This window comes from Sorangium sp. So ce204, from assembly GCF_051526795.1.
In the GTDB taxonomy this organism is placed as follows: domain Bacteria; phylum Myxococcota_A; class Polyangia; order Polyangiales; family Polyangiaceae; genus Sorangium; species Sorangium cellulosum_B.
This window is the reverse complement of the sequence record NZ_CP150317.1, coordinates 1,038,086-1,499,458: the sequence shown is the minus strand read 5'-3', so window position 1 is coordinate 1,499,458 and position 461,373 is coordinate 1,038,086. Positions and strand designations below refer to the sequence as shown.

General features: G+C 71.2%; 319 protein-coding genes, 5 pseudogenes and 1 riboswitch (2 of these 325 only partly in view). Of the genes and pseudogenes, 165 read left to right on the top strand and 159 right to left on the bottom strand.

Annotated features, from left to right (window positions below; genetic code table 11):
• Positions 1 to 561 (top strand): annotated as a pseudogene (gene ilvA / locus WMF22_RS05455) (threonine ammonia-lyase, biosynthetic); its annotated part reaches 957 nt to the left of the window's first position; the annotation flags it as partial.
• Between the two features lie 500 nt (positions 562 to 1,061).
• Here ilvA and WMF22_RS05450 read toward each other — a convergent pair.
• Positions 1,062 to 1,277, bottom strand: coding sequence for a nuclear transport factor 2 family protein (locus tag WMF22_RS05450; RefSeq protein ID WP_438035082.1), 216 nt, complete (start codon positions 1,275 to 1,277; stop codon positions 1,062 to 1,064).
• A gap of 6 nt (positions 1,278 to 1,283) precedes the next feature.
• Positions 1,284 to 1,958: a serine/threonine-protein kinase gene (locus WMF22_RS05445; RefSeq protein ID WP_438035081.1), complete on the bottom strand. Its 675-nt coding sequence runs from the start codon at positions 1,956 to 1,958 to the stop codon at positions 1,284 to 1,286.
• Positions 1,959 to 2,222: 264 nt separating this feature from the next.
• On the opposite strand from WMF22_RS05445, the gene WMF22_RS05440 reads away from it, so the two are divergent.
• From WMF22_RS05440 to WMF22_RS05405, 8 genes are all read left to right on the top strand, one after another.
• Complete coding sequence (locus WMF22_RS05440; RefSeq protein ID WP_438035080.1) at positions 2,223 to 3,071, top strand: SDR family oxidoreductase; 849 nt, start codon at positions 2,223 to 2,225, stop codon at positions 3,069 to 3,071.
• A gap of 11 nt (positions 3,072 to 3,082) precedes the next feature.
• Positions 3,083 to 5,452: a tetratricopeptide repeat protein gene (locus WMF22_RS05435; RefSeq protein ID WP_438035079.1), complete on the top strand. Its 2,370-nt coding sequence runs from the start codon at positions 3,083 to 3,085 to the stop codon at positions 5,450 to 5,452.
• Positions 5,449 to 5,712 (top strand): GIY-YIG nuclease family protein, encoded by a 264-nt coding sequence (locus tag WMF22_RS05430; protein WP_438035078.1) that lies wholly within the window; start codon positions 5,449 to 5,451, stop codon positions 5,710 to 5,712. The genes WMF22_RS05435 and WMF22_RS05430 overlap by 4 nt, the downstream gene beginning before the upstream one ends.
• A gap of 80 nt (positions 5,713 to 5,792) precedes the next feature.
• Positions 5,793 to 6,416, top strand: coding sequence for a PH domain-containing protein (locus WMF22_RS05425; protein WP_438035077.1), 624 nt, complete (start codon positions 5,793 to 5,795; stop codon positions 6,414 to 6,416).
• A 34-nt stretch (positions 6,417 to 6,450) separates the two neighbouring features.
• Positions 6,451 to 6,669, top strand: coding sequence for a hypothetical protein (locus WMF22_RS05420; RefSeq protein ID WP_012233609.1), 219 nt, complete (start codon positions 6,451 to 6,453; stop codon positions 6,667 to 6,669).
• A 370-nt stretch (positions 6,670 to 7,039) separates the two neighbouring features.
• Positions 7,040 to 10,555, top strand: coding sequence for a caspase family protein (locus WMF22_RS05415; protein ID WP_438035076.1), 3,516 nt, complete (start codon positions 7,040 to 7,042; stop codon positions 10,553 to 10,555).
• A gap of 178 nt (positions 10,556 to 10,733) precedes the next feature.
• On the top strand, positions 10,734 to 11,516 hold the full coding sequence (locus WMF22_RS05410; RefSeq protein ID WP_438035075.1) for a M12 family metallopeptidase: 783 nt from the start codon (positions 10,734 to 10,736) through the stop codon (positions 11,514 to 11,516).
• 57 nt (positions 11,517 to 11,573) lie between these two features.
• Positions 11,574 to 13,742: a caspase family protein gene (locus WMF22_RS05405; RefSeq protein WP_438035074.1), complete on the top strand. Its 2,169-nt coding sequence runs from the start codon at positions 11,574 to 11,576 to the stop codon at positions 13,740 to 13,742.
• A 66-nt stretch (positions 13,743 to 13,808) separates the two neighbouring features.
• Here WMF22_RS05405 and WMF22_RS05400 read toward each other — a convergent pair whose 3' ends face one another.
• Positions 13,809 to 14,168 carry a DUF2325 domain-containing protein gene (locus WMF22_RS05400; RefSeq protein WP_438035073.1) on the bottom strand — a complete coding sequence of 120 codons (360 nt, stop codon included), beginning with the start codon at positions 14,166 to 14,168 and terminating at the stop codon, positions 13,809 to 13,811.
• A gap of 510 nt (positions 14,169 to 14,678) precedes the next feature.
• Between WMF22_RS05400 and WMF22_RS05395 the strand changes: the two genes are divergently transcribed.
• Complete coding sequence (locus WMF22_RS05395) at positions 14,679 to 15,656, top strand: ferritin-like domain-containing protein (protein WP_438035072.1); 978 nt, start codon at positions 14,679 to 14,681, stop codon at positions 15,654 to 15,656.
• The gene (locus tag WMF22_RS05390) at positions 15,629 to 16,543 is read left to right on the top strand and encodes a hypothetical protein (RefSeq protein WP_438035071.1); all 915 of its coding nucleotides are present in this window, start codon (positions 15,629 to 15,631) and stop codon (positions 16,541 to 16,543) included. The genes WMF22_RS05395 and WMF22_RS05390 overlap by 28 nt, the downstream gene beginning before the upstream one ends.
• A gap of 35 nt (positions 16,544 to 16,578) precedes the next feature.
• Here the strand turns inward: WMF22_RS05390 and WMF22_RS05385 are convergent, their stop codons facing one another.
• The 3 genes from WMF22_RS05385 to WMF22_RS05375 form a co-directional block, all read right to left on the bottom strand.
• Positions 16,579 to 17,211: an RNA polymerase sigma factor gene (locus WMF22_RS05385; protein WP_438035070.1), complete on the bottom strand. Its 633-nt coding sequence runs from the start codon at positions 17,209 to 17,211 to the stop codon at positions 16,579 to 16,581.
• A complete protein-coding gene (locus tag WMF22_RS05380) occupies positions 17,204 to 17,899 on the bottom strand; it encodes a helix-turn-helix transcriptional regulator (protein WP_438035069.1) in 696 nt (231 codons plus the stop codon). The genes WMF22_RS05385 and WMF22_RS05380 overlap by 8 nt, the downstream gene beginning before the upstream one ends.
• A 149-nt stretch (positions 17,900 to 18,048) precedes the next feature.
• Positions 18,049 to 19,137 (bottom strand): RNA polymerase sigma factor, encoded by a 1,089-nt coding sequence (locus WMF22_RS05375; protein WP_437298034.1) that lies wholly within the window; start codon positions 19,135 to 19,137, stop codon positions 18,049 to 18,051.
• A gap of 226 nt (positions 19,138 to 19,363) precedes the next feature.
• On the opposite strand from WMF22_RS05375, the gene WMF22_RS05370 reads away from it, so the two are divergent.
• The 7 genes from WMF22_RS05370 to WMF22_RS05340 all read left to right on the top strand — a co-directional run bounded on the left by WMF22_RS05370 (position 19,364) and on the right by WMF22_RS05340 (position 29,642).
• Positions 19,364 to 20,476 (top strand): hypothetical protein, encoded by a 1,113-nt coding sequence (locus WMF22_RS05370; RefSeq protein ID WP_438035068.1) that lies wholly within the window; start codon positions 19,364 to 19,366, stop codon positions 20,474 to 20,476.
• A 56-nt stretch (positions 20,477 to 20,532) separates the two neighbouring features.
• Entirely contained in the window at positions 20,533 to 22,110 is a 1,578-nt protein-coding gene (locus WMF22_RS05365; protein WP_438035067.1) for a hypothetical protein, read from the top strand.
• A 37-nt stretch (positions 22,111 to 22,147) separates the two neighbouring features.
• Complete coding sequence (locus WMF22_RS05360) at positions 22,148 to 23,674, top strand: hypothetical protein (protein WP_438035066.1); 1,527 nt, start codon at positions 22,148 to 22,150, stop codon at positions 23,672 to 23,674.
• Between the two features lie 588 nt (positions 23,675 to 24,262).
• Complete coding sequence (locus tag WMF22_RS05355; RefSeq protein WP_437298029.1) at positions 24,263 to 24,895, top strand: hypothetical protein; 633 nt, start codon at positions 24,263 to 24,265, stop codon at positions 24,893 to 24,895.
• A 190-nt stretch (positions 24,896 to 25,085) separates the two neighbouring features.
• On the top strand, positions 25,086 to 26,789 hold the full coding sequence (locus WMF22_RS05350) for a DNRLRE domain-containing protein (protein ID WP_438035065.1): 1,704 nt from the start codon (positions 25,086 to 25,088) through the stop codon (positions 26,787 to 26,789).
• A 418-nt stretch (positions 26,790 to 27,207) separates the two neighbouring features.
• A complete protein-coding gene (locus tag WMF22_RS05345; RefSeq protein ID WP_437298027.1) occupies positions 27,208 to 28,422 on the top strand; it encodes an aldose epimerase family protein in 1,215 nt (404 codons plus the stop codon).
• Between the two features lie 23 nt (positions 28,423 to 28,445).
• A complete protein-coding gene (locus tag WMF22_RS05340) occupies positions 28,446 to 29,642 on the top strand; it encodes an alpha/beta hydrolase (RefSeq protein ID WP_438035064.1) in 1,197 nt (398 codons plus the stop codon).
• 51 nt (positions 29,643 to 29,693) lie between these two features.
• Here WMF22_RS05340 and WMF22_RS05335 read toward each other — a convergent pair whose 3' ends face one another.
• Positions 29,694 to 30,179, bottom strand: a complete 486-nt coding sequence (locus tag WMF22_RS05335) for a hypothetical protein (RefSeq protein WP_438035063.1) — start codon at positions 30,177 to 30,179, stop codon at positions 29,694 to 29,696.
• 20 nt (positions 30,180 to 30,199) lie between these two features.
• The gene (locus tag WMF22_RS05330; protein WP_438035062.1) at positions 30,200 to 31,546 is read right to left on the bottom strand and encodes a glycoside hydrolase family 30 protein; all 1,347 of its coding nucleotides are present in this window, start codon (positions 31,544 to 31,546) and stop codon (positions 30,200 to 30,202) included.
• Positions 31,547 to 32,439: 893 nt separating this feature from the next.
• On the opposite strand from WMF22_RS05330, the gene WMF22_RS05325 reads away from it, so the two are divergent.
• From WMF22_RS05325 to WMF22_RS05315, 3 genes are all read left to right on the top strand, one after another.
• On the top strand, positions 32,440 to 33,327 hold the full coding sequence (locus WMF22_RS05325; RefSeq protein WP_438035061.1) for a glycoside hydrolase family 11 protein: 888 nt from the start codon (positions 32,440 to 32,442) through the stop codon (positions 33,325 to 33,327).
• A 338-nt stretch (positions 33,328 to 33,665) separates the two neighbouring features.
• Positions 33,666 to 35,210 carry a DUF5924 family protein gene (locus WMF22_RS05320; protein WP_438035060.1) on the top strand — a complete coding sequence of 515 codons (1,545 nt, stop codon included), beginning with the start codon at positions 33,666 to 33,668 and terminating at the stop codon, positions 35,208 to 35,210.
• Complete coding sequence (locus WMF22_RS05315; protein ID WP_438035059.1) at positions 35,207 to 36,037, top strand: hypothetical protein; 831 nt, start codon at positions 35,207 to 35,209, stop codon at positions 36,035 to 36,037. The genes WMF22_RS05320 and WMF22_RS05315 overlap by 4 nt, the downstream gene beginning before the upstream one ends.
• 48 nt (positions 36,038 to 36,085) lie before the next feature.
• Here WMF22_RS05315 and WMF22_RS05310 read toward each other — a convergent pair whose 3' ends face one another.
• From WMF22_RS05310 to WMF22_RS05295, 4 genes are all read right to left on the bottom strand, one after another.
• Positions 36,086 to 38,044: a sensor histidine kinase gene (locus tag WMF22_RS05310; protein ID WP_438035058.1), complete on the bottom strand. Its 1,959-nt coding sequence runs from the start codon at positions 38,042 to 38,044 to the stop codon at positions 36,086 to 36,088.
• A gap of 140 nt (positions 38,045 to 38,184) precedes the next feature.
• A complete protein-coding gene (locus WMF22_RS05305) occupies positions 38,185 to 39,348 on the bottom strand; it encodes a formimidoylglutamate deiminase (RefSeq protein WP_438035057.1) in 1,164 nt (387 codons plus the stop codon).
• A gap of 167 nt (positions 39,349 to 39,515) precedes the next feature.
• On the bottom strand, positions 39,516 to 40,154 hold the full coding sequence (locus WMF22_RS05300) for a hypothetical protein (RefSeq protein WP_438035056.1): 639 nt from the start codon (positions 40,152 to 40,154) through the stop codon (positions 39,516 to 39,518).
• A 182-nt stretch (positions 40,155 to 40,336) separates the two neighbouring features.
• On the bottom strand, positions 40,337 to 41,398 hold the full coding sequence (locus tag WMF22_RS05295; RefSeq protein ID WP_438035055.1) for a YegS/Rv2252/BmrU family lipid kinase: 1,062 nt from the start codon (positions 41,396 to 41,398) through the stop codon (positions 40,337 to 40,339).
• A gap of 119 nt (positions 41,399 to 41,517) precedes the next feature.
• Here WMF22_RS05295 and WMF22_RS05290 point away from each other — a divergent pair, with 119 nt between their 5' ends.
• Both WMF22_RS05290 and WMF22_RS05285 read left to right on the top strand, forming a co-directional pair.
• Positions 41,518 to 44,604, top strand: a complete 3,087-nt coding sequence (locus WMF22_RS05290) for a PEP/pyruvate-binding domain-containing protein (RefSeq protein ID WP_438035054.1) — start codon at positions 41,518 to 41,520, stop codon at positions 44,602 to 44,604.
• Between the two features lie 215 nt (positions 44,605 to 44,819).
• Entirely contained in the window at positions 44,820 to 45,332 is a 513-nt protein-coding gene (locus tag WMF22_RS05285; protein ID WP_437298015.1) for a DUF1993 domain-containing protein, read from the top strand.
• Between the two features lie 39 nt (positions 45,333 to 45,371).
• On the opposite strand, the gene WMF22_RS05280 is transcribed toward WMF22_RS05285, so the two are convergent.
• From WMF22_RS05280 to WMF22_RS05265, 4 genes are all read right to left on the bottom strand, one after another.
• Positions 45,372 to 45,965, bottom strand: coding sequence for a Uma2 family endonuclease (locus WMF22_RS05280; protein WP_438035053.1), 594 nt, complete (start codon positions 45,963 to 45,965; stop codon positions 45,372 to 45,374).
• Between the two features lie 340 nt (positions 45,966 to 46,305).
• On the bottom strand, positions 46,306 to 48,201 hold the full coding sequence (locus tag WMF22_RS05275) for an FG-GAP repeat protein (RefSeq protein ID WP_438035052.1): 1,896 nt from the start codon (positions 48,199 to 48,201) through the stop codon (positions 46,306 to 46,308).
• Positions 48,202 to 48,570: 369 nt separating this feature from the next.
• Positions 48,571 to 50,586 carry a sulfatase-like hydrolase/transferase gene (locus tag WMF22_RS05270; protein WP_438035051.1) on the bottom strand — a complete coding sequence of 672 codons (2,016 nt, stop codon included), beginning with the start codon at positions 50,584 to 50,586 and terminating at the stop codon, positions 48,571 to 48,573.
• A gap of 5 nt (positions 50,587 to 50,591) precedes the next feature.
• A complete protein-coding gene (locus WMF22_RS05265; protein WP_438035050.1) occupies positions 50,592 to 52,640 on the bottom strand; it encodes a sulfatase-like hydrolase/transferase in 2,049 nt (682 codons plus the stop codon).
• Between the two features lie 153 nt (positions 52,641 to 52,793).
• Here WMF22_RS05265 and WMF22_RS05260 point away from each other — a divergent pair, with 153 nt between their 5' ends.
• From WMF22_RS05260 to WMF22_RS05230, 7 genes are all read left to right on the top strand, one after another.
• Complete coding sequence (locus WMF22_RS05260) at positions 52,794 to 54,077, top strand: SprT-like domain-containing protein (RefSeq protein ID WP_438035049.1); 1,284 nt, start codon at positions 52,794 to 52,796, stop codon at positions 54,075 to 54,077.
• Positions 54,078 to 54,259: 182 nt separating this feature from the next.
• Positions 54,260 to 54,724: an SRPBCC family protein gene (locus WMF22_RS05255; RefSeq protein WP_012233582.1), complete on the top strand. Its 465-nt coding sequence runs from the start codon at positions 54,260 to 54,262 to the stop codon at positions 54,722 to 54,724.
• Positions 54,725 to 55,164: 440 nt separating this feature from the next.
• Positions 55,165 to 56,619, top strand: a complete 1,455-nt coding sequence (locus tag WMF22_RS05250; protein WP_438035048.1) for a sensor histidine kinase — start codon at positions 55,165 to 55,167, stop codon at positions 56,617 to 56,619.
• 358 nt (positions 56,620 to 56,977) lie between these two features.
• Positions 56,978 to 57,379, top strand: coding sequence for a hypothetical protein (locus WMF22_RS05245; RefSeq protein WP_438035047.1), 402 nt, complete (start codon positions 56,978 to 56,980; stop codon positions 57,377 to 57,379).
• A 141-nt stretch (positions 57,380 to 57,520) separates the two neighbouring features.
• A complete protein-coding gene (locus tag WMF22_RS05240) occupies positions 57,521 to 60,076 on the top strand; it encodes a transglycosylase SLT domain-containing protein (protein ID WP_438035046.1) in 2,556 nt (851 codons plus the stop codon).
• A 100-nt stretch (positions 60,077 to 60,176) separates the two neighbouring features.
• A complete protein-coding gene (locus WMF22_RS05235) occupies positions 60,177 to 61,535 on the top strand; it encodes a protein kinase domain-containing protein (RefSeq protein ID WP_438035045.1) in 1,359 nt (452 codons plus the stop codon).
• A gap of 4 nt (positions 61,536 to 61,539) precedes the next feature.
• Positions 61,540 to 62,610, top strand: coding sequence for a dipeptidase (locus WMF22_RS05230; protein WP_438035044.1), 1,071 nt, complete (start codon positions 61,540 to 61,542; stop codon positions 62,608 to 62,610).
• Here the strand turns inward: WMF22_RS05230 and WMF22_RS05225 are convergent.
• Both WMF22_RS05225 and WMF22_RS05220 read right to left on the bottom strand, forming a co-directional pair.
• Entirely contained in the window at positions 62,597 to 63,412 is an 816-nt protein-coding gene (locus WMF22_RS05225; protein WP_438035043.1) for a hypothetical protein, read from the bottom strand. The two genes, WMF22_RS05230 and WMF22_RS05225, sit on opposite strands and share 14 nt — an antisense overlap.
• A gap of 10 nt (positions 63,413 to 63,422) precedes the next feature.
• The gene (locus tag WMF22_RS05220; RefSeq protein WP_438035042.1) at positions 63,423 to 68,654 is read right to left on the bottom strand and encodes an AAA family ATPase; all 5,232 of its coding nucleotides are present in this window, start codon (positions 68,652 to 68,654) and stop codon (positions 63,423 to 63,425) included.
• 223 nt (positions 68,655 to 68,877) lie between these two features.
• Here WMF22_RS05220 and WMF22_RS05215 point away from each other — a divergent pair, with 223 nt between their 5' ends.
• From WMF22_RS05215 to panD, 5 genes are all read left to right on the top strand, one after another.
• A complete protein-coding gene (locus WMF22_RS05215) occupies positions 68,878 to 70,053 on the top strand; it encodes a hypothetical protein (RefSeq protein WP_438035041.1) in 1,176 nt (391 codons plus the stop codon).
• A gap of 201 nt (positions 70,054 to 70,254) precedes the next feature.
• On the top strand, positions 70,255 to 70,800 hold the full coding sequence (locus tag WMF22_RS05210; RefSeq protein WP_012233576.1) for a DUF1232 domain-containing protein: 546 nt from the start codon (positions 70,255 to 70,257) through the stop codon (positions 70,798 to 70,800).
• A gap of 92 nt (positions 70,801 to 70,892) precedes the next feature.
• On the top strand, positions 70,893 to 71,987 hold the full coding sequence (locus WMF22_RS05205; RefSeq protein ID WP_438035040.1) for a metallophosphoesterase: 1,095 nt from the start codon (positions 70,893 to 70,895) through the stop codon (positions 71,985 to 71,987).
• 395 nt (positions 71,988 to 72,382) lie between these two features.
• Positions 72,383 to 73,528, top strand: a complete 1,146-nt coding sequence (locus WMF22_RS05200) for a hypothetical protein (protein WP_437298000.1) — start codon at positions 72,383 to 72,385, stop codon at positions 73,526 to 73,528.
• Between the two features lie 140 nt (positions 73,529 to 73,668).
• Complete coding sequence (gene panD / locus WMF22_RS05195) at positions 73,669 to 74,058, top strand: aspartate 1-decarboxylase (protein WP_437297999.1); 390 nt, start codon at positions 73,669 to 73,671, stop codon at positions 74,056 to 74,058.
• A gap of 67 nt (positions 74,059 to 74,125) precedes the next feature.
• Here the strand turns inward: panD and WMF22_RS05190 are convergent, their stop codons facing one another.
• The 7 genes from WMF22_RS05190 to WMF22_RS05160 form a co-directional block, all read right to left on the bottom strand.
• Positions 74,126 to 75,778, bottom strand: coding sequence for a hypothetical protein (locus tag WMF22_RS05190; RefSeq protein WP_437297998.1), 1,653 nt, complete (start codon positions 75,776 to 75,778; stop codon positions 74,126 to 74,128).
• 8 nt (positions 75,779 to 75,786) lie between these two features.
• Positions 75,787 to 77,913, bottom strand: coding sequence for a PhoX family protein (locus WMF22_RS05185; RefSeq protein ID WP_438035039.1), 2,127 nt, complete (start codon positions 77,911 to 77,913; stop codon positions 75,787 to 75,789).
• 537 nt (positions 77,914 to 78,450) lie between these two features.
• Entirely contained in the window at positions 78,451 to 78,654 is a 204-nt protein-coding gene (locus WMF22_RS05180; protein WP_437297996.1) for a hypothetical protein, read from the bottom strand.
• A gap of 153 nt (positions 78,655 to 78,807) precedes the next feature.
• Positions 78,808 to 81,297: a sodium-translocating pyrophosphatase gene (locus tag WMF22_RS05175; RefSeq protein ID WP_438035038.1), complete on the bottom strand. Its 2,490-nt coding sequence runs from the start codon at positions 81,295 to 81,297 to the stop codon at positions 78,808 to 78,810.
• 495 nt (positions 81,298 to 81,792) lie between these two features.
• Positions 81,793 to 83,544 (bottom strand): protein kinase domain-containing protein, encoded by a 1,752-nt coding sequence (locus WMF22_RS05170; RefSeq protein ID WP_437297994.1) that lies wholly within the window; start codon positions 83,542 to 83,544, stop codon positions 81,793 to 81,795.
• A gap of 220 nt (positions 83,545 to 83,764) precedes the next feature.
• Positions 83,765 to 86,305 carry an ATP-binding protein gene (locus WMF22_RS05165; RefSeq protein WP_438035037.1) on the bottom strand — a complete coding sequence of 847 codons (2,541 nt, stop codon included), beginning with the start codon at positions 86,303 to 86,305 and terminating at the stop codon, positions 83,765 to 83,767.
• A 72-nt stretch (positions 86,306 to 86,377) separates the two neighbouring features.
• Positions 86,378 to 88,282: a hybrid sensor histidine kinase/response regulator gene (locus tag WMF22_RS05160; RefSeq protein ID WP_438035036.1), complete on the bottom strand. Its 1,905-nt coding sequence runs from the start codon at positions 88,280 to 88,282 to the stop codon at positions 86,378 to 86,380.
• A gap of 440 nt (positions 88,283 to 88,722) precedes the next feature.
• On the opposite strand from WMF22_RS05160, the gene WMF22_RS05155 reads away from it, so the two are divergent.
• Positions 88,723 to 89,217 carry a hypothetical protein gene (locus WMF22_RS05155; protein ID WP_438035035.1) on the top strand — a complete coding sequence of 165 codons (495 nt, stop codon included), beginning with the start codon at positions 88,723 to 88,725 and terminating at the stop codon, positions 89,215 to 89,217.
• Between the two features lie 13 nt (positions 89,218 to 89,230).
• Here WMF22_RS05155 and WMF22_RS05150 read toward each other — a convergent pair whose 3' ends face one another.
• Positions 89,231 to 91,453 carry a TonB-dependent receptor gene (locus WMF22_RS05150; protein WP_438035034.1) on the bottom strand — a complete coding sequence of 741 codons (2,223 nt, stop codon included), beginning with the start codon at positions 91,451 to 91,453 and terminating at the stop codon, positions 89,231 to 89,233.
• A 238-nt stretch (positions 91,454 to 91,691) separates the two neighbouring features.
• A riboswitch (cobalamin riboswitch) is annotated at positions 91,692 to 91,899 on the bottom strand.
• 139 nt (positions 91,900 to 92,038) lie between these two features.
• On the opposite strand from WMF22_RS05150, the gene typA reads away from it, so the two are divergent.
• Positions 92,039 to 93,925, top strand: a complete 1,887-nt coding sequence (gene typA / locus WMF22_RS05145; RefSeq protein WP_437297989.1) for a translational GTPase TypA — start codon at positions 92,039 to 92,041, stop codon at positions 93,923 to 93,925.
• Between the two features lie 122 nt (positions 93,926 to 94,047).
• On the top strand, positions 94,048 to 94,542 hold the full coding sequence (locus tag WMF22_RS05140; RefSeq protein WP_438035033.1) for a hypothetical protein: 495 nt from the start codon (positions 94,048 to 94,050) through the stop codon (positions 94,540 to 94,542).
• On the opposite strand, the gene WMF22_RS05135 is transcribed toward WMF22_RS05140, so the two are convergent.
• The gene (locus WMF22_RS05135) at positions 94,530 to 95,468 is read right to left on the bottom strand and encodes a LysR family transcriptional regulator (RefSeq protein ID WP_437297987.1); all 939 of its coding nucleotides are present in this window, start codon (positions 95,466 to 95,468) and stop codon (positions 94,530 to 94,532) included. The two genes, WMF22_RS05140 and WMF22_RS05135, sit on opposite strands and share 13 nt — an antisense overlap.
• 216 nt (positions 95,469 to 95,684) lie before the next feature.
• Here WMF22_RS05135 and WMF22_RS05130 point away from each other — a divergent pair, with 216 nt between their 5' ends.
• The gene (locus WMF22_RS05130) at positions 95,685 to 96,494 is read left to right on the top strand and encodes a haloacid dehalogenase type II (RefSeq protein WP_438035032.1); all 810 of its coding nucleotides are present in this window, start codon (positions 95,685 to 95,687) and stop codon (positions 96,492 to 96,494) included.
• 199 nt (positions 96,495 to 96,693) lie between these two features.
• Here the strand turns inward: WMF22_RS05130 and WMF22_RS05125 are convergent, their stop codons facing one another.
• Positions 96,694 to 97,587 (bottom strand): hypothetical protein, encoded by an 894-nt coding sequence (locus WMF22_RS05125; protein WP_437297985.1) that lies wholly within the window; start codon positions 97,585 to 97,587, stop codon positions 96,694 to 96,696.
• Between the two features lie 474 nt (positions 97,588 to 98,061).
• On the bottom strand, positions 98,062 to 98,727 hold the full coding sequence (locus WMF22_RS05120) for a DUF1990 family protein (protein ID WP_438035031.1): 666 nt from the start codon (positions 98,725 to 98,727) through the stop codon (positions 98,062 to 98,064).
• Positions 98,728 to 98,963: 236 nt separating this feature from the next.
• Here WMF22_RS05120 and WMF22_RS05115 point away from each other — a divergent pair, with 236 nt between their 5' ends.
• The 9 genes from WMF22_RS05115 (at position 98,964) to WMF22_RS05075 (ending at position 106,703) form a co-directional block, all read left to right on the top strand.
• Complete coding sequence (locus WMF22_RS05115) at positions 98,964 to 99,317, top strand: hypothetical protein (protein WP_437297983.1); 354 nt, start codon at positions 98,964 to 98,966, stop codon at positions 99,315 to 99,317.
• Between the two features lie 5 nt (positions 99,318 to 99,322).
• Positions 99,323 to 100,504: a caspase, EACC1-associated type gene (locus tag WMF22_RS05110; RefSeq protein WP_437297982.1), complete on the top strand. Its 1,182-nt coding sequence runs from the start codon at positions 99,323 to 99,325 to the stop codon at positions 100,502 to 100,504.
• 137 nt (positions 100,505 to 100,641) lie between these two features.
• Positions 100,642 to 101,139, top strand: coding sequence for an HD domain-containing protein (locus WMF22_RS05105; RefSeq protein WP_437297981.1), 498 nt, complete (start codon positions 100,642 to 100,644; stop codon positions 101,137 to 101,139).
• On the top strand, positions 101,111 to 101,587 hold the full coding sequence (locus tag WMF22_RS05100; RefSeq protein WP_438035030.1) for a sigma factor-like helix-turn-helix DNA-binding protein: 477 nt from the start codon (positions 101,111 to 101,113) through the stop codon (positions 101,585 to 101,587). The genes WMF22_RS05105 and WMF22_RS05100 overlap by 29 nt, the downstream gene beginning before the upstream one ends.
• Positions 101,584 to 102,423, top strand: coding sequence for a nucleotide-binding enzyme (locus tag WMF22_RS05095; RefSeq protein ID WP_437297979.1), 840 nt, complete (start codon positions 101,584 to 101,586; stop codon positions 102,421 to 102,423). The genes WMF22_RS05100 and WMF22_RS05095 overlap by 4 nt, the downstream gene beginning before the upstream one ends.
• 8 nt (positions 102,424 to 102,431) lie before the next feature.
• Complete coding sequence (locus WMF22_RS05090) at positions 102,432 to 103,505, top strand: DUF2169 family type VI secretion system accessory protein (RefSeq protein ID WP_438035029.1); 1,074 nt, start codon at positions 102,432 to 102,434, stop codon at positions 103,503 to 103,505.
• A 121-nt stretch (positions 103,506 to 103,626) separates the two neighbouring features.
• Positions 103,627 to 104,469, top strand: a complete 843-nt coding sequence (locus WMF22_RS05085; RefSeq protein ID WP_438035028.1) for a helix-turn-helix transcriptional regulator — start codon at positions 103,627 to 103,629, stop codon at positions 104,467 to 104,469.
• Between the two features lie 44 nt (positions 104,470 to 104,513).
• Positions 104,514 to 105,701: a methylated-DNA--[protein]-cysteine S-methyltransferase gene (locus tag WMF22_RS05080; RefSeq protein ID WP_438035027.1), complete on the top strand. Its 1,188-nt coding sequence runs from the start codon at positions 104,514 to 104,516 to the stop codon at positions 105,699 to 105,701.
• Positions 105,702 to 105,980: 279 nt separating this feature from the next.
• Positions 105,981 to 106,703 (top strand): glutathione peroxidase, encoded by a 723-nt coding sequence (locus tag WMF22_RS05075; RefSeq protein WP_438035026.1) that lies wholly within the window; start codon positions 105,981 to 105,983, stop codon positions 106,701 to 106,703.
• 197 nt (positions 106,704 to 106,900) lie between these two features.
• On the opposite strand, the gene WMF22_RS05070 is transcribed toward WMF22_RS05075, so the two are convergent.
• Both WMF22_RS05070 and WMF22_RS05065 read right to left on the bottom strand, forming a co-directional pair.
• Positions 106,901 to 108,394: a hypothetical protein gene (locus WMF22_RS05070; RefSeq protein WP_438035025.1), complete on the bottom strand. Its 1,494-nt coding sequence runs from the start codon at positions 108,392 to 108,394 to the stop codon at positions 106,901 to 106,903.
• Positions 108,395 to 108,575: 181 nt separating this feature from the next.
• Entirely contained in the window at positions 108,576 to 110,372 is a 1,797-nt protein-coding gene (locus tag WMF22_RS05065) for an AMP-dependent synthetase/ligase (RefSeq protein WP_437297973.1), read from the bottom strand.
• Between the two features lie 227 nt (positions 110,373 to 110,599).
• Between WMF22_RS05065 and WMF22_RS05060 the strand changes: the two genes are divergently transcribed.
• The gene (locus WMF22_RS05060) at positions 110,600 to 112,327 is read left to right on the top strand and encodes a protein kinase domain-containing protein (RefSeq protein ID WP_438035024.1); all 1,728 of its coding nucleotides are present in this window, start codon (positions 110,600 to 110,602) and stop codon (positions 112,325 to 112,327) included.
• On the opposite strand, the gene WMF22_RS05055 is transcribed toward WMF22_RS05060, so the two are convergent.
• Complete coding sequence (locus WMF22_RS05055) at positions 112,278 to 116,129, bottom strand: serine/threonine-protein kinase (protein WP_438035023.1); 3,852 nt, start codon at positions 116,127 to 116,129, stop codon at positions 112,278 to 112,280. The two genes, WMF22_RS05060 and WMF22_RS05055, sit on opposite strands and share 50 nt — an antisense overlap.
• A gap of 169 nt (positions 116,130 to 116,298) precedes the next feature.
• On the opposite strand from WMF22_RS05055, the gene WMF22_RS05050 reads away from it, so the two are divergent.
• Positions 116,299 to 118,098, top strand: a complete 1,800-nt coding sequence (locus tag WMF22_RS05050) for a sigma 54-interacting transcriptional regulator (RefSeq protein WP_438035022.1) — start codon at positions 116,299 to 116,301, stop codon at positions 118,096 to 118,098.
• 97 nt (positions 118,099 to 118,195) lie between these two features.
• On the opposite strand, the gene WMF22_RS05045 is transcribed toward WMF22_RS05050, so the two are convergent.
• Positions 118,196 to 120,052, bottom strand: a complete 1,857-nt coding sequence (locus WMF22_RS05045; RefSeq protein WP_438035021.1) for a hypothetical protein — start codon at positions 120,050 to 120,052, stop codon at positions 118,196 to 118,198.
• A 168-nt stretch (positions 120,053 to 120,220) separates the two neighbouring features.
• Complete coding sequence (locus WMF22_RS05040) at positions 120,221 to 121,525, bottom strand: glycoside hydrolase family 5 protein (RefSeq protein WP_438035020.1); 1,305 nt, start codon at positions 121,523 to 121,525, stop codon at positions 120,221 to 120,223.
• A gap of 489 nt (positions 121,526 to 122,014) precedes the next feature.
• On the opposite strand from WMF22_RS05040, the gene WMF22_RS05035 reads away from it, so the two are divergent.
• Both WMF22_RS05035 and WMF22_RS05030 read left to right on the top strand, forming a co-directional pair.
• Positions 122,015 to 122,734 carry an RNA polymerase sigma factor gene (locus WMF22_RS05035; RefSeq protein ID WP_438035019.1) on the top strand — a complete coding sequence of 240 codons (720 nt, stop codon included), beginning with the start codon at positions 122,015 to 122,017 and terminating at the stop codon, positions 122,732 to 122,734.
• 338 nt (positions 122,735 to 123,072) lie between these two features.
• Entirely contained in the window at positions 123,073 to 123,504 is a 432-nt protein-coding gene (locus WMF22_RS05030; RefSeq protein WP_438035018.1) for a hypothetical protein, read from the top strand.
• Positions 123,505 to 123,631: 127 nt separating this feature from the next.
• On the opposite strand, the gene WMF22_RS05025 is transcribed toward WMF22_RS05030, so the two are convergent.
• Both WMF22_RS05025 and WMF22_RS05020 read right to left on the bottom strand, forming a co-directional pair.
• The gene (locus WMF22_RS05025) at positions 123,632 to 124,018 is read right to left on the bottom strand and encodes an NFACT RNA binding domain-containing protein (RefSeq protein WP_438035017.1); all 387 of its coding nucleotides are present in this window, start codon (positions 124,016 to 124,018) and stop codon (positions 123,632 to 123,634) included.
• Between the two features lie 14 nt (positions 124,019 to 124,032).
• Entirely contained in the window at positions 124,033 to 125,028 is a 996-nt protein-coding gene (locus WMF22_RS05020) for a lysophospholipase (protein ID WP_437297963.1), read from the bottom strand.
• 117 nt (positions 125,029 to 125,145) lie between these two features.
• Between WMF22_RS05020 and lon the strand changes: the two genes are divergently transcribed.
• Positions 125,146 to 127,557: an endopeptidase La gene (lon, locus tag WMF22_RS05015; RefSeq protein ID WP_438035016.1), complete on the top strand. Its 2,412-nt coding sequence runs from the start codon at positions 125,146 to 125,148 to the stop codon at positions 127,555 to 127,557.
• A gap of 6 nt (positions 127,558 to 127,563) precedes the next feature.
• Here the strand turns inward: lon and WMF22_RS05010 are convergent, their stop codons facing one another.
• The 4 genes from WMF22_RS05010 to WMF22_RS04995 all read right to left on the bottom strand — a co-directional run bounded on the left by WMF22_RS05010 (position 127,564) and on the right by WMF22_RS04995 (position 133,100).
• Entirely contained in the window at positions 127,564 to 128,475 is a 912-nt protein-coding gene (locus WMF22_RS05010; RefSeq protein WP_438035015.1) for an N-acetylmuramoyl-L-alanine amidase, read from the bottom strand.
• Between the two features lie 165 nt (positions 128,476 to 128,640).
• Positions 128,641 to 129,825 (bottom strand): DNRLRE domain-containing protein, encoded by a 1,185-nt coding sequence (locus tag WMF22_RS05005; RefSeq protein ID WP_437297960.1) that lies wholly within the window; start codon positions 129,823 to 129,825, stop codon positions 128,641 to 128,643.
• Between the two features lie 783 nt (positions 129,826 to 130,608).
• Positions 130,609 to 131,655: a hypothetical protein gene (locus WMF22_RS05000; protein ID WP_438035014.1), complete on the bottom strand. Its 1,047-nt coding sequence runs from the start codon at positions 131,653 to 131,655 to the stop codon at positions 130,609 to 130,611.
• A 221-nt stretch (positions 131,656 to 131,876) separates the two neighbouring features.
• Positions 131,877 to 133,100: an MFS transporter gene (locus tag WMF22_RS04995; RefSeq protein ID WP_438035013.1), complete on the bottom strand. Its 1,224-nt coding sequence runs from the start codon at positions 133,098 to 133,100 to the stop codon at positions 131,877 to 131,879.
• A gap of 165 nt (positions 133,101 to 133,265) precedes the next feature.
• On the opposite strand from WMF22_RS04995, the gene WMF22_RS04990 reads away from it, so the two are divergent.
• Both WMF22_RS04990 and WMF22_RS04985 read left to right on the top strand, forming a co-directional pair.
• Positions 133,266 to 134,126: an MBL fold metallo-hydrolase gene (locus WMF22_RS04990; protein ID WP_438035012.1), complete on the top strand. Its 861-nt coding sequence runs from the start codon at positions 133,266 to 133,268 to the stop codon at positions 134,124 to 134,126.
• Between the two features lie 270 nt (positions 134,127 to 134,396).
• Positions 134,397 to 136,274, top strand: coding sequence for a hypothetical protein (locus WMF22_RS04985; protein WP_438035011.1), 1,878 nt, complete (start codon positions 134,397 to 134,399; stop codon positions 136,272 to 136,274).
• A gap of 103 nt (positions 136,275 to 136,377) precedes the next feature.
• Here the strand turns inward: WMF22_RS04985 and WMF22_RS04980 are convergent, their stop codons facing one another.
• Complete coding sequence (locus WMF22_RS04980) at positions 136,378 to 138,840, bottom strand: ATP-dependent helicase (protein ID WP_438035010.1); 2,463 nt, start codon at positions 138,838 to 138,840, stop codon at positions 136,378 to 136,380.
• A gap of 179 nt (positions 138,841 to 139,019) precedes the next feature.
• Between WMF22_RS04980 and WMF22_RS04975 the strand changes: the two genes are divergently transcribed.
• On the top strand, positions 139,020 to 141,308 hold the full coding sequence (locus tag WMF22_RS04975; RefSeq protein WP_438035009.1) for a D-alanine--D-alanine ligase family protein: 2,289 nt from the start codon (positions 139,020 to 139,022) through the stop codon (positions 141,306 to 141,308).
• The gene (locus WMF22_RS04970; RefSeq protein WP_437297953.1) at positions 141,305 to 142,507 is read left to right on the top strand and encodes a P1 family peptidase; all 1,203 of its coding nucleotides are present in this window, start codon (positions 141,305 to 141,307) and stop codon (positions 142,505 to 142,507) included. Before WMF22_RS04975 ends, WMF22_RS04970 begins: the two co-directional genes overlap by 4 nt.
• Positions 142,508 to 142,668: 161 nt before the next feature.
• Here WMF22_RS04970 and WMF22_RS04965 read toward each other — a convergent pair whose 3' ends face one another.
• Positions 142,669 to 143,046: an STAS/SEC14 domain-containing protein gene (locus WMF22_RS04965; protein ID WP_272100194.1), complete on the bottom strand. Its 378-nt coding sequence runs from the start codon at positions 143,044 to 143,046 to the stop codon at positions 142,669 to 142,671.
• 153 nt (positions 143,047 to 143,199) lie between these two features.
• Positions 143,200 to 144,441: a glycosyltransferase gene (locus tag WMF22_RS04960; protein WP_438035008.1), complete on the bottom strand. Its 1,242-nt coding sequence runs from the start codon at positions 144,439 to 144,441 to the stop codon at positions 143,200 to 143,202.
• Between the two features lie 246 nt (positions 144,442 to 144,687).
• Between WMF22_RS04960 and WMF22_RS04955 the strand changes: the two genes are divergently transcribed.
• From WMF22_RS04955 to WMF22_RS04935, 5 genes are all read left to right on the top strand, one after another.
• Positions 144,688 to 145,776, top strand: a complete 1,089-nt coding sequence (locus tag WMF22_RS04955) for a Gfo/Idh/MocA family protein (RefSeq protein ID WP_437297952.1) — start codon at positions 144,688 to 144,690, stop codon at positions 145,774 to 145,776.
• Positions 145,773 to 146,783: an NAD-dependent epimerase/dehydratase family protein gene (locus WMF22_RS04950; RefSeq protein WP_437297951.1), complete on the top strand. Its 1,011-nt coding sequence runs from the start codon at positions 145,773 to 145,775 to the stop codon at positions 146,781 to 146,783. The genes WMF22_RS04955 and WMF22_RS04950 overlap by 4 nt, the downstream gene beginning before the upstream one ends.
• Complete coding sequence (locus WMF22_RS04945) at positions 146,780 to 149,245, top strand: hypothetical protein (RefSeq protein ID WP_438035007.1); 2,466 nt, start codon at positions 146,780 to 146,782, stop codon at positions 149,243 to 149,245. The genes WMF22_RS04950 and WMF22_RS04945 overlap by 4 nt, the downstream gene beginning before the upstream one ends.
• A gap of 148 nt (positions 149,246 to 149,393) precedes the next feature.
• A complete protein-coding gene (locus WMF22_RS04940; protein ID WP_437297949.1) occupies positions 149,394 to 150,359 on the top strand; it encodes a hypothetical protein in 966 nt (321 codons plus the stop codon).
• A gap of 116 nt (positions 150,360 to 150,475) precedes the next feature.
• Complete coding sequence (locus WMF22_RS04935; RefSeq protein WP_438035006.1) at positions 150,476 to 151,852, top strand: O-antigen ligase family protein; 1,377 nt, start codon at positions 150,476 to 150,478, stop codon at positions 151,850 to 151,852.
• Positions 151,853 to 151,918: 66 nt separating this feature from the next.
• On the opposite strand, the gene WMF22_RS04930 is transcribed toward WMF22_RS04935, so the two are convergent.
• Complete coding sequence (locus tag WMF22_RS04930) at positions 151,919 to 152,650, bottom strand: sugar transferase (protein ID WP_012233516.1); 732 nt, start codon at positions 152,648 to 152,650, stop codon at positions 151,919 to 151,921.
• A gap of 92 nt (positions 152,651 to 152,742) precedes the next feature.
• Between WMF22_RS04930 and WMF22_RS04925 the strand changes: the two genes are divergently transcribed.
• From WMF22_RS04925 to WMF22_RS04905, 5 genes are all read left to right on the top strand, one after another.
• Positions 152,743 to 153,303: an ATP-binding protein gene (locus WMF22_RS04925; RefSeq protein ID WP_437297947.1), complete on the top strand. Its 561-nt coding sequence runs from the start codon at positions 152,743 to 152,745 to the stop codon at positions 153,301 to 153,303.
• The gene (locus WMF22_RS04920; protein WP_012233514.1) at positions 153,300 to 153,599 is read left to right on the top strand and encodes an STAS domain-containing protein; all 300 of its coding nucleotides are present in this window, start codon (positions 153,300 to 153,302) and stop codon (positions 153,597 to 153,599) included. Before WMF22_RS04925 ends, WMF22_RS04920 begins: the two co-directional genes overlap by 4 nt.
• A 328-nt stretch (positions 153,600 to 153,927) precedes the next feature.
• Complete coding sequence (locus WMF22_RS04915) at positions 153,928 to 155,487, top strand: GumC family protein (protein ID WP_437297946.1); 1,560 nt, start codon at positions 153,928 to 153,930, stop codon at positions 155,485 to 155,487.
• Positions 155,480 to 157,363, top strand: coding sequence for a hypothetical protein (locus WMF22_RS04910; protein ID WP_437297945.1), 1,884 nt, complete (start codon positions 155,480 to 155,482; stop codon positions 157,361 to 157,363). Before WMF22_RS04915 ends, WMF22_RS04910 begins: the two co-directional genes overlap by 8 nt.
• 88 nt (positions 157,364 to 157,451) lie before the next feature.
• Positions 157,452 to 158,873, top strand: coding sequence for a hypothetical protein (locus tag WMF22_RS04905; protein WP_438035005.1), 1,422 nt, complete (start codon positions 157,452 to 157,454; stop codon positions 158,871 to 158,873).
• A 90-nt stretch (positions 158,874 to 158,963) separates the two neighbouring features.
• Here the strand turns inward: WMF22_RS04905 and WMF22_RS04900 are convergent, their stop codons facing one another.
• The 4 genes from WMF22_RS04900 to WMF22_RS04885 form a co-directional block, all read right to left on the bottom strand.
• Complete coding sequence (locus tag WMF22_RS04900) at positions 158,964 to 160,658, bottom strand: SpoIIE family protein phosphatase (protein WP_437549743.1); 1,695 nt, start codon at positions 160,656 to 160,658, stop codon at positions 158,964 to 158,966.
• 479 nt (positions 160,659 to 161,137) lie between these two features.
• The gene (locus WMF22_RS04895) at positions 161,138 to 162,472 is read right to left on the bottom strand and encodes a nucleotide sugar dehydrogenase (RefSeq protein WP_437297943.1); all 1,335 of its coding nucleotides are present in this window, start codon (positions 162,470 to 162,472) and stop codon (positions 161,138 to 161,140) included.
• Between the two features lie 233 nt (positions 162,473 to 162,705).
• The gene (locus tag WMF22_RS04890) at positions 162,706 to 164,187 is read right to left on the bottom strand and encodes an oligosaccharide flippase family protein (RefSeq protein ID WP_438035004.1); all 1,482 of its coding nucleotides are present in this window, start codon (positions 164,185 to 164,187) and stop codon (positions 162,706 to 162,708) included.
• A gap of 2 nt (positions 164,188 to 164,189) precedes the next feature.
• Positions 164,190 to 164,801: a polysaccharide biosynthesis/export family protein gene (locus WMF22_RS04885; RefSeq protein ID WP_012233507.1), complete on the bottom strand. Its 612-nt coding sequence runs from the start codon at positions 164,799 to 164,801 to the stop codon at positions 164,190 to 164,192.
• Between the two features lie 272 nt (positions 164,802 to 165,073).
• Between WMF22_RS04885 and WMF22_RS04880 the strand changes: the two genes are divergently transcribed.
• The 4 genes from WMF22_RS04880 to WMF22_RS04865 all read left to right on the top strand — a co-directional run bounded on the left by WMF22_RS04880 (position 165,074) and on the right by WMF22_RS04865 (position 170,504).
• Positions 165,074 to 166,429 (top strand): 3-dehydroquinate synthase, encoded by a 1,356-nt coding sequence (locus tag WMF22_RS04880; RefSeq protein ID WP_438035003.1) that lies wholly within the window; start codon positions 165,074 to 165,076, stop codon positions 166,427 to 166,429.
• Positions 166,426 to 167,841 (top strand): metabolite traffic protein EboE, encoded by a 1,416-nt coding sequence (gene eboE / locus WMF22_RS04875; protein ID WP_438035002.1) that lies wholly within the window; start codon positions 166,426 to 166,428, stop codon positions 167,839 to 167,841. The genes WMF22_RS04880 and eboE overlap by 4 nt, the downstream gene beginning before the upstream one ends.
• Positions 167,838 to 168,719, top strand: a complete 882-nt coding sequence (locus WMF22_RS04870; protein ID WP_438035001.1) for a UbiA family prenyltransferase — start codon at positions 167,838 to 167,840, stop codon at positions 168,717 to 168,719. The genes eboE and WMF22_RS04870 overlap by 4 nt, the downstream gene beginning before the upstream one ends.
• A 99-nt stretch (positions 168,720 to 168,818) precedes the next feature.
• The gene (locus WMF22_RS04865; RefSeq protein WP_438035000.1) at positions 168,819 to 170,504 is read left to right on the top strand and encodes a hypothetical protein; all 1,686 of its coding nucleotides are present in this window, start codon (positions 168,819 to 168,821) and stop codon (positions 170,502 to 170,504) included.
• Between the two features lie 10 nt (positions 170,505 to 170,514).
• On the opposite strand, the gene WMF22_RS04860 is transcribed toward WMF22_RS04865, so the two are convergent.
• The 3 genes from WMF22_RS04860 to WMF22_RS04850 are packed head-to-tail and all read right to left on the bottom strand — an operon-like array spanning position 170,515 to position 173,601.
• Positions 170,515 to 171,888 (bottom strand): alkaline phosphatase family protein, encoded by a 1,374-nt coding sequence (locus WMF22_RS04860; RefSeq protein ID WP_438034999.1) that lies wholly within the window; start codon positions 171,886 to 171,888, stop codon positions 170,515 to 170,517.
• A 10-nt stretch (positions 171,889 to 171,898) separates the two neighbouring features.
• Positions 171,899 to 172,783 (bottom strand): TatD family hydrolase, encoded by an 885-nt coding sequence (locus WMF22_RS04855; protein ID WP_438034998.1) that lies wholly within the window; start codon positions 172,781 to 172,783, stop codon positions 171,899 to 171,901.
• Between the two features lie 23 nt (positions 172,784 to 172,806).
• Entirely contained in the window at positions 172,807 to 173,601 is a 795-nt protein-coding gene (locus WMF22_RS04850; RefSeq protein WP_438034997.1) for an EboA domain-containing protein, read from the bottom strand.
• 68 nt (positions 173,602 to 173,669) lie between these two features.
• On the opposite strand from WMF22_RS04850, the gene WMF22_RS04845 reads away from it, so the two are divergent.
• The 3 genes from WMF22_RS04845 (at position 173,670) to WMF22_RS04835 (ending at position 178,011) form a co-directional block, all read left to right on the top strand.
• On the top strand, positions 173,670 to 175,130 hold the full coding sequence (locus WMF22_RS04845) for a PQQ-dependent sugar dehydrogenase (protein WP_438034996.1): 1,461 nt from the start codon (positions 173,670 to 173,672) through the stop codon (positions 175,128 to 175,130).
• Positions 175,131 to 176,010: 880 nt separating this feature from the next.
• Complete coding sequence (locus tag WMF22_RS04840) at positions 176,011 to 177,081, top strand: MYXO-CTERM sorting domain-containing protein (protein ID WP_438034995.1); 1,071 nt, start codon at positions 176,011 to 176,013, stop codon at positions 177,079 to 177,081.
• A 168-nt stretch (positions 177,082 to 177,249) separates the two neighbouring features.
• Positions 177,250 to 178,011 (top strand): YdcF family protein, encoded by a 762-nt coding sequence (locus tag WMF22_RS04835; protein ID WP_438034994.1) that lies wholly within the window; start codon positions 177,250 to 177,252, stop codon positions 178,009 to 178,011.
• A gap of 17 nt (positions 178,012 to 178,028) precedes the next feature.
• Here WMF22_RS04835 and WMF22_RS04830 read toward each other — a convergent pair whose 3' ends face one another.
• The 3 genes from WMF22_RS04830 to WMF22_RS04820 form a co-directional block, all read right to left on the bottom strand.
• Positions 178,029 to 179,153, bottom strand: coding sequence for a glycosyltransferase family 2 protein (locus WMF22_RS04830; protein WP_437297930.1), 1,125 nt, complete (start codon positions 179,151 to 179,153; stop codon positions 178,029 to 178,031).
• 116 nt (positions 179,154 to 179,269) lie between these two features.
• A complete protein-coding gene (locus tag WMF22_RS04825) occupies positions 179,270 to 181,624 on the bottom strand; it encodes a peptidylprolyl isomerase (protein ID WP_437297929.1) in 2,355 nt (784 codons plus the stop codon).
• A 2-nt stretch (positions 181,625 to 181,626) separates the two neighbouring features.
• On the bottom strand, positions 181,627 to 182,172 hold the full coding sequence (locus WMF22_RS04820) for a YdcF family protein (RefSeq protein ID WP_437297928.1): 546 nt from the start codon (positions 182,170 to 182,172) through the stop codon (positions 181,627 to 181,629).
• A gap of 430 nt (positions 182,173 to 182,602) precedes the next feature.
• Here WMF22_RS04820 and WMF22_RS04815 point away from each other — a divergent pair, with 430 nt between their 5' ends.
• A complete protein-coding gene (locus tag WMF22_RS04815; RefSeq protein ID WP_020733205.1) occupies positions 182,603 to 183,436 on the top strand; it encodes an MBL fold metallo-hydrolase in 834 nt (277 codons plus the stop codon).
• A gap of 89 nt (positions 183,437 to 183,525) precedes the next feature.
• Here the strand turns inward: WMF22_RS04815 and WMF22_RS04810 are convergent, their stop codons facing one another.
• Positions 183,526 to 184,353 (bottom strand): sigma-70 family RNA polymerase sigma factor, encoded by an 828-nt coding sequence (locus WMF22_RS04810; protein ID WP_437297927.1) that lies wholly within the window; start codon positions 184,351 to 184,353, stop codon positions 183,526 to 183,528.
• 379 nt (positions 184,354 to 184,732) lie between these two features.
• On the opposite strand from WMF22_RS04810, the gene WMF22_RS04805 reads away from it, so the two are divergent.
• Positions 184,733 to 186,616 carry a S41 family peptidase gene (locus tag WMF22_RS04805; RefSeq protein WP_438034993.1) on the top strand — a complete coding sequence of 628 codons (1,884 nt, stop codon included), beginning with the start codon at positions 184,733 to 184,735 and terminating at the stop codon, positions 186,614 to 186,616.
• 34 nt (positions 186,617 to 186,650) lie between these two features.
• On the opposite strand, the gene WMF22_RS04800 is transcribed toward WMF22_RS04805, so the two are convergent.
• The 4 genes from WMF22_RS04800 to WMF22_RS04785 all read right to left on the bottom strand — a co-directional run bounded on the left by WMF22_RS04800 (position 186,651) and on the right by WMF22_RS04785 (position 196,449).
• Positions 186,651 to 190,727, bottom strand: a complete 4,077-nt coding sequence (locus tag WMF22_RS04800) for a DnaJ domain-containing protein (protein ID WP_438034992.1) — start codon at positions 190,725 to 190,727, stop codon at positions 186,651 to 186,653.
• Positions 190,724 to 193,552, bottom strand: a complete 2,829-nt coding sequence (locus WMF22_RS04795; protein ID WP_438034991.1) for a protein kinase domain-containing protein — start codon at positions 193,550 to 193,552, stop codon at positions 190,724 to 190,726. Before WMF22_RS04795 ends, WMF22_RS04800 begins: the two co-directional genes overlap by 4 nt.
• 138 nt (positions 193,553 to 193,690) lie before the next feature.
• Complete coding sequence (locus WMF22_RS04790) at positions 193,691 to 194,671, bottom strand: 3D domain-containing protein (RefSeq protein WP_438034990.1); 981 nt, start codon at positions 194,669 to 194,671, stop codon at positions 193,691 to 193,693.
• Complete coding sequence (locus tag WMF22_RS04785; protein WP_438034989.1) at positions 194,668 to 196,449, bottom strand: hypothetical protein; 1,782 nt, start codon at positions 196,447 to 196,449, stop codon at positions 194,668 to 194,670. The genes WMF22_RS04790 and WMF22_RS04785 overlap by 4 nt, the downstream gene beginning before the upstream one ends.
• A gap of 156 nt (positions 196,450 to 196,605) precedes the next feature.
• On the opposite strand from WMF22_RS04785, the gene WMF22_RS04780 reads away from it, so the two are divergent.
• The 6 genes from WMF22_RS04780 to WMF22_RS04755 all read left to right on the top strand — a co-directional run bounded on the left by WMF22_RS04780 (position 196,606) and on the right by WMF22_RS04755 (position 207,050).
• Positions 196,606 to 197,748, top strand: a complete 1,143-nt coding sequence (locus WMF22_RS04780) for an SDR family oxidoreductase (protein WP_437297921.1) — start codon at positions 196,606 to 196,608, stop codon at positions 197,746 to 197,748.
• On the top strand, positions 197,745 to 199,169 hold the full coding sequence (locus tag WMF22_RS04775) for a GDSL-type esterase/lipase family protein (RefSeq protein ID WP_437297920.1): 1,425 nt from the start codon (positions 197,745 to 197,747) through the stop codon (positions 199,167 to 199,169). The genes WMF22_RS04780 and WMF22_RS04775 overlap by 4 nt, the downstream gene beginning before the upstream one ends.
• A gap of 132 nt (positions 199,170 to 199,301) precedes the next feature.
• A complete protein-coding gene (locus WMF22_RS04770) occupies positions 199,302 to 200,744 on the top strand; it encodes a protein kinase domain-containing protein (RefSeq protein WP_438034988.1) in 1,443 nt (480 codons plus the stop codon).
• Positions 200,744 to 201,409 (top strand): tetratricopeptide repeat protein, encoded by a 666-nt coding sequence (locus WMF22_RS04765; protein WP_438034987.1) that lies wholly within the window; start codon positions 200,744 to 200,746, stop codon positions 201,407 to 201,409. Before WMF22_RS04770 ends, WMF22_RS04765 begins: the two co-directional genes overlap by 1 nt.
• Positions 201,410 to 201,783: 374 nt before the next feature.
• Positions 201,784 to 205,998 carry a protein kinase domain-containing protein gene (locus tag WMF22_RS04760; RefSeq protein WP_438034986.1) on the top strand — a complete coding sequence of 1,405 codons (4,215 nt, stop codon included), beginning with the start codon at positions 201,784 to 201,786 and terminating at the stop codon, positions 205,996 to 205,998.
• A gap of 5 nt (positions 205,999 to 206,003) precedes the next feature.
• Positions 206,004 to 207,050 carry a tetratricopeptide repeat protein gene (locus WMF22_RS04755; RefSeq protein ID WP_438034985.1) on the top strand — a complete coding sequence of 349 codons (1,047 nt, stop codon included), beginning with the start codon at positions 206,004 to 206,006 and terminating at the stop codon, positions 207,048 to 207,050.
• Positions 207,051 to 207,146: 96 nt separating this feature from the next.
• On the opposite strand, the gene rpsS is transcribed toward WMF22_RS04755, so the two are convergent.
• The 9 genes from rpsS to rpsL all read right to left on the bottom strand — a co-directional run bounded on the left by rpsS (position 207,147) and on the right by rpsL (position 214,075).
• Positions 207,147 to 207,443: a 30S ribosomal protein S19 gene (gene rpsS, locus WMF22_RS04750; RefSeq protein ID WP_437297915.1), complete on the bottom strand. Its 297-nt coding sequence runs from the start codon at positions 207,441 to 207,443 to the stop codon at positions 207,147 to 207,149.
• A 2-nt stretch (positions 207,444 to 207,445) separates the two neighbouring features.
• Positions 207,446 to 208,276: a 50S ribosomal protein L2 gene (rplB, locus tag WMF22_RS04745; protein ID WP_437297914.1), complete on the bottom strand. Its 831-nt coding sequence runs from the start codon at positions 208,274 to 208,276 to the stop codon at positions 207,446 to 207,448.
• Between the two features lie 2 nt (positions 208,277 to 208,278).
• On the bottom strand, positions 208,279 to 208,575 hold the full coding sequence (locus tag WMF22_RS04740) for a 50S ribosomal protein L23 (protein ID WP_012233478.1): 297 nt from the start codon (positions 208,573 to 208,575) through the stop codon (positions 208,279 to 208,281).
• A gap of 15 nt (positions 208,576 to 208,590) precedes the next feature.
• Entirely contained in the window at positions 208,591 to 209,214 is a 624-nt protein-coding gene (gene rplD / locus WMF22_RS04735; RefSeq protein ID WP_012233477.1) for a 50S ribosomal protein L4, read from the bottom strand.
• A gap of 13 nt (positions 209,215 to 209,227) precedes the next feature.
• A complete protein-coding gene (rpsJ, locus tag WMF22_RS04730; protein ID WP_012233476.1) occupies positions 209,228 to 209,539 on the bottom strand; it encodes a 30S ribosomal protein S10 in 312 nt (103 codons plus the stop codon).
• Between the two features lie 10 nt (positions 209,540 to 209,549).
• Positions 209,550 to 210,740 carry an elongation factor Tu gene (gene tuf / locus WMF22_RS04725; RefSeq protein ID WP_437297488.1) on the bottom strand — a complete coding sequence of 397 codons (1,191 nt, stop codon included), beginning with the start codon at positions 210,738 to 210,740 and terminating at the stop codon, positions 209,550 to 209,552.
• A gap of 9 nt (positions 210,741 to 210,749) precedes the next feature.
• Positions 210,750 to 212,864: an elongation factor G gene (gene fusA / locus WMF22_RS04720; RefSeq protein WP_437297913.1), complete on the bottom strand. Its 2,115-nt coding sequence runs from the start codon at positions 212,862 to 212,864 to the stop codon at positions 210,750 to 210,752.
• A 304-nt stretch (positions 212,865 to 213,168) separates the two neighbouring features.
• Positions 213,169 to 213,639 (bottom strand): 30S ribosomal protein S7, encoded by a 471-nt coding sequence (gene rpsG, locus WMF22_RS04715; RefSeq protein ID WP_012233474.1) that lies wholly within the window; start codon positions 213,637 to 213,639, stop codon positions 213,169 to 213,171.
• A 37-nt stretch (positions 213,640 to 213,676) separates the two neighbouring features.
• Positions 213,677 to 214,075 (bottom strand): 30S ribosomal protein S12, encoded by a 399-nt coding sequence (gene rpsL, locus WMF22_RS04710; protein ID WP_012233473.1) that lies wholly within the window; start codon positions 214,073 to 214,075, stop codon positions 213,677 to 213,679.
• Between the two features lie 1,412 nt (positions 214,076 to 215,487).
• Here rpsL and WMF22_RS04705 point away from each other — a divergent pair.
• Positions 215,488 to 216,264, top strand: coding sequence for a hypothetical protein (locus WMF22_RS04705; RefSeq protein ID WP_438034984.1), 777 nt, complete (start codon positions 215,488 to 215,490; stop codon positions 216,262 to 216,264).
• A 78-nt stretch (positions 216,265 to 216,342) separates the two neighbouring features.
• Here the strand turns inward: WMF22_RS04705 and ppk1 are convergent, their stop codons facing one another.
• Positions 216,343 to 218,574, bottom strand: a complete 2,232-nt coding sequence (gene ppk1 / locus WMF22_RS04700) for a polyphosphate kinase 1 (protein WP_438034983.1) — start codon at positions 218,572 to 218,574, stop codon at positions 216,343 to 216,345.
• Positions 218,575 to 218,767: 193 nt separating this feature from the next.
• Between ppk1 and panC the strand changes: the two genes are divergently transcribed.
• On the top strand, positions 218,768 to 219,658 hold the full coding sequence (gene panC / locus WMF22_RS04695; RefSeq protein WP_438034982.1) for a pantoate--beta-alanine ligase: 891 nt from the start codon (positions 218,768 to 218,770) through the stop codon (positions 219,656 to 219,658).
• On the top strand, positions 219,659 to 220,357 hold the full coding sequence (gene tmk, locus WMF22_RS04690) for a dTMP kinase (protein ID WP_437297909.1): 699 nt from the start codon (positions 219,659 to 219,661) through the stop codon (positions 220,355 to 220,357).
• A gap of 140 nt (positions 220,358 to 220,497) precedes the next feature.
• On the opposite strand, the gene WMF22_RS04685 is transcribed toward tmk, so the two are convergent.
• Positions 220,498 to 222,054 (bottom strand): hypothetical protein, encoded by a 1,557-nt coding sequence (locus WMF22_RS04685; protein ID WP_438034981.1) that lies wholly within the window; start codon positions 222,052 to 222,054, stop codon positions 220,498 to 220,500.
• A 402-nt stretch (positions 222,055 to 222,456) separates the two neighbouring features.
• On the opposite strand from WMF22_RS04685, the gene WMF22_RS04680 reads away from it, so the two are divergent.
• Positions 222,457 to 223,593 (top strand): vWA domain-containing protein, encoded by a 1,137-nt coding sequence (locus WMF22_RS04680; RefSeq protein ID WP_438034980.1) that lies wholly within the window; start codon positions 222,457 to 222,459, stop codon positions 223,591 to 223,593.
• Positions 223,594 to 223,629: 36 nt separating this feature from the next.
• Here WMF22_RS04680 and WMF22_RS04675 read toward each other — a convergent pair whose 3' ends face one another.
• Positions 223,630 to 224,802 (bottom strand): tetratricopeptide repeat protein, encoded by a 1,173-nt coding sequence (locus WMF22_RS04675; protein ID WP_438034979.1) that lies wholly within the window; start codon positions 224,800 to 224,802, stop codon positions 223,630 to 223,632.
• Between the two features lie 338 nt (positions 224,803 to 225,140).
• Here WMF22_RS04675 and WMF22_RS04670 point away from each other — a divergent pair, with 338 nt between their 5' ends.
• Positions 225,141 to 225,362 carry a YdcH family protein gene (locus WMF22_RS04670; protein ID WP_437297905.1) on the top strand — a complete coding sequence of 74 codons (222 nt, stop codon included), beginning with the start codon at positions 225,141 to 225,143 and terminating at the stop codon, positions 225,360 to 225,362.
• 271 nt (positions 225,363 to 225,633) lie between these two features.
• Here WMF22_RS04670 and WMF22_RS04665 read toward each other — a convergent pair whose 3' ends face one another.
• From WMF22_RS04665 to WMF22_RS04645, 5 genes are all read right to left on the bottom strand, one after another.
• Positions 225,634 to 226,143, bottom strand: a complete 510-nt coding sequence (locus WMF22_RS04665; RefSeq protein ID WP_438034978.1) for a hypothetical protein — start codon at positions 226,141 to 226,143, stop codon at positions 225,634 to 225,636.
• 128 nt (positions 226,144 to 226,271) lie between these two features.
• Entirely contained in the window at positions 226,272 to 227,435 is a 1,164-nt protein-coding gene (locus tag WMF22_RS04660; RefSeq protein WP_438034977.1) for a serine/threonine-protein kinase, read from the bottom strand.
• Positions 227,436 to 227,471: 36 nt separating this feature from the next.
• Complete coding sequence (locus WMF22_RS04655) at positions 227,472 to 228,884, bottom strand: serine/threonine-protein kinase (RefSeq protein ID WP_438034976.1); 1,413 nt, start codon at positions 228,882 to 228,884, stop codon at positions 227,472 to 227,474.
• Positions 228,885 to 228,938: 54 nt separating this feature from the next.
• The gene (locus WMF22_RS04650) at positions 228,939 to 230,333 is read right to left on the bottom strand and encodes a formylglycine-generating enzyme family protein (RefSeq protein WP_438034975.1); all 1,395 of its coding nucleotides are present in this window, start codon (positions 230,331 to 230,333) and stop codon (positions 228,939 to 228,941) included.
• Positions 230,330 to 231,796, bottom strand: coding sequence for a formylglycine-generating enzyme family protein (locus WMF22_RS04645; RefSeq protein ID WP_438034974.1), 1,467 nt, complete (start codon positions 231,794 to 231,796; stop codon positions 230,330 to 230,332). Before WMF22_RS04645 ends, WMF22_RS04650 begins: the two co-directional genes overlap by 4 nt.
• A 210-nt stretch (positions 231,797 to 232,006) precedes the next feature.
• On the opposite strand from WMF22_RS04645, the gene WMF22_RS04640 reads away from it, so the two are divergent.
• The 5 genes and pseudogenes from WMF22_RS04640 to WMF22_RS04620 all read left to right on the top strand — a co-directional run bounded on the left by WMF22_RS04640 (position 232,007) and on the right by WMF22_RS04620 (position 236,237).
• Positions 232,007 to 232,963, top strand: coding sequence for a hypothetical protein (locus WMF22_RS04640; RefSeq protein ID WP_438034973.1), 957 nt, complete (start codon positions 232,007 to 232,009; stop codon positions 232,961 to 232,963).
• A 26-nt stretch (positions 232,964 to 232,989) separates the two neighbouring features.
• Positions 232,990 to 234,084, top strand: coding sequence for a PEGA domain-containing protein (locus tag WMF22_RS04635; RefSeq protein ID WP_438034972.1), 1,095 nt, complete (start codon positions 232,990 to 232,992; stop codon positions 234,082 to 234,084).
• A gap of 129 nt (positions 234,085 to 234,213) precedes the next feature.
• A pseudogene (locus WMF22_RS04630) lies at positions 234,214 to 234,555 on the top strand (AAA family ATPase); the annotation flags it as partial.
• Positions 234,556 to 234,579: 24 nt separating this feature from the next.
• Positions 234,580 to 235,584 (top strand): AAA family ATPase, encoded by a 1,005-nt coding sequence (locus tag WMF22_RS04625; RefSeq protein WP_438037238.1) that lies wholly within the window; start codon positions 234,580 to 234,582, stop codon positions 235,582 to 235,584.
• Positions 235,581 to 236,237 (top strand): hypothetical protein, encoded by a 657-nt coding sequence (locus tag WMF22_RS04620; protein WP_438034971.1) that lies wholly within the window; start codon positions 235,581 to 235,583, stop codon positions 236,235 to 236,237. The genes WMF22_RS04625 and WMF22_RS04620 overlap by 4 nt, the downstream gene beginning before the upstream one ends.
• A 13-nt stretch (positions 236,238 to 236,250) precedes the next feature.
• On the opposite strand, the gene WMF22_RS04615 is transcribed toward WMF22_RS04620, so the two are convergent.
• The 3 genes from WMF22_RS04615 to WMF22_RS04605 are packed head-to-tail and all read right to left on the bottom strand — an operon-like array spanning position 236,251 to position 253,279.
• On the bottom strand, positions 236,251 to 244,110 hold the full coding sequence (locus WMF22_RS04615) for a beta-ketoacyl synthase N-terminal-like domain-containing protein (RefSeq protein WP_438034970.1): 7,860 nt from the start codon (positions 244,108 to 244,110) through the stop codon (positions 236,251 to 236,253).
• 11 nt (positions 244,111 to 244,121) lie between these two features.
• Complete coding sequence (locus WMF22_RS04610; RefSeq protein WP_438034969.1) at positions 244,122 to 251,603, bottom strand: SDR family NAD(P)-dependent oxidoreductase; 7,482 nt, start codon at positions 251,601 to 251,603, stop codon at positions 244,122 to 244,124.
• A 26-nt stretch (positions 251,604 to 251,629) separates the two neighbouring features.
• Entirely contained in the window at positions 251,630 to 253,279 is a 1,650-nt protein-coding gene (locus WMF22_RS04605) for a PfaD family polyunsaturated fatty acid/polyketide biosynthesis protein (protein ID WP_438034968.1), read from the bottom strand.
• A 490-nt stretch (positions 253,280 to 253,769) separates the two neighbouring features.
• Here WMF22_RS04605 and WMF22_RS04600 point away from each other — a divergent pair, with 490 nt between their 5' ends.
• Complete coding sequence (locus WMF22_RS04600; RefSeq protein WP_438034967.1) at positions 253,770 to 256,349, top strand: ATP-binding protein; 2,580 nt, start codon at positions 253,770 to 253,772, stop codon at positions 256,347 to 256,349.
• Between the two features lie 60 nt (positions 256,350 to 256,409).
• Here WMF22_RS04600 and WMF22_RS04595 read toward each other — a convergent pair whose 3' ends face one another.
• Positions 256,410 to 257,159: a hypothetical protein gene (locus WMF22_RS04595; RefSeq protein WP_438034966.1), complete on the bottom strand. Its 750-nt coding sequence runs from the start codon at positions 257,157 to 257,159 to the stop codon at positions 256,410 to 256,412.
• A 310-nt stretch (positions 257,160 to 257,469) separates the two neighbouring features.
• Between WMF22_RS04595 and WMF22_RS04590 the strand changes: the two genes are divergently transcribed.
• The 4 genes from WMF22_RS04590 to WMF22_RS04575 all read left to right on the top strand — a co-directional run bounded on the left by WMF22_RS04590 (position 257,470) and on the right by WMF22_RS04575 (position 263,255).
• Positions 257,470 to 258,657, top strand: coding sequence for a hypothetical protein (locus tag WMF22_RS04590; protein ID WP_438034965.1), 1,188 nt, complete (start codon positions 257,470 to 257,472; stop codon positions 258,655 to 258,657).
• A gap of 105 nt (positions 258,658 to 258,762) precedes the next feature.
• Positions 258,763 to 260,676 carry a glycosyl hydrolase gene (locus tag WMF22_RS04585; RefSeq protein ID WP_438034964.1) on the top strand — a complete coding sequence of 638 codons (1,914 nt, stop codon included), beginning with the start codon at positions 258,763 to 258,765 and terminating at the stop codon, positions 260,674 to 260,676.
• A gap of 243 nt (positions 260,677 to 260,919) precedes the next feature.
• Positions 260,920 to 261,651 carry a hypothetical protein gene (locus tag WMF22_RS04580; RefSeq protein WP_437297888.1) on the top strand — a complete coding sequence of 244 codons (732 nt, stop codon included), beginning with the start codon at positions 260,920 to 260,922 and terminating at the stop codon, positions 261,649 to 261,651.
• 110 nt (positions 261,652 to 261,761) lie between these two features.
• Complete coding sequence (locus tag WMF22_RS04575; protein ID WP_438034963.1) at positions 261,762 to 263,255, top strand: carotenoid oxygenase family protein; 1,494 nt, start codon at positions 261,762 to 261,764, stop codon at positions 263,253 to 263,255.
• Between the two features lie 203 nt (positions 263,256 to 263,458).
• Here WMF22_RS04575 and WMF22_RS04570 read toward each other — a convergent pair whose 3' ends face one another.
• The 6 genes from WMF22_RS04570 to WMF22_RS04545 all read right to left on the bottom strand — a co-directional run bounded on the left by WMF22_RS04570 (position 263,459) and on the right by WMF22_RS04545 (position 270,284).
• A complete protein-coding gene (locus WMF22_RS04570) occupies positions 263,459 to 263,995 on the bottom strand; it encodes an SDR family NAD(P)-dependent oxidoreductase (RefSeq protein ID WP_438034962.1) in 537 nt (178 codons plus the stop codon).
• 237 nt (positions 263,996 to 264,232) lie between these two features.
• Positions 264,233 to 264,892: a hypothetical protein gene (locus WMF22_RS04565; protein ID WP_438034961.1), complete on the bottom strand. Its 660-nt coding sequence runs from the start codon at positions 264,890 to 264,892 to the stop codon at positions 264,233 to 264,235.
• Between the two features lie 985 nt (positions 264,893 to 265,877).
• Positions 265,878 to 266,225 (bottom strand): hypothetical protein, encoded by a 348-nt coding sequence (locus WMF22_RS04560; RefSeq protein WP_438034960.1) that lies wholly within the window; start codon positions 266,223 to 266,225, stop codon positions 265,878 to 265,880.
• A 273-nt stretch (positions 266,226 to 266,498) separates the two neighbouring features.
• Entirely contained in the window at positions 266,499 to 266,876 is a 378-nt protein-coding gene (locus tag WMF22_RS04555) for a response regulator (protein WP_012233438.1), read from the bottom strand.
• Between the two features lie 36 nt (positions 266,877 to 266,912).
• Positions 266,913 to 267,449, bottom strand: coding sequence for a chemotaxis protein CheX (locus WMF22_RS04550; RefSeq protein WP_438034959.1), 537 nt, complete (start codon positions 267,447 to 267,449; stop codon positions 266,913 to 266,915).
• Between the two features lie 48 nt (positions 267,450 to 267,497).
• A complete protein-coding gene (locus WMF22_RS04545) occupies positions 267,498 to 270,284 on the bottom strand; it encodes a nitrate- and nitrite sensing domain-containing protein (RefSeq protein ID WP_438034958.1) in 2,787 nt (928 codons plus the stop codon).
• A 524-nt stretch (positions 270,285 to 270,808) separates the two neighbouring features.
• Here WMF22_RS04545 and WMF22_RS04540 point away from each other — a divergent pair.
• The 3 genes from WMF22_RS04540 to WMF22_RS04530 are packed head-to-tail and all read left to right on the top strand — an operon-like array spanning position 270,809 to position 273,266.
• On the top strand, positions 270,809 to 272,347 hold the full coding sequence (locus tag WMF22_RS04540) for a hypothetical protein (RefSeq protein ID WP_438034957.1): 1,539 nt from the start codon (positions 270,809 to 270,811) through the stop codon (positions 272,345 to 272,347).
• Positions 272,348 to 272,364: 17 nt separating this feature from the next.
• Entirely contained in the window at positions 272,365 to 272,820 is a 456-nt protein-coding gene (locus tag WMF22_RS04535; protein ID WP_437297880.1) for a hypothetical protein, read from the top strand.
• A 23-nt stretch (positions 272,821 to 272,843) separates the two neighbouring features.
• Positions 272,844 to 273,266, top strand: a complete 423-nt coding sequence (locus tag WMF22_RS04530) for a hypothetical protein (RefSeq protein ID WP_438034956.1) — start codon at positions 272,844 to 272,846, stop codon at positions 273,264 to 273,266.
• Between the two features lie 195 nt (positions 273,267 to 273,461).
• Here the strand turns inward: WMF22_RS04530 and WMF22_RS04525 are convergent, their stop codons facing one another.
• Positions 273,462 to 273,971 carry a chemotaxis protein CheX gene (locus WMF22_RS04525; protein WP_437297878.1) on the bottom strand — a complete coding sequence of 170 codons (510 nt, stop codon included), beginning with the start codon at positions 273,969 to 273,971 and terminating at the stop codon, positions 273,462 to 273,464.
• Positions 273,972 to 274,448: 477 nt separating this feature from the next.
• On the opposite strand from WMF22_RS04525, the gene WMF22_RS04520 reads away from it, so the two are divergent.
• Complete coding sequence (locus tag WMF22_RS04520; protein WP_438034955.1) at positions 274,449 to 276,620, top strand: alkaline phosphatase D family protein; 2,172 nt, start codon at positions 274,449 to 274,451, stop codon at positions 276,618 to 276,620.
• 24 nt (positions 276,621 to 276,644) lie between these two features.
• On the opposite strand, the gene WMF22_RS04515 is transcribed toward WMF22_RS04520, so the two are convergent.
• Positions 276,645 to 278,066 (bottom strand): multicopper oxidase family protein, encoded by a 1,422-nt coding sequence (locus WMF22_RS04515; RefSeq protein WP_438034954.1) that lies wholly within the window; start codon positions 278,064 to 278,066, stop codon positions 276,645 to 276,647.
• A 159-nt stretch (positions 278,067 to 278,225) separates the two neighbouring features.
• Entirely contained in the window at positions 278,226 to 279,746 is a 1,521-nt protein-coding gene (locus tag WMF22_RS04510) for a right-handed parallel beta-helix repeat-containing protein (protein WP_438034953.1), read from the bottom strand.
• Positions 279,747 to 280,390: 644 nt separating this feature from the next.
• Between WMF22_RS04510 and WMF22_RS04505 the strand changes: the two genes are divergently transcribed.
• Both WMF22_RS04505 and WMF22_RS04500 read left to right on the top strand, forming a co-directional pair.
• Positions 280,391 to 282,139 carry a DUF1592 domain-containing protein gene (locus tag WMF22_RS04505; protein ID WP_438034952.1) on the top strand — a complete coding sequence of 583 codons (1,749 nt, stop codon included), beginning with the start codon at positions 280,391 to 280,393 and terminating at the stop codon, positions 282,137 to 282,139.
• A 4-nt stretch (positions 282,140 to 282,143) separates the two neighbouring features.
• The gene (locus WMF22_RS04500) at positions 282,144 to 283,616 is read left to right on the top strand and encodes a DUF1552 domain-containing protein (protein WP_438034951.1); all 1,473 of its coding nucleotides are present in this window, start codon (positions 282,144 to 282,146) and stop codon (positions 283,614 to 283,616) included.
• Positions 283,617 to 283,634: 18 nt separating this feature from the next.
• Here the strand turns inward: WMF22_RS04500 and WMF22_RS04495 are convergent, their stop codons facing one another.
• On the bottom strand, positions 283,635 to 285,257 hold the full coding sequence (locus WMF22_RS04495; RefSeq protein WP_438034950.1) for a GMC oxidoreductase: 1,623 nt from the start codon (positions 285,255 to 285,257) through the stop codon (positions 283,635 to 283,637).
• 24 nt (positions 285,258 to 285,281) lie between these two features.
• On the opposite strand from WMF22_RS04495, the gene WMF22_RS04490 reads away from it, so the two are divergent.
• The 5 genes from WMF22_RS04490 to WMF22_RS04470 all read left to right on the top strand — a co-directional run bounded on the left by WMF22_RS04490 (position 285,282) and on the right by WMF22_RS04470 (position 288,514).
• Positions 285,282 to 285,674, top strand: a complete 393-nt coding sequence (locus WMF22_RS04490) for a hypothetical protein (protein ID WP_438037357.1) — start codon at positions 285,282 to 285,284, stop codon at positions 285,672 to 285,674.
• Positions 285,675 to 285,748: 74 nt separating this feature from the next.
• The gene (gene tnpA / locus WMF22_RS04485) at positions 285,749 to 286,078 is read left to right on the top strand and encodes an IS66 family insertion sequence element accessory protein TnpA (RefSeq protein WP_437294489.1); all 330 of its coding nucleotides are present in this window, start codon (positions 285,749 to 285,751) and stop codon (positions 286,076 to 286,078) included.
• Positions 286,072 to 286,494: an IS66 family insertion sequence element accessory protein TnpB gene (tnpB, locus tag WMF22_RS04480; RefSeq protein WP_437294488.1), complete on the top strand. Its 423-nt coding sequence runs from the start codon at positions 286,072 to 286,074 to the stop codon at positions 286,492 to 286,494. Before tnpA ends, tnpB begins: the two co-directional genes overlap by 7 nt.
• Complete coding sequence (gene tnpC / locus WMF22_RS04475) at positions 286,491 to 288,155, top strand: IS66 family transposase (RefSeq protein WP_437294487.1); 1,665 nt, start codon at positions 286,491 to 286,493, stop codon at positions 288,153 to 288,155. The genes tnpB and tnpC overlap by 4 nt, the downstream gene beginning before the upstream one ends.
• Before the next feature lie 83 nt (positions 288,156 to 288,238).
• Entirely contained in the window at positions 288,239 to 288,514 is a 276-nt protein-coding gene (locus tag WMF22_RS04470; RefSeq protein WP_438034949.1) for a hypothetical protein, read from the top strand.
• Positions 288,515 to 289,314: 800 nt separating this feature from the next.
• Here WMF22_RS04470 and WMF22_RS04465 read toward each other — a convergent pair.
• The 3 genes from WMF22_RS04465 to WMF22_RS04455 all read right to left on the bottom strand — a co-directional run bounded on the left by WMF22_RS04465 (position 289,315) and on the right by WMF22_RS04455 (position 291,288).
• Positions 289,315 to 290,064, bottom strand: a complete 750-nt coding sequence (locus WMF22_RS04465) for an MXAN_6577-like cysteine-rich protein (RefSeq protein WP_438037237.1) — start codon at positions 290,062 to 290,064, stop codon at positions 289,315 to 289,317.
• A 483-nt stretch (positions 290,065 to 290,547) separates the two neighbouring features.
• Positions 290,548 to 290,784, bottom strand: coding sequence for a hypothetical protein (locus WMF22_RS04460; protein WP_438034948.1), 237 nt, complete (start codon positions 290,782 to 290,784; stop codon positions 290,548 to 290,550).
• A 57-nt stretch (positions 290,785 to 290,841) separates the two neighbouring features.
• Positions 290,842 to 291,288: a hypothetical protein gene (locus tag WMF22_RS04455; RefSeq protein WP_438034947.1), complete on the bottom strand. Its 447-nt coding sequence runs from the start codon at positions 291,286 to 291,288 to the stop codon at positions 290,842 to 290,844.
• A 53-nt stretch (positions 291,289 to 291,341) separates the two neighbouring features.
• On the opposite strand from WMF22_RS04455, the gene WMF22_RS04450 reads away from it, so the two are divergent.
• Together WMF22_RS04450 and WMF22_RS04445 are read left to right on the top strand one after the other, a co-directional pair.
• Complete coding sequence (locus WMF22_RS04450) at positions 291,342 to 292,694, top strand: AAA family ATPase (protein WP_438034946.1); 1,353 nt, start codon at positions 291,342 to 291,344, stop codon at positions 292,692 to 292,694.
• Positions 292,694 to 293,344, top strand: coding sequence for a hypothetical protein (locus WMF22_RS04445; RefSeq protein ID WP_438034945.1), 651 nt, complete (start codon positions 292,694 to 292,696; stop codon positions 293,342 to 293,344). Before WMF22_RS04450 ends, WMF22_RS04445 begins: the two co-directional genes overlap by 1 nt.
• A 361-nt stretch (positions 293,345 to 293,705) precedes the next feature.
• Here WMF22_RS04445 and trmB read toward each other — a convergent pair whose 3' ends face one another.
• A complete protein-coding gene (gene trmB, locus WMF22_RS04440; RefSeq protein ID WP_437297866.1) occupies positions 293,706 to 294,374 on the bottom strand; it encodes a tRNA (guanine(46)-N(7))-methyltransferase TrmB in 669 nt (222 codons plus the stop codon).
• 111 nt (positions 294,375 to 294,485) lie between these two features.
• On the opposite strand from trmB, the gene WMF22_RS04435 reads away from it, so the two are divergent.
• From WMF22_RS04435 to WMF22_RS04405, 7 genes are all read left to right on the top strand, one after another.
• A complete protein-coding gene (locus WMF22_RS04435; protein ID WP_438034944.1) occupies positions 294,486 to 296,762 on the top strand; it encodes a hypothetical protein in 2,277 nt (758 codons plus the stop codon).
• 401 nt (positions 296,763 to 297,163) lie between these two features.
• Positions 297,164 to 299,503 (top strand): TonB-dependent receptor, encoded by a 2,340-nt coding sequence (locus WMF22_RS04430; RefSeq protein WP_438034943.1) that lies wholly within the window; start codon positions 297,164 to 297,166, stop codon positions 299,501 to 299,503.
• A gap of 177 nt (positions 299,504 to 299,680) precedes the next feature.
• Positions 299,681 to 300,181, top strand: coding sequence for a chemotaxis protein CheW (locus WMF22_RS04425; RefSeq protein ID WP_438034942.1), 501 nt, complete (start codon positions 299,681 to 299,683; stop codon positions 300,179 to 300,181).
• 167 nt (positions 300,182 to 300,348) lie between these two features.
• Positions 300,349 to 300,702, top strand: coding sequence for a response regulator (locus tag WMF22_RS04420; protein WP_438034941.1), 354 nt, complete (start codon positions 300,349 to 300,351; stop codon positions 300,700 to 300,702).
• A gap of 108 nt (positions 300,703 to 300,810) precedes the next feature.
• Complete coding sequence (locus WMF22_RS04415; protein ID WP_437297861.1) at positions 300,811 to 301,359, top strand: YfiR family protein; 549 nt, start codon at positions 300,811 to 300,813, stop codon at positions 301,357 to 301,359.
• 142 nt (positions 301,360 to 301,501) lie between these two features.
• Positions 301,502 to 303,067: a methyl-accepting chemotaxis protein gene (locus WMF22_RS04410; RefSeq protein WP_438034940.1), complete on the top strand. Its 1,566-nt coding sequence runs from the start codon at positions 301,502 to 301,504 to the stop codon at positions 303,065 to 303,067.
• The gene (locus WMF22_RS04405; RefSeq protein ID WP_438034939.1) at positions 303,051 to 305,246 is read left to right on the top strand and encodes a hybrid sensor histidine kinase/response regulator; all 2,196 of its coding nucleotides are present in this window, start codon (positions 303,051 to 303,053) and stop codon (positions 305,244 to 305,246) included. Before WMF22_RS04410 ends, WMF22_RS04405 begins: the two co-directional genes overlap by 17 nt.
• 30 nt (positions 305,247 to 305,276) lie before the next feature.
• Here WMF22_RS04405 and WMF22_RS04400 read toward each other — a convergent pair whose 3' ends face one another.
• Positions 305,277 to 306,068, bottom strand: coding sequence for an OmpA/MotB family protein (locus WMF22_RS04400; RefSeq protein WP_437297858.1), 792 nt, complete (start codon positions 306,066 to 306,068; stop codon positions 305,277 to 305,279).
• A 302-nt stretch (positions 306,069 to 306,370) separates the two neighbouring features.
• Here WMF22_RS04400 and WMF22_RS04395 point away from each other — a divergent pair, with 302 nt between their 5' ends.
• Positions 306,371 to 307,057, top strand: a complete 687-nt coding sequence (locus WMF22_RS04395) for a hypothetical protein (protein ID WP_438034938.1) — start codon at positions 306,371 to 306,373, stop codon at positions 307,055 to 307,057.
• 463 nt (positions 307,058 to 307,520) lie between these two features.
• A complete protein-coding gene (locus tag WMF22_RS04390; RefSeq protein ID WP_438034937.1) occupies positions 307,521 to 308,978 on the top strand; it encodes a glucose/sorbosone family PQQ-dependent dehydrogenase in 1,458 nt (485 codons plus the stop codon).
• 45 nt (positions 308,979 to 309,023) lie between these two features.
• Here WMF22_RS04390 and WMF22_RS04385 read toward each other — a convergent pair whose 3' ends face one another.
• Entirely contained in the window at positions 309,024 to 310,709 is a 1,686-nt protein-coding gene (locus WMF22_RS04385; protein ID WP_438034936.1) for a delta-60 repeat domain-containing protein, read from the bottom strand.
• A 74-nt stretch (positions 310,710 to 310,783) separates the two neighbouring features.
• Positions 310,784 to 312,085 (bottom strand): hydroxylamine reductase, encoded by a 1,302-nt coding sequence (gene hcp / locus WMF22_RS04380; RefSeq protein ID WP_438037236.1) that lies wholly within the window; start codon positions 312,083 to 312,085, stop codon positions 310,784 to 310,786.
• A gap of 332 nt (positions 312,086 to 312,417) precedes the next feature.
• On the opposite strand from hcp, the gene WMF22_RS04375 reads away from it, so the two are divergent.
• A complete protein-coding gene (locus tag WMF22_RS04375) occupies positions 312,418 to 314,238 on the top strand; it encodes a CotH kinase family protein (protein WP_438034935.1) in 1,821 nt (606 codons plus the stop codon).
• Between the two features lie 51 nt (positions 314,239 to 314,289).
• On the opposite strand, the gene WMF22_RS04370 is transcribed toward WMF22_RS04375, so the two are convergent.
• Both WMF22_RS04370 and WMF22_RS04365 read right to left on the bottom strand, forming a co-directional pair.
• Positions 314,290 to 314,712, bottom strand: coding sequence for a DoxX family protein (locus WMF22_RS04370; RefSeq protein ID WP_437297853.1), 423 nt, complete (start codon positions 314,710 to 314,712; stop codon positions 314,290 to 314,292).
• 97 nt (positions 314,713 to 314,809) lie between these two features.
• On the bottom strand, positions 314,810 to 315,712 hold the full coding sequence (locus WMF22_RS04365) for a LysR family transcriptional regulator (protein ID WP_437297852.1): 903 nt from the start codon (positions 315,710 to 315,712) through the stop codon (positions 314,810 to 314,812).
• A gap of 427 nt (positions 315,713 to 316,139) precedes the next feature.
• On the opposite strand from WMF22_RS04365, the gene WMF22_RS04360 reads away from it, so the two are divergent.
• The 6 genes from WMF22_RS04360 (at position 316,140) to arsN2 (ending at position 320,211) form a co-directional block, all read left to right on the top strand.
• Positions 316,140 to 317,510, top strand: coding sequence for a glycoside hydrolase family 15 protein (locus tag WMF22_RS04360; protein WP_437297851.1), 1,371 nt, complete (start codon positions 316,140 to 316,142; stop codon positions 317,508 to 317,510).
• Between the two features lie 327 nt (positions 317,511 to 317,837).
• Positions 317,838 to 318,143 (top strand): ArsR/SmtB family transcription factor, encoded by a 306-nt coding sequence (locus WMF22_RS04355; protein ID WP_437297850.1) that lies wholly within the window; start codon positions 317,838 to 317,840, stop codon positions 318,141 to 318,143.
• 44 nt (positions 318,144 to 318,187) lie between these two features.
• Positions 318,188 to 318,664 (top strand): ArsI/CadI family heavy metal resistance metalloenzyme, encoded by a 477-nt coding sequence (locus WMF22_RS04350; RefSeq protein WP_437297849.1) that lies wholly within the window; start codon positions 318,188 to 318,190, stop codon positions 318,662 to 318,664.
• A complete protein-coding gene (locus tag WMF22_RS04345; protein ID WP_437297848.1) occupies positions 318,651 to 319,367 on the top strand; it encodes an aquaporin in 717 nt (238 codons plus the stop codon). Before WMF22_RS04350 ends, WMF22_RS04345 begins: the two co-directional genes overlap by 14 nt.
• Entirely contained in the window at positions 319,364 to 319,774 is a 411-nt protein-coding gene (locus WMF22_RS04340; protein WP_438034934.1) for a low molecular weight phosphatase family protein, read from the top strand. Before WMF22_RS04345 ends, WMF22_RS04340 begins: the two co-directional genes overlap by 4 nt.
• On the top strand, positions 319,771 to 320,211 hold the full coding sequence (gene arsN2 / locus WMF22_RS04335) for an arsenic resistance N-acetyltransferase ArsN2 (RefSeq protein WP_437297846.1): 441 nt from the start codon (positions 319,771 to 319,773) through the stop codon (positions 320,209 to 320,211). Before WMF22_RS04340 ends, arsN2 begins: the two co-directional genes overlap by 4 nt.
• A gap of 136 nt (positions 320,212 to 320,347) precedes the next feature.
• Here the strand turns inward: arsN2 and WMF22_RS04330 are convergent.
• A pseudogene (locus tag WMF22_RS04330) lies at positions 320,348 to 320,509 on the bottom strand (zinc-binding dehydrogenase); the annotation flags it as partial.
• 65 nt (positions 320,510 to 320,574) lie between these two features.
• On the opposite strand from WMF22_RS04330, the gene WMF22_RS04325 reads away from it, so the two are divergent.
• A complete protein-coding gene (locus WMF22_RS04325) occupies positions 320,575 to 321,750 on the top strand; it encodes an STAS domain-containing protein (protein WP_438034933.1) in 1,176 nt (391 codons plus the stop codon).
• A gap of 12 nt (positions 321,751 to 321,762) precedes the next feature.
• Here the strand turns inward: WMF22_RS04325 and WMF22_RS04320 are convergent, their stop codons facing one another.
• Positions 321,763 to 324,012 carry a prolyl oligopeptidase family serine peptidase gene (locus tag WMF22_RS04320; protein ID WP_438034932.1) on the bottom strand — a complete coding sequence of 750 codons (2,250 nt, stop codon included), beginning with the start codon at positions 324,010 to 324,012 and terminating at the stop codon, positions 321,763 to 321,765.
• 382 nt (positions 324,013 to 324,394) lie between these two features.
• Between WMF22_RS04320 and WMF22_RS04315 the strand changes: the two genes are divergently transcribed.
• Positions 324,395 to 324,661: a hypothetical protein gene (locus WMF22_RS04315; protein ID WP_437297843.1), complete on the top strand. Its 267-nt coding sequence runs from the start codon at positions 324,395 to 324,397 to the stop codon at positions 324,659 to 324,661.
• Positions 324,662 to 324,738: 77 nt separating this feature from the next.
• Here WMF22_RS04315 and WMF22_RS04310 read toward each other — a convergent pair whose 3' ends face one another.
• Positions 324,739 to 327,621, bottom strand: a complete 2,883-nt coding sequence (locus tag WMF22_RS04310) for a hypothetical protein (protein WP_438034931.1) — start codon at positions 327,619 to 327,621, stop codon at positions 324,739 to 324,741.
• 1,047 nt (positions 327,622 to 328,668) lie between these two features.
• Between WMF22_RS04310 and WMF22_RS04305 the strand changes: the two genes are divergently transcribed.
• Complete coding sequence (locus WMF22_RS04305; RefSeq protein ID WP_438034930.1) at positions 328,669 to 329,646, top strand: peptidase dimerization domain-containing protein; 978 nt, start codon at positions 328,669 to 328,671, stop codon at positions 329,644 to 329,646.
• 23 nt (positions 329,647 to 329,669) lie between these two features.
• Here the strand turns inward: WMF22_RS04305 and WMF22_RS04300 are convergent, their stop codons facing one another.
• The gene (locus WMF22_RS04300) at positions 329,670 to 330,305 is read right to left on the bottom strand and encodes an HD domain-containing protein (RefSeq protein ID WP_438034929.1); all 636 of its coding nucleotides are present in this window, start codon (positions 330,303 to 330,305) and stop codon (positions 329,670 to 329,672) included.
• Positions 330,306 to 330,634: 329 nt separating this feature from the next.
• On the opposite strand from WMF22_RS04300, the gene WMF22_RS04295 reads away from it, so the two are divergent.
• Together WMF22_RS04295 and WMF22_RS04290 are read left to right on the top strand one after the other, a co-directional pair.
• Positions 330,635 to 331,078 (top strand): helix-turn-helix transcriptional regulator, encoded by a 444-nt coding sequence (locus WMF22_RS04295; RefSeq protein WP_012233393.1) that lies wholly within the window; start codon positions 330,635 to 330,637, stop codon positions 331,076 to 331,078.
• A 53-nt stretch (positions 331,079 to 331,131) separates the two neighbouring features.
• Positions 331,132 to 331,518: a VOC family protein gene (locus WMF22_RS04290; protein WP_437297839.1), complete on the top strand. Its 387-nt coding sequence runs from the start codon at positions 331,132 to 331,134 to the stop codon at positions 331,516 to 331,518.
• A gap of 77 nt (positions 331,519 to 331,595) precedes the next feature.
• On the opposite strand, the gene WMF22_RS04285 is transcribed toward WMF22_RS04290, so the two are convergent.
• The 3 genes from WMF22_RS04285 to WMF22_RS04275 form a co-directional block, all read right to left on the bottom strand.
• Positions 331,596 to 332,726: a hypothetical protein gene (locus WMF22_RS04285; RefSeq protein ID WP_438034928.1), complete on the bottom strand. Its 1,131-nt coding sequence runs from the start codon at positions 332,724 to 332,726 to the stop codon at positions 331,596 to 331,598.
• An 89-nt stretch (positions 332,727 to 332,815) separates the two neighbouring features.
• Complete coding sequence (locus WMF22_RS04280) at positions 332,816 to 333,655, bottom strand: hypothetical protein (RefSeq protein WP_438034927.1); 840 nt, start codon at positions 333,653 to 333,655, stop codon at positions 332,816 to 332,818.
• Positions 333,652 to 334,560, bottom strand: a complete 909-nt coding sequence (locus WMF22_RS04275) for an ABC transporter ATP-binding protein (protein ID WP_438034926.1) — start codon at positions 334,558 to 334,560, stop codon at positions 333,652 to 333,654. Before WMF22_RS04275 ends, WMF22_RS04280 begins: the two co-directional genes overlap by 4 nt.
• Before the next feature lie 671 nt (positions 334,561 to 335,231).
• Here WMF22_RS04275 and WMF22_RS04270 point away from each other — a divergent pair.
• Complete coding sequence (locus WMF22_RS04270) at positions 335,232 to 335,825, top strand: hypothetical protein (protein WP_272093450.1); 594 nt, start codon at positions 335,232 to 335,234, stop codon at positions 335,823 to 335,825.
• Between the two features lie 70 nt (positions 335,826 to 335,895).
• On the opposite strand, the gene WMF22_RS04265 is transcribed toward WMF22_RS04270, so the two are convergent.
• The 3 genes from WMF22_RS04265 to WMF22_RS04255 all read right to left on the bottom strand — a co-directional run bounded on the left by WMF22_RS04265 (position 335,896) and on the right by WMF22_RS04255 (position 339,053).
• Positions 335,896 to 337,254, bottom strand: a complete 1,359-nt coding sequence (locus WMF22_RS04265) for an FAD-binding oxidoreductase (RefSeq protein WP_438034925.1) — start codon at positions 337,252 to 337,254, stop codon at positions 335,896 to 335,898.
• Positions 337,251 to 337,958: a FadR/GntR family transcriptional regulator gene (locus tag WMF22_RS04260; RefSeq protein WP_438034924.1), complete on the bottom strand. Its 708-nt coding sequence runs from the start codon at positions 337,956 to 337,958 to the stop codon at positions 337,251 to 337,253. The genes WMF22_RS04265 and WMF22_RS04260 overlap by 4 nt, the downstream gene beginning before the upstream one ends.
• Before the next feature lie 189 nt (positions 337,959 to 338,147).
• The gene (locus WMF22_RS04255) at positions 338,148 to 339,053 is read right to left on the bottom strand and encodes a LysR family transcriptional regulator (protein WP_437297833.1); all 906 of its coding nucleotides are present in this window, start codon (positions 339,051 to 339,053) and stop codon (positions 338,148 to 338,150) included.
• A 145-nt stretch (positions 339,054 to 339,198) separates the two neighbouring features.
• Between WMF22_RS04255 and WMF22_RS04250 the strand changes: the two genes are divergently transcribed.
• Positions 339,199 to 339,978 (top strand): NAD(P)H-dependent oxidoreductase, encoded by a 780-nt coding sequence (locus WMF22_RS04250; protein WP_437297832.1) that lies wholly within the window; start codon positions 339,199 to 339,201, stop codon positions 339,976 to 339,978.
• A 40-nt stretch (positions 339,979 to 340,018) separates the two neighbouring features.
• Positions 340,019 to 340,311 (top strand): annotated as a pseudogene (locus WMF22_RS04245) (glutathione S-transferase N-terminal domain-containing protein); the annotation flags it as partial.
• 102 nt (positions 340,312 to 340,413) lie between these two features.
• Here WMF22_RS04245 and WMF22_RS04240 read toward each other — a convergent pair.
• From WMF22_RS04240 to WMF22_RS04230, 3 genes are all read right to left on the bottom strand, one after another.
• On the bottom strand, positions 340,414 to 341,004 hold the full coding sequence (locus tag WMF22_RS04240; protein ID WP_438034923.1) for a hypothetical protein: 591 nt from the start codon (positions 341,002 to 341,004) through the stop codon (positions 340,414 to 340,416).
• Between the two features lie 136 nt (positions 341,005 to 341,140).
• Complete coding sequence (locus WMF22_RS04235; protein ID WP_437297830.1) at positions 341,141 to 341,458, bottom strand: hypothetical protein; 318 nt, start codon at positions 341,456 to 341,458, stop codon at positions 341,141 to 341,143.
• A gap of 557 nt (positions 341,459 to 342,015) precedes the next feature.
• Positions 342,016 to 343,452 (bottom strand): RICIN domain-containing protein, encoded by a 1,437-nt coding sequence (locus tag WMF22_RS04230; RefSeq protein WP_438034922.1) that lies wholly within the window; start codon positions 343,450 to 343,452, stop codon positions 342,016 to 342,018.
• 735 nt (positions 343,453 to 344,187) lie between these two features.
• Between WMF22_RS04230 and WMF22_RS04225 the strand changes: the two genes are divergently transcribed.
• Positions 344,188 to 345,369, top strand: coding sequence for a hypothetical protein (locus WMF22_RS04225; RefSeq protein ID WP_437297828.1), 1,182 nt, complete (start codon positions 344,188 to 344,190; stop codon positions 345,367 to 345,369).
• Positions 345,370 to 345,543: 174 nt separating this feature from the next.
• Here WMF22_RS04225 and WMF22_RS04220 read toward each other — a convergent pair whose 3' ends face one another.
• The 3 genes from WMF22_RS04220 to WMF22_RS04210 form a co-directional block, all read right to left on the bottom strand.
• On the bottom strand, positions 345,544 to 346,089 hold the full coding sequence (locus tag WMF22_RS04220) for a DUF1003 domain-containing protein (RefSeq protein ID WP_437301527.1): 546 nt from the start codon (positions 346,087 to 346,089) through the stop codon (positions 345,544 to 345,546).
• A 109-nt stretch (positions 346,090 to 346,198) separates the two neighbouring features.
• The gene (locus tag WMF22_RS04215) at positions 346,199 to 347,521 is read right to left on the bottom strand and encodes a hypothetical protein (protein ID WP_438034921.1); all 1,323 of its coding nucleotides are present in this window, start codon (positions 347,519 to 347,521) and stop codon (positions 346,199 to 346,201) included.
• A gap of 476 nt (positions 347,522 to 347,997) precedes the next feature.
• Positions 347,998 to 348,351: a hypothetical protein gene (locus WMF22_RS04210; RefSeq protein ID WP_437297826.1), complete on the bottom strand. Its 354-nt coding sequence runs from the start codon at positions 348,349 to 348,351 to the stop codon at positions 347,998 to 348,000.
• On the opposite strand from WMF22_RS04210, the gene WMF22_RS04205 reads away from it, so the two are divergent.
• Positions 348,332 to 349,027, top strand: coding sequence for a hypothetical protein (locus tag WMF22_RS04205; RefSeq protein ID WP_437297825.1), 696 nt, complete (start codon positions 348,332 to 348,334; stop codon positions 349,025 to 349,027). The genes WMF22_RS04210 and WMF22_RS04205 overlap by 20 nt on opposite strands.
• Positions 349,028 to 349,167: 140 nt before the next feature.
• Here the strand turns inward: WMF22_RS04205 and WMF22_RS04200 are convergent, their stop codons facing one another.
• From WMF22_RS04200 to WMF22_RS04160, 9 genes and pseudogenes are all read right to left on the bottom strand, one after another.
• Complete coding sequence (locus WMF22_RS04200) at positions 349,168 to 352,797, bottom strand: ATP-binding protein (RefSeq protein ID WP_438037235.1); 3,630 nt, start codon at positions 352,795 to 352,797, stop codon at positions 349,168 to 349,170.
• Positions 352,755 to 353,060, bottom strand: a pseudogene (locus WMF22_RS04195) (protein kinase domain-containing protein); the annotation flags it as partial. The pseudogene WMF22_RS04195 and the gene WMF22_RS04200, both read right to left, overlap by 43 nt.
• 200 nt (positions 353,061 to 353,260) lie before the next feature.
• Positions 353,261 to 354,259, bottom strand: coding sequence for a hypothetical protein (locus WMF22_RS04190; protein ID WP_438034920.1), 999 nt, complete (start codon positions 354,257 to 354,259; stop codon positions 353,261 to 353,263).
• 233 nt (positions 354,260 to 354,492) lie between these two features.
• The gene (locus WMF22_RS04185; RefSeq protein WP_437297822.1) at positions 354,493 to 355,560 is read right to left on the bottom strand and encodes a hypothetical protein; all 1,068 of its coding nucleotides are present in this window, start codon (positions 355,558 to 355,560) and stop codon (positions 354,493 to 354,495) included.
• 213 nt (positions 355,561 to 355,773) lie between these two features.
• Positions 355,774 to 356,268 carry a cupin domain-containing protein gene (locus WMF22_RS04180; RefSeq protein ID WP_437297821.1) on the bottom strand — a complete coding sequence of 165 codons (495 nt, stop codon included), beginning with the start codon at positions 356,266 to 356,268 and terminating at the stop codon, positions 355,774 to 355,776.
• A gap of 176 nt (positions 356,269 to 356,444) precedes the next feature.
• Positions 356,445 to 357,524, bottom strand: a complete 1,080-nt coding sequence (locus WMF22_RS04175) for an STAS domain-containing protein (protein ID WP_438034919.1) — start codon at positions 357,522 to 357,524, stop codon at positions 356,445 to 356,447.
• Between the two features lie 361 nt (positions 357,525 to 357,885).
• Positions 357,886 to 359,175, bottom strand: a complete 1,290-nt coding sequence (locus tag WMF22_RS04170; RefSeq protein ID WP_438034918.1) for a DUF1552 domain-containing protein — start codon at positions 359,173 to 359,175, stop codon at positions 357,886 to 357,888.
• Between the two features lie 71 nt (positions 359,176 to 359,246).
• The gene (locus tag WMF22_RS04165) at positions 359,247 to 360,803 is read right to left on the bottom strand and encodes a DUF1592 domain-containing protein (RefSeq protein ID WP_438034917.1); all 1,557 of its coding nucleotides are present in this window, start codon (positions 360,801 to 360,803) and stop codon (positions 359,247 to 359,249) included.
• Between the two features lie 589 nt (positions 360,804 to 361,392).
• Positions 361,393 to 362,205, bottom strand: coding sequence for a hypothetical protein (locus tag WMF22_RS04160; protein WP_438034916.1), 813 nt, complete (start codon positions 362,203 to 362,205; stop codon positions 361,393 to 361,395).
• Between the two features lie 199 nt (positions 362,206 to 362,404).
• On the opposite strand from WMF22_RS04160, the gene WMF22_RS04155 reads away from it, so the two are divergent.
• The gene (locus WMF22_RS04155; RefSeq protein ID WP_438034915.1) at positions 362,405 to 363,076 is read left to right on the top strand and encodes a hypothetical protein; all 672 of its coding nucleotides are present in this window, start codon (positions 362,405 to 362,407) and stop codon (positions 363,074 to 363,076) included.
• Positions 363,077 to 363,305: 229 nt separating this feature from the next.
• Entirely contained in the window at positions 363,306 to 363,797 is a 492-nt protein-coding gene (locus WMF22_RS04150; RefSeq protein WP_438034914.1) for a UPF0262 family protein, read from the top strand.
• A gap of 153 nt (positions 363,798 to 363,950) precedes the next feature.
• Here the strand turns inward: WMF22_RS04150 and WMF22_RS04145 are convergent, their stop codons facing one another.
• On the bottom strand, positions 363,951 to 364,457 hold the full coding sequence (locus WMF22_RS04145; RefSeq protein ID WP_438034913.1) for a DUF1993 domain-containing protein: 507 nt from the start codon (positions 364,455 to 364,457) through the stop codon (positions 363,951 to 363,953).
• Positions 364,458 to 364,859: 402 nt separating this feature from the next.
• Between WMF22_RS04145 and WMF22_RS04140 the strand changes: the two genes are divergently transcribed.
• Positions 364,860 to 365,417, top strand: a complete 558-nt coding sequence (locus WMF22_RS04140; RefSeq protein ID WP_438034912.1) for a hypothetical protein — start codon at positions 364,860 to 364,862, stop codon at positions 365,415 to 365,417.
• A gap of 130 nt (positions 365,418 to 365,547) precedes the next feature.
• Here WMF22_RS04140 and WMF22_RS04135 read toward each other — a convergent pair whose 3' ends face one another.
• The gene (locus WMF22_RS04135; protein ID WP_438034911.1) at positions 365,548 to 367,458 is read right to left on the bottom strand and encodes a response regulator; all 1,911 of its coding nucleotides are present in this window, start codon (positions 367,456 to 367,458) and stop codon (positions 365,548 to 365,550) included.
• A gap of 206 nt (positions 367,459 to 367,664) precedes the next feature.
• Between WMF22_RS04135 and WMF22_RS04130 the strand changes: the two genes are divergently transcribed.
• From WMF22_RS04130 to WMF22_RS04110, 5 genes are all read left to right on the top strand, one after another.
• Entirely contained in the window at positions 367,665 to 368,873 is a 1,209-nt protein-coding gene (locus WMF22_RS04130; RefSeq protein ID WP_438034910.1) for an aminoglycoside phosphotransferase family protein, read from the top strand.
• Positions 368,874 to 369,283: 410 nt separating this feature from the next.
• The gene (locus WMF22_RS04125) at positions 369,284 to 369,523 is read left to right on the top strand and encodes a ComEA family DNA-binding protein (RefSeq protein WP_437297811.1); all 240 of its coding nucleotides are present in this window, start codon (positions 369,284 to 369,286) and stop codon (positions 369,521 to 369,523) included.
• A 480-nt stretch (positions 369,524 to 370,003) separates the two neighbouring features.
• A complete protein-coding gene (locus WMF22_RS04120) occupies positions 370,004 to 370,972 on the top strand; it encodes a lipase family protein (protein ID WP_437297810.1) in 969 nt (322 codons plus the stop codon).
• 145 nt (positions 370,973 to 371,117) lie between these two features.
• Positions 371,118 to 376,844 carry an nSTAND1 domain-containing NTPase gene (locus WMF22_RS04115; RefSeq protein ID WP_438034909.1) on the top strand — a complete coding sequence of 1,909 codons (5,727 nt, stop codon included), beginning with the start codon at positions 371,118 to 371,120 and terminating at the stop codon, positions 376,842 to 376,844.
• 1,075 nt (positions 376,845 to 377,919) lie between these two features.
• Positions 377,920 to 383,703: an nSTAND1 domain-containing NTPase gene (locus WMF22_RS04110; protein WP_438034908.1), complete on the top strand. Its 5,784-nt coding sequence runs from the start codon at positions 377,920 to 377,922 to the stop codon at positions 383,701 to 383,703.
• Between the two features lie 140 nt (positions 383,704 to 383,843).
• Here the strand turns inward: WMF22_RS04110 and WMF22_RS04105 are convergent, their stop codons facing one another.
• The 6 genes from WMF22_RS04105 to WMF22_RS04080 form a co-directional block, all read right to left on the bottom strand.
• A complete protein-coding gene (locus WMF22_RS04105) occupies positions 383,844 to 384,644 on the bottom strand; it encodes a matrixin family metalloprotease (protein WP_437297807.1) in 801 nt (266 codons plus the stop codon).
• A gap of 53 nt (positions 384,645 to 384,697) precedes the next feature.
• Positions 384,698 to 385,018, bottom strand: a complete 321-nt coding sequence (locus WMF22_RS04100) for a hypothetical protein (protein ID WP_437297806.1) — start codon at positions 385,016 to 385,018, stop codon at positions 384,698 to 384,700.
• Positions 385,015 to 386,739: a CHAT domain-containing protein gene (locus tag WMF22_RS04095; RefSeq protein ID WP_438034907.1), complete on the bottom strand. Its 1,725-nt coding sequence runs from the start codon at positions 386,737 to 386,739 to the stop codon at positions 385,015 to 385,017. The genes WMF22_RS04100 and WMF22_RS04095 overlap by 4 nt, the downstream gene beginning before the upstream one ends.
• Positions 386,736 to 388,124 carry a hypothetical protein gene (locus WMF22_RS04090; RefSeq protein WP_438034906.1) on the bottom strand — a complete coding sequence of 463 codons (1,389 nt, stop codon included), beginning with the start codon at positions 388,122 to 388,124 and terminating at the stop codon, positions 386,736 to 386,738. Before WMF22_RS04090 ends, WMF22_RS04095 begins: the two co-directional genes overlap by 4 nt.
• Positions 388,121 to 389,500: a hypothetical protein gene (locus tag WMF22_RS04085; protein WP_438034905.1), complete on the bottom strand. Its 1,380-nt coding sequence runs from the start codon at positions 389,498 to 389,500 to the stop codon at positions 388,121 to 388,123. The genes WMF22_RS04090 and WMF22_RS04085 overlap by 4 nt, the downstream gene beginning before the upstream one ends.
• A 104-nt stretch (positions 389,501 to 389,604) precedes the next feature.
• Positions 389,605 to 390,654 (bottom strand): hypothetical protein, encoded by a 1,050-nt coding sequence (locus WMF22_RS04080; protein ID WP_438034904.1) that lies wholly within the window; start codon positions 390,652 to 390,654, stop codon positions 389,605 to 389,607.
• Between the two features lie 660 nt (positions 390,655 to 391,314).
• Between WMF22_RS04080 and WMF22_RS04075 the strand changes: the two genes are divergently transcribed.
• Positions 391,315 to 392,184, top strand: coding sequence for a cytochrome P450 (locus WMF22_RS04075; protein ID WP_438034903.1), 870 nt, complete (start codon positions 391,315 to 391,317; stop codon positions 392,182 to 392,184).
• A gap of 249 nt (positions 392,185 to 392,433) precedes the next feature.
• Positions 392,434 to 393,891 carry a hypothetical protein gene (locus WMF22_RS04070; protein WP_438034902.1) on the top strand — a complete coding sequence of 486 codons (1,458 nt, stop codon included), beginning with the start codon at positions 392,434 to 392,436 and terminating at the stop codon, positions 393,889 to 393,891.
• A 127-nt stretch (positions 393,892 to 394,018) separates the two neighbouring features.
• Here the strand turns inward: WMF22_RS04070 and WMF22_RS04065 are convergent, their stop codons facing one another.
• The gene (locus tag WMF22_RS04065; protein ID WP_437297800.1) at positions 394,019 to 394,447 is read right to left on the bottom strand and encodes a hypothetical protein; all 429 of its coding nucleotides are present in this window, start codon (positions 394,445 to 394,447) and stop codon (positions 394,019 to 394,021) included.
• A gap of 299 nt (positions 394,448 to 394,746) precedes the next feature.
• Here WMF22_RS04065 and WMF22_RS04060 point away from each other — a divergent pair, with 299 nt between their 5' ends.
• Positions 394,747 to 395,223: a VOC family protein gene (locus WMF22_RS04060; RefSeq protein WP_438034901.1), complete on the top strand. Its 477-nt coding sequence runs from the start codon at positions 394,747 to 394,749 to the stop codon at positions 395,221 to 395,223.
• Here the strand turns inward: WMF22_RS04060 and WMF22_RS04055 are convergent.
• The 3 genes from WMF22_RS04055 to WMF22_RS04045 form a co-directional block, all read right to left on the bottom strand.
• Complete coding sequence (locus tag WMF22_RS04055; protein WP_437301526.1) at positions 395,159 to 395,524, bottom strand: aminotransferase class V-fold PLP-dependent enzyme; 366 nt, start codon at positions 395,522 to 395,524, stop codon at positions 395,159 to 395,161. The genes WMF22_RS04060 and WMF22_RS04055 overlap by 65 nt on opposite strands.
• Entirely contained in the window at positions 395,524 to 396,561 is a 1,038-nt protein-coding gene (locus tag WMF22_RS04050; protein ID WP_437297798.1) for an aldo/keto reductase, read from the bottom strand. Before WMF22_RS04050 ends, WMF22_RS04055 begins: the two co-directional genes overlap by 1 nt.
• A 226-nt stretch (positions 396,562 to 396,787) precedes the next feature.
• Positions 396,788 to 400,699 carry an ATP-binding protein gene (locus WMF22_RS04045; protein ID WP_438034900.1) on the bottom strand — a complete coding sequence of 1,304 codons (3,912 nt, stop codon included), beginning with the start codon at positions 400,697 to 400,699 and terminating at the stop codon, positions 396,788 to 396,790.
• Positions 400,700 to 401,468: 769 nt separating this feature from the next.
• Here WMF22_RS04045 and WMF22_RS04040 point away from each other — a divergent pair.
• The 4 genes from WMF22_RS04040 (at position 401,469) to WMF22_RS04025 (ending at position 409,340) form a co-directional block, all read left to right on the top strand.
• Positions 401,469 to 402,815, top strand: coding sequence for a KAP family P-loop NTPase fold protein (locus WMF22_RS04040; RefSeq protein WP_438034899.1), 1,347 nt, complete (start codon positions 401,469 to 401,471; stop codon positions 402,813 to 402,815).
• Positions 402,816 to 402,880: 65 nt separating this feature from the next.
• The gene (locus WMF22_RS04035; protein ID WP_438034898.1) at positions 402,881 to 404,497 is read left to right on the top strand and encodes a hypothetical protein; all 1,617 of its coding nucleotides are present in this window, start codon (positions 402,881 to 402,883) and stop codon (positions 404,495 to 404,497) included.
• Positions 404,494 to 405,690 carry an AAA family ATPase gene (locus WMF22_RS04030; protein WP_438034897.1) on the top strand — a complete coding sequence of 399 codons (1,197 nt, stop codon included), beginning with the start codon at positions 404,494 to 404,496 and terminating at the stop codon, positions 405,688 to 405,690. Before WMF22_RS04035 ends, WMF22_RS04030 begins: the two co-directional genes overlap by 4 nt.
• A complete protein-coding gene (locus tag WMF22_RS04025; protein WP_438034896.1) occupies positions 405,687 to 409,340 on the top strand; it encodes a hypothetical protein in 3,654 nt (1,217 codons plus the stop codon). The genes WMF22_RS04030 and WMF22_RS04025 overlap by 4 nt, the downstream gene beginning before the upstream one ends.
• A gap of 129 nt (positions 409,341 to 409,469) precedes the next feature.
• On the opposite strand, the gene WMF22_RS04020 is transcribed toward WMF22_RS04025, so the two are convergent.
• The 6 genes from WMF22_RS04020 to WMF22_RS03995 all read right to left on the bottom strand — a co-directional run bounded on the left by WMF22_RS04020 (position 409,470) and on the right by WMF22_RS03995 (position 417,189).
• Positions 409,470 to 409,655, bottom strand: coding sequence for a hypothetical protein (locus tag WMF22_RS04020; RefSeq protein WP_438034895.1), 186 nt, complete (start codon positions 409,653 to 409,655; stop codon positions 409,470 to 409,472).
• A 695-nt stretch (positions 409,656 to 410,350) separates the two neighbouring features.
• A complete protein-coding gene (locus tag WMF22_RS04015) occupies positions 410,351 to 411,391 on the bottom strand; it encodes a metalloregulator ArsR/SmtB family transcription factor (protein ID WP_438034894.1) in 1,041 nt (346 codons plus the stop codon).
• Between the two features lie 189 nt (positions 411,392 to 411,580).
• Positions 411,581 to 413,524 (bottom strand): CBM96 family carbohydrate-binding protein, encoded by a 1,944-nt coding sequence (locus tag WMF22_RS04010; protein WP_438034893.1) that lies wholly within the window; start codon positions 413,522 to 413,524, stop codon positions 411,581 to 411,583.
• Positions 413,525 to 413,789: 265 nt separating this feature from the next.
• Positions 413,790 to 414,392 (bottom strand): glutathione S-transferase N-terminal domain-containing protein, encoded by a 603-nt coding sequence (locus tag WMF22_RS04005; protein WP_438034892.1) that lies wholly within the window; start codon positions 414,390 to 414,392, stop codon positions 413,790 to 413,792.
• Between the two features lie 24 nt (positions 414,393 to 414,416).
• Positions 414,417 to 416,117 carry a right-handed parallel beta-helix repeat-containing protein gene (locus tag WMF22_RS04000; RefSeq protein WP_438034891.1) on the bottom strand — a complete coding sequence of 567 codons (1,701 nt, stop codon included), beginning with the start codon at positions 416,115 to 416,117 and terminating at the stop codon, positions 414,417 to 414,419.
• A 133-nt stretch (positions 416,118 to 416,250) separates the two neighbouring features.
• Positions 416,251 to 417,189, bottom strand: a complete 939-nt coding sequence (locus WMF22_RS03995; RefSeq protein WP_437297793.1) for a helix-turn-helix domain-containing protein — start codon at positions 417,187 to 417,189, stop codon at positions 416,251 to 416,253.
• 170 nt (positions 417,190 to 417,359) lie between these two features.
• On the opposite strand from WMF22_RS03995, the gene WMF22_RS03990 reads away from it, so the two are divergent.
• From WMF22_RS03990 to WMF22_RS03975, 4 genes are all read left to right on the top strand, one after another.
• Positions 417,360 to 417,815: a nuclear transport factor 2 family protein gene (locus tag WMF22_RS03990; RefSeq protein WP_437297792.1), complete on the top strand. Its 456-nt coding sequence runs from the start codon at positions 417,360 to 417,362 to the stop codon at positions 417,813 to 417,815.
• A complete protein-coding gene (locus WMF22_RS03985) occupies positions 417,812 to 418,720 on the top strand; it encodes an NmrA family NAD(P)-binding protein (RefSeq protein WP_438034890.1) in 909 nt (302 codons plus the stop codon). The genes WMF22_RS03990 and WMF22_RS03985 overlap by 4 nt, the downstream gene beginning before the upstream one ends.
• Positions 418,721 to 418,873: 153 nt before the next feature.
• On the top strand, positions 418,874 to 419,101 hold the full coding sequence (locus tag WMF22_RS03980) for a hypothetical protein (protein WP_438034889.1): 228 nt from the start codon (positions 418,874 to 418,876) through the stop codon (positions 419,099 to 419,101).
• Positions 419,055 to 419,747, top strand: a complete 693-nt coding sequence (locus WMF22_RS03975) for an STAS domain-containing protein (RefSeq protein ID WP_438034888.1) — start codon at positions 419,055 to 419,057, stop codon at positions 419,745 to 419,747. Before WMF22_RS03980 ends, WMF22_RS03975 begins: the two co-directional genes overlap by 47 nt.
• A gap of 37 nt (positions 419,748 to 419,784) precedes the next feature.
• Here the strand turns inward: WMF22_RS03975 and WMF22_RS03970 are convergent, their stop codons facing one another.
• The 3 genes from WMF22_RS03970 to WMF22_RS03960 form a co-directional block, all read right to left on the bottom strand.
• The gene (locus tag WMF22_RS03970) at positions 419,785 to 420,417 is read right to left on the bottom strand and encodes a MarC family protein (protein ID WP_437549562.1); all 633 of its coding nucleotides are present in this window, start codon (positions 420,415 to 420,417) and stop codon (positions 419,785 to 419,787) included.
• Between the two features lie 119 nt (positions 420,418 to 420,536).
• Positions 420,537 to 422,807 (bottom strand): hypothetical protein, encoded by a 2,271-nt coding sequence (locus WMF22_RS03965; RefSeq protein ID WP_438034887.1) that lies wholly within the window; start codon positions 422,805 to 422,807, stop codon positions 420,537 to 420,539.
• A 52-nt stretch (positions 422,808 to 422,859) separates the two neighbouring features.
• Positions 422,860 to 424,431 carry a dipeptidase gene (locus WMF22_RS03960; protein WP_438034886.1) on the bottom strand — a complete coding sequence of 524 codons (1,572 nt, stop codon included), beginning with the start codon at positions 424,429 to 424,431 and terminating at the stop codon, positions 422,860 to 422,862.
• A 689-nt stretch (positions 424,432 to 425,120) separates the two neighbouring features.
• Between WMF22_RS03960 and WMF22_RS03955 the strand changes: the two genes are divergently transcribed.
• On the top strand, positions 425,121 to 426,407 hold the full coding sequence (locus WMF22_RS03955; protein ID WP_438034885.1) for a phenylacetate--CoA ligase family protein: 1,287 nt from the start codon (positions 425,121 to 425,123) through the stop codon (positions 426,405 to 426,407).
• A 96-nt stretch (positions 426,408 to 426,503) separates the two neighbouring features.
• On the opposite strand, the gene WMF22_RS03950 is transcribed toward WMF22_RS03955, so the two are convergent.
• Complete coding sequence (locus WMF22_RS03950; RefSeq protein ID WP_438034884.1) at positions 426,504 to 427,709, bottom strand: glycosyltransferase family 4 protein; 1,206 nt, start codon at positions 427,707 to 427,709, stop codon at positions 426,504 to 426,506.
• 766 nt (positions 427,710 to 428,475) lie between these two features.
• Between WMF22_RS03950 and WMF22_RS03945 the strand changes: the two genes are divergently transcribed.
• Together WMF22_RS03945 and WMF22_RS03940 are read left to right on the top strand one after the other, a co-directional pair.
• Positions 428,476 to 428,922, top strand: coding sequence for a hypothetical protein (locus WMF22_RS03945; protein WP_437297783.1), 447 nt, complete (start codon positions 428,476 to 428,478; stop codon positions 428,920 to 428,922).
• Between the two features lie 79 nt (positions 428,923 to 429,001).
• Positions 429,002 to 430,921 carry a DEAD/DEAH box helicase gene (locus WMF22_RS03940; protein ID WP_438034883.1) on the top strand — a complete coding sequence of 640 codons (1,920 nt, stop codon included), beginning with the start codon at positions 429,002 to 429,004 and terminating at the stop codon, positions 430,919 to 430,921.
• Between the two features lie 49 nt (positions 430,922 to 430,970).
• Here WMF22_RS03940 and WMF22_RS03935 read toward each other — a convergent pair whose 3' ends face one another.
• From WMF22_RS03935 to WMF22_RS03925, 3 genes are all read right to left on the bottom strand, one after another.
• On the bottom strand, positions 430,971 to 431,213 hold the full coding sequence (locus WMF22_RS03935) for an anti-sigma factor family protein (RefSeq protein ID WP_437297781.1): 243 nt from the start codon (positions 431,211 to 431,213) through the stop codon (positions 430,971 to 430,973).
• Positions 431,210 to 431,977 (bottom strand): RNA polymerase sigma factor, encoded by a 768-nt coding sequence (locus WMF22_RS03930; protein ID WP_438034882.1) that lies wholly within the window; start codon positions 431,975 to 431,977, stop codon positions 431,210 to 431,212. The genes WMF22_RS03935 and WMF22_RS03930 overlap by 4 nt, the downstream gene beginning before the upstream one ends.
• A gap of 82 nt (positions 431,978 to 432,059) precedes the next feature.
• Positions 432,060 to 432,908 (bottom strand): alpha/beta fold hydrolase, encoded by an 849-nt coding sequence (locus tag WMF22_RS03925; protein ID WP_438034881.1) that lies wholly within the window; start codon positions 432,906 to 432,908, stop codon positions 432,060 to 432,062.
• 294 nt (positions 432,909 to 433,202) lie between these two features.
• Here WMF22_RS03925 and bioA point away from each other — a divergent pair, with 294 nt between their 5' ends.
• Complete coding sequence (gene bioA / locus WMF22_RS03920) at positions 433,203 to 434,504, top strand: adenosylmethionine--8-amino-7-oxononanoate transaminase (RefSeq protein WP_438034880.1); 1,302 nt, start codon at positions 433,203 to 433,205, stop codon at positions 434,502 to 434,504.
• 115 nt (positions 434,505 to 434,619) lie between these two features.
• On the top strand, positions 434,620 to 435,465 hold the full coding sequence (locus tag WMF22_RS03915; protein ID WP_438034879.1) for a GFA family protein: 846 nt from the start codon (positions 434,620 to 434,622) through the stop codon (positions 435,463 to 435,465).
• Positions 435,466 to 435,651: 186 nt separating this feature from the next.
• On the opposite strand, the gene WMF22_RS03910 is transcribed toward WMF22_RS03915, so the two are convergent.
• The 5 genes from WMF22_RS03910 to WMF22_RS03890 form a co-directional block, all read right to left on the bottom strand.
• Positions 435,652 to 439,632 (bottom strand): serine/threonine-protein kinase, encoded by a 3,981-nt coding sequence (locus WMF22_RS03910; RefSeq protein WP_438037234.1) that lies wholly within the window; start codon positions 439,630 to 439,632, stop codon positions 435,652 to 435,654.
• Positions 439,569 to 441,899: a hypothetical protein gene (locus tag WMF22_RS03905; protein WP_438034878.1), complete on the bottom strand. Its 2,331-nt coding sequence runs from the start codon at positions 441,897 to 441,899 to the stop codon at positions 439,569 to 439,571. Before WMF22_RS03905 ends, WMF22_RS03910 begins: the two co-directional genes overlap by 64 nt.
• A gap of 579 nt (positions 441,900 to 442,478) precedes the next feature.
• Positions 442,479 to 442,904, bottom strand: coding sequence for an STAS/SEC14 domain-containing protein (locus WMF22_RS03900; RefSeq protein WP_437297772.1), 426 nt, complete (start codon positions 442,902 to 442,904; stop codon positions 442,479 to 442,481).
• Positions 442,905 to 443,071: 167 nt separating this feature from the next.
• Positions 443,072 to 443,497, bottom strand: coding sequence for an STAS/SEC14 domain-containing protein (locus tag WMF22_RS03895; RefSeq protein WP_437297771.1), 426 nt, complete (start codon positions 443,495 to 443,497; stop codon positions 443,072 to 443,074).
• A gap of 354 nt (positions 443,498 to 443,851) precedes the next feature.
• Positions 443,852 to 445,345 (bottom strand): B12-binding domain-containing radical SAM protein, encoded by a 1,494-nt coding sequence (locus WMF22_RS03890; protein ID WP_437297770.1) that lies wholly within the window; start codon positions 445,343 to 445,345, stop codon positions 443,852 to 443,854.
• 775 nt (positions 445,346 to 446,120) lie between these two features.
• Between WMF22_RS03890 and WMF22_RS03885 the strand changes: the two genes are divergently transcribed.
• Positions 446,121 to 449,558: a DNRLRE domain-containing protein gene (locus tag WMF22_RS03885; protein WP_438034877.1), complete on the top strand. Its 3,438-nt coding sequence runs from the start codon at positions 446,121 to 446,123 to the stop codon at positions 449,556 to 449,558.
• Positions 449,559 to 449,608: 50 nt separating this feature from the next.
• Here WMF22_RS03885 and WMF22_RS03880 read toward each other — a convergent pair whose 3' ends face one another.
• Complete coding sequence (locus WMF22_RS03880) at positions 449,609 to 450,523, bottom strand: LysR family transcriptional regulator (RefSeq protein ID WP_438034876.1); 915 nt, start codon at positions 450,521 to 450,523, stop codon at positions 449,609 to 449,611.
• A gap of 93 nt (positions 450,524 to 450,616) precedes the next feature.
• Between WMF22_RS03880 and WMF22_RS03875 the strand changes: the two genes are divergently transcribed.
• A complete protein-coding gene (locus WMF22_RS03875; protein ID WP_438034875.1) occupies positions 450,617 to 451,489 on the top strand; it encodes an SDR family NAD(P)-dependent oxidoreductase in 873 nt (290 codons plus the stop codon).
• Positions 451,490 to 451,553: 64 nt separating this feature from the next.
• On the opposite strand, the gene WMF22_RS03870 is transcribed toward WMF22_RS03875, so the two are convergent.
• Positions 451,554 to 452,021: a hypothetical protein gene (locus WMF22_RS03870; RefSeq protein ID WP_437297766.1), complete on the bottom strand. Its 468-nt coding sequence runs from the start codon at positions 452,019 to 452,021 to the stop codon at positions 451,554 to 451,556.
• Positions 452,022 to 452,192: 171 nt separating this feature from the next.
• Between WMF22_RS03870 and WMF22_RS03865 the strand changes: the two genes are divergently transcribed.
• Positions 452,193 to 453,644, top strand: coding sequence for a sigma 54-interacting transcriptional regulator (locus WMF22_RS03865; RefSeq protein WP_438034874.1), 1,452 nt, complete (start codon positions 452,193 to 452,195; stop codon positions 453,642 to 453,644).
• Positions 453,645 to 453,666: 22 nt separating this feature from the next.
• Here the strand turns inward: WMF22_RS03865 and WMF22_RS03860 are convergent, their stop codons facing one another.
• Positions 453,667 to 453,966, bottom strand: coding sequence for a hypothetical protein (locus WMF22_RS03860; RefSeq protein WP_437297764.1), 300 nt, complete (start codon positions 453,964 to 453,966; stop codon positions 453,667 to 453,669).
• A 775-nt stretch (positions 453,967 to 454,741) separates the two neighbouring features.
• Here WMF22_RS03860 and WMF22_RS03855 point away from each other — a divergent pair.
• Positions 454,742 to 455,398: a hypothetical protein gene (locus WMF22_RS03855; protein WP_437297763.1), complete on the top strand. Its 657-nt coding sequence runs from the start codon at positions 454,742 to 454,744 to the stop codon at positions 455,396 to 455,398.
• Between the two features lie 91 nt (positions 455,399 to 455,489).
• On the opposite strand, the gene WMF22_RS03850 is transcribed toward WMF22_RS03855, so the two are convergent.
• Entirely contained in the window at positions 455,490 to 458,075 is a 2,586-nt protein-coding gene (locus WMF22_RS03850) for an SUMF1/EgtB/PvdO family nonheme iron enzyme (RefSeq protein ID WP_438034873.1), read from the bottom strand.
• Positions 458,076 to 458,318: 243 nt separating this feature from the next.
• Between WMF22_RS03850 and WMF22_RS03845 the strand changes: the two genes are divergently transcribed.
• A complete protein-coding gene (locus WMF22_RS03845) occupies positions 458,319 to 459,194 on the top strand; it encodes an ATP-grasp domain-containing protein (protein WP_437297761.1) in 876 nt (291 codons plus the stop codon).
• Positions 459,195 to 459,224: 30 nt separating this feature from the next.
• Here WMF22_RS03845 and WMF22_RS03840 read toward each other — a convergent pair whose 3' ends face one another.
• Positions 459,225 to 461,373, bottom strand: the 3' portion of a protein-coding gene (locus tag WMF22_RS03840; protein ID WP_438034872.1) for an FAD-dependent oxidoreductase. It continues 167 nt past the right edge of the window; 2,149 of the gene's 2,316 nt are visible here — the last part of the coding sequence; its start codon lies off the right edge, out of view; it ends in the stop codon at positions 459,225 to 459,227.

The window sequence follows — 461,373 nt, the reverse complement described above, 5'->3', positions numbered from 1 at the left end:
GTCGAGCGGGCAGAGCTCGGCGAACAGCGCGAGGCGCTGTTCGCGGTCACCATTCCGGAGCGACCGGGCGCGTTCCGCGAGTTCTGCCAGCTTCTCGGGCGCGCGACCATCACGGAGTTCAATTATCGTTTTGGGCGTGTGGACGAGGCGCAGATCTTCGTCGGCGTGGGCCTGTCCCACGGGCGCAAGCAGCGCGACGAAATTCTGGAGCGCCTCCACGACGCCAGGCTGCCGGTCATCGACCTCAGCATGGACGAGATGGCCAAGTTGCACGTGCGCTACATGGTCGGCGGGCGCGCCCCGACAGCGAACGAGCGGCTCCTACGTTTCGAGTTCCCGGAGCGCCCCGGGGCGCTGATGCAGTTCCTCACGCACATCGGCGGGCGCTGGAACATCAGCCTGTTCCACTACCGCAACCACGGCGCCGCGTTCGGGCGAGTCCTCGCCGCCTTGCAGGTCCCGGAGCCGGAATACGACGAGTTCGACCGTTTTCTCACCGACCTCGGTTATCCATTCATCGAAGAGACGAAGAATGCGGCCTATCATCTCTTCTTGAGATGATGAAACACCAGCACTCGCCGGTGGGGATGTACGTCACGTCCGTCACCCAGACTTGGTTGGGCGCTTGGTGGGCGTGCTCAGGTGAGCGTCGACTCTTGCCCGCGCGGACTCCGAGCGCTTGACCCACGCGTGCGCGTGTCGGAGATCCTGTCGGACGCTCCGAGGGCATGTCGAACGATCCGGACGGCCACGTAGGTCTCGAGCGGCACCCACCGCCCGCCGTCGGGTCGGACCACCTCGATCGCCCGTCGCAGGTGGCTGAGCAGCGACACGTCACCGTGGCATCGCGCCGGTCGACCCGCATCTTCTTCCCCGGTCGATTCCCCGGTCGACGCGCTCCGTGCACCAGCTCTCTTCCGGCCTCCTCTTCGATGCCCTGCACCTTGTGGCTTCCGAGCATGGCGGCGCGAAGGCGCTCGTGACGTTCAACGGCTCAGACTTCCTCCGGTTGGCCGCTCCGACCTCGCCGCGCGTGGTGATCCCTCCGGAGGCACCCGAGGTCACTCTTTGACTCCTGACAGGGCTTCGCCCGGCGTGAGCTCCGCCTGGGTCAGCTCCAGGTGGTAGTCGGGGAACGCGGTGCCCAGGATCTCGATGGCGGCGCGCATCGCCGCGGCCCCCACGAGCGGCTCCTCCAGCTCCGGCGCCGTGCGGATGGCGTCCTCCGTGTGCAGGGCCTGCCAGGCGTCCCAGTCGCGGCTGTTGGTCGCGTCCAAGCGTTGCTAGATGACGGCGATCTGCTCGGCCAGTGACAGCTCGACCGGCGCCTGGTCCACGGACCTTTCCGCCGGTTGGAAGGGGGGCGAGACCTGGACGCTGCCGCGGATGTCGAACCGCATGCCCTTCTGGGGCAGATCCGCGGGATCGCGGCCGGAGAGCACGTGCAGCAGCGTGGCGCCGAGCCCATAGAGATCGCTCCCGGGCGCGGCGCGGCCGCGGAACTGCTCCGGGGCCATGTAACCGTACGTGCCCACCACGGTGCTCCCTCCCGAGGTCGTGTCCCGCGCCTCCCCCACGGCGCCGAAATCGACGAGGTACACGGAGCCGTCCTCGTCGCGGAGGAGGTTCTGCGGCTTGATGTCGCGGTGGACGATGGGCTGGCTGAAGCCCTGGAGATAAAGCAACGTCCGCAGGACGTGCCGCGCGATGGTCGACGCCTCGGCCTCGTCGGCGCGCCATCCGTCCTTGACCCAGGCCGAGAGCGGTCGCCCCGGCGCGAGCTCCTGCATCAGATAGAAGCAAGTCCCCTGCGCGCCCTCGAGCTTGAGGTAATCGATATAGCGAGGAATGCTGGGGTGGGTGAGGCTCGCGAGGCCCCTCGCCTCGCGCTCGAACAGATCGAGGGCCTTCCACTCCGCGCGCTTCCAGATCAGGAGCAGTTGACCCGATTCGTTCAACAATGCCTCGCTCGAGAGGCGCTGTCGCTCACGTGAGCAGCGCCGGCGTCGCGCAGCGGGATCGGCGGTCCGAGCGCGCGCCGGCCGCGAGGCGTCTGGCAGGCGCGCCGGGCGATCGCCGCGCCGTGGAGCAATCCGCGCCCGCCGCCGGAGCCGGACGGGCAAGCGCCCCCGAACGCCGGGGCCTTTCTGCCTGGGACGCCGGGTACACCCCGGATCGCCCGGCGTGTGGCGGCGCCCGCTGAGCCGTTGTAAACGCGGGGCGTGACCCAGGTGCGCTCGATCTTCGCCCCAGGACTCTTCGGACACCAGGTAGCGATCGTCACCGGCGGAGGCAGCGGCATCGGCCTCGCGTGCGCGCGTGAGCTCGCTTACCTCGGCGCGAAGGTCGCCCTCTGCGGCCGCCGGGCCGACAAGCTCGAGGCCGCGGCGACGACGCTCGCGGGCGACGGCGTCCCCGGCGACGACGTGCTCGCCGCGCCGTGTGATATCCGCGAGCCGGAGCAGATCGCCGCCTTCGTGGGCCAGGTCCTCGAGAAATTCGGCCGCGTCGACGTCCTCGTGAACAATGCCGGCGGCCAGTTCCCGAGCCCGGCCATGGACATGACGCCGAAGGGGTGGGAGGCGGTCGTGCGCAACAACCTGAACGGCACCTTCTTCATGACGCGCGAGGTCGCGAGGCGCGCGATGCTCCCGGCGCGCCGCGGCCGGATCGTGAACGTCACCGCGTCGGTGAGCCGCGGCTTCCCGGGCATGGCGCACACGGGCGCCGCGCGCGCCGGCGTGGAGAACCTGACCCGCTCGCTCGCCGTCGAGTGGGCGGCGCTCGGCATCCGCGTCAACTCGGTCGCGCCCGGCAGCAACATCCGGTCGAGCGGCACGTCGCAGTACGGCGACGAGCTGCTCGAGCTCGCGCGGCGCGCCACGCCGCTCAAGCGCCTCGCCACCCCCGAGGAGGTCTCGCGGCTCATCGTCTTCCTCGCCAGCGACCAGAACGACTTCATCACGGGCGCGGTCTACGGCGTCGACGGCGGCCAGCCGCTCTGGGGCGACATCTGGTCCATCCCCGAGCCGGACGGCGCGCCGGGCGCTCCGCCGGACGTGAAGGGCTGAGAGGGCGCGGCGTGACCTATCCGCCCCCGTCCCCTGCCGCCGCGCGCGACCCCATGTCCAGCGCGCTCGACGACGACACGACGACGCCGTACGGGCCGCCGTCCTCCGGGCCGCCGCCGTCGGCAGGGCCGCCGCCGTCCTTCGGCCCGCCGCCGTCCTCCGGACTACCGCCGTCGGCAGGGCCGCCCGCCGCGCCGTCCTTCCTCGGGGACGCCGCGCGGCGCGTGCGCGACTACTTCCTCGCGCTCGACCCGACCTTCCTTTCCGCGATCGCGCCGCTCGCGCTTGTCGCGGTCATCCTCTTCACGCGCGCACCGTCGACGAACTACATCTTCGACGAGCAGGAGGCGCTGCTCGCCAACCCGTACGTGAACGCGAAGGGCGGGATCGGCTTCCTCGACGCGATCCACCGCGATTTCTGGGGGCTGCCGCCCGACCGGAGCGTCGGCTCTTACCGCCCGCTGCCGAACTTCCTCTGGCGGACGATCTGGGCGGTCACGAAGCAGCCGTTCTTCCACCACTTCTACAACGTCCTCTTCCACGCGGTGAACGGCGCGCTGCTCACGTGCGTCACGTTCTGGCTCACGCGGCGGCGCGGGCTCGCGTACCTCAGCGGGCTGCTCTTCGTCGGCTGCGCGGTGCTCACCGAGGCGGTGAGCGGCATCGTGGGCATCGCCGACGTGCTCGGGGGCATGGGGGCGATCGCCGCCCTCGCCGCCCTCGCGCTGCCCGCGTGGGCGATGCCGTTCGGCGTGTTCGCGGCCGTGCTCTTCGGCCTCTTCTCCAAGGAGAGCGCGCTCGTCTGTGTGCCGCTCGTCCCGTTCGCCGCGCTGATCGCCGCGCCGCTCACCCACCCCACGCGGCCGGCGCGGTTCGTCCGGGCGCTGCTCGCGCTGCTCGCCGCGGGCGCGGCGTTCGTGCTCTACGTCGAGCTCCGGCGGCGCTGGTTCCCCGCGCCCATGCCGGCCGAGCTCGCCGCGCCGCTCCCCGAGGGCGCGCCGCTCGTGAAGCGCGCGCTCCACGAGGCGCTCGTCTGGTTCCACCAGGCGCCCCTGCCGCGCGATCCGCTCAACAACCCGCTCGGCGCCGCGGACATGCCGCACCGGATCGCCGGCGCGCTGCGCGTCTACTGGCGGGGCCTCACCCAGATCGTGTTCCCGTGGACGCTGAGCGGCGACTACTCGTACCCGCAGGAGCCGGTGCCGGACAGGCTTGTCTTCTTCGGCAGCGTCGCCGGCGCCGCGATGATGGTGCTGCCCCCGCTCGGCTCGCTCGCGCTCTGGATCGCGGCCCTCCGCCGCGAGCACCTGGAGCGGCGCGAGCGGCGCTCGGTGCGCGCCGCCTTCCTTGTGGACGGCGGCCAGGCGACGTCGCGGAGGTGGCCGCTGCTCCTCGCGGGGGCGCTGCTCGCGGTCGCGGCGGCGGGGCTCGCGGCGTACGACTGGCACGTGCTCCGCCCGGCGGGGCGCGTTCCGCTGCTCCGGGCGCTGCCGCTCGTGCTCTGGCCGCTGCCGTTCCTGCCCGCGTTCCTCCTCGGGCTCGGGCTGCTCGTCGAGGGCGCGCGCCCCCTGCCCTGCCCGGCGACGGCGGACAGGAGCGCCTGGGTGCCGCTGCGCCGCGGCTACGCGGGGCTGTGCATCGCGGCGATCGGGCTGACCTGGGTCGTGGTGAGCTACTTCCCGCACTCGAACATCCCGGTCGTCCTGCCGACGGTGCGCGCCGAGCGCTTCTGGTACTTCCCGGCCATCGGCTCGTCGCTCGTGCTCGCCGTCGCCTTCTCGTGGCTCCACGAGGCGCTCGCGGGCTCGACCCTCACGCCGCGCGCGCGCTGGTCGTGGCGGGCGTGGGTGACGCCGGCGCTGTTCGTCCTCTTCTTCGGCTTCCAGTGCGCCCAGGCCTACCGGCACGCGATGGACTACCGCAACGACCTCGATTTCTGGGCGGCGACGAAGGAGGCGGTCCCGAACAGCGCCAAGGCGCACCTCAACTACTCGGTGATGAAGGGCGCCCGCGGCGACCTGGAGGCCCGCCTCGCCGAGAGCAAGATCGCGATGGAGCTCGCCCCGACGTGGCCGATGGCGCACGTGTACACGGGCGACACGCTCTGCCGGATGCACCGCCCCGACGAGGCCTTCCCGCACTACCAGCGCGGCATGGAGCTCGGCCCGAACGAGCTGAGCCTGATCGCGCTCGCGCTGCAGTGCCTGCACGACGAGCAGCGGCTCGCGGCGCACGACGCGGAGCTCAGGCGGCTCGCGGAGGAGCACCCCGGAACGTGGCTCGCGTACCTCGCGACCGACACGCTCGACAACGGCGCGACGCACGGCGGAGTGGACCCGAAGTACCGGCCGCGCGGCTACAACGAGGGGCCGAAGGAGTGACGGCGGGCTGGCACGTCTACATCCTGCGCTGCGGCGATGGGTCGTTCTACACGGGGATCGCCCGCGACGTGGAGGCGCGCTTCGCGCAGCACGCGGCGGGGCGCGGGGCGCGGTACACGCGCGGACGGGGGCCGCTCGCGGTGGTCCACGTCGAGGCGGCGGCCGACAGGGGGGAGGCCCTGCGGAGGGAGGCGGCGATCCGGCGGCTAGGGCGCGCGGGGAAGGAGGCGCTCGCCGCCGAGGGCCGCGGGGCAACGTGAACGTTTACGACCACGTAAATGTTCGGATGTAGGACAACGCGGCGCGAAGCTTGGTGGTTGCCGTGGATCTCACGCCCGGGATGTCGACTAGAATCGTCGGGGTGAAGCCCTGCCCCTTCTGCGCGGAGCAGATCCAGGACGCCGCGATCAAGTGCCGATTCTGCGGCAGCATGCTCGACGAGCGAGCGCCGGTGGCCGCGGCCCCCGCCGCGCCGCTCGCCCCTGCCACCCCCGCCGGCGGCGCGCTCGCCCCCACCCCCCACGCCGGCGGCGCGCTCGCCCCCGCGCCGGGCGCGGCGCGCGTCCTGTTCGAGGGGACTCCGAGCTGGAAGGCGTGGTTCTGGTCCTACGTGGCGGCGAGCGTGCTCTCGCTCGTCCTCGTGGGCCTCATCTGGCTCGGCATCCTGCACTGGAAGCGCAAGAGCCTCCGCTACAAGATCACCGATCGCACGATCGACTACGAGGCCGGCCTGCTCACGCGCCGGATCGAGACCCTGCAGCTCTGGCGGGTGCTCGACATCGACCTCCGCCAGACGTTCATGCAGCGGCTGCTCGACGTCGCGGAGATCCGCGTGTTCACGAAGGACGCGAGCGATCCCGAGCTCGTCATCCGGGGGCTGCCGGCGTCGCGCGAGCTGTTCGAGGCGCTCAAGAACGCGGCGGAGCTCGCGCGCCAGCAGCGCGTGCTCGGCGTCGTGCAGTGAGCGCGGCCCACGAAGCCTAGATCGGAGCCCGACCATGCCCCCGAGGCGATCCCCGCTCGATGAGCTCCCGGACGTGCGCGACGGCCTGACCCGCGCCGAGCGCATCATCCTGTGGAAGCTCTCCGAGCTCGAGAAGGAGTTCAACGGCCGCAACGTGCCCACGGCCACGCTCTACGGCCGCGTCGTCGAGCACATCGACCTCTCGGTCCCCGAGTTCCAGCGCCTGATGCAGCGCCTCGTCGGCGTGCGCTGAGGGCACCCCGGCGCGGCGCGCTCCGGCGCGCGGCTCCTCCCCGCGCCTCGCGAAGCCCTCGTCTCGTCGGGCTTCGCGCGCATCCGCAGGGTCTCGTGGCCCGACGGCGTCTCCGGCGACCCGCGGGAAAGCTCGCGACGCCTCCAGAGCCAGGCTGCTCCGCGCCGCCCGCCCCACCTGAGGCCGAGGGCGACGCGCAGCGGCGCCGGGTCATCGGAGGCTGCATGGCCACGCACGATCCGAGCACGCGGCGAGCAGCACCGAGCGGCCGTTGCCACCTCCTCCCGGACCTGTTCCTCGCAGCGACGGACACGCGAGCGCACGAGAAGACGAGTAGACCTCCGACGGTTCGAGGGTGACGAGCGACCCAATGGCAGATCGCGAGAGGAGCACCGCAATCGAGCCTCCGTTCGACCGGAACGTGCGGCCGGTCAGCCCTTCCATCTACGGCACCTATGCGGAGAAGTGGGCGGTGGTCGTGGGGATCTCCAGGTACAAGGACGCGAGCCTCAACCTGAACTACGCAGCTCGCGACGCCGAAGACCTGGACAAGATCCTCACGGAGAGCTGCGGCTTCAAGAGGGACAACGTCCAGCTTTTGCTCAACGAGCAAGCGACGACGGCCAAGGTCACCTGGGCGCTCCGGAGCTTCCTTAAAAAAGCTGCCAGGGACGATATCATCCTCCTCTACTTCGCGTGCCACGGCCAGCCGGACGTGGGAGCTCGGGGCAACATCTTCTATCTGATCACATGGGACACCGACCCCAAAGACATCGGGTCCACGGCCCTGCCGATGCGAGAGGTGCAGAACGCCCTGAACGACTATGTACTGGCCGAACGAGGGGTCATCCTGGTCGATGTCTGCCACGGTTCGCCGATCGGTGGTTCGACACGAGCGCGGAGCCTCAGCGCGGGCGAGGTGATGAACCAGCAAGCCGAGGCGCTCAGCAAGGCACAGGCCGGGATCGCGACGATCTCGTCCACGCGGGCGAACGAGGCAGCGCAAGAAGGCGCCCAGTGGGACGGCGGCCACGGCGTCTTCACGCACTTCCTGCTCAAAGGGCTCGGCGGCGATGCCGCCGAGGAGGACACCGGCAAGGTGACGGTGAGCAGCCTCTACGATTATGTGAGCAAGAATGTGATAGCCGCCACGGAGCCCACACCGCAACACCCATGGATCAGCGGAAACGGCTTCGATAACAACCTGCCCCTCGCCTGGCGGGCGACGCTCGACAACGAGGAACGGCAGGCGCTCGGCCGCGATCTCGCTGACATCGCGCGGTACCTGGGCGATCGAGTCAGCCTGGACGTGGCCAGCGAGCTCTTCGTCGACAACACGGTGGACCTGGGTCTCGCGCGCCTCGACGCCGGCGACTGCGACCGCGCCATCCCGGCGTTTCAGGCCGTGGTGAGCCGGGGCGAAACCGGAGCGGTCGAGTCGGCTTACTACCTGGGCGTCGCGCTCGCGAGGGCTCACGGCGCGAGCGCCGCGAAGCAATCTATCGAGTCCTTCCTCGCCAAGAACCCCGGCGATCCGCGAGCGGCCTTCGCGCGCGATCTCCTGGAGGCCCCGGCGCGCCGCACGACCGCGGGAACCCGGCGCGCGCTGTTGATCGGCGTCGGCCACGCTGGCCAGGGAACGGACGACGACGAGGTGGAGGCGAACGACGCGCGCTCGCTTCGCGAGGTCTTGCTCGACCGGTGGCGCTTCGCCGACGACGACGTGATCTTGCTCTGCGGGCCTGATGCCACCCGAGACGGCATCCTGGGCGCGCTGGAGAAGCTCGTCCGTTCCGCGACCGGGGACGACGCGGTGGTCGTCTTCTACAGCGGCTGCCGAGGCTTCTCGCCCCTCCTAGACGACGCGATCCGCTCGTACCGCGTCGGCAGCCTCGACCCGGCAGCGGGCGCCGGGGACGCCGTACCGTCGATCACGCCGGACGAGATTCACAGGGCGCTCCAACGCATCCGCTCGCGGCGCAAGACGCTCATCATGGACACCGACGCGCCGCCGAAGCTGCTCGACCTCGCCCGCGATGCATCCTACGCGGCCCTGTTCGGGGCCTGCGCCGGAAGGCAGGCTTCGACGGTGCACATCGATGAGCGCTACGGCCGCCGCGGGCTCTTCTCATGGGCGCTGGTCGAACAGCTCAAGACGGCGACGCCGAGCACCACGCTCGAAGAGCTCAGGGACGAGATCGCGAGGCGCATGCAGACCCACCTGGACGCGCGGGAGCAAGCGCCGCACCTGAGCGGGACAGGATCGATGTCCGAGCGCCTCGAGCCGGTGAGCATCGGGCACCTCACGCTCTTCGAGCTGAGCCGGCGGCGGCGCTTCGACGGGTTCGCGCGCCAGGATCTCGAGGTGCGCTACGACGCGATCCTCCGCGCGTTCCCCGCGGCGCCGCCCGACCTGCACTACGCGGCCGGGCGCGCCTTCCTCGAACAAGGAGCGTACGTCCGGGCGGCCGAGGCGCTGGCCTTGTCCGTGCGCGCGCGCGCGCCGTCCGCGCCGGAGGCGTTCATGGCGGTCGCCGTCGCCCAGATCGGCGCTGGACAGCGGGAGGCCGCGGCGGGCTCGCTCCGTGGGTATCTCAGCGCCTTTACCCCACCAGCCCACGCGCCGCTGGCGGACGACGTGACATCGCTGGTCGCGCGGCTCGAGCGCGGCAATCGCTTCGCGCTCCTCGTCGGAATCGACGCGTACGGCCATCCGGGGGTACCCCGTCCGCGGGGCGCGGTCAACGACGCGCGCGCGCTGTTTCAGGTGCTCATCGATGGGTACGGGTTTCTGCCAGAGAACGTGCGCTTGCTCCTCGACGGCGCCGCGAGCCGCGCCGCGATCCTCGCGGCGTTCAAGGAGCTCGCCGCGAAGCCAGAGGAGTCGGCCACGCTCTTCTATTTCGCCGGCAACGGCTCCTTCAACGCGAGCGGTCATCCCACGATCGTGAGCGCGGACGGGCGGAGCGACGGCGTGATCGACATCGCGCTTCGCGAGCTCGACGAGCTCGCCGGTCGGGGCTCGACACCCCTCGTCACCATCGTGGACGCCGGCTGGACGAGCAGGGCGTCCCCGGAAGGGGCGAGGTACGTCGAGGCGGATACGCCGCCGGTCCCGCTCGGACGCGCCCAGAGCGCTCGCCGGTACTTCGACTCCCCCCCTCGGGTCGGCAGGTTGACCGCGCTCAACGGATCCATCAACATGGCGAGGGTCAGCGAGGAGCGGCCGAAGGTCGAGGAGGCGATGGCGCTGTCGTCGCCCGGCTCCGGCGATGCGGTGCACGGTCTATTGACCCATGAGATCGTCAAGGCGCTCAAGACGGCCCAGCCGGCCGCGCTGACGTGGCGGGGGTTGTTCGGGGCGATTCCGACGACGATGAACGTGCACGTCACCGGGGAGGGGATGGACGAGCTCGCGTTCGACGACCGGCTCCTGGACAGCGCCCGCGCGTGCCTCGTGAACCTCGATCGCGAGCCTGCCCGCCGCGCGCTCGCCGTGCTCGAGCGCGCTGACATACCCAACAACCTGCTATGGCGCGGGATCGCGTACGCCGCGCTCGAAAAACACAAGGAGAGCATCGAGGCGCTCGAGGCGTTCATCCGGGAGAATGAGGGGGCGCAGTCGACGGCGGCGCACTATCACCTTGGCCGCGTGTTCTTCAAGAGCCGGCGTGACCTGGACCGCGCCGTGAGCGAGCTGCGCTGGGTAACGCAGCGCGATTCCGCGCACTCCGCTGCGTTTCTTTATCTGGGCAGGGCGCTCCGCGCCCGCGCCGAGAGCGACATCCGGGGGGAGGCGGCGATGGCCTACACCAGGTACCTCCACTCTGGCGCTCCTCCCGGCTATGAGAACGAGGCATGGAGCTTCTTGGCAGCGAACAAATAGCAATATTCCCAGATCTGGCGAGCCGAGGGCCCACCATTTATCGACGTTCGGCAGCGACAACAGATTGCGGCGAAGCTCCACCGAACTATGGTGTACGCGGTGCGGCGTGATGAGCCGGAGGGTATCGCGCCGTACGGCCGCCACGCGCCCGCCCTCCGAGAAGGACAGAGGAATGCCCATGGGCACGACAGAAGAATCCATCCATCTCTGCTTCGATCGGCCGCTGCCGCTCGCGCTGGAGGAGACGGCGAGGCGGATCGCCGTGCAGGAGAATCCGGCGAACGAGGTAGACCCGAACCTCGATCCGAACGATCCGAAGCTCCAGCCGACAGAGCGTATCGCGCTCATCGCGCAGAAGCGGTGGCGCCCCGGCAAGCGCCTGAGGATCCGTTTCCTCGACGGATCGGCCACGATGCGGCAAAAGGTCGCTCACTATGCCCGGGAGTGGACGCGCTACGCCAACATCACCTTCGACTTCGACGATTCGGATTACTCAGAGATCCGGATCTCATTCTACGCCGACCGGGGCTCGTGGTCGGCGCTCGGCACGGACGCGCTGGTACAGCAGTATTTTCCGCTCCACCAGCCCACGATGAACTTCGGGTGGCTGCGCGACAACACCGACGACGCGGAGTACTCGCGCGTCACGATCCACGAGTTCGGCCACGCGCTCGGCGCCATCCACGAGCACCAGAACCCGCAGGGCGGCATCCAGTGGAACGAGGAGGCGGTCTACAGATACTTCTCCGGCCCGCCGAACAACTGGCCCCGGGAGAGGACGTACCGCAACGTCATCGAGAAATATTCGGCGAATATCCTGATCGGGACACAGTTCGACCCGGACTCGATCATGCTCTACGGCTTCCCCGCGGCGCTCACGCGGAACGGAGTAGGGACCAAGTCGAACAACAAGCTATCAAGACGGGACATCGAATTCATCAAGGCCGCTTACCCCAGCTGACCTGCGGCCGCGCCTGCGCGGGGGCCCGGCCCTGATGGCCCCCATTCGAGGAGCCTCATGAACGACCGACGCAGCTCCGAATCCGACGACACGGGGTTCAGCGAACCGCGGGGGGCGAGCCCGACCTTCCGGGCGCTGCTCATCGGCATCGATTTCTATGCTCTGAACAGGCTCCCGAATGACGCGACGTACATGTCGCTGCGCGGCTGCGTGAGCGACGTCGACCGCGTCGAGAAGGTCCTGCGCGCCCGGATCACCATGCCGCACGACATCAAGACGCTCCTGGCGCCGAACGTCGGGGACGACAGGCCCGGTGGGCCGGAGAGCGCTTGGCCTACGTACAGGAACATCAAAGCCGCGCTGGATGGGCTGCTCGCCCGCACGCAGCCGGGCGACCACGTGTACATTCACTACTCCGGCCACGGGGGCCGCGTACTCACGAAGTTCACCGACCTGAAGCCCGGTGGGTTCGACGAGACGCTCGTGCCGACGGACATCGGTGACGGCTCGCGTTACCTCCGCGATCTCGACATCGCCTATTACCTCGACGCGCTCACGAGGAACAGGCAGGCGACCGTGACCGTCGTGCTCGACAGCTGCCATTCCGGCGGCGCGACGCGTGGAGTCAACATCGCGCCGCGGTGCGCGACGGGCGCCCGCGGGGGCGCGGATCCCACGCTCGACACCACGGAGCGCCCGACGGACGGCGTGGCCTCCGACGATGAGCTGTGCGCCGCGTGGAAGCGGCTCGAAGCGACGGGCGCTGGCCGCCGCGCCGCGACCGCCACCACCTGGCTCCCCGAGGCCAGGGACTATGTGCTTCTTGCGGCATGCCGCGACGTGGAGACCGCGCTGGAGGTGCGCCTGGACGGCGGCAGGTCGACTGGCGTGCTGACCGCGGCCTTCCTCGAGGCGCTGGAAGGGCTCGGCAAAGACCAGACCTGGAAGGCGCTCTACGAGCGCGTGCTCGCGAGCGTGCACAGCAAGTATTCGTCGCAGACCCCCCAGCTCCTGGGTCAGGGGCAGCGCCAGGTCTTCGGGGCCGAGCTGCGGCCCGTCGTGAGCACCGTGATGGTCAACGAGATCGACGCTCCGAACCGGAGAGTGAGGCTGAGCGCAGGTCTAGCGACGGGGACCCACGTGGGCGCGAAGTTCGGGATTTTCTCCCCAGGGACGACAGACTTCACGCAGCCCAACCTGCGCGTGGGCGCGGCCGTCGTCGACACGATGATGGCCGTGGAGAGCTGGGCGTCGCTGGAGGAGGGCGCCGCGATCGATTCCGTCGAGCTGGGCGCCCCCACGCTCCTCGAGGACGTGGGATCCATCGAGCTTCGGCGCGCAGTCAATCTCTTTCACCGGGACGACCTGCCGCCCGAGATCGATCAGGCGCAGGCGCTCGGCGCCGTGGGAGCGGCGATCGAGGCGAGAGGGCGAGGGTTCCTCGAGCTCCTCTCCGGCGGGACACCGCACTACCAGGTCGCTCTCAACAAGGATCGTCGTTACGAGCTCTGGGACCCGTCGGGAAAGCCCATTCCCAACGTGGGGACGGTGGCGATCGGCGCACCGGGCGCCGCCTCGATCGTCGTCGATCGGCTGCTGCATCTCCTCCGGTGCCAGACCATCCTGGAGGTCGCCGAGCCGGTCTCGGGGCTCAAGGACGATCTCCACGTCGAGCTTCTCGCCCCGCCGCCGGGGTGGTCGGAGCGCGCGCCGGCCGAGGGTGGGACCGTGATCAGGCCCGACGGCGATGCCTACGTCATCAAGCCCGATACCTGGGTGTTCGTCCACGTCGTGAACGGGAGCAACAGCCCGGTCAACGTCGCCGTCATCGATCTCGGCGATGACTGGGGGATCCGCGCCCTCGAACCACCGCCGCCGGAGGGGCGCATGATCCCCACGCGACGGTATTCCACCGTGGATGCGAGGGGGGAGGCCCATTTCGCGTTGCAGTTCTTCCTTTCCCAGGGACGTGGCTCGTCGCTCGACGTCATCAAGATCTTCGCGACCCTCGGTGATACCGATTTCTGGTGGCTCCTGCACCCGGCGCTCGACAAGCCCGTGACCCGTTCGCTGACCACGAGGGACACAGCCGCGAACGACGCGCTCTTCCGGCTGCGCGAGGCGCTCGACGCGGAGGAGAACACGCTGCGCGAGGTGCGCCCCAGGTCCGCTCCGGGTGACGGATGGACCACAAGGCAGTTCCGCGTCGAGACGCGACGGACGTGACCCTCGACGGGGCCGCCTCGACAGGGCCCCTTCGACGTGTCACGCGGGGCGCCGCGGCTCCTCTCCTCAGGCGGCGCGCTGCTCGATCACGGCGCGCAGCGCCGAGACGGAGGCGCTGCGCAGGTACACGACGGGGGCGCCATCCGCCGCGAGGCTCTGCATCTGGTCGCGCAGCGCGTGCGAGACCATCGTCACCATGATCACGATGAGCGCGATCCTCCCCACGCCGTGGCGCGCGCCCGGCGGCACGCGGTTCTCGTAATGGCGCAGCGACCAGCCGTGCTTCTCGACCACATCGCGGTAGCGGCTCGACATGCCGCCGCTGCCCCCGATGACCAGCACCGTCTGCTCCTCGCGCTTGCTGTCGACCGCCTGGGAACGCCGCTCCGCCTTCATGCGATCTCCCTGGAGCAAGGCGTAAGCCACGCTGCTCCGGCGGCCATTTCCGCGCAAATGTCGCGGCTCCGGCCTATTCCCCGGCAAAATGTCGTCGAATCATTGAGGCCACTGTCATCGTGACATCGCGAGCGCGAGGACCCGACGCTGCGCGGCGGTGGCCGCGAGGATCGGGGAATATTCTCCCCCTCGCGGCGGTTCCTGCGGGCGCGCGCCGCCCGGGCGAGGAGACGGATCGCAGGCGCTACCGCGAGCGTCCCGCCAAAGCCACGAGAGCGCCGCGAGCGCGACCCCTCGGTGCGGAAGGCAATCCCACCGGCACCGAGAGAGCCCGACATGCCGTCCCCGCTGCCCGCGGCCGGGGTGCGCCCGGTGGGCGGGCGCCGGATGCGGCCACGAAGGCGGGAAGTCCGGAATAAAATTCAACAATAGTCCACATTGGACGCCTGCACGAGGGCGCTCTCCGAACGGATGCCACGGCGTTCCGCCGGCGACGTCGAGCTGTGGTAGGGAGCGGCGTCCCCCCTGCCCCGCCGTGCCATGATGTCTCCCGCCACGCCGCCCAGCGACCCGCCTCCGCCGCCGCCCGGCACCGTCGAGCGCTGGGCCTGGGATTACGTCCTCTCGACCGACCTCGAGCACAAGCTCTCTCCGCCGCCCGTGCCCTCCCTCTGGGAGTCGGATGCCACGCTGTCGGCGTCGGGCGCCGCGCCGGCCCCGCCGCGGCGCCTCGCGCGGCCTGGACGGCCCGCCGCGCTGCGCATCTCGGAGCGCGCGCAGAAGAGCCCGGGGCCCGAGGCGTTGCGCAACCCGGCGCGGCGCGCGCAGCTCTTCCACGCGTTCCTGCACCACGAGCTCCAGGCGGCGGAGCTCATGGCGTGGGCGCTGCTCGCCTTCCCCGAGACGCCGCGCGCCTTCCGCGGCGGCCTCGTCCGGATCGCGCTCGACGAGGCGCGCCACATGCGGCTCTACGCCGCGTACCTCGCCGCGATCGACCACCGCTTCGGCGACTTCCCGGTGCGCGACTGGTTCTGGACGCGGGTGCCCGCCGCCGCGTCGCCCGCGCAGTTCGTGGCCGTGATGGGCATGGGCCTCGAGGGGGGCAACCTCGACCACACGGCGCGCTTCGCCGAGCGCTTCCGCGCCATCGGCGACGTCGAGGGCGCCGCGCTCACCGAGCGGGTCTGCGCCGAGGAGATCCCGCACGTGCGCTTCGGGGTCCGCTGGTTCCGCCGCTTCACGCAGGCGAGCGGGAGCGCTGGCCAAGCGGCGCCTTCCACGTCTGCCGCAGGCGATCCGGCCGCCGCGGGTGAAGCCGCGCCGCGCGGGCCGGATGACGTCGCGCCGCCGCCCGGTGCGAGCGATTTCGAGGCGTGGGTGCGCCACATCCCGCCGCCCCTCTCGCCGCTGCTCATGCGGGGGGATCCGATGAACCGCCGCGACCGCGGCCGCTCCGGCCTCTCCGAGCCGTTCCTCGACGCGCTGGCCTCATGGACCGAGCGAGCGCCTGGATCCTGAACTTCGACGCCGACGAGGAGCTGGCGCGCCCCGCGGGGTACACCCCGCGCGCCGCGGTAGCCGGCCGGGCGCCCGAGCTCGCCGGCCGCGTCTCGGCCCTGCTGCACCCCGGCGACGTCGTGCTGAGCCCCGAGCTCGCCTCGCCCCTCGTGCCCCCGGCGCCGCCTGGAACGCCGCTCGTCGGCCGCGCGTGGTGCCCCACGCCCCGCGCCCTTCGCCTCCTCGGCCGCGCCGGCGTCGCGCTCGCGGCGGCTCCGCCGCTCGAGGTGCTCCGGCGCGTCAACCACCGGAGGTTCTGCGCGGACCTCGGCCAGACGCTGCCCGGCGCGCGCTACGTCGCCTCCCTGGCCGAGCTCGAGGCCGCGATCGCGGAGCCCACGCCGACGGGCCACTGGCTGCTCAAGCGGCCGTTCGGGTTCGCCGGGCGCGGCCGGCGCCGGGTCGCCCGCGGCGCGCTGCCGCCCGATGCGCGGCCCTGGGCCGTCGCGTCGCTCGATCCCGCGTCGCCGGACAGCGGCCTGCAGGTCGAACCCTGGGTCGAGCGCCGCGGCGACCTCTCGCTGCACGGGCACGTCGCCCGCGGCGGCGCGGTGCGCCTCGGCGATCCGTGCGTCCAGCGCTGCGACGCGAACGGGGCGTACCTCGGGGCCTCCCTGGCCGGCGAGGGCGACCTCGGCGACGGCGAGCGCCGGGGGCTCGTCGAGGCCGCGCTCGAGGCGGGGCAGGCGCTCGCCGGCGCGGGCTATTTCGGGCCGTTCGGGATCGACGCCTTCCGCTGGGAGGACGAGCGCGGCGCGCTGCGCTGGAACCCGCGCTGCGAGATCAACGCGCGCTACACGATGGCGTGGGCCATCGGCATGGGCAGCGCGCGGCCTGATCTGGAGTGACCGAGGCCCAAGGCGTCCGCTACCAAAGCAAGACGTCAGCCCTCACTGCTCGGCTCCCGAAGCGGCGGCATGCTCGCCAACATGCTCCTGATGGCGGGCAGCGTCCGGGCATCGTTCAAGCGCAGCGCCCTCCAGAGCTGCTCTCTTCCGCGCGCCAGATGCTCCTGGATCGTGCTCGGATTTTGATCGAGCTCGGCCGCGATCTCCTCCGCGGTGAGCCCCAAAGCGACGTTCACCACGGCGTCGCACAGCGCAGGATCGATCCGTTCCAAGTGGCGGAGGCCGAGCCGCGCCGCCACCTGCCCAAACGGTGACGGCATAGGGTCATCGATCGCCGAATGTGCATACGAATCGCGGCCTTTCTCCCACCGATTCTGGAACTTCCTGTAGTGCGCCGTATGGTGCCACACGACCACATCCAGCCAGCGTCTCGTCGCCTGCTTCATCGACAGGTGCTCGCGCGCGGGGACCCCTCCCGCCTCGACTGTCCTCCATACGGAGAGCAGGATATCCTGCATCACATCGTCGCGATCGCACTCTGGAACCTGGAGCCGGCGCAGCCTGTCCCTGATCATCGAACTTTGCTGCACGATGGCATCGAACGTAACGCGTGCCTCGGGACGCATGCCCACGTCCACCACATCCGAGGCGCGGTGGCGCTCACCCATGGCTCCCTACTCCCGGAAGTGTCGTGTTCAGCGGAGAGCGCTCTGCTTCCTCCCAATCCGGCGCGTCGGTGGAGCTCGCCCCCGCTTCGTCACGCTGTAACGGGCGCGGAGGCGGCGGCACCGAGCTCGGCGCCGGAGACGACGCCGGAAGCGCCGAGCTCTCGCGCCTGGTGATGGGCTCGCCGACCTGGATCACCACGGTCTCCTCTGCGTCCGTCCGGTAGTCGTCGTGCAGCCGCCACAGGCGCTCCCAGTACCGAGCGGGCGTGCCTGTGACGTGCTCCAGCTGCCGGGCAAGGCCGGGCGTCATGGGAAGGTCGTTCCTTAGCAACTGCTCCACCTCCCTCGGCGATAGCCCCGTGCTCTCGGCCAGCTTTCTCCTCCACGAAGGGTTCGTCGCGCAGAACGACTCGAGGACCCTGCCTGGCCCGGGGATGGGGCGCGCGCGGACGTTCGTCAGCTCTGCGAGCGCCGCATCGACGTGGCAGTCCAGCAGGCGCCGGTATCGGTCCCGCTCCCCCGCAGCCTGCTCCTTCGCATCGGTGAGGGCTGCCACCTCGTCATCATGCGCGTGCTCGCGCGCCTCGCGGAGCCCGCGCTCGCGTCCCAGCGCTTCACGCGCGGTGACCGCGAAGCCGATCGCGACGCAGGCTATCATCGCGAGCCCGAGCGGCGAAATGAGCCACATCGCACGGAGCACATCCTCCATCGTAGTCATCGCGTTTCGTTTCCTGGACGTGACCGTTCTTGTCGGGAACAAGGCCGATCGTCGCCTTGTGCTGTCCGAAGACATCACCAGCGTCACCGCCTGCTTGCCGTGAGAGGACAGCCGAGGGCTCAGCGCAGCTGTCGGAGAAGCGCCTCGCGCTCGGCGGCGAGCAGCCCATCGGGGAACTCCCGCGCGTGGGCGTTCAGCAGCCGGAGCGCCTCGACGTCGGCCATGGCGTCGCCGGCCTCGACAGCCCTCCGGGCCTGGTTGATCAGGCTCCTCTCATGCTCGCTGATGATCGGTCGACCCGCCCTCGCCGGAGACACGGGCCGGCCGTTGGTCCTTGTCGAGGGAGCGGGCGTGCTGCTCGCCGCCGCCTGCACCCGTGCGCTTCCTTGAGCCCTTGGCGACGAGATCTCGTGCGCGATCGACGCGGCGGGCGCCGCGGCGCCATGCGCGCCGTCTCGCGCAGGGGGCGCCACACCATCCTGCGCGGCGGGCGGGGTGACAGGCACGCGGACCGCCGCCGCCCCGAGCCATGATTCCACGTCGGCCAAGGGCGGCACGGAGGAGACGATCGCGCCGGTCAGAAGGACGATCGCGCACTGAACGAAGATCCTCACGCCCAGATGGCGCAGCGAGGCCACCCACGACGCGTGACGGCGGAAACCCAGCGCGAGCGACAGGAAGGCGCGATCGCCCCTTCCCTGCGAGCGCTCCTGCGCCTGCCACCGCTCCCGCTGCACCCGGAGCGCCTTGTGCGCCCGCCAGTGCCGCGTCCTCACCGTGGCCAGCGGGAGTCCCTGCTCGGCGGCGATCTCGGCGAGCGGGACCTCCTGGAGATCATGCTTGATCACCAGATCCCGGTACTTGGGATCGAGCTGGTCTATCAGCTCCCGCGCGAGCTCTTCCTGCTGCCGTCTCCGGAGCAGCTCTTCCGGCGTGGGGCACTCGTCGCGGATCTCGCCTTCATCGAACGACGTCAGCACCTCGCCGCGGCAGCGCGCGTCGCGGACGTGGTTGCGCGCCTGGTTGATGGCGATCGTGACGCGGTACGGGGCCGGGTCTCCCCCCGGTTCGAGCCGCTTGTCGGCCTCCAGCCCCCGCAGCAGCGCTTCCTGGGCGACATCCTCGGCGTTTCGCGCCGGCACCCCGTGGCGCCGCGCGAGGCGCCGGAAGAGCTCGAAGCCGGGGGAGACGGTCGCTGGCTTGTCCACGGTACGCAGCACACGTGAGCCGGTCGAAACGCTTCACGGAAATGATCTGGCGAGCAACTTTGGTCGGACAGTATGCCCCATTGTAGGACAATTGACCACATTCACCCAGACCTGACAGACGGCTAAGCTCATTCCACCAACCGACCGAAAATTCTCACAAAAACGGACCCAATCTGGCGATTTCTGTCGGTTGACGCCAAGAGGACGGCATCACTAGCGTGGCTGGATGCGTTGCATCGCGCATTCGCTCTCCATCTTCCTTGCGCTCGGGGTCGCGACAGGCCTCACGCGCTCGGCCAGCGCGGACGACATTCAGGCGAAGGCGAAACCGAGCGGCAGCTCATCGGTGAAGGACCATGTTCGCCGCGGTCAAAGAGCGCGCAATGCCGGGCTGTGGGTCGAGGCGCACGCCGCCTACAAGGCTGCTTTCGAGGCCGCGGACCCCGCGACAAGCACCGAGCGAGAGCGCGCGGAGCTCGCCGGTGAGCTCGGCCTTTGCGAGGTCGCGCTGCGCAGGTATCGCGACGCGGCCGAGCACCTCTCCAGGAGCCTGGAGCAGCGCGAGACGCTGCCGGACGCGCTCCGGCGGCGTTTCGAGGCAGGACAGCGCGAGGCAGCGAAGCACATCGCGACGCTCGTGCTCGGGGTCGATCCGCCCGACGCCGAGGTGCTCATCGACGGCGAGCGCATCGGCGAGATTGCACGGACCTACACGCGCTTCTTCGCGCCGGGCAAACACATGGTGCGGGCCCGCGCGCCGGGCCGTGAGGACGCGCTCCATTCGTTCCTCGCCGTGGCAGGCGCGGAGCACGAGATCACGATGCAGCTGCCCCGCACGGCGGCGAGCAGCGCCCGGGAGACCGCGCCAGGATCACCGAAGGAAGCACCGCAGGCCCTGAGCTCTTCGCCCGCTGTGCGGAGCCGGCCGCACAGCCCCTCGGCATCGTGGCCTGGCCCCCTGCGCATCACCGGTATCGGGTTGACCGTGGCGACAGGCTCGCTCGGCGCGGTCTTCATGGTTCGCGCGATGACCGCCGACGGAGATCTGGACGAGCGGAACGCGAAGCTCGACGCGGCCGGCGTTTCTCAAGGGGTGTGTCGGGAAGCGACGAGACCCTCCGCGTGCTCCGAGCTGAAGGGTCTCCGACAAGAGCGAGATCTCTTCGCCGGGCTCGGCACGGCGATGGTGGTGACGAGCGGTGTCGTGGGCGCTGCGACCCTGGCTTCGTTCTTCACGGACTTCTCTTTTCTACAGGCTGAACCGACCAGAGCTCGACTCGCGCTGGTTCCGGCGGTCACGCCGACACAGGCCGGTCTCGTGGCGTACGGGGCGTGGTGATCAGGATCTACGAAATGCCTCTTCTCGAACGGCGACGAATGCGGCGGCTTCTCACCATGGGCATCCTCTCCACGGCCGGCGCGAGCGCCCTCTCCGGGTGCACTTACGACGATAGCTGCTACGACGAACGCCTCTGCCTCACACCACCGAAGGCTCTCTGTGACGGCGATCCCGCCAAGGCGACGGCGCTCGACGAATGCGGGGTGTTCGTCAGCGAGCAGGGTAACGACACCAGCGCCGGCACGAAGGATGCGCCGGTGAGGACCTTGCAACATGCGATCGGCCTCGCCGCACACGGGCGAGGCCGCGGCGAGCCGCCGACCCGGCGCGTGTACGCGTGCGGCGGGTCGTTCGAGGAGAAGATCGCGCTGCCCTCGGGGGTCGACCTCTGGGGCGGGCGTCTCTGCGATGACGGCGACGATTGGTGGTACGAGGGGTCGTTCGGCGGGCCGGATCACCCGACGATCATCGCTCCGCCAGCGGGGATCCCGCTGCGGGTGATCACGGGAGAAGAAGACGACACGACGTCGATGATCTTCGGCGTGCGCGTCAAGGCGGCGGATGCGTCCGCGGACGATGGCAAGTCGTCCATCGCGATGATCCTGAGCGCCGGGGCCAGGGCGATCGTGCGGGAGAGCGACATCCTCGCGGGCGACGGCAAGAACGGAGAGCCGGGCGAGGACGCGCCGAGCTTCCGCGCGAGCTCCGGCGTGGTGGGGAACAACGGCGCGGACGCCTGCACCGCGGACGCGGCGCCGGGCGCCCTTCCGGTCGTGACCGTGTGCGACGATGGCGTCGAGTCGAGGGGTGGCTACGGGGGCGACGGCGGCCTCGATACGGGCGGCGATGGTGTTTCAGGGCTGCCGGAGGCGGTCGGCAATCCGCCCAACCTCGGCCGGGGCGGTTCAGGCGCGTTCGACATGCCGTGCACGGCGGGGGAGGAAGGAGCCGTCGGCGCCGATGCACAGCGCGCTGCCGGAGCGACGAGCCCTGGCCTCCTGGGCGTCGACGGATGGGTCGGCGTCCGCGGGGAGCACGGGAAGAGGGGCGGCGTCGGTCAGGGCGGCGGCGGGGGTGGCGGCGGCAGAGGGCGCGACGACAACAACGCATGTCCGACCGGTCGGCCCCAGGGCGGTGCGGCCGGCGGATCGGGGGGCAGCGGCGGCTGTGGGGGCAAAGGGGGCCAGGGGGGCGACTACGGCGGCGCGAGCATCGCGATCGTGGCACTGCAGGGGAGCGCCATCACGGTCGAGGCCGGCAGCAAGGTCCTCGGGGGCAAGGGCGGCGATGGCGGGGTCGGCGGAACGGGCCAGTGGGGAGGCTTGGGCGTTGCCGGCGGCCTTGGCGGAAACGCCTTTCAGATCGAGGCGTCGCGAGGGTGCCGCGGCGGCTTTGGCGGACGCGGCGGACGCGGCGGCGATGCCGGCGGCGGTCTCGGGGGCCACTCGCTCGGCATCGGCTCCGTGGGCGCCTCCGTCGCCATCGTGGAGAAGGCGACGGTCTTGCCGGGAGAAGCCGGCAAGGGAGGGCTCGGCGGCAATGCAGCCCAGGAAAGCAACGCCGGCCAGGCGAACGATGGGACTGCGCTGTTCTGGTTCAGGTTCGACGAGCAGGATCCGGAACCGCCTCGATGAACCGCCCTGTGTTGGCGGCGCGACTCAGGACACACACATGAGAAAGATCACCGCTGCAATCTTCGTCTTCCTGTTGTCGCCGTGGGCCGCCGGCTGCGGAACCGTGCCCGACGTGAACGATCCTGGCGTGACGCCTTGCGAAGGCACCTCGTGCGAGGACGAGCCGCCCCCGGAGTCGGTCTGCGTCGAGCACGTCGCCGCTGATATCCTCGACGACGGCTGCGGCGTGTTCGTCGCCGGAGCCTACGGCTTTGGCGACGACAAGAACCCCGGCACGAAGGCAAAGCCGGTGTTCACCGTCGAGCACGCCGTCGAGCTCGCGCGCACGAGACGAGGGCGCGTGTTCATCTGCAACGACGGATTCGTGGTGAGTCAGATCAGGGTGCCCTCCGGCGTGGATCTCCTCGGGGGCTTCGACTGCCGGAAATGGGTCCGCAGCGATCTACCCAAACGGTCCTCGTTTTATCACGAGCGGATCCGCGGTCCCATGGTGATCGTCGAACCCTCGACCCCCGAGGACAAGGGGGCCGCTGACGGGGTATCGACGCTCGCCGACCTCTATGTCCAGAGCTGGGGACCGGTCGGCGTGCTCGCTCAGTCGAACACGGTGGTGGAGATCCTGCGGAGCGAGATCTTCGCCAACGGAGGAGAGGGAGGCATCGATGGCGAGCCGTGGCCGACCAAGCAACCGGCCGCACCGGATGGCAACTTCGGTGGGGACGCGTGCTCGGCGGCCGTCGTCGCAGGCGGCGCTGCGGCCGTGAACCGGTGCGAGAACGGGCTCACGAGCGTTGGCGGCAAGGGAGGAGATGGGCTGCCCGACAGCGCCGAGGATGGCGGCGGCGGGGAGCCCGTCTACACTTCGCCCTCGCACGGCGGTATCGGGGAGCGGGACAACATGCGTTGCTCCAACGGATCCGCTGGGGGCCCGGGGGCTCCGGGAACACAGGGCGCACCGGGCACGGGCCTCGGGCGCCTCACCGACACAGGATGGGAGGGTGACACGGGGGGCGAGGGCACCTGGGGCACGCCGGGCCAGGGCGGCGGGGGCGGGGGCGGTCGCTGGGGTGGGATCGCCCTGTGCGGCGTCGCCTCCAAGGGAGGCCCAGGCGGAGGCTCGGGCGGGGCGGGCGGTTGCGGAGGCCGCGGGGGCCGCGGGGGAGCGAACGGGCAGCCGTCCATCGGCGTCCTCGCTGTTCACGCCCGGGTGACGGTGCGCGACACCAAGATCACGACATCCCGCGCCGGCTCGGGCGGCGACGGCGGGCCTCCCCAGAAAGGCGGCTGGGGCGGCCGAGGCGTGCATGGCGGAGCGGTAGGGGATGGCTTCTACTCCTGTCTCGGCGGCCAGGGCGGCGATGGTGGGCCCGGCGGCTACGGCGGCCCGGGGCGCGGCGGCGACTCCATCGGCGTCGCCTACCTCGACGAGGACCAGCTCACGCTCGAGAACGTCACCATCGAGACTGGACCGCCGGGCCCAGGTGGCACCAGCTGGAACTACGATGCCACGACAACGATGGGGCAAAGTGGTGAGGCCCACCTGACGCTTCGCTTCCCCGAATAGCCGAAGGCACGTCCTGGGAGAACGGCACGGACCTCCACGAGGCCGCAGCCGCGTCGTGGCACGGCTCCGGCGCCACCACGCCGCGCACCACCGGCCGTCGTTGATGCGACAGTGGAACTTCAACGTCACCTTCCCGCTCTGGGATCTGGTTCGCGAAACCTATTACCGCGGCGACGCCACGGACGCGACGACCCGGGATGAGCGCTCCAGATCAGCGCTCGAGCGTCTCGAACGGTGATGTCAGCGCCCGGGAACCGCCGGGCGGATCCGGCGGCCGCGCAGCTCGAGCCCCCCGTTCGGCCAGCTCTTCTCGCTCGTTCCGAGAGAGAGCGATGACACCGTGGAGGCCTCCCTGGTCCGCGGTAGGGGCAAGGCCGCCGATCGGCTCAGCATCCAGGATGCTCTGATCGAAGCGCCGCGCCCCCGCCGACACAGACTTGTTGCACACTGGCCCGTCCAGCTCCTTTACGTTCCCGCCTGCCGAACGGCGCGGGCCATCGAGGATTGTCCGATGGCCACGTGAGAGGAGGGAGCGGCATGGATCTTCCACCGTGCATAGAGATGCGACGTGCCGTGAAGCATCGGGCGGTGCAACGGGGCACCAGCGCGACGACGAGCGTGGGCATCGGGGCGTTCGGCGCGCTCGTGGCGCTCGTGGCGGCGTGCGGGGACGGCGGCGACGACGGAACGGGCGCGGCCCGAGGGCCCTGCGGCGGCGCGTTCTGCGCCGCGGATCAGTACTGCAACTACCCGCCAGGCGACTGCGGAGAGGGCGGCGTCGTCCCGGGAAATTACGGCATCTGCCAGGAGCGGCCCACGTCGTGCGACACCGCCACGCCGCGCGAGATCTGCGCCTGCGATGGGCGCTCCTACGCCAACGCCTGCGAGGCCGCGCGGGCCGGCGTGAGCGTCGGCAACGGCGAGGAGTGCGCGGGCGCAGCGCCGCCGGGGACGTTCGCCTGCGGAAGCTACTTCTGCCGATCGGACGGCGAGTACTGCCAGACCATCGAGGATCAACACGACGAGCTGTTCCGGCTTCCGCCGCAGAGCTCCTGCAAAGCGGTCGCCGTCGCCTGCGCGCCGGAGCCCTCCTGCGCCTGCCTGATCGACGTGGTCAAGCCGGCTGGCAGCAGCGACAAAAGGGAGTGCACCACCGCGCCGACCTGCACGCAGGACGCATCCGGCAATTTCGCCCTCCGGTGCGCCGGCGATCTCTACTGAGCTGCCATCGCGAGCGGCGGGATCTGCTGAGCCCGCGAGGCGCGGCGCCAGGCAAACGCTCGGTCGAGTGTACCAAAAATGAACACGATCTCCATGGAATTGTATGAATCAGAGGAATAGCGCTTCCACGAATCTGCCCGTGCCTCGCTCACACCTACGTTCGAGATCAGGAGAAAGGGTAGACAGACTCATGCAGACATCACGCACGCGAGAGGACGCAGGCACACCCGAACACCGAGAGACGAGCTGGTCGAGACGATCGAAGGGCGCCCTCTGCGCCGCCCTGCCGGCGCTCGCGGTCATCCATGCCTGCGGCGCAAATGACGAGTACATCGAGGAGGTCCTGGAGACGCGGCAGACGCTGACCACCGTCTCCTTCCAGCAGGGATCGCTCCCGAGCTCGTCGTACGCCGGCTCGACCGACGCGACCCTCCGGCAGGCCGCCGCCACCACGAACTACGGCGGAGCCACCACGTGCGAGGCCGACGGCGACGACGGCTCGGGCGTGGACAAATCTTGCCTGCTGAAATGGACCCTCTCCGGCATCCCCGCGGGGAGCATCGTCCAGTCGGCGTCGATCACCCTCCAGGTCACGGACGGCTCCGCGAACACGTACAGCGTCTACGAGGTGAAGCGCTCGTGGAGCGAGTCCCAGGTCACCTGGAACAACGCGACGTCCACGACGGCGTGGGCCACCGCGGGCGCGATGGGCTCGACCGATCGCGGAAGCCTCGTGGGCAGCGTCACCGGCAGCGCCGGCGCCAGGACGATCACGCTGAACGCGGCCGGCGTGGCGCTCGTCCAGGCGTGGGTCGACGGGACCCCCAACGAAGGCCTCCTCATCGCGAGCGCGTCGAACACCGATGGCATCGACTTCGCGTCCTCGGAGCACGCCACGGCGGCGCAGCGGCCCAAGCTCACGATCACGTATGGCGCGCCCGGCGGCGGCGCGGGCACGCCGACCGATCCCGATCTCCTGATCGCCTTCATCGGCGATCAGGGCGCGAACGGCAACTCGGACGCGGTGCTCAACCTGATCAAGGACGAGGGCGCCGCGGCCACCATCCACAACGGTGACTTCGACTATGCGAACAACCCGACCGCGTGGGACAACCGGATCAACGGCATCCTCGGCGCGAACTATCCTTACTTCGCGATCATCGGCAACCACGACGCCGCGGCCTGGGGCGGCACGAGCGGCTACGCCAGCAAGATCCAGGCTCGTCACGCGGCCGTGCCGTCGATGAACTGCACCGGCGAGCTCGGCGTCAAGGCGACGTGCAACTTCCGCGGGCTGCACATCGTCCAGTCCTGCGTCGGGACGAGCGAGCTCCGGTCGACCTGCGCCGCCAACGCGGCCGACCAGGTGGACTTCATCCGCGACTCGCTCGCCGCCGACAGCTCGATCTGGTCCATATGCAACTGGCACAAGAACCAGAACGACATGCAGGTCGGCACCAAGGGCAACGAGGTCGGCTGGAGCGCGTACCAGGAGTGCATGAACGCCGGCGCCATCGTCTCGACCGGCCACGAGCACTCCTACTCGCGCACGCTGACCTTGACCGACGTCGGCAACGCCGCGACCGGCCACGGCAAGACCGGCGCCTATGACCTCGTGGAGCTCGGCCCGAGCCGCAACTTCGTGTTCGTCTCCGGCCTCGCCGGCGTCGGCATCCGCGACTACGACGCGGCCAGCCACGACGACGACACGTGGTGGGCCTCCTACTACGCCGACAACAAGTGGAAGAAGAACAACGTGGTCATGTCGGGCACCGCCGCCTATGGCGCCCTGTTCATTCGCTTCCACGTCGGCGGGGATCCGAAGCGCGCGACGGCGTACTTCAAGGACGTGAACGGCCGCCTCGCGGACGAGTTCACGATCCAGGTCCAGTAAACCCGGGCGGACCCCGGCGGACCTGCGGGATCCGTGGGCTTCTCCTCCGGAACGGCGCGTCAAGAGGGCGGGCGCAGGGTCACGGTATTGTTCGATGTGGATTCCAATTTCGGGATCGCGGCTCGCCTCGCGCCGGTTCATTTGAGTTGACACGGACAATGTGAACGTTCACAGTCCCGTCTCGGGGCGTTTTTCCGCTTTGTCCCGGGTAGTCGTCGTGCGCAGCGGACTCTTGGTCCCTTGTATCGGGATGATCTCTGCGCCGGCTCCGCTCGGGTGTCGTGAACGCACGTCATGGCGCGATCGCGGGGGCTCGCCCGCGCTGGGCTCGCTCAGGTGGAGCCGACCCAGGTGAGACAATCCTGGCGGAGGGAACAGCATGGCGATAGGTAGGACGAGATCGTGGTTCGGAGTGACGATGACGGCGTGCCTCGCCGGCGCGTGCGGCGGCGCGCAGACCGTCGACACGCCCCCTGCGGCAGCGCCGCCTGCGCCGCCTGCGGTCCCCGCGGCGGACGCCGCTCCGGCGGCCCCGGCCGCCAGACCCGAGCCACCTGGTGGTGAAGCCGTGAACGCAAAGCCCGCTCCCGTCTCCAAGGCGCCCTTCGGCAACGCCGATGGCAAAGAGGTGATCCTCTACACGCTCACGAACGCGAACGGCCTGGTCGCGAAGGTGATGACCTACGGCGCGACGGTGACCGAGCTCCACGTCCCCGACAAGACAGGGAAGATGGACGACATCGTCCTCGGCCACGACAACCTCGACGGCTACCTGAAGAGCAGCCCCTACTTCGGGGCGACGGTCGGCCGCGTGGCCAATCGCATCAAGAACGCGCAGTTCCAGCTCGATGGCAAGACGTACAAGCTCGCCGCGAACAACGGCGCCCACACGCTGCACGGCGGCAAGAAAGGCTGGGACAAGGTCGTCTGGGACGCGGAAGCGACCGAGACGCCGGACGGCCCGTCCGTCAAGCTCACATACGTATCGAAGGACGGGGAAGAAGGATACCCCGGCACGGTCAGCGCGACCACGACCTACACGCTCACCAACAAGAACGAGCTCAGGGTCGAGATGTCGGCCACGACCGACAAGACGACGATCGTCAACATGGCCCACCACGGCTACTGGAACCTGGGAGGGCACGGCTCGGGCTCCGTCGCCGACCAGGAGCTGACGCTGCACGCCGACAGCTACACCCCGCCGGACGCCACCGACATCCCCTCGGGCCAGATCAAGCCGGTGAAGGGGACGCCGCTCGATTTCACCGCCGCCAAGCCGATCGGCAGGGACCTGAAAGCCATGGGCGGCAAGCCGGTCGGATACGACCACAACCTCATCGTCAGCGGCGACCCGCACAAGCTCCGCGAGGCGGCTCGGATCAAGGATCCGAAGACCGGTCGGGTGCTGACGATCGAGGCCGATCAGCCGGGGATCCAGTTCTATACAGGCAACTACCTCGACGGGTCGATCAAGGGCAAGGGCGGCGCGGTCTACGGCCAGTACAGCGGCTTGTGCCTCGAGCCGCAGAAGTTCCCGAACTCGATCAACGTCCCGGCCTGGAAGAACGAGGTCATCCTCAAGGCCGGCCAGCGCTACGCGCAGACGGCCGTCTTCCGGTTCACCACCGAGTAGCTCATCGACGGTCACAGGGATCCATGACCCGCTCTATCCCACGCCGTATCTCGCTCCTCGTCGCGCTTTCAATCGCTGCCTGCGGGTCCGACAACGACGCCGCCGGCGGCTCGGGTGGCAGCGGAGGACAAGGAAGCAGCAGCTCTTCGAGCCGCAGCAGCTCTTCGAGCAGCAGCAGCAGCTCTTCGAGCAGCGGCGGCAGCACCTCGGGCGCGGGCGGCACAGACGACCCGAACCCGAGCGGCGGCGGAGGCCAGGGCGGGACGGTCGATCCGGTCGGCACCGAAGGCGACGGCGATTTCGAGATCGGGCCTGACTACCGGGACGCCCCGGAGATCAAGAGGATCGACGGCGTTCCCCAGGGGCGGACGTTCACGTTTTCCCTGTCGTCCCGGGAGAGCGAGATCTTCACCGGCCACGATCCGACGTTGAACGACAACGCCAAGGGGGATTTCAACCGCCGCGTGGAGGTCGCGATCCCCGCGACGTACGTCGACGGCGCGGAGGCGCCGTTCATGGTCGTCCAGGATGCGCGCGACAGGAACGAGATCATCAACACGATCAACAACTTCGTCGCGGACCCGAACAACCGCTTCCCGAGCGTCATCGCCATCTTCGCCGCGAGCGGAGGAGGCGACTCGTATGGCAGCGAGCGGGGGCTCGAATACGATACCATGTCGGACGCCTATCAGAGGTTCGTCGATACGGAGCTCCTCGAGGCGGTCAAGAACGACCAGGCCGTCCACGCCGCGTACCCCAACCTGAAGTTCACGAGCAACCCCGATGGCCGCGCCACGTACGGATGCAGCTCGGGCGGGGCGGCGGCGCTGACCATGGGCTGGTTCGGCCACGACACCTACCGCAAGATCGTCACCTACTCCGGCACGTTCGTCGACCAGCAGAACCCCCGCGCGCCCACCGAGGCCGAGTATCCCGACGGCGCCTGGGAGTACACGGAGGGGCTCCTCCGGGAGAACCCGCCCAAGCCGTTGCGCGTCTTCCTGCAGGTCGGCGAGAGCGACCTCGGCAGCACGAGGGATGAAGCCAGCCACCACAACTGGGTGATGGCGAACCAGCGCGTGGCGGCGATCCTCAAGGAGAAGGGGTATCATTACCGCTTCGTCTACGCGAAGGGCGCCAGCCACTGCGACGCAAGGGTGATCAAGCAGACGCTCCCCGACACGCTGCGCTGGATGTGGCGGGGCTATCCGGTCGATTGACGGTACGGACCGGTGGCCCGGATAACGGTTCGGGCCGCCAGCCTCAGTGACCTAGGGAGTGTCCTTGCGCGGCGGGATGACGTCGAAGCGCCGGGTCCCCGGCTTCCCATCGGGCATCTCGGGGATGACAGGGAGCTCGTCGACCGGGATCGGCGCGGAGCCGTCGATCGAGGAGCCCCCGCCGCTCGGGTAGGGATCGCTCGGAGCGCCCAGCCAGCAGCACCGCTCGTTCGGGACAGCGCAGCTTCCCTCCACCTCCAGAGCGCCCAGGGCAGGACAGTCGTCGTGACAGGTGAAGGGGCACGGGGTGGTGGCCGTGGCCGGGCCGGCGCCGCCGCTGCCGCCTTCCCCCGCCGACGTCGTGCCTCCGCTCGAGCTCGAAGGCGAGCCACTATCCGCCCAGCCGCCCCCAGCTCCACCGGTGAGGTGCGGCGCATCGGCCTCTGCCGCGATGCGTCGCTCGCCGCAGCCCAGGAGCGCCCCGCACAACGCACTGACGCACAGCGTCGTGAAGCGGACGGTCCGACCCTCGATCATGAATGTCGCTCCTGGGGAAATCAGGGCATCGGGATGACGAAGGTGGTGACGGAAAAGGCCGGGACCGTGACCACCAGGCGATAGCCTTCGATCGCCATGTCGGGGAGCCGCTCGAGGTCCTCCGTGCGCGAGGTGCGGTGCACCTCCGCGGCGGGACCGACCGCGGGGAGCCGGGTGAGATCGAGCGTGTAGCCGCGGCTCGCGCTGCGATCGCCGTTGCGGATCACGAGCGAGAGAGAGCTCCCGCCGGCGCTGACCGCGGCCACCATGTCCTCGCTGTCGACGTCGACGAAGCGCGCGCCGGGACGGATGTAGCGGCTGAAGCCGGCGTGCATGTAAAAGCGCTTGATGGGAGCGAAGGACTGGTCGCGGTCGTTCAGCGTGAAGCTCGCCCAGCTGCGCGACGGATCGCCCGACTGCCAGTCCACCCAGGCCTCCGGCTTCAGGTCGCGTAGATCGTCGATGATGCGCTCCGCCATGAACAGCGCCGCGTCCGTGTCGTCGCTGATGTTCTGCCCGAGCGGCCCCGACTCCGATTGCCACAGCCGCTTGCCGAGCCTTGTCGCCAGCTGCCGGAGCTCCCTGCGCTGGCTGCCGGCGTAGGAGTGGACGTTGAGCTGCTGGAACGCGGCGAGCGTCCCCGCGCCGAAGGCGCCGATGTTCCGGACGGCGTCATCCATGCTGTTCTCGTCCGACGCGCTGACCGCCGTCTCGCCGAGGCCCTTGCTGGTCAGCTGCCTGGCCACCTCCTGGATGATCTTCTCCTGGCTCGCCCGGTCGAAGTGGCATCCTTCCTGGGAGCCGTTCGATTTCCACCAGTCGGCGAAGGGCTCGTTCAGCGGCTCCAGCGTGCGAAAGGTGATCCCGTGCTCGTCCCTGTAGTGGCGGACGACCTCCGTGAGGTAGTGGGCGAAGTCGTCGTAATGGTCCGCTTTGAGGTTGTCTTTGCCGTTGCTGCTGCCCGAGGCGCAACCGCTGTTCGTCATCCAGTAGGGGGGAGAGTTGGAGAACGCCTCGAAGATCAGATCCGCTCCGCGCTCCGCGATGCGCAGGAGGATGGCGCGCTGCCTGGCGTCGTTCGCCCACGTGAAGGTCCCGTCGGCGCCCTGGAATCCAGGCATCTCGCGGTGCTCCTTCATGTGCTCGTGGGACGGGTTCTCCCCGCCGCCGATGTTGTAGCGGAAGACGTTGTAGCCGAGGCCATTCACCGGATCGACGACCGCTTCGACCACGGCGTTGCGCTTGGCTTCCTGCCATCCGCCCACGTGATCGGCCCACCAGCACAAGCTCGTGCCCCAGCCCTCGAAGGACTGGTTCACCACGCTCGTGTCGACCCGGACGAGCTCCGTGCCCGGAGCGGCGGTCACCGTGGGGCGAGGCTCGCTCGGTGAGCCCCCGCTCCCGCCCGACGAGCCGCCGCTGGACGAGCCGCCGCTGGTCGAAGCCGCGCTCGCCGCCCCTGCCCCGCCCGAGCCCGCTGGCGCCCCGCCCGAGCCCGCCGGCGCCCCGCCCGGGCCCGCCGCGCCTCCTGCTCCGGTCGAGGGCGCGCCGCCACTCCCACCGTTCGACCCGGCCTCGTCAGGGGGGGCCGCTGAATCACGACCGCAGCCCGATACGAGGACCAGGGTGATCGCAAGGAGGGACGAGGTTCTCGACGTCCTGGTCATCATGGGGCCGCCCCGAGCGCCGGCGCCTCCCGGTCGCTCCACGGAGAGAGGTCTCAACAGCGCTCTCTGGTTGCCGATGACCCGTCCGGCCGGACAAGCAACGTCTTCCCGAGAACCGCAACAGTAGAGCATGGCGGCGCGGAGCGTGGAAGATGGGACCCAGGCCGATCCCGACGTCCCGCCCTCATGTAGTTCTCTTGCGCTGGTTCACGCGACTCGGCGCGTCAAGGCTCCAGCGCGTCAGGGATCCAGGGTGACGGGGGGGCGCTTGCCTCGGCAGCTGTTCGCAGACCCACCGTACCGGGGCGGTTGTGCGACCTCGTCCGCAGCTTAACCGGATCGAGCCGAGGGCGGGTCTTGAAACAGCAGCTGGAAGGGCTCTACGGGTCGTTGTCGCCACCGAGCCCTGGTGCTAGCCATGATCACGAGATCGGCCGCAGGGAATTGACCCATCTCGCCAAGGAGGATCTGTGAGTTTAACTTTGTTAAAACATTTTACTATCGCCCTAGGAGTCGTTGCCATCGGCTGCGCGGGGCCGGACGAGTCCTCTGCGGAGAGCGGGGCGGGTGGCGGCTCGTCTGGGACGGGCGGCGTGACCGCGGGCAGCACCGGCCCTACCGGCAGCACCGGCCCCACCGGCCCCACCGGCACCACGGCGGGCCCGGGCGGGTCGACAACGAGCGGGACGACCGGCAGCACCACCACGAGCGGGTCGGCCGCGGGCGGGGCCGGGGGCTTCGACGGGTCCGGGGGCGGGAGCACCACGACCACGAGCAGCTCGAGCACCAGCAGCTCGACCACCAGCAGCTCGACCACCAGCAGCTCGACGACGAGCAGCACGACCGCGAGCAGCTCCGCGGCCACGACCGGGGCCGGCACACCTACCCGGTGCACGGAAGCCGACCTGGAGGTCTGCAGCGACAGGACAGGCACCCATTGCGGGCTCACCTTCGAATACTGGAAGGACCGAGGAAACGGGTGCCTGGTCAACACGGCGGATGGCTTCCGCGTGGACTGGAACAACATCAACAACCTGCTGGGCCGCAAAGGCGTGAGGCCGGGCGGGAAGAACAATGTCGTCACCTACGAGGCCGACTACCGGCCGAACGGCAACTCCTACCTGGGTGTCTACGGGTGGACGAGGAACCCGCTCATCGAGTATTACATCCTCGATAGCTGGGGCACCTGGCGTCCCCCGGGCGGAGAAGGATTCAGGGGCACCGTCACCACGGATGGGGGCACCTACGACATCTACCGGACCCAGCGGGTCAACCAACCTTCCATCGATGGCACGGCGACCTTCTATCAGTACTGGAGCGTCCGGCAGCAGAAGCGCACGAGCGGAACCATCACGGTCGCCAACCACTTCGACGCGTGGGAGAAGCAGGGGCTGACCCTGGGGTCCTTCTACGAGGTCTCGCTCGTCGTGGAAGGCTATCAAAGCAGCGGCAGCGCCGATGTGAAGGTCTCGATCGAGTGAGCGCCGAGCCCTGAGCATCGCTCCGGCCAGCAGCCGCTCCTGAACGGGGCGACGGCGGGCACCCGAGGCATCCCCTCGAATTCTCGGGGGGAGAATTCACAGGGAGGCGGGGAGACGGGGAGTACACTCCCGACGATCTCACCGTCTCCCTGTTCGCTCCCTGTTCGGTTTCCCGCCGAGATGCCGGCCCATGAGGGGGTTTGTCGGGACGACGACACGCGCCCCGTCCAGGCGCTGGCCGCCCTGCGCGCGCCCGAGCGCCGGCGGCGCCCGCCGCGCCGGCCCGCTCGTGCGGCGCTCGAAGGTCGACCGCCCGTCGGGTACGCTGCGGGCCGGACATGAAACAGCACGCGCCGCGCTCCCCTGACGCCCCGGCCCCCGGGGCCCACGCGAACGCGCCCTCTCTGCCGTCGCCGCCTTCCAGCGCGACGACGCAGGTCCACAAGACGCGCGTCCCGGAGGCGTTCGGAGAGGCGCCCACGATCATGTACATGCCGGGCGACGAGCCCGATCGCTCGCCGGGCCACGCCCCGCCCCACGCGGCCGGACAGGCCCGGCCCCCGGCGACCGACGAGGCCACCCTGCGCATGCCGCCCAGAGGCGGCGCCCTGGCCGGGGACGAGGCCACCCTGCGCATGCCGCCCAGGGCCGGCGCCCTGGCCGGGGACGAGGTGACCCTGCGCATGCCGCCCAGGGCCAGCGGCGGGGAGCACGACGACCGCACGCTCAAGATGCCCGAGCGGCAAGCGCGCGGCGCGGCAGCGGACGAGGACAACGCGCCGACCGTCAAGGCCGAGCCCAAGGCGTCCTACGTCGACCTGAACGCCGAGGACGAGGAGAAGCCCGGGGACCTCCGATCGTCCGCCCGCGCCTTCCTCAAGCGCCACCACAAGAAGCTCTGGTGGCTGCACACCGCGTATGCGCTCAGCCTCGGCGCCTTCGTCGTGACCTTCGCGCAGAAGGGGTTCCAGCACGCGCGCTTCCTCGCGGTCACGGTCAGCGTCGCCTGGCTGCTCGTGCTCCTCTTCTTCCGGCTCTTCGGCACCGGCGCCCGCCAGGACTTCGCGACGGCGTGGCGCGGCGCCCGGCTGCGCTTCCTCGTGATGACCTATGTCCTGAAGAACCTCTATCAGGGCATGCTCTTCTTCCTCCTCCCGTTCTACTGGAAGAGCGCCAGCCTGGACGCGCCGAACCGGTGGTTCGTCCTCCTCCTCGCCGCCTGCGCGGTGCTCTCGACGCTCGATCTCGTCTTCGACCGCGTGCTCATGCGCTGGAAGACCCTCGCGTCGGTGTTCTACGGGGTGACGCTGTTCGCGTGCCTGAACCTCGTCATCCCCGCGCTCCTCCCCGACACCCGCACGCTGTACACGCTGCTCTCCGCCGCCCTCGTGTCCGTGGTCGGCTTCTGCACGCTGCACCTGCCGTTCGGGGCCCTCTGGAGCCGGATGGGCGCCGTGTTCCTCGTCGTCGCGATGGCCGCCGGGGTCGGGCTCGCCTACGGGACGCGCGAGCTCATCCCGCCCGTGCCGATGCACCTGTCCTCCGCGGCCGTGGGCCCCTCGGTGCTCCCGGACGGGCGTCTCGCCATGTCCGTGAAATCACTGCATTTTTCCGTGATCCGCGAGCTCCGCGCGGTGACCGACGTGGTGGTGCCGGGCGGCGACGGCGATCGGCTGCTCCACGTCTGGCGGCGCGAGGGGCGCGAGGTCCTCCGCGCGCCCGAGGAGACGCTGCGCGTGCCCGGGCCGGAGGGCGCGGTGCGGCTCCAGTCGCAGCTCGTGGGCGGGAGGCTGCCGCGCCGCCTGGCGGGGCGCTGGACGGTGGATGTCGAGACCGAGGACGGCCAGCTCGTCGGCCGCACCTCGTTCGAGGTGACGGAATGAGCTGGCCGCTCCGGGGCGGAGGCGAGGCGAGCGCCGCGGAGCGCGCGCGCTGGGTCGACGCCGGCAACATCGCGAACGGGTTCCTCGTGTTCGGCAACGTCGTCACGGGCTTCATCGCGATCGGCAACGTCGCGCGCGGCTTCATCGCAATCGGCAACGTCGCCGTCGGCGTCGTCGCGATCGGCAACGTCGCCGTCGGCGTGGTCGGCGGGTTCGGCGCGACGATCGCCGTGGGCGCCTTCGCCGGCGCGGGCGTGCTCGCCCTGCCGGTGCTCGACGGGGTGGCGGGCGTGACAAGCCTGCTCGCGCTGAATCCATTCCTGTCGGCGCTCCCGATCGCCCTCTGGCTCCTCGCCGCGCGCGTGCTCCCGGGGGAGCGCGCGCCCCGGCTGGGCCCCGATCCCGAGCTCGCGTCGCTCTCGTCGGTGCTCCGCGGCGAGCGCTCCGAGGGCTGGGTCCGCGGGCGGGTCGAGCGCGCGGGGGACGGCGCGCTCCGCCTCACGCAGCGCGGCCGGGCCGCTGAGCTGCCCGCGACCCCGGAGGCGCTGCGCGCGGGCGCGGCGCTGCTCCCGGAGGGGCGCGGCGCGCGGCTCCTCGCCCTCGTTCGGGCCGAGGAGCACGTCCGCGGCGGCGAGGGCGGCTACCGCGCGGCGCAGGAGCGCGAGCGGGTCCTCACCGTCGCCGATCTGCTGGCGCCGCCGGCGTGGGTGCCGCCGTGGATCAACGGCGCCGAGGTGCAGTGGTGGCTCGCGCGCGCGTGGAACGTCGGGGCGGTCGTGGCGGTCCTCCTGAGGGCGGCGCAGCTCATCGCGGGCGCGATGGGATGAGCGCCCGCCGCTCATCTACTCCCGTTACTCCGTTACTCCGTTACTCCGTTACTCCGTTCCTCCGTCGCTCCGCTCCTCCGCCGCCTTCCGCTCGCTCTCGGGCGCCAGGGCGGCGTCGCCTCCCTCGATCTCCGGAGGCAGCGGCAGCCGGACGCGGAACGTCGTGCCCTGACCTGGCTCGCTGTCGACGAGGATCTCTCCGCCGTGCGCCCACACGATCAGCCTGCAGACGTAGAGCCCGACGCCGAGCCCGCTGTGCGCCTCCGGTGTCCACCGGAACGGCTCGAAGAGCCTGTCCCGCTGCTCCGGCGTGATGCCGACGCCGCGGTCGCGCACGGAGATCACCGCGAAGCCGGCCTGCCGGACGACCGACAGCGTGATGGGCTGTCCAGCGCCGTGCCGCGACGCGTTCGACAGCAGGTTCGTGATGACCTGCTCGACGCGCGCGTCGTCCCAGTAGCCAAACAGGGATCGATCGAGCTGGAGCTCCAGGGAACACCCGTCGGCCTCGAGCTGCTCCGTCACCTGCCGGGCGGTCCTGCGCACGATCTCGTTGAGCTCCGTCCTCTCCAGGTTCAGCGCCGGCGGGCCGGTCGCGAAGCTCGCGACGACGAACATGTTGTTGATGACCTGCGTGATCCGGGCGAGCTCCCGCGAGGACACCTTCAAGAAGCGGCTGATGTCCTTCGAGCCCAGCGTCACCATGAGGGGCTGCGATCGCGATCGCAGCATGTGCTCGTACAGGAGCCGCAGGCTCGTCAGCGGCGTGCGCAGCTCGTGCGAGGCGAACCGCAGGAACTCCTCGCGGACGCGGATGGCGTCCTTCAGCTCCGTCTCCGCGCACTCCAGGCGACGGACACGATCCTCGAGCTCCCTGCGCAGCGCCTGCTCGCGCTGCACGCCGGTGGCCAGCTCCTTCGCGCGCCGCTGCAGCAGGATCGTCAGGACGAGCGTGGCGAGCAGCATCACGCCGCAGGCGGTGAGGACCACACGGCGCGTCACGACGTACACGCCGTACGCGCTTGATTTGTCGATCTCGGTCGCCAGGCCGAGGTCGAGCTCCTGATCCCACAGCCACGAGCCGACGACCTCGACGCCGCGATAATCGCGGTATCCCTCGACGTCGACCCCGGCGATCCCCGCGACGGCGCTGGTCGCCATGCGCGTGAGCGGCTGCTCCATGCGAGGCAAGGGGCGCGCGGAGCCGCCCGGCACCTCGCCCCCGGGATCGCGGATCTCCACGTTGAGGCTCGTGCGCTCGCCGGCCGCCAGGAGGCCCATGTCGCGGAGGTTCTGGGCGAACCTGAGCTCCGTGACGACGCGACCGTGCCTGTCGAACGCGTAGGTCTCCCCTGCCGCGCCGACCTGGCCGCGATGGGCGATCTGCGTGAGCTCCCTCCCGGGATCGATGCGGAAGGCGAGCGCCGCGATGATCTCCCCTTGCCCGGCGACGGAGCGCACCGGCGCCGCCACGACGAGGACGGGGGTGACCCTGCCGAGGACGGGAGACCGCATGGTGAAAGGAGTGCCCATGACGGTCGAGCCGCGCAGGGCCGCGGCGATGGTGTCCGGGTCGTGGGCGCTCAGCGTCTTGGTGGCGAGGAGCTCATCGCGATCCGAGGCGATATGGGTGCCGTCCAGCGCGATGACGTCGAAGCCGAGGCACTGTTCCCGCTCGACGACGCCCTCCAGCTCCAGCCGCAGATCCTGGAGGTAGGGGCTATCGCGGAGCGAGCCGTCGCTGCGGCGCACCTCGACCTGGGCGGCGACCGCGCGCCGTATCCTCGGCTCGTTCGCCCAGAACCCCGCGGCGCCCTTCGCCTGCCGCGCCCAGGTCAAGAGCCCTTCGCGGGTCGTCGAGAGCACGGCCTGCAGGGTCGCCGCGATGTTCCTGCGATGGACGTCCTGGATCTCGTGGAGGCTCAGGAGCAAGACGACGCCGATCGGCAGCAGCGCCGCCAGGGGCATCCAGTCGAGCCATTCCTTCCGTCGCCGTTCGTTTCCCATGCATGACGCAGGCGAGACGCGGGGAACGGCTCCTCACAAACCACGCCACCCCCCCCGTGTGAGCGCGCTTCACGCTCGCCCGCTCGGCCCGGGCTTGCCTCGGTCGCCCGGCGCCGAGGAGAGCCGGCGCCTCGCCTCGGTCAATGCGCGGGCGGGCCCGGGGGCGCGGGGCTCCCCTCCACGATCGAAGGGCTCCCGCTGTACACCACCGCGTCGAGCAGCCGCTCCTCCCGCACCATCGCGAGCGCCGGCGCGTCCCGGCGCACCGAGATGCTGCCGCCGGGATCCGCGAACCCGCACGCCTCCGCCCCTTGCCGAGAGCCGATCTCCCAGAGCGCCTCGGCGGGCGTCGCCCCGCCCTCGCCCCGCAGCGTCACGCGGCGGCCCGTCCGCAGCCGCTCGCCGAGCTCGACGCCGCGCATGTCCTCGAACGGATCGGTGATCACGTGGCTGTCGATCCCGACGCACAGCCGCGCGCCCGCCGCGCGCAGCGCGCCCACGTCGGGCAGCCCGTCGCCGAGGTCGCGCTCGGTCGTCGGGCACAGGCACGCGAACGCCCTCGCCGCGCCGAGCAGCGCCGGCTCGTGCGGCGCGAGGTGCGTCGCGTGCACCGCCACGAAGCGCTCGCCGAGGACCCCGCGCTCGGCCAGGAGCTCCACCGGCCGCCGGCCCGTCTCGGCGAGGCACGCCTCGATCTCGGCCGGCTGCTCGGCCACGTGCATGTGCACCATGAGCCCGCGCTCCGCGGCGTACCGCGCGATCTCGCCGAGCCACGCCGGGGGCACGGCGCGCACGCTGTGGGGCGCCACGCCGACGCGCACGTCCTCGCAGCCCGCGTAGCGCGCCCGGAGCGCCTCGACGTCCGCGAGCGCCGCGTCGAGCGAGGCGTCCGAGAACCGCCGCTGCGCCCCCTCGGGCGCCCTGCCCGCGCCCGCGCGCGCATAGACGACCCGGAGGAGCGCGATGCGGAGGCCCTCCTCGCGGGCGGCCTCGATCACCGCGTCGGCGAGGACCGTGCGATCCGCGTAGGGCGCGCCGCCCGGCTGGTGGTGCACGTAATGAAACTCGCCCACCGTGCGCACGCCCGCGGCGCGGAGCTCGCGATAGGCCACCTTCGAGATCGCATGAATGGACTCCGGCGTGAGCGACTCGGCGAGCGCGTACATGGCGCTGCGCCACGACCAGAAGTCGTCCGCCCCCGACGGCCCCGGCCGCTGCGCCTCACCGCGCATCCCGCGCTGGAAAGCATGGGAGTGGGCGCTCGCGAGCGCCGGCAGCTCGATGGCTCGCTCGGTCAGCCTCATGGCGCACGTCTATCACGTCTATCACGTCTATCACGTCCATCGCGCCGGGATGGCCGGGGAAAAGCGCGGCTGGCCGCGCTGCGGCGCTGCGCCGCGCGCCAGAGCGGCCCTCCGCGCTGGAGCAGGGAGCGCACGGCCCGCGGCGCGCCGCGTCCGGCGCTGTCTGCTCACTCTGCGCCTGGCGTCGTGAAGAGAGGGAAGCAGCCGGCGCCGAGCTTGCCGCAAGCCCCGTCGAGCAGGGCGTCGCCCCTGTCGGTTTGCTCGTAGAAAGCCATGGTGAGCGCGCTGCACTCGGGGAGCACATCGCGCGCGTACGCTCGCACCTCGGCGGCGCAGGCGTCGATCTCCGCGATCGTGGCCGTGCACTGCGTCGGCTGGCCGCAGGGCTTTGCGTCGACCTCCATGAGGGCCTGCTCCAGAAGCTGCTCTGCCTGGCTCGGGTCGGCCATGCACCCCTCGACCAGCTCGGAGCACTTCGCCTGCAGCTCGGCGTCGCTGATCCCGGCGTCGTCCCCGTACGCCGCGCCGAGCACGCCCTGCATGAGGCAGATGTACTCGACGGTCGCCAGCTCGGCGCTGCAGCGGCGATACCCCTTGCACGCCTGCTCGACCTCCGCGGGGGAGAGCTCGCTGACGAGCGCCGACGTGTCGAGTCCGGAGCAGGACGCGGTCCCGGAGCCCCCGCCCCCCGCCGAACCCGCCGCGTCGCCGGGCTTCGCCCCGTCGTCGTCGCCCCCGCAGCCCAGCCCCGAGAGGCCGCAAGCCAAGCACACCCCCACCACACCAGCCCAGAACGTCGTTCGCATTCCTCTGCGCTCCCGATGAAAGGTCAAGAACCGAGCCCTGCCGCGGCGGCAGAACCACGTTTCCTTACGCCGGGCGGCTCCGGTTCCCCCCTGACGAGGCCGTCACGATGCTGCTCGCGGCGCCGCGACGCCGAATCGTGGTCGTCTGGATTTTCCTCGGGCCTTCGCGGCCCGAGCGCGCTTCACGGCTTCGGCTCGACCTCGAGCTCGGGCAACCCCGCGAGCTTCACCTCGACCTCCGCGGCAGGCGGCGCTTCACGGGCCTCCTCGCGGCGGGGCGCCATGACCGTCAGGGCGCGCGGGAGGCACTCCACCACGAGCGGCGTCGTCCCGGCCTCCTCGCCGTCGATGAGCACGTTCTGGGGCGGATCGGTCGTGATGCAGACCCGCCGGGCGGCGAGAAAACCTATGTTGTCGCGCTCGGCCGGCTCGCCGTCGATCGCGGTCCTCAGGAGATGCAGCCCTGTCGCGACCGCCTCCACCAGCGTCGTGGCCGACACGATGGTCAGGTCGAGCCGCCCGTCGTCCGGGGACAGGACAGGCGGCCCCTGCGCCAGCACCGTGCGCGGAGGCGCCATGTTCGCGACGGTCACCGCGACCGCACGGCAGTGGACCCGCTGGTCCTCGGTCTCGATCTCGACAACGAACGGCTCGAGGCTCATCAGCTTCTTCAGCCCGGTGCGGATGTACGCGAGCACACCCCAGCGCTGCTTCTCGTCCTGCGGGGTCTCGCCGACCGTGTCGGCGTGCAGCCCGACCGCCGACAGCAGGATCATGGTCTTCCCGTTGGCGCGGGCGGCGTCGATGCGCGTCGGCTCGCCGTGGACGAGCACGTCGATCGCCCCCTCCAGGTCGGCCGGGATGCCCAGGGACTGCGCGATCGAGTTCGCCGTTCCCAGCGGCAGGACACCCAGGCACGCATCGGTCCCGAGGAGCGCCGACGCCACGCTGGAGATCGTCCCGTCGCCGCCCGCCGCGATCACCAGGGAGGCACCTTCGCGGCGCGCCGCGTCGGCGCAGGCGGCGGCAGAGCGCTCCGCGCTCGTCTCGTAGACGCTCAGCGCAAACTCGCGCTGGAGCCGGGCTGGCAGCGACTCGACCGAATCGCCCGCGTGGCCGGCAGCAGGGTTGACGATCAGCGCCGCTCTCCGCTCGGTCATGGCGGCATCGTAGAACGCCGAACCGGTTGAAACCCCAAGAAAAATCGGCGGGGTGGCCGCGAGCGGACCCGCGCGGGCGGCCATCGCCGCGCCCGTACGGCTGTGCCTGCGTGCGCCACGCGCGCGACAGCGGCGCCCCGCCGCTCAGCCCGGAGACGCCGCTGGCCGCACGATGGCACGGCAGTTGTACCGCGATGTTGTTCATGAGACTTCATCGAATCGGTCGACCGGCTTGTCTTGCGCTCGCGCTCCTCGGCGCGGGGACGCTCGCCGCGTGCGGAGAGGACTCGGCGGCGGGCGCGGGTGGCAGCGGCGCCACGAGCAGCGGGGGCGCCACCGGCGGCGAAGGCGGCGCGGGCGGCGAAGGCGGCGCGGGCGGCGAAGGCGGGAGCGCCGGAGGCGGCGCGTCATGGCCCGTCGACACCTACCCGATCGACATCACGCCATCGGAGGACTGGAAAAACCAGATCAGCTTCCCCTTCGAGCCCTTCGCCGCCTGGCCCCCGACCTTCGAGACGCCGGGCTGGGTGAAGTTCACCGTGCTGATGCACGATCCCACCAAGGTCTATTACCAGGACAGCAACAAGTTCCCGTTCCACGGCGAGTTCGCCACGGCGCGGCTCGACCCGTTCTTCGAGATGTCGCGGGAAGAGTTCGACGAGGTCTCGCTGCACGAGGAGGGGCAGAAGGCCATCCTCGGCGCCGTGATCTTCCCGCCGACCCCGGAGAGCGTGCCGGAGTACGGCATCCAGCTCGTCCGCCAGGACGCCTACGATCCCGAGGTGGCGCGCGTCGTCCTGGAGCTCGTGAAGAACAGCGTCGTCGCGCCCGAGGGGGCGCAACCCTTCTATTTCCCGACGTACGAGCAAGCGGCGTCGGCCGCGGAGAACAGCGCGTTCTTCGAGGCGAGCGGGTTCCCGGTGAGCTCGGTCGAGCGGTGGCTGGACGGCGACGCGTGTTATGCGACGGGCTGGGCCGTGGGCCGGCTCCGCTATGTCCCGCCGGACGCGATCGACGCCGCCTACGCGAGCGGCGAGCTCCGGGCCGAGGACATCCTGCTCACCGACTCCATCCCTGCGGAGGTGCCTTATGTGGCGGGCATCGTGTCGCTGTCGCCCGCGACGCCGAACGCGCACACCGCCCTCCTCGCGACCTCGTTCGGCATCCCGTTCGTCTACCTCGGCGATCCGGCCGCCGCGGACGCGGCGAAGGCGCTCGACGGCGAGGAGGTCGCGCTGCGGGCCTCGCTGCAATACGGGTCCATCTGCCGCGCCGTGCTCTTCGAGGCCGGAGGGATCGCGCCGGCGGACAGGGAGCAGCTGCTCGCGCTGAAGCGGCCCGGCGAGCTCGGGATCCAGCCCAAGGAGCCCCTCGGCGCCTACGCCGGGTCCACCGAGGATCTCGGCCCCGCGGACATCGTGCATTTCGGGGGCAAGGCCGCGAACTATGGCCTGCTGCGGGACGCCATCCCGGAGAGCTCCGATGTCGCGGTCGCGCTGTCGTTCGATCTCTGGGACGATTTCCTCGATCAGGTCATGCCCGGCGGCCGCACGCTGCGCGCCGAGATCGCGGAGCGCCTCGCGGGCCATGCCTACCCGCCCGACATGCTGGCGCTCAAGGCCGATCTCGCGGCGATCCGCGCGCGGATCACCGGGGAGACCGCCTTCTCGGCGGGGCAGCGGCAGGCGATCGAGGCGGCGCTCGAGGGCTTCACGCCCACGAAGAAGATCCGGTTCCGGAGCTCGACCAACGTGGAGGACAGCGCCGTCTTCACGGGCGCGGGCCTCTACGACAGCTACAGCGGCTGCCTGGCCGACGATCGGGACGCCGACCAGGAGGGGCCGAGCCTGTGCGACCCCGGCGAGGCCGGCGAGCGCGGCGTGTTCCGCGCGATCCGCAAGGTGTACGCGAGCTTCTACAACGACAACGCCTTCCTCGCCCGGCTCCTCCATGGCGTCGACGAGGCCGAGGTCGGGATGGGCGTCCTCGTCCATCACTCCTATCCTGACGAGGACGAGATGGCGAACGGCGTCGCGACGCTCGAGCGGCGCGAGCTGGTCAACGACCAGATCCAGATCGTGACGCAGCTCGGGGCGACGTCCGTCACCAACCCGGAAGGCGGAGCGCAGCCGGAGGTCGTGACCGCGAGCCTCTTCGACCAGGAGACCTCCGTTTACCTCCTGTCCAGCTCGACGCTCGTCCCGCTCGGCGGCCACGTGATGCAATGGGAGGACGATTACCTCGCGCTCGCCGCGCTGCTCGGCCGCGTCGAGGCGCGGTTCAGCGAGCTGAACCCCGGCAGGAAGTCGTTCCTGCTCGATTACGAGTTCAAGAAGATGAAGCCCGGAGATCTCGTCGTGAAGCAGGTGCGCGAGGTCGCGCTCCCGGACACGACGCCGAGCCTCACGCCGTTCCTGCTCGACGAGCCCCGGGAGGTCTGCACCTTCCAGGGCGAGTTCGGCGACGTGTTCGCGAACCACCGGCTCAAGGTGCGCGCGAGGCTCTCGGCGAAGAGCGGGTTCCTCACGCCGGCGGCGCTCGCCAGCAGCTTCTTCGAGGACGCGCGGCTCGACTACCTCTCCGGTGGATCGGTGGCGACGCTCTCGGGCAGCCCCGCGGCGTGGCCGGCCGCGTCCCACGCGTACGCCGAGGAGACGGCCACGGACTCCTTCGTGGACGGCGCCGGGGCCTCGGAGATCACCTATGCGCTCGCCACCTCCCCGGTGCCCGAGCTGTTGCCGCCGTCGCTGGGCCCGCTTGTCGCGCTGCGCGACGCCGGGATGATGCTGAGCGCCGCCTACGCCACGCCCGTGCGGGCGCTCGACTGGGACGGGACGCCGCTCGAGGTGTCCTCGGAGGTGGTGCAGCTCGACGCTTGTCCCGCGGACGGCCCCCCGGTGGCGGGCGCGCTGCTCCAGGAGCGCTCGCTCTCATGGACGTCCGGCGTCGCGGTGGAGACCTCGTTTTACTGGCCGCCGGCCCCCACGGGCCCGACGGCGGGGTACACGGCGCCGCTCCACAAGTGGGTCGAGACGCGCATCGAGGGGCTGACGAGCGCTCCGATCGTGCTCAGAGGCTACCACGCGCAGACGTACCGCCCGCAGCACCACAACTTCTCGGAGGACTTCGTCTTCGAGCCCCGCCTCGAGCCCGGCCTGGATCCCGCGATCCTCGCCGAGCTGGAGGAGAAGGGCATCCGGCTGATCCACGTCCGGACGTCGGACGGCGGCGGGGAAGGCCCGAAGCTGTGGACGCTCGATCCAGCGGGCGTGTTCCACCGGGTCGACTGAGCGTCCCCGGAGGGCCTGCGGAGCCCCGGCGAGCCCCGGCGCTGCCTGAGGCTCCGCCGGGCTCGTCACGCCTCCTCGAAGTATACAGCCGAGCTCGACTGTCGCTCCAGGCGGCCGCGCGACGTGGACCGGGGCCGGCGCGCGCGCGGAGTTGACGCGCGGAGGCCGCGGGTGGACCAGAGGCGCCAGCTGTTCCTGCTGACGAGGAGAAGATCATGAGCCTTTACGACAGCTCGTTCCCCCAGATGACTCGCATGCTCGGCCAGGTGCTGGTCTGGCTCGACAAGGCGGAGGCCTACGCACAGCAGAAGAAGTTCGACCCGGAGGTGCTCCTCACGGCGCGCCTCGCGCCCGATCAGTGGAACCTCAGGCGTCAGCTCCAGAACGTCATCGCCTGGCCCCTGAGGCTGAGCGCGCTGCTCACCGGCGGGGAGCCGCCGCAGCTCGAGACGGGCGACGAGACGATCGCGGAGCTGCGCGCGCGCGTCGGCAAGGCGATCGAGCAGGTGAAGGCGGTGAAGCCGGAGCAGCTGAAGGGCGCGGAAGACCGCACGATTCCGCTCTTCTTCCTGCCGGGCAAGGGCATGAGGGCCCCGGAGTTCGTGTTCGGGTTCGTGCTCCCCAACTTCTACTTCCACGCGACCACCGCGTACTCGATCCTGCGGCACAACGGGCTCGACGTCGGCAAGTCCGACTTCATCGGGTCGCTCGACCTCCGCGACCTGTGACCGAGGCGGCCCTCCCCCGCGGGAGGCGGCGGGGGGCCGTCAGTCGTCCTCGCGCTCGTCCCCGAAGAGCACGCCGACCTGAAGCTCGATCGCATCGAACGGCTCGGCCCTGATGCGCTCGCCCCGCTCCGCGCGGAGCGCCACGAGGTACCCCTCCGGGGTCCACCGGTGCACGGTCAGCGTCTCCTCCCGGGGATCAACGATCCAGTAATGGGGCAGCTGACAGCGCTGATAGACGCGCATCTTCTTGACCGTGTCGTTGCGCGCGTTGCTCGGGGAGAGCACCTCACAGACCCAGTCGGGCCGGAGCCGGACAGGGCACCCGCTGGGCCGCTCCGGCGCGCGCTCGCGGCGCCAGCCGACCACGTCAGGCCGGTACACCTGGTCCGGCATGAACTCGACCTCTATCTCGGTGGCGAACCACCATCCTCCGGGCCAGCGGCCCCCGGGGCGCCGCTGGAAGGGGATCTTCACGTGCGCGACGATGGCGGACTGCGCGTCGCCGTGCTCGAACGAAGGGACGGCCTTCTGCACGAGCTCGCCGTCGAGGATCTCGTGAAAGCGCTGCTCCTCGGGGATGGCCAGGAGATCCGCCACGGTGGCTGGGTGTGGCTTCTGTGCGGCGGTGGGCACCCGCCGAGCATAGCGCTTCCGACAAAGGGTCGCGACCCTTTGCTTTCTATAGCAATTTCAAAAGCTTACAGACTGGCGCCGCAGGGGAGCCGACCCGGTTTCGGCGCCCCCTCAGCGTACGCTCGCCTTGCGATCGGCGAGCGCCGCGAGCGTCTCGAGGAGTTCTCGGCGGTCGCGTCGCCCGCGACGCTGGGAGCGCGCGGCCGCCCGGAGACGGCGCGGGAGCTCGCGGAGCACAGGGTCGTGATCTTCGACGCGGATCTCGATGCACGCCGCGTGATGGCGGGCCTCGTTCGGCAAATCCGCGACGTGCGACTTGGCCGGGCGGCGAGAGAGACAGTCAGATGTCTTCAAGCGTGAACACGTAAGCCGAGCCCGAGTTCGTCCCGAGATCGTCGTCCGAGCGCGAGCCCACGACGACCGTGTCCCCGTCGAACGCGACGGAATCGCCGAAGGCGTCGAAGCTGGCTCCGTCGGAGGCAAAAAGCTCTTGCTGCTGCGTCCAGGTGGACCCCGAGCGCTCGAAGACGTACGCGGCACCGGTATCCGACACGCTGGCATCATCGGCGCCTGTGGCGCCGATGATGGCCCTGTCGCCCTGGATAGCGACGGACGTCCCGAACGCGTCAAAGGCGGCCATGCCCGAGGGAGCCAGCACCTGCTGCCCGGTCCAGCTGGAGCCAGAACGAACGAACACGTAAGCAGCGCCCGAGGTGTTCGACGGATTCGAGTAGTTACGGGCCCCCACGAGCACGCTGTCTCCGCTGATCGCCACGCTCTGTCCGAACAACGTCCCCGAGCCCGTCCCAAACTTCACGAGCTTTGCCTGCTGCGTCCAGCTGGAGCCAGAACGAACGAAGACGTAGGCAGAACCCTGGTTGGAGGACGGGGCGTCATCCAGGGGAGCGCCGACGACGATGCTATCCCCGCTGATCGAGACCGACCAGCCGAACTCGTCGGACCCGGCGGCATCGTCGGGGATGAGCTCTTGCTGCTCGGTCCAGGTGGACCCGGAGCGGGTGAAGACCCAGGCTGCGCCGTCGTTGGAGGCCGAATGGTCGTGGTGATGACTGCTGGCAACGAGGGTGTCTCCGTCCAGCGCGACCGACCAGCCAAAGGAGTCGCTTGCAACAGCGTCGCTGGCGTAGAGCTTCTGCTCCAGGGTCCAGCTGGACCCCGAGCCGACGAAGACGTAGACCGCGCCCACGGCGGAGCCGCCCGTGCCGCTCTTGAAGGGCGCCGTGACCGCGATGGTACCCCCGCTGATGGCCACGGCGTAGCCAAACGTCCCGCAGCCCTCGTTGATGCCAGGATCACCGCACGTGAGCCTGGCCTGCTGGGTCCAGGTGGAGCCGGAGCGGACGAAGATGTAGGCCCCGCCTATGTTTTTCAGGCCCCCATTGATCGTCGCCCTCGCATCGGGAGCGCCCACCACCGCCGTATCGCCGCTGATCGCGACCGATTTACCAAAGGCGTCGTTGGCTGCCCCGTCCCCGGCCAGCAGCTTCTCCTCCTCCGTCCAGACGAGCGGGTCGACGACCACCGGATACACCGCCCCGGTGTCGTCGACCTGGAGCGATACCTGGCCCGCGTTCACGGCCAGCTTGGCTGGCAGGACCTTCCCCATCGCATCGACCACGTGCAGGTCCGTGTAGCGCACCACCGCCTGCCCCTCGGCGTCCCGCCATTCGACGGCGTCCCCGCCCTCGGCGAGGGCCGCCTCCAGCGAGCTCTGGGCCTCCAGCGCGACGGTCACCGGCCCACCGCCCGCGGCCCTGCACGCGGGCGCCGAGGCCAGCGTGAAGCCCTGCTCCAGTCCCAGCGGCCCGTTGACGTACCACTCCACGAGGTCCCCGCGCCGGTACTCGATGCGCCCCCCGGCGGTCGTGGGCGCCACGGCCTGCACGGGATCGAGCGCGCCGTCGCAGCCATAACCCACGGTGGCGACCGACCAGCGCCAGTCGCCCTGCCCGTCGCTCGGCGCGAGCGTCACCCCCGACGCGGTGAGCTCCGCGCCAAACCGCTGCGCCGGGTTCTGCGCCCGGACCGCCGCTCCCTCTTGCTCCGCGCGGTATGCCTCCGAGGCCCCTGCCTGCACGGCAGCGATGTAGGCGGCCCGCAGCTCCGGCGGCATCATCGCGCGCTGGCTCGGCCGCGGGGCCGTGGCCTCGACGACCTCCGTACCAAGAGACGCGTCCCCCACCTCGGTGTCGACGGCGCACGAGGCGCTACCCACCACCACAATGCATGTCAGCCCGAACAACCCACCCAGCGGGTTTCTCCGCACCATAATTTCCTCGCTTTGCAAAAGAGAGGAATCTTGGTATTGGTTTTCCCGCATACAGTCAACAGAGCAGAACGATTCCGGCGGCGGCGACGGGGTTCAGGCCCGCTGCACGGTGATGTCGATGCTTTCGGAAGGGTACGACAGGATCCCCTCGTGCGGATCCCTCACGCTATCTCCCCATTCCCCTTCAGGAGATGAGGTGAGCTTTCAGTGAACCTTGCGTGACATCCCGCAGGGCAAGCGCGATTTCGTCCGCGAGGGTGCTCGACAGCCGCGGAGACGCGCACGCCCAGGCGCGGCCAGCGCTCACCGGAAGGCTCACCCGCCCCAGTCGACCTTGGGCCTCCCCGGCGGCGTGACGTTCGGCATCTCGTGGAAGAGCCCCCGCGCGAGGTCGGGCAGCGGCGCGCACGCCTGCTCTCCCAGGTTGGTCAGCTCCAGCGGGTCGTCGAGCACGTTGAAGCAGTGGTACTCGCCGTCCCACTCGCGCGCCTCGATCTTCATCGGCCCCTGCATCATCCCCCAGTTGCGGAACGCACACCCCCACACCCACGTGCAGTTCGTGAGCGGCATCGGCGCGACCGTGCGCTCCGGCCGCGTCAACGGGTGTCCGATCATCCGCCGGCGGAACGGTTCGAGGCCCGGCTCGTCCCAGAGGCCCATCAAATCGAGGAACGTCGGCGCCAGATCAAGGTGCCACACGAACGTGTCCTTCGCGCCCTCGATGCTCGCCCGCTCCTCCGGCGCGAGCGTCCCCTCCGGCGCGTCGACCCACGTCGGGACGAGGATCTCCTCGTCCCAGAGCGAGCTCGTGTGGCCGAGCTGCCAGTGCTCCCGGAACGACTCGCCATGATCCGACGTGTACACGATGACCGTGCGCTCGCCGCTCGGCGTCCCGCGGATGTGCTCGATGAGCCGGCCAACCGCCATGTCCGACAGGTAAACGACGTTCTTGTAGTAGTTCTTGAAGTGCTCGTTCTTCTCGGGCGCCTTCGTCAGCTCGCTCGGTTGAAACGGCGAGTGGAGCGGATCGCTCACGTAAGGGAAATGGACGTTCGAGTAATGGACGACCGCGAAGAACGGCTCGACGAGCTCGTCCCACTCCTCGATCACCCGATCCGTGAGCTGCCGATCATAGGCGCCGTAATCGAGGTCGGCGCCCGGATCGAGCTGGGTCGCGACAGCCCGGTGCGAGACCGGGATGTCCTGCACGTAGAGCCGAGCGTTGCCGAACATGAGGTTCTGGCTCGTCCAGTACGCGGTGTCCCACCCGGCCGCGTGGGCGTAGTCCCAGAGCAGCGGCGCGGCGCCGAGCACCGCGAGGCTCTCCGTCGGAGGGACGCCGGACCAGATGTTCGAGATGGAGATGGCCGTCGTCGAGTCGTGGGCCCGCATCTGCAGGAGCGGCATGCGGCGGGGCGCGGCGGCGTTGGAGAACGGCGTCGCCTTGTCGCAGGCCGGGTCGTACGCGACGCACGTCACGTCCGCCCGCTGGCTCTCCTGCAGGAGGAGCACCACGTTCCGCGGCCGCGCGGGCCGCGCCGAGAGCCGCGGCACGCGCTCCGGGTTGCGGCGCTGCACCCGCAGATCCGGCGAGTCGTTCGTGACGCCGAGGTGCTCCTTCACCAGGGCGGTGATGCCGTGGAAGTAGATCATGTCGGCCGACGACGACTGGATCACCCGGTAGCTCACCGGGATCATCGCCACGCCGGCCAGCGCGAGCGGCACGACCGCGGCGGCGAGGCGCCGCCGGAGCCGCCGGGGGCGCACGAGCCGGCGGGAGAGCCGGAGCGCCCCAAGGGCGAACCCGAGCGCGACAGCGAAGTGGACGATCACGCGCGGGTGCCCGAGCGGGAGCGTGCCCACGATCGACCAGGGGATCGACTGGGAGTGGATCTGGGAGTCGACCGAACAGTAGATGTTGTAGAGGGCGTGGAAGCCCCCCTGCACGCCGCACGCGAGCGTGAAGAGCGCGACGAACAGCGCGCCCGCGGCGCCGCGCGCCGCGCCGCGGCGACCCGAGGCGACGTAGAGCAAGAGGCCCCAGAACCCCAGCGACGCCGCCACGGTCGCGGCATACCCCGCGGCGTGCGGCCGATCGAACGTTGTCATGTGGCGGGCCCGGCGCAGCACGTCGAGGACGAGGATCCAGAGCGCCGGCGAGGCCAGGAGGGCCGCGCTGATCAGGCGGGCGCGGCGGAGCGCGGCCTTCCGCGCGGCGCGCGGGCGGACGCGGTCACGGGCGGCGCGATCGCCCGCGCGGGCGGGGCGGATGGCGGGGGACGCGGGCGGCTCGGCGAGCGCGCCGCCCTGTCGGTCGATGTCCTGGGTCATCCGGATCAGTCGTGGCGAGGCCCGACCGCGAGGTCGCGGAGGTGGGCAGGGACGTCGACGCTGCCGGCGGGACCGCCGTAGAGGGCGTCCGCGAGCCGGGGCAGGTCGCCGCAGGCGGCGGGCCCGAGGTCGCGCTGCTCGCGGGGGTCGGCGAGCACGTCGTAGCAGTGCCAGGCGGTGTCCCAGGCGCGGGATTCGAGCTTCATGTTGCCGCGCATCATCCCCCAGTTCTTGAACGCGCAGCCCCAAATCCCGGTGCAGTTCGTGAGCGCCAGCGCCGCCGGCCCCGGCGACGGCCGGAGCAGGCTGTGCCCGACCATCGCCGCCCGGTACCCCGCGAGCGCAGGCTCGTCCCAGAGGCCCATCAGGTCGAGCAGGGTCGGCGCCACGTCGGTGTGGAAGACCAGCTCGTCCCGGGCCGCGCGCAGCGCGCCCTCCTCCGCGGCCGTCAGCGTGCCCGGCGGCGCGTCGACCCATCCGGGCACCCGGATCTCCTCGTCGAGGATCGAGCCCGTGTGGCCGAGCTGGCCGTGCTCCCGGAACGCCTCGCCGTGGTCCGACGTGAAGACGATGACCGTGCGATCGCCGACCGGAGAGCTGCGGACGAAGCGGATGAGCTCCGCGATGGCCGCGTCCTGACGGTAGACCGCGTTCCTGTAGAAGTTGCGGTACGCCTCGTTGTCGTCCGGCGCCTTGCTCTCGAGGGCGGGCTGGAACGGCGCGTCCTCCGGGTCGACGAGGTAGGGGACGTGGGTGTTCCCGAAGTGCGCGACCGCGAGGAACGGCTCGCGCAGCGAGAGCACCTCGGACCGGACGTGCGCCGACAGCAGCCGGTCGTCGGCGCCGAGATCGATGTCGGCGAGCGGATCGAGCTCGGTCGCGCCGCACTGGTGCGAGACCGGCAGGTCCTGCACGTAGAGGCGCGAGTTGGCGAACATCATGTGGTGGCTCGTCCAGTAGGCGCTGTCGAAGCCGGCGGCGTGCGCGTAGTCGAAGACGAGCGGCGCCGTGTGGAGCGCCTCGCGGGTCGCGACCGGCTGGAGGCCGGACCAGAGCACCGCCAGCCCGATCGCCGTCGTCGAGGCGTTCGAGCGCATCTGCGTGAGCGGCAGCCGGTCGGGCACCGCCGCGTCGATGCGCGGCGTGCCGGGGCACGCGGCGGGCGCCTCGCCGGCGGCCACGGGCGTGCGCGCCGAGCACGTCGCGTCGGCGCGCACGCTCTCGGTCAGGATGAAGAGGACGTTGCGCTGCGGGCCCGGCCGCGGGGTGACCGGCGGCAGCGAGGGCGGCGTGCGGAGCCCGGGGCGCACCTGCGCCGTTGTCTGGACGCCGGCGAGCTCCTTGAGCAGGCCGCCGATCGCGTGGAAGTAGATGACGTCGGGCGTGGAGGCCTGCACCGTGCGGTAGGAGCACGGCAGGACGAACGCGGCCACCACGACCGCGGGCGCGGCGAGGCGGGCGGCGCGGGCCCACGCCGTGCGGCCTGGCCGCACGATCCGCCGGCCCAGCCACACGAGCGCGATCGCGAGCAGCAGCGGCGGGAGGACCGAGCGGAAGAAGTTCTCGCCGTCGGCCCGGAGCTGGCCGAAGAGGCTGGCCGAGAGCGAGGTCCCGAAGAGCGTCGCGTCGAGGTTGAGGTACGTCGCGTACTGGCGGTGGAAGTAGAGCTGGCCGCCGAGCGACAGCGTCGCGAGCGCCACGAAGAGCAGCGCCGCGAGCCACCGCGCCGCGCCCCGCCGCGACGAGGCCGCGAAGAGCAGGAGCCCCCAGAGCGCGGCGCTCTCGACCATCGCGCCGAGGTAGCTCGCGATGTGCTTCCCGCCCAGATCGAGCAGGCGATCGCCGCGGAGGAGGACGTCCGCCATCACGATGAGGAGGAGCGGGAGGGCGAGGAACAGGCGGCCGTAGCGGCGGCGGGCGCGGGCGACGGCGCGCAGCCGCGCGCGCGCCGCGGCGCGATCTGCGCCCAGATCGCGGGCGAAGCCGCGGGACGAGCGGCTTGCGGCGTCGGCCTCGGCCGGCGGAGGATCGTTGAGCGCCTTGGAGCGGAGCACGGAGGCGCCCGAGTTTACCGAGGACGTGGCGTATCGGGAACGTTTCTGAGGCGGCTCGGCGGCATCGAGGTGACGGCGCCGGCCGGGGTTGCCCGCCCGGGAGGCGAGAAAACCCTTCGACCGCCGCGCGAGGCGTGCCATGGAGGCGTTCGCATGGCGGAGCAGCTCTTCCTGAACGGGATGCGCGGCGCGCAGCAGGGCCCTGGGGCCGCGGCGCCGCCGGCCGAACCCGCGCCGACCGAGGCCGCCGCGCAGCCCGAGGCGCGGCCGTCGCCGGGCGCGCCGGCGCCCGAGCCGCCGCTCGAGACGGCGGCCAGGCTCAGCGCCGAGCTGGAGGCCGCGCTCGTGTGCGAGCTCATGGCGGCCTACCAGAGCCTGAACTACACGCATTTCCGGCGGAAGCTGCGCTCTGCGTCCATCGAGCTGTCCGACGCCGCGAGCCGGCTCGGGCGGTGGGTCTCGGAGGCGCGCGCGATCGAGATCTCGCGGCCGCTCGTCCTGACGCAGCCGTGGGGCGTCGTGATCGAGGTGCTGAAGCACGAGATGGCGCACCAGTACGTGCACGAGGTGCTGGGCGTCAGGGACGAGGCGGCGCACGGGCCGGCGTTCCGCGAGGTGTGCACGCGCCTCGGCATCGACGGGACGGCGGCCGGGATGCCGGCCGCGGGGCGCTCGCCGGCGGATCCCGGCGGGATCGCGCGCGGCGGCGACGCGGGCGCGTCGGAGGCGAGCGTGGACGCCCGGATCCTCGATCGCATCGCGCGGCTGCTCGCGCTCGCCGACAGCCCGAACGCGAACGAGGCGCAGGCGGCGATGAGCGCCGCGCAGCGGCTGATGCTGAAGTACAACCTCGACGTCGCGAAGGCGCGCGCCGCGCGGCAGTACGGCTTCCGCCACCTCGGCGCGCCGAGCGGGCGCGTGGGCGAGACCGAGCGGATCGTCGGCGGCATCCTGGGGAAGCACTTCTTCGTCGAGGCGATCTGGGTGCCCGTCTACGTGCCGCTCGAGGGCAAGCGGGGCAGCGTCCTCGAGATCTGCGGGACGCCGGCGAACCTGGAGATGGCGGCCTACGTGCACGCGTTCCTGCACCACACGGCCGAGCAGCTGTGGAACGAGCACAAGCGGACCCAGGGGGTGAAGGGCAACAAGGACCGGCGGACCTACCAGGCCGGGGTGATGCTCGGGTTCCTCGAGAAGCTGAACGCGGAGCGGAAGGTGTCCGCGGAGCAGGGGCTCGTCTGGGTGAGGGACGCCGATCTGGACGGCTACTATCGAACGCGCCACCCGCACGTGCAGCACCTGCGCCACACGGGCAACCAGCGGACGGCGGCGCACGCGCACGGGCGCGAGGCGGGGCGAAAGATCGTCCTGCACCGCCCGATGCAGGGGGCGACCGGCAACCGGGGCATGCTGCTGCCGCCGGGCAAGAAGGGCTGAGCCCGCGACTCCGGATCCGGGCCGCGCGAGGAGCTCGGACGGAAGCCGAACGATGCGAGAGACGCGAGACGGCGGGGCGCCAGCGTCTCGGCCGCTGCGCGCGCTCGACGCGCTCGTTGACGGAGAAGGATCGGTTCCGGCACGATGGCACGGCGCGCGGGAAAGCCTAGGAGAAGAACGAGATGCCGCTCCTGTTCACCATTGAAGAGCGCTTCGACGCATCGCCCGAGGACGTCTTCCGGCTCGCGACCGACATCGACGCGTTCGGCGACTGGATGCCCAATTTCGTGCGGGTAGAGAAGCTCACGGGCGCCGTCGTCGGCAAGGGCGCGATGTGGCGTGAGACCCGCAAGATGTTCGGCAAGGAATCGACCGAGCTGTTCGAGGTCACGGCGGCGGAGCCCGGCAGGCGTCTGGACCTCTTCGTCGACGGGCAAAAGGGCACCACGGGGCGGGGGGCCTACCGCTTCCGGTATGTCTTCGAGCCCGAGGGCGCCGGCACGCTGCTCAAGATGGAGGGCGAGATCGCCGGGATGGGCTGGTTCATGGAGACGCTGGGGCGGCTGTTCATTGGCAGCTTCAAGAAGGCGGTGCACGGGGATCTCAAGGCCATGAAGACGCACCTGGAGCGGCGGCGGGCGAGCTAGCTAGCGCTGCGCGCCCGGCCCCCCGGAGAGGGCGCTGGTCCCGGCTGCCCGGCCCCCGGAGAGGGTGTCCGTGGGGCGGCGCGGGGGCCCCACCGAACTCGCCTGATCGACGTGCTCTCTCCGGCGCGCTGCGCACGCCGGAGAGAGCACGTCGATCAGGCTCAGACAGCGGTCCGTCCCCCACGCCGCCCCACGGACACCCTCTCCGGGGGCCTCATCGGTGTTCAAACAAGGTCGTTCGATCGCGCTCAGGGCACCAAGGCCGACCAGCGCTCACCAGCGTAATCGTGGTTATCTTATCCTCAGCGTAATCGTGGTTATCTTATCCTCCCTCGACACGAGCCTGGGGGACATCCGCTGATGCAGCGAGGGGTGATTCGCCACGACGCCGGCGTACTTCCCGCGTTGCGCTCGGGCGGACGGCGGAACAGCATCCCGGCATGGCGATGCGACGGCGGAAGGATCCGGCGAGGTCGAAGTCTACTCTTATGCCCGAGAGGCTGCCTTCTATCCTGCTGTCGCTGTTTGCGGCGTTCTTCGCCGCTATCGCGAGCTTCGTGATCTCGGCCGCCTACGCAGAGCACCGAGAGGCCGAGATCGACGCGGCGGCCAAGAGCTTGGCGGAGAACGCCACGTCGAGCATCATGCACCTGGCGGCCGCGCGCGCCGAGCTGAGGCATACCCAGGCGCTCCTGGGCGATCTCGTCAACAACGCCGCGCTGGGCCGCCCGTTCGCTCGCCATGAGCTCGACGAGGCGCGTGACACTCTCTCCCGGAGCCTCGACGCTTACCTCGACATGCCCGTCTATCCGGGCGAGCTCAGGCAGTGGCAGACCGTGGCTCAGGAGCTCGCCAAGCTCCATCTGGACGCCGACCGGGCCCTCTCGCTGGTGGCGAGCGGCCATCCGGACCAGGCCAACAAGCTCGTCGACGGCGCGCTGCGAGCGGACTTCAACTCGACGAGCGAGGCCGTGATGGCGAGCATCGATCTCAACGCGCGGCAGGCGCTTCGTCTGGCGACCGAGATCGCAGCCAGCCGCGTTCGCTCTCGCCGGATCGCGCTGGTGCTCAACACGGCGAGCGTGATGTTCGCGCTGCTGGCCTGCGCGGCGGCCGCCGTGCAGATCCGGCGCCATGTGAGGCTGCTCTGGCGGCAGGGCGTGCTCCTGGAGCGCCGAGCGGATGAGCTCGAGCAGTTCGCCGGCCGGGTCGCGCACGACGTGCTCAGCCCCCTCGGCTCGGTCGCGCTCGCGCTGGACCTCGCCCTGCGGCGGAGCGACGAGGGAGATCCGGCACGAAATGCGCTCGAACGGGCCCGGCTGTCCATCCTGTGCGTCAAGCGCATGACCGACGGGCTCCTGGAGTTCGCTCGCGCGGGCGCGAGTCCGGAGTCAGGCGCGCGCGCCGAGGTGCGCCCCATCATCGACGATCTCATGGTCGAGCTCGTTCCTGTCGCGGTGGAGCTCGGCGTGGAGCTCCGCGTCGAGCCCTTCGCCCCGTGCGCGGTGGCCGCGAGCCCCGGCGTGCTGACCAGCACCCTCGCCAACCTGATCCGCAACGCGCTCAAGTACCTCGGCGACGCGGCGGTCTGCCGCGTCGTGATCCGGGTGCTCGACGCGAGAGAGGCTGTGCGGATCGAGGTGGAGGACACAGGGCCCGGCGTCGCGCCGGCCCTCGAGCAGACGGTGTTCGAGCCTCATGTCCGAGCGCAAGGCGCTCGAGTGCCGGGCCTGGGCCTGGGCCTCGCCACCGTCAAACGCTTGACCGAGGCGCACGGCGGCCGCGTGGGGCTCCGCACGGTCGTGGGCAAGGGGAGCCTCTTCTGGTTCGAGCTGCCCAGAGCGCGCAGCGAGGCAGCGCACGCGCCCGAAATCGGCCCGAGCACCACCGCATGACATCCGGGAGGCTGCGCTCCGCGAGCGACGTGAGGATGCGCTTGCGAGAAAAGATAGGCGCCGAGCTCCTGCTCGACACGCCGGTCCCGGACGCGCCGCGGTAGCCGCCCCATCCGAACGGGGCCGGCGGCGCCTCCCCTCGCGCGAGGCTTTCGCCGACGAGACCCACGGCGCCTCGAACTCGTACGAGGTGCCCCCTCGGACGACCCCGGTGTCCTTCAGTCCACGCCGACCCGTCTTTGTTGACCCGGTACGCTGCCCCAGGCACCATCGGCGCGCAGCGCCCGGCCGGCCTGCATGGCTGGAGGCTCGACTCCGGCTCGCTCCCCTTCCCTAAACAAGCTGTTGAGGTGCTTTGATGCCCGTTCGTACGATGCTCTTGCTCTGCTTCGCGCCCTTTGTCATTGGCGCTCTCCACGGTTGCGGCGGCGACGACGGCGGCGGCAGTACCTCCGGGGACTCGCCGCTCGGTGAATGTCCGCCCGACGCGACCGCGCAGGAGGAGGCGGGCTACCAGGCGCTCCAGGACCAGTGCGTGCCCTGTCATCTGTCGACCTCGGTGGGCGCGTCGCGCATCAACGCTCCGGAGGATGTCAACGTCGACGACCCCGCCAGCGTCAGCGCCGAGGCGGAAGCGATCTTCTCGGAGATCCAGATCGGCGGGGCGAACGGCGCGGACGGGATGCCCATCGGCGTGAAGCTCTCCGACGACACGATCGAGGCCATCCGGGTCTTCCTCGCCTGCGACGCGGCGAAGTAACGCCGCGCCGCTGCCCCGCACGCTTCCACACCACGTCCGAACGCCGGGGCGCCAGCTCACGAGAGGGCGCTCCGGCGGCTCGCAGGCGCGCCGCTCGCCTCGATCGCTGTGCGGCCGCGCGATCCGGAGTATGGTGCAGGCATGTTCAGGCTGGATGCCCGCTCCGGGGCCACCGCGCTCGCGCTGGCCGCCACGCTCGCGCTGACCGCGTCGCTCGGCGCCTCGTGCGCCGGCGCGCCCCCCGCGCAGCGCGGGGCGGCGGCCTGCCCGCCGCTCTGCCCGCGGCCAGCGCCCCCGCCGAGCGCAGCGCCGGCGGGGCCCGTCGTCACGGGCACGCCGGGCCAGGCGCCGGCGTTCGACCCCGAGCGCCTCACCCTCGTGCTGGACGACCCGCGGCTCGCGCAGGTGCAGAAGCTCGTCGAGCAGGAGGCGTACGCAGGCGCGGCCGCGGCGATGGCCCAGGCGCTCTCGGCGCCCCTGCCGCCCGCGGACGCGGCGGCGTTCCGCTACCAGCTCGGGCGGCTGCGCGCCCTCGCGGGCGATCCCGTGGGCGCGGCGAAGGAGTACGACGCCGCCGCGGCGGCGGGCGGGCCGCTCGCGGATCACGCGAGGTTCGCGGCGGCCGATCTCCTCGCCAGGGCGGGGCAGCCCGACGCGGCGCTCGAGCGCGCGCGCGCCGTCTCGTCGGACGTCGCGATCGCCGACGAGCTCGATCGCATCGTCGCCGGCGCGCTCGCCGACAAGGGCGACATCGAGGGCGCGGCCGCGCGCTGGCGCGCCTACCTCGCCCGCAGCTGGCCGGCGTCGACGTGGGTGCCCGAGGCGCTCCGCTTCGCCCGCGCGCTGCTCCGCCACCCGAGCGAAGACCACGCCGAGGAGGCGATCCGCGTCGCCCGGCGCGTCATCGACGAGGCGCCGGGCGGCGCCGGCGCCGGGGAGGCGAAGGAGATCCAGGACCAGGCCCTGTCGACGCTGCCGTTCGCGCGGCGCAAGCCGTTCCTCGACCTGGGCCCCGCCGATCTGCTCGCCCGCGCGCGCGCCCTGCTCGCCTCGCGCCAGGACAAGGAGGCGCTCGCCGTCACCGACGCGCTGATCGCCCTCCCCGAGGCGCAGGCGCCCTCGGCCTTCGCCTGCGACGCGTTCGCCGCGCGCGGCGAGGCGCTCGGGCGCCTCCGGCGGCGAGCCGAGGCCGCCGACCTCTTCGGCACGGCGATCGAGCGCTGTGGGCCGGCCGCGCCCGCCGCCGCAGGCGCGGCGCCCGCCGCCGCAGGCGCGGCGCCCGCTGCAGGTGCGAGCGCGCCCGCCCCGCGGCGGCCCGAGACCCTCTACAACGCCGGGCGCGCGTCGCTCCGCGTCGATCGGCACGCCGAGGCGGCCGCGCGCTTCGCGCTGCTCGAGAAGGAATACCCGGATCATCGGCTCGCGGACGACGCGCGCTACCTCGGCGCGCGCGCGCTGCTCGGGCTCGGGGACCAGGCGCAGTTCGTGCAGCTGCTCACCGCCATGCCCGACGATTACCCGTCGGGCGACATGGTCGCCGACGGCCTGTTCGAGCTCGCGCTCTTCGAGATGGAGCGCGGCGACTGGGCGGGCGCGGTCAGGCCGCTCGAGCGCGCGCTCGAGCGGTTCCCGCACGAACGCGCGTACCACGCCGCCGGCAGGCTCCCCTATTACCTCGGGCGCGCCCGCATCGAGACGGGCTCGCCCGACAAGGGGAAGGCGCTGCTCGAGCAGGTGATCCGCGATTACCCGCTCTCTTTCTACATGGCGCTCTCCCACGCGCGGCTCGCCGACGTGGACCCGGCCGCCGCCGAGCGCGCCCTGTCCGCGGCCCTGGAGCGCGACGCGAGCGCGCCGTACACCGAGCTCAGGAGCCCGCTCTTCGCGCAGCCCGCGTTCACGCGCGCGGTCGAGCTCGCGCGCCAGGGGGAAGCGAAGCTCGCGCGGCGCGAGCTCGACCTGCTCGGCGTCGGGGGCAAGACGGCGCCGCGCGAGGTGATGTGGGCCTCGGCGTTCCTGCTCGCGCGCTCGGGCGCGCTGCCACAGTCGTACAGCATCCTGCGCACCGCCATGGCGGCGCCGGCGGCCGTCGAGCTCGCGGGCGAGTGGGTCGATCACTACCCCGTCGGGCGCTGGCGCGGCGCCTGGGAGCTCGCCTACCCGCGCCCCTTCTCCGGCCTCGTCGCCGCGGAGACCAAGCGGAGCGGGATCCCCGAGGCCCTCGCCTACGCGATCATGCGCGAGGAGTCGGCCTTCGACCCGAGGGTGGCCTCGCCGGCCCAGGCGTTCGGGCTGATGCAGCTCATCGTGCCGACCGCGAAGCGGATGGCCAAGCCGCTCGGGCTGCCGTGGAGCGCCGACGCGCTGAAGCGCCCCGAGGTGAACATCGCGCTCGGCTGCCGCTACCTCTCGCAGCTGCGCGGCCAGTTCTCGGACAACCCCCTGCTGGCGATCCCCGCCTACAACGCGGGGGGCGGCGCGCCGAAGCGATGGATCGCGGAGCGCCCCTCGCAGAGCTTCGACCTGTGGGTCGAGCGCATCCCGTACGAGGAGACGCGGCTCTACACGAAGCGCGTGATGACGAGCCTCGCCGTCTACGAGCTCCTCTACGCCGGGGCTCAGCCGGGCGAGGCCCTGCGGACGCCGCTGCCCGCGAGCCCGGCCGCGCGCTCGGCCGTGGCGAACGCCGCGCCCTGACCCGCGCCGGCGTGAGCCGCGCGCCGAAGCGCCGGCGGGAGCCGCCTACCGCCGAGGTTTCGGCGAGCGGGCCGCGCCTAAGCTTTGGTAGAGTCCGCGTGTGATCGACCCATCGAGCCCTTCCCACCAGCTCGTGGGCGCCGTGCTCAACGGGCGCTTCCGGATCCTGCGTCTCCTCGGCGAGGGGGGCATGGGCGCGGTCTACGAGGCCGAGGGCCTTCGCGGCGAGGGCAAGCGGGCGATCAAGGTGCTCCACCCCGAGTTCACGCAGGAGGAGCAGGTCCTCCACCGCTTCTTCGCCGAGGCGGAGGCGACGAGGGGGTTCGTCCACCAGAACATCGCCTCGGTCTTCGAGGCGACCCGCGCCGAGGACGGCACGCCCTACCTCGTCATGGAGCTCCTGCAGGGCGTCCCGCTCGCCGCGTACATCGACACGGGCAACCCGATCCCCCCGCAGCAGGCCGTGCCGATCATCCACGAGGTGCTCCAGGCGCTCATGGCGGCGCACAGCCACAAGGTGATCCACCGCGATCTGAAGCCGGAGAACCTGTTCCTCATCCGCGATCCGCGCGGGGGCTTCCGCGTGAAGGTGCTCGACTTCGGCATCGCGAAGGTGATGGACGCGGCCGGCGGAATGGGCCTGAAGACCCGCGCCGGCACGCTCCTCGGGACGCCTGGCTACATGAGCCCCGAGCAGATCAAGAACGCGCAGGGCGTCGACGCGCGCACCGATCTCTGGAGCGTCGGCGTGATCTTCTACGAGATGCTCACGGCGACGCAGCCGTTCCCCGCCGAGAACGAGTTCGCGCGGCTCACCGCCGTGCTCGCCAAGGAGGTGCGCCCGATCGAGCAGGTCGCGCCCCACCTCGCGGCCTGGGGCCTCTTCTTCCAGCGCGCCCTCTCCAAGGACGTGGCCGGGCGCTTCCAGACGGCCGAGGAGATGGCGCAGACGCTGGGCGCCATCGCGCACCGCACGGGCATCGCGACGCCCAGCGCGTGGCCCGACGCGCCGGCGTCGCCCGCGCTGACGCACCAGCTGCCCTCGCTGCCGCCGCCGCAGCCGCTTCAGAGCATGACGCAGCCGCCGCAGAACATGACGCAGCCGCCGCAGAACATGGCGCAGCCGCCGCAGAACGTGACGCAGCCGGTGCAGAGCGTGCCGCCCATCGCGTCCAGGGTCCCGACGGTGCCCCCGCCGCGCATGACAGCGCCGCCCGTCCAGGCGTCCCCGTCGGTGGCGCCCACGGCGACCTTCTCGGCCAGGCCAACCCACATCAGCGCGCAGCAGCCCGCCGGCGTGCCGACGCTCACGGGCGGCCACTACGACGTGCGGGTCGTGGAGGTCCCCTTGGCCGCCGAGGGCGGGGGCTCGGAGGGCGCTGCCTGGTGGCTCGTGGGGCTCATCGGGCTCGTGTGCCTCGGCGTCGGCTTCGCGCTGGGCGTGCTGGTGAGCGGGTGAGCGCGTGAACGGAAGCGCCCGCGTCCGCGCCCTGCTCGCCGTCACCTGCGCCGCCGGCGCCCTGGGCGCGCCGCGGCCCACGCTCGGCGACCCGCCCGCGGAGCCCCCCGTGCCGGTCGTCGATCTGCACGTCGACGTGCCCTGGCAGGTCCACTTCAAGGGCCGCGACAGGCGCCTCGGCGAAGGCCACGCCCGCCGGGAGACGCTCGTCGCGGGCCACTACCTCGGCGTCGTGCTGCCGATCTACCTGCCCGACCAGGCGCGCCCCGAGGGCCCGCAGATCGAGGACGCCAGCGCGGTCCTCGCGACGATCGAGGCGATCATCGCCGCGAACCCCGTGCTCCTCCCGCTCGGCGCGGCGCGGGCCGAGCCGGGGAAGATCAGCACCTTCCTCTCGATCGAGGGGGCCGGCGCGTTCGCGGCGGACATCGCGCAGATCGACCGCTTCATCGCGCGCGGCGTGCGGCTCATCAGCCCGAACCACGCGAAGAACACGCGGCTCTCGTCGTCCGCGACCGGCGAGCCGGCGGCGTACGGGCTGACCGAGCTCGGCAAGCGGTTCTGCGAGCGCGTCTACGGCCAGGGCGCCCTGATCGACGTCTCGCACGTCTCGGACGCCGCGTTCGCGGATCTCGTCCCGATCGCCGCGGCGCACGGCGCGCCGATCGTCGCGACGCACTCGAACGCGCGCGCGGTGGCGAACCGGCCGCGCAACCTGACGGACGAGCAGCTGCGGCTCATCGCGCGGAGCGGCGGGGTCGCGGGGCTCAACTTCCACGCCCCCTTCGTGAACGGCACGAGCGAGGCGGGCGTCGACGACGTGGTCGCGCAGGTCGATCACATGGTCCGCGTGGCCGGCGTCGATCACGTCGCGATCGGCTCGGATTTCGACGGCGGCATCGTCCCGCCGAGGGGGCTCGACGACGCGTCGGCGCTGCCGGCGCTCGCCGCGCGGCTCAGGCAGCGCGGCATGTCGCGCGAGGACGTCGTGAAGATCTTCGCGCAGAACGCGCTGCGCATCCTCGGCTGGCGGCCGGCGGGGGCGAGCACGGTGAGCGGCGTCAGGTCGCCGTAAACGTCGCGACGAACTCGCCCCAGCTCATCTCGAGCTCCTGCTCGACGATGGCGCGCGCAACGCCCGAGAACGATCGCCCCTCGCCTCCGAGCCTGCACAAGGCACGGACGGCGCCCTCGGTACCCTCGGCGAGCTCTCGGAGGGCCTCGTAGACGTCGCGTGTCACGTCCTCGCGCTCGTCGCGCAGCGGCTCACGATGAAGGCCGACCGTGCGGATCGTCTCGTGGCCGTAGCGGCTCCCGTTTCTTGCTTCGACGGTGCCATCTTCATTGAACTGGAGGTGCGCGCTCGGGCGGAGCGAACCGTAGCAGCTCAGGAGCAGCGGCTCCTCATGGCTCCTCGGTCGAGGCGGGCAGCATCGCGGATGCGTGGCGACCGGGAAGATCGCCCGCTTCCACTTCTCGTTGCAGCACGAGCAGGCGAACACGTAGTTGTGCCAGGTGTACGCGAGCCAGTGGTAGCCGCGCTCCGACATGAGGAGCGACTTCCTGCCCTCGATGCTCGCGGAGTGGGCTCTCTGCCTTCCCCACGTGTCCGGGTCGTCCTCGAGCTCCTCGATCTCGGCCTTCGGACGGTAGTGATCGATCGTTCCGTCATCACCGCCGAGCACCTTGCGATCGCAGTAGCCGCATCGATGGTGCTGCGCCTCGGCGAGAAGGTGTTTGAACCTGCTCCAGGTGTCGTCGAAGTCATTGGACGTCGGTCGCTCTCCTCGCCCGACGAGCTCCCGTATTCTCTTCCGGGCGTCACGGACGCCGAGATTGAAGCCCTTCGGCGTCTTCGGCCGTCGCGCCTGAAACATCTCGCCTTTGTCAGCTCTTCGTTACGTTCGCGCGATCATGCTGCGCGAGCCTCTGCCGGACCCGCTCCTTCAGCCTCCGCTGGAGGTCGGCGCGCTCTTCCGGCGTCTTCGGCTGGCGCTCGCGCATCAGGTCGGCGGCCACCTCGAGCGCCATCCGGTCGAGCGACGTGTCGGCATAGGAGCCGTAGCGGGCGGCGAGCTTCTCCTCCAGCTCCCTGCGCTCCGGCGTGTCTTCGGGGACGCCTTCGAGGAGCATCTGCTGGTGCCGCTCGATGAGCGCGATGGTCTCGTCGTCCACCGTGTACGGCAGCCCGAACCACTCGCCCGTGAGGATCCGATCGGCGCGGATGCCGGGCGGCAGGTCGAAACGCTTCGCCTCCGGGCGACCGCTCCCGTCGGCCGCATCGCGCAGCACGACGATCTCGCCCGCCTCGGCGCCGAGGAGCGTCAGCGGGTTGTGCGTGGTCGCCACGAACGAGAGCCTCGGAAAGACGTCTTTGAGCAGCTTGACGACGCTGCGCTGCCAGCGCGGATGCAGGTGGAGGTCGATCTCGTCGATCAGGACCAGCCCCTCCATGCGGGCGAAGAAGTCTCCCTCAGGGGGCTTGCCTTCCACCTGCTCGGCCCAGTGGAGCCAGCGGGCCACGAGGTCCATGAGCCAGCCCAGGGTGGTGAGGTAGCCGTCGCTGAGGGCTGCGAGGGGAACGCGCCCGCCGAGCTTGGGTGCGATCACAGAGACCTGGTTGCCGACGACGTCGAGGCGCTCCAAGTCAGGGAGCAGCGGATCGCGGAGCTTGTCCGTCAGCGTCTGGAAGACGTGATCGTACCTGGGATCTTGCAAGGCGCGCAGCTTCAGGTCTTTCAGCCAGCTCGGGGCGGGGTAGAGGTGAGCCGATGGCTGGAAGAGCGTGGCCACGTCCGAGAAGGGACTGGTCAGATCGACGGCGTCGCTCCCACCCAGCGCGGAGCCGCGCCGGCAGCCGTAGGCAAACACCGGGGGCCGGGCGCCGTTCGTCGGGTCGCAGGTCGCCACCTCGAAGGTGCCATCATTCGAGATGGTCACCGTGTAACGTTGCTCGCCGCAGGTCACCTCGCACCGAGCCGATGGCTGACCGATCCGGAGGATCGGGGCAGGGTACTGTCCGAGAGCCGCCTGGGCGACATTGGTGCCCGCGAGCGCGAGCGCGAGCGCCCGCAGGAGGGTCGACTTGCCCCGGCCGTTCTCGCCGAGGAGCAGGAGCCACTGGCCGCGGTCCCGCGGCGGCTGGAGCTCGAGGTTGAGGTGCTCGAAGCACGTGACGTTGGTGAGCTCGATGCCGCGGAGATGGACGATGCCCGGACTCACGACTCGGCGCTTAGGAGACGCTTGCTGGCGGGAGGGTGGCGAACCGAAATCCGAGGGCTCGGCGCCTTCCTCGCGCAGCGTCGCGCGCGCCGTCTCGTCCTGGCGGGCGGCGTCGCCCTCGTACGCAGCCGCTAAGCCATCGAGCATGTCGGCCGTGCGAGGCCAGGCGGGACGGAGGGCTCTCGCCGCGTCGCGGTAGCTGGCTGCGAGGGCGCGCTCCTGCTGACCGCCCTCGCCGATCGAGCGCACCGTCCTTCGACGCAGGTTCCGCTTCGCGATGTGCAGACCGCCGGCGAGTGCAGGAAACTCGTCGGTCTCCAGCAGCTTACGAGCCGCGATGCAGGGCCAGAACCCGTCCTCGCCCTGCGGGGCGCGAGCAAGGACGCGAGCCACCTCGCTCGCGCCGGTGTCTGGGCGCCGCTCGACAACCAGTTCGCGAAGCACTTTCGAGGACCATTCGTAGAGGACCCGCCCCGCCTCGTCTACTGGCAGCCCTTGGCCCGGGTATCCCGTCCAGGAGCCCAGCACGCGATGAGCACCCTCCGCCCGACGGCGGACGTCGTCCTGCTCCGTCTCGGAGAGCACCGGCCGGAGCCCGCCGCTCTTCCGGTACATCTGCTTGACCAGATCCACGAAGAGACCAGGGGTTTGGGCGAACGCCGCGGAGAGACGGTGCAAGGGCCGCTTGGGCTCGTGGGTCCCGAGCGCGTAGAGGAGCTCGATGCTCGCCAGGAGCTCGCCGTACCTGGCGTCGGCCTCCGGCGCGGAAGCCAGCCGATCCATGAGCTGCTCGAGCGTGTAGGAAGACGCCGGCGCCTGAAAGAACCGCCTCACCTCTACTGGAGGCGCGGAGCCGAACGCCCTCAGCACCAGCGCGATCGTTTCGTGGTCTAGCTTGTCCTTGGCCCATTCGGCACACTTGACGGCGCCCGCGACGTTTCCGACGTCCAGGAAGCTTCTAGTGGCCCGTTCCCACGCTTCCGCCGGGTGCTCGCCGAGCATGAGCTCCAGCTTGAGCCAGTACCCGCGTCGGACGTCCTCACCCAGCGCATCGGCGACATCCCATACGGTGCGATCTGGAAGGCGCCTGAGGAGCACCTCCTCGACATCCGGTCCTCTCCCCTGCTGGAGCATCGCGCGAAGCTTTTCCTCGGCCCACTCCGACCCGCGAAGGCTCCATCGCACGGCCATGTAGCTGGGGACAAGCGGCGCGAGATCTCGGGGCGGATGCCCCTCGAGCAAGTGGGCGTCTAGCGCATCTGCAAACGTCGCTCTCCCAAGCTCCATGCCGAGCACGCGGCTGTCGTTCGCCTGCCTGGCGAGGGCGCACAGGATCTCCAACCGCTGGTGCTGACGCCCAACGTCTTGTAGCGCCTCAGCACGCAATCGCGCGATCTCTCGCCCTTCGAGATCCAGATCCACCTTCCGACGAAAAACTCCGGGAATCTCCACATCCGTCTGGAACAACCAAGCGTAACGCAACGCCGGATCCTGCGGCTGGAACTTCGTATAGAGCGCTTGCCATCGGTCGTAGACTGCATTTCGGTCGAGCGCCAAAGGGTCCTGTTCGTCCGCTCCCTCCTCCTCCGCACGGGACCAGTGCAGGACGTGTCGAATGGCCCCCCAGACCTTCGCCTGCTCGTCCCCTATCTGGGACTTCACGGCCTCCAGCCTTTCGAGGGTGGCGACTGCCATGTCGTTCCCCATACTGACGTTGTTCAGAAAGTAGGCCCACCGCTCCGCGTCGTGTCCCGCATGTTCAAAAGCCAGGTTGACGTACGCCTCCTCAACTTGCGACACCTCATTCTCATGGCGCGTTTCCTGTTCCTCACGACTAAGAGGTTTCACCGACCAGATTTCTGGGATGCGCGACTGTTCAAGAAGAACAACGCTTCCTTGCCCATCGATCTCTCGCACAAGCAACGGAAATGCGACGTCGGGCGTCTCTCGAAGCCTGCGATCCATCTCGCCGATTCGCTGCTGGGCTGCCGCGCGCGTCTGCGGCATCGCGATTCGTAGGAGCTGCCATAGGCTCGCCTCAGGCCGATTCGCCATCCTGCCCGGGCGCTCCAGCTTGGTGTCGTATTGGGCGAGCCGTGCCAGCACCGACGCTACACGAGGCATCAGCCGCTCGTCCCAGCCGAGCGTTTCCAGCGCCCACAGAAGGCCCGTGTGCGGGCTGGGTCCGAAGCGCGTCTCCTCCGCGAGGAGACGCGCTATCCCGTCGTCGCCTTCGCGCAGGCTCGCCTCCACACACACGAGAAATGTCTCCGGCGCGGCCTCGGCCAGGAGCGGCAGGAGCTCCGCAAGCGACGCCCACGGCGCCCACGGGGGCGGCAGGAGCTCGCGCACGGCGCTCATCGCGAGACGGCTCCCTCGCGCCGGCCCGTGGAGCGCAGCGAGCGCCTCATCGTTCTGCGACAGGCGCGCGAGGGAGCGCGCCATCCCCTCGCGGAGCGGGCCGGACGCGCGCGGGACCTTACCGTGCAGCGGGGCCATGAAGCGCTCGTCAGGCGTCAAATCCAGGCCCGGGTCTCGCTCGCTCAGCACGAGACGCACCGCGTCGCCGAAGCGCCGCAAGGAGTCGGCGGGGATCTGCGCTGCCAGCAGCTTCCATGCATCGGGCGGCGCGCTCCATGTCCATACGGCGCGGTACGCGCGACGTTCCTCCCTGTGCATCGGCGCGTCGGGCGCAAGGCGCAGGCGCTCGCACAAGAGCTCGGCCTCGCGCGGATCGGCGCCGAGGAGCGCGAGCACGTCGCGGTCCTCCTGGTTGTCCGGCTCGAAAGCCCCAACAAGGAGCACGGCCGAGAGCGGGACCGCGGCGACGCCCTCAGCCCACCGCGGCAGCTCGACATACCCGAGGAGCCGTTGCAGCGACGTAAGGGACCCGCCGGAGCCTGCTGCGATGCGGGCAGCGTCATCTTCGGACAGGCCGGTGCTCGCCAGGACCTCTTCGAACCGTCGGTAGGCCACCCGACCGAGACGAACGACGTCGATCGCCCCTCTAGCGACTGGGCCCTCCACGGGAAGGATCGCAGGACCGACCGTCGCAGACGCGCTGTCGAAAACCGCGATCGCGAGCAGGGGCGGGTCCTGGTCGTTCTGGAGCGCCCATCGGAGCGCGTCGGCGGACCGGATGATCATCGTGCGCGCGCGCACCTGCTCGCCTTCGGGTGTCCCATCCAGAGCCAGCGCGGCGGCGGCGAACGCCGCAGCCTCGTCCCACGTGGCCCCGTGGATGCGCAGCGGCGTGCCGTCCCTCCGCACGGTTCGCGCCCACGCGCGAACGCTCTCGGCGAGCTGCTGCCGTTCCCGGCCGATGACGGCGATGGAGGCGGGGAGCGGCGGCCGCGTGCGGCGGCGCCACCGCTCGAGGAAGCCATCGAGATCTTCCACGTCATGGACAGGGCGGCCGAGCCGATCCGCGAACCACCGGGCGACCGCCGGCGCACTCGAGAGCCATGCGGCGAGGTCCTCGGCGTCGAGGACGCGAACGTCCCTCCAGAAGTCCAGGCTGCGCTTGTCCGCTGCCCATCGCAACTTGGGTGGAAAACGCCGGGCAGACACGGCGACGTACGTGGTCACCTTCGGCTCAAAGGGACTCGGGTCATCCGCCCGCTTCTTGAAGTCCCTGTTCAGCTTACTGAGCTCGCCTTCGACGGTCAGCTCCCAGACCGATGCGCCGCGAGGACAGAACGCCGTCTCTGCGCTCGACCGGACCACGCCGTCCACGCCGCTGAGCCGCGTGCCGGCGTGGGCGCTCATGGAGATCGACGAGAGGGGTGAGGTGGCGAGGAGCAGCCGGCGGACGAGATCGGGCAGAACGCTCGGCGCATCGTACTGCTGCGACCATCGAACGAGGTCGTCGCCGGTGATGTCCCAGGGCTTCGCCATACCGCCGAAGCTACTCCACCCGGCTTAGGCCGTCGATCGCGCCATCGGCATGGATGAGCAGCGGCCTCGTGGGTCGATGCCCGAGCGCGGCGCTGCAGCTCGTGTCGGGCGACGCCGGCAGCCGGCGCGGTCGCGGCCCCTGTGCCGACCACGGCCTATCCGTCCACCAGGTCGGACTTGGACCGCTGCGCGCCGCCGGCGCGATCGTGGTAAAGGCGCGCGCATGCGCGGTGAAGTCGCCCGGCCGGCGCGATGGCTTCTCGCCCTCGCGCTCTTCGCGTCCATCGCCGGCCCGAGCTGCGCCGAGCTCCCGCACGTCGAGGGCGCCGGCCCCGAGCTGCGCAGCCCGGGCGACGTCCTCAGGGCCCAGCTCGCCGCGGGCCTCCCGCACGTCGAGGGCGCCGGCGAGGCCTCCTGCCCCGAGCTGCGCGACCCGGGAGACGTCCTCGGGGCCCAGCTCACCGCGGACGCCCGGGCGAACGCGAAGGTGAGGACGTTCGTGCAGGCCGCCAAGGACATGGCGGTCGTGTCGGTCGTCATCGAGGCGCAGGTGGCCGACGCGTGCCGCCGGATGGGCGCGGATCTCGGGGTACCCCCCGCGCAGATGGCGCCTCGCGACGAGGTAGGGGGCCAGGCTAGCGGCGCCTGCGGCCCGGTCTCGGCGGCGATCGACGCCATCTTCCTCCAGGGCGCCGAGGTGGGGGTCATGCTGACGCAGCCGGACTGCGAGCCGAGCGGCGCGCGGTGCAGCGGCTCGTGCAACGTGGAGCTGACCCTGGAGCAGATCGTGACGGAGTGCGACCCCGCGCGGCTCTCCGGCTACTGCCAGGGCCGCTGCTACGGGCCGTGCGACGGGCGCTGCACCGGGCAGTGCTGGGGGCAGTGCTCCGCCCACGACGCGCAGGGCCGCTGCGTGGGGCAGTGCGACGGCAAGTGCGACGGCGGCTGCGACGGCACGTGCCACGCGCGCTGCGCGGGCACCTGGCAGGACCCGCAGTGCTCCTGGATCGAGTGGCCCCCGAGTGGCGACGCCGAGTGCGAGGCGTGCTGCCGCGCGCACGCGGCCGTCCACGCGGCCTGCACGCCCACGCTGGTCCAGGCGCGCGTGGTGCAGGGCGGCGAGATGGCCTCGCGGCTCGTGGCGACGCTGCAGGCCAACCTGCCGGCGTTGCTGCACGCCCAGCACGGGCTCGGCCGCCGGCTCCTCGGCGACGCCCAGGCGGTGGTCCAGGTCGGCGCCGCGCTCCCGCGGCTCGTGGGCGGCGCGGGAGCTCGCGCGCTCGCGTGCGTCGCCGGGGCGGCCGAGACCTCGAAGAGCGCGTCGGAGCGCATCCAGGTGAGCCTGCGCGCGAGCTCGAGCGTCACGGGGCTCGTCGGGTACGGGTTGACGGACCAATGATCGCGGGGCTGCCGCGGGAGAGAGCGCGCGCCGCGCGGCGCGCCGCCGGCGAGCCCCGATCGACGCGCGCCCGCGCCGGCAACGATGTCCTGGTCGCAGCGCCCGGCGCCCGGAGCGGCGCCGGGCGCCTTCGCCTGCATGGATGGCATGGACGGCGCCGCGCCCCTCGGACTACCCTCCGGCTCCCGCCGGGAGGATCCCATGACCGATCTCGACGACCGCTGTCTCGACACGTTCCCCGAGTGGCTGCGCAGCCTCGCCTCGGACGCCACGGATCTGGCGGGCCTGCTCGCCTCGCCGGAGAGCCCGGAGGCCACGCGCCGCTCACTCGCGGGGGGCCTCAACTACCTCTTCAAATCGCTCGACCTCATCCCGGACGGCATCGAGGATCTCGGCTTCCTCGACGACGCCTTCGTGCTGCGCGTCGCCGCGTCCTTCGCCGCGGCGGAGAGCCCGGAGCTGCGCGACCAGGCGCCGGCCCTCGCGCGGCTCGCCCGCGACGCGGAGCTCATCGCCGAGCTGCTCGGCGGCGACTACGCCCGGCTCAAGGGCTACGTGCGCTCGCTGGAGAAGGGCGCCGCGCGCGGCCGCACCGTCGACGACATCCTGAGCGACGAGCAGGTCCGCGCCTCGTTCATGCACGAGATCACCGGCTGGGCGTCGAGCTACACCGCCCCGAGCTTCAGCCGTGACGCGAAGAATCTGATCAAGCTGAAATCATTCCTCTCCGCCAAGCTCCCGGCCTGATCGCGCGCGTCGAGGCGCTGCTGCGGCGCGCCGCGGCGCGTCCACCGCTCGCCATGGTACACCCCCGATCGTCCCCCGGAGGATCGCGTCCGATGCCAGCCGCTCTCCGCCTCACCGCGCTGCTCGCCGCACTGCTCGCCGCGGGCTGCGACGCCGACCGACCCGCCTCGACGGCGCACAGCCCCGCCGCCACCTCTCCGCCTTCGCGCTCGACAGGAGCCCCGGCCGCGCCGCCGCCCGACGCGGATCGCTCCTACGCCTACCCGGCCGCCGATCGCGTGGTCGCCATCGGCGACGTCCACGGCGACCTCGCGGCGACGCGCACGGCCCTGCGGATCGCGGGCGCCATCGACGGCGCGGATCGCTGGATCGGCGGCAAGCTCGTGCTCGTGCAGACGGGCGACGAGATCGACCGCGGCGACGACGAGCAGGAGATCGTCGACCTCTTCGATCGCCTCGCCGTCGAGGCGCGCGCCGCCGGCGGCGCCGTGTACGCGCTGAACGGCAACCACGAGGTCATGAACGTCCAGCTCGATTTCCGCTACGTCACCGAGGGCGGCTTCAAGGACTTCGAGGACGTGCCCGGGCTCGACGCGTCGGGCCCCCGCCTCGCGCCGGTGCCGCCCCCCGCGCGAGCCCGCGCCGCCGCGTTCGCCCCCGGCGGTGTCTACGCCAGGAAGCTCGCGGCGCGCGACGTGATCATCGCGGTCGGCGACACCGTCTTCACGCACGGCGGCGTGCTCCCGGCCCACACGCGCTACGGCATCTCGCGGATCAACCGCGAGGTGCGCGCGTGGATGGAGGGGAAGAGCCCCTCCGCGCCGGCCGTGATCGCGGCCGAGGACAGCCCGGTGTGGGCGCGCCTCTACTCGAGCGAGCCGCCGCCGAGCCCGGGGTCGCCCCCCTGCGCGGCGCTGGACCAGACCCTCGCGGCGATGTCCGCGAAGCGCATGGTCGTGGGCCACACGGTCCAGAAGCACGGCGCCACGTCGGCCTGCGGCGACAAGATCTGGCGGATCGACGTCGGCATGGCGGCGCATTACGGCGGAAAACCAGCAGCGCTGGAGATTGTCGGTGACACCGTGCGCGTCTTGACGGCCGAGTCAACCAAGGCGGCCGAGGCAACCGAGGCAACCGAGTCAACCAAGGCGGCCAAGGCGACCAGCGCGGCCAAACCGAAAAAATAGCCGTAATTGTGAGAAAACTTCAGCACCGTCGGCAATGCGATCGCGTGTCGTCCACGACCACGTCCACGTTTACGTTCACGTTGACAGCCATGTTCACGCCGACGAGCGGGGGGGAGAAGCCCCCCGGGCGCGCCCCGAGCTCCATTGACGGGCGAGGCGAGAACCGGATAACGTGAATAGCAAACTGGGGTTCTTCGATCCCCAGGGGAAGGGAATCAGATGCCCGAGCGACCGCTCGCGCTGATCCACGAGGCGAATCTGAGCGACGGGGTGCCTACCCTGACGCTCGGCGAGCGGCGCCCCCCCCTTCCGGTCCCCCTTGCTGCGCCCGCGCTCCTGAGCCGGTGCCGGCGGGGCGAGCGCTGTACCGCGTGGCGCGACGCGGGGAGCGACTGATGGACGACGACGAGCTGCTGCGCGCCCTGACGCGCATCGCACAGCGGGATCCGACGACCGATCCGCGCTGGCGCAGGCTCGCCGAGGAGACGCGCCCGGACGGCGCGCAAGACGCTCCGGGAGACGCCGCGAACACCGCGGCGCGCTCGAGCGCCGGGCGGGAGGAGCGCGAAGTCCGGCCGCCCCTCGACGACGAGACCCGCGCCCGGCTCTCCGACCAGCTCCTCGCCCAGCTCCGGGAGCCGCGCGGCGGTGCGCCAGCGCCGTCTCCGCTCGCGCGTCCAGCGGTCGATCGGAAGTCGGGGATCCGCTTCCGGTGCCCCGAGGAGTGGGACTGCGACGCGGAGGAGGCGAGCGACGTCGCCGATGCCGCGCCGCTCGGCGCGGACGCCGACTCGCTCAGCGGGACGAGCGCGCCGTCCACCACGGACGCGCCGGTCTGTCGCGCGATCGACGGCGAATCGGTGCCGCCCGGGACATCGGAGCCGCCGCGCGATGCGCGATCGAGCGCGGCGCCCGGGCAGCCTGCCCAGCGCGCGCAGGACGGCGCGGACGCCCTCGCCAGGCCGCCGCGCAAGGGCCTGTCGCACCCCGAGCTGGTCGTCGAGCGGCGGAGCGCGCGGCGGACGACTCCGGCGGCGCGGGCCCGGGCGGCCGTTGGCGTGGTCGGCTGGGTCGTGTCGGCGGCGCTCGTGTCGCTGCTCGCGCTGCGGCCCGCGCCGTTCGCGCCGGGCGCCGCCCCGCTCCCCGACTACACGCTCGCGACGACGACCCTCGGCGACGGCCCGCAGCAGGGAGCTCGCGGGCCGGGCGCCCCGCGCCACGTCGGCAGGGGCGAAAGGCTCGCGATCGCGCTCTCGCCCGGCGCGCGCGTGCCGGCGCCGGTCGCGGTAAGGGCCTTCCTGGTGCAGGGCGGGAGCGCGCGCCCGTGGCCCGTGGAGCTGGCGCTGGACGGCGCCGGCGGCGCGAGCATCTCGGGCACGCGCGAGGAGCTGTTCCGGGACGTCGCGGTGGGTCCCTGCGAGGTCGTCCTGGTGGTCGGCCCCCCCGACGCGCTGCCAGGCCCGGACGACCCGCTGCCCGACGAGGACGCCATCCACCTGGCGGGCGGCCGGCTCCTGCGGCAGCGATTGTTCCTTGACTGACCGCCGGCTGCGCGCATGAGGTAGCCCGTCCTTTCCCTGGCGAGGGAGGCCCGCCGCGCCCGCGGGCGCGCTCGACCCGGCGCGCGCTCGACCCGGCGCGCGCCGCCGTCCCTGGCCGGGAAGGGCAGAGGGCATCACGCATGAACCGACGGATGTTCAAGAGCAAGATCCACCGCGCGACAGTGACCCACGCGGATCTGCACTACGAGGGCAGCGTCACGATCGACGCCGACCTCCTGGAGGCCGCCGACATCCTGCCGTACGAGGCGGTCGACATCTGGAACGTGACGCGCGGCTCCCGGCTGACCACGTATGCGCTCGCGGGGGCGCGCGGCTCGGGCGTCGTGTGCATCAACGGCGCGGCGGCGCACCTCAACCAGCCCGGCGACCTCGTGATCATCGCGACGTTCGCGGACATGGACGACGCCGAGGCGCGGCGGCACACGCCGCGCGTGCTCCGCGTCGACGGGCGCAACCGGCCGCTCGCCGACCAGCCGCCCGAGACGCCGGGCCCGCTCGCGCCCAACTGAGCGTGCGCGGGCCAGCCGGGCGCCTCGCGCCTCGCCCGAGACGCGCCGCGCGCCCGCACCCCACGCCTCACCAGGCGAGGTGCGCCCGCCCGTCGAGGTACACGCGCTGCGCCTCGCCGAGGCCCGTCGACTCGCCCTCCACGACGCGCAGGATCCCCGTCGCGGGCCCGAGCGCCACATCCCGCCCCGCCTCGAAGCGCTGCGCTCGCACCAGGGCCCGGTAGGCCTTGTCCAGCAGGAGGGCCCGCTCGCGCGACGGCGCGACCAGGTACGCGAGATCGCGGTCGCCGCCGGGCGCGCCGCGCCGCACCTCGGCCTCGTCGAGCGCGCCGCCCGGGAAGAAGCGGGCGAGCATCTCCGCGTTCCCGCGGTAGTCGTCGGCCCCGCGCGCGCGGCGCAGGTAGGTCAGCACCTCCGGCTCCGCGTGGCCGGCCTGCGGCACGTCGGGCATGCCGCGCAGGTCCTGGTGCCGCCAGCCGGCCGCGCCGGGCACCTTGCGCGCCAGCGAGAAGGTGTGGTCCACCGTCACCCCGACCGCGCCGTGGCAGCCCATGCACGCCCGGTGCTCCTCCGCGGTCTGCAGCCGCAGCCGGCCCTGCTCGTCCTCGATGAACGCCTGGATCTGCCAGCCGAACGCGTTGCGAAGCCCGACCTCGGGCCCGCCCGGGTGGAACGGCGGCTGCCCCTCGTCCTTCTCCTCCGCCTCGCGCTCGTACGCGCGCGCGATCGCCCAGTCGTCCGGCTCGTCGACCTTGCGCGCGTAGCGCAGCTCCTTCATCCGCGCGGCGAGCAGCGCCGGGCGATCCGGGTCGAGGTACCGCACCGAGTGCAGGAGCTCCGCCCCGCGCGGGTAGAGCCACGCCCGCACCGGGACGCCGGCCGCCCCGCCGGCGTACCGCGCGGGCAGGCGGACGACGCGCGTCACCGCGGGCTCGAGCGCGCCGTCGCCGTCGAGATCGAAGCCGGCGAGGAGCTCGCTCACCGGCTCCACCTCCCGCCCGGCGGCCGCGCCGGCGGGCCCGGCCGCGCCCTCCCTCGGCAGGGGCGACGGCGACGCGATCGCCGCCTCGAGCAGCGCGAGGTTCAGCTTGTACACCTCGCGCGACGGCGCGCCCGAGGCGTCCTCGCGGAACGCGGCCGGCAGCCGGAGGAAGACGTCGCCGGCGCTGCCGTTCGTGGGCCAGAAGCTGCCGGGGAACGGCTTGTAGCGGACCGCGCGGAAGCCGCTCCCGTCGCGCGCGAAGCCCTCCTCGTCGAGCCCGGCGCCGAGGTCGAGATCCGGCACGTAGCCCGGGTAATCCCGGCGCGCGGCGAGCGCCTCGCGCAGCGGCGCGTAGTTGTCCTCCCGGATGTACTCGAGGATCTCCGCGTCGCTCGTCCGGGCGGCGGCGGCCGAGAGGTCCTCGATCAGGTTCGTCCAGGGGTTCTTCCGGGCCGCGTCCGAGAAGCCGTACTCGCGCTGGAGCTCGTGATCGGCGAGCGTGTTCGGGCCGATCCCGATCGTGTGGCACGTCCAGCAGCCGTTCGCGCCGCCGGCCGTATTCGCGTAACACATCGGCGGGATCGACGCCTCGGGGTTGCCCGCGCGCCCGGCGCGCGCGGCCGCGGTGGCGAGCGGGTCGTAGCCGCCCCCGCCGCAGCGCGCGCCCGCGGCGAGGACGGCGGACACCGCCGCGAAGGCCAGGGGCGCGGACAGCAGGCGCGCGCGGCGGGCGGACATCGGGGGGATCACTCGGGCAGGAAGGTGACCGCGATGACGCTCGACAGGGAGGCGTCGCCCTTCGGCCAGGTGCTGTAGGCGTTCTCGCCGGGGTGCTGCACCGACATGAAGATCGTGCCCATGTCGGGCGTGAACGACGGGCCTGTCGCCTCCGCGTCGCTCGGCAGCCCCACGACGCGGAACGCCTTGCCGAAGCTCGGCTGGGTCACGCCCGGCTGGCCCGCGCGGTGGGCGGGGTCGAGATCGAGGTAGTAGAAGGCGTCCGCGTGCGAGGCCACGCCGAAGTTGCCGTCGGTGCCGAACCACACGCCGCCATCGCGGTCGAGGAGCAGGTTGTCCGGGCAGGAGGCGTCGAAGTCGCCCTGCCCCTTCGCGCCGTGCCAGACCTCGAAGTACAGGAACTCGGTCGACGCGCCCGGGTTCGCGGGGTCGGACTCCTCCAGGGCGAAGATCGAGCCCACGGCGTCCGCGCGCTTCGGGGACTGGGTCGCGTGGGTCGCCGGATCGAAGACAGCGCCGCCCTGATCGAGCGCCGTCTGCCCCGTGTGGTTGGTGAACGCCACGTAGAGGCGCGGCGTGCCGCTCGGGTCGCGCGGGTTCCACTCGATGTCCTCGGGCCGGTTCAGCTCCATGATCCCGACCTTGTTGCTCACCGTGAACAGCGCGCGCCAGACGTCGTGATCCGTCTGGAAGCCGCCGATCCGGTTCCAGCTCACGTCGCGCAGCGCGTCGCCGACGGTCCTGGCCGGGTCGCCGAGCGCTGCCGCGTTCGGCGCGATGGCGGCGCTGTCGACGGAGAGCTCGATCCACTGCCCCGTGCCCGGGGCCGCCTCGGTCGGGGCCGCGCGGGTCGCGACCAGGGTGTTGCCTGTCGTGTTGTCGAGCCCGGCCATGTGCGCCGCGTAGAGCTTGCCCTCGTCGAGCAGCGCGCGGATCGCCGCCCGCGTCATCCCGGCCGTGTAGTTGCCGCTGGTCACGTACTTGTAGATGCGGCCGCCGCGGCGATCGTCGGTCCCGTAGACGACGATCGGCCGGCCGGGCGCGAGCCTCCACGCGTCGTCGACGGCGAACGTCGCGGCCTCCCAGCGGGCGCGGCCCATGAAGCCGAACTTCTTGTGGCCCGTGCCCGGCTGCGTCTTGCCGTCGTACTCGCCCGCGGGCTGCCCCGGGTCGATCTCGGTGAGATAACCGTAATGGTCGCGCGGCTGCCGGCCGTTCGGATCGGAGATGCGCCCGAACTCCGCGCTGGTGCTCGCCTCGAAGACCGGGCTCACCGGCGCGCCCGGGTCGAAGCCCCGGCCGGTGAGGAACCGCTGATCGCCCGACCAGCTCGCCTCGAGATCACCGTAGTAGTCCTGCACGTTCTCCTCGGCGGTGATCACCGTGCCCCAGGGCGTCTGCCCGCCGGCGCAGTCGCCCATGATGCCGGCCACGAGCCCGCCCGCGAGCGCCGCGCCGGTCGTGTCGTCGTGGCCCGGACTCGAGAGCACGTGCCCCGCGAGGCGGCTCAGCGTCTTGCTCGTCGCGTCGTAGCGGACGGCGGTCGCGCTCCGGTCGACCGACCATGCGCCCGTCGCCGGGTCCTGCACGGTCCGGAGCCAGGAGCCGCCAACCTCCTTCTTTTCCCATCGAATATAGGTGTCGACGTCCGCCTGCGACCAGACGTTCGACTCGACATCATTCGTGAGGACGCCGAGCTTGCGCAGGTGCCGGGCCAGCGTGAGGTGCTGCCCGGTCGGCGCGGAGCTGACCGTCGGGCTTCGCCCGGAGACGTACTCGTGGTTGACCCAGAGCCACCCGGCGGTGGCGGAGCCGCTCCACTGCGGCGCGTCGCCCGCGGTGGCGGCCCACCCTTCGCCGAAGAACGCTGTGTAATCGTTGTTGGCGCCGAAGCGGGGCGCTTCCGGCGCGGTGCTGAAGGTCAGCGGATCGAGCCAGGTCGCCACGATGTCGGAGCGCACGCCGGCGAGCGCTCGGATGGTGTCGGTCGCGGCCGCGCGGAGCGGGAACTGCTCGCCCTCGGGCAAGTTGCCGGTGGCGAACAGCGCGACGCGCTCTCTCACGTAGTGCGCGAGGTTCGCGGCGTTGCTCCACACCGGCGCGTCCTCGCCGGGCGCGCCGGGCTCGCCTGGCACACCGGGCTCGCCTGGCACACCGGGCTCGCCTGGCGCACCGGGTTCACCGGGCGCCCCGGGCTCGCCTGGCGCACCGGGTTCACCGGGCGCGCCCGGCTCCCCCGGCTCCCCCGGCTCCCCCGGCTCACCGGGCTCCCCCTGCTCACCGTTCGCGCCGTCCTTGCCCGGTGCGCCCTGTTCACCGGGCGCCCCGGGCGCGCCCTTCGCGCCATCCTCGCCGCAACCGCTCCCGATTGCGCCAAGACCGCCTGCGAGCACCAGAAGCAACGCCGTCCTCAGGGTCCGCCTCGTCATCATGTCCTCGTCTCCGCCGGGTAATGGCCGCAGACGATGCCTGGCGACGGTGGCGCCCCAATGCCCCTCACGCGACGAGTTGTTGTCAGAGATCCCCTGACCCTCGATCAGGCGTGTCATGAGCACCGCACGACCGGCGGCCACGCGACGGGGCCGCGGCGAAGAGCCCTCGGAGGACCGGCGGAGCCGCCTTGCTCGTCATGACCGCGCAGGCGCAATGACCGCGCGGCCGTCGTCGCCGCGCTACTCGTCGTCCTCGTCGGGCACGACGACGTCTTGGCCGAAGCGCGCGCGCGCCTCGAGCAGCTCCCTGTCCGAGATCCAGGTGCGCTCGCAGCCGAGGAGCGGCTCTACCTGATAGACGTCCTTGCGCTGCTCACCGTGCCCGTCTTCGAGGACCCGGACTACCTCGTGATGGAGGCCGCACGTGGGGCAGAGCGCTCGCATGAAGGGTCACTATAGTGCGGGCGCGCTGGGCGCAAGGCCCTCCCCTGCGCGCCGTCGACCGCGGAGCGGCGTCGGGCGGCGGGGGAGGTCAGCGCGCGCGAGAGGGGGGCGAGAGGGCGCGGGGAGCGCCGAGCGCGAGAGGAGACGCCCGGCTCAGGCCGTGGCGCGGGCGCCCGCAGCGGCGGTCGCCTTCTCGTCCGACTTGATCCGCATCCCGTAGAAGGAGCGGTACACGAACACCATCGAGAGCACGAAGAAGATGCCCGCGAGAACGAGGCTCGTCCCGCGGTCGATCTCGATCGCCAGCTCGACCGCGAGGAGGCCGAACAGCGTCGTGAACTTGATGATGGGGTTCATCGCGACAGACGAGGTGTCCTTGAAGGGGTCGCCCACGGTGTCGCCGACGACCGTCGCCGCGTGGAGCGGCGTGCCCTTCTCCTTCAGCTCCACCTCGACGAGCTTCTTCGCGTTGTCCCAGGCGCCGCCGGCGTTCGCCATGAAGATCGCCTGATAGAGCCCGAAGAGCGCGATGCTGATGAGGTAGCCGATGAAGAAGAACGGCTCGAGGCAGGCGAAGGCGAGCGTCGAGAAGAAGACGCCGAGGAAGATGTTGAACATCCCCCGCTGCGCGTACTGCGTGCAGATCTCGACCACCTTCTTGCTGTCGGTGATCGAGGCCTTCTCCACGCCCTCGAGGCGGATGTTCGCCTTGATGAACTCGACCGCGCGGTAGGCGCCGGTCGAGACCGCCTGGGTCGACGCGCCGGTGAACCAGTAGATGATCGCGCCGCCCGTCACGAGGCCGAGCAGGAACGGCGGGTGGAGCGGCGAGAGCAGGCCCATGATCTCCTTCAACCGCTCCTGGGGCGTGAGGTTCGCCGCGTTCTTCACCAGCGTGTTGCTGAGCACGACGATGATCGAGAAGATGAGCGTCGTCGCGCCGACGACCGCCGTCCCGATGAGCACCGGCTTGGCCGTCGCCTTGAAGGTGTTGCCCGCGCCGTCGTTCTCCTCGAGGTAGTGCTTCGCCTTGTCGAAGTTCGGGGTGAAGCCGAAATCCTTCTTCAGCTCGGCCTCGACGTTCGGGACGCTCTCGATGAGCGAGAGCTCGTAGACCGACTGCGCGTTGTCGGTCACCGGCCCGTAGGAGTCGACCGCGATGGTCACCGGGCCCATGCCGAGGAAGCCGAACGCCACGAGGCCGAAGGCGAACACGCTCTCGGCGATCATCAGCTGCCCGAGGCCCTGGGCGGAGAAGTAGTACGAGATGCCCATCAGCGCGACGAGGACGATGCCCATCCAGTACGCGCTGAAGTTGCCGGCGGTCAGGCCCGACAGGACGTTCAGCGAGGCGCCGCCCTCGCGCGACGCGGTCACGACCTCGCGGACGTGGCGCGACTCGGTCGAGGTGAAGATCTTGATCATCTCCGGGATGATGGCGCCCGCCAGGGTGCCGCAGGTGATGATCGACGAGAGCTTCCACCAGAGCGTCGTGTCGCCGCCGAGGTTCGGGATCATGAACGCCGACACGGCGTAGGTGAGCGCGACCGACACGATCGAGGTCAGCCAGACGAGGCGCGTCAGGGGGGCCTCGAAGTTCATCTTGTCGGCGTCGGCGTAGGACCCCTTCGCGATCGCCTCGTTGAGGAGGTACGAGCCGATGCTCGCGAGGACCATCACGATGCGCATCACGAAGATCCAGACGAGCAGCTGGACCTGGACGGCCGTGTCGGGGACGGCGAGGAGGATGAACGAGATGAGCGCGACGCCGGTGACGCCGTACGTCTCGAAGCCGTCGGCGCTCGGGCCGACCGAGTCGCCGGCGTTGTCGCCGGTGCAGTCGGCGATGACGCCCGGGTTGCGCGCGTCGTCTTCCTTGATGTTGAAGACGATCTTCATGAGGTCCGAGCCGATGTCGGCGATCTTCGTGAAGATGCCGCCCGCGATGCGGAGCGCGGAGGCGCCGAGCGACTCGCCGATGGCGAAGCCGATGAAGCACGGGCCGGCGTAGTCGCCCGGGATGAAGAGCAGGATCACCAGCATGAGCATGAGCTCGGTGCTGATGAGGACCGCGCCGATGCTCATCCCGGCCTTGAGCGGGATCGCGTACGTCGGGAACGGCTTGCCCTTGAGGCTCGCGAACGCGGCGCGCGAGTTCGCGAACGTGTTGATGCGCATGCCGAACCACGCGACGCCGCAGCTGCCGGCGATGCCGACGAGGCTGCTCAGCAGGATGACCACGACCTTCGCGGCATCCATGTGACGCAGCACGCCGAAGTAGAGGACCATGACCGCGCCGATCAGGATCTCCAGGACCAGGATGAACTTGAACTGCGTGACGAGGTACGTCTTGCAGGTCTCGTAGATGAGCTCCGAGATCTCCCGCATCGCGCGGTGGACCGGGAGCTTGTTCAGCTGCGAGTAAATGACGAGCCCGAACACGAACCCGAGCGCGCAGACGCCGATGCCGCCCATGAGGAGCGTGCGGCCATCGATGCCACCGAAGGACTGGGTGCCTAGGTCGGGGAGGACCAGATCGGATTCACTGGCGCTGGCGAGCCCGCCGCTGAGCAGCAGGGCAAGCGCGGCGAGCCCAGCCAGCATCGGTGCGAGCCAGGCCTTGTGGGACCGGAAAACGTTCATGGACGGTGTGCCTCCATCGCAAAATCCGAGGCAGAGGACGGCGCCATCGCCGCTCGCTGCTTCGTGGTTCCGAGGGGTTGGCCGCCTGCGTAAAGGGGAAGGGGACCGGCGCGCTGCCGGAGGGGCTCTTGCTCTAACGCCGACGCTTCAGCACAGCCTCGTCCCTCGACGACCGGAGGGTGTCGGAGCGCCCAGAGCTGCCAGGCATGCCTCCACCGTGACCGGACCCCCGAGGCGCGCGCTAGCTACCATGCACCCGAGACGCCGTCGAGAGGGTGTGATGCGCGCCCACGACGAGAAGGCCTGTCAGCGGCGCGACGTCAGGAGATCACGTAGGGAGATTACGTACGATGGTGAGAGATTACGTACGATGGTGAGAAGAGAAAGAAGCGCGCACGACCGAACGCTGTCCCACGCTGTCGCGTCCGGTCGTATTCAGCTGCGCTCGGACGCTTTCAGCTGCGCTCGATCGTGTTCAGCTGTCTCCGTCCGTGTTCAGTTGCGCTCGGTCGCGTTGTTCAGCCGCCGATCCGAGCCGGAGAGGCGCTGATCCGAGCCCGAGTCCGCGCCAGGGCTGGCGTGGGACGTGAGGAGCTCCGCCACGAGGTCCCGACACTCCGGCTTGTTGCGGAGGTGGCTCAGCAGCAGGTTGGAGGCCTCGCTGAACGACTTCTCGTAGGCGAGCCCCTCGCGCGTGCGCGCCGCGACGCGCTCGCGCCCCTGGGCCAGGTCCTCCTCCAGGGCCTCGGCGTAGCGGGCGAGCTGGGCGCGGAGCTCGTCGATCTGGCGGCGCAGGTCGCGCGCGTTCGCCTCGCGCGTGTTCTTCTTGTGCTCGTAACGCCCGAGCTGCTCGCGCTTCGCCTGCGCGGTCGCGCCGGCCGCGCCCGCGCGCTCGTAGATGAGCGGATCGTGGTTGCCCTGGCGGGCCGCCCCGTCCGCCAGCTGACGCGCGGACAGCGCGAGCTTCTCGGCGGCGGCGAGCTCGACGCGGACCTTCTCGACGTCCTCGCCGTCGGCCATCGCCTCGCGCATCACGCGCGACTCCTCGTGCGCGAGCTCCTCGACCTTGCGGCCGATCTCGGCGCGCAGCGCGCGGCCGCGGCGCTCGAGCGCCTCGAGCTTGCGGGTGAGGCTCGCGACCTCGCCCTCGAGCTTGTTGGCGCGCGCGGCGAGGTCCCAGGCCTGCGCAAGGCCGTTCTGGACCTCCTGCGGCACCTGCCCGGACGGGTAGGCGCGGGAGACCATGCGCGAGAACAGGGCCGCCCGGCTCGCCCACTCGATGACGCCGGCGCTCTGCGGCGGCGGCGGCGGCGGCGGCACCGGCACGCCGTCGCTCCCCTCGACCTCCCACGCGTGGGCCGGGAGCCCGCGCTGGAGCGCCTTCAGCTCCTCCTGGAGGTGGTGGGCGTCGCGGTAGCGCTTGCGGATGTCCTTCTCGAGCAGGCGCAGCACGATCGCCTCGCCCTGCGCGTGCGCGTCGGGGCGGATCGAGCGGGGCCGCGGCGGCGCGTGGGTCCGCTGCATCTCGAGGAGCGTGTCGCGGTCGTTCGCGCGGAAGGGGAGCTGCCCGGTCAGCATCTCGAAGAAGAGCACGCCGAGCGCGTAGAGGTCGGACTGCGACGTCGCCTCCTCGCCGCGCGCCTGCTCGGGCGACATGTACTCGGGCGTCCCGAAGACCGCGCCCTTCGGGGCGAGGCGCGGGTCACGCGCGATGGCGGCGAGGCCGAAATCGAGGATCTTGACGAAATCCTTCCGGCCGCCGCGGTGGGTGAGCAGGATGTTGTCGCTCTTCAGATCGCGGTGCACGACGCCGAGGTCGTGGGCGCGCGCGAGCGCGGCGCACATCTGCTCGAGGATGTCCACCGATCGCGCGATCGGCATCGGGCCGCGCGCGAGCTCCGCCGAGAGCGGCGTGCCGACGAGGTACTCCATGACGAGATAGAGCTCGCCCTCCTCGGTCTCGCCGATGTCGTGGATATCGATGATGTGGGCGTGATCAACGCGGTTTGCGGCGCGCGCCTCGCGCAGCATCCACGCGCGGAGGTGGGTCTCTCCGCGGAGATCGGGCCGGATGAGCTTCAGGGCGACGACCCGGTCGATCAGCACGTGGCGGGCGCGATAAACGACGCCCATGCCGCCTTCGCCAAGCCGTGCCTCGAGCCGGTACCTGCCGGCCACGACCTTCCCGATCAACGGATCGGTGCTCGAAGCCTTGGGACCTGCCGGTCGCTGAATCGCGCGCTCCATGGTGCCTTCGTTTCTCCTCAGCGCTCCCCAGAAGAGCCGTTCTCGTCTCTCAGGGCCCTATTGCGCTGTGCGGTGAGTCGGATCGCTCGCTGAACGTATCCGGTTTGAAACAGCTGGTCTACGGGCCCGCGATCGGGTTGCGATGAATCTCGCGCGAGCTCCGCGTGGAGGTGGGGTGGGAGACCGGCGCCGAGGACGCGCTCGTCTCGTCGAGCCTAGCCTAGCCTAGCCGCGCGACAGGCCGAGCGGGCGGGCTCGCCTCCGCGGACGGCCGTTCGGGCGGGCTCGCCTCCGCGGACGGCCGTTCGGGCGGGCTCGCCTCCGCGGACGGGCGCGCGGGAGGAGGGGTATCGCCTTGCGGACGGGCGCTCGCCGGGCGAGGATCGAGGGGCAGGCGACAGACGAAGCGCGCGCCGTGGACCGAGGCCGGCGCCCCGCGGCACGGGTGTCCGCCGCGGCCGGCGTCGCCGTCTTCTCGTTCTGGTTCCGGCTCTGGCGCGAGGGCGAGCGTGCCGCCGTGCCGCCGGACGATCTCGGTCGAGATCGACAGCCCGAGGCCGGTCCCCTGCCCTCGCGGCTTCGTCGTGAAGAACGGATCGAAGATGCGCTGGGCGAGGTCCGGCGGAACGCCCGGCCCGCTGTCCGAGATCGCGACGGCCGCCATGTCCTCGTCGACCCAGGTCTCGACGCAGATCGCCGGCTCGCCGGGCGCGCGCGGCGCCGCGCCCCCGCCGGAGGTCCCCTCCTCTGCCCGCGCGGCGGGCGCCGGCGGCGCCTCGAGCGCCTGGATGGCGTTGACGAGGAGGTTCATGAACACCTGGTTGATCTCGCCGCCCCGGCAGGTGACGGGCGGCAGCTCGCCGTAGCGCCGCATCACCTCGATGCGCGCCTGCCGGAGCCGCGGGCCGAGCAGGAGCAGCGTCTCCTCGAGCCCCGCGTGCAGGTCGACAGGCAGCGGCTCGCCCGAGACGCGCGAGAAGCTCTTCAGGTTCGTGACGATGCGGACGCTGCGCTCGACCGCGCGGTGGACGAGCGTCGAGATGCCGGCGAGATCGTCGAGCGCCGCCTCGGTCTGGAGCCGCTCGCGGAGCGCCTCGAGCGCGCGGCGGCGCTCGCCCGGGAGATCGCGCTCCGCCTCGCGGTACGCGTCGAGGACGGCGCGGAGCTCCGCGGCGCGCTCCTCGATCGGCTGGGCGGCGCCGGCGATGGCGTTCAGCGGGTTATAGATCTCGTGCGCCACGCCGGCCACGAGCTCGCCGATGGAGGCGAGCCGCTCGCCCTGGATGAGCGCGGCCTGCGTCCGCTTCAGCTCGGACAGGGCGCGCGTGAGCTCCGCGGTGCGCGCGGCCACGTTCTCCTCGAGGCCGGCGCGCTCGGCCTCGAGCTCGGCGATCGTGCGGGACAGCGCCTGCCGCATGCGCTCGACGCTCTCGCCGAGGCCCACGACCTCCTTCGGCCCTGACAGCCGCGGCACGGCGGCGTCGAGCTCGCCGCGCGCGACCTCGTCGGCGGCGCGGGCGAGCTGCGCCATCGGCCGGGAGAGCTCGCGCGCCGCCCGCGCGACGACGCCGAGGGCGGCGAGGACGAGGAGGGACAGCGAGGCGAAGAGCGCGGTGATCGCGTTGAAGTCCTCGTCGAACGACGAGCCGGTGGCGAGCGCGCGGTAGAGGCCGATCGAGGAGAAGAGCGAGAGGAGACCCGTGAACAGGAGGGGCAGCCCGAAGTCGCGCAGCATGCGCCGCCGGAGGGGCGTCGGGGGCGCGCCGCCGTGCTCGGGCGCGCCCGTCCAGGCGCGCAGGAGGTCCACCGCGCGGGCGACCGAGTCCCTGTGCCAGGCGCGCTGGTAGAACGAGACGCCGAAGGCGAAGAGGGCGCCGAAGCCGAGCTGCATGAGCGCGTCGGCGACGCTGGAGGTGGCGCCGACGCGCACGTAGGCCATGCCGATCGCGGTGCACCCGAGCCACAGCGCGAAGTTCAAGGAGGCGAGCACGTCGGGGAGCCGCTCGGCGCGGGCGAGGCCGCGGCCGAGCAGGGCGCGGGCGCCGGAAGGGCCGGCCGCGAGGGCGGCCAGGATCGGGCGCGTGGCGGGGCGCACGGCGAGCGTGAAGCCGAGGGTGCCGGAGAGGGCGAGCAGGGGGACGACCTCGAACCACGCCTGGAACACGACCTGGCTCTGGGTGCGGAGGAAGGCGACGCAGAAGAGCAGCATGACGTGCCCGCCGACGATGCCCGCGGTCGCCGCCGACTCCGCGAGCCTCGGCCGGAGCGCCGCGGCGAGGGCGCGCGCCGAGGCGGCGTCTCCGGCGCCGCCCTCGACGGCGCCTTCGCGGAGCAGCGCGCGGTAGATCGCGCGGCGCATGCCGCCCGCCATGACGCCGAAGGCGACCGCGGTCACAAGGAGGCCGAGCCACGACGGCGGCGTCGCGCGGCCGATCCCGAGCGGGCCTGGCCAGGAGGGGGGCGCGGTCGGGGCGCCCCGGAACGCGAGCGGCAAGACCGCGAGCGGCCACGAGAGGGCGCGGATCGCCGCCGCGACGGCGAAGCCGCGGTCGCCGCGGCGGGTGAGCGCGCCCGAGAGCGCGGCCGAGGCGGCCAGGGAGGCGAGCAGGAGGATCGCCGGCCACGGCGTGGTGAGGGCGGCGGGGACGACGGCGGAGAGGAACAGGAGCGCCGAGAACAGCTCCCAGCCGGTCGCGACGATCTCTGCGCGGACGCGCGTGGCGCGGAGCGCGGCGGGCGGGGGCGGCGGCGGCGTGGTCACGAGGCGGGCGGCATGGAAGCGCAGGGCGCGCGCCCTCGCAATGGCGCCCTGGCCCGCGGCGGGATGAGGCGCTCAGCGGGCTCCAGCGCGATTGGCGATGTCCGCCAGGTGCTGTTTCAGCACCTCCGCGCGGACCGGCTTGACCAGGTGCACGTCGAACCCGGCCTCCCGTGTCATGCGGCGGTCCGATTCCTGGCCGTAACCGGTCATCGCGAACAGCGATAGGCCCGCGAGGCCCGGAATGCGGCGCAGCGCGCGCGCGACGTCATATCCTGTCATGCCCGGCATGCCGATATCGAGCAGCACGACGTCCGGCTGGAGCTGCGCCGCGAGCTCGAGCGCCGAAGGGCCGTCGAACGCGGCGTGCACGTCGTTGCCCATGCGCTTGAGCAGCAGCGCCATGCTCTCGGCCGAGTCGCGGTTGTCGTCGACGACGAGGATGCGCAGCTTGCGCCCGGCCTTCGTCGCGGGCGCGCCCGCCGTCGGCGGCGCGAGGGGGCGCGTCAGCCGCGGCAATCGCACGATGAACTCGCTGCCGCTGCCGGGCCCCTCGCTGAGCGCCTGGACCGTCCCGCCGTGCAGCTCGACCAGCCGGCGCACGATCGTCAATCCGAGGCCCAGCCCGCCCTCGACGCGATCGAGGCCGCGATCCCCCTGCGTGAACAGATCGAACACCTGCGGCAGCAGCTCGGGCGCTATCCCCACGCCGCTGTCGCGGACACGGAGGATCGCGTGCGTGTCGTCCGCCTCCACGGTGACCCGGATCGAGCCGCGCGGCAGCGTGAACTTCGCCGCGTTGTGCAGCAGGTTGCTCGCCACCTGCGTGAGCCGCGCCAGGTCGCCCGAAACGATGGCGAGCGGCTCGGCGGGCAGCTGCAGCTCCAGGGTCTGCTCGCGCGCGTCGATCCAGGTCCGGGACGCTTCCGCCGCGCGCGTCACCACGTCGGCGAGATCGATCCGCTTGGACTCCAGGGCGATCTTGCCGCGCGTGATGCGGCTCACGTCGAGCAGGTCGTCGACGAGCCGCACGAGCTGACCGAGCTGCCGTTCCATCAGGCCGGCTGCCCAGACGACCTGGGCGTTGTCCTTGCCTTCGAGCTTGAGGACGCTGGTCGCGTTGGCGATCGGCGCCAGCGGATTGCGCAGCTCGTGCGCCAGCATCGCCACGAATTCCTCCATCTGGCGCGCGTTGGACTCCATCTGCTCCAGGCGCTTGCGCTCGCTCAGGTCACGCGTGATCTTGGAGAAGCCGCGCAGTTCGCCGCTCGGGCCGTGGATGGCCGTGACGAGGACGCTCGCCCAGAACGACGACCCGTCCTTGCGCACGCGCCAGCCTTCGTCCTCGAAGCTGCCTTCGCGACGCGCGGCGGCGAGCACCGCCTCTGGCCGGCCGCGCTCGATCGCCTCGGCCGGATAGAAGCGCGAGAAGTGCGTCCCGATCACCTCTTGCGCGGAGTATCCCTTGATCCGCTCCGCGCCGGCGTTCCACATGGTCACCCTGCCCTCGGGGTCGAGCATGAAGATGGCGTAATCCTTCACGCCTTCGACCAGCGTGCGGAAGCGCTCCTCGCTCTGCCGCAGCGACTCTTCCTGGCGCTTGCGCTCGGTCAGATCGCGCGTGATCTTGCAGAAGCCGCGCAGCTCGCCGCCGGGGCCGTGGAGGGCCGTGATGATGACGTTCGCCCAGAACATCGAGCCGTCCTTGCGCACGCGCCAGCCTTCGTCCTCGAAGCGGCCCACGCGCCGCGCTTCGGCGAGCTCTGTCTGTGGCCACTTCCGCTCGATCGCCTCGGCCGGATAGAAGCGCGAGAAGTGCGAGCCGATCACCTCTTGCGCGGAGTATCCTTTGATCTGCTCGGCGCCGGCGTTCCACGTGATCACGCGCCCCTCGGTGTCCAGCATGAAGATGGCGTAGTCCTTCACCCCTTCGACCAGCAGGCGGAATTGCAGATCGGCGCCGAGCTCCGTCGGATCCATGCGGCACAGCCTACAGCATGGGTGCACGTTTGCCACGCGGCGAGGCTCTCCGTTCCCGTCCTGCTCTCCGCATCTGCGAGCCGTCATCGTGGCGGCCGGCAGCGGCGAGTGACGAGCACAGCAATGGCCCCATGAGCCGGCGTCGAGAGCGCCCGCTGGCGGCCGCGCGGGGCCACCGCTGGCCGCTCGAAGGGTTCGAGAGTGCCAGGGCGGACTCATCGATTGTGGCGCCATCGAACGTGTCCGGCGCGAGCCACCCAGCCTCGAGGGCACCGGGGTTGTCTTGCCCATCAGCTCCGAGGGCGCGCGCCGCCGATCCGTTGCCGACGCCCGGTGGCTCACGCTCGATTTGGTGTGCGTGTCGCGGGCGAAGAAACGCCGGTGTACCCTGAGGCCCCCGCGAGCATCTCCGCTGCGACCGCTCCAGAACGAGCACCATCATGCATCCCGACCCCTGGCACGTGGTCACCAGACAACCGGACTACGTCCTGGCTTCCTGGCACCGGATCTTCTGTGTCATCTGGCGCCGCGAGACGACCGAGGACGGCGCGCGCCACCTGAGGGACGCGTGCGCGGAGTTCGCCAAGAAGCACCCGCGCGGCATAGGGCTGCTCACCCTCATCGAGAGCGGGGCGTCGTTGCCGCCGGCGCCCGCGCGCAGGGCGATCGCGAGCTTCCTTGCGGAGGCGAGCGCGTCCATCAGGTGCTCAGCGGTTGTCTTCGAGGGCTCGGGGTTCCAGGCGGCGATGGTTCGCAGCGTCGTGACAGGGCTCACGCTCCTTGCCCGTCAGCGTTATCCGCACAGGGTATGTGACCTCCGGAAAGCCTGGCAGATGTTCGCGGCGCTCCTGCCCGCGGCGACGGGCGCCGCCGTGAGCGAAGCCGCGTTCCGTGCGTCGCTCGACGCGCTACGCGAGGACCTCCGCCGGACATGAGCCGGCGCGGCGCCTACTCCCAGTACAGCGTCGCCCGCCCGATCGCCGTGAACGGCCACCCTGGCGAGTAGTGGATCCCGGTGACCGGGGCCGGCTCGTACGGCAGCCGCGACGCGCTCGCGAACTGGACCTCGCGCCACGTCGTGTCGAACAGGTTCTGGATGTCCGCGGCCACCTCGACGTTCTTCCACCGCAGCCCGGCGTTGGCGTCGACGACCGTGAACCCCTCGGCGGTGAGCGACTCGTCCTCGGTCGCGGGCCGCGCGCCGATCGCCTTGACCCGCAGCGCCGCGAACGGCGTGAACGCGCCGAACGTCGGGCGGACGCCGACGCCCGCGGTCAGCGTCCGGGTCGGCGCGAGGGCGACCGCGCTCGCGTTGCCGGCGTTCTCGCGGAAGCGCGCGCGGGTGAAGGTCGCGTCCACGTCCGCGAAGAGCCAGCTCCCGAGCCGGTAGCGCCCGCCGATCTCGATCCCGTAGCGCCGCGTCTGCCCCGACGCCTCGGTCGCTCCCGCGTCGCCGCTCCAGACCAGCTCCGAGTCCAGGTCGAGCAGGAACGCGGCCCCGCTCAGCGACAGCCCGCGCAGGGGCGCGACCCGCACGCCGACCTCGTAGCCCGTCGCGGGCGTGATCAGCGTCGCCGCCCCCTCGCCCAGCACCGCGCCCTGCGCGTCGTTCGAGTGGAAGCCCCGCCCGAAGTGGGCGAACAGATCAACCCCCTCGGCGGGCGACACGATCGCCGTGAGCTTCGGGAGCAGCTGCATCTGTCCCCGGGCGCCGCTCGACCTGTTCCCCGCCGCCTCGAGGTCCTCGCCCGGATCGTCCACGTTGACGTCGATCCACTGCGCGCGCGCCCCGAGCACGACGCGGAGCCAGCGCCGGAGCCGGGCGTCCTGCTCGACGTAAACGCCGATCTGGCTCTCGTCGACGTGGGTCCTGCTCTTCTCCTCGATCCGATCGCGCGCCTCGTCGTGGTGGAGGGACTTGTCGATCGCGTCCGCGCGGATCTGCGCGCCGAGCGAGGTCGTGAACCTCGCCCCGCCGATCTCGTATTGCCGGCGGAACCGGAGATCGGCGCCCCCGACGGCGCGGTCGTCGTTCTGCTCGATCTGGTCGCCGTGGACGGGGTCCTCGCTGAAGAACGTGAAGTTCGAGTACAGCGTGAAGCGGTAGCGGACGAGGTAGGCGAGCGCGCTCAGATCGGCGTCCCGCCACGCCATCGAGGTCGCGACGGACGCCATGTGCCGCTCGGTCGCCCCGCCCTCGGTCGGATCCACGGCGCCGAAATGGTCGATGCACGGCTGTCCGAACGCCGACGGCGGCGGGTTCAACCCGCCCTGCTCACCCTCGCCGCACACGGCGCGCGCGGGGATCTGGCCGGAGCCGTGCCAGGTCGATCCATACGACATCCAGGTCATCTGGACCTTGCCTGTGTTGCCCAGATCGTGCGTGGCCCGCAGGTACACGTTGAAGCGCTCGAGCCGCTCCGGGCTCAGAAACGGCCCGTCGTTCCGGTAGATCTCCGCCGCGGCCACCGCGCGCCACGCGTCGCCGAGATCCGGCGAGGCGATGACGAGGCCGCGCTGGATACCGTACTGCCCCAGGCTGACCTGCGCGTGGCTCTCCTCGAGCTTCTCGGCGAAGCGCAGGTTGACGGCGCCCGCCGTACCGAAGTCGCCGATGCTCGCGTAATAAGGCCCCTTGTACCCGTCGAGCCCTGTCACGAGCTCCGGGATCATGAAGTAGAGATCGGTGAAGCCGTGCCCGTGGCCGTGGCTGACCATGTTGACGGGCACGCCGTCGACGAAGAAGGCGACGTCGGTCCCGTGGTCCGCGTCGAATCCGCGGAGGAAGTACTGGTTCGCCTTGCCGCCGCCCGCGTGCTGCACGGCGAAGAGCCCGGGGACCGCCTCGAGGAGGTCGCCCGGCCGGAGCCTCGGCCTGAGCTCGAGCTCCCGGTGTCCGACGGAGACGCGCGACGCGGCCTCGCTGCCCGGCTTCTCCGCCTGGATCGTGACCTCGATCGCGGCGTCGCCCGCGGGCGCGCCCTCGCCGGCGGGCGCTGCAGCGGCGGCCTCCGGCGGGGCAGCGGCGGCCTCCGGCGGGGCAGCGGGCGACTCGGGGGCGAGGCCCTCGGCGCGCGCGGGCCGCGCGGCGGCCAGCACCATGGATAACGCGGCGAGCAGATGAAATGGATGGCGGTGCCCGTGGCTCGTAGTGACCGTCTCGCGCAGCATTCGTGTCCTCCTTCGCCGCAATCGCGCGGAGCGGCGTCGGGCCGCTCGCGTCGAGCTCCGCGAGGACGAAATGGCTGGCCATCGCACGGTGCGCTGGACCGACCTCTCGCCCCCGCGGGCGACCGGAAGGCGACGCGGGGGGCGGTTCGGTATCCGGGACGTGGCAGAGGCAGAGCTGCACCGGCTCGGACCTCACCGCCTCCCTCGAGGCTCCCAGGTCGAACCGGCGCCGGATGTCTCCCGCCGCCGGGCGCTGGCAGGTCTTCGGGCTCGCGAGCGCTCCGGTCTGACCGGCTCCCTACTGTCCACCGCTTCCCAGCCCTCGTCGGGCCAGTGCATGGGGTGGAGGTCGTTCTCGCTTACCGCTGCGGGGCAGCCCCGGAGTTTCACCGGGTTCCCTCTTCGGCCCAGGCGAACGCCCGGGCACCAGCGCGGCGCGCACCCTATGGCCGCGCGCCTCCGGCTGTCAATCGCTACCGCTCCCCTCGCCCGCTCGGCGCGCGCCGCTCCCGCGCCTCGCGCTCCTCATCCGAGCGCCTCGACGCGCGGCCCCCGTGCAGGCCGAACGTTCGGGCTCTAGCGAGGATGGGCTCGCTCCTCCGTGGGTCGCGTGCTACACGGCCGCCGCCGTATATGCCCCGTAACGATCTCCGCAATATCGCCATCGTCGCCCACGTCGACCACGGGAAGACGACCCTCGTCGATCACATGCTGCGCCAGTCGGGCGCCTTCCGAGAGAACGAGGTCGTGGCCGAGCGGGTCATGGACTCGAACGACCTCGAGCGGGAGCGCGGCATCACCATCCTCGCGAAGAACACGAGCATCCGGTACCGCGGGGTCAAGATCAACATCGTCGACACGCCCGGCCACTCCGACTTCGGCGGCGAGGTCGAGCGCACGCTCATGATGGCCGACGGGGCGCTCCTCCTCGTCGACGCCGCCGAGGGCCCGCTGCCGCAGACGCGCTTCGTGCTCTCGAAGTGCCTCCAGCGCGGCTTCCCTGTCATCGTGGTCATCAACAAGATCGACCGGAGCGACGCGCGCGCCCACGAGGTGCTCTCCGAGGTGTTCGACCTCTTCTGCGACCTCGAGGCGAGCGACGCGCAGATGGACTTCTCGACGCTCTACGCGATCGCGAAGTTCGGCCAGGCGAAGCGCGAGCTCGAGCACGAGGCGAAGGACCTCGAGCCGCTCTTCGAGACCATCCTCGAGCGGGTCCCCGGCCCCTCCGGCGACCCCGACGGCCCGCTCCAGGTCATCGTTTGCAACACGACCCACGACGAGTACGTGGGCCGGCTCGCGGTCGGCCGCGTGGTCCGCGGCACCGCCCGGTCCGGCGCCGACGTCGCGCTCCTCGCCGAGGGCGGCCAGTCGCGCGGCTACGTGAAGATGCTCTACGCCTACGAGGGGCTGAAGCGCGTCGCGGTCGAGAGCGCCGTCGCGGGCGAGGTGATCGCGATCGCCGGGATCGACGCGGTCACGATCGGCGACACGATCACGGATCCGGCGCACCCCGAGGCGCTGCCGCGCATCGTGGTCGAGGAGCCGACGATCAAGATGAAGATCGGCGTCAACACGTCGACCTTCGCCGGCAAGTGCAAGCAGTCGAAGTTCCTGACGAGCCGTCACCTGAAGGAGCGGCTCGAGCGCGAGGCGATGAAGAACCTCGCGATCCGGGTGGAGCCGACGGAGGTGCCCGACACGTTCGTGGTGCTCGGCCGCGGCGAGCTCCAGCTGGCGATCCTCGTGGAGACGATGCGGCGCGAGGGGTACGAGATGCAGCTCTCGAACCCCGAGGTGGTGACGCGCGAGATCGACGGCGAGGTGATGGAGCCGCTCGAGCTCGTGGTCGTGGACGTGCCGGACACCTACGTCGGCATCGTGACCGAGCGCCTCAGCTCCCGGCGCGGCCGGATGGTGAAGATGACGAACCCCGGCTTCGGCCGCGCCCGCCTCGAGTTCCGGGTGCCGTCGCGCGGGCTCATCGGCTTCCGCGGCGAGTTCCTGACGGCGACGCGCGGGACGGGCCTGCTCAACACGATGTTCGACGGCTGGGCGCCCTGGGGCGGCCCGATGATGCGCCGCCCGACCGGCGCCATCGTCGCCGATCGCGTCGGCGTGGCGACCCCGTACGCGCTGCACCACCTGCAGCCGCGCGGCATGTTCTTCATCGTCCCCGGCGTCGAGGTCTACGAGGGGATGATCATCGGCGAGCACAACCGGCCGAACGACACCGACGTCAACGTCATCAAGGAGAAGAAGCTGTCGAACGTGCGCAACCACGGCAAGGACGAGAACGTCCTCCTGGCCAGCCCGCGGCTGCTCACGATCGAGACGGCGATGGAGTGGATCGACGGCGACGAGCTCGTCGAGGTCACGCCCGACGCGGTGCGCGTCCGCAAGAAGGTGCTCGCGTGCAACCGCCGGGAGCGCCGCGAGGACGCGATCGAGCAATCGCAGGCGGTGGAGTGAGCGGCGGGGGCGCGCGGAACGTGCGACGCGCGCCGCTGCCGTGCCTGCCGCGCTGGCCATCGGGGCGCGCGGAACGTGCGACGCGCGCCGCTGCCGTGCCTGCCGCGTTATAAGATGCCCTGATGAGAACGACGCTGATCTTCGCTTTCCTGGCTTCGCTGATCGCGCTCTCGGGGGCGGGTGCTTGCGGCGGGGCCGTCGTCGTCGACGGGCTCCCCGGGAGCTCCGACGGCGCCGGGGGCGCCGGCGCAGCCGGGGGCTCGCAGTCGGCGAGCTCCGGCGGGGCCTCTGTCGAGGAGCAGAGGGCCTCGTGCGATTTCTTCTGCACGCTCTTCGACGGCGTCACGTGCCCGGAGCTCCGGTGTGCCGAGCGCTGCGCCGACCTGCTCTCCGTGCAGCGCCCGTGCAACGCGCTGACCGCCCCTTTCTTCGATTGCATGGGCGAGACCATCGCCTCCGTGAACCATATCCCCTGCGAGTACCTCGCGCCGTCGATCGCGTCGCTCTTCGATTGCGTGAGCGGGCGCGATCCGGAGTGCAGGACCGATTTCCTGCCCCAGACGTGCGACGCGCCGTTCGAGGAGCTCAGGGCGTGCCAGCGCGATCAGGGCCGGTAGCGGGGGCGCTCGCCGCCTGACGCGCGCGGCCGCGCGCCGGGGTCGAGGGCGCTCCGGAGCGGCCCGAGGGCGTCGGCGACGAACGCGACGAGCGCCTTCACGCGCGGCACCCCGCGCGTGTCGCGGTGCACCCCGAGCCACAGCTTGCGCCCTGGCGGCGGCGAGGGCGGCGAGAGCAGGCAAAGGCCGGCTGTCGCGTCGCCCAGGTAGCGGGGCAGGCAGACGAGCCCGACGCCGGCGGCCCCCATCGTCGCCTGGGGCTCGCGGCCGTTGGTGCGCGCGGCGACGCGGGCCTTCGCGGCGACGGCGCGCACCCACGACAGGTCGGCGATCGCCGGAGGCTCGTCGTTCATGGTGACGAGGGCGTGGCCCTCGCACTGCCGGCCCCAGTCCGGCGGGCCGTGCTCGGCGAGGTAGGTCTCCGATGCATAGAGCCCGAACCCGATCCGCGCGACCTCGCGCTGGAAGACCTCGTGGTGCTCGAACGCGGCGGGGCGAAGGGCGATGTCCGCTTCTCGACGCGGCAGGCTCAGCCACCGCGCGTCCGCGATGAGATCGACGGAGATGGCGGGGTGGCGCGCGAGGAACGGGACGAGCAGCGGCCCGAGGACGCGCGTGGCGAGCCACTCGGACGCGGTGATACGGAGGTGGCCTCTCAGGCCTGCGTCGCGTCCGGCGGCGGCGCGCTCGGCGGCGAGCGCGTCCTGCTCCATGCGCTCGGCGTGGCCGAGCACGCTCTCGCCCGCGGCCGAGAGCGCGAACCCCGACGGCGAGCGCTGGAAGAGCCTCGCCCCGAGGCGCCGCTCGAACGCCGCGACGCGCCGCCCCACGGTCGGCTGGGTGACCTTCAGGACGCGCGCGGCGGCGGAGAGGTTGCCGTGCCGCGCGACGGCGAGGAAGTAGCGCAGATCGTCCCAGTCGAGCATGGCTCCGGGGCGCGGGGCGCTGCTGCCGGAGAGCGCTCCGCGCCATGCAAAGGTGCATGGCGAGTCTACGTCGATGGCGGATCCCCGGGCAACGGCGGACCGCGCATGCTCTCCCGCGTGCGTTCCCGCACCCGCGACCCCGCGCACCCAGGCACTCGCGCGCTCGCGCGCTCGCAGGTCGCGTGGTTCACGTCGGAAGATCGGATGGAGGCTGGCATGTTGACGAATCGTCGTGAGTTTCTCCACCGCGTGACCGGCACGGCCGCGGCGGGCTTCCTGGGCTCTGCCCCGGCCGGGACCACCTCCTGTGCCGCGCAGCACGGGCCGGCGCCGCCGCGGCCGGCGGCCGGGTCGAAGATCAAGGCGGTCGCCTTCGACGCCTTTCCCATCTTCGATCCGCGCCCGATCGCGGCGCTCGCGGAGGAGCTCTGTCCGGGCAAGGGGGCATCGCTGAGCGAGGCGTGGCGCGCCCGGCAATTCGAGTACACGTGGCTCCGGGTCGCGTCCCACGAGTATGCCGACTTCTGGCAGGTGACGGCGGATGCGCTTGTGTTCGCCGAGCGCGCGCTGGCGCTCGATCTCGGGGAGGAGAAGCGGGCGCGGCTCCTCGGCGCCTACCTCGATCTCCGGGCGTGGCCCGACGTGCTGCCGGCGCTCCGGGCGCTGAGGGGCGCGGGGATCCGGCTCTCGTTCCTGTCGAACTTCACGCCGAGGATGCTCGGGGCCGCCATCGAGAGCTCCGGTCTGGGGGGCCTGTTCGAGCACGTGCTCAGCACGGACGGGGCGAGGACGTACAAGCCGGATCCTCGCGCGTACCGGATGGCGCTCGACGCGTTCGGCCTCACGCGCGAGGAGATCGCGTTCGTCGCCTTCGCCGGCTGGGACGCCGCGGGGGCCCGGTGGTTCGGCTATCCCACGTTCTGGGTCAACCGCCTGGGCCTGCCGGCCGAGGAGCTCGGCGTGCGCGCCGACGCGACGGGAGCGAGCCTGTCGGATCTCGTGGAGTTCGTGAAGGAGAGGGCGTGACCGGCGGGGCCATGCCGTCGACGACCGAGTCGAGGCTGGAGCGACAAACGGGCTGAAACCACGATAAAAAGCAGGAATTTCACAGGGAGGCGGGGAGGCGGGGAGCGAGAGACGGCAAGAGGGAGAAATTCATTTCTTCTTCCTCCCCGCCTCCCCGCCTCCCTGTGAAAATTCTCCGGGTTTCAACGCAATCGGTGTTCTAGGGATTCCCCTGCTGCACGGCCTCGTCTCCGACCGTGCTTTGCTCGACCTCGTCGCCGTCGATCGGGGCGGGCGCTTCCGGGTCCTGCTGCTGTCCCCCGCCTTGAGCCGGTTGCGCCCGCGCGAGCAGGCGCGGCGTGATCTGCTCGAAGTCGTCGCCGTGGAAATAGTACCCGATCCTCCGGAGGTGCTGGTGACGCCGCACGATCAGGGTCCACAGCCGATCTCGCGCGTCCTCGGCGGGCGATCTCTCCTTCTTCTTCACCTCGACCCGCGCGCCGTTCGGGGTCAGGTTCTCGAGCAGCCACTCGCTCGTGCGCCCGAGCTTCTCGATCTCCTCCCGCGTGAACGGGTGAAGCCCCTTCAGGGCGCCCGCGTGCCGCAGGAACAGCGTCGCGAGCTCCATCCCGTCCCGGGCCATATCGTACTTGCCGGTGCCGGCCCGGATCTGCGCGACCCGGTCCTTGTCGAGCAGCCCGCGCCGGGCGAAGAGCTCCGCCTGCGTCAGCAGCTCCTCGCGCGGGCCGCTGATCTCCTGGAGCGCCCGCTCTATCTCCCTCGGGCTCGCCGTGCGCGGCAGCGCTTCGCGCGAGGCGAAGAGGAGCGCCCTGGCGATGTCCGGCAGCTGCAGCACCTCTTTCAGAGGGATGCTGGGCAGGTGCTCGCTCACGGCCTGGGATTGCTTCCTGGTGCCGCACACCGCCGCGACGCCGCGCTTCACATTGACCAGCACGATGCGCGGGTCGGCGCGGCACCCCTGCACCTCGGCCTCCGGGATCTCCGCTGCCATCGGCAGGTATTGCCTGTAAAGGGCCTCGTAGCTCCGGGTCTGCTCGTCTCCCGCCGCATCCGCCGGCGGGGCACTCTCTTGTCGGCTTTTCGTTCTCGCCATATCGCGGACCATAAGCAGCGGTCATCACGAGCGAAAGTGGCCGGTCATCGCCTGTAATCTGGTGAGGCATCATGCAGAGTCGCCCGCGCCCGCGAACCTGAGCGAGCCGCCGCGGGCAGGTTTGTATGCTGCACTTCATCGGGAGGCGCGTGCGTACTCAAACTTGCATGATGTCTTACTTTTAGATGAGGCCCCGCAGGCAGATCTACATGCTGGGTTACTTCCGGACGAGGCACCGCAGGAACTTTTGTATGATTTTTCACTTCAACGAGCCGCCGTGCAGGGGCGCTCGTCCGATCCCCGGCTCCCGGGGCTCCCAGGAGAGGCGGCGCCGGGAGTTGCGGAGCTTCGAGGCGCTGCGCAGGATGCGATTCCGGGTGCCGGCGGATGGCAGTGCGGGCCCTCGCGTGATGTGGTGAAGGGAGCTCGGCGCGCGGGGCCCGATCACGGGGACCGCTCCGCTGCCGGCGCGCCTCACGGCGGCGAGGTCACGGCGCTGCGCATGGCGCGCATGGAGTCGCGGGCGAAGCGCCCCTGGACCCGGCGCGCGTAGGGATAGCCGAGCCGGGCGAGGAGGTGGTTCGGCCGGGAGACGGCGAAGATGTCGTAGGCGACCTCGCCGGAATGCTCGTCGTGCTCGACGAGGAAGCGCTCCTCGCCGCGCTCGCCGTGCTCCTCCAGCGTCCCGTAGGCGAAGCCGAACCGGCGCACAGGGCCGCTCGTCTCATCGACCGTGGAAACGATCCGGCACGCATTCAGCCAGTGAATCCCGAGCACGCGGACGAGGATCGCCACGGTGACGCCGGCCATCAGGGGAGCGTCGGGATAACAGAGCTCGACCCAGCCGAGCCGGAACTGCGCCCAGCGCCGCATCGCCTCGACAGCGCGGTCGAAGAGCGCTGTGCCCTGGCCGAGCACCGCGCGGTGGTGGTCGACGTTGAAGCGGGCAGGCGGCCGCGGGCGGCCATCGCCAGCGCCGGTGCAGCCGACCTCCGCGTACGAGAGCGGCCGGCCCGCCTGGCGAGCGAGGAAGGCGCGGATCGCGGCATCGGAGGGGCGGGCGCGGGAGAGCACGAGGGGCAGGATAGCCGACCGCGGAGACGCGATCTCCCGCACCGCTTTCCAGTCACGACGAAGCACGAGGAGCACCTTCGCGGCTGACCGGCCTGCACGGATCCGAGACGCCTCTCTCGGAGGGATCAGCATGGATATGAGATGTGCTGGACGCTCGCGAAGCAGGCTTCAGGCGCGCTTCGCAGGTCGAGGACGACGGCGCGTTCACCACGCGATCCCGCGCGCGCGCCTGGCACCTGCCAGCGCGCGCTGATACGCTCCTCGGCGACTCGTAACAGCGAGGAGGTGCATGGCCAATGGACATGCAGTTCAAATTTCACGACGCCGATGTCGAGGCGGACCAGCTGGACGCGATGCTCGAGAGCCTGATGCGGGACATCGGCACCGCGGGCGCGACCCCGCGCCGCGCCGTTGAAGGCCACCTCCCGAGGAACGCGAAGGGAGACGCGTTCACCGTCGGCGCCATCGCGCTCGCCGCGCTCCCCGCGGTGCTTCCCCAGGTGATTCAGCTCGTCAATGAGTGGGTCGTCCGCGCGCCGAGGCGCCGCATTCGCATCCGGGGGAAGAACGGTCTGGAGGTCGAGTTCACCTCGGACAAGCCGCTCGGGGAGAAGGAAGTGCTCGACCTCGCGCGCCGCATCAGCACAATCAAATGACAGCCATGGACAGAGATCCTGTGCTGGGCGGACGGGACCGCATCGCGCTCATCATCGCGAACGGAATGTATGCGGACGGCAGGTTGCGCTCGCTCCAGGCGCCCGCCCTCGACGCATCGAAGCTCGCCGACACGATGGGAAACCCGGACATCGGCGATTTTCGCGTCCAGCGCTGCGTCGATGGCAGCCAGCTCGAAGTCCGGAAGGCCATCGGCGCGCTCTTCCATCGCCGCCATCCAGAGGATCTGCTCGTCCTCTACTACTCCGGTCATGGCCTGAAGGACGACTGGGGTCACCTCCACCTCGCCACACACGACACGGAGAAAGAGCTCTTCAGCGCGACCTCGGTCGACGCGGCCTGGATCAGCCGCCAGATCGATCAGTGCCCCGCGAAGCGCATCGTCCTGATCCTCGACTGCTGCTACAGCGGCGCGTACGAGAACTCCGCCAAGAGCGAGCAGGACAGCGTCGACATCGCCGGGACGTTCATGGGAGACGGCTCGGGTCGCGTCGTGATCTCCGCCACGACGTCGGTCCAGCTGGCGTGGCAGGCCGACCAGCCCGTGGGGGTGCCCCCGCAGTCGATCTTCACCCGCCACATCGTCGAGGGCCTGTCGACCGGCACAGCCGATCTGGACCGAGACGGATACGTGGATGTCCACGAGCTCTGCGAGTACGTGCAAGCGAGCATCAAGGCCGAGGGAGGCCGGCAAACCCCGCAGATGTGGACGCAGAAGTACGAGGGGCGGCTGCGCATCGCGAAGGCCCCGCTCCGGCCCACCATCCCGGCGTCGGGCGGGAACACCTCGATCACCCACGAGCTCTTCGTGTGCAACGGGCCCCTCGCAGGTCGGCGGTTCGTGCTCCCCCCTGGAGAGTTCACGGTAGGGCGAGAGCCCGACTGCTTCATCCGCCTCGATGATCCGAAGGTGTCGCGAAAACACGCGACGATCGTCGTCGGAGCGGATGAGGTGCGCGTGATCGACCAGGGGAGCACCCACGGGACCAAGATCGACGATCAGCGCATCACGAGCGCCTTGCTCCCGCAAAACGGCCAGATCGTCGTCGGGGGCACCGTGCTCAGGCTGGTCCGCCTGGAGGCCCCAGGCACACGTCAGACCGCGGAGACGGTCGCGCACCCGCCCACCGGGCCGAGGAAGCGCTCGGCCACTCTGTTCACTCCCTGAGCCCTGGCGCAGGGGGCGCCCGCGCTATGCTTCGGCTCGCCTGGCGCGCGGGGCCTCCCGGTGGGTGTGACCGCGCCCCAGGGTGAAGTGGCACCGCTCGCCCGCAGCCCGCGGGCGGCCTGACCGCCCCCCCGTCGATGCACAAGGACCTCCTCGATCTCCTCCTCGCCCTCGACCGCGTGCCGCAGGATCCGCGCTGGCATCCCGAGGGCGACGCGCTCTTCCATTCCCTGCAGGTCTTCGACCTGGCCCGCCGCGAGACAGCGGATCGCTCGCTCTGGGCCGCGGCCCTGCTCCACGACGTCGGCAAGGCGTTCGCCTGCGCCGACCACGCCGAGGAGGGGGCCGACGTGCTCGCGGAGCTCGTGTGCCCGCGGATCGTCTGGCTCGTGCGGCACCACCTCCACCTGCTGCGCGCGCCCGGCGCGACAAAGCGGCGCCTGCGGCGCACGAAGGCGCTCGCGGACCTCGCGCGGCTCCGCCGCTGGGACGTCGGCGGCCGCTCGCCCGAGGCGACCGTGCTCCGCCCCGAGGCCGCCGTGGAGCTCCTGCTCGACGGCGCAGACTGGACCCTCCTCTCGATCGGCGGCGAGCCCGCCCCCTCCGATGACCTGCGAAAGGAGCCGCTCGCCTGAGCGCAAGGTCCGCCGGGAGGTCCTCTGCGACGACGTCGACCGCTGGGGCGACGACCGCCGGCTCTGGGGCGGCGAGGCCGAGCCGCCCGGGCGAGCGCGGCTCTGCGCGGCGGTGCGGGACGCGGTCGAGACGGCGCTGACGGCGAAGCAGCGGGAGGTCGTCGAGGCGTATTTCTTCGACGGCCTTTCGCAGGGCGAGATCGCGCGCCGCCTCGGCGTGGCGCAGCAGGTGGTGCAGAAGCGCCTGTTCGGGGCGCCGCGGGGCGACCGGGTGGTCGGCGGCGCGATGCTCCGGCTGCGGCAAGCCCTCGAGCCGGCGGTCGCCGCGGCGCCGGCGCGGGCGGCGGCGCCGCGAGCTGCGGCGCCGGCGCAAGCGGCGGAAGCGCCGGCGCGGGCGGCGGAGGCGCCGGCAGCGCGCGCGGCGCGGGTGGCGCGGGTGGCGCGATGAGCGCCGAGCGCTTCGGCGGGCTGCGGGCCCGCATCGCCGCGGAGGCCGCGCGCCTCATGTACGAGGAAGGCGTGGACCAGTACTTCACCGCCAAGCGGATGGCCGCGAAGCGGATCCTCGGCCAGGTGGAGGGGCGGCGGGCGCGCTACCGGCCCGCGGACCTGCCCTCGAACGGCGAGATCCGCGAGGCGCTGCTCCTCTTCGCCGAGCGCGCCGAGGGGAACCAGCGGACGCGCCGGCTCTTCGCGCTGCGCATCGTGGCGCTGGAGGCCATGCGCGCGCTCGCGCCGTTCTCGCCGCGGCTCATCGGCTCGGTCTCCACCGGCCATATCCGCCGCGGCAGCGACGTCGATCTGCACGTGTTCCCCGCCGACGAGGAGGCGCTGGAGCGGCACGTTCGGGCGCTCGGCTGGACGTTCGACCGGGAGCGCGTGACGATCCAGAAGGGCGGAGAGCTCCGGGAGTACGTCCACTACCACGTGGCGGACGCGGCGCCCCTCGAGCTCACGGTGTACGCCCCGCGCGACCTGAGGGCGCGGCCCCGCAGCAGCACCGATGGCAAGCCGATCGTGCGCCTCGGCGTCGCCGCGCTCTCGGCGCTCTGCGCCCGGGATCACCCCGGCGCGTGGGAGCGTTACCTGGAGACCGGCGAGGTGGAGGGCATGGACGCGCTGCTCGAGGCGGACGAGGACGAGCCGCTCCCCGGGCCGTTCGATGGGCTGCTCCACGAGTCTGGCGGCGCCGGCGAGGGCGGCGACGAGCCGGCCTGCGCCGAGCCCGGCGAGGAGGACGACCCAACTCAAGACTACGAGCCGCTCCCCGGCTTCGAGGATTGACCCTCGCGATGCCCCGGTGCTCTCATGGCGCGGTGAAGCCCGAGGACCCGCCCGTTCCCAGCGCGATTGCGGGGCCTTCCGGAACGGCGGCGGCGGGGGTGATGTGGCGCGCGCGGGGGCGGCTCCACCTCACGGTGATCGCCAAGGCGACCTTCGCCTTCGTCGACGGCGCACCGATGATCCCCGTCGAGCCGCAAAAAATCATCGATGCCGACATCCACCATCACAACCACCCGGGCCGCAGCGTCCGGTTGACGAGCGATCTCGCGCCCTACCTCGCGCGCATCGACGTGTTCTTCACGGGCCACGCGTACGCGCCGCCGGGCCCGCCCGCGGCGCCCTTCTCCGTGCGCCTCGCGCTCTTCGCCGGCGAGCGCCCGATCCTCGACAAGGCGCTCTCGATCGAGCCCGGCGGCGCGGAGAAGGCGATCCCGCTCGCCTACGAGCGCGCATTCGGGGGGCTCGGCATGGCCGACAACCCGTTCGGCACCGATCGCCCGGCCGTCCTGGATCCCTCGCGGCGCGACCGCCCGGCGGGCTTCGCGCCGCTCGGGAGCGTGTGGCCGTCGCGCAGGCGGCTGCTCGGGCGTACGCCCCACAAGGCGCTCGAGGGGCCCATCCTCGAGATCCCCGACGATTTCGACTGGAGCTACTTCCAGGCGGCCCCCCCCGATCAGCGCGTCGAAGCCTTGGTCGGCGACGAGTGGCTCGTGCTCGCGGGGCTCCACCCGACGCTCGCGGCGCTGCGGACGCGGCTCCCGGGGGCGCGCGCCCTCGCGCGCGTCCATGGCCTCTCCGCGTTCGGCGTCACGGAGGGGCAGCCGCTCGATCTCGTGCTGGACACGCTGCACGTCGACGGCGACCGGCAATCGTGCTCGCTGGTCTGGCGGCGCAGCTTCCCGCTCGCGGAGGCAGCGGCGCTCGCGGCGGTGCGTGTCGTCGTCGGCGTCGAGGTGCCGGGCGCCCCGCCCGCATGGCTGGCTCCTGCCGAGGTCGCGATAGCCGCCCAGAGCGCCGTCGCGACGTCCGATCCGACAGGGGTGACGCTCAACCGGTCCGATCGAGACGTCGTCAGTACGTGAGCGAGGACGTCGCGCAACCCATCCCGGAGGCGCTGACGACGGGCGCGGCGCCGCGCGGCGGCGCAGCACGGGCGCAGGGCGCGTTGCCCGGCCTCGCCGCCGCAAGTACATTCGTTGACCCATGGACGTCACGACGCTGGTGCGGGGCGACGCCATCTCGGTGGTCGACTACCGGTGCCGCTCCGGACCCGGGGACGCGCCGTTCGCCGAGCTCCACCGCGGCTTCTCCGTCTCCTACGTGCGCGAGGGCAGCTTCGGTTACCGCGTCCGGGGGCAGGCGTTCGAGCTCGTGGCCGGGTCGGTCCTGGTCGGCCACCCCGGCGACGAGTACACGTGCTCGCACGAGCACGTCGTCGGGGACGAGTGCCTTTCGTTCCAGCTCGCGCCGGCGCTCGTCGAGGCCCTCGGCGACGGCGCCGGCGCGTTCCGGGCCGGCGGCCTGCCGCCGGTGCCCGAGCTGATGGTGCTCGGCGAGCTCGCGCAGGCGGCCGCCGAGGGCAGGAGCGACATCGGCGTCGACGAGGTGGGGGTGCTCCTCGCCGCCCGCTTCGTCGAGGTCGCCTCCGGCCGGAAGCGAAGGCCGCCGGACACCGGGGCGCGCGACCGCCGCCGCGCCGTCGAGGCGGCGCTCTGGCTGGACGAGCACGCGCACGAGCCGATCGACCTCGAGGGGGCGGCGCGGGAGGCCGGGCTCAGCCCGTTCCACTTCCTGCGGGTCTTCGGGAAGGTCGTCGGCGTGACCCCGCACCAGTACCTGGTCCGCGCCCGCCTGCGCCGCGCGGCGCGCCTCCTCGCCGACGGCGCCCGGTCGATCACCGACATCGCGCTCGACGTCGGGTTCGGCGACCTCTCCAACTTCGTCCGCACCTTCCGCCGCGCGGCCGGCGTCTCGCCCCGCGGCTTCCGGAAGGCGGCGCGGGGGGATCGCAAGATCTTCCAAGATCGCCTCGCCGCGCGCTCCTAGGATGGCCGCCGGACGCGGGCGCCCCGCCTGCCCGCGAGGACCCCATGACAGTAGCGGCACACGGCTTCCTCCTGTTCGACACGGCGATCGGCCGCTGCGGCATCGCGTGGGGCGAGCGCGGCGTCGCCGCCTTGCAGCTCCCCGAGGCGCGCGAGCCCGAGACGCGGTCGCGCCTGCTCCAGCGCCTCCCGGGCGCCCGGGCGGCGGCGCCGCCGCCCGAGGTGCAGCGCGCGGTCGACGCGATCGTCGCGCTCCTGCGCGGCGAGGCGAGCGACCTGTCCGCCGTCGCGCTCGACATGGAGCGGGTGCCGCCGTTCCACCGCCGCGTCTACGAGGTCGCGCGCACCATCCCGCCGGGCGCGACGCTGACCTACGGCGAGGTCGCGGCGCGCCTCGGGGCGGTCGGCTCGGCGCGCGCCGTGGGGCAGGCGCTCGGGCGGAACCCGTTCGCGATCATCGTGCCGTGCCACCGCGTGCTCGCGGCCGGCGGCAAGGCCGGCGGCTTCTCCGCGAACGGCGGCGTCACGACGAAGCTCCGCCTCCTCGCGATCGAGGGCGGCCAGGCGCGCGGCGCTCCGGAGGCCGCGCCCGGCGGCGACCTCGGCTTCGATCCGGGCGCCGCCGTCGAGCACCTGCGCGCGTCCGACGCGGCGCTCGCGCGCGTCATCGACGCGGTCGGGCCGTTCGCCATGCGGATCGACAGGACGTCGAGCCTCTTCCTCGCGCTCGCGGAGTCGATCGTCTACCAGCAGCTCACCGGCAAGGCCGCCGCGACCATCTTCGGGCGCGTGCGCGCGCTCTTCCCGCGAGCGCACGAGGGCCCCACGCCCGCGCAGCTCCTGCGCGCCTCCGACGAGAAGCTCCGCGGCGCCGGCCTCTCGCAGGCGAAGCTGCTCGCGCTGCGCGACCTCGCGCGGAAGACGGAGGACGGCGAGCTCCCCACGCTCGCCGAGGTCCACGGCATGGCCGACGAGGCGATCATCGAGCGCCTCACGCGGGTGCGCGGCATCGGCCGGTGGACGGTGGAGATGCTCCTCATGTTCCGCCTCGGCCGCCCGGACGTGCTGCCCGTGGACGACTACGGCATCCGCAAGGGCTTCGCGCTCGCGTTCAAGCGGCCCGAGCCGCCGGCGCGCGCGGACCTCGAGAAGCGCGGCGCGCGGTGGAAGCCGTACCGCACGGCGGCGAGCTGGTACCTCTGGCGCGCGGTGGATCTGGCGCGGGGCGGCTGACGCCTCGCCCCGCGGCGGCGCTGGGGTTGCCCAGCGGGGCGCCTCCTCTGGCGCGCGCGGTCGCCGTCGCCCGGGCGAGCAGCCTTCGCGGCGCGGCCGTCGGTCGAGCTCGCCATGGCGGCGCGGCCCTCGGTCGCGCTCGCCGTCGCGCTGGCCGGCGTCGAGGCTGGGGGCTACGTTCTCGCCGGCCCGAGAGCGCCGCGTGGAGCGCCGCACGACGCTGGACAAGGTTGCCGTCGCGGATGGCAACGAGGAGAGCACGGGAGGAGTACGTCAGTCATGCTGAAGAACCTCGAAGGGCAGCGCGTTCCGGATGTCACGTTTCGTACGCGTGTCGACGGTCAGTGGAAGGACGTGAGCACCAAGGACGTGTTCGCCGGCAAGAAGGTGGTTGTGTTCGCGCTGCCGGGCGCCTTCACGCCGACCTGCTCGAGCAGCCACGTGCCGCGCTACAACGAGCTCGCGGAGGAGTTCGAGCGGCGCGGGGTGGACACGATCGCGTGTGTGTCCGTGAACGACGCGTTCGTGATGGATGAGTGGTGCAAGGCGCAGGAGGCGGACAAGGTCCAGTTCCTGCCCGACGGGAACGGGGAGTTCTCCGAGAAGATGGGCATGCTCGTCGACAAGGCGAACCTCGGCTTCGGCAAGCGCTCGTGGCGCTACTCGATGCTTGTCGACGACGGCGTGATCAAGAAGATGTTCATCGAGCCCGAGGTGGAGGGGGATCCCTTCGATGTGTCGGACGCGGACACGATGCTGAAGTACCTGGATCCGTCGTCGGAGTCGCCGCACGACGTGCTGCTGTTCACGAAGCCGGGCTGTGGCTACTGCACCAAGGCGAAGCGGCTCCTCGACGCGCGGAAGATCCCTTACGAGGAGGTGGCGGCCTCGCCGCGCCGCCTGCGCGCGGTGAGCAGCAAGGGCTCGACCCCGCAGATCTTCATCGACGGCAAGCACATCGGCGGCGCCGACGAGCTCGAAGCCTACCTCGCGAAGGCCTGATTCACGGAGGCGGCCCGGAGCGACAAACGGGTTGAAACCACAAGAAAGAGCAGGAATTTCACGGGGAGGCGGGGAGCGAGAGACGGCAAGAGGGAGAAATTCATTTTCTTCTTCCTCCCCGCCTCCCCGCCTCCCTGTGAAAATTCTCCGGGTTTCAACGTGCTCGGTGCTCGGAGCGCCCCCGGCGACGGGGGTGCCTACGCGCCGCCCTCCGGGTCCGACGGCTCGGCGCGGAAATGGGTCACCGCCGGCGCCGAGGCCGGCGACACCGAGGCCGGCGACACCGCCGGCACCTCCACGGGGGCGACGGCCGAGCTGCGGCGCGCCGCGGCGGCGCACCTGTCGCTGTTCATGGCGAACTGCCCGATGCTGCTCCATAACCTGTCGAACTCGGCCTGATCGAAGGTCGACCGGGACTGGAACAGGTCGTATCCGCCGTATTTCGGGTCCGCTCCGTCGCCGTCCTCCGGGGCGATGAACCGATAATGGCCCATCACGTCGGCGTGGTCGGCGTCGACCAGGAAGCTGCGCTTCGTGTCCGGATAGACCATCGATACGCAGTTGACGATCCCGTCGTTCATCTCCGGCGTGAGCGGCTCGGTCTGGGTCGGGTTCTCGAACCGTGGCACGGAGCAGGGCGGCCCGAGGGCCTCGACCACCTTCGGCTCCTTGATGTTGGCCGTGATGCCGTGAAAGATGCCAAAGGCGCCCAGGAACGGGCCGCCGGGGTCACGCTTTGCCCGGGTGACGATCGACCGGAGCGCGATGCCCCGGTCCTCGTAGTACTTGCTCAGCTCCTCCTCGAGCTCCGCCCCGAGGAGGCTGGCTTTCCTGGTCCGCTTCGCGCTCTTGATGGAGGCCGCGAGCTCGCGCGGCCAGGCGCCGATACCGCGCGCGGACAGGCCGTGCCTGGACCAGCGCTCCTCGCGCGACGGCCGGCCTGACAGCGGCAGGGGATCGAGATCCTCGAAGGCCTCGGTGTCCTCGGCGACGTGCAGCAGCCAGCGGAGCACGTTGAAGTACTCGCCGCGCGCCTCGGCCCTGGCGAGGTCGTCGCACGGCAGCGCGTGGAAGCGCTCGATCGTGTCGAGGGCGGCGCGGACGATGCCGTCCGATTGGCCGAACACCTGCAGGAGCGTCTTCGCGCGGCGGGCCGCGGAGCTCGCGTCCTTCGGGCCAGCCAGGCGGAGCCACCAGTGGAGGGCCCCGGCCAGGCCCGTGAGGAGGGGCTGCCTCCGGTGGAGGACGTGGGCGAGGTTCGTCCCGCGGTGCGGCGTCGAGAGGAACTGGATCGAGCAGACGCTCTCGAGGATGCGCTCCACCGGGACGCCGTAGACAGACCCTTTCTGCTCGGTCTCGGCCAGGAGCAGGAGCATCAGCGTCTTGATGTCCCGCCCGCCTGTCGAGTGGCCCACGAGGTGGACGCAGTCCCGCTGGCCGCGGCCCGCGCCCCCATGGAACACCCCCTGCCTGAACCGATCCGCGAGCCAGCGGAGGAGCGCGTGCGCGCGGGTGTCCACGCTCGCCGTGGGCAGGTTCGGGAAGCAATGCACCGAGAGCGGGCCTTGATACGGCCCGGTATCCGTGTTTCGGAGGATCTCCGTGACACCGCTGTAATAGACGATCGAACCCAGGATATCGAAACCCGCAAAGCCCGGCACGAGCACGAGGTGGCTTCTCGGTGAACTCATGGCTTTTCCCTCCCACATGAAACGGCCGCGCGCATCCCTCCGGGAGATGAGCGGCAGCCCGACGTTCTCTGATCGAGCGGGCGCTCGACGAACGCGCCGCGGGGCGCCTCGTCCAGGGCCGGACGAGCGCCGCGGGGCGCTCGCCGGCCGGCCGCCCGCCGGCGGGGCCGGCGGCCCCCGCTCACTCGGCGGGATACATCTCGTCGATGGTCCCGCGGAAGCGCTGCTCGATCACGTTGCGCTTCATCTTGAGCGTCGGCGTCATCTCGCCGTCCTGCACCGAGAACTCGCGGCCGAGGACCGTGAACCGCTTGATCTGCTCGAAGCTGGCGAGCTCCGCGTTCAGCGCGTCGACGTGCGCCTTCACCTGGCCGACCACCTCGGGGCTCGTGATCGCGGCGTCGCTGCCCAGGGCGCCCCGCTCCTTCAGCTCGGCGAGCTTGACCTCGGTCAGCGTGATCAGCGCCGAGATGTACTTGCGGCCGTCGCCCACCATGCACACCTGGCTGATGATCTCCGCCGCCTTGAGCCGCTCCTCGATCGGGAGCGGCGCGATCATCTTGCCGCCCGAGGTCTTGAGGATCTCCTTCTTGCGGCCCCGGATCTTGAGCTGTCCGCGGTCGTTCCACTCGCCGAGATCGCCCGTGTGCAGCCAGCCGTCCTCGAGCGCGGCCTCCGTCGCCGCCTTGTCCTTGTAATAACCCACGAACACGTGCCGGCCGCGGGTCAGGATCTCGCCGTCCTCGGCCAGCTTGAACTCGACGCCCGGCACGGGCTTGCCCACGGTGCCCGCGCTCTCGATGCCCGGCTCGGTCATGCAGATGACGCCTGTCGACTCGGTCTGGCCGAAGTCCTCGAGGATCTCGAGGCCCAGCGCGCGGAACCACGTCGAGATGTGCGGCGCGAGCGCCGCCGCGCCCGAGGCGAGCACCTCGGCCTTGCCCAGGCCGAGCGCCGCGCGCACCTTGCCCAGCACGAGCTTGTCGGCGAGCTTGAGCTGCAAGGCGTCGAGCGCGCTCGGCGCGCGCTGCGCGTACTTCGCCTGGGCCACGCGGGCGCCCACGGCGAGCGCCCACTCGGCCAGCTTCTTCTTGGCGCCCTTGCCGCCGCGCACCTTCGCCATCACGCCTTCCATCATCTTCTCCCAGAGCCGCGGCACGCAGAGCAGCAGCGTGGGCTGCACCTCGGGCAGCTCGCTCGAGACGTTCTCGAACTTCGAGCAGAAGTTGACGGTGTAGCGCTGGGTAAGGCCCGCCCCGACGCACTGGAGCTTCTCGGCGATGTGACAGAGCGGGAGGAACGAGAACATCGTGCCGCGCGCGAACGGCAGGTTCCAGTACTTCACGGCCATGTCGGCCGTGTAAGCCAGGTTGTCGTGCGAGAGCATGGCCCCCTTGGGGTTGCCCGTCGTGCCCGAGGTGTAGATCAGGAACGCGCCGGCCCTGGGGTCGATCTTCGCCAGGTAGTCGGCGAACGTCTTCGCGCCCGGCTGCCCCGCGAGCGCGCGGCCCTCGGCCAGGGCCTGCTCGTACGAGATCGCCTTGGGAGAGATCGATGTGTCGCCGTCGAAGACGAGGATCCAACTCACGCTGTCAGGGACGGAATACTCGCCCTTCTCTCCGGAGATCTTCTGAAAGTACTCCTTGTTTTGCACCGAGAGCAGCGTCGCCTCGGTGTGGTTCAGGATGTACTGGATGTCTTTCGCGGTGGAGTTCGGGTAGAGGCCCGCCGACTTGCCCCCGACGAGCAGCGCCGCCAGGTCGACGTGGACCCACTGCGGGCAGTTGTACGAGAGGATCGCGCCGACCTGGCTCGCGTCGAAGCCCCTGGACTCCAGGAACAGCGCGAGGTGGTGAACCCGGTCACGGTACTCGCGCGCGGTGAGCGTCTTCCACTCGCCTTGAGATTTGAAGCGCTGGGCCGGCGCGTCAGGAGATTCGTTGGCCCACTGTTCCAGACGGTGGAGGACGGTGCTCATTGCATCTCCTGCGGCTCAAGGCCTCGGGGGTCGCGGGGTGGTCAGGATGCGGGAGCCGCCGGTGCATTGTCAATCAGCGTCGAGGAGCCCCTCGGGGCGACGTACCGCTTCCGCTTCCGCGCCGCGTACCGTCCGGCCCGCTCGTCTCGGTCCACGGTTCGGCGTGGCCGCCCCGCGCCGCGGCCTGATACGATCCGATAAGGAACCTCACCTCACGTGGCCCGTCCATGCGGCATGTCCCCGAGCGCTTTCAGATCGTCCGGCGGCTCGGGGCAGGTGGCTTCGGGATCGTGTACGAGGCGATCGATCGCGAGCGCGGGGAGCGGGTCGCCCTGAAGGCGCTCGCGCGCGTGGGCGCCTCGGCCCTCTACCGCTTCAAGCGGGAGTTCCGGGCGCTCGCGGACGTCACCCACGACAACCTCGTCCGGCTTCACGAGCTCATCGGCAGCGGGGACGAGTGGTTCTTCACCATGGAGCTCGTGCGCGGGGTCGACTGGCTCACCCACGTGCGCGGGCAGGGAGCCGCGGGCGGCGCCGCCTCGTGGCCCAGCCTGACCAGCACCGCGCCCCCGGACGAGGGGATCGATCTCGACGCCACGCTGGAGGAGCAGGTCGAGCATCCGCCCGCGCCCTCTCCTGCCCGCGCCGCCGGCGCGGAGGCGCCCGCGGACCTCGGGCGGGTGCGGTCCTCGCTCGTCCAGGTCGCGCGGGCGCTCCAGGCGGTCCACGCGGCGCGGCTCGTGCACCGGGACGTGAAGCCCTCCAACGTGCTCGTCACGGCCGAGGGGCGCGCCGTCGTGCTCGATTTCGGCATCGCCTCGCGCCTCTCGACCAGCGGCAGCGGGCAGAGCGCGACCGACGCCGAGCAGCTCGTCGGGACGCCGCGCTACATGGCGCCGGAGCAGGTGGGCGCGAGCGCCGCGGCGCCGAGCGCCGACTGGTACGCGCTCGGCGTGATGCTCTTCGAGGCGCTGGCAGGGACGCCGCCCTTCACGGGCACGTCGATCGAGGTCCTCGCCGAGAAGCAGCGATCCGCGCCGCCCCGGCTCCGCGACGTCGCGCCGTGGGCGCCGGACGACCTGGCCGACCTTGTCGCCGATCTGCTGTGCGCGGCGCCGGAGCGGCGCCCCTCCGGCGCGGAGGTGGTGCGGCGGCTCGGCGCGGCGGGTGATCTCGCGGCGGCGCCCCCCGGCCCGGCGAGCCCGGTCGGTCGCGGCGGCCGCGGCCCGTCGCGCGCGGCGGAGGAGGCGCCGGCGACGCGGCCGCGGGAGCTCGAGGCGCTCGCCGGCGCGCTCGCGCGGGTGCGGGAGGGGCGGCCGGGGCTGGTCCTCGTCCAGGGCGCCGCCGGGGCGGACGGGGGCGCGCTCGTGCGCGCGTTCCTCGACGGCGAGGCCGGGGACGCGCTCGTGCTCGAGGGCAGGTGCCACGAGCGCGAGCAGGTGCCGTTCAGGGCGCTCGACGGCGCGATCGACGCGCTCAGCCGCCACCTCGTGCGGACCCCGCCGGGGGAGGCCGCCGCGCTCATGCCCCGCGGCGCCGCGGCGCTCGCCCGCGTCTTTCCCGTGCTCGCGCGCGTCCCGGCCGTGCGCGCGTCGCCGCCGCTCGCGGCGCCGCGGGGCGCGGCGGAGGAGGGCGAGGAGCGGCTCCGGGCGCGCGCTTCGGCCGCGCTGCGCGACCTGCTCGGGCGGCTCTCCGACCGGCGCGCCGTCGTCGTGTTCATCGACGACGCCCACGGGGGCGACGCGGAGAGCGCGTCGCTGCTCGCGGAGATCATGGCCTCGCCGGACCCGGCCGCGCTCCTGCTGATCGTCGCCTACCGCCCCGAGGACGCCGGAGCGAGCCCGCTGCTCTCGGCGCTCCGGACCTCCCCGGCGATGGCCGCGGTGCACACCGTGGAGATCGACCTCACGGGAACCCCGGCGCGAAGATCGCCGCCAGGCGCGCCGGGTTCCTGACGCCCTGGCCCGCCATCCACGCGTCCGCGGCCTGGACCAGGGAGCGGCCCTCGTCCCCGCCGAGGAGCTGGCCGCGGCGGCGGCGCGCGCAGGCGGCGAAGAGGGCCATCCCGCGCTCGTCGAACGCGGCCGCGGCCGCCGCGAGGAGCGACAGCGCCGAGGCGGCCTGGCCCCGCTGCGCCGCGATGGCGGCGCGCAGGGACATCACCATCGGAGCGACCCACGGCGCGCCCTCGCGCGACAGCCGCCGGGCGTCGCGCGCCGCGCCGCGGAGGAGGGCCCGGCCGAGCCGCGCGTCGCCGGCGCCGTCGCGCGCGGCGGCCTCCAGCGCCGCGGACGCGCGCAGGTGATGGATCAGGACGCGGTAGTACTGGAACCTCGGCAGGAACGACCAGGCGATCTTGCGCCAGCGGTCCTCGATCCTCCTCAGCGCCGCGAGCGGCGCGCCGGCGTAGACATCGATGCGCCCGAGCGCCACGGTCTCCAGGCAGTCGAGGTGATCGAACGCGCGGCGCGGCCAGCGCGCCATGGCGCCCAGCACCTCGTCGCGCGCGGCGTCCGGCCGGTCCGCGGCGAGCGGCACGATGTACGTGAGCCCCACCCGGAAGAAGCTGGCCGCGTAGAGGTCGCCGCGCGCGTCCGCGTCGGCGCAGCGCGGCGCCGCGAGGCGGGCCAGCGCGTCGAGCTCGCCGCGGTGGTAGTGGGCCACCATCATGAACCGGCTCGTGGTGCCCAGCTCCCACGCGACGCCCGCGCACCCCGCGCGCAGGAGGTCCTCGGCCTCGCGGCAGAGCTCGAGCCCCTCGGCCCAGCGCCCGGAGAGGCTCTCGACGACGCCGAGCATGCCCTTGTTGAAGGCGATGAGGTACGGGTCGCCGACCTTCTCCGCGAGCGCCGCCGCCGTGCCGTAGAGCCGGTGCGCCTGGCGGCGCCCCACGACGTGGTCCGTGCCGAGGTGCGCGATCTCGGTCGCGATGGCGCGGGCGAGGCGGTAGGGCTCGCCCGCGCGGAGCGCGAGGAGGAGGTGCCTCGCCTGGAACTCGGCGCCCTGGAGGACGTCGGCCATGGCGAGCCCGACCGAGGCCGACCAGCAGACGTCGAGGCGCGCCAGCGTCTCGGCCGGCAGATCGCGGGCGTCGCGCTCCCGGAAGCGGAAGCCGCGCACGCGCAGGAGCAGGCGGAAGAACAGGAGCGAGAGCAGCACCGCCCACCGGCGCTCGGCGAGGCGCATCCCCACGGCCGCTAGGACGCCCCGGAGCGCGCGCCTGCCCTCCTCGATGTGGCCGCTCACGAGCAGCTGCTCGGCGGCGCACCGCCGCAGATCGAGGCTCTCCCGCGGCGGCGCGCCCTCGGCCGCGGCGGCGTACGCCCGGGCCGCCTCCGCGCCGCGGCCGGCGTTGCGCAGGGCCTGCGCGAGCTTGACCCGCAGCGCGCGCGCCTCCCCCGCGCCGGCCGGCGCCGCCTCGAGCGCGGCGGCGAAGTGCTCCGCGGCGCGATCGAAGGCGAGCGCCTCGGCCGCGCGGTCGCCCGAAAGGACCGCGTAACGGGCCGCCTCGCCGGGGCGCCCGGCGCGGCGGAAGTGCACGGCGAGCACGTCCGCGTCGGCCCGCCCCGAGGCCTCCAGGACGGCGGCGAGCCGCAGGTGGACCTCGGCGAGCTCCGCCGCGCCGAGCTGCGCGAGGGCCGCCTCGCGGATGCGGTCATGGAACGCCTCGAGCTCCTGCTCGCCGTGCTGCCCGCGCGCGCGCACGACGCTGCCGGCCCGGAGCGCCGCGAGCGCGGCCCGCTCCTGCTCGGGGGTGAGCGCCGCGGCCTGCCGGGCGTCGCGGAGGTCGAGCGGCTTGCCCGACACGGCGATGACCTCGAGCAGGCGCCTCGCCTCGGCGGGCAGGCGCAGGAGGCGGTTCGCGAGGACCGATCCCAGCCGGACGCCGCCGTCGTCCGCGCCGCGCGCCGACTCCGGCGCGGCCTGGCCCTGCACGTCGCGCGAGAGCTCGATCACGAAGAACGGGCTCCCGGCCGCCTCCGCCGCGATCGCGTCGGCCTGCGCGACGGCCCGGGCGCCGCCGCCGAGGAAGGCCAGCGCGAGGGCGCGCCCCTCCTCGGGGGTGAGCGCGCCGACGGCCAGGGAGCGCACGTCGCCCTCGTCCCCGTCGCCCGGGGCTGGCGGGAGCAGCCGCGCGAGGAGCTCGCTCCGCGCGGCGTCCTCGCTCCGGTAGCAGAGCAGCAGCAGGAGCGCGGGCGCGTCGGGCTCGCGGAGGACGTCGGTGAGCAGCGCGGCGCTGTCGGCGTCCCCCCACTGGAGGTCGTCGATGAACAGGACGAGCGGCCGTCGATCCGCGATCCGCGCGAGGATCTCGCGGAGCGCGGCGAACCCGCGCCGGCGGAGCTCCCGGGCGTCCGGGGGCTCGATCTCGCGCCGCGGCGCCCGGGCGATCGCGTCGACCTGCCCGAGCACGGGGAAGAGGCGCACGACCGCGTGGACGTCGCGCGGCATGAGCTCGGCGGCCTCCAGCCTGGGGAGGCGCGAGAGGTGGCGGCTGAGCGCGTCGATCAGGCTGTCGACGGCCTTGTAGGGGACGGATTCCCGCTCGTAGCACCGGCCCTCGAGGATCACGGCGTCGTCCGCTCGCGCGCGGTCGTCGAGGAAGCGCCGGACGAGCGCGGTCTTGCCCGTGCCCGACGCGCCGTGGATGTGCAGGGTGGTCGCGCGCCCTCCCCTCGCCCGCTCGAACGCCGCGCGCAGCGCGTCGATGTGCCGCTGCCGCCCGACGAACGGCGCGCCGCTCCCGGCCGGCGGCCCCGGGCGCGCCTCGGCGAGCGGCGGCGCGCCGGCGCTGCCGCGGGCGTCGCCGCTCGGCGGCAGCAGCCGCCGGAGCACCTCGGGCGCCGGGAGCCGCTCGTCGGGGGCGCGGCGCAGGAGCTCCGCGCAGAGGGCGTCGAGGTCCTCCGGGACGCCCGGCGCGAGGGCGCTCGGACGAGGCGGCTCTTCCACCTGCTTTCGCAGGATGACGTCGAGCGCCCCGCCCTCGAAGGGCCGGCGCCCGGTGAGCGCCTCGTGGAGCATGACGCCCACCGCGTACCAGTCGCAGGCGGGCGACAGGGAGCCGGCCTTCGCCTGCTCCGGCGCCATGTACGCCGGCGTCCCCGCGATGTGGCTGCCGCTCTGGTCGATGGAGCCGCTCGAGAGCTCCGCCACGAGGCCGAAGTCGAGGATGACGACGCGCCCCTCGCGCGTCACGAGCACGTTCGAGGGCTTCAGATCGCGATGGAGCTTGCCGGCCGCGTGGAGCGCGGCGAGGCCCTGGGCGAGCTGGAGGAGCGCGCTCCTCAGCGGCCCCCAGCGTGACGGCGCGGCGGCGGCCGGGTCGCGCCCGGCGTCGCCGGCGGCCGGATGGGGCCGCGCCGCCGACAGGTCCGGTTCCGTCGCGTCCGGGTCGTCCCGGGCGAGGCTGGGTGCGGAGGGGCTGGGCGCCGAGGCGCTTCGGGCGCCGCGGGCCGATGAGCCGCGCACGGAGGAGAGGAAATCGATGCCCTCGATGAGGTCCATCGTGAAAAACCACTGCTCGTCCTCCGAGAACAGCTCGTGGAGCGTGACCAGGTTCGGGTGGACGACCTCGGACAGGGCGCGGAACTCGCGCTTGAACCGGTAGAGCGCGACCGGGTCGAGGCGGTGGAGCGATTTCAACGCGACGCGCGCCCCCCGCTCGCGATCCTGCGCCTCGTAGACGGCCCCGAACGCGCCCTCGCCGAGGCGGCGGCCGATCGAGAATCGCGCATTGCTGGGGGGCGTCCGCTGCATCGAATCGCTCTGCAGTGCCCGGCCTGCGGGCGGCGAGCCTACCACGCGGTGCGCGCGATTCTGCGCCGGATTCCGCGCCGGATTCCGCGCCGGATTCCGCGCCGGATTCCGCGCCGACCTGGAGCCTTGCGCGCCCCGGCGCCGCAATGAGAGAGTCGGCCGCGAGAGGATGAGCGAGGCAACCGCGTCCGGCGGCCCGACCCGAACAGACGAGGCGCCGCGCGGGGCCGACGAGGGCGGCTCGTACCTGCTCGTGGTGCAGGGGAGCTCCTCGTCGGTGCTCCGCCTGCCGCGGAGCGGCGTGGTGCTCCTGGGCCGCGGGCCGCGGGCCGACGTGCGCCTCCGCAACACCGCGGCGTCGCGGGAGCACGCGAAGATCGTGCTGCTCGACGGGCGCGCGCAGCTCGTGGATCTCGGCAGCCGGAACGGCACCCTGCTGAACGGCGTCCGCGTCGACGGCGCGAGGCCGCTCGGCTCGGGCGACGTTGTGTCGATCGGCGAGGCGGTCGTTGTGATGCGGTGCCCGCGCCCCGCGAAGAGCCGGCAGGTCCTCGAGATCGCGGAGCTGCGGCGGAGGATCGAGGGGGAGATCGACAGGGCGCTGCGCCACGATCGGCCGGCGACGGTGATCGCCGTCCAGCTCGGGGCGGCCTCGGCCCGCGAGGTCGTCGCCGGCGCGCTGGAGCGGGAGCTCGCGGTGACCGACTTCGCGGGCTTCGAGGCCGACGACCGCCTCCTCGTGCTCTTGCCCGAGGCGGACGCGGCGGCGGCGGGCCACGCCGTGCAGCGGCTCGTCGACGCCGTACACGCCGTCGCCGCGGCGCCGAAGGTCGGCGTGGCGACGGCGCCGGCGGACGGCTGCGACGCGGACACGCTCGTCGCGTCGGCCCGGGCCGCCGCGGAGGTCGCGCGCCCCGGGCGCCCGGCGACCGCGGCGGAGGCGGTGACCACGCTGGAGCTCGGCGGGCAGCGCACGGTGCTCGCCGACGCGGCCATGGTGCGCGTGTTCGATCTGATCCGGCGCCTCGCGGCGACGGACCTGCCGGTGCTGGTGACCGGCGAGACGGGCTCCGGAAAGGAGAGCGCGGCGCGCGCGCTGCACGAGTGGTCTCCGCGCGCGAAGCGGCCGCTCGTGACGCTCAACTGCGCCGCGATGCCCGAGAGCCTGGTCGAGAGCGAGCTCTTCGGCTACGAGCGCGGCGCGTTCTCCGGCGCTGCGGGCCCGAAGCCGGGCCTCCTGGAGCACGGCAGCGGGGGGACCGTCTTCCTCGACGAGATAGGCGATCTCTCGGCGAGCGCCCAGGCGAAGATCCTTCGCGCGATCGAGACCCGGCGGATCCTCCGGCTGGGCGACGTGCGCGAGCGCGAGGTCGACATCCGCGTCGTCGCCGCCACGCACAAGGATCTTCAGGGGGAGGTCAAGGCGGGCCGCTTCCGGCAAGATCTCTATTATCGCCTCGGCGCGGCCACGGTGATCTTGCCCCCTCTCCGGGAGCGCCCCCGCGAGATCCTCGCGCTCTCGCGGGCGTTCCTGGCTGACGCGTGCGCGCGCGCGGGGCGCGAGGAGATGGTCCTGTCGACGGAGGCGACGGAGCTCTTCACGGCCTATGCGTGGCCGGGCAACGTGCGTGAGCTGAAGAACGTCATCGACTACATCGCGGCGACGGTCACCGCGCGCATCGTCGAGCGCGGGCACCTGCCCGCTGCGCTCGCGGCGGGGCCGCCGCGCCCCGAGGGCATCCCGCCCTCGGTGGCGCCGGCCTCCCGCGCGGCGCCCTCCGCGAGGGGCGCTGGCCGGGCGTTCCGGCCGCTCGCCGAGGAGGTGAGGGAGCTCGAGCGCACGCGCATCGCCGAGGCGCTCGCCGCTGTGGGCGGGGTGCAGACGAGGGCGGCGGAGGCGCTCCACATGCCGCTGCGGACCTTCGTGCTGAAGATGAACCGTTACGGCCTGGCGAAGCGCAGGCGGTGACGCCGCCGCATCGCAGCTCCGATACCGCGATGCGGCGGCGACGTGGGGGGATCTCAGCGCTCTCCCGCTCTCCTCGAGGAGGTGAGCGGCCCGTCGATCACTTCGAGATGACCTTCGTGCACGTCGCGCCGAAGTCGACGTAGCCGACCGGGCAGCTCCCCCAGCACACGGGGCCCACGCCGCTGTAGCCGGAGCCGCAGGCCGGATAGCAGAGACCCGCGTCGTACTGCTGGCCCGCGCCGCAGCTCGTCGGCACCGAGCCGACGCCGCGCCCGTAAGAGCTCTTTCCGAAGATGTGCGCGTCGCGCCGGCACGTGCAGCCGTCGTTGCTATACCCCGCCGGGCACGTGGAGCAGCCCTTGGCGAAGGTCAGGCCGCAGACGTCATACCAGGGGCACGCGGAGTTGTCGGCGTTGATGATATGCGCGTCGCGCCGGCACGTGAGGCCGTCGTCCGAGTACCCGGCCGGGCAGCTCTGCCAGCACACCGGGCCGACCCCGTAGTAGCCCGACGCGCAGGCCGGATAGCAGAGACCCGCGTCGACCTGCTGGCCAGCGCCGCAGAGCGTCGGCACCGCGCCGACGCCGCGCCCGTAGCTCGGTTTCGTCACCGTGGAGGAGCACGTCGCGCCGTCATCGCTGAAACCGGGCGGGCAGGCAGGCACCGCGGCGGGGGCCGGGACGGCGGGGTTCTGCACGTGGAGGCGCGCCTGGAACTCGTAAAGGCTGTGGATCGCGCCGGGGTTCGCCTCCAGCACCTGGATCATCGCGCCGTCGCCCACGACATCGGACAGGTCGAGCAGCGCGTCGGCGATGCGCTTCTCGTTCCAGTCCCGGTACTGGCTCGACGGGCACGCGTCCCCGCTGCCGCAGAGGCGGCCGCCCGCGCCGACCCGGGCTTGCTCCCAGTAGTTCGCGAAGCCCTCGTTGAAGGCGTACCCCTGGTTGGCGATCTCGGAGCCGTCGTGAGAGCGCCCGTAGATATAGGCCACGTCGTCACCGTTCCAGTGGTTCAGATCCCCGTCGGCGACGTGCCGCACGCTGTGCCCGAACTCGTGGGTGATGACCCGCCGGCGCGCTGCGGCCGTGCTCCCCCAGGTGCTCGTGAGGAAGTCCGTGCGAATGTTGATGTAGTCGTAGAACGTGTAGGGCGTGCCCACGTAGACCCCGCTCCAGCGGAGCATGCGCAGCGCGTGCGCGGGCGGCTGGGCCCCGCGGGCGGCGTGGAAGTCGCTCAGGGTATCGACGCCGAGCCGCCAGAGCTCGCAGTCGACGCCGCTCAGCGTGACCACGTCGACGTCGAGATCGCCGCTCGAGCGCGGGCTGCCTGCGACGTCGGCCCCCTGGCCCCGCGGCGCGTGCAGCTCGTCCATGATCGTGAGCGGCGTCGTCACGCCGCTCGAGCTCACGACGCCGTCGTACGTCACGTCGAGGTGCACGCTCGCGCTCGCGATCGACGAGATGGGGATCCTGAAATCGCCATTCGCGTCCGTCACGCCGCTCCCGAGGCCGGGAATGCTGAGCGGCACGAACGCGAGCGCGTTCGTGATCGTCCCCGCGCCGTCCGGCGCGGCGCACTGCAGGCGCCCGATGACGGCCGTGGACGGCGGTACGCAATGGAGGCTCGTCACCTCCCCGACGCAGATCGAGTCCCACTGGGTGTTACAGCAGAACGGGTCCACCGCGCAAACGCAGCTCTGGACGGCCGCGTCGTTGCAGCCGGCGAACGAGTGCGGGTTCACGCAGTCGTTCACCTTGAGCTCGCTCTCGGCCTCGGCCGTCGATTCGGCGTCAGCCTCCGGCTCACCTGGATCGCCGAAGCCCTCCGAGCCCTCATGATCGCCAGAGGGCTCGGCGCCCTCGGGGACGGCGCACGCGGCGAACGCCCCCGCGGCGAAGAACAGCACGGCGGACGCACAAACCCTCGCCATCCCGACGTTTCGTGTCGATGACATGCCCCTCTCCTTGGTATGGTCTGGACCGCTCCATGTCGTCCAGACCCCCCAGGTACGCGGGCCAGGTTGGGTGGTTTCGCGCGACCGTCCAGTTTCGCGATGGCCGTGCGAAGCGACGGCCGGGGGCGCGCCGCGCCCTCCGCGCCGCCGGAGCGAAAGCGGCGCCGACTACCGGTTGACGGCGCTCACGACGGCTTGCCACTCCGTCGAGAACGAGCCGTCCGTGCGCTTGATGTCCGTCCCCGTGTCCCACAGCACGGGAACGACGCCGCGAGACTTCGCCGCCTCCACCACCGACCGCATCCACAGCGTCCGTGACGCCGGCTCACGGGGGTAGTTCGTGCCCAGCGTGACGCCGAACTCGCCGAGGAGGATCGGGAGGCTCCGCTGCGCGCTGAACGCGCCGAGCGTGTCGAACTTGCTCTTCAGCTCCGCCTTCTCGGCCTCCGTGCCCCACGTCGTCTTGGGAGAGCCCCAGCTCTCCACCGTGTCGAGGCCGCAGAAGGTGTAGGGCGTATAGTAATGGATCGAGAGGAAGAGGCTCTTCGTGCCGGCCGGATCGGTCGGCACCTTGAAATCGCTCACGCACGTCCTGTCGATGTCCGTCACGAAGCCGGCGATGAGCAGGGCGCGGCTCGCGTTGTAGCCGCCCTGCCCGCGCACGGTGGTGACGAAGAGCTGGTTCATCTCGTTCAGGGCGGCGTAGTCCGGCGTCCCGCCGTCGTGAACGCCGTTGACCCAGTAGTTCCCCTCCTCGTTCATCCCCTCGAGGATCAGCTTGTGACCGACGTCGCTGAAGGCCGTGGCGATCTGGGTCCAGTAGGACGCGAACCTGGTCTTGACGTCGCCCGTGAGCTTGTACTTGTCGGCGTTGTCCTCGTTGTAGATCCAGCCCCCGTCCCAATGGATGTTCACGATCGAGTACATTCCTGCGGCCTCGATCCAGCCCACCACCTCCTTGACTCGGGCCATCTTGGTGGCGTCGATCGTGCCGTTGGCGGCGTAGGTGTCCCAGGCCACGGGCACACGCACCGTCTTGATGCCGTGGCTGGCCATGCCGTTGATGAACGTCTGCGTGATCAGCGGCTGGCCCCAGCCCGTCTCCCACTCGGTGGTGTTCTCCAGCGTGTTGCCGATGTTGGCGCCAATACCCATGTCGGGGACCATGGCCGCGGCGTCCACCGGTGTCTCGGCTCCGCCGGTCCCGCCGGAGCCCCCGACTCCCCCCGTGCCGTCACCGCCCGCGCCGGCACCACCCGTACCAGCACCCTCCGTACCGGCACCACCCGCGCCGGCGTCGCCCGCACCCGCGCCGCCCGTCGCGGCGTCGCCCGTGGCGGCACCTCCGCCGCTGCCTCCGGTGACCCCTCCAGAGGCCGCGCCTGCGCCCGACGTGACATCGGGATCCGTCGAGCTGCAAGCGACCAGCAAGCCGAGAATCGAGAAGGAAGCGAGTCGATACGCGTGGGTCATGGGTCCTCTGCGGGTGATGGAAAGGAGCTCGTCTCCCTCAGGTTGCGCTGCGCCCCTGCCAGCCGTCACAAATCGCACGGACGCTCCCGGACCGCGATCCGCGCCGGATCCTGGGAGCCCGAGCCAGGCCTTCGCGACCGGACGGCGCCGCGGGGCTCGCCGTCGCCCTGCCGCCGCGCGCGGGCGGGGCGCCCTCCGGGTGCAGGAGTTACCGGGATCAGGCAAGAGTTACCTAGCCCGGTCGTGCAAGAGTTGCACGAGCCCGCCCGGGGGACGCGTCACGCTCGCTGGAGCGCGCTGCGCCCGCGGCGCCGGCGCAGGCATACAGGCTGCTAGGACAAGGCCCGAGCGCCTCGCAGGATTCTCGAACACCCGATGATCGAGCGGGGCGCGGAGCGGGCCACGTCCGCCGCATCCGCCTCGCATCTTGCTTCTGCCGCCTCCTGTCTTCCGTGCGCGCGCACCCGCCGACGCGGGCGAGGACTGCGGATGCATGGCGAGACGAGCGAGGACGCTCCCTGCTCGCAGCCCGAGGAGATCCGCTTGCCCGACGCCAACATCATGACGACATCCGTCCTCACCTCCGCGCTCGGCGGAGAGATTCGGCCCCTCCGATCCGTGATCGCCGCGCTCACGCCGGTGATTCACGCGCGGGTCGGCCGGGCGCTCCACCGGCGCCGCGCGCGGTTCGCGGGCGGCGCCGACGACCGCATGGACGACCTCGTGCAGGACGTGTTCGTCGAGCTGTTCCGCGACGACAGCCGGGCGCTCCGCGCCTGGGATCCGGCCCGCGGATTGAGCCTCGCCAACTGGGTCGGCCTCATCGCCGACCAGACGGTGGCGGCGGCCTTCCGCCGCCGGAAGCGGCAGCTCGACGAAGCGGCGCTGCCGCTCGACGACGCGCCGGAGGAGGGCGCCCGGTCCGACGACGATCCGGAGGCCAGGGTGCTCGCCCGCGACGCGCTGGAGCGCCCCCTCGGCCTGCTCCGGGCGGAGCTCAGCCCCCTCGGGCTCTCGCTGCTCGAGGCGCTCCTCATCGAGGAGGAGCCGATCGCCTCGGTCTGCGCGCGGACCGGCATGAGCGCCTGCGCGGTGCAAGCCTGGAGCAGCCGCCTCAAGCGGCGGTTCGCGGAGCTGGCCGCCGGGGGCGGCGAGCCCGCGCGGAGCGGGCCCGGAGGACGGAGCAGGGCGGCCTCGCTCTGCGCGTGAGCGCGGCGGCCTCGCGGCGCGCCGCCTCAGCCCTCGGGCCCGGAGAGCCGCTCGGCGCCCTCCAGGGCGAGCGTCAATCGATCCCCTTCGATGCGAAGCTGCACGGCGACAGTCTAGCTGTTCGCGAGCGCCTGGCGAGCAGCTGCCGCTGCCAGATTGCCGCCATGGTGAAACGGGGCGATGAAGAAATCGATACGCGATGTCAGATGTGGCGAGCATCGCGCATACTCCTCTATCGACGACGACGAGACGCCCGGCCTTCGGATGGAGGCGGCGGCTCGCCCCTCACCACAGCGATGGGAGAAGACATCATGTTTCATGACACGAACCTGCGTTCGATGAAGATGCACCTTTGCGCGCTGCTCGCGACGACCGCGGCGCTCACGACGCTCCTCTCCGCGTGCGGCGCCCCGCCCGTTGGCGATCTCGAGGGCGCCGAGCAGGAGAACCTCTCCGAGCAGGCGGATGAGCTCGCGGGGCCCGCGGGCGGCCGCCTCACCTGCGCTGTCGTCCGCTGTATGGACGGGTTTGTCTGCGAAGAACGGAAGGGGAGGGCCGCGTGCGTGCCCGCCCCGCAGCGCCAGTGCGTGACCGACGACGACTGCAGCCTCGTCGACAATTACTGTGGAGGCTGCAACTGCGATGCCGTCCCCACGGGCACGGCCCCGCCCAAGTGCCTGGGAGAAGAGGTGGCGTGTCTGGTCGCGCCGTGTTCCGGCCTCACCGCTTCCTGCCAGGCCGGAGCCTGCGTGGTCGCGAACGCGCGCTGAGCGGAGCCCCCACGACGACGTGCCGAGCCGTCGCTCGCCCCGGCGCGGCTCGCCGTCGCCCTCGCGCGAGGCGCCGCCGCCCTCGCGCGGCTCGCCATCGCCCTCGCGCGAGGCGCCGGCGCTCGCCTTACCCCGGATCGCGCCCGGGGATCTCAGGCCGCACGCGCACGCTCTTCCACCGCGCGAGCTGAACGAGCCCGGCGGGCGCGCCGCGCGGCTTGCTCACGTCCGCGGCCCTGCAGACGTGGACCTCCACCCTGGCGGCGCTCCGCGCCTTCGAGTACCACGCGGCGGCCGCCGCGGCGCGCTCGACCACCTCGCGCGGGACCTCCACGCGCTCGGGGTTGCGCACGATCACGTGGCTGCCCGGCGTGCCGCCGGCCACGTGCAGCCAGAGATCGTGCGGCTCGGCGATCTCGAAGGTGAGCGCGTCGTTGTCCTCGTCGCCGCGGCCGACGAGCACCTCGAAGCCATCGATCGTGAGCGTGCGGTACGGCCGCCCCTTGCTGCCCATGCCGGCCCCCGCCGTCAGCCGGGCGCGGCGCCTGCGCCCGGCCCGACGCCCGGCTGCGCGGGCCTCGCCGGCGCCCTCGCCTCGCCCGCCACCTCGGCGGTGAGCCACGCGAGCAGGTCCCGCACGACCTCCTCGCGGTTGATCTCGTTCAGCATCTCGTGGCGCCCGCCGGGGTAGAACCGCTGCGCCACCCTGCGGAGACCGGCGGCGCGGTACGCCTCGATCATCTGGGTGACGCCCTTGAGCAGCCCGCCGACCGGGTCGCGAGAGCCGGAGACGACGTAGATGGGCAGGTCCTTCGGGATGCGCGAGAGCCGCTCGGGGCGCGCGAGCGCCGCCATCGCGTCGAGCAGGTCGACCCAGAGCGAGGTCGTCGCCGGGAAGCCGCAGCGGGGATCGGCGATGTACGCGTCGACCTCGGCGCGATCGCGAGAGAGCCAGTCGAAGGGCGTGCGCGTCGGCGCGAACACCTTGTTGAAGCTGTCGAAGCTCATCGTCTGGAGGAGCTGGCTCTTGCCGCGCTCGCCCAGCCGCCGCCGCTCGGCGCGCGCCACGAGCCGGCCCGCGTCCACGAGCGCGTTCGCCTTGCCCGCGGCGCCGGAGAGCACCGCGCCGTCGATCGAGCCGCCGTGCTCGATCAGGACCTCCTGCGCGAGGGCGGCGCCCATGCTGTGGCCGAAGAGGACGACCGGCAGGCCGGGGTGCTCGCCGCGCGCGCGCGCGATGAGCTGCGCGAGATCGCGGGCGACCCGCTGGAAGCCGCCCTGGCTCGCGAAGAAGCCGAGCTCGTCGCTCCCGCGCGCCGTCGCGCCGTGGCCGCGGTGGTCGTTCGCGTAGACGACCCACCCGTCGGCGCAGAGCGCCTGCGCGAGGCGCGCGTAGCGGCCCGCGTGCTCCGACATGCCGTGCGCGACGTGGACGACGCCGCGCGCCCCGCCGTCCGGGAGCCAGCGGTACACGAAGAGCTCTCGGCCATCGTCCGCCTGAAACGTGAAGGTGTCCGCGGGCATCGCCGGCCGACCCTACCACCGCTCCGCGCGCGGCTGACCACGATTCTCGATGCTTCCGCGCCGAAAGGAGTTTTCGGTACGGTCCTCCATGGCATGAGGTTCGCACAAAGGCCGGCCATGCCCGAGCGCCGATCGTTGCCCGTGCTCTCGTTGCGCGACACCGTCCTCTTCCCTGGGATCGCGACGCCCATCACGGTCGGACGGCTGAAGACGCTCCGCGCGGTGGAGGCCGCCCTCCGGGTCGAGGGGGAAGACAAGCGCATCTTCGCTGTCGCCCAGCGCGACGCCGCCGAGGAGCCCACCGCGGCCGGCCTCTTCTCGATCGGCGTGATCGCCCGCATCACCCAGGTGCAGCGGTTCGGGTCGGGCCTTCAGCTCGTGCTCTACTGCGAGCGGCGAGCGGCCGCGCCCCGCTACACCGAGGTCGATGGCGTGATCCGCGCCCCTGTCATCGAGCTCGCCGATCTACCCCTCCGTCCAGAGGAGGACGGCGCCCTGGAGGCGCTCTCCCGCGAGGTGCGCGAGCGGGCCGTCGAGTACGGCCGTCACCGCGGCGCGCCCGAGGACGTGCTCAAGCAGTTCGTCGGCAGCATGTACGGCCCGGCCGAGCTCGTGAACCACATCGCCTTCTACCTGGACCTCCCGACCCCCGAGAAGCAGGCGCTGCTCGAGATCCTCTCGACGGAAGAGCGGATGCGCAGCCTCGCGCTGCACCTCTACCGGCAGATCGGCATCGTCGAGACCCAGGAGAAGATCAGGACGACCGTCGAGGAGGAGCTCGGCGAGCGGCAGCGGGAGATCTACCTGCGCGAGCAGCTGCGCGCGATCCAGAAGGAGCTCGGCGAGGAAGACGACGAGAACGCCGCCGCACGTCTTGAGCACAAGCTGCAGCGGGCCAACCTGCCGGCGGAGATCCTGCAGGAGGCCCGGCGCGATCTCGCGCGCTTGCGGCGCATGGGGCGGGAGACGTCGCCCGAGGCGCAGGTCCTCATGACGTGGCTCGAGTGGGTGGCGGATCTGCCCTGGAGCCAGCGGACCGACGACCACGTCGATCTCGATCGCGCGCGGGCGATCCTCGACGAGGATCACTACGGCCTGGGCGACGTGAAGGACCGGGTGCTCGAGTTCCTGGCCGTCCGGAAGCTGCGCCTGGAGCAGGCCAGGAGCGAGGGCGAGCGGAGCCGCGCGATCTCCCGCGGGCCGATCCTGCTCTTCCTCGGTCCGCCCGGGACCGGCAAGACGTCCATCGCGGAGTCGATCGCGCGGGCGCTCGGGCGCAAGTACGTCCGCGTCTCGCTGGGCGGCGCGCGCGACGAGGCGGACATCCGCGGCCACCGGCGCACGTACGTGGGCGCGATGCCCGGCCGCATCCTCCAGGGCATCAAGCGGATCGGCTCGAAGAACCCGGTGATCGTCCTCGACGAGGTCGACAAGCTCGGCGCCTCCTACCAGGGCGATCCTGGCGCGGCGCTGCTCGAGGTGCTGGATCCGGCGCAGAACGACGGCTTCGTCGACCACTACCTCGGACTGCCGTTCGACCTGTCCGAGGTGCTGTTCATCTGCACGGCGAACTTCCGCGAGACGATCCCCCCTCCGCTGTTCGACCGGATGGAGCCCGCGCTGTTCGCCGGGTACACCGAGCAGGAGAAGCACGAGATCGCCCGGAAGTACCTGCTCCCCCGGCAGCGGAACGAGTGCGGGCTGCGCGAGGAGCAGCTGCGCGTGACGGGCACGGCGATCGGCGGGATCATCAGCGGATACACGCGCGAGGCGGGCGTGCGGCAGCTGGAACGGACGCTCGGCGCGCTGGCGCGGAAGGCCGCGCGCCGGATCGCGGCCGGCGAGATCGAGCGGGCTGTGGTGGGCGCCGACGACGACGTGAAGGAATTGCTCGGCCGCGCGAGGATGCGCCTTGAGCGGAGGCTCCAGTACGATCAGCCGGGGGTCGCGACCGGCATGTATTACACGCAGATGGGTGGCGACATCATGCACGTCGAGGCGAGCGTGATGCCCGGCAAGGGCGATTTCGTCCTCACGGGGCAGCTGGGCGACGTCATGAAGGAGAGCGGCCGCGCGGCGCTGAGTTATGCGCGAGCGCACGCGGCGGAGCTCGGCGTGCCGTCCGATCGGCTGCAGCGGCGGGACGTTCACATCCATGTTCCGGCGGGGGCGGTACCGAAGGACGGGCCGAGCGCGGGCGTGACGATGGCGGTGGCGCTTGTGAGCGCCCTGTCGGGCAGGCCGGTCAGGAGCGACATCGCGATGACGGGGGAGATCACGCTTCGCGGGACGGTGCTGCCGATCGGGGGGATCAAGGAGAAGGTGCTGGGGGCGCACCGCGCAGGGATCTTCGAGATCCTGCTGCCGGCGGACAACGAGGCGGATCTCGACGACCTGCCGGCCGAGGTGAGGAGCTCGCTCGAGTTCTACCTGGTGAACACGCTCGACGAGGCGCTCGCGCTCTGCCTGCGGCTCCGCTCGATCCGCCTGGAGGCGCCCGAGGAGATGCCGCACGCGCGGGCGTCCTGACGCGCCTCAGGTGGGCGGCGGGGAGACCGGCGCGCCGTCGCCGCCGAGCGCGCTGGCGCCGCCGAGCGCATCGGCCAGCGCGGCGGCGGCGGCTGCGGCGAAGGCGTCGAGCGTGGCGGGCTCGGTCCAGCGGGTCGCCTCGCGGGCGTCGAGCGCGTGGTGGGTCTCGACGAGGATGGAGGGCATGGAAGGGCGGCGCAGCACGAAGATGCGCTGTCCCGGGGGGCGCCGGTCGAGGAAGACGCCGGGCTGGGCGGTGTCCGGCGCGTACAGGCCGCTGTACGCGGCGCCGTCGTAGGGCAACAGGCCTGCTTCTTCCATGCGCCTCGCGAAGCCGCGCGCGAGCGCGAGCCGGAGGGCGCAGAGGGCCGGATCACCTTCGTCGGACCACAGGACGGCGAACCCCGGCGCGGCGAGGCTGAGCGGGCACTGGCGGCCCTGGACGGGCGACCACGTCTCGGCCCTGCCGCGCACGTCCGAGTGCAGGCTGACGAAGGCGTCGGCGCCCCACCGGGCGGCGTCCTCGACGCGCTCCGCGTAGGGCAACGGACGGTCGCCGGCCCTGCCCACGCGCGCCTCGAAGCGCCCGGTGGCGTTGAGCCGCTCGGCGAGGGCGCGCGCCGCGGCGAGGGTGAAGTCCTGCTCGTCGACGCAGAAGCAGGAGAGGTTGCCGGTGTTGCCGGGGGCGCCATGTCCAGCGTCGAGGTAGATGCGGCGGACCCCGAAATCCCGTGGAAAGACGGCGGAGGGGGCGACGACGCGGGCCCCTGGAAACGGCCACCCGCTCGGCGCGATCGGGAGCTTGAGGGCGCGCCGCGCCGCGATCTCGCGCGCGGAGCCCGGGGCGAGCGCCCGTGAGAGGGCGGCCGCTCCGGCGGCGCCGGCGAGACCGAGGACGAGCTTCCTGCGCGAGATCACCGCGGCTCCGCTTGCTATCAAAGGCGGAGCGCGGCGTCAGGTTCTCGGCAAACGAGCGTGGCCGAGGTGACGAACGGGGCGCGACGTGGCGACATCCCGAGATCGCCCGGAACGTCCGAGAGCTCGTGACCCGGCGTGTCCCTCCGCACCTCGGCCGGAGCCCCGCTACTGGGCCGGCGTGTAGCAGACCTCGAGCTTCGGCCGGTTGGCGATGTTCGTTTGCTCGCTCGAGCGGATGTCGGTCCGACCGTTCACGTCGTGGAGCGCGACGCCGTGGTTCGGGGAACCATCCACCCAGGACTGGACGAGGGCCGCCACGTTGGCGGTCACGACGGCGCTCGCCTGGCCGACGGTGGCGATCGAGGCCTCGACGGCCGCGTTGTACCCGGGGAAGTTGCCGGCGTGCACGGTCGACTCCTGCCAGGGGCCGTTCACGCGGTGCAGCTCGATGGTGCTGGCGCTCTCCTTCCACGTGTGAGCCAGCGAGAGGGTCGCGGATTCGACGTCGGAGCCCGCCGGGATGAACGACAGATCGAAGGCCAGCACGCCCAGCTGCACGCCCTCCGGGAACGTGTTCATGACGACGTACGGGTAATCGCCGTACGGCCACGAGACGCCGGGCTGGATATGCGCATCCTGCACGCTCCCGTAGGTGCCGCGCTGCACGACCACGCACACGGGCTCGGCGGGCGGGGGGGGCTCGCAGGCGTCGCCGATGCCGTCGGCGTCGGCGTCGGCCTGGGAGGGGTTGGCCAGCGCCGGGCAGTTGTCGCACGAGTCGAACACCCCATCCTGATCCGTATCGGCGGCGACCACGGTGACGTTATCGAGCAGCGTCCCCTGGCCGTTCGAGGTGCCCAGGTCGTTGAACTGGAGGCGCGTCGTCGTGCCGGAGGCCACGAGGGTATAGGTGTAATAGACCCATGCGGAGCTGGCGGTCGTCAGCGTGGCCACCTGCTGGCCACCCCAGACGACGCCGAGCACGTTCTGGCTCGCGGTCGTGCCGGGGCGCGCGGCGAAGGCGAACCGGAGCTGGTAGGTCGCTCCCGGGACGGTCGTGAGGTTCTGATAGATGCCGCTCGAGGTCGAGGCGTCCAGCTCGACGTGCTGCTCGCCGTGCGCCGGGTTCATGCCGTTCGAGTGGTCATAGACCTGGATCTGACCATAGGCGGCCTGCCAGCCGGTGATCGAGCCGTTGTAGATCGACGACGTGCCGGGCCACACGTCCGGCGATTCGAAGCTGCCGTTCGTGACGATGTTGCCGGAGGGGAGCACCGAGCAGGAGACGAGCGCCGCCGCGCCCTCGCCGATGGCATCTTCGGTATCGTCGTGCGGCTCGGGTGCCGCCACGCAGCCGGAGATCATCAAGGCGAATGCGAGCGCGGACGCGGAAGCAGACGCGGAAGCAGACGCGGAAGCAGACGCGGAAGCAGACGCGGAAGCGGAAGCAGCAGCAGAGATCGACAGATGGGCGGTTCTCATGGGAGAGCTCCTCGTTGCGGCGCCGCCATAGCTGCGCCGCGTCGCGCGGCGATCTGCCGCGCGGTATGGACTTTGAAATCTCTATTTACAAACAAGCGAAACGTTGATATGATGTTCCATTTGCCCGAAGGCGGAGCGCTGAAGGAGTCATTCGTCAATCAGCGCGTGCGGCGGGACGGCACGACGAGACGGTCGTCACCAGGCGTTCGCCTCCCGGATCGTGGCCGACCTCGACCTCCCTGGCCTCAGGCGGCTCTCGCTCCCCTGAGCCGGATGAGGGTCGTCGCGGGCCTGGCGATCGATGGACGGAGTCGGGCGAGCGCGGTCACTAGCGATTCTTGCAGCAGCCAGCCGTAGCGCTGTCTGGTTATATCATGAAATGGGCGCGCGGATCATCGACTTTCGCATCAGCCGGCGCCGCGACGCAAAAGGCTGTCCCCTGATCTCGTGACAAAAAGAGCTATGGTGGGCACCGCGGGCGCCGAGGGAAGAGGAGAGAGTAAAAATTATTCATCTCTCCTCGTTCCTCGTCCCTCGGCGTCTTGCTGCGTCGCCTGGCCGCCCTCCGTGCCTCTACGGTTCAATTTCTCCGTGTCATTGAACCGCGCGCGGTGCTCCCCGCGCTGAGACGACGCGGCGGCGCGCCGCCGCTCACCCCGGACACGCCGCGCTGCACCCTGCTCCCCCGCAGTCCACCCCGAGCTCGTCGCCGTTCTCCACGCCGTCCCTGCAAATGGGCGGCTCGCACGCTCCGGCCCAGCAGACCCCGCTCTCGCAATCCTCGCCGGACGCGCACCCGCGGCCGTCCGGGCAGCGGCGCGGGCACGTGCCGCTGCAGTCCACGCCGGTCTCATCGCCGTTCTTCACGCCGTCGTCGCACGTCGGAGCCTTGCAATGGGCCATCGCGCACACCCCCGACTGGCAATCCGCCCCGACCTCGCACGGGTCCCCGCCCTTGCACGGCTTGCATGGCCCACCGCAGTCCTGCGACGTCTCTCCGCGGCCCGCGTCGAGCGCCTGATTGACGCAGTGGACCGGCACGCAGAACACCCCATCACACGCCAGCCCGGAAGGGCAGTGCAGCGTGGGATCCTCGTCGAGGCACTCGACGCAGCGCCCCTTGTAACACCGACCCGAGCCCGAGACGGGGCAGATCACGTTATCGAGCAACGCGTTGAGCGGCTGATCGTAGTCGCACAGATCGGTCGTGCACTGGTTGCCGTCGTTGTACACGTCGTAGGCCGGCACGCTGATCACGTTCCCCTCCGGGGTACACTCGTCCTGCTTGCAGTCGCCGCGGATCTGCGAGACGAGCCGCCCCGGCCTGATCTCGAGCTCGCATCTGCCCTCCACGCACCGACCCGCGCCGCACCGCGGGTCCGGCGGCCCTGGGCAGTCCGCGGCGTCTTCGCACCACCGCGTCGGTCGGTCGATCACGCCCGAGCACTCCAGCGTTCCTTCCGCGCACTCGTCGCAACCCCGGCACTTGAGAAAGCAGTCCGGCTCCTCCTCGCCCGGCGGGCAGCAGATCACCTGGCCCGGCTCGGCGCAGACGCAGCGCTCCTCGACGCAGACCGTGCCCGGCACCGTCTGTTTGCTGGACAGGCAGTCGTCCGTGGTCGCGCAGTCGCCACCCATGTACGGGACGTCGCCGCAGGCGAAAGGGAGCGCCGAGGCCGTGAGAGACAAAATTCCCACGATCCAATGCTTGGAAGAGATCATCGTGCGTCCAGTCCTCCGGCACAAGGCTGGGCAACCGGCACCCCGGCGGCCCCAATCCGCCGAGGTGTCGTTGGCCTGATCGTCGAACGGGCGCAGTATGGCGCGCCGTCCCTGCGGCCGTCACGCAAGTTTTCGCCAGTTACACCCTCTGGCGGGGCGAGGCGCTCGCGGGCCGGCCGATCGACGGCCGGGCCTGCTCACCCCTCGCCCGCTCTCCGCTCCCGCAGCGGCAAGAGCAGCCCGAGGAAGGCGACCGAGATCACGGTCCCCAGGGCGAACAGGCCTGCATAGCCGAGCCGCTGGGCGACGGCGCCCGAGAGCCACACAGCGGGCGATTTGCCGAGCACCTCCACGCTGGCCAGCAGCGTGTAGTGCGTCGCGCCGACCGACCGCCGGACACGCGACATCATGAAAGCGAACACCGCCGTCGTGAGGGCGCCGCCGAAGAGGTGCTCGGCCACGGTGACCGCGACGACGGCCTCCGCGGTGGGCGCCCCCGCCGCGGCGAGGTACCACTCGCCCGCCATCGCCACGGTGCGCAGCGCCGAGGTCACCGCGACGGCGGCGAGCAGCGGGATCCGGTGCGACAGCAGGCCTCCCGCGAGCGAGCCGGCGATCGACGCGACGAGGCCGTACGTGCCCACCCAGAGGCCGATCCGGTGCGGCGGGAAGCCGGCGTCGACGAGGAACGGCTTGAACATCATGTCGACCATCGCCTCGCCGAGCTTGTAGGTCCCGAGGAAGGCGACGACCCAGAGCGCGCCAGGCGCCCGCAGGGCGGCGAAGACCGCCGCGAGCACCTCGCGGAGCGACCGGCGCGCGCGCGCCTCGACCTCGCTCGCGGGAGGCTCGCGCAGCGCGAGCGAGGCCAGCGCCGAGAGGAAGACGAGCGCGGCCATCGCCCCGAACTGACCACCCCAGCCGATCCAGGCGCTCGCCCAGACGAGCAGCCCGCCCGCGACGAGCATGCCGACCTTGTAGCCGACCACCTGCGCGGCGTTCGCCAAACCGAGCTCACCGCGCCCGAGCAGATCGATCGCGAGCCCGTCGACCGCGATGTCCTGGGTGGCCGCGAGCAGGTTCATCAGGAAGACCAGCGCGAGCAGGGCGCCGAGGTGGCGCGACGGCGGGACGAACGCGGCGGCCGCGCACGTGAGCGAGAGCAGCACCCCGAGCGGCAGGATCCACGAGCGGCGCCTGCCGATCCGCTCCCAGCCGTAGCGGTCGACGAGCGGCGCCCAGAGCGCCTTCGCCGCCCACGGGATCGCGAGCGCTCCGGCGAAGCCCACGCCGGAGAGCGAGACGCCGCTCGCCCGCAGGAAGACGGGGAGCGCCGTCGCCTGGAAGCCGAACGGGATGCCCTGTGCAAAGTACAGCGCGGCGAGGGCGGGGATGGTGCCGGCGCGCGTTCGGTCTGCCACGACCGACAATCGTAACCGAGCGGACGAGCTTCGGTCGCCGGAAACACGGACACTGGCGTACGATTCGATCTCGATTCGATCTCGATTCGATCTCGATTCGGCCCCGATCTCGATGAGCACGCCGCACCGACTCACCCCGTCCGACGGCCGGACGAGCCCGCACCGATGATCGCCGACACGTTCTCTCCGCGGTCGCTCGCGCCGGCGGGCACGGTCCGGGTGCGGTGGCTGGGCACGGCGGGGTTCGCGATCGAGCACGCCGGCGCGGTGGTGCTCATCGATCCGTATCTCACGCGCGCCTCGCTCCTCCGTTGCGCGATCGGCCGGCTCGTCCCCGACGTGGCCGCCGTCGCGCGCCACGCGCCGCGCGCCGACGCCGTCATCGCGGGCCACACCCATTTCGATCACGCGCTCGACATCCCGGAGATCGCGCTCCGCACCGGGGCCACGGTCTTCGGCTCGCGCTCCGCGGCGGCGCTCTGCCGCGCTTCCGGCGTCCCCGAGGCGCGCGTGCGCGACGTCGAGCGCGCGCCGGGCGGCGAGCCCGTGGTCGCCGAGATCGGCCCGTTCCAGCTGCGCTTCTTCCCGAGCGCCCACTCCCGCCTGCTGCTCGGCCGGGTCCCCTTCCCCGGCGACATCTCCGATTGCGAGCAGGTCCCGCTCCGGGCCGAGCGTTACCGGTGCGGCGCCGTCTTTGCGGTGGAGATCCGGGTCGCGGGCCGGCGCATCGTCCACCTGGGCAGCGCGGAGCTCGCCGAGGCGGGCCTCGATTGCAGGGAGCCCGACCTGCTCCTGCTCTGCGTGGCCGGCTGGACCGCCTCGAGCGATTTCCCCGAGCGCGTCGCGCGCGCCCTGTCGCCGCGCGCTGTGCTCTTCTCGCACTGGGACAATTTCTTCCTGCCCCTCGATCGCCCCGCCGTCGCGCTCCCCGCGATGCAGGGGGAGCGCCTCGCAGAGCGCCTCGGCCGGGCGTCGCGCGACATGAGATTGGGCGTGCTGCCACTGCTCGGCGAGGTGTGGATCTAGGTCGACGCGCCTTGTCTCCTCGCCGCCCCCGGGAACTTTGGACAAGCGTGGGGAGGGAGCGGGGAGGCCTTCCCCGGCCAGCGCGCTGCGTGCGAGAGGCCGCGCGGCGTCGCCTCGGCAGTCGCTTGCGACGATGGCGGAGCTCCGGCTAGATTCGCGCGCGCATGAGCGCCTCCCGTCGCTGGCCCTCGTCGCGCGCGAAGCGCTCATCGCGGCCGCTCTCCGTCACCCGCTTTTCCGGGCGGGCATCACAGATCAGGTGAGGATACCTTGATTTCGTTCATCGCCGCCTTCAACCTGCCGGACGCGAGCGATCGCGATCCCGCTGCGGTTCTCCGCCGCGCGGCGCTCCTCGTCGGCGAGCGGATGTCCTCCATGGGCCCTGCGCCCCGGATGACGCTGGAGGTCCTGCCAGAGGTAGGCGGCGGGTGGGCGCTCCTTACGCCGGCGACGCCGGAGCCGCGGGCGCGGCTCGACCTGCTCGATCAGGTGGTCACCGACACGCACGCCGTGCTGTTGTTCGGCGAGCTGCAAGGTGAATCCAGGGCGTCGCCCGCGAGCGCCGTCCTCCGCGCCTGGATGTCGGGCCGCGGGGACTCGGTGGCCGCGCTCGACGGCAACTTCTCCGCCATCGTCGTCGACCGCGCGGAGCGCACGGCCTCGGTGATCTCGGATCTGCTCGGCCGCCGGGCGCTGCGCACCCTGCACGCGGGCGGGGTCCTCTACGTCTCCCCGCACGACGTCGCGCTCGTGGCGACCGGGGCGTGCCCTGTCGTGATCGACCACGCCTCGGCGTGCTCGATCATCACCGCCGACTGGTCCATCGGCGGGCGGCCGCTGCTCGCGCGCGTCGAGCCGTGCGATCCTGCGCACTGGCTGCGCCTGCGGGGCGGCCGCCTGGAGCGGCTCCCCGCGCCGCTCGGGCTGTTCGAGCGCCGCATCGACGCCCGCGACGCGGCCGCCGTCCGGGAGCGAATCGACCGGATCGTCGACACCATGCGCGAGAACACGCGCTTCGCCGCGGCGAGCAGCGACACGGTCCGGGCCGACCTCACCGCAGGCATCGACAGCCGCGCGGCCTTCGCGCTGGTCGCGTCGGTCGTGCCGGCGGAGCGCATCGTCGCCAAGACCACCGGCGCGACCGACAGCCTCGACGTGCGCGTGGCCAGGCGCATCGCCGCGCTCGTGGGCGCACGCCACGAGCACCGCGAGCTGGATCTGCCCATCCACGACGATTTCAGCCGTCACGCGGATCTCATCGCGTTTCACATGAACGGCGATTCCAGCGCCAAGCGCGCGATTGACAGGTATCCGAGCTGGGACGACCGCCCCGTGGGCTTCGAAGGCGGCGGAGGCGAGATCTTCCGTGGCTATTACTATGCTCGCCCCGGCCAATACACGCGGGTGGCCCGCGCCAGCGCGGACGACGTCGCGGCCTTCTTCGTCCGGAAGTGGCGCCGCCCGGCAGCGCTGAGCTTTCGCTCCCCCGATCCTCTGGCCGCCGTCCGCGAGCGCACCCGCTCGGTGGTCGAGGCGATGTTCCGGCGCTCGCCCGACCTCCACGACGTGCTCGATCAATTCTACCTCTTCGAGCGGTATGGCCGCTGGGGCGCGATCACGTCGCGCTTCGCCTGGTGGAAGACCTTCTCCCCGTACGCGAGCCCATCCGTCGTGCGGCTGGCGTTCGGCCTGCCCTCCCCGATTGGCACGCACGCCGGCCTCCACGACGCCATCGTGCGCCGCTTCTTGCCGTCCGCGCGCGGCATCCTCGTGAACGACAACTCCCTGCTTGCGCTCCAGGGACCCGGGCTCTCACGCCTGCTCGCGCGCGATCTGCTCTATGTCACCGGCGAGCTCTGGCGAGCGGCGAGCGCGTGGCGCGGCCGCTCGGGCAAGAAGCGCCGCTCGGCGGACGCCATGCGCGCCGACATGCTCGCGGGGCCGCTCCACGACCACGCGCGCGACGCGCTCCTCTCGCGAGACAGCATCGCCGTGGACCTGCTCGGGCACGAGCCCGTCGCCCGCCTGCTGGACGAGCACAGGGCGCGCCGGCAGCACCTGGAGACCCTGTGCAACCTCCTCGGCATCGAGCATTTTCGGCGCCTCGCCACGTCCACCGCCGCGGCCGCGGCCGCGTCCAGCCGCTGACACCGGGTCGCGCCGGGCCGTGAGAGGGGCCCGGCCGCTGGGCCGCGCTTCCCGCGCGGCCGGAGCCGTCCCTGGTCAACGCGCTGCCAGCGCCCCGCCCCTCTCACGGCCCGGCGCGCAGGAACGCCACCTTGATCCGCTTCTTCCCCCACCCGGAGAACTTCACGGTCGCGATCGGATCCGCCCCGGGATCCACGCTCTCGATCACGCCCGGCCCGAACCGCTCGTGGTACACCCGCATCCCGCGCCGCAACGCGAGCCCCTCGCCGCCCTCGGCGCCCGGGTCGACCGCCTCCCGCTCGACATACCGCTCGCCCGGCGCCCGGTCGGGGACGTCCATGCCGCGCGCCATGGCCCCCCTCGCCGGCTCGCCCTCCCGCGAGAACCGCGCCCCTGCGAACCGCTCGTCAGCCTGCGCCCCGGGCCTCCGCTCGCGGCCCTCCCACGAGCGCTCCTGCCCGCCGAACCGGAGCCCGGACGCGGCGTACCCGCCGCCCCCGCCGAAGCCGCCCTCGACCCGGCGCTGCGCCATCATGCTGGCGGGCGTCGCGATCGGGCGCACCGAGGCCGGCGGCAGATCCGCGAGGAAGCGGCTCGGCAAGCCGTAACGCGTCTGGCCGAAGATCGCCCGCCGCGCCGCGTGCGTGATCCAGAGCCGCTCGCGCGCCCGCGTGATCGCGACGTAGGCCAGCCGGCGCTCCTCCTCGATGTCGCCCTTGCGGTTCGGATCCTGGCTCCGGAACGGGAACAGGTCCTCCTCCATGCCGGTCAGGAACACCGCGTGGAACTCCAGCCCCTTCGCGGCGTGGATCGTCATCATCGCCACCTTGGGCACGTCCGCGAGCGCGTCGACGTCCGACACGAGGCTCACCCGCTCGAGGTAGCCCGCGAGCGTCGCCTCGTCGCCCGCGGCGGTCGCCTCCTGCTCGTAGTCGACGAGCGACTGCACGAGCTCGCGCAAGTTCTGGAGCCGCGCCTCCGACTCGACGCTGTCGTCCTGCTCGAGCGCCTTGGCGTAGCCCGACCGCGCGAGCACCTCCTCCGCCAGCGCGCTCGGCGACGCGCTCTTCGCCTCGGTCATGAGCCCGTGGATCAGATCGCGGAAGCCGAGCAGGCTGCGCTTCGCCGCCGACGCGAGCGGCGGCAGCTGGCCCCCCGGCATCGCCGACGGCGGCACCCGCCCTTCCAGGAGCGGATCGATCGCCTCGAACAGCGACACGCCCAGCAGATCCGCCGCCTGGATGAGCTTGTCGACCGTGCTCTGGCCGATCTTGCGGGCGGGCACGTTGATGATGCGGTTGAGATCCACGTCGCTCTTCGGGTTCGCGATCACGCGGAGGTACGAGAGCAGGTTCTTCACCTCCGCCCGCTCGAAGAAGCGCGTGCCCCCGATGATCTGGTACGGGATGCGCGCCTCGCGCAGCACCTCCTCGAGCACGCGCGACTGCGCGTGGATCCGGTAGAACACCGCGATCTCGTTCGGCGAGACGCCCTCCGCGATGAGCTCGCGGACGCACTCGACCACCCACGCCGCCTCGTCGTGCTCGCTGTCCGCCGCCACCACGTCGATCGGCGTGCCGTCCTGGTTCGCCGTCCAGAGCTCCTTCGGCTCGCGATCCGACGCGTGGCGGATCACGCCGAGCGCGCCCCGCACGACGTGCCCGATCGAGCGGTAGTTCTGCTCGAGCTTCACCACCGTCGCGTGCGGAAAATCGCGCCGGAAGCCGCGGACGATCCGGACGTCCGCGCCGCGCCAGCGGTAGATGCTCTGGTCGTCGTCGCCGACCACGCAGAGGTTGTCGTGGCTCTTGCAGAACGCCCGGACGAGCCGGTACTGCACCTGGTTCACGTCCTGGAACTCGTCCACGAGCACGTGCCGGAAGCGCCCCCGGAGATCCTCGCCGGCGTAGCTCGTCGGGTCCTCCGCGATGCGCAGCACGGCGAGCAGCAGGTCGTCGAAGTCCACCGCGCTCGCCGCCTTGAGGTGCCGCTCGTACGCCTCGAAGCACCGCGCGATCGCGTCGTCGAAGTAGCCCTTCCGCTCGAACTCGGCGGGCCCCCGCCCCTCCTGCTTCTCCGCGTGGATGCGCGAGAGCACCTGGCGGGGCGGATAGCGCCGATCGTCGAGGTTGAGCTCCTTGAGCACGCGGTTCATGACCGCCCGCTGATCGTCGTCGTCGTAAATGATGAAGTTCTTGTCGAGCCCGGCCGCCTCGTGGTGCCGGCGCAAGAGGCGCGCGCACACCGCGTGGAACGTGCCCACCCAGAGGTCCTTCACGATGTCGGGCCCGATGAGCCCCTCCAGCCGGCGCTTCATCTCGGTCGCCGCCTTGTTCGTGAACGTCACCGCCAGGATCCGGTAGGGCGGGACACGGTGCGTGACGATGAGGTTCGCGATCCGGTACACGATGACGCGGGTCTTGCCGCTCCCCGCGCCGGCGAAGATGAGGAGCGGCCCCGCCGCGTGGCTGGCCGCGCGCGCCTGCGGCTCGTTCAGCTCCTCGTGAGGGAGGCCAGGCTCGGGCGGCGGAGAGCGGTCGGCGTCGTGTGCGGCGAAACGATCCACACGGGGTCGCTAGCACGACCTCCGCGCGAGCGGGAGCCCGCCGAGCCCCGGAGCCCCCACCGGCGCTCTCCTGCTTTTTCCCCGGCAAATCACGCCCGCTGGCCGTAACCTCGCACGCGCGTGCGCCTCCGGCAGAGCACCGGGGAGCCGCGGCCCGGACGACCGGCACAGGAGAGACCATGCGCATCGCGCTCACGCACAACCTGAAGATCACGGGCTCCGCCGAGGAAGCCGAGTTCGACAGCCCGGAGACGATCGCCGCCATCGCCGGCGCGCTCGAGCGAGCCGGGCACGAGGTCGAGCGGATCGAGGTCAGCGGCCCGGCCTCCCGGGTCCTCGCCCGGCTCGAGGCGCTCCAGCCGGACCTCATCTTCAACACGGCCGAGGGCCACAAGGGCAAGACGCGCGAGGCGTTCTATCCGTCGCTCTTCGACGAGCTCGGCATCCCGTACACCGGCTCCGACGCCTACACGCTGAACGTCGCGCTCGACAAGTCGCTCACGAAGCGCGTCCTCGCGAGCTACGGCGTCGCCACCCCGCGCGCCCGCCTCGTCAACCGGACCACCCTGGACAGCGGCGCGCTCGACGACATGAGCTTCCCCGTCATCGTGAAGCCGAATTTCGAGGGCTCCTCCAAGGGCATCTTCCGGGAGTGGAGCGTCTGCGAGGACGCGCACCACCTCGCCGAGGTCGTCGAGCGGCAGCTCGCGCGCTTCGAGGCGGGCCTGCTCGTCGAGCACTACATCGCCGGCATCGACGTCGCGTGCGCCTTCGTCGACGGCCTCAAGGAGGCGAACGGCGCGCGCTCGAGCGGCACCGGCATCCCCGAGGGCGTCCTCACCCCGGTCGAGTTCGTGATCGATCCCCAGGTGCCGGGCAGCTACAACGTGTACGACTTCGACCTGAAGCACGCGAAGCCCGAGCAGGTCACGCGCCGGCCCGCGCAGCTGCCCGCGGCCACGATCGAGCGCATCCGGGCCATCACGGCGCGCGTCGTGCGCGCCCTGGACCTCAAGGATCACGCCCGCTGCGAGTTCCGGGTCACGCCGTCCGCCTCGCGCAGCCAGGGCCACGACGTCCACTTCCTCGAGGTCGACGGGCTGCCCACCCTCCAGCCGGGCGCCAGCGTCTTCGTCGCGGCGGCGCAGCGCGGCGTCGACTTCGACGGCGTGATCCGCGCCATCGTGAGGAGCGCCTGCAAGCGGCGGGGGCTGCTGCCGCTCCTGGAGAGCAACCAGCCGCGGCGGGCGAAGCGGACCGCGCTCCGCGTCGGCTTCACCTACAACATGAAGCGGAGCGACACGGCCGCGGCCGACAAGGCGGGCCCCGGCGCGATGCACGACCTGGAGGCCGAGTTCGACTCGCCGCGCACGATCCAGGCGATCGCGAGCGCCATCGAGAGCTACGGCCACACCGTGGTCCCGCTCGAGGCGATCCCGGACCTGCCGCGCGCGCTCGCGGCTTCCGGGGTCGACGTCGTCTTCAACATCGCCGAGGGGCTCCGCGGCCGCGGCCGCGAGGCGCAGGTGCCGGCGCTCTGCGAGCTGCTCGGCATCCCGTACAGCGGCTCGGACGCGACGACGCTCTCGCTCGCCCTCGACAAGGGCCTCACGAAGCAGATCCTGCGGGCGGCCGGCATCGAGACGGCCGAATGGCAGGTGGTCACGACCGGACGCGAGAAGCTGAAGCCGTTCCGGTACCCGGTGATCGTGAAGCCCAACGCCGAGGGGACCTCGAAGGGGATCACCTCCGCGTCCGTCGTCAAGGACGAGGCCGCCGCGCGCGCCGCGGCGAAGCAGCTGGTCGATCGCTACCACCAGCCGGCCCTCATCGAGGAGTACATCACGGGCCGCGAGTTCACCGTGGGCCTGCTCGGGGAGCGGCGGCCGAAGGTGCTGCCGCCGATGGAGGTCGTCTTCGTCGACCCGCCCACCTACCCCGTCTACGGCTACGAGGAGAAGCAAACGGACACGCCGCGCGTGCGCTTCGAGTGCCCCGCGCAGCTCACGCCGTCGGAGCTCCGCCGCATCGAGAAGGTCGTGCGCGACACGTTCGCGGCCCTCGGGTGCCGCGACGTGGCCAGGGTCGATCTGCGCATGGCGAAGGACGGCAGGGTGTACGTCATCGAGATCAACCCGCTGCCCGGCCTGACGCCCGACTTCAGCGATCTCTGCGTGATCGCGAAGGTGGCGGGGATGGATTACCGGACGCTGATCGGCGAGATCCTGGCCGGCTGCCTCAAGCGCTACCGCGAGGCCCGCGCCGCGTCGCCGCGGGCCGCGTTCGCCGCGGCGGTGCCTGCGCCGGGCGCCGCCGCGCCGGCCGCCAGCGCGGCGGTCGCCTCGCCGGCCGCCGACCCGGGCGCCGCGCCCGCCCCGGCGCTCGCCGGGCCCGCGCCGCTCCCGGCGGAGGCCGCGCCCCTCTCCGACACGGTCTCCGTCGCGAGCGGCGAGGTCGCCGGCCCATGAGCGCGCCCTCGACCGCGCTCAGGCGCCCTCGGCTGCGCGATCTCGGCGTCGCGATCGGCCGCTTTCCGACCGGTCCGGAGAACGCGATCACGGACGTCCCTGGGGTGCGGGTCCACCACGTGACCAAGATCGAGGGCGAAGGCGAGCTCGTCCCCGGCCTCGGTCCGGTGCGCACGGGCGTGACCGCGGTCGTCCCGGCCGACGGCGACGTCTTCCTCGATCGGGTGTTCACCGCGAGCTACGTGCTCAACGGCGCGGGCGAGGTGACCGGCCTCTCGCAGATCAACGAGTGGGGCCTCTGCGAGACGCCGATCCTGCTCTGCAGCACGCTCTGCGTCGGCCGCGTCCTCGACGCGACCGTCGCGTGGCTCTCGCGCAAGCACCCCAAGATCGGCAAGGACTACGACGTCGTGATCCCGGTCGTCGCCGAGTGCGACGACAGCTTCCTCAACGACGCCGTGGGGCGCCACGTGGCGCAGGCCGACGTCGACGAGGCGATCGACAACGCCCGGGGTGGCCCCGTGGCCGAGGGGTGCGTCGGCGCCGGCACGGGCATGCAGACGTTCCACTTCGCGGGCGGGATCGGCACCTCGAGCCGGTCGGTCCCCGTCGGCGGGGTCGACGCCCTCGTGGGGGCGCTCGTGCTGTCGAACTTCGGTGATCGCGAGCTGCTCCGCGTCGATGGGGTCCCGGTCGGGCGGCTCATCAGCGACCGCTTCAACCACGTCCCGCGGCGGGGCCCCGCCGGCTCGATCATCGTGCTCGTCGCCACCGACGCCCCGCTCATCCACCGCCAGCTCGCGCGCCTCGCGCGGCGCGCCGCGCTCGCGATCGGCCGGACCGGCGGGTATGCGGCCAACAACTCGGGCGAGATCGTCCTCGCGTGGAGCACCGCGAACCGGGTGCCTCGCGTCGCCACCGAGCAGTGGAGCGCCCCCCGGTCGAGCCGCTCGCTCAGCGTGCACCCGCTCGCGCCGGGCCGGCACATGGCCGAGCTCGTCCTCGACACCGAGGTCGACGCGCTCTACGAGGCCACCGTCGACGTGGTGGAAGAGGCGATCCTCAACGCGATGTTCGGCGGCGTCGAGATGACCGGCCACAGCGGACACCACGCGCCGGCCCTGCCGCTGGACGCCGTCGCCGAGATCCTGAAGCAGTACCGCCCCCCGCACCCCTCCGACCCGCCCCCCCTCTTCTAGCGCCCCCCCGCCCCCTTCTCTCTGGCAAAAGCCCCGCCGAGCGGCGGTCACCCGCACAGGAGACGGGCCCAGATCGGCGTTTTCGGCGCGGAAGCGCACTCAGGTGCGCTGAGCACCGAAAACGTCGAGATGGGCCCGTATCCGAAGCGGGTGCCCGCCGCTCATTCCGGATCGCCGTGGAGGAGCCACTCGTGGGCTGCGTCCTCGTCCCAGAAGCGCCGGAGGACCTTGTCCGTGCCGCTCTCGCGCGCCACGCGGTTCAGCTGGAGCGCGACGATGTCGCTCTCGATGATCTCGGCGACGCGCATCACCCCGAGCTCCAGGCCGAACTCCTGGACGGCGCGGATCTTCTCCGCCACATCGGGGGACATCGGCCTGAACCCGCGGACATCGGCCTTGATCTTGATCTCCCGGCCCTGGAGGCTCTCGCACGCCTTCCTCAGCTCGCTGACGAAGTTCTCCATCTCCTCGAGGCGGACACGCCCCTCGAGGACGAAATCCACCATGGCGATGATCCGGTCGACTTTGATCTCGAACACGTTGAGAGACCTCCTGCCAGTTCCCGAAGGGGCGGGATGGGGCCGCGTGATCATACCCCGGATCGCGCGAGGACGCGCCTAGGGATCGCGACGCTCACGCGGCAGCGACGCTGGCCGTCGGCCGTCGGAAGCTCGGGCTGGGGTCGCCGCCCTTCACGCCGCGCGCGGCTCGCCGACGCGCGACTTGCCCTGTCCGCGCCGCACGGCGATCGCCTGCTCGTAGATGGTCTCGTACCGCGAGAGCAGCGTGGGCCACTGCCGCTCCTCGAGGATCCACGCCCGCGCGTTCTTGCCGACCTGCTCGAGGCGCGCCGGGTCCTTGAGCGCCTCCACACACCGCTTCGTGAGATCGGCGCTGTCGCCCGCCTTGAAGACGAACCCGGTCTCGCCATAACGGACGAGCTCCCCCATGGCCGCGACGTCGCTCACCATCACGGGCCGGGCCATGGACATCGCCTCGAGCGGCTTCAGCGGCGTCGTGAGCTCGGTCGTCCGGGTCCGGATGCGGGGATACACGAGCAGGCTCGCCATCGCGTAGATGTTGAACACCTCGTCGTGCGGCACCCGCCCGGTGAAGGTCACCTTGGACTCCACCCCTCGCTCGCGGGCGAACGCCTTGAGCTCCATCTCCTGGCCGCCGGCCCCGGTGATCACGACGTGCGCGTCCGGGATCTCCCGCGCGATGTCGCCGATCGCCGCGATGAGCGTCTGGAGCCCCTCGTACGGCTGGAAGGTGCCGACGTAGCCGATGAGCTTCTTCCCGGCGAGCCCGAAGCGCTCCCAGGCGCCGGGCGGGGCCTCCCGCGGCGCGAACTTGTCCGAGTCGACGCCGTTGCCCACGACGTGGAGCGCGTCCGTGCTGCGCACCCGCGGCGCGACAGCGCCCTTCAGCGCCTCGCAGATCGTCACCGTCGCGTCAGCGTACTTGTAGACGATCGTCTCGAGGCCGGCCGAGATCTTGTAAGGAGCCGAGTCCTCTTTGAATTTGCCCCGGTCGACGGAGGCGTTCTCCCAGAGGTCGCGCACCTCGTAGACGAGCGGCAGCCCGAAGCGGCGCGCCGCCGCGAGCGCCGGCAGCCCGACGAGCATCGGCGAGTGCGCGTGCACGAGATCGGGCTGAAACTCCCGGATCGCGTCCTCGACGCGCGCCTCCAGCGCCCGCACGAGCTGGAGCTCCCTGACCAGCGGCAGCTTCTTGCCGGTAGGCTCGCGCGTCCGCCAGTACGAGATGCCGCCGATCTCGTCCTTCAGCGCATCCCCGGACCCCTGCTGCGCCGACGACACCACCGCCGGCCGCATCCCGTGCTCGGCCTGGTGCTTGATGATGTAGTCGCTGCGGATCGTGTACCCCGCAATGACAGGCAGCGACGTATGAAGAACATGGAGCACGCGCACGAATCACCACCCTTCTTTATGCTGCGCCGCGCAGCCTACCCGAGGCCGCCGCGACCGTCATCAAGCTCCTCCACGCGCGTGGATGCGCGTGGATGCGCGTGGATGCGCGTGGATGCGCGTGGACGCGCGTGGACGCGCGCGCCGCGGCGTCCGCGGCGTCCGCGGCGTCCGCGGCGTCCGCGCTGACCGCGGGCCAGCCGAGAGCCTAGCTCTCGGCAGCCACGTTGCGGTACGCTCCGCCGCCGCATGACCCTCAAAATCGCGATCGTCGGCTGCGGCAAGATCGCCGACGGCCACATAGAAGAGATCCAGAAGATGCCGGAGCGGGCTCGGGTCGTCGCCGTATGCGACCTGGAGCTCCTGATGGCCGAGCAGATCGCGGTGCGCTACGGCATCCCGAGCCACTACGACTCGTTCGACCGGTTGCTCGACGTCGAGAAGCCCGACGTCGTCCACATCACCACCCCTCCGCAGTCGCACCTGTTCCTCGCCCGGCGCGCCATCGAGGCGGGCGCCCACGTCTACGTGGAGAAGCCGACTGCGCTGAACCTCGCGGACGTGCGGCGCCTCATCGAGCTCTGCACCGCCGCCGGGAAGAAGATGACCGTCGGCTGGGAGTACCAGTTCGATCCCCCGGCCGTCGAGATGCGCAGGCTCGTCGGCGACGGCGTGATCGGCGATCCCGTCCACGTGGAGAGCTGCTTCGGCTACAACCTCGCCGGCCCCTTCGGCGCGGCGCTCCTCGGCGACGGCTCGCACTGGGTCCATCGCCTCCCGGGCAAGCTGTTCCACAACAACGTCGATCACCTCCTGAACAAGATCGTCGAGTTCGTGGACGACGAGCAGCCGAAGGTCACCGCGACCGCCTACGCGCTCCGGGAGAAGCGGTTCGGCGACTCGCGCGACGACATGCTCGACGAGCTCCGCGTCACGGTGCAGGGCGCGCGCGTCAGCGCCTACGGGACCTTCTCGTCGCACGCGCGGCCGCCCGGGCACTTCCTCCGCGTCTACGGCACGAAGAACACGCTCCACGTCGACTTCGCGAGCCGCACGGTCACCCTCGACGCGTCGCCGAAGCTCCCGAGCGCCATCGGGCGCGTCGTCCCGGCCTTCGATCAGGCCCTCTCGTACCTCCGCGAGGGGGGCAAGAACGTGGTGCGGTTCGCCCGCAGCGATTTCCACTTCTTCTCGGGGCTGAACCGCCTGATCGGCCTCTTCTACGACAGCATCACGCGGGGCGCGGAGCTGCCCATCTCGTACCGGGACATGATCCGGGTCGCGTGGATGATGGATGAGATCTTCCGGCAGGTCCCGCAGGAGAAGGCGCGCACATGAAAGTCCTTGTCACCGGCTCGAACGGCTTCCTCGGATCGGCCCTCGTCGACCGGCTGCTCGCCCACGGCGAGACCGACCTCCGCTGCCTCGTCCGCCCCGCGAGCAACCGCTCGCGGCTCGACGAGATCGAGAAGCGGCGGGGCGTCCCCCTCGAGATCGCGGTGGGCTCCCTCGCCACGAAGGAGGCCGCCGAGCGCGCGGTCGAGGGCGTGGACGTCGTCTACCACGTGGCCGCGGCCATGGGCGGCGCGCCCGCGGACATGTTCCTGAGCACCGTCGTCGCCTCGAAGAACCTGCTCGAGGCGCTCGTCCACACCGGCCGATCGCCGCGCGTCGTCCTGATCAGCTCCTTCGGCGTCTACGGCGTCGCCGACCTCCCGCGGGGGTACATCGTCGACGAGAACACGCCCCTGGAGACGCGGCCCGCGCAGCGCGATCTCTACTCGCAGGCGAAGCTCCGGCAGGAGAAGCTCTTCTGGGAGTACCAGGGGCGCTACGGCTTCCCGCTGACGGTGCTCCGCCCCGGCGTCATCTACGGCCCCGGCGGCAACGCCTTCTCCAGCCGCGTCGGGATGAGCCTCTTCGGTGTGTTCCTGCACCTCGGCGGCCGCAACGTCCTGCCGCTGTCGTACGTCGAGAACTGCGCGGAGGCGATCGCCGTCGCCGGCCGGAGCGACGTCGCGCGGGGGCAGGTCTACAACGTCCACGACGACGACCTGCCCACGGCCGACGTCTACCTCGCCCGCTACAAGCGCGAGGTGAAGCCGATCCGCTCGCTCACGGTGCCCTACTTCGCCCTCACCGGGATATCGAAGCTCGTCGAGCGCTACCACGCCTACTCGAAGGGACAGCTGCCGGCCATCTTCACGCCCTACAAGAGCGCGACCTCGTGGAAGGGGAACCGGTTCGACAACACGAAGCTGAAGGCCCTCGGGTGGAAGCAGCTGGTCTCCACGGAAGAGGGCCTCCAGCGGACGTTCACGTACCTCAAGGAACGCGCGACATGACGGGTCGGCCGTCGCTCGCGTCGCTCGGGCTGGCGCTCGGCCTCGCGGGTCTGCTCGCCGGCTGCGAGCGGCGGCAGACCCCGGGGCCGCCGCCGGTCCACAGCGGCGAGGGCACCCAGTCCGCCACCGCCGCCCTCGCGGTCACGGCGCCGCGCTTCGACGGGCCGCCCGCGCCGCCGGCCACGCCGGCCAAGGGGCACCCCCGGCTCTGGGTGCGCGCGGCCGACCTGCCGAAGCTCCGGGCGCGCGCCACGCAGGCGAACCCCCTGTTCAAGGAGCTCGCCGCCGTGACGGCCGAGGCCGCGGCGGCGATGGACAAGGGCAACATCCCCTCCGAGGGCGACTGCACCCACGCCCGCATCTACTGCGAGGCGCACGCGGAGCTGTTCGCCTTCATGTCGCTCGTCTCGAGCGACGAGGCGGCCCGCAACGACCACGCCGCCCGCGCGCGCAAGATCCTGCTCTATATCGTCGATCGCGTGAACAAGGGCGATCCGCAGGATCCCTTCGTCCGCAGGTTCTCGACCGGCGACCGCGCCCGCTGGGCCGGCGAGTCGTTCGGCCTCACGGTCGACTGGATCTACGGGTACCTCTCGGCCCAGGACAAGGCGGCGATACGGCCCGTCTTCCTCCGCTGGGCGGAGGAGCAGCTGAAGTCGTCGACGACGAGCCACGATCACCCCGAGCCCGTGGGCAAGCTGAACGACCCGGCGATGCTGAAGGAGCCGAAGAAGCGCAGGTACGCCGTGAACAACTACTTCACGTCGCACATGCGCAACCTGACGCTCCTGTCGCTCGCCTTCGACGAGGCCGACGATCCGCCGGATCCGAAGCCGAGCGGCACCTACCCGCGGCTCAGGGACTACTTCGCCAACGTCACCGGGGCGTGGCTCTACATGACCGACAGCGTCCTGCGGAACGACGCGCGCGGCGGCGCGCCGCCGGAGGGCTTCCAGTACGGCCCCGCGACGCTGGCCTACGTGAGCGAGACGCTGCTCGCCATCCAGACGGCCGGCGAGGCCGATCCGGCGAAGTGGGGCCCGCAGGTGCACCTCGACGGCAACCCGTTCTGGCACGAGTTCATCCCGGCCCACCTCCACAGCCTGAGCCCCGCCACGCCGGCGGGCCGGCTCGGGCCGACCCACGAGGCCGCGTGGACGGGCGACGGGGAGCGCTACGAGTACACGGATCACATCGACCCGTTCACGGCGCTCGGCCTCCACGCCGAGAACAGCGGCAACGCCGAGCGCCTGAACGCGCTCCGCTGGATGGCCATCCACGCCGGCCCGGGCGGCGCCGCCGCCCTCGCGCGGCGCGCCCGCTCGCAGCTCGGCCAGGTCCACAAGCGCCACTCGATCATGTACTTCCTGCTGCTCGATCCGGCGATCACCCCGACCGACCCGCGCCCCTCCACCCCGCTCACGCACTACGGCCCCGGCCTCGGCCAGGTCTTCGCGAGGACGAGCTGGGGGCCCGAGGCCGCGTGGCTCCAGTTCCAGCTCGGCTGGGAGCAGATCGACCACCAGCACGGCGACGGCCTGAGCTTCGGCTTCTACCGCGGCGGCGAGTGGCTCACGAAGGAGCGCGTCGGGTACGGCGCCTTCATGGCGAACTCCGAGCAGCACAACACCCTCGCGGTCGAGAACGACAGGAACCGCCGCCACGACGACCCGAACCGCGGCGAGCTCTGGCGGCGCGGGTCCCAGTGGCCGCTCGTGCACACGGGCGATCCCAGGGTGCTCGCGAAGAGCTTCGCCGAGGACCACGTCTACGTCCTCGGCGACGCGACCCCGCTCTACAACTCCGAGTACGAGAACATCCGCGACGTCACGCACGTCAGCCGCGCGCTCGTGTGGCTCAAGCCCGACCACCTCGTGCTCTACGACCGCGCCGCCACGGGCAAGGAGGGGCGCTTCAAGCGCTTCTTCATGCAGACGCCGAGCGCGGCGCAGGTCGCGGGGAAGCTCGCGACGGCCACGACAGCGAAGGGGCAGAAGCTCTTCGTGACCACGGTCCTGCCGGAGAGCGCCGTCATGGTGGCCGAGCCGTACAAGCCGACGGGCACCTGGGACACCAAGCCGGCCGAGAACGAGCCGATGCTCGCGACCCTGCGGGTCGAGCCGCCGGCCCCGATGCCGAAGGAGACGCGCTTCCTGCACGTGCTCCAGGGCGCGGCCGGCAACGCGACGGCGGATCCGGTGACGCTCGTGCGCACGAAGCGCGGGACGCCGTTCGCTGGCGCGGCGGTGAAGGGCACCCTGGTCCTGTTCCCTGTCGAGCTCGGCGCTGTGTCCGAGGTGCATTTCACCTCGCTCCCTGGGGTGACGAAGCACGTCGTCACAGGGCTCTCCCCCGGCGCCTCCTACGAGGTGATCAGGAAGCCCGCGGGCGGCGGCGACGAGATCACGATCCGCGCCGGCTCGACCGCCAAGGCCGACGAAGGCGGCGTCCTCACCTTCTGAGCGCCGTGTCGCAAGCGGTAAACGGTAAACGGCAAACGGTGAAGGGCAAACGGCAAATGCGACGATGACGCCCTCCGCGCCCGCTTGTCCTCCGCGTGGCGCGCTGCAATAATCCATTCTCCTTGCCCACGTCCTGTACGGAGATGCCATGAGCAAGAAGCGACTCGTCTCTGCCGGCGCATTCCTCGTCGCGCTGGGCGCCCTGTTCATCCCCATCGAGGGCACGGCGCCGGCCGCGACCGGCCCCATCGCGAAGGCCGGCTCGCTCGATCTGTCCGGCTTCGCGAGCACCCGGCCCGATACCCCGCTGGATCTCCTGTTCATCCATCACTCGTGCGGCGGCCAGCTCCTCACGGAGACGGGCGCCGAGAAGGAGAAGGCGTCGTGCGTGTACGAGGCGCACCCGAACGGAGGCGGGCTCAAGAAGAAGCTCACGGAGCAGGGCTACCGCGTCCACGAGGCCTCCTACGGCAGCGAGATCGGCGAGAACACCGACCTCTTCGACTGGGCGCCCAAGTTCCGCGACAAGATGGACAAGGTGCTCCGGGTCGCGCTGAACGACCAGATGCACCCGGACGGCGTGGTGAACCGGATCGTCGTCTTCAAGTCCTGTTATCCCAACAACCGCTTCGTCGGCGAGGGCTCCGCCCCTGGCAACCCGGCCGGCCCGGACCTGACCGTCTGGAACGCGAAGGCCACGCTGACGTCCATCCTGCCCGACCTCGCGAAGCGGAAGGACACGCTGTTCGTCTACGTCACCGCCCCCGCCAACATCCTCAAACGCTCGAAGGAGCCCGCCTGGAAGTGGACCGCGAAGCGGCTCCTCGGGAAGCCCTCCGACGCCGAGATCGCGCAGCGCCAGGCGGATCTCGCCCGCTCGTTCAACAACTGGGTCAAGTCGCCCGACGGCTGGCTCAGCGGCTATCCGGAGAAGAACGTCGTCGTCTTCGACTACTACGACGTGCTCACGAACAAGGGCGAGTCCAACTTCTCCCTGCACGGCTCGGAGGGGAACACCGACCACCACCCCTCGAGCGCGGGCAACGCGAGGGCCGCGGATGAGTTCGTCCCGTTTTTGAACCAGGCCGTGCGCCGCGTGGGCCTCAGCACGTAGCGTCGAGGGCCCGGAAACCACGCCGGAGGGAGCGAGCGCAAGTCGCTTGACGCGAGCCGCGATCCTCCGGAACGTCCCCCACCACCCGAACGGCGTCTCCGCCGAGGACCCTCGACATGCTCGCGCTCCCCGGGGTCATCCTTCTCATCGTCTTCATCTACGGCAGGCCTCAGGAGTGGGACGAGCGCTTCGAGAGCCTGCCGTTTTTGTACCTCTGGCTCGCCCTCGCCTTCATGGGCATGGGCCTCGATCTCGCCATGGGCAAGGTCAGGCTGAAGGCGACCCCGCAGCTCCGGTGGGCCATCGTCGTTTACTCCTGGTGCGTGCTCACGCTGGGCTTCCGGAACCCTGGCGAGTTCTCCGAGGGCTTCGTCTCGATCAGCGTGACGTTCGTCCTCTTCTTCCTGATCGGGCACAGCCCCGACGGCTTCAAGGGGTTCCAGAAGCTCGCCGCCACGGTGCTCATCATGGGCCTCTTCGTGGCGGGCGTCGCGATCCACCAGGGGTTCTCCTCGTGGCAGTGCCTGGCGATGACGCAGACCATCGGAGGCTCGCGCGGCGAGGCCGGCATCCCCGACGGCCGGTCCTGCGAGAGACGCGTGGACTGCCGCGAGGGGCCGGGCGCCGATCCCGAGGTCGAGTACCTGTGCGAGCGCGTCGGCCTCTTCAAGACGACGACGATCAACGGCCGCGTGCGCTGGCGCGGCGTGCTCCAGGATCCGAACGAGCTCGCGCTCACGGCGGGCATCGTGCTGCCGTTCAGCTTCGCGATGTTCGAGCAGAAGCGCTCCTTCACGCGCGCGCTCATGGTCTTCGGCTCGCTCCTCCTGATCGCGACCGCGATCATCCTCACGCAGTCCCGGGGCGGCCAGCTCGTCTTCGCGACGGTGCTGGGCGTCTACTTCGTCAAGAAGTACGGCATCCGCGGCGCGATCTTCGGCGCGATCTGCGCGGCGCCGCTCATGATGCTCGGCGGCCGCGGCGGCGGCGAGGCGGATGAGTCGGCGAACGAGCGCACGGAGATCCTGGGCGAGGGCCTGAACATCTACCGGATGTTCCCGCTGATGGGCGCGGGCTTCCGCCAGTTCACGGAGCACCACTGGCTCACCGCGCACAACGCGTACCTCCTCGCGCTCTCGGAGCTCGGTCCGCTCGGGATGTTCGCGTGGACGGCGATGATCTACCTCACCCTCAAGATCTCGCTTGTCGCGCTCAAGCGGTACGAGCACGGCGCCCAGTTCGCGGCGATCCGCGCCTGGTCCATGGCGATCATGGCCGGGTTCTGCGGGATGATGGTCGGGATCTTCTTTCTCTCGTTCACCTACCACTACGTGCTCTGGATCTACTTCGGCCTGGCGGGGGCGCTGTATTCCGCCATCAGGAGCGTCGATCCGAACTTCTCGATCCGGCTCGAGAAGCGCGACGTCTACCGGCTCATCCTGGCCGATCTCGCCCTGGTGCTCGTGATCGTCGTGCTCAGCAAGAGGGCCTAGCAGCGCCGCGGGGAGCGCCCCCGGTTCAGCGGAGACAGCGCCGGGGTCCGGAGGCGCGGCGCCCGCTCAGCGCCCGAGGCCGAGGACCATCACGAGCGGCGTCTTCACGATGATCGAGAGCTCCATCTGCAGGAACGTCGAGAGCTTCTCGAGCGACGCGGCGTACGCGAGATCGAAGAGCAGCTTCATCCGCATGTCGTCGGCCTCGGCCCCCTCCGCCTCCTCGAGGCCGAACGGGTTCGTCAGCGTCGCCTCGAACGCGGCGACCTCGCTCTCCGCCGGGGCGCGTCCGGTGTACCCGAGCGACACCTGCGCGAGCCCCGTGATGCCCGGCTTGATGTCGCGCATCCGCTCCTCGAAGAAGGGAATGGCGAGCGCGAGGTTGACCAGCAGCTCGGGGCGCTCGGGGCGCGGCCCCACGATGCTCATGTCGCCCATGAGCACGCTCCAGAACTGCGGGATCTCATCGAGGCGCGTCTTGCGCAGGAAGCGGCCGACCCGGGTGATGCGCGGATCGTCCTGCTGGGCGAGCACGGCCCCCGTCAATTTCTCGGCATCCACGCGCATGGAACGAAACTTGCGCATGTGGAATTCGACGAAGCGCGGGTAGGCCACGCCGTCCCGCACCTCCGTGCCGATGAGCATCCCGGCACGGCGCTGCATGTAGAAGATCGGCCCGGGCGACTCGAGGTAGATGGCCGCGCCGATGAGAGGGTAGAGCGGGAGGGTCAGCGTGAGACCCACGAGCGAGCCCGCGATGTCGATCGCACGTTTCGCTACACGAACGCCAGGTGTCACTGTTTACCTTGTGGCTCCCATAGTCGAGAACGTGGTAGGGTACAAGCTCGGATGGAGGTTTGGGCGTGATCCGACTCCGCGTACCAGGTTCGTTGACCTATCGCCACCTCGCCCTCCGCGTGGTGGCGGCCGCATGCAAGATGGCCGCGCCGGGGAGGGTCGAGGGCGGGTCGCCCGGCCTCACCCAGGAGGATTTCGAGGACCAGACCGTCTCGGCGTTCGGCGAGGCGTTCAACAACATCGCGATTCACGGATACCGCGCTGGCCCGCCGGGCGACGTCGATATCGAGATCGAATCCGACGCGGACGGCATTATCATCCGCTTGATGGACACGGGCTGCAGCTTCGATCCCGCGGCCATCGACAACCCTCCCATCGACGACCTCCCCGAGTCCGGGATGGGGCTCTTCATCATCAAGTCGTTCATGGATGAGGTCGATTACTGTCCCGGCAGTCCGAATGTCCTCCGTCTCGTGAAACGGAGGGAGGGCAGCTCGTGTATTGCCGGCGACGGGGGTGAGGGCAGCAGCGAACAAGAGCATTCCGACCCCGATTTCGCCGGGGCGACAGGGCATCGGACGAGCAGTTTTCGAATGCGGAGCGTCTCCCGTTCGGGCGCGACCCGCGCCGCAGGGGGAATCAAAATCCAATGAGCTATACGCGGACCGATAACGGCAGTGAGACGGTCGTGCAGTTCGAGGGGACCCTCGACGCAGTGACCGCACCGGAGTTCAGGACATTGGTGGACGAGCTGGTGGCCGAGAACCGGCAGAACATCACGCTCGAGCTCTCGTCCCTCCGGCTGATCGACAGCTCGGGCGTCGGCGTCATCGTCTCGCTGTTCAAGCGGGTACGGGCCAACGGCGGCCAGGTGCGCATCGTCGGGCTGAGGGATCAGCCGCGCGCGATCTTCCGCCTGCTGCGCCTCGATCGGGTGTTCCCCACGTGACGCTCGGTGGCGGCGCGCGCGCCGCCACCCCGGCCCCCGGCCCACCCGTCGACAACGGCTGCGGCGGCAGCGCCGCGCGGCAGGTGCCGCGCGGACGGCGCTGAGCGGCTGGAGTCGCCCGGACGGTGCCCTCCGTCGCCGCGGCGCTGGTTCCGCGTGCTGCGCGTACTGGGGCCGTGTTAGGCGTGGGGTTGCGCGGCGGGCAACGCCGAGTGCAACAAGCTGGCGCTCGCGCGGCGCACGTCTACCATAGGCAACCAGCCTGCCAGACCGGGGTGCGCGTTCTCCGGACCGGGCGGAGCAAGGCAACCTTCCAGGAGCGGGGACCATGGACAAGAAGATGAACCAGCAGCTCTCCGGGCCTACCCCGCCCCAGGAGGCGCTCGGGGCGATCCCCGCCGACGCGGCGGCGCGGCCTGCAGCAGGTCCGCAGCCGCCCAGCGTCAGCGCGATGATCAACCGGACGCTGGCGCACTGGTACGTGGCGGTGCTGGTGGCGATCGCGGGGCTCGGGTTCACGGTGCTCGTCGTGCAGTCGAGGAAGCCCGCGTACCGCTCCGAGACCGTGATCTTCTACCGCGAGGGCGTCAAGGCGACGTACCTCGGGCCCGACGGGCCCGACCCGCTCCGCACCCTCTCCGCGCGGCTCAAGGAGACGCTGCTCGCGCGCTCCAACCTCGAGAAGGTCGTGACGGAGTTCAACCTCTTCCCCGAGGTCCTCGAGAAGCGGGGCATGGTCGACGCGGTCGATCGGCTCCGCGCCAAGATCACCTTCAAGGCCCGCTCGCAGGACACCTTCGCGATCTCGGCCGAAGGAGCGACGCGCGAGCAGGCGCAGGAGGTGACGCAGCGGCTCGCGGACATCCTCGTCGAGGAGACGACCCGCATGCGCAGATCGCAGGCGAAGCTGACGAACGAGTTCCTCGACGCCGAGCTGAAGCGCGCCGAGCAGGACGTCGAGAAGGCCGAGACCGAGCTCGCGGCGTTCCTGGCCGAGCACCCCGAGTTCGCCGCCGAGCAGAACTCGCCCGGCGGCGCGCAGGGCGGCGCCGCCATCCGCGAGCGGGAGCGGCGCGCCACCGGGACCGACCCGACCCTCGAGGCGCTCGAGCGGCAGGTGCCCCGCCTGCGCAGCCGGCTCACCGGCAAGCCGGAGCAGCCGGCGGCGAGCGCCGCCGGGGTGCCCTCCCCCGCGCTCACCCGGCAGCGGGATCAGGCCGAGCAAGAGCTCGCCACCGCGCGGCGGGATCTGGCCGACAAGCAGTCCCGATTCACCGAGCAGCACCCCGACGTCCGGGCGGCGGTGGCCCGCGTGACCAACGCCGAGGCGGCGCTGCGGCGCGCCGAGCAGGCGCTCATCCTGCCGCCGGAGCCGGTGGTGGAGGTCCCCGCGACCGACGAGGCCGAGAAGGCGAAGATCAAGGCCCAGCTCGCCGCTCTCGAGCGGGAGATCGCGGCGCGCAGGGGCGCGAAGAAGGGCAACGCGGCCGACGCGAGCGAGGCGGCGAAGCAGATCATCAACACCGAGACCGACTGGTCGCGGCTCAGCCGCGAGAAGGCGCGCGCGCAGCAGCGCCTCTCCGACCTCGAGGGCAAGTCGTTCCGCGCGGAGATCGCCGCGAGCTCGGAGCAGGGCGGCTACTCGGCGCAGATCGAGGTGCTCGACCCGGCGTACCGGCCGAGCGCGCCGTCGAGCCCGTCGCGGATGATCATCGCCATCGGCGGGCTGTTCCTGTCCGTTGCGGCCGGCATCGCGGCCGCCGCGGCGCGTGGCATCGTGTTCGACGATCGGGTTTACGACATGGAAGATATCGATCGAATGGCGCTCGCTCCGGTGCTCGTCGTCGTGCCGCCCGCCGCGCGCGCGCCCCGAGGGCGCCGTGGCTGAGACAGGCGGAGCTGAGCCGGGAAAGCCCCCGCCGGTCGCTTCCCTCGAGCGCGCGCTCGATCAGGTCTGCGACTTCCTGAGTCGCGCGGAGCAGACCGCGCGGGTCCGCGCCCTCGTCATCGAGGCGCGCCGGCTCCGCAACGTGGTCGGCAACTGGCGCTCGATCGCGCCCGATCCGGACGTGCGCGAGGAGATGATCGCCCGCGTCTTGCGCCTCGCGAACGACGCGGAGGACGTGGTCTCGGCGGAGCGCCCGAGCTCCAGCCAGGACGACCCGAGCGCCGCGTTCGACTCGCCGACCATCCGGCAAGATCTGCCCCCCTTGCCGCAGCACCCGCAGGCGATGGGGCTGCGCCTCGGCGCCGCGCAGGCGCCGGGCGTTCACCCCGGCGCGCAGCAGCCGCTCAGGGGGCCGTCGCCGGCGACGGCGCTCTTCCTCGGGGGTCCCGCGGCGGACCACGGCGAGCACCGCGGGCATCCGGGCACCGCGACGGTGCTCGGCATGCCCTCGCCGGCGCTGCCGCCCGGCCCCGAGCGGCAAGGCTCATCCCCCGCGATCGCGCGTGTCGTCGATCTGAGCGCGACGCTGAGCAGCCCTGGGCTCGTGTCGAGCGGCGGGAGGCCGGGCAGCTCGCCGGCGCTGCCGGTGCCGATCGAGCGGGTCATCGCCTCGCCATCGCGCGACGTGGGGGTCCGGGACGCGTCGGCGCCCCCCGGGGGAGCGCCGTCCCTCGATCGATCGTTCGGCGGCGCGTTCCCCTCGCCTCCTTCGCTCGTCTTCGATCGCGTGGTGCCGCCCGCGACGCGCGAGGTGACGGTGCGCGAGGTGCCGCAGCCGCATCAGCAGCAGCCGCCGCCGTATCAGCAGCCGCCGCCGTATCAGCAGCCGCCGCCCGAGCGGCCGATCGAGCGCTCGCTCACCAGCACGTTCAACTCGCCGCCCTCCCTGATCTTCAACCGCGTGGTGTCGACCCCGGCGCACCAGGCCGTGGACGCGAAGCTGCAGTCGCTGGATCCGACGTTCGAGGAGCCGCCGTCGCTGCACATCGAGCAGCTGCGCTCCCTGCCCACCTCACCGGAGAACGCCGGGTTGCTCCCGGAGGAGTCGCCGCGCGGCCCGGGCGAGCTCACCGTGCGCCCCGTGCCGATGCCGGACGCCGTGGATCCGAACATCGTGATGCTCCGCGCGCCCTACTCGCCCCAGGCCGACGCGTACCGGACGCTCCGGCGCAAGCTGCCGACGGGCGCGGGGATCACCATCGCCGTGACGAGCGCGGGGCCCGGCGAGGGCAAGACGTCGTGCGCCATCAACCTCGCGCTCGCCCTCCGCGAGACCGTCCGCGGGAAGATCCTCCTCGTCGAGGCGAACATCCGCAAGCCCGGCATCGCGAAGGCGCTGCGGTTCGAGCCCCCGAGCTGCTTCACGGAGCAGCTCCAGCGCCACGTCAACGACCGGTTCGCGCCCTGGGTCGTCGTCGATCAGGCGGCGCCCGCCGTGACGCCCGGCGACGACGGCAGCGAGTCGTCGTCGGACAGGAACGCCGCGCCGATGGGCGGCAGGTCGCCCGACGCGAGGCTCGCCCTCCAGACGCCCGTCCACATCCTGGCCGTCGATCCGCGCACGGAGCGGCCGCCGATCTTCGACGGGGTGGCGTTCTCGACCGCGATCGAGAGCCTCAAGCGCGCGGGCTACGCGTACATCATCATCGACACGCCGCCGGTGCTCGGCAGCATGGACCTGAACGTCATCGGCGACTCCGTGGACGGCGTGGTCCTGACCTCGCTGGTCAAGAAGTCGACCCGCAAGGCGATCCGCCAGGCCATCGAGCAGCTCCGGCCGGCGCCCATCCTCGGTGTCGTCCTGCTCGACGCCTGAACGGCCGGCGCGCGGCGCTCGCCTCCTTGCGCCGAAAGGTCGGGGAGGCATAGCCGAGCGCCGGCTCCATTGTTACCTTGCAGCCCTCATGCGCACCGGACGAGGTATTGCGGTCGCGGCCTTCGGCTGCGCGATCCTCACCCACCACGCCGCCCGGGCGCAGGACGCAACCCTCCACGGCGTCTTCACCGGGTCGATCGGCGTCACCGACAACGTGACCTCCGCGGCCGAGGCCGAGGCAGAGCCCTCGGCCGGTCCCGAGGCCGACGGCCTCGCGACCGTGAGCCCCGGCCTGATCTTCACCTACACGACACCGCGGACCGCGCAGACGCTGTCCTACACGTTCTCGACGAGCCTCTTCTTCCGGCACACGGAGGCGAGCTCGTACTCGAACGTGGCCGCGTGGACCGGCCGCTTCGTCACGTCGCCGAGGACCTCGCTGACGCTCGGGGCGTCCGGGTCACAGGGCCAGCTCAACACGTTCCAGCTCGAGCAGACGCCGGGGACCACGACGCTCCAGGGCAACGCGGGCGGGACGACGAACTTCGTGCAGGGGTCGTTCAACGAGGGGTTCTCGTTCCAGCCCTCGCCGGTCTGGTCGCTCGGGCAGGCGGCGACGTTCGCCGTCTACAACCCGCTCGAGGATCGGCCGCAGCGCACGTACAGCGCGACGAACACGCTGACGGCGCAGCGCGCCTTCCGTCACGACGTCGCGGCCCTCGCGCTCTCGGTCGGCTACACCCATTTCGACAACGTGGAGGTCACCGAAGGCACGTACACGTCGCGCGACCAGCTCGTCAGCACGCTCGTGGCGAGCTGGCAGCACGACCTCGGGCGCCGCTTCTCGAGCCAGCTCGACGTCGGCGGTGTCGTGGCGACGGACCTGAAGGACGGCGCCGGGTCGCTCGCGCGTCCCGCCGGGCTCGCGGCGCTGCGCTACACGCACGAGCGGGGCGAGGCGGCCGAGCTCGCGTACGCCTATTCGGCCACGCCGAACGTCTTCCTGCAGCAGATCCAGCTCTCCCACATGCTGACGCTCCGCGCCGCCGTGCCCGTCCGCCCCGCCTGGCACCTGTCGGTCGAGGGCTCGGCCGGCGCGCAGCTCGCTCAACCTCTCGAGCCGAACGCGGAGGGGGATCTCGACACGGGGCCGACGACGCTCGCGGTGCTCACCGACGTCGGGCTGCTCTGGAGCCCCGTCATCGTCATCCCCGACTTCGCGCTCGCGCTCCGGTACCAGCACGCGAATCAGCGCACCGAGGGGAGGACGGTGGAGATCGAGGGGAGGACGGAGAAGCTCCCGGACACGCGCGTCGTCCGGAACACGCTCCTCCTGTCCGTGTCGGGCGCGTTCCCGCGGCAGATGGCCCCGGGCTCGCGCATCTTGATGACCCAGCCCTTCGGCTCGGCAGGCCCTTCCGGCACGCCGCGCCGCCAGGAGACGCCGAGCGAGCCGCTGGAGGGCGAGGCGCCCGCGTCGGCTGCTGGCGCGGGCGACGCCGCTCGCTGAGCGCGACGGGGCGCGCTGCCCAGCGGCGGCCGGAGCTCCGCCCTCGGCGCGCTCAGGTGCTCCGCACGGAGGCCGCCGCCTGGGGCGCGCTCAGGTGCGCCGCGCGAGGAGGAAGGCCCTGTCGTCCTCGGGCAGCTGGTCGCCGCGGAACTCCTCGAGCATGTGCGTGAGCTTGTCGGCGATCGACGCGACCGGGCGGCCAGCGCTGGTGGCGCAGAGCTTGGCGAAGCCCGTGCCGAGCGCGTGCAGGCCGAGCATCTGCTTCGACGAGTTGCGCAGCTCGGTGAGCCCGTCGGTGTACATCGCGAGCACCTCGCCCGGCGCGAGCACGCTCTGGTGCGCCTCCATCGGCACCAGGCCGACCCCGAGCGCCGGGTTGACGGCCGCCTGGAGGTGCCGCAGGCCGCCCTCCGCGGTCGCCACGAGCGCCGGCGGGTGCCCTGCGTTGACGCACTCCATGCGGCCGGTCGCGGGGTCGAGGGCGACGGCCACCATCGTGACGAACGAGTGCTCCGGCAGGTACTCGCAGAGGTAGGCGTTCAGCCGGTCCATCATGCCCGTGATCCCGCGGCCGGCGTCGACCGTCGCGCGCACCATCGTGTGGACGCTCGAGCCGATGAGCGCGGCCTGGAGCCCCTTGCCGCAGACGTCCGCCACGGCGAGCATGATGCGGCCGTCCGGCATCGGGACGATGTCCACGTAGTCGCCCCCGACCCACCGGCACGGCTCGAAGCCGAGCGCCACGTCCAGCGCCTTGAACTCCAGCCGCTTCGGGACGAAGGTCCGCTGGATCTGGTGCGCCATCTCGAGCTCGCGCTCGATGGCCGCGTGCGCCTGCGCGTGGCGCCGCGCCTCCCAGGCCGACTCGGCCTGCTGATAGACCTCCGCCGCGAGCGCGATGAGCCCGAGCCACTCGACGCTGCCGAAGTCGGGCGGCAGGGTCACGTAGAGCAGGTTCATCATCTGCTCCTCGACGCGCAGCGGACAGGCCACGACCCAGAGGGCCATGACGTCGCGCGACATCGTGAGCTCGACCGTGGCGCTGTCGCTCACCAGGTTGCCGGCGAGCACCGGCTCGCGCGTGTCCTGCACCGCCGCGAGCACGCGGCGCGAGATGTACGGCGGGGCGACGGAGTCCTCGCGCCGGAGCGACTGGAACGGGCGGTGCGGCCCGGACAGGATCGTCAGCGCGCCGTTCTGCCGGAGCCGCAGCGCGAGCGCCATGCTGCCGTGGAAGTCCTCGCGGACCATCAGCTGGCAGAGCGCGTCGAACCGATCCGTCGCGTCCTCGATGCTGAGGAGCCGCCGCGACAGGTCCATCAGGGTGAACAGGTGCTTCGCCGCGATCCGCGGCGGGTCGAGCTCGCCGAGCTTGCGGATCGCGGTCGGTTTGTCCTCCTCGAAATGGAGGCCGCCCGGGTCGATCGGCACGCGAGGGGCCCGCGCCGTGAGCTGGAACTCGAGGATGTAGTCGCCGATCCCGATGCGATCGCCCGGCTTCAGCACCTTCTCGTTGATCCGCTCGTCGTTGACGAGCGTTCCGTTGGTGCTGCCGAGGTCGCGGATCCACCACCGGCCGAACGGATCGCAGAAGAGCTCCGCGTGGCGCCGGGAGACCGTGTAGTGGTCGAGCGTGAGCTGAACGCCCGGCGCCCTGCCGATGACGATGTGGGACTCCGTCAGCGGCCGTCGCGTCCCCGGGAGATCGCCGAGCCGGATCTCCAGGTGGCCCTTCCAATCCGAGCTCGACGGCGCAGGGCCCAGGCTGTCATCTGCAGGCGACATCGTTCGACCTGGCCCGACCATGGGCGGCGGCGTGGACATGGACCGTCTTTGATGGGTACCGAACCGGCGCCCTGACATCAAGGGGATGCTCGCGATTTCGCGAGCTCGGCAAGAGCTGCATCGGTCACCGGGTTACCGGGTTACCGGGTTACGTCGTTACGGGGTTACAGGGTCACGAGGATACGTGGTGACGAGGATACGCGGATACAAGGTGACGCGGCTACGAGGTCGCGAGGACACGCGGAGCCCCTCGCGGTTGCCGAGGAGTCACCCAGGAGCTCCGCCGTGGCGCCCGCGCCGCGGCGTGGGCGCCACGGCGATGCCCGCGGCGCGCCGCCCACAGCGCGGGAATTGAGCGACACGCCGCGGGGCCCGCGGCGACGCGGCAAGGACGCCGCCCCGCTGGATGCCTGGTCACCAGGACCGCCGCGCTGGCGTGCGACGCCTGTCCGCGCCGCTCGGGGCACCCTCGCCCTCCGTCAGGCCTTGACCACCTTGGGGTTCGCCGCGCGGTAGACGCCACGGGCGTCGACGATCAGGGCGGCGTTGTTCAGCACCAGATCGTAATCGACGACGGAGTGGTCGGTGACGATCATGACCGCGTCGTGGCTCTTGAGCGTGTCCTCGTTGAGGGGGACGGACGAGAGCTCCGGCAGGTGCGGCCAGGTGCGCATGCGCGGCAGCTTGGGCACGTGCGGGTCGTGGAAGCTCAGCACGGCCCCGAGCTTGCGCAGGAGCTCGATGATCTCGAACGCGGGGCTCTCGCGCGGGTCGTCGATGTCCTTCTTGTAGGCGACGCCGAGCAGCAGGACCTTCGTGCCCTTCAGCGCCTTGCCGCGCTCGTTCAGCGCGAGCTGGAGCTTGTTGACGACGTAGTGCGGCATCTCGACGTTCACCTCGCCGGCGAGCTCGATGAACTTGGTCGACACGCCGTACTCGCGCGCCTTCCACGCGAGGTAGAACGGGTCGAGCGGGATGCAGTGGCCGCCCCAGCCCGGGCCGGGGTTGAACCGCATGAAGCCGAACGGCTTGGTCGACGCGGCGTCGAGCACCTCCCAGACGTCGATGCCCATGGCGTCGTAGACGACCTTGAGCTCGTTCACGAGGGCGATGTTGATGGCCCGGAAGATGTTCTCGGTCAGCTTCGCCGCCTCGGCCGCGCGCGCCGAGGAGACGGCCACGACGCGCGCGATCGCCTGCGAGTAGAGCGCCTGCGACAGGACCAGCGACGCGCGATCGACGCCGCCGACGACCTTCGGGATGGTCGCGGTGCTGTGATCGCGGTTGCCCGGGTCCTCGCGCTCGGGCGAGAAGGCGAGGTAGAAATCCTGCCCCATGCGCAGGCCCGATTGCTCGAGGATGCCCTTGACGAGCTCATCGGTCGTGCCGGGATACGTGGTGGACTCGAGGACGATGAGCTGCCCCTTCCGCAGCTGCTCCTTGATCTTCTGGGCGGAGCCGACGACGTAGCTCATGTCGGGCTCCCGCTGGGCCGTCAGCGGGGTCGGGACGCAGATCAGGATGGCGTCGGGCTCACCGAGCCGCGAGAAGTCCGTCGTCGCCTCCAATAGGCCCGTCTTGGCTGCCGCCGCGATGCGCGCGGGATCGAGGTGCTTGATGTAGCCCTTCCCCTCGCTGAGCGCGGTGACCTTCGCCGGGTCCACGTCGAAGCCCAGCACGCGGAAGCCCTTCTCGATGAACGTGAGCGCCAGCGGCAGGCCGACATAACCCATGCCGATGATGCCCACCTGGGCTTCGCGGGAGTTGATCTTGGCCAGGAAGCTCTCGACCGCAGGGGGATGCGTCTCTGCCATTTCCTTTTATCTCCAGTGGTGGACGGGAGCCGCCATGCGGATCCCGACCCAGTTTCGAAGAGAGGGGCCCGACGCTACCACAGGCCCCCCAATTTCGCTCGAGTGTCGCGTGGGGCCCCAACGCTCGGAGGGGAAAGGTGCTCCTCGTTGCGGTTCGCACGCTCGTTGCGCCTGTTGCGTTCGTTGCGCTCGTTGCGCTCGTCACGCTGGGTCCGTGACCTTCAGGAAACGCCTTATCGACGGCGGCGGATCGCTTCGCGGGCGAGCTGGAGGAAGTCCCGTGATGCCTGCCGCGCGATGACCAGCGCGGAAGCGACGAAGGCGAGCCCGCCGACCACCACCTCTGCGCCAAGGCGGCACCCGCGGGGCAGGTCGTGGAGCGACCGCATCCCGTAGCGAACGGCGAGCACCGCGGCGACCATCGGCATGCACGCGACGAGCGGGCGGACCAGCGGGCGCAGGAGCCGCATGTACGGGACGCCATCGGCGCGCTTGACCACCCAGAGGCTCGCCAGGGCGTGAACCCCGAACGCGACGCCGACGCCGGCGCAGGCCCAGAGCACGCCGCCGATCGTTCCGAGCAGCGCGATGCTGCCGACGATCGCGGCCACCTTGAGCCACTCCAGGACCATGATCGTCCGCGTCCGGCCGTAGACCTGCATGTACGAGGACAGGACCCAGCCGATCGGGCGCGTGACGCCGAGCGCGGACAGCACGGCGAGGAGCGGGCCGGCCGGCTCCCATGCCTCGTTGAAGAACGTGTCGTTCAGGATGGTCGGGGCGACCGCGCCGAGGCCCACGGCGAGCGGGAAGATGATGAGCGCGAGCAGCGTGAGCGCGCGGACGAGGGCCGCCTTGCGCTGCTCCGGCTCGAGCTTCGCGAACGACGGGACGAGCACGTCGCCGATGCGCTCACCGACCTGGGAGGCCGGGATGTCGGCGAGGTTCCACGCGAGGTTGTAGAGCCCGCCGACTTGCTCCCCGAACAGGCGGATCATGACGAGGTTGTCCCACTTGGAAGCCCCGAAGTTCGCCAGCGACCCGAAGTTGAGCGGGATGCCGAAGGCGAACAGCTCGCGCGCCTTCTCGCGCGACAGCGGGCTCGGCGTCAGCCACTCGGCGAGCTTCACCGCCGGGACCGTGGTCACCACGCGCACGACGGCGCGCAGGAGCGTCGCCACGACGATGGCGTTTCCCCCCCAGCCGAGCACGGCGAGGGAGACGGACGCCGCGGTGTAGGTGAGCTCGCCGGCGGCGTTCCGGAGGCTGACGCTGCGAAAGCGCATCTCGCGGATGAGCAGGCGATCGGGGACGTACCAGATCCGATCGATGATCATCGCGACGATGAGCCCCGGCATGAACTCGAGCATCCCGGGCGCGCCGACGAGGTGCACCGCGATCGGCTCCCGGAAGAGGTACACGGCGGCGATGGCGACGAGGCCCGCCACGTGGAAGTAGACGGTCGCGTTGAAGACCATCTGGCGGTCGAGGTGGGGCCTCGACGCGATGAACTGGCCGGTCCCGAGGCTCGACATGAAGTGCGCCGTCATGATCACGACGGACGCTGCCGAGACCTCGCCGTACACATCCGGCGCGATGAACCGGGTGAGCACGAGGGTGCCTATCAGGCCGAGCACGCGCGAGCCGAGCCCGGTCGCGATCGTCCAGACCGCGCCGAGGACGGCCTTCCGGGCAAGCGCGGAGGAGCCGGCCACGATCAGGGCACGAAGACGGTATCGCCGGCCTTGAGCACGAGGTCCTGCTCGGGCCGCTTGCGCGAGGCGATTTCGTCGTAGTTGATGGGGATGTGCCGGAATTTGCCCGGGCTATCCATGCGGATGAGCAGGATCTGATCCGTCGAGGCGAACTGGTTGGGACCGCCGGCGAGCGCGAGCGCCTCGGAGACGGAGACGAAGTAGTTGGAGGCGAAGATGCCGGCGCGCGCGACGTTGCCGCTGACCACGAACCGGTAGCTGTTGATCCCGGTCACGGCGACGGTGATCACGGCCGTCTCGTCCTTCACGAACTCGGAGAGCCGCTTCTTCAGCTCCTCGCGCACCTGGGTCGGGGTCCTGCCGGCCACGTAGACGTCGCCGATGAGCGGCATCGTGATGACGCCATCGGCCCGGACGAGCGCCTCGCTCGACAGGTCGGCCATGCGCCAGACGTTGATCCGGATCTGGTCCCCCACCCCGATCGTGTATTCGTGCTTACGCGGGTCGTACTCCTTCGCGTAGTTCGCGGGATTGTAGACGTACGTGGGCGCGCACCCGGCGGAGAACGCGGCGAGGGCGAGCCCTGCCGCTGCCGTCAGAAGCACTCCTCGCATGAAGGACCGTTTCGTGGGACGGGCTGTGCCTTCCATGGGCGTCTGCATTGAGGAGGATGTCAGGCGGTACGGGGTTGCGATCGCGCGGCGATCACGGGGCGATCACGGGGAACGAGGTGAACTCGGCCGTAAGGCGGCGCGATTCACCGAGCGGCGCCAGCATTGCAGGAAGGCCGTCCGCCGCCAAGGGGAAGTTTTCGTGCCGCGGCAAGACGCGGGATCCTCGCGAGGAACCAACTTGACGGGCCGATGACCTCTCTCGAAAGTCGGCTTTGATGCTGCTTCATCTGCAACGGATCGCGGTCCCCTTCGAGTACCCCGTCTACTTCACGGAGGGCGTCTTTTCGCCGAGCAACGCCGACCTGGCGGCCGCCATCGCCGCGAAGGAGCCGCGCCGGCGTCACCGCGTGCTGCCGGTGATCGACGGCGGCGTCGCGGCGGCGTGGCCGTCTCTGGCGGACGACATCGCGCGGTACGTGGGCGCGCGACCGGACCTGCTCACGCTCGCGGCCGAGCCGATCCTGGTGCCCGGCGGCGAGGCGGCGAAGAACGACGGCGCGGCGACGGCGGCGCTGCAGGCGAGGCTCGACGCGCTGGGGATGGATCGGCAGTCGTTCGTGATGATCGTCGGAGGCGGCGCGGTGCTCGACATGGTCGGCTACGCGGCGGCGACGGTGCACCGAGGCGTCCGGGTCGTGCGGATCCCGACCACGGTGCTCGCGCAGGCCGATTCCGGGGTCGGCGTGAAGAACGGCGTCAACGCGTTCGGGAAGAAGAACCTGCTCGGCACGTTCGCCCCGCCGTTCGCGGTGCTCATCGATCCGCGCTTCCTGGAGACGCTGCCCTTGCGCGACAAGGTGGCGGGGATGGCGGAGGCGGTGAAGGTCGCGCTGATCCGGGACGCGCGGCTGTTCTCGTGGCTGTCCGAGCACGCGCCCGCGCTCGCGTCGGGGTCGCTCGCGCCGCTCGCGCAGCTCGTGCGCCGCTCGGCGGAGATCCACCTCCAGCACATCGCGAGCGCGGGCGACCCGTTCGAGCACGGGAGCGCGCGGCCGCTCGACTTCGGGCACTGGGCCGCGCACAAGCTGGAGTCGCTCACGAAGCACAGGCTCCGCCACGGCGAGGCGGTCGCGATCGGGATCGCGATCGACACGCTGTACGCCGAGCTGGCGGGCATGTGCAGCCAGGCGACGGCGGCCGCGGTGGTCGCGGCGCTCGAGGCGCTCGGCTTCACGCTGTGGGACGACGCGCTCACGATGACGCGCACGTGCGAGAGGGGGGAGCGGGGCGAGCGGCTCTGCGTGCTCGATGGGCTGGACGAGTTCCGCGAGCACCTCGGCGGGGAGCTCACGGTGACGTTGCTCGAGGACGTGGGGCGCGCCCGCGAGGTGCACGCGATGGAGGAGCGGCACATCGTCGCGGCGATCGCGCGGCTGCGCGAGCGCGCCGGGAGGCGGGACGCGCTCGCGGCGAGCGGCGCGACGGGAGCGGCGGGCGCGGCCACGGCAGCGGCGGGTGCGGCCACGGCAGCGGCGGGCGCGGCCACGGCAGCGGCGGGCGCGGCCACGGCAGCGGCGGGCGCGGCCACGGCAGCGGCGGGCGTGGCCACGGGAGCGGCGCAATCATGAGGCTCGCGTGCGCGGGCGCGCCGCACCTCACGTACTGCACGAACATCCACGCGGGCGAGACGTGGGCGGAGGTGAAGCAGAGCCTCGAGACGCACCTGCTCGCGATCTGGTCGCGCGCGGCCGGCGGGGAGGAAGGGGCGCTGCGCGAAGGAGGCGGCGAAAGCGGAGGAGGCGGCACCGGGGCGGAGGGCCTCGGGCCGAGCGCGCGCCGCCGGTGCGGGGTGGGGCTGCGGCTCTCGGCGAGGGCGGCGGCGGAGCTCGCCGAGCCGGCGGAGCTCGACGCGTTCCGCGATTTTCTCGAGCGGAACGGCCTCTACGTGTTCACGCTGAACGGCTTCCCGTACGGCCGGTTCCACGGCGCGCCGGTGAAGGAGCGCGTGTACCTGCCCGACTGGCTCGACGAGGAGCGGCTCGCGTACAGCGATCTCCTGGCGACGCTCCTGGCCGAGCTGCTGCCGGCGGACGAGGGCCTGATGGGCAGCGTCAGCACGGTGCCCGGCGCGTTCAGGCCGCGGGTGCGCACGCCGGGCGACGCGACGGCGATGGCGCGGCGGCTGGTCGAGCACGCGGCGCACCTCGTCGAGATCCGCCGCCGCACGGGCAAGCACATCGCGCTGGCCCTCGAGCCGGAGCCGTGCTGCTTCCTCGAGACGACGCCCGAGGCGATCGGCTTCTTCACCGATCACGTGTTCGCGCCGGAGCGTGCGCGCGAGCTGTCGGCGCTGGCCGGGATGAGCCTGCCGGACGCCGAGGAGGCGCTCCGGAGCCACCTCGGCCTCTGCTTCGACGCGTGCCACATGGCGGTGGAGTTCGAGGACGCCCCCGCGTCGCTCGCGGCGCTCCGCGCTGCGGGCATCGGCTTGCACAAGGTGCAGCTCAGCGCCGGGCTGCGCGCCCGCGTGGCGGAGCGCGATCCGGCGACGATGGCGAGGCTGCGCGCGTATGCGGAGGACGTCGTCTACCTGCACCAGGTGGTCGAGCGGCGTGGGGGCCCAGGCGGGGGCGAGCTCGTCCGCTACCTGGATCTGCCCGAGGCGCTGGCAGCGCTCGACCGCGGGACCGCATCGCCGCCCGGGGCGGAGCCGGAGGAATGGCGAGTCCACTTCCATGTGCCGATCTTCCGGGAGCTCGCGGGCGCGCTCGCGACGACGCAGCCGGAGCTGGCGGCGCTGCTGTCGCACCTGCGAGACTCGCCGGCGACGCAGCACCTCGAGGTAGAGACCTACACCTGGGATGTACTGCCGGACGACCAGCGCCGAGGCGGGCTGGTCGAGGCGGTGGCAAGGGAGCTCCGCTGGGTGGAGGAGCGGATGGTGGATAACGGAAGCGTGGGCGCCGGCGTCGGCGAGGGCAGAGGCGTCGGCGCGAGCTCCGGTGGCCGAGCGGACCGCCGAGCGGGGGCAGAGCGATGAGCTCGCGCGCACGGGTGTACCTGCGGCTTGGCCGCGTCTCGAACCTGCCCACGGTGTGGACGAACGTGCTCTGTGGCATGGCCCTGTCGGGGTCTGCGCCACGAGCGTCAGAAGTGGCGCTGGTGGGGTTCGCGGTGTCGCTGATGTACGTGGGCGGCATGTTCCTGAACGACGCGTTCGACCGGGAGATCGACGCGCGCGAGCGGCCCGAGCGGCCGATCCCGTCCGGGCTGGTGAGCGCCCGCGAGGTGTTTGCGGTCGGCTACGGCCTGCTCGGGGCGGGGGTGTTGATGGTGGGCGGCCACGCCTATGTGGCGAACCGGGGAATGGCGCCCGCCCTGGCGAGCGCGCTGCTCGCCGGCGCGATCGTGCTTTACGATGCCTGGCACAAGGGGAACCCGCTGAGCCCGGCGCTGATGGGGGCGTGCCGCGTGCTGGTCTATGTGACGGCCGCGCTCGCGGCGGGGGGACAGCTCGGGAGCGCGGTGCTCGCCGGGGGGGTGGCGCTGCTGTTCTATTTGATCGGGCTGACCGCGATCGCGAAGCAGGAGAACCTGCTGGCGGTGCGCAGCCTGTGGGCGCTCGGCTTCATGGCGGTCCCGTTCCTGGCGACGCTCGGCGCGCCGCTCACGGGGATGATGGGGACGATCGCGTACGGGGCGCTCGCTGGCTGCGTGATCCACGCGGTGAGGTTGCTGCGGGGGACGCGAAAGGATCGCATCCCGCGCGCCGTGGTGACGCTCATCGCAGGGATATCGCTGCTGGACGCGGTGCTCATCGCGAGGAGCGGCGCGCCGGGCGCCGGCGGCGCGGCGGCGCTGGCCATGCTGGGATTCCCGCTGACGCTGGCGATGCAGCGGGTGGTGAGGGGGACGTGAGGGAGACGTGAGAAGGGCCGCGCGCACCTTTCACCATGTCCGGCGAAGAAGCATTCCGGGATTCGGGAGAATACGTTAGGTCATCGGAGACACACGCACATGACATTACGCGTTGAAATGGCACGTGCCGGAGTTCTGGCGCTCCTCTTTGCCGGTTCTGGATGCGGACGGATCCTCGGACTTGACGACTTCGAAGACGCATCTCTTTCAGGAGACCAGACTTCAGGAGACCAGACTTCAGGCGACAGCGGCGGTACGGACACATGCTCTCCTGCCATATCGGAGCGATGCTACAGCGGCCCGCCCGGCACCAAGGACGTCGGGCTCTGTAGATCCGGCATGCGGACATGCGACAGCAGCGGTGAGATGTCGGGAACCTGCCAAGACGAGGTGCTGCCGCAGCAAGAGAGCTGCGCCTCTACCGAAGATGAGAACTGCGACGGATTCGACTGCACGATCTGGTCCAGAGTAGTCCACGCAACCAACAACGCAACACGCATCACATCGATATCCATCAACAAAGATAACAACATTTTTTCAGCAGGAGAATTCAAAGACACCGTACAATTCGGGACCGAGCCACTCATCAGCGCAAACCGAATCGAAGAATCCAACCTCGACGCATTCATCGCCTCATTCGACAGCACCGGGAATCACCGCTGGAGCCGTCAATTTGGTGACCCAATGAATCAATCATCAACCTCTACATGCGTCGATGGATCGGGCAGCATCATCCTCGCCGGAATCAACAGCGGGACCATCAACCTTGGCGACCGCGACATCGGCCCCGGCATATTCGTCGCGAAGTTCGACGCCGATGGCGTCCATCTATGGAGCCGAGGCGTTCACGGAGCTCCGGCGAGCGAACCCAGCCTTCTTGCAGGGATTCCGAAGGTAAATTGCACCCCGGACGGCGACGTGTTCCTCGCTGGAGGCTTCGCTGGGACCATCCAGTTCGACGACGTTACCTTCAGCACGTACCCCACGGACACATACGACATCTACATCGCGCGGATCGACGGGAGCACTGGCTCCTGGAGCGCAGCAGATGGCGGCTGGTCACGACAATTCGGAGGTCCAGGAGACGAAAGCGTAAATGACTTTGCCGTCCACTCAAGCAAAGGTGCCATCATCACAGGGAATTTCACGCAAGGAATAGAATTTGGCAACTTCTCGTCAACCATCGACAGTGGAATGTACCTCGTCAATATCGACAACACCGGAAAGCCTACCTGGTTACGCAGCTTCACCAACGCTCGCCCATCTTCTCTGAGCATCGACGCGCTCGGCAACAGCTCGATAACAGGAACTTACGAGCATCCTGTCGACTTTGGAGGCGGCGAGCTTCCAGAGTGGAACCGGAATCAGATGACGTTCGCGGCGCAGTTCGACATCTCAGGGATTCACAGATGGAGCCGGGGGCTCCTCGGACAGATCACGATGTCAAGCATCAGCGTCGATCCGCTCAACAATGTCACGCTCTTCGGCAATGCGAGTTACAGCTTACGCATCGACAACAACGAGATATTGACCGTACGAGACTTTCCCTCTGCGCTGGCCATCAAGCTGAACCCCGAAGGGAAGACGCTCTGGAAACGGTGGTTTCCGACCGCATCAAGCCACGCAATAACGTCGACGATCGCAGAAACAGATCTCAGAGGCGAAAACATCATATCAGGACGAGCCATCAACACGGGCAGCTCAACCGCAACAACCATCGACATCGGAACCGGCCCACAGCGCACAGGCGAATATTCATTCTTTATTACAAAGCTCGGAAACTGAGCACAACGCATCAACCAAAGACGTGGCTCAAAACTATCTCAGCGACATTCGCAGCGTGGACCGCTTCACCCAACACGATTGAGTCAAAACTGGACATGAACACTGGGCCTCGATCGAGGGATTCAAGCAACCGCCCATGTGACCCGCGCACCAACACAGGATCGAGCGGGATCACGTCCATGAGATAGCGAAAACCTAGCTTTTTCTTAAGCAGTCTCCAGGCGACGCGAGCCGTCAGGACGCGCAGCTTGGGATCAGCGAACAGCTCCACTGGATCGTATCCTGGCTTGCGATGAATATCGACCGTCCTGGCGAACTCTGGCGCCTTTTCGTCATCGAGCCAGTAATAGTAGCTAAACCACCGATCCTCTCGTGACACCGCGACGAGCTCTCCCGATCTTGCATGATCCAGCCCGGCAGAACGCTTGCCTTCACCGTCGAGAACGAAGTCCACTCCAGGCAGCCCTTCGAGCAGCGCCTTCACCGCCCCGACACGCTCCGGACGACGCACGTAGACATGCGCCACCTGGTGGTCCACCACGGCGAATGCCTCGGACGCGCCAGCGTCGAGCTTCTCAAGCCCACGCTCAACGCGGACGCGCAGGAGGCCCTGCTCTCGGAGCGCCCGGTTGATGTGGACTGCCCCGGACACCCGCGTGATGCCGTACTCGGACAGGACGATCACGCGCGCCCCGTCCTTCCGTACATGCTCGATGAGCTCGCCGCAAACGGCGTCCACGGCGCGGAGGTCATCCGCAATCGCCGGATGATCCGGCCCTAGCCGTTGCAGGTTGTAGTCGAGATGCGGGAGGTAAACCAACGTCAACGTTGGCCGTCGCGTGTCATATACGTGGCGGGCGCACCGCGCGATCCACTCCGTCGATCGTATACCCGCGTTCGGTCCCCAGAAGTTGAACAGAGGGAACTCACCCAGCCGAAAGACGAGCTCATCGCGCAGCGATGCCGGCTCCGTGTAGATGTCCGGCAGCTTGAGCCCGTCCGCCCAGTAGATCGGCCGCGGCGTCACCGCGTAGTCTGCGGAGCTGTACATATTGTACCACCAGAACAGCTTCGCGCAGGTGAACGTGGGGTCGCGCCGACGCGCGACCTCCCAGATCTTCTCCCCCGTCACCAGCTGGTTCGCCTGGCGCCACAGGTTCACCTCGGCGATATCGCGAAAGTACCAGCCGTTCGCGACACAGCCGTGCCCGCTCGGGAGGAGGCCTGTCGTGAACGTCGACTGGACGGTGCATGTGACCGCCGGCAGCACGGTCTGAAGAGGGCGCATCACGCCCTCCTGAGCGAGCCGCTTCAGGTTCGGCGTCGCATCGCCCAGGAGTTCGCCGGTAAGCCCGACGACATTGAGAACGACAGTGCGGTGCATACCTGTTCTATCAGCTCTTCACGACGGGAGCCTGCCCGCGCAGGACCGAGTTCCCCTCGAACAGGGCGCGCTGATCCACCGCGGGCGCTTCGCCGAACTCCGCGAGATCGAGCCGGCCGCTCTGGGAGAAGAACGCGAGGGGGTTCTTCCAGACGATCCGCTCAATCACCTCGTCAGCGATCCCATTCTGGCGCATGCGCGCCGCCGTCTTCGGGACCTTGAGCGGATCGCTCACGCCCCAGTCCGCCGCGCTGTTGATAAGGATCCGTTCGGCGCCGAATGTCTTGACCAGCGCGACCATCCGATCCTCGTCCATCTTGGTGTTGGGGTAGATGGAGTGGCCGGCCCAGCAGCCGGTCGCGAGCACGAGCGGCAGCGTCTCCTCGTTGTTATGATCGATGAGCACACGCTCTTCAGGGAACCGAAGCTCCCGCACCAGCGCGAGCGTCCGCTCCGTACCCCGCTTTTTGTCGCGGTGCGGCGTATGCACCAGAATCGGAAGATCGTGCTCTCGGGCGAGCTCGACCTGCTGGGCGAAATACTTCTCTTCCTCCGGTGTCATGTCATCGAACCCGATCTCCCCGACCGCGACCACGCCTTCCTTGTCGAGATAGCGCGGCAAGAGATCGATGACGCCTTGCGCCACGCGAGGGTTGTTGGCTTCCTTCGGGTTGAGCCCCAGCGTGCAAAGGTGACGAATGCCGAACTGACTGGCCCGGAAACGCTCCCAGCCGAGCAGGGACGTGAAGTAGTCCTCGAACGTGCCGACATGGGTCCTCGGTTGACCGAGCCAGAACGCCGGCTCGAGGACGGCCACGATGCCGGCCGCGGCCATCGCCTGGTAGTCGTCCGTCGTCCGCGATGTCATGTGGATGTGGGGATCGAATAGCTTCAAGAGTCCCTCCGCAGCGCGCCGCTTCACTCGGGGATCCGCGTCGCGCGCTCACGCTCGTGGTCCAGAGAGAGCAAGCCGATGTCGGCCGGAATGATCCGGCCAGCCGCCCTCCGTTCGCTCGCGAAGTCCTCCGCCATCCTGGCGAGCTCGCCCGATCGCCGTCGATCGAGCCCGATGATCCGGGCGAGCGCCACGCCCATGAACATGGCCTTGAGGACCAACTGGTTGAAGTTGAGATCGGGAAAATAGGCAGCCGGGTAGGGATTCTCGCAGGCGATCGCTTCGAAGATGGGCAGCTCGTTCGTTCGGCACGCCTCGACCGCGAGCGGAACGAAGCGCTCTGCCTCGGTCAAGAACGGCAATGCCCGCAGGAGCGCCTGCCGCTCCCGGCCATCTCCCTGCTCATAACAAACACGGAGCAGCGATTCGAGCTCCGGAGCGGGCAGGCGCCCCGAAACCTGCGCCAGCATCGTTACCCGGCCGAGCTCATCCAGCGCCCGGCCATCGACCACCCCGGCGACACCGGCAGCCTCCAGGGCATCCCGCTCGTCGGGGTGAAGCCCGAGCTGCCCCCTACCGAGCACGCGTGCCGCCGCAGTGAACGTCGCGAGGAAGCGGTCGAGATCGAACCACGTCGATGACTCGCTCTCCCGCGCGTCGGGCGCGCCGCCGAGCCCCGCACCGGTCCCGGCCACCCGTTCGGCGCGCTCCAGCCAGGAGCGCGCCGTCGATGGAATCCGGCGCGATAGAATTCCAAACAGCAGTAGGGAAGCGTCTTGCATTGTAGTCATACCCGCCGGTCCGGGCGTCTGCCGCAAGATGCCGACGTCGCCGAGCGGTGGAAAGTTATACCAAGGGGCGCGCTGTTCGGATAGTGTCCTACTGCATGATGGACCAGAAGCGTTTCCTTTTTCCTTTTATGCCCATCGCAGCCGCCCTTTTCGGGCTCGGCTTCACCCTGAATGGCTGCGGCGGTAGCGAGAGCGGCGCAGGCGGAGGAGGCGGGGGAGGATCCGGTCCCGGTACAACGGGCTCCGGCGGCGGCACCTCGACCGGTGCCCCCACGAGCAGCGGAACCGGCTCGGACACCAGCACCAGCACCAGCACCAGTGGCAGCGGCAGCACCAGCGGCCCGGGCACGACCACGAGCAGCGGAGCCGGAGCCGGCCCTGCGACCAGCGCCGGCTCCGGCGCCGGCGGGAGCGGGACGATCGAGTGCGACGAGCCGGGTGGGACGGTGCCGCCGCTCAAACTCACGGAAATAGCAAGCGGCCTGACTCAGCCGGTGTTCGTGACGAGCGAACCGGAAGATGCCAGTCGGCTCTACGTCGTGGGGCAGCGTGGAACCATTCGCCTCATCAAGGACGGTGAACTGCAGAGCGCTCCGTTCCTCGACATCACCGCAGAGGTCTATCAACCTGACACCGACAAGGAAGAGCGAGGCCTCCTCGGACTCGCCTTTCACCCGCAGTACGCAACCAACGGAAGATTCTTCGTCTACTACAACACAAGGTCACGAACGATCGCTCTCCGAGAGTTCAGGCGTTCAGAGTCCAATCCGGACCAGGCGCAGCCGCAGGCGGGGCAGGCGGAGCAGCAACGAAACACGCTGTTCTCGTTCCCGGTGCTGGTCGGCAACCACAACGGCGGGATGCTCGCGTTCGGCCCCGATGGAATGCTTTTCGTAGGCGTCGGCGACGGCGGCGGGAGCACCTCCGACCCCGATCCGGACAACAATGGACAAAACATCGAGGTGAAGTACGCCAAGATACTTCGTGTAGACGTCGACAATCACCCCACGGCGCCGGCGGGCAACGTCCCCGGTGGAGACCCGTACGTGTGGGACTACGGCCTGCGCAACCCCTGGCGCTTCAGCTTCGACCGCTGCAGGGGTGATCTCTACATTGGAGATGTCGGTGGACGCCTCTTCGAGGAAATCAACATCGAGCCGCGCGGCCAGGGCCACAAGAACTACGGATGGAGCGTCACCGAGGGAGGCACATGCATTCAGGAGGACCAGGCAACCAGCTGCGACTCGCCGACGATCACGCCGCCCGTCTTCGCGTATGACCACGACAGCGGCGACGGCTCGGTGACAGGCGGCTATGTCTATCGTGGGAGCAGGATCCCCGCGCTTCGTGGGAAGTACCTGTTCGGCGACTTTGAAACGGACCGAGTCTGGATGCTCACCTGGAAGGACGGCGTCGCCACGCCCAGGAGCTCGCTCAGCCAAGACTTCGGTTCTGAGAGCGCCATCGAGGGCCTGGCCTCGTTCGGCGAGGATGCGGCGGGCGAGCTGTACATCGTATCCTACGGAGGCAGCATCTTCCGGATCGATCCGGAATAGTTTGGCCCGCAGTCCACAGGGACCAGCGTGGGTGTCCATCGCTGGTCCCTGATTTCCGAAGAGAGCAGTTTACCAGATCTGGGTTCGAGCTATGCAGAAGACGCGGAGACTGGCGGTGGGTTGGGTGCTGGCGCTCGGGCTGCTGAGTCACGATGCGGCAGCCGGGATCGCTGACCTCAAGGGCACGACTGCAGACGACATGCCACGATCGAACAACTTGGGCACCGCCGAGCGCTGCTCCGGCTGCCATCGAGCAGAGATCGAGGAACACCGGGATTACATGCCCACCGACACGTGGGCGGGCACCATGATGGCCAACGCATGGCGCGATCCTGTCTTCAAAGCTGCTCTCGCGATTGCCAACCAGGACGCGCCGGGGGTCGGGACCTTCTGCCTGCGATGCCACTCTCCCGTCGGGTTCCTGAACGGGAGAGCGACGCCCCCGGATGGCTCTGCATTCGACCCCGAGGCGTCGGTCGATGGGAAGATCGTCGATGGTCAGGGCATCAGCTGCAGCGTTTGTCATCGCGCGATGACGACGTCAGACCCTGAAATCACGACATCGTACATCATCAGCAACGCTCAGCTCGTGTTCGACCACACCCCCGCGGCTGCTGGGTTCACAGCCACGCCCTTGGTATATGGCCCATATCCGGACGTCGAGTCTGAATCTCACCTTGGAGATGCGGCGCCCGCGCTGGGCGAATCCGAATTTTGCGGCCAATGTCATCAAGTCACCAATCCGGAGGTCATGCTGAGGGACGCGAGCGGAACTCCCACCACCATCGAGTTTCCGCTCGACACAACCTACGAAGAGTGGGCCTCCAGTGACTTCCGCAATGGCGATTCGAGCGCTCGGAAGAGCTGCGTCGATTGTCATATGCAGAGGAGGATCGGCGAGCTGCCTGTCGGCGAGCGCGGACCGCTTCGAACCAATCCGCGCGCCCACCTCCTCGTCGGCGGCAACCACTGGGGCATCCAGGCCGTCATGGCGGCCGACCCGGCGCGCGCCGCGGAGTACGCCGACTCCTTCGAGCTCGCGCTCGAAGGTACGCTCAAGAGCCTCGCCTCGGCCGCCTCGGTCACCCTCGTCGACGCCCCGCAGGAGGCCGCGCCAGGAGAGGAGATCGCCGTCACCGTCCGGGTCGAGAACCTCACCGGTCACAAGTTCCCGACAGGCTATGCCGAGAGCCGGCGCGCCTGGATCGCCGTGTTCCTCGTCGACGAGAACGGCGTCGAACGGCCGCTGCTCGGCGGCTACGACGCCGACACCGGCGAGATCCAGCACGAGCCGCCCACGCACGAGTACCGGGCCGTGCACGGGCGATGGGACGGCGAGGCGGGCGTGGGGGAGAAGGAGGAGCACCTCGCGCTCCACGACATGATCATCTCCGATACGCGCATCCCGCCGAAGGGCTTCGTCCCGTCGCGGACCACCCAGCCGACCCAGGAGATCGACTTCGCCGATGGGAACGGCGGATACCGCAACTACGACGAGGCGCGCTTCACGCTCACCGTCCCGGCCAACGCCTTCGGCAGGCAGACGCTCTCGGCGCGCGTGTACTACCAGTCGATGACGAAGGAGTACATCGAGTTCCTGCAGGCAGAGAACCGCACGGACAGCACGGGAGACGACCTCCGGGCCATCTACGAGGCGACCGGCGAGGCGCCGCCCATCCTCGTCGCGGCCGATGACGCAGAAGCGCCGCTCGATCTCGGAGAGCCGCCCGCCAACGCCAGCAGCAGCAACGGCGCCGGCGGCAGCGGCACAGGCGGCAACGGCACCGGCGGCGAGAGCTCGGCCGGCGGCAGCGTCAGCCGCTCCAGCGACGACGGCGGCTGCGGCTGCCAGATGCCCGGCAACGCCCCCGACGGGTGGCTCCCCGCGGGCCTCGCCGGGCTCGCCCTCGCCGCCGCAACCAGGCGCCGGCGCACCCACCGGCGGCATTGAGCCTCGCTCCACAACGAACCGCCGCAAGCGCGCGTCGCTGCGGGGCGGACGATCCACGATCGGCTCCGTCCCGCCGCTTCACCTGGAGACGGGCCCTTTTTCGCTCGCATCGCCCCGCCGGCGCCTTCATAGAGTGAGCCCACCCAGCGCCTCACGGCGAGCCTCGCCTTGCCCATCTCCCGCCTCGTCGACCCCCTGCTCGTGCTCCTCGTCGCCGCGGGCGTCGGCCTCGCGCTCTCCGGCGGCGACTGGAGCTTCCGGACACGCGGGGCGAAGATCGGGCGGGCGCTCGCGTGGAGCGCCTGGCTCGCGCTGTGGCTCCTCTCCACGCCCTGGCTCTCCAGCGCGCTCGCGCGCCGGATCAGCACCGTGCCGAGGGACCTGCACGCGGAGCTCGCCGGAAGCTCACCCGAGCGGCGGGTCCTCGTCATCCTCACCGCCGGCATCGACGCCGACGAGTTCGGCGAGCCAGCCATGGAACGGCAGTCGGCGGCAGGCCTCGAGCGCGGCCTCGCCGCCGTGCGGGTCTACCGCGAGTACGGCTTCGGCCACGTCATCGTCTCGGGGAAGGACGTCCGAGGCGCGCCCACCCAGCTCGCCGGCGCGATGGCCGATCTGCTCGTGGAGCTCGACGTTCCCAGGAAGAAGATCATCCTGGAGACCGAGTCGCGCGATACCCGAGAGAACGCCCTCCACTCCACGCGGATCGCCCGCGGCCTGTCGGCCGACGCCGTCGTGGTCGTGACCAGCGCGCTCCACATGCCGCGCTCCCTCCGCATGTTCGAGCGCGCAGGGCTCGACGTCCTCCCCGCGCCGGTCAGGTTCCAGTCGCTGCCGCCCGAAGGGCCTGAGCGGCTGCTGCCGGAGTCGCTCTCCCTCAGGCGGTCGCAGCGCGCCGTTCACGAGCTCGTGGGTCTCCTGGAGCCGTAGCCCCGGCGCGCCCCGCGCTACCAGGTGACCTTCTGCGAGCCCCGGAGGTATCGCCAGAGGCCGACCACCGCCGCCGCGTTCAGGACCACGAACGTCCGCGCGAGCGCGCCGAGCTTGCCCGCAGCGCCCCCGAGCGCCGCGAGCAGGTAGAAGGCCACCTGCCCGCCGAACAGCGCGCGCGCCGCGTAGAGCGTCCACGAGGCGTCGCCGCTCATCTCGGCGCCCATCCACGCGACCGTCGACGTGATCAGCAGCGCGACGAGCGCCCAGGGGCACACGAGGCGGAGCAGCTTGTGCGAGAAGATCTCGAACCAGGACGGGTTCCTGAACGGGACGAGGAGCGCCGGGAGCAGCGAAAAGAGCTGATAATTGCCGGCCAGCGTGCGCACCTTGCGGCCGAACTCGCGCTCGTCGCCGAAGGCGTCGTCGTACGCGATCGCGTCGGGAGCAAACAGGATCGAACGCCCCTCGAGGCGGAGCCGCATCGGCACCCACATGTCGTCGAGGATGACGCCCTCCGGGAGGTGGCTCATGTCGGCGCGGCGGATCGCATAGATGGGGCCGGTCACGCCCACCATGCTCCTGAACCGCCCTTCCTGGAGGCGGATCCAGTTCTCGTAACGCCAGTAAGCCCCCGACCCCGCCGACCCCTTCAGCACCAGGTTGCCAGAGACGCAGCCCGCGTTCGGATCGGCCAGGAGCCGCACGAGCGCGCGCAGCGCCCCGGGCACGAGCGGCTGGCGGATGTCCGTCATCAACAGCACCTCGCCCGTCGCGACCCCGAGCATCGTGTTCACGCCGATCGGCTTGCCACGACGCGCCTCGCTGACGATCACCTTCACCCGAGGATCGCGCTCGGCCAGCTGCCGCGCCACGAGCACGGTGTCGTCCGTCGAGCCGTCCGAGAAGAGCAGGACCTCCAGCTTGTCCTTCGGATAGTCGAGCGCGAGGAGGCTCTCGACCTTCGCCGGGAGATACGACGCCGCGTTGAAGACGGGAATGCACGCCGTCACCGTGGGGACGTAGTCCGGATCCTCCTTCCGCTGCGCAGGCCGGAGGCGCGCCAGGACGCCGATAACGATCGGGTACCCGAAGTAGGTGTACACGAGCACCGCGACGGCCAGAAAGGAGGCAATGACCACGCTAAACTGTAGAGCGCCGGTCGGGGGCGGTTGTCAACCGACATGGATGGCCACGCCGCGGCACGGCCGTTCACGTTACACGTGCACTTGCAACGCGCACGCGCACGCGCACGGGATCAGTTCTGCACCTTCACGCTCCGGATGATGTCCCCATCCGCGAGCGCAACCCACGGCCCGGCGGCGACGCCGACGGCCGCGTACTGGCCGTCGAGGTGCGGCGCGCGCGCGTGCATCACGAAGAGCTGGCTCGATCCGGTGTCGCGGCCGGCGAGCGCGACGCCGACCCGCAGCGGCTCGAACGCGACCGGCGACGTCTCGCAGCGCAGCGCCGGCCTGCCGGGCGGACCTCCGGCGCCGTCGCCGAACGGCGCGCCGAACTGGGTGACGAAGCCGGGCACCACGCGATGGACGATCTTGCCGTCGTAATAGCCGGAGCGCGCGAGATCGACGAAGCGGGTCACCGCGATCGGCGCGAGCGCAGGGTCGAGCGTCATCGTGAGCTCGCCGGCGTCCGTGTCGAAGATCAGCACCGCCGGCGCGCGCACGAGCGCGGAGGCCTCGGCCGGCACCTCGCCGACCGGCGGCGCGACGGCCGGCCGCCCCGCCGCGCCCGCGTCCCCCGGCAGACCGGCGTCGCACGCGATCTTGCGGCCCCTGAGCACGCCGAGCGCCGTCCCGGCGCGCGCCCGCGTCGTGGGGTGGCTCGATCGGCAGAGCTGCTCCAGGCGAGCCTCCGCCGGCTTGAGCGCCAGCGCCCCCACCGCGTCGACGACCGCGCCGATCAGCTCCGGATCGTCGCGCGCGCCCGGGCGGTCGAGGATCGCGAGCAGCGCGGCCTCGATCGCCGGCGACGTGACCGCCGCGAGGGCGTCCTTCTCGTCGCTCCGCTTCCTGCGCTTCCGCTTCCCCGGCGCCTCCGACGCGCGCTGGGGCTGCCGCGCGATGACCTCCGCCGCGGCGGCGACGAGGCCCGGCTCCTCCGCGGCGAGCGCCTTCGCGAGCAGGTCGGGCGCGCCGGCGATCTCCTCGTGCGCGGCGATGAGCTCGATCGCGGCCTCCCGCGCGCGCAGATCGCCCGACGCGGCGTACGCGCGGAACGCGGCGAGCCGCGCGCCCGTGATGGCGTCGCGGCCGATCACCTCGACGACCGCCCGGGCGCCGATCGGGCCGCGCACCGGCGCGCCTGCGTCCGGCTTGCTCCCCGGCTCCGCCGGCGCCGTGACGTCACAGCCGAGCAGCAGCGGATCGCGGTAGTCCCCGCCCGCGAGGAGCCGGGCCGCGCCGCAGCGGAGCCACGCGACGCGGCGGAGGATCGCCGCGGGCGCGCTCGGCGGCGGCGGCAGGGCGGCGAGATCGCGGAGCGCCTTGCGCGCAGCGCCCGCGGATCCGAGCGCGTCGAGCGCGGTGAGCAGCACGCCGAAGTCCTCGCTCACGAGGCCCGTGAGCGCGATCGGGTCCGCGCTCGGGGCGAGCGCGGCGACCGCGTCGGCGAGGGCGCGCTGGCCGGGCGGGCCGAGCCGCTTGAGGGCGCGCGCGGCCTCGGCGCGCTCGCTCGCGGTGAACACCCCCTTCGCGGAGAGGACGCGCGCGAGCTCGGAGGCGGCCGCCTCCCCTGCCCGGCCGAGCGCGCGCACCGCGAAGAGCCGCGCGTCGGAGGCCTCCGCGAGCCGCGCGGTCGCGACGTCGCGGATGCGGGGGATGACCGTGAGCGGGACGTGCTCGAGGCGCCCGATCGGGTAGAGCGCCTCGGGGACCGGCGGGCTCGCCGCGCTCCCCGAGGCGAGGTTGAGCAGCGCGACGAGCGTCTCCTCGCGCAGCTTGAGCTTGATCGCGGCGAGATCGCCGAGCGCGTACGCCGCGTGGATCGCGCGCTCGCGCGGGCCGCCGAGCCACGCGACCAGCGTCGGCTCCGACGCCTCCGCGCCGCACCGCCCGATGGCGCGGGCGAGCGCGCCGCCCGCGTCGAGCGGCGGCGCCCCCGCAGCGGCGCCGCCGCCCGGCGCCGCCGCGGACGCGGACGCGGCGGCGCTCGCCGCGGACGCAGCGGGGCTCGGGCGGGCGTCGCGGGCGAGGGCGCGCGCGACGAGCGCCGAGACCGCCTCGGCCTCGCGCTCCTTGCACGAGAACCCGAGGCCGTAGGCGGCCCACGCGACCACCTCGTCGTCCTCGTCGGCGAGCGCCCGCGTGAGCCCAGGCCACGCCGCGTCTCCGCCGATGCGCGCGAGGGCCCGCGCGGCGGCGCGCCGCACGCCGACGTCGCGGCTCTGCTGGTCCGCGGGGCTCACCTCCAGGGCGGCGCGGCGCTGCTCGGCCGCGAGGAGGGCATCGAGCCGCCCCGCCGCCCCGGCGCTCGCGGCCGGCGCCGCCGCGGAGCTCCCGGCGTCGGGCGCGGGGCCCGGCGCCGGCTGCCCGGTGCAGGCGGAGAGGAGCAGCGCGAGGACGAGGAGCGGAGAGGAGCGCCTTCTCGGCATGATCACGGTTCACCCTCACGAGCGGCGTCGAGCAGCCAGGCGGCGCTCTCGCTGAGGATCCGCCTGCGGCGCATCGCGCGCGCGTCGAGCCACATCGAGACCACCTCGTGACCGCGCTGCCATGCGCGCGCAACCACCGGCTCGCCCACGCGCGACGCCGGCAGCCCGCAAGCGTCGATCCCGACGTCGTGGAAGTTCTGGAGAGCCCTGGCCATGTGCCAGGAGCAGGTGACGATCGCCGCGCGCCGCGCGCCCACGCGGCGCAGGAGGGCCGCGCTGAAGATCGCGTTCTCGTGCGTCGTCAGCGACCAGAGATCTTGAAGGATCGCGTGCGCCGGCACGCCGGCGCGCCGCAGCTCGGCGGCGAGCACGCGCGCCTCGACCTGCGCGCCCCAGCGGCGCCCGCCGCTGGCGATCACCCACGGCGCGACCCCGGCGCGGTAGGCCTCCGCGGCGCGCGCCGCGCGGCGCGCGCCGGGGGCCGCCGGGCGCCCGGAGGGAAACACCCTGCAGCCGAGGACGACGATGGCGTCCGCGTGGAGCGGCATGCGACCGACCATAGCCCATCGGCCGCGGCCTCCGCGTGCCCGCTGCGCGCGATCGTCCTGCCCTCCCGCTGCCGCCCGCGGGCCGCGCCGCTCCGATGCCCGCGCCGCCCGCAGGCCGACCTGTGGCCGCCACCTGCGCCCCCCACCCCGCCGCCCGCGCCTCTGCCCCGCCACCAACCGCCTCCGCCCCGCCACCAACCGCCTCCGCCTCGCCGCCGCGCGCTCCCGGCCCCCCAGCGGCAGGCCGCGCCCGCCGCTGGGCCCGCAACCTATCCCCTGACTACATTGGCGCCTTGGCCCTGCTTCCCCGGCCAGGTCTCCACGTCTGCGACCTTCCTTGCTCCCGGTGCACCAGGCGGCTTGACGCTGCCCGCGCTCGGAATCTAATAGCTCTACCTTGAAACGGGCGGGGTTCAGCGAGCGAGGCAGGATGCGGATCAAGATGTGGGGGGTTCGCGGAAGCATCCCCACGCCCGGTGCAGGCACGGTCGAAGTAGGCGGCAACACGAGCTGCTATGAGATTCGTGCCGGCGAAACGCTGGTCATCCTCGATGGCGGGACGGGGCTCCGTCTCCTCGGCCAGGAGCTGGTCAAGGAGATGCCCTTCGAAGCCTGGATGTTCTTCAGTCATGTGCACTGGGATCACATCCAGGGGTTCCCGTTCTTCACGCCCGCGTTCGTGCGCGGGAACAAGATCCATCTCTACGGTGGCCTCAACGTCTCCCGGACGCTCGAGGAGACGCTGGCCGGGCAGATGGACTACCCGAGCTTCCCGGTGCACCTCACGGAGATGGGCGCGGCGATGACCTTCCGCGACCTCTACGAGGGCGAGGTGGTCACGATCGGCCCGAACGACGATGTGCGCGTGACCAACGCGCGCGGCAACCACCCGAACGGCGTGTACGCGTACCGCGTCGAGCACGAGGGCAAGGTCGTCGTGTACATCACCGACTCCGAGCACTACGCGATCGTGGATCCGAAGCTGAAGAAGCTCGCGATGGGCGCCGACGTGCTGATCTTCGACGCCATGTACACGCCCGAAGAGTACGCGGGCGAGGTCGGCGGCGGCCCGAAGACGGGCTGGGGTCACGCCACGTTCGTCGCGGGCTGCGAGCTCGCGAAGGCGGCGGGCGCCAAGCAGCTCGTCCTGCACCACCACGATCCCAACCAGACCGACGCGATGGTGCGCGAGAAGGAGATGCGCGCCCGCGAGCTCTTCCCGAACACCATCGCCGCGCGCGAAGGCACGGTCATCGAGATCTAGCGCGACGCCTCGCGAGGCTCGAGGCGGCAAGGAGCAGCGCGCGCGAGACGCGGCGCTGGAGCGCGCCGCGTCTCGCTGCCACGCGCGCCTCAGGCGCTCTTGGCCATGGGCTCGCGGGTGATCTCCTCGATGCGCGCGCGCATCCGCTTCTTGGCGCGCTCCTCGATCTGCCGCACGCGCTCCTTGCTGACGCCGAAGTCGGCGCCGAGCTGCTCGAGCGTCACGGGGCTGTCCGTCAGCCAGCGCTGGTTCATGATGGAGCGCTCGCGGGGCGACAGCTCGTTCACGACCTGGAGCAGCGCGCGCGAGAGCTGCGCGCGCTCGTCGGCGTCGCAGGCCTCGTCCTCCGGCGTGTGCGCGCTCGACGCGAGCCGCTCCACCGGAGCTACGCCGTCCTCGGTCGGAGAGCGCTCCAGGCTGACGTCGCGCGCCATGAGCAGCGGCAGCAGCTCGGCCGCCCGCTCCTCCGACAGGCCGCTCAGCTCCGCGAGCACCGCCGGGTCCTTCTCGTGCGTCTTGCGGTAGATGCGCAGCGCGCGCCGCTCGCTCTTCGACGACCCGAGGCGCACGATCCGGTACCCCCGCGCCACGTGCTCGCGGATCTCCGCCCGGATCCAGTAGGCCGCGTACGTCGCCAGGCGGCAGCCGCGGTCCGGATCGAAGCGCTCCGCGGCCTTCAGGAGGCCGATGTTCCCCTCCTGCACGATGTCCTCCATCGGCAGCCCCCAGCGGCGGTACTCGAGCGCGATCGTCATCACGAAGGGCAGACACGCCTCGATGAGGCGCCGGCCAGCGTCCCGGTCACCAGCTCGCCAGCGGAGCGCGAGCTCCCGCTCGGCCTCCGGGCTCAGGGTGGCGTAGTTCGCGAGCTCTGTACGATAAGCCGAGAATGCCGCACGATCCCAGGTGGCGCTCATGATCTCTCCGCTCTCCCACCGCGCGCCGATCAAGGAGGGCTTGCGAGCCCCTGCGGGCCGGCGGGCGGCACCGGGGCAGATGCAGGCGTGATGCCGGGATTGACCCTAGGAAATCGCCTTTTTTTGCGCTGGAATGCGCAACGTGTTCGGATCCCTCGACGGAAGCGAAAGCTTTGCGGGAAAGCGGAGGAGCACGAATGCGCAGCGCTGAGCCCAGATCCACAGCGCACGAGCGGCGAACGAGGCGGACGAGGTGCGCGCCGAGGCCCCGGGCCGCGGGCGACGGCGCCGCCCGCGCGGCGCGCGCGCTCGCTCTCCGCGCGGACGCCGCCGCGGTCGCCCCTGCCCCCGCGCGCCGCATCGTGATATCCGGGGAGCAGTGAGGACGCGCGTCGCGGGCTCCGTCGCGTGCATCGCCGCAAGCCTGGCGACGCTCGCCTTGCTCTCGCGCGAGGCGGAGATCCCCCTCGCGAGGGCGCGGCGCGGGATCGCGCGGCCCTTGCTCCACACCGTCGCGCCGGACGACGAGGAGATCGACGGCGCCGGCTGCGACCCGAACGCCCTCGACCGCGGCATCGCGGTGCCGACAGGGGCGCCGACGTCGCTCGGCTGCGAGCAGGCCCGCGCCATCGTGGCCCAGGCCCGCACCACGCTGGCCGCTCCGCCGCTCCGCGTCGATCCCGCAAAGTTTGCCGAGGCGACCTCCGACTGGCTGGATCCGCACGGGCTGTGGTCGGTCGCCCCCGACACGCCCGTGGGCGCCTCGCTGCAGCGGGAAGCCGCCGCGCTCCTGGACGAGCTGCAGGCGCCCGTGGGCAGCGGGCCGTGCGCGGCGGCGCTGCGCGTCGGGCAGGAGCTCGCCCGGTGGTCGCGCGAGCTCGAGGGGCTCTTCGATGACGGCTACCGGCGCGGCCTGGCCAGCCCGCCCGCGACCCACGCCGCGGCGTGGCAGCTGGTGTCGTCGGCGCCGTTCGAGGACGGCGCGGTGACGCGCAGCGCCCGGGACCTCGCGCGCAAGCTCGGCCGGGAGGTCGGCGGGCTGCGCGCGCATGTCGGGGAGCCGCTCGCCCGGTACGCCGACGCCGTGCGCGAGCGGGCGGCGCCCTCGATGAGCGAGGACGGCTGGGCGCGCACGGTGATCGCCGCCGCGGTGCGCGCCTACGTGCCCCAGCTGGACGCCCACGGCGCCTGGGCGCCGCTCGAGGAGGAGGTCTCCATCTACGATCTCGACCTCGAGGCGCACCCGCCGGCCCGGCTCTGGCAAGAGATGACGCGCACCGCGATCGGGGTGCGCATCGACCGCGGCGCGCTCGCGCCGCTCGAGGACGGGGACGTGGTGATCCGGATCCAGGATCTGCCGATCTCCGGCATGAGCGTCGAGCAGGCCGAGCAGCTCGCCGTGCTGTCCGACGTGCACCCCGGGACGACCGCTCGCGTGACGCTGCTGCGGCGCGGGGTCGCCGCGCCCCTCGAGCTGACCGTGGCGCCGCACCCGGTCGGACCGCAGCCGGCCGAGGCGGCGCCCTCGGAGCTGCCGCTCGATCTGGTGCGCTACGGGGACGGCAAGATCGCGGTGATCGCCATCCCCGACGTGCCCGACGACCTCGGGGATCGGGTCGCGGCGGCGCTCCTCCGCGCGCGCGCGCAGGGCGACACGCGGGGCGTGATGCTGGACGTGCGCGCGAACGGCGGCGGCTCGACCGACGGCGCGATCGCCGCGCTCGGGCTGTTCCTGCCGGGCGTACCGCTGTTCCCGATGCGGCGCCGCGACGGCGGCGTCGAGGTGGAGCGCTCGCCCGACGTCCCGGAGGAGCGCGGGTGGAGCGGGCCGCTCGCGGTGCTCGTCGACGGCGACTCCGCGAGCGCGGCGGAGATGATCGCCGGCGCGATCGCCAGCTACCGGCGCGGCGTGATCATCGGCGATCGGACGTACGGCAAGGGGTGCGCTCAGGAGTACCTCGACGACGACGCCCACGTCGGCGTGCTGCGGCTCACGACGCTCCTCTACGCGCTCCCCGACGGCGCGCCGGTGCAGAAGGTGGGCATCGTGCCGCAGGTGCAGCTGTCGCTGCCGGCGACGAGCGAGCGAGAGGCGCGCGTGGACCGGGCGCTCGGCCCGTGGCGAGGCCCCGACGTGCGCGATCTGCACCGCGTGCGCGACGTGCCCTGGCCGGCGCACGCAGGGCGGGTAGGGCCCTGCCGCGACGAGACGGTCTGCCGCGCGCTGCGGTCGCTCGGCGCGGTGCGCGCGGCAGCGCGCTGACGCGCGTGCGCTGAGGCGCGCGCGCGTCAGCGCGTCAGCGCTTCCAGAACTTGCCGAGGAGACCGCCCGCGGGCGTCGGATCGCTGGTCGTGCGGCTCCGCATCTCCTGCAGGCGGACCTCGCGGATGGCGTCGAGGTTCTTCGGGTTGAGCTCTGCCGCCAGGCGGAAATCGCCGATCGCCTTGTCGATCCTCCCCGAGCGCTTGAGGAGCATGCCGCGGTAGAAGAGCGCCCGCTCGTAGCGAGGCTCCTTCTCCAGGACGGCATCCAGCGTCTGGATCAGATCGTCGTAGTGCGCGCTCGTGGCCCCCTCCGCGAGCACGGGCGGATCGCCGCGCCGCTGCGCCTGGATCCAGACGAACAACGTCATGTACTCGGGCTGCTCCGGGTCGGCGTTGAGCGCGCGCCGCGCGCGGGCCTCGGCGCCGGCGAGGTCGTTCTTCTTGAGCAGGATCTCGGCCTTCTGAAACTCGAGCGCGGCGTCGACGGCGCGGGCGATCCGCTGCTCGTCCTCGGCGGGGGGCGGGGCCTCCTTCGGCGCGCTCTGGTACTCGGCGCGCCGCTTCGGATCGCTCAGCGTCTGGTAGGCCTCGCTGATGCGGGCGAACACGCGCGCGACGAGCGGCTTGACGTCCTGGAGCTCCGCCGGCGTCCGGTCGGGGTGCCACCGCTTGGCGAGCGCGAAATAGGCGCTCTGCACGCGCTCCGGAGGGGCGTCCTCCGCGACGCCGAGCATCTCGAAGAAGCCCTCGCCGTCGATCGACGCGGCGCGCGCCTCGATCTCCGCGCGGCGCGCGGCGAGCTCGGGGTTCGGCGCGGCGCGCGGCAGCGGCGGGAGATCGGGCGCGAGCGCCGCCGGTCCCTGCGGCTTCGCTGGCTCCACGGCGCGCGCCGGCGGCACGGGCGACGGCGCCTCGGCGCGCCCCGCCCCTCGCCCGGCCCTGCCGCCCTCCGAGCCGACCGCCGCCATCTTGACGGTGGGCGCCTGCGGCGCCGCAACGCGGGCGCCGGCGAAGGTCGGCGCAGGAGGCGGCCTCAGCGCCTTGGGATCCACGCCGCGGTAACCGCCGCCCGGATCGCCGCCGGACGCGCGCGGGTCGAAGGGCGCCACCGGGCTCGGCGTCGGCGCGCCGGTCCACGACGCCGCCTCCGGCGCCGCGGCAGGGGGTGGCGCCGTGGAGCGGCGCGGGGCGACCGGGACCCCAGCGCGCCTGCTGGACGGCGCGGCGACGTCGTCGGGCTGCCGCTGCGGTGCGCGGCCAGCGGCCCGCTCCCGGCCGGGCCCGGCGGGACCGCCGACCCCGACAGGGCGCCGGCCCGGCGCGCCGAGATCGAGGTGCCGCGTGATCGCGAGCGCGTAGATCATCAGCCGCACGACGCGCTCCTGCGCGACGCCGGCGGCGAGCAGCTCGGCCAGCGTCATGCGCCGCATCCGCAGGAGATCCACGATCGCCGCCTCGTCGCGATGGAGCTGGAACCGCTTCAGCTCGGCCTCGACGTGGAGCCCGAGCTGCCGGTTCTGGATCCGGTCCAGGGTCGTGTCGATCAGCGGATCGTCGGCGTGGAGCCGGACGCCCGCCATGATCACCGCGAGGGGCTCGCACCCGATGAGCTCCGGACCGCCGTAGGACGACAGCAGGTTCTGGGCGTCGTAGTAGGCGTAACGCGTCGCGGGCGGGAGATCGTAGAGCGCGACGAGCTTGCGCACGAGCTGCTCGCGCAGCACGCCGAACACCGTCTCCCTGTCGAGCAGGCCCCGGGAGACGAGCAGCCGGCCATGCAGCACCCGTCGCTTGGTGATGTCCCGGAGCGTCTCCCGCAGCGTCGCCTCGTCCAGGAGGCCGAGATCGAGGATCACCCGATCGAGCGGGGCGATGATCGTCCCGGTCCAGATCTTGGCCGGCACGCCTTCGCTGAAGAAGATGCCGTGGCGGACGCCGTCGGGGTCGATGAAGCACGTCGTGCCGGTGAGGCGCCGGTCGAGCATGTACACGAGCAGGTGGACGAGCGGCGTGCGCGCGAGCGTGCCCTCCGCGGTCGGCGGGTCGCCCGGCAACGACAGCACGGCGATCGGACCGGCCATCGCCGACGGAGGCAGATCGGACACGGGGTTGCGCTCGCGCCGCTGCGGCGGATCTCCCCAGCCGCGGGTGCGCACCGACGGCGGCCGCGCGCTCTCCTCGGGGACCTCGTCCGGATCGCTGTCTGTCTGCACCGACCACGACTCCTCTCCATGAGCGCCCGGGGCGGGCGAGGTTGGGTTCGCCACCGCGGCGGGCTCCAGATGCGGTGGATCGGGCCAGCGCGCCGTCGTGCGCCCTGACCGCAAGGGCGGAGACAGCCTGCCGGATGGCGCAGGCGGCAGATCCGCGAGCATCCTGGCGTCCGCGCCGTCGTCCGGCAGCCCGCCGAACGTGGCATCGGGCGGCGAGGCGGGCCCGCGGGCGGCGTCGCTGGCCCGCGGCTGCGTCCTCCGGCTCGCCGGCGCGTTGGTCATCGGCAGCGTGGGCGACGAGGGCCGCGTGATCTGCTGCTGCGGCGGCATGCGCAGGTTGCCGAGCGGCGACGCCGGCGCGTTGCGGATCGGCGGCGACTCCGCCGCGAGCGCCGGCGAGCGGAGCGACACCTGCGGCGCCTCCTGGATCGCCGCGTGGGCGCGCATCGACGCGGCGGCGGGGTCGTCGCTCGTCGCGACGATCCGGCGGATGTGCCGCGGCGGCTCGCCCTGGCGAGGCCGCTCGGCGAGATCGACCTCGAGCGCGCGCGGGATGGGGCCGCCGGCGGCGTCAAGGACCAGCCGGACGCGCGGCTGCGAGTACCGGGCCGGGTGCGCCGGCGTCTGCACGACGAGCGCGACCTCGCCTGTCGAGAGCTCCACGAGCGTGCCGGTCGGAAAGATGCCGAGCGCGCCCACGAGCAGCCGCAGCACCGCGCGGTCCGCCGGATCGGCCGCCTCCCGCTCGAGCTTGGCGATGGCCTCGTCGGCGGAGAGCGGCGCCTCGCCCGGGGCCGCGGTCAGGAGGTCGTTGAAGGCGCGGGCGGTCGCGAGGATCCGCGCCTGGAGCGTCGGCTGGCGGAGGCCGCGGTAGACAGGGCCGAGCGCCGGCTGGCGGCGCACCCAGTGCGCCTCGTAAGCCACGACGGTGCGCATCACGCTGGGCTCGTTGACGAGGCCGAGCGCGGTCAGCACGACCGCCGTGCCCGCCGGGACGTCCGCCTCCTGCTGCTCGCTCAGCTGCGGGACGAGCCCGCCCGAGCCGCTCGTCGCGGCGCCCGTGAGGCGCGGCCGGGCGATGTCGAAGAGCAGCGCCGCCATCGAGAGCCGCTGGAGCAGGACGACGTCGCTCGTGATCTGCCGCGCCATCGCGAGGCTCAGGATCGCGGTGTTCACGGCGCGCCCGGCGTCGTCGTGGTTCTGGTTGCGCAGCGCGGTGACGCCCAGGAAGGCCGGCGTCTCGTTCGCGGAGAGGTCGACGAGGCGCTGCGTGATGCGCTTGACGCCCTGCCGCAGGATGTACCGGCCGTGCCGCAGGTCGTCGTAGAACCGGCGGATGATCACGATCGCCGTCGCGTAGGTGCGCACGATCGCGGAGGTCTCGTCGCCCTCGCGATCGATCGCCACCTCGCGGCGGAGCACGGCCTCGTCCACGGCGCGCAGGCGGACGCGCGGCGCCGGGCGTTCGGCGAGCGCCGGCTTGCTGCTGCGGAGGGCCTCGGCGAGCGCGGAGGCGAGGGCGTAGAGATCGCTCGCGCGGACGTCCTTGGCGACGCCGATCTCGGAGTAGCCGCAGCGGCCGAGGACGTCGCCGAGCTCGAGCGCGCCCTCGTAGACGGCGCGGTTCGCCTTGAGGAGCTGCCCGGAGACGAACACCGAGCCGCGGGTGAACAGGATCGAGACGTTGTGACCGGAGCGCTGGCCGAAGTCCTGGACGAGCGAGACCGTCTCCTCGACCTGCCGCACCATGGCCTGGTTGTCGATCGCGTGCAGGGTCGAGAGCTTCACCAGCCGGAAGAGGGCCTGCACCACGCTGGCGGCGAGATCGCGCGCCTGCTCGCGGCGGATGTTCTCCGACACGTTCTGGCTGATGACGTCGACCTGGGGCGCCGTCACGGGACCTCCCCGGCGGTCGAGATCCGCTTGCCGAGGCGCGCGGCGATGGCCTCGGCGGCGGCGCCCGCGGCGTCGCGCAGCGCCTGGCTGTTCCAGGGCCGCCGCTTCGTGGCGGCGAGCGCGGCGTCGAGCGCCTCCTGCGAGCGCGCCTCGCGGCCGAGCAGCTCCGCCGAGAGGCAGCGGGTCTGCTCCGCCGCGTCGTCCGCGAGGAGGCCGTGCCGCTGGAGCAGCTCGACGGCGACCGACTCGCCGCGCGCCGGGTTGAGCGTGTAGAGCGCGCCGAGGAACTCGCGCCGCTCGTCGAGCGTGAGCTGGTGGAACGAGCTGTCCTGCACGCGGCGGACAAGCAGCGGGCCGGCCGCGCGGACCTGGTGGTGCGCCAGCGTGCGGAGCGCCGCGACGCGCACGTCGGGCGGCGCCGACTCGGCGAGCGAGAGCAGCTCGTCCCGGATCTGCTCGGGGCTCGTCGCGAGGTGCGCGATCGCCTCGCAGCGGAGCGCCGCGTTCGCGCACCCGGAGAGCCGCTTCAGCGCGCCCAGGGCGCCCTGCGTCCGCGACGCGGCGAACATCTTGAGGATCGGGCGGGCCACGTCGAGATCCAGCGTCATGAGCGCGTCCACGACCCCCTCCTCGTGCCCGGGCAGCGTCCGCTCGACGTGGCCGAGCAGCGCGCGGCGCAGCGCCTCGTGGCCGGTGTGCCCCACGACCTCCATCGCGACGGGCAGGGTCTCGCTGCCGAGCTTGTGCAGGATGGGCGCGAGCCGCTGCGCGACCAGATCGAGGTCCACGGGGGCGGGCTGCGCCGCGCCGCCGGGGGCGGCCGTCATGACGACGCGCGTCGCCTCGCGGAGGAGCAGCCGCATCGTGTCGGGCGGGAACATCCCCCGGGCGAGCTCCGTCGCGAGCGCGCCCCCCTGCTGCCTGGGCGCGAGCGCTTCGAGGGCCTTCTCGATGGCGTCGTGCATCCCGAAGAGCACCTCGAAGCGGCGCGCGAGGATGAGATCGCGCGCCGAGGCGGCCATCGGCTCGGTCACGAGCTCGACGTCCTTGTACCGCCTGGCGTTCAGGAAGGCGTCGGCCACGACCTCGACGAAGCGCTCGCTCCAGCGGTCCGGGCTCATGACGAGCTGCGTGCCGAGCGCGCGCTGCGCGACCGGGTCGAGCGCGAGCGCGCTCGCGGCGCGGCGCGCGGCCCGCAGCGCGGCGGCGTCGGTGTCGATGACCATCGCCGCCGCCTCGGCGCGGTTCGCCTTCTCCTCGGCGGCGCGCCGGGCCATGCCCTCGAGGTCGTCGGCCTCGTGCCAGAACTGCTCGCGATCGGCCGCGTCCCCCTCGACGAAGACGCTCACCACGTCGTAGCGCACGTGCTCGAGGCGGCGCTCCCACAGGGCGGCCGCGACGTCGTCCTCGGGGGCGAGGTCGCGCAGCGGATCGAGCAGCAGCACCTCGCAGAGGGCGCGCAGCTCGTCCTCCGTGATGCCAGGGAGCAGCTGGACGCGCCGCACGCCGGCCGCGAAGAGGTTGTACGGGACGAGGTCGAGCGGGTGCGACGGCTCCCACACCGTCCGCCGGCGATGCTCGAAGGCGTACGGCGTCAGCGTCCAGTGGACGAGGCTCCCGTCCGCGCGCAGCGCCTCCACGATCGCCTGGAAGGTCGCGCGGAGCTTGTTGTCCGCGTCCGGGTGGGTCCAGCCGTAGTGACGCACCGCCGGGAGCAGCCGCTCCATGCGGCGGAACACCTCGGTGAGCCGCGTGACCGCGGGGTCGTCCGGCTCCGCCTCGCCCGGCTCGTCGTGCGGCGCGGGCTCCTCCGCCGCCCGCATCCCGACGGCCGTGGGCGAGTCGTCCGGCGGGGGGCGCCTCGTGCTCTGCGGCGAGGAGCGGCGGGGCACGGACGCGCCGACCTCCTCGAGGACGCGCAGCACCTCCTGCCGCATCTGCGCGGCCGACTCGAAGCGGCTGCGCTTGTCCCAGGCGAGCGCCTTGTCGACGAGGCCGATGACCGAGGCGGGCAGCTCGGGCGCGATCCGCGCGAGCGACGGCGCCGGCGTCGTCGCCGCGAGGATGAACGCCTCGTTGTCCGAGCGCCCCTGGTGGAGGCGCTGCCCGCTGAGCACGGCGTACAGGGTCGCGCCGATCGAGAAGAGATCCGCCCGCCCGTCGACGCCCTCGGTCAGCCCCATCGCCTGCTCGGGCGCCATGAACGAGGGGGTCCCGAGCGCCGTGCCCGCCTTGGTCTTGTCGCCGGGCGCGCCGCGCATCCTCGCCACGCCGAAGTCGAGCAGCTTCACCACGTTGTCCTTCGTGATGAAGATGTTCGCGGGCTTCAGGTCGCGGTGGACGATGCCCTCCGCGTGGAAGCTCTCGAGCGTGAGGAGCACCTCCCCCGCGATCCAGAGCGCCTCGGCGACGGGGAGCTTCCGGCTCTTGCGCTTCCAGAGCTGCTGGACGGTCTCCCCGTCGAGCAGCTCCATCACGAGGAACGGCTCGTCCTGCTCGGTGATGTCGTCGTCGAGGATCGCGACCCGGCCGGGGTGATCGATCTTGTTGGCGACGTAGCCCTCGCGCAGGAACCGCTCGCGGATGCCGACGTCGCGCGCGAACTCGGCGTGCAGGATCTTCAGCGCGGCGCGCGAGCCGTTCCGGTGGTGGGTGGCGGCGTACACGGAGGCCATGCCGCCCACGCCGAGGAGCGAGTCGATCCGCCACTTGTTCTTGACGGTCATCCCGAGGCGGGCGCGCGCCCGCTGCTTCTCGTCCGGCGCGTCCGTGACTTCCGAGGGCGGAGGGATGACGGACTCGGGGAGGACGCCACGTGAAGTCATTCGGCCACCGGAAGGCGGGAAATCGTATCACCTCCGCGCCCGCGCCAGGTTCCGGATTTCACGCGGGAGGGCGGCCGGCCTTACGGTCCCTCGCGCTCCCTCCGCGGGCGCCCCCGGCGACGCCGCGGGAGACCGCGCTCAGGAGGCCCCCCGCGCGGCGAAGATCGCGCGACAGCGCGCGTCGTCGAGCACGGGGCGCACGCCGCGGTTCGACGGAAAGAGCGCGTTGAGGCGCGCGGTGACCGCAGGATCGCCGGTGAAGACGTCGATCTGCCGCCCGACGACCTTGATGCCGCGATCCTCGGCGAGGAAGCAGCCGTCGTGTCGGCCCCCGCCCGGGAGCGGCAGCCCGACGAGCTCGGGCACGAAGAGGGACGTGCCGAGCGGAATGACGCTCGAGTCGACCGCGACCGTGCGCAGCGGCGTGATGGGGCGCCCTGTCGCGCCGCGGCCATACGGGAACCGCCGCGGATCGAGCCGCTCGAAGCAGACCTGCTGGCCGGTGCGCGGGCAGACATCGGCGCACGCGCAGCCGCGTCGCGCGAAGCTTACCGTGTCACCCGAAGCGAGCCGGCCGCTGCCCTGGACGCAGACCTGGTCGTGGAACGCGCGCGGGACGCTCGCGAGCGGCGCGCAGGCAGCGCCGTAGAGGACCGCATCCTTCGGCCCTTCGCCCTCGCTCGGGAAGTCGTAGTAGGTGTTCCGGAACATGCCGGGTGCGAGCCCCTGCGCGGCCTGTGGCGCCGGCGCTGGCGCCGGCGTTGCGCGCGCGGGCCGGCCGTGCTCGCGCACGAGGATCACGGGGTCGCCCTGCGCTGAAGCCGCGCCCGCGGCGCCGCCCGGATCGGCCTGCGCCGCGCCGGGCGCTTCGCCGGGCGCGCCGTCGACCGATCGCGCGCGCCGGGGATCACCTGCGGCACCGGCGCCCCTGTCGCGATCGCCGTCATCCGGGGAGGGCTCGTGGAGCCAGCCGCCGCCTCCGCGCGCGATCTGCGGCTCGCTCGAGCCGTCGTGGACCCAATCGGCGCCCCCCTTGGTCGCGCACCCCGCGGGGAGCGCGAGCAGGAACGCGTGGATCCCGCCGAGGACGAGCGCTCGCGCGCGTGCCGCGCTCGTCAAAAGGCGCCTCCGAGCCGGGCGAGTTCCCGGATCGCCGTGGCGGCGACGTCGGCGCGCGCCCAGAACGCGGCGGGTGAGCCGGCGCTCTCGGGCGCGGCGCCGGCCGCGATCACCACGGGCGCTGTGTCGCCCGCGCCCGGCTGGCCGAGGCGGCTCGCGACGAGCCGCAGCGGCTCGACCACCAGCGCGAACGCGATGTCCGAGCCGAGCGGCGCCAGCGCGGTCTTCATGGACGGGACCTCGCCGAGGCGCTCTCCCTGGAGCGCGCCGATCAGGCTGCGGAGCCCCGCGCCCGGATCGTTGCCCACGGACGCGAAGAGGCCGTCGTCGCGGACCAGGTAGAGCAGCTCGATCGACGACGGCGGAAGCGACGCTCCCTGCGCGGCGGGCCCGCCCTTTCCGCCCTGCGGCCCCTTCCGTGCCGGCGCTCCTCCCGCGCCGGCGGGCGCGCTCGCCGCGGCGGTGCGCTCGAACCGCACCCGCCGCACGTCGCCGTCGAGCAGCGGAAGCGCCGCCTTGCCCGCGGAGACCCGGAGCCCCTCGCGCTGAAGCGCGGCCTTGAACGGCGGGAGCTCCGCGGTCCCGAGGAGATCCTGGATGGAGGCCTCGAGCTTGGCCCGGTCGCCCACGGCGGCGCGCACGAACGCCGTGGGGCCCGCGCCGTCGAAGCGGAGCCCGCCGGCGAACCAGTCGCCGCGCGCGTCCGACGCCGCGCGGATCGCGGCGCCGAGCCGCTCCCGCTCCGCGGCCGGGAGGTCGCCCTCGACGAGCCCGGCGAGGGCGTCGACGAGCCTGGGCACGCTCTCGGCGCGCGTCGCGGCCCGATCGCGGACGAGGATCCCGACGAGCGCGTCGGCGGGCAGCTCGAGCAGCGGCTTCACGTCGCCGACGGCGAGATCGGCCGACGCCTTCGACGCCGGGCCGCCCCCTGCCTTCGGCGTTCCGGAGACGCGCAGGTGCGCGTTCTCGTCCAGCACCAGCGTGAGGCGCGCTCGCTCGAGATCGCCGAGCATCGCGAGCGCGCTCTCGATCATCGGACCGAGCGGCACCGCGGTGGCGCGCGGCGCGCCGTCGGGCCCGCGCGCCTTGTCCCAGGCGCTCCGGGCCGCCTTGAGCACCGGGCCCTCGAGCGCGGCCCTCGGGATCTCGACCGCGAGATCCTCCTTCGGCACCTGCGCTTGCGGCATCGTCCGCGCGACGTAGGGGCCCAGGGAGATCAGGTCGCCCGGCGTCTCCGCGACGAGCAGGTAGTTGCCGAGGACGCCGAGGGCCACCGGGCTCGCGCCCTGGAGCGGCTCGAGCAGCGCGATCGCGGTCGCCGCGTCGGGCTTCGCGCGGAAGCGCGCCCGCTCGCCTCGCGTGAGCTGGTCGACGAAGCGCCCCCCGTCCTTCACGTGGAGGCCGAGCGCGGCCCGCGGGCGCGCCCCATCCGCGGCCTCCACGGCCGCGCCGAGCACCGGCACCCCGCCGTCGATCTCGGACGCGACGGTGATGGGCAGGCCGAGCAGCGACGCCGCGAGGGCGCCGGCGCTGCTCGGGAGGAGCGCCGCCGAGCCGCCGACGAGGGCGCGCGCCTTGGCCCACGTGGCGTCGGGCGTCGGGAGGAACGCCTCGGCGATGAGCCCCGCCGGCGCGGGCACGGGGCTCAGGGCCACGGCGCCGGCGTCGGACGGCGCGCCAGGCGATTTGCAGCCCAGCGCGCCCGCGCTCACACCGAGGACGATGGCCAGGAGCGCCGCAGCGCCGCGGCGCACGGCAGAGGTCGATCGCGCGATCACGACCCGAACGGTAGCGCCTTCCCGCCGCGATCGACCACGAACCTGCAAAATCGCCGCGCGCGCCGTGGCAGCCGCCCCCGTCACCCCCGCGCTGGTCCGAGGCGGCCTCAGCGGAAAGCCGCGGAGCAGGCGCACCGCTGCGGTAAGCTCCAGCCGATGCCTCGCCCCGGCTACGACAGCGTGGTGCTCATCACCGGCTTCCCCAAGTTCATCGCGCGGAAGATGCTGCAGCACATCCTCGCGTCGGAGCCGCGCACGCTCGTGGTCGCCGTCGTGCTCGCGAAGTCGTCGGCGCAGGCCAGCGCGGAGCGGGACGCGCTCCCGGCGGCGGACCGCGAGCGCCTCGTGCTGCTCGAGGGGGACGTCGCGGCGATGGATCTCGGGCTGTCGGGCGCCGAGTTCCGGCAGCTGGCCCGCGAGGTCGACCGGATCCACCACCTCGCGCACGTGGGCCACGCCGGGGCCGACCCTCGCACCGCCCACGCCGTGAACGTCGTCGGGACGGCCGAGGTGATCGAGCTCGCCCGCGCCTGCACCTCGCTCCAGTGCCTCGTCCATCAATCGAGCGCGTTCGTCGCGGGGGACCGGACGGGGATGGTGTACGAGGACGATCTCGAGGCCGGCCAGGCGTTCCGCAACCCCGTGGAGGAGACGCGGATGCGCGCGGAGGTGCTCGTGCGGCGGGCGATGCGCCACGTGCCGGCGGCGGTCGTCCGGCCGACCACCGTGGTGGGCGACGCGACGACCGGGGAGATCGACCGGCTCGACGGCCTGTACCTCCTGGTGCTGCTCATCATGGCAGCGCCGGCCGACATGGCGATCCCGATGCCCGGCCGCGGCGACGTGCCGCTCAACATCGTCCCGATCGATCACGTCGTCCGCGCGACGCACGCGATCGGCCTGAGCCGCCTCGCGCCGGGTCGCACGCTCCACGTCACCGATCCGCACCCGCTGTCGGCGCGGCGGGTCTTCGATCTCATCGCGCGGGCGAGCGGCCGCCGCGCCGCGCGCGGTCACATCCCGTCGAACCTCGCCAAGGCGCTGCTCCGTACGCCCGGGATCGAGCGCTTCGTCCGCAGCCCGCGCGCGTTCGTCGAGCAGCTGATGACCCCGGTGCGCTACGACGCCCGGAACGCGGATCTCGTGCTCACGGCCGCGGGGATCGCGTGCCCGCCCTTCGAGTCGTACGTCGACGTGCTCGTCGGCGCCGTCCAGGAGCGCGTCCGCGAGCGGCGCGAGCGCCAGGAGATCGAGGTCGGCGCGGACGCCGAGCCCGACATCGAGGATCCGCTGTCGTGAGGGGCGCAGCCCGCCCCGCAGCCCGCGCGGAGATCCCGGAGCGCCGTGCGGCGTCCTGCCGCGCCCCGCGGCGGCGAGCGCCGGCGCGGCCCCCCTCCGCCGCGTCGCGGCGCGCCGTCGCGGCGCTGCTCGCGGCGCTTCTCGAGGCCGCGGCGCTCGGCTGCAGCGCGACGCGCGAGCACGTCGCGCCGCCCGCGCCCGAGGTGGGATCCGCGCCGCCCGCGCCTTCGCCCCCGCCGCGCCTCGCAGAGGCCCCCGCCCCGGAAGCGGCCGCGCCGAGCCCCGCGGAGGCCGCGCCGGCGCGCCCGCCAGAGCTGGATCTGCTGCGCCCCGAGGACGGGGCTTACGCCCACTTCTTCGCGGCGCTCCGCGCGCTCGAGCAGGGTCGCCGCCGGGATCACGTGCGCATCGCCTGGCTCGGCGACTCGCACGCCGCGGCGGACTTCTGGAGCGGCGCGGTCCGCGCCGCGCTGCAGCGGCGCTTCGGCGACGGCGGGCTCGGCTTCGTGCACCTCGGCTATGCCGCCTACCGCCACAACGGCGCGCGGCTCACGGCCGAGGGCAAGTGGCGGACCCGCCCGAAATCTCCGGGCGGCTCCACGCCGGCCGACGACGGCGTCTTCGGGCTCGGAGGCATCCTCTTCGGCGCGCAGACGGCCCCGGTGCGCGCGGAGATCTCGCTCACCTCGGCGGCGCCTTCCGCGCGGCTGCTCTGGGACGTGTGCTTCCGCCCGAGCGCGCCGACCGACGAGGTCGCGGTGACGATCGAGGGCGGCCCGAGCGAGGTGCTCCGCGCGGCCGCGGGCGAGGCGCCCGGCGCGCTGCAGCACACGCGGCTGGCGAGCGTGGGCGCGGTGAAGCTCGGCGTCGCGCCGTCGGGCGGGGCCGAGCTCTGCGGGCTGGTCGTCGAGCGCGATCCGGAGGCCGGGGCCGGGGTGGTGCTCGACACGCTCGGCATCAACGGCGCCCGCCTGGCGACGCCGCTCCGGTGGAGCGAGCTCGCCTGGGCCGCCGAGCTCGCGCGGCGCTCGCCGGAGCTCGTCGTGATCGAGTACGGCACGAACGAGGCGGGCGACGTGACCACGGATCCGTCCCTCTACGCGAAGCAGCTCGCCGAGCTGCTCGCCCGCGCCCGCAGGGTGGAGCCCGACGTCGACTGCCTGGTGCTCGCGCCGACGGACCGGAGGGACGCGCCGGAGCGCACGCCCGTCGTCCGAGACGTCCTGCGCGACGCCGCGCGGGAGGGCGGCTGCGCGTTCTGGGACACGTACCAGGCGATGGGCGGGAGGGGCTCGATCGAGGCCTGGTACCGCGAGCGCCCGCCGCGCGCGTCGCGCGACGGCGTCCACCTGACCTTCCGCGGCTACCAGGAGCTCGGCGTGAAGCTCTCGAGCGACATCCTGGAGCGCTATCGCCCCTGACGAGCGTCGCCACCTCCGGGGTCGGTTCGACGCCGACGGCGGACGGCCGGCCCGGTGGCCTTGCTCGTGCTTTCCGCTGTTGTTGCTCGATCGGCGTGAAGGCTTCTCACGCGCGATGGGCGAAGGGGGCACATGCTTCATGCCGGGGACGTTGCAGGAGGTCGCTTCCGGCTGATCCGGCAGATCGGCTCGGGTGGGATGTCGAGCGTGTGGTGGGCGCGCCATGAGCTCATCGACCGGGACGTCGCGCTCAAGCTGTCCCCGGCGCTCCGGGACGAGCAGGTCGTCGGGCGCTTCATCCGGGAGGCGAAGATCATCGGCAAGTTCCAGCACCGGAACATCGTCGGCGTCGTCGACGCCGGCGAGCTCCAGGACGAGGGTTACCTGTTCCTGGCCCTGGAGCTCCTGCGGGGCTCGCCGTTCGCTGACCGCCTCCAGCCGAACCGGCCGCTGCCGCCCGAGGAGGTGGTGCCCGTCCTCATCGAGGTGTGCTGCGGGCTCTCGGCCGCCCACGCCGAGGGCGTCGTCCATCGCGACATCAAGCCGGAGAACATCATGATGGCGACGGTCCCCGGCGAGGGGATCGTGCCGAAGATCGTCGACTTCGGCATCAGCCAGCTCACGGGCGCGGGCGACGCCATCACCATCGACGGGCAGCTGCTCGGGACGCCCTCGTACATGAGCCCGGAGCAGGCGCTCGGCAAGCGCACCATCGACGCGCGCGCCGATCTCTGGGCGGTCGGCGTCATGCTCTACGAGGCGCTCAGCGGCGCGCAGCCGTTCAAGGGAGGCAACCACCACGCGGTCCTCCGGCGCATCCTCGAGACAGAGCCCGCGCCGCTGCCGAGCTCGATCCCGCCGCGCCTCCGGAAGATCGCCGGCCGGTGTCTCGAGAAGGACCCGGCGCGGCGCTACCCGGACGCGGCCTCGCTGCGCGCGGATCTCCAGGCCGCGCTCGACGATCTCGGCGCGAGCGCGCCCGCGCCGATCGTGATCCTCTCGCCGCCGGCCGCAGGCTCGCGGGCCGAGGAGGTGACGCGAGCCCGCGGCGCGCTCGCCGCGCCCCCGAGGCTCGCCGCCCGCGCCCTCGAGCGGCTCTGGACCCGGGCGCCGCGGGCGCCTCGATGGCGGGAGGCGACGACGATCGGGCGCACGCAGGGCGCCGCCCCGCAAGGCGCCGTTCCTCAGGGCGCGGCGCGCCGCGCGAGGACGATCCTGGCGATCCGGCTCGCGGGCGCCGCGGCGCTCGCGGCGGCGCTCGGCTCGGCCGCGCTGCGGGAGCAGGCGGACGCGGGGCCCGAGAGCGCGGCGCGCGAGAGCCTCCGCCCCGTGCTGGCCACGGCCTTCGCCGACGGCGGCGCCGCCTGGCGGCGCGGCCCGAGCGCGCCCGAGGCGACGAGCAGCGACGCACCGCCACGGAACGCGGCGAGCCGCGGCGGCGCGCCGAGCTCGCCCGAGCGCGCCTCGAGGGACCCCGGCAGCGACGGCGTCTCGTCGGCCTACGAGGACAAGCCCCCGCGCTGGCAAGCGCCGCGCGGGCCATCTCGACCCCGCATCACGAGCCCCGGGTTCTGATGACCAGCGCCGCACCGATCACCGCTCCTCGCCGACGCCGCTGGCGGCGCGCCGCCGCGCTCGGGCTCGTTTGCTGGGCGCTGCTCTCGCCCTCCTGGCTGCACGCGCAGGACGACAGCGCGACGCGCGCGCTGAGGCTCCAGTTCGCGCAGGGGCTGACGCTCGAGATCGCGGGGCGCTGGGCCGACGCGCTGGACAGGTTCGAGGCGATCGCCCGCCGGCGGCCGACGGCGAACGTGACGTACCACATCGGCCTCTGTCACGAGCGGCTCGGCCGGCTGCGCACGGCCGAGCGGACGTACCACAACGCGCGCGCGATCGCAGGCGCAGGCGCAGGCGCAGGCGCGGACGCGAACGCGCGGAAGGCGTCGCCGGGGGTGCTCGCCGAGATCGACGCGCGCCTCGAGGACCTCGAGGGACGGATGCCGAGGATCGTGCTGAACCTCGCCGGCGCGACCGACGGCGTGACCCTGCTGCTCGACGGCGAAGTGGCGCAGCCGTCGCGGGCAATCCGGGTCGATCCGGGCCCCCACGTCGCCGTGGCGCTCCGGCACGGGATCCCCGTCGCCGCGAGCGCCTTCTCGAGCCACGAGCGACGAACCAGGTTCGTGACGCTGACCGTTCACCCCGGTGCGCTCCGCGTGTCCAGCGTGTCGCGCCCCTGAGCTCGCCGACCTGGACGGCCCACACCGAGCTCCCCACACCCGGGCACCTGTGTGTGAACAGAGGGGCCCGCGCCCCTCGCTCCGGACATGATCACGCAGCGGTGGCGCGCCTTCGCGGAGCGCCCTCGCCGCGCCGCCCTGCGGCTCGTCGCGGGCGTGTGCCCGGCCGCACGCGCAGCGCCCGCACGCCGGCGAGATCTCGCGAGCACGTGGCATTTCGCCGCACGCGCGGGCGCTGGCCCGACCGTCCAGCGCCCGCTTGGATCCCACGCGAGGCCCACCTGACAGGGCGCCCCGGACACGCCCAAACTCGCCGAGTTTTCGGCCGTGAACGCTGGATCCAGCTTCTGACGTCCTGATAGCATGCGAATCCCATGGCGCTCGACAGGCCGCCCGGTGCGGGCTCTGCTTCGCGACTCGGCAACTATGAGCTGCTGAGAGAGCTCTCCGGCGGTGGCATCGGCTCCACGTGGCTGGCGCGGGCGTCCTCCGACGCGGGCGAGGCGAAGAGCGCGCCGCCCGTCACGATCCTGCGCATCTACCGGCACCTCACGAAGAGGGCCGAGACCGCCGACAGCATCCTCCGCGAAGCCGGGATGGCGCAGCAGGTCCGCTTCCCGAACGTGCTCTCGGTGCTCGACGCCCGCATCGCGGACGGCGAGGTCTTCATCGTCTCGGAGTACGTGGAGGGCGAGCCTCTGGGCGCGCTGGTGCCTTTGGCCGGCGCCGAGGGGCTGCCGCCGCCGGTGTCCCTCCGGATCGCGATCGACGTGCTGCGCGCGCTCGCGTCCGCGCACACGGCGCAGCCCGCGCCGCTCGTCCACGGCGAGCTGAACCCGACCCACGTCTCCGTCGGCATCGACGGCGTCACCCGGGTCGGCGGGCTCGGCGTCGCGCGGGCCATCGCCGGGCTCGCGCCGATGGGGACGAGGAACCCCGATCGGCTGGCCTATGCCGCGCCCGAGCGGGTCAAGGCGATGGCAGCGCACGCGGAGGCCCCGCTCGATCCGCGCGCGGATCTCTTCTCGGTCGGCGTGGTCCTCTGGGAGCTGCTCGCGCGGCAGCGGCTGTTCTCGTCGAAGCTGGAGGCCGCGGTCATCCAGAAGGTGCAGTCGGCGCCGATCCCGCAGCTCGCGGGGCTCGCCGGGGGCGCCGTCCCGGCCGAGGTCGTCGAGGTCGTCCAGACGGCGCTCGAGCGCGATCCCGCGCGCCGCTTCGCGAGCGCCTCGGCGATGCTCGCGGCGCTGGAGGCCGCGGGGGCAGGGCGGATCGCCGGGGATGAGGACGTGGCCGCGGCGGTGAGCAGGCTGGCCGGCAAGACGATCGAGCCGCGCAGGACGATGATCGCGGCGGCCATGGCGAGCCCCGCTGGCGCGGACGAGCCGCGGCCGCCGCCGCGCGCGCGGGGGATGACGCTGGTGGGCGTGGCGATCCCCGCGGCCGACGGCGCGCTCTCCCCTCGCGGCGACAGCCCGCGTCAGCCGATCACCGCGCCGTCGCCGCGCGCGCGCGCGGCGACGCCTGGCGCGCCGCCGGTGGCCGCGGGCGGCGCGATCGCCGCGAGCCAGGTTCGCCCGACGAGCGGCGCGACGGCGACGAAGGACGCCGCCGCGCCGAAGAACGGCCTGGGGGCCAAGCCGGCGGCCGGCGCAGGCGCGTCGAACGGCGCGGGACCTGCGGGCGCCGATGCGGCGCACGCCAGCGTCGACACCGGGTGGGGCTCGGTGGACGAGGTCCCCGCCCGCGACCTGCCCGGGCCGCGGCGTCCCGCACAGACCCTTCCGCGGATCGAGCTGTCGGGCCAGGGGACGGAGGATCGCGCCGCCGCCGGGGCGGGCACCGAGCGCGCCGCAGCGACGGGGGCGGCCACGGCGAAGGAGCAGCCGCCCGCGCGGCCGGCCGCGCCGCGCCCGGGCGATCTGGGCGACCCCCTCGTGGCGGCGCGGGCGACGCCGACGCCGGCCGAAGGGACGGCGCCGAAGCCGCCGACGCCGGCCCTGGGAGGGCCGTCCCCGAGGCCACCTCGCCCGCCGCCGCCGGCTCGCGCGGCGTCGCCGGCGCAGCCCGAGGCGCACGCCAAGATCGCCGCTGCAGCGCCCGCCGCTGTCGTGCCAGCGCCCGCGCCAAGCCCTCCGACGCCTCGGGTACCTGTGCCGCCGCCGGCCGCTGCGACGCGCCGCACGCCCGTGGTGCCCGCCGTGACGCCGGCGCCACGCGCGGCCGCCACGCCCGCGCCGCCGCTGGCGACGGCCACGAGCCGCGCGCCGGTGACACCGTCGGCGCCCCTGCCGCCGGCCGCGCCCGCGTCGGCAGAGCGGCCTCAGCCGCTGCCCCCTGTCGCGCCCGCGTCGGCCACCGCGCCTGCCATCCCTGTCGCAGCGAAGACCCCGCCGCCCCCGCCGGCGGCGGCCGCGCCTCCGGGCGGGGCGCCTGCGACGCAGGAGGGCGCGCGCGGCAACGGTCCGGCGTCGACCTCCAGCAGGACGGTCGCCACGCCGACCGGGATGCAGGGCCCGAACAAGCTCTGGGGTCGCGCGGCGTCGGCCGTGGACCAGCTGGGCCCGGGGAGCACCCTCGGCCGCTACGAGATCCTCATGCCGGTCGCCAAGGGCGGCATGGCGGCCGTCTGGGCCGCGCGCCTCCAGGGCACCCGCGGCTTCAGGAAGATCGTCGCCATCAAGACGATGCTGCCCGACGTCTCCGACGACCCCGACTTCGAGTCGATGTTCCTCGACGAGGCGCGGGTCGCGGCGCGGATCCGGCACCCCAACGTGGTCGAGATCCTCGACCTCGGCGAGGAGGACGACGTCCTCTACATCGTGATGGAGTGGGTCGACGGCGAGACGGCCGGCACGCTGCAGAAGGCCGCGAAGCGGCTCGGGGGCATCCCGCAGCGGATCGTGCTCCGCATCGCCTCGCAGATCTGCGCGGGGCTCCACAACGCGCACGAGCTCCGCGACGACGGCGGCGTGCTGCTCGACCTCGTCCACCGGGACATCTCGCCGGCGAACGTGCTCATCTCGACCGCCGGGTTCGTGAAGATCGTCGACTTCGGCGTGGCGAAGTCGAAGGGGCGCCTGCACGTCACGCGCGCTGGCGGCATCGTCAAGGGGAAGACGCCGTACCTCTCGCCGGAGCAGCTCGGCGGGCTCCCCATCGATCGGCGGAGCGACATCTTCTCGCTCGGCGCGCTGCTGTACGTGCTCACGACGGGGCTGCACCCCTTCCGCGCCGAGACCGAGCTCGCGACCATCGAGAACATCACCATCAAGAACCCGCTCCCCCCGCGCGAGCTGAACGGAGCGATCCACCCCGAGCTCGACAGGATCATCCTCAAGGCGCTCGAGAAGGACCCCGAGAGCCGCTTCTCGACGTGCGCGGAGATGCAGCGGGCCATCGATCAGGTCGCGTCGACGCTCGGCGAGCCCACGACCGACGAGGACGTGGCGGCCTTCGTGCGGCAGGCGATCGGCGAGATCCAGTCGAAGCGCGCGCAGGAGCTCCGCGACGCGATCGCGGCCGTCGACGCAGGCTCCGCCGTGAACTCGGAGCGCCGGCCCGGGGCCTCTCTGGAGGGCCACGCTGCCGTGGCCGACGTCGGCGCGGGCTCGCGCGAGGGCGCTCCCGCCGCGGCGGTGGGGTCTCCCCTTGCGGCAGCGGCGCCGGCCGGCGCCGGCCCGGCGTCCAGCAGAGGGGCCGCATCACCGGCCGCGGAGAAGGACGAGGAGCCGCCGGTCAGCCTGGAGCCGATCTCGTTCGAAGAGATCGCCGTGCCGGCGCGGCCTGCCGGGGTGCCGCCGCGGCTCATCATCGCGCCCGCCCTGCAGGCCGACGTCGCGCCCGGCGAGCCGGCCGAGCCGGTGAGCCCGCGGCCCGCCGCCCGCGAGGGCAAGCCGCTCGGCTCGTCCGCCAAGCGGATCCTCCCGGCGGCCGGCGTGCCCGCCACGAAGGTGCTCGCGGCGGCGGATCCGCCCGCGTCGCGGGCCGCGGCGCTCAGCGAACGCCTCGCGAGGCGCGGCTCGCGGAGCCTCGCCAACGACGCCGGCGAGGTCACGGCGGTCGACCGATCGTTCGAGACCGGGGAGCGGCGCAAGCGGCTCCAGCTGATCGTGGCTGGCGCGGCGATGTTCTGCGTGGCGCTCGGGGCCGTCGCGCTCGTCGTGCGCGGCGGCGACGAGCGCTCGCGTCCGGAGATCGGCAAGGCGCGCGTCGATGCGTTGCCCGCGGCCGCGGCGGCCGACGCCACCGCCACCGCGGCCGCGGCGGAGGCCGCCCCGGCTGCGCCCGCTTCGCCGGCAGAGCCTCAGGCGGCGGAGCCGGCGTCGCCGCCCGCTCCCGAGGCCTCGGCGACGCCTCCCGAGGCGGCGCCGGCGCCCGAGCCGGCGCCCCCCGAGGCGGAGCCGGCGCCTTCCCACACGGCCAAGGCGCCCGCGGCAGCGACGGCGCAGCCCATCGCCGCGCCGCAGGCGTCGCGCCCACCGTCGACCGCGCGCCCCCGGACGACGTCCACGCCGGCGAAGCCTGCGCCCAGGCCAGCAACGACCGGCAAACCCACCCCCAAGAAGAAGTACAACCCATCGGGTATCTGAACACCGTGCGATCTCGACCCTGGCTCCGTGCGCTGCTCTTCGGTGCGGCATCTTGCCTGTGCTTGTGCACGCTCCCCGGGCCCGCGTCCGGCGCGGACGGCGCCGCGGCGACGCCCGCGCCGGACGCGGTGGAGAAGGCGCAGAACCACTTCAAGAAGGGCGCCGCCCTCTACGAGAGCAAGCGCTTCGCGCTTGCGCTGGAGCAGTTCCGGGCCTCGTACGCCACCGTGCCGAGCCCGAACTCCCGCCTCTACATCGCGCGCTGCCTCGCGGATCTGGGCGATCACATCGAGGCGTACCTCGAGTTCGATCAGGTCGCGGCGGAGGCCGCGTCCCGGGCGAAGGACGAGCCGCGCTATGCCCAGACGGAGCAGACCGCGCAGCTGGAGCGCGACGAGCTCGCGCGCAAGATCGCCCTCGTCACCGTCACGGTCGCGCACCCGGACGCGGCGACCTCGCTCGCGGTGGCCGGCAAGGACGTCCCGCGCGAGCGGTGGGGCAAGCCGTTCCCGGTCAAGCCCGGCAAGACCGAGATCGTCCTGCGCACCAAGCTCACCTCGACGCCGCAGACCGTCGATCTCTCGGCGGGCGAAGCGAAGACCGTCGCGCTCGACGCCGAGCCGAGCGGCCCGACCGAGGCCGGCTCCGGCTCTCCGGCGCTCCTCGACGAGGGCCCGAGCCCGCCCTTTTCGGAAGCGCCCTCGCCGCGTGCGCACCTGCGGCCTTACGCCTACGCCGCTGGCGGCGTGGGCGTGGCAGGGCTCGCGATGTTCACCGTCGCCGGGCTGATGGCGAACAGCACGTACAGCGATCTCGCCGAGACCTGCAGGGGCCCCTGCCCCGCCGAGCGCCAGGACGACGTCGACGCCGGCAAGACCCAGAAGACGGTCGCGAACATCGGCGTCGTGGTCGGCGCGCTCGGGCTCGTCACGGGCACGACCCTGCTCATCCTGAGCTTCACCGGCGGCGGCGCTGGCGGCTCGCAGAGCGCCACGGCCTCGACGCAGCTGCTCGTCGGCCCCGATTTCGTCGGTCTACGCGGCCAATTCTAACGCGGGCTCCGTAGCTGCAAAAAAAGGAACGGGCGGGATCGCTGCTGCGACCCCGCCCGTTTCATGTCGGATGCGCTCGCGGTTGACGCGGAGCGATCAGCGACCGCCCGGGCCCTTGGTGACCTTGGACTTCTTGTCCCCGGAGTGGCCGTGGAACGTGCGCGTCGGGGCGAACTCACCCAGCTTGTGGCCGACCATGTTCTCCGTCACGAACACGGGAACGAACTTCCTCCCGTTGTGCACGGCGAAGGTCAGGCCGACCGACTCCGGCAGGATCGTCGAGCGGCGCGACCACGTCTTGATCACCTTCTTGGCATTGGTCGCCTGGGCCGCCTGGATCTTCTCCAGCAGGTGACCGTCAATGAAGGGCCCTTTCTTGATGCTCCTCGGCATGACTAACCCTTGGTCCCGCGCCGCCGGACGATCATCCCGTCGGTGCGCTTGTTGTTCCGCGTCTTGAGGCCCTTCGAGAGCTGACCCCACGGCGAGCACGGATGACGCCCGCCGCTCGTCCGGCCCTCACCACCGCCCATCGGATGATCGACGGGGTTCATCGTGACACCGCGGTTGTGCGGCCGGCGCCCGAGCCAGCGCGAGCGCCCCGCCTTGCCGAGGCTGATGTTCGCGTGCTCGGAGTTCGACACCTGCCCGATCGTGGCGCGGCAATCGAGGTGCACCTTGCGGATCTCGCCGCTCGGGAGGCGGACCTGCGCGTAGTCGCCGTCCTTCGCCATGAGCTGCGCGGCCACGCCGGCCGAGCGCACGAGCTGACCGCCCTTGCCCTTCTTGACCTCGACGTTGTGGATCGAGGTGCCGGGCGGGATGAAGCGGAGCGTCAGGCTGTTGCCAGGCTTGATGTCCGCGTTCCGGCTCGCGAGCAGCGTCGCCCCCACCGCGAGGCCGTCGGGCGCCAGGATGTAGCGCTTCTCGCCGTCCACGTAGTGCAGGAGCGCGATGCGCGCCGTCCGGTTCGGGTCGTACTCGATCGAGGCGACCTTCGCCGGGACGCCGATCTTGTCGCGCCGGAAATCGATGATCCGGTAGCGCTGCTTGTGACCACCGCCGCGGAACCGCGACGTGATCCGGCCGTTGTTGTTCCGGCCGCCGGTGGACGTCTGCTGCTCCAGCAGCGACCGCTCGGGCTCGACCTTCGTGATCTCCTTGAAGTCGCTGACCGAGTAGTAACGCCGCGCCGGCGAGGTCGGCTTGAAGGATCTGATTCCCATCGCTATTCCGCCTTCTCGTCGAAGAACTGGATCTCGTCACCCTCCTTGAGGGTCACGATCGCCTTCTTCCAATTGCGCAGCTTCGCGTAGCCGCGCCCCATGCGCTTGTCCTTGCCGCGCATGATCAGCGTGTTGACGTCCACGACGCCCACCTTGAAGAGCGTCTGGATGGCGTCCTTGATCTGGATCTTGTTCGCCTCGCGGCGGACCTCAAAGATGACCTTGTTGCCTTGGTCGCGGAGCCGGCTCGACTTCTCCGTGAGGATGATTGGCCGGCGGATGATCTGCTCGGGCTGCATGTCGGACTCCCCTGACTAGCGAAGGCAACGCGCCTCGAGCGCCTTGGCGGCGTCCCTCGAGACGATGAGGTGGTCGTGCCTGAGGAGGTCGTAGACGTTGACCCCTTCCGGCGGCAGGTACTGGTGGTTCTCCAGGTTGCGGAGGCTCTTCACCAGCTTGTCGTTGCCGGCCGTGTCGACGACCAGCGACTTCCGATCCGCCTGCAGCGTCGTCAGCGTGGCAGCGATCGCCTTGGTCTTGATCTCGGAGACCTCGAGGCTGTCGAGCACGATGAGCCGGCCCTCCTTCGCGAAGAGCGAGAGCGCGCTCTTCAGGGCGCCGATCCGCACCTTGCGCGGCGGACGGTACGACCAGTCCTTCGGCTCCAGGGCGTGCGCCATGCCGCCGCCCGCGTGGTGCGGCGCGCGGATCGAGCCCTGGCGAGCGCGGCCGGTGCCCTTCTGGCGATAGAGCTTCTTCGTGGAGCCGGCGACCGCGCTCCGCTCCTTCGTGGCCTTGGTGCCCGAGCGGCGGGACGCGAGCTGCGCCTTCACGACCTCGTAGAAGAGGTGCTCCTTCACCTCGGTCCCGAAGACCTCGTCCGAGAGGTCGAGTTCGCCGACCTGCTCCCGCTTGAGGTTGTAAACGGTAACCTTCATGGTACCTGGACTCCTAGCTCTTGATCTCGACGTCGACGCCGGCCGAAAGGTCGAGCTTCATCAGCGCGTCGAGGGTTTGCTGCGTCGGCTCGATGATGTCGAGAAGCCGCTTGTGCGTCCGGATCTCGAACTGCTCGCGCGACTTCTTGTCGACGTGGGGCCCCCGCAGGACCGTGTAACGGCGGATCTCGGTGGGCAGCGGGATGGGCCCCGCGACGTGCGCCCCGGTCCGCTTCGCCGTCTCGACGATGTCGCTCGTCGACTTGTCGAGCAGCTGGTGGTCGAAGGCCTTGAGGCGAATCCGGATCTTGGTTGTATCAGCCATGGTGCTCTTCCTACGCGAGGATCTTGGTGACGACGCCGGCGCCCACCGTCTTGCCGCCCTCGCGGATGGCGAAGCGCATCTGCTCCTCCAGCGCGACCGGGGCGATGAGCTCGATCGTCATCGTGATGTTGTCGCCCGGCATCACCATCTTCACCCCCTCGGGGAGGTTCACCGTGCCGGTCACGTCCGTCGTCCGGATGTAGAACTGCGGCCGGTAGTTGGTGAAGAACGGCGTGTGGCGCCCGCCCTCCTCCTTCTTGAGGACGTACACCTCACCGGTGAACTTCGTGTGCGGCGTGATCGACCCGGGCTTCGCCAGCACCTGGCCGCGCTCGATCTCTTCCTTCTCCACGCCGCGGAGCAGACACCCGACGTTGTCGCCCGCCTGCCCCTGATCGAGCAGCTTGCGGAACATCTCGACGCCCGTCACGACCGACTTCTTCGTGTCCTTGAAGCCGATGATCTGCACCTCGTCGCCGACCTTGATCACGCCGCGCTCGATGCGGCCCGTGGCCACCGTGCCGCGGCCCTTGATCGAGAACACGTCCTCGACCGCCATCAGGAACGGCTTGTCGATGTCGCGCACCGGCTCGGGGATGTAGCTGTCCAGCGCGCTGAGCAGCTGCTGGATCGTCTCCTCCCACTTCGGGTCGCCCTGAAGCGCGGGCAGCGACGCGCCACGGACCACCGGCGCGTTGTCCCCGTCGAACTTGTACTTCGACAGGAGCTCGCGGACCTCCATCTCGACAAGGTCGAGCATCTCCGGGTCGTCCACCGCGTCGCACTTGTTGAGGAACACGACGATGTGGTTCAGGCCGACCTGCCGGGCGAGCAGCACGTGCTCGCGCGTCTGCGGCATCACGCTGTCGAGCGACGACACGACGAGGATCGCCCCGTCCATCTGCGCCGCGCCGGTGATCATGTTCTTGATGTAGTCGGCGTGCCCGGGGCAGTCGACGTGCGCGTAGTGGCGGTTCGCCGACTCGTACTCGACGTGCGCCGCCGCGATGGTCACCGTCTTCGTCTCGTCACGGACCGTCCCGCCCTTCGCGATGTCGGCGTACGAGATCGCCTTCGCCAGGTTGCGCTTCGACTGCACCTTGACGAGCGCCGCCGTGAGCGTGGTCTTGCCGTGGTCGATGTGACCGATGGTGCCCACGTTCACGTGCGGCTTCGTACGAGTGAATTTCTCCTTGGCCATGGCGTCTCTTTAACCTCGCTGCTTGGCGACGATCTCTTCCTGGATCGCTGCTGGAACCGGTGCGTAATGAGAAAACTGCATCGAATGGGTCGCGCGGCCTTGCGTCTTGGAACGGACGTCGGTCGCGTAACCGAACATGGTGGCGAGCGGGACCTCCGCGCGGATCACCCGGGTGTTCGCGCGCTGCCCCATATCGAGGATGCGGCCGCGCCGCGAGTTGAGATCTCCGATGACGTCCCCGAGGTAGTTCTCGGGCGACACGACCTCGACGGCCATCATCGGCTCGAGGAGCACGAGCCCCGCCCTCTTGGCGCCGTCCTGGAAGGCCATCGACGCGGCGACCTCGAACGCGGGCCCGGAGGAGTCGACCTCGTGGTAGCTGCCGAAGTGGAGCCGCACCTTGATGTCGACGACGGGGTAGCCGGCGAGCACGCCGCGGCCCATCGCGTCCCGGATGCCCTTCTCGATCGAGGGGATGAACTCCTTCGGGATGATGCCGCCGACGATGTCGTTCTCGAACACGAAGCCCGCGCCGCGCTCCGCCGGCTCGATGTCGATCCTCACGTGACCGAACTGGCCGTGTCCGCCCGACTGCCGGACGAAGCGCCCCTCCACGTCGGTCGCCTTCTTCGAGATGGTCTCGCGGTAGGCGACCTCGGGCTTGCCGACGTTGGCGTCGACCTTGAACTCGCGCTTCAGGCGGTCGACGATGATCTCGAGGTGGAGCTCGCCCATCCCGGCGATGATCGTCTGGCCCGTGTCCTCGTTCGTGAAGGTGCGGAACGAGGGGTCTTCGTAGGCGAGCTTCTGCAGGCTGAGCCCGAGCTTGTCGAGATCGGCCTTGGTCTTCGGCTCGATGGCGATCGAGATCACGGGGTCGGGGAACTCCATCCGCTCCAGCACGATCGGGTTCTTCTCCTCGCAGAGAGTGTCCCCGGTGCGGGTGTCGCGGAGCCCCACGGCAGCGTAGATGTTGCCCGCGTAGCAGACGTCGATCTCCTCGCGCTTGTTCGCGTGCATGCGGAGGATGCGCCCGAAGCGCTCCCGCTTGCCGCGCGTCGAGTTGAGCACGCTGACGCCGCTCTTCGTCGTGCCGGAGTAGACGCGGAAGAAGGTGAGGTTGCCGAACTGGTCGTTCATGACCTTGAACGCCAGCGCCGCGAACGGCTCTTCGTCGCTCGCCTTGCGCGAGACGACCTTGTCCTTCTTGTCGGGCAGCGTCCCCTCGACGGCCGGGATGTCGACCGGCGACGGCAGGTAGTTCACGACGCTGTCGAGCAGGAGCTGGACCCCCTTGTTCTTGAAGGCCGAGCCGCACAGGACCGGGACGATCTTGAAGCCGAGGGTGCCCGCGCGGATGGCCGCGTGGATCTCCTGCTCGGTGATCTGGTCGATCTCACCGGCGATGAACTTCTCCATCACCTTGTCGCTCGCGTCGGCGCACGCCTCGATGAGCTTCTCGCGGAGCTCCTTGCACCGCGGCAGGAGGTCGGCCGGGATCTCCTGCCAGTCGTAGCGCTGGCCCTTCGTCTCCTCGTCGAACACGGCGGCCCGGAGGGTCACGAGGTCGATCACGCCGCGGAACGAGTCCTCCGCGCCGAGCGGGTAGTGGATCGCCACCGGGTTCGCGCCGAGGCGCTCGCGGATGGAGTCGACGCACATGTCGAAGTCGGCGCCGACCTTGTCCATCTTGTTGATGAACGCGATGCGCGGGACGCCGTACTTGTCCGCCTGCCGCCACACCGTCTCGCTCTGCGGCTCGACGCCGTTGCCGCCGTCGAACACCGCCACCGCGCCGTCGAGCACGCGGAGGCTCCGCTCGACCTCGATGGTGAAGTCGACGTGACCGGGCGTGTCGATGATGTTGATCCGGTGAGAGACACCCTTCTCGGGGCCCTGCTCCGGCGCCCAGAAGCAGTTCGTCGCGGCGGACGTGATGGTGATGCCGCGCTCCTGCTCCTGGACCATCCAGTCCATCGTGGCTGCGCCCTCGTGGACCTCGCCGATCTTGTAGTTGACACCCGAGTAATAAAGGATGCGCTCGGTGACCGTGGTCTTGCCCGCATCGATGTGGGCCATGATCCCGATGTTGCGCGTCCGTTCCAGGCTGTACTCGCGTGCCACTTTTCCTTCTCCGTCGTGTGATGCGTGGGGTGAGGGTTTCGGACTCAGGATGCAAAACACCCTCTCCAGCCCGGCCCGCCTCCGTTGTGGCGGGCACTTGAACCTGGAGAGGGTGTCGGGGTACAGCAGCAGCTTTTCTAGGTCCCGCGAGGGCGAGCGCTGTCGCGCTCCCTCGAGAGGACCGGCTCTGTAACCCGATCCTTATGTCAGCCGTGCCATCTCGCTCTACGCGTCTCCTCGCCTGGGGATGGGACCTGAAATGACGAACCAGCGCAGATCCGGGATCTGCGCTGGCCTCGCTGACCTACCAGCGGTAGTGGGCGAACGCCTTGTTGGCCTCCGCCATCTTGTGCGTGTCGTCGCGCTTCTTGACCGCGTTGCCGCGGTTCTGCGCCGCGTCGACGAGCTCGGCGGCGAGCCGCTCGCGCATCGTCTTCTCGCCGCGGCCGCGCGAGTAGGTCACGAGCCACCGCATCGCCAGCGCGACGCGACGCTCGGGGCGAACCTCGACGGGGACCTGGTAGGTCGCGCCGCCGACACGCCGGCTCTTCACCTCGAGCTTCGGCTTCACGTTGTCGAGCGCCTTGCGGAAGACGTCGATCGGCTCCTCCTTGAAGCGGTCGCGCACGATGTCGAACGCGCCGTAGAGGATCCCCTCGGCGGTCGCCTTCTTGCCCGACTGCATCAGGGAGTTCGTGAACTTGGCGACGAGCTTGTCCTTGTACTTCGGGTCCGGAATGATCTTCCGCTTCGGGACTTCGCGACGACGGGGCATCTTCGTTCCTCTGCTCGGCTTTCGCGCGTTGAGGCCGTCAGGCCTTCGGGCGCTTCACGCCGTACTTCGAGCGCTTGCGGTTGCGGGTCGCTTTGTTGGTTGAGCTCGGCCCGGCAGCGCCGGACGCGTCGAGCGTGCCGCGGACGACGTGGTAGCGCACGCCCGGCAGGTCCTTGACACGGCCGCCGCGGATGAGGACGACCGAGTGCTCCTGCAGGTTGTGGCCTTCGCCCGGGATGTAGCTCGTCACTTCCATCTGGTTGCTCAGCCTGACGCGGCAGACCTTGCGGAGCGCAGAGTTGGGCTTCTTCGGCGTCGTGGTGTAAACACGTACGCACACGCCTCGCCGCTGCGGGCAGGACTTGAGCGCAGGAGAGGCCGTCTTGTAACGAGCGGCCTCGCGGCCTTGGCGGATGAGCTGGCTGATGGTCGGCATAGTGACGCGGATTTCCACCTGAGGGATGGGGACGCGCAGGATACCCAGGAGGCGACCCATGTCAAGCGGGACGACACCCGTTCGTGTTGGATACGCCAGCGTGGCGTTCGTTCGCGTCGCTCCCGTCTGATGCGTCGTTGCGTCCGCCGCGTCAATCGCATCGTTCACGTCGCCACGTCGCCACGTCGCTTGCGTCGTTCACGCCGGTCGCGTCCGTTGCGCTGGCTGAAGCGCGGCGTCGTTCGTGTCGGGCGCGTCGGTCCCGCCGCGCCTGCGGAGGCCGTGCTCTGCACGTCTCGGCTCCCGGCCCCGCGCGAAGGGCTCGTGGGTCGCGGCGCGCGGCGGGGGCCGTCCGCGCGCGTCTCGTTCGACGGGGCGCTCGGCGAGCGACCGCGGCTCCCGGGACGCGCGGGAGCCTGCGCGCGCCGCACGAGTCGGACGCCGACACGCACCGCGGGCCCTTGGCGGCCCGCCTGCTGTTCGGTACGGTCGCTGCGTGGCGAAGAAGGTTTCACGCGCGCAGCGTAAAGAAAGCCGGCGCAAGGCGCCGCAGAGCAGCGCTGCGTCGAGGCCTGCGTCAGGCGTGGACACGGGGCCCTCGTCGCGCGGCGAGCAGGGCGACAGCGCGACAGCGCGAGGGCCCGCGGTAGCGCGCGTCGATCCGACGGCGAGCCGAAGCGGCGACGACCCGCGCGGCGCGCACACACGCGGCGCCGCCGCGCCGAGCAGCGCGGAGCCCGCGCGGGCGCGCGAAGCCGGCGATCGATCCCATCGGAGAGGCGGCGTCGAGGCGCAGCCCGCGCGAGCGCGCGGAGGAAGCGCACAGACGAAGCCAAAGCGAGATCGCGCGCTCCTTGTGTTCCTGGGCCTCGTGGCGCTCGCCGCGGTGATCGTGTTCGCCGCGCAGTCCCCCCGCGCCCCGGAGCGCGCCGCGCCCGAGCCCGCGAGAGCCGCTCCGGCAAAGACACACGCCGCGGAGCCGGCCACCCCGTCCCTCGCCGCGCCGACGGCGACCGACGAGCCGCCCGCCCCACCTCCCGTCGACTCGTCGCCGCCGACGATCGTCACCGCCGAAACGCCCGCAGCGGAGACGGCGCGCGCTGCAACCCCGCAGCGTGCTGCATCGCCAGCGGGGACAGCTGCCAGCGCTTCTCCATCAGGAGCAGGCACCGGAGCAGCCGCAGCCGCCCCGCCGAAGAAGCGCACCAGCGCACCGAAGCCGGCCGCCGCGCCGACCGTGGCGACACCGACAGCCGTGGCGACACCGACAGCGGGGGCGACGCCGGCAGCGGAGGCGACACCGGCAGCGGGGGCGTCGACAGCGGAGGCGGCGCCTCCGCCGGAGCCGGCGCAAAAGCCAGCCGAGCTTCCACACGAGTGATCGCAACCGCCGTGATGAAAGGACGCCCGAGATGCTTCGCTTGAATGCTTCGCCCGACGCCGCTCGAACGCCGGGCCGCTCGCCGCGATCCCGCGCGCGGGCGCTCGCCCTGCCGCTCGGCGTCGCGCTGTCCGGCTTCCTCGCCGCGGCGACGGCGGGCGCGCAGCCGGCGCCGCAACCCGCGCCGCCCGCCGCCTCCGCGCCGCCCGCTGCCTCCGCGCCGCCCGCTGCCTCCGCGCCGCCCGTTGCCCCCGCGCCGCCGTACCCGGCGGTCCCCCCGGCGGTCCCCTACCCGGCGCCGCCGCAGGAGGCCCCGCTGGCTCCGCCAGGGGCCTCGCCGGGCTATCCGCCGCCTGGTCCCCCGGGCGGCTACGCTCCGTACGGCGGCGCCTACGCTCAGCTCCCGCCGGGCTACCCGGTGACCCCGGCGGAGATCCCACCTGCTCCGCCCCCGGTTCCCCTGCGCCGGAAGAGCCCGGGCCTCATGCTGGGCGGCATCGCGCTCACCGCCGGCGGCACGATCGCGTTCTTCACCGGGACGGGCCTGCTCGCGTCGGCGAGCAACCGATACGAGATCTACTGCGATTTCGGGGGCTTCACGGGCATCTGCGAGACGCGCACCGACGGGCGCCGCCAGCTCGCCGGCGCGCTCGTCTCCGTGGCGGGCGGCATCATGATCGCCGTGGGCATCCCGCTCTGGGTCATCGGCGGGAAGAAGGTGCCGGTCAGCGACGCGACGCCCAAGGCGTCGGCCCAGACCACGCTCTCGCTCGGCCCCGGCTCCGCCGCGTTGCAGACGCAGTTCTGAACGGCTCCCCTCGCCCGATCCTCCCCTCCCCGCGCGCGGGGTCGCCGGGAGGCCTCTACCGCTCCTGCGCGTCGTCGCTCAGGGCAGACCCTTCTTCTTCTTGGCGCCCTTGCGGTGGCGCGGCCCGCCGTCGTCCGTGCCCGCGGGCATGCGGAGGATGTGGAAGCGCCCGCCGCCGCGCGCCAGCGGATCGCTGAGCTTCACCCGCTCGCGCGCCAGCTCGATGAAGCGGTGCTGCGACCGCAGCTGGGGGGCGCCGGCGGGCTGCTGGAGCTTGTGGTAGCTGCCGTCGCTCGCGAGCTCCCAGGTCTTCGCCGTGTCGGACATCACGGTGTTCAGCATGTCCTCCACGCGCGCGCGGGTGGCGGGCTCGATGATCGGGATCATCAGCTCGACGCGGCGATGGAAGTTGCGCGGCATCCAGTCGGCGCTCGACATGTAGATCTCCTCGCTGCCGCCGTTCGCGAACCGGAACAGGCGCTTGTGCTCGAGGAAACGATCGATGATCGCGCGCACCTGGATCCGCTCCGACAGGCCCGGGATCCCCGGCCGGAGGCAGCAGATGCCGCGCACGGCGAGCTTGATGTCGACCCCGGCCTGCGACGCCGAGTAGAGCGCGTCGATGACGTCGACGTCCACGAGCGCGTTCATCTGCGCCACGATCTCCGCCCTGCGCCCGGCCCGCGCGTGGGCCTCCTCGCGCGCGATGAGGCCCAGCACCGCCTCGTGCAGGCCGAGCGGCGCCACGAGGAGGCGGTTCCATTTGGGCGGCGCGCTGTAGCCGGTCAGCAGGTTGAAGAGCGACGTCATGTCCTCGCCGATCTCCCGGTTCGCCGTGAACAGGCCGATGTCGGTGTAGAGCCGCGCGGTCTGCGGGTTGTAGTTGCCCGTCGACAGGTGCACGTAGCGGCGCAGCTTGTCCTTCTCGCGCCGCACCACGAGCAGCGCCTTCGCGTGCGTCTTCAGCCCGAGCAGGCCGTAGATCACCTGCACGCCGCTCTGCTCGAGCGTCCTCGCCCACTGGATGTTGCTCGCCTCGTCGAACCGCGCCTTCAGCTCGACGATGGCCGTCACCTGCTTGCCGCTCTCGGCCGCGCGCGCGAGCGCCTTCAGGATCGGCGAGTCGCCGCCGGTCCGGTAGAGCGTCTGCTTGATCGCGAGCACGTTCGGGTCGTCGGCGGCGCGGGAGACGAACTCCGCGATCGGATCGAACGACTCGTACGGGTGGTGCAGGAGCACGTCCTGCTCCCGGATGACGGCGAAGATGTCCTCGACGTCCCGGAAGAGCGGCGGGACCTGCGGCGCGAACGGCTCGTCCCGGTACTCGCGGCGCTCGTCGTCCGCGACGATGCCCATGAGGTCGGCGATGTGGAGCGGCCCAGGCACCCGGTAGACGGCGTGCGACGCGTCGACCTTGAGCGCGCGGCAGAGCCGCTGGACCGAGGTGCCGGCGCCCTCGCCGAAGCCGATCTCCAGGCGCACGGCGTTGCCGCGATCGCGCCGGCGGAGCTCGGCCTGGATCGTCTCGAGCAGGTCCTCGCCTTCCTCCTCGTCGATCTCGAGGTCCCAGTTCCGGGTGACGCGGAAGGGGTACGTGCCGCGCAGCCTGCCCGAGGGGAAGAAATCCTTCACGTGCCGGGCGATCACGTCCTCGAGCAGGACGAACGCGCGCGTCGCGCCCTCCACGCGGACCCGCATCAGCCGGCTCAGCCCCGGCGGCACCTGGATGACCGCGAAGCCTGGCTCCTGCGCTTCATGCTCCCGGGAGAACATGATCCCGAGGTTGATCATCTTGTTGCGCAGGTGCGGGAACGGGTGCCCCGGGTCGATCGCGATCGGCGTGAGGATCGGGAAGATGTCCGTGCGGAACCGCTCGTCGAGCGCGCCGAGCTCGGTCGCGCCGAGCTCATGGGGCCGGACGATCACGATGCCGGCGCGCTGGAGCGCCGGGATCAGATCCGCGTGCCAAAGCTGGTAGGCGTCATCGACGAGCGCGTGGACCCGCGCGCTGATCGCCACGAGCTGCTCGTGGGGCGTGAGCCCGTCCGGCGGGACCTCCGCGATCGTGCGCTGCGTCTGCGCCTGGAGCCCGGCGACGCGCACCATGAAGAACTCGTCGAGGTTGGAGAAGAAGATGCTCAGGAACTTGAGGCGCTCGAACAGCGGCACCTCGTGCGATCTGGCCTCCGACAGCACCCGCGCGTTGAACTCGAGCCACGAGAGCTCGCGGTTCAGGTAGTGCGTCGGGTCCCCCTCGATCGGGATCGCCCCCGGGGCGGCCGATGAAGCCGATGAAGACGATATCGACACCGGGCCGCTCGACGGGGCGGAGCTCCCCCCGGACCGCGCGCTGGAGGGGCCGCTCGGGCGCGGTGCAGGCCCGGCGACCCGAGCCGAATCCACGTCGTCTTCTGAGTCGGGAGCGAGGGCGCTATCTGGGGTGGACGGCGGGTCAGCCATGATCGAAGCTCCGATTTTGCCGTACGTCTGATAGGGTTCAACTATGGAGTTTTGGCGACATCCTGGCGACCTCAGGGTGGCGTGCGATCGGGCTCGTGCGGGAGGGAGCCGCGTCGGCCTCGTGCCAACGATGGGCGCGCTCCACGCAGGCCACCTCGCCTTGATCACGGAGGCGCGGCGGAGGACGGACTTCGTGGCCGTCACCCTCTTCGTCAACCCGACCCAGTTCGGCGCGGGAGAAGACCTGGCGCGTTACCCGCGGACGCTCGAGCGAGACCTCGCCGCCTGCGCGGAGGCCGGCGCCGACGGCGTGTTCGCGCCGGACGTCGCGGCGATGTACCCGCCCGGCGAGGAGACGCGCGTGCGCGTCGGCGCGACAGCGGGCCCGCTCTGCGGCGTCCATCGGCCCGTGCACTTCGAGGGCGTCGCCACCGTGGTGACGAAGCTGCTCGCGCTCGCTGGCCCGTGCGTCGCCGTCTTCGGCCGGAAGGACTACCAGCAGCTCCAGGTCATCCGGCGGCTCGTCGCCGACCTGTTCCTCCCCGTCGAGATCGTCGGGGCCACGACGGTGCGCGAGCCGGACGGCCTCGCGATGTCGTCTCGGAACGCCTACCTCTCGCCCGAGCAGCGGAGCGCGGCGCGCGCCATCCCGCTCGCCCTCGCCGGCGCGTGCCGCGCCTTCGCCCGCGGCGAGCGGCGCGCCGCGGCGCTCCTCGAGCCCGCGCGCGCGCGCCTCGCGGCGGCCGCGACGAGCGTCGATTACGTGGACCTCGCCGATCCCGAGTCCCTGGCGATCTGGAGCGACGCCGCGGCGATCGGCGATCGGGCGCTGCTGGCGGTCGCCGTCCGCGTCGGGACGACGCGGCTCATCGACAACGTCGTGCTCGGAGAAGACGCGCCGCCCGTCGCGGAGTCGAGCGAGGAGGCGAGCTAGATGCCGAAGACGAGAGGCGAGCAAGAGAGCCCCGCGTCGCGCCCGGCGGGGGAGGCCGGCCGTGGCGTCTTCGTGGTGTTCGAGGGCATCGACGGCGCCGGCACGAGCACGCAGGCCGAGCGCTACGCGGCGCACCTCAGGGCGGCGCGGCGCATGGTGCACGTCACCCGAGAGCCGAGCGCCGGGCCGGTGGGCGCGCTGCTCCGGCAGGTCTTGACCCACCGGATCTCGCTTCCAGGCGCCCGCCAGGCGGAGATCATGGCGCTGCTCTTCTCGGCCGATCGCCTCGATCACCTCGGCGCCGAGATCGAGCCGCTCCTCCGCGACGGGTACGTCGTGATCTCGGATCGCTACGACCTGTCGAGCCTGGCCTACCAGTCCACGACGGCGGGCGAGGACGGGGCGGGCTCCGGGTCGATCGTCGAATGGATCCGCGAGCTCAACCGCCACGCCCTGAGGCCCGACGTCACGGTGGTGATCGACGTGGCGCCCGAGATCGCCGAGAAGCGCCGCCGCGGCCGCGGGGGGGCGGCGGAGCTGTTCGAGAAGACCGAGCTGCAGGCGCGGCTCGCGGAGGCATACCGCCGGGCGGAGGAGCTCGTCCCGGGGGACAGGGTCATCCATATCGACGGGGATGGCGCGGTCGACGAGGTCGCCCGGGCGATCACGGCGGCGCTCTCGGCCGTCGTGGAGCGGTGAGCCGGGGCCCCGCTCGGTACTGGTCAAATTGGAACAGGGAGACGGGGAGGCGGGGAGAACCAACTTAGTAAATCTCCCTGTCTCCCCGTCTCCCTGTGATCTTTCTCGGGCAAAGTTGACCACCACCCCCGTCGCGGGCTCTACGGGCAAGCCGCGTTCGCGATCTCCACATCGTCGATGTTCCAGCTCGAGACGGTATCGACGAAGGCTTCCCGCCCGATCTCGTAGCCGAAGCGGACGCGCAGGCTGGCGTTCTTGTAGGGCGTCAGGTCATGGACGACCTTCGTCCAGGCCGAGTCGCGGACGCCGGGGTACGCCCCCGACTCGAAGAGCACCTTCCAGCGGACGCCGTCATAGACCTCGACGCGGTTCGTCATGTGAGGCGCCTCATCGCTGTTCAGGAGACGCCAGAACGTCAGGTACACGCCGCCCGCGACATCGGCGTTGACGACCGGGCTCGTCAGGTAGAAGTACGGGTGGACCCCGAGGGGCGCGTTCCCTCCGATGACCACGCCGGCCACCCCGTTGTCCGACGTCGCCGTGTGATCGAGCGCCGGATCGGCGTGCCCGTAAGTCTGCCCGGTTGAGGCCTTCGCAGCGCCGATCTGCCAGGTCGGACCGAGCTCCCACCCGGCCCTGTCGCTCTCGAACGTATCCCGGAAATAGACCACCGGCGCCGCCGCGGCGGCGCCGCCCTGACAGACGCCGGCCAGGCAGGACTCCCCCACGGTGCACGAGTCGCTGTCGACGCAGATCCCGCCGTCGGGAACCGGGCGCGCCGTGCACACCCCGGCCTCGCTGCAGACGCCGCGCGTGCAACCGACCGCCTGCGAGAGGCACGACTCCCCCGGGGTGGGGATGGAAATACAGGCGCCGCTCTCGTCACAGACGCCACGATTGCACTCGTCGGTCCCAGAGAGGCAGGCGCCGCCCGGTCCGATGGGCTCAGCATAGCAATTGCCAGAGCCCGGATCACAGGCGCCATCGTTGCACCCGACGCTCAGCGCGCTGCAGTCCTTCGGGACGCCCCCCTCGCAGCGGCCGGTCTGGCAGGTCTTGCCGACCATGCAGAGATCGCCGGAGTCCGCGCACGGCGCCCCCTCGTTCCCCGGAACCGCCTCGCACGCACCGGTGGCCGGGTCGCACGCACCGACATGACAGGAGTCCGGCACGTGGAAGAAGAAGCAGTCCCGCGGCGTCCCGACGCAGGCGCCGTCCAGGCACGCCGCGTCGAGGAGACAGCGGTCTTCCGTCGCGCACGGGGCCCCGTTCGCCCTCGGCTCCACCCCGCAGCGAGGCGCGCCGCCCGCGTCGACGCACGTGACCACGTGACAGGCGTCCGGCGCGAGGCCGCAGTCCTCCTGGGCCCCGCCCTGGCAGACCCCCTCCTCGCACGTCTCGCCGACCGTGCAGGCGTCCCTGTCGTCACAGGGCTCCCCGCCCGCGCTGGGGACGAGCTCGCAATCGCGCGTCGCCTCGTTGCAGACGGCCATGACACATTGCGAGGTCGGGACGAGCGAGCAGTCGATCCGGCACGGCGCGCCGTCCCCGCCTGCGCCGCCCCCGCCGCTCGAGACAGCCGCCCCAGCGGCGCCGCCGGCCCCCGCCGGGCCCGAGCTGCCCGCGGATGTCGCAGTCGAACAGCCGAGATCCGTCAGGGCGACAGCGGAAAGTACCCATGGAATCCACCTAGTCATGTTCGCCTCTTTCCAGCAAGCGTGACGCACCTCGTGGGAATTACGCGTCCTTCGCGGCTGCGCAAGGAAACATGATGTTCCCGCGCGCGAGCACCCGGAACGGTCGGCGCGCTCAGCGACGAGCAAAGACGCCGAGCCCCGCCGCGCCGGCGCGCGCGAGAGACCGCGAGAGCTGCGACAAGCGACGAGAGCCGCGACAAGCGACGAAAGAAGAGAGAGCAACGACAGCACGACACGAGCGGGGCTTACAAACCGGAGAGCCCCTATCGCGCCTTGATCGAGAACTGCATACACTGACGAGATCGTCTCGGAGCTCGGCCACCCCTCGATAGACAGACCACTTCGCGCGTGGAGCCCCGCGGCAGCGAGCCACGTCGCGCCCATTTTCAGAGGAGCGCAGAGATGTCCTTCCGACGTCATTTCGTGTTTGCCCCTTTCCTCGTCGCCGCCGGGATCGCGGCGCAGTCGGGCGGCTGCGCGGCCACCGAGGACGAGAGGCCCGCGACGATCCCCCCGCCGGACGGCGCGGCGAGCGGCAGCGGCGGCTCCTTCGGCGTGAGCAGCGCGAGCGGAGACACGTCGCTCGGCGAGGGGGGAGGGCTCGGCGGCGCCGGCGAGGGCGGCCTCGGGGAGGGGTCTTCCTGCGCCCAGGCGAGCGCGGAGGCCACGCTCGTGCCGCTCGATATGCTCATCCTGCTCGACCGGTCAGGCAGCATGCTCGGCTCGAAATGGGTCGGCGTCACGAACGCGCTCTCGGCGTTCGTGACCGACGCCGCCTCGGCCGGGATGAACGTGGGGCTGACCTACTTCCCGCGGAGCAGCAATGGGCAGAGCGACTGCAACCACACGAGCTACGACGAGCTCGCTGTCGCCATCGGCGAGCTGCCGCTGAACACGCCGGAGCTCACCGCCTCGATCCAGAGCACCTCGCCGGGCGGCGGGACGCCCATGCGCCCGGCGCTCCAGGGGGTGCTCACGAACGCGACCGCCTACAAGGACGCGAACCCTTCCCACAAGGTGATCGTCGTGCTCGCGACCGACGGCGATCCCTCGGGCTGCTCCGGAAACACCGTCGCGAGCACCGCGGAGATGGCGCAGAAGGCCCTCCGCTACAACGGCGTCCAGACGTACGTCGTCGCGGTGCAAGGCTCGACGCTCACCAACCTGGACCAGATCGCCGCCGCCGGCGGGACGATCCGCGCGTTCGACGTCACGGCGGACATCACGGCGTTCTCCGCGAAGATGGCCGAGATCCGCGCGTCGGCGCTCCCGTGCGAGCTCCTCATCCCCGCGCCGCCCGCGGGCGCCGTCCTCGATACGAACCGGGTCGCTGTCAGGTTCGCGCCCGAGGGCACGAGCCCGCTGGAGGTCCCGAAGGCGGACGACGCGACGGACTGCGGCACGGGGCCGGGGTGGTATTACGACGACGATGTGCTCCCGAAGAAGATCATCCTCTGCCCCGCGTCCTGCACGACGGTGCAACACGAAGTGCGCGCGGAGCTCGACGTGCTCTTCGGGTGCGCGCCGACGCTGAACTGAGCCGCGCGGGCCCCACCCCCGCCGCCCGCGCGGGGCTCACGGCCGCTTCGGCGCCGCCGTCTTCAGGGCGTCGAGCGCCGCGAGGAGCTCGGCCTCGGTGAACGGGAGCCTCGCGAGGGCCGCCTGCTCGTCGGCGAGCGCGAGCTCTATCTCGCGCTGCGCGTCGCGGGCGCGGAGGACCCACGCCGACGACTCCCCGGTGCGGTCACCGAGGCGCACGGTGCCGGCGAGCATCGTCTGCCCCTTCTCCAGGAGCACGCGGTAGCGCAGGCGCATCGCCCCCTCGAACAGCTGCCTCTCCCTCGGGGTGTCGGCGCTCCGCGGCGGCGGGACCTGCATCACGTCGCGGTGGAGCTCCTTGTAGAGCTGTCCGATGCGGTAACCCGCCATCGCCGACCAGTGGGCGTCGAGGCTGCGCATGGCCTCGGTGTAGGCGCTCTGCGCGTCGAGCAGCCCCTGGCAGCGGCGCTCGAGCGCCTCGGCGAAGCTCGCCGGCACCGGCACGAAGGTGATCGCCTCGCTCCGGCGCCGCCGCACCTCGCCGAGCGCGAAGCTCACCTGCGCGAGCTCGATCGGCGGCTTGCCGGACTCGCCAAGCCGGTGTTCCTCGATGAGATCGCGCGCGAGCGCGACCTGGCGCGCCGCCTCCTCCACGAGATCCTGCTCGACCAGGCCGAGCGCGAGCGCGCCGCGCGCCTCGATCGCCTCCAGCACGCTCAGATCGCCGAGGCGGAGCAGGCGGCGCGCGACCTCGACGAGCTCGGGCCACCGCTCGAGGGCGGCCGCCGCGCGCGAGAGCCGGAAGAGCGCGCCGCGCGCGACCGCGTGATCCGGGAAGCGCTGCGCGACCTCGCGGTAGCGCTCGGCCGCGAGCGCGCGGTCGCCGAGCGCCTCGTGCGCGAGCCCGGCGTTGAACAGGCTCGGGGGCGCGACCTCGCCGCCCGGCGCGAGGCGGGCGAGCCGCTCGAACAGGGGCGCCGCCTCACGCGCCTTGTCGGCCAGGAGCAGCGCGCGCGCCCGCTCGAACTCCGCCGCGAGCTCGGCGTCCGAGTAAGGCGACACGACGACCGGCGCGAGCTCGACCGGCGCGCGCGCCGAGGCCGGCTGCGGCGATCGCGCCGGCGCCGGCACGTTGGCCTCCGAAATACATCCGCCCAGGACGACCGCGAGGGCCAGAAGGGCGACCGAGGTGGCGCTGGAACTCGACATTGCCGGGGAAGAATAGCCCCACGCTCCAGGTTGTTCCGCAACGTGCATGGACGGAGAGTCCGGCCCGGCCGTCCGGGACACCGGTGGATTGCTGTACGCCGTAGGGCAATCCCTGACTACAACGGCTGCTCTGTGAAATTGCAGAATGGCCTCGCCCGACAAAAAGCCTGCATGGATCCGCCATGTTGCGGTAATCTCGCATTCGTTCATCAGGCCGCTGTCTCGGCGTGTAGCTCGGTCGGCGGCGTTCTCCTCTCCAGCGACGATCGGAACGAGGGCTTCTGTTGTGGGCCCTCGAAGGCATCACGGCCCCGTTGTGGGGCCTTGGAGGTGGGCACATGAAGCATCAGATCATCTCTCCTCGCGCGGTGACTGGAATCGGCCCGGAGCAGCGGCTGAGCATGGCGGAAGCGCGTCACCGCGAGCTCGACTCACGCCTCAGGCAGCTGGGTCGACGGGCGTTCCTGACACCGGGGGAGAGAATGGAAGCTGCCCAGCTCAAGAAGCGTAAGCTCGCCGCGAAGGACGAGATCGAAACCCTGCGCCGGCGGTTGTCGTAGCGAACGACCCCTCGCCGACCCTCGATCCTGCGCCACACACGGCGCACCCCTCGCCCCTTTCCGCTCTATTCCAGACATCCCGCGCGCCCACGCAATGGGCCGCTCGCACGCTGCGCGCGCCGCACGGATCTCCGCGCGCTGCTGGGACGCGCGCGCATCCGATCGCCACGGCGGACGTGCCGGCGGGCGGGGACAAGCGCACGCAATGCGATGCGCGCACCCGAGTCGATGCCCGCGAGGCGCGACGAGCGGGGACGTCAGCGCGCGGCGGTCAGAGCGTGGGCGCCGACGGCTCCGACTCCGACGGCGGCTCCTCGGGCGACGCGGGAGCGTCGGTCTGCGGCGCGGCGCCCCCCTCCGGCAGCGCCTCGGCGCCGCCGTACACGTCGCGGTTGAGGTCCGCGAGGGTCTCGGTCAGGCGGTTCTTCTGCTCGCTGGTGATGCCGCCGGGGGCCTGCTTCTCGGTCGCCGCGGCGAGCCCGAGCCAGTGGCGCGCGTTGTCGCGGTAGCCCTTGCGCGGATCGGCGACGCCGGTGCCCTGCGGCGCGAGGTCGGCCAGGCGGTAGTCCGTCATGCCCCGGAGGTAGGCGTACTGCGCCCGCTCCGGGATCGAGAACGAGTCCTGATCGTGCTCGAGCACCCGGAACAGCGCCAGCGCCTGCTCGAACCGGTTCGCCTCGTAGTGGCTGCGGGCGCGATCGAGATCCTGCGTGTAGGTCGCGCAACCCGACGCAAGGGCGAAGGACGAGAGAAGGAGGACGCACGGGACCAGGCGGCGCATGCGCGCAGGGTATCTCCCGTATCGCCGGGCGATCAAGCAAGAAGGCAGCGCGCCACACACCACGGGCCACGCTGGCCGCTGACGCACGGCGCGCCGTCGCACGCCGCTCCGCATCCAGCGGACCGCCGTCAGCGCAGGAGCGTCGCGGCGAGGACGCCGCTCACCGCGAGCAGCGCGACCGCCAGCAAGACGACCGCCCAGACGAGGCCGCGCGCGGGCGCAACAGGGCGCGCGGCCGTGACCGCGACCGCGCCCGGCCCCGTCGCCGACGACAGGGGGGCGACCGGGGGCTGCGGCGCAGCAGCGACCGGCGCCTGGCCGTCGCTCGAGGGCAAGGCCACCGTGTCGGCCGTCTCCCACATCCCGGCAGGGGGGCGCACGGCCGAGGGCGGCTTGCCGTCCGGGAGGCCCGCGGAGGAGCCGCGATCCATCGAGTCGGCGACGCCCGACGCCACCATGAACGCCTCGGAGAGCTCCCGGGCCGAGGCGAAGCGCGCGTCCGGCTCGACGGCGAGCGCCTTCCGCATCCAGGCCTCGACCTCCACCGGGATGCCGGCGTCCGGCGCCGCCGCGGTCAGCGCGGGCGGGGGCGCGCCCAGGATCTTGGCGATGAGCGGCCCGAGCGCCGGGGCGGTGAAAGGACGTTCCCCCGTGAGACACTCGTAGACCACGACGCCCAAAGACCAGAGATCGGACCGGTGATCGACGCTCTTCAGGCCTCTCGCCTGCTCCGGGCTCATGTAGTAGGGCGTCCCGAGGAGCGCCCCCGTGCGCGTGGGATCCATGCCGGTGATGGCGAGCGCGTCTGTCACCTTCGCCACGCCGAAGTCGAGGATCTTGACGATCTCCCCGTCATCCTCGCGCGCGATAAAGAGGTTCTCGGGCTTGATGTCGCGGTGGACGAGCCCGACCTCGTGGGCGCGCGAGAGGGCGCGGCAGACGTGAGAGACGATCTTCGCCGTCTCGGCCGGCGTCAGGCGCCGGCGCGCGGAGAGGCGATCGCGCAGGCTCTCGCCTGCCAGACACTCCATCGCGATGTACGGTAATCCATCGTCCGTGAGGCCATGATCGAGCACCTTGACCACATGGGCGCTGCGGATCCGCGCGGCGATCTGCGCCTCACGGTCGAATCGCGCCCGGGCGGTCGCGTTCTTCGCGGCCTCGACGTCGATGAGCTTGATGGCCACCGGCGTGCGCAGCGACAGGTGCTCTGCCAGCCACACCGAGCCCATCCCGCCCCTGCCGAGGAGCCGGGCAAGACGGTACTTCCCGGCGATACGTTGACCTTCCATGGCGCGGGAGCAGGGTAACGCGGGGCGCGCTCGCCGTCAGTACGGGAGTTGGTCGACGATCCCCCGCGCTTGCGTCGCCGGCGCCGACGGCGGCGGTGTCGGCGACGTCGCCGGTGTCGCCGGCGCCTTCAGCGTGCCAGAGAGCGCGCTCGATGAGGGCCGCTTGGATGACGACGCGGCGAACGGCGCGACGCCTGCGACCGCAGGCTCGTCCCGAGCGGGAAGGGGCGGAGCGGGCGAGCGCGACATGGATGCTGGAGCTGGAGGCACCGCGACCGCCGCGGGCGGCGGCTCCACCACCGCTTCCGCCGAAACGAGGACCGGAGCGGCAGGCCCTTCCGGCGGCGGGGGGCGGAGCGCCGCGAACGCCACCACGAGGAGCGCCACCACGAGGAGCGCCGCGGCCGCGAACGCCCTCTTCAACGATCGCGCGCGCCCGCCAGGGGCCGCGAGGGCCGGAGGCGCCGCGACGGCTCCCGAGCTCGGAGGCGCGGCGAGCGGCGCGAGCGCGCCGACGACCTTGCCTCCCGCGAGCGCGCCCGCCGACGTGGGATCGGTGTAGCGGCCGAGGACCTCGACGAGCGGCGCCAGATCGTCGAGCCGATCCTCACGCCGCTTTTGCAGGCAGCGGTCGAGCACCCCGGCGACGTCCGCGGGCAGGTCGGGCACGGCCGAGCGGATCGACGGCACCTCGCGCTGCAGGAACGCCGTGTACATCTCGCCGAGGTTCTCGAACTCGAGCGGCCTCCGGCCGGTGAGCGCCTCGAAGAGGATGACGCCGATCGCCCAGATGTCCGCGCGATGATCGATGTCCTTCTCGCTCATCGCCTGCTCGAACGACATGTAATGAGGCGTCCCGAGGATCGAGCCGGTGCTTGTGTTGCCTCCCTGCGTCTCCGAGCTGATGGAGGTCGGGTCGAGCACCTTGGCGATCCCGAAGTCCAGCACCTTGGGCACGCACCCGCCGGCCTGCGGCTCCGAGAGGAAGATGTTGTCCGGCTTGAGGTCGCGGTGCACGATCCCCTTCTCGTGCGCCGCGCGGAGCGCGGAGGCGACCGGCACGAGGAGGCGCGCCGCCTCGTACAGCTGCAGGGCGCCCCTGCGCTTGCGCAGCCCGGAGAGCGGCTCGCCGCGGAGCAGCTCCATGACCATCACGGGCGTGTGCTCCTCCTCGAAGACGTCGAGCACCTCGATCACGTTCGGGTGCTGGATCGCGGTCGCCGCCTTGGCCTCGCGCAGGAAGCGCCGGGTCTGCGCGGCGTCGGCGGCGCCGCGGATCATCTTGAGCGCGACGTCGCGCCCGGTGCCGACGTTCCTGGCCGCGTACACATCACCCATGCCGCCGCGGCCGATGAGGCGCTCGATCCGGAAGCGCCCGGCGATGATCTTGCCGGCCGGGAGGGAGCCCTGGAGATCGTCCGACACGAGCGGCAGCGTACCGTGGTTCACGGCCATCCGCAGCGGTTCGCGGTCCCGGGGCGGCCCCGATCCGCGGGAGCGCGGTCACATCGGCTGCGCGCAGCGGAAGCCGGTGGCCGGGTTGAACGCCGACGCCCTCTCATGGCTGCGCGCCGTGGCCCGGGCCCCCAGCTTGTAACCCGACCAGGAGCTCCCACGATAAGAGAAGGCCGGCGCCGCGCCGGGGGCCTGCTCGCGACACACCGGATCGACGAGGAGCGGCCCGCCCGACTGCCAGCAAGGCGCGGCGTAGGGAGCGAAGGTGTCGGCCACCCACTCGGACATGCTCCCGGCGAGGTTCCGGATGCCAAGGGCGGTCACGTCGCTCGGGGTGCCTCCGGCGACAGGCCCCCAGGGCACCGGCGCGTCGAGCGGCCGACAGCCGGAGCTCTCGAACGCGTCGTGGTCGACCTCCCCGCTGCCCCGGCCCCTGCCGAGGAGCGCCATCGCGCAGAGATCGCCGCCGTTGCCCCAGGGATAGGCGGTCTCGTCATCGAGGTTGCCGGCCGCGTACTCCCATTCAGCCTCTGTGGGGAGCCGCTTCCCCAGCGCGGAACAGGCCTCCTCCGCCAGCGCGTGGGTGACGCAGTTGACGGGCAGCGCGTCGTTCGCGCCATTGGACACGCCGAGATACGTGCACGCGCCCAGATCCGACCCCGGCGCGTCGAGGTCCCTGGCCACGGGCGCTGATCGGATCTGCCCTGTCGCCACGAGCTCCCGGACCGCGCCCACGGTCACCTCGTCCGCGTCGAGGGCGAACGCGCCGAGCTGCACGAGGCGCTCGGGCTGGCTCAGCTCGTCGAGATCGATGGTGTATCCGGGTCGCGGCGTCCCGAGAAGGAAGACCCCTCCGGGCACACACACCATCCCCGCCGGCACCGGCCCCTGGCAGGGTACCGGGGCCGCGCTCGGCCAGGAGCCGGGCTCGGGCCGGGCCCCGACCTCGGAGAGCAGCGGGAGCACCGGCTCCGGCGCGAGCGCGCCCGCCTCCGGGTCGCAGGTCGCGCGCTGCTCGGGGAGGCTCGGGACGCCGAAGCAGCGCATGGACAGATCGAGGGCCACGTGTGTCTCGCCATTGAGCGGCGGGAGCCTGGCGACGGCGTCGATCAAGGCCGGACCGCGGGGAAGGCCGTCGGGGCCCGCCTGCTCGGCCCGGTAGAGCCGCGCGCGGACCCGCACGGCGGCGCCTTCCTCCCGCGGGACCACGCCGAAGCTGACGGGCAGGCTGTCCGGCCCATCCACCCCGATGAGCCGCATGCACCCGGTGCAGATCGCGCCCTCGCCCATCACCTCGAGCAGCAGGTGATCACCGAACCGGGGCGCCGGGGCGTCCGTGGAGACGCTGACGAGCCACTGGCGAGGCTCGGGCTCGCACGCCGAGAGCGCCGACAGCAGAAACCCGGCGGCCGCGAGCGCCGTCGACAGGCCACGAGCCGTCACGGCGCACCTCCCGCGTAGACGCACCGGAAGCCGTGAAGCGAGTCCAGGACATCGCCTCTCCGGAACGCGGGCCTCGTGTTCGCGGGGCCGCTGGCCCAGTCTCCACCGCGGGCGGCGCGCGCGTTGATGCCCTCATCGTCGCAGCGGGGCTCGACGAAGATCCCGGGCGCGCTCCAGCAGCCCTCTCCGTAAGGAACCAGCTTGTCGGCGCACAGCTCGCTCAGGCTCCCGCCGAGATCCAGGACGCCATCCCTGGAACTGTCGCCCAGGCCACCGCACGTCGCCGAGGGCCGATGCGAGCCGACCTCCTCCGGCCCCGGATCGCCAGGGCACAGCGTCCCCCGCCCGGCGCTCGCCGTGCAGCACGCGGGAGACGCGTCACCCCAGGGATAGATTCGCCCTTGCCCTCGGCCCCGCGCGGCGTGCTCCCACTGCGCCTCCGTCGGCAGATCACCGCCGCTCGCTCTGCACGCCTCCCGGGCAAGGCGCCACGAGATGCAGTTGAGCGGATATCCATCGTTCGCTCCGTCGGCGGCGCCCAGCCAGCGGCAGTCTGCGAGCCCCGCCCTGCTCGGATCAGGCCCGGTGAGGTCATCACCCTCCGCGTGGAGGCGCCCCTCGTTCAGCAGCGCACGGAGACGGCCAACAGTGAACTCCGTCCTGTCCATGAAGAACGGGCCCACATGCACCGGCCGCGGCGGCACGACCGAGACATAGCTCTGCTCGTCGACGCCGGCGAGCTCGGCCTGGCCGATGACGCTGAATCCGCCGGGGATGCAGACGGCATCGGCGCCCTCGGGCGCGGCGCCGCAGGGGATCTCGCGCGCGCGCGGCCACGTGCCGGCGCGCGTCGCGCCCATGTCGGCCTCCGATCCGGCGAGGACCCCCTCCGATGGGGCCGCCGTCCGCCTGGAGGCATCGATGCATGTGCGCGGCGGCTTGCGCAGCGACGCGGGCGCGCCCAGGCAGTCGGCCGAGAGCGTGAGTCGCACCGTCTCCACGCCAGACGTCGGGAGCGCGACCTCGATCAGCCGGTCGATGGCCGCCTCTGGCGGAGGATCGATGGTCGAGAACCCCCTCCCCTCGATGGAGTCCTTCCCCCGCGTCGCGACGGCGCCGCGGAGCGCCCGGATGCGCAGGCGGAGCACGGCGCTCCCCGCCTCCGGCGCGGCCACCCCGAAGGAGAACGGCCAGGACGAAGGGTCCGGCAGGACGAAGTTCGCCGTGCAGTCGACGTCATCGATGCAGCCGGGGCGCCACGCGCCGTCGAACCCGTCGATGCGCACCGTATCGATGACCGCCTCCGGCGAGATGGCGGGGTCCGCCAGGAGCTGCGCGGCGACCGGCGCGTCGGTGTCCACGACGACGAGGAGCTGCGGTCGCTCGCGTGCGCCGCAGGCGCCGGAGAGCCCCGCCGCAGCGAGCACGGCGAGGATCGAGAGCGCGCGTGTCGGTTCGACCACCTGCCGCCTTTCGCCTTTCTCGTTGCCGCCCGACGGGACGCAGGAGTAATCTCCTCGCTATCATCGAGGAGGGGCGAGGCCAAGAGGGTTCTTTCGCTTCTTCATCCGAATCACTCGTCACCCGAATCACTCGTCACTCGTCACTCGTCACTCGTCACCCGAATCCACCGAATCACCCGAACATCGCTCTGCCGCTCGCGAGGAGATTGTATGTCGTGGGTCACCCGGCCAGTGCTCGCCGCGCTCTCCGTAGCCATCGCGGCGGCGCTCTCCCCCGCGTGCGACGGCGATTCCCCATCCGGAGATCCGGGAGCGGCGGCGAGCACGGGATCGGGCGCCGGTGGCGGCAGCGGTGGTGGCGGCGGTGAGGCCACGTACGGCGCGAGCGCGTGCGGAGCGTGCGTGGAGCAGACAGCGTGCTTGTCCCAGGTGAACGCGTGCGCGGCCGACCCGGGCTGCGCCGCCTACCTCGACTGCCTCGACGCTTGTCCGCTGGGCCCGGGTGGGGACGCGGACATCGCGTGCGAGCAGGCGTGCCCGCCCGTCACCGGCTCTCTTGGCCAGAGCGCGAAGCAGGCCTTCATCGACTGCCGCCTCACCGGCCCGGGCGCGCAGTGCGCCGGTTGCGGTCAGATCCCCGCCCCGACAGACCCGGATTTCAACCAGACGTGCTCGCCGTCGGCGGATCCGAACACCTGTTACAAGTGCGAGGACGAGCGCTGCTGCGAGACCTACCAGGCTTGCAGAGACGACCAGGATTGCCAGGACCTGGTCACGTGCGTCAAGGCGTGCGCCGAGGACCCGGATGACGCGGCCTTCTCGCCCTGCGAGAGCGCGTGTTACCAGGCGCACACCGCCGGCTACGTCGCCTACAGCCACCGGATGGCGTGTATGCAGTACTTCTGCTTCGACGACGACGCTTGCGGCAACGAGCCGCTGGACCCCTGCGTCAAGTGCCAGAACCTGCACTGCGCCGACGAGATGGCGGCTTGCCAGCACGAGATCGAGTGTGCGTTGCTGGACAACTGCAAGGTCCCGTGCGACGTCGGGGATCAGGCCTGTCTCATGGAGTGTGACGCCATGTTCCCGGACGCGGTGGCGACCCACGAGGCCGGGCTCGACTGCGCGCTTGCCCACTGCGAGATCGCTTGCGGCGGGACGGACTGAGGGGGCGGCCAGGGACGAGGGGTACGATGCGGACACGATGGATCCTGGGTGGCCTGGTCGTGGCGGCGGTCGATCTCTCGACGGCCGGGCGCGCGCGCGCCGAGGCGCCGGCCCCGGCGGCGGCGCCGGCAGAGGCGCCGGCCCCGGCGGCGGCGCCGGCAGAGGCGCCGGCCCCGGCGGCGGCGCCGGCAGAGGCGCCGGCGGTCGATGAGCGCACCGCGCGCGGCAGGGCGGCGTTCCTGCTCGGCGTGCAGCGATCGAAGGACGCGCAGTGGGGCGAGGCGCTCGCTGCGTTCGAGGAGGCGGCGGCGGCGCGGGACGCGCCGATCGTCCAGTACAACATCGGCTTCTGCGAGCGCGCCCTGGGCCGCTACGTCGCCGCGCGCCGCACCTTCCGCCGCGTGCTCGCGGGCACCGAGGGCCTGGCGCCCGCGCAGATCGACGACGCGAGGGCGTTCGTCGCCGAGCTGGACGAGCTCGTGGTCCGGGTGGCGGTCACGCTGGATCCCCCGGGCACCCCGCTGACCGTCGACGGGCGCGCGCTCCGGCTGGCGACCGACGACGGGACCCGGGTCTTCGTGACGCTCCCCGGGTCCGCCGAGCGCGCGGCGGCGCCGGTGGAGAAGAGCTTCACCGTGGAGCTCGATCCCGGGGTCCACCTCTTCCGCGCGGCGCGGCCAGGGCGCCAGGATGCGTTCGTCCAGAAGACCTACCGGCCGGGGGAGAAGGCCACGCTCGATCTGCACCTGGACATCCTCCCCGCGCGCGTGGCCGTGCGCGCGGAGCCGGCGCAGGCGCTCGTGCGCGTGGACGGCCGCGAGGCCGGGCTCGCGCCCATCGACCTCGAGCGGCCGCCGGGGAAGTACAGGATCGAGGTGGTGCGGGACGGGTTCGAGACGTACGCGGCGACGCTCGATCTGCACGCGGGGCAGCGGGCGGATCTGACGGCCAAGCTGATCCCGGTGCGGCCGTCGCTGTGGACGCGGTGGTGGTTCTGGACGGGCGCGGCGGCGGTGGTGACGGGAGGCGTGGTGCTGACGTACGCGCTGACGCGGCCGGAGCCGGACTACAACGGGGGGAGCCTGAACTGGGTCGCGGAGCCGGCGGCGATCAGGTGGTGAGGGGCCATGGGTGCGCGCGGCGCGGGGCCGAGAGGGCCGCGGAGCCGACGAGCGTCCGGGCTGCGCGTGACGGCGCATAGGGGCGGGCCGGCAAACCGCACGGCAGCGCGGACATGGTAGGGTCGAGGCATGATCACGCGGTTCGAGATCGACGGCTTCAAGTCGCTGCGGGATTTCGCGGTCGATCTGGAGCCGCTGACGGTGTTCGTCGGGCCGAACGGAGCGGGAAAGTCGAACCTGCTGGAGGCGATCGGACTGCTGGGGCGGCTCGCATCCATGCCGATCGAGGAGGCGTTCAAGCTCGGACGGGGGCGTGTCGTCGATCAGTTCAGCCGCTCGGGGGGAGAGGCGGGGAAGACGATCCGGTTCGCGATCGAGGTGTCGCTGCGAAGCACGCCAGCGCCGTTTCAAGACGGTGGGCCACCGCTGCCGGTCCGTTATCGGTACGAGCTCGTCATCGAGCGTCGGGCGCGTCCGTCAGGCGTCGAGGAGCTCGTGGTCTCCGGAGAATGCCTTCGCGCGCTCGCCGACAAGGACGGACCGCCTCGACGAGAGATCATCCTCCGCCACGAGGACGAAGACGGACGCGAGCGGCGCGTGCTCATCGCGCCCGAATACGAGAGCTGGGCGGGACTGAACTATCGCTGTCCACGAACACACGCCGCGCTCGCGGCGCTCAAGACAGGATCTGGAACCTACCATATCAACCTCGACTTCCCGACAGAGTTGACCGCTGAGCGCGCTGCCCTCTTTAAGGAGTACACCGACTTCCGGAACACAAACTCGGAGAGGGGATGGAGGGCGGTCATCAACATCATCACCGACGAGCTCTCCCATTTCAGCCTCCTCCAGCTCGACCCCGCGCGCCTGCGCGACTCGAGCGAGCGCACCGACTCGATCGCGCTCGCTCCCGACGCATCGAACCTCCCCACCATCCTTGCCGATCTGCCGGCACCGACGCTCGGAGAGATCCGCGCGGATCTGGTCTCACTCATCCCGGGGCTCGCCGGCTTCAATGTCGTGCCCGACGACGACGACCTGCGCATCGAGTTCAAGCTCTCCGGCGGCGAGCGCCTCCCGGCTCGCCTCGCCTCTGATGGCACGCTGCGCGGCCTAGCGTTGCTCACAGCGCTCCGCGTCGAGCCTCGTCCATCCATCGTTGGTGTAGAGGAGCCTGAGAACGGCATTTACCCAGGCCGCCTGCGCACGCTGCTCTCGCTGCTACGTGAGATAACGGCTCCCGGAGACGAAGCCTCTCCTGACTCAGCTCAACCCGCGACGCAGCTCCTCCTCACCAGCCACTCGCCGGTCGTCCTCGCCGCGTTCCGGGACAGACCCGAGCATCTGCGCTTCATGGACCTCGTGCGACGCGACGGCCAGCTCGTAACGCGCGCGCGCACGGTGGGGCAGCTGAACGCGCCGGGCGACGGCGCGCACATCGTGTCGCTGCGTGAGGTCGACGCGCTCCTCCAGACGGCAGCCAGCGAGGCTGCCGAATGAGCAGAAAGCGGCTCTATCTCCGCGCAGGACTCTATGCGGAAGGCCGGAGCGACTACGACTTCCTCTTGCCGCTCCTCAATCGGCTGCTGTCCTCGCTCGCCTCGTCGCTATTTCCCGGCGCTTGCGATGTCGAGGACAGCCTGGGGATCGACGCGCCTTACCCGGCGCCAAGCGAGCGTGCCGAGCGAATCGCCGCCGCCATCGCAGACCGCCGGGCGGAATGCACGCTGTTCGTCATCCATGCCGACGGCGCAGGCGATCCCAGATATGCGCGACAGAGTTGCCTCGACCCGGGCATCGATGCCGCCCGGCGCGCGTCCCCGGACGTCGTGACGGTCCCGTGCGTTCCCGTGCGCGAGACGGAGGCATGGTTGCTGGTCGATGCCGAGGTCTTCCGGCCCTGGCTCGGTAGCGACGCGCACTCAGCGCTCCCCGCCGAGCCAGAACGCGAGGCCGATCCCAAGCTGACGCTGGGGCGCCTCCTGAAAGTGAAAGAAGGAAGGATGAGACGAAAGCCGGAGCGCCTCTACCGCTTGTTCGGCGAAGAGGTCAGCCTCGAGGCGCTGCGAGCACTGCCAGCTTTCCAGCTCTTCGAAGCGGAGCTCGTCGAAGCAATCCGCGCTGTCGCGCGCTCGCAGGGCTGGCCCCGATGAGCTCCAGCCCGGCTCACCCCCCGAGCCGCCTCCCGATGAGCCGCGCGGCGAGCTTCCGCAGCCAGTCCGCCCGCCGCGCGTCGGGCGCGACGAGCCGCCCCGTGCGCGCGGCCTCCAGGATCGCCGCCGTCTCCGGCGTCGGGTCGGCGCACGCCTGCAGCACCCGGAAGACCGTCGCGTCCTCGTGCGCGACGCCCGCCTCCTCCACCCAGGCGTCCACCGACGCCGCGAACGCAGGATCCCCGGGGAACGGCTGCTCCTCCGCGTTGCTCGGGCCGAGCCCGTTGATGCCGCTGATCACGAGGTCCTTGCGATCCTTGTAGGTCAGCCCCGCGAGCTCCTCGGGCAGCAGCGGGCGGCCGATCCAGATGTCCTGCACGCCCATGCCGAGCGGGAACTCGAGCCGCCGCTCGAGCGGCTCCGGCGGCAGCGCCCCGGAGAAGCGCACCGGCACCACCGGGACGCCCACCGCGAGCGCCATGTCGATGAACGAGCCGCTCATCTTGCGCACCGGCGTGCGGCACTCGAGCGACCGCGTGCCCTCGACGTGCACCATCACGCCCTTGCCGGCCCCCTGCATCTCGGCCCCGAGCTCCGCGATGATGCTCCCGAGCGACGCCTTGTCCTCGCGATCGAAGTACGTGATCACCTTCGGATCGCGCGCGCCTGGGTACGCGAAGCAGTGCGCGAGCATCGTGCCGAGCCACGTCGTCCGGTGCTCGGCCTTGGCCAGCGTGACCGTCGAGACCCCCGTCAGGCCGGACACGGCGATGCCGAACAGCAGCGACTCCACGCCGACCTGGTGGTTGCCGAGGTAAAGCAGGCTCCGGCCCTTCACGGCGCGGAACGCCTCGGGATCGACGACGTGCACCCGGCGGATGAACCGCTCGATGAGGCCGAAGTACAGGTCCTCCGCCGGCCACCGGCCGATGCCCATGGCCTCGCCCCAGTGGCGGCGGACAGGCGCGATGTCGATCACGGGCGGGCCCGCGTCGCGGACCACGACCTCGGAGCCCTCGCGCGCCACGGCGAACGGCCAGCGCGTGAGCGGCTGCGCCGAGGAGACGCCGTCGAGGGACACGGTCGACGGGTGCACGCCAGCGCGCCGCGCGACGTGATCCTTCACCGCCGCCGCCTCGACGAGGTCGCCCGACGCGGCGTAGAGCTGCGCCACGGTGCCGGGCATCCAGTCCATCGTGCGCACGTCGGCGGGGCTGCAGCGCGCCTCGCCCGACGCCGCGTCGACACGCGAGACAGCGAGGTCGACCGGCGCACGATCGCGCAGGAACGCCCGGCGGATCCCGGGAGGCGCGCCGCCGATCGGCCCCTGCGGGAGCAGCACCTCGACAAGCCGGAGCTCCAGCCAGACGCGCTCTCCCGCCGCGGCCCCTGCCTGCGCGATGGCCTGCACCCGGAACGAGACGAAGCGATCGTCACGGCCCTCGTAACGCACCTCGACGCGCACCGGCGACGCGGGCGCCGGCCCGTACAGGCGGAGCGACGGGATGCGCGACGGGAACGCGATCTGGGCGGGCGGGCACTCTGGATCCCACAGCGACAGCCGGTCGTGCGGGATGGTGTGGGTCAGCGCGTCGAGCATGCCCTGGTGCAGCGTGCCGGGGGGCACCGAGCCCTTCGCGGGGTCCAGCAGCGCCGACGATCCGCGCGCACCGAGCCGGAGCGCCGTGAGGTACTGGAACGCAGGGCCGTGGAACAGCGTCCCCGCGGCGTACGGATCGTCCGCCTCCGGCGCGTCGAGCGCCGGCTCCGGCGCCGGGGCCGGCGGGTAGTCACGGGCCACCCGCACGCGGCCGGTGCACACGGGCTCGAACCGCGAGAGCGCCGGGTTCGATGCCTCGCGCCACGCGAGCAGCCGGACGTCGAGGACGTCGCCCGATCCGGTCGCCTCGGCCTTGACGCGCACCGGCCCCGGCACGGGCAGCCAGCGCTGCACCACCACGTCCTCCACGGCCACGACAACGCTCCCCGGGCGCGCCCGCAACGCGGCGCCGGCCAGCCGGTCGACCATGCTCATCCCGGGGAGCGCCGGGACCGTCCACGTGGGGCGGTGGTCCGCGACCCACCCGTCCGGGTCCAGCACCTCCTCGACGTCGTCGAGCGCCGGCGCCGGCGCGGCCTTCGCCGCGGGCTGCTCCTGCGGGCGCAGGCGCGGGCTCCCGCCCACGGCGCCCGGGAGCGAGGCGAGGCTGCGCGCGCTCGCGCGCGGGTCGAAGCCGACGTCGCGCCGCGCCCGCGGCGAGGCGCCGTCGACGATCCGCACGCCGAGCGTCGCGCCATAGATGCGCAGGCCGTCCACCCAGAGGTAGGACTCGGCGATGACGTAGGGCCCGCGATCGTCGCGGCCGACCTCGAGGATGTCGGTGTCGACGGTCACCCGCCGGCTGGCCGGCAGCACCTGGCCCCGGTACCGCCAGGAGTGCTCGTGCCCCGTCATCACGGGCTCGAACCGCGGGTCGCTGAGGCCCGCGTGGAGGTCCTGGTGCAGCATCCAGAACTGGATCGTCTGCAGCATCGCCTCGATGCCGAGCGAGCCTGGCTGCACGGGATCGCCCAGGAAATGGGCCTTGAAGAACCACTCCGACGCGTGCACGTCCCGCCGCGCGCGGAGCCGGCCGAGCCCCTTCCGGCCGCCGGCCTGCCACAGGCCGTCGATCCGGTCGATCATCAGCAGCGACGGCCGCGCGAGCCCGAGCTTGCCGCCGCAGTACCGCGCGGGGCGCTCGCGGAGATCGACCTCGAAATCGGACGGCTCATCGAGCGCGGCGACCTCCTCGGGCCTCGGCGGGATCCCGATCTGCGTCGCGAGCGCGGCCTTCGGGAAGAAGCCGAACACCGTGTCGAGGTCGTACACCCGCGCGCCGCCGAGGCTGCACTCGACCCGGAACGAGAGGATGATCATGCCGCCCGATCGGGACATGTTCGTGAGCCGCGATCGGGTGCGCAGCGCGCTCACTGCCGGCGCCGGCAGGACCTCGGCGTGCAGGGTGCCCTTGCCGTCGAGGTTGCGGAAGTACAGCGCGTTGTCGGTCGAGAGCGCGCAGCCGGCGTAGCTCGCGAGCCAGCCGCACGTCTGGAGCGCGGCCTCGAGCACCACCGCGAACGGCATCGTGAGGCTCGCGTTCTCGTCGAAGTACCACGCGTCCTCCGGGACGTCGTACTCGACCTCGACCTCGGCGCCGGCCTTCATCGACGCCATGGGGCGCGAGACCGACAGGACCCGGCTCATGAAGTGGTACGGCGGCCCCGGGAGCCGGGCGACGTGCTGGCCCCCGTCGAACCTGCGGTAGAGCGGGCCGAACGCGTCCGACGGCCGGCCCCAGGCGCACGAGAGCAGGCTCCGGTAATCGAACGGGAAGCCGCCGGCGTCCGCGTGTCCCGCCGAGTCGGCGCCGTCCGGCGGCGGCGCGCCCGTCTCGGACCAGGGGACGCGCGCGACCGGCACCGGCTCGACGTGGCCGTCGAGCAGCTCGGGGGCGCTCGTCAGCGGCCAGTCCGGGCTGAGGCGCAGGCCCACGCGGCGGGCGTGGAACGCCTTGAGGCCGTCGACCGTGCACAGGAAGTCGGCGAACACCGTCGGACACGGGCCGTCGTGGACCTCCTCGACGAACACCTCGTACGTGAGCACGCGGCTCGTCGGGACCACCTGGCCGCGGCAGCGGAGCAGGTACGGGATCTCCGGCACGGGCTCGAAGCGGAAGCCGTCCGCGTCCACCGTGAAGCCCATGGCCGCCATGTAGAACGCGAGCGCCTGCAGGCAGCCCTCGAACATGAGCGTCCCCGGCATGCAGGGGTCGTCCTTGAAGTGGCCCTCGAAGTACCAGCCGTCCTTCGTGATCGGCAGCGTGGCCCGGAGATAGCCGCGCTTCCACGGGCCGCCCGCGGGGTCGAACACGTCGACGCGATCGAAGAACAGCATGGGTGGGGCGCTGATCCGCGGCGTCCTGACGTGGGTGCTCAGACGATCGAAGCCGGGGCCGAACGCCGCCGCGCCGTCGCCGGCCGCGAACGCGAGCAGGCCGGCCCGGTCGAACGCGGACTTCCGGCACGCGATCCGGGGCGGATCGAGGCGGGCGGTCGTCGCGGGCTCGGCGGTGTCCGCGTCCCAGAGCACGCCGCCGGAGCTCGCGAGCTCCTCGTCGGTGAAGAAGCCGGCCTGGCCCTTGCGCGTCTTCAGGCGCAGCTCGCCGCCGATCCGGCAGTCGTAGTGGAAGAAGAACAGGCGGACGTCGCCGTGCTTCGCGTGCCCGTCGACGTGGATGTCGTAGACGAGCGTGTCGCCCGGGCGCGGCAGGCCGCCGTAGAAGGTGAGCTCGCAGCCGAGCAGGCGGTAGACGCGCTCGCCCTTGTTCTCGAAGTCCGCGCCGAGCCAGCTGATGAGCAGCAGGTCGGCCTGGCCGCTCTCGATCATGACGCCGGCCGGCATCGCGCCGTCGTGCAGGTACCAGGAGTCCCACCGCACGTCGGTCTCGGTCCACATCGTGCCGAGCTTCATCGAGCCGGGCTCGGCGTCGATCCCGGTGACCCGATCGGCGAGCAGGAGCGGCGGCATCGGCATGCGCACCTGGCGGCGATAGGCGTCCTGCCGGGCGAAGAGCGGGCCGAACACGTCGGAGATCCGGCCCGAGGCGAGGTGCTCTAGCTGCTCGCGGCTGAACCGGGGGCCGCGGGGCGCGACGGAAGGCGCCGCGGAGAGCACCGGCTGGGCGGACGGGCGCGGCGCAGGCGACGGCGGGTACTGGTCAAATTTGAACAGGGAGGCGGGGAGGCGGGGAGAAAAATCGGAGGAAATCTCCCTGTCTCCCCGTCTCCCTGTGATCTTTCCCGGGTAAAGTTGACCATCACCCGACGGCGCGGCGGAGGGGCGCGGCGGCTCGACGACGCGCGGCGGCTCGACGACGCGCGGCGGCTCGAACGGACGCGGCGCCTCAGCGCGGGCGAGCTGCGGCGCAGCGGCGGAGCGCGGCGCCTCGATACGGACCGGCGCGGCGTGGGGCACCTGCGCCAAGGGGGCCTCGACCACCACCGCGGCCGCGCCCGACGACGCCTGCACGAGCGAGTCCAGCGCGCGCTGCCGCATCTGAAGGAACCGGCGGTGGACCTGGGCCTGCTGCTCCGCCCACTCCTTGTGGATCTGCGCCAGCTGCACGGTGAACGCCGCGGCGCCGGCGATCACGTCGCCCGGGATGTCCACGGCAGCGGCCGCGACGACGGCCGGTCCGACCGGCGGCGGCTCCTCTGCGAGGCCCGCGGCGACGGCCGTGACGACCGCCGGCCCGACCGGCGGCGGCTCGTCCCAGGACGGCGCCCGATCCGCGTCGGCGGCAGAGAACCCCGTGGGGCCGGGGTACAGCGGCGGCAGGTCGTCGAGAGCGGACGGCAGAGGCGGCGCAGGTTCCATGGAGTCTCCGGGGGATGAACAGGAGGCCGCGCCGGGCACGACGATCGCCGGCGGGTGGGCGGGGAGCGTCAGCGTCGGCCCCTCCGCCGATCGCGGCGGCGGGAGCGGCGCGGCGGGGCCGCCGGCCCCGATGCGGACCGACAGCGAGCCGCCGCCGAGGCCGGCGCAGCGGACCTCGGCGACCCGGATCTCGTCGGACCACGGCGCCCCGTCGGGCTTGCGGCCGTGACGGCAGGCGAGCACCGCGGCGGCCACGTGCAGCAGGCCCGAGGCGGCGTGCGCGTGGCCGAACCGCGGCGCGAGATCCGTGGACGACAGCACGAGGCCAGGGTCGGACGGCTCGTCCACGACCACGGCCAGGACCGGGTGCCGCTGCCGGACGGCGTCGTCGAGGCGCTCGAGCACGAGCACAACGGCGGCGTCGCCGGGGGGCAGGCGGACGCCGAGCGCCTCGAGCGCGGCCGCGTGGGCGGCCTCGCACGAGAGATCCACCGCGCCGACGATCGCCGCGTCCACCGTGCCGGCGCGCAGGGCGCGGGACGCGACGCGCAGCGCCCAGGGGCCGGACAGCTCCTCGGCCGCGATCGTGAACGACGGTCCACCGACGTCGAGCTGGCTGTTCAGCCGGTTCGCCGGGATGTTGGGCATGTTCCCGACGACGCCCGCCGCCTGCAGCGCGGGGATGATCGCGTCCTTCAGCGCGCCGACGTCGACCGACGGACCGAGCCGCGCCGGCGCCGTCTCGGCGAGCCGCCAGCGCGTCATGTACCGGCACACCTCGGTGTCGGCGCCCATGCCGATCAGCACGGCGGTGCGATCGCGCGGCAGCGCGAGGCCCTCGGTGGCCTCGATCGCCGCCTCGAGCAGCAGCGTCTGCTGGGCGAGCGCCTGCTGCAGATCGCGCGGCGGGAACCGGAGCCGATCCGCGGGCAGCGCGACGGCCGCCCGGCGGGGATCCGCGCCGCGGCCCGAGAGGAGCGGCTCCGCGAAGGCCCGGACGCCGCTGAGCTCACCGACGCACAGGCCCATGGCCACCACGGCCAGGGGGCCTGCCGGCGCGGAATGCGCGGCCGCGACAGCGCGCGAGGCCACGGCGTGGGCGGCGCGGCCCCTCGGCGAGGACGGCTCGTACGCCTCGACGAGGAGGTGGGCGTTGTTCCCGCCGAACCCGAACGCCGACAGGCCCGCGAGCCGCCGCCCCTCCCACCGCTCGGCGCGCTGCAGCACCCGGAAGGGGCTCGAGGCCACCGCCTCGCTCAGCGGATCGGCGTGCAGCGTCGGCGGGCGGACGCCGGCCGCCATCGCGCCGAGCAGCTTGAGGAGCCCGGCAGCGCCGGCCGTCGTCACGAGGTGACCGAGGTTCGACTTGAGCGAGCCGAGCGGGACCTCGCGGGAGCCGAACACCTCCTTGAGGGTCGCGATCTCCGTCGCGTCGCCGAGCGGCGTGCCCGTCGCGTGGCACTCGAGCAGCGACACGTCGCGGGGATCGAGCCCGGCCATGGCGTAGGCGGCCCGCATCGCGCGCAGCTGGCCCTCGACGGAGGGCGCCAGGAGGCCGCGGCCGCGGCCGTCGTTCGACAGGCCGATCCCGCGGATCACGCCGAGGATCGGCCTGCCCGCGGCCTCCGCGTCCGACAGGCGCTCCAGGACCACGAACGCCGCGCCCTCCGCCGGGACCAGGCCGTCGGCCTCCGACGAGAACGGGCGGCTCTGCCCGGTGCGGCTCATGGCCGACAGCGCGCAGAACCCGATGTGCATGAAGAGGTCGTCCGAGCGGCACACCGCGCCCGCGAGCATCCGGTCGGCCTCGCGGTCCTGCAGCCGCTCGCAGGCGAGCGCGATCGCGTACAGCGACGACGCGCACGCGGCGTCGAGCGCGAACGCCCCGGCCCCGAGGCCGAGCACGTCGGCCAGCAGGTGGGCGGGCAGCCCCGACATGAACCGGTTGCGCGGATCGGGCCGCGGGACGCCGGCGAGATCGCCGAGCCACGTCGACTCGGCCCACGCCGACATCGCCGACGACGGGAACGAGAGGTTCCCGAGCACCGCGCCCGCGCGGTCGGACCGGCCCTCGTGCCCCGCCTCGCGCAGCGCCTCGCGGCCCGCGTGGAGCACCCACTGGAAGAGCGGGTCGAGCGCGAGCAGCGACTCCGGCGGCCCGCCCCGCCGCGGGAACGGGTCGCTGGCGAGCACGCGGCGGAAGTGCTCGTCGAACCCGGCGACGTAGCCGCCGCGGTCGCTCCACGCGCGGTCCTTCGCGTCGCGCACGTCACGCGCGCCGCGCGCGGAAGGCCCCTCCTGCGCGAGCGCGCGCTCGCGCGAGAGGCGCCAGCGGCCGTCGGGCGCGGCGGACAGGAGGTCCCGGCCGGCGAGCACGTTGTCCCAGAGGGCCGCGGGGTGGAGCGCGCCCGGGAGGACGCACCCGCGGCCGACGATCGCGATGGGCTCGAACACGCTGGCCTCGATCACGCCTGGCCGCGCGCCGTGTCGGGGCGCAGGACGTACTGAACGTCGCGCAGCTCCGCGACGAGCGAGCCGCGATCGTCGACGAACGCGATGTCGGCCTTCGTGCGATCGCGGGCCACGATCTGCCCGCGCACCACCGCGCGCAGCGGGCCGTCGGACGGCCCCTCGGCGAAGGTGTGCAGCGCGCCCACGGACATCGGGAGCGCCGCGCCGCCGAGCACGTGCTGCGTCCACAGCGTCGCGAGCTGCAGCCCGCCGTCGAGCGCCGCCGGATCGGTCTTCCACGGCTGGGCCACCCAGCCGGCCTCGCGGAGGCCCACCACGGTCCCCGCGATCCCGTCGCGGCTCACGCCGTCGAGCCGCCGGATCACCTGGAAGTCGCGGCCGTGGAAGAGCGTGCGGCCGTCGTACAGCTCGCCGCCGGCGGGCCACGGGCCGAGCTCCGGCGCGGCCGGGCCCTTCGGGGCCACGCGCCCTTCGGGCTGCTGCATCTGGATGGTCGCCGCGTAGTGCAGCGCCCCCTGCGGCCCGCGCAGCTCCGCCGCGAGCACCGCGCCGTGGCCGTTGCTCACCTCGCGGCAGTCGACGCGGAACACCTCGCCGCCGGACTCGTACGCCGCGAGCTTGATCCCGCGCAGGACCCGCACGTCGCGGAGCTCGGTCACGACGAGATCCGGCCTGCACGCGCGCGCGGCGCGGGCGAACCACTCGAGCGCGATCACCACCGGCACCACGGGGACGCCGTTGATGGCGTGATCGCCGAGGTAGGGGTGCGTCGCGCGGTCCGCGCGGACGGCCAGCGCGACCCGGCCGCCGTGGCCCTGGGCCGCGAGCGCCTTCGGCTCCGCGCCGAGCACGAGCTCGACCGCGCCGGGCGGAGCGCCGCCTTGCGCGCCGCGATCACCGCGATCACCCGAGGCGTCGCACAGCTCGTCGAGGAGCATCTTCGCGCCCGCGGCGAGCGGGATGAGCGGCACGCCGAGCTGCGCGAAGTGGGCCTCGAACGCCGCGTTCACCATGCCGCCTTGCCAGGGGCCCCAGCCGAGCGACTTCACCCGGCAGCCGGGGCGGCGGGCTGCCTCGGCGGCCGCGACCTTGTTCAGGACCTCGTTCGCCATCGCGTAGTCGCACTGCCCCTTGTTGCCGCCGCGCGCGGCGATCGAGCTGAAGAGCACGATCGCCTTGAGCGGGTCGCCCGCTGTCGCGCCGAGCAGGGCCCGGAGGCCGTCGACCTTCGTGCTGAACACGCGCTCGAACTGCTCGACCGTCTTCTCGGCGACGAGCTTGTCGGCGAGCACGCCGGCGCCGTGGACGATCGCCGTGACGGGGCCGAGGGCGCCGCGCACGCCGTCGAGCGCCGCGGCCACCGCCCGCGCGTCGTTCACGTCGACGGGGACGTAGAGGGCCTCGCCGCCGGCGGCGCGGATCGCGTCGAGCGTCGCGCGGACCTCGCGGTTCGCGAGGATCTTCGCGACGCCCCGGCCGATCTCGGCCGGGGTCACCCGCTGGCCCGCGGAGGTCGCCGCCTTGACGAGCGCCGCCTTGAGCGCGGCCTCGCCGTCGGCGCCGCGGCAGGCGGCCGGCTCGTCCTCGAGCGCGGTGCGGCCGAGCAGCGCGAACCGCGCGTGGCTGGCCCTGGCGAGCGCGATCAGCGTCGCCGCGGTGACGCCGCGGGCGCCGCCGCTCGCCACGACCACATCGGACGGCCCGAGGGGGAGCGGCCCGGGCTGCGCGTCCTGCCGGACGCTGCGCGGCGTGGTGCGCCGGCCGTCCGCGCGCAGGCCGATCTCGAGCTCGACGCCGCCGGACAGGAGCTCCGAGGTGATGGCCTCCGCGAGCTCGCCGCCCGAGCGGCCGGCCCGCTCGAGGTCGATCGCGCGGCAGGACGCCTCGGGCCACTCCAGCGCCGCGGTCTTCACGAGGCCCGGCAGCCCGCCGACCCAGGCGCGGTCCGAGCCCGCGAGGCCGAAGTCGCCGCCGGTGTCCTGGACCGTGACGAAGAGGGCCGGCTTCGCCGCGATCGCCTGGGCAGCGAGGAACGCCTCGCGGTGGACGGCGAGCGCCGCGTCGGCCGTGGCCAGCTCGCGCAGGCCGCCGAGGAACACGGCGCCGCGCGCGCCGCGGGGCACGGCGGGGGCGTACTCGGCGGCGATCCCGCGCGCCGCGAGGGCCGCGACGAGCGCGGGGCCGATCGCGTCGTGGCCGGTGACCACGAGGGAGCCTGCGTCGAAGAGGCCGGGCATCGCGAGGCCGGCGGCGGGCGCCGGCTCCTCGACGAGCGTCCACCGGCCGAGGGGCGCGGAGGCCGGCTCCTCGGCGGGCTCCGCCGGGGCAGCGCCGGCGGCGGCAGCGGCGGGACCGAGGCTCGCGCGGAGGTGATCGACGACCTGCCCCAGCGTGCGCAGCTGCGCCAGCGCCGACGCGTCGACCTCCGCCAGCCCCGGCGTCCGATCGCGGACCGCCGACAGGATCTCCACCCGCTTGATGCTGTCGATGCCGAGATCGCTCTCCAGCTCCATCTGCAGCCCCAGCATCTCCGCCGGGTAGCCCGTCGTCTCCGCGACGACCGCCATCACGACTCGCTCCACCTCGGCCGCGCCAGGCGCCGCGCCCGAAGCGACGGCAGGCGCGGCGGAAGCGGCGGCAGGCGCGGCGGAAGCGGCGGCAGGCGCGGCTGCGGCGGGCGCGGTGGCGACTGCCGGGCTGGCGCTGGCGGCCGGCAGCGAGGCGCGGAGATGGTCGACGACCTGCCCCAGCGTGCGCAGCTGCGCCAGCGCCGACGCGTCGACCTCCGACAGCCCGGGCGTCCGGTCGCGGACCGCCGACAGGATCTCCACCCGCTTGATGCTGTCGATGCCGAGATCGCTCTCCAGCTCCATCTGCAACCCGAGCATCTCCGCCGGATAGCCCGTCGTCTCCGCGACGACCGCCATCACCACACGCTCCACCTCGGCCGCGCCAGGCGCCGCGACGGACGCGACTGCAGGCGCCGCGACGGCAGGAGCCTTCGCGGCGGGCGTAGCGACAGCCGGGCTGGCGCTGGCGGCCGGCCCAGCGGCCGGCAGCGAGGCGCGGAGGTGGTCGACGACCTGCCCCAGCGTGCGCAGCTGCGCCAGCGCCGACGCGTCGACCTCCGACAGCCCGGGCGTCCGGTCGCGGACCGCCGACAGGATCTCCACCCGCTTGATGCTGTCGATGCCGAGGTCGCTCTCCAGCTCCATCTGCAACCCGAGCATCTCCGCCGGGTAGCCCGTCGTCTCCGCGACGACCGCCATCACGACTCGCTCCACCTCGGCCGCGCCAGGCGCCGCGCCCGAAGCGACGGCAGGCGCCGCGACGGCAGGCGCCTTCGCGGCGGACGCGGCGGCAGCCGGACTGGCGCTGGCGGCCGGCCCGGCGGCCGGCAGCGAGGCGCGGAGGTGATCGACGACCTGCCCCAGCGTGCGCAGCTGCGCCAGCGCCGAGGCGTCGACCTCCGACAGCCCAGGCGTCCGGTCACGGACCGAGGACAGGATCTCCACCCGCTTGATGCTGTCGATGCCGAGATCGCTCTCCAGCTCCATCTGCAGCCCGAGCATGGAGACGGGGTATCCCGTCTTGTCCGCGACAACGTCGAGGACCAACCGCTCGATATCGACACGCGGCGCAGCGGCGACCGCCGCCTGCGTTGCCACGGCGGCCGCGGGCGCGGCGCCGGCCTTGGACACCGCCACCGCCGGCGCCGCGGCCGCGGCCTTCACAGCGGCAGCAGGCGCCGCTGTGGCCGCTTTTGCTGTCACGGCGGGCGCTGCAACGGCCGCCTTCGCGGCCACGGTAGGCGCCGCCTGCGCCGGCAGCGAGACGGCCGTATGGAGCTCCCCGCCTGCGCCGTTCAGGCCGTCCAGCGCCACGCTGCTCCTGCCCTCGCCGGAGCGCGCCGTCGCCGCCGCAGGCCGTACGGACGCCTCCGAGACAGGCCCCACATGCACCGGAGCGAGGAGAACCGGCGCAGGCCGCACCTCGGACACCGTCGTCGGAGCGACCGGGTACGGAGCGCCGGTCGCCAGCGCGGCAAGCCCTGAGAAGGACGCCTCGGCGGCCTGGAGGAAGGCGATGTGGCTCTCGGCCATCGTGCGCTGGTACACGCTGTGGGCTTCCGCCGTGGCGCGCTGCGCCTCCTGGTATGCGGCCAGCCACGACGCGCTAGCCGCCGGCCGCGACGCGCTCACCACAGGCGCCGACGCGCTAGCCGCCGGCCGCGACGCGCTCACCACAGGCGCCGACGCGCTCACTGCCGGCCGCGACGCGCTCACCACAGGCGTCGACGCGCTCACTGCCGGCTGCGGCGCGCTCACTGCCGGCTGCGGCGCGCTCACCACCGGCGCCGACACGCTCGCCACCGCAGACGTCACCGCGCTCACTGCCGGCGCCGACGCGCTCACTGCCGGCGCAGACGCGCGCACTGCCGCCTCCGGCGCGCGCACTGCCGCCTCCGGCGCGCGCACTGCCGCCTCCGGCGCGCGCACTGCCGCCTCCGGCGCGCGCACTGCCGGCGCCGACGCGCGCACTACCGCCTCCGGCGCGCTCACCACCGCCCGCGGCGCGCTCACCACCGCCCGCGCCGCCTCCGGCGCCGGCTTCTGCGCCGCCCGCGGCGGGCTCGCCGCCGGCAGCGCCTTCGCGCCCCCCTGCGGCGGGTACGGCTTCCCGTAGTTGCTGCCGTTGATCTGCAGCGCCAGCTTCGGCTTCGGCAGCGCCCGCGGATCGCTCGGCGCCGCGAAGCCCTCCCACAGGACCCGCGTGTCCAGCGGCACCCCGGCCACGGCGAGCCGCGCCACCGCCTCGAGCAGGCTCGTCACGCCGTGCTTGCCCTTGCGGTCGAGCGCCACCGCCCGGTGCGGCCGGCCGCTCAGGATGTCGCCGACAAGGTTCGTCAGCACCGAGCCCGGCCCGACCTCGACGAACGTGCGCACGCCGTCCGCGTACATCCGCTCGATCTCCTCCACGAACCGCACCGGCTCCGCGAGCTGTCGCGCCAGCCGGTCGCGCGCCGCGTCGCCGCCGCCCGCGTACGGCTCGATCTCCGCGTTGCTGTACACGGGCGCCGCCGGCGCCTCGACCGCGACGCCCGCCAGGAACTCGCGGAGCGGCGCGCTCGCCTCCGCCACGAGCGGCGAGTGGAACGCCGCGGCCACGTCGAGGCGCCGCGCCTGGATCCCGGCGCCCTTCAGCCGCTCCTCCGCGGCCTCGATCGCCGCGACCGAGCCCGACAGCACCACCTGCTTCGGGCCGTTGTGGTTCGCGATCACCACGCCGCCGAGGCCGAGCGCCCGCACCTCGTCGATCCCCCGCGGGACCGCGATCATCGCGCCCCGCTCCGACGACGCCGCGCCCATCAGCTCGCCGCGCCGCCGCGCCACGCGCAGGAGGTCCGCCGCCGACAGCGCGCCGGCCGCGTGCAGCGCCGTGATCTCGCCGAAGCTGTGCCCCGCGAACGCCTCGGCCCGCACCCCGAGCGCCGCGAGCAGCGCGAGGTGCGCGAGGCTCGTCGCGCCGATCGCCGGCTGCGCCCACCGCGTCTCGCGGAGCCGCGCCTCCTGCGCCGCCCGGTCCTCGTCCGAGAACACCGGCCGCGGGAACACCACCTCGTGCAGCGGCGCGTCCGCGATCGCGACGCCCGCCGCCGCGTCCCAGGCCGCGCGGGCCGGGTCGAACGTCATGAGCGCGTCCGCGCCCATCCCGACGTACTGGCTCCCCTGCCCCGGGAACAGGAACGCCACCCGCCCCGGCGCCTCTCCGCTCGCGCAGTGCACGAGCGGCGCCGAGAGCGCCTGCTCCGGCCTCACCTCGAGGTGCGCCGCGACCTGCTCGAGCTTCTTCCTGAGATCCGCCTCGTCCGTCGCGCACAGCCCGAGCCGCGCCGGCCTCGACGCGTCGAACGAGAGCACCGACTCCCGCGCCAGGAAGCGCAGGATCTCGGGCACCTCCGCCTCCTTCGCCAGCGCCCGCGCGCGATCCGCGAGCGCCGCCGGCGTCTCCGCCGACAGGAGGAACAGCTCCGCCGGCAAGGCCCGCACCCGCCACGCCTTCGGCGCCGGGCCCGTGTACTCCTCCAGCGCCACGTGGAAGTTCGAGCCGCCGAAGCCGAACGAGCTCACCGACGCCCGCCGCGGGTGGTCCCCCGGCCGGATCCACGGCCGCGCCTGGGTGTTGAGATAGAAAGCGGTCTTTTCTATGTCGAGCTTGGGGTTCGGCTTGTCGACCTTGATGGTCGGCGGCAGCACCTTGTGGTGCAGCGCCATGATCGCCTTGAACAGGCCGGCCGCGCCCGCCGCCGCCTTGGTGTGGCCGATCTGCGACTTCACGCTGCCGAGCGCGCACCACTGGCGATCGGCGCGCCCCGACTCGTCGAACATCACCCGCAGGCCCTCGAACTCGGCCGCGTCGCCGGCCTTCGTCCCGGTGCCGTGCGCCTCCATCAGCTCCACGGTCTCGGGGCCGTACCCGGCGGCGGCGTACGTCCGGCGGAGCGCCTTCGCCTGCCCTTCCGGCACCGGCGCGTACACGCTCTTGCTCCGCCCGTCCGACGACGAGCCGATCCCGCGGATCACCGCGTAGACCCGGTCCCCGTCGCGCTCGGCGTCGTCGAGCCGCTTGAGCGCCACCATCGCGATGCCCTCGCCGAGCAGCGTGCCGTCGGCCTTGTCGGAGAACGGCCGGCAATCGCCCGACTTCGACAGCGCGGGCGTCTTGCTGAAGCACATGTACATGAACGCGTCGTTCATCGTGTCGCAGCCGCCCGCGATCACGAGATCGGACTGGCCGAGCGCCAGCTCGTTGATCGCCATCGACATCGCCGACAGCGACGACGCGCACGCCGCGTCGGTCACGCAGTTCGTCCCGCCGAGGTCGAGCCGGTTCGCGATGCGCCCGGCCACCACGTTCCCGAGCAGGCCCGGAAAGCTCGACTCCTGCCACGGCACGTAATTGCCCGCGATCTTGTCGCAGGCGCGCTTCACCTCGTCCTCCGGATACCCGAGATCCCGGAGCGCCTTCGCCCACACCGGCCGCTGGATCCGGCTCACCATCGAGGCGAGCAGCTCCTGCGCGGAGGTGACGCCGAGGATCACGCTCATCCGCTCGCGGCTCATCGACTCGAACTGCCCCTGCGCCGCGTCCTCCAGGACCCGCTTCGCCACGATCAGCGCGAGCAGCTGCGTCGTGTCCGTCGCCGGCACGATCGAGGGCGGCACGCCCCACTCGAGCGGATCGAACGGCACGTCCTTGAGAAAGGCGCCGCGCTTCGCATACGTCTTGTCCGGGGCGGACGGGTCGGGATCGTAGTAGTCCTCGACAAGCCAGTGGGTGCTCGGGACATCCGTGATGAGGTCTGTCCCGGACAGGATATCGCGCCAGAAGCCGTGCGCGTCGAGCGAGCCGGGGAAGATGGCGCTCACGCCGACGACGGCGATGTGCGGGATACGCGAAGACGAAGGATGCATGAGGACCTCGGCAGGTGGTCAGGCGCTCAGGCGAGCGGGCGAGGAGTGAAGTGGAATGCGGCGCTCGGCACGGGGACGCCGTACGTCCGGAGCTGCTGCGCGCGCGTGACGACGGCCGCGCCCTCGAGCAGGTTGCGCGCGACCTGGACCGCGGTGCGGCGCGCCGGGTCCTCGAGGAACGACCCCTTGACCCAGCGGTTGAACGCGCCCATGGCCGGGCCGCACCAGATCTGGTAATCGGCGCGCCGCTTCGGGTCCCCGGCGATCGCCCACTTGCTGGACATGCCGAGATACCAGCGGAAGATCAGCGCCATCTTGTGCTTCGGCTCGCGCGCGGCGCGCTCGAGCTCGGCCGGGTCGCGCTCGGCGAAGAACCGCTCGCAGCCCGCCCACACCTCGTCGCACGACATCTGGAACAGCTCCCTCTCGATGCGCGCGCGCACGTCGCCGGGCAGCGACTCGATGGAGTCGTGGGCGACGTAGAGGTCGTAGAGCCGCTGCGCGCGGACACCGAACATCGTGCCGCGCTTGAGCACCTGGACCTGCACGCCGAGCTCGAACATGTCGGCGGCCGGCGTCATCACCACGTCCGGGAGATCGGCCTGGGCCAGCATCTTCTTGCCCTCGTCAGACAGGCCCGACTCGATGCACGACTGGTTGACCGAGCCCGTGAGCACGTACGCCGCCCCGAGCGCGAACGCGGCGGCGACCGACTCCGGCGTGGAGAGGCCGCCGGCGGCGCCGACGCGGATCGGCCGGTGATACCCGTACTTCGCCGCGAGCTCGTCGCGGACGCCGAGGATCACCGGGAACAGCGCGACGAGGGGCTGGTTGTCGGTGTGACCGCCGGAGTCCGCTTCCACGGTGATGTCCTCGGCGACCGGGAGGCTCCGCGCGAGCTCCGCCTCGTCGCGGGTGAGCCACCCGTTGCGAACGCAGGTGTCGAGGATCTCGGCCGGCGCGGGCGACAGGAAGCGCGCGGCGACCTCCGGGCGCGAGATCTTCGCGAACAGGTGGTTCTTCCGGTCGACGCGGCCGTCGGGCAAGCGCTTGACGCCGCTGTAGGCGAACCGCACGACCATCGGGTTCAGGCCCATGTAGGCGGCCGCCTCGGCCCGCCGGACTCCCCTCTTCAGGTAGAGCTCCACCGTGTCGCTCTCCAGCCTGGGCTGGTTCGGAGCGTGGATGAGGTTGCAGCCCCAGGTGGGGCCGCCCGTCCCGAGCGCCGCCGAGATCTCGTCGATCGCCTGCTCGATCCGGTGCAGCCCGAGGCCTGCGGCGCCGAAGAACCCCATCATGCCTGCCTTGGCCATCGCGATCGTGAGCCGCGTGGTGTGGATGCCGTTCGCCATCGCGCCGGCCACGTAGGGGAAGCGCAGGCCGTGGACCTCGACGAAGGAGCGGTCTCCGAGCCACTCCGGGTACAGGGCGGGCAGCGTTCCGAGGAGCGGGAACGTCGGGACCCCGTTGACCTGATCCTCGCGGAGGACAGCGCCGCCCCGGGACACGCCGACGCGCCCATCCGGCGTCTCGCGCACCACGTGCACCGGCTCTCGCACGCAGGAGACGGCCTCCCGCAAGTCTGTCGATGTGAACGCGGGGAGCCAGGGCCCGCTGCGCCAGATGCCGATCGGCTGGAGGCCGGCGCTGCGGATGACCTGCGGATCCTCAATCATGCTGAGCTGCCTCCTAATGACAAGCACGGCCTCTATAACACCCGTCGTGAGCGGCCCGCGGTAATGGTTCGGTCACGGCGCAACGGCGGGACGGACCCGTTGACCAGGCGATGAAAGCGCTTTCCCCCGGCTCCTCTGCGCCTGACGCGCCCTCGTGACGCACCGCGCCTTTGTTTCGTGACTGTCACGCGCACCGCAGCGCGGCGCTCACCGCGCAGGCGCCGGCGCGCGGGCGCCGGTGCAGAGCTGGTGGCGTTCAGGGCCTGTGGGACGAGGCCAGCGACGCGCAGGCCAGCGCCGCCGGGAAGGCTCGACGGGACCGACACCAGGCGCTACCACAGCGCCCGGCGGCGACGTGAGCGGCGGATCGGACGCGCCAGCCTGCTCGGGCGTCATTTTTCACGACCGCACGCGCTCGACCGCGGCGTCCCGTTACTGAGCAGGTTTGATGTCGCCCGCGCTGGCCTTATGCTCCTGTGACGATACGACGATGAGACGTCTCTACCGCCTCTCTGCCAAGATCAGCAGGCTCCTCACGGCCCGTCGGACGCGCGAAGCACGCGCGCGGACGTCCCGTGTAGCGCCGCCGGACGAGGCCCCGACTGGCACCGCCGCCCAGGAGTGGACGCCGGCGCCCGCCGACCAGCAGCAGGCGGTGCTCAAGTACGTCATCGCCAACGTCCCCCACGCCATCTTCTGGAAAGACCGTCAAGGACGGTTTCTCGGGGGAAATCAGAACTTCCTCAATGACACCAACACGAAGGTGCTGGAGAACCTCGTCGGCAAGACCGATTTCGACGTGTGGGGCAGCAAGAACGCGGAGTGCTTCGTGCGCATCGACCGGGAGGTCATGGAGGGCGGCACCCCGATGCTCGACGTCGAGGAGCCGCTGCTGCGCCCGGACGGCGAGCAGCGGTTCCTGCTCACCAGCAAGGTGCCCATCCGCGACGAGCGGGGCGAGGTGACGGGGATCCTCGGGATCTACGCGGACATCACCGAGCGCAAACGGATGGAGATCGAGCTCCAGAAGGCCAAGGAGGCGGCGGACGCCGCGGCCTGCGCCAAGGGAGAGTTCCTGACGGTGATGAGCCACGAGCTCCGGACGCCGCTCTCCCTCATCCTCGGACCGCTCGAGTCGCTCCTGTCGAGCCGGGACGAACCGCTCTCGCCGCGGGTGCGGGCGGACCTCGAGCTCATCCAGCGCAGCGGGCGGCGGCTCCGCCGGCTGGTCGACGATGTCCTCGATCACCAGAAGATCGAGGCCGGCAAGATGCAGATCGACTGGGAGGCCGTCGACGTCGGAGAGCTCGTCTCGGACATGGTGGAGGAGGCTCGCCCGGCGGCGGCGCGCGGCGGGCTCGATCTCTCGATTCACGTGGATCCCGAGCTGCGGAGGGTCCCCGCCGATCGGCGCAAGCTCGAGAAGATCGCGCTCAACCTGCTGGGCAACGCGCTGAAGTTCACCCCGCCTGGCGGGCGCGTCACCGTCGACCTGCGGGCGCTCGATGGCCTGTTCGAGCTCTCGGTCGAGGACACCGGCCCTGGCATCCCGGCGGACAGGAGACACCTGCTCTTTCAACGGTTTCAGCAGATCGACGCCTCGGCGACGCGAAAGCACGAGGGGACGGGGATCGGGCTGTCGCTGGCCAAGGAGCTCACGGAGCTCATGGGCGGCACGGTCGGCGTGGAGAGCGAGCCCGGGGTCGGCTCTCGCTTCTTCGTGCGGCTCCCGCGCGGCGCGGATTTCCTGGCAGCGCGGCGGGCGACCGCCGCGCCCGAGCCGCCGCGATCGCTCAACGGCGCGGGCACCGCCGAGCCTCCCCCGTCGTCGGTCAACCTCCGCGGCTTCGAGGTGCCTCCGCCGTCCGCCGCAGGCGCGCCCCGCGCCGGCGGCGGCGCGGAGGGGCCGCGCGTGCTCGTCGTGGAAGACAACCCGGACATGAGATCGTACCTGGCGGACATCCTGTCGGCCGGACACGAGCTCGCCCTGGCGACGAACGGCCGGGAAGCGCTCGAGTCGATCGCGGCGAAGCGGCCCGATGTCATCGTCTCGGACGTGATGATGCCGGAGATGGACGGATTCGAGCTGGTCAGGCGCCTCAAGGGGGATCCCGCGCTCCGGGACATCCCTGTCCTCCTCTTGACGGCGAGGGCGAGCGGCGCGGAGGCCGTGGGGGGGCTCGACGTCGGCGCCGACGAGTACATGAGCAAGCCGTTCGACCCCCTGGAGCTCAGGGCGCGAGTCCGCGCCGCCGAGCGGCTGCACCGCGCCTATCTGGAGCTCGCGGCGAAGAACGACGAGCTCGCGGCGACGCTGGAGCGGCTCTCGGAGACGCAGCAGGAGCTGCTCCAGGCGGGCAAGATGGCGGCGATAGGGACGCTGGTGGCGGGGCTGTCGCACGAGATGAACAACCCGGTGTCGGCCATCCTGATGAACGCCCAGCTGCTGCTCCGGCGGCACCGGAAGGGGCACGGCCTGCCCGACGAGGCCTCGCTGCTGAAGGCGCTCGGCACCATCGAGCGGCAGGCGATCCGGTGCTCGGATCTCGTGACGGCGCTGCTCGAGTACGCGCGCGGCAAGCCGATCGGCCGGGAGCCGTGCGACGTGCGCGCGGCGCTCCGCCGCGCGGTCGACCTGTCCGCGCCGCGCGCGCGCGAGCGCAGGGTCCACCTCGAGACGGACGGCGCCTCATCGGCGCTGCCCGAGGTGCTCGTGAACGCATCGCAGCTCGAGTCGGCCTTGCTCAACGTGATAGGCAATGCGCTCGACGCCAGCCCGCACGGCAGCGCCGTGGTCGTCGAGGCTCGCCCGCTGCCGCGCGGGGACATCCACGGCGTGGAGATCGACGTGCACGACCGCGGCTGCGGCATCCGCGCCGAGGACCTGAGCCGCATCTTCGAGCCGTTCTTCACGACGAAGCCGCCCGGGCAAGGGACGGGGCTCGGGCTGTCGCTGACGCACCGGTTCATCGAGGAGCACCAGGGCAGCATCCGTATCGAGAGCGCGCCGGGCGAGGGCACGACGGTGCGCATGTGGCTGCCCGCGCGGCAAGCGGGAGGGGCGGAGTGAGGCGAGGGAGCGAGCCATCGCGACAACGCCGGCCACGCCGGTCATACCGGCCACGCGGGGTCAGCTCGCCGGCGAGGCGCGGAGCTCCGCGGCGAGCGCCGCGCCCAGGGCGAAGAACGCCGGCCGGGCGGGCTCCGGGCCGCCGCCCAGCCGGCGCTCGAGCCGCGCCGCATCCCAGCCGCAGGCGTCGTAGGTCTCCAGCGCGTGCCTGTCGCGCCTGGACAGCCGGGCCCTCGCGCCGCGGAGCGCCGCGGTCATGGCCGGCAGCACCGCGGAGAGCGCGCGGCCGGTCTCCCCCCAGTCGTCGAGCGACGACGGGCTCTCCAGCACATCGACGACGAGGCCCGTGAAGAACAGGCCGACGACGGCCTCGCAGAGGCGATCCAGCGCGCCGCGCACGGCGTCGTCGCCCATCGTCCAGAGCGCCGGGTCCGGGTTGAAGTAGCCCAGGAACGCTTGCAGCATGAGCATCGGCGTCTCGGGCATCAAGAAGCGACGCTCGCCCCGCTCGCGCGACCGCCTGCGGAGCACGCGCATCATCGAGATCATGATCTCGCCGACCGCGAACCCCTGCTGCGCCTGCTCGGTGAGATCGTCGCCCATGTCCACCTCGACGCGGATCCCGGGGGCGAGCCGGGCGACGAACGAGATCCCGAGCGGGTGCACGAACAGCGTCCTCGTGGCGAGCATCTCGACGTCGCGGAGGACATCGTCGGGGAGGACCGCCGCATAGGCGACGAGCGCGCGCTGGACCGCGCCGGTGATGAGCGGGTCCTCGGGGACGTCGTCGACCAGATCGCCCAGGCTCATGATCGACTCCGCATGATCGCGGCATAGCACAGCTGGACCTGGACGAGGAGCGGCGCCCGCTTCGCGCCGGATGCCCTCGATGCCGCCGGCGGCAGCGCGACATCGGAACTGTCATTTATTTGCGGCGAGCGATCTGTCATTTGTCTGTGACGAGAGATCTCGTCATTTATTGATCACGAAGGGGGAGGGAGGCCACGGCGCCCCCGCGCCCCCCTCGAGCCGACAGCGCACCGCATCAAGCTCGCCCTCGAGCCGGAGCTCGATCTGCGGCGCGCGCCGTACGGGCGTCCCTGTGTGGTAGCTTTGGCGCATGACCAGCGCGGGCGCGACGCTGCCAGTCCCGGTCGCGACGCCGCGTCGAGCCGCGTTGCGCGCCCGTCTCGCCGAGTTCCTGCTCGTCGGCGGCGCGACGCTCGTGCTCTTCCCGCTCGCGTGGCTCGCCCGCAGGGCCGTCGGGCTCGACGCGGCGGAGCTCGCGATCGGCTTCCTGACGTTCCACGCCGCGTCCGTGATCAACGATCCTCACTTCGCGGTGACGTACCTGCTGTTCTACAAGGACGCGAGGCGCCGCGCGTTCGGCGGCGCGTTCGCCCCGGCGCAGCGAGCCCGCTACCTCCTGGCCGGCCTCCTGGTCCCGGCCGCGCTGCTCGCGTGGGCGATCGGGGCGCTCTCGACCGGCTCCGCGCGGTCCATGGGCTTCATGATCCAGCTCATGTTCCTCCTGGTGGGCTGGCACTACGTGAAGCAGGGCTTCGGCGTGCTGACGGTGCTCTCGGCGCGGCGTGGGTTCCGGTTCGGCCCCCTGGAGCGCAAGGTGATCCTCGCGCACTGCTTCGCGGCCTGGGCGTACGCGTGGGCGAGCCCGGCGGATCCAGGCAGGGAGGTCGAGGAGAAAGGCGTGGTCTACACGTCGCTCGCGCACCCGCCGGCGCTCGAGCCCGTCACCGGGCTCGCGTTCGGGCTCAGCGCGCTCGCGCTGCTCTGGGTGCTCGCGCGCAGGTGGCGCGTGGAGCGGCGCCCGCCGCCGCTCGCGCCGCTGGCCGGTTTCCTCATCACGATCTGGCTCTGGACGGTCTACTCGAGCCTCGATCGGCTCATGGTGTACGTGATCCCGGCGCTCCACTCCGTTCAGTATCTGTATTTCGTCTGGCTCATGAAGCGGAACGAGGCGCGCGACGCCGAGGGCCCGCCGCTGTTCGGGCGCCCTACCGGCTTGCGCCTCGGGCTCCTGGCGGCGACCGCCGTCGGCCTCGGGTGGGTCGTGTTCCGCGGCGCGCCCGCGCTCCTCGACAGCGCGCACGGCGCGCACGGCGCGCTGGTGCTGAGCTCGAGCGGCGGCGAAGCGATGTCCGACCTGGGCCCGACACCGTACTTCGCGGCCGTCTACGTGTTCGTGAACATCCACCACTATTTCATGGACAATGTGATCTGGCGCCGGGAGAACCCCGAGACAGCGTATCTGCTGCGACAGGACGACCGAGGCGGCGCAACCGGCTGAGCGAGCATGCCGGCGGCGGCGGGCCCTGCACGCGGCGGTTGACACTGAACCGATTAAGAAGTTTCATGTCGCCCTGTCACCGCCACAGTTCGCAGGGAAGAACGCATGAATCTCATCCAGCTCAGCCCACGCTTCTACGCCGCATTCCTCCTGTGCTTGACGGCCGCTTGCGGGTCGTCGAGCGACGACACGCCGCCGGAAGGCTCGGGGGGCGGGTCGTCGGGCACGTCCGGAGCTACATCGTCGAGCGCCTCGGGAGGCGCGTCGTCGAGCGCGTCCGGAGACACGTCGTCGAGCACCTCGACAGGCACGCCGGACGACACACCGGAGTTCCCGGACACGCCGAGGGGCGAGCTCCTCGAGGAGCTCTGGACCTCGTCTCGAGCCGGCAAGTTCCGGTTCGGTTACGAGAACGCCATCACGTGGGGGCTCTACGATCCGGGCACCAAGCAGCTCGTGTCGACCAACGACTGGTTCTCGAGCATGGCGGGCGCCGCCAGCCGCGGCGAGCGGGGCTGGTCGTCGGACGCCGGCGCCACCGTGGGAGAGAACCCCGGGCTATTCGGCGTCTCCCTCGACGCGATGGTCTTCGATCCGGTCCCCTGGAATCGCCGCGACGTCACAGCGGACGCCGCGGCGTACATGCTGGAGCAGCCGGGCGGGATGGTCGCCGTCGACTGGCACACGCCCCCGTGCAACTACGACGTCAGCACCTCGGACTTCGCGGACGCCATCGAGACGCCGCTCGCCACCCTCACGGTCGACGGACAGAGCGTCCCGATTCACGCCCAGGGCGGAGGCACCCCGTTCTATGCCGAGACGTACTATTCGCGCTCCCTCGGCTCCAGCGCGGACATCCCGGAGAACCTGAAGTGCATCTGCAAGATCGCCAACGACGCGCCGATCGAGCAGGGGACCCACGCCGGGATCTCGGCGCGCGACTGGCTCGTGGCCCACGCGAAGTACGTGGCCCAGTTCTTCCGCGAGCACGGGCTCGACGGCAAGCCGATCGTCCTCCGTCCGTTCCACGAGCACACAGGCGGATGGTTCTGGTGGGGTCAGCCCTACTGGAACTGCCAGGCCCTGCTGGACGACGATCAGGCCGTCACCGGCCCCGCCGCTTACAGCGCCGCGTACCGCACGTTCGCCGAGGCTGTCCGGAGCGAGCCGGGGATGGAGAACGTGATCTTCGCGTACTCGACGGACAAGGTGCGAAAGCTGAGCGACAGCGAGGTGACGCCCGCCGAGGCGAAGGTCAGGGATCCAGAGAGCCTCTCTCGCGACATACTCCGGATCCGCCTCGTCGAGGAGCTCACCGAGCTGGGCGCGGCGTACGAGAGCCCGCCCCAGGAGGCGATCGCGGCGCTCGAGAACGAGGGCCAGCCGCCGTCCGCGCTGCTGGAGGCGTACTACCTCGAGGCGTACCCTGGCGACGACCTCATCGACCTCCTCGGCATCGATCTCTATTACCCGTACGAGCGCGCGGCGTCCCCGGCAGATCTCGAGGACATGAAGGCGATGGCGAGCGCCGTCGCGGCGATCGGCGCGGCCAAGGGCAAGCCTCACGCGCTCACCGAGACGGGCACCTACCGGCTGCACCTCCTCCACCGGGTCAGCAAGCTCGCGGCGGGCGCGTCGCTCACGCTCTACCCGGCAGACCACGTGAGCAAGTGGCACGACACCCTGTTCGATGAGAGCCTGCGGACGGACTTCCTGGCCAACTACGGCCTCGGCTCGGCGGGCGCCGTCACGCTCTCTTCCGCCGAGGTAACGAGCCTGTTTCCGGACGCGGGGCGGGGCGCGCTCACCGAGGACTGGTACAACACCCACCTCCTGGATCTCGCCAAGAGCGCCGGCGTCGCTTACGCGCTGACGTGGCAGACCTACTACGACGGCAGCGACTTCGACAACAAGGCCGTCTACTACTATGTCCCCTTCCCGGGCCACCCGGAGGCGGACAACTTCCGTCGCTTCGCGGACGATCCGGCGGTCTGCTTCGGCGCGACAGCCTGCCAGTAGCCCGGCGAGGAGGCGAGGAGCGGAACGCGGACATCCGCTCTAGACGTGAAGGAGCCGCCGAGCCCCGGGCCTCGCGGTCAGGTGTCGACGTTCAGGCGGTCCCAGGCGGCCCACGGCCGCCGGAGCGAGGGAGCTCCGGCGGCTCTTTCACTGTCCCTGTCGCCGCGGCCGAGGGCTCCCTCCCCGGCGCGCGCTGGCCTCGACGACGGCGCTGGAGTAAGGGGAGATCGTTCAGGAGGCACCATGGGCATCTCCATCGCGTACTCGGGCAAGCTCCGCGACCCGAGCGTCGTCCCCGAGCTCGTCGCGGATCTCGCCGCCAAGGCCGCGGCCGCCGGCTGGCCCAGCAAGACCATGAAGGAGCTCGTCGCCGATCGGCGCGTGACGTGCTCGGGTCTCGAGGGGATCACGCTCTATCCCCACCGCGAATGCGAGCCTCTCCACTTTCACTTCGACGGTGAAGGCACCTTCATCAACCACACGTACCACGCGCTGCTCAGCGACTCGAAGATGGCGGACATGATGCGTCAGGCGCTGGCGGAGTCCGCGGCCATCACGCGCAGCCTCACCCGCGCAGCGCAGGAGAATGCGGGGCGCGGCGGAGGGCCGCGCGTCAGCGTCAGCGTCCCCAGCCTGCCGGAGGCGCCGGGCGTCGAGTTCTTCAAGGAGGGGAGCCGCTACAACTGGACGAAGACGCAGTTCGCCGGCCCCAAGGTGCACGTCGCGGTGTGCGCCATCCTGCGGTACGTGAAGCAGCGTTATGCGCCCGAGCTCGACGTCAAGGACGACAGCGGGTACTTCGTCGATGGGGACTACGAGAAGCTCGAGGGCCAGCTCGCCTACGTCGAGCGCCTCACCTCGCTCGCCTCGCAGGCCATCGAGGCCGCCGCCGCGAGCAAGGGCCCGATGACCCTCGACGCGTTCGTGGAGCGGATCAACGAGGAGCTCGCCGAGGCGAAGGACAGGCTGCACTGACGAGCGCCGGCGCCGGTGCGTCGGCCGCTTCGACGCCCGCCAAGGTGATCGATGATGACATCACCAGCGCCCGATGTGATCGTCGATCCCATCGGCCGCCCGGAGGTCCCATGTCCATCGCCCTGTCCGCCCCCGACTTCGACGCCGCCCTCCAGGCCGCCTTCGCCGGCGCGGGGGGCGCCTCCACGGACGCCGCTCGCGGAGCGCGCGCCTTCGATCACCCGATCGACCTCGAGGCCGAGTACGGCTTCACGCCGCTCGCCGTCGAGGGGACGCTGCCCGAAGGCCTCGAGGGCACGCTTTTTCGGGTGGGCCCGGCCCGCGCGACCCTCTTCGGCGTCCGCGTACCGCACTCCTTCGAGGCCGACGGCGGGGTGCTCGCGGTGCGGCTGTCGGGCGGTCGGGCGGAGGGCGCGCACCGCCTCGTGCGCAGCCGCGGCCTGGTGGAGGAGCTCGCGGCCGGGCGGCGCCTCTACGGCTCGACCCTGTCCTGGCCGAAGCGCGTGCTCCACGCGCTGCAGGGCAAGCGCAAGGGCAAGAACGTCGCGAACACGAGCCCCTTCCTCGCCGGCGGCCGGCTGTTCGCGCTCGTGGAGTCGGGCAGGCCGACGGAGCTCGATCCCGCGACGCTCGACACGCTCGGCGAGAGCGATCTCGGCGGCGCGCTGGGTCCCACGTTCTCGGCCCACCCGCACCGCGTGGCCGCCAGGAAGACGAGCTACAACTTCGGCGTCCGCTACGGGCGCAGGACCCAGATCGACCTCTACGCGGTGGACGACGACGGGCGCGCGCGCTCGCTCGGCGCGGTGCCGCTCCCGGCGCCGGTGATGCTCCATGACTTCTGCGCCACCCGCCGTCACCTCGTGTTCTTCGTGTCGCCCGCGATCATCCGGGTGGGGCGCGCGATGCTCCAGTGGGGAGGCTTCGAGTCCTGGGTGCGCTTCGAGCCCCGCCGGGGCACGGAGGTGATCGTCGTCGACATCGACGACGTCTCCCGCGTGCGCCGCTTCGGCGTCGATGCGTTCTTCCAGTGGCATTTCGCGAACGCCTACGACGACGGTGAGGACCTCGTCGTCGACCTCGTTCGCCACCGCACGCTCGCCACGCTCGGCTCGATCGGCAAGGACCCGGATCGGCCCGAGCTCGCCTCCGTCGACGGCGGCGTCCTCGTGCGCCACCGCGTGCGCGCGGGCCGCGAGCAGCTCCTCGTGGAGGACCTCGGCGGCGTCGTCGGCGAGTTCCCGCGCGTCGACCCCCGGGTCGAGGGGGATCGGCACGGTGTCGTCTTCCTCGCCACGAAGGGGCGGGCCGACGACCCGCACGGAAACGCCATCGCGCGCGTCGACGTCGACACGGGCGCGATCACCCTGGCGCCGGTCGCGCACCACGAGCGCCCGTCGGAGCCGGTCTTCGTGCCGCGCGCGCCCGGCGCTCCCGAGGGCGACGGCCACGTGCTCGCCCTGGTCACCGACGCGAAGGCCGGGAAGAGCGCCATCCACGTCTGGGACGCCGCGCACCTCGACGATGGGCCAGCGGCGCGGGTCCACCTGCTCCACGCCTCGCCCCAGACCTTCCACGGGGCGTTCCTGCCCCGCGCGGACTGAAGGCGGCTACTTCCGCCCTGGCTGGCGCGTCGCCGTAAGGCAGGGAGAGGAGGTGGCGCCGCGCCGAGCGAGAGGCTCGTCGGGCGTCGAAACCGCGGTGATATGGGAGCTAGAGCGACAAGCGAGTTGAAACCACAAAAAAGCAGAAATTCACAGGGAGACGGGGAGGCGGGGAGCGAGAGACGGCAAGAGGGAGAAATTCATTATCTTCTTCCTCCCCGCCTCCTCGCCTCCCTGTGAAATTTCTCCGCGCGGCGGGGCCGCTCGCGTCGGAGTCGCGGTGCTCGAACGTGCGCAGGCGCTCGTACGCTCACCGTCGCGTCGCTCGCTCTTTGGCGATCTCGTCGCGGCCGCCCTTCTCGACGAGCGCCGGGAACATCCTGCCGAGGCGCCAGAGGAAGCGTGCGCGCGAGGGGAGCCCGATGACGGGCACGTCGTCGGCCGCCGCATCGAGCGCCTCGCACGCGAGCGCGTCGGCCGGGTAAGGCGGGCCGGCGAGGGCCTCGAGCAGGCGTCGCGCGTTCGGAACCCACGGGGCCGCCGGCAGATCGCGGGGGCTCTCGGAGTCCAGGATCGGGGTCTCTACCGCGGCCGGGTATTGCCGGGCAGAGCACGTTGACGTGGACGCCGCATGCCACCACCTCGATTCGCAGGCTCGTGCTGAGGCCGACGACGGCGTGCTTGGTCATCGCATACGGCGTGAAGAGCTGCGCAGGGCCCAGGCCGGCGAGCGATGCCACGTTGAGGATATGGCCGCTCTTCTGGCGCAGGACAGGCCATACGACAACGTCGTTCGTGTCAAGCTCCCTTTCGGCGCGCCGAGCCTACACGAACGCGCTCTCCGCGATGCCGTCGGTAGGTGCGCACACGCGCGATGTCGGTTCTGCGGCAGCTGGAGGAGCGCATAGCCATGTACGTCGAGCCCCCAATTCGCAGGGAACTCAGGACCCCTGCCGACTGCCGATCGAGAGGCCATGTCAGGGCCCGACCACGTCATCGCCCGAAGAGAGAAAGACGACGAGTGCCGCCTGCACCGCACCGGTGATCAACCCCGTCGCGAGCAGCGCCACAACGGTCCTAACGAGCAAGCCCGCGCGCAGAGCCGAGAGCCGAGGCCCCAGCAGCACCGCAAACCCACCGAGGACGATCGCCAGAGCGCTCGCCTGCACCAGCCCGAACAGCGCATCGCCGGGCGTCGCGAACTCCTGGATCGACTGCCACGACGCGCGCAGTGTAGCGCCGTGCCCAAAGGTCGTCGCCCCCACGCCCACGGCGATCATCAGGCCCGCAGCCACGGGTGCCGTGAACGGAAGGAGCGCGTACGGTCGCCAGAGCGGGCGCTGGGCGCCGAGGCCATGGTGGACCTCCCACGCGAGCGCGACGCTGCAGGCGGACGCGGCGACTTGGGCAGCGCCAGTGCGCAGCGCGGAGACCGCCAGCAGCCAGGCCAGATGCTTCTCTGCGCCGAACGCTGCCAGCGCGTGTCCGATCTGGAAGGCGAGCGCGGCGCCCCTCACCAGCGAGGCCCCGACAAGCCACGTGACGAAAATCCTCGCAGCGCGTCGTGACAATGGGCCCGCGGGGACGGGCTCGACCGGGGCGCGCGGCGCCTGGTATGGGTTGTCACGCTGGTTCATCGCGCTCGACACTGACAGAGCACGCGCGGGGCGCATAGGGGGAATGCCTCCTCAGAAGAATTTGTGGGTGAGCCATTCGGGCTCCGACAGGTTCCCGAGCGCGTGGTAGCGGGCGATCTCCGCGTGCTCGCAGGTCCGAAACCCATACGCTTTTCTCGTCGTAATCCTCGCCTCATCGTGCCTGCCGCTGACGTCGTCGAGAATCTCGGATTTTGAGCGACTCGAGGCGCCCGCCACGGGCCGCGGTGTCCTCGATGGCGTCGCGCATGGCCGCCTCGTCGCGCACGTCGAGCGCGCTCAAGCTCCCGCTCGCCGCGATGCCGTCGGCCGACGCGCGGACGGTCGGTCACGTGGCCTGTGACGACACGCCTGTACCAGCGTGCCGCCCTTCATGACGCCTCTCTCGCCTGACGCCCTGCGGGGGCTGCAGGGCGCCGCGCCCAGCGGAGCGAGGCTCGGTGCACCGTCGGTACCAGCGGCCGTTAGCCGGGCTGGGCTCTCGCCGGCTGCTATCGCCTACATAGAACTGCGTTCAACCTGTCGAAGAGCTCGTCGGGGGCGATCTCGGCAGCCAACAAGATGACGAGCGCCTGATGCCACGGGCGCTCTGCATTGCCGCGTGCGACGAACAGCGTTTCTCTGATGGCATCACCGAACAGGCCAATTCGCGGTATGCGGTCGCAAGGTCGGCATGCGTCGCCTCGTCTTCAATGTCAATGAGGTCCGCGACCGCGTTGGCAGGCAGGCTCAGCTCAGCGGCTTCTAGCCCCCCAGATCTCCGCAATTCGCCCGGGAGGCCCCGCCCGAAGAAGGTCGCGCAGCGCTCCGCAACAGGACGGGCACAGTCGTCCAAGGTCGTTTCGCCAGTGCGCAGGCTCCTCCAACAGCGTGTCACAGATCGAGCAGGTCGACGCTGGCCACCATGGATCGAGAGCAAGGCGCGTACTCATCGGGTCATCCTGGAAAGACGCCTCAGCAAATCCGCTCAGCCGGCACCCGCCTCCGGGCGCTCGGCTGAAACGGCTTGTTCGGCATCGTCCTCGTCCACTGTTGTAAAGAAAACGTGCCCCGTGTTCTTGAACCGCAGAAAGCTCCACCAACTCAAGGCGTCGACGCCCTCCACCTTCAGCACCGGAGCCCCACCCTGATTCAAGGGTGCATACTCCCCAGTGGTCCAGTCCGCGAGAACCATTGCCCTGGCTAGTTCTTCTGCTTGCTTCACTGATTGGGCTCGAACCGCGCGCGTCGCGAAAAAGCCAATGATCGGTGATCCCCCGTCTGCCACCTCGACCCTTATACCCATCCCTTCGAGAATCACGCTGTAGTAAGGCATCGACCCATTCCTGCTCGAGAGGCCGAACGAGTAGTCGACTGGCCAACCGACGCCCGTGGCCCAGGTCTGCCCATTCGGGCGCGTTCGGTGACCTCCCGCACATAGGGTCACACGGATCGGCGCTGCCCCGCAACCGCCGAGCGCTGTCCAGCGCCGCAGGTAGATCCGTCCAATACCGGCGGCAGCCGCCGATTTTCCGTAGTGCCGGAGAGCGACGACCCTCGATCGGGCCGAGGTCGCCGAGAGATGGCCGCGGCTCGCGCGGCCGCGGCCTCAGGGCTCGCCGGCGAGCTTCTTCACCGCGGCGAGCAACAAATCCGGCTTGAACGGCTTGATGATCCAGCCCTTCGCGCCGGCCTTCCGGGCCTTCTCGATGAGCTCCGGCTGCCCCTCGGTGGTGAGCATCAGGATCGGGACGCCCGGCGCGAGCCCCTTGTCCCGCAGGCTCTGGATCATCTCGATGCCGTTCATCACGGGCATGTTCACGTCCGCGATGATCATCGCCAGCTCATCCTTGTGGGCGGCGACCGCGGCGACCGCATCCCGGCCGTTGTCCGCCTCCAGCGTGCCATAGCCTGCCCCCGACAGGAGAATGCCGACCTGCTGGCGGACCGTACTCGAATCCTCGACGAGAAGAATCTTCTTGGCCATGTGACGTGTCTCCTCTTGCGTGTACGGCCATCCGGCTCAGAACAGCAGCACTTCGCCCTCGGGCTGCGGATCGGGCATGTTCACCTCCTCGAGCTCCAGCGCGCCGTCGGGCGCCAGCGCGTCGAAGAGCACGGCGAGCCGGTCGTTCCCCGCGGCGAACAGGAGCCGCCGGAAGCCCTCGCTCAGCTCCTCCCTCGCGCGCAGGTGCTCGCCGATCGCGGCGCTCGGCGTCGAGAGCACGATGACCAGCCCGAGGTGGCGCAGGCGGTTCTTCACCCGCCCGAGCAGCTGGTTCGAGAGCTCGCTCGCCCAGTCGCACACCATGTCTTCGTCGAGCTCGCGCTGCTCTCGCAGCGGGTGGCTGCGCGTGATGAGCGCCACGGGGGCGACGATGGTCAGGCTCCCGCGAAGGTGGTCGCCCGTGAAGCCGATGAAGGAGACCACCGCGTTGCCCGGCGTCGCCTCCGACGCCGCGTCGTCCAGCCGCAGGAGCTCGACGCCGTTGTCACGAAACAGGTGGACGCACGACGAAGCGAGCTCCTCATGGATGCGGTCCCAGCTCTCCGAGTTCATTCCCCTCTCCTCGATCTCTCGCTCTGCATTGTCGATGTGCTCACCGTGTCACACGCTCCCCGAAGCCATGCCCGGGCTCGATCCACCCCGCGAAGGAGGAGGCGAAAGCGAGCCCCGCCCGCTCGGAGGCGGCAGCGAGGCAGGGAGCGACACCCCCGCGGCGTCGCTCGGATCCCGGGGGAACCGGAAGCGGAAGGTCGTCCCCTGGCCGCGCTCGGAGTCGAGCTCTATCCGGCCCGCGAGCCGCCGGCACTCGTGGAGCGCGACGCCGAGCCCGACGCCGCGGCCGGAGACGTCCGTGACCTGCTCGGCCGTGCTGAAGCCCGGCGCGAACAGCGCGGCCTCGAGATCGCACCGCGTCGCGCCCGGCAATCCGACGGCCACGGCCTTCTCGCGCACCCGCTCCCAGTCGATGCCCGCGCCGTCGTCGCCGATCTCGATGACGATCTCGTCCGCCGTGATCCGCGAGGCGAGCGTGAGCGTGCCCCTCGACGGCTTGCCCGCCGCCTCGCGCGCCTCCGGCCGCTCGATCCCGTGGTCCATCACGTTGCGCACGACGTGGCCCAGCGCCTGCCACATCCCGGTGAACCGCGGCGCGGGCAGCCGGACGCCCCCGGCGTCGATGCGGACCTCGGGCTTCGGCTTGCCGAGCTTCCGGGCCAGCGTCTCGGCCTGGTCCTTCATCCGGCTGAACCGCACCTCGGTCCGCTCGTCGCGGAGGGCCGTGATGGCCCGCTCGATCTCGGCGGGGTCGCGGCGCTGGCGCACCATGGCGAGCAGGGCATCGACCTCTTCATGGCCGACGTCGGCGCGCGAGGACTGCGCCGTCGACGCGAGCAGGACGCTCACGCGCCCCACGAACGCGAGCCACACGTCCCTCAGCGCGTCGATCTGCTCGTCGGACGGCAGCGCGCGCTCCTCGACGACGAAGCTCTCGATCTCGTGCGCCACCCTCGCCACGCTCGTCACGTCCCAGAGCCCGGCGTTCCCCTTGATCGTGTGCACGAGGCGCATCACCTCGTCCACCTCGCCGCTGGACCGCGCGCTCACCGCGTCGACGAGCTTCGTCGTGTCGTTGACGAAGCCGACGAGGCCGAGCCGGTCCTTCACGGCCCGCTCGAACACCTGGATATACTCGTGCTGCTGCTCGGCCTCGCGCACGGAGGCGATCGTGGACGTGACGTCCGTGATCACCATCAGCGCCCCGTTGAACTGGCCCTCTCCCGACAGGATCGGCTTGAAGCCGAGCGCGAGGTAGCGGCCCTCGCGGTGCAAGGTCTTCGGGAGCTGATCGAGGACGACCTCGAGCGGGAGGAAGTCGTCGCAGGCCGCCTCCCACCCCATCCTGAGGAACGCGCAGGCCCGCGGATCGTGGCCGGCGATGCGATCGGCGAAGTGCTCGTCGCGCGCCGGTACGCCGAAGAGGCGCTCGAAGGCGGCGGAGTGCACGGGCTCCATCGTGCCGTCCCGGTGGATGGTCACGAGGGCCTGATCGACGTTGTCGAGGACGAGGCGCATCTCCCGGTTGCGCTTCTCGAGCTCCGAGGTCCGCTCCGCGACCGTGGCCTCGAGGTTCTGCCGGTGGCCCTCGAGGACCTCGTCGCGCGCCTGGATGCCCGCCAGCATCTCGTTGAAGGCGTCCGTGAGCGCCCCGAACTCGTCGTCGGCGGTCTTGCGGGCGCGCGTCGTGTAGTCGCGCGTCCGCCGGACGTGGGCCGCGGCCTCGCCGAGGACCTCGAGCGATCGGGAGATCCCCCGCACGAGGACCAGCGCCAGCGCGACCGACACGAGGAGCACGAACGCCGAGACAGCGACGCCGTCGCGCACCGTCCTCCGCGTGTCCGCCACCCTGGCCGCCGCGGCGCGCCGCATCCCGGAGATCGCCTCCTCCTCGATCGCGGCGAGCCCGTCGACGCGCCCCTGCTGCGCCTCGAACCACGCGTCGTGATCGATCGCCAGCGCCTCGTCGGTCGACCCGATCGCGGCGGCGCGCAGCTCGTCGGCGCGCCGCACGCGCGGGTTGGAGCGGGCGGCGTCGTAGAGCGCCCGCGCCGGCTCCGACGCGTTGGCGATGAACTCCTCGTGATAGAGCTGCTCCTCCGTCATCAGCGTCACGAGCGTCTTGAAGGCGCCCGGCTCGAACTGCGTGGACGCGAAGGCGTGCGCGAGCAGCGCGTGCTGGCGGCTGGCGCGCTCGGCGAACTCGTGGACGGCGACGATCGACTGGATGCTGCGCAGGAGCTCGCCCTCGTCGCTCAGCTCGGAGAGGCCGGCGTTGGCCCGGATGAGGCTCACGTTGATGCCGCCGAAGACCCTCAGCACGCTGTCGAGCGACACCGTCTTCGCGTCGGCCTGGCCCCGGAACGCGCCGAGCTCGCCGACCTTGGCGCGCCCCTCCGCGAGATCGCGGGCGAGCCGGCGCGGCAGCCCGGAGAGGTCGCGCGCGGCCAGGAACGCGTCGAGCTGGGCGAGGCTCTCGTCGGTCGCCGCCCGCGCGTCCCGGAGCTGGCCGCCGGCGCGCAGGAGCTCCGCCGCGCGATTGAGCGGCGGCGTGGCGTGGCGCTCGCCCTCGACGTCGGTCGTCTCCGGAGGACGGGCCTCCAGCCCCTCGACCAGCGCGGTCCACGCCCGCTCCTTCTGGAGGGCGTGCAGCGGCTGCGCCATGATCGAGGAGAGCTGCGCGAGGTCCTCGATCGAGCCTATCCCCGCCGCCCTCGCCGCCTGCTGCCGCGCGTCGCCGACGATCATCGCCGCCAGCAGCAGGGCCCCCGCGACGGGGACGCCGGCGAGCGACCACAGCTTCAGTCGAATCGAAGCGCTACGCAATGTCGGCATGCCCCCGTCCCCCCGGCGTGGCCCGCGCGGCGCGGCGCCCGCGCGCATCTCGTGTGCTTCGTGACGAGGGATCTCGCGCGAACGCCTGTCCCCCCGCGCGGCGCACTCAGCACGAGCCCCGGGCGAGCTGCCCCCCGCGCGCGGCGCGGAGGGTGCACGTGCTGCAGATGACGCAAGTGACGCAAGCGATGCAAATGACAATCAACACGTGCACACGTGGAGTCATCATCAACGTTCGCCCGCACACCATGTACGCTCCCCTGATTCACGTTCTTTCCCGTTGTGATGTCTCACCCAGCTGTGGTGCACCGGAGCGTCACGGAGCGCGCCGAGTTCACGCCCGCCCTCGTGGCCGTGTATGCTACGCGTGAAGTTCGCGAGTCCGCAAGAGCGCGTGCGACGTCGGCTGGAGCCGCGACGAAGGCTCTGCGAACGGGGAGAAATCAATGATGATGGGTCGGAGTTCACTGCGGCGAGCGCGGAGAGGTCGCCTCGCGCGCGCTTCGAGCGCAGCCGTCGGAGCAGTGCTCTTCACGGCATCTCTCGCGCACGCGCAGGGCCCTGGCGCCGGCGTCGCCCCGGCGCCCGCCGCGACCGGAGCGCCCCCCGCCGCGCCGGCCACGACTGGGGCGTCCGCCGCCGCGCCTGCCGCGACCGGAGCGGCCGCCGCCGAGCCCGCCACCGGCGCGGCCGCCGCCGAGCCCGCCACCGGCGCGGCCGCGGTGACCCACGCCGCTACCGGAGCGGCCGCCGCCGAGCCCGCCACCGGAGAAGATGCGATGGCCGCGCGGCTCGCCGCTGCGGAGAAGCGCTCGGCGGAGCTCGAGAAGCGCCTCGAGGCGCTCGAGGAGGCGCAGGCCGCGCCGGAGCACGACGACAACAAGGATCTCTTCCGGATCTACGGGTTCGTCGACGTCGGCGTCCAGCGCACATGGGTCCCGGAGAACTCGGGCCTCGCGGCCGCCCTCCCGCAGGCGAACGCCACGAACTTCGTCGTGGGGAACTTGAACCTCTACCTCGACGCGCAGCCGACCGATCACTTTCGCTTTCTCGGGGAGCTGCGGTTCACGACCGCTCCCGGCGGCTCCCCGGTCCAGGCGGACGCGGCGACGCTGCCGCCCGGCGTGGTGGGCAGGACGACCACGCAGCCGTACGGCACCTTCGACTCGACGGCGATCGCGATGGGCTCGCCGACCACCTATGGGGGGCTCGTCTCGATCGAGCGCGCCCACATCGACTGGACGCGCTTCAACCTCTTCAAGGTGCGCGTCGGGCAGTTCTTCACCCCGATCGGCATCTACAACGTCGACCACGGGAGCCCGGTGCTCATCACCGCCGCCATCCCCTATTTCATCACATCGCGCCTGTTTCCCACGCGGCAGACCGGGATCATGATCTATGGCAGCACGTTCGCGGGCCCGTGGGAGCTCGGGTACAACGCGTACGTGAGCAACGGGCGCAACGAGGACGCGCCGTTCGCCTTCGACGACAACCGCGGGTTCGGCGGCCGCCTGCACGCCAGCTACGAGGACCCGGGCAAGATGGCGTTGAAGCTCGGGGCGTCGTTCATCGCGAGCAGCTCCCGCGACTGGGTCGCCGATTACAAGGTCGGAGAGTTCAACCCCGACATCCATGCGACGTGGTCGTTCCAGGAGTACACCGGGGCCGGCGACGTCTCGCTCGACGTCGGGACCACCCGCCTGCGCGCGGAGGCGGCGGTCGTCCGCGTGGTCTACGACGAGGGAAAGCGCCAGGGGGGCTTCGGGGTCTACGCGCCGGACGCCTGGAAGACCTCCACGTACGCCGTGGCGGCGCACCGGCTCGATTTCCTGGACATGGAGCCGTTCGTCATCGGCGCCGCCCTGCACGCGCCCTTCTACGGGCACGACACCATGTTCCAGCTGGGCGGCGGCTTGAACTTCTACATCACCCCGGACGTCACACTCCGGACCCAGGTGCTGCGCACGATCATGACCGCCCTGCGCGATCAGCCCCCGGGGGTGCCGGAGATCGAGGACTTCCACACCACGAGCGCGCTCGCGCGTCTGATCCTGGCCTTCTGAGAGAGGTTCGACGCACCATGAAGCGTTACTCCCTGCTGCTCCTCCTGGCCCTGCTCGGCATGACCCCATCGGCCTCGTCCTTCGCGGTGGAGGACGAGATCGTCATCGTAGTCAACCAGACCAACCCCGCGCGGGCGGCGAGCCGCGACACCCTCCGCCCGATCTTCCAGACGACGCGCACCGAGTGGTCCGGCAGGTCGATGATGCCGGTGAACCTCCCCGAGGACTCCGCGCTGCGGAAGCGCTTCGACCTGGCGGTGCTGGGCCTCGATCCCGAGGGCGTCGCCCGCTACTGGATCGACAGGAAGATCCGCGGCGGCGAGCGGCCGCCGCGCAAGGTGGCGAGTCCGAGCGCCGTGCTCCGCGCCGTGGGCGAGGAGGAGGGTGGTATCGGCTACCTCCTTGCCAGCGACGTGAACCCCACCGTCAAGGTGATCGCGCGCATCCGCGACGGCCGGGTCTTGCCGCCGTGAGTCCGTGGAGAGAGGAACGAACGATGGTCATTCACCCGTCTCGCATCATGCCGTCCACCCGTCGCGGCGCCCTGGTCGTCGCCCTCGGCGCGATCTCCGCGACGATGCTCGTGGGATGCTGGGATTCCGACCCCTGCGACCCGGGCCAGCAGGTCATCGGAAACGCGTGCTTCGCACCGTTCCCGCCGCCCGGCGTCACGAGCAGCGGAAGCGCCGTCGGCAGCGGCGGCAGCGATGCCACCAGCAGCGGCGCCACGGGCAGCGGCGGTAGCGACGCCACCGGCAGCGGCGGCAGCGGCGGCGCCACCGGCAGCGGCGGCAGCGGCGGCGCCACCGGCAGCGGCGGCGCCACCGGCAGCGGCGGCGCCACCGCCGGCGGTGGTAACGGCGACGGTGGCGCCACGGGTAGCGGCGGTGCCAGCGGTACCGGCGGCGGCAGCCCCTAGAGCGACAAGCGGGTTGAAACCACGAGAAAAAGCAAGAATCTCACAGGGAGGCGGGGAGGCGGGGAGCGAGAGAGGGCAAGAGGGAGAAATTCATTTTTTCTTCCTCCCCGTCTCCCCGCCTCCCTGTGAAAATTCTCCGGGGTTCAACATGATTGGTGTTCGAGACTGCGCGGCGCGGGTGCCGCGCGAGAGCGCTCAGAACAGGATCACCTTGCCATCGAGCGGAAGCGGGGACGAGTTCGAGAACACCAGCGAGCTCTCGTCGAAGTCGCCGCCCAGCGTGACGACCACCTCGCCCTTCAACGTCCGGAAAGCATAGCAGAACTGCTGTTTGCTGCCCCGGTACCGCCGCGCCACGTCGCTCGCGCGGCGCAGCTGCGGCAGCTCGGCGTGAAGCGCGATCTGGAACCGCGCGAGGCGGCTCTTCACCTTTCCCATGAGCTGATTGACGACCTCGCGCATCCAGTCGTCGACGCTGTCGAGCGCGGGCGGCAGCCCCGTCATCGCGCGAAACACGCCAGGGTGCGCCGACAAGGCCAGCAGGCCGGAGAAGCCGGGCGCGGAGAACTCGACCGTGCTCGCGGGATCGCTGTGAACGAGCGCCTCGTCGCGGCTCTCTCCGATGTCCGCAGGCGCTATGGCGACGCCGTAAAAGTGGAAGAGCTCCACGGTCGCGCCCTGAACGAGGACGTCGATGGTCCGCACCTTGCGCGATGAAGGAGACCTCGAAGCAGGCGACGGATCGCTGGACGGGCCGGAACGCCCAGGCCCGAAGGATGGCTGCCCGGATCGGGGCGGTGGGAGCGTGTCGCGACGCTCGGCGCCGGGGCGGTCAGGGATGCCGTGCCCTGACCGCAAGTCGGACTCACCCTCCGGTGTCGTGCTCCGCCGCCGCATGACAAACGCTCAACTTAGCTCATCTATCCCTCGATGACCAATGCGGTCCTCGGACAGGACGTGCGAGCACGCGACGGCTTATCTATCACGCCTGATCACGCCTGACCACGCCTAACCACACGTAACCATGCACGTCAACGCTCGGCGACGTGTGAGCGCACACACTTTCTCTGCTCACCGGACGCCGCGCGTTGCGCTTTACAGGCGTGGCCGGCAGCGCGCGAAGCGGCGGGGTCCACGAGGAGATTGACATCAGCGAAAGTTCCAGGATTCCCTGATCGCCCGATGCTGAAGCGCAGAGATTTCCTTCGAGCCACGCTCGTCACCGCCGGCGCGCTGGTCGTCCCGGCCTGCGGCGATGATCCCGAGACGATCAACCCGCTCGACGACGAGCGCGAGCTCGCGGACGGCTCCGAGTACTTCCCCCAGTCGGTCGCCTCCGGCGATCCGCGCCCCGGCAGCGTCGTCCTCTGGACCCGCCTGCAGGACGGCGCAGCGGATCTCGATCTCGAGGTCGAGGTCGCGACCGACGCCGGGTTCGCGCGGCGGGTGGCGCTCGACGCCGGACAGGCGAAGGTGAAGGCGCTCGCGAGGCACGATCACTGCGTGAAGGTGAAGGTCCGCGGCCTCGCGGCGGGCACGGTCTACTACTACCGCTTCATCTACGTGAAGGGCGACACGAGCTACGCGTCTCGCGTGGGGCGCACCAAGACCGCCCCGGCCGAGGAGGCGGACATCAAGGTCCGCTTCGCCTACGTGTCGTGCCAGGATTACGTGGGCCGGTACTACAACACCTACCTGGCGCTCGCCCAGGAGGAGCTCGATTTCTTCGTCCACCTCGGCGATTACATCTACGAGACGGACGGCGATCCGAGCTTCCAGAGCGCGACCGGGCGCCGCGTCGTCTTCACCGACGTGGCCGGCAGCATCTCCCTCGGTGAGGGCGACGGCGCCTACCACGCGGCGAGATCGCTCGACAACTACCGGGAGCTCTACAGGACATACCGCTCCGACGCGAACCTCCAGAAGGTCCACGAGAGCTTCCCGATGATCGCCACGTGGGACGACCACGAGTTCTCGAACGACTGCTTCGGCGCCACGGCCACCTATTTCGACGGCCGGCAGGACGAGACCGACGCGGACCGGCGCAAGGCCGCGAACCAGGCCTGGTTCGAGTACCAGCCCGTCGATTACGGCGACGACGTCGAGCTCGACCCGGACGCCTCGCTCCCGGACGAATTCCACATCTACCGCGACTTCGTGTTCGGCCGGCACGTCCACCTGGTGATGACCGATCTGCGCAGCTACCGGCCGGATCACCTCATCCCCGAGGACGCTTTCCCCGGCAGGGTCGCGCTCGATCAGCCGAAGCTCGTGGCCGAGCTCGGGGAGGTCCCCGCGGCCGCCCTGCCCTACGTGGACGTGGAGACCTACGGCGACGGCATCTATGCGCCTGTCCTCCTCGGGGCCGCGGAGACCGTGGGCTACGACCCCGCCGAGGTCACGGGGAAGATCAGCGTCGCCTTCATCAACGAGATCGTCGCCGCGGCGAACGAGGACCTGCCGGAGGACATGCAGATCCCCCTCATCGACGCCGCGGAAGCGGGCCTGGAGCGGGGCATCGCCTACGTGGATTTCGGCAAGCTCAACGCGTACGGCATGATCGGCACGCGCTACTTCATGGCCAAGGACCCCTTCGATATCTACGCTGCCATCCGCTACAAGGAGACGCAGGGCGCGAGCGAGGACGTGATGGGCGCCGAGCAAGAGGCCTGGTTCCTCGACACCATGGAAGGCTCGAAGGCGACCTGGAAGGTCTGGGGCAACGAGTACTGCCTCGTCCAGCTCGCCGTCGATCTCAGCCCCTATTCCCTCCCCGCCCAGTTCAAGCGCAGCTTCTACACGACCACCGACGCCTGGGACGGCTTCCGCAACAAGCGGGACGAGCTGCTCGAGAGGCTCGTCAGGCTGGGGGGCGTCGTGGCGATCACCGGCGACGTCCACGCCTTCTACGCTGGCACGCCCGGACCGAGCGGCGATCCAACGAAGAAGATCGTCGAGCTCGTGGGCGGCGCCGTCTCCTCGGCGTCCTTCCGCGAGATCCTGACGAGCCAGGTCTCGAGCGATCCAACGCTGCGCGGGCTCCCGGGCGCCGCGGCGCTGGCCCTCAGCATCGACACGCTGCTCACGTCGCCCGAGACGAAGATCAACCCGCACCTCGCCCACGCCAGCAGCAACGCCCACGGCTATGTGGTGGTCGAGGCGAGCGGGCAAGAGCTCGTCGCCGACATGCGGAGCATCAAGGCCTCCGAAGCGCAGACCGACTACTCGGGGAGGATCGGCGACCTGAAGATCAGCAGCAAGCGCTTCCGCGCCCTCCCCGGGGAGAGCGAGCTCTACCTGGACGACGGCGGCGCCTGGAAGCGCTGGGATCCCACGACGCAGGCGTGGGTCTGACGCCCGGCGGCCCGAACAGACCGTTCACGGCATCAGGTGGAGCATCGCCATCATCCCCAGATCCGCGTGGTCGAGGATGTGACAGTGGAACATCCACATGCCGGCGCGATCATCGAACGGAATGGCGATCCGCACGGCCTTTCCAGGCACGAGGTTGACGGTATCGCGCCATGCGCGCACGGGCGGCTCGGCGCCGTCGATGTCGAGCACCTGAAAGAAGAACCCGTGCAGGTGGAACGGGTGATCGTAGTTGGTGGTGTTCGTCAGCGTCCAGATCTCGACCGTGTTCGTCTTCGCAGAGAACATGAGAGAGCCGTCCGTCTGGCCGTTGATCCCGAGCACCGCTCCGTCGGTATCGCCCTGCTCCATGAACTCCACCGCCTGTCGTTGCGCGCCCGCGGTGTCGATCGAGGCGATCTCGGCCAGACGCTCGGGAAGCGGCGGCGCGCCGCGCCCCGGGGGCTCGTCGGCCAGCTCGAGACGCATGAGATCCTTGGGCTTCTCTTCGCTCGGCAGGTGGAATCGATTCGCGTCGAGGAGCGGGATCACCACCGACTGGCCCTCGACGGGCAGCATGGTGAGCTCCGCGCGCTCCCCCGGGGCGAGCCTCACCTCGTCCACGGGTAGCGGGCGCTCCGAGAGACCCCCATCTCCGCCGACGAGCACGAGCGGCTGGTCCGGCACGGCGAAGCGGAAGTAGCGGCTGCGCGCGGCGTTGACCACCCGCCAGCGCTGCGGAACCCCCTCCCGCGCCGCGACCGTCGGCACGATCTTCCCGTTGACAAGGACCGTCCCGCCCTCGCGCCCGAAGTAATCGCCGAACCATCCGCTCTCGTCAGCGGGGGTGAGCGAGCCGTCTTCCTCGATGCCGATGTCGCTCATCACGAGCAGCAGCTCGTCGCCGAGCGGCGCCTCCTCGGCATCCTCGACCACGAACGCGCCGTAGAGGCCCGCACCGACCTGGGCGCTCGAGCGAAGGTGAGGGTGGTACCAGAACGTGCCGGCGTCCGGCACGGTGAAGGAGTACTCGAAGCCCTCGCCCGGCTCGATGGGCTTCTGCACGTGCTGCGTCCCATCCATGGCCGCCGGCACGCGCAGACCATGCCAGTGGACCGTCGTCGCCTCGGGAAGGTGGTTCTGGAGCTTCACCACCACGCGGTCGCCCTTCTTCGCGCGGATCGTCGGACCGGGGAGCATCCCGTTGTAGGTCCAGACCTCGGTCGTGAGCCCCGGGACCACCTCGATCGCGGCCACCCTGGCCTCGAGGTGCACCTCGACCACGTCGGGCGCGGGGTCGTGATCCTCGGCGTCCGGCAGCCGCAGCGCGTCGTCCCAGCCCGCCGGCTGCCGGAGGTCCGGCGGCGCCTCTTCCGCGCCGCAGCCCGTGAGCAGGATCACGAGCGACAGGATCACCGCCATCTCTCCGGCAAAGCGTGCCGAGGACACGCATCCTTTGCGCCTTGCGCGGGGCAAGGCGCATCCGATCCAGCGCATGCGCCGCCCTCTGCAAGGCGCGATCCCTCACGCGGGAGCCGACCTGTGGGTTGTGTGGGGTGACCCCGCGGGCCGTGGAGCGAGCCTCGCCGCGGGGCTGCGCGGCGCGGGCTACCGCCCGAACGCGCCGATCGTGAGGCTCGCGCCGTCGTTGCGCGCCCTGGCCTGCTGGTGCGGCGTGTACTGGTGCTCGACCGGCGGGAGGCCGTCGAGCGAGGCGCCAGCGCCGATGAGCGGCGCGCTCGCGGCGGGCATGAAGTCGTGGTCTGCCGCGGAAGCGAACGCCGGATCGACACCGAAGATCGAGTCGTCCAGGCCGTCCACCTGCCCGATCACCTTCACCACCTCCCGGACGGGATCGAACGGCAGCCACCCGTTCGTCACCCAGTTCCCGGACAGGGTGAGGGCCCCGGCGGCCACGCCGTCGCGGTCCCCGAGGAAGGTGACCGCGCGGAGCTCGGTCGGCTCCAGGCTGCTGGCGAACACGTTGTTGCGGGCGTCGATCCGCTCGTCGTTGGTCGAGGCCTCGAACATCGCCGAGCGATCGTAGTCGTCGTAGTTGTCGTTCTTGACGAAGACGGTGTTGGAGAAGAAGTGGAGCGTGCCCTTCCTGTAGTACTCGGTCTGCCCGCTGTCCCCGCCGTAGTGGATCATGGACGCGCCGTAGCCGTTGCGCAGGAGCACGTTGCCGTAAATGAACGTCTCGTGGAACGACGGCAACGCGACCGAGTCGGTCGCCTCCTGCGCGTCGACGAGGTCGATCAGGTGGGCGCCGTCCTCGATCCAGTTGTACCGGATGACGACGCCGGCCGAGCGCTCCTTGATGTTGTTGCCGTGGCCGCCGCGCGTGGGACCGAAGCGGTTGAACTGGTAGATGACGTTCGAGGCCTCGTTGTAGACGTTGTGCTCGTTGTAATCATCCATGCCGTTGTCGTGGATGTAGTTGGATTCGATGAGCACGTTCGTGGTCAGGATATCCCCACCGGCCGTGCCGATGAAGAGGCCATTGGCGTTCTCGTGCACCTCGCAGGCGCGGATGGTCACGTGATCGCCGCGCTCCACGAAGATGCCAGCCGCGTTGCCCGAGTAGGCCACCCCCGACCCCGCCTTGTCGGTGAAGCGGTGGGGGGGCGCTGCGTTCTTGATCTCGAGCCCCTCGATCGTGATGTGGGTGGGCTCGAGCTCCCACGCGTCGTCGTGCTTGTGCCCGACGATGATGAGCCCCCGCACCTGGTGGCCGTCGAAGGGGAAATCGAGCTCGGGCCGGGTGGTCGCGTCCTGACCATCGATCACCGGCAGCTCGCCGTTCGGCCCCGGGACGCCACAGAGCCGGATCGGTTGCTCGGCCGTCCCCTGGCCCCCGAGCATGATCTTCTCGTGGTACCCCTCGGCACGCCAGAAGACGCGCACCGTGTCGCCAGCGACGAGCGATTCAAGCGGGACGTTGCCGATCGCCTCGAACTCCTTGCCAGGGCCGACCTGGTAATCCCTGCCGCTTCCGACGTGGCTGCAATCGACGTGAATCGGCGGAATGTTCACGACGGGCGGAGGGAGCGGCGCCGGACCGCCCCGGCCATACGTCGTCTCGCCAAGCTCGCCGGTGCAACCGGCGGCGAGGAGCAACCCGGTCACGCAAGCTCGAACCCTCACAGAATTCTCCACGATATGGGCCATAAAAGCTCCATTGTAATTTTACAGACCGCGAGGCCTTCTCGCCTCAGTGCGGCAAGATGACACGTCGATGCACTTTGTCATGCGCCCGGACATTGCTGCTGTCGCATCTTCCGCCCCCAAGGTAGTAGGATGTAATCCAGATTCGCGCCGGATGCCGCTTTCGCGAAAGGCTCGCCGACGGGGCGTTCGTTACATCAAACCATCTTCCTTACATCGAACCATCGATGACAACGGCGCTCCTGTGAGAAGAAGTCGAGCCGCCGAGGACGCCAAGAAGGGATTTTTCTCGCATCTCTGAGGGCTCCTGGGGTCCTGTCGGCTCTCTTCGATCAACGGCCCCTCGCTTCATTCGAGACGATGACGTAGGGTATGCACAGGGTGCATGAGCTCCATGCGGCCCGTGAGCTGGATCCCACCGATGCGTTCGTCGATTATCCACGATGGATGGAAGCCCCGGTTCAGCGATCGCTCGATGCCAATCCCCGGCGGACGGCGAACACGCGGCACAGCGTGGCTCGATGATTCCCGGGAGGCGGGAGGATCGCGTCGAGGCCCCTGCGATCCAGCCCGCTGTGTTCAGCGACCGCGCGAGGAGTGAAGCCATGAAGCGAACAGAGCCCGACGGCGTGAACCCCCTCGACGTCCTCGATAGATTCACCGCGCCAGGGGGGCGCGCGACGGCGCTCGCCGGCGCGATCGTCCTCGCGGCGTCCCACCTGCTCTCGGGCTGCGTCGGCGACCTCGGAGGCGACCGCGGCGGGTCGCCGAGCGCGAGCGGGCTGGTCGACGTCGCTCCAGCGGGGATGCGCCGGATGACGCCGGAGCAGTTCACGAGCTCGATGCGCGACCTGTTCGGCGATCCGGGGCTCGAGCTCGACCTCGACCCGGACGCGGGAGAGGTCGCCTCGCTCCTCGCCGTCGACAAGCTCAACGCCGCGGCGGAGGCGATCGTCGCGCGGCGCGCGTCGTGGGGGACGCCGGTGTTCCCGTGCGACACGAGCGGCGCGGACGACGAGGCGTGCGTGGACGGCTTCGTGCGGGCGTTCGGGCGCCGCGCCTTCCGGCGCACGCTCGACGAGGCCGAGGTCGCGATGCTCAAGGGCCAGTACGCCCGGGCGCGGAAGGAGCAGTCGTTCGAGGACGCCCTGCTCGTCGTGCTCGAGACCATGATCCAGTCGCCCTACGTCTATTACTTCGTCGAGCTCGGCCGCGACGGGGACGGGAGCGAGCCGCTCGCCTCCGGCGTCCGTCCGCTCACGGGCTTCGAGCGGGCGTCGCGCCTGTCGTATTTCCTCTGGAACACGACGCCGGACGACGCGCTGCTCGACGCCGCGGAGTCCGGCGCGCTCGACACGGCGGAGGGCGTGCGCGCGCAGGCGGAGCGGCTCCTCTCGAACGACCGCGCCCGCGCCACGGCGAGGCGCTTCTTCGCCGATTGGCTTGAGCTCGACGGCACGAACAAACACGCCTCGCTCGAGAGCGCGCCGAAGAGCCCCGAGATCTATCCCGAGGATTCACCCGCGCTGCGCGCCGCCATGCGCACCGAGCTCGAGGCCCTCGCGGAGCGCGTGCTCTTCGAGGGGGACGGCAGGTTCGAGACGTTGCTCACGACGACGGACGCCTACGTGAACGGGCCCCTCGCCGCGCTCTACGGGGTGGAGGGCCCCGCCGACGAGCGCACGTTCGCGTGGGTCTCCCTCCCCCGCGATCAGCGCGCGGGGATCTTCACGCGGGCGGCCTTCCTGAGCGTGTTCGGCAGCCTCGAGGTCAAATCGCCGATCCGCCGCGGCGCGTACATCCTGGAGCAGGTGCTCTGCCGCCCCCTCGGCCCGCCGCCCCCCAACGCGAGCGACGTGCCGGTCAAGGGCGGAGCCGTCGAGGAGAACGGCGAGGTGGTGCACAGGACGATCCGCCAGGACGTCGAGGCCAAGACGTCGAGCGGCGCCTGCGCGAGCTGCCACAGGACCATCAACCCGATCGGCTTCGCGTTCGAGCATTACGACGCGCTCGGGCGATGGCAGTCGCAGGAGGCGGGCGGGGACGCGCAGGCACCCTACCTGCTCGACATCGACGCACGCGGCGGCCTCCCTGCGCTCCCTCCGGAGGAAAAGGGCGTGGAGGTCGACGGCGGCGTCGGGATGTCGGCGGCCCTCGCGGCGAGCCCCGCGGCGCGCGCCTGCCTCACGAGGCGCTTCTTCCAGACGGCGCTCCGGCGCGTCCCGATCGACCAGGATCTCGCGTCGATCGAGGCGGCCACGCCGACGCCCGAGAGCGGCGGCAGCGTGCGTGATCTCATCGTCTCCCTCACGACCAGCAACGCCTTCTTGCACCTGCGCCAGATCGAGGAGTGAACCCATGAGCCGCGCCGCTTTCAGCCGAAGGAATTTCCTCCGCACCGCGACCGGTCTGTGCATCGCCCTGCCGCTGCTCGAGGCAACCCATGGGGACCTCTGGGCCGCGAACGGCAGGGCCAGGCGGTTCATCGTGTTCTTCAGCCACGGCGGCACGATCACGTCTCGCCACTCCTCCGGGGAGAAGGGGGATCCCTGGAAGCCGGGCGCCTGGAGCATGCTCGACCTCTGGGCGCCCGGCGGCGAGGGGTCGGCGCTCGAGGTCCTCGGCGAAGAGATGGCTCCGCTCGAGGCCCACAAGGGCGATCTCACCCTGCTCCGCGGCGTCGACGACGCCGCCGGGATGATCCAGGGAGACTACGGCGGGCACCACGGCTGCTCCAACGCGACCGTGCTCACCTGCGCCGATACGACCTCGGGAGGCGACGACGCCAGGGCGCTCGGCCCATCGATCGATCAGGTGATCGCGCAGCGGCTCGCCGGCGAGAGCCCGGCGCCGTTCTCGTCGATCGATCTCATGGTCGACGGACACAACTACGGAGAGCCGCTGTACACCGCGGCGGGCGAGCAGGTGTCCAGCGAGAAGGACCCGACGAGCGCCTTCGACCGGCTCTTCCAGGACGTCACGGAGACAGCGTCGGGTCCGACGCCCGAACAGCTCCGGCTCCGCGCCCACCGGAAGAGCGTGCTCGACGGCGTGAGCGAGCACCTCGCTGCCCTGAAGGGGCGCGTGAGCGCGGCCGACAGGCACCTGCTCGACGCGCACGCCGAGCACATCCGGAGCCTGGAGAAGAAGCTCGAGGGCATCTCCAACCTGGCGGCCTGCACGAAGCCGGATGTCGGCGGAGCGCCCGTGTACAAGGGATACGGCTCCTACACGGGAGGGGGAATCGAGGAGGCCGCTCCCCTGCTGGTCGACGTCCTCCTGCATGCGTTCCGGTGCGGTCTCACGCAGGTGGCCACCTTCCAGGTGGCCGACGTCCTAACGAGCTGGCTGCCCCAGCCCTACAGCACCGACCTCGGCCACAGCCTCGGCCACGCCGCCCTCGACGTCGGCCCGAGCGGCGCGGAGCCCGACAGGCTCGAGGACTGGCGCGCGACGATCCTCGCGAACCGCACCTGGCGTATGGAGCTCTTCGCACGCCTGCTCGACGGGCTGAAGAGCACCCCGGAGGGCGACGGCACGATGCTCGACAACAGCGTCGTGCTCTTCACGAGCGAGTTCGGGTGCGGCGGCGGGCACTCGCCCCGCGATATCCCCGTCCTGCTCGCCGGCAAGGCGGGCGGCAGGTGGCCGGGCGGCCGCCACGTCAACTACAACAAGCGCGCGAGCGCGGATCCCACCCAGTCCGAGTACGAGACCGACGCCTCGATGCACAACGTCTACACATCGATCCTGCGCGCCTTCGGCTACGAAGACGAGCACTTCGGGAACGACACGGCGTACAGGAAGGGCCCGCTCGCGGAGCTGCCGTGAGAGGCGCATGCGGCGCCTTCAGCGCGCCCCGCTGCTGGGAAGCTCCGCGGCCCCGGAGAAGGCAGGGTTGTCGCGCCTCGGGGGCAGCTTGCTCATCGCCCGCTCCGCCATGGCGGTGATGGTGAGCGACGGGTTCACGCCCAGGTTCGACGGCACCATCGAGCCGTCGACCACATAGAGGCCCTCGTGGCCGAACACCTGGTTGCGCTCGTCGATCACCCCGCGCTCGGGGCTCTCGGCGATGGCGCAGCCGCCGAGGATATGCGCCGTGGTCGGCACGTTGAGCACCGCTTCGTTGATGGCGTTGCGCGGGGTGCCGTCCATCAGCACGGCCAGCCGCTTGCCGACCACGTTGGCGACGGGGATGTACGCTGGAGGCTTCGGCTGGTCGGGCGGCCTGCGGGTCGTCATGCCGCCGCGTTTCCAGACGAGCTGCATGTAGTTGTCCAGCGTCTGCATCACGAGGAGGATCGTGGAGCGCCGGGCGAAGTTGAACGGCAGGAGCCCCGAGATCAGGTCGATGGGGTGGAGCAGCCGCCGCCCCAGCCAGCGCAGCCAGCGCGGCAAGCCCGGCGCGTCGTCGGTGAGCACCGTGCCCAGCGCGCCCATCACGTCCGAGCCGGCGGGGTAACGCACCGGCTCGATGTGCGTGCGCGCGTCGGGGTAGATACCGCTCGTGATCGCGATGCCGCGGGAGTAATCGACCCGATCGTCGCTGGCCGTCACCCCGAGGATGACCTCGCTGTTGGTCCGCACGTAATGGCCGAGCTGCGGGGAGAGATGGGGTAACCGGCCCTCGGCCCTCGCCTTCAGCAGGAGCTTCACCGTGCCGAGCACGCCGGCGCTGAGCACTACCGCCCGCGCCCGGAGCGCGCGTCGGCGCTTCCTGAGCAGCGCGGTCGAGCGCTCCAGGGTGAGCTCGTAGCCGCCGCCCGGGAGCGCGTCGATGGCGGTGACCATCGTCTCGGGCTGGATGGTGCAGCCCTTCTTCTCGGCCAGATAAAGGTAGTTGAGGTCGAGCGTGTTCTTGGCGCCGAAGCGGCAGCCCACCATGCATCCGCCGCAGTGGACGCACGTGGCGCGATCGGGCCCCTCGCCGGCGAAGAACGGGTCCGGCACGCGCTGCCCTTCCTGCTCGCCCTCCCTCGCGAAGAGGACACCCACGTTCGCGACGTGGAACGTGTCCCCCCGGCCCATCTCGTCGGCGATCTGCCGGAGCTGCCGGTCGGCCGGCCAGAGCTTCGGGTTCGCGGTCACGCCGAGCATGCGCTTCGCGAGCTCGTAGAAGGGCATCAGCTCGTCGCGCCAGCTCGTGCCGGCCGGCCAGCCGGGGCTGGTGAAGGCCTCGGGCGGGGGCACAAGCAAGGTGTTGGCATAGACCAGCGAGCCGCCGCCCACGCCCGCGCCCGAGAGGATGAGCGTGTCCCTGAGCAGCGTCAGCCGCTGGATGCCGTGACAGAGCAGCCTGGGCGCCCAGAGGAACTTCCGTACATTCCAGTTGGTCTTCGGAAAATCCTCCTTGCGCCAGCGCTTGCCGCACTCGAGCACGGTGACGCTGTAGCCCTTCTCGGCGAGGCGCAGCGCGGAGACGCTGCCGCCGAAGCCCGAACCCACGATGGCGAAGTCGACGTCGAAATCCATGCCACCCGCTTCTCGAGGCGGAGTATGGCCCGTTCGGTCTCTCGAGCCCACCGGCGGACGCGCCTCGCGCCTCGCGCCTGCAGCGAGGCGGAGCGCCGGCTCGGCTGGATCATCGGCCAGCACCACGCCCACCTCATCCCGCGCGGGCTGCCGGGCGAGGGCAATCTCCTCGTCTTCGACAACGGGGGCTGGGCCGGCTACGGCTCCGCGGCGCCCAGGGCTACGCCGCCGAGGCGGATTTCTGCGTCGCGCCCACGGAGGGGAGCGAGGCGCAGAGATGATCGGCGTCAGGCGGACCTGCGCGCGGGCGCCCACGCGCTCGGCGCGCTCCCGTGCGCCTCACGGCGCGGCGAGCTGGCCTCGTCGGTCGCCGCGCGGAGCGAGGAGCGCGCGCTGCTGGTGACCGGCGGGGCGTAACCGCCCGACCAACGCCATCGTGATCAGCCCGTCGGGGCCGGTTACCAGTTCCCATCGCGACGAAGGAGGAAGCGATGGCGACGAGGGTGGAGTGGGCCGAGCGGGTGGAGCGATGGGAGCGCAGCGGGCTGAGCGCCGAGAAGTTCGCGCGGCGCGAAGGGTACAAGCCGAAGCAGCTGTACTGGTGGCGCTGGAAGCTGCGAGCTGACCAGCCCTCGCCGTCGTCGTTGACCGAAGCGCCGCGCTTTCTGCCGGTCCACGTGGTGACGGACGCATCGGTCGTCGCGCCGGAGCCGATCGAGATTGCGCTGCCCAACGGGCGGGTGGTGCGGGTCCGGCCGGGCTTCGACCCGGCCACGCTCGAGCGGGTCCTGGCGCTCGCGGCCGAGGAGACGCCGTGCTGACGCTGCCGCCGTCGGTGCGCGTGTACATCGCAGCCGAGCCCACGGACCTGCGCAAGAGCTTTGATGGGCTGTCGGCCTTGGTCTCTCAGCGCTTCGGAGCCGATCCGATCTGTGGGCATCTGTTCGTGTTCAGGAATCGGCGAGGTGACCAGATGCGCGTCTTGTTCTGGGACCGCACTGGCTACATGATCGTGGCGAAGAAATTGGCCCGCGGGCGATTCCATCTCGCCCGCGACCTGCCCAAGGGGACCACCCACGTTGAGGTCGATGCGGCCGAGCTGTCGCTGATGCTCGAAGGGTTCGACCTGTCCGAGGCCGTGCGGCGCAAGCGCTGGAGGCCCAGCGTGAGAAAAATTGCTCCGTCGAAGCAAAGCTTGATGGATGCGCGGGGGATAGCTATCCCCCGCGCCACGTGACCAGTCCTCTTCAGTCCCAGGCACAACTGCCCGCCGATCTGGCGGATGTGCGGCGCAAGCTCGAGCAGCTGGCGGCCGCCGGGCAGCTTCCGGAGCTCATCGACCTGGTGCTCGGGCTGCTGGTCCAGCTACGCGACAAGAACACCGCGCTCTCGGCGAGGCTCGCGAGCGCGCTGCGCGAGCTGTACGGCCGCAAGAGCCAGCAGGTCTCGACCGAGCAGCTGATGCTGATGTTCGCCGAGCTCGGGGCGGAAGCGCCGCCGGGGGCGGCGGGCTCGGAGCCCGGCGCGGACGCTCCGCCGCAGCCGGAGCAGGGGCTGGTGCCGCAACCCCCTGAGCCGCCGAAGCCGCCGCGAGGACGGGGCGGGCGCGCGCCACTTCCCGAGCACCTGCCGCGTGAGACGCGCGTGGTGCCCGTCCCCGAGGCGGAGCGGACGTGCCCGCAGTGCGGCGCGGACAAGAAGTGCATTGGCCATCGCACGAGCGAAGTGCTCGAGTTCGTGCCGGCGCAGTTCAAGATCATCGAGGAGAAGCGGGAGAAGCTCGCCTGCCCGCGTTGCCCCGAGCAGGGCGTAACGACGGCGGACAGCGAGAAGGTGATGGACCGAGGGCGCCCAGGACCGGGGCTGCTCGCCAGCATCCTTGTCGAGAAGTTCGAGGACTCGATGCCGCTGTACCGGCAGACGCAGCAGTACGCGCGCTTCGGCGTGTCGCTGTCGCCGTCGACGCTGGGAGACTGGTCCGCGTTCGCGCTCGATGTGCTCGCTCCCGTGGCCGAGAGGCTCGGGGAGCGGGTGCTGGACTCGTTCTATCTGCGCGCCGACGACACGGGGATGCGGGTGCTGGATCGAGATCATCCGTCGGGGGTGAAGCGAGGCCATATCTGGGCCTTTGTCGGCGCGGATCTCGTCGCGTTCCTGTACGCACCGGACTGGAAGGCGAAGCATCCAGCCGCGCTGCTGCAGGGCTTCACCGGCTACTTGCAGGGCGATGGATACGCGGGCTATGGCGCGATGCTCCGCGGAGGCGACGACGGCGAGATGATCGTGCCCGAGGAGCGTCGGCTCGGCTGCGGGATGCACATCCGCGCCAAGTTCGAGAAGGCGGCCAAGGGCGGCGACGCGCGAGCGGCGGTAGCGCTCTCGTACTTCAAGGCCATCTACCGAATCGAGGCGACCTGCAAAGATGAGGCGCTGTCCACGGAGGCGCGCCTGGCGCACCGGCAGGAGCGGTCGCTCCTCGTTGTGGACGAGCTGTATCAGTGGATTCACGAGCTGCACCTGCGGCTCGTGCCAGGCACATCGCTCTACATGGCTACCCAGTATGCCATCAACCAGGAGGCAGCGTGGCGGCGCTGCTTCACGGATGGACGCTTTGAGATAGACAACGGCGAGGTCGAGCGGCAGCTAAGACGTGTCGCGCTCGGAAGAAAGAACTATCTATTCGCGGGCTCCGACAAGGGCGCTCAGCGCCTGGCCATCGGCTACACGATCTTCGGCTCGTGTCGGATGCACGGAGTCAACCCGCTCGCCTGGGCGACAGACGTCATCGGCAAGCTGCAGGCGGGCTGGCCGCGCGACCGGCTGGACGAGTTGCTGCCCGACGCATGGGCGAGATCGTCGCGTGCCGCTCCGAGCGCCGGCGACGCCGACGTGACCTGAACAACGCCAGCTTCGGCCGGCCACGCAAGCGGATGCCGCCTCGCTGGGCCTTCTTTCAGGACCGCCTGTGCCCGCTCCGAGTCGTGGGCCGACGCCGCCCCGCGCCCAGCATCGTCGACCCCAGCGAGCGCCGCAAGGGGCCGTGCCCATGGCGATGGCCGGGCGCTTACGGCGGGGCGCCCGCGGGGGCGTGGGAGGCGCTGCGCGTGGCGGCGGCCGAGCCCGGAGGCGGGGAGGCGTCGGCGGCCCTTCTGTTGGGCGCGTGGCGGCCTGCTCCCGACGAGCGCGCGGTCGCCCGCGGCGGCGGCGCGGAGCCGGAGGAGCGCCGCGCCTCGACCGCGGCGCGCCGGGAGGGGTGAGCGCCCGGCTCCGAGCCCTCCAGCGGCTGCGCGCCATCCGGAGGCGCGGCGTCCCCCCACCGGTCGTCCCAGGCCTCGATCCTCGCATCCGCCAGCTGGCGCGCGACCGCCTCGAAGAGACGATCGAACGCGGAGCGCTGGGTCTGGTCGCGGGCCGTGCGGTCCCGCTCCCCCGCTGGATGGGGGAGGAGAAGGATTGAAGCTATCCGGAAGTGAAGGCCAAAGGCGAGCACGACCTCGGATGCCCCAGCCGATCCTCGACGGCCCGCGCCTCCTCTCGGAAATTCCCCCGCGCCCGAGCACGCCGCAGGGGCTGCCGCAGCGACCGCGGCGACCCTCGCAAGAAATAAGGATTCCCGCCTCATACCCGTACGTACCCCGAGCGTTCTCGTTCGGCTCAACGAAAACGCCGCGGCAACCCCGGCGGAAGTTTCTTGTCAGGAGCTCTTCCTTTGTGGCGGCGAGGCGGTCCGCGGAGAAGAGGGAGCGCAGCACGACGATGACATTCCGTGTCTGCCGGAGGTCGCGGACGGCGCAGCCGACGGTACACGGCTCGTTGAGGCTCATCACACCTCCGATGGATCGGCGAACGCTGAAACGGCTCCCTTTTCCGTGTCCTCGACCTCCTGGTTCCGTCCGCCAGAGGTCCGGCGAGAGATTTCAACGCAAAGACGCAAAAAAAAAAAAAAAAGAAGAAGCAGACTATGTCACTCTTGCGTCTTTGCGCCCTTGGCGTCTTTGCGTCAACTTCTCGCTTCGTTCGCGAGACAGATCCCTGGCGGGATTGCTGACACGCGGAACTAGCGACAGATACCCGTGACGCAGTTCTGCCCCTCGGCGCAGGCGGTGCCGCACGCTCCGCAGTTGCTCTCATCGTTGCTGAGATTCACGCATCGATTACCGCAGTACGCCAGCCCCGCATTGCACGTGCACTCGCCAGCGGTGCAGAACGAGCCGCCGCCGCATGTGTTGCCGCACGCCCCGCAGTTGAACTGATCGAGGTTCGTGTTGACGCAAAGCGGATCGCAGTAGGTCTGCCCCGCCAGCGGGCATGTGCAGGCGCCGGCCTGGCAGGTCGAGCCCGCTTTGCAGGTGGTGCCGCAAGCCCCACAGTTCATGCTGTCCGTCTGCGTATCGACGCACGCGGGATCACAGAACGTCTGGGTCGGGGGACACGGAGGTTCGCTGGCCCCACCCTGTCCCCCCGAACCGTCGAGGCCACCTTGCCCTCCCACGCCGCCAGTGCCACCCGCGCCGCCGTCACCGCTCCCGCCTTGCCCTCCGGCCCCCCCGAGCCCCCCCGCGCCGCCGGTGCCACCCGCGCCGCCGTCCCCGTTCCCGCCTTGCCCGCCGGCGCCCCCGAGCCCCCCCGCGCCTCCATCACCGCTCCCGCCTTGCCCTCCAGCGCCCCCGAGCCCCCCCGTGCCCCCCTGCACGTCTCCACCACTCCCCGCGTTCCCGCCGGTAGCGCTACCGGTGCTCGTGGTGGTGGAGCCTGACGTGGCGCTCGTCTCCTCCTGGGTGCTCTCGCCACCGCTACATCCGACCATCGGTGCCGAACAGACGGCCACGCCCGCCAGCCAACCCAGGATCCCCATGTTCACGCGCGCACGATGCATGTCGTCCTCCAGATGTAAGAGGTAAGTGGGGTCGTGCCAACATCATCGCTTGCTCTGGGCAGCTTCGACGACTCCCATGGACCGCTGTCGCTGCGGACGGCGCGCGCGGCTCAGCTTTTTCTCATCTCGGGTCCGAAAAGGACACATGAGCCTCAACACCGGCCGACCGGCCCCGTCCTTCGCAAGGCGTAGAGGCGCTCGACTCCCACGCTTGCGACACCACGACGGCATCGGTCCACGATCAGGGTCGGCGACGCACATGCGGCGATGGGCGCGGCGCCTGGCGCAGGCTTGGCTCCCTCTCGCGATTCGGCAGCATCGTGGCGGCCACCGTGCGTGCCCGGGCGGGGATCCCCAGAGCTCGAGCATGGCCTGCTGAGCAGCGCGCAGTGCTACTCCTCAGCCATTCTCCATCTAATCCTCGTCGTCACTCTCCATCTCGGTGTTCGGCGTGGGCCGGGAGACATCATGTTCCTGCCGCAACCCCGAGTACACAATGAAGGATCCCACGACCGGCAATAGCCATATCAGTGCGCTTTGCAGGAGCTTCTGGTCGCGCGAGTACAGCTCGCTCCGCCACAGGCGCACCGTGATGAACGCCTGAGCGAGGATCGCCGCGGCGACGGTTGTCCACGTGAGGATCGAAAGCATGACGTGCAGCGTAGCCGCCATCCGCCTCACGCGCCCCGGCCGGCGCGTCCAGCGGGCTCAGCCCGCGTCGCGGCCGGGATCCAGCGGCGCGCCGCCGGCCGCGCGCGGCCGCCTCCGGTAGCGCAGCCGGCTCACCGGCAGCCCGTCGGCGATCGCGTGGTGCTCGCGGGGGCTCCGCGCGCCGTAGGGGTTCTCGGCGAGGTGCGGCGATCCGGGCGCGTCGCCCGCCGGCTCGAACGCGGGGTGCGCGCCGATCTGCTCGGCGTACAGCGCGCCGCGCTCCTCGACGTCGGTCTGCACGAAGAGCTCGCCGCCGTCCACGAGCAGGCGCGCGAGGCTGTCGAGCAGCGCCGGGCCCATCACGAGGCGCTTCTTCCACCATGGAGCCAGGAAGTGCAGGAAAAACCGCGCGATCGACGCGTTGGCGTTGAGCGCCCGGACGCGGCCGCCGAGGCCGCCCTTCCGCAGACGCCCGTCGACGATCGCCGCCCGCGAACGTGACACCCCTGGAGCCCGGATGCTTGACGCGGTGGGCGTCCTCCGCTTCCCTTGGAGCCGTGCCTATCACCGAGCTCCACATCGAAGGCTTGCGCACTATCCAGAACGTTCACCTGCGCCTGAACGGACTTACGGTGCTTATTGGCGACAATGGATCTGGGAAGAGTAGCATCCTGGAAGCGTGCGAGATTCTTCGACGGACGACAGGGCCTCGGTTCCTCGACGAATTCCATGGCATCCACGGCGGACTCACGGCGTTGTTACGCCAGGGCGCGAAGCGGCTTTCAATCGGGCTGACGATCACGCCACGAGCGGGACGGGCCAAGCTTGGAGATATCGAAAGCATCATGACGGACACGTACGAGCTCGTCAAGTACGAGCTAACGCTTGTTCCCACGGGCCCGTTCGCCTCGGTCCATGAAAGAGTGTCTGCCAAGTTCACACCGCAAGGAAGACGACATGTGACTTCCATGGGCGCCCGGAGAAAGAGGGCAAGAAGCGTGAACGAAGGAGCTTCAGGCGCCGAGAATCTGGAGATCCTGTTTGAGCACGAGGGGGACAATTTTGTCTTTTTTGCCGACCGAGCCAAATGGTACACTTCTGGACCGGAAGATGGACGAAACCCATTCCTGGCCGAGCTAAACTACGGCTCATCGGACGACAGCTACGGCGATATCGTGTGGACAACGCTGCACTTCATCGGAAGTCATCTCAAAAATTTCAGCATCCATCTTCCATTCGAAACAACTCCCGCATGGGCGGCCCGCGCACTCGACCGCAAGTCCGCACTTCGCTCCTCGGCCCTTCTCACTCCCGCCGATCACCTGGAAAAGCTGGGCATCAACCTCGCCAGCGCCTACCACGCCCTCAAGAACAGATTCGGCCGCGACCATTGGGACAAGACCCTGGAGTACCTCCGTCTCGGTCTCGGCGAGCGCATCGAGGACGTGGTTACCTGGGCCGACCCGGGCGGTGGCAACATCGGACTCTCGCTCAAGCTGGTCGGTCTCGATCTAGCGATCCCCGCAGCGCAGCTCTCCGACGGCATGCTGTCGTACCTTGCATTCGTTGCGCTCTTCCGCCTCCACACCACGAAGCCTTCACTCGTCACCTTTGATGAGCCCGACCTGCACCTCCACCCGCACCTGCTGATGCGCGTACTCGACATATTCGAGTCAATGGCTCGCGATTGCCCGGTTCTCTTGGCTACGCACTCCGACCGCCTCCTCGACGGCCTTCGTGATCCCGCGAATTCTGTGGTGCTCTGTGAGCTCGACGAGCATGGCGCAACGCGTCTCGTGCGGCCGGATCGGCATATGTTAGAGAGATGGCTGGAACGCTACCGTGGACTCGGTGACATCCGCGCTGCGGGACATGCAGCTTCCGTGCTCACGAAGGCAGAGCTCAGCTGATGTCGGCCTCGGTCACGATCCTCTATGAGGATCAGCGCGCGCACGGCAACAGCTTCGGATTGCATACGCTCGTGAAAGCCTGCGTCCACGATGCGCTGAGCGGCGACAGATATCGAATCGAGAAGATGCTCGCCGACGCGCGCCCACTCAAGGGCGTGCAAAATGTCCTCCGTGCCTGCCGCGAGGAGCTGGATCTCATCGCGATCGACGGGCGCGACGTGATCGCGGTCATCGACAACGATGCCATCCGACATCATCTCAAGTTGCCACGAATGGCGAGCCATGCGGACGTGGAGCAGGAGATCCGGAAAGGGTGCCGTGCGCCGGACCGACTCTTCATTGTCCTGTTGGTACAGAACACCGAGAGCGTGCTCACGGCGGCAGCGGAGTGTGACGCCTCACTCGATCCCAGGCGGGTCGAGCGCGCCGTGGAGCACAAAGACATGCTGGAGCGGGATGCCATCTTCTTGGAGCTGTCACGCGAGCGTGCGCGCATGCGGCGGGACTGCGTGCTCGACAAGATGCCATCGCTTCGCACGCTGATCGATCTGTTGGTCAGCAAGCTGCGCCCCGCTGCTGGTGGGACAGCACCCGCGAAAACCGCCGGTACCCCCAAGGGAAAGCGGACGAGACGTGGGGGGAAGCCATAGCTCTGCCTTGGAAATGGCGAGCTAAGTGCTTGAATTTCCATGCCTGGTGGTGCGCCGCAGGCGCATCGCGTCTACTGCGGGAAGTTGCCCCGGTTCAGCAGAAAAACCGCCAAGCCGCCAAAGACGCCAAGGGGAGAGGGGAAAGCTGGCCGTCCGGGCATTCCCCCCTGTTCCCCGGTTTTCTTGGCGTCTTATGGCGTCTTGGCGGTTCGCTTCCCCGGCCGACTTCCCGCAGCAGAGATAGACGCCTCGAACATGTCCAACGTGAACCATGCTCCAGGTCGATCTGCGCCGATCGCCGACGCGCCGGAGAGCGACGTCGAATTACGAGGCACGCTCGGCCTGCGATGCTTGAGAAGGTCTATCCGTCGCCCGGCGGCATACTGCCCGCGCCCCGCGGCCGCCTCCGGTAGCGCAGCCGGCTCACCGGCAGCCCGTCGGCGATCGCGTGGTGCTCGCGGGGGCTCCGCGCGCCGTAGGGGTTCTCGGCGAGGTGCGGCGATCCGGGCGCGTCGCCCGCCGGCTCGAACGCGGGGTGCGCGCCGATCTGCTCGGCGTACAGCGCGCCGCGCTCCTCGACGTCGGTCTGCACGAAGAGCTCGCCGCCGTCCACGAGCAGGCGCGCGAGGCTGTCGAGCAGCGCCGGGCCCATCACGAGGCGCTTCGTGTGGCGCTTCTTCCACCACGGATCCGGGAAGTGCAGGAAAAACCGCGCGATCGACGCGTCGGGGCGGAGCCGCGCGAGCGCCTCGCGCGCGTCGGCGTTGAGCGCCCGCACGCGGCCGCCTAGGCCGCTCTTCCGCAGGCGCCCGTCGACGATCGCCGACCACTTCAGGCGGATCTCCAGCCCGAGCAGCCGCGCCTCGGGGCTCGCCGCCGCGCGCTCGAACAGGAAGCCGCCGCGGCCGGGGCCGATCTCGATCTCGACGGGGCCGGCGCCGGGGATCAAGGCGTCGATGGAGACGTCGTCGCCGTCAGGGAAGCGAGGCGCGTCGGCGTAGGGGTGGTTCGGGCGCGGCTGGAAGACCATGGAGCCCCGGCGCTCTACCAAATGCCGGCCGCCCCCGCGCGGGAAATCCGCCGGCCACCGGGCGCGGGAAATCGCTGTCCCCGGGCGGCGCGGTGGTATGCGTCGGGCCCCATGGCGGCACCTCCGGCCCCCTCCCGGCTGCGCGCCCTCGCCGCGCGCGCCCTCCCCTATGCGCCCGCCCTCGCCGCGAGCGGCGCGCTCGGCGCGCTCTGCGTCAGGGCGATCCTTGCGCAGGCCGGGCGCCCGGCCCTGCCGCTCGACGACGCGTTCATCCACATGCAGTACGCCCGGCGGCTCGCCGAGGGCGGCTTCTTCAGCTTCGTCGCCGGCGACGGCTACTCGAGCGGCGCCACCAGCCTGCTCTGGCCCGTGCTGCTCGCCCCCTTCCACGCGCTCGGCCTGCGCGATCTCTCGCTCGTCTATGCGGTCTGGGCGCTCGGGCTCGTGTTCCACGCCGCGCTCGCCGTCGAGACAGCGCGGCTCGCGCGCCCCCTCGCCGGCCCCGCGGCCGCCGCCGGCGCAGGCGCGATGTGCGCCGGGTTCGCCGCGTTCGCGTGGTTCGCCTGGAGCGGGATGGAGACGGTCGCCTTCGCCTGGATCCTCACCCGCACCGCCCGTCTGGCAGCGGCGCTCTGCGAGCCGGCACCGCCAGAGGCCGCCACGGACAGCTCCGCCCCCGCGCAGCCGCCCGGCGCGCCCGCGCAGCCGCCCACCGCCCCGATCGCCCGCTCCCTCGCGCTCTGCGGCTTCGTCGCGCCCCTGCTCCGCCCGGAGGGCGCGCTCGCCTCCCTGCTCGCCGCGATCGCGCTCGCCCTCTCGGCGTCACGCGCCGTGCCTCCAGCCCCCTTCCCGGCGCTGCCCCTCTTCGCTCCACCCCTCCCCTCCCCGCCATCCCCCTCCCCGCCATCCCCCTCCCCGCCATCCCCCTCCCCGCCATCCCCCTCCCGCAGCGGCGCTCTCTGGCACTCCGCGCGCTCCGCCGGGCGCCTGCTCGCCCTCGCGCCGCTCCTCGGTCCGCTCGTCGTCCCGGCCTTGAACCTGCTGCTCGCGGGTCACCCGACCTCGTCGACGACGTCCGTCAAGTGGCTGATCGGCAACCCCAACTACGAAGGACCGACGCTCTGGGCCGCGCTGCTCGACAACGTCCGGCTGCTCGTGACCGACGTGATCGACGGCGGCCAGTGGACGGCCGTCTTCCTCCCCGAGGGCTCCGCCGCCGTCATCGCCCTCGGCGCCGTGGCGCTCGCCGTGGCAGGGCACCGGAGGGGCCGCCCAGCGCACGCCGTGATCGTGGGCGCCCTCGCGCTCGGCGCGCTGCTGCCCTGCACGTACCTCAGCTTCCTCTGGAACCGCGTGCGGTACGTCTGGCCCTTCGCGCCGGCGTGGATCGTCATGGCCGCCTGCCTCGCGCGCGAGCTCGGCGACGCCGCCCAGCGGCTCCGGCCCTCGCTCCACTACGTGACGCCCCTCCTCGCCGGCGCGTTCGCCGGCGCCCTGGCCGCGCGGCTGCCGTGGGCCATCGGCGACCTCGCCAACTCCGCCCGCGCCATCGATCGGCAGCAGGTCTGGCTCGGCCGCTGGGCCGCGCGGCACCTGCCGGAGGACGCCAGGGTCGGCGTCAACGACACGGGCGCGCTCGCCTACTTCAGCGGCCGCAGGACCTTCGACGTCGTGGGCCTGACCACCGAGGGCGAGGCGCGCTACTGGGTGGCCGGCGCCGGCTCCAGGTTCGAGCACTACGAGAAGCTGCCCCCGGAGCGCCGGCCGACCCACTTCATCGTCTACCCGCACTGGATGGCGTGCCCGCCGGTGCTGGGCCGCGCGCTGGTCGACGCCACCGTCGAGGACCAGGCCATCCTCGGCGGCACCACGATGATCGCCTACGAGGCGCGCTGGGACCTCCTCGGCTCAGGGGCGCTGCCGGTGCGGTCCGTGCCCGGCGAGCGGATCCTCGACGAGCTCGACGTCTCGGACCTCGAGTCCGAGGCGGCGCACACCTATGCGCTCGATCCGCTCGCGGACCAGCGCAACATGGCCGTCGCGCTCGCCGCGCCCGAGAGCAGCGCGCCAGGGGAGCTCGACGTCACGCGCACGGAGCTCGCGGACGGCGGCCGCTACCACCGGACCGCCGATCGCTTCGTCGCCCGCCTCGCGACGCCCCCCGCCGAGGCGCGCCTCGTGCTCCGGGTGGCCTCGGACGACGGCGCCGAGCTCGCCGTCTCCGTGGCGGGCGAGGAGATCGGCACCATCGACGTGCCGCGCGGACCGTGGGTGGAGCGGGCGCTGCCCCTCCCCGCCGCGCGCCTCGCGACGCTGGCCCCCATCGCCATCACCCTGCGCCGCGGCGCTGGATTCCACGCCTTCCATTACTGGATCACCGGGCGCTGACGCCGGCCCCCAGCGCGGCCGCTCACCGGGGAACACCAACACCACACCTTCTCACATCGACTCCCATCGAGTCGTGCCCCGGGAGCAACTCCCGCTCCCGAGATGCACTCTCGAGAGTCGAGAGCGCGCCGGCGGGCCCGCGGCGCCCCACGTAGAGCGTTCAGGACAGCCGTTGACGCATCCGGGCATTCGTGTAATATCGGGATGTTCGCGCAATACAGCAAGTCAGCGAACAGATCCGTTGCAGACTCGTGGGGGAGGCCGGGCAGCGCGCGCCCGCTGGCGCCGCCGCGTACAGCCATGGCCGGCAGTTCAGGCGTGCCCCAGGACCTCGGGCCGCCGGCACGCCGGCTCGCCCCGATCCCGTGCGCCCTGCCCGGCGCTCGAACGTGGGGAAATCCATGCGCAAGTCGGCTTTGCTCCTCTGCTCGCTGCTATGCCCTCTCGGGGCGGCGGGCTCCTCCTGGGCGCAGACCCCGGGGAGCGAGGCGCTGGCCAGCGGCGATGACGGCGGGCAGGGGCAGTTCCTCTCGCTCGATCTCGAGGAGCTGCTCAACGTGAAGGTCTCGTCGACTGGCTTCTTCGAGACCGAGAGCAAGACGTCGACCGGTCAGGCGCGCCTCTACGACGCGCGCACGCTGAAGCTCTACGCCGTCCGCTCGCTCGACGACCTCTTGCAGGCCCACCAGCCCGGCGTCCTGATCGGCGAGCACGAGCGCACCTCGCGCCTCATCGGCGTGCGCGGCGTGCTCATCGACAACAACGCCAAGACGCTCGTCATGGTCGACGGCGTGAACACGAACATGCGCGCCCATTTCGGCGCCATCGGGAGCACGCTGGCCGTGCCCCTCACCGGAGACATCGAGCGGGTCGAGGTGATCCTCGGCCCCGGCGCCATCGTCCACGGCTCCGGCGCGATCAGCGGCTTCGTCAACGTCCTCAGGCCCACGGGGATCACCCGCCCCGGGCTCTGGGGCAAGGCGTCGTATGCCTCCGGCGACACGCGCACCCTGGAGGTCAGCTACGGCGGCCTGCTCAGCGAGAAGCACAACGCCGATTGCTTCCTCTACTTCGGCCACGCCGACAACGAAGGAGAGCTGCCCCAGGCGCCCCGGCCGGACACCGCGGAGCTGTACGGCAACGCCTACGCAGGCGTCACGACGTCTCCCTTCCTGCGCCACACGCGCGTCAACGCCCTCGGCGAGCCGAGCTACAAGGGCTTCGGCCGCTTCCGCTACGGCTCCGAGCGCAGCCCCGTCAGCGTCGACCTGCGGCTCGACTACGCGCAGACGTCGATGATGGGCAACGCGCCGAACAGGGGCATGACCCGCGAGCAGCTCGCGGGCCAGTGGTCCGACAGCAACACCGGCCATGTGCGGCAGAGGACGTTCGCCGTCACGCCGGAGATCCACCTCCACCTCTCCAGACAGCACAAGGTCGAGCTGGTCCCGACCTTCTCGGCCTTCGAGACGGCCCTCGTCCCGGCCGACTGGGTCGCGGACGAGATGGCGAAGGCGGTGAATCCGGTCCCGGGCGCAGGGGTCCTGCCGGTCGGGGGCCTCGGCGAGGAGCACCGGGACATCAAGGCGGTCTACAAGACGACGGCGCTGCCGAACAGCCAGATCGCCATCGGCGCGTCGGCGAGCCACAAGCGCTTCAGCGGCCAGAGGTCCCGCTGGGGACGGCTCTACGGGACCGCCTTCGAGTCCCCGGAGAGCTTCTCGTGGACCGAGCTCGCCGCGTTCGGCGAGAGCACCGCCACCTTCCACGATCTCACCGTCTCCGCGGGCCTGCGCTTCGATCACACCGAGTTTGGAGAGCTGAACCTCCGCGGGGGCCTCTCGCGCGAGCCCGAGCCGGTGGACAGCCCCTCCTACCGCGTCGCGGCCGCCTACGCGATCAGCGACACGCAGAACGTCAAGCTGTCCTATCAGAAGGGCTTCCGCTTCCCGGACGCCGCTTACTTCAACTGGCTCGAGCAATTCAACGCCGCCTTCGAGGACGAGCCCATCGCGCCGCTGCCCTCGCTCGTTCCGGAGTCCTCCCACCTCGTGGAGCTCGACTATGTCGTGGGCATGCTCGACGAGCGCCTCGCCCTCGACGTCGCGGTCTTCTATGAGCGCTACAAGAACACCCTCGGCTGGGTGTCGTGGGATCAGGTGCGGCCCGAGGACTTCGAGGACCACGTGGCCCACAACCCCAGGCACCCGTCCGCGGGCGGCTGGTGGGGCAGCTTCTCGAACAGCACCGCGGACGTCGACGCCCTCGGCGGCGAGATCGGCGCGATCGCCGACCTCGGCGGCGGGTTCGCGGGGGACCTCTGGTACAGCGTGTCGAAGCCGTTCGGCCCCGAGAGCGACCTCAACATCCTGACCAACTGGGACGGCGAGACCTGGGCGAACTACCCCATCCACCTCGTCAAAGGCCACCTGAGCTACAGCGCCAGCCGGTTCACCGCCGGGCTCGCCGCGACCTTCCGGACCGGCATGAACAGCCACGGATCCAGGGACGCGCCCGCCCACGACACGGACGATCTGCCGCCCAGAGATCGGCTGGCGGCGCGATCGGCGTTCAACCTCGACGCCGCTGTGTCCTTCTCGCCGATCGAGCGCGTCTGGGTCTCCGTGTTCGGCAAGAACCTCACCTTCAACAAGGTCCCTCCACCGTCCTACGCCTCGCACCGGCTGATCATCACCACCGGTCGCCCCTACGTGGGCGCCTCGGTCGAGGCGTCTTACTGACGCCGCCGGCCCGCGCGGGAAGGCGGCCTGCGCGGGAAGGCCGCGCGGGAAGGCCGCGCGGGAAGGCCACGCGCACGACAGCGACAGCAGAACCGACGTAAGAAATCTCCCGACACCGCGCAGCCCGATACGAATGCACCTCCCCGGCGTCTGCCCTTGTGATAAATCGAGGACACCTTGTCCGAAGCAATGAGCCAGGTTCACGATCTGCGCGACGACGCACCGGACAAGGGCCCGCGCGAGAGGGCCGTTGTCGATTTCCTGCTCTTCGACATGGGCGCGGTGACTTTCGCGCTGAGGGCGCGGCAGGTGGAAGAGGTGATCGCGTGGCGCGCCCCCTTGCCGCTGCCGCGCACCGACCCCCGGGTGATGGGTATCCTCCAGGACCGGGGGAGGATCATCGTGATCGTATCGCCCGTCCCCGCGGAGCCGGCGGCTACCCCGCTCCGCATCGTCGTCTGCCGCGCTGCGCGCGGCTACCTGGGATTGCCCGCCGGCAAGACGCGGTGTGTCGCCGCGGTCGAGGTGTTCGGGGAGCCCGCGCCAAACGCTGTCGTCGACACCAGCGAGGGAGCAGTGACCTTCCTCGACGTGACCCACCTGGTCGACGCTTCCGACGCTGCGCCTCGGCCCTTCGTGGCGACGCGCGAAGCTCAGGGCATCTGGTCGAATCCATGAGCGTTCCGAGCTCCCGATCCCCTGCGTCCAGGGCCAGACCGCCGCTCGATTCGGCCGATGAGGCGCCCCCGGCGAGCGCGGCCCCGCTGTCGCGCTCGCCGGCGAGCGCGCCGGCGAGCACGCCGGCGAGCACGTCGACAACCGCGCCGACAAACGCGCCTGTGCTCGTGATCGACGACAGCGAGATCGCCCGAGAAGAGGTGTCTCGCGTGCTGCACGCTGCCGGTCTTCAGGTGCTCGCGCTCCCCTCCCCCATCGGGGCGACGCAGGCCATCGTGCGGCACCAGGTGCGCGTCGTCGTCCTCGACGTCTTCATGCCCACCATCCGTGGGGACCGGCTGCTCACCCTGTTCCGGAAGAACCAGCGGCTCGGGCAGCTCAGCGTCATCCTGATGTCCGGACACTCCGAGCGGGAGCTCGAACAGCTGAAGCTGGAGGTCCAGGCGGACGCGGTCCTCTCGAAGCGCCACCTCGATCGTCTGCCGGCCCTGGTCAAGCGGCTCGCCGGCAAGGAACGCTGACGTGGGGACCGCGGTCGCCTGATGCCACGCCCGTCGAGGATCCGTCCGCGATCGTACAGAGCTCGCCAGCGGAACATGGTGTCTCCGATCTCGACGATTCGAATGCTGATGGCCGCGGCCCTCCTCACGACCGTGAGCGCCGAGAGCCGCTCTGCCGCCTCCGTCCCCTACGAGCTGCGGGGCGCCATCCTCCTGCGGTCGATCGGCTACGAGAGCGGGTTCGCGAGCCGCGCGGGCACGGCCGTGCTCGCGGTCGTCGGGGCGGAGTCGGGCGCGAGCGCGGAGGACGCGAGCGCGATGGCGGCCGTGCTCTCCAGGCTGGCCGCGAAGACGACAGTGGCCAAGCGGCCGGCGTCCGTCCTGCGCGTGACGTACAGCGGAAGGGCCCAGCTGCAGGAGGCGCTGCGCGCCGCCGGCGCCGAGGTGGTCTATGTGGCGCGCGGGCTCGCCGCGGCCATCCCGGACATCCCGTCGCGCGAGGGGGCCGTCGTCCGCATCGTCGTGTGCGGCGACGGCGACGACACGAAGCGCGGCTGCGCCGTCGCCGTGGGGCTCTCGGGCGCGAAGCCCGAGCTCCTGCTGAACGTGAAGCACGCCAACGCCATCGGCCTCCGCTTCGACCCGCAGCTCCTCCGGCTCGCCCGCATCGTCGACTGAGACCCTCGCGGCGTCCGTCACCGGACGCCGCGCATCGCCGCTCGCAGGTCCACGGCTCACGGTTCACGACTCGCGATCTCCCAACGCATCGCCCATCCAGCGCCCCTCGTTCAGCGTCCGCCATCGCCGCCCCTCACCCGCCATGCTCAACTTTCGCTCCATCCGCTGGAAGATCGCCGCCCTCGTCGCGTCGGTGGCCATCGTGCTGTCGGCGCTCGATCTGTGGCTGATCCCCGAGCACGCCGCGCGGGCGAGCGAGGCCGAGCTGCGCGAGCGCGCCGGGATCCTCGCCACCATGCTGAAGGAGCCCATCGGCGTGGCCATGGACCTCGAGCAGCCGCCGGAGACCTTCCCGGACACCCTGCGCACCGCGATGACCGATCCCCTGGTGAGCTGGGTGTCGGTCTACGACGCGAGGGGGCAGCGCATCGCCGCGATCGGCGCGGCGCAGGCGCCCGAGGGCGCGCGGGGCCGGGGCGACGCCGACGTCGTCGTCAGCGAGGCCCCGATCCGGTCGCGGAACGGCGATCGCCAGCTCGGGACGCTGGCCGTCGGGCTGCGCAGCGACCGGATCGCCGAGCGCCGCGCCGACGCGCGCAGGACGATCGCCCTGCAATCGGCGGGGATCGCGCTGCTCGGCCTGGGCCTCGCCTGGGTCATCTCGGCGCGCATGACGCGCTCGATGGCGCACATCAAGGAGGCGGCGGACCGGATCGCCCGCGGCGACGTCTCGGCCCGGCTGTCCCTCAGGATCTCGGACGACGAGCTCGGGGACATGGCCAGCGCGTTCGAGCGGATGAACACCCAGCTGCGCGAGCTCCAGGAGACGGCCGCGCGGGTCGCGGGCGGCGATTTCACGTGCAAGATCACCGGCGACGGGGAGCTGTTCGCCGCGTTCCGCTCCATGGTGACGAGCCTCCAGGAGCTCGCCTCGCGGATCGGCAACACCTCGGCGGAGGTCGCCTCGGCCGCCGCCGGCATGTTCTCGTCGGTGCGCGAGCAGGAGACGAGCGCGTCCCAGCAGAACGCGGCGCTCGAGGAGATCCGGCGGACCGTCGAGGCCCTGACCGCCAGCGCGGATCACATCGCGAAGGACGCGGCCACCGTGCACGAGACGGCGCAGCGGAGCCTCGTCAGCGTCCAGCACACGGCGGAGCAGACGCGCCTCGTCAGCTCCCACTCGGACCGCATCGGCGAGATCCTGTCCTTGATCCAGAGCATCGCCGACAAGTCGGACCTGCTCGCGCTCAACGCCGCGCTCGAGGGCACGAAGGCCGGCGAGGTGGGGCGCGGGTTCTCGCTCGTGGCCGCCGAGATGCGCCGCCTGTCCGAGCACGTCATGGACTCGGTGCGCGACATCCGCAAGCTCGTGGCGAACATGCACGCGGCCTCCCACGCGTCCGTGCTCGCGACCGAGGACGGGATCAAGCTGGCCCGCGACACGGCCGCGGCCGCCGCGCAGATCTCGGACGCGGTGGACCACCAGCGCGAGGGGACGGCGCGGGTCAAGACGGCGATCGTCAACATCGTCGGGGCGGTGAACGACACGCTGACGAGCAGCGTGGCCGCGACGCGCTCGGCCGAGTCGCTGCTCCAGCTGTCGCACGAGCTCAAGACGACGGCGAAGGCCTTCCGGGTCAAGCCGCTGGGGGCGAGGGCCGGCAAGCCCGAGGGCGCGGAGGCGGACGCGGATGAGGAGCCGGGCTGATCTCGTCGCCGCCTTCCACCGGACCATGCCGGACCGCGTGGCCCAGGCGACGGACCTGTGGCTCGGCTACGAGCAGGGCCAGACCGGCAACCTGCAGGTGCTGCGCCGGCTCCTGCACACGCTGAAGGGCGAGGCGCACATGCTGGAGCTCGCCGCGTGCGGCGACCTGGCCGAGCTGGCGGAGGACGTCATCGACGCGGTGCGGGGCGGCGCGCGCCCCACGCAGCTCACCGGCGACAGCCTCCTCGGCGCGCTGGAGGGGCTGGGGCTCCTTTCGGCGAGCCCCGGCGCCGAGGCCGCGCCCGAGCTCGAGATCGTGAAGGAGACCCTCCGCGCCGCGCGCGCGGAGCTCGGCGGCGGCCCGCCCGCCGGCGAGCTCGCGCCGCCGCTCGTGCCGGCGTCGGCGTCGGCGTCGGCGTCGGATTCCGTGCACGAGAGCGTCCTGCCGCCGCGGCTGGACCAGCCCGACGCGCCGCCCGACCCCGCCCAGCCGACCGCCCGCGCGGCCCTCGACGCCGAGGCCGTCGGGGCGCTCTTGCAGGAGCTCCAGCGGCTCCACGGAGAGCGCGAGGTCATCCAGCGGCGGCTCCGCGAGTCCCAGCGCATGCTCCGCGCGCTCCTCGTCGAGATCGACCCCCGCGGCGCGGACGTGGATCGGTTCGCGGAGCGCATCGCGAAGACGCTCGGCTATGGCGCGGAGATCGAGCGCCTCTTGAGCGCCGTCCGGGCGGACTGGTCCAGCAACGAGTTCGCGGCGGGGCGCGCGCTCGGCGAGCTCGACGAGGTGGTCCGGAGGGCGTCGGTCGTGCGCACCGAGCGCCTGCTGAACCAGGTCTCGCTCGCCGCCCGGAGCGCGGCGCGCATGCTGGGCAAGGACGTCGAGGCGCGGGTCGAGGGGACGGGGCTGCTCGACGCGGCCGTGGAGCGCCGCCTCGAGCCGGCGCTGCTGCACCTCGTGCGCAACGCCATCGACCACGGGATCGAGCCGGCGGACGTCCGGGCGCGCCGCGGCAAGCCCGCGCGCGGGACGGTGGCGGTGACCGTGGTCCAGACCGACGCCGCCGTGCGGGTCGAGGTGAAGGACGACGGCGGCGGGGTCGACTTCGCCCGCCTGCGCGAGGTGCTCGCGCCGTCGGTCCCGGGCGCCGCGACCCTCGACGACGCCGAGCTCATCCCGTACCTGTTCGCGCACGGGCTCACGACGAGCCGCAGCGTCGGCGCGATCTCGGGCCGGGGCGTCGGGCTCGACATCGTGGCGCGCGAGATCGGCGCGCTGGGCGGGCAGGTACGGGTCGACTCGAAGCCCGGGCTCGGCACGACGATCGTGCTCGTGGTGCCGAAGAACCTGCACGGCGAGGAGGTGGTCCCCATCTCCAGCGGGCGCTTCCGGTGCGCGGTGCCGACGCACGCCGTGCACTCGGTCGTGCTGCTGGAGGACGAGGAGCTCCTGCGCGCCCCCGACGGGCCGCGCGTGCGCCTGACCAGCGACGCCTGCGCGGAGCTCGCGCCGCTGTACGCGCTCGGGGCGGTGCTCGGCGACGGAGGCCCGCCCGGGCCCGGGGACGCGGCGCTCGTGCTGCACCACGCCGCGGGCCTGTTCGCGGTGAGCGTGGACGGCTACGAGAACCCTCGGCTGGTCGCGCTCGTGCGCTCGGAGGAGATGCCCCTCACCTCGCCGCTCGTGCGCGGGGTGGCGCCGACGGCGGACGGCGAGGCGATGCTGCTCCTCGACGTGGAGCGGCTGTTCGCGTACGCCCGGCAGGCGCCGCGGGACGCGCCCTTCGCCGCCGCCGCCGAGCAGAAGCGGGAGCCGCTCGCGCTGGTCGTGGAGGACGCGCCCGTCGCGCGGGAGCTGCTCTGCGGCATCCTGCGGTCGATGGGGCTGCGCGTGGAGGAGGCGAGCGACGGGCGGGAGGGGCTCGCGCGGGCGCGGGCGGCGCCGCCCGACGTGGTGCTGACCGACCTGGAGATGCCCTACATGAGCGGCCTGGAGATGGTGGCGGAGCTCAGGCGCTCGCCCGGGCTCGCGCGGGTGCCGGTCGTGGTGCTGACGACGGCGGCGCAGGAGCAGAGCGAGGCCGCGCTGCGCGGGCTCGGCGTGCGGGCGGTGCTGTCGAAGCAGCGGTTCGTCGAGGAGGAGCTGCGCCGGATCATCGCGGCCAGCCTGGGGGGCGCGTGACGGCGGGCGCGTAGAGCGCCCGCGCGACCGTCACTTCTCCGCGGAGGCCGCCGGCAGCGCGACGGAGATCTCGACGCGCCCCGGAGGCAGCTTGGTCTCCCCGAGCGCGGCGGCCGCGGGGTCGTGCTCGGCGTGCCCCACCGCCGACAGCCGGGCCCCTGCCACCGAGCACTTGTCCTGGAGCGCCTGCGTGACGGTCGCCGCCCGGACCGCGGAGAGCTCCCACGGCGTCGGATAGGCGGCCTGCAAGGGGGCCGGCACCGAGGCCGGAGGACCGCTGACCGCGCCGACGCGCAGCGGCGCCTGGCCGCCGCCGCTCGCGGACAGCGCGCCCGAGACCTGGCACAGGAGGGCTTGCCCCTGCGGGCTCACGTCGACCGTGTTGGGGAGGAACACCGCGCTCTCCGAGAGCGCGACGAACGCCTGTCCCTCCGCGACCGCGACCGCCGCGACCCCTTTCTTGACGTGCTTGTCGAGCTTCCCCGCGAGCTCCGCCTTGATCTGCCCGACCCGCTCGACGCCCGACTTCTTCGCGGCCTCGGTCTGCTGCCGCTCCGCCTCGCCCTTCTCGATCTGCGCCGTCTTCGCCTGGAGCTCCCCGCGCACCTGGCTCAGCGTCTGTTCGAGCTCTTTGGCCCTCTGGTTCGACTTCCGCTGCTCCTCCAGCAAGAGCACGTGAGCGCGGTGAAGCGGGACGTAATATGCCGCCACAAACGCGGCGGCCGCGACGAGGAGGAGCGCCGGCATCACGCGCATCCAGCGTCGGAAGCTGGACGATCCAGCGCTGTTGCCGGCCGCGATCGCCTCATCCGCGATGTTCATGACTGCCTCCATGCTCCGCCGCCATCGCCGGCGAGGATACCGGCATGGCGAGGATCCCGCCAGCGCCACGGGTCACACCTCACTCATTGCAAAAATCCGCACCGTCTCGAAAGCACGCGGCGCCTCATGTCGGTGTGTACGGTGCGCTCGCGCCGTGGCATCCTCGGGGACGCAAGGGAGGACTTTGTATGAAACCGCCGCCCCTTCCGGCCAGGCGTCCGGCGCCGCCCGTTCCGGCAACCGATGATCGCGAGAGTCTCTGGCACGTCGCGATCGCGCCTGACGACATCAAGGTGCTCACGTTGGACAAGCTCGACGATCTGTTCCGTCTCGACGTGATCGACGAGACGACGAAGATTTGGCGCCCTGGCATGGCCGCCTGGCAGCCGCTCGGCGTCGTGGCGGGAATCGAGCCGACGCCGCCCGAGCCGGCGCAGGTCCAGGGTCCTCCGCCGAGCACGGCGCGCCCCGGCCCGCCTCCGCCCCCCCCGCGCGCCCCTGCGCGGCGGAACATGGACTCCGACCATCCGACGCCGGTGGCGTCGCCCATGTCGTCCACGATGCCGCTCGGCGCCCCGATGTCGCTCGGCGACACGATGCCGCTCCGAGCGCTGGACGACAGCTCGCCTCACCTCGTGACGCGGACCGAGGTGCAGGCGCCGCCCGCGGCGATGCTCGCGGCGTCTCGGCCCACCTCGCCGCCGTGGATGCCGGAGGCGCGGGAGCCGGAGTTGTTCAACGAGTCGCCCTACGCGGCGCCCCGCGCGCGCGAAACGGGCCGGGCGCAGCGCCTGACGCTCGCGCTGTCGGTCGTCGCGGGGCTGGTCGTGACGCTCTACCGCAATGACGTCCTCCTCGACGCCGCGCGCTCCTCCGGGCATCAGGACGTGTATCTGAAGGTCGAGACCGCGCTCGGCGGGCCCGGCTTCGGGACCCCGCGCTCGATCGAGAAGCTCGACATGTCCGCAGAGCCGGCGCCGGCGAAGTAACCCCACCGAGATCCAGCGCTCCTTCGAGCGCCGCGCGACCCCCCACATCTCGAGCTCGGCCGAGCTGCGACGCTCGGCCGTCCTGGCACGGCGACCCGGACACGAAGTCCGCCGAGGCGCAGGCGACGCCACGCGCGCGAGAGCAGCCATGTTCGCGCCACGAGCGACATAGTGGCTCGTTCACGCACAATGTCATCCATCGACATCGCAAATCAACGTTGTCAGTGCGAGCGAGCTCCACATTTGCTATAGTAAAGACCTTACTCTAATCGGGGAGGGCCCTACCGGATGTCTCGCAATCCCCGGTTGTATGCCGTGATTTATCCGGCGCGTCCGCCACGCCATCGCGCGGTGGGATCTGGTTAGCGCCGACACACTGAACGTCCCGTGAACGAGACAGGGAGGTAGTCCTATGTCGCCCTTCATCTCACGCAACCTGGCTGTTGTTCTGGCTCGAGTTGGTTTGCTCACCACGGCTTCGTGGAGCCTCACCGGATGTGGCCCGGCGGGTCCCCCGGACGAGCCGCTCGAATCCAATGCTCAGGCCATCGTCGCCGAGGAGGCCGGTGATGGCGACGAGGTGTGCTCCGGCGAGGAGCCGACCTTCACCTCGCGTGAAATCGTACGGGATCTCTCGTTTCCCATGCGGATCGTCTGGGGGCCGGATGATTACCTGTGGCTCACCGAGCGCACCGGGAAGCGGGTCGTGCGCGTGAGGCCGGAGGACGGCCTTCAGAAGACCGCGATCACCATCCCGGAGGCGTTCCAGTCGGGAGGTCAGGACGGGCTGCTGGCCCTGGCGCTGCACCCGGATCTGCTCAAGCACAAAGGGAAGGACTACGTGTACGTCTCCTTCACCTACAACGTCGCGGCCGATCCAGCGGTGGACCGCAGGACGAAGATCCGCCGCTACACGTACAACCGGGTGACCGAGACCCTCGGGAGCCCTGTCGACGTCATCACGGGCCTGCCCGGGAGCGACGATCACAACTCCGCGCGGCTCCTGTTCGGCTCCGATGGGAAGCTCTATTACACCATCGGGGATCAGGGGAACAACCAGTTCGCCAGGATGTGCAACCCGAACCGCGCGCAGGAGCTGCCCACGGCGGCCGAGGTCGCGGCGCACGACTGGCAGAAATACGTCGGCAAGATCCTGCGCTTGAACGTCGATGGCTCGATCCCGAAGGACAACCCGAAGATCGACGGGGTCCGCAGCCATATCTACTCGTACGGCCATCGCAACGCGCAGGGCCTCACGTTCGGCCGGGGCGACAAGCTCTACGCGAACGAGCACGGGCCGAAGAGCGACGACGAGCTGAACCTCGTCCAGGCCGGCAAGAACTATGGCTGGCCGTACGTCGCCGGCTACCAGGACGACCAGGCGTACACGTACGACAACTGGTCGGCCTCGAGCCCGACGCCGTGCAACGAGCTCTTCTGGAGCGACTTCGCTCCTCCCGAGTCCGTGCCGCGGCAGCTGGAGAGCGCCTTCAGCCATCCGGACTTCAAGGAGCCGCTCCTCACCTTCTACACGGTCCCCAACGACTACGTCTTCTTCGACTGGGCGTGCGGCTTCAGCCAGTACATCTGCTGGCCGACGATCGCGCCCTCCTCGCTCCACTACTACCCTGCCGGGCACGGCATCCCCGGGTGGGATCACGCTCTCCTGATGACCTCCCTCAAGAAGGGCGCCGTGTACAAGGTGAAGCTGAGCCCGAACGGGAAGACCGTGGAGGGCGAGCCCACCGTCCTCTTCCAGACCACGAACCGGTACCGCGATCTCGCGATGAGCCCGGATCGCAAGACCTTCTACATCATCACGGACACCACGGGGAACACGAGCGGACCGACCGGCGGCGTCACGACGGTCCTGGACAACCCGGGGGCGATCCTCGAGTTCAAGTACACGACATCCCACTGAGCCAGCACCGGAGTCGCGGGCCTGCGTCGTACCGGCGCAGGCCCGTCAGTTCCAGAGCCGCGCGACGAGGCCGTGGGTGGGAAAGGTCTGCCGGGTGCCGGCCACGAGCAGCTTGCCGTCGGTCGAGAGCGTCATCGACTGCACGACGTCCTCTTCGCCGAGGTAGAGCGCCTGAACGCCCTTGTCGCCGAACGTCGGATCGAGCGCGCCGTCGGGCAGGAAGCGCACGAGGGTGGGCTGGCTGTTCGCGCCCTGCCCCACGTTGCCGGCGACAACGATGCGGCCGTCGGGCATGAGCGCCATGTCGACCGCCTCGCCGCCCGCGAGGCCGGCGAGCGCGAAGCCGTCCTCTCCAAAGGTCGTGTCGAGCAGGCCGTCGGCGTCGAGGCGCACAACGAGGAAGTCGCTCGATCCCGCCTCGGTGCTCCGGGCGCTCACGAGAATGCTGCCATTGGGCTGGACGACCACGGCCACCGGCTCCTGCTCGCCGGGCCTCACGATCGTCAGGTCTCCCAGCCCGCTGACCGCGCCGTTCGCGGCGAGCTGCGCCAGCACGATGTCCCGATCGCCGCCCTGCTCCGCCCAGCCGGCCACCAGCAAGCCGTCCGGACGTGCCGCCAGCGCCGTGCCGGCGCTCGGGCCGACGCCGAGCGGCGCGATCCACCCCACCGTGGCGAACTTGGTGTCGAGGTAGCCGTACGTCGGGTTGATCGCCGCGACGAACAGCTGCCCATCGCGCTCGCCGGTCACGAGGAGCTGCTCGGACGCCGACAGATCCATGGCCGTCACGTGCTCGTCGCCGCCGAGATCGATCAGGCCCTTGCCCGTGTTGGCCGAGTCGATGGTGTCCTGCGTCCCGTTGTCCCGGTAGCGCAGGAAGGCGATGTCGTCCGTGGCCTCCCCCCTGGCGTAGCCGGCGAGGAAGACGGCGCCGTTGAGGAGGCGCGTGATGCCGCGGATCTCCTGGTATTCCGTGCAGCTGCAGAAGCTGCTCGTCACCCGGCCGCCCGCGAAGGCGGCGTCGAGCGAGCCGTCGCGCAGCACGCGGAAGCCCTCGAGCTTCGCCGCGCCGAGGCCGTTGATGCTGTTGCCGGCGGTCAGGATCTGCCCCGACGCCGCCTGGCGGATGTCGTGGAGCCCTCCGCCGTCCGAGGCGAGGTTCCACGAGGTGATGCCCGCCGCGCCGAAGCTCTCGTCGAGCGTGCCGGGTTTGCCCGTGACCACGGCGCGCGCGCTGTCGGTGCGCGCCATCCGGCCGGAGGTCGCGATGAGGTCGAGGTCGAACGCCGTGCCCAGCGTGAGCGCGCCCGAGGCGCCGACCTCCAGCGTGCCCCTGCTGCTGCCCGACGGGATGGTGATCGGGTCCGCGACGAGGCCGACGGGCGCCGCCTGCACGTCGACAACGACCGGCTCGTCGAAGCCGCCGATGCGGGTAATCGCGACGGTGACGTGGTTGACGCCGTTGTAAGGGACATCGACCAAGTCCGCCAGGATCGCGAACGTGAAGTCGCCCTCGGCCTGGCCCCCCTGCCCGCCGCCTCCGTCGGCCGTCCCCCCGCCGTGCGTCGAGGTCGAGGACGAGGCGCCGCCGCCGGCGCCCGAGTCGAGCGACACGTCCTCGATGCCGAGGAGCGCCTCGCAGCCGAGGAGCGCCGCGGCGCCCCCCAGGAGGGCCGCGCGGGCGGCCACGCGGGCCAGGGCGGCGGTTCGTCGATGGCTTGTGCTGTTCACGGCCCGCCAGGCTAGGTCACCCGCGGGACGGCGTCGAGACGGCGGCCGCCTCGCGGGCGCTCGCGCACAGGCGCTCAGGCGCTCGCGGGCGCCCGGTGGAGCTGCAGCAGGTCCATCGACGGCGCCCTGCCGGTCAGCCGGAGATCGTAGCGCTGCTGCAGCAGCCGCAGCACGTTCGGCGAGAGGAACGCCGGCAGGCGCGGCCCGAGCACGATGCCCTTCACGCCCAGGCTGAGCAGGGTCAGGAGCACGGCCACGGCCTTCTGCTCGAGCCACGAGATCACCAGCGTCAGGGGCAGCTGGTTCACCCCGCAGCCGAGCGCCTGGGCGAGCGCGCCCGCCACGCGGAGGGCGCCGTAGGCGTCGTTGCACTGCCCCATGTCGAGCAGCCGCGGCAGGCCGAGGTGCGTGCCGTGGTCCTGGTTGCGAATACGGTACTTGCCGCAACCCAGCGTGAGAATGAACGAGTCCCGGGGCGTCTGCGCGGCGTAGTCCGTGAAGTAGCTGCGCGCCGCCTCGGGGCCGTCGCAGCCGCCGATCAGGAAGAACCGGCTGATCTTCCCGGCCTTCACCGCCTCCACGATGGCGCCCGCGTGGGCGAGGATCGCCTCGTGGTGGTAGCCGACCTCGGTCTCGCGGACGAAGCGGTCGGGCAGCGGCGGGCTCGCGAGGGCCGCCTGGATGACCTCGGAGAAGTCGCCGCCGCGCACGCGCCGGCCGCCGGGCACCGCGGTGACGCCGGCGGTGAACAGGCGATCGCGGTAGGCCTCCTTCGGGACGAGCACGCAGTTCGAGGTCATCAGGATCGGCCCAGAGAACGCCAGGAACTCGGCCTTCTGGTGCTGCCACGCGGAGCCGTAGTGGCCGACGAGGTTCGGGTGGCCCGCGAGCTCCGGATACGCGTGCGCCGGCAGCATCTCGCCGTGGGTGTACACCCTCACGCCCGTCCCCTCGCACTGCCGGAGCAGCTCGGCGAGGTCCGAGAGATCGTGCCCCGAGACGAGGATCCCCGGCCCCGCCACGGTGCCTTCCCGGACCATCGCCGGCTGCGGCTCGCCGAAGCGCATGCGATGGCCCTCGTCGAGCATCCTCATCACGAGGAGGTTCACCTGGCCGCACTCCATGCAGAGCTCGAGGAGCGCCTCGGGGTCGAAGCTCACGTTGGTCAGCGTGGAGAAGAGCGCCTCCTCGAGGAAGCCGTTCACCCGCTCGTCGCGCATGCCGAGCTTCCGCGCGTGGTGCGCGTAGGCGGCGACGCCCTTCACGCCGTAGATCAAGAGCTCCTGGAGCGACTGCACGTCCTCGTCCTTGCCGCAGACGCCGGCCGTGGTGCACCCGGTCCCGTGGGATGCTTGCTCGCACTGGTTGCAGAACATGGTCATGACGGACCTCGAGGGTTGTGGGCCCACGCGCGCCGCGCGGGCGCCGGCCGGAGAGCGCGCGTGGTCCGCAGCGCAGCCACGCAGGGCGCGTCCTCGGCGGCCACGACGTCAATCAACGATCGTGCCGGCGGCTCGCCCCGGATCCCGAGAGGCCAGAAGGGGACAAGGCCGGGCTCTCGGGCGCTGCCCCGCGCCGGCCGAGGCGCAATCACGGCGCAGGGGTGCAAATGGTGCGCGCGCCTGAAACGGATAGCGCGGCAGCCCTGTGTGTCAGTAGTATGGAGGATCCTTGAACTCTGAATGAGGTCGCAGTGGAAAATCATACCATGGTCAAACGAGGGCGCTTTGCCCGGTTTCACCGTTCCATCTCGCTCGCCCTGATCTCGCTGAGCGTTGCCTGCGGCCAGGCACCGGCTGGCGACGGAAACGGCAACAGCAACGGCAGCGGCAGCGGCAACGGCAGCAGCAGCGGCGGCGGCAACGGCAGCAGCAGCGGCAACGGCAGCAGCAGCGGCGGCGGCAACGGCAGCAGCAGCGGCGGCGGCGGCGACGGCAACGGCACCACGGCGCCGCCCCCCTCCCTGATCGGGGACGTGTCGTTTTCCACGCCCAGCCAGACGTTCAGGGATCAGATCCAGGTGGGGATGTCCACCCCCATCGAGGGGGCCGAGATCCGCTACACGCTGGATGGGCTGCTGCCGACAGCGTCGTCCACGTTGTACACGGGCGAGCCCGTGACCCTCACCGAAACGACGCAGGTCCGCGCGCAGGCGTTCGTTGGAGGCGCCGCGAGCGGCGCGGTGAGCACCGGCCTCTACATCGCGCGCACCTTCGACGCGACCTCTGATCTTCCCATCGTGATCATGGACGGTTACGGCATGGGCAAGCCGACGGACAAGGAGGTCTACTTCGACGCCGCGGTGATGATCTGGGAGCCGGTCAACGGCGTCGCGTCGATCGCGTCGCTGCCCACGCAGGCGATGCGCGGCGGGTACCACGTGCGCGGTCAGTCGTCGCGGAACTTCCCGCAAACACCGTACAAGCTCGAGCTGTGGGGCAACGACGACAAGGACCTCGACTACCCGGTGCTGGGCATGCCCGCCGACTCGGACTGGGCGCTGATCCCTCCCTACTACGACCGCACGTTGATCCGCAATCCGTTCACCTACGGCCTCGGCCGCGACATGGGCCTCCAGGTGCCACGGGTCGAGTTCGCCGAGGTCTACCTGAACTACGACGCGCGCGTCATCGGCGAAGCGGATTACCAGGGCATCTACTGGATCTCGGAGACCATCAAGAACAACAAGGTCCGCACCGATCTCAAGGAGCTCGAGGAGACGGACCGGGCACTGCCGGACATCAGCGGCGGCTACATCTTCAAGTTCGACCAGGCGGCCGCCGAGGAGCCGAAGCTCACCTGCACCGGGTCGGATCCCCTCCCGTCGTTCAGCTTCGGCGCCGGCGGGGGTCCCCGTCCCGACGAGGGCGGCACGTGCTGGATCGATCTCGAGGTCGTGGACCCCGATCCCCTGAACGACGAGCAGGCGACCTGGCTGACGCAGTACATCCAGCAGTTCCACGACAGCATCCACCAGACGCCGATCGGCGATTACGCGTCGTTCATCGACGTGCCGTCGTTCATCGATTACCTGATCATCAGCGAGCTGACGCTCAACGTGGACGCTTACGTGCGGAGCGCCTACTATTTCAAGGATCGCGATCAGAAGCTCAAGGCCGGCCCGCTGTGGGACTACAACTTCGCGCTCGGCGGGGTGGGCGCCCTGAGCGCGACGCCGCAATCGGCGACCGACACCGGCTGGCGCTTCAGCGGCACGAGGAACGTCAACAACTGGTATCAGAAGCTGACCGCGGATCCGAGCTTCATGGCGCAGGTGAAGGCGCGCTACACGGCGCTTCGCCAGACGCACCTGTCCGAGGCCGCGATCGAGGAGCGCATGAACAGGCTGAGCGCGCCGCTCGCGCAGGCCGTGGTCCGCGACTTCGCCAAGTGGCCGGTGTCGAGCATCATCGAGTCGAGCGAGGGTTTCCTCGGCGGCCCCACCGCGCCGACGTGGGAGGGGCAGCTGCAGAGCATGCGCGACTTCCTGCGGGCCCGGCTCGCCTGGATGGACGCCAACCTGCCGTGACGCGGCGCGAGCCGCCGCGCGCGGCCCTGCTCGGCCGCGCGCGGCGAGGCGCTAGCTGCGCTGCAGCCGGCCCACGGCGAACGCGCCGTCGCCGAGGAGGGCCTGCGCGCCGAGCGCGATCATCAGGAAGGCGACGTACTCCCAGCCGCCCCCCTGGCCGGCGAACATCCAGCCGTTCGGCAGGTGCACGAGCAGCGCGCCGATCATCACCGGCAGCAGCAGGAGCGAGACAAGGCGCGTCCTGAGCCCGGCGAGGAGCGCCGCGCCGCCGAGCAGCTCGGCGAGGAACACGGGATACGCCGTCCAGCCCGGGAAGCCGCTCGCCGCGAAGAACGCGACGGTGCCCGGCAACGTGAACACGAGCGGCTTGGCGAGCGCGTGCGCCAGGAACACGGCGCCCAGCCCGAGGCGCAACATCAGCGCGGCCAGCTCGGCCGAGCGGGGAACGGAGAGGATCGCTTCGACACGGTTCATAGTTGATGCCTCCATGAACCGAGGAGTAAGCCCCGGCGCCGCGCCACGGTAGAGCGCGCCCGGGAACGAATTGTTCTCCGGGGAGAACGATCTGCCGCTAGGCCCACGAGATGCCGCGGAACGCGGCCGCCAGGTGGTCGATGAGCCGCCGCACCCGCGCGGGCGGGCGCCGGCCGGCCGCGTGCACCGCGTAGATGCCCATGGGCCTGGGCGCGAACGCGTCGAGCAGCGTGACCAGCCGCCCGGCCGCGAGATCCTCGTCGACCATGAAGCGCGGCAGCACCGCGAGGCCGATCCCGGACACGGCCGCCTCGCGGAGCGCCGTCCCGTTGCTCGCCGTCAGCGGGCCGGAGACGGGGACGGAGAGGCGCCCGCCGGCCCCGTAGAAGCGCCACTCGTCCTCGACGCGCAGGTGGAGGTAGCGCAGGCAGTCGTGGCGCAGGAGATCCCCGGGCTGCTCGGGCCGCCCCCGCCGATCGAGGTAGCCCGGCGCGCCGACCACGTGCAGCGCCGTCGTGGCGAGCTGGCGCGCGACGAGGCTCGAGTCCTTGAGCTTCGTGATCCGGATGGCCAGGTCGACGCGCTCCTCCACGAGGTCGACGAGCCGGTCGTTCAGCATGAGCTCGACGTGCGCGCCCGGGCTCGCCCGGAGGAACCGCGCGAGCGGCTCCGCCAGGTACATCTGCGCGAAGCTGACCGGCGCGTTGAGCCGGATGCGGCCCCGGTCGGCGTCGGACGCGCCCCGCACCGCGGCGGCGGCCTCCTCGAGCACGCGCGCGCAGCGCGCATAGAGGTTCATGCCGGCGTCCGTGACGGTGAGCTTGCGCGTGGTGCGCACGAGCAGGCGCTCGCCGAGGCGCTCCTCCAGGCGCGCGACCCGGGTGCTCACCATCGACTTCGACACCCCGAGCTCCGCCGCGGCCGCGGTGAACGAGCGGCGCTCGACGACGCGCGCGAAGCACAGCAGGGCGGGCAGATCGTCGAAGAGCGGGTCGACCATGCGCCCACTGTGCGCGGCGGGGCGGATTGTTCGCAACAGCGAACATCCCGGGCTCGGCGCCGCCCGCCACGGCCCGGCGAGGGGCGATGCCGCGCGGCGGGCGGCCAGGGCCGCTCGCGGAGCGCGACGTTCAGAGGAGCGCGACGTTCAGAGGAGACCAGGCGACGACGCCGCGACGCTCCGCTGGCCGCGTGACGCGGCGCGCGACCGCCGTACGCCTGCTGTCGACGCACCGGCACCGCCTGTCGCGGCGTCGCTCCACGCGGGATTTCTGCACGAGAGCAGCAAGCCCCGTGCCCGGGCCTGCGAATGGATGGCAGCAAGAAGGCGTTCGAGCTGGGCCTCCCACACCACGTCGCCGCGATCACGCGTAGCGCCCGGATCGGCGCCCCGCTATAAAGGAGCAAACCACGAGAGAGGGGGTTCCATGGCCAGCTCATTCGGTTACCTGAGCACGAGCGTCGACGTCTCGTCCGTATCGTTCGACGCGATCAGCAAGTACATGCAAGTGCTCCTCCTGCGGAACATCGCGACGGGGACCTGGGTCTTCAGCAAGGGCGCGATGCAGTCCGTCAAGGGGTGCGTGCTCGCGTCCCCGTCCACGCCGGACGACAGGGGTCAGACCGACCAGGACTATGTGCATCACTGGATCCGGGACGCGGCCATCTGCATTCCGGAGGCGCTCGACAACCCGGTCTTCACGGCGCGGACCATCTGCGAGGATTACACGATGTTCTCGGCGCTGTGCCAGGAGAACGCCGAGCGAGCGAGCAGGTTCGCGCTGGCGTGCTTCCACATCGACGGCACCGTGCGCGACAACTGGACCTCGCAGACGGATGGCCCGGCGCACCGCATCTTGTCCCTGCTCGCCATCGAGGATCGGCTCTCGCTGCAGGCGCTCGCCACGGCCAGGTCCGTCATCGAGAAGGACACCCGGTACCTCCTCTCGGCCTACAAGGAGCAGACGCACAACCTCTGGGAGGAGACGGCCGGGTTCAGCTTCTATGCCCGCTCCGTGCAGAGAAAGGCGTTCCTCTCGCTGATCAGCCGCGCCGACGAGCACGGGCTCTCTCCGTACATCAACGACATGTGGGCGGCCGCGGAGTGGCTGGGCAGCCAGATGGCGACGCACCAGGGCACGTACGACGGGCAGCCGTACTACGCGTCCATCACGGGGCCGAACGGCAGGCCCGTCGAAGGCAGGGGAGCGACGCTCAACGTCGATGTCGTCATGTCGGCCGTCTACGGCTCCACGAACTGCGCGGATCCGGTGCTGCTCTCGACGGCCGCGCTGGTGCGCGAGGCGTTCACCCAGGGCGACCGGCGGTACCGCATCAACGACGCCGATTGGGCGCTGCCTCGGAGCAGGGGGCCGATGATCGGGCGGTACCCGGAGGACACGTACGACGGCAACCTGTCGGATGCTGGTCCGGACGCCGGTCACCCGTGGGCGCTCACGACGTGCAACTTCGCGGAGCTCTATTTCATGCTCGCGGCGAAGATCAAGAGCTCCCCCGGCGCCGTGCTCGTGAACGCCACGACGCAGAAGTTCTTCGCGCAGGTGGGCGTGAGCGATCCCGCCGATCCGGACATCGCGGCGAAGCTGATCGACGCGGGCGACAGGATGCTCGAGGCGGTGATCTACCACTCCGATCGCCTCCAGCTGAGCGAGCAGTTCGATCGCGACAACGGGTACGAATGCAGCGTGAGCGATCTGACCTGGAGCTACGCCACCTTCCGGAGCGCGGTCAGGGCGCGCGAGGCCGCTGTGGGGGATTTTCCGAGCCGCCACGGGTAGCCTCGTTCTCCACGAGGTCGGCCGCCCGGGGTGGTGATATCTCACTCGCGCGGAGGAACTTCACTCAAAGGCTGTATGGCGGGAAGTCCTCGGGTTCGCCCTCGACGGACAACCCGCTGCGCCGTCCAGGGACGTGGGCGCGGCGCGGAGAGCTCAGGCGGCTCGCTGCCCAGCCGAGCCCATGACCACCGAAAAAGCCTCGTCATCGCGCGCTCGGGTTCCGGACGAACACCGCGCAGGGCGCAGTCCGAGCGGCCGCTTCGACCACTTCGATTTTTTTGGAAGAACCCCCTTGCGCAACTACTTCTGGATCCGTAGAAGTAGTGCGTGCCCTCGACACTGGAGCGTCACGCTGAACAACTGGCCGCGCTCGGTCACCCCGTCCGCCTCGCGGTTCTGCGCTTCGTGGTGCAGGCCGGCGCCGACGGCGCATCCGCAGGCGAGATCCAGGCGCACATGCACATGCCTGCATCCACGCTGAGCCATCACCTGAAGCGGCTCGTCGACGCCGGCGTTCTAAGGACGCGCGGAGAAGGAACGTTCCACTACTACAGCGCCGACTACGCGGCGCTTCGCGGCCTCACGGACTACATCTGGGAGGACTGCTGCAAGCGCGGGAAGAGTTGCTGTTAATTTTTTTCTCCATTATTTCGAAAAATTTGGAAGGAGCACCTGAGATGAACGTCCTCAAGCCTCACGTTTCGCTGAACATCTCCAACATCGATGCCTCGGTCGCGTTCTACGAGAAGGCGTTCGGTGTGCGCGCCGCGAAGCGTCGGCCTGGCTACGCCAAGTTCGACCTTGCGTCGCCTGCCCTCAACCTGACCATGCAAGAGGCGCCGCGCACGGGCGTCAACGCGAGCCATTTCGGCATCCAGGTCGCGAGCACCGACGACGTGCTCGAGGCCAGGCGCGCCTTCGAGGCGGCCGAGCTCAAGACCTTCACGGAGGAGAACACCGCGTGTTGCTATGCGGTGCAGGACAAGGTCTGGATCGAGGACCCCGACGGCAACTCGTGGGAGGTGTTCGTGGTGAAGGGCGACGCGGACGTGATGGGAAGCCAGCCTGCGAAGAGCGAGCCTGCGAAGAGCGAGGCGGCGTGCTGCGCGCCTGGCTGCTGCGCGCCCGCGAAGCTCGGCGATGCAGCGCGCTGATCTCACCCGAAGGGCCGTCGCCGAAGCGCTCGGGACGGCCCTCCTTCTCGCGACGGTGGTCGGGTCCGGGATCATGGCGGAGCGCCTGGCCGGCGGCAACGCAGCCATGGCGCTGCTCGCGAACGCGATCGCCACGGGTGCTGCGCTGGTCGCCCTCATCCTGACCCTGGGGCCCATCTCCGGCGCGCACTTCAACCCAGTGGTGACCGTGGCTGACGCTTCGCAGGGCGGCCTTCCCTGGCGCGAGGTGCCACCGTACGTGCTCGCCCAGGTGGCCGGCGCGTTCGCCGGGGTAGCCGCAGCAGACACGATGTTCAATTTGCCGGTCTTCTTCGTGTCGAGGCACGTCCGTACAGGGTTGTCGCAGTGGTTCAGCGAGTTTGTCGCGACTTTCGGTCTGCTTGCGGTGATCTGGGGATGCTCGCGCCGGCGCTCCGAGGCGGTGCCGCTCGCCGTGGGTGCGTATATCACCGCCGCATACTGGTTCACCGCATCGACCTCGTTCGCGAACCCTGCGGTCACCGTCGCCCGCGCCGCGACCGACACGTTCGCCGGCATCCGTCCCATCGACACCCCGGGTTTCATCGTCGCCCAGGTCGCCGGCGCTGCGGCCGCGACAGTGTTCTTCCGCTGGCTGGTGCCAAACCTGCCCCAGCGCGCATCCGATGTCGTCGTTCCACGGGAGGAGGCCCGCACGTCATGACAACCACACCGAAGCTGATCGTCTTTGCCTGCGTCCACAATGCGGGCCGATCGCAAATGGCCGCAGCATGGTTCAACGCCCTGGTCAACCCGTCGCAGGCGCGCGCCATCTCGGCCGGCACCGAGCCCGGCTCGCGCGTTCACCCCGAGGTGCGCGAGGTGATGCTCCAGGTCGGGATCGACCTGTCCGGGTCGACGCCGCAGAAGCTCACGGACACGCTCGCAGCGGACGCGTACATGCTGATCACGATGGGCTGCGGCGAACCTTGTCCGGCGGTCCCAGGCATTCGCCGCGACGACTGGCCCTTGGAGGATCCGAAGGGAAAGCCGCTGGAGCGCGTCCGTGTTATCCGCGACGAGGTGAAGGCGCGCGTCGAGGCGCTCATCGCGGCCGAGGGGTGGAGTTGAGCAACGCGAAGATCGAGCCGGCTGCGTCGGGCGATCTCGACGTGGTTCGGGAGCTCCTTGTCCGCGCGGAGCTACCGACGGCGGGCCTGCTCGACCAGTTCCCCGCCGCGTACGTGATCATGCGGCGCAGCCTGGAGCTCGTGGGCGTAGCTGGGCTCGAGACGTACGGGCGAGCTGGCCTGCTGCGCTCCGTGGCCGTGGAGCGGACGCTTCACGGGCAAGGGCTCGGCCGGGCGCTCGTCGCCAACCGCATCGATGCGGCGCGGGTGGAGTCGCTCGAGGCCGTCTACCTGTTGACCACGACCGCTGCGGACTATTTCCGGGCGCTCGGCTTCGCCTCGACGCCGCGCGAGGCGGTTCCAGCCGACCTCGCCGCCTCCCTGGAGTTCGCCGGCGCCTGCCCGGCCTCGGCGGCCTGCCTGGTGCTCCGCTTGTGAGGCCAGGAGGCCGCGCAGCTTCAACTCCGGGGTCCGCTCCTCGGGGCGGAGTCAGGCTCGGTCCTCGGACGCCACCGAGATGGCAACGCTCCCCCTCTTGCGCGCTCTGAAGAAGGATCGGCAGCGCGACCTGGGTCGAGAGAAACACGCCACCTTCCTTCAACGAGCCCTTGCAGCGCGAGAACGACGTCTTGCCCACGGCGTCGAAGAGGATGTCGTAGTCCTCGCCGCCCTTGGCGAAATCCTCCTTGGTATAATCGATGACGCTGTCTGCCCCCAGCGACTGCGCGACGTTCACCTGCTCGCCCGCTCGCCCGGTGCGGCGCTGGACAGCCCGGCGCCGCTCGGGGAACACTCGGGCATATGGGATACGAGGGGGACGACGATAGCGCTCAGCTGGCTCGCCGCCTGGAGGCGATGGAGCAGGAGATGGACTCGCTGCGGGCGGACGCACGCAGATGGCGCGCGCTGATGGCGGCGCGCTGCTTCAGCGTGTCGATCCACCACCCCGTCGGCAGGACCCACGCCGTCAATGCCGGCTGGGAAGCGCTCTGGCGGGCCCCAGCCGAGGCGTTCTTCCAGCTGAACTACAACATGCTGGAGGACCCGCAGCTCGTCGAGAACGGGATCATGCCGCACGTCGAGCGGTTCTTTCGCGGCGAGGAGGTCGCGATCCCGCCGATCAGCTACGACACCGACGCTGTCGAGGAGCTCACGGGCAAGGCGGGCGGCGCGGTGTGGGTCTGCTCCTTCGGCGTGCCGGTGCGCGACGCCGGGGACGGCTTCGAGGGCGTGCTGTTCCAGTTCGCCGTCCCGGAGGCGGCCGAGATCCAGCACAAATACGAGGCCCTGATCGAGGAGCAGCGGACGCTCCAGGCCTCGCTGGAGGCGCGGAACCGGGAGCTCGAAGAGACGGTGCGGGTGATCGCGGCGCAGCGGGACGCGATCCAGGCGATGAGCGTCCCGGTGATCCGCGTCGCGGACGGCGTGCTCTGCCTCCCCATCGTGGGCATGATCGACGACGCGCGGGCCAGCGCGCTCCTGGAGCGGCTGCTCGAGGCGATCGCCGCGCAGCAGGCGGCGCAGGTGCTGCTCGACATCACCGGCGTGCCGGCGCTCGACGCCCGGGCCGCCGCGCAGCTCGTCGGGGCGGCGTCCGCAGCGCGGCTGCTCGGCGCGTCCTGCACGCTGGTGGGCGTCTCGCCCGCGCTGGCGCAGACGCTTGTCGAGCTCGGCGTCGACCTCGGCGGCCTCGACACCGCGGCGACGCTGGCCGAGGGGCTGACCCGGGCCCTCGCCGCGCGCCGCGGGGCGGCGCAGCGGAGCGCGGCAGTCGCGGCGCAACGGAGCGCGGCGGTCGCGGCGCAGCGGAGCGCGGCGGTCGCGGCGCGCGCGCCCGAGCGAGGCGAACGGGGAGAGGCGCATCGGCCGGCGGCGCTGCCCCGTGGAGAGGCGCATCGGCCGGCGGCGCTGCCCCGCGGAGAGGCGCATCGGCCGGCGGCGCTGCCCCGTGGAGAGGCTCCGTCCCGCAAGCGGTGAGCGCTCGTCCTGCTACGGCGCCGCGTCGTCCTTGGCCGGCGGGGCGCCGAGCCCGAGCTCCTTGAAGAGGAACGCGAACACGTCGGCTTGCTCCTCGATCTCCTCGGAGAGCGGTGTCCCGGCCCCGTGGCCCGTCGAGCCGCTCGCCCGGAGCAGGATGGGCGCCGAGCCCGACGAGGCCGCTTGCATCCGCGCGGCCATCTTCCGCGAGTGCCATGGATCCACCCGCGGGTCGTTGGCGCCGGTCAGGAACAGGGTCGCCGGATAGGCGGTCCCGTCCTTGACGTGGTGATACGGCGAGTAGGCGTGAAGGGCCTTGAACTGCTCGGGGTCCTTCACCGTGCCGAACTCGGTCACGTTGAACGCCCCGTTCGGCGTGAGCTCCACCCGGAGCATGTCGTAGATACCGACGTGCGACACGACCGCCTTGACCATCTCCGGGTGCTGCGTCAGCAGCGCTCCCATCAGCAGACCGCCGTTCGAGCCGCCGCGGATGGCGAGCCGCGCCGGGCTCGTGAAGCGCCCGTCGACGAGGTGCTGCGCGCACGCCGCGAAGTCGTCGAAGACGTTCTGCTTCTTCGTCAGGTTGCCGCCGCGGTGCCACGCCTCCCCGAACTCGCCGCCGCCGCGCAGGTTGGCGATCGCGACCACCCCTCCTTGGTCGAACCACAGCCGGTAGAGCGGGTTGAACCCGGGCGCCATGCTCGTCCCGTAGCCGCCGTATCCCGTGAGCAGCGCCGGCGCGGTCCCGTCGAGCGGCGCGCCCTTCCGGCGCAGGATGTTGATGGGAACCTTGGTCCCGTCCTTCGAGGTGCACGCCTCCCGGGCGACCTCCACGTCGGCATAGGAGACAGGGGCCGTCATCGCGAGCGGCGTCTTCGTCACCTTGCCGTCCCTGGCCGAGTACGCGAACCAGGCCGCCGGCTCGGTGTAGCTCACGCCCCGAAAGAGCATGTCGTCGCCTTGCGTGCGCACGACCTGCCGCACCGAGGAGACCTGCGGGATCGGCACCGTCCCGAGCGCCTTGCCCTTCAGATCGAAGACGCGGACCTGCGACGGCCCGCCGAGCAGATCGCGGACGTAGAGCCGCCCTGTCGTGGGCAAGAAGTCCTGGATCACCGCCTCGCTCTCGGGCACGACGAGCTCCGCCCTGGCGAGGTCCAGCTTGCCCGGCGAGAGGCGCAGCACCTTGCCGCGCGGCGCGTCCTTGCGCGAAAGCAGGTAGAGCCGGTCGTCGGCGCCGAACACGACCCGGATGATCTTGTCGGGCAGGTCGGCGAAGCGCGTCCACTTGCCCGAGGCGTCGAGGAGATAGTGCCAGTACTCGCCTCCATCACCGTTCTGCACGCTGGCGAGCACGAGCTTGCCGCTCTCGCTCGTCGTGAGCTCCACCTCGGCGATGCGGGGGAATTCCGTGCCGAGCGCGTACTTGTCGTCCTTGTCCGGCGTGCCGAGCTTGTGGAAGTAGATCTGCTGAAAGAAGCCCATGTCCTCTCGCGGGCGCTCCCCGGGCCGAGGGTGCCTTGTGTAGTAGAACCCCTTACCATCGCCGGTCCACGCCAGGCTGCCGCCCGCGGTGCCGCTGTTCGCGTAAGGGACTGTGTCGCCCGTCTCCTTGCCCGTCGCCACGTCGTAGACGCGCACGGTCCCGCTCTCGGTACCGCCTTCGGACAGGGAGACAGCCACCTTCTTGCCGTCGCGCGACGGGACGAACCAGTCGATGGTCGTGTGCCCTTTCGGGTCGATGGCCTCTGGATCGACGAGGGTCCGCGCGGAGGCGGGGTCGTTCACGGACCTCAGCACGACGAGGAAAGGCTGCTGCTTCGGCGGCTGGTCCTTGAGCGCGAAGATCTGCCCGCCGGCCTCGTCGAGCGCGTAGTGGTTCGCGGAGGTCGCCGACAGGATCTCCTGCACGCGCGCCCGGATGGCGCCGCGCGCCGGCACGGCGTCGAGGGTGGCGCGCGAGAGCTGGTTCTGCTCGGCGACCCAGCGCTCCACCTCGGGGGAGCTCCCGTCCTCCAGCCACTGGTAGTCGTCGACGACCCGGGTGCCATGGTACTCGCTCGCCACGGGCCGCTTCGCGGTCGCTGGATAAGGCAGCCGCCCCGGTCCGGAGGGCGCTGCCGGCGCGGCGTGCGGCGGCGGGGTCGCGGCGGCCGGGGACGCGGCCGGCTTGTCCAGCGGCCTCGACGCGGGGGCGCTGCACGCCGCGAGCAGCGGCAGCACCAGGGTGACGGCGGGGGTCGTACGCAGGCGGTTCATGTCGCAGACGCTAGCCGGCGACAGGGCGGTCACGGAAGAGGGCGAGCGCCGTCGCGATCCTGCAACCGTGCAAGCCGGCTCCTCGCAGAATCGAAACCCACCCGATCGTCGCCCGAGACATAAGTAGGGGATTTTCCGAAGGGTGTACTTGGTACGAAGGATGCTTAGTCAGGGACCAGCTCCGCCGGCGGCCTCCGCCTAACACCCCGAGGCGCCCGGCGGCGCTGCTATTTTGTCCTCTTGATTTCGGGCGGCCGCTCTGGTCACGGCGCCTCGATGGTCGAGGCCGCGGGGCGCCGGCGTCCCTGCGTCGATGGCAGAGGTCGCCCGGGCACCCGGGCAGCGCGCGAGGCGCGGCGCCGTTCCTGCTACCGTGCGCCGCATGGCGACTCACGGGAACGAAGGGGCGGCTGCGAATGGCGAGGTCAGCGAGATCGACGAGAGCGTCCTGAGGGATCTCGAGTCGAGGTACGCCGACGTGGCTTGCCCGGTGCACGGCGGACCGCCGAGCTTCGAGCTCGCGCCCGACGGCTCCGTGATCGAGCGCTTCTGCTGTCCAGCGCTCCTCTCGATCGTCCGCGAGCTCCAGGTCGCCGCGGGCGAGCGCCCTCCGCCTCCAGAAGGCGAGGACGAAGAGGTCAGAGGCTAGCAGCTCCTCGTCCAGCGAAATTGCCGCGCGGAGCTCGTCGCACGTTCAACACCGGGCTTGGCGCGCAGCGGGTTCGCTCACCATTCTTGGTTCAGCTCGAACGGTGCGGCGTATTTTGAAACGCTGCATGTATATCCGTCGGGGCTACGACCATCGAGGACCAGCGCGCGCGCCGCCGGATCGAGGACACGGCGCCACGCGCTCAAATGAAGGTGCGCACAATCTGTCCCGGTGTCGCCCACCGCCACCGGAAGCTCGCCGGACGCAGCCACGGTCTGGCCGACCATCCCCGTGGCGTCGAACGGGGCTAGATGAGCGTAGCCCACAAAAAATCCGGGTATTCTGGAGCTCTCGATGATGAGCTGATACCCCCTCCCAGGATCGTTCGCGCTCTTGCCCGCGAATCGAATGATCCCGCTGATCGCAGAGCGCAAGCGCATAGGCCCCATCGTGATCTCCGTGTCGCAGCCGCCGAGCGTCGTGTTCCAGTCGTCCGCGGTCGCATCGGAGCACCCATGATAGGGGCTCCCCTCGACGCGCCTCCACGATTTTGATTCGAACGGCCAGGCAAGGATGCTCATGCCATCCTCCCGGATCGCCTCGCGGTCCGACGCCTGCACGGCCGCCGCCGGCCTGGCCTGCGCGGTGAACGTCACGCGATCGATGTTCACGTTGATGTGGTGGGCGCCGCCGGCCGCCTGGCATGCCCCCGGAGTCGGCTGATAGCCAAGAGGGTCATGGTCAGACACATGCACCTTGTACGACTGGCCCGACGTGAAATGGAACATCCCCAGAAGCGACGTGCGCGGCGTCAGCGTGGACGCCCACTGGTCGATGACCACCTCCGACGACTTGAAGTCGTCTTCCACGCCGTAGCGCACCGCGCGCGACTGGTCGCAGAAGGCGAAGTATTCGGCGTACACGGGCTGCTCGCCGCTCGATGGCGCCGAGATGGTGAACGTCGCCGTGCAGTCAGGAACGCTGACGCTATAGGTCCAGAACCAGCTGCCCTGAGGCCCCGCGTAGCACCCCACGAGGTCGGTGCCGCATGATTGCTTTGTGATCGACGCGTCGGACGTGCACGCGAACGACACCGACGGGAGCTCGTCGTCGACGGTCGTCTGCATCGGCTCGGTGTCGAGGTTGTATTTCATGCTCGCCAGCGCTCGCAGCCCTGCTTCAGCGGTGCTCGCCGCATCTCTCCAGAAGGAGATCGTCGCGTCCCGTTGGCCGCCGACAAAAGGATCCACGGCCAGGTAAACGAGCCAGTTGGTGAAGCCGAGCTCCTCTCCTTCGACGAACGACGACGCCGCGCGCGCGAGCTCCGCGAAGGCAATATACTTGAGCTCGGCCAGCTCCACGCCGTCGACCTTCACGTCTGCCCGCTCGAGGCCGTAGGCGTAGAGCGTCGACAGCGCGCACAGGGTGCTCGACCGCCGGTGCGCATCTCCATTCCCGAGGGCCAGATCGAGGGCGAGCCCTGCAGCTGCCGCCAGCTTGGTGCCCGCCGCCTGCGTGATGAGCTTCGCTTTCACGAGAGAATCGACGATCACGGCGGGCAGGCCGATCGTCACTCCAGCCTCCAGGAGCGTGTCGACGGTCACGACCCCGTGCTCAGCCGCCTTCGCCACCGCGACCACGAGCTCGTTCATCTGCGCGTCGTGACGAGCCGCAACGCGGCCTGCCGCCACCTCGAATCCGGCCACGACGGACGGATCGGTGCTCAGCCCTATCGAATCGAGGTAGGATCTCATCACATCGATGCGCGTCAGGTCGGCGGCCTGCGAGAGGACCCAGAGCAGCTCCACCTGAGCGGCGCCCTCGTCGAGCTGCGCGCCGACGGCGACGAGCTGAAGCGCTGCGGATAGCTTGCTGAACCGCGCCTGAACGTTCGCGAAGGTCGTATGCTTGAAGGAGGCCGGCTGGTCGGCGTACCAGCCCCACAGCCCCCGCAGTCCCCGATTGACGTGCTTGCTGAGCAGAGCCTGTGAATAGAGGAGATCGGCGCTGGACGCGAGCTCGTTGCGCGCGGACGCGAGGATCTGAGCCGCGATGGCGTAATGCGCCCCGCCGTCGCCCACCGTCGGCCGGAGCAGGACCTGCTCGAACACGTCCGTGAAGACGCCGTGCCGGAAGATCGGGTCGCTATAGGCGGTGCGGAAGATATTATTGACTGGGGGGCCGTCCCACACGCCGAAATCGAAGTTGATAGGGCACACGTGAATCGCGCTTCGAACGGTGCCGATCTGGACGAGATCGAGCTCCGGCAGCTCGGGAAGGGCGACCGCATGAGACGAAAAGTGGTCCACGAGGAACGCGGCGTGGGCCCCATCCGACGTTACCATGGCGCTGGCGTACTCCCCCGTGGACATGAGGGAGCGCACCCACGCTCCCTGCACCGGGTCAAAATAAAGGGCTGTCAGGGGTCGCCCCGGCGTCAAGCGCCGCGTGAGCGGGACGAGGACGAGGGCGGGGGCATCGAAGACCGTCCCCTCCGGCAGGAGCTCCACGCCACCGACGAGGACCAGACCGTCGGGGAGAGGGCTGGCGGCCGCAGCGTCGCTCAACTTCGCTATCGTGATGTCCGTCGGCGCCGAGAGCGCGTCGCGGGGAATAGAAATGAGCCCTGGACCGCCGCTCGAGGATACAACGCCTCCCATGGGACCGACTGTGCCTGTCACCGGGTCGCCGCCCGTCTCGAGCTCGGCCGGGTCGACCAGGTCGACTATCTCGACGTCGACGAATGTTCCAGGCTTCGACGCGACTCGAACCTCGAGGCGGTGCTCTCCGTCGTACAATCCACGGACGAGCACGTTGAAGGCCGCGGGCCTGCCGTTGAAGTCGTCGGGCGAAGCGGCGCGCAGCGACGTATCCAAGGTGATCCACGCCGCGGCGGCCGCGTGGCCCTTCTCCCCGCCGGTCGAGACACGAAGGCAAATATCACCCGCTGCCGCAAACATGACCGCGCCGACATCTGGCGCCTTCTTCGCGCGATCGACCCGCACGTGAGCTAGGGCTGGCCCGTCGCATGGCCCTTGAAAGGATACATCCGGAATGGCAGCTGGTTGGGGAGCGTCGCCGCGCGGCGCTTTGCCGTCCAAGCAGCCGGCTGTGATCGCAACGAGAAGGCAGCAGATCACGCGAATGAGCGTGAACGATGGGTGACTCATGATTTCCCCCGCGCTCTGCGCTATTGGCCGGCAGATCGTATCGGCTCGAGATGGAAGAAAAAAGAATCAAAGCGATTCAGAAATGTCAAGAGCAGTTCACGTCGCTCACATGAGGCGACAGATGGCTCCCTATGCGCCCGCTCTCCTCCTGAAGAGCGACACTGTGTCAACAACATACTCACCCGGGTTGCGGTACCTGAACCAGCATTTCTAGGTCACCGTCCTGAGCCGACGGGCATGACATGACGATGGACGACACGGCGCCCTCTCAAGAGCCCCTGTGTGTGTTGGCGCTCCATGTAATGTAGAGGATCGCTGTGGGCCGCCTTTCGCTCCAGCAGGACGACGGCTCGCTCACGCGCCCGATGCCCTGCCGAGGGGCCCTCGACACGCCCGAACACCGAGGCGCGCTCGGGTCGGTGATGGGCCGAGCATCACGCCCGTGGCGGAGGCCCGTTCGCCGGCGCGATGGCCATCAGCCGATCCGAGCAAGAGAGCATCGATTCCGCTGGATTCTCCGCTCCCCAGGCGAAGCCATCGACGAGGCTCTGCGCGCCTGCCCTCGCCTGCCGTACCGCCTCGGCCTTGCACCCAGGCGTGAACACCCTCCTCTTTCTCCGTTCGATCGATGCCTCCCGGTGACGTCGAGGTGTCCACGAAAGCAGGGGGAGGACCGTTCCTGCCCGGCGCGCTTTAAGCTGCGCGCCATGCTGGACATCGATCGCCGCACCTTCATCGCCGCCGCCGCGGCCTCCGGGCTGCTCGCCTCGTTCCCCCGCCTCGCCAGGGGCGCGGCTGGCAAGGCCGTCGACCTCTCTGAAGCTGCCGGTCAACCTGGTGGTGGTCGCCGAAGGGGAAGAGGAGTTCGGCTCTCCGCATTTCTCGCAGGTGGTGCGGAACGATGACGTGATGAAGGCGCTCGCGAGATGCCAGGGCGTGATGATGCCGGCGGCGGACCAATCGCTGTCGGGCACGGTCAACGTCGTCCTGGGCGCGAAGGGCATCGTCTACATCGAGCTGGAGGCGAGCGGCGAGGCGTGGGGGCGCGGCCCCCGCGACGGGGAGATCCACTCCAGCATGAAGGTGGTCGTCGACAGCCCGGCCTGGCGGCTGGTGCAGGCGCTCGGCACGCTGGTCTCGGCGGACGGCAACGAGCCGATGATCGACGGCCTCACCGACGCCGTGCGCCCGGTCTCGAGCCAGCAGAAGAAGCTGCTCGACGACCTGTCGGCGCGCTGGGACGACGCCGACTGGAAGAAGGCCTTCGGGGTCGACAGGTGGGTGAACGACCTCGACGAGCGCGCCATGCTCGAGCGCTACGTCTCGCGCCCGTCGGTGAACATCGACGGCCTCTATGCCGGCTACATCGGCGAGGGCTCCAAGACCATTTTGCCGCACCGCGCCTTCGCCAAGATGGATATCCGCCTGGTGCCGGACATGACCGCATTGGACGTGCTCGCCAAGCTGCGCAAGCACCTCGACAGGCGCGGTTACAAGGACATCGCTATCAAGAACATCGGCAGCTACGACCCGACGGACACCGCGCTCGAGGCGCCGCCCATCCAGACCCAGCTGGCCGTCTACAAGGCCGCGGGCCTGGCCCCGGTGATCTGGCCGCGCCTCGCCGGCTCCTGGCCCGGCTACCTCTTCACGGGAAAGCCGCTCGAGCTCCCGGCCGGCCACGTCGGCCTCGGCCACGGCTCCGGCGCCCACGCCAAGGACGAATACCTCGTCATCGAGCCCGCCGCCGGCAAGAAGTACCTCGGCCTCGACGGCGCGACCCGCTCCTTCGTCGATTTTCTGTTCGCGCTCTGAAGCCCTCCGAGCTCCTGACAGCGCTACTCGTCGAACGCCGCGCCCGCGATGACGTCGCAGAAGTGGATGGGTCGAAACCCGTCGAGCCTGCGCTCGCCGACGTCGGCCACGACCGGCGAAGTGGCCGCGGCCGCCTCGTTTCGGCGGAGCAGCCCGCAGAACGCGGAGGTCATCGCCTCCTTGAAGCCGAGCCGCGGGTAGCGCCGGAGCGCCTCGTCGACGAGCCGATCGGGCAGGAGCGTCAAGGGCGCGTAGCCGACGTCGATGGCCGCGCCCATCTGGCAAAGGGCGATCTCGGGGCGCTTTCGCTGGGGTATCACCGTGGTGGTGTGCAGGGCGATCGCGTCCCAGACGATCTCCTGCTCGCGCGCGCCGACCCCGCGCGCGGCCAGGAAAGCCCTGGCCGCGTCGGCCCCCTCGACCTCGAAGCGCGTCTCGACGGGGGCCGAGTCGGTGAGGCCCAGATCGTGGAACACACACGCCAGATAGAGCAGCTCGCGGTCGTACGACAGGCCCATGTGCCGCCCCAGCGCGTCGCCGAAGACGTACGTGCGCGCCACATGGTTGAAGAGGAACGGGGCGCTGACGGCCCTGGCGTGCTCGGTCGCCTCGACACAAAGGGCGCTGTCCGGAATCTCGGGTAACTCGATCGCTTTCATTGGCTCCTCCCGGGTTTGCTTCGGACTGGCTCGGGACGTCATGAAGCGCCGTCACCGCGGCGCCGCGCCCGAGCTCGCCGGCGGGCTCGGGCGCGGCGCCGCGCCGCCGGCGCCCCGCCAGGGGGTATCAGACGGCGCGTCTGTCCCGAAAGACAATGAAGCTGCAAATTCGGCCACGGCCGACACACTCGCTCTGTCGCGCGCGCGGCCTGTCGACCTGGTTCCTCGCCTTCCCCGACCCCGAGCTGCTCGTCCGAGCGGCCCCTCGCGCGCCCCTCCGGTGGGTCGCTTGAGCCAGCCGCCGCCACGCTCTATCCTGGTCGCCGGCGATGCTGCTCGGACACGACGCGCTCAGGAACCTCTGCCGGGCGCGGGACCTGCTCTCCGAGGTGCGCGAGTCGAGGTTGTCGATCGAGGACGTGGCGCGGGAGGTGGCGATCTCGCCCTACCACTTCATCCGGCAGTTCGAGGCGGTGTTCGGCGTGACCCCGCACCAGTACCGCATCCGGCGGCGCCTTGATCTGGCCAAGCAGCTCCTGGCGGCCGGGCATCACTCGGTGACCGACGTGTGCATGGAGGTCGGGTTCTCCAGCCTCGGCAGCTTCAGCGCGCTGTTCGCGCAGCGGATCGGCGTGCCGCCGTCGGCGTACCGGCGCCGCGTGCGCGCGATGGTGCAGGTGCCGGGGAGGCTCCCGTGGGAGCTCGTCCCCGGCTGTCTCACCCTGATGGGCCGGCTGCCGCCGGGCGCGTTTCGCAGTTTTCGAGAAGCGTGAGCCGGGCGGCCCTGGCAGAGTCGGCCCGAACCGTCAGCTCAGCGAGGCGATCGATGAGGATCAAGCTCAACAGCATCATGGTCGAGGACCAGACACGCGCGCTCACGTTCTACACGGAGGTGCTCGGCTTCAAGAAGAAGAACGATTTCCCGGTCGGCGAGTACCGGTGGATCACCGTGGTCTCGCCGGAGGGCCCCGACGACGTGGAGCTCGTGCTGGAGCCGAACGCCAACCCGGCAGCCAAGACGTTCCAGCAGGCGATGTTCGCGCAGGGCATCCCGCTCACCGCGTTCGAGGTGTCGGACCTCAAGGCCGAGTTCGCTCGCCTCAAGGAGCACCAGGTCGCGTTCACCCAGGAGCCCACCCCGATGGGCCCGGTCATGATCGCGGTGTTCTCGGACACCTGCGGGAACCTGATCCAGCTGTATCAGCCGCTCTGATACCCCATCGCCAGGGCCATCCCCGGCCCTGATAGGGTATCATCCAGGGACGCGCGGCTCGCGAGGCATTGCGCGCGTCACCGCGTCGGCGCTGGCTCGGGCTCGGGCACGGGCTTGATGTCGCGGTCCGGATCGCGGTCTCGACGACACGGGCCGAGGTTCTTCAGCAGCTCGACGGGCAGCGCCACGTCGACCGAGAAGCGCCCCTCCTCCGGCTTGCTCGCCCAGGGAGCGCGCCGCGCCTGCGTCTCCACCTTCGCGTGGTCGAGCAGCTCGGCGAGCTCGTCATTGTCTTCGCGCATCGCGTTGAGCCGCCCCATGGAGAGCGCGGCGCCGAACAGCTTCGACAGGTCCTCCATCTCCTGGCCAGGGGGGCCGGCGACCTCGGCGACGACGGCGACGTCCTCCGAGGCGTCGACGTGGATCTCCACCCGCTGGACGGTCTCCCGGATCCGCTCGGCGAGCTCGTCCTGCTCCGACGCCAGCATCTTCGAGAGATCGTCGGGCGACAGCACTCCATAAACGTCGCTGTAGGCCTGGTGTTCCTGGAGGATGGATCCCTGCGCGGGATCGGTCGATTCGAGTCGATCGATCGCGTCCTCGACGAGATCGGGCTCGGCGCGCGGGTTCAAGAGCAGGACGTCAGGCCCCCACGTCGCGACGACCCTGCCCGTGTCCTTTTCCTCGTAGAGGATGCCTTTCTCCCCGTACGTCCGCGTGGTCCATCGCTCGCGCTCGAACTTTGCGCCCTCGAACGATCCCTGGAGCACCATGAGCCCCGCGCTCGACGAGGCGACGCGCTCCACGTCCTCCAGCACGTCGATCCCGAATCGGTCCTTCAGGCGCGCGACGCCGGCGCGCTCCTCGCCGCGCGACAGCATGCAATCGAGCCAGATCTGCATGATCGGCGACTCCTTGAGCGCCTCGATCTCGAACACCATGGCCGAGTGCTTCGGATCGGCGGGCAGGGCGGCGAGCACCGGGTCGCGCGTCCATTGCGGCGCTTCGACGCCAGGCGGCGGGGCAGACAGCGGCGGCAGGGTGCGGCGGCGGCTGGCGCGCTCCATCTCCGCCGGCTTCGGATAGCGCGGAAACTCGATCTTCCGGGGCCGGACCGTGGGCTTCTCCTTGTCACCGCGCGACATAAGCCACGCGGCGAGCGCGAGCAGGACCATCGCCGCCGCGAGCCACACGCCCCGCTTCTTCATCGGTCTCATCGGGTCGTCACCCCCACCCAGGCGCCGCGGAGCTGCCGATGTCGATCGCTCACCGCCTCGTCCAGCATCGCCGCTCCACCCTAGAAATCCTTCTCTTCGAACACGTGGATGCCCACCGCGAGCGCGGCCAGGCCGAAGATGAGCAGCCCCGCCACCTGGCTGGCGAGCACATCCGCCTTGATCGCCGTCGCCACCGCGATGTCCGCCGACGCGTCGGCGAGCGCCGACACCCGCGGCAGCACGAGCGTCGCCGCGCGGAAGGCCCCGCGGGCCAGGCCAGGCTCGAAGAACGAGTCGAGCTGCTCCCGGTACCCCGCGACGATGCCGAGGATGAACAGCGCGATCCCCACCGCCGCGGACAGGGCGGCGCTCCGCACCATCACCGCGGTCGTGAGCATCGCCCCGTAGATGCCGGCGAACGTCACGCTCGCGAGGAGCGCGGCCACGATCGGGCTCGCCATCCACACGCCCGCCCTCAGCCCGAAGATGACCGTGATCCCGAGGGCGCCGTAGAGCGTGCTGAGGAGCGAGAGCGCGAGCACGCCGAGGAACGTGCCGAGCAGGAGCTCGAACCGCCGCACGGGCAGCGAGAGCAGGTGCTCGATGCGCCCCGGCGCCAGCAGGCTCGGGCCGAAATCGGCGCAGGAGACGATCCCGAACGCGAGCCCCCCGTAAAACAGCACGTACGAAAGCGCCCGGCCGACGTAGCGGAGCGCGACGTCGACCGAGCGGATCTCGCCGCGGCCGAGCTCCTTGCCGAAGAGCCGCGTCGCCGCGAGCGCGCCGTCCACCACCTCGAGCTGCAGCGCGCCCCCGATCACCACGAGCGCCATCGTGACGCCGATCCCGAGGGCGAGGAACCACCGCCGCGACGAGGCCTCGCGCAGGAGGTCGCCGGCGACGCTCAGCGCCGCCCTCACGCCGCACCGCCGCGGGCGCCGCCCGCGCCCAGCGCCTCCGCCAGCACGTCCTCCAGGTCGCGCAGGTCCCGCGACAGCTCGACGAGCAAGGCGCCGGCGCGCCGCGCCTCGTCGAGCGCCTCGTTGAGCGCCGCGGGGCTCTCGGCCTCCAGGCGCCATGCCCCTTCCCCGTCGGCCGGGCGGAACCCGAGCGCGGCGAGCCTCGCCGCGTCGGCGCCGTCCGCGAACCGCGCGCGGTACGCCGTCTCGCTGCCGCACAGCGCGACGAGCGCGCCCTCGCGCACGAGCCGCCCGCCCGCGAGGATGCCGATGCGGTCGCAGATGCGCTCGGTCTCCGACAGGAGGTGCGAGTTCAGGAACAAGGTCGCCCCCCGCGCGCGCTCTTCGCCCAGGATCCTGCGGATCTCGGCCCGGCCGAGCGGGTCTACGCCGTCGGTGGGCTCGTCGAGCACGAGCAGCTCCGGCTGCCCGAGCAAGGCCGCGGCGAGCCCGAGGCGCTGCCGCATCCCCTTCGAGAACCCGCCGATCTTGCGGTCCGAGTCGACCCCGAGCCCTACCCTCTCGACCAGCGCGCGCAGCGCGCCCTCGCCCGGCGAGAGGCCCTTCATGCGGGCCACGCTCGCGAGGAACTGCCGCGGCGTGAACGCGCTGGGCAAGAAGAGCCGCTCCGGCAGGTACCCGATCCTGGCGCGCACGCCCGGGTCCTCCGGCTCGCCGCCGAGCACGCGCACGGCGCCGCTCGTGGGGCGCACCACGCCGAGCAGCGTCTTGATGAACGTCGTCTTGCCCGCGCCGTTCAGGCCGATGAGCCCGAACGCGGCGCCGCGCTGGATGGCGAGGTCGAGGCCCGCGAGCGCCGTCTGCCCGCCGCTCCGGCGGAAGAAGCCGCGGTAGACCTTCCTCACGGAGGACGCTTCGATGGCGAGCACGGCGGCGTAGTCTGGCCGGCCGACCGCCGCACGCAAGTGGAATGCCCGAGGAGAGAGAGTGGAGCTGGGATCCTCCAGCCGCGACGGCGCGACCAGGCCCGCGCCGAGTCGACCTCGAAACACGGGTCCAGAGCAGGACACATCGAGAGCGAGCGGGAAGTGAAGGCGCCCCGGAGGCGTTCCGGCCCCATCCTCCGCCCGCGGGCAGCGTCAAGCGCCAAGGAGCACGTGGTTATGACAGACCATGTCCGACCGGGTCCACGCCTCGATCACGCCCCGTCCTCTCCAGTTCTCCACAGGGGTTCTCCACAGGAGATCCCCTGGATAACAGCTGGATTCTGTCGATTACCTTTGCCGCGCGCGCCTCCTCTCGTCATGGCCACTCGCGCGGCCCGGAGGAGCCCGGCGCCTCCGGGTGAACCGCGCCCGATCACTCTCGTAAATATTCGTAATAACTACACTTTTTCGACCCACGGCGCATCCGTCCGCCCTCGACAGGCTGGGACAATGTCCGTCCGACCGATCCCTTTCCCGACGGGTCGAAGATGACTATCCATGGTAGACACCAAGGACGCGGCGCGACGGCGTGTCTCTCGTACGACGCGTGTCGATGGCGCGCCGGAATGCTTCGTTTTGCAGGAGACTTCATGGAAAAGATCTCGCTGACGTACTTTGTCGACTTCGTTCTCAAGGCCGGCACGCCCAAGCTGACCGGCGTCAGGGAGTTCAAGGAACGGAAGGACGAGCTCTACACGGACTTTTACAGGCAGGTGCGAGAGGCGATCGTCGACATGCACAGGAGCGGAAAGCCCACCAGCGTGCTCGACGGCTTCCTCGCCGCGCAGCACGACGAGCGGCGCCGCCGCATCTACCCGTCGGTGGTGAATGGATATCGCAAGTTCCTCGCCTCGACGAAGATGACGTGGTTCGAGCCGCCGGCGTCGACGTACCGCCTGGGCGATCTCGAGATCAACGTGAATCCGGAGCTCGGGCTCGTCATCGATGGGACGCCCCACGTCATCAAGATGTATTTCCGCGGCGAGCCGCTGTCGTCCAAGCGCGTCTCGGTCGTGCTGAACCTGCTGATGAACGGCCTCGCGGAGAGCACGCCGGGCGGCGCCTTCGCGGTGCTCGACGTGCGGAACGCCAAGATTCACACCTTCAAGGTGCCGAACCCGCGTCTCAGCCTGCTGCTCCGCGGCGAGGCGGCCTCCTTCGCCACCATCTACACCGGGCTGTGATGCTGTGATGGGCTGTGATCGCGGCGCCGCCGAGCGAGGCGGCGCCGCGCAGCGCGGACATCACGCCACGTCAGCTGTCGATCACCTTTCCGGGGTTGAGGATGCAGCCCGGGTCGAAGGCGTGTTTGATGCGGCGGTGCAGCGCGAGCGACGCCGCGCCGAGCTGGCGGGTGAGGAGGCCGCGCTTGAGCGTGCCGACCCCGTGCTCGCCGGTGATCGTGCCGCCGAGCTCGAGCGCCTGCGCCATCACCTCGTTGAAGGCCGCGACCGCGCGCGCCTCGGCCGCGGCGTCCTTTCCGTCGAACACGACCAGAGGGTGAAGGTTGCCGTCGCCCGCGTGCGCCACCGTCGCGATGGTGGTCTGCGTGGCGGCGGCGATCGCCTCGATTCGACGGAACATCTCCGGCAGCTGCGGCAGCGGCACGGCGACGTCGTCGACGAGCACCGTGCCCAGCTCCGCGAGCGCCGTGAGCGCGAGGCGGCGCGCGGTGAGCATCATCTGCCCCTCGCTCTCGTCCTCGGTGGTGGCGATCACCGCCCCGCCGGCGGCCTCGCAGGCCTCCTGCATGCAGGAGAGCTCGGCGGACCCGGGCGCGTCGCTCTGCGCAATCAGCATCGCGGCAGCCTCGGTATCGAGGCCGAGAGGGCGGTAGCGCTCGACGGCGCGGATGGCCGTGCGGTCCATGATCTCGAGCATCGACGCGTCGACCGACCGGACGATCGCCGCGACCGCCCGGCCCGAGGCCTCGAGCGAGGTGAACGTCGCGACGAGCGTGGTCGCCGGCGGGGGCCGCCGCCGCAGACGCAGCGTGATCTCGGTGATCAGCGCGAGGGTGCCCTCGGAGCCGACCAGGAGCCGCGTCAGATCGTAACCGGCGACGTCCTTGCGGCTCCGGCCGCCCGTGCGGAGCACCGTCCCGTCGGCGAGGACCGCCTCGAGGCCGAGCACGTAATCGGACGTGACACCGTATTTCACGCAGCACAGGCCGCCGGCATTGGTGGCGACGTTGCCGCCGAGGGTCGAGACGGCGTAGCTCGACGGGTCGGGCGGATACCACAACCCCCGTTCGTGCACGGCGGCCTTGAGCTCGCCGTTGAGCACCCCCGGCTGGACGACGGCGAGCATCGCCGCCTCGTCGATCGCGAGGATGCGGTTCATGCGCTCGAAGCTCAGCACCACGCAACCGTCGCTGGCGGTCGCCCCGCCCGCCACCCCGGTCCCGGCGCCGCGCGGCACCAGCGCGGTGCGGTGCCGGGTCGCCCACTGCGCAAGCGCCTGCACCTCGGCGGTCGAGGCGGGCCGCGCCACCGCGACGGGCCAGCCGCCAGGCGCCCAGAGGGCCTGATCGCGGCGATAGCCCTCCAGGATGTCACGATCCGTCGCCAGGCCGTCGCCCAGGATACGAGCAAGTTCGTCGAGCGGGCTCATGTGCCGTAGAACTCCGAGAGGTGCGCCCTGAGGAGCGTCGCCGCCGACTTCGCGTTACCGCGCTCGATCGCGCGCAAAAGCGCCCGGTGCTCCTCGACCACCCGCGGGCGGATCGCCGCGAACGAGCGCGGCCTCAGCGCCTCTTCGAGGTGGAGCCGGATGCTGTCCTTGACCGCGACCATCACGAGGGCGAGCGCCTGGTTGCCAGAGGCCGCGACCAGCGCGACGTGAAACGCGATATCGACGTCGTGAAACTCGGTGGGCGAGATCTGCTCCCGCTCCATCGCCTCGAGCGCGGCGCGCGCCTCGTCGAGGTGAGCGGCGACCGGCGCCGCCGCCGAGCGGGTCATCGCGGCGGTCTCGATCGCGACGCGCAGCTCGATGAGGTCCGGGAGCGACACGTTCCGGAGCTGGACCACGTGCGTGAGCGCCTCGCAGAAGCGGTCGACCGCCGCGTCAGGGCTCGCGGCCTGCATCGGCGAGGTCCGGCCGCGCGACGCGAGCAGCCCCTGCGCCTGGAGGTGGCGGAGCGCCTCGCGGATGGTCGCGCGGCTGACCCCGAACTGCTGAGCGAGCTCACGCTCGGGCGGGAGGCGCTCGCCTGACGACAGCGAGCGATTGAGGATCGCGTCGCGGATCTGGTCGGCGACGTCGACGTAGATCGCCGAACGGGACACCGTCCGGAAGCGAGGGGTACTGGTCATGTTGTCCGTTGGTCAGACCAACTTACCGGCGGCAATGCTCGCCGTCAAGATAGAATCGGGAATCCATGCCGGTCAGGTGGGGGGCTCCGGAGGGATGATACGCGCGCCCGGGAGTGGTCCGGTCCGGTCGCGAGAACGGGGGACAGCCCGCGACCCGCCTCGCCGGCCTCGCCGCGGCGAGCGGCGCCATCATCGAACATCCCCCGCGAGCGCTCGCACCCGGTCCCGGAGCCAGGTGAGCGCCGGGTGCATGGCTGTCCTGTGGTGCCACGCCATGACGATGGCGAAGCCCGGCACGGGGACGGGGGGCGGAAGGAGCTCCAGCCGGTCGGCGCGGTCGCGCGCCAGGCGCTCGGGGACGAGTGCCGCCATGTCCGAGCGCGCCACGAGCTCTGGCACCATGAGGAACGAGGGCACGGACATGACCACCCGCCGCTCGCGCCCGAGCGCCGCGAGCGCGGCGTCGGTCGCGCCGGTGAAGCCGCCGCCGCGCGGGCTCACCACCACGTGGTCGAGCGCGCAGAGCTGGTCGAGGCTGATGGTGCGCGACACCAGCGGGTGATTGCGCCGGACGATGACGACGAAGCGCTCGTCGAGCACCTTCCTGCTCCGGAGGTGCTCGGGCGCGAGCTCGGGCGTCAGCACGGCGAGGTCCACCTCTCCGCGCTCCACCTGGCCCGCGAGCTGGGCGACGTCGAGGGCTCGCCACGCCAGCCGCACGCCCGGCGCCTCGCGCCGGAGCTGGAAGGCGAGCGGCATCAACAGCGCATATTGCACGTAGTCGGACGCGGCGATCGCGACCGTCAGCTCGGACGTCGCGGGATCGAAGCCCGCGCCGGCGGCGACCACGGCGCGCACGCCCTCCAGCGCCTCGTGCAGCGGCGCCTGCAGCTCCAGCGCGCGCCTCGTGGGCGTCATGCCGCGCTGCGCGGGGACCAGCAGCGGGTCGCCGAGGAGCTCGCGCAGCCGCTGGAGCTGCGCAGACAGCGCCGGCTGGCTGAGGTTCAGGCGCTTTGCAGCCCTCGTCACGTTGCGCTCGGCGAGCAGCGCGTCGAGCGCGACGAGCAGGTTCAGATCGAGGCGGCTGCTATCCACCGGGTCGATAGCAGCACAGAAGAACCGTGACTTCAACGATGCCGGGGAGAGACCTAGTTTCCTGGGCATCCACCCGGCCGCACCCGGGCCTATCCGCTGATTCACTGCAGGAGGAGACGAACACGCTCCTCGGAAAGGACATGCCATGAAGGTCCTCATCGTCTACGCGCATCCCGAGCCGCGCTCGTTGAACGGCGCGCTCCGCGACCGGATGGTCGCGACGCTCACCGCCGCCGGGCACGAGGTGCTCGTCTCCGACCTTTACGCGCAGGGCTGGAAGGCAGCGCTCGACGGCGTCGACTTCCCGGCCGAGCCGGCGGGCGCCCCCCTGCGCGTCATCGAGGCCTCCCACCGCGCGTTCGAGCATGGCACGCAGACGCCGGACGTGGCCGAGGAGCAGCGGCGCCTCCTCTGGGCCGACGCCGTCATCCTCCAGTTCCCGCTCTGGTGGTTTTCCATGCCGGCGATCCTGAAGGGCTGGGTCGAGCGCGTCTTCGCGCACGGCTTCGCCTACGGCGTCGGCGAGCACTCGGACCGGCGCTGGGGCGATCGTTACGGAGAGGGCGTGTTCGCCGGCAAGCGCGCCATGCTCGCGCTCACCGCCGGCGGCTGGGCCGACCACTACTCGGAGCGCGGCATCAACGGGCCGATGGACGACCTGCTGTTTCCGATCCAGCACGGCATCCTCTTCTATCCCGGCTTCTCGGTGCTGGATCCCTTCGTCGTCTACCGCGCCGAGCGGATGGACGAGGAGCGATTCCGGGCGATCGCGAACGATCTCGATCGGCGCCTCGAGCGGCTGTTCGTCGACAGGCCGATCGCCTACCGACCGCAGAACTACGGCGATTACGAGATCCCGTCAATGAAGCTGAGGGAGGGGCTCGGCAGCGCTGGGCAGCAGGGCTTGAGGCTGCACCGGTCATAGCTCTCGCCCGCAGGCTGTGGAGCGAAGAGGGAGCTGCTCGATGAAAATCTATGACATGGAAGCGACGCCGAACGCGGCCCGCATTCGTATCGTCCTCGCAGCCAAGGGCTTGAACGAAACGGTGAAATTCGAACGTGTGGACCTAATCTCCGCTGCACAGAAGCAGCCGCAACTCCTCGCCAAGAACCCGACCGGAAGACCCCGCTCCTCGCGCTGGACGACGGCTTGATCATCTCCGAGTCAACCGCGATCACGGAGCACCTGGACAACCTCGATGGCCCCCCCTTGTTCACGGGGAGGACACCTCGAGAGAAAGGCGTCATCCACATGATGACGCTCGGCCCGTCCGCACACCAATGAGGCCCAGCTCGTTCAGCGTTCACCGACGTGCGGCTGAAGTACCAAGCCCATCATCGAGAGCCGCCGCGCGCCGTCTCAGAAGTCATACTGCCTGAAATAATATACGTTAACGTAGGTCCCGCCGCTGACCGGCTCCTTCTGGTTCAGGACTTTCACCATGACAGTATGCACACCGGAGGGCATGTCATGCAGCGTGAGCTCACAATGATACACATTGCCTGGGTCATACAAGCTGATGGTGCCCAGATACTGTCCATCCCAGTAGCTCGCCGCCTTGCCGGCGTTCCTCATCTTGCGGTAGCCGTAGGTTATCGTCGATGACCATCCGCCCGTGGTGTTGAAGGTATGGGACACCTTGTTCCCGCCGATGTTGGTGATATGCTGTGTCCCCATATGGAGCCCGAGCCCGGGCGTCTCGGCCTTCCATGGGGACGAGTACACGACGTCAGAGCTCGTGTCATCGACGAAGGTGGACTCGGAGTCGTTCACGCTGCCGTTACACTCCGTGAAAGCCAGTGGGAGCCACGTGAGATCCGCCCCATCGGAGCCCTCAGCAGCCTCCGAGAGCCCTCTCTCCGGCGTCGTCAGCTCGGCCAGGTCGTCCTCGAAAGTGGCTTGACTCATGCAACCCGGCGCGATCAGCATAAGGGCTGCGAGGGCAGCCATACGAGTACCATCTGACAACATCACACACCTCCTTGAGAAGCGGACCTCATGGTGACGAAGAGGGTGGGCCCGAAGGATCCTGCCGGCGTCAGGCCATAGCCCTTCGGGCGCCGCGCTTGGATCATCGAACTTGGGCCTAAAGCTCGCACGCCAACTGGCACGAGCCGTAGGTGACCGTGCTGGGGCCCGCGCACATGTACATCCCCGTCCCAGGGAAGTACATCTTCGTCCAAGTCACGGTCTTTGCGCGGGACTTCCCTCCACCGCAACTCTCGCAGCTCCGCGCGGAGCAGTTCGAGTCCAAGGCCTCCGAGGCCTCCGCGATGTCCTCTGCCTCGGACTCGCTGGCCGTTTCGTTGACCTCCCCGCTTGCCTCGGGATCGGGGTCGGCCGCGACAGCGCAGCCTCCAACGACGATGCTGGCCAACAGGATCGTGATTGCAATGCTCTTCATGGAACCCTCTCCAGGAGGCAAGCCGAGGGCGGCTCCGACGATCCTGCGCGGTAGATCCGCGTCTCCTGGACCGAGAGCCGCCTGTCGCCAGCGGGTGCCTCATCCTCTCGCTGGCGTCGACCGCACCATTGACCGTCGCAGCCTCCGTGCCAGCTTCACGGAAGACGTGGTCGGCGCCAGGGATCGAGCTCCGCGAGGCTGTCGGCAATTCGTGTCGCAGTCGACTGCCCGAGCCGGGCAACAACCCCGTCGCCGACGCAGCGAAGGCGCCCGCGCACCCGTCGCGGGGCCCCGCTGAACCGCTGAACCGCTCGAGCAACGATTGCCTACGTCAGCAAGACTTGCGTACGCCCCGCGCGCCAGGTGCGCAGGTCTTGCCGTTCCCAGGTGAGCCGCGTGGCGGGCGGCTCGGCCGAGCGCCCGCGACGTCCGCGGGCGCGCCTGCCGCGCCCGCGGCGGCGGCGAACCGTCGCGGTCCGTCGGGTCGAGCTCGCGGTCCGATCGGAGATCCACGTCTCCGTGCGGTCGTTCAGCCGCCGCGTCGGCGGGGCGGGAGGTCAGAACTGCGTGAAGAAGCTCCAGATGGACGAGCTCGCGAAGCTCGGCGTCTGGTGGTCACCGGGAAACTCGCAGCGGTGCACCGGGTACCCGTCCCGGCACCCTTGATAGGCGACGCACGAGTTGGAGCCCACGGGGCTCGTCTGGGTGCTGCAGCCGTTCTTGCGCACGAAGACGTCGAGCGCCGCCCTTCCGGCCGATACGGGGACGACGCTGTCGGACAGGCCGTGCGACATCCAGACGGCGACGGGCTGGGTGTTGGACTGGTTGCAGCCGCTGTAGAGGGCGCCGGACATCGGCGCGATGGCTCGGAAGACGTCGGGCATATCACAGCCGAGCGCGTTCGACATCATCCCCCCGTAGCTCCACCCGGTCGAGAAGACGCGGCTCGTGTCGACGCAGAGGTTGGCTTTGAGGGAGTCGACCATGGCGCGGGCGAAGGCGATGTCGCGCCCGCCCGAGTTGGCCCAGCCGTTGTCGATGCCGTTCGGCGAGACGAAGATGGCGCTGCCGTTCGCCAGCGCCTTGAGCCCATAGTACCCGTTGTTCACGACGTCGTTGGCCGACCCGCCGCGCCAGTGCCAGCCGAACACCAGCCGATACGCCCTGTTCGGGTCGTAGTTCGCCGGAATGTCGAGCACGTACTGGCGCGTGGTGCCGTTGACGTTGATGGTGCGGTTACCGCTGGTGAGGGAGGTGGGAATGCCGCAGCCGGCGCTGCGCGTGCCGGCGGAGCCGCCGCCACCACCACCACCGGAGCCGCCGGAGCCGCCGGTGCCGCCGGTGCCGCCGGTGCCGCCGGTGCCGCCGGTGCTGCCGGTGCTGCCGGTGCTGCCGGTGCTGCCGGTGCTGCCGGTGCTGCCGGTTCCCGAGCCCACGGGCGTGAGGCGGAATTGCTGATTGGCGCCGCCGTTCGACGCCCATTGAATCACGGCGGTGCCGTCCGCGGTGCCGCGGCCGTAGACGTCCAGGGACTTGCCGCTGTGGCGCGCGGTGAGGCGCACGACGCCGCTGGCGACGTCCGTGAACGACCACTGCTGGTTTGACCCGCTCCAGCAGGAGTATTGCTGGATGGTGGCGCCGTCGCCGGTGGAGGCGCCCGCGACGTCCATGCAACGGTTGCTGTTGACGTTGCGGATGCGATAGTAGCCGCCGCCCGCCGATTCCATGCGGAACTGTTGCCGCGTCGAGCCGTTGCAGCTGGCGATCTGCATGGCCGCTGCATCAGCGGTGCTGCCTCCAGCCACCTGCACGCATTTTCCACTCTGGACGCCGACGATCGTGTAGACCGCGCTCGTGTCGATCGTGATGGCGCCCTCGAGCGAGCCTGCCTCCTCGATCTCGGCGTCGTACGCCTCCTCGGGGCCGATGACGCACGACACGGCGACGATGCCCGTCGCCACAGCAAGCAAGCTCTGCTGAATTCCGAATCTCATCTTGTCCTCCTCGTCAACTTAAGTAAGTAAAACTGGAATCATCCCACTGCTCAGCGCTGCCCTTGCGCAGGTCGGGGTCGCTCGCCGCGCGCTCAAGGCATCGAGCAGATGGCGTTGCCGTACAGCACAATCAGAATGTTCATGGTACAGCCCCCCGGAGAGCCTGCTGCTGGGCGGGATACGTCCGGTCGCTTCCGGGGTTCCCGTCGCTGCCGGCTGCGCCGGGGTCCCACCGCCGCTGGGATCGTTGCTGCAGCAACGGTCCCGACTGGCCAGGACCGCGATCCCAGCCGCGAGCGACATGACCGCTCGCTACTTCATGACCGTCTCCTGGATGCGCATGACGGCCCATCCGGAGCGAAGCAAAAGCATGACGACCGGCCGACAGTGTGAGCGTTCACATATCCGGTGTCAACTTCGATCGACAAGCCTGCCGCTCGGCTGGCGAGGTGCGCGCTGCTGTGAACATTCACAATTTCACAGCCAGCGCGCTCGCGGTTCCTCGCCAGGCGCGCCGCCCGGCTCGCCAGGAGCTCCAGCGGTAAGAACATCCCTGATGCGAAGGAGTGGAGGTGTGCCCCACACGTGACCACAACGAGATTCGTGAGCCGCGGCGCTCCGTCGGGCGCACTGCTGCAGGAAGTCGAGAGGATGCCACGACCGAGCCGGCGCTGGCCGGCGAGGCACAGGATGGCAACGGAGGAACCGATGATCCGTAGGACTCGAATTGCGCTGGTGTCTCTCACGCTCGCGCTCCTGCCCGCCTGCGGCGAGGCCACGGCGACGGCCAACGCGGAGATGGCGCTGAGCGAGGAGCTCGGCGCCGCGGCGCTGGTCGAGGAGCACGACGAGGGGAATGTCGCCTGGCGCATCGACGGCGACGGCCAGGTGAAGGCCGCGATCACCGCAAGCTCCGGTGTGCGCATCAAGGAGGACGTCGGCGGCACGCTCGTCTGGAAGCTGCCGTCCGGAGAGGCGCGGACGATCCCGCTCGCGATCGACGCGAGGACGGGGCTCCTCGTCGCGGCGGGGCCGAAGCTCGAGGCGGACCTGACGGAGATCAGCTACACGCTCACGATCTCGGGCAAGCCGTGGAGCGGCGTGCTGCACGTGCCCGCGGGCGGCACGGCGGAGCTCGTGGCGAGCGCCAGGGTGAGCGCGGAGAGCAAGGTGTCCGAGGTCACGGTGGGCCCCCACGGCGGCTCCGTCCAGGTGGTCGGCGACGACCGGCTCGAGATGGTCGCCAACGAGGCCACGGGAGAGGTGCGCGTCTATGTGCTCGATGCTCACCTCAAGCCGGTCGCCGTCGAGGGGCGAACGCTCAAGCTGGGTCTCGTGGCCGAGCGACCCGAGGTGCTCGTCCTCGCGCCGGCCTCTGCCGGATTCTACTTCGTGGGCAAGCTCGCGGCGGTGGTGAACCCGCTCCGACTGACGGTCGCGCTCGGATTCCGCGGCACGACGCGCGTGGCGCTCTGGGGCTACCGGCCCGGCGTGCGCGTGATCGCGACGGCCGCACGGGCGCCGCGGGTCAACATCCTCGTGAAGACCTTCGTCGATGGGCCTGACATCGACGTGCGCGCGGGCGCGCGCGCTGACGTGGATGTGAGGGTTCACGACCATGATCACGGCGGCGACAAGGTCAAGATCATGGTCCACGACAAGGACCATGGCGGCGGTGACAAGGTAAAAGTCATGATCCATGACAAGGACCATGGCGGCGGTAACACCAAGGTCATGATCCACGACAAGGAGCATGGCGGCGGCGGCACCAAGGTCATGATCCACGACAAGGACCGTGGCGGCGGCAACACCAAGGTCATGATCCACGACAAGGGCCATGGCGGCGGCGGCAAGGCGAACGCGCATGGGAGCAGCGGCGGCGCGGCCAAGGCAGGCGGCGCCAAGGGCAAGCGCTGAGCTGCGCCGAGCCCGCAGGCGCCGCCGTCGGGGCTTGACGTCCACGAGGCATTTGGACTTCCCTCCCCCGGCGCTGCCCGAGAACGATTCGATCGAGGTGACGCTGCACTTCGACATGCTCGGCTCGCCGCGCTGCGGGCTGGGCTCATCCAGGCCTCGCGCGCTCACGCGGCCTCACGTGCTGGGCCTGTCGCGCGCCGCCCGCTCGATCTCCTCGATGACCTCTTCGGGCCGGACATCCCTCTTCAATTCGTCCAGGGTTGCGCCCTCTCCGCTGGTGACACCGAGATGACGAGCGATGTCGTCCACGAGGCCGATCAACCGCGTGACCTCGTGCTCGGCGAGGAGGTTGATCTGGAGATCCAGATCAGCCCGTTTGTCCGCGAGCGCCTGCATCCGGTTCTGGCTGATGAGCACGAAGGTCGACAGGAAGATCGCCTCGACCGATGCGATCATCGCCAGCATCACGAAAGGGAATGGGTCGAAGGGCTGGATCCAGGGGACGACGCCCAGGTTCACCAGGATCCAGCCCCCGAACAGGAGAGCATGGATATAGACGAAAGGCATGCTCCCCGCGAAGCGGGTGATCGCGTCCGCCACCATCTCTTGGTGGGTCTTCCCACGTTCCATCTTCTCCCGTACGGCGATCAGGGTCTCTATGTTGCGCCGGACCAGACTGTTCAGCTCGCTTGCGTTCTCGTGACGTCGATTCCGCTCCATCGGGGCCATGCGGGATGCAAGTTTCGCCCCCGCGGGGCGACCTGCGCCCTTCCCCGGCGTGGACCGTACCCGCAGGGACCTCGACCGTAGTCGCCGTGGTGTCGATCGCTCACGCGGCGACGAGCATCCGTTCCCCGTCGTGCCGCGCCGCCGCCCACGTCTCGTCCCAGGCGGCGTCGGCCTCGGCGCGCGGGAGCCGGCCGAAGGCCTGCACCTCCTTCCGCTCGCCCTCGATCTCGGCGTCGTCCGCCGGCGGCGCCGGCGCCGGTCCGGTCATCGCGTCGCCGACCGCCTCGCGCACCTCGCGCCCACCCTCGGCCAGGCAGTAGGCGAGCACGCGCCACCCGAGCTCGGCGTGCAGCGCCTCGTCGCGCGCGATCTCGCCGAGCGCCAGGCGCACGCCCTCGTCCCTCGCCCCCGCGAGCGACCGGCGCGCCCGGGCCGCCGCCGTGCCCTCGCCGAGACAGCCGTCGTGCCACGCCTCGAGCGCCATCCGCACGAGCGCCGCCTTCCGGTCCGCGTCGCGCGCCGCCGGAGGCGGGAGGAGCGCGGGCCTGAGGCGCCACCCCGCGAGCTCGCTCGCGATCTCGCTGCACCGCGCCGTGTGGCGCGCCTCATCGCCGAGCGCGGCGAGCGCCCGCGCCACGAGCGACGCGGGCGCGCCCACCGCCGCGAGGTCCCGCGCGAGGGCGAGGAACGCCGGGATCGAGCCGCACTCGGCCCGCGCGCTGTCCAGCCACGCTCCCGCGAGCGCCGCCCGGGTCGCGCGATCGAGCCGCGCCCGGCGCGGCGCGGCGGGGCCCAGCCCGAGCACCGGCGGGAGCACGACTCCATCGGCCGTGCGCCGCGGCCGGCCGTCGATGACATGGGACCGCTCTCCGAAAGGCCGATTGGCGCGGAGACCCATGCCCAACATCCCTTCGGGGACGAACAGCTCGCCCGACACCGGAATGACAGCGCGCGCCGAAAAATCGACGACCACCGGATCGAACAGGCTGGCCATCGCGCCGACGTGGAGGCCGTGCTGCGCCGGGAACTCGTCGCTGATGCGGGTGCGGTACGTCCAGCCGAGCTCACCGTCGACGCTGCAGGCGACGACCTGCTCGGAGTTGCCCGAGGTATCGCCGCCGCCGTGGCTGCCAACCGCGAAGCGGCCGGCAGAGAAATCGAGCCATGTCGCCTGCGCGAACGGACCGAATCCCATGTGACCCGAGTCGAACGCTCCGGCGAAGCTGCCCTCCATGAGGAACGTCGCCCGGAGGTCGGCGCCGAGACCGAAGGCGAGCTTCTGGCCGAAGGAGACCGACACGGAGAGCCCGACCGACATGGCAAAAGCATCGTCCTCGGCGCGCGCCTGGCCGGGCAGCGAGACGAGGGCGGCGACACCGAGGGCGGCGAGCGTGGGCGGGAGCGCGCGGGAACAAGAGGACATGGAGCCTCCGTAAGCCAAAAGGGGGACCAAGGATCGAACTTGGCTCCAAATTTACCAGAGGGCGCGAACCGGCACGACCGCGGTGGATGTCGGAAAGCGGCTCTGGAGGGCGCGAGCACGCGCCGCGCGCGGTCCGTTCGGAGCCCCATGTCGCCGTGCGACCGGCGACGAGCGAGCTCGCGGCGGAGAAGGCCCACGCGCAACAGAGCGCGACCTTCTGGGCGGAACATCCCATCCAGGAGCCCGCGAAAAAAGATTGACCCTCGATCCCGCGACGTCGCCACATATCCATCTGGGTGTTGCAAAAAGTTTGCCGAATTGAGAAATTCCCCTCGCCAGGCGGATGGGGCACCGGGCACCCTCGGCTGGGTTGTGGGCCCCCCGTCTCTCGCCTGCTCGACCTCGGGGGTGCGGCTGGCAGCAACGCTCCTGCTTAACACGAGAAAGGAAACGGAGACCATGACACGCACTTATCGTCACTTGATGCTGCCTCTGACCCTCGCGCTCTTCTCGCACGTGGTCGGCTGCGGTTCAGACACGGATGCGGACACCTCGAGCGACGGCTCGACCAGCGCCTCGTCCACCTCCGGCGGCAGCACCACCTCGTCCACCTCAGGCGGCGGCACCACCTCGTCCACCTCAGGCGGCGGCACCACCTCATCCACCTCAGGCGGCGACACCACCTCATCCACCTCAGGCGGCGACACCACCTCATCCACCTCGAGCGGCGACACCACCTCATCCACCTCGAGCGGCGACACCACCTCATCCACCTCGAGCGGCGGGACGACCGAAAAATTCAGCTTCTTCGTGACCAGCCTCGCCGCCATGCGGGAGCTGTCGGGCTCCCAGGACGGCTTCGGGGGCGACCTCCGCTTCGGGGAGACAGGGCCGGGCGCCGGTCTCCGCGGCGCGGACAAGATCTGCGCGACGATCGCCGAGAAGAGCCTCCCGGGCGCGGGAAGCAAGACGTGGCGCGCGTTCCTGAGCGCCACGGCGGGCGAGGACGGGAAGCAGGTCAACGCGATCGACCGGATCGGCGAGGGGCCCTGGTACGACCGGCTCGGCCGGCTGGTCGCGAACGAGAAGGCGGAGCTGCTCAACACGCGCCCCAGCGCGGCCGACGCGGCGATCAAGAACGATCTGCCGAACGAGGACGGCGTCCCCAACCACCAGCCCGACCCGGCCCAACCCGAGGTCGACAACCACGACACCCTGACGGGCTCCAACCCCCAGGGGCAGCTCCAGGGCGCCAACGCCACGTGCAAGGACTGGACGGCCAAGACGGGAGACAGGTCCGAGGGGACACCGCAGGTTGGACACTCGTGGCCAAGGGGAACCGGCGGCGGGGGCCTGAACTTTGCCCACTGGATAACGACCCACAATGCACCGGGGTGCGCGGCGGGGGTCAATCTCGTGGACGCGGGAGGCCCGGCGCCGGGCTCGAACACCGTCGGCGGCGGCGGCGGCTACGGCGGGATCTACTGCTTCGCCCTGACGCCCTGACGCCCTGACGCAGGCAACCCGGCGCGCGCCGCCTCCCGGCCGACAACGCCATGAGCCGCCCCGAGCTGCCGGCCGAACGACGAGCTCATCGAGCTCACCGCGGGGCCGTCGCGCTGGATCGGGCACCCCTCCTCCCGGCGTCAGCGACCGCCGAAGCCGGGAGCGAACAGGGCCGTCATCCGATCCGGACGGCTGGCGCCGAGGCGGACCATCGCGTCGTCGGCCGTCCGGACGAGCGCGCGGCCCTCCTCGCCGCCAAGCACCTCCCCTAGCCGCCTGCGCGCCGCCGCGGCGCTCAGCGCGACCTCGCTCGCGTCGAACCCGGCGATCGCCGCCTCCAGGTGCGTGCGCGCGAGCGCCGCGTCGCCGCGCGTCCAGGCGACGGCGGCCAGCGTGAGCCACGCCTGGGCGCTCGCCCAGCCCACCCGCTCCCGCAGGAGCGCGCCGGCCACGCGCTCGGCGATGCGCAGCAGCGGGGCCGGCTCCGCCGCGCTCGCGACCGCGTCGAGCGCCGCCCGCCCGCGCAGCTCGATCGCGCCGATCCGCATCGGGCTCATGCGCAGGTACGTGGAGTCCTCGACCATCGGCCACGCCGCCGTCAGCCGGCGCCACGCGGCGCCCGGGTCCTCGCAGTACAGATCGATGAGCACGTCCGCGAAGAGCCCGAAGAAGTGCTGCAGCTGGAACCCCTGCTGCCGCCACGCCGCGAGGGCCTCCGCGAGATCCGCGCGCGCCCGCGCCGGATCGTCCGCGGCGAGCGCGACGAGGCTGTGGCCCCCCGTGACCGTGCGCAGCGACGTGACGGCATACCTGTCGCCGCGCGCCTCCGCTTCCTTGATCCACGTGGAGAGGCGCTGGGCGAGCCGCCTCAGATCGCCGAGCTTGCCGAGCCCGATCATGCAGATGGTCTGCGCCGTGCCGATCTCCCAGGCCACCCCGGTGCACCGCTCGCGGAAGATGCGCTCTGCCTCCTCTGCGTGCATCACCGTCTCTCGAAACGACGTCTCGTGAGCGGCGATCGCCCGCTGGATCCGGAGGACGCCCTCGACGCGCGCGTCGCCGGAGCGCTGGAGGAGCGGCGTCACCGCGGCGAGGGCGCGCTCCACGGAGCTGCCCGCCGGCTTGCCGATGATCGACGCGAACAGCGCCATGAACGCGAGCCCGAGCGCGACGCGCCCCGGCTCCCTCGCGGCCAGCGCGAGGAGGAGGTGCTGCGCGTGAAAGCCCACCGCGCGCACCGGATCGACCGCGCAGAGCCCGAGAAACGCAGAGAAGCAGACGTCGACGCGGCGAAGCTCGCCAGGATCGATCTGGCTCGCGTCGCGCTCCTTGAACCCGAAGCCGCGCAGGGCGAGCCGCGTCCGGTGGACGAGCGCCGCGGCGAGGGCGCGGCGCTTCGTCTCGGGGTAACGCAGGCCCGTCTCGGAGAGCACCTCCCGGAGCACCGCGACGCCCTCCTCCGTGTGACCGCTCGTCAGGAGCTGCTCGGCCGCGAGGCGCTTGCAGTCGAGGACGACAGAGGGCGCCGCGGCGCCTCCCGCGGCGTCCGCCGCGCCGAGGTAGGCGCGGGCGGCGTCGGCGCCGCGGCCCGCGTTCGCGAGCGCATGGCCGAGCTGCACGAGGAGCCCGTGCCGGCGGTCGCTGCCCGCGGGCGCGCAGTCGAGCGAGAGCTGGTAGAGCCGCGCCGCGTTCTCGAAGGCGAGCGCCGCGGCGGCCCTGTCCGCCGCCTCCGCAGCGTACGCGCCCGCCCTGTCGAGGTCGCCCGCGCCGTGGAAGTGACACGCGATCTGCTCGGGATCAGCGCGCCCCAGGGCCACGAGCTCCTCGCCGAGGCGGCGGTGATGGTCCTTGAGCCGCGACGGCTCGATCTGGCCGGACGCCGCCTCGCGCACCCGATCGTGGTACGCCTCGACGGGATCGGCCTCCTCGAGCCCGCCGGTGCGGACCAGGTGCCATGTCCGCAGAGCGTGCAGCGCCGACGCGGCGTCCCCCTGCAATCCGGCGGCCCTGAGCGCGACGCGCTGCTCGATGGGGAGCCCCGCGACGGCGATCACCTCGAGCAGCCGCCGGGCGTCCGACGGCAGATCCGCGAACCTCGCCAGGAGCAGCGCCTCCAGCGACACCGGCGGCGCCGGGGAACAGGCGTCCTCGTGACCCGGGTGAACCGGCGCTGCGCGGCCCAGGTGGAGCGCGAGCTCCGCCAGGAAGAAGGGGTTGCCCTCGGACTCACGGGCGATCTCCGACGCCTTGTGCGAGGGCCCGTGGCCGCCCAGGAGCGAACGAGCCAGCGACTCCGCTTCTTCAGGGACGAGCGGGCCGAGGCAGAGCCTCCGGTGCTCGGTGGCCCCCGTCCACCTGGGCGCCGGAGCGCCGGAGAGCTCCCGCAGGAAGGGACTCGATGCCTCGTCCTCGGACCGATACACGCCGAGCATGAGCATCGAGGGCGGATCGGGCGGGCCGAGGAGGTCGGCGAGGAGCAGCGCGCTGTCGCGGTCGCCCCACTGCAGATCGTCGATGGACACGACGAGCGGCCCCTTGTCGGCGAGCGCCGAAAGGAGCTCCTTGAGCGCTCGAAACGCGCGGAACCGGAGCTCCTGGGCGTCGTGGATCTCGAAGGCGCGCCGCGGGACGTCCTCGATGGCCGCGACGACGCGCAGGGCGGGGAACACGCGCACGAGCTCGTGGATCCCGCGCGGCAGGAGGCCCGCGGCCTCGGACCGCGGCAGCCGCTTGAGATGCCGGCTGAGGGCGTCCAGCACGCTGTCAAAGGCCTTGAACGGAACGGACTCGCGCTCATGACACCGGCCTGCCAGGACCACCGCGGCGCGGCGGCCGCGCAAGTCGTCGAGGAAATGCTGGACCAGCGCCGACTTGCCCATGCCGGAGCGGCCATGGACGTAGACCGCCACCGGGCGGCCAGCGCGCGCCTCGTCGAACGCTCCCTGGAGCGCTCGCAGCTGCTCGCCGCGCCCCATGAACGGCGCGCGGGGGAGCGGCGTCGGCGCCTCGGCGCCAGGCGGCGGAGCGGCGGGCCGGGGAGCGGCGACCGCCGCCTCGCGCAGGACGCGCAGCGCGTCCGCGCCCGTGGCCCGCGCGCGCGGGTCGCGCTGGAGGAGCCGCAGGCACAGATCGCTCAGCGGCCGAGGCGCGTCCGGCGCGATGAGGTGAGGCGGCGGCGGCTCGCCGAACGCCTTCGCCTCGACGATGTCGAAGAGGCTGCCGCTGAAAGGCGCGCGGCCGGTGAGCGATTCGTAAAGGATCACGCCGACCGCGTACCAGTCCGCGGCGGCGGACGGCTCTCCACGCATGTGCTCCGGCGCCATGTAGATGGGCGTCCCGGCGACCGGGGCGTCCGTCTCGGCGGTCGCGAGCGCCGTCCTGCGAGCCCCGGTGTCGCGGGCGATGCCGAAGTCGAGCACGACCACCCGCCCGCTCTGGTCCACGAGCACGTTCGAGGGCTTGAGATCCAGGTGCAGCTTGCCCGCGCCGTGCAGCGCCTCGACGGCGTGCACCAGCTGCTCGAGCGCCTGGCAGAGGCGCGCGACGTCGACCTTGGGCTGTGACGCGGGCTCGCCGCCGGAGGCCGCCGGCGCCGCGTCGCCGGCGCGGGGCGAGGGCGCGCGGCCGTGGAGGTTCGCCTGAGAGGTCGTGGCCGCCGCGGGGACGTCCGCTCCGGGACATGCGCCGGCGAGCCCGGGGCGCCGAGCTCGCCCCCGCGGACGTACCTGGTGAAGCTCACGCCGGAGACGAGCTCCATCGTGAAGAACCAGCGCCCCTGCGCGGAGATGAGCTCGTAAAGCGTCACCAGGTTCGGATGGGCGATGTCCGCGATGGCGCGGAACTCGCTCTTGAGACGGAGGATGTCGGCGGCCTCCATCCGGAGCAGCGTCTTGAGCGCCACATCGGCGCAGCGAAGCCGATCGTGAGCGTGGTAAACGACCCCCATGCCGCCCGCACCGAGGCGGGCGCGGATCTCGAAGCGGTCCGTGCCGCCGAACCCCTCGGCGGCCGGACCGTCAGCGACGCTGTCCATCTGAGCTGTCCATCTGACCCGTCCCTGCCTCCGCGACGCGCCATCCTAACAGCGCGCCCGCCGCGCGCCAGAGCGCGCGCCGCGATGAAGGCAGACGACGCGGCGTGCGCCGTCGACTCAGCGCTCCGAACGGGCGGGCTGAATCAAGGAGAGAGGGGGAGACGCCGTCCGCTGGCGTCCCCGAGGAGCGGGCTCCGCGATCAGTTACACGGCCCGAGGTCGGCCCACTCGGCCGGGCACCAGGAGGTCGGGTTGCTTGGCGGGCAGCTCGGGTGCGACCACCAGATCTGCTGGGTCGCCGACCAGAGGTGGCCGCCGTCGGTCACCAGCGTGGAGGGCGTATACACCTGCGCCGACATCCATGCGGGCGCGCTGCTGCAGTCGTTCGCGGGCACGGTCGACGTGCAGGCCTCCCAGGTCGACGGCGACGCGCTGAGGTTCTTGTTCTGGTAGACGTAGGGCGCGGCGTCGTGGAACGACCAGGTGCTCGCGCCCGACATGTTCTGCCAGGCGCCCGTGGTCGTCTTCACCTGCTGGCGAAGCATCTTGATGGGCGCCTCGCAGGAGACCTGCGGCTCGGGGTACTGCGGGCCCACGTCGGCGAAATGCTCGATGTCGTGCGCATACATCTCGACGGTGCTGCGCGCGTCCTGGGCGAGGAACTGCCAGCCGGCGCCGTCCTTCATGTCGACATAGAGGCAGAGCTGGGCGCCGGTCACGCTCGCGACGCGCTCGGGCGTGCACCACTCGTACTTGAAGACGACCTGCTGCCCGGGCTGCAGGCCGCCGAGCGAGCCGCCGCAGGTGCCCCCCGAGCCCCACTGGGTGTTGCAGTTCGAATGATTCCCTGTGACACCGTTGTCATCTCCGAAATAGTAGACGAACCATCCATCGGGGCTGTGGTAAATGCCGGACTCCAGATTGTAGTACCACTGGCCCACCGCGGTCCAGGCCGTGGACGCGTTCAGAAGCGTGGGTACCTGCCACTCGATGAGCCAGCCGCGGGTGTCTCCGACGTTGCCCGTGTAGCTGCTCGTCAGATCGTAAGTTCCGCGCTGGCTCGCCACCCCGAGGCTCTCCTCTTCGTCCGCCCCGGCACCGGCGGTGCATGCGGCGGCGCCGAGGGCTCCGAGGAGCAGCAGCGCCGCGCCGATTCGCGGCAGGGCAGCGCGTGACGGACGGAGAGAACAGGGTTGCATCGACAGAGTGCTCTTCTCGATCATAAGGATTCTCCTGAGAGCGATGTTTTCCCCCGCGGCGCTGAATAGCGCGGACCGGGGCCGCCCACCGTTAAGTCGTGTTAAGGCGAACGACGTGATTCAGGGGTGGGGCGCTGGGCGCGCGGGGCCGTTCGCGGGATAGGTCGATGCGCTGGTGGCGACGTGGAGAGCAGCTCAGCCCGCGACGGCGTCGATGATCTGACGCGCCCCGGTCACGGCAGCTCGAGGCCGAGGCCGAGATCGAGGATCGCCGACACCGGTGACGCACGGAAGACGTCGCGCCGCTCCCCCGCCTCGTCCGTGTAAAAATACACATCGCGCGCGAGCGGCACCGCGATCCCGAGCCCGACGGCCCCGAACAGCGGGCCCACGAAGCGCCGCCGCACGCGCGTGTCGAGGCTCAGATCGAACACGAGCCGCTCGTGGCGGAACCTGCTCTGCACCGCCGGTCCCTCGACGCGCAGCGATCCGACCATCGCGCCGGCGCAGCCCGAGAGGGCCGTCCCGCCGCGCGCGATCTCGACGGGGCACACGGACAGCCTCCCGTACGCGAGCGAGAACGAGGGCGATCCGGGCACCTCGCCCGCGACCGAGCTCTTCCACAGCGCGCCGCCCAGCTCGAACCCCGGCCCGCGCGGCGGCGTCGCGTGCGCGCGGACCCCGACCCCGACGTTCGCGGGCCCAGGCGTGAGCCCGAGCCCGCCCACCGCCTCCACCGCGCCTCCCACCCGCCAGGGAGCGCTCGGCGCCGCTGGCGCCGGCGGACACGCCGGGGGCACGGCAGCTCTCGTCGCGGTCGGGGGCCGCGGGGCAGGCCACGCCGCCGCGCCCGCGCCCGGCGCGCCCCCGGCGGCGGCCGCGGCTGGGCCGCCCGCGCCGCCGGGGGGCACGAGCGAGGCGTCCGGGTCGACGAGCAATGCGATCACGAGCTCGAGCTGCTCGTCGATCGCCCGACAATCGACCTGCTCGGCCTCGATCTCCCGCGACCCGATCGCCGCCCCGCCCGCGCCGAACACCCGGATCGTCGCACGCCAGACGCCGGCCTCCTGCGCGCGCTCGATCCGCCCCTCGATGGACACCTCGCCGCGGGTGGGCGGCACGAACGCCCCGCGCCCGAGCCGCCGCTCCACGGCCTGCGCGAGCGTCGGCGCGTCGATGCACGCCTCGGCCCCTGGCATCCTCACCCACGCGAGCGACGAGGCGCGCGGGGCGGCACCTGCGGGACGATCGAAGCTGCCCAGCGCGGCCCCGACGAGGAGCGCGAGCGCCGCGGATCTCATGCGGCAGCTTATCCAGGCGATCGCCGATGCCGTCAAGCGCCCGACGCATCGCGTTCGCGAGAGCAAGCGCCGCACGACATCGCTGTCACAAGACACCGAGGCAGCGGCTGCCCGGAGCTTGGATTGAAATACCCTCCGAAGCCGGCGTCGCCGAGCGCCCCAGCGGCCGATGCGGTCTACCCCCGGGAGACATCGATTCGGCCGCAAGCCCGCTCATCGGCGCGCCGTCTCCCATTCGGGGCTGCTCAGGAAGTACGTATCGTAGAGCTCCTGCACGTCGCGCAGGGTCTCGGGCGGCTCCTCGCCGTACGCGATGCGCGTCAACTTGCGAAAGTAATCGAAGCGCTCGACCCCTGGCGTGATGACGACCAGGAGCTCTGCGCCCTTGCCGCGCGCGGCGGCGAACGCGTGGGCGACCCGCGGAGGGACCACGAGGAGGTCGCCCTTCTCGGCCGTCACGATGTCGCTCCCCGAGAGGACCTGCACGGCGCCGTCGAGCACATAGAACATCTCGGCCGAGGCGTCGTGGCGATGGGGCCGCGCGCCGTCCGCGTCCTTCGCGAGCGTCACGCGTACGGTGGAGAGGGCTCCGCCCGTCGCGCTGCTGTCCGCGAGGAGCTGGATCCGCGCGGCGGGCGAGCCGACGACCTCAGCGTCAGCGCCACGGACGACGACCGACCGATCGAAACAGGGCTGGATGATCGACATGCCGCCCAGTGAAGCACCCGTGGAGAGAGCGCTCACCTGGAAAAACGTACGGAGCGCTCCCGCAGCCTGTGGGAGGAGCTCGCCCCTTCGATGGCGGATGCTCGGTGGAGCTCGTGGAAGCGACGTCGCTGTTCCAGCAGGCGGAGGGCGCGTCCGTCACCTGGGATGAGCGCGCTTCACGGGGCCTTCGAGCGGGGAGCAGCATCGGCGCCGGAGGCCATGCACATCTTGAGGCCCTCCTGCAGGTTGCGCAGCGTGATCATTCGATCGAGATCCATGCCCACGGACACGACGGTCTGAGCCACCGCGGGCCGGATGCCGGTCACCACGACGCGGGCGCCGAGGAGCTCCACCGCGCGCACGATGCGGATCAGGTGATCGGCCGTGCTCGTGTCCACCGCCTCGACGGCGGTCAGATCCAGGATGACGTTGCGCGTCTGGCTGTCGACGATCGCGCCGAGCAGCCGCTCCATCAGCGCGGACGCGCGCTGGTTGTCGAGCCCTCCCATGACAGGGACGGTGAGCACGCCGTCCCACACCTGGATGATCGGCGCCACCATCGCGCAGAGCGCCGTCTCCTGCTGCTGGATGAGCTCCAGCTTCTCGCGCAGCGCGAGCTCGGTCCTCTCCCGCTCGGCCACCTCGTTCTTGAGCCTGGACAGCGCGACCGCGAGATCCGAGCTCGTGCCCCGATCGGCCTCGAGGAGCGCCGAGAGCCGCGCCTCGACGGTCTCGTCGGTCGGGCGGACAAGGAACTCGTCGTACGCCGCGCCCTGCGCCGCGAACACCGTCTGTTCGGCCCAGCAAGGCACCCCGAACAGGCGCTCGGTGATCCCGGCCAGCTTTCCGGCCAGCATCGCGCTCCCCCAGCTGACCCCCAGCGCGCGCTGGTAGATCGCTTCCCAGCTGTTGACGGCGCGATACCGGACCTCACGGCGCTCGCGGTCCACCGCGACGGCCTCCCACCGCCCCCACCCGGCCGGCCAGGCGATCTCGGACACCTGCCGTATGCCCTCCTCGAAGCCCGGATGCGCGCTGATGATGGCCCAGTCGCCATCGACGCTCTGCCGTCCCCCGAGCTGGAGACACAGGTTGAAGCGCTCGACCCCCACCATGGCCACCATGCCCGACATCAGGCCGGCCACCGTGCTCGGGATCCACATGCTCAGGGTAGGCATCCCGGCCCACAGGTTGACGCCGTTCTTCAGGTCCCATTCGATGTCGAATCCAGAGATTGTTATCCGGGAGGTAGTCATAAATTCATGTGGTGGCGTGATGGGGCGCGGGCCCGGGGCGCCCCATGCGCTGCGTGCCGCTCCGCCGGCGCTCCTTGCCTGAAGCGCGCCGGAGCGGCAAGCCCCAGCGCCGGCAAGGCGGCACGGCCTGGGTCGTGGGTCGGGTCGCCGCGAGCGACGAGAGGCGCGCGCGCATGAACGCCGAGCGAGCGGCGCTGTCGGCTGCGGCCCGAGGCTTCGCTTGTCAGCTGCCACGCAAAGTTTCCATCGACGCTCGAGCGCGCGACGCTGGTTCACCCTGCCATGGAGTAGGCTTCGGTTCTCCTCCGGGGTTCTCTCCAGCGACGCGTGCCCGCGAGGAGGTCGAGGAGACGGCGCCTGCTCAGGTGAGCGGCAGGGCGCCCCCGGTGTTCAGGACGCCCTCGCCGAAGCTCTTGACGTCCTCGAAGCCCATGTAATGGAAGCAGCTCACGAGCATGTCGGCGAAGGAGCGATCGCCGCGGAAATCCACCAGCCGCCCGCGCCGGAAGTAGTCGTGGGCCTTGCCCGCGAAGACGACCAGGCTGTCCTCGATGCTGTGGCTGTCGCCCTGCCCGAGCTCGTTCCAGTGCACGACGAGCGTATGATCCCAGAGCGTGCCGTCGCCGTCGCTCGTGTTCTTCAAGATCTCGTAGAGCTTCGTGTTCTGCTCCCAGAGGTGCCTGTGGATCTTGCGCACCTTGGCGAACGAGTCGTCGTCGCTGTTGTGCGAGATGTCGTGGTGCCCATCGCTGAGCCCCAGGTTCGAGTAGACGCGGTTGCTGGTGTTGCCGCTCCAGTTGAAGTGCACCACGCGCGTCAGATCGCAGGCGAACGCGAGGGCGCTGATCCTGAAGAACAGCTCGCCCATGATCGCGTGGTTCTCGTCGGCGTAGGGGTTGATCCGCTCGCCGAGCGGGGTCTTCACGCACGTGGCCGCGCCGTTGCCGGCCTGGAGCGCGCGCTCGACGTCGCGCATCGCGTCGAGGTGCTGCTGGATCTTGGCGCGATCCTCGGCGCCGACCCGGGTGAGGAGGGAATTGCCCTCTTCGCGCACCAGATCGATGGCCGACTGCTTCTTCGCCAGGCGCCTCAGCACCTCTTGCTGCGCGCCCCCGTCGCCGGGCGTGGAGGCGAAGATCCGGGCGTAGGCCTCGTACGGATCGGTCTCCGGCGGGATCGGGTTCTGGTCGCCCGCGGGCCCCGCGTGGGAGTGGGTGTTCCAGATGTCGTTCCACTTGTCCCCGACGCGGTACACGAGGTGCCGGTGCGCGATGCTCTCGCTCGCTTCCAGCACGCGACCGCCGATCGCGTAGTCGGCGCTCGGCCCCTCCACGTAACCGATGGTGCTCTCGGTGCCGCCGATGGGGAACGACCCGGAGCCGGACTTCCAAGGAGCGAGCGAGCTGCCGCCCTGCTGGTGGTTGTCGGCCCGCTCGGACTCCGGCAGATCATAGAAGTGCTTGTGCAGGTTGTTGAGAAAGAGGAGGTCCTCGCGGTACGGCTCGAGCGGGGCGAGGAACTCGCCGAGCTGAAAGCTCGTCTCGCCGCGGGCGTCAAAGCGCCGATCCGTCTCGTCGCCGTTCGCCTGGAACACGAACATGATGCGGCGCGGGGACGGCGCCGTCTGGGCTCGCGCGCGGCTCGAACGCATCGCATCGAGGAACGGGAGCGCGAGCGCAACTCCGGATGCGCCACGCAGGAAGGTACGGCGGCTCAGAGGTTTCATTGTTTCTCCGGGACGATGACGGGGCGGTAGCGGAAGGCGTCGGTCTGCGTGAGCGCGACCACGAGCTCGGACAGGCTGTAACCGCTGTCCTTGAACGCGAGCGAGAGCGACGCCATCGAGCAGCGATCGGCGGCGGTCTTGTCGCGACCGTAGAAGAAGCGGAAGTTTTGCAGCACGTAGCAGGCGCGCGCCTCCTCGCTCTGCGCGAGGCGCTGGCCCAGCTCGGCGGCGTTCGCCACGGGGCCGTTGACGTCGCGCGTGCTCGAGATGGCGCTCGAGGTGTCGATCGGCCTGCCGGCCTCGTCCGTGCTGCGGGGGCGGCCCACGGCGTCGAACGACTCGAACACCACGCCGATGGGATCCATCAGCGCGTGGCACCCCGCGCAGCTCGGCTCGGTGCGGTGGAGCTCGAGGCGCTCGCGCTGCGAGAGCCCCTCTCCCAGGCCCTCGAGATCGAGCTTCACGTCGTTGGGCGGCGCGGGCACGATCTGGCACAGGAGATCGGTGCGCACCTTGAGGCCGCGGCGGACGATCGAGGTGCGCGTCGCCTTGTCGCGCGTGAGCATCATGCCCTGGGTCAGCACGCCCGAGCGGCCAGGCATGTCGACCTTGATGAAATCGTCGCCGCTCACCCCGCTCACGCCGTAGTGCTGCGCGAGCGCGCCGTTCAGGAAGCTGTAGTCGGCGGCGAAGAGGTCGTCGAGCGAGCCGCTCGGGCTCGCGAAGAGGTCCTTCACGAACGTGCGCGTCTCCGCTCGCAGCAAGGCGGGCAGATCGCGCGAGAGGTCCGGATACACCTCCGGATCGCGGTTCATGCTGCCCAGGATGTCGGTGTCGAGCCACTGGTCGAAGTACTCGAGCAAGCGCTCGGCCCTGGGATCGGCCAGCATGCGCCGCACCTGGGCTTCGAGCTGCTCTGGCGTGCCGAGCTCGTCCGCCTCCGCCGCCCGCGTGAGCTCCTCGTCCGGCTGCGACTGCCAGACCAGGTAGGAGAGCCGCGAGGCCATCTCGTACGGCGTGGGCTCGGTGACGTCCCCCGTGCTCGCCTGGCCGAGCTCGACGCGATAGAGCACGTTCGGCGACTGCAGCATGCTGAAGACGACCCACTCGATGCCGTCGTCGAAGGTGTAGCCGTCCGATCCTGCGGTGAAGCGCTCCTCGTAACTCTGGACCTCGGCCTCCGTGAGCGGCCGGCGGTACGCCCTGGCGCCGAAGGTGCGGATGAAGTCGCGCGCGCACTCGATCTCGCCGATCTCCTCCGGATCGCAGGAGACGAGGCCCGAGGCGTGGGCCGCGACAGCGGCGACCTCCTCCGCGGCGTCGAGGAACTTCTGCGCGACGAGCGAGCCGACGTTCAAGAAGCTCGCGTTGTTGCGGAAGCCGAGCGACTCGGACTCGTTCGGAAATGTGGCGACGACCTTGTCGACGGCGGAGGCCACGCCCGGGACGCCGGAGAAGAGATCCTTCACCGTGTTGGCGTACTCGTAATTGCTGAGGCGGCGGAGCGGGGCCGTACCGGGCTGCGGCGTCTGGCAGAACGCCGAATCCAGCACGTCTTCCGGGGGCTCTACGACCCCAGTCTCGTCCCCGCCGGGGCCCGTGCCAGCCCCGGTGGACTGGCCGGACTCGCCGATTCGGCCGTTGCAAGCCGCGACGAGCGCGAGCAAGAGCGGCGCAGCGTACCTGAGTTGTGAGCCGAGAAGCTCGAGAGGCCAGCGATGCGTGTGTTGCTCGGGGTTCACCGTGTTCTCCACGCCGCGCCCGAAGGAAGGCACGAGTTGGTGCGAGCGCCGACCACATGGATCGGCGCCTGCACGGGTTCCCGACGCTGCGACTCAACAGCGCCGATTTGACATTATGTACCAGAACCTGTCCCGACCGGCTCACGGCAGAGGTCGATCACGAACACTTTTGTGCCCCAACGACCCACCAACCCACCCATTTTATCTGCCGCCGTCGCGTTTTTGAACCTCGACGGTATCTGCGCGCGGCGCCTCGCCGCACATCACTGCCGAGAGCAGATAGTTCAACTATCAACGATTTTGACGCCTGGACGACGGCGTGGTCCGGGATCACCTCGACGCGTCTCGCTGAGCGCCCGCGATCCGAGCGTCACGCCGCCGAGAGGCCCCCATCAGGCGATCACCTGTAGAAGCCGACGTCGTCGATATAGACGTCGAAATCCTGCCCTTCCGTGAACCCGAACTCGATCGCGAAGAGCCCTGTGAGGTCGATGCCCGCGCCGGTTGGCTCGGCGTCCCCGCCGCCGCGCGCGAACTGCTCGAAGGAGATCACGACCGGCGCCCACGCCGTGCCGAGGCGCGCGGTGGATGACCAGTCGTCGAAGCACGGATTGGCCACGTCCTCTCCCGACTCATCGCAGATCCCGCCCGCGGGGTCCGAGGTCTTGTCCGTGATGTTGACCTTCATCGTGGTCGCCGCGTCCGCGTCGCCGAGCTTGGCCCAGAACACGATACCGCTGTACGCCGACGCGTCGTAGGCGAGCAGGCCCCCGTCGGGGCCGTTCAGCGCGAAGCCGAACCCGGCGCCCCACTCGGTGAAGCCGGATCCGAACGTGTGCATCGCCATCGTGCTCTCGCCGCGCGGCTCAGCGAGCGCCTCCGGGATGAACCCGGCGGGGTTCTCGTCCGAGTAGATCGGGGGAGTCTGCGTGCCTGTCCCATCATTGAAGCTGTACCAGTAGCCGACCCTGCCAGCCGCCTCATCGATGGCGCTGTCGCCGTCTTCCATGTCGTCGATCAGCTCGACGTCGGCGGGGACGACCACCTCGCCCCCGCCCGCGCCCGCGCCGGCCTCGCCCCCCGCGCCTGCGCCGGCCTCACCGCCCGCTCCGTCCACCAGGTGGTAGCCGTCGTCCAGCCCCACGAGCGTGGTGCATCCACCGGCTGTGAGCGTCCACGCCGCGCACATCCATGCTGCACGCCTCTTCGCCATATCTTCTCCTACCACCACCGCGTGGGCACGGTCCACCGCGGCCCCACCGCGCCCACGGCCCCCCGGAGAAGCAGCGACGGGCACCGGCGTCGGACGGATCTGCCCTGCAGCGCTGGACGACACCCGGGACTTGCGGCGCAGCGCCGATCCGTGAGACCTTCTGTGCGTGAGGTCACCCAGCGCGCCTGAATCGACAGGCATGGTCGTCGAAGACATAAGGCGCAGCCTGGACGCCGCCCGCGAGGAGCTGTCGGCAGCAGCAGCCGCTGCGCTCTCCGGAAAACCCGGAGACGGGGGATGGGCCCGTTATCAAACTGCGCACGACAAGTGCATCTCGTTCGAGCGAGATCTCGCCCGCGCCACCGGGGAGGAGTGTGCCGTCGAGATCCCCTGGCAGCATCCTTGGAATGCCGGCGCCCCACTCCCGCATGTCTTCTCCTCGGGCTCCAGGACTCTCGTCGTCTACAACATGCGCGAACGTGACCCCGCGTGGGATGGCTCGTATGCGACCGTTGTCGATCCCACCAGCGCCGACCTGCGCCTGATCGCCATCGTCGAATTCGAGCGATGCCTCGCCCACAAGCTCGGGCCACCGAATGACGAGGTGCTCCACGGACATCCCCTGCACGGCCGCGGGTTGGTCTTGTATGCTGCCCACGTCGTCGAGAGGTCTCGATGGATCGCCGAGCTGATGAAGATCAACTCGGTTCACAGCGAGTACAATCCAGATGGGTGGAAGCAGTATCGACACTACTTGCTTGCCTTCCACGACGAGACGTTCGAGTGCATCGCCCGGGGTCATTCCCTCAAACAGACCATGTCGTCATTCCCCGAAGCGCTCCACTCGTGCGCCAAGAGCCTCCTGGCGTGACGCCGCCCAACAAGCTGTTGAAGCAAGCGGCCGCACGTCCGTCGTTGGGCATGACGAAGCAGAGATTGCCACGGAATTCCATCCAGGGCGTTCGAGGGTCCCGGAGGCGATCGTGCGCCGACCCAAAGACGGACAACACGTAGTTTATGGAGTTCTGTTGATTTCTTCGCTGGCCGACGGTGAGCCGTTACAACCGTGAGGGCTGAGCGCTACACTGAGCTCAGCCCCTATGCCCGTCCATGCCATCCGAATCGAAGAGCGCCTCTGGTCGAGCGCGTCGCCGCTCCGCAGGCAGGAGTGGCGCACGCTCACGACCGATATCGTCTCCGGCGAGCCGCCCTGGCCCTCGCGCGAGCCCTGCACCCTCGTCGCCGGTTGCGACGACAGGGACCTCCACTTCGTCTTCGCCGGGAGCGCCGTCTCGGCTGACACCCTCGCCCTCGCGCGGGCGGAGGTCGCGCCGCTCGTTGGCGAGTACGTGGGCCTCATCCAGAAGCTCTCCGGGGGCGACCTCTACCCCGCCCACATCGAGCCCATCGATATGGCCAAGCGTGTCCTCCACGACGCCGGCGCGAGGCGGATAGGCGCCCTCCTCCCCGACCTGAGCCCGAGCTTCGAGACGCGCCGCCGCTTCTTCTCGCTCGTCGTCTCGCTCCTCGTCGACACGACGCAGCTCGGCCCGCTCCCCGCGCATCACCACGCTCGAAGGCGCGTGCGGTAGCCGAGCGTCGGCCACGAACGACGACGAGCGGCGGTCACCCGCACAGGAGACGGGCCCAGATCGGCGTTTTCGGCGCGGAAGCGCACTCCCGTGCGCTGAGCACCGAAAACGTCGAGGTGGGCCCGTATCCGCAGCGGGTGCCCGCCGCTCGGATCAGCGGGCGCCTAGGAAGTCTAGCTTGCCGATCTCGAGCCCGTTGTGGCGCAAGATCGCGTAGGCGGTCGTCACGTGAAAATAGAAGTTGGGCAGCACGAAGTTCAGCAGGTAAACCTGGCCCTTGAACTGCAGCGGCTGATCGCGCGTCGGGATGGTGACATCGCGGTCCTCGGAGCCGTCGATCTGCTCGGGCCGGAGGCTGTTCAGGAACGCGACGGTCTTGGCGATGCGGGCCTGTAGCTCGTCGAAGCTGGCCTCGTTGTCCTCGTACTTCGGCAGGTCCACGGCCGCCAGCCGCGCTCCACAGCCCTTGGCCGAGTCGGAGGCGATCTGCACCTGGCGCGTGAGCGAGAGCATGTCCGGGGCGAGGCGCGCGTCGAGCAGGACGCGCGGCTCGATCTTCTTCGCCTCGGCGTAGGCGGCGGCCTTGGTGAGGATCGCCGAGAGGTTGCCGAGCATCCTGACGAGCACCGGGACAGAGGCCTGATACATCGAGATCGTCATCTTCTCATCTCCTTGCTATCGCACGGTTCAGGCAGCGCGTTCCCCGCACGGCGCACGCGGCGCGGCGCCGGCGCACCCCCCGGCGGGGACGCGAGCAGGCGCGAACATAGGGCATCCTGCTCGCCAGGCAAGCACGCCCTCTCACGCAGGAGCCGCCCGCGCCCCCTCGGGCGCCCGAGCGCGGCGCTCGTTCGCCGCGATCCACGGACTCCAGCGCTGAGGACACGCCCGCGGGGCGCTCCGCGTCATGACGCGCTCGTGAAGTAATGTAAAGAGCATTGACGAACTGGATTCGAGGACGGGGTGCCGCGGCGCGAGGCTCCGTGCCGGGGAGGGAGCGCGACGGCGCGCGCCGTGATGGCCCTCGACGGCCGCGGGGGCGGCACGCTATAGGGGGCGCCGATGCGACACATCCTTTTCCTCAGCTTGTTCACGGCTGCGCTGGCGACCGCATGTGGCTCCTCGACGACCGATCCGGATCCGACCGGGGGCGGCGGGTCGACCGCCAGCTCGACGAGCGAAAGCTCGGCGACCGCGAGCTCGACGACCGCGAGCTCGGCCACCGGCGCAACCTGCACTCCTGGCGAGACCATGTCCTGCACCTGTCACGCCGTCGGCGAGCCGGGCGTCGCGACGTGCCTCACCGACGGCAGCGGCTACGGGCCGTGCATGGAGCAAGGCGGCGGCGCCTGCCGCTGTCCCCTCGGGCGCAGCGACGGCTGCTGCCCTGGCGACGGCATCTGCTGCGCGTGCGTGCAAGGCTGCGATCCGAACACGGATCCCCTGCAAGATCCCGAGACGGACGCGCTCATCGCCTGCGTCTGCGCGGCGGGCGTGTGCGCCGACGAGTGCGAGAGGGAGTGCGCCGGCCAGGGCATCGCGGCGGACTGCAAGGCGTGCGTGCAGCAGGCGGGCGCGGACGCATGCAAGGCGGAGTACGAGGCCTGCGGCGGGACGTGAGCCCGCATCGCGCATCGCGCATCGCGCGGCGCGCGGCGCGCGGCGCACGGCCAATGACGCGCAGGAGGCCGGCGCCGATTCCCCCTTCCTGACCGGCGCCGATTCCCCCCTTCCCCGCCCCGGCCCGCCGCTACATCCTCTCGGGCTCTGCCGCTGTCGCCTCCAGCAGCGCATCGATCCGCCGGAGCAGCTCCGCCGGGTCGATCGGCTTCGGCAGGACACGTCCCCCGTGGGCCGAGAGGAACCGCCTGCTCACCTCGCTCGTGCCCCCTCCGGTCATGAACAGCACCCGGTCGACGAGCGCCGGCAGCTCCGCCTCGAGCCACTCGTGGAGGTCTATCCCCGTACCCTCCTGCATCACGATATCGCAGAGCACGACATCGAAGTTTGCGTCCAGCCGGAGCGCCCTCTGGGCCTCTCTGCCCGAGCGCGCGCAGACGACCTCGTGCGACGCCTCGAGGAGCCCGCGCAGCGCGCTCAGGAGGAGGGGCTCGTCGTCCACGATGAGGATCCGGGCGCGCCGCGCCGGCTCCTCATCCCGCGCGGGCGCAGGCGGCGCGCGACGAGGGGTGAGCTCGGCGCTCGCCCAGGCGGGCAGCCGGACGCGGACGCAGGTGCCGACGCCGGCCTCGCTGCTGACGCCGATGGTGCCGCCGCACGACTCCACGATGTTGCGGCAGATCGCGAGTCCGAGCCCCGTCCCCTCCCCCGCGCGCTTCGTGGTGAAGAACGGCTCGAACAGCCTGTTCATGTGCTCTTCGGGCACGCCGCAGCCGGAGTCCACGATCTCCGCGACGACCTCCCGGCCCTGATCGCGGGTCCGCACCTCGACGACGTTGTCGGCGACGCGCCCCTCCCGGATCGACTGCGCCGCGTTGATGAGCAGGTTGACGAACACCTGCGTCAGGCGCCCCTCCGCGCCGCTCACGGGCGCGACCGAGGCGAGCTCGCGCACGACCCGCGCGCGGTGCTTCATCTGGGGATGCACGATGTTGAGCGCGCTCTCGATCACCGCGTTGACGTCGGTCGGCCCGATCGCCTCGTTCGCCTCCGCGCGCGCGAACACCCCGAGATCCCCGACGATGTCCACCACCCGCCGAGCGCCGTGGCGGGCGTCCGCGAGCGGCTGGGCGAGGAGCTCGGTGGCGACGCCCTTGTCGGCGAGCCGCCGCACCTCGCGGGCGAGCAGCTCGAGGTTGGCGACCACGTACGCGAGAGGGTTGTTGATCTCGTGGGCCACGCCCGCCGCGAGCTGGCCGACCGCGGCCAGCCGCTCGCTGCGCTCGAGCCGTGACCTCAGCTCCTCGGCCCGGCGCCGCCCGGTCACGTCGCGCAGGAGCGCCATGCGCGAGGGGCGCCCCTGCCAGTCCACGTCGACCCAGCGAACGTCGATGACGACCTGCTGCCCTCCGATCTCCAGGCTCGTCTCGCCGGCGCAGAGCGCCGCCGGGCAGCCCCGCCCGGCGACGGGGCGCCCGTCGCCCAGCAGCGACTCCGCGGCGGGGTTCGCGAAGAGCACCGTCCCGGAGGGATCCAGCACGATCACCCCATCGGCGCTCCGGGCGATGAGCTGGTGCAGGTTGGCCTCGTTCTCGCGGGCCTCGGCCATCGCCCGCGCGAGCTGCGTCAGGAGCTGCTGGCGGCTGACCGCATAACGGATGGCTCGCCACAGCGTGTCCGCGTCGAGGCCCCGCTTCACGAGGTAATCCTGCACCGACGCGCCGAGCGCGCGCTCCGCGAGGCGGACGTCGTCGTGGCCCGTCAGCACGACGATGGGCACATGGGGGTCCACCGCCCGCACCCGCTCGACCACCTCGATGCCCTCGCCATCGGGCAAGGAGAGGTCGAGGAGGACGACATCCCACCCCTCGTTCACGCGCGCGAGCCCGGCGGCGAGCGTCTCCGCGTGCGCGAGCTCGGCGCGCTGCCACGGCACGGCGTCGAGGTGGCTTTGCACGACGGAGGCCGCGATGGCGCTGTCCTCGATCAGCAGGAGGCGAAAGCAAGGTGCAGGCGGCGCCCGGCTGGGTTCAGCGGACATGGTGACCCCCTGAGAGCTAAGGAACTCCAACGCTTTCCCGGAATCAAGCGCCTCGCGCCCTCGCCGCGGCGGCGGCTCGCAGCGCGGGCGGAGCGGAGATAGCCGCGCGCCTCCGCCGCGAACGACGCAACGCGGCGGAGCGGCGCTGAGCCGCGGGGCCGGGCGCTCGAGCGGCGAACGAGGCCGGCGCTCGTTATCCTCGCCCGATGCTGCCCCACCCGCCGCGCGTCGTCCGGCTCGTCCTCCTCACCACGAGCGGTGAGCTCCTGGGCGCGCTGCCGCCCTATCAAGCCGCGACGCCTTGGTGGCAGGACGCGCAAGCGGTCGTCCAGGGTGCCCGCGAGCGCTTCGGCCTCCAGGTGACGGTCCTCCGGATGCTCGCCGCCGAGCTCCCGGCCCCCCAAGGCGGGGCGGTCACCTACCTCGCGGAGGCGGAGCTCGACGCGCCGCCGCCCGGCGTCGAGCCCTGGCGCGGGGCGCTCGACGACCACCCGCTCCGGCAACCGTGGGCGCGGCCGGGCGGGCCTGCCGACGACCTCGCGTGGGCGGACGCCGTCCTGCGCGATCGGGGCCTCGCGCGGACGGCGCCCGCCGAGCAGATGCGGTCGTGGAACCTGTCGAGCCTGTGGCGGCTCCGGGTTCGCGACGAGGTTGTCTGGCTGAAGCATGTCCCTCCGTTCTTCGGCCACGAGGGGGCGGTGATCGCGCGGCTCGCGGGGGGACCTGTACCGGCGCTCCTCGGCCACGACGGCCAGCGGATCCTGATGCGGGAGATCCCAGGCGAAGATCTCTACGAGGCCGAGCTACCCGTCCGGGAGCGGTTGGTCTCGCTGCTTGTCGGGCTGCAGCGCGACGCGAGCCGGCGGGTCGACGAGCTCCTTTCGCTGGGGCTGCCGGACTGGCGCGCGCCGGCCATGACCCGGCTCATCGCGGACGTGGTGACGCGGACGCCCGACCTGTCCGCCGGCGATCGGGCGACCCTCGACAGCTTCGTCGGCGGCCTGCCCGAGCGCTTCGCTCGACTCGCCGAGGCCGGCCTGCCCGACACGCTGGTTCACGGCGACTTCCACGTCGGCAACGCCCGCGGCGACGCGACGTCGGCCGTCCTGCTGGACTGGGGCGACAGCGGCGTCGGGCATCCGCTGCTCGACCAGCCAGCGTTCCTCGACGGCGCCCCGCCCGGCGCGGTCGAGCCGCTCCGGAGCTCCTGGAGCCGCGCGTGGCGCGCCGCGATCCCGGGCTCCGACCCCGAGCGCGCCGCCGAGCTGCTCGCGCCCGTCGCAGCGGCCCGCCAGGCGATCATCTACCGCAAGTTCCTCGACGACATCGAGCCGTCGGAGCACCCCTACCACGCGAGAGATCCCGTGGCGTGGCTCGCGAGGACAGCCGCGGTGGCGCGCTCTCGATCCTGCTAGTCTCGACGTGGGCACAGTGAAGGTCAACACGGTCAAGAAGCGAACTCACTCGCTCTACCGCCAAGACCTGCGCTGGTACCACTGCGCCCGATGTGCCCCGGCGACGTCGAGCACCAGGAGTTCGAGTACCTTCGGCGCGGGACCGTGAGCTTCGTGGCGTTCACGAGGCGTTCGGTCGGCCGCTCGGCCCTTCGCCAGCGTCGAACGTGCGAGCAAGCTCGGACCGTTCGTCGACGCGCCGCTCGCCTGGAGTCGCCGCCGGCGCCTTGCAGCCCCCGCGCCGAGCGGCTGCTCGGTCCAATCTTGCTGTTCGACGCCGCGGGCCCCTCCCCATCGCAAGCAGGGTGCACCACGCTCCGGGTGGGCAAGGGACAAAGCACCGCAGTCATAGAGCTTGCCCGGGGGCGCGAATGGCTGACACGACCGACATCAACAAGGCGAGCGCGGATGAGTTTCAACGGGTGAGCCAGGTGAGCGAGCAAGGCGCGCAGCTCATCGTTCAGAAGCGCGAGGAGCTCGGGGGGTTCAGCAGCTGGGAGCAGATCCAACAGGTGACCGGCGTCAGCACGATGATGATAGAGAGCCTGAAGGACGCGGGCTTTTACGTGACGCACGCGAGCACGTCGGCGCGCCGTACACAGCCTCGGTGATGCAGCGAGCGAGCAGCCTGAGGCTGCTCTCGAGGCTGGGCGCGTCGAGACACCCTGCGAGGCCTTGAGCGGCACGGGTCGGCCCCGCCGGGGAGAGAGCGCGGCGGGGCTGTTGTTCGTCGCCGCGAAGCGGCTCCGTTCGACAAGGTCGTGAAGCGGCTTCGTCCATGCCGCCCCGTTCGCCCTGGTCGCTTGACGCGCAGGCGCAGGCGCGCAGGTTGGCATCGAGGATCTGCCGGCGGTCGGCTCGTCGAGCGCGCACACAGGATCCGTGGCAAGGTGCTTGCCTGTCCGACGCGCACCAAGCGGCGTCCTGGGAAGCCAGGCAGCTTGATGACGGGAGGGCTCATGACCGATTCCATCGTTGCAACACCGTGTCTGCCGATAGCGGGGCCGTCAGCGGCCCCCGGATCGGATGCGGAGGCCGAACCATCCGCCGAACAAGGCACGATCCAGCGGATGTTGCGGGTGGATCCGGCGATGCGCGAGCCCGACGCCGAGGCGACGCTCATCCTGTCGCTGGCATCGGCGTGGATGTACTCGGATCTGGACACGCTGGAGAAGGCGATGTCGGTCTACGGCGACTGGGACCTCGCGCGGATCAGCGTGCGGAACGACGCGCTCTTCCTGGCGAGCGACGTGTGCTTCATCCAGAGCAGGTGCAGGCGGCTCCTCATCCTGTGCGTCAAGGGGACCGAGCCGGGGAACCTCTTCAACTGGCTCACGGACGCGAGCGTCGCGTCGCAGCGATTTTGTTCGCTCGGGCACGTCCACGGCGGCTTCGCCCGCAACGTCGATGTGATGTGGTCGATCATCGACAAGCATCTCGCTGCGGCGCTGCGCGGCGAGCACATCCGTGATGTCCTCCCGGGCACCGAGATATCCCCGCGCCCCGACGTCGCGTCGACGCCTGCCGCCGGGCGTGCGCCCGAGGCGCAGGGCAAGCTGGAGGCGCTCTTCATCACCGGTCACAGCCTGGGCGCAGCGATGGCGGCCCTCATCGCCGCGCGCCTGTTCACGGACAGCAAGTACGGGGAGATCCGGCAGCGGCTCCGTGGGGTCTACACCTTCGGGCAGCCCATGATCGGCGACGCGGGCTTCGCCGCCAGGGCCGAAGAGCTCTTCGGAGACAGGCTGTTTCGATTCGTCTATGACAACGACATCGTGCCGCGCCTGCCGCCGCTCTCGACGGGGTACTTCGTGCACTTCGGGAGGGCGCACCGCTCGCGGGGGCAGGGGTGGACGTACGAGGGCAAGATCGCGGGCCAGACGCGCACGCTCCTCGTGAGCGCGGCGGTCGGTATCTTCGCCTGGGTGAAGGAGCAGCTGCCCATCCTCCGATGGGTGCCTGTGCCGTTCTCGTGGGGTGATCACTCGCCAGCCAACTACGTGGAGGCGTCGCAGCTAGGCACGGCCCAGCCAGCCATCTTCCGATTCAGGCTTGAGTAGACGGGGACCGCGCCCCCGCCCCTCGGCGCGGCGCCGGGCCGCCGTGGGCGTCCGGCTCCGCGCGCCACGTGACGCGTCAATCCGGCGGTGCGTGACCGCTCGCCCGAGGCTACCGCGCGAGGCGGCAGCGACCGGTGGGGCTTTGATGAACCAGGAGAACCTCGCTCCAAGGACGGTGTTCCAGGGCTGCTACGAGATCCTCTCCCTGCTCCGGGAGAGCAGGCTCGCTGTCGTCTACGAGGGGCGGCAGATCGCGAGCGGGCAGCCGGTCGTCCTCAAGATCATGCGCCTCCCGCGGGACCACGGCCCCGCGGATCTGGCGCGCCGTCGCAGCACGCGATTTCTGCGGGAGATGCGCCGCTGCGCGCGGCTCCACCATCCCGGCATCGTCCGGCCCATCGACGCGGGACAGACGGACGAGGGTCAGCTCTATGCTGTCTTCGAGCGCGTGCCCGGGCAGAGCCTGGCCGAGCTGCTGTCGGCCCAAGGCCCGCTCGAGCCGCCGGCGGCGCGGCGCCTGATGAGGCAGGTCCTCGACGCGCTGGGCTGCGCGCACCGGCAGGGCGTCGTCCACGGGGATCTCAGGCCGGCCCACGTGATGGTCGTGCCCTCGGAAGCACAGCGGAGCGCCCTGGTGCTCGGCTTTGGCTTCAGCGCGGTCGCCGCCGTCGCGCGAGCGGACCAGGAGGAAGCGCCCGTGTCCGGCCGCGAGCTCGTGGGCTCGCAGGCTTACCTGGCGCCCGAGCAGCGCCGGGGGTTCCCGCCGACGGCGCGCTCGGACCTGTATGCCTGGGGTCTCGTGTTCCTCGAGTGCCTCACGGGCAGGCGTGCAGGCCGCGGCGGGCCGCCGGAAGGAGCGGCTCTCCAGCGAGATGGCCGTGAGCCAGTGAGGATGCCTCGAGCGCTCCTCGAGCACCCGCTCGGCACCCTCTTGCGACGGGCGACGGTCGAGGAGATCGCGGCGCGGAACGTCACGGCCGACGGCCTGCTGCGCGAGGTCGACGCCTGCGATGTGGGCGGGCTCCGCCGGGAAGACCTGGTGAAGCCGGACGAGCTGGCGAGCGGAGCAGCGAGAAGGACAGAGGAGCGAGCGGGCAGCGCCGCGCTTCCACCGGGACTGGCATCGGCGCGGATGCCGGAGGAGCGAACAGGCAACGCTGAGCCCACCCAGGAGGAGGCGGCTGCGCCACCGTCCGCCGGGCCCGCAAGGGGCGTCATGCGTCTGGAGGCCGGCGACCGCATCAAGCATTACGAGATCATCCGCAAGCTGGGCCAGGGAGGCATGAGCGTCGTGTACCTGGCCCGCGACACGAAGCTCGGCCGACTTGTCGCGCTCAAGCTCCTGCTCAGGTACAGCGGGCACAGGATCGAGCGCTTCCTGGCCGAGGCGCGGGCCACGGCGCGCTGCAGGCACGACAACATCGTGGTCATCCACGAGGTCGATGAGATTCGTCAATATCCCTACCTCGTGCTCGAATACATCAAGGGTCTCACGCTGCGCGAGTGGATGACCCAGCGCGAGCACCCCGGCGCGTCCGGGTCGCCCGGCGCCCACACACCGCCCTGCCCGAGGGCGCCAAACGTCGTGATCGAGCTCATGACTCCGGTGGTTCGCGCGCTGGTGTGCGCGCACGAGCACGGGATCGTCCACCGCGATCTCAAGCCGGAGAACATCCTCCTGGATGACGCCGGATGCATCAAGGTGGTCGATTTCGGTATCGCCAAGCAGATCGAGGCCAAGGTGGCCTCGACGATGACGAGCGCCCGGGCGGCGCTCGCCGGAGACGCTGGCCAGCGCCGGAGAAGCGCGGCTGTCGGCACGCCACGGTACATGTCCCCCGAGCAACTGCTGGGCGGGGACGTCGACCATCGCGCTGACCTGTGGGCCGTGGGCATCATCCTGTACGAGCTGCTCACGGGGGAGCACCCGCTGGAGCCGTTCTCGCGCGCGCGGCTCTCGGACGTCGCGAGCTTCGATGTTCCGATGCCCCGCCTCGGCGAGAAGCGCCCGGATGTGGGTGCGCTTGGCGCCCTGGTCGACCGTTGCCTGAAGAAGAGCAAGGCCGAGCGCGTCGGCTCGGCCACGGAGCTCCTTGCCGAGCTCGAGGCGCTCTTGCCCGGTCGCAAGGCGCTCGACCTCGGCGAGGAGGAGAGCCCGTTTGCCGGCCTGTCCGCCTTCCAGGAGGCGGACGCGGCGCGGTTCTTCGGCCGCGATCGTGAGATCGCCGCCACGACGGCGCGGCTGCGCAACCAGCCGCTCCTGGCCGTCGCCGGGCCCTCCGGGGCAGGCAAGTCGTCGTTCGTGCGCGCGGGGGTGATCCCGGCATTGAAGGGCTCCGAGGAGCGCTGGGAAGCGTTTGTTCTGCGCCCAGGGCGCCGTCCCCTGTCCTCGCTCATCGATGTGCTCGTGCAGGTCGCCGGGGCGGAGTCCACGAGCAGCGCAGCGACGGGTCCGCCCGAGCTCCCCGATCACGACGAGCTGCTCGCCACCCTGCGCTCCCAGCCGGGCTACCTGGGTGTTCGGCTGCGCGCGCGCTGTCGCCGTGCGGGACCCGGGCACCGTATCCTGATCTTCGTCGATCAGTTTGAAGAGCTCTACACGCTCGGCGCCGCGCCCGAGGAGCGGGCGGCGTTCGTCGCCTGCCTGGAAGCTGCGGCTGACGACGCCTCGTCGCCCCTGCGCGTCCTGCTCGCCGTCCGCTCGGACTTCCTCGATCGGATGGCCGAGGATCATCATTTCATGAACGACGTGACCCGCGGGCTCTGGTTCCTTCCGCCGATGGGGCGAGGCGGCCTGCGCGAAGCCTTGACGAGGCCGATCGAGGCGGCAGCTCATCGCTTCGAGACGGCGGAGATGGTCGAGCACATGCTGAGCACGCTCGAGAGCACGCGGAGCCCCTTGCCGCTCTTGCAGTTCACGGCCGCTCAGCTGTGGGAGGCGCGGGATCGCGCGCGCCGGGTCTTGACGCGGGACAGCTATGACCAGCTCGGCGGCGTCGCCGGTGCCCTGTCCGCCCATGCGGACGCGGTGCTCTCGGCGCTCCCCTCTCGCGAGCAGCGCCTGGCCCGGGCGGTGCTCTTGCGCCTGGTCACGCCCGAGCGCACGCGCGCGGTGGTGAGCCTGGACGAGCTCCGCGAGCTGGCCCAGGGCGGCGAAGGCGACGCCGGCGACGCGGTCGTGCAGGTGGTCCAGCGCCTGGCCGGCGCGCGGCTCCTGCTCATCGAAGCTGGCGAGGAGACCGGCGGCGCGCGCGATCGCGCGACGGTGGAGCTTGTCCACGAGTCCTTGATCGAGAGGTGGCCGAAGCTCGGGCAGTGGCTCGCCGAAAGCGAGCAAGATGCGCAGTTCCTGGCCCGGCTGCGCTCCGCCGCTCAGCAGTGGGAGGCGAGCGGTCGGGCCGAGGGGCTGCTCTGGCGCGATCGCACGGCGCAGGACGCCAGGGCGTGGCACGAGCGCCATCGCGCTGCCCGCGGAGCCGATGGGCGCGTCGGGCTCAGCAGGCGCGAGGAGCGCTATCTGCTGGCCGTCGTGGACCACGCCGACCGCGCGCGCCGCTTGCGCCAGCGGCTCACCACAGGCGTGACTGCCACGCTCGGCGCGGTTGCGCTCATCGTGTCGTACCTGGCGATTCGCGCTGACCAGGAAGCGGCTCGTGCGCGAGCCGAAGCCCTGCAGGCGCGCAACGCCACCCGCATGGCCGCGGCTCGCGAGCTGCAAGCCGATCCCACGACCGTGGTCGCGATCCTGCGCGAGATCGAGCCACCTGACGTGCCGCGAGGGTGGTCCGTGCTCGCGCGCTGGACGCTCCAGAACTGGGTTGCTCGCGCGGTGCTCGATCATTCGCATTGGGTCCGGTATGCGGCCTACAGCCCTGACGGCAAGCGCATCGTCACTGCATCTTATGACAAGACAGCGCGGGTGTGGAACGCCGACGGCACCGGTGAGCCCCTGGTCCTTCACGGTCACGGGGATGGGGTCCATGCGGCTGCGTTCAGCCCCGATGGCAAGCGCATCGTCACTGCGTCTTCGGACAAGACCGCGCGGGTGTGGAACGCCGACGGCACCGGTGAGCCCCTGGTCCTTCGCGGTCACGGGGATGGGGTCCATGCGGCTGCGTTCAGCCCCGATGGCAAGCGCATCGTCACTGCGTCTTCGGACAAGACCGCGCGGGTGTGGAACGCCAACGGCACCGGTGAGCCCCTGGTCCTTCGCGGTCACGGGGATGTGGTCCATGCGGCTGCTTTCAGCCCCGATGGCAAGCGCATCGTCACTGCGTCTTCGGACAAGACCGCACGGGTGTGGAACGCCGATGGCATCGGTGAGCCCATCATGCTGCGTGGCCACGAGGATCGGGTCCTGGGGGCAACGTTCAGCCCCGACGGCGAGCGCATCGTCACCGCGTCTTCGGACAAGACCGCACGGGCATGGAACTCCGATGGGACGGGTGAGCCCCTGATCCTTCGCGGTCACGAGGCGGAGCTCACTTCAGCTGTGTTCAGTCCTGACGGCGAGCGCATCGTCACCGCGTCTTTGGACAAGACCGCGCGGGTGTGGAACGCCGATGGGACGGGTGAGCCCCTGGTCCTTCGCGGTCACGAGGATTGCGTCCTGGGGGCGGCGTTCAGCCCCGACGGCAAGCGCATCGTCACCGCGTCACAGGACAGGACCGCGCTGGTATGGAACGCCGAGGGCAAGGGTGAGCCCCTGGTCCTTCGCGGTCACGAGGCTGGCATCGAATTGGCGGTGTTCAGCCCCGACAGCGAGAGCATTGTCACCGCGTCGTATGACATGACCGCGCGAATATGGAGTTCCCCCGGTGTGAGAGAGCCCCTGGTCCTTCGCGGTCACGAGCAAGGGGTCACTTCAGCTGCGTTCAGCCCCGACGGCAAGCGCATCGTCACCGCGTCTTCGGACAAGACCGCGCGGGTATGGAACGCCGACGGCTCGGGCGAGCCTCTGGTGCTGCGCGGCCACGGGAATGGCGTCTACGCGGCTGCGTTCAGCCCCGACGGCAAGCGCATCGTCACCGCGTCCTTGGACAGGACCGCGCGGGTGTGGAACGCCGATGGCACGGGTGAGCCCCTGCTCCTGCGCGGTCACGACGATGGCGTCCTGGAGGCGGCGTTCAGCCCCGACGGAGAGCGCATCGTCACCGCGTCCTATGACAAGACCGCGCGGGTATGGAATGCGGATGGCAGCGGCGAGCCCCTCGTGCTTCGCGGTCACGAGGATCGGGTCTTGACAGCAGCGTTCAGCCCCGACGGCGCGCACATTGTCACCGCATCCTGGGACAAGACGGCGCGGGTGTGGAACGCCGATGGCTCGGGCGAGCCCCTGGTCCTTCGCGGTCACGACCACCGCGTGATGAACGCGGCGTTCAGCCCCGACGGTAGGCGCATTGTGACCACATCATTGGACAAGACCGCGAGAGTGTGGAACGCCGATGGCTCGGGCGAGCCTCTGGTCCTTCGCGGTCACGAGCATTGGGTCTTGTGGGCGGTATTCAGCCCGGATGGCAAACGCGTCCTCACGGCGTCATGGGACAAGACGATGGGATCGTGGAATACCGATGGCACAGGCGAGCCCCTGTTCCTCCGCGGCTCCGACTCTCCGATCAACGCCGCGGCGTTCAGCACCGATGGCAAGCGCATCGCTACCGCGTCCGACGACAAGACCGTGCGGGTGTGGACCGACCTCGAGACGCTCCGCGGCGTCGACGATCCGAAGCTGTGGACCGCAACCACCTACTGCATGCCCATCGAGCGAAGGATAGAGCTCTTTCGCGTGCCCAAAACTACGGCCCGAACCGACCGAGAAGCCTGTCTGCGCCGCGTCGAGGAGGCCCGCGCGGCGGCCCGGGAGCAGCGGTGAGCTGTTTCCGCCCTTCGGTGGCCATCCATTCCGGTCTCGGATCCGCCGCCCCCCTCGCCATGCCACGCTGCCACGTCGCGACCTCGTAGCGCCCCCTCCGCGGCCGCCCGTTGCGGTTTCGACCTGGCCCGCCCCCCTCGCCATGCCACGCTGCCACGTCGCGACCTCCCCGCCTGCCCCTCCGAGGCCGCCCGTTTCGGTTTCAGACCGACCCGACCCCCCTCGCGAGGCCGCCCCACCCCATCGCGACTTCCTCGCCTCCCCCTCCGAGGCCTCCCGTTTCGGTCCCGACCCGCCCGACCCCCCTCGCGAGGCCGCCCCACCCCATCGCGACCTCCCCGTTCCGCCTCCCCTCTCGCGCCGCCCTACGCCCTCACGGCGGAAACCCCGGCGACTCCCCTTCCTCCCCGTCGTCTCCGCCGGAGCCCAGCACGTCCGGGTTCGCCCCCTGCCCTCCGGCGCCGGCGACCGCCTCGCTCGAGCCTCGGGGACTCGGCGCGGCCCTGCGCGCCGAGGGTCAGGCCGGCGACGAAGAAGAGCCCCGCCGTCGCACGCGCGGCGGCGAGGCGAGGCCGGCGGCGCACGAGGCGAGAGCGAAGCGGGACCGGGCAGGGCACGCCGAGCGGCCTGGTGCTGCGGCGGCTGACGCCACAAGGCCAGGCCGGAGCGCCCGCTGCGCTGCGCCGCGCCGCGCGCGCTCTGGCCCAGGCGCCCTCTGCTCCAAAGCGCCCTCTGCATCCGCTCCCTTCGCCAGCTGGCTTGATGCCTCGCTCGTCCGGCAGGGCGGCCGGCGGCACGCGCGCCGTGAGGTGCGCTGGGTACACGCTTGTTCCGGACGAGGGGCGGAGAAGAGTCTATAGAAGATGCGATGGGCAGCGAGGTTGGCTGCCCGAAGAAGAAGCGATAGGGCAGCGCGGCTGGCTGCCCCAGAGTCGGGCCGGCCACCTCATCGAGCTCTCTCCGCGGGCGCGGGGCAAGCTCGACCGCCGGGCTCGCTGCGTCGGCGACATCGATCCGGATGAGGGCGTTTCGCCCGCAGCTGCCACGCGAGGCGGCCGCGACCGGAGAGACCAGGATGAACCAGGTGACCCTCGCTCCAAGGACGTTGTTCCAGGACCGCTACGAGATCCTCTCCTCGCCCTGGGAGACCCCCCACGCCGCGTTCTACCACGGGCGGCAGATCGCGGGTGGGCAGCCCGTCGTCCTCGAGGTCGTACACATCCTCCCGGAGGGGGTCTCCGGGGGCATCGCGCGACGCCGCCGCGCGCGCTTCCTGCGGGAGATGGGCCGCTGCGCGCGGCTCCAACATCCCAACATCGTCCGGCTCATCGACGCGGGACAGACGGACGAGGGGCAGCTCTATACCGTGTTCGAGCGCTCGCCCGGGCAGAGCCTGGCCGAGCTGCTGTCGGTCCGCGGCGCGCTCGATCCGCAGGAGGCGCGACGCCTGATGAGGCAGGTCCTCGACGCGCTGGGCTGCGCGCACCGGCAGGGCATCGTCCACGGGGACGTCAGGCCGGCCCACGTGATGGTCGTGCCCTCGGGGGCAGAGCGGAGCGCGCTGCTGTTCGGCTTCGGCTTCGCCGCGGTCGCCGCCGGAGCGCGCGGCGGAGAGGGCGGAGAGGACGGAGCGCGCGTCTCCGGCACCGAGTTCGTCGGCGCGCAGGCCTACGCGGCGCCCGAGCAGCGCCGGGGGTTCGCGCCGATAGCGCGCTCGGACCTGTACGCGTGGGGGCTCGTGTTCCTCGAGTGCCTCACGGGCAGGCGGGCAGCCTGCGGAATGTCTCCAGATGGAGACGCTCTCACGCCGGAAGGCGGCGAGCCCGGCCGGATCCCGCGCGCGCTCCTCGATCACCCGCTCGGGGCCATCTTGCGACGGGCGACGATCGAGGATGTCGCGGCGCGGGCCGACACGGCGGACGGTCTGCTGTACGAGCTCGACGCCTGTGAGGTGGCCGGGCTCCGCCGGGAGGACCTGATCCCGGACGCCGCACCGAGCGGCGCCGGGGCGAGGCGAGAGGAGGCCGCCGGTCGCGCCCTGAGCGCCTCGGGACGGGACGCGGCGATCCACCCTGACGACCTGGGCGCGCCCGGGACCTCCGGCGAGGAGCCCTGGCGCACGCTCGCCGAGGTCCCGGACAGCCCGGCATCCAGCGGGCAAGCGCGCGACGCCGTGCCTCTCCGGACCGGTGATGCGGGGGCGCCGGCGGAGCCCATCGCGGGCCGCATGCACCTGAAGGCCGGCGACGTCCTCAAGCACTACGAGATCATTCGCAAGCTGGGCCGGGGCGGCATGGGGGTCGTGTACCTGGCCCGCGACACGAGGCTCGGCCGCCTGGTCGCGATCAAGCTCCTCCGCCGTTACACCGGGCAGACGGTCGAGCGCTTCCTGGACGAGGCGCGGGCCACAGCGCGCTGCAGGCACGAAAACATCGTCGTCATCCACGAGGTCGACGAGATCCTTGGATGTCCCTACCTCGTGCTCGAGTACATCAAGGGCCGCTCGCTGCGCGAATGGATGGCCCAGCTCGAGCAACCCAGCGCGCCCGGGTCGCCGGCCGCCCAGTTACCGCCTGGCCCGAGGGCGGCCAGCACCGTGATCAACGTCATGGTGCCTGTCGTTCGCGCGCTGGTCTGCGCGCACGACCTCGGGATCGTGCACCGCGATCTCAAGCCGGAGAACATCCGCATGGACGACGCCGGGTGCATCAAGGTGCTCGACTTCGGCCTCGCCAAGCGGATCGACGCGTGCGTGGTCGCCTCGGTCAGGAGCGCGCGGGTGGCGCTCGCCGGAGACGCCGGCGGGCACCGGAAGAGCGCGATCGTCGGCACGCCGGGGTACATGTCACCCGAGCAATTGCAGGGCAGCGACGTGGATTGTCGCACCGACCTCTGGGCCGTGGGCATCCTGCTCTACGAGCTGCTCACGGGGGAGCACCCGCTGCACCCGTTCTCGTACGCGCGGCTCTCGGCCGTCGTCGACGTCGATGTCCCCATGCCCAGCCTGAGCGGGAGGCGCCCGGACGTGGGCGCGCTCGGCGCCCTCGTGGACCGCTGCCTGAAGAAGCGCAAGGCCGAGCGCATCGGCTCGGCCAGGGAGCTCCTCGCCGAGCTCGAGGCGCTCCTGCCCGGCCGGAGGGCGCTCCAGCTGGGCGAGGACGAGAGCCCGTTCGCCGGCCTGTCCGCCTTCCAGGAGGCGGACGCCGCGCGCTTCTTCGGCCGCGATAGGGACATCGCCGCCATGACGAAGCGGGTGCGGAGCCAGCCGCTCCTCGTCATCGCCGGCCCCTCCGGGGCGGGCAAGTCGTCGTTCGTGCGCGCGGGCGTGATCCCCGCCTTGAAGGGAGCCGAAGGCCACTGGGAGGCGTTCATCCTGCGGCCGGGGCGCCGTCCGCTCTCCGCGCTCGCCGATGTGCTCGTGCAGGTCGCCGAGGCGGAGTCCACGCCTTTGGCGACGGCGGGGAGAGGGGCAGCGACGGGCGCTCCCGAGCTCCCCGATCATGACGCGCTGGTCGCCACCTTGCGCACCCAGCCAGGCGTCCTTGGCGCCCGGCTGCGCGCGCGCTGTCGCCATGAAGGGAGGAGGCGCCGCATCGTGCTCTTCGTCGACCAGCTCGAGGAGCTCTATACGCTCGGCGCCCCCTCCGAGGAGCTGGCGGCGTTCGTCGCCTGTCTGGAGGGCGCGGCCGACGACGCGTCGTCGCCCCTGCGCGTCCTGCTCGCCGTCCGCTCGGACTTCCTCGAGCGCGTGGCCGAGGACCGCAACTTCATGACCGACGTCACCCACGGGCTCTGGTTCCTGCGGCCCATGGGGCGCGATGGCCTGCGCGAGGCCCTGACGCGGCCGCTCGAGGCGGCCGGGGTTCGCTTCGAGACCGCCGAGATGATCGAGCACATGCTGGGCACGCTGGAGGGCACGCGGAGCCCGCTCCCGCTCTTGCAGTTCACGGCCGCGAAGCTGTGGGAGGCGCGAGATCGCGAGCGCCGGCTGCTGACGCGGGACAGCTATGAGCGCCTCGGCGGCGTCGCCGGCGCGCTGTCCGCCCACGCGGACGCGGTGCTCTCGTCGCTGCCGTCGCGCGAGCAGCGGCTGGCCCGGGCGGTGCTCCTGCGCCTGGTCACGCCCGAGCGCACGCGCGCGGTGGTGAGCCTGGACGAGCTCCGCGAGGCAGCGCAGGACGGCGAGGGCGCAGCCGGCGACGCGGTCGTGCAGGTGGTCCAGCGCCTTTCGGGCGCGCGGCTCCTGCACATCGAGGCTGGCAGCGACGAGGCCGGAGGAGCGCGCGACCGCACGACGGTGGAGCTGGTCCACGAATCCTTGATCGACAGGTGGCCCAAGCTCGGCCAGTGGCTCGCCGAGAGCGAGCAAGACGCGCAGTTCCTGGCCCGGCTGCGCGCCGCGGCCCAGCAGTGGAAGGCGAGCGGTGAGGCCGAGGGGCTGCTCTGGCGCGACCGCGCGGCGGAGGATGCGAGGGCGTGGCACGAGCGCCGTCGCGCCGACCGGGGAGCCGATTGGCACGTCGGGCTCGGCAAGCGCGAGGAGCGATACCTGCTGGCCGTCGTGGGCCTGGTCGAGCACGCGCGGCGTCTGCGCCGGCGGCTCGCCGTCGGAACGGTCGTCGCGCTGAGCACGATCGCGGTCATCGTGTCGTGCCTGGCGATCCGTGCCAATCAGCAGGCAACGCGCGCCAATCAGCAGGCCATGCGCGCCGACCAGGAGGCGGCTCGCGCGCTGGTCGAAGCCCGGGAGGCGCGCAACGCGACCCGCATGGCCACAGCGCGCGAGCTGCAAGCCGATCCCACGACCGTGTTCGCGATCCTGCGCGAGGTCGAGCCGCCCAATGTGCCGCGAGGGTGGGACGTCCTGGAGTGGTCGGCGCTGCACACCGGGATCGCTCGCGCGGTGCTCAGCCATCCCGACTGGGTCACGAACGCGCGCTACAGCCCCGACGGCGAGCGCATCGTCACGGCCTGCTCCGATGGAGCCGCGCGCGTGTGGAACGCCGATGGCACGGGCGAGCCCATCGTCCTTCGTGGTCACGACGATCGGGTCGCTTCGGCCACGTTCAGCCCCGACGGCAAGCGCGTCGTCACCGGGTCGTACGACAGGACCGCGCGCGTGTGGAACGCCGATGGCACGGGCACGCCCGTCGTCCTCCGGGGTCACGACGACCGGCTCAATTCTGCAGCGTTCAGCCCCGACGGCAAGCGCGTCGTCACCGGGTCGTACGACAGGACCGCGCGCGTGTGGAACGCCGATGGCACGGGCACGCCCGTCGTCCTCCGGGGTCACGACGATCCGGTCACTTCGGTCGCGTTCAGCCCCGACGGCAAGCGCGTCGTCACCGCGTCGTACGACAGGACCGCGCGCGTGTGGAACGCCGATGGCACGGGCGCGCCCGTGGTCCTCCGGGGTCACGACGACCGGCTCAATTCTGCGGCGTTCAGCCCCAACGGCAAGCGCGTCGTCACCGCATCCTGGGACGAGACGGCGCGGGTGCAGAACGCCGACGGCACCGGCGCGCCGGTGGTCCTCCGGGGTCACGACGAGGTGATCTATTCGGCCGCGTTCAGCCCCGATGGCAAGCGCATCGTCACCGGGTCCTGGGACAAGACCGCGCGCGTGTGGAGCGCTGACGGCGCCGGTGCGCCCATCATCCTTCGGGGTCATGAGGAGGGTATCGCTTCCGCGGCGTTTGGCCCCGACGGCAAGCGCATCGTCACCGGGTCCTGGGACAAGACCGCGCGCGTGTGGAGCGCTGACGGCGCCGGTGCGCCCATCATCCTTCGGGGCCACGGGAAGGGGGTGCTGGGGGCGGCGTTCAGCCCTGACGGCAGGCGTATCGTGTCGGCGTCGTATGAAAAGACCGCGCGCGTGTGGAACGCCGACGGTACAGGCACGCCCGTGGTCCTGCGCGGTCACCTGCGCGATGTCCGTTCGGCGGCGTTCAGTCCCGACGGCAAGCGCGTCGTCACCGCGTCGTGGGACAAGACCGCGCGCGTGTGGAACGCCGACGGCACAGGCACGCCCGTGGTCCTCCGCGGTCACCAGAGCGAGGTCTACTCGGCGGCGTTCAGCCCCGACGGCAAGCGCATCGTCACCGCGTCCTGGGACAAGACCGCGCGCGTGTGGAACGCTGACGGCACAGGCGCGCCCATCATCCTTCGGGGCCACGAGAATCGGGTCGAAGCGGCGGCGTTCAGCCCCGACGGCAAGCGCATCGTCACCGCGTCCTGGGACAAGACCGCGCGGGTATGGAATGCCGATGGCACCGGCGCGCCCATCATTCTTCGGGGCCATGAGGGCCAGATCCGTTCGGCGGCGTTCAGTCCCGACGGCAAGCGCATCGTCACCGCGTCCTATGACAAGATCGCACGGGTATGGAATGCCGATGGCACGGGCGAGCCGCTGGTGCTTCATGGCCACGAGCATTGGGTCCTGGGGGCAGCGTTCAGCCCCGACGGGAGACGCATCGTCACTGGGTCCCAGGACAAGACCGTGCGGGTGTGGAACGCCGACGGCTCGGGCGAGCCACTGGTCCTGCGCGTCTCCGACTCTCCGGTCAACGCCGCGGCCTTCAGCCCGGATGGCAAGCGCATCGTCACCGCGTCCGACGACAAGCTCGTGCGGGTCTGGACCGACCTCGAGCCGCTCCGCGGCGTCGACGACCCGAAGCTGTGGACCGCGACCACCTACTGCATGCCCGTCGAGCGGAGGATAGAGCTCCTTCGCGTGCCCGAGCCCATGGCCCGAGCGAACCGGGACGCCTGCCTGCGCCGCGTCGAGGAGGCCCGCGCCGCTACCCCGGAGACCCGACCAGAACCAGCTGTCCGTCCGAGCGACTCAGCCGACCGGTGATGCCCAACCTGGGTCGGGTCGCCCCGCGCGATCGAGCCTGTGCCATCGAGAGCATCGCGGCCAGGAGGCTTGAGCCGCCAAGCCGCGATGCCCGAGGCGCCAGAGTAACCGCGCTACGCTGCGCGTGCGCGCCCCGGCCTTCAGGCCACCAGGCGGAAGCGGGAGAGCGGCATGCCGTACACCCGCTGCGACCCCTGCACGTCGACTTCCGTGATCTCGAGCTCGGGGTTCCCCACGCCGCCGCAGAAATAGTGCATCACCGACCTGGGGTCGTAGGCCGTGAGGTTGATGGTCTGCGACGTATCCTCCCGGAAGCATTCGGGCGGAGCGCCGCTCCGGATGTGCTCATGCCGGAAGCCGAGGACATGACCCAGCTCGTGCCGGAGCACGCCGACGGGGTTGAACCCGAGCGAGGGCGAGAAATAGGAGGGATTGATCAGGATCTGCCTTCTCCCGACCGGGTCGTTCGGGAAGAAGGCCGCGGCGATGAAATCCCCGCCGGAGAGGTTGAGCCGCACCGGGAACACGACCTCCGCGGGGCGGCTCGTGCTCCCGTCGAGCTCGGCGACATGGTGGAACGACACGCCGCAGGTCTCCTCCCAGTCGCGCGTGGCCGTCAGCATGTTGGCGCGCACCGTCGCGTACTGGCTCTCGTCACGGAAGGTCGCCCTGAGCACGCAGTACGTGATCACGAACCCCGGACGCCAGCGCACCGGCCTGCCGTTCTGCAGGATGCCGACCAGCCCCTCCCCTCCGGGGCCGGCGTCCAGGTTCGGCGGCTCCACGTTGGCGGCGTGAGGCACGTAGTCGGCGAGCTGCTCCTCTTCGAGCAGGAGGTCGCCCTCCGCGACATACATCAGCTTCCCATCGAGCTCGAACGTGGGGAGCCTCGTCTTGAGCTCCCCTACCTTCTGCGCGATGGCCGGATCGGTGATGGCCATGGCGATTCTCCTTGGCCCGGAGCACCCGGGCTCTTGGGTGATGGTTCTGGTTCCTATCGCGTGAGACCGCGGATCACCTCCTGAAGGTGTCCGGGCAGCTCAAGGAAGAGCGCGCGGCTGAGCGGGTCGGCGCTCTCGGGCGCGGAGCCGCGGACGAGCGCGTCGATGAGCAGCTCCTCGCGCGAGCCGAGCGTGTCTCCCCGCACGAGGTAGAGCGTTTGACCTTCGATCTCGATGCGATAGCGCTCCTCGGTGAGGCGGAAGCGCTCGGACCGGTCGAGGAGCGCCCGCAGCTCGGGGTGAGCCTCCAGCAACGAGGGTTGCGGCGGCTCCCCGGCCAGATCGCTTTCATATCGACCCCGGCGCGGCCTCATGGCAGCGGCACCACGATCGCATTGTTCCAGCCGCACACGAACAACCTCGGTTCGAATGCGAGCGCGTCAACCCGCAGCTCGTACACGGCGGGGAACACGCCGGGCAGCGTCAGGTCGACCTCGAACAGCGGACCAGCGCCGAGCGTCACCGGCTCTCCGGAAGGGCTGGACGCGACGAACCGCACCTCGCCCGGTTGATCCAGGGCGAAGAACGCGCGCAGCCCCGCGGCCTTGAGCGCCGACGCCGGCCGGGCTGCCCGCACCGTGATCGCCTCGGCGAAGGACAGCCGTCCTTCCAGGCGCGACACGGAGACCGACCCCATGTGCTGGACAGACACCTTCACGGTATCGCCGGGCTTCGCCTCGTTCCGCGCGGGCCACACCAGGGTGGCCCCCGCCTGCCGCCTGCGGTCGAGGAACGCCGATTCCACCGTATCGAGCAGGAAGCTCGAGAAATGTCGGGCCTCCGGGGACAGCGTGGCCGGCAGCTCGCTCCGCGCCTTCCAGGCCTTCTCTCGCAGCGCCTGGTCGTGCTCGTCGAGCGGGTCGAACGCGGTCGGCGCGGTGCACAGGAAGTCGAACAGCGGCTCCACGTTCGCCGCGCGGAAGAGGACGGGCGACGACCAGCTCGGCGGGTACGGCTTCTGCGCGAACATCTCCTCGCGTCCCGCCCGCACGGCCCGCTCGACGTCGCCCGGGCTCTGCTTGAGCAGGCTGAGGACGAACGCCTGGAGGAAGCGCTCGGCGTCCGCCACCTCCAGCCGGTGACGCATCCCGATCGCGCACTGGACGCCGGACTCGCCGTGGATCAGCGAGTGCGCCACGTTCTGGTTGCCGCGCATCCACTGCGGCAGCCGCTCGCGCAGCGCCTCGCCCGCCGCGGTCATGCAGCCCGCGAGCACCACGACCGGCACGGGCCGGTTCAGGAGCTCGCTCCGGAGCTGATCGGCGCGGATCGGGTTGGCGAAGTCGCTGCCGTCGAGCTCGAACAGGAGGACGCCGATCGGGGGGAACCCCTCGAACCCGACCTCCTGGAGGTCGCCGTGCCCCAGGTAAACGAGGAGATCGTAGCGCGCTTTGCGCAGCTCGGCGCGGAAGGCGTCGTAGGTGACGGGCCCGCCTGCGCCCGCCTCGCTGCTCAGCACCGTGACCTCCACGACGTCGGCGAGCCCGCACCCGCGCGCGATCGCGACGATGCGATCGCGGATGGGCAGCACGGGCGGCACGTCCCCGCCGAGGTCCTTCGGGTTCGTGCGGACGAGGAGCACGCGGAAAGGCCAGCTCCAGCGCAGCGCCTGCGGCGCGGCCACCCCGCGGTGGCGCTTGTACGAGTGGACGATCCCCCGTACAAAGGGGTGCAGCGCGAGCCGGTCGGCGTCGAGCTTGAGCAGCTCGAAGGGGACGTCGTGCAGGTACGGAAGCACCGCCGGGTGCGGCCGGAAGACGATCCGGAAGGGCTGAGTCGCCGCGTTCACCGCGGTGCCCAGGTGGCCGCGGAGATCGCTCTGGAGCAGCCAGCCGGTGACCTGCTCGGCCAGGGACTCGATCATCTGCTCCGACCCGTAGCCGCTCCGCAGCTCGTCGAGCTCCGCGGGCGGGAAGCTCGGAAAGGGCCGTTCGAGCTCGTCATCGATGGGCGCGAGGTGGAAGGCGTGGACGCACAGCCGCAGGTGCGAGCCCCCTCCAGGCTCGATGTCGACGACGAACTCGGGGTTTCTCATGGCTCCGTGTCCTCGGACAGCGATTGCTCGAGCGCCTCATCGAGGGCGGCCTGCCGCTGGCCCTCGCGCTCGATGAGGCCCTTGCCCGGGAACTCGAGCCCGAGCGCCGCGTAGCGGGCCTCCAGCATCTTCGCCGCGTCGAGCAGGTCGCGGGAGCACGAGAGATCGGCGGTCACCTGCGCCGGCGTGAGCGGCACGTCGCCCTCCCGGATTTGCCCCGCGCTGAGCGTCGGCCACGTGGGAGAGCGCCGCGCGTCGTCGCCCTGCCGGGTGAACTGCCGGCCGAAGCGGTGCCGGAGGAACAGGACGACGGGCGTCAGGAGGGGGCGCTGCGACGCCGCCATCATCGCGTCCTCCACGTCGAGCGACGCCGCGAGCCGCTCGTAGAACGCGCGCCAGAACTCGCGGCACACGCGGGGATGCATGGGACCGAGCTGGGCGGCGATCGTGGGGCCATCGCCGCTCTGGTGGCCGAAGCGCGCGAACGCGTGGTACACGGTGGGCATGCCGCCGTAGCCCACGCGAGGCGTCTCCGGCGGGGTGAGCGAGAGGATCGTCGCGCTCGACCCGCGCAGCATGGCGGTGAGCTCCAGGGGCGAGAGCGTGTCGTCCTTGTCCCCCGAGAACTCGAGGAGGCCCTCCAGGCCGAGCGGCGCCACGCCGTCGGCCACCACGTGGATCACCTCGAACCCCGCCTGGATCGCCGCGGAGAGCGCGTTGCGCGCGTCGTCCTCCTCGATCCAGGAGACCTCGATGCTGGAGCCCAGGCCCTCCAGCGCCTCGGAGAGCGAGGCGGGCGCGCCGCCGGTCGGGTCGACCACGGCGACGCGCAGCGGCTGTCCCTCCCGCAGGGAGAGCGGCGGCACGACCCGTCCCGGGATCCCCCGCACGATCGAGAGAAACGGCGGGCGGCGCACGCCGAGGAAGAGGATCTCCCAGGGAAGCTCCTCGAGCTCGGGCGACTCGGCCGACCACCAGATGCGCAGCCGCCGGGGCGCGTGCGGCCGGAGCCGCAGGATCGCCCGGAGCCCGCGGGAGATCGACCTGATGAGGCGGCGACGCAGATCGAGCAGGCCCTCCTCGCCCCCGTAAAAGATGCTCAGATACTCGGCGTAGCTGAGCCAGGCGACGGAGATCTCTTCATGGCCGATGAGCGGCAGCCCCGCCATCTCGGGCGGCGGCGGCGCGCCGCCCGGCTCGACCGCGCCGGGGTCCCCGAGCAGCAGAGAGGAGATATCGAGCTTCGTGTAGATCCACGCGTGGTAGCGCCGGCACACGCGGCGGCCGGTCGCGCGCGGCGTGACCGGCTCCGCGGGATAGAGCGGGGCGATGCGGACGAGGATCTCTGGATATCGAGAGAGCTGCGCGCTCGGCCTCGTGGTCATCCGCCATCTCCGGCGAAGTCGACCGACCGCGCGATCCGCGCATAGGACGCGGCGCGCTGCGGCGACAGCGACGCCGCGCCCGCCAGCATCGGCGGCCGCGGGATCGCGGCGAAGAACTCCATCGATCGCCGCTGGACGGCGCCGAGCTCGACCGGCGACGGCGCCGAGGCGACCACGAGCTGCGCCGCGACCGGCACGAGGCGGTAAGGGAAATACGAGGGTTTGTCCGGCGCCGGGCGGAGCTCACCGCTCCTGAGGAAGCGCGCGAGCGCGTCTGCCCGCTTCACGTCGGCCGAGACGTCCGGGTGGAGCTCCCTGAGCGCACGACCGCCGAGCGCGTCCAGCTTCCTCTCCAGGAACGTGCCCGCGATCGCGCCGAGGTCTCCGAGGAACGGCGCGACCCAGGCCGGCGCGGGCAGCGCCCGCCAGTCCTGCTCCATCTGGTCGGCCGCGCCGGCGAGCGCCGCGACCCCGAGCCGCCGCAGCAGCGCACCGAGCAGCGGGACGCGGATCATCGGGTGCGGGTGAGGATCGTGCCGGTCAAGCTCGCGTTGCTGGCTGCCGGGCGCGAGCACGAGCTGCAGCGACGCGAGCGCCAGCGCGAAGCCGGCGTTGCCGAGGAGGACACCGATCGCGTCGGCGAGGATCTCCCGGGTCCAGCCGAACCAGATCTCCTGCCGGTCGGGCGGGATCTCCCCGTCGGTGCCGAGGAGCAGCGCCCTGGTCAGCTCGTTCGAGAGCGCCAGATCCTGATCGACGTTGTGGCCGACCTCGTGGCAGAGCGTGACCAGGAGCCAGGCGCACTCGGTCTGATCGGCCGGCAGGAGCACGATCGGTATCGGCAGCCGGAGGTCGCGGTAGCTCCGGAGCGAGCTGCGGAGGGCGCGAAGCGGGTTCTGGCGGCTCACGGCGACCGGCCCGTAGTGCGCCTCCAGGCAGACCAGCGGCGGCTCGCGCATCCCCTCGCGGGGGACGAGGCCCCAGTTGCGCGCCTTGTTCATGCACACCTGGTAACACTCGGCGGCCACGAGGTCGGCCGCGTCGAGCGGGGGGGCGAGCGCCGGCTGCTCCCGCTGCGCGAGCGTCTGAGAAAAGATGTTCCACACCCCGTGCGCGCCCGCAATCTCGACGAGGAGCTTGCCGAAGCCATCCGCGAAGTCGGCGTCGGACAGGTCCGCTCCGAGCCGCTCCAGAATGCCTCTCTGGCGCTGGATCAGCTCGTTCATGAGGATCTTCAGCGCCAGCACCTGGCTCGCGTGGATGCCGAAACCTCGCGTGTTCGCCGCGGCGGCCGACTCGTATCGCGCGACGTCGCGCGGGAGCACGTCGATCCGGCGCTGGAGCTCGGCGGTCGCCCTGGCACGCAGAGTGGACACGGCTCCTCCTCTCCAGGTCTGCTTAACGGCGCAGGGCAGGATGTAAAGCCTGCGCTTCCGTTCTCCGACTCTCCCGACGTTGCACGAGCTCGTCAGCATCGTCGTCAGATGAGGGCGCTCGACGCGGGCGGCGCCGGCGCGGGCAGACCGAAGAGCCCTGCGAAGAGCCTCGGTCCTGAATAGGCGATCAAGAACCCGACGGCGACACCGCCCCAGAAATCCTCGATCGCGAGGATGGGCTGCACGTCCCTCTTGCGCGCGAGCAGGACGACCGCCATCGTGACCAGGACGAGCGACACGGCGAGGCTCAAGCCGGCCTCCACGTCGAACGGCGCGGCGCCGCCCCGCGCGGCGAACCAGCCCCCGACGCCCCCGAGCACGGCGCCGCAGATCATGCTCGCCAGCGACGAGCTCACCTCGAGGACGTGCTCGATGGTGTCGACGTTGCTCGCGCCGTCGATCTCGTACTCGACCTCGATGAGCAGCCGGTACGACGCGGTGCGGAACCACAGCGTGCGCCGCGATCGCACGGTGAAGCTCCGCGCCGTCGAGTTCCCGGCCTGGAGCACCGTCGGAGGATCCGGGGCCCACGACGACAGGATCGCGCCCCGGACCGCGTCTGCGTCGTCGCCGCCGAGGAGCCCCTCGGGCGCGGCGCTCCCCTCCTCGCCGTCCTCGTTCCAGGCGCCCGCCGTGGGTCCCCGGCCCCGGAGGCCCGTGCTGTGCCGGAGCGGCGGGTGGAGCGCCGCGAGCCCGGCCTCGCCGCCAGATCCGCGGAGATCGCGCGCGATCGCGGGCGCTCTCGGCGCCGCGCCGCGCCCGGGCGGGCAGCGCCGCAGCAGCCGCCGGACGGAGCGGAGCAGCCGCGAGCCGACGGAGTCGCCGCCCGGCGCGAGCGCCCGCGCGGCCCCCTCGATCCCGGCGAGTCGGTCCTCGAGCCTCTCGATCCGCTGCTCTGTCCACTGCCGGTCGATATCGATGAGCTCGGCGGGCAGGCTCGTGCTCACGCGGCACAGCGAGAGCGGCGCCTCGAACGGGTTCTGCACCGTGACGAAGAGGGAGAACTCCTGTCCTGCGACCAGCCCGTCCGTCGATGTCGACACCGAGGTCCGGATGGCTCCCCTGAACGGCTTCGCTGGCTCCGGTCCTGCCATGAGCTCGTTGGATGAGCGCACGTCAAGCGGCGTGCCGCGCGCCGCCTCCGATCTCCGACGATCACGCTGGATGACCTCGGCAGGCTGCAGCAGGAGCGCACGCTCCTCATGCTCGCTTCCAGCGGTCGTTCGGGTCCACAGGGCGAGTCGTGGGGCCGTGCGATCGGCGTGCTGGTCGGGTCCGTCTGACCGGGCCCGCGCTCCCGACGGCGTCTGTCGACCAGCACCCCGTCGCCCGCTCGCATGTGTGGTAGACAGGGGTCTCGATTTCCTCGCTCAGGGGTGACCTATGGCCCGTGCCTTCCCGTTCTTCTCGCCGGAAATGCAGCAGGACCCGTATCCGCGGTATGCGCAGGCGCGCGCGGAGGAGCCGATCTTCTTCAGCGAAGAGCTGGGCATGTGGGTGGCCGCTCGGCAGGCGGATGTCGCCGCGATCCTCCGCGACACGGACCGATTCTCGTCGCGGCTCACCACGATGAGCGTCAAAGAGCCGCCGCCCGAGGTGGTGGCCGTCCTGCGAAGGGGGTTCCCGCGGACCACCTCCATCATCCACCTCGACCCACCGGAGCACACCTCGGTCCGGCGGAAGATGAACGCCGCGTTTGGCGCCGAGCGAATTGCCTCCCGGAGGGATCCATCTCCACGCTGGCGAACCAGCTGGTGGCCTCGTTCGAGGCGGAGGGTCGGGCAGATCTCATGGCGCGCTTCTGCGGCCCGCTGCCCGTGGCGGTCATCGCGGGCATCCTGGGTGTCTCGCCGACCGACGCCGGCAGGTTCGGTGAATGGGCTGATGACGCGGCGCGCCTGCTCATGAGCGGTCACCTGCCGACCGACGCGTGGGTGAGAGCGGCCGAGAGCTTCGTCACCATGCAGCATCACCTCGCGGGGCTCCTCTCTGCGCGGAGGACCGCGCCGGCCGACGACCTCCTCTCCGTCCTCGTCCAGGCGGCCACGGACCCGAGCGGTCAGCTCGACATGGCGAAGGCCGTCAGTTATGCGACCGCGTTCGTGTTCGCGGGCCACAAGACCACAACGGACCTGCTCGGCAACGCCGTGCATCTCTTGCTCCTGCACCCTGACACGCTCGCGGCGCTCGTGCGCGATCCGTCCCTCGCCGCCGCCGTCGTGGAGGAGACGCTCCGCCGGGACTGCCCCGTTCCCGGGACGAGCCGTGTCGCCAATGTCGACGTGGCGATCGGAGGCGTCATGATCCCCAAGGGGGCGCGGGTCTTCGTGCTCCTGGGCTCTGCCAACCACGATGAGGCCGTCGTCGAGGCCCCCTCGAGGTTCGAGCCCGGGCGCCCCGATGGCGGCGAGCACCTCGGGTTTGGCCGCGGTGTGCACTTCTGTCTCGGCGCGCCCCTCGCGCGGCTCCAGGGGCGCGTGGCGCTCTCCGTGCTCACGCAGCGCTTGCAGGGCCTCCGCCTCGCGAGCGATCGGCCGGTGCAGTTCCGGCAAGTCACCATGTTCCGAGGCCCCGTGTCCCTCGATGTCGCCTGGGACGTCGAGGTTCAGGGGTCGAGCGCGTGAGGAACGCGCGGGAACGCAGGTGAGCTCGTGGGCGCGCTGCTACCCTGTCCTGCCGCGGTGGCGGAGAGGTTGAATGTGCCCCGTCAAGCCGGGACATGTCGCGCGGTCGGGGATTGACATCTCCGAGGCCTTCGGATCTCATCCTCGCGCATGATGCGCGAAAAATTCGGACACATCCGAGGATCGGGCGCCAGGCCCAAGCTGGGTTTCATTCTGGGGCTCCTCCTCGTCGCGGCCTGCGGACAGAAGGTGCGAACGTTCGAGTCGTCGTCGAGCTCCAGCGACGTGGGGAGCGGCGGAGGCGGCGGTCATGCGGGCAGCGTCGGCAGCGCGACAGGCGGCGACGAGACCGGAGGCGGCGGCGGGACAGGCGGCGACGGGACAGGCGGCGACGGGACCGGAGGCGAAGCCCCCCCGCCCCACTGGGATACGTTCGAGCGCGTCGGTCATGACGATCTCGCCAATCAGATCTCGAATTTCCTTCCGCAGGTCGCGGTCTCGGCCAATGGCGATGCGCTGCTCGTGTTTTATGATCAGGACACCGTCTGGGCGCGCCGCTACGTCAAGGAGAGCGACAGCTGGGACCCGCTGCTGCAGGTCAACGACGCGGCCACGAGAGGCGTGAACGCCAGGGTCGCCATCGACGACGAGGGCAACGGGGTGGTCGTCTGGTATTCGTCCTCGGTGGGCGGCGCCGTGTTCGGCAAGCGGTTCACGGCATCGCTCGGATGGCCCGCCGGGTGGGGCACGGTCGAGACGATCGCCGTGGGCACCTCGGGGGTCTCGAAACATTCGACGACGGTCGCGATGACCCCCGCCGGCCATATCGCCGTGGGGATCGACGTGAACACCGTCGACACCTCGGCGCGTGAGGGATACCTGGCCATCTACGAGGGCGGGCAGGGCTGGCAGACACCGGTGAAGGTGTCGGGGAGCACGACCAGCTGCAACGGCACGGCTGTCGGCGTCTCGACCGTGGGCACGACGCTGCGCGCGGTGGCAGCGTGGTACCAGTCGGACGGCGGGCGTCTCAACGTGCTGGGCAACGTGGTCACGTACGATCTGACGACGCACAAGGGCAGCGCGGCAGGCCCGAAGCCGCTGGAAGCGGACGACACGCTCGATCATTTGAGCCCACGCGTCGTGATGGATGGCAACGGGAACGCGATGGTCGTCTTCCTCCAGCGCGACTCGACCTCCTCGGTGTCACACGTGATCGCCAATTCCTATTCAGGGGGCGTGTGGGCCGGAGCCACCGGCGTGGATACCGCGGGCCAGAGAGCGACCGACTACGCGGTCGCGATGAACGCGGAGGGTGACGGGGGCGTGGTGTTCCGTCAGTGCGGCGCCGGCTGCGCGATCTGGGCGCGGCGCTTCTCGGGGACGACGTTCCAGCCAGTCGACAAGCTCTCGGTCGAGGAAGATAGTGTGAGCGGTCCCGAGATCGCCGTGGATGGGGCCGGGCGGGCGCTCGCGGTGTGGACCCAGAAGGCCGCCGCCCTCCGATCGATCTTTGCCAGCGAGCTCTCCCCCGCGCAGGGATGGACGGAGGCCCACGCGCTGGAGGACGACAACGCCGCCGAACACTGGGAGCCGACGGTGGGCTTCGGCCCGAACGGGACCGGGATCGCCGCGTGGGTGCGCGAGACGACGACGACGAACGACATGATGCGTCGCACGATCTTCGCCGATGTTTACAAATACTGAGGGCGGCGCTGGGCGACCGCTCCACGAACATCTGAGTCCAGGCGTCCACGGTCCTGGTGGGCCTTCAGCCGAGCTCCAAGAAAGAGCTCTTACGCGCTCATCCGCAGGACAGCGCACGCAGAGGGGCTCAGGACGGGGGCACGTTGATCAGGCGGGCCGCGCACCGGCCGCCCTGGCAGAGGCAGCCGCCGCCGCAATCCATCGTTCCGGGCCGGCACTCCTGCGTGCACATCAGGCCTCGATCACACATCGGCGCGGTCGCCTTCGCGATGCACGCGGCCGCGTGGCAGGCGCACACGGGCACACAGTCTGCGTCGCTCTTGCATGGATCGCTGCCCACGACGATCCGCTCACCCATCGGGGCGGCTTCCGGCGGCGTGGCGGGCTCTTCCGCCGGCGGCGCGTTCGCGCCGGGAAGCGTGTTCGTGCCGGGAGGCGCGTTCGCGCTGGGAGGCGCGTTCATGCCGGGGGGCTCGTGCGCGGGCGCCCTGCACCCAGCGCCGCAGAGCCCCGCGGCCAGGATGACCCCCATCGACCCATCGAGGATGTGTCTCATGTGCGTGCTCTCTCACGGATCGCCACGACGTTCCACCCGGCCCGCGAGCTCACCCTCGCCCGGCGCCGCCCTGGAGCGGCGGCCGGCGGACCACGACAGCCGCCCGGCGGGCTGCCGCCCCGCCCCCCTCGGCCGCCCCGGCGACCCGGGACCCCGGCCGCCCCGGCGGGTCGAAAAAAAATCGTCGGCCCCATGTCGAGCAGGCCCACCGTGCTCCGACATCCAGGCAAAGCGCGGTCGCGGTGACCGCGCCGCTCTCACCTCACCGCCGGGCCCGACCCCGGCCAGGAGCCCCGATCATGACCACCACGCAGAAGATCAAGACGTGCCTCTGGTTCAGCAACAACGCCGAGGAGGCGGTGCAGTACTACCTGTCCATCTTCAAGGGCTCACGGATCCTCTCCGAGCTCCGCTCGGGAGACGCGGGTCCAGGGCCCAAGGGCTCGCTCGTGATGGCCGAGTTCGAGCTGAACGGCCAGCGGCTCATGGCCCTGAACGGCGCCCACCAGAAGTTCAACGAGACGTTCTCGCTCGTCGTCACCTGCGAGACGCAGGAGGAGGTCGACGAGCTCTGGAGCAAGCTCACGGCCGACGGCGGCGCCGAGAGCCAGTGCGGGTGGCTCAAGGACAGGTTCGGCGTTTCCTGGCAGATCGTCCCGTCCGCCTTGATCCGGCTCATCCAGCACCCGGATCCGGCCAAGGCGGGGCGGGTCATGCAGGCGATGATGCAGATGAAGAAGATCGACATCGCGCGGATCGAAGAGGCCGCCCGATAGGCCCCCTCGTCCGGCCCACCCGAGGTCCGGCCATGGCTCGCCGGACCGGGCCCCTCACGCGAGCGCGCGGATCGCGCGCAGCACCGCCTCGACGTCCGCCTCGGAGTTGAGCAGGCTCGGCGCGACGCGGACGTACGAGGTCGCGTACGGCCCTTCCGAAGGGCGGGATGCTCGGGCGCAGCGTCGGCCAGAGCTCCCGCCTGCCCCAGAGCACGCCGGTGCCCCGCGGCCCGAACATCCATTTGTGACAGCCCGCTGCGAAGAAATCGCAGCCGAGCGGCGCCGCCGGGGCCGGCGAGATCAGGGCGCCGGGTTCGGGTACCGGGCGTGGATCTGCTCGATCTCTCCGAGAACCTCCGCGGCGAGCACCACGCCCGCGCTCTTCACGTTCTCCTCGAGCTGCTCGAGCGTTGTCGCCCCGAGGATGGTGCTCGCCACGAACCATCGGCTGCGCACGAAGGCGAGCGCGAGCGACGCCGGGCTCAGGCCGTGGGCGCGCGCGAGCTTGACGTAGGCCTGCACCGCCTCGTCCACGTTGGGCTTCCTGTAGCGCTGGCCGAAGGTCTCGAACCGGGCGAAGCGCGAGCCCGGCGGCGGCCCGCCCACGTGCTTGCCCGTGAGCAGGCCGAACGCGAGCGGGCTATAGGCGAGCAGCGGCACGTCCTCGCGGCGCGAGGCCTCCGCGAGCGCGGAGTCGAACGTGCGGTTGACGAGGCTGTAAGCGTTCTGGATCGACACCGGCCTGGGGAGCCCGAGCTGCGCCGCGACGCGGCTCCACTGCGCCACCCCCCAGGCGGTCTCGTTGCTGAGCCCGAAATACCGGACCTTGCCGTCGCGGATCACCTCCGCGAGCGCCGCGAGCTGCTCGGCGATCGGCGTGCTCGAGCGCTCGTTCGCCGGATCGTAGGCGCTAGCGCCGAACTGCGGCACGTACCGATCGGGCCAGTGGATCTGGTAGAGATCGATGGTATCGGTCCTGAGGCGCCGCAGGCTGTCCTCGACCGCGCGCCGGACGTTGGCGCGGTTGATCGCGAGGGAGCCGCCGCGGACCCACGGGATCGGGCGGCCCGGCCCCGCGATCTTCGTCGCGACGATCACCTTGTCGCGCGGCCGCTGGCTCAGCCACTCGCCCACGTAGCTCTCCGTGCGCCCCTGCGTCTCGGCGCGGGTCGGCACCGGATACATCTCGGCCGCGTCGATGAAGTTGATCCCCGCGTCGAACGCGTAGTCGAGCTGCGCTCTGGCGTCCTCGAGCGTGTTCTGCTCGCCGAACGTCATCGTCCCAAGGCAGAGCTCCGAGACCCGGAGCTCGCTGTCACCCAGCTGTCGGTAGTGCATGGCTGTCCTGTCCGTTGATTGCCAACTACCACGGGGCAGCGCCAATGTCCAACATAACGGACAACATATCTTTTATAACGGACCAACGCCTCTCCGCGCTCGATGGCGCCCGGGGACCTGGAGCTCGCCTCCCGCGGCGCAGGGGTCCCCGGTCGCTGCCGCCTCGCAGAGGAGGACCCTCCGGGCGCGGTCACGTCGTGTCGTCGTCGAGGATCTCTGACGTGGATCACTCGGCCCTGCGGGCCGGTGGCTCCTCGAGGAGCGACGTCAATCGATCGATCTGGATGGGCTTGACGAGGTGCGTCTCGAAGCCTGCCCCCTCGGAGCGCCGGAGATCCGCCTCCTGCCCATAACCGGTGAGCGCGATCAGCCGAACACGCTCACCCGCCGGCTGCTCGCGGAGGCGCCGCGCGAGCTCGTAGCCGTCCATCACCGGCAGCCCGATGTCGAGCAGCGCGACGTCGGGCGCGAACTCCTCCGCGATCCGGAGCGCGGACGGGCCGTCGGAGGCGACGCGCGTCGTGTACCCCATGGCGCCCAGCGACTCGGCCAGGAGCTCGACCGCATCGAGGTTGTCGTCCACGAGCAGGATGCGGCGCCGGTCGACGAGAGATGGAGTCGCCTGCGTCCCGGCCATCCAGCGCGCCGGCGCGGCCTCGGGCGAGCGCGCGTCCGCCGCGGCCGGCAGCCGGATGGTGAACTCGCTCCCGCGCCCGCGGCCCTCGCTGTGCGCGCTCACGCGGCCGCCGTGCATCGCGACGAGGTTGTGGACGATGGCGAGGCCCAGGCCCAGGCCGCCCTGGGATCGGTCGAGCGCCTGGCGCTCCTGCACGAAGCGCTCGAAGACGCTCGGCAGCATCTCGGGGGCGATGCCGATGCCGTTGTCGCGCACGGAGAGGACGACCTCGCCCTCCACGCGCCCGGCCCGGACGGCGATCTCGCCGCCGCTCTCGGTGTACTTCGCGGCGTTCGTGAGCAGGTTCGAGACCACCTGGGCGAGCCTCATGACGTCGCCCTCCACGGCGAGGCCGCTCGAGGGGACCGCGACCGTGAGGTGGTGCCGGCGCTGCTCGAGCAGCGGGCTCACCAGCTCGACCGCCTTGGCCACGACCTCCGCGATCTCGATCCGCTGCTTCTTCAGCTCGACCTTGCCCCGCGTGATGCGGGAGACGTCGAGCAGGTCGTCGACGAGCGCCGTCAGGTGCTTGATCTGGCGCTCGATGACGAGCCGCTCGCGCTCGGCGTGCCCCCCGGCGCGGAGGCGCATCAGGTGGAGCGCCGTGACGATCGGGGCGAGCGGGTTCCGCAGCTCGTGGCCGAGCATCGCCAGGAACTCGTCCTTCGCGCGGTTCGCCCGCTCCGCGTCGCGCCGCGCGTCCTCCGCGCGGCGCAGCAGCTCCTCGCGCTCCCGCGCCGCCGCCTCGAGCTTCTTTCGCGCCCGCACGTACTCGGTGACGTCGAGCGCGACGACCAGGATCCGGGCGACGGCAGCGCCCGGCTCACGCATCGGGTGCAGATTGAAGCTCCAGTACAGTTCTTCTCGCACGCCACGCCCGCGATCGAGGTCGAAACGGTAGCCGTGGGTGACGAACGGCTCGCCGCTCGCGAAGACCCGGTGAAAGACATCGAGGAGCGGCGAGCCGACGATCTCCGGGAAGGCTTGCGCCAGCGTGCGTCCGATCACGTCGCGATGGCCCACCATGGCCACCAGGTAGGGGTTCGCCATCTCGATCACGTGCTCGGAGCCACGGTAGACGGCGATCCCGACAGGCGCCTGCTCGAACAGCGCGAACATCTTCCCGCGCTCCCGCTCCGCGGCCCGCCGGTGCTCGGCGAGCTGAAGGTGCGTCGCGACGCGCGCGATGAGCTCGCGCGCCGAGAACGGCTTCACGAGGTAATCGTCGGCGCCGGCCGCCAGCCCCTCGACGCGGGACTCCTCGCCCGCGCGCGCCGAGAGCATGATCACCGGCACGCACCGCGTCGCCGGATCGGCGCGCAGCCCCCGGAGCAGGCCGAAGCCGTCGAGGCCCGGCATCATCACGTCGGCGACGACGAGATCCGGCGGCGACCGCCGGGCGCTCTCGAGCGCGGCCGCGCCGTCGCTCACGGCCTCGACGGCCCACCGCGCATCGAGGATGCGCCGCACGTACAGGCGCATGTCGGCGTTGTCATCGGCGAGGAGGATGCGCGCGCTCGGGCCGAGCGGGGCCGCGCCGTGGTCGGGCTCGACGCGATCGCCCGAGGCGGGCGCCTCCGCGACGAGCTGCCACCGCAGCGCCTCCTCGACGTAGGGCGCGGCGCCGGTCGCCGCCGACGAGAGCGCCTTCTCGAGGCGGACGCGCTCCGCCGGCAGGTGCGCGGACCCGCGCGGGATCGCGATCGTGAACGCCGTCCCCTCGCCCAGGCGGCTCTCCGCCCGGATGCTGCCGCCGTGCAGGCGCACCAGCTCGTGCACCAGCGCGAGCCCGATCCCGGAGCCCTCGTGCGTGCGCGCGCGCGCCCCCTGGACGCGGTGGAAGCGCTCGAAGAGGTGCGGCAGCTCGTGCTCGGGGACGCCGGTGCCCGTATCGCGCACCACGAGCTCAACGTGGTCCCCGCACACGCGGAGCGCCATGGCGATCTCGCCCTCGAACGTGAACTTCAGGGCGTTGGACAGCAGGTTCAGCACGATCTTCTCCCACATGTCCCGGTCGACGAAGACCGGCTCCGGGAGCTCCGGGCAGTCCACCGTGAACGCGAGCCCGGCCCGCTCGCTCGCGGCGCGGAACGCGCTCGCGAGATCGGCGGTGAGGCAGGCGAGGTCCGTGGGCTCGTAGGACGCCTGAGCGCGGCCCATCTCGAGGCGGGAGAAGTCGAGCAGCGCGTTGACCAGCTTGAGCAGGCGCAGCGCGTTGCGGTAGGCGAGCGAGAGGTGCTCGCCGCAGAGCGCGCGCTCCGGCGACGCGAGCGCGTCCTCCATGGGGCCGAGCATCAGCGTCAGCGGCGTCCGGAGCTCGTGGCTCACGTTGCTGAAGAACAGCGTCTTCGCGCCGTCGATCGCGGCGAGCTCCTCGGCGCGCCTGCGCTCTTCCTCGTAGGCGCGCGCGTTCGCGACGGCGGTCACCACCTGATCGGTGATCAGCCGGAACAGCCCGCGGTACGACTCGTCGAGCAGGCGGCGCGGGCTGACGCCGCCGATGAGGAAGCCATACGGGCGATGCTGGCCCGGCCGCGAGAGGGGCAGGACGAGCGCCTGCTCCGGCGCGCTGCCCCAGCGGCCGCCGGGCAAGGCGCCGAAGCGGGCCGCCAGATCGCCCACGAGGATCTCGCCGGAGGCGCGCGCCGCCTCCGCGAGCGGCCAGGTCGAGGTCCGCTCATCTCGCTCGTGGAGGGAGACGCGCGCCGGCTTCGCCGCTCCCTCGTACCCGTCGAGCCCGCTCGCGCCGACGAGGCGCGCCTCGCCCGTGTCGCCGTCCAGGAGGTAGAGCAGCGAGAACGGCAGATCGGCGTCGTTCGCCGCGAAGATCTCCACGGCTGTGCAGCACGCCTCCTCGGCGGACTTCGCCTGGGCGGAGCGCGTCGCGAGATCGCGCAGCATGTGGAGCTGGCGCGCGTCGAGCACTTGCTCCGTGGTCTCCTGCACCGTGACGAGGACGCCGGCGACCCGCTGGTCGTTGCCGGGTATCGGGCTGTAGGAGAACGTGAAGTACGTCTCCTCGACGAAGCCCCGCCGGTTCACGGGGAGCATGAGGTGCTCGCTCCACGTCGCGGGCCCGCCGTCGAGCACGCTCTGCGTCATCGGGCCGATGACGTCCCAGATCTCGGCCCACACCTCGGCCGCCGGGGCGCCTATCGACGCGGGGTGTTTCATGCCCAGGATAGGCCGATAGCCATCGTTGTAGATGTGCAGCATCTCCGGCCCGAGCAGCGCGAGCATGGGGAACCGATTGCCCAGCACGAGGCCGACGACGGTCTTCACGCTTATCGGCCATGTCGCGACGGGGCCGAGCTTCGTCTTCGCCCAGTCGATCGAGCGCATCAGGGCGCCCATCTCGCCGCCCCCAGCGAGGCAGTCCTCGTCGCTCGCGTCCAGGGCGCCGCCATCGGGCGCGGGCTCGACGACATCTGGAGACTTGTTCCGTATGCCGGCTGGCCGCATGCAGCGCCATGGTGAAGGAGATCCCAGGCGCTCGCCACCGGGACGAGCGGCGCGTGGCTCCGGCGCCGCCGGCCTCGATTCACCCGGGCGGCCAGGAAATGGGCGAGCGCGGCGGCCTCTGCGGACGGCGCGGCGGCGCCGGATGGCAGAGCGTGATCGCCCGAGCCGGGCGGGGCGACCGGCGAAGCTCGCCAGCCCGCTGCCAGCTTCGGGAGCACCGGATCGGGTTGATGGGGTGACTAGGGTGAATCGATGCCCGGCGCTGCGAGGGAAGGCGCGATGATCTCGCCGGGCGATGATCCGGTCCGCGTCCGGAGGCGCACGGCTCGGAGGGAACGATGGTCGCTGCCGGTGAGTTACCGCGACAGGCACCGTGGCTCATAGTTCGGCTCACGCGCGCGGGAGCGCGACTCGGCTCTCCGAGGCTGCCCCCGCACCTCTCCCCGCCCGTGCCCACCGCGCCCTCGGAGCCCGCGAGCCGGGCAGATGCGTGAACATTACAGCGTCAACGGAGTCACTCGACGCAACGGCCACCTTCCCCCTCCGGTTTGAGCTTCATCTCTCCGCGGAGGCTCCCGACAGCCTCCGGTTTGAGCTTCATCTCTCCGCGGAGGCTCGCAGGAGCATCCGCGCTGATGTTCACTTCTCCCCGGCGGTCCGCGCGAAGCACGAACCGAATCCCCGGCCGTACAAGTCAGCAATCCACACACGCCTTGCTTCCTTGTGGTCGCCTCCTGTACTCTACCACACCGGGAGGTCACGGTAGCCGATGAACGCGCCGAAGGAGACTCGCACGGGGGCCGCGTTGCTGAAGGAGATCCACTCCGTCACCGACCACCTGGATCGCAGCGCCGCGCTCGCAACCCTGAATGCCGCCATCGCCCGGATGCCGCAGCCCGCGTGCATCGCGCTCTATGGGTCCTGGGGCGCTGGAAAGACGACGCTGCTCCGGCTCGCGGAGAACCACTGGCACGACGACAAGGAGCCCATCCGCAACCGCGCGATCTGGTTCGACCCCTGGGAGCACGAGCAGCGCGGCGATGTGATCTCGCCGCTGCTCAATGCCATTGTCACGCACGTCGCCCGCTGGAACAACGCGGAAGACAACGCGGGGCTCGTCGACCTCGCGGCGCGGATCGGAAAGACGCTCCTCTCGCTCGCAGCGCGGCTCGGCGCCCAGGAGCTCGGCAAGCGACTCAAGATCGAGGACCTGACGCCGGACGACGTCACCAAGTTCTTCAAGGGTTGGAAAGAGTTCCACAACGACGTCGACCGGGTGAAGGAGCGCTTCAGGACCCTCGTTCAAGATCATGCGTTGAAGGGCGCCGAGCCGGGGGCCCGGCTGGTCGTCTTCCTCGACGATCTCGACCGCTGTCTGCCCGAGAGCGTCGTCAACCTGCTCGAGGCGACGAAGCTCCTCCTCTGCGGAACGCGCGGGACGCCGGTGACGTTCGTCTTCGGCCTGGATCGGACCGTCGTGGGCGAGGCGATCGCCAAGCGTTACCCGGGGAGCAGCTTGTATACGGGCGAGAGCTACCTGGAGAAGATCTTCGATCTGTCGCTCGAGGTCCCGCCGGTCCAGAAAGGACTCCTGGATGCGTTCCTGGACGACGTGCTGGAGCAGGCCGGCCTCGCGGCGCAGCTCGCCTCGGTGGGCGGGCGCCCGATGCTGGAGGAGGTGTTCCTGATCCCCGCGCTCGCGAACCCTCGGGTCATCAAGAGGAGCATCAACCGCCTTCTCCTCCTGCTCAGCTCGAAGGAGAGCGCGGAGAAGACCGAGAAGCAGTTCCGCACGGAGCGCGATCGCGAGCGCCTCCTGCTCTGGCTCGCGGGCGCCGAGCGGTTCCGCGGGTTCCGATATGCGTTCCTGGAGGCCAGCCCCGCCGAGGTGAAGGCCTTCCACGCGGCGTGCCAGGGCGACACCGCGCAGGTCCGGATCGGCGACGGGCTGCGGCGCGTGATCGGCACGCCCGGGTTCCTCGGCTTCTACGATCGCCTCGTCGGCGAGCGCGCGAGCGCCGAGACCGCCGACACCGAGCGGAAGCTGAGCAAAGGCGAACAGGCGATGTGGACGATCGCCGACATCGACGCGCACCTCCGAAGGTACGGCCTGTGACACCGCGTGGTCCGGAGCGCCCCGGCCTGGTCCGCGCACGCCCCTTCTGGTTGAAGTTCTCTAGCGTGGGAGGGAACCTTCGGATCGAGCAGAGGGAACCACCGCCCGCACAAGACACCCCGCGCATCTGGACACCATGCGACCCGAGCGAGCGGCTGAAGGCACTGTTCGGTAGTGCATACGACAAAAAGTGGAAGACCGAGCTCTGGCGCCTGCAGGTGCAACACCATGTCTCCGACAGGTTCAGGCTGGAGCCAAACGACATCGACCTGTGGGCGCTCCAAGACCCCGAGTCCGGGCTGCACGTGTTCGAGCTCGGCTGGACGTTGGCGGAGCTGACCCACGATCCTATCCTGGCGTTGTTCTCCGGCAAGATCTTGGTGCACGGCGACAACAGCCTGAAGACGATCATCCAGGACGCGCTCGGCCGCGGCCCGGACGACCGGGGCCTCGACGTGGCGGAGTGGCCCGACCCACGCGAGCTAGAGCGGGGCTGCATCGTGGTCTCAGCGGAGAAGGATCCCGCCAGAATCGCTGACATCCGCGACAAGGCCGATCGCGCGAAGGCCGTGCTCCTCGTCTGGACGCGGAGCGAGCCGCGGCCCGACAAACGGCGGCTCATCGAGATCTTCGTCTCGCAGTCGTCCGCACGGACGCTTCCGAACGACAAATGGGTAGGAGCTCTCCTTACCATGCTGGTGCGCGACGAGGTGCTCCCCGACGAGGCGCTCCGCCGGACCGTGATGGAAGCCAGCCCGAACTCACACGATTCGAGCGATTCGCGCGACTCGAGCGACTCGAGCGACTCGAGCGTGCTCCGGCTGCGCAATACGGCCGAGCACTGGCACAGTCCGTTCAAGCGCACGATGCCTGACAGCGAGCTACCGGAGTATGTACGCCGCTATGCGCAGGAGCTGTCCCGCGGCGTGCGCGGCCGGCTCGCGGGATCGCCGCCTGTCCGATGCACGATCCTCCTGAGCCTGACCGACGATGCGATGACCGCGAATGCGATCCAAGCGGCCCCTCTGGATCTGCCCAACGCGGTGCTTCGCGCGTCGGCGTGGCAGCGGGAAGTGGAGCACCCCGACCCGGATGTGGCGGTCGCCTGCCAGCTCGACAAGCTCGCGGGCGTGTTCGGCGTCAAGAAGGTCAGTGAAATGATGCAGAAGATAACCCAGGCAAACTACTACCGCGACCTCGTCTGGGTGCACCAGGAAGCGTGCCAGATCGAGGATGTCCCCGAGGTGAAGTTCGCGTTCGTAGAGGACATGCCATGGCTGTCCACCGGGGCGATCGAGCTGTTCGCCGAGAGGCTCGTCGACGCGCTCGATTACCGGCACTTCGTCCGCGTTGGGCTGGTCGTACACCTCGTCCTCATCGAACCGTCCCGCGGTGCAGACGGCTTGAACGAACGGCTCGAGCGCTGGGCGAAGGGCCGCTGCACACGTCACATTCACGTCGCCACCCAACGCGTGGCTCCCCCGAGGGTGGCAGCCCCGGTCGAACCTCCGGCGGCAGCTCCGGTCGAGGTGCCCGCGTCGGCGGCAGCTCCGGTCGAACCTCCGGCACCGGATGAGGCGCCCGCGTCGGCGGCGCCTCACGGCGACGGAGAGGGTTCCTTCTGGCAAAGGCTCCAGCGGCGGTTGAGCACGAAGGTGAAGATGAAGATGGGGCGTCCATGAGCGAATCGACAGCGAAAGCGGCGTCGTCTGAAATCCTCGACGCCACAACGAACACGCCGCCTGGCGCTGGGACGCACGCGGCCGGCAGCGAGGCGGCCTCGAAGCCGTTCCAGTTTGGCGAGGGGCCGTGCGAGCTCGGCGCAGACAAAGACTGCTGGAAGAAGTGGCCGTCCCAGTGGCGCGACGCTTACCTCTACCGACCGTCGGAGGAGCTACGTGAGGCCCTCGCGCTCGCCGTGAACCTGAAGCGGCCCATCCTGCTCACCGGCCGCCCGGGCTGCGGGAAGACGACCGCAGCCTACTGGGCTGCGCTGATGCTCGGGCGCAGGCCTGCGCCGGACCAGCACGGCGTCCATCACGTTCAGATCCGGTCGGACACCACGACCGCACGGATCAAGTACGAGTTCGACGCCGTCCGTTATTACCGCGATGCCCAGCTCTCTGTCGCGCGGCTGGCAGCTAGAGAGAAGGGAGAGAAGACAGACGGCGTCGACGCGTCGTGGAGCGACACCCCAGCGAGGCGGCGGAGTTACATACGACCTGGGCCGCTCTGGACCGCGTTCAAGGACGAGGGTCACGCGGTCCTCCTCCTCGACGAGATCGACAAGGCGCCGCGCGACGTGCCCAACGATCTGCTCCGCGAGCTGGATCGGTTCGAGTTCGAAGTGCCGGAGCTCCGTCCGGTGGAGGGCGCCGACAGGGAGGGCGAGCTCCAGGCGAGCGCTCACGTCGCGGCGAAGGGCGCCGGGCCCGGGAGCCGCGGCGTGGACGTCGTCTGGCGCGAAGGCGGAGGACAGCGGTTCCTCTGCATCATCACCTCGAACGGCGAGCGCGATCTGCCCGACGCGTTCCTGCGGCGCTGCCTTCACCAGTACATCGAGATGACCGACGACGAGATGAAGGAGATCGCCGCGCAGCGGCTCGAAGCCTCCGACGGAGAGCTCCACCGGAACACCGAGCTGAGAGATTTCGCGGTCGGCCAGTTCCTAGCGCTCGCCGCGGAGATCGAGCGGCACGGGCGCAGAAAGCCTGGCCTCGGCGAGCTCTTGACCTGGCTTCGAGCGATCGATCTCTCGCCGGACCAGCTGGACAAGCTCCGGAAACAGAAGCACGTCTCCTTTGCCGATCTCCCCTGCCTCCAGGCATTGCTCAAGCACCCGGATGACGTGAGGCTCGCGAAGGGTAAGTCGTGACCTCATCGCCGCACTTCATCGACGCGTTCCTCGACCGCTGGACCGAGGCTAGCGGCAGCAATGGAATCGACCTTCGGGTGCGGGTACACGAGGCCCTTTCCCTCGGCGGGCCGTGGACGAGGCACCGCCTGCGGCTGACGCTGCGGCCCATCCTGGCCCTGGACGAGCAGCGGCGCGCCCTCTTCGACCAGGAGTTCGATCGGTTCTTTCCGGGGCCGGGCCTCCCGCCATGGTTCCTGGAGCGCCTCGAGGGCACACGCAGCGATGTCGCATGGAGCGCGGAGCGCGCCCGCCGCGAGGTAGCGGAGCACGTGGAGCGAATCGTCGAGGCGCCGGCGCGATCGGAGGAAGAGGGGCCAGCGACGCTCCCGCTCGCGCGCGGGCCGGCGGCGATGAGCCTGCCCGCGGGCGTGCCGATAAGCCCGCGGGCGGAGCGAGCAGACGAGAGCGCTGCCCCTGCCCCCGGCGCGTCCACGGCGCTCTTCGCGCGAGCGTTCGGGGCGCGGAATCGACGGTTCCTGCTCGCCGCGGCGTTCGCCGCGGTGCTCGTCGCCCTGGCGATCGCGTGCGGCGTCGCCATCCGGACGTGGAGGACAGGCCCGGCCGAGGCGGGGGCCGGAGGATCAGCTGTCGAACCTGCGGTAGCGCCTCGAGACATCGTGCCGCCGAGCGCTCCCACGCGGCGCGGCGTCCCACCCCCCATCGCGATCACCGTGCTGGGGCTGTCGCTTGTGGTTGGGGGCCTGGGCTTTCGGCAGCTCCGGGCCGCGCGGGCCCGAGCGAAGGCCCCGCAGCCCGAGCCGGTGGCTCCAGACTTCGATCCTAGGAGGGACAGCGGCGCGCGCCTTGTCACCGATCCGACACCGTTCAACGAACGGGAAATGCGGCGCGCCGCGCAGCGCGCCGGCCTCCTGCCCAACCCTGCGGAGCCGGTTCTCGACCTCGCGGCGACCGTACACGCGACCGCCCGGCAGTGCGGCGTGCTCGATCCGGTCTATGTGCCCGGCCGCGCGCCGAGCCTGCTCTCGCTCATCGTCGCTTCTCCGCTCGATATCGTTGCCGCCGCATTCGTCGCCGACCTCAAGAAGAAGCTCGACGACACGGGCATCGAGGTGGCAGAGATGGACGGCCGGCAGCTTCCCTCTACCGATCGAACCCTACTCCTCGTGCTCGTGGACGCTTCGCTCCGCCCGACATGGCTTTCGCCGGCTTGGGTGCAGGCCTACGGCCCCCATGTGGCGTTGATCGAGACACGTGATCCCGGGCTGTGGGGCCCGGAGCTGCGCAGGCTCCCGTGCGCGCCCTTTCCCCCGACCGCACGAGGCGTCATGGACGCAATCGAGGCGGCGCACGACGGCAGGAGCACGCCGCCTCTCTCGCTGCCGGTCGCTGCCAGAGGACTCGCGGCGCTGCGCGAGGCCTTCCCGCTCGCGGCGGCCCTTGCGCTGGTCGAGCCGTGCAGCCTCGAGGACCTCGACGATCTCCGCAAAGCCCAGTTCCCGGACATCGCGTTCTCGGCGATACAGCGCATCCTGGCCCTCGATGGAGTCATCGACGACGCTTCGAGCATCCACCTTCCGGCGTGGCTCCGCGAGAAGCTGACCGCGCGGGTCTCTCTCACGGCGCGCCGGAAGACCCTGGAGTGGAAGAGAAGCCGCCTCGATCAGACGAAGCCTGACGAGGCGACGCGCGCGCGCGCGATCTGGGAGCGCGAGCGTGCACTCGTGGAGATCCAGCTCGCGGCGCTCCCGAAGACGACGGGCGCCAAGGCGCCACCTGCGAGCGGATCGGACGAGCTCCGAGACGAGCAGCTCGGCCGTCTTCGCGAGGCCATCGCCACGCTGGAAGGCCACGCCGCCGACGCGCACCTCGGGCGCCGCGCGCGCGAGCGCTGCCGCGGCGTCGCGCCGCTGGTCAAAGAGCTCTACAAGACGGTCCCGCGGCCCGAGCAACGGCGGCTGGCGCAGCTCGGAATGCTCGTTGGGCTGCCCGAGCCAGGCATCGGCGAAATGCTCGCGAGCGCCTGGACGAAGGTCGCCTCCGCCGCCGCCGCCGGGAGCCTGTCCGTGGCCTCACTCGGCTACAGCGCATGGGAGGGCTTCCGCCCGAGGCTCTGCGAGGACGGCCTGACGAAGTGCGGAGAGCTCTGCTTCGAGACCTCGCGCGACCCGCAGAACTGTGGTGTGTGCGGCAACGCGTGCCCTGAAGGCTGGACCTGCGAGGGGGGCGTTTGCCACCGACCTTGGCCACCAATCGAGTGCGTGCCACCGTGGAAGGTATGTTCTGACGAATGCGTCGACCTGCTCAACGATCCGCGCCATTGCGGCGACTGCGAGAATTTCTGTGCGATCGGTGAAGTGTGCCGCAACGGCAACTGCGAGTGCAACAACACCAAATGCGGAGACCGCTGCGTCGACACCCAGCAGGATCCGGATCACTGCGGGGACTGCACCAACCGCTGCGAGGGCCGTAGCGTCTGCCAGAACGGAAGGTGCGTTCCAGGAGAATGGTGCGGCGACCGGCTCGTCAACACGCACACCGATCCGCTCAACTGCGGGGGGTGCGGCGTTTCCTGCCTCGTCGACACCATCGAAGAGGGCCTCTACACGGGGAAGTGTACCAACAGCAAGTGCGTCACGTGTACACAAGGGTATAGGAACTGTGACCATACGGATATATGCGAAACCGATATCGAGAACGACACCGAGAACTGCGGCGGATGCGGCAAGCAGTGCCCTGACCTTCCCGCCGCCTGGCACGCCACTCCGACGTGCGTAAGCGGCAAGTGCGACGGCTTCATCTGTACGCGAGAAGCCTCCGGGCGCTTACTCTCTGGCCTCTACGCTGACTGCAATCAAAATGCTTCCGACGGGTGTGAGATCAACCTGCTCACGAACCCGCAGCACTGCGGCAAGTGCGGCAACGAGTGCTCCGCCAGGGACAACGCCACCGCAAGCTGCGCACAGGGACGCTGCGCCTGGATCTGCCACAACGGATTTTCGGATTGCAATGGCGATGGCTCCTGCGAGACCAGGACCACATCGGACGTGAGCAATTGCGGCGGCTGCGGGCAGGCGTGCCGGGTCCCCGCGAACGGACGAGCCCTGTGCGGTGGCGGCGTTTGCACCTTCGAGTGCAATGAAGGCTTCACGCGGTGCGGCGACCAGTGCGTCGATGTGACACGGGATCCGGCCCATTGCAGCGCTTGCGGCAACGCCTGTCCCACGGCGAAGGACGCCACGCCCGGGTGCGTCGACTCGGGTTGTACACTGATTTGTCAACGCGGACTCCAGCTCTGCGGCGGCGCGTGCAAGGATGTGCAGCGCGATTCGGCCCATTGTGGAGCTTGCGGCACAGCCTGTCCTTCGAGGACCAACGCGACGCCCAGCTGCAGCGCGGGCAACTGCGGCATCATATGCAACCCTGGCTACTCCAACTGCGACGGCGACGCCGTGAACGGCTGCGAGACAACCGGAGCGTGCGAGCAAATCTTGTCATGCGAGGATCGCTGCGCAGCATTGCGCATTTTTTGCAGGGAAGAGTGCGCCAAGTCATCCGATTGCTGGGATGCGTGCGAACAGGAACGTCTGAAATGCATGATGGGTTGCGAAGGGGCGCCCACGGTACCGAGGCCGACGCCCAGGAAGTAGAGACTGGGACCCGTCTTCAGGAGATCACGGCGAGCGTTGCTGCGTGGTCGATGGCAGCCGTCTGCCGCCGCATGCTGCTGCTCGTCTCGGGTGCCAGAAGTCCGCGCCCTCCTGGAAGGGCGACGCCCGCTAAGGCGGCCAGCGGACGCCGAGCCCCTGGTGCGGCGAGTCGGCGCTCAAACGGACGTCGTCCGCAGGGGCCGGCAGCGCGCGCCACACGTCGGGGTGCTGATCGGGCTGCTTGCCCTGGCTCTCGGCGAGCGCCTCGTAGAGCGCGCCCCGGTGGAGGACGTAGGCTCCCTTGGGGTACGTCACGGCGCGCTCGTCCGGGGCAACCCTGGCTATTCCGACTGTGACGGCGACGCCGCGAACGGCTGCGAGACGCTCGGAGCGTGCCAGCGAATTCCCTTATGCGAGGTTCGCTGCAGTATAGATCGTGAAATCTGCAGGAGCGAGTGCGCCGAGCCACGCGGTTGCTTGGAGGCGTGCGAGAAAGCATGGGGGGAATGCATGACGTTTTGCGAAGTGCCCGCTGCCCCCGTACCGCCCCGGTAGTGCTCAAATTTGCCCGGATAGAGTTCCCATGAAGGCGGGAAGGCGGGAAGATCATTCAGGTTTTCTTCCCGCCTTCCCGCCTTCATGTTCAATTTTGAGCACTGCCACCGCCCCGCGCGCCCAGGAAGTAGAGCGTCAGTAACAAGGAAGCCCGGAATGTCGATTCATTGTTGCTCTCTTCTCCCGGAAAGGCGGGCCACTCGCCGGGCGCCACTGGCTGACCGGTCCTTCCGGACGCAGGTCGCCCATCGAGCGCCCGCGGTGGACCGCCCTTCCTGCACGCGCCTGATGTGCCAAGAGAGCACCACCCGTGCCATGCCCCGAATCGGGTACACCTCGCCTGGCGCCGGCGCTGGGCCGCTCCATGGCGATCGCCGCCGTGTCACACTCCGACAGGCTGTGCCCAGTGCGCCAACTTCATCGGTGGCCGCGCTCACTGGCGCAGCGACTCCGTCTCACTCGCGGAGCCGCGTATCCGTGTTGTAGCCGCGCGGCGCGAGGGGCGAGAGCCGCTCCAGCCAGATCTGCTCGAGCAGCGTGAGCTCGTCCGCCACGGAGATCCCCGGCTCGTCCTTCTGCTGCACGACCTCGAGCACCTCGAACGTGAAGGCGTCCGCGCCGTGCTGCTGCCAGTCCCGCTGGAGAGCCTGGTTCTGGTGCGCGCCGATGGACAGCGCGAAACGGTGCTTGTTGAGCGGCCCATGGAGGTTCGTGCTGCTGCCGAGCAGGACCTTGCCGTTCACCGTGTTCTTGACCTGGAAGATGCCCGCCTGCTTCGGGGTCTCGAGGTACTTCCGCTTCATCTCCTTGCGCGTTTCCATCGTGCTCCCTCTCGCCTTCTTCGTCCCTGACCCGGGCGTCTTGCTCTCCGCCTCGGGTGTCGTGTCCTTCGCCTCGGGTGTCCTGGTCTGTCCCGCGATCAGCTCGTAGTGCAGGCCGTCGCGCGTCATGTATCCCTCGTCGACGAGCATGCGCCGGATCGTGCAGTGGTCGGGATACAGGGTCTGGATGATCTCGTTCACCTCCTGCTCGCGGTAGCGCCGGCCCGCCTGGAACTTGCCCAGGAACTGCTCGAGCACGATGCGCCGCTTGCGCCATTGCTTCGGCATCTGGACCAGCACGCCCCCGCGGAAGAAGGCGCGCATCACCTGGCTCCGGGCTCGCTCCGCGCGCCGCCGCGCGGCGCCGTCGGCGGCGGAGGGCAGCGAGACGAGCTCCTTCAGCGTGAGGCGGAGCAGATCGTCGCGCAGCGCATAGACCAGGTAGTACTGGGTCTTCTGCTTCGTCACCAGCCCGGCCTCGTCGAGCTTCCGGAGGTGGAAGGAGACCGTGGAAGGCGCGCGCCCCAGCCGCTCGGCCAGCTCCTCGGCGCAGTGCGGCCGCTCGATCAGGGCGTTCACCACCTGGAGCCGCGACGCGTCGGCGAGCGCCTTGAGCACGCCGATGCGCGCCTCGACGCCCAGCTCGCGCGCCGGGGGATCTGATTCGACAGTCATCGAACCGAATCTAGGCCGCGCAGGGGCGCTGTCAATCTGTTTCGATGATCATGGAACAGGAATCTCGCAGGGCGGCCACCGCTGGCTCGGGCGTCGTTGTGTACGATCGCCCGCTCGGGTGCTGGGTACAACCCGCCGGCCACGAGGTGGCTCAGGCGCTCGCAGAGGAGCGCCGACGCCGCCGCATGCTCAGGTGATCTGGACGATGCGGGCGACCGCGGGGACACCGAGGTTGTTCAGGATGAACAGCATGTAGTGGCCTGGCGGGCAGAGGTTCCGATTCGAAGGGGCCGTGACGTTGAGGCCGCCGGTGGCGGTCGAGAAGCTCAGCGTGTTGAACCGTTGGTTCTGGTCGAAGGCGTGCGTGACCGACGGAAGCCGGATCCACGTGACGCGGCTGATGGCGGAGGCGTTCGGTGTTCCCACGAAGAACGTCTGGCCGTAACTCACGCTCGTTGGCGCGGAAGAGATCGTCGGTCGCGTCCCGCGGGACAGGTAATCGGGAGAGTAGAACTGCGTCTCGCGCCGCTCCTCTCCGACGTTCTCGCCGGTGCCCTTCCCGGACGTGGTGACCACCCGCCCGTCCGGCAGCAGCACGGCCGTCGAGTGATAGAGCCGCGGGATCTGCATGCTCGCGACGACCGTCCAGGCCTCGGTGACGGGGTTCCAGATCTCCGCGGGAAGCACGGCGCCGTCGGGATTGTTGAAGCCTGACGCGCTGGTCCCTCCGGTCACCAGCACCTGACCGTCCGGGAGCAACGTCGCGTTATGATGCCGTCGCGCGACGCTCATCGGAGCGACGTTGCGCCACCGCGGCGTCGCGGCGTTGAGGTCGAGCACCTCGGCCGTCGCCGTCGGCGGGTTGCCGCCGCCCACGACCAGGACGCGACCGTTGTCGTACATCACCGACGAGGCGTAGCTGCGGAAGATTGCGGTGTTGTACGACGCGATGATGCTGCTCCAGGAGCCGGTCCCCGCCGTGTTGAGGAGGACCGTGTGGCGCTCGGGTCCGGTGACGACGACGCGGCCATCGGGCGCGAGGTGCGTGAACGAGTACGACGGGAGCTTGCGGAACGCGTTGCCAAGGATGCGCCAGCTGGCGCTAGCGGTCTGCCACACCTGGGGAATCGGGTTTCCATCGTCCGGCGTCATGTCCCCGGTGAGGACCAGGACATCGCCATTCGCGAGCGTGGTGTTGTTCGGGTACCAGCGAGGATTGTTCATGTCGGGAACAGGCGTCCAGCTGTTGTCCCGGTAATCGAAGATGTTCGCGTCGAGTATCCCGGTCCCGATGGCGACATCGTGCCTGTTCGGCGGCTCCCCTCCCGTGACGAGCAGCCGGCCGTCCGGGAGGAAGGCGTGGCCCGAGCACCCGACGTTGGTTCTCATGTTGGCCGCAGCGGTGTAGCCGCCGCCCACCGGATCCCAGATGGTGACATCCATCCCGCCGTTGTCTCCGTACGGGAACAGGAGCAGCTTGCCATTGGGAAGGAGGTGCGCGTGGACGCCCTCTGCGGCCAGGAAGAAGGGCGCGGACCACTGCCCTTGCCCTGCGCCCGGGGCCGCCGTGTCGATGATGAGCTGGGGTCGATTCGACGAGGCTTCTCTCGACCTGACGAAGAAGGTGTCCGACGAGCGCGGCACGATCGCGAACGAGACATCCCTGCTCGGGCCTACCGCCGAGGTGACGTCGACCTCGACGAAGGTCCCGGCGGTCGAGCTCAAGATCGATCCGAGGACCGCGCCCTTGACGGGACGGTTGTTGTACGTGGTCGTGGTCTCACCCCAGGTATTCGAGGGCACGCTGACGATGTCGGCGCTGTTCGCGGCGTCGTTCGTCACGAACAGCCGCAGGCGCGCCCGCGTGATGGTTCCGACCGCGCCGATCGAGAAGCGCAGGAAAGCCTCCTTGTACGTGCCCCCGTCGTTGCGATCCGTCTGGAGGGTGGTGGCCGTTCCGAAGTTCGTATTCGCGTTCGCGCCTGACTGAACGTAGGTGTCCGCCGTCGGACCGATGCTCGCGGTGAGCGGGTCGGATGCTTCCTGGACTTCTTCGTCCTCCCGGACGTCCCCGCAGCCGCTCACGACAAGAAAGAGCACGACAAGACATCGCTCGCGCCAGTTGATGTACATTCTGCGCCTCCCTCGTTTCCTGAGAGTGCGGAGCTTGGTCTGTACGGGAGTACTGTCAAGCAATTGGCTTTTTGCAGAACGTCTTCTATCGCCATGCTCGCCTGTGTTCGCGACACCGAGCGGCTGCCGCGCCGGACGTTCTGCGCTCGTCACAGCCTCTTTGGCATACGGGCGTTCTGGTCGTCACCGACGCTGAACTGGCGAGCGCGGCGTGCGACCTCGAGCACCTCGATGGCGACCACCGCCTGACTCCGTCGTCAGGAGATCACGGCGTGCGGTGCTGCGTGGCGACCATGGAAGGGCGTTGGCCGACGACGTCGAACCAGCGCGAAAGGCCGCTCCGTTCGCTTCGCCACGCCCGATCGGGCCAGCGGAAGTCGAGGTAGCCGAGCGCGCAAACGACCGAGATCGCGCCGATGTCCGCGAGCTCCGTCGATAACGTGTCAGCGTCACGCTCCAGCCTGTCCAGGCCGGCCTCGATGGCAGCCGCCTGACGCAGCATGACGCTGCTGGATCGCTCATTGGATGGGCGATGCTCGTCCGCGAAGAGGCGCCCGGCAGCAGTGTTGATACCGTCCGCGATGCCCTGCTGGAGCAGGGCACGCCACCGCGCCTCTCCCGGCGCCGGGTACAACCCGCCGGCCGCGAGGTGGTCCAGGTATTCGCAGATGAGCGCCGACTCGAAGAGCACCTGCCCGTCTTCCAGGGCCAGCGTCGGGACCTTGGCGAGCGGGTTCAGGGACCGCAGCTCCGCATCCGACCAGGGATTGACCAGCACAAGCTCGACCCGGTCTCCCAGCTGCAGCTCGTGGGCGGCGACCCGCACCTTGCGGGCAAAAGGGGATGTGGGCGCGTAGAAGAGCTTCATGGAGAACAGCTCCCCTCCTGCGCGCTAAGGCGGCGGCCAGCGGACGCCGAGCCCCTGGTGCGGCGAGTCGGCGCTCAAACGGACGTCGTCCGCAGGGGCCGGCAGCGCGCGCCACACGTCGGGGTGCTGATCGGGCTGCTTGCCCTGGCTCTCCGCGAGCGCCTCGTAGAGCGCGCCCTGGTGGAGGACGTAAGCGCCCTTGGGGTACGTCACGGCGCGCTCGCCCGGGCTGAGCGTCGCGCGGTCGGTCCACCACTCCAGGCGCCGGTAGTCCTCGTCGAGGCCGCCCCCCATGAAGTCTCGGAAGCGGACCCGCTCCACCGCGACCGTCGGGTTGTCCTCGGCCTGCACGCTGTCGAAGAGCCACTTGATGAACGGATAGGGCCCGTCCACCCGGTTGCCCTTCAGGATGTGCGGGTTCGGCGAGTTGCTGCCCACCGCGAAGACCTGCACCGGCTCGTCCGCGTCGGGGTACACCTCGCCATAGTTGAAGTGGAACCCGAGGAAGACGTTGCGCTCGAAGCGTATCGTGGCGCCGGTGTCCACCGCGTGCGTGTACACCCCGCTCAGCGACGTGTCGGCGAAGTAGTTGTCCGTGAACGAGACCGTGTCCGACGGCGAGCGCGGATCGCCGTCCACGCGCGTCGGGAACAGCTCGACGAAGAGGTCGCCCGTCCCGATCACGATGTTGTGGTGGAAGCTCGAGCTGCCATAACGCTGGCCGAACTGCACGTTGCCATCCTGGTAATGGTCGAACGCCGACCGCCACCGGACCGCGCCCGGCCCGATGACGTTGTGGTGGATCTCGCAGTCCGAGCCGAGCTGCCCGACCTGAAGCGCCTCGGTGCCGGTGCGCAGGAACCGGTTATCGTACACCTCGAGGCGCTCGAACGCGTGCTGCGGCTGCGCCTGGGTGCTGCCGAAGTAGATCCCCTCCGAGCCGACGTCGTGCACGTAGAGGTCGTGGATCTTCACGTTGCGCATCGTGGCCTGCCCGTCGTCGTCGGTCTTGGCGACGATGCCGGCGAACTCGGCGCGCGCGACCTCGAGGGTATCCAGCTCGAAATCCGACGCTCCTCCGCCGATGGCCAGCCCCGAGAGGCCCTCTTTGCTGAACGCGTCGTCGATGAAGATGCCGTACGTCCCCTGGGCATGGGCGAACGCGCCCTCGGCGTGCCCCCGGAACCCCTCATCGCCGGTCTTCGAGACAGGGTCGTGGCGGCCCGTCAAAATCCAGCCCTTTCCGCCCTTGATCACGAACACGTAGTTGGCGGCGTCGCCCCCGACCTCGACCTGTCCGCCGAGGTTCGTGATCACGAGCGGGCGCTCCGCGCTCCGCTCGGGCAGGCCGCCGAGCAGGATGCTCCGGTAGCGGCCAGCCGGAATGTAGAGCCGATCGAGCGCGCTCCAGTCGACCTCCGGGAACGACCCGGCGAGATCGGGATAGGCGATCTCGGGGAGCTTCCCCTCCCTCGGGGCCGGCTCCGGCAGCGTGAAGGTCGTCGTGGGCTGGCCGAAACGGCCGTAGGCCGGGACGCCCGGCGTGGAGCCCCCCGCGCCAGGCGACGAACCACCGGCGGCGCCCGCGCCCGACGTGGAGCCGGAGGCGCCGCCCGCGCCCGGCGTGGCGCCTCCGGCGCCAGCGGTGGACTCCCCATCATCGCCATCGCCGCCGCACGCCGCCATCGCGACGAGCAGGACACCTATCCTCGCGCCTTGCCGCATTCGCAGGAGGATACGGCATCCGCCGGGCACACCGCGCCGAAAGCCGCGCACCGCGCGCCGGCGCGTGGGAGCTGGTGCTCAGATCCGGGTGGACATGATACGAGCTGCGCCGCCCAGCAGCGCTTCCCTCTCGTCAACCTACGCGTCCGGCGGTGTGCGCGCCGTCGTGCTCTCGCCGCCTCGCCTGCCGGTAGCCGAGGGGGCTCACGCCGTGGGCGCGCGCGAAGGCGCGCCCGAACGCGGGCTCGCTGTCGTAGCCGACGCGGGCGGCGACGAGCTTCACCGGGAGCGTCGTCTCGCCGAGCAGGACCGCGGCGCGCTCGAGGCGCAGCCGGCGCACGTGATGGCCGAGCGGCTCGCCGAGGAGCGCCGTCGCGCGCGCCGCGAACGCGGATCGCGAGAGCCCGGCCGCTCGCGCGAGGTCCCCGAGCTCCCACGCGCGCTCGGGCGAGGCGCGCACCCGCGCGAGCGCGGCCGCGATCGGCTCGTCCCGGAGCGCGTCCCGCCGCGGCAGCGACGCCGCGGGGTCGCGCAGCGCGCTCGCGAAGAGCGCGTGCGCCCACGCCTCGCCGACGGAGCGGCGCAGCGCCGCCGACAGGGCCGGGCCGGCGAGCAGCGCGAGCGTGTCGTTGAGCCAGCGCGCGAGCCCCGGCGTCGCGCCCGCGACGTGCACCGCCGGCGGCAGCAGGGCGACCCACGGGGCGCCCGCCGCGTCGACGTGCAGGTCGACGACCACGAGGCGCGTCTCCGGCGGGGCCTCCGTGGCCAAGGCGTCGTCGGCCACGGCGCGCATCCCGCGGCAGAGGGCCTCCGGGTGCGCGAGCGAGGTCGTCGGCCGATCGCGGATGGCGTGCTCCTCGGCGCGCGGCAGGAACACGAGCTCCCCCGCGCCGAGCGCGAGCCGCCGGCGCGCGACGTCGATCCACCCGCCGCCGCCGAGCGCCGCGTACACCCGGGCGGCGGCGCGCTGCGCCGGCTGCCGCTTGCCCCAGCGATCGCCGAGCGCGAAGCGCCTCACCTCGGCCTCGCGGAGCACGACGCTCCGGGCCAGCTCGTCGAACGCGGCGGACATGGCGCGATCGACTCTACAACACGCGGCGGGCCGCGCCACGCCGGCGCGCACGCCCCGCCGCGCGCGCGGCGCCGGCCGTGGACCGTGGACGCGCGGATCGGGGAGCCGGACGCGCGGCAATCGCGGCGCGCCTACGCTGGCCTCGTCGACACGAAAGGAAAGGACATCCCATGACGCACCCCCTGCCGCATTCCCGGCCGCTCGACGCCGCGCAGGCGCTCGACGCGCTCCTCGATCTCATCGGCCGTGACCTGGAGCGCTGGCTCGACCTCTTCGCCGACGACGCGACCGTCGAGTTCCCGTATGCGCCGGCGCTCGGCGCGCCTGCGCGCCTCGAGGGCAAGGCGGCCATCCGGCGCCATTTCGAGGGCATCCTCCAGAGCTTCCACGGGCTCGAGTTCAAGGACGTTCGACGGTATCCGACGACCGATCCCGACGTCGCGCTCGCCGAGGTGCACGGCTCGGCGACCATCGGGCCCGCGCGCAAACGCTACGAGCAGGACTATGTGATGATCGTCGCGACGAGGAACGGCCGAGTCGTGCGCTACCGCGAGTACTGGAATCCAGCGCCCGTCGTCGAGGCCTTCGGCGCCGAGCTCGACGCGCATCGCGAGGGGGCGTCATGAGGGCGCGCGCAGGCAGCGATGGGCCGCTCGTCCTGATCACCGGCGGGACGGGCACCACCGGGCGAGCCGTCGCCGCGCGGCTCGCGGCCGCCGGCGCGCGCGTCCGCACCGCGAGCCGGACGGCGCCCGCCGCTCACGACGGCGTGGAGCACGCCCGCTTCGACTGGGCCGACGCCGCGACGCACGAGGGCGCGCTCCGGGGCGCCGATCGCGTGTACCTCGTGGCGCCCGCGATGGTCGAGGATCCCTCGGCGCTCATGCTGCCCTTCGTCGAGCGCGCGCTCGCGAGCGGGGCTCGCCGCCTCGTCCTGCTCAGCGCGTCGCCCGTGGCGGAGGGGAGCCCCGGGCTCGGCCTCGTCCACCGCGCGCTCCGCGAGCGCGCTCCAGAGTGGACCGTCCTCCGGCCGTCGTGGTTCATGCAGAACTTCATCGACCCGCGCCACCCGCACGCGGCGGCGATCGCCGGGCGAGGCGAGCTCACGACCGCGACGGGCGGCGGCCGCGTCGGCTTCGTCGACGCCAACGATATCGCGGAGGTCGCCGCGCGCGCGCTCCTCGACGGCGCGCCGCACAACACATCTCACGTCATCACCGGCCCGGAGGCGCTCAGCTACGATGACGTGGCGGCCATCGTGTCCCGCATCGCCGGCCGGGCGATACGCCACGTCCGCGCCGGCGAGGAGGACGCTCGCGCGTACCTCGTCAGGGCGGGTATCCCATCGCCCTACGCCGCGTTCCTTGTGAGCCTCGACCTCGCCATCCGCGACGGGGCCGAGGACCGCGTCACCGACGTCGTTCAGCGCGTGACAGGCCGCGCGCCCCGCGCCTTCGCCGACCTCGCGCGCGCCCACGCGCACGTCTTCCGTGGAGAGCCGAGCGCGCGCCGCGGCGGCCCGTCCGCGTAGCGATATCGCGCCGCCGAGCCCGCTGCATCAAGCCGACAAGCGAGCTCCACGACAACGCACCTTCACGCTCTCCTGCCATGTGCCCGACCCCACCGCGGCGACGACATCCCTCGTCGCGCTCCCCGTTCTCCTGTAACCTGAGCAGCTGCGGGCATGCAGCGCCTTCGCGGACACCGCACCTCGGCGCTCGTCGGGCCGGACAAGTCAAGGTCGAAGCACGACCGGGGGAGAGTGGCGATGGGGACGAAGGACAGCGTGGAAGACTGGCATGACGTCCTGGACAACGAGTTCGTCCACACGCGCTGCTTCACGAGCTGTATCTCGGAGACGGTCTATGAGCAGCTCGAGAGCGAGATGCTCCGGGGGCGCCGTGCCGGGTGAGCGGGCGCAGGCGATCCTACGCTACATCGAGCAGCTCAAGGAGGGAGGCGCGGACGCGGCGCTCGCCGAGGGAGCGGACCCTGGCGACGATCTCGGCGCGATCGCGGCGGCGCTGGGGGAGCTCGGGGATGCGCTGAGGGAGCGGGAGGAGCTCGTCCAGATCGCCCAGGCGGCCGCGGCGAGCAACCTGAGGCGGCTCGACGACCTCGCGCAGGAGCTCTCGCGCACGAGGGCCCTCAACGCGGAGCAGCAGGCGACGATCCGCACGCTGTCGACGCCGATCATCCAGGTCTGGGAGGGCGTGCTGATGATGCCGGTGCTCGGCGCGGTCGATGTCTGCCGGGCGGACCAGATGATGCAGGGGCTCCTCGGCGCGGTGTCGAACACCCATTGCAGGGTGGTGATCATCGATCTGACCGGCGTCGACTCCATCGACGCCTCGCTCGGGAACATCCTTCTGTCGCTGGTCCGCGCGGTGGAGCTCCTCGGGGCGCGAGGGATCATCGTGGGCATCCGGCCCGACGTGGCGCGCGGCCTCCTCGTGGACGGCGTGGACATGTCGCGGGTATCCACCTTCGCGCGGCTCCGCGACGCGCTCGTCCTCTGCATGAAGCAGGCGCCGCGGCGCGCGGGCCAGCTCAACTGACGCGGCGGGCGACGCGCCGGGCGACGCTGGACGCGCGTCACCCGTGCCAGAGCTCCTTCACCCCGTCGGCCATGAACTGCACGGCGATGGCGGCCAGGATGAGGCCCATGACGCGCTCGAGCACGGCCATGCCGGACGCCTTGAGCGCCCGCTGCACGAGCCCCGCGCCGCGCAGCACGAAGTAGGAGGCCACGAAGGTGATGGCGACGCCGGCGAGCACCAGCCCCATGGCCACGGGATCGTTGCCCTCGCGCGCCATCAGCACCATCACCGTGGCGAGGGCGCCCGGCCCGGCGAGGAGCGGCATGGCCAGGGGCACGAGCGCCACGTCCTCCTTCGCGATGCCCTCCTGCTCCTCGGACGGGGTGGTGCGCGTCGCCGAGGAGCGGGCGCGCAGCATGTCGAGCGCCGTGACGAGCAGCAGCAGCCCGCCCGCGACGCGGAACGCGGCCAGCGAGACGCCGAAGACCTTGAAGACGACGCCGCCGAAGAGGGCGAAGAACAGCATGAGCCCGCCGGCGACGGCGCACGCCCGCCGCGCCGTGCGCCGCACCTTCTCCGGCGGATCGCCCGCGGTCATCGTCAGGAACAGCGGCACGATGCCGAGCGGATCCACGACGAAGAAGATCGCCGACAGCGACACGAGGAAGACCGAGACGTAATGGGCCATGCTCATCGGATGCGTCGCGGCCCCCGCGGGCCAGGCCCATCTCCCACATCCCGGGCGGCCGCGCCAGAAATGCCAATAGCGAGGGATTTGCCAGCGTCTTCTCCTGATCTCCGCGCTGCTCAGTCGAGCGGTACAGGCGAGGACGCCGAGGCGACCAGGTAATCGCGCGCGAAGGCCCCGCGCTCCTTCGCGAGGGCGAGCGGGACAGGCCGGTAGAGCAGCGTGGCGGTGACGTTCGCTGTCGCCGAGCAGCCCGCGGGGATCGCGAAGCCGTGCGACGTCACCGCGACGCTCCCCGGCGCGACGCGGTTGTCGCTGGCGATATCGACGGCGCGGTGCTGCGGCGCGTGCCGCGCGCCCGCCGGATCGACGAGCACCTTGGCGAAGGTATAACCCGCGGCGCCGGCGAGCGCGGCCGCGGGCTGGCCGTCGGCGGGCGCCGCGGCGAGCGGCGCGCCGAGGTAGACGATATCCCCGTCCTGCGCGGCGATCGCGCCGCTCAGGGTGATCGCGCCGCCGCCCGCGGCGACCACCCGCGCCTCGCCGACCGGCGCGCGGACCTCGAGGCCCTTGTCCGCGGCGTCGAGCGACGGGTCCGCGAAGCGGCCAACGCCGGTGTAATCGTCGTAGACGCCGGTCGGGCGGACGATCCGCACGACGTCGCCCGCCCTCGCGCGCGCCGCGCCCTCGTCCCAGGCGAGCTGGGCGCCCGTCAGGGCCGCGCCCTGGCCCACGCGCGCCTCCGCGAGCGCGCCGCCGGTGTCGTTCACCGTCATGCCGCGCGACGGCGAGAGGGGCGCGCCGCACGCCTCCGCCGCGACGAGGAGCACGAGCGCGCGCATCGGCTCCCCGGTCGGAACGGCGTGGCCCGCCGCGCCTCCGGCCAGGGAGACGGTGACCGCGAGCTCGCCCGGCGCCGCCGAGGCGTCGATGCGGACGTCGACCGCGCCCCGGATGAGCCGCGGGGACCCCTCCAGCGGGCCGCGGAAAATATGGGAGCGGACCGTCCCCGCCGGGCGGACGAAGCCGAGCGAGACGCTCGCGTTCGCCTCGTTCGTCACGTCGAGGCTGCTCTTCAGCGAGAGGATCCCCGGCATGTGGCAGGCCTGGCATTGCGTGGCCGGGCGGTTCCAGGAGCTCGCGGCCCACTCGGAGAACGTCTGATGGATCGGGAGCCCGTCGGGCCAGCGGACCGGATCGAGCGCCGCGCCCGGCAGGAGCGCCGCCTGCTTCTGCTCGTGGCAGCCGCCGCAGAGCTCCGAGGCCGAGAACTTCGGCTGGTAGCTGCCGCCCATGAACCTGTTCGGCACGTCCGGCCGCGGGCCGAACATCACCTCCAGGAGCCTCGACGAGGGATCGGAGGAGCTCCTCTCCTGCGGGCGCTGGACGATCAGGGCGCCGGCGACCCCGGGCGGCTTGCTCAGATCGACGTCGCGGATCTTGTGGCAAACGTCGCAGTGGTCGCCCTTCTCGAACGCGACGCCGGTGGCCTCGAGGAGGTCTCGCCCGCCCGCGGGGCCGTCGATCCCCGCAGCATGGCAGTCGGCGCACGCGCCGAACGCCGCAGGGCGCACGGCGTCGGGCAGCGCGGGATCGTCGCACGAAGGCTGCGCTCCCCCGCCACAGGACGGGTTGAGATCCGGCAGCACGCCGCTCCCGAGATAACACCGCATCGCGGCGCCGCCCTCGCTCCCCGGGACGCGTCCGGCCTTCCAGCGCCCGCCCGCGGCGCCGCACGAGGCCTCGTCCGTGTGGGCCATCGAGACCCCGGCGTAGATGGCCTGGAGGAGCGGGCTCCTGGCCGACCGCGCGTGCCCCGACTCGAGGAACTGGGCCACGAGCGTCGTGTGGCAGTGATCGCAGAACCGCGTCGAGTTGTGCGGGTCGCCGTCACCCGGATCGCCGTAGGTGTAGCCGAGCGCGTTGTCCGGCGGCGACGCGCGGCGAATACCGATCTCCACCGGCCCGTCGGGGACGACCTCGAGCTCGATGCCGTCCGTCCGGTATCCGATCTTCGCCGCGACAACGGTCGGCTGGCCCGGGATGTCCCGCGTGATCTCGATGGAGAACGCGCCGTCCGGTCCGGTCACGAGGGCCGGCTCCCCGCCGGCCTGCATCACGATGGCGCCCTCGAGCGGCGCCGCGCCGTCGATGACGACGCCGGTCACCGTGAACGCGTGCGGCAGCTCCTCCAGAGCGCCACCAAAACCCGTGGCCGCGCTCGCGTACGTGGTCGTCGTCACCGGGTGCGCGCCCGCGCCCTGGCCACCACCGCCGTGGCCGCCCGGCGGCGGCTCCCCCGCGCACGCGCCGCCGAGCACGCAGGCGGCGAGCGCCGCCGGAAGCGTGGATGTCCGCAGCCGGGTCAGGGGTCGCGCCGCCGTTCGCATCCCGGGGCTCGCCATCGTAAACCCGGCGCGACCGCCTGTCGACGGCGAGAGGCTACCGCGTCAGCCGGAGCTCCGAGAACGGAGACGTCGGCGCTCCGGCCTTCGAGGGCCGCGGGACCGTTCGCAGCGGCGGCAAGGGCAGCGGAACGACCTCCCACGATACCCGCCCCCGCGGCCCCGGGGGCAGCGGCGTCGGGGTCGGCGACAGCGGGGTCGGCGACAGCGGGGTCGGCGACGGCGGATCGCCCAGCTCGGCCGCGCTGAGCTGCTGCGTGCTGCCGTCGCCGGACAGCGTTGTCTCCGTCGCGGCCGCGTAGGCCTCGGCTTGCTCGAGGACCCGCACGAAGTTCCCGCCCAGCAGGCGGAGGATGTCCGCATCCGAGTACCCGCGGCGGATGAGCTCCAGCGTGAGGTTCGGGGCCCCGGCGCTGCCAGCGAGCCCCTCCTTGAGCGCCTCGCTCCCCTCGAAGACGGAGCCGAGGGCAACATGCTCGATCCCCGCGACCTTCACCACGTGGTCGATATGGTCGACGATCCGCCACAGCGGCGGCGTCTTCTCCCCCTCCTGGGCCCTGAGCTTCTCGATCTCCTCGCGGAGCGCCTTCGTGTCGCCCGGGAGCCTCTCGCCGAGCTCCTTGAGGTGCGCCCCGTACTTCTGCGCGAAGCGCGCCGACTGCTCGGCATACGCCTCGTCCAGGAAGAGCGCCCAGGAGTTCACCATGACGAGGCCGCCGTTCTCCGCGACCGCGCGCAGCATGTAATCGTCGAGGTTGCGGCGGCGGTGGCCGGCGGCGGGCATCGTGGACGAGGTGATGATCGGCGCCCTGGCCACCTTCATGACGCCCTGGAACGTGCTGTCCGATGCATGCGAGACGTCGACGAGCATGCCGATCCGCTGCATCTCGCGGATCACGGCCTCACCGAAGGGGGCGAGGCCGCGGTCGCGGACGTACCCGGCATCGAGCGCGCCTCCCGCGGAGCCTGCCCAGTCGTTCGTGCTCGTGTGCGTGATCGCCATGGTGCGGACGCCGAGGCGGTAGAACGAGCGCAGCGCAGGCAGGGAGTTCTCGATGGCGTGCCCGCCCTCGATGCCCATGATCACGGCGATCCTGCCGTCGCGCTCGGCGCGGCGCATGTCTTTCGCGTTGCGCACGAGCAGCAGCGCCTCGCGGTGGCGCTCGACCTGCCGGTGGGTCGCTTCGATGAGATCGAGCGCGCGGCGCGCGGCGCTGCCGCCGAGCCGCGAGGACACCGAGGGCGCGGACGCGCCGACGTGGATCGGGAAGAACGCGCCGGTGACGCCCGCCGCCTTGATCCTGGCGACCTCCGCGGCCATCAGCCCGTCGTCCGAGCTCACCTGAGCGAACGAGCCGCCGAGGAGCAGCGAGGGCACGCCGCCGTGGCCATCCACGAGGATCGCCTTGGCCTGCAGCCGCGCGGCCCGCTGCTCCGGCGCCTCGTTCCCCGGTGGGATCGCCGTGAGATCGGGCGGCGACGTGTACCAGGGCCCGACGTCGGCGGCGGACGGCGCGAAGACATCGGGCGCCGCCGCGGGCGCGGGGGAACGAACGCAGGCCGCGAGCGACGCGGCGGCGAGCAGCGCGAGCATGGGCGAAGTGCGCATGACCGGATCGTACCATGCGAGCTCGGCGGGAAAGCCAGCGATGAAGGCGGCAGGATCGTGCGCCGGAGCGGCGAGGCAGCACCGCCGCTGGGCGCCGACATATCGGCACAGGTGGCCCCCTGTGACGCGATGGCCCCCATGGGAAGCCACCGTGGCATGAAGACGGCGCCGCCGGCGGGCGTCGTCCTTGCTCTCTCTCGCCTCGTCGACGCGGGCGCCCCGCAGCTCGCCCCCCGACGGGAGCCCGGCGGGCGAAGACCGTCGCGCCGGCCTCCTCACGAGCTTACACGAACAGGCGGACTCGCTGTGCGACGAAGGCGGCCCCGATCGGCCACGAGAGTGCAACGCCGTTCCGGCCGAACGCGTGCGACGAGTCCGTCTCCAGCCACAGAATGCGCATGAAAGCACCTTTGTTGTGAGCTCTATCCATCGTGCGTCCGCCTCTGTGCCCAATCGGGATCTCGACATCGCGCCCAGACACGCTGCCGCGTCATCGCCGCGGCATGTCACTTGACAAGAAGAGGCCTCTTGTAATGCTAGAAAGCATGTATGGACCGCTATTTCGGCATGTTCTGTTCCCGTTGTACGAGACCCACATACGGAGACGGGCAACCCTGACGCGACTGCATGAGATCGAACAATCGCAGTGGCGCCCGGAGCGCGAAATTCGAGAGCTGTCCTTTCGAAGGATGCTCGACGCGCTCCGCTTCGCCGAGCAGAAGGTGCCTTTCTATCGGCGCCGCTTCGCCGAGCATGGGGTACGTGTAGCAGACGTGAAGGCGCCAGAGGACCTCGTGCGGTTCCCCGTTCTGACCAAGGCAGATATCCTCGCCCACGGGCGCGAGCTGCTCGCCGAGGGGTACACGGGCAAACTGATCGCGAGCGCGACGGGCGGCTCCACCGGGGAGTCGCTGCGGTTCTACCTGGACCACGGCACCTACGAGCATCGGATCGCCGCGGCGATGCGGTCGGACGGCTGGGCTGGAGCGAAGGTGGGGGAGAAGGAGCTCCACATCTGGGGGACACCCATCCTCAACGAGAGCCTCCTCAAGAAGAGGAAGCGCGAGCTGCACGAGGCCATTCTCCGCAAGAAGTACGTGAGCGCGTTCGACCTGTCCGAACAGCGGCTCGCCGCCGTCGTGGACGACATCGTACGCTACCGACCTAACCTGATCATCGGCTATACGAACCCGCTCTACCACACGGCGCGCTTCGCCCTCGAGACGGGCCGCGAGCTGCCGGCGCCCAGAGGCCTCGTGTGCTCCGCCGAGCGGCTCTTCGACCACCAGCGCTGGACCATCGAGCGCGCCTTCAACGCACCCCTGTTCAACCGATATGGATGCAGGGAGGTGATGCTGCTCGCCTCGGAGTGCGACCGGCACGAAGGGCTGCACATCAACATGGAGGGGGTCTACCTGGAGCTGGTGCACGATGGCCGGCACGCGACGCCCGGCGAGCCTGGCGAGGTGATCGTGAGCGACCTTATCTCCCGGTCGATGCCGCTGCTCCGCTACAAGAACGAGGACATCGCCATCGGGTCCGCGTCGGCGTGCTCGTGTGGGCGAGGTCTGCCGCTCCTCGCCTCGGTCGAAGGGCGGGTGCTCGACATGATCGTGGGACCGGACGGACGGCTCCTGGCGGGCGAGTTTTTCCCCCACCTGCTCAAGGACTACCCGTCGGTGAAGCGCTACCAGGTCCACCAGGATCGGAGCGGGGCCATCACGATCAAGATCGTCCCGGCGAAGGATTACCAGGACGAGCACGCGCGCCTCATCGAGCAGGCGCTCCGCAAGCAGCTCGGCGACCGAGCCGTCCTTCGGATTCGCGTGGTCGACGATATCGCGCTCACCGGCGGCGGCAAGCACCGCGTGACGATCTCCGACGTGCCGAGCAGGCTCGACGCGCGGAGGGATCCACCGCAGGCGAGCACGCTGGCGGCCTCCGCGGGGAGCGGCTTGGAACACCGCGCCAGCTGATCGACTGTCGAGATGGGGGCGCGGGGCGGGTCGTGAACGCGTCCCGCTGCCTCTCGGATCGCCGAGATCTCCCACGCCCCCTGCGACGAGCTTGCCTCAGGCCACGGCCCGCTCGCTGTCCCCGAATGCCGTGTGCGCGAGCAGCTGCAGCAGCTCGCCCGCGCTCTCCTCCCACGAGGGTGGCGCCGCCTCGGCGAACGCGCGCTCGTCCCAGGGCCGCGCAAGCGCCTCGCCGAGCGCCGTGGTGAGCGCCCTCACGTCGCGCGGCGGGACGAGCAGGCCTGTGCGACCGCCGGTGACCACGTCCGGGATGCCTCCGACGCTCGTAGCCACCACCGGGCGGCCAACGGCCAGCGCCTCGAGCACCACATTGGGAGTTCCTTCCGCCCAGCTCGGCAGCGTCAGCAAATCGCCGGCGGCCATGTAGCGCGCGACCGAGCGGAGCGGGAGCTCGCCAGTCGCGATGATCCGACCGCCCGCGCCCTGAGCGGCCTTGAGGCGCGCCGCGGCCTGGTCGACGGCTGTCCGGGCCGGTCCGGCGCCGACGAGCACGAGGTGGGTGGGCTCGCCCCCCTGCCGGGCGAGCGCCTCGAACGCCTCGAGCAGATCGAGGGTGCCCTTCGTCGGCTTGAGGTCACCGACGAAGGTGATGATGCGGCCGCGCTCCGGGAGGCCGAGCTCGCGCCGGGCGGCGAGCCGGTCGCTCGGGTGGAAGATCGCGCGGTCGACGCCATTGCGGACGACGACCGCGCGGCCCGGCGCCGCGCCGAACGCGGTGAGCAGCTCGGCCATCGGACGACTCACGGCGATCGCGTACGATGCGGACCGAACCGCGCTGGCGACGAGCGGGCGCACCGAGCGCCAGCCGGCCACGACGTTCACGTCCGTGCCGTGTGCTTTGACGACGTAAGGAAGGCCGAGCAGCCGCGCGAGCACCGCCGCCGCGCAGGCGTCCGGATACAGCCACGCGCCGACCACGACGTCGAACCGCCCGAGCAGCCGCGGGATGTGGGGCAGCAGCCCCGTGAGGTAGAGCGGCGCGTTCACGGGCGCGAGGAGGCTGCCCGCGCCGGGCAGATACGGCGCGCGCGGGTGCACCACCGAGATACCGTCTATCACGTCGCGCTCTGGCACCTCCGCCAGTCGCCCCGTGCGCGTTCGCGCGCCCAGCAGCGAGATCCCCGGGTGGTAGGGGATCGCCGCGAACACCTCGACCGCGCAGCGGCGCGAGAGGGCCGCGAGCTGCTGGCGCTGGAAGGCACAGGCGAACGGCTCAACGCGGTTCGGAAAGAGGCGCGTCACCCAGAGGACACGCGGCCTTCTTGGTCGTCCCTCCCCTGTCAGCCTGGAGCTCGGGCTCACTCGGGGGCTCGCATTCGGACTGGGATCCGTGAACAACATATCCAGCATGATGCAACCTTCCTCCAGGGATCGGCGCGAGCTCCGTGGTGCGTTCTGCCGATCGACGTCGGCGCCCGTGCTGCGCGCGACCTTGCTTACCAGGCGCCTTGGCGCGCAGAACGACTCCCGTTCGCTGGCAGCGAGCGAGTCGTCCCCCTGCACGACTGATACCGCATACGAAGCTCGTGTCGAGTGGCTTTTTCCAGCGATGTGAGGTTTCAAGCATTGCTCGATGTGGGAGGAGCCGTGCGTCCTGCGTGCTCTCGTGGAGGGCGATCGAGCCTGGTTGGTGTCCCAGACACTCGGCTCAGGCGGCCCTCCTTGCGTCCAGACGGCAGGCGGCGTACCGCGGCGCCGGCGCGCGCCACGAAGGCCATCGGCGGTCGGATTCGAGCAGGAGACCTCATGTCGCTATCGAGCTTGGCACGATGGTCGTACCCCTGTGCGAGCCATCATGAACTCAATGCGCTCCTCGACCCTGGCCGCCGTCCTCTTTCCATACCTATCTTGCCGGACGACGACGGGATTGCCGCTCGTTGCATTCATCGCTTGCGCTCTGGATCTCGGCACCAAGCTCGATCGACACGGCGGCCTCCTCCCGTTCGACGCGCGCGCGCCGGCACGCGCCACGGAGGCCGCGATCGGCTAGGCTCGCGCAGGAGACCCTATGTCGCTCAGACAGCGCGATTACATCCTCCGCATGATCGAGCAGCTCGCCGAGGCCATCGGCCGGATCGCCGGGCTCCGGCGCGCCGGCCAGCTCGACGAGGCGGAGCTGCTCGTCCGCACCACCGCCGACGGGCTCTTCGGCCCGATGCGGGACATGCTCGACCGGCTCGACGCCGCGGGCGCGGCCACCCTGCTCGGCGACCACGAGAAGATCGGCGCGTACGCGGCGCTCTGCGCGGAGCAGGCCGAGATCCTCGAGCTCCGGGGCCGGGCCGCGCAGGCGCTCGCGGAGCGCAGGCGCGCGCTCGAGCTCTACCTCGAGGCGGTGAGCCGCGCGCCCGAGGGCAGCCCCCGCGCGCAGGGGGCCGCGCGCGCGCTCCTCGGCCGGCTGGACGCCGCGCGCCTGCCGGAGCGGTACCGCGCCCTCGCCGCGAAGCTCGGCTGATCGGGGCAGCGGGGCTCGCCTGCCGCGCGCGCTGCGCCCCGCGCTGAATGCCGGGTTGCAACGGCGCTGGCGCGCGACCATGACATGGGGAGCCCCTGTGGAGACGACCCCCTCGTCCGCCAGCTTCGCCGCGCTCGGCATCGCACCTGCCCTCCTAAGCGTGCTCGCCGAGCTCGGTTACGAGGAGCCCACGCCGATCCAGCGCGAGGCGATCCCGCACCTCCTGACCGGGCGCGACCTGCTGGGGCAGGCCGCCACCGGGACCGGGAAGACGGCCGCGTTCGCGCTGCCGCTGCTCCAGCGCCTCGAGATCGGCGGCGAGCCGCCCCGCCTCCCCCAGGCGCTCGTGCTCGTGCCGACCCGCGAGCTGGCGATGCAGGTGGCCGAGGCGATGCACCGCTACGGCCGCCGGCTCGGCGTGCAGGTGCTGTCCGTGTACGGCGGCCAGCCCTTCGGGCAGCAGCTGCGCGCGCTCCGCCGCGGGGTCCACGTCATCGTGGCCACGCCGGGCCGGACGCTCGATCACATCGGGCGCGGCACGCTCGCGCTCGACGGCATCCGCACCGTCGTGCTCGACGAGGCCGACGAGATGCTCGACATGGGCTTCGCCGAGGCGCTCGAGGAGATCCTCTCGGCCACGCCGGGCGCGCGGCAGACCGTGCTCTTCTCCGCGACGCTGCCCCCGCGGATCGCCGCGATCGCCGGCCGGCACCTGCGCGAGCCGGTGCGGGTCAAGATCGCGGGCGAGAAGGCGGCCCCGGGCGAGCTCCCCCGCGTCCGCCAGACGGCGTACATCGTGCCGCGGGCGCACAAGTCCGCCGCGCTGACCCGGGTGCTCGACATGGAGGACCCGTCGTCGGCCATCCTCTTCTGCCGCACCCGCAACGAGGTCGACGAGCTGACCGAGGCGCTGCGCGCCCGCGGTTACGAGGCCCAGGCGCTCCACGGCGGGTTCTCGCAGGAGCACCGCGATCGCGTGATGGCCCGCTTCCGCGCCGGCACGGCCGAGCTGCTCGTCGCCACCGACGTCGCGGCGCGGGGGCTCGACATCGAGCATGTCTCGCACGTCATCAACTACGACGTCCCCTGCGCCCCCGAGGTGTACGTCCACCGCATCGGCCGCACGGGGCGCGCCGGCCGCGAGGGCGCGGCGATCACGCTGGTCGAGCCGCGCGAGCACTACCTGATCCGCAACGTCGAGCGGCTCACCGGGCAGCGCATCGAGGCCGCCACCCTCCCGACCGTGGCCGACCTGCGCGCGCGGCGCCTGGAGCTGACGCGCGCCTCGCTGCGGGAGGCGCTCATCGAGGGCGGCGCCGAGCGGTTCCGGGTCGTTGTCGAGGGGCTCGCCGACGAGTTCGACGTGATGGACATCGCGGCGGCGGCGGTGAAGCTCGCCCACGACGCGACGGAGGGGGACCGGGAGGAGGACGAGGCGGAGATCCCGTCGTTCCGGCCGCCTCCGCGCGGGCCGGAGCGCGCCCGCGACGATCGGGCGCCGCGCGGCCCCGCGGGCCCGCGCGGGCGCCCGGGCGAGGCGCAGGCGCGGCCGCGGCGGGAGACGCGAGAGGGGCGGGAGACCGACGGCAACGTCGCCCGGCTGTACGTCAGCGCGGGGCGCGCCGCGGGCATCCGCCCGGCCGATCTGGTCGGCGCCATCGCGAACGAGGCGTCGCTGAGCTCCCGCGACATCGGCGCCATCGAGATCGCCGACGGCTTCTCCACGGTGGAGGTCCCGGCCGACGCGGCCGACGCCGTCATCGAGGCGCTGCGCGCCACGCGGCTGAAGGGCCGCAAGGTCCAGGTCCGCCGGGACGACGCCGGGTCCCGCGAGCCGCGAGGCGGGGCGGCCGAGGCCCGCGGCAGCGTGCCTGCGGCACGCGGCGGCGTGGCTGAGGCTCGCGGCGAGGCGGCCGAGGCCGCGCCGCGCGCCGGCTCAGCCGAGACCCGGAACGGCGCGGCGGGCATGGCGCCCCCGCGGCGTCGCCCACGGGCCTGAGCTCCACGGAGATGGGGATTGGCGCGCCGCGCCGCCCGAGGCGCCAGGCTCAGTCGGCGGTGGTCTTCCGCCGCTGGAACTGGGCGAACAGCCCGGCGCGGACGTCGTCGTGCAGCGGCTCGCCCGGGAGCCCCTGGAGCGCGTCGATCGTCAGATCCATCTGCTTCAGGTAGGTGCGGCACCTGTCGCACCACGCGAGGTGCCGCGCGCAGCCCTCCTCCTGCTCGGAGGACAGCTTTCCCTCGCTCCTGTCCGTGATCATCTCGGTCAGCTGACAGCACGTGACGATCATGCGCGCTCACCCCTCGTCATGTAGCGCTCGAGCGCGGCCCTGAGCTTCGATCGGCCACGGTGCAAGAGGACCCGCTGGTTCGCCTCGCTGATACCCAGGATCTCGCAGACCTCGTCGGACGGACACCCCTCCACGTCGCGCAAGAGGACCACCGCGCGCTGTCCAGGCGCCAGCGTCTCGAGCTCTCGCTGCAGCACGGCGCCTGTCTCCTTGCGCAGCAAGAGCACCTCCGGGCTCTGCTCCGTCCACGGAACAGGCGGAGTCGCCCAGTCACCGGTGCTGTCGAATCGGGCCGGATCGACCGCCGGCTCGCCGCCGTGATCCCCGTCCTCCAGCCAGGAGACGGGGACCATGCGCTTCTCTCGAGTGCCCCACGTCCTGGCGCGGTTCGTCAGGATCCTGAACACCCATGTCTTCAGCGCGGAGCGCCCCTCGAAGCGCACGAGCCCATCGAAGACCGCCGCCCAGGTCTCCTGGACGACCTCCTGCGCGCCCGCGGGGCCGGCGACCGCACGGGCGAGCCGGAGCATGGGTGTGTGGAGCTGAGTCACGAGCTGCTCGAAGGCCTGCTCGTCCCCCGCGAGCAGCCGGCGGACGAGCGCGATGTCGTCCGCCGGCGCCGCGCAGGCGGGCGCAGCCGCGCTGTCCGGCGCGGCGGGCGCCGCGGGCGCGAGGAGCGGGCCTACCTCGGCCGATGCGCGCTGCGCCGTTGCGGCCTGTTCGCCGTCGGCGGCGGCCGAGGGGTCATGGGACACGCGGAGCACGGTATCACGCCGCCGAGCCCCGCATCAATCGACGTGGATCCGGGGCGGCTCGCCTCGCGGACGACGACGGCCGCCGCCCCGGTCAGAGCGATCTCAGCGCGTCCGCGACCTCCTTCGGCTTCGTCAGGAAGGGGGCGTGGCCCGCGTCGATCGAGATGACCCGCTCGCAGGGCAAGGCGGTGTATTGCTGCTTCTGCTCTGCAGGGCTGATGGCGAGATCCTCGAGCGCCTCGATGTAGACCCGGGGGACCCTCCCCCACCGCTCCGCCGTCACATGGATCGGCTCGTCGAACGGCTTCGCGGGCTCCTCGCGCAGGTGGCTCTCGAGCCGCGCGACGTCCTCCGGAGAGCAATCCTGGCAGAAGGCGTTCGCGGCCCACCCCTCCTTGAAGGTCAGCGTCGTGCCGTCCTCCGAAGGGGCCGCGTACGCCTTGATCGCGGCCCCTTCGTCGTCGGCCCACTCCTGGCTCAGCGACTGGCCGTCTTTGAGCAGGAAGGCGGTCAGGTAGACGAGCGTCTTCACCTTGTCGGGCCGCTGCTCGGCGGCCTGGCTCACCACGGTGCCGCCCATGCTGTGGCCGACGAGGATCACGGGGCGCGAGGCGCTGTCGATGGCCTCCACCACGGCGTCGGTATAGGCCTCCAGGCCGGCGTCCGCGAGGGGCGTCTGGTCCTCGCCGTGAGCGGGGAGATCGAGGGCGATCACCTCGTTGCCGCCCGCCTCGAGGAGCGGCACCACCTTGTCCCATGCCCATGCGCCCACGAAGGCGCCGTGGACGAGGACATACGTGTTCTTGTCCGAGCCCTGGGCCCCGCCCCCCGTGCCCCCGTCCGTGTCGCTGCCGCCGCAGCCGGGCAGCGCGGACGACATGAGCGCAGCGGCCGAGATCATGGTGGCAGACCGCAGGACCTTGCGAAGCAGACCGTTCATGGATGTCTCCTCATCGTCGCGAGGCTCTCCTCGAGCGCGACGTCATCGGTATTTCGACGTGCGATGGATGCGCGCGCCCCTGCGCCCGGACGTGTCCCCGGCGCCGCGACGGCTATCCCGCTACCTGCACAGTCTCGGAGGGGGCCCGAACGTTACAGCCTGTTCAAGAAATCTTCCGGAGGGGGCCGGGGCCGCGTCCCGCCGGCGGGACGGCGCCGGGCGCGGAGGCGCGGTGACAACCGGCGCGCCCGGCGGACCTGGTGGCGATGGGCGTTCTGGGCTAGACGCGTCGCCATGCCACCGGAGAGCGCCCTGCCTGGCGGAGACGATCTCGTCGCGCGCGACCGCCGCTGCGTGATGCACCCCTACGCGGCGCCCATCTCGAGCGCGCCGCTCTTCGCGGTCGAGCGCGCGGAGGGCGTTCGCCTCACCCTGACCGACGGCCGCGAGCTCATCGACGGCATGGCGTCCTGGTGGGCCGCCATCCACGGCTACGCGCACCCGGCGCTGACGGCGGCGATCAGCGCCCAGCTCGGGCGGATGAGCCACGTGATGTTCGGGGGGCTCACCCACGCGCCCGCGGTCGAGCTGTGCGAGACGCTGGTGGCGCTCACGCCCGAGCCGCTTACGCGCGTCTTCCTCGCCGACTCCGGATCCGTGTCGGTCGAGGTGGCCATCAAGCTCGCTCTCCAGTTCTTCATCGCGCAGGGGCAGCCCGAGAAGCGCCGCCTGATCAGCGCGCTCGCCGGCTACCACGGCGACACGTTCGGCGCGATGGCGGCCACCGATCCCGTCAATGGCATGCACCACCTCTTCCGCGGCGCGCTCGCGCAGCACCTGTTCGCGGAGGCGCCCGGGCCGGCGTTCGACGCGCCCTGGTCGCCGGACGCCCTGAGCAGCATGGCCGCGCTGCTCGAGCGGCACGCGCACGAGGTCGCCGCCGTGATCCTCGAGCCGATCGCGCAGAACGCCGGCGGGATGCGCTTTTACCACCCGCAGTACCTGCGCGAGCTGCGCGCGCTCTGCGACCGCCACGGCGTGCTGCTCATCTTCGACGAGATTGCGACCAACTTCGGCCGCACTGGGGAGCTGTTCGGCTGCAACCACGCGGGCGTCGCGCCGGACATCATGTGCCTCGGCAAGGCCCTCACCGGCGGCATGATGACCCTGGCCGCCACGCTCTGCACGGAGCGCGTGGCCGCGACGATCGCGGGCAACGAGCCGCGCGTGTTCATGCACGGCCCGACGTACATGGGCAATCCGCTCGCCTGCAGCGCCGCGCTGGCCAGCGTCCGGCTCCTGCTCGCCTCGCCGTGGCGCGCGCGCGTCTCGGCCATCGAGGCGCAGCTCCGCCGCGAGCTCGCCCCTTGCCGCGCGCTCGACGCGGTGGCCGACGTGCGCGTGCTCGGCGCCATCGGCGTTGTCGAGCTCAAGCAGCCCGTCGACACGGCGCGCGTGCAGCCGGCGTTCGTGGAGCGCGGCGTCTGGTTACGGCCTTTCGGGAAGCTGGTCTATACCATGCCGCCTTACATCATCGAGCCAACCGACCTGTCGCGCATCAGCGAGGCGATCGTGGGTGTGGTGTCGGGGATCTGAGCCGCGGGACGGCGCGCCTCGGGTGAAGGGCGCCCTTGAAGCGAACCTGGACGCCCGCCTGGACCCCCCGCCGTGCTAGCGTGCGCGCGCAAGCCATCCCACGGGAGATACGAACATGACCAAGGGCGCATGTCTTTGCGGAACGGTCCGCTTCGAGATCGACGGTCCGTTCCAGACCATGCTGAACTGTCACTGCTCGATGTGCCGCAAGTTCAACGGCACGGCGTTCACCACGGCCGTCGTCGCGCCGCTGGCCGGCTTTCGCTGGCTCGCCGGCGAGGACGCCATCCGCCCGTCCTGCGCGAGCGACCGTCGCTCCTTCTGCGGCACCTGCGGCTCGGCCACGCCGATGCTCCTCCCCGAGAGGCAGCTCGCCGTGCTCCATGCCGGCAACCTGGAGGGCGATCTCGGGATCGAGCCGAAGTTCCACCAGTTCGTCGGCTCGAAGGCGCCCTGGTACACGATCACGGATTCCCTGCCGCAATTCGAGGAATGGCCGCCCCAGATACAAGCGCCGGTCGTCTCGCGCCCCGTGGCCCCGCCGAAAGAGGGCGTCACCCAGGGGAGCTGCCTGTGCGGCAGCGTGGCCTTCGAGTTCGACGGCACGCCCCTCCGCATGGTGAGCTGCCACTGCAAGCGCTGTCGCCTCGGGCGCAGCGCCGCGCACGCGACCAACGTCTTCGTCGCCCTGGACAGCTTCCGCTGGATCCACGGTGACGCGCAGATCGCGAGTTACAAGGTGCCCGACGCGCGGTTCTTCACCGTCGCGTTCTGCAAGCGCTGCGGCGGCGCGGCCCCGCGCCAGTCACCCGAGCGCGGCTTCGCCGTGGTGCCCGCGGGTACGCTCGACACCGATCCCGGCATCCGCCCCGCAGCCCACATCTTCGTCGACTCCAAGGCGAGCTGGTTCCCGATCACGGACGACCTGCCGCGGTTCGCCGAGTACCCGCCCCTGTCCTGACGCTGCGATCAGGCGATCTGCCACGGCACCGTCACCGTACCGGCTGTCATGGACCGGCCCTGCGCTCAGGGTGCGGTCACGAGGAGAGCAGCGCAAAGCGCTGTACCCAGCGCTGAGAGGGACACCCTCACCGAGGGAAGACACGAGATTTCGCAGCCGCGCGAGCCGCTGCGCCGATCCAGGGGATCACCCGCCTGCCAGGCCCCACACCTCCGCGAGCGCGAGGATGCGGGCATGCTCCGGCACCGCCTCGAGGAAACTGCGGCGCAGGTCGAGAGACTCGATCGCGTCCGCCTCGGCATGCAGCTGATCGCAGGCAGCGACGAGCGCTGCCCGGGCCGCGCCGACGTCACCGCAGGCGTGGAGCGTCTCGGCCCAGGCGAGGCGCACGAGCGCTTCGTCTTCATCGAGACCTCCGAGGCGCTCGACAAGCTCGATCGCCTCGCGTGCCGCGGCAAGCGCCTCCACGGCGCGCCCGGCTCGGAGCAGGGTTTGGGCGAGCGTGGCGTGCGCGATGGCCTGCAGCGCGGGGTACGCCTGGGTCTCGCCGATCGCAGTGGTCGCCTGCGCGCACGCCTGTACAAGCTCGCCTAGCGCGAGCAGAGCTTGCGCGAGCAGCACCCTGGCCTGGGCCATCTGCCTGCCATTGGCGAACGCTCGCGCCTCCTCGATGACCCCGGCCGCCAGCGTCATGACATCGGCTTTCTGGCCCCGTGCCATGCCGATGTGCCCCAGATAGATGCTGGCCGCATTCACCGCATAGGGCAGGTCGAGCTGAACCGCAACCCGCTTTGCCTCATGGAGCGTCGATTCTGCCAGCCCGTAAGCGCCGAGTCGCCTTTGCGTCACGCCCAAGTTCACGCACATCAGGCACGCGTCCCGCAGCGCGCCGCCGCGCTCGTAGGCATGAAAAGCAGCCTGAGTGAGGTGCAGCGACAACTCGAGTCGACGGGGCTTGAAGCACGCTGCAATGCTCCTCGTGGCGTGGAGATGCCCCGCTAGACCGGGCTCCAGATGCTCCGGCTGCACTCCGCCCATGACGCCCTCGAGCGCGTCGGCGGCGGCGTGGCGCCCGAGCTCTCGCAGCCATGTGGTGGCGCTGTACCAGGCGAGGAGGAATTCCCGGTCGAGCGCCGCGCCCTCCCGGTCGAGCGGCAGCGACGACGCCACCGCCTCGAGCTGCTCCGCCTTCCCGAGCGCCCCGCTCGCCCAGGCGAGCATCGCCAGCGCGGCATACGCCACCCTGCTCCCCGCGGGCGTCAGGCCAACCGCCGCCTTCGCCGCACGCTCCGCGTCCACGAACGCGCCCCGCCAGTTGTGCGCGGTCGCCGCGAGCGCGTGCAACCGTCCAGCGGCATCGTCCCCCGGCGCGCAGGCCAGCGCTCGGTCCACCCGAGCGAGCGCGCCTTCGAGGTCGCTCGCCTCCATCGCCTGCTCCGCCGCCCGCTCGTAGCACCGCGCCGCCGCCTCGATCGCCTCGCCGTGCTCATGGTGCTCAGCCAGCACCAGCGCGTCGCGCTCGCCGGCCTCCTCCAGCCACACGCCGGCGAGCCGGTGGCCGAGCCGCCGATCCACCTCGGTCAGCATGCTGTAGGCCGCCTCGCGCACGAGCCCGTGCCGGAAGGCGAACTCCGCCTCTCCGGCGAACCGTGGCTCGGGCTGCCGCACGATCCACTCGCGCCGCTCCAGATCCGCGAGGCGTGCGTCGAGCGCCGCGCTTCCCTCCTGCCGGAGCCCCAGGAGGCGCCCCGCCGCGCCGCGCCAGAACACCTCGCCGAGCACGCTCCCGGCGCGCAGCAGCCGCCGCGCCTCGGCGTCGAGGTCCTGGAGCCTCGCCTGCACCATCGCCAGCACCGTCTCCGGCGCCTCGCGCGCGTCCCGCCCCTCGGCCGCGGCGCGCACGAGCTCCTCCACGAAGAACGGGTTGCCCGCGGCGCGCCGCACGATCTCCGCCGCGTGCTCCGCGTCGGAGCGATCGCCCAGGGCCGCCTGCACCATCCGCTCGCAGGCCCGGCGGGGCAGCTCGCCGAGCCCGAGCTCCATCGTGCCCCGCCCGGCCCAGAGCGCAGGGAAGGTCGCCCGCACCTCCGGCCGCGCCAGGGCGAGCACCATGAGCGGCTGTTCCTCCAGGAGGCGCAGCGCCGCGCCCACGCACTCGACGGTCGGGAGGTCGCCCCAGTGCAGATCCTCCAGCACGAGCAGCACCGGGCGCTCGCGGCACTCGGCGCGGACGAAATCGACCCACGCCCGCCGGAGCTGGTCGCCCATGAGCAACGGATCGCGCCGGGCCGCGCGCAGCTGCACGCGCCCTTCGCCCGGGAACGGGGCGCCGACCATTTCTCCCAGGAACTCGGTCACCCGCTCCCGGAGCGCCGGGTCCACGTGCCGGGCCACGCGGGCCGCGAGCTGCTCCCGGCGGCGCTCGAGGGGCTCGCCGTCGACCAGGTGAACGGCGCGGCGCACCACCTGCCCGAGGAGATCGAGGGGCGCCCCCGCCCGCGCGGGATCCGCCTGCGCGATCCAGATCTCGGGCGGCTCGGCCCGCGCCCTGAGCCGCCGCACGAGCTCCAGGCGCAGGCGTGACTTGCCCATGCCCGCCGCCGCGATCACGAGCCCCGCGCGCGCGCAGGGCTCGCCTGAACACTCGTCGAACAGGTCTTCCAGGGCGCGCAGCTCCCGGTCGCGCCCCACGAACGGGGTGGGCCTGCCGAGCAGCGTGCGCGCCTCATCGAACGGATCACGCTCGCCGACGACCGCCTGGGCCCGGGGCCCATTCGCGATCTCGAAGCCCGGCCCGAGGAGGCTGGCCGTGATCGCGTCGACGAGCACCGGGGCCTGCGCTTCCGATGCGCCGTCGCCCGGCGGCCTGGCGTCGCCGCCTACGAGCAGCGCGGAGGCGCGGTCGATGACCGGGCCGATGGGTTGCCCGCCACCGAGCGCGTCCCACCCGGTCGCGACCGCCAGCCGGGCGCCGGGCAGGAGCTTCCGCAGCGCGAGGCCGCAGCGAACGGCGCGCGCGGCCAGGTCGATCGGCGTCGCCGCGCCCGTGAGGACCGCGGCGACCCCGCCGTCCTGCAGCGGCTCGAGGCGGCCGCCGTGCTCGGCCGCCGCGCGGCGCAGGTCCACCAGGGACGACCCCGTCCTTGGCGGCGCCGTGATCTTCGCTCGCGCATCGATCGTGGAGGCCTCCACGCACGGCGCCGTGGCGGCATCCGCATGCGGCGCCGTGCCGGCCTCGCCGCGCGGCCCCGTGGAGGAGGCCTCGCTGCCCACCCGCATGGCCTCCTTGGCCCACAGCGCGACGTGCGTGGCCGGGAGGAAAGGCACGCCCACCCTGGCCAGGATCACGCTGACGAGCCCCCGCTCGCGGCGCGTCAGCGCCGGCGCAAACAGCTCCGCGGCCGCATGCTTTGCCGAGCGCGCAGCGAGCAGGCTGGCCGCCGCGGCCGCGTCCTCGGGCCGGCCTTCGCGGTCCTTCGCCATGAGCCGCGCCGTGAGCAGGTCGACGGCCTCGGGCACCTCGCCCCGCAGCGCGCTCGGCCTGAGCGCGTCCTCGAAGAGCACCTTCACGAACACCGCGAACACGTGCTCGCCCAAGTAAGGCGGCTGGCCGGTGAGGCACTCGAACAGGATGCACCCGAGCGCGTACACGTCCGCGCGTGCGTCGATGTCCAGCTCGCCGCGGATCTGCTCCGGCGCCATGTAGGCGGGCGTTCCAATGGGCACGCCGGGCTCGGTCAGCCCGCCGGTCGCTGCGGCGTCGCGCGCAATCCCGAAATCGAGGAGCTTGACCCGATCGAGCCGACCGCCCTGCAGGAACAGGTTCGCCGGCTTGAGATCGCGGTGGATCACGCCGCGGCCGTGCACGAGCGACAGCGCCTCGGCCACGCGGTGGACCAGGGCGAGCCCCTCCTCGACGCCGAGCGGCCCGCGGGCGAGCCGCGACGCGAGGTCCTCGCCCTCGAGCCACTCCATGGCGAGGTAGTGCTGTCCCTGGTCAGAGACGCCGTGGGCGACGAGGCGCGCGATCGCCGGATGCCGGAGCTCAGCCAGGAGCCGCGCCTCCCGCTGGAACCGCGCGACGAGCTGCGCGTCCGAGCCTCTCAAGAGCTTGAGCGCGACCGGCTCACCATCCTGCCGATCGCGCGCGCGATAGACGTCGCCCATGCCTCCGATGCCGGCGACGCGCTCGAGCTCGAACCGACCGGCAAGGATCCTCGGCGACTCCCCCCTGTGCATCCCCTGATGATACCGCCCCAGTCGTCCGGTACGCGTGATGAGAATCGGAGGCGCCCGGCGATTACGACACGGCACATTCCTGGAAGGACAGAATGCGCTCGTCGCACGGGCATGCCGTCGCCGGCGAGCGCACGCTCGGGGGTCTCGCCAGCGGCGGACTCGAGCCCGAAGGAGCGGACCTTGACGACCTCGAGCTCGCCGATGTGCACCTCGAGGGCGCTTCCGCCGGAGGTCTGGACCAGGGGAGTGAGCCGTGATCCCGATGGCTCAGAGTCTGACCACCTGGCGATGATCTCCACAGGATCTTCCTCGTCAGGAACGTGGAAGCGCACCTTGAAGATCGCTGCCTCGTCATCCTGCATGAACAGTACGGTCTCGCCCGGGGGAAGCCAGAATTTCTCGTGCATCTTGTCGCCGACGCCATCGATATCTTTCGTCGACACCTTGCTCTTCTCATCGAGCTCAGGGCTCGTGAAGAAGCCGGGGTTTCCATAAGTGTAGTCTCGGGGAACGGTCGGGCTCTGATCGGAGGGCCGGAGGTCGCTCTCGGCCACGAAGTACAGATGGGGAGTGGTGCCTGGAGCGCTGCGACTATAGAAGAAATCGAGCGCGGCGCTCCTCTCCCTGTGCCGGCCCACGACGTTCTCCGCGATCTCCCCGGCCCGGCTCTGCAAGGCCCGGCGAAATCCGGTCGTGACATCCTCGGCGGTGATACCGAGATCAACACCGTGGAGTGCGTAGACGGGCTGGGCGCCGCCCTCCGTGATCTCGGGGTTGCCATCTGCTGTCGGATCGTGGACAGCGACCTGTGCCACCTCGGTGATCAGCTCCCAGAGGAACTGAGCGTTCGGTACCCGAGGCGGCGGATCGGGCGGGAAGGAGAGGTCAAAGTTGAATACCGTCCAACCGCGAGGATCATCGCCTTGCCCGATGTTCACGCCCATCACGCATCCATCGCTCAATCGCCAGTAACACGACGTGAACTCGCGATCGCGATAGGCAAGGTAGGCCGCCTTCGCCACGATGGGCTCGAGCAGAAACGGGGAAACCTTCCAGATCGTTCCATCCCCTACCGGCGCATCGGGGGAATTGCCCTGGCAAGCCGGCGTCTCGGTGCAAGACGGCACGCTGCTGGACAGCTCGCGCAGGGCGAGCCGGAGGTCGATTGTCGGGAACGCTGCGACACCAGCGATCTGAAGCTTCTCAGCGTCGCTGAAATCGAACCGGAGCGGCGCATCGCCCTCCTGGATGAACATAGCGCCACCGCCCTTCGACAGATCGACCCCCATGACCCGTCGGAGTCCGGACTCGGCGACCATGCGCATCTTGAAATCGGACTGGAGCAGATCGTTCGTCGCCGTGAACGTGCCATCGTCCCTGACAAGCACGCCCGGGTGATCACCAGAGGGGCCCAGCTTCTCGGAGAGCCGCGTGAGATTGTCCAGTGCTTCGTGAAGGGTGATGGGCAACTTCTGACCATCCATGTCAACAATGGCCGGATGCGTGCCAAGCAACTGCTGCTGGAGCGCCCGAATGAGCTCATCCGTCGGCAAGAGCGGATCGGTCCGCGAGGTGCCAAGAGCATCGGCGAGAATACTGGCAAAATCGTACGAGAAAGCCTCTCGGTTGCTGTCGAAAAATTGCTTAAACTCATCGAGCGACGTCCCGGTGACGCCGGCGTTGGCGGGCGTCATGGTGAGCACGCGGAGGACCGCGAACTCCGGCGATGTCCGCCATTCCGCCCCGAAGCTCTCGCCCAGCGGCGTCAGCGAGCAATCGTAGCCGGGGTCCACGGCGTCATTCTGCCATGAGCTACCGCACGCGTTCTGGATCTGCTCGAGCGCGCTCCGGAGCAGCCACTCGGTATCGAGCTCAAGGAGCGTAAGCTGCGCTGCACCGTCCTCGCCCACCAGATCGAGTGTCTCCTCTTTGTCCAGCGTGAGCTCCGTGGCGGACACCGGCTCATCGTCGATGCGTATGCTGAAAAACCGAGGTTCTCCGAGCGTGGTGTCGCCGCCCTGGCCGCCTGAGCCGGATCCCCCCGCATCATCGCTAACACCGCCAGCACCGCCAGCACCGCCAGCACCGATTCTATAGCTGTCCCAGTCAGCCCCGAGGATCTGGGCGCACCCCGCCATTAACGTGATAGCCATGCCCAGTCCCATCACGCGATTCCTCAGGTACACCTCTACCATGAACCTCAACATCCTTACATTGGAGCACCATGTCAAGGGCTATCGGCAGCGCGCTCCAGCGAGGGACGACTATCCCAGCTTTGCAGCGCAGCGCGGCTTTGGGCAGCGTAGCTCGATTTGACCGAGCACGGCGCAACCTGGTGAAGACCGGCGGGAGCGCACCACCGAAAGGGGCAACTCCTCGAAATGCTTCACACCAACGAGGGCTGAGTGGGCGGCGGCAGCCGCGGAACTCGCGCGCGGCTCATCCGCCAGCCGGCGCTCGGGCCCGCGTGGCCTCGCGGCCATCCGGGCCCGGCTGGATGTCCGAGGCGAGCCCCACCGCCGCGAGCGCGCGGAGGAACAGGAACGCGACGTCGTGCTGCCCCAGTGCAATCCCCTGCCGAGCGGCGCGGGAAGGCGTCGTGGTTGTTGAGCCACCCTTCGCCAAACGTCACGACCGCCACCCCGCCCACGTTGCGGCGCCCGTGCGCGTTCCGCACGCGCTGCGGGAGCGTGGCGCCGCCCGAGCGCGGCTTTGCCGTGGTGCCCGCCGGCACGCTCGACACCAATCCCGGCGCCCGCCCACGGCGCGGTCGCTCAGGACCCCGGGCGCCGCCCGGCCCGGAGCGCGTCTCGCCGAGCGAGCAGCCACGCGTGCGCCTCGCCCTCCGTGTCGAAGAACTGCTGCGGGTAGGGCTGTCCTGTGAGCATTTGCACGCCCTTCGCGAGGAGCGCCACGATCACGCGCATGGAAAAGCTCGCTCCGATCATCGCGACCGCATCGACGCGCGTGCTCCGCACCTCTTCCGTGACTGCCTTACGCGCCGAAGCGGAGATAGGGCCCATGTGACGCGCGTCGGCGAGCACCAGGACGTCGCGGCCGCTCTCCGCCACGCGCCGGAGCGCGCCGAGGACAGCGCGCACTCGGTCTTCTGTGACCTCGCCGCGGATCGCCACCCGCACGATGCCGTCGGGGTCGTCACGAACATCGGGGCTCGCGTCCTTGGGGCCGAGATCGCTCATGCCAACCATACTAGCGCCTCGGCCGCGCGGCGGGGTGCGTACTCTCACGGCCCGCCGGGCCCAGTTGGAGGTCCGAGGCGAGCCCCACCGCCGCGATCACGCGATCTGCCACGGCACCGTCACCGTACGGGCTGCCCTGGAGCGCCCCCGAGCACACGCGCGATCGCTCAGGTGCCCGGGCGCCGCCCGGCCCGGAGCGCGTCTCGCCGAGCGAGCAGCCACGCGCGCGCCTCGCCCTCTGCGTCAAAGAACTGCTGTGGATAGGGCTGGCTCGTGAGCATCTGCACGCCCTTCGCGATGAGCGTCGCGATCACGCGCAGCGAAAAGCTCGCTCCGATGATCGCGACCGCACCGATGCGCGCGCGCTGCACCCCGTCCGCCGCCACCTTGCGCGCCGGAGCCAGGATAGAGCCCATGCGACGCACGTCGGCGAGCAGCAGGACGTCGCGGCCGCCCTCCGACACGCGCTGTAGCACGGCGACGAGAGCGCGCGCTCGGTCTTCCGTGAGCTCGCCATGGATCTCCAGCCGCACGACGCCATCGGGCTCCTCACGAACATCGAGGCTCGCGTCCTCGGGGCCGAGATCGCTCATGCTCCGCATGCTAGCGCCTCTGCGGAGAAGAGATCCAAACGTTTCGGACACGTCAGGCCCCAGCTGCGCAACCTGCCCCGGATGGACGGAGCATTCTCCTGTGCGTTCCGACCCCCTCCTGGGAAAGGCACCTTGTATCAACAGCTGACCCGCACGTCGACGGGGCCGCCTTCACTCCGCGGCTCCGCCATCGCCCGGCGCTCTTCCCAGAAGGCCGGAGCCAGCGGTCGACACGAGGGGAGCCGCCGCTCGTGCCCGCGCGCCCTCACGTCCGTCCGGGCTCGGCTGGATGTCCGAAGCGAGCCCGACCGCCGCGGGGCCTGTTCGGCCCTTCATGGCGGATCCCCCATGCCCTCACGCGGCCGCGCTGGAGCGGCCCGCCCGGCGGGGCCGGATCCGCGCGAGGCCGCGCGGATCGGCTCTGCAGGACGACGCCTCGATGCGCTGCGGATCGAGGCCGAGCTCCCGCATCTTCTCCGCGTCCCAGGCCTCGATCGGATCGCGCCCGGCGATGTAGCTGCGTGATCGGTTGGCGAGCGGCGCGCGCAGGCTCATCACCTCCGGCGCCGACATGACGACGCACGCCTTGTAACGGGGCAGATCGCTCGTCATCAGCCGATTCCACACGTGGCGGCCCACGTTGTGGAGGCTCCCCAGCGCGCGGCTCAGGCGCTGGAAATGGTCGATCACCTCGGAGGGGTGCAGCCGAGGCGGGCGGTGGCAGAGGGTGTATCCATCGAGGTCCCGGCTGATCACCCCCGGAAGGAGCCGGCCCTCGGCCGCCACCTGCGCGAAGAAGGGCGTCTCCGGGTACGGGCAGACGATGCCCAGGAAGGTCGGGCAGTGATCGCCGAGATCATGCAGGTACTCGGGCACCCGCTCGAGGTAATCGTTGGTGTCCCCGTCCGCGCCCACGAGGAGCCCGAAGGAGAGGACGATCCCGCTCGCGAAGGCCCGCTGGATGACCTCCCGGACCTCGCTCAGCTTGTTCTGGCCCTTGTTCATCGAGCTGATCGACTCGGGGTTCAGCGACTCGAGCCCTGTGTAGACGTAGCGGCACCCTGCCCGCCCCATGAGGCGGACCAGCTCCGGGTCGCGCAGCACGTTGAACGTGAGCGCGCAGCCCCAGATCTTCTTGAGGGGCATCAGCGCCTCGCAGAGCTCGCGCAGGTAGCGGGGCGAGCCCCCCAGGTTGTTGTCGAGGAAGCTGAACACATTGTTGGTCACCCCCGGGATGCGCTGGTTGAAGATCATCCGGTCGCGGATGTCCCGGATCACGTGGTCGATGGGGCGATAGCGATACTGTTCGTGCCCGGTCAAAACGCAGAAATTGCAGGAGAAGGGGCACCCGCGCGACGCCTCGATGCCCGGCAGGCGGACGAGGTTGTTCCTGTAAACGACAAGGTCATAGCGGTAGGTGGGGATCTGCTCCGGGGGCACCGGCGGGAGCGCATAGGCGGGCTGGAGCTCGCCCCGCTGGAAGTCGGCGATCAGGGCCGGGAGGTTGGCCTCCGGGTCCTCCGCGACCACGGCGTCGAAGTACTGCAGCGCGTCCGCGCGGAAATGGCTCGCGTGCCGCCCGCCGGCCACCGTGGTCATGCCTTGCCGCCGGAACAGCGTGGAGAGGACCTTGGTGTGCTCGTAGTAGGCGTGCAGGTACGAGAAGAACACCAGGTCCCAGTGGCGGTCGAGCGGGATGTCCGTTTCCTTCTCGTTGTAGAGCTCGATCTCGGCGTCGGGCGGGCACAGGGCCGCGAGCAGCTCGGGCACGGACGATTGCATGATCGAGCGCTCCTTGCGGAGCAGTCGGCTCGGGTGCGTATAGGTCGAGATGATTGCGATGCGCATCGAGGACACTCCTGGTTCAGTTCAGGACGTATCACACCCTCGAGGCAAGGAGGACAGAGACGAGGAGGCGGGCAGGAGCGCCACAAATGCGCCCTACACTGGGCAGGGGTCAGCCCAGCGAGCACTCCACACGACATGAGGACACAAGAGGAACCTTGGTCGGCCCCCCGGATCCTCAGGCGCTAACCAGGCTCGTCCGGTCGCGCTCAGGGGCACGCCCCCCTCCGCCCCACCATCGGTCACCAACGTGGTCGTGAACGTGGTCGTGAACGGCAGGCCGTGAACGTGGTCGTGGTCGTGGTCGTCAACGGCAGGCCGTGAACGACCACGACCACGACCACGACCACGACCACGACCACGTAAACGTAAACGTAAACGTTCAGAGGCAGGAGAACGCGGCGCGAATCTTGGTTAACGCCCGGGCACGGGTCCCACCCCCGTCATGGTCGCGTAGACGAATCGCACGATTCAAATGTAATTAACATTACAATTGTCAGCAAGATCATCATCGAATCGAAACATCTCCTCGCGCAGCATCCCGGGCTCCGGGGGTCGGCCGGACTGGCCAGTTGCGATTTCATGGAGACGTGACATTCACAATGCGCGTTCCAGCGTAGCGTGAAAGTGGCCGCTGCTGTCTGCTCCGGCCATTCCTTGCAATCGCCTTCGAAGGCCAACAGGTGTCATCGTGCTAAAGTCATCCTTGTTCCCGCGCGTCCTCTCGCGCGCGGGGTATTCTCTTCTCCGGCGTGACCGCGTTCGATGGACGGCGGCCATGGCGCTCGCGACCGCCTCGGGCTGCGGCGGCTCGCCGGAGCCCGGTGAGCTCGGGACCGCCGAGCTCGCCGCCTCCCTCCCGAGCGGGCGCGTCGTCATCAGCCAGGTGTACGGCGGCGGGGGCAACGCCGGGGCCGTCTACACGCACGACTTCGTCGAGCTGTTCAATCGGTCGAACGAGCCGGTGTCGCTCGCGGGGTGGTCCATCCAGTACGCGAGCGCCAGCGGCACGGGCGCACTCGGGGCCACGACGACGCAGCTCACGGAGCTGCCCGCGATCACCCTGCAGCCCGGCCAGTACTTCCTCGTGCAGGAGGCCGGGGGCTCGGGCAGCGGCGCGCCGCTCCCCGCCGCCGACCTCGTCGATGCGACCCCCATCAACATGAGCGGCACGGCCGGCAAGGTCGCCCTCGTCCGGCAAACCACGGGCCTCGGCTGCAACGGCGGCACCGCGCCCTGCTCGGCGGCCCAGGAGGCGCTCATCGAGGATCTGGTCGGCTTCGGCGGGGCGAGCTACTTCGAGGGCGCCGCGCCGGCGCCGGCGACCGCCAACGCGACGGCGTCGCTCCGGCAGGGCGCTGGCTGCCAGGACACGGGCAGCAACGCCGACGACCTCTCGACCGGGACGCCTACCCCCCGCCACACCTCGACCGCCGCGCTCGAATGCGGCGGCGACACCGCGCCGGCGGTGACCTCGACGGCGCCCGGCGACGGCGCGACGAGCGCCGACCCGACCGCGAGCCTGAGCGTGACGTTCAGCGAGGCGGTGGCCGTCGCGGATGCCTTCGAGCTCTCCTGCGAGGGCAGCCCGCGCCCGTTCGTGGCCAGCGGCGGCCCCCTCACCTTCACGCTCACGCCGGCCGAGCCGCTCCCCCCGAGCGCCGCGTGCCTCCTCGTCGTGCGGGCGAGCGGCGTGCAGGAACAGGACCCGGGGAGCAACGACACGATCGACCCGCTGCCCGCCGACGTGTCGGTCTCGTTCACCACGGCGCAGGCGGCGCAGGCGCTCGCGATCCACGACATCCAGGGGCGCGCGCACCTCTCGCCGCGCTCGGGCGCGGTCGTGAAGACGACAGGCCTCGTGGCGACCCTGCGCAGCAACGGCTTCACCGTGGAGTCGCCGGCGCCGGACGGCGATCCGGCCACCTCCGAGGGGCTGCTCGTCTTCACCGGCGCCGCGCCCTCGGTGAGGATCGGCGACCTCGTCGAGCTCACCGGCGAGGTCACGGAGTACCGCGCCGGCTGCGCGGACCCGTGCACGCCCTCCCGCGGCAGCGCGTACCACAACCTGACGGTCACCGAGCTCGCCCGCCCGCAGATCACCGTCCTCTCGAGCGGCCATGCGCTGCCGGCCCCGGTCTCGATCGGCTTCGCCCCCGGCGCGCGCCGCCCCCCGACGCAGATCATCGAGGACGACGCCAGCGGCAGCGTCGAGGCCGCGAACGGCTTCGACCCCGAGTCCGACGGCATCGACTTCTGGGAGAGCCTCGAGGGAATGCGGGTGAGCATCAACGCCCCGGCCGTCGTGGGACCCACCCGCGAGTTCCCGAGCTCCGGGACCGCGGAGATCGCGCTGGTCCCGGGCGACCGCGACGCGACCACGGGCGACGCGGCCGGCCTGCGCAGCGCGCGCGGGGCCGTCGTCGTCAGCCCCGGCGACTTCAACCCGGAGCGGATCCTGCTCCAGGTGCCCCTGCGCGCCTCGCCGCCCGCCCTCGACGTGGGCGCCACGTTCGCCGGGCCCATCGTGGGCACGGTCGACTACAACTTCGCCAACTACAAGCTCCTGCCGGTCGACGAGGCGCTCCCGGCGGCGACCTCGACGCTCTCGCGCGAGGTCACGTCGCTCGGACCGCGGACCGCCGACGACCTCGACGTGGCCGCGTTCAACGTCGAGAACCTCGATCCGGGCGACCCGCAGGACAAGTTCGATCGCCTCGCGCGGATCCTCGTCGAGAACCTCGGCAGCCCCGACCTCGTCGCGCTCGAAGAGGTCCAGGACAACAGCGGCCCGACCAACAATGGAGTGGTGGACGCCTCGACCACGTTCGCGCGGCTCATCGCCGCGATCGCGGCCGTGCCGGGCGGGCCCAGCACCTATCAATTCCGCAGCATCGATCCGACCGACGGCACGGACGGCGGGGAGCCCGGCGGCAACATCCGCGTGGGCTTCCTGTTCCGGACCGACCGCGGGCTCGAGTTCGTCGATCGCCCGGGCGCCGGCGCCCTGACGCCGAACGAGGTGCTCGGCGGCGCGGGCGGCGTGTCGCTGCGCTACAGCCCCGGCCGCATCGACCCGGGCAATCCGGCCTTCGCCAGCAGCCGCAAGCCGCTGGCGGGCGAGTTCCGCTGGAACGGCCAGCCGCTGTTCGTGGTGGCCAACCACTGGAACTCCAAGGGCGGCGACGAGCCGCTCTACGGGCGCTTCCAGCCCCCGACCCTCTCGAGCGAGGCCCAGCGGCGGCAGCAGGCCACCGTGGTGGCCGGCTTCGTGCGGCAGATCCTCGACAGCGATCCTTCCGCCAACGTCGTTGTCCTGGGCGACCTGAACGACTTCCAGTTCTCGGCGCCGCTCGGCATCCTCAAGGACGCCGGGCTGACGACGCTCATCGAGACGCTCCCGCCGGAGGAGCGCTACACGTACGTGTACGACGGCAATGGCCAGTCGCTCGACCACGTGCTTGTCAGCGCCCACCTGGCCGGGCCGAAGCTCGTGGGCTTCGACGTCGTCCACGTCAATGCGGAGTTCGCCGACCAGGCCAGCGACCATGACCCCGGCGTCGCGCGCTTCCGCGTCGCGCCCGCGCCGGACCTGGATGGCGACGGCGTTCCCGACGCGAGCGACAACTGCCCGGCCGAGCCCAACGCCGCTCAAGGCGACTCGGACGGCGACGGCCTCGGCAACGCCTGCGACCTCGAGTGCGTCAGCGTTCGGCGCGGCGCGTTTGGCGCCGTGCAGGACTCCTTCGTCGAGGGCCCCACGACGGGCTGGGCGTACGGCGCGTATCCCTACCTCATCACCAGCGCGAGCGCGGTCCAGCCGGCGACGGCGGTCCTCGCCTACGATCTGTCGTTCATCCCGGAGGGCTCCAGCGTGACCTCGGCGACGCTGTCGCTGTCTTATGCCTGGAAGCCCGAGGGCAGCGTCGTGACCGTGCACCGCGTGAACGGCGCCTGGGAGGAATCGACGCTCCATGGGGGCGGGTTCAGCGGAACCAGCCCGGCGGTCGAGGCCTCCCTCACCACGCTGGCGCAGACCGACGCGTTCGTCACCGCCGATCTGACGTCCCTCGTGCAGGGCTGGGTCGACGGCGCGCAGCCGAACCACGGTGTCGCGCTGGTCGACGCGAACAACAGGACCGACTTCCGCGCGAGCGAGTATCCCGACGCCGCGCGCAGGCCGAGGCTCGACGTCTGTTATCACGCGGGCGAGTGATCCGCCGGATCGACAGCGCGTGTCCGCCCCATCGCTCTCGGTGACACCCCTCAGCCGCCGCGCCGCCGGCGGCGCCCGCGCCTGCGCAGGAAGTCGATGAACGCCGAGAGCTTGGGCGGCACGTGCGCCCGGCTCGGGTAGTAAAGGAAGTACCCCGGGAAGGGCGGGCAGAAGCCCTCGAGGACGCGCGCGAGGCGCTTGCCGCGGAGCTCGTCCTGCACCGTCGCCTCCAGGACGTAGGCGAGGCCGATGCCGTCGACCGCGGCGCGGACCATGAGATCGGGATCGTTGCACACGAGAGGACCGCTCACCGCGATGTCGAAGTCCTTCCCGTTCTCGGTGAACTCCCACCTGTAGACGTTCTGGCTCGTGATCTGCCGGTAGTTGATGCACGCGTGCGCGTGCAGCTCCCGCGGGTGCCTCGGCTTGCCGCGCGCGGAAAGATACGCCGGCGACCCCACGACGGCCATGCGCTGGTCCTCGCTGACGCGGACCGCGATCATCTCGCTGTCGAGCGTCTCGCCGAGGCGGATGCCCGCGTCGAACCCTCGCGCGACGATGTCCGCGAGCCCGTCCTCGATCGCCACGTCGACGCGGATCTCCGGGTAGGCCGCGACGAACGCCGCGAGCACCGGCTCGATCACCTGCCGGCACGCGATCCTCGGCACGTTCAGCCGCAGCGTCCCCGCGGGCCTTTCGCGCAGCTCGTCGAGCGCCTCGAACGAGGCGCGGACCTCCGCCAGCGCGGGCCGGAGCCGCTCGAGGAAGCGGGCGCCGGCCTCGGTCAGGCCCACGCTGCGCGTCGTGCGCTGGAGGAGCCGCACGCCGAGCCGCCGCTCGAGCCCGGTGATCGTCTGGCTCACCGCCGAGGGCGTCACGCGCAGCTCCGCCGCCGCCCGGGTGAAGCTCCGCTTCTCGGCCACGACGAGGAGCACCGACAGGCCCGCGAGGTCGTCCTGGATCATGAAGTGCAGCTTAACATCGCGTGCAGATTCACCCCGTTTTTGGGCGCAGCGCCGTGACGTAGGCTCCCCGTCGAAAGCAGAGGAGAGAGACCCATGAGCACTGCAAACAGCGGATCCAGGATCTGGTTCATCACCGGCGCGTCCTCGGGCTTCGGCCGCGCGATCGCCGAGGAGGCGCTCCGGCGCGGCGACTCGGTCGTGGCGGCGGCGCGCGGCGAGGGCGCGCTCGCGGGCCTCGCGGCGGAGGCGCCGGCGCGCGTCGAGGTCGTGAGGCTGGACGTCACGAAGCCGGACGACATCCGCCGCGGCGTCGCGGCGGCGCTCGCGCGCTTCGGCCGGATCGACGTGCTCGTGAACAACGCCGGCTACAGCCTTGTCGGCGCGGTCGAGGAGACCGGCGACGAGGAGCTCCGCGCCGCGATGGAGGCGATGTTCTTCGGCGCCGTGGCGCTCACCCGCGAGGTGCTGCCGCACATGCGCGGCCGCAAGAGCGGCGCGATCGTCCAGATCACGAGCATGGGCGGCCTCACGACGGGGCCCGGCTTCGGCGCCTACTGCGCCGCGAAGCACGCGCTCGAGGGGCTCTCGGAGTGCATGGCCGCCGAGCTCGCGCCGCTCGGCGTCCGCGTCCTCATCGTCGAGCCGGGCGCGTTCCGCACGCGCCTCTTCGGGGGCGCCTTCCGGTCGATGCCAGCGCTCGACGCCTACGCGCCCACCGTCGGCGCGACGCGCGCGTACGCGGCCGGGTCCGACGGATCGCAGCCGGGCGATCCAGCGAAGGCGGCTCGCGCGATCGTCGATGCGGTCGGGCTCGACCCGATGCCGCTCCGCCTGCCGCTCGGCGCCGACGCGGTGAGCGGCATCCGCGCGAAGCTCGCCAGCGTCGCGGCCGACGTCGACCGCACCGAGGCGATCGCGCTCGACACAACGGTGGACGCCGCGGCGGGCGGCGCGGAAACTTCCTAACCACCGCAATCCTCTCCGGCTCTCGGCGCTCGGTTGTTCGCGCAATGGCAAGGAGGCCGGCGCGTCACTTCGCGCCGGCGCGCCGCAGCACCTCGGCGCGCTCGGCGTCGGTCGGCTCGCGCTGGCAGTCCTTCCCGGCGCTCTGCAGGACATCGAGCTGGCGGACGAGATCCTGGGGATCCACGCTCAGGCATCCTTCCTCGAACTCGGAGCACTCGGCGACCGAGAGCGCGGTCCCCGCGACATAGCGGCAATCGGGATCCCCGGGGGGGTACCTCAGGAAGGAGGAGGCGTTCGTGAGGAGACACGCCGCGTCCGACGGCGTATTCGCCTTCTTGCAGCGCGCGGCGGCGATGCGCGCCATCCGGTCCAGCTCGGCCGCCGGATACATGGGGACCCGGGGGCGGGCGGGCTCGGCGCTCGCGGCGCCGGCGGTCCGCGGGCCCGCGGCGGGCTGCGGCGCTCCGGAGCACGCGCTCGCGAGGAGCGCGCACGCGCCGGCGAGGACGAGCAAGGACCCCCCAGGCCTCATGGAGCGACAAGTACCATACCCGCTTCATCGCCCGCAACGCAGCGAGGTTCCTCCAGCGCTCGCCGTCCCGCGGCCACGCGGGGGGCCATGACGGCGCGCCAGCCGGCGCGCGCGCGCGTGGATCGAGACGTCAGCAGACGGGGGCGGCGCGACGAGGTAGAACCAGGCGGAGTGAACAGGGAGAGAACCGTGGCCGCCGCGAAGTCCACCCGGAACGATGTACAGGGCGCCCTGGAGCTCGCGGTGTTCGCCGGGGGCCGCGTGACCCGGCACCCGCTGCCCGCCGAGGGCCGGGTGTCGCTCGGCCGGTCGCCGGAGAACGACGTCCCGATCGACGACAGCTCCGTCTCGCGCCGGCACGCGATCATCCACCTCGGCCCGCCCATCGCGATCGAGGACCTCGGGAGCGCGAACGGGACCCGCCTCCGCCGCGAGCGCAGCGCCGGGCCGACGACCAAGCTCCTGGAGCTCCAGCCAGAGCAGGGCAAGACGATGGAGCTCTCGGTCGGGGACGCGGTGAACCTCGGCTCGACGCTGATCGTGATCTTGCCGCGCGAGGGCGCCGCGAGCGCGGCGCCGGGCCAGGGGCAGGGCCAGCCCATCGTGCTCGACCCGGCCATGGAGCGGCTCTACGCGCTGGCCGAGCGCGTGGCCGGCGCGCCGATCACCGTGCTCTTGCTCGGCGAGACGGGCGCCGGCAAGGAGGTGCTGGCCGAGCACATCCACCGGCGCTCGCCGCGCGCGCAGGGGCCGTTCGTGCGGCTCAACTGCGCGGCGCTCTCGGAGACGCTCCTCGAGAGCGAGCTGTTCGGCCACGAGCGGGGCGCGTTCACGAGCGCGGTCCAGGCGAAGTCGGGCCTCCTGGAGACGGCCGAGAAGGGCACGGTGCTGCTCGACGAGGTGGGCGAGCTGCCGCCCAGCATCCAGGTGAAGCTCCTGCGCGTGCTCGAGGAGCGGAAGGTGATGCGCGTCGGGGGGCTGAGCCCGCGGCCCATCGACGTGCGCTTCATCTCGGCGACGAACCGCGATCTGGCCGCCGAGGTGAAGCGGGGCGCTTTCCGGGAGGATCTGTTCTTCCGGCTGAACGGCATCGCGCTGACGATCCCGCCGCTCCGGGCGCGGATCGCCGAGATCGCGCCGCTCGCTCGCCTGCTCGCCGATCGGACCGCGAGCGCGCTCGGGCGCCCGGCGCCGGCGTTCGCCCCCGAGACGCTCGCCGCGCTGGAGGCGCACCGCTGGCCTGGCAACATCCGCGAGCTGCGCAACGTCATCGAGCGCGCGGTCGTGCTCTCCGGCGGGGACACGCTGCTCCCGGAGCACCTCCTGCTCGACGCCGCCGCCGCGCTGCCGCCCTCCGAGCCGCGCCCCGCGGCGGCGCCCGTCGAGCCGCGCCCCGCGGCGGTGCCTGCCGAGGCCGCCACGCCACCCCCGGCCGAGGGCGCGGCCGGCCTTCGGAGCGAGCTCGACGCGATCGAGCGGCGGCGGATCGTCGACGCGCTGGAGCAGTGCGCGGGGAACCAGACGCAGGCCGCGGTGCTCCTCGGCATGCCCCGCCGCACCTTCGTGGCCCGGCTGAGCGCCTACGGCATCCCGCGGCCGCGCAAGGGCAAGGGCACGCGCTGACGCGCCCCGACGGCGCAGGGCCTCACTTCGCGCCGAGGAGCTTCAGCAGCTCTGCCCGCTCGGAGTCGGTGGGCTCGCGATTGCAGTCCTTGCCAGCGTCCTGCAGGGCTGCGATCTGGTGGTCGAGGTCCTTGGCATCCACGCTCTGGCAGCCCTCCTCGAAATCGGAGCACTCGGCGACGGACAGCGCGGTACCCGACACGTAACGGCAATCCGGATCCTCGGGCCGGTATTTGAGGAATGGTGTGGCCTCGGTGAGGAGGCACGTCGAGTCCGAGGGCGCATTTGCCTTCTTGCAGCGCGCGGACGCGACGCGAGCCACCCTCCGCAGCTCCTCCAGCGGATAGCGGCGGCTCCGGGGACCGGCAGGGCCCGCGGCGGCGGTGTCGTCGGCCGGGGCCGCCGGCTGAGCGACGGCCGCCCCCGGGGCACCGGCCCCCAGGCTCTCCGGCGTCGAGGGCGCGGGCGGCGAAGAGGAGGCGCACCCACAGGCGAGAAACGCAGCAACTGTGATGAGATGAATTCCCCCAACCTTCATAGGCGACACATATCACACCTTACCTCGCCCCTTCAATGCAGAGCTACCGCCGAGCGCCGATCTCGAAATTCAAACAACAATAAACATTTACAGCACGAACGCCCCCCTCGGACGACGAGGTGAGGCCCGCGCTCGGGACGGCTGTCGAGGACGCGCCGCGCTCGCGCAAGCGCCGCTCGCGCAGGTCTTGCTCAAGTCGGGCGAGGGTGACCCGACCTGCCGTGCCGGGGCGCGATAGCTCCTCGGATCCCGCCCGAATCCTCGTCTCCTCGCGGTGGCACGACGCCTGCTGAAAGGCCAATCGCCGCGCGCGGCGCCGCCATCTCGGCAGGAGAGCGCGCAGGCACACCTCGAAGGGAGCTCTATCATGATGCGTGCGCTGTTCGCTTCGTTGTCCTTCTCGTTGCTCGCTGGTTGCGCCATGACGCCCGCTGGAGAGTCGGCCGCAGAGGATCTCGCCCCGCCGGACGCGGTCGAGCAGTCGGCGGCCAGCGACGCTGTCGCCTTCTCCGGTTAATATTCCGAGGTTCCACACACGAGACGAGGAGTTCATCAAGCCATGAGCACTGTATCGAGCACGGGCGAGCTGGGTATCACGCGGGGAGACCTCTTGCCCAAGGGGACGGATGAGCCGAACAAACACCAGATCCCCATCGACTCGAAGCTCCGCTTCATCGAGACGAGCACCGGGACCGCGCTCCTGCACGTGGCCGTGACGGGCGTGACGCCCCCCGGCGGATTCACGGCGAAGACCGAGTACTGGTCGAGGCTCGCCGCCTTCAAGTCGAGGGCGATCACCCTCGTCTCGTTCGGGTTCACGAACCGCCCGGGAGCGCCGGATTACCCCAAGGAGTTCCGGGACTGGCTCGCCGGGGGCAGCGTCCTCTCGACGGACCAGGAGGTGTCGGGGCAGCAGTGGACTCAGGGCATCTACCAGCCGACCTCCGCGGCCAGCGCGCTCTACTGGGCCGTCGATCCGGACGGGCCGATCGGGCGCCGGATCGGCCTCCTCGTGGAGCTCGGCAGCTCCGGCGAGCTGCGCAACACGATCTGGTACAAGATGGATCGGCCCCAGAACGGCCTCATCTTCCAGAACACCCCGAGCAAGGTGAACTTCACGCAGGTGTTCGTGGGGGATACGCCGTCGATCGATCCGCGCCACATCGACCCTCAGAGCGCCTGGTACCACTACCATGGTGTGATGAGGCCCGCGTGAGCGGCCAGCGCGCTTGACGCCTCGCCCGGGGGCGCCGCCCCAGGCGCGCCCGGGCAGGCCTCCAGCGCCGGGCGGCCGAGCGCTGCGCCGCTCACCCCGGCGCCGGGCGCGCCAGCCGGAACCCGATCCCCCCGAAGCGATCCCCGGGCTTGCCCGCGAAGCGCCCCGCCGCCCGGCAGAGGTTCGGCGACGTCGACCACGCGCCGCCCCGCGCCGCGCGGAAATCCGCGTCGCCGTCGTCCGCCGGATCGAGCAGCACGACCCCCGCTTCGGTCCGGGCCCCCTCGCGCTTCCACGCGTTGATGCACCAGTCGCGCACGTTGCCCGCCGCGCCGCGCAGGCCATAAGGGCTCTCGTCCTGCGGGAAGTCGTCGACGGGCCGCCGGCCGGCGACGCCCTCGTGGCTGCCCAGCATGCAACCCCAGGTCGGCTCCAGGAAATCACCCCAGGGCATGCACCGGCCGTCGACGCCCCGCGCCGCCTTCTCCCATTCGAGCTCGTTCAAGAGGCGCCACGGCGCGCCCGTCCCGGCGGCGTACCACGCCGCATAACGCATCGCCGCTCGCCAGTGGACGAACGCGACGGGCATCCTCGGCTCCTCCTGGACGTCGGTCTGGATGCACCCGAGCCGGAAGCGGCCGTCGTCTGCCCGCTCGAACCGGAGCGAGTCCGGGCTCGATCCCGAGGCGGCGCGGCCGAGCGAGAGGCGCGGGCAGCACTCGAGGGCCTCGGCTTCCCGCCCGCTCGCGACGAGCGCGTTGAGGAAGGCGAGGTACTCGGCGTTGGTGACCGGGTGCCTCCGGACGATGAAGCCGTCGCACCAGAGCCGCGTCCGCGGGAGGCTGTCCCCCGCGTCCGGATCGCCGCCGGCGAGGAACCAGCCGGCCGGCACGTAGAGGTCGTCCTCGCCGAGCTCGCCGAGGCGAAGGAGGCGCACCGGGTGGGCCCCTTCCCCGCCTGGCCGGACGCCGTCCCAGCGCCGCCCGCGCTCGATGAGCACGGGATAACACGCGTCGTGGTACCCCGGCGCGCGCAGCGTGAGGAGGTAGCTGCCGCGCGGGAGCGCCACCTCGAGCAGGGGCGTCGGGCCGAGCTCGCGCGCGAGCTCGGGCACGAGCCTCCGGTCGCGCTCGACGTAGCGGTGGAGGGAGACCCGCGCCCCCGCGGGCACGGTCGCCAGGGTGAGCGCCCCGTCGCCGGCGAGCAGCACCGCGTGGCGCCCGCGGTCGTGCTGCCGGAGGAGCGCCTCGGCGCGCGCCGCCCCCCGCGGATCCCGCGCCTCCTCGGCCTGGGCGAGCTCCTCGGCGTAGTGATCGGCCAGCGCCTCGTGCGCCTCGCGGAGATCCGGCGCCTCGTTCAGCGCCGAGCGGAGGACCTGCATCCACTCGACCTGGCCGAGCGACGCCTCCCGCTCCAGGCGCTCCGCCTCGTCCTCGAGCCGCCACCCGCGCGCCTTCTGCTCGGCCGGATCGAACGAGCTCAGGCCGTCGAGGATCGCCCGCGCCTCGTCGCGCAGCGCCCGGGCGCGCGCCCGCGTCGCCTCGATCTCCGGCTGGATCGCGCGGGCATGGTCCACGATCGCGAGCGCGCGCTCGCGCCGCCGCGCGCCGTCGAGCCAGCTCCTGACGTCGGCCGCGAGCGCGGCCGCGTCCGGGTGGCGAGCCTCCGGGGCGAGCGCCATCGCGCGGGCGCAGATCGCCGCGAGCTCCGCGGGCACCTCGTGGGGGGCGCTCGCCTCGACCGGCCTGAGCCCGCCGGTGAGGAGCGCGCTCCAGACCGCCGCGGGCTGGCCGCCGTAAGGGTGGCGCCCGGCGAGGATCTCGTAGAGCACGACGCCGAGCGCGTAGACGTCGCTCGCCGCGCCGAGGCGATCGCCCTCGCCTCGCGCCTGCTCCGGGGCCATGTAGAGCAGCGTGCCCAGCACCTCGCCGGGCTGCGTGAGCGGGGCCGCCTCGATCACGTCCGCCGCGCCCGCGGCCCCGGGCGACCCGCGCAGCGGCGCGGCGGGCCGCGCGAGGCCCCAGTCCATCACCAGGACCTCGCCGAACTCGCCGATCATCACGTTGGCGGGCTTGAGGTCGCGGTGCATCACGCCGCGGCTGTGCGCGTACGCCACGGCCTCGCAGACGCGGAGGAACGTGTCGACCGCCCGCCGCAGCGCGACGGGCGAGAGGCTCCCGCCGCCGGCCGCGTACGCCTCGGCGATCACCTCGCCGAGCGTGCGCCCGCGGACCTCCTTCATCGTGAACCACAGCCGCCCGTCGGCGAGCTCGCCGCACTCGTGCACGGGAACGATCCCGGGGTGCTGGAGCGCCGCGGTCAGGCGCGCCTCGGCGAGGAAGCGGGCGCGATCGGGCGTCGCGTCGCGCGCCTCGGACGACTGGATCTTCATCGCGAGCACGCGCCCCAGGATGCGATCGCGCACGCGGCGCACCTCGCCCATGCCCCCGCGCCCGATGCAGCCGAGATCCTCGTAGCGCTCCTCCGCGGACAGGCGCTCGGGGGCCGTGACGGAGATGGGCGGCTGCTCGGGGGCCGTGGCGCCCGGGGTCTCGCGCAGCCTGAACGTGACGTCCGACGCCGCGCCGGCCGGCGGCGCGCTTCCAGGCTCGGTCGAGGCGGGCGCGCCGCATGCGGGCTGCGTCAGCGCCATCTGATCGCGGTCGCTGAGGCTCATGCGTCGTCCACTCCGCGGATCGCGCCGGGGCGCTGCTCCCCACGGCCGAGGTCCGCGCCGACTCTATCGTCCGGGCGCGCCGGGCTCAACCCGACAGGTGTTGAAAGACCCGATTTTCGCCCCCGTTGAGCCTATCCTCTCGCAAGCGATCGCTCTTCGCAAGACTGGTTCTTCGCGAACGTGGATCCACCTTGTCCGCCGCGCCGACCCGGACCCTGGCGCGGCGGCACCCAGGAGGACTCCATGAGCGACGTCACCATCCTCTTCGGAAGACCCCATGTCCCTCAGTTCGCCGAGGATCGCTTCGAGATCGACGTGCTGGCCGCCGAGGAGCTCGGCATCGAGTCCTACGCGATCCCGCTCGATCCCGTCGTGAACGGCGAGCCGGAGCGCGCGTTGCGCCGGCTGCCGAGGCCCCGGCGCCGGACGTGGCTCTACCGGGGATGGATGTTGAGCGAAGAAGAATACACGGGCCTGTACGAGGCCATGCAGGACCGCGGCGAGGAGCTCGTCGTCGATCCGGAGAGCTTCGCCGAGGCGATGTACATGCCCAGTTACGTCCCGCTGCTCGGCGACAAGACGGCGCCCACGCGGTGGACCGAGGGCGAAGACATCCGGGAAGCGTGGGAGGCGGCCCTCGAGCTCGGGCCGCCGCCGTGGGTGGTGAAGGACCACGTGAAATCGGTCAAGGAGCTCTGGCATCGTGCGTGTTTCGTGCCCGAGGGCGCCACGTACGACGATTTCGCCGAGGTGTGCGAGAAGATCCTGGAGCTCCGCGGGGACCGCTTCGAGCGGGGGTTCGTCGTGAGAAAGTACCTCGACCTCGCGACGCTGCCCGGCTGGGCGCCCGGCCAGCGCCGCGTGACCGACGAGCACCGCCTCGTGTTCTGGGAGGGGCGGCTGGCGGCGCATGCGCCGTATTACGACGTCGACTCGACGCTCGAGCATCCGGGGCAGTTCGCCTATCTCGGGCAGGTCATCGGCTCCCCGTTCTTCACGGCGGACGTGGCCCGGCTCGAGCGCGGCGGGTACACGGTGATCGAGATCAACGACGGCGGCTGTTCGGTCTTCCCCGAGCAGATGGATCCGCGCGACTTCTACGGGGCGGTGCTGGGTTGAGGCGCCGGGGGACATGCGCGCGTCGATAGGTCAGCTCGATGAGGATCGTCCCCGCGCGATCCGGAGGAGGGAGAGGAAGAAGAACGTGAGAAAGCCAAACAGCGCGCGCGTCTTGTCGCTCAGAGCCGCTGCCCCCGAGACGCGGAACGACAGGAGGAGGTGCGCCACGTCGATCGGCCGGAGCCGCGTCACCCCCTCGCCCACGACGCTCCCGTGCTCGTCATCCCCCTCCTGGATCCGGAAGGGGAGCGCGGCGCCCCTCCTCCACAGCCGCCACAAGGCGAAGGCGCCGAGCGGCCGGAACACCCGGGCGCCGCGCAGCGTGAACCGCCGGCCGTCGCCGCCGTCGAAGGGGAGCACGTAGCGTATCTCCCGCGCTGGGCCGGTCCCTGTGGCGACGAACAGATTCCAGACGCCTTCCCTGATCGGAGTCTCTCCCGTGGTCAGCCCCCCCACGAACAGCGTCCCCGTCACGAGCCCGGGATGCGCCGGATCGGCGATGAACCTGGCCAGATAGGAGATCGTGATGCGCAGGTGAAGGCGCACCGGGCGAGGCGCCGCGCGCCGGGCGTCCGCCGCCGACGGGGTGCTCTCCCAGGAGCCGGAGAGGCGCTCTCGGAACGTCAGACCAAGCCCCGGATGCCGCGGCGGCGCCGTCCCTCCGGCGGGTAGCGCGATGGCGGTCAGCGGATCCGCGTAGGGCGCGGCGTGCGCCCGCTCCGGCGGCGTCCAGCCCGGCTGCCCCGTGATCCGACGGATGATCCGCTCGATGTTCTGCTCGGCCACCGCGGCGATGGTGTGCGAGGGGTTCACGCCGGTCGCCGCCGGCAGGATCGCGCCGTCGAGAACGAAGAGGTTTGGATAGTTGAACACCTCACCAAGCCCGCTGGTGACGCCCTCCTCCTCGCTGTCGCCCATCCGGCACCCGCCGAGGCTGTGGACCGTGATCGGCAGGTGCGCGAACCGCCAGAAAGGCGAGACCGCATAAGCGCCCCCGAGCTGCGCCACGATGTCCTGGGCGAGCCGCTCTTCAACGCTGTAGAGCAGGAGATTCGACGGGACATCCCACCGGATCGACAGCTTTCTGCCCCGCACGAGCTCCAGCCGCCCGTTGGCGATGTCTCTCCCCATGACCAGGAATACCGCGGTGTTCCGCATCTCCTCCGGCGTGACCGCGGGCGGCTCCCGCTCCGAGGCCGCCCGCATGGTCTCGTCGAGCGCGGCGCCGGTCGGCGGCGCCGCCGCGGGCGAGAGGGGCCTGTCCAGCGCCGGCGCCGGCCAGGAGCGCCAGTCGATGTGCGGCCTCGCGAGCTTGATGATCGGCCAGAGCTGCCTCGGGAAGCCACCGTCTTCCACCAGGAACCACGCCTGGTCACGGCCGGGGCTGCCCGCGTAGACGACGCCCGCGGTGATGGGCGGCCCCCTCTCCGGCTCGAATGGTTCGGCGACATCGAAGCCGAGGGCGAGCAGATCCCCGTTGCCCGAGTACCCCGCGCCGAGCTGCGCGCTGAGCCGCGGCAGCGCGCCCGCCTCCTTGCAACGCAGGAGCAGCTCGGTCGAGCCGAGCGAGCCCGCGCAGACGAAGACGTGCTCGGCCTCCTCGAACAGCTCCTGTCCGCCGCGCCCGCGGTCGCGGTATGCGACGCGGTACCGTGGCCCCCCCGCGCCGGAGAGCGGCTCTATCAGCGTGACCTCGCACTCCGTGCGCATCGTCGCGCCGGCGCGCTCCGCGACCGCGAGATAGTTCATGTCCAGGGTGTTCTTCGCCCGATGGACGCAGCCGATGGTGCACTCGCCGCAGTCGACGCACCCGCCCTGCAACACCCCGAACTTGTTCGGGCGGAGCCCCGGCTCCTCGGAGAAGTTGATCGCCAGCGGCGGATAGAAGAGCTGCTCCTTGCGGCGCAGCCTGGCCAGCGCCTCGGACATCTGCCGCGTCTTCGGGGGCAGCCCCCCCGGCGAGCTGGTGATCGGCTGGATGTCCAGCATATAGGCGACCAGATCGTAATAAGCGTCGAGCGCCTCGCGGCTGTAGCCCTTGGGCCACCCGCGCGCGAAGACCTCCGCCGGCGCGCGCAGGTGCACGTTCGCATAGATCAGGGAGCCGCCACCGTAGCCCGCCGATTGCACGACGCGCATTTGATCGACAGGCCGGACGTCGTACAGCCCTCCCGTCTTG

What these genes read in the sequence shown, in the direction of transcription:
- WMF22_RS04405 (WP_438034939.1), top strand. Translation starts at nt 303,051, where the DNA reads ATGAGGAGCCGGGCTGATCTCGTCGCCGCCTTCCACCGGACCATGCCG.
- rpsG (WP_012233474.1), bottom strand. Translation starts at nt 213,639, where the DNA reads ATGCCCCGTCGTCGCGAAGTCCCGAAGCGGAAGATCATTCCGGACCCG.
- WMF22_RS03935 (WP_437297781.1), bottom strand. Translation starts at nt 431,213, where the DNA reads ATGATCGTCACGTGCTGTCAGCTGACCGAGATGATCACGGACAGGAGC.
- WMF22_RS04240 (WP_438034923.1), bottom strand. Translation starts at nt 341,004, where the DNA reads ATGGCTGCCCTCGCAGCCCTTATGCTGATCGCGCCGGGTTGCATGAGT.
- WMF22_RS04000 (WP_438034891.1), bottom strand. Translation starts at nt 416,117, where the DNA reads ATGCGGCAAGGCGCGAGGATAGGTGTCCTGCTCGTCGCGATGGCGGCG.
- WMF22_RS04885 (WP_012233507.1), bottom strand. Translation starts at nt 164,801, where the DNA reads ATGCGAGGAGTGCTTCTGACGGCAGCGGCAGGGCTCGCCCTCGCCGCG.
- WMF22_RS05405 (WP_438035074.1), top strand. Translation starts at nt 11,574, where the DNA reads ATGAACGACCGACGCAGCTCCGAATCCGACGACACGGGGTTCAGCGAA.
- WMF22_RS04045 (WP_438034900.1), bottom strand. Translation starts at nt 400,699, where the DNA reads ATGCGGCCAGCCGGCATACGGAACAAGTCTCCAGATGTCGTCGAGCCC.
- WMF22_RS04585 (WP_438034964.1), top strand. Translation starts at nt 258,763, where the DNA reads ATGAATCTCATCCAGCTCAGCCCACGCTTCTACGCCGCATTCCTCCTG.
- WMF22_RS03845 (WP_437297761.1), top strand. Translation starts at nt 458,319, where the DNA reads ATGAGCGACGTCACCATCCTCTTCGGAAGACCCCATGTCCCTCAGTTC.
- WMF22_RS05050 (WP_438035022.1), top strand. Translation starts at nt 116,299, where the DNA reads ATGAGCGAGGCAACCGCGTCCGGCGGCCCGACCCGAACAGACGAGGCG.
- WMF22_RS04545 (WP_438034958.1), bottom strand. Translation starts at nt 270,284, where the DNA reads ATGCCGACATTGCGTAGCGCTTCGATTCGACTGAAGCTGTGGTCGCTC.
- WMF22_RS05045 (WP_438035021.1), bottom strand. Translation starts at nt 120,052, where the DNA reads ATGTCATCGACACGAAACGTCGGGATGGCGAGGGTTTGTGCGTCCGCC.
- WMF22_RS04050 (WP_437297798.1), bottom strand. Translation starts at nt 396,561, where the DNA reads ATGCACTACCGACAGCTGGGTGACAGCGAGCTCCGGGTCTCGGAGCTC.
- WMF22_RS05255 (WP_012233582.1), top strand. Translation starts at nt 54,260, where the DNA reads ATGCCGCTCCTGTTCACCATTGAAGAGCGCTTCGACGCATCGCCCGAG.
- WMF22_RS04500 (WP_438034951.1), top strand. Translation starts at nt 282,144, where the DNA reads ATGAGCCGCGCCGCTTTCAGCCGAAGGAATTTCCTCCGCACCGCGACC.
- WMF22_RS04360 (WP_437297851.1), top strand. Translation starts at nt 316,140, where the DNA reads ATGGCCAGCTCATTCGGTTACCTGAGCACGAGCGTCGACGTCTCGTCC.
- rplD (WP_012233477.1), bottom strand. Translation starts at nt 209,214, where the DNA reads ATGAAGGTTACCGTTTACAACCTCAAGCGGGAGCAGGTCGGCGAACTC.
- WMF22_RS04105 (WP_437297807.1), bottom strand. Translation starts at nt 384,644, where the DNA reads ATGGCCATCACCGATCCGGCCATCGCGCAGAAGGTAGGGGAGCTCAAG.
- WMF22_RS04140 (WP_438034912.1), top strand. Translation starts at nt 364,860, where the DNA reads ATGCGACACATCCTTTTCCTCAGCTTGTTCACGGCTGCGCTGGCGACC.
- WMF22_RS04060 (WP_438034901.1), top strand. Translation starts at nt 394,747, where the DNA reads ATGACCACCACGCAGAAGATCAAGACGTGCCTCTGGTTCAGCAACAAC.
- WMF22_RS04095 (WP_438034907.1), bottom strand. Translation starts at nt 386,739, where the DNA reads ATGAGAAACCCCGAGTTCGTCGTCGACATCGAGCCTGGAGGGGGCTCG.
- WMF22_RS03960 (WP_438034886.1), bottom strand. Translation starts at nt 424,431, where the DNA reads ATGCGCACTTCGCCCATGCTCGCGCTGCTCGCCGCCGCGTCGCTCGCG.
- trmB (WP_437297866.1), bottom strand. Translation starts at nt 294,374, where the DNA reads ATGGTCTTCCAGCCGCGCCCGAACCACCCCTACGCCGACGCGCCTCGC.
- WMF22_RS05295 (WP_438035055.1), bottom strand. Translation starts at nt 41,398, where the DNA reads ATGGCCGCCCGCGCGGGTCCGCTCGCGGCCACCCCGCCGATTTTTCTT.
- WMF22_RS04600 (WP_438034967.1), top strand. Translation starts at nt 253,770, where the DNA reads ATGAGACGTCTCTACCGCCTCTCTGCCAAGATCAGCAGGCTCCTCACG.
- WMF22_RS03965 (WP_438034887.1), bottom strand. Translation starts at nt 422,807, where the DNA reads ATGCGAACGGCGGCGCGACCCCTGACCCGGCTGCGGACATCCACGCTT.
- WMF22_RS04950 (WP_437297951.1), top strand. Translation starts at nt 145,773, where the DNA reads ATGAAAGTCCTTGTCACCGGCTCGAACGGCTTCCTCGGATCGGCCCTC.
- eboE (WP_438035002.1), top strand. Translation starts at nt 166,426, where the DNA reads ATGAGGCTCGCGTGCGCGGGCGCGCCGCACCTCACGTACTGCACGAAC.
- WMF22_RS05150 (WP_438035034.1), bottom strand. Translation starts at nt 91,453, where the DNA reads ATGCTGCGCGAGACGGTCACTACGAGCCACGGGCACCGCCATCCATTT.
- WMF22_RS04295 (WP_012233393.1), top strand. Translation starts at nt 330,635, where the DNA reads ATGCTGCTCGGACACGACGCGCTCAGGAACCTCTGCCGGGCGCGGGAC.
- WMF22_RS05180 (WP_437297996.1), bottom strand. Translation starts at nt 78,654, where the DNA reads ATGCGAGCGCTCTGCCCCACGTGCGGCCTCCATCACGAGGTAGTCCGG.
- bioA (WP_438034880.1), top strand. Translation starts at nt 433,203, where the DNA reads ATGCCACCGGAGAGCGCCCTGCCTGGCGGAGACGATCTCGTCGCGCGC.
- WMF22_RS04010 (WP_438034893.1), bottom strand. Translation starts at nt 413,524, where the DNA reads ATGTACATCAACTGGCGCGAGCGATGTCTTGTCGTGCTCTTTCTTGTC.
- tnpA (WP_437294489.1), top strand. Translation starts at nt 285,749, where the DNA reads ATGGCGACGAGGGTGGAGTGGGCCGAGCGGGTGGAGCGATGGGAGCGC.
- WMF22_RS05215 (WP_438035041.1), top strand. Translation starts at nt 68,878, where the DNA reads ATGCGCGGTGAAGTCGCCCGGCCGGCGCGATGGCTTCTCGCCCTCGCG.
- WMF22_RS04110 (WP_438034908.1), top strand. Translation starts at nt 377,920, where the DNA reads ATGAACCAGGTGACCCTCGCTCCAAGGACGTTGTTCCAGGACCGCTAC.
- WMF22_RS05250 (WP_438035048.1), top strand. Translation starts at nt 55,165, where the DNA reads ATGGCGATGCGACGGCGGAAGGATCCGGCGAGGTCGAAGTCTACTCTT.
- WMF22_RS04595 (WP_438034966.1), bottom strand. Translation starts at nt 257,159, where the DNA reads ATGAGCCTGGGCGATCTGGTCGACGACGTCCCCGAGGACCCGCTCATC.
- WMF22_RS04015 (WP_438034894.1), bottom strand. Translation starts at nt 411,391, where the DNA reads ATGACTGTCGAATCAGATCCCCCGGCGCGCGAGCTGGGCGTCGAGGCG.
- WMF22_RS04535 (WP_437297880.1), top strand. Translation starts at nt 272,365, where the DNA reads ATGAAGCGTTACTCCCTGCTGCTCCTCCTGGCCCTGCTCGGCATGACC.
- WMF22_RS03885 (WP_438034877.1), top strand. Translation starts at nt 446,121, where the DNA reads ATGGCGCTCGCGACCGCCTCGGGCTGCGGCGGCTCGCCGGAGCCCGGT.
- WMF22_RS05220 (WP_438035042.1), bottom strand. Translation starts at nt 68,654, where the DNA reads ATGGCGAAGCCCTGGGACATCACCGGCGACGACCTCGTTCGATGGTCG.
- WMF22_RS03940 (WP_438034883.1), top strand. Translation starts at nt 429,002, where the DNA reads ATGACATGGGGAGCCCCTGTGGAGACGACCCCCTCGTCCGCCAGCTTC.
- WMF22_RS05175 (WP_438035038.1), bottom strand. Translation starts at nt 81,297, where the DNA reads ATGAACGTTTTCCGGTCCCACAAGGCCTGGCTCGCACCGATGCTGGCT.
- WMF22_RS04135 (WP_438034911.1), bottom strand. Translation starts at nt 367,458, where the DNA reads ATGTCCGCTGAACCCAGCCGGGCGCCGCCTGCACCTTGCTTTCGCCTC.
- WMF22_RS03945 (WP_437297783.1), top strand. Translation starts at nt 428,476, where the DNA reads ATGTCGCTCAGACAGCGCGATTACATCCTCCGCATGATCGAGCAGCTC.
- WMF22_RS04520 (WP_438034955.1), top strand. Translation starts at nt 274,449, where the DNA reads ATGCTGAAGCGCAGAGATTTCCTTCGAGCCACGCTCGTCACCGCCGGC.
- lon (WP_438035016.1), top strand. Translation starts at nt 125,146, where the DNA reads ATGCCCGAGCGCCGATCGTTGCCCGTGCTCTCGTTGCGCGACACCGTC.
- WMF22_RS05365 (WP_438035067.1), top strand. Translation starts at nt 20,533, where the DNA reads ATGGGCATCCTCTCCACGGCCGGCGCGAGCGCCCTCTCCGGGTGCACT.
- WMF22_RS04375 (WP_438034935.1), top strand. Translation starts at nt 312,418, where the DNA reads ATGGTCAAACGAGGGCGCTTTGCCCGGTTTCACCGTTCCATCTCGCTC.
- WMF22_RS04460 (WP_438034948.1), bottom strand. Translation starts at nt 290,784, where the DNA reads ATGCTTTCGATCCTCACGTGGACAACCGTCGCCGCGGCGATCCTCGCT.
- WMF22_RS05395 (WP_438035072.1), top strand. Translation starts at nt 14,679, where the DNA reads ATGATGTCTCCCGCCACGCCGCCCAGCGACCCGCCTCCGCCGCCGCCC.
- WMF22_RS03955 (WP_438034885.1), top strand. Translation starts at nt 425,121, where the DNA reads ATGCTCGACGCGCTCCGCTTCGCCGAGCAGAAGGTGCCTTTCTATCGG.
- WMF22_RS04370 (WP_437297853.1), bottom strand. Translation starts at nt 314,712, where the DNA reads ATGAACCGTGTCGAAGCGATCCTCTCCGTTCCCCGCTCGGCCGAGCTG.
- WMF22_RS05095 (WP_437297979.1), top strand. Translation starts at nt 101,584, where the DNA reads ATGAGCGCCGAGCGCTTCGGCGGGCTGCGGGCCCGCATCGCCGCGGAG.
- WMF22_RS05305 (WP_438035057.1), bottom strand. Translation starts at nt 39,348, where the DNA reads ATGAGGCTGACCGAGCGAGCCATCGAGCTGCCGGCGCTCGCGAGCGCC.
- WMF22_RS05170 (WP_437297994.1), bottom strand. Translation starts at nt 83,544, where the DNA reads ATGGAGCGCGCGATTCAGCGACCGGCAGGTCCCAAGGCTTCGAGCACC.
- tmk (WP_437297909.1), top strand. Translation starts at nt 219,659, where the DNA reads ATGCCGAAGACGAGAGGCGAGCAAGAGAGCCCCGCGTCGCGCCCGGCG.
- WMF22_RS04740 (WP_012233478.1), bottom strand. Translation starts at nt 208,575, where the DNA reads ATGCAGCCCGAGCAGATCATCCGCCGGCCAATCATCCTCACGGAGAAG.
- WMF22_RS04400 (WP_437297858.1), bottom strand. Translation starts at nt 306,068, where the DNA reads ATGAACATCGCGGATGAGGCGATCGCGGCCGGCAACAGCGCTGGATCG.
- WMF22_RS05415 (WP_438035076.1), top strand. Translation starts at nt 7,040, where the DNA reads ATGGCAGATCGCGAGAGGAGCACCGCAATCGAGCCTCCGTTCGACCGG.
- WMF22_RS04505 (WP_438034952.1), top strand. Translation starts at nt 280,391, where the DNA reads ATGAAGCGAACAGAGCCCGACGGCGTGAACCCCCTCGACGTCCTCGAT.
- WMF22_RS05340 (WP_438035064.1), top strand. Translation starts at nt 28,446, where the DNA reads ATGACCCGCTCTATCCCACGCCGTATCTCGCTCCTCGTCGCGCTTTCA.
- WMF22_RS04810 (WP_437297927.1), bottom strand. Translation starts at nt 184,353, where the DNA reads ATGAGCGCCACCTGGGATCGTGCGGCATTCTCGGCTTATCGTACAGAG.
- WMF22_RS04220 (WP_437301527.1), bottom strand. Translation starts at nt 346,089, where the DNA reads ATGGAGCGGAATCGACGTCACGAGAACGCAAGCGAGCTGAACAGTCTG.
- WMF22_RS05135 (WP_437297987.1), bottom strand. Translation starts at nt 95,468, where the DNA reads ATGCTCGACTGGGACGATCTGCGCTACTTCCTCGCCGTCGCGCGGCAC.
- WMF22_RS04915 (WP_437297946.1), top strand. Translation starts at nt 153,928, where the DNA reads ATGGACAAGAAGATGAACCAGCAGCTCTCCGGGCCTACCCCGCCCCAG.
- WMF22_RS04265 (WP_438034925.1), bottom strand. Translation starts at nt 337,254, where the DNA reads ATGAGCCCGCTCGACGAACTTGCTCGTATCCTGGGCGACGGCCTGGCG.
- WMF22_RS04065 (WP_437297800.1), bottom strand. Translation starts at nt 394,447, where the DNA reads ATGAGACACATCCTCGATGGGTCGATGGGGGTCATCCTGGCCGCGGGG.
- WMF22_RS04670 (WP_437297905.1), top strand. Translation starts at nt 225,141, where the DNA reads ATGAAGCATCAGATCATCTCTCCTCGCGCGGTGACTGGAATCGGCCCG.
- WMF22_RS05210 (WP_012233576.1), top strand. Translation starts at nt 70,255, where the DNA reads ATGACCGATCTCGACGACCGCTGTCTCGACACGTTCCCCGAGTGGCTG.
- WMF22_RS04770 (WP_438034988.1), top strand. Translation starts at nt 199,302, where the DNA reads ATGCTTCATGCCGGGGACGTTGCAGGAGGTCGCTTCCGGCTGATCCGG.
- WMF22_RS04030 (WP_438034897.1), top strand. Translation starts at nt 404,494, where the DNA reads ATGAGCGAATCGACAGCGAAAGCGGCGTCGTCTGAAATCCTCGACGCC.
- WMF22_RS03880 (WP_438034876.1), bottom strand. Translation starts at nt 450,523, where the DNA reads ATGATCCAGGACGACCTCGCGGGCCTGTCGGTGCTCCTCGTCGTGGCC.
- WMF22_RS03975 (WP_438034888.1), top strand. Translation starts at nt 419,055, where the DNA reads ATGAGCAGCTCGAGAGCGAGATGCTCCGGGGGCGCCGTGCCGGGTGAG.
- rpsS (WP_437297915.1), bottom strand. Translation starts at nt 207,443, where the DNA reads ATGCCGAGGAGCATCAAGAAAGGGCCCTTCATTGACGGTCACCTGCTG.
- WMF22_RS04845 (WP_438034996.1), top strand. Translation starts at nt 173,670, where the DNA reads ATGATGGACCAGAAGCGTTTCCTTTTTCCTTTTATGCCCATCGCAGCC.
- WMF22_RS03890 (WP_437297770.1), bottom strand. Translation starts at nt 445,345, where the DNA reads ATGCGCATCGCAATCATCTCGACCTATACGCACCCGAGCCGACTGCTC.
- WMF22_RS04975 (WP_438035009.1), top strand. Translation starts at nt 139,020, where the DNA reads ATGCGCATCGCGCTCACGCACAACCTGAAGATCACGGGCTCCGCCGAG.
- WMF22_RS05390 (WP_438035071.1), top strand. Translation starts at nt 15,629, where the DNA reads ATGGACCGAGCGAGCGCCTGGATCCTGAACTTCGACGCCGACGAGGAG.
- WMF22_RS04090 (WP_438034906.1), bottom strand. Translation starts at nt 388,124, where the DNA reads ATGACCACGAGGCCGAGCGCGCAGCTCTCTCGATATCCAGAGATCCTC.
- panC (WP_438034982.1), top strand. Translation starts at nt 218,768, where the DNA reads ATGGAGTTTTGGCGACATCCTGGCGACCTCAGGGTGGCGTGCGATCGG.
- WMF22_RS05320 (WP_438035060.1), top strand. Translation starts at nt 33,666, where the DNA reads ATGAAACAGCACGCGCCGCGCTCCCCTGACGCCCCGGCCCCCGGGGCC.
- WMF22_RS05425 (WP_438035077.1), top strand. Translation starts at nt 5,793, where the DNA reads ATGTCGACTAGAATCGTCGGGGTGAAGCCCTGCCCCTTCTGCGCGGAG.
- WMF22_RS04005 (WP_438034892.1), bottom strand. Translation starts at nt 414,392, where the DNA reads ATGAAGCTCTTCTACGCGCCCACATCCCCTTTTGCCCGCAAGGTGCGG.
- WMF22_RS05070 (WP_438035025.1), bottom strand. Translation starts at nt 108,394, where the DNA reads ATGAGTTCACCGAGAAGCCACCTCGTGCTCGTGCCGGGCTTTGCGGGT.
- WMF22_RS05270 (WP_438035051.1), bottom strand. Translation starts at nt 50,586, where the DNA reads ATGACCCAGGACATCGACCGACAGGGCGGCGCGCTCGCCGAGCCGCCC.
- WMF22_RS05115 (WP_437297983.1), top strand. Translation starts at nt 98,964, where the DNA reads ATGCAGTTCAAATTTCACGACGCCGATGTCGAGGCGGACCAGCTGGAC.
- WMF22_RS04170 (WP_438034918.1), bottom strand. Translation starts at nt 359,175, where the DNA reads ATGCGTTCGAGCCGCGCGCGAGCCCAGACGGCGCCGTCCCCGCGCCGC.
- WMF22_RS04820 (WP_437297928.1), bottom strand. Translation starts at nt 182,172, where the DNA reads ATGCCGCTCCACGCGGACGCCATCGTCGTCCTCGGCTGCAGGGTGTTT.
- WMF22_RS05090 (WP_438035029.1), top strand. Translation starts at nt 102,432, where the DNA reads ATGCCCCGGTGCTCTCATGGCGCGGTGAAGCCCGAGGACCCGCCCGTT.
- WMF22_RS04410 (WP_438034940.1), top strand. Translation starts at nt 301,502, where the DNA reads ATGCTCAACTTTCGCTCCATCCGCTGGAAGATCGCCGCCCTCGTCGCG.
- WMF22_RS05025 (WP_438035017.1), bottom strand. Translation starts at nt 124,018, where the DNA reads ATGGGCAGCAAGGGGCGGCCGTACCGCACGCTCACGATCGATGGCTTC.
- WMF22_RS04100 (WP_437297806.1), bottom strand. Translation starts at nt 385,018, where the DNA reads ATGAGGCCGCGCCGGGGTCGATATGAAAGCGATCTGGCCGGGGAGCCG.
- WMF22_RS04705 (WP_438034984.1), top strand. Translation starts at nt 215,488, where the DNA reads ATGCTTCGCTTGAATGCTTCGCCCGACGCCGCTCGAACGCCGGGCCGC.
- WMF22_RS05290 (WP_438035054.1), top strand. Translation starts at nt 41,518, where the DNA reads ATGAGACTTCATCGAATCGGTCGACCGGCTTGTCTTGCGCTCGCGCTC.
- WMF22_RS04940 (WP_437297949.1), top strand. Translation starts at nt 149,394, where the DNA reads ATGAGCAAGAAGCGACTCGTCTCTGCCGGCGCATTCCTCGTCGCGCTG.
- WMF22_RS04300 (WP_438034929.1), bottom strand. Translation starts at nt 330,305, where the DNA reads ATGAAAGCGATCGAGTTACCCGAGATTCCGGACAGCGCCCTTTGTGTC.
- WMF22_RS05315 (WP_438035059.1), top strand. Translation starts at nt 35,207, where the DNA reads ATGAGCTGGCCGCTCCGGGGCGGAGGCGAGGCGAGCGCCGCGGAGCGC.
- WMF22_RS04430 (WP_438034943.1), top strand. Translation starts at nt 297,164, where the DNA reads ATGCGCAAGTCGGCTTTGCTCCTCTGCTCGCTGCTATGCCCTCTCGGG.
- WMF22_RS05200 (WP_437298000.1), top strand. Translation starts at nt 72,383, where the DNA reads ATGGACGACGACGAGCTGCTGCGCGCCCTGACGCGCATCGCACAGCGG.
- WMF22_RS05060 (WP_438035024.1), top strand. Translation starts at nt 110,600, where the DNA reads ATGCGGCATGTCCCCGAGCGCTTTCAGATCGTCCGGCGGCTCGGGGCA.
- WMF22_RS03925 (WP_438034881.1), bottom strand. Translation starts at nt 432,908, where the DNA reads ATGAACGGTCTGCTTCGCAAGGTCCTGCGGTCTGCCACCATGATCTCG.
- WMF22_RS05370 (WP_438035068.1), top strand. Translation starts at nt 19,364, where the DNA reads ATGCGTTGCATCGCGCATTCGCTCTCCATCTTCCTTGCGCTCGGGGTC.
- WMF22_RS04870 (WP_438035001.1), top strand. Translation starts at nt 167,838, where the DNA reads ATGAGCTCGCGCGCACGGGTGTACCTGCGGCTTGGCCGCGTCTCGAAC.
- WMF22_RS05125 (WP_437297985.1), bottom strand. Translation starts at nt 97,587, where the DNA reads ATGGCGAGAACGAAAAGCCGACAAGAGAGTGCCCCGCCGGCGGATGCG.
- WMF22_RS05260 (WP_438035049.1), top strand. Translation starts at nt 52,794, where the DNA reads ATGGCGGAGCAGCTCTTCCTGAACGGGATGCGCGGCGCGCAGCAGGGC.
- WMF22_RS04465 (WP_438037237.1), bottom strand. Translation starts at nt 290,064, where the DNA reads ATGGTCGGATGTAGCGGTGGCGAGAGCACCCAGGAGGAGACGAGCGCC.
- WMF22_RS04860 (WP_438034999.1), bottom strand. Translation starts at nt 171,888, where the DNA reads ATGCACCGCACTGTCGTTCTCAATGTCGTCGGGCTTACCGGCGAACTC.
- WMF22_RS05020 (WP_437297963.1), bottom strand. Translation starts at nt 125,028, where the DNA reads ATGCCCGCGGACACCTTCACGTTTCAGGCGGACGATGGCCGAGAGCTC.
- WMF22_RS03905 (WP_438034878.1), bottom strand. Translation starts at nt 441,899, where the DNA reads ATGGTAGAGGTGTACCTGAGGAATCGCGTGATGGGACTGGGCATGGCT.
- WMF22_RS04190 (WP_438034920.1), bottom strand. Translation starts at nt 354,259, where the DNA reads ATGCAACCCTGTTCTCTCCGTCCGTCACGCGCTGCCCTGCCGCGAATC.
- rpsJ (WP_012233476.1), bottom strand. Translation starts at nt 209,539, where the DNA reads ATGGCTGATACAACCAAGATCCGGATTCGCCTCAAGGCCTTCGACCAC.
- WMF22_RS04620 (WP_438034971.1), top strand. Translation starts at nt 235,581, where the DNA reads ATGAGCAGAAAGCGGCTCTATCTCCGCGCAGGACTCTATGCGGAAGGC.
- typA (WP_437297989.1), top strand. Translation starts at nt 92,039, where the DNA reads ATGGGCTCGCTCCTCCGTGGGTCGCGTGCTACACGGCCGCCGCCGTAT.
- WMF22_RS04590 (WP_438034965.1), top strand. Translation starts at nt 257,470, where the DNA reads ATGACCAGCGCGGGCGCGACGCTGCCAGTCCCGGTCGCGACGCCGCGT.
- WMF22_RS04325 (WP_438034933.1), top strand. Translation starts at nt 320,575, where the DNA reads ATGGGATACGAGGGGGACGACGATAGCGCTCAGCTGGCTCGCCGCCTG.
- WMF22_RS04865 (WP_438035000.1), top strand. Translation starts at nt 168,819, where the DNA reads ATGACATTACGCGTTGAAATGGCACGTGCCGGAGTTCTGGCGCTCCTC.
- panD (WP_437297999.1), top strand. Translation starts at nt 73,669, where the DNA reads ATGAACCGACGGATGTTCAAGAGCAAGATCCACCGCGCGACAGTGACC.
- WMF22_RS03870 (WP_437297766.1), bottom strand. Translation starts at nt 452,021, where the DNA reads ATGAGGCCTGGGGGGTCCTTGCTCGTCCTCGCCGGCGCGTGCGCGCTC.
- WMF22_RS04530 (WP_438034956.1), top strand. Translation starts at nt 272,844, where the DNA reads ATGGTCATTCACCCGTCTCGCATCATGCCGTCCACCCGTCGCGGCGCC.
- WMF22_RS03895 (WP_437297771.1), bottom strand. Translation starts at nt 443,497, where the DNA reads ATGAGCGATCTCGGCCCCGAGGACGCGAGCCTCGATGTTCGTGAGGAG.
- WMF22_RS05410 (WP_438035075.1), top strand. Translation starts at nt 10,734, where the DNA reads ATGGGCACGACAGAAGAATCCATCCATCTCTGCTTCGATCGGCCGCTG.
- WMF22_RS05380 (WP_438035069.1), bottom strand. Translation starts at nt 17,899, where the DNA reads ATGTGGCTCATTTCGCCGCTCGGGCTCGCGATGATAGCCTGCGTCGCG.
- WMF22_RS04945 (WP_438035007.1), top strand. Translation starts at nt 146,780, where the DNA reads ATGACGGGTCGGCCGTCGCTCGCGTCGCTCGGGCTGGCGCTCGGCCTC.
- WMF22_RS04635 (WP_438034972.1), top strand. Translation starts at nt 232,990, where the DNA reads ATGCGGACACGATGGATCCTGGGTGGCCTGGTCGTGGCGGCGGTCGAT.
- WMF22_RS04340 (WP_438034934.1), top strand. Translation starts at nt 319,364, where the DNA reads ATGACAACCACACCGAAGCTGATCGTCTTTGCCTGCGTCCACAATGCG.
- WMF22_RS05085 (WP_438035028.1), top strand. Translation starts at nt 103,627, where the DNA reads ATGGACGTCACGACGCTGGTGCGGGGCGACGCCATCTCGGTGGTCGAC.
- WMF22_RS04580 (WP_437297888.1), top strand. Translation starts at nt 260,920, where the DNA reads ATGGGCATCTCCATCGCGTACTCGGGCAAGCTCCGCGACCCGAGCGTC.
- WMF22_RS04935 (WP_438035006.1), top strand. Translation starts at nt 150,476, where the DNA reads ATGCTCGCGCTCCCCGGGGTCATCCTTCTCATCGTCTTCATCTACGGC.
- WMF22_RS04560 (WP_438034960.1), bottom strand. Translation starts at nt 266,225, where the DNA reads ATGCCTTACTACAGCGTGATTCTCGAAGGGATGGGTATAAGGGTCGAG.
- WMF22_RS04575 (WP_438034963.1), top strand. Translation starts at nt 261,762, where the DNA reads ATGTCCATCGCCCTGTCCGCCCCCGACTTCGACGCCGCCCTCCAGGCC.
- WMF22_RS04920 (WP_012233514.1), top strand. Translation starts at nt 153,300, where the DNA reads ATGAGCTATACGCGGACCGATAACGGCAGTGAGACGGTCGTGCAGTTC.
- hcp (WP_438037236.1), bottom strand. Translation starts at nt 312,085, where the DNA reads ATGTTCTGCAACCAGTGCGAGCAAGCATCCCACGGGACCGGGTGCACC.
- WMF22_RS03980 (WP_438034889.1), top strand. Translation starts at nt 418,874, where the DNA reads ATGCAGCGCCTTCGCGGACACCGCACCTCGGCGCTCGTCGGGCCGGAC.
- WMF22_RS05240 (WP_438035046.1), top strand. Translation starts at nt 57,521, where the DNA reads ATGTTCAGGCTGGATGCCCGCTCCGGGGCCACCGCGCTCGCGCTGGCC.
- WMF22_RS03970 (WP_437549562.1), bottom strand. Translation starts at nt 420,417, where the DNA reads ATGGCCCATTACGTCTCGGTCTTCCTCGTGTCGCTGTCGGCGATCTTC.
- WMF22_RS04365 (WP_437297852.1), bottom strand. Translation starts at nt 315,712, where the DNA reads ATGGTCGACCCGCTCTTCGACGATCTGCCCGCCCTGCTGTGCTTCGCG.
- WMF22_RS04235 (WP_437297830.1), bottom strand. Translation starts at nt 341,458, where the DNA reads ATGAAGAGCATTGCAATCACGATCCTGTTGGCCAGCATCGTCGTTGGA.
- tuf (WP_437297488.1), bottom strand. Translation starts at nt 210,740, where the DNA reads ATGGCCAAGGAGAAATTCACTCGTACGAAGCCGCACGTGAACGTGGGC.
- WMF22_RS05190 (WP_437297998.1), bottom strand. Translation starts at nt 75,778, where the DNA reads ATGTCCGCCCGCCGCGCGCGCCTGCTGTCCGCGCCCCTGGCCTTCGCG.
- WMF22_RS05420 (WP_012233609.1), top strand. Translation starts at nt 6,451, where the DNA reads ATGCCCCCGAGGCGATCCCCGCTCGATGAGCTCCCGGACGTGCGCGAC.
- WMF22_RS04795 (WP_438034991.1), bottom strand. Translation starts at nt 193,552, where the DNA reads ATGACTTCACGTGGCGTCCTCCCCGAGTCCGTCATCCCTCCGCCCTCG.
- WMF22_RS05100 (WP_438035030.1), top strand. Translation starts at nt 101,111, where the DNA reads ATGACCTGCGAAAGGAGCCGCTCGCCTGAGCGCAAGGTCCGCCGGGAG.
- WMF22_RS05310 (WP_438035058.1), bottom strand. Translation starts at nt 38,044, where the DNA reads ATGGGAAACGAACGGCGACGGAAGGAATGGCTCGACTGGATGCCCCTG.
- WMF22_RS04895 (WP_437297943.1), bottom strand. Translation starts at nt 162,472, where the DNA reads ATGGCAGAGACGCATCCCCCTGCGGTCGAGAGCTTCCTGGCCAAGATC.
- WMF22_RS04550 (WP_438034959.1), bottom strand. Translation starts at nt 267,449, where the DNA reads ATGAACTCGGAGAGCTGGGACCGCATCCATGAGGAGCTCGCTTCGTCG.
- WMF22_RS04345 (WP_437297848.1), top strand. Translation starts at nt 318,651, where the DNA reads ATGCAGCGCGCTGATCTCACCCGAAGGGCCGTCGCCGAAGCGCTCGGG.
- WMF22_RS05285 (WP_437298015.1), top strand. Translation starts at nt 44,820, where the DNA reads ATGAGCCTTTACGACAGCTCGTTCCCCCAGATGACTCGCATGCTCGGC.
- WMF22_RS04285 (WP_438034928.1), bottom strand. Translation starts at nt 332,726, where the DNA reads ATGAAGAAGCGGGGCGTGTGGCTCGCGGCGGCGATGGTCCTGCTCGCG.
- rpsL (WP_012233473.1), bottom strand. Translation starts at nt 214,075, where the DNA reads ATGCCGACCATCAGCCAGCTCATCCGCCAAGGCCGCGAGGCCGCTCGT.
- WMF22_RS05140 (WP_438035033.1), top strand. Translation starts at nt 94,048, where the DNA reads ATGAGAACGACGCTGATCTTCGCTTTCCTGGCTTCGCTGATCGCGCTC.
- WMF22_RS04080 (WP_438034904.1), bottom strand. Translation starts at nt 390,654, where the DNA reads ATGGCAGGACCGGAGCCAGCGAAGCCGTTCAGGGGAGCCATCCGGACC.
- WMF22_RS05105 (WP_437297981.1), top strand. Translation starts at nt 100,642, where the DNA reads ATGCACAAGGACCTCCTCGATCTCCTCCTCGCCCTCGACCGCGTGCCG.
- WMF22_RS04780 (WP_437297921.1), top strand. Translation starts at nt 196,606, where the DNA reads ATGCCTCGCCCCGGCTACGACAGCGTGGTGCTCATCACCGGCTTCCCC.
- WMF22_RS04040 (WP_438034899.1), top strand. Translation starts at nt 401,469, where the DNA reads ATGAACGCGCCGAAGGAGACTCGCACGGGGGCCGCGTTGCTGAAGGAG.
- WMF22_RS04250 (WP_437297832.1), top strand. Translation starts at nt 339,199, where the DNA reads ATGAAGGTCCTCATCGTCTACGCGCATCCCGAGCCGCGCTCGTTGAAC.
- WMF22_RS04145 (WP_438034913.1), bottom strand. Translation starts at nt 364,457, where the DNA reads ATGACGATCTCGATGTATCAGGCCTCTGTCCCGGTGCTCGTCAGGATG.
- WMF22_RS05080 (WP_438035027.1), top strand. Translation starts at nt 104,514, where the DNA reads ATGACAGTAGCGGCACACGGCTTCCTCCTGTTCGACACGGCGATCGGC.
- WMF22_RS04495 (WP_438034950.1), bottom strand. Translation starts at nt 285,257, where the DNA reads ATGGATTTCGACGTCGACTTCGCCATCGTGGGTTCGGGCTTCGGCGGC.
- WMF22_RS05385 (WP_438035070.1), bottom strand. Translation starts at nt 17,211, where the DNA reads ATGGGTGAGCGCCACCGCGCCTCGGATGTGGTGGACGTGGGCATGCGT.
- WMF22_RS04760 (WP_438034986.1), top strand. Translation starts at nt 201,784, where the DNA reads ATGGCGCTCGACAGGCCGCCCGGTGCGGGCTCTGCTTCGCGACTCGGC.
- WMF22_RS05030 (WP_438035018.1), top strand. Translation starts at nt 123,073, where the DNA reads ATGAAGATGCACCTTTGCGCGCTGCTCGCGACGACCGCGGCGCTCACG.
- WMF22_RS04675 (WP_438034979.1), bottom strand. Translation starts at nt 224,802, where the DNA reads ATGTCGAGTTCCAGCGCCACCTCGGTCGCCCTTCTGGCCCTCGCGGTC.
- WMF22_RS05110 (WP_437297982.1), top strand. Translation starts at nt 99,323, where the DNA reads ATGGACAGAGATCCTGTGCTGGGCGGACGGGACCGCATCGCGCTCATC.
- WMF22_RS05035 (WP_438035019.1), top strand. Translation starts at nt 122,015, where the DNA reads ATGCATGGCGAGACGAGCGAGGACGCTCCCTGCTCGCAGCCCGAGGAG.
- WMF22_RS04765 (WP_438034987.1), top strand. Translation starts at nt 200,744, where the DNA reads ATGACCAGCGCCGCACCGATCACCGCTCCTCGCCGACGCCGCTGGCGG.
- WMF22_RS04270 (WP_272093450.1), top strand. Translation starts at nt 335,232, where the DNA reads ATGGAAAAGATCTCGCTGACGTACTTTGTCGACTTCGTTCTCAAGGCC.
- rplB (WP_437297914.1), bottom strand. Translation starts at nt 208,276, where the DNA reads ATGGGAATCAGATCCTTCAAGCCGACCTCGCCGGCGCGGCGTTACTAC.
- WMF22_RS05245 (WP_438035047.1), top strand. Translation starts at nt 56,978, where the DNA reads ATGCCCGTTCGTACGATGCTCTTGCTCTGCTTCGCGCCCTTTGTCATT.
- WMF22_RS04230 (WP_438034922.1), bottom strand. Translation starts at nt 343,452, where the DNA reads ATGAGATTCGGAATTCAGCAGAGCTTGCTTGCTGTGGCGACGGGCATC.
- WMF22_RS04640 (WP_438034973.1), top strand. Translation starts at nt 232,007, where the DNA reads ATGTCGTGGGTCACCCGGCCAGTGCTCGCCGCGCTCTCCGTAGCCATC.
- WMF22_RS05345 (WP_437298027.1), top strand. Translation starts at nt 27,208, where the DNA reads ATGACGGCGTGCCTCGCCGGCGCGTGCGGCGGCGCGCAGACCGTCGAC.
- WMF22_RS04435 (WP_438034944.1), top strand. Translation starts at nt 294,486, where the DNA reads ATGGCGGCACCTCCGGCCCCCTCCCGGCTGCGCGCCCTCGCCGCGCGC.
- WMF22_RS03985 (WP_438034890.1), top strand. Translation starts at nt 417,812, where the DNA reads ATGAGGGCGCGCGCAGGCAGCGATGGGCCGCTCGTCCTGATCACCGGC.
- WMF22_RS04130 (WP_438034910.1), top strand. Translation starts at nt 367,665, where the DNA reads ATGCTGCCCCACCCGCCGCGCGTCGTCCGGCTCGTCCTCCTCACCACG.
- WMF22_RS03995 (WP_437297793.1), bottom strand. Translation starts at nt 417,189, where the DNA reads ATGTCCGCCGCGTTCGACGAGCTGGCCCGGAGCGTCGTGCTCCGCGAG.
- WMF22_RS04160 (WP_438034916.1), bottom strand. Translation starts at nt 362,205, where the DNA reads ATGGCGAAGAGGCGTGCAGCATGGATGTGCGCGGCGTGGACGCTCACA.
- WMF22_RS04155 (WP_438034915.1), top strand. Translation starts at nt 362,405, where the DNA reads ATGGTCGTCGAAGACATAAGGCGCAGCCTGGACGCCGCCCGCGAGGAG.
- WMF22_RS05065 (WP_437297973.1), bottom strand. Translation starts at nt 110,372, where the DNA reads ATGAGCACCGTCCTCCACCGTCTGGAACAGTGGGCCAACGAATCTCCT.
- WMF22_RS04610 (WP_438034969.1), bottom strand. Translation starts at nt 251,603, where the DNA reads ATGCATCCTTCGTCTTCGCGTATCCCGCACATCGCCGTCGTCGGCGTG.
- WMF22_RS04260 (WP_438034924.1), bottom strand. Translation starts at nt 337,958, where the DNA reads ATGACCAGTACCCCTCGCTTCCGGACGGTGTCCCGTTCGGCGATCTAC.
- WMF22_RS04180 (WP_437297821.1), bottom strand. Translation starts at nt 356,268, where the DNA reads ATGTCGATCATCCAGCCCTGTTTCGATCGGTCGGTCGTCGTCCGTGGC.
- WMF22_RS04120 (WP_437297810.1), top strand. Translation starts at nt 370,004, where the DNA reads ATGCGCGAGCCCGACGCCGAGGCGACGCTCATCCTGTCGCTGGCATCG.
- WMF22_RS04320 (WP_438034932.1), bottom strand. Translation starts at nt 324,012, where the DNA reads ATGAACCGCCTGCGTACGACCCCCGCCGTCACCCTGGTGCTGCCGCTG.
- WMF22_RS04970 (WP_437297953.1), top strand. Translation starts at nt 141,305, where the DNA reads ATGAGCGCGCCCTCGACCGCGCTCAGGCGCCCTCGGCTGCGCGATCTC.
- WMF22_RS04565 (WP_438034961.1), bottom strand. Translation starts at nt 264,892, where the DNA reads ATGAACCAGCGTGACAACCCATACCAGGCGCCGCGCGCCCCGGTCGAG.
- WMF22_RS04900 (WP_437549743.1), bottom strand. Translation starts at nt 160,658, where the DNA reads ATGTCGCCTGCAGATGACAGCCTGGGCCCTGCGCCGTCGAGCTCGGAT.
- WMF22_RS04445 (WP_438034945.1), top strand. Translation starts at nt 292,694, where the DNA reads ATGTCGGCCTCGGTCACGATCCTCTATGAGGATCAGCGCGCGCACGGC.
- WMF22_RS05300 (WP_438035056.1), bottom strand. Translation starts at nt 40,154, where the DNA reads ATGCGAACGACGTTCTGGGCTGGTGTGGTGGGGGTGTGCTTGGCTTGC.
- WMF22_RS04685 (WP_438034981.1), bottom strand. Translation starts at nt 222,054, where the DNA reads ATGACTAGGTGGATTCCATGGGTACTTTCCGCTGTCGCCCTGACGGAT.
- WMF22_RS04905 (WP_438035005.1), top strand. Translation starts at nt 157,452, where the DNA reads ATGCGCACCGGACGAGGTATTGCGGTCGCGGCCTTCGGCTGCGCGATC.
- WMF22_RS03850 (WP_438034873.1), bottom strand. Translation starts at nt 458,075, where the DNA reads ATGAGCCTCAGCGACCGCGATCAGATGGCGCTGACGCAGCCCGCATGC.
- WMF22_RS04175 (WP_438034919.1), bottom strand. Translation starts at nt 357,524, where the DNA reads ATGACTACCTCCCGGATAACAATCTCTGGATTCGACATCGAATGGGAC.
- WMF22_RS04125 (WP_437297811.1), top strand. Translation starts at nt 369,284, where the DNA reads ATGGCTGACACGACCGACATCAACAAGGCGAGCGCGGATGAGTTTCAA.
- WMF22_RS05130 (WP_438035032.1), top strand. Translation starts at nt 95,685, where the DNA reads ATGTTGACGAATCGTCGTGAGTTTCTCCACCGCGTGACCGGCACGGCC.
- WMF22_RS05335 (WP_438035063.1), bottom strand. Translation starts at nt 30,179, where the DNA reads ATGATCGAGGGTCGGACCGTCCGCTTCACGACGCTGTGCGTCAGTGCG.
- WMF22_RS04605 (WP_438034968.1), bottom strand. Translation starts at nt 253,279, where the DNA reads ATGATTGAGGATCCGCAGGTCATCCGCAGCGCCGGCCTCCAGCCGATC.
- WMF22_RS05160 (WP_438035036.1), bottom strand. Translation starts at nt 88,282, where the DNA reads ATGGATCCGACGGAGCTCGGCGCCGATCTGCAATTCCGCCTGCTGGTC.
- WMF22_RS04315 (WP_437297843.1), top strand. Translation starts at nt 324,395, where the DNA reads ATGGCGACTCACGGGAACGAAGGGGCGGCTGCGAATGGCGAGGTCAGC.
- WMF22_RS05350 (WP_438035065.1), top strand. Translation starts at nt 25,086, where the DNA reads ATGCAGACATCACGCACGCGAGAGGACGCAGGCACACCCGAACACCGA.
- WMF22_RS03900 (WP_437297772.1), bottom strand. Translation starts at nt 442,904, where the DNA reads ATGAGCGATCTCGGCCCCAAGGACGCGAGCCCCGATGTTCGTGACGAC.
- WMF22_RS04150 (WP_438034914.1), top strand. Translation starts at nt 363,306, where the DNA reads ATGCCCGTCCATGCCATCCGAATCGAAGAGCGCCTCTGGTCGAGCGCG.
- WMF22_RS04185 (WP_437297822.1), bottom strand. Translation starts at nt 355,560, where the DNA reads ATGAGATCCGCGGCGCTCGCGCTCCTCGTCGGGGCCGCGCTGGGCAGC.
- WMF22_RS03990 (WP_437297792.1), top strand. Translation starts at nt 417,360, where the DNA reads ATGACGCACCCCCTGCCGCATTCCCGGCCGCTCGACGCCGCGCAGGCG.
- WMF22_RS05360 (WP_438035066.1), top strand. Translation starts at nt 22,148, where the DNA reads ATGAGAAAGATCACCGCTGCAATCTTCGTCTTCCTGTTGTCGCCGTGG.
- WMF22_RS03910 (WP_438037234.1), bottom strand. Translation starts at nt 439,632, where the DNA reads ATGGGCGACGTCTATCGCGCGCGCGATCGGCAGGATGGTGAGCCGGTC.
- WMF22_RS05205 (WP_438035040.1), top strand. Translation starts at nt 70,893, where the DNA reads ATGCCAGCCGCTCTCCGCCTCACCGCGCTGCTCGCCGCACTGCTCGCC.
- WMF22_RS05075 (WP_438035026.1), top strand. Translation starts at nt 105,981, where the DNA reads ATGCTGAAGAACCTCGAAGGGCAGCGCGTTCCGGATGTCACGTTTCGT.
- WMF22_RS03915 (WP_438034879.1), top strand. Translation starts at nt 434,620, where the DNA reads ATGACCAAGGGCGCATGTCTTTGCGGAACGGTCCGCTTCGAGATCGAC.
- WMF22_RS04990 (WP_438035012.1), top strand. Translation starts at nt 133,266, where the DNA reads ATGATCGCCGACACGTTCTCTCCGCGGTCGCTCGCGCCGGCGGGCACG.
- WMF22_RS04665 (WP_438034978.1), bottom strand. Translation starts at nt 226,143, where the DNA reads ATGCGCCGCCTGGTCCCGTGCGTCCTCCTTCTCTCGTCCTTCGCCCTT.
- WMF22_RS04415 (WP_437297861.1), top strand. Translation starts at nt 300,811, where the DNA reads ATGGCCGCGGCCCTCCTCACGACCGTGAGCGCCGAGAGCCGCTCTGCC.
- WMF22_RS03855 (WP_437297763.1), top strand. Translation starts at nt 454,742, where the DNA reads ATGAGCACTGTATCGAGCACGGGCGAGCTGGGTATCACGCGGGGAGAC.
- WMF22_RS04680 (WP_438034980.1), top strand. Translation starts at nt 222,457, where the DNA reads ATGTCCTTCCGACGTCATTTCGTGTTTGCCCCTTTCCTCGTCGCCGCC.
- WMF22_RS04840 (WP_438034995.1), top strand. Translation starts at nt 176,011, where the DNA reads ATGCAGAGGAGGATCGGCGAGCTGCCTGTCGGCGAGCGCGGACCGCTT.
- WMF22_RS04290 (WP_437297839.1), top strand. Translation starts at nt 331,132, where the DNA reads ATGAGGATCAAGCTCAACAGCATCATGGTCGAGGACCAGACACGCGCG.
- WMF22_RS04490 (WP_438037357.1), top strand. Translation starts at nt 285,282, where the DNA reads ATGGCCCGTTCGGTCTCTCGAGCCCACCGGCGGACGCGCCTCGCGCCT.
- WMF22_RS04660 (WP_438034977.1), bottom strand. Translation starts at nt 227,435, where the DNA reads ATGGAAGGTCAACGTATCGCCGGGAAGTACCGTCTTGCCCGGCTCCTC.
- WMF22_RS05155 (WP_438035035.1), top strand. Translation starts at nt 88,723, where the DNA reads ATGCATCCCGACCCCTGGCACGTGGTCACCAGACAACCGGACTACGTC.
- WMF22_RS04215 (WP_438034921.1), bottom strand. Translation starts at nt 347,521, where the DNA reads ATGTCCTCTTGTTCCCGCGCGCTCCCGCCCACGCTCGCCGCCCTCGGT.
- WMF22_RS04210 (WP_437297826.1), bottom strand. Translation starts at nt 348,351, where the DNA reads ATGGCGGCGAGGCTGGTCACGAAGAAGCTGAATTTTTCGGTCGTCCCG.
- WMF22_RS04825 (WP_437297929.1), bottom strand. Translation starts at nt 181,624, where the DNA reads ATGCCGAGAAGGCGCTCCTCTCCGCTCCTCGTCCTCGCGCTGCTCCTC.
- WMF22_RS04310 (WP_438034931.1), bottom strand. Translation starts at nt 327,621, where the DNA reads ATGTTTGCGGCAGCGGGTGATATTTGCCTTCGTGTCTCGACCGGCGGG.
- WMF22_RS05040 (WP_438035020.1), bottom strand. Translation starts at nt 121,525, where the DNA reads ATGACCCACGCGTATCGACTCGCTTCCTTCTCGATTCTCGGCTTGCTG.
- WMF22_RS05055 (WP_438035023.1), bottom strand. Translation starts at nt 116,129, where the DNA reads ATGCAGCGGACGCCCCCCAGCAATGCGCGATTCTCGATCGGCCGCCGC.
- WMF22_RS05225 (WP_438035043.1), bottom strand. Translation starts at nt 63,412, where the DNA reads ATGTTTCAGGCGCGACGGCCGAAGACGCCGAAGGGCTTCAATCTCGGC.
- WMF22_RS04955 (WP_437297952.1), top strand. Translation starts at nt 144,688, where the DNA reads ATGACCCTCAAAATCGCGATCGTCGGCTGCGGCAAGATCGCCGACGGC.
- WMF22_RS04350 (WP_437297849.1), top strand. Translation starts at nt 318,188, where the DNA reads ATGAACGTCCTCAAGCCTCACGTTTCGCTGAACATCTCCAACATCGAT.
- WMF22_RS03875 (WP_438034875.1), top strand. Translation starts at nt 450,617, where the DNA reads ATGAGCACTGCAAACAGCGGATCCAGGATCTGGTTCATCACCGGCGCG.
- WMF22_RS04115 (WP_438034909.1), top strand. Translation starts at nt 371,118, where the DNA reads ATGAACCAGGAGAACCTCGCTCCAAGGACGGTGTTCCAGGGCTGCTAC.
- WMF22_RS04815 (WP_020733205.1), top strand. Translation starts at nt 182,603, where the DNA reads ATGCGGATCAAGATGTGGGGGGTTCGCGGAAGCATCCCCACGCCCGGT.
- WMF22_RS04555 (WP_012233438.1), bottom strand. Translation starts at nt 266,876, where the DNA reads ATGGCCAAGAAGATTCTTCTCGTCGAGGATTCGAGTACGGTCCGCCAG.